Annotated in this window: 345 protein-coding genes, 1 tRNA gene and 2 pseudogenes (2 of these 348 only partly in view); 152 read left to right on the top strand and 196 right to left on the bottom strand. The window is 40.9% G+C overall.

Annotated features, from left to right (window positions below):
• Together BM176_RS15980 and BM176_RS15975 are read left to right on the top strand one after the other, a co-directional pair.
• Nucleotides 1–309 carry the 3' end of a CPBP family intramembrane glutamic endopeptidase gene (locus tag BM176_RS15980; RefSeq protein ID WP_090104721.1) on the top strand. It extends 492 nt beyond the left edge of the window, so 309 of the gene's 801 nt are visible here — the last part of the coding sequence; its start codon lies beyond the left edge, outside the window; its stop codon occupies nt 307–309.
• 155 nt (nt 310–464) lie between these two features.
• Nucleotides 465–1,046 (top strand): hypothetical protein, encoded by a 582-nt coding sequence (locus BM176_RS15975; protein ID WP_090104719.1) that lies wholly within the window; start codon nt 465–467, stop codon nt 1,044–1,046.
• Nucleotides 1,047–1,159: 113 nt separating this feature from the next.
• On the opposite strand, the gene BM176_RS15970 is transcribed toward BM176_RS15975, so the two are convergent.
• From BM176_RS15970 to BM176_RS15955, 4 genes are all read right to left on the bottom strand, one after another.
• Nucleotides 1,160–3,535, bottom strand: a complete 2,376-nt coding sequence (locus BM176_RS15970; RefSeq protein WP_090104717.1) for an ABC transporter permease — start codon at nt 3,533–3,535, stop codon at nt 1,160–1,162.
• Between the two features lie 168 nt (nt 3,536–3,703).
• Nucleotides 3,704–6,103, bottom strand: coding sequence for an ABC transporter permease (locus BM176_RS15965; RefSeq protein ID WP_090104715.1), 2,400 nt, complete (start codon nt 6,101–6,103; stop codon nt 3,704–3,706).
• A gap of 127 nt (nt 6,104–6,230) precedes the next feature.
• A complete protein-coding gene (locus tag BM176_RS15960; protein WP_090104714.1) occupies nt 6,231–7,244 on the bottom strand; it encodes a phosphotransferase enzyme family protein in 1,014 nt (337 codons plus the stop codon).
• 66 nt (nt 7,245–7,310) lie between these two features.
• Nucleotides 7,311–7,718, bottom strand: coding sequence for a winged helix-turn-helix transcriptional regulator (locus BM176_RS15955; RefSeq protein WP_090104959.1), 408 nt, complete (start codon nt 7,716–7,718; stop codon nt 7,311–7,313).
• An 88-nt stretch (nt 7,719–7,806) separates the two neighbouring features.
• Between BM176_RS15955 and BM176_RS15950 the strand changes: the two genes are divergently transcribed.
• Nucleotides 7,807–8,613, top strand: coding sequence for an SDR family NAD(P)-dependent oxidoreductase (locus tag BM176_RS15950; RefSeq protein ID WP_090104712.1), 807 nt, complete (start codon nt 7,807–7,809; stop codon nt 8,611–8,613).
• A gap of 11 nt (nt 8,614–8,624) precedes the next feature.
• Nucleotides 8,625–9,626: an NADP-dependent oxidoreductase gene (locus tag BM176_RS15945; protein ID WP_090104709.1), complete on the top strand. Its 1,002-nt coding sequence runs from the start codon at nt 8,625–8,627 to the stop codon at nt 9,624–9,626.
• Between the two features lie 30 nt (nt 9,627–9,656).
• Here the strand turns inward: BM176_RS15945 and BM176_RS15940 are convergent, their stop codons facing one another.
• The 3 genes from BM176_RS15940 to BM176_RS15930 all read right to left on the bottom strand — a co-directional run bounded on the left by BM176_RS15940 (nt 9,657) and on the right by BM176_RS15930 (nt 12,755).
• Complete coding sequence (locus BM176_RS15940) at nt 9,657–10,388, bottom strand: SGNH/GDSL hydrolase family protein (RefSeq protein WP_090104707.1); 732 nt, start codon at nt 10,386–10,388, stop codon at nt 9,657–9,659.
• Nucleotides 10,389–10,762: 374 nt separating this feature from the next.
• The gene (locus tag BM176_RS15935; RefSeq protein WP_090104705.1) at nt 10,763–11,410 is read right to left on the bottom strand and encodes an RloB family protein; all 648 of its coding nucleotides are present in this window, start codon (nt 11,408–11,410) and stop codon (nt 10,763–10,765) included.
• The gene (locus BM176_RS15930) at nt 11,394–12,755 is read right to left on the bottom strand and encodes an AAA family ATPase (protein ID WP_090104703.1); all 1,362 of its coding nucleotides are present in this window, start codon (nt 12,753–12,755) and stop codon (nt 11,394–11,396) included. Before BM176_RS15930 ends, BM176_RS15935 begins: the two co-directional genes overlap by 17 nt.
• A 328-nt stretch (nt 12,756–13,083) precedes the next feature.
• On the opposite strand from BM176_RS15930, the gene BM176_RS15925 reads away from it, so the two are divergent.
• A complete protein-coding gene (locus BM176_RS15925) occupies nt 13,084–13,869 on the top strand; it encodes a hypothetical protein (protein ID WP_143097828.1) in 786 nt (261 codons plus the stop codon).
• A gap of 50 nt (nt 13,870–13,919) precedes the next feature.
• Here BM176_RS15925 and BM176_RS15920 read toward each other — a convergent pair whose 3' ends face one another.
• The 3 genes from BM176_RS15920 to BM176_RS15910 are packed head-to-tail and all read right to left on the bottom strand — an operon-like array spanning nt 13,920 to nt 16,068.
• The gene (locus BM176_RS15920) at nt 13,920–15,182 is read right to left on the bottom strand and encodes an MFS transporter (protein ID WP_090104699.1); all 1,263 of its coding nucleotides are present in this window, start codon (nt 15,180–15,182) and stop codon (nt 13,920–13,922) included.
• A gap of 37 nt (nt 15,183–15,219) precedes the next feature.
• Nucleotides 15,220–15,441, bottom strand: coding sequence for a hypothetical protein (locus BM176_RS15915; RefSeq protein ID WP_090104697.1), 222 nt, complete (start codon nt 15,439–15,441; stop codon nt 15,220–15,222).
• Between the two features lie 36 nt (nt 15,442–15,477).
• Nucleotides 15,478–16,068 (bottom strand): TetR/AcrR family transcriptional regulator, encoded by a 591-nt coding sequence (locus BM176_RS15910; protein WP_090104695.1) that lies wholly within the window; start codon nt 16,066–16,068, stop codon nt 15,478–15,480.
• Between the two features lie 199 nt (nt 16,069–16,267).
• Here BM176_RS15910 and BM176_RS15905 point away from each other — a divergent pair, with 199 nt between their 5' ends.
• The 7 genes from BM176_RS15905 to BM176_RS15875 all read left to right on the top strand — a co-directional run bounded on the left by BM176_RS15905 (nt 16,268) and on the right by BM176_RS15875 (nt 29,906).
• The gene (locus BM176_RS15905) at nt 16,268–16,858 is read left to right on the top strand and encodes an RNA polymerase sigma factor (RefSeq protein WP_218162216.1); all 591 of its coding nucleotides are present in this window, start codon (nt 16,268–16,270) and stop codon (nt 16,856–16,858) included.
• Nucleotides 16,859–16,948: 90 nt separating this feature from the next.
• Entirely contained in the window at nt 16,949–17,932 is a 984-nt protein-coding gene (locus tag BM176_RS15900; protein WP_090104693.1) for a FecR family protein, read from the top strand.
• A 247-nt stretch (nt 17,933–18,179) separates the two neighbouring features.
• Nucleotides 18,180–21,605: a SusC/RagA family TonB-linked outer membrane protein gene (locus BM176_RS15895; protein ID WP_177230424.1), complete on the top strand. Its 3,426-nt coding sequence runs from the start codon at nt 18,180–18,182 to the stop codon at nt 21,603–21,605.
• An 18-nt stretch (nt 21,606–21,623) separates the two neighbouring features.
• Nucleotides 21,624–23,393, top strand: coding sequence for a RagB/SusD family nutrient uptake outer membrane protein (locus tag BM176_RS15890; RefSeq protein WP_090104690.1), 1,770 nt, complete (start codon nt 21,624–21,626; stop codon nt 23,391–23,393).
• A 20-nt stretch (nt 23,394–23,413) separates the two neighbouring features.
• The gene (locus BM176_RS15885) at nt 23,414–24,385 is read left to right on the top strand and encodes a BT_3987 domain-containing protein (RefSeq protein WP_177230423.1); all 972 of its coding nucleotides are present in this window, start codon (nt 23,414–23,416) and stop codon (nt 24,383–24,385) included.
• Between the two features lie 2 nt (nt 24,386–24,387).
• Nucleotides 24,388–25,986 carry a GxGYxYP domain-containing protein gene (locus BM176_RS15880; RefSeq protein ID WP_090104687.1) on the top strand — a complete coding sequence of 533 codons (1,599 nt, stop codon included), beginning with the start codon at nt 24,388–24,390 and terminating at the stop codon, nt 25,984–25,986.
• 767 nt (nt 25,987–26,753) lie between these two features.
• Nucleotides 26,754–29,906: a beta-galactosidase, LacZ type gene (locus BM176_RS15875; RefSeq protein WP_090104685.1), complete on the top strand. Its 3,153-nt coding sequence runs from the start codon at nt 26,754–26,756 to the stop codon at nt 29,904–29,906.
• A 575-nt stretch (nt 29,907–30,481) separates the two neighbouring features.
• Here the strand turns inward: BM176_RS15875 and BM176_RS15870 are convergent.
• Nucleotides 30,482–30,880 (bottom strand): VOC family protein, encoded by a 399-nt coding sequence (locus BM176_RS15870; protein ID WP_090104683.1) that lies wholly within the window; start codon nt 30,878–30,880, stop codon nt 30,482–30,484.
• A gap of 508 nt (nt 30,881–31,388) precedes the next feature.
• Between BM176_RS15870 and BM176_RS15865 the strand changes: the two genes are divergently transcribed.
• Complete coding sequence (locus BM176_RS15865) at nt 31,389–32,030, top strand: hypothetical protein (protein WP_090104681.1); 642 nt, start codon at nt 31,389–31,391, stop codon at nt 32,028–32,030.
• Nucleotides 32,031–32,132: 102 nt separating this feature from the next.
• Nucleotides 32,133–32,333 carry a helix-turn-helix transcriptional regulator gene (locus BM176_RS15860; protein WP_090104680.1) on the top strand — a complete coding sequence of 67 codons (201 nt, stop codon included), beginning with the start codon at nt 32,133–32,135 and terminating at the stop codon, nt 32,331–32,333.
• Between the two features lie 1,131 nt (nt 32,334–33,464).
• On the opposite strand, the gene BM176_RS15855 is transcribed toward BM176_RS15860, so the two are convergent.
• Together BM176_RS15855 and BM176_RS15850 are read right to left on the bottom strand one after the other, a co-directional pair.
• On the bottom strand, nt 33,465–34,511 hold the full coding sequence (locus BM176_RS15855) for a serine hydrolase domain-containing protein (protein WP_090104678.1): 1,047 nt from the start codon (nt 34,509–34,511) through the stop codon (nt 33,465–33,467).
• Nucleotides 34,512–34,634: 123 nt separating this feature from the next.
• Nucleotides 34,635–37,841 carry a CheR family methyltransferase gene (locus tag BM176_RS15850; protein WP_090104674.1) on the bottom strand — a complete coding sequence of 1,069 codons (3,207 nt, stop codon included), beginning with the start codon at nt 37,839–37,841 and terminating at the stop codon, nt 34,635–34,637.
• 252 nt (nt 37,842–38,093) lie between these two features.
• Between BM176_RS15850 and BM176_RS15845 the strand changes: the two genes are divergently transcribed.
• Both BM176_RS15845 and BM176_RS15840 read left to right on the top strand, forming a co-directional pair.
• A complete protein-coding gene (locus tag BM176_RS15845) occupies nt 38,094–39,020 on the top strand; it encodes an EndoS/ChiA family endoglycosidase (protein ID WP_090104672.1) in 927 nt (308 codons plus the stop codon).
• Between the two features lie 214 nt (nt 39,021–39,234).
• A complete protein-coding gene (locus BM176_RS15840; RefSeq protein ID WP_090104670.1) occupies nt 39,235–39,639 on the top strand; it encodes a hypothetical protein in 405 nt (134 codons plus the stop codon).
• On the opposite strand, the gene BM176_RS15835 is transcribed toward BM176_RS15840, so the two are convergent.
• Entirely contained in the window at nt 39,636–40,550 is a 915-nt protein-coding gene (locus BM176_RS15835; RefSeq protein WP_090104668.1) for a helix-turn-helix domain-containing protein, read from the bottom strand. The genes BM176_RS15840 and BM176_RS15835 overlap by 4 nt on opposite strands.
• Before the next feature lie 265 nt (nt 40,551–40,815).
• On the opposite strand from BM176_RS15835, the gene BM176_RS15830 reads away from it, so the two are divergent.
• Nucleotides 40,816–41,652, top strand: a complete 837-nt coding sequence (locus BM176_RS15830) for a dienelactone hydrolase family protein (protein WP_090104666.1) — start codon at nt 40,816–40,818, stop codon at nt 41,650–41,652.
• A 77-nt stretch (nt 41,653–41,729) separates the two neighbouring features.
• On the opposite strand, the gene BM176_RS15825 is transcribed toward BM176_RS15830, so the two are convergent.
• Nucleotides 41,730–44,894: a CheR family methyltransferase gene (locus tag BM176_RS15825; RefSeq protein WP_090104664.1), complete on the bottom strand. Its 3,165-nt coding sequence runs from the start codon at nt 44,892–44,894 to the stop codon at nt 41,730–41,732.
• Nucleotides 44,895–44,969: 75 nt separating this feature from the next.
• On the bottom strand, nt 44,970–45,677 hold the full coding sequence (locus BM176_RS15820; protein ID WP_090104662.1) for a DUF92 domain-containing protein: 708 nt from the start codon (nt 45,675–45,677) through the stop codon (nt 44,970–44,972).
• 218 nt (nt 45,678–45,895) lie between these two features.
• Between BM176_RS15820 and BM176_RS15815 the strand changes: the two genes are divergently transcribed.
• The 3 genes from BM176_RS15815 to BM176_RS15805 all read left to right on the top strand — a co-directional run bounded on the left by BM176_RS15815 (nt 45,896) and on the right by BM176_RS15805 (nt 48,815).
• Nucleotides 45,896–47,491: a glycoside hydrolase family 99 protein gene (locus BM176_RS15815; protein WP_090104660.1), complete on the top strand. Its 1,596-nt coding sequence runs from the start codon at nt 45,896–45,898 to the stop codon at nt 47,489–47,491.
• A 150-nt stretch (nt 47,492–47,641) separates the two neighbouring features.
• Nucleotides 47,642–48,196, top strand: a complete 555-nt coding sequence (locus BM176_RS15810; protein WP_090104659.1) for a DUF6985 domain-containing protein — start codon at nt 47,642–47,644, stop codon at nt 48,194–48,196.
• 1 nt (nt 48,197) lies between these two features.
• Nucleotides 48,198–48,815 carry an HD domain-containing protein gene (locus tag BM176_RS15805; RefSeq protein ID WP_090104657.1) on the top strand — a complete coding sequence of 206 codons (618 nt, stop codon included), beginning with the start codon at nt 48,198–48,200 and terminating at the stop codon, nt 48,813–48,815.
• Nucleotides 48,816–48,817: 2 nt separating this feature from the next.
• Here BM176_RS15805 and BM176_RS15800 read toward each other — a convergent pair whose 3' ends face one another.
• The 9 genes from BM176_RS15800 to BM176_RS15765 all read right to left on the bottom strand — a co-directional run bounded on the left by BM176_RS15800 (nt 48,818) and on the right by BM176_RS15765 (nt 60,520).
• Entirely contained in the window at nt 48,818–49,360 is a 543-nt protein-coding gene (locus BM176_RS15800; RefSeq protein ID WP_177230422.1) for an inclusion body family protein, read from the bottom strand.
• A 103-nt stretch (nt 49,361–49,463) separates the two neighbouring features.
• Nucleotides 49,464–50,057: an inclusion body family protein gene (locus tag BM176_RS15795; RefSeq protein ID WP_218162215.1), complete on the bottom strand. Its 594-nt coding sequence runs from the start codon at nt 50,055–50,057 to the stop codon at nt 49,464–49,466.
• A 627-nt stretch (nt 50,058–50,684) separates the two neighbouring features.
• Nucleotides 50,685–51,842, bottom strand: a complete 1,158-nt coding sequence (locus tag BM176_RS15790) for a glycosyltransferase family 4 protein (RefSeq protein WP_090104654.1) — start codon at nt 51,840–51,842, stop codon at nt 50,685–50,687.
• Nucleotides 51,843–52,069: 227 nt separating this feature from the next.
• Nucleotides 52,070–53,005, bottom strand: a complete 936-nt coding sequence (locus BM176_RS15785; protein WP_177230421.1) for a BT_3987 domain-containing protein — start codon at nt 53,003–53,005, stop codon at nt 52,070–52,072.
• Between the two features lie 28 nt (nt 53,006–53,033).
• Entirely contained in the window at nt 53,034–54,455 is a 1,422-nt protein-coding gene (locus BM176_RS15780; RefSeq protein ID WP_090104650.1) for a SusD/RagB family nutrient-binding outer membrane lipoprotein, read from the bottom strand.
• Between the two features lie 29 nt (nt 54,456–54,484).
• Complete coding sequence (locus tag BM176_RS15775) at nt 54,485–57,703, bottom strand: SusC/RagA family TonB-linked outer membrane protein (protein WP_177230420.1); 3,219 nt, start codon at nt 57,701–57,703, stop codon at nt 54,485–54,487.
• A gap of 78 nt (nt 57,704–57,781) precedes the next feature.
• Nucleotides 57,782–57,916, bottom strand: a complete 135-nt coding sequence (locus tag BM176_RS32940) for a hypothetical protein (RefSeq protein WP_255373519.1) — start codon at nt 57,914–57,916, stop codon at nt 57,782–57,784.
• 912 nt (nt 57,917–58,828) lie between these two features.
• Nucleotides 58,829–59,794: a DUF5996 family protein gene (locus BM176_RS15770; RefSeq protein WP_090104646.1), complete on the bottom strand. Its 966-nt coding sequence runs from the start codon at nt 59,792–59,794 to the stop codon at nt 58,829–58,831.
• A 12-nt stretch (nt 59,795–59,806) separates the two neighbouring features.
• A complete protein-coding gene (locus BM176_RS15765; protein WP_090104644.1) occupies nt 59,807–60,520 on the bottom strand; it encodes a hypothetical protein in 714 nt (237 codons plus the stop codon).
• Between the two features lie 564 nt (nt 60,521–61,084).
• Here BM176_RS15765 and BM176_RS15760 point away from each other — a divergent pair.
• Nucleotides 61,085–61,498, top strand: coding sequence for a VOC family protein (locus BM176_RS15760; protein WP_090104642.1), 414 nt, complete (start codon nt 61,085–61,087; stop codon nt 61,496–61,498).
• Between the two features lie 69 nt (nt 61,499–61,567).
• On the opposite strand, the gene BM176_RS15755 is transcribed toward BM176_RS15760, so the two are convergent.
• The 4 genes from BM176_RS15755 to BM176_RS15740 form a co-directional block, all read right to left on the bottom strand.
• On the bottom strand, nt 61,568–62,575 hold the full coding sequence (locus tag BM176_RS15755; protein WP_090104640.1) for a hypothetical protein: 1,008 nt from the start codon (nt 62,573–62,575) through the stop codon (nt 61,568–61,570).
• Entirely contained in the window at nt 62,556–63,062 is a 507-nt protein-coding gene (locus BM176_RS15750; protein WP_090104638.1) for a P-loop nucleotide/nucleoside kinase family protein, read from the bottom strand. The genes BM176_RS15755 and BM176_RS15750 overlap by 20 nt, the downstream gene beginning before the upstream one ends.
• A 30-nt stretch (nt 63,063–63,092) precedes the next feature.
• Nucleotides 63,093–63,374 (bottom strand): zinc ribbon domain-containing protein, encoded by a 282-nt coding sequence (locus BM176_RS15745; protein WP_090104953.1) that lies wholly within the window; start codon nt 63,372–63,374, stop codon nt 63,093–63,095.
• Nucleotides 63,375–63,473: 99 nt separating this feature from the next.
• Nucleotides 63,474–63,935: an Hsp20/alpha crystallin family protein gene (locus BM176_RS15740; RefSeq protein WP_090104635.1), complete on the bottom strand. Its 462-nt coding sequence runs from the start codon at nt 63,933–63,935 to the stop codon at nt 63,474–63,476.
• Between the two features lie 945 nt (nt 63,936–64,880).
• On the opposite strand from BM176_RS15740, the gene BM176_RS15730 reads away from it, so the two are divergent.
• The 7 genes from BM176_RS15730 to BM176_RS15700 all read left to right on the top strand — a co-directional run bounded on the left by BM176_RS15730 (nt 64,881) and on the right by BM176_RS15700 (nt 73,304).
• On the top strand, nt 64,881–65,666 hold the full coding sequence (locus tag BM176_RS15730; RefSeq protein WP_143097827.1) for a hypothetical protein: 786 nt from the start codon (nt 64,881–64,883) through the stop codon (nt 65,664–65,666).
• Between the two features lie 111 nt (nt 65,667–65,777).
• Nucleotides 65,778–66,182, top strand: coding sequence for a DUF4267 domain-containing protein (locus BM176_RS15725; RefSeq protein ID WP_090104628.1), 405 nt, complete (start codon nt 65,778–65,780; stop codon nt 66,180–66,182).
• A gap of 74 nt (nt 66,183–66,256) precedes the next feature.
• Complete coding sequence (locus BM176_RS15720) at nt 66,257–67,099, top strand: universal stress protein (protein WP_090104626.1); 843 nt, start codon at nt 66,257–66,259, stop codon at nt 67,097–67,099.
• Between the two features lie 387 nt (nt 67,100–67,486).
• Entirely contained in the window at nt 67,487–68,326 is an 840-nt protein-coding gene (locus BM176_RS15715; protein ID WP_090104624.1) for a CheR family methyltransferase, read from the top strand.
• Nucleotides 68,316–68,888 (top strand): chemotaxis protein CheB, encoded by a 573-nt coding sequence (locus BM176_RS15710; RefSeq protein ID WP_090104622.1) that lies wholly within the window; start codon nt 68,316–68,318, stop codon nt 68,886–68,888. Before BM176_RS15715 ends, BM176_RS15710 begins: the two co-directional genes overlap by 11 nt.
• Nucleotides 68,889–68,911: 23 nt before the next feature.
• The gene (locus BM176_RS15705; protein WP_143097826.1) at nt 68,912–72,157 is read left to right on the top strand and encodes a response regulator; all 3,246 of its coding nucleotides are present in this window, start codon (nt 68,912–68,914) and stop codon (nt 72,155–72,157) included.
• A gap of 31 nt (nt 72,158–72,188) precedes the next feature.
• Nucleotides 72,189–73,304, top strand: coding sequence for a sensor histidine kinase (locus BM176_RS15700; RefSeq protein WP_090104618.1), 1,116 nt, complete (start codon nt 72,189–72,191; stop codon nt 73,302–73,304).
• Nucleotides 73,305–73,383: 79 nt separating this feature from the next.
• Here the strand turns inward: BM176_RS15700 and BM176_RS15695 are convergent, their stop codons facing one another.
• Nucleotides 73,384–74,859 (bottom strand): hypothetical protein, encoded by a 1,476-nt coding sequence (locus BM176_RS15695; protein ID WP_218162214.1) that lies wholly within the window; start codon nt 74,857–74,859, stop codon nt 73,384–73,386.
• A gap of 613 nt (nt 74,860–75,472) precedes the next feature.
• Here BM176_RS15695 and BM176_RS15690 point away from each other — a divergent pair.
• Nucleotides 75,473–75,943, top strand: a complete 471-nt coding sequence (locus BM176_RS15690) for a DinB family protein (protein ID WP_090104614.1) — start codon at nt 75,473–75,475, stop codon at nt 75,941–75,943.
• A 77-nt stretch (nt 75,944–76,020) separates the two neighbouring features.
• On the opposite strand, the gene BM176_RS15685 is transcribed toward BM176_RS15690, so the two are convergent.
• Nucleotides 76,021–78,420, bottom strand: a complete 2,400-nt coding sequence (locus tag BM176_RS15685) for a discoidin domain-containing protein (protein ID WP_090104612.1) — start codon at nt 78,418–78,420, stop codon at nt 76,021–76,023.
• A gap of 383 nt (nt 78,421–78,803) precedes the next feature.
• Here BM176_RS15685 and BM176_RS15680 point away from each other — a divergent pair, with 383 nt between their 5' ends.
• From BM176_RS15680 to BM176_RS15670, 3 genes are all read left to right on the top strand, one after another.
• Nucleotides 78,804–79,304, top strand: a complete 501-nt coding sequence (locus BM176_RS15680; protein ID WP_090104610.1) for a hypothetical protein — start codon at nt 78,804–78,806, stop codon at nt 79,302–79,304.
• Between the two features lie 106 nt (nt 79,305–79,410).
• Nucleotides 79,411–79,842 (top strand): hypothetical protein, encoded by a 432-nt coding sequence (locus tag BM176_RS15675; protein ID WP_090104609.1) that lies wholly within the window; start codon nt 79,411–79,413, stop codon nt 79,840–79,842.
• A 5-nt stretch (nt 79,843–79,847) separates the two neighbouring features.
• Complete coding sequence (locus BM176_RS15670; protein WP_090104607.1) at nt 79,848–80,453, top strand: DUF6915 family protein; 606 nt, start codon at nt 79,848–79,850, stop codon at nt 80,451–80,453.
• Nucleotides 80,454–80,983: 530 nt separating this feature from the next.
• On the opposite strand, the gene BM176_RS15665 is transcribed toward BM176_RS15670, so the two are convergent.
• Complete coding sequence (locus tag BM176_RS15665; RefSeq protein ID WP_090104605.1) at nt 80,984–81,763, bottom strand: DUF4382 domain-containing protein; 780 nt, start codon at nt 81,761–81,763, stop codon at nt 80,984–80,986.
• A 361-nt stretch (nt 81,764–82,124) separates the two neighbouring features.
• Between BM176_RS15665 and BM176_RS15660 the strand changes: the two genes are divergently transcribed.
• From BM176_RS15660 to BM176_RS15640, 5 genes are all read left to right on the top strand, one after another.
• A complete protein-coding gene (locus tag BM176_RS15660; protein WP_090104603.1) occupies nt 82,125–82,604 on the top strand; it encodes a hypothetical protein in 480 nt (159 codons plus the stop codon).
• Nucleotides 82,605–82,630: 26 nt separating this feature from the next.
• Nucleotides 82,631–83,443, top strand: coding sequence for a hypothetical protein (locus BM176_RS15655; protein WP_090104602.1), 813 nt, complete (start codon nt 82,631–82,633; stop codon nt 83,441–83,443).
• A 202-nt stretch (nt 83,444–83,645) separates the two neighbouring features.
• Nucleotides 83,646–84,281: an ABC transporter ATP-binding protein gene (locus tag BM176_RS15650; protein WP_090104600.1), complete on the top strand. Its 636-nt coding sequence runs from the start codon at nt 83,646–83,648 to the stop codon at nt 84,279–84,281.
• Nucleotides 84,278–85,399, top strand: coding sequence for a hypothetical protein (locus tag BM176_RS15645; protein ID WP_090104598.1), 1,122 nt, complete (start codon nt 84,278–84,280; stop codon nt 85,397–85,399). Before BM176_RS15650 ends, BM176_RS15645 begins: the two co-directional genes overlap by 4 nt.
• A gap of 262 nt (nt 85,400–85,661) precedes the next feature.
• A complete protein-coding gene (locus BM176_RS15640) occupies nt 85,662–87,572 on the top strand; it encodes a sialate O-acetylesterase (RefSeq protein ID WP_255373518.1) in 1,911 nt (636 codons plus the stop codon).
• Here BM176_RS15640 and BM176_RS15635 read toward each other — a convergent pair.
• Nucleotides 87,569–89,140, bottom strand: a complete 1,572-nt coding sequence (locus BM176_RS15635; protein WP_090104594.1) for a RagB/SusD family nutrient uptake outer membrane protein — start codon at nt 89,138–89,140, stop codon at nt 87,569–87,571. The two genes, BM176_RS15640 and BM176_RS15635, sit on opposite strands and share 4 nt — an antisense overlap.
• Nucleotides 89,141–89,178: 38 nt before the next feature.
• Nucleotides 89,179–92,364, bottom strand: coding sequence for a SusC/RagA family TonB-linked outer membrane protein (locus tag BM176_RS15630; RefSeq protein ID WP_255373517.1), 3,186 nt, complete (start codon nt 92,362–92,364; stop codon nt 89,179–89,181).
• A 551-nt stretch (nt 92,365–92,915) separates the two neighbouring features.
• On the opposite strand from BM176_RS15630, the gene BM176_RS15625 reads away from it, so the two are divergent.
• Entirely contained in the window at nt 92,916–93,947 is a 1,032-nt protein-coding gene (locus BM176_RS15625) for a LacI family DNA-binding transcriptional regulator (RefSeq protein ID WP_090104592.1), read from the top strand.
• Between the two features lie 16 nt (nt 93,948–93,963).
• Here BM176_RS15625 and BM176_RS15620 read toward each other — a convergent pair whose 3' ends face one another.
• The gene (locus BM176_RS15620) at nt 93,964–94,302 is read right to left on the bottom strand and encodes a winged helix-turn-helix transcriptional regulator (protein WP_090104590.1); all 339 of its coding nucleotides are present in this window, start codon (nt 94,300–94,302) and stop codon (nt 93,964–93,966) included.
• A gap of 127 nt (nt 94,303–94,429) precedes the next feature.
• Here BM176_RS15620 and BM176_RS15615 point away from each other — a divergent pair, with 127 nt between their 5' ends.
• Nucleotides 94,430–94,807 (top strand): DoxX family protein, encoded by a 378-nt coding sequence (locus BM176_RS15615; RefSeq protein WP_090104588.1) that lies wholly within the window; start codon nt 94,430–94,432, stop codon nt 94,805–94,807.
• A gap of 88 nt (nt 94,808–94,895) precedes the next feature.
• Here BM176_RS15615 and BM176_RS15610 read toward each other — a convergent pair whose 3' ends face one another.
• Nucleotides 94,896–96,002, bottom strand: a complete 1,107-nt coding sequence (locus tag BM176_RS15610; RefSeq protein WP_090104586.1) for a serine hydrolase domain-containing protein — start codon at nt 96,000–96,002, stop codon at nt 94,896–94,898.
• Between the two features lie 255 nt (nt 96,003–96,257).
• Here BM176_RS15610 and BM176_RS15605 point away from each other — a divergent pair, with 255 nt between their 5' ends.
• Nucleotides 96,258–97,562, top strand: a complete 1,305-nt coding sequence (locus BM176_RS15605; RefSeq protein ID WP_255373516.1) for a BamA/TamA family outer membrane protein — start codon at nt 96,258–96,260, stop codon at nt 97,560–97,562.
• An 86-nt stretch (nt 97,563–97,648) separates the two neighbouring features.
• Here the strand turns inward: BM176_RS15605 and BM176_RS15600 are convergent, their stop codons facing one another.
• Nucleotides 97,649–99,034, bottom strand: a complete 1,386-nt coding sequence (locus BM176_RS15600) for a hypothetical protein (RefSeq protein WP_143097825.1) — start codon at nt 99,032–99,034, stop codon at nt 97,649–97,651.
• A gap of 158 nt (nt 99,035–99,192) precedes the next feature.
• Here BM176_RS15600 and BM176_RS15595 point away from each other — a divergent pair, with 158 nt between their 5' ends.
• Nucleotides 99,193–101,043 (top strand): tetratricopeptide repeat protein, encoded by a 1,851-nt coding sequence (locus BM176_RS15595; RefSeq protein WP_090104581.1) that lies wholly within the window; start codon nt 99,193–99,195, stop codon nt 101,041–101,043.
• A 72-nt stretch (nt 101,044–101,115) separates the two neighbouring features.
• Here BM176_RS15595 and BM176_RS15590 read toward each other — a convergent pair whose 3' ends face one another.
• On the bottom strand, nt 101,116–106,674 hold the full coding sequence (locus BM176_RS15590; RefSeq protein WP_143097824.1) for a T9SS type A sorting domain-containing protein: 5,559 nt from the start codon (nt 106,672–106,674) through the stop codon (nt 101,116–101,118).
• Nucleotides 106,675–107,151: 477 nt separating this feature from the next.
• Between BM176_RS15590 and BM176_RS15585 the strand changes: the two genes are divergently transcribed.
• Together BM176_RS15585 and BM176_RS15580 are read left to right on the top strand one after the other, a co-directional pair.
• Nucleotides 107,152–107,547 (top strand): (R)-mandelonitrile lyase, encoded by a 396-nt coding sequence (locus BM176_RS15585; RefSeq protein WP_090104577.1) that lies wholly within the window; start codon nt 107,152–107,154, stop codon nt 107,545–107,547.
• A gap of 45 nt (nt 107,548–107,592) precedes the next feature.
• Nucleotides 107,593–108,597 (top strand): dienelactone hydrolase family protein, encoded by a 1,005-nt coding sequence (locus BM176_RS15580; RefSeq protein ID WP_143097823.1) that lies wholly within the window; start codon nt 107,593–107,595, stop codon nt 108,595–108,597.
• A 4-nt stretch (nt 108,598–108,601) separates the two neighbouring features.
• Here BM176_RS15580 and BM176_RS15575 read toward each other — a convergent pair whose 3' ends face one another.
• Together BM176_RS15575 and BM176_RS15570 are read right to left on the bottom strand one after the other, a co-directional pair.
• Entirely contained in the window at nt 108,602–109,378 is a 777-nt protein-coding gene (locus BM176_RS15575; protein WP_090104573.1) for a response regulator transcription factor, read from the bottom strand.
• A 14-nt stretch (nt 109,379–109,392) separates the two neighbouring features.
• Nucleotides 109,393–112,563 (bottom strand): ligand-binding sensor domain-containing protein, encoded by a 3,171-nt coding sequence (locus tag BM176_RS15570; protein ID WP_090104571.1) that lies wholly within the window; start codon nt 112,561–112,563, stop codon nt 109,393–109,395.
• 486 nt (nt 112,564–113,049) lie between these two features.
• On the opposite strand from BM176_RS15570, the gene BM176_RS15565 reads away from it, so the two are divergent.
• The 5 genes from BM176_RS15565 to BM176_RS15545 all read left to right on the top strand — a co-directional run bounded on the left by BM176_RS15565 (nt 113,050) and on the right by BM176_RS15545 (nt 122,248).
• Nucleotides 113,050–116,103, top strand: coding sequence for a SusC/RagA family TonB-linked outer membrane protein (locus BM176_RS15565; protein WP_090104569.1), 3,054 nt, complete (start codon nt 113,050–113,052; stop codon nt 116,101–116,103).
• A gap of 21 nt (nt 116,104–116,124) precedes the next feature.
• A complete protein-coding gene (locus tag BM176_RS15560) occupies nt 116,125–117,675 on the top strand; it encodes a RagB/SusD family nutrient uptake outer membrane protein (RefSeq protein ID WP_090104567.1) in 1,551 nt (516 codons plus the stop codon).
• 84 nt (nt 117,676–117,759) lie between these two features.
• On the top strand, nt 117,760–119,238 hold the full coding sequence (locus tag BM176_RS15555) for an arabinan endo-1,5-alpha-L-arabinosidase (RefSeq protein WP_218162213.1): 1,479 nt from the start codon (nt 117,760–117,762) through the stop codon (nt 119,236–119,238).
• Between the two features lie 17 nt (nt 119,239–119,255).
• Entirely contained in the window at nt 119,256–121,238 is a 1,983-nt protein-coding gene (locus BM176_RS15550) for an alpha-L-arabinofuranosidase C-terminal domain-containing protein (RefSeq protein ID WP_090104949.1), read from the top strand.
• A complete protein-coding gene (locus BM176_RS15545; RefSeq protein WP_090104562.1) occupies nt 121,235–122,248 on the top strand; it encodes an arabinan endo-1,5-alpha-L-arabinosidase in 1,014 nt (337 codons plus the stop codon). The genes BM176_RS15550 and BM176_RS15545 overlap by 4 nt, the downstream gene beginning before the upstream one ends.
• 126 nt (nt 122,249–122,374) lie before the next feature.
• Here BM176_RS15545 and BM176_RS15540 read toward each other — a convergent pair whose 3' ends face one another.
• Together BM176_RS15540 and BM176_RS15535 are read right to left on the bottom strand one after the other, a co-directional pair.
• Entirely contained in the window at nt 122,375–122,902 is a 528-nt protein-coding gene (locus BM176_RS15540; protein WP_143097822.1) for a hypothetical protein, read from the bottom strand.
• A gap of 45 nt (nt 122,903–122,947) precedes the next feature.
• Entirely contained in the window at nt 122,948–123,448 is a 501-nt protein-coding gene (locus BM176_RS15535; RefSeq protein ID WP_090104558.1) for a hypothetical protein, read from the bottom strand.
• Between the two features lie 570 nt (nt 123,449–124,018).
• Here BM176_RS15535 and BM176_RS15530 point away from each other — a divergent pair.
• Nucleotides 124,019–126,190, top strand: a complete 2,172-nt coding sequence (locus BM176_RS15530) for a beta-1,3-glucanase family protein (RefSeq protein WP_090104556.1) — start codon at nt 124,019–124,021, stop codon at nt 126,188–126,190.
• A 128-nt stretch (nt 126,191–126,318) separates the two neighbouring features.
• Here BM176_RS15530 and BM176_RS15525 read toward each other — a convergent pair whose 3' ends face one another.
• Nucleotides 126,319–126,777 (bottom strand): hypothetical protein, encoded by a 459-nt coding sequence (locus BM176_RS15525; protein ID WP_090104554.1) that lies wholly within the window; start codon nt 126,775–126,777, stop codon nt 126,319–126,321.
• Nucleotides 126,778–127,164: 387 nt separating this feature from the next.
• Entirely contained in the window at nt 127,165–127,938 is a 774-nt protein-coding gene (locus tag BM176_RS15515) for an HAD-IIA family hydrolase (RefSeq protein ID WP_090104551.1), read from the bottom strand.
• 184 nt (nt 127,939–128,122) lie between these two features.
• On the opposite strand from BM176_RS15515, the gene BM176_RS15510 reads away from it, so the two are divergent.
• Entirely contained in the window at nt 128,123–128,683 is a 561-nt protein-coding gene (locus BM176_RS15510; protein WP_177230419.1) for a Crp/Fnr family transcriptional regulator, read from the top strand.
• Here BM176_RS15510 and BM176_RS15505 read toward each other — a convergent pair.
• The 4 genes from BM176_RS15505 to BM176_RS15490 all read right to left on the bottom strand — a co-directional run bounded on the left by BM176_RS15505 (nt 128,632) and on the right by BM176_RS15490 (nt 134,289).
• Nucleotides 128,632–130,122, bottom strand: a complete 1,491-nt coding sequence (locus BM176_RS15505) for an apolipoprotein N-acyltransferase (protein WP_090104548.1) — start codon at nt 130,120–130,122, stop codon at nt 128,632–128,634. The two genes, BM176_RS15510 and BM176_RS15505, sit on opposite strands and share 52 nt — an antisense overlap.
• 246 nt (nt 130,123–130,368) lie before the next feature.
• Nucleotides 130,369–131,730: a D-arabinono-1,4-lactone oxidase gene (locus BM176_RS15500; protein WP_090104546.1), complete on the bottom strand. Its 1,362-nt coding sequence runs from the start codon at nt 131,728–131,730 to the stop codon at nt 130,369–130,371.
• A complete protein-coding gene (locus BM176_RS15495; protein ID WP_090104544.1) occupies nt 131,723–133,297 on the bottom strand; it encodes an NAD-dependent epimerase/dehydratase family protein in 1,575 nt (524 codons plus the stop codon). The genes BM176_RS15500 and BM176_RS15495 overlap by 8 nt, the downstream gene beginning before the upstream one ends.
• 80 nt (nt 133,298–133,377) lie before the next feature.
• Nucleotides 133,378–134,289, bottom strand: a complete 912-nt coding sequence (locus tag BM176_RS15490) for an aldo/keto reductase (protein WP_090104542.1) — start codon at nt 134,287–134,289, stop codon at nt 133,378–133,380.
• Nucleotides 134,290–134,576: 287 nt separating this feature from the next.
• Here BM176_RS15490 and BM176_RS15485 point away from each other — a divergent pair, with 287 nt between their 5' ends.
• Both BM176_RS15485 and BM176_RS15480 read left to right on the top strand, forming a co-directional pair.
• Nucleotides 134,577–135,269: a helix-turn-helix transcriptional regulator gene (locus tag BM176_RS15485; RefSeq protein ID WP_090104540.1), complete on the top strand. Its 693-nt coding sequence runs from the start codon at nt 134,577–134,579 to the stop codon at nt 135,267–135,269.
• Nucleotides 135,270–135,345: 76 nt separating this feature from the next.
• Nucleotides 135,346–135,759 carry a DUF1761 domain-containing protein gene (locus BM176_RS15480; RefSeq protein WP_090104538.1) on the top strand — a complete coding sequence of 138 codons (414 nt, stop codon included), beginning with the start codon at nt 135,346–135,348 and terminating at the stop codon, nt 135,757–135,759.
• Between the two features lie 50 nt (nt 135,760–135,809).
• Here BM176_RS15480 and BM176_RS15475 read toward each other — a convergent pair whose 3' ends face one another.
• Together BM176_RS15475 and BM176_RS15470 are read right to left on the bottom strand one after the other, a co-directional pair.
• Nucleotides 135,810–137,723 (bottom strand): hypothetical protein, encoded by a 1,914-nt coding sequence (locus tag BM176_RS15475; RefSeq protein WP_090104536.1) that lies wholly within the window; start codon nt 137,721–137,723, stop codon nt 135,810–135,812.
• A gap of 1 nt (nt 137,724) precedes the next feature.
• Entirely contained in the window at nt 137,725–138,402 is a 678-nt protein-coding gene (locus BM176_RS15470) for a hypothetical protein (RefSeq protein ID WP_090104535.1), read from the bottom strand.
• A gap of 335 nt (nt 138,403–138,737) precedes the next feature.
• Here BM176_RS15470 and BM176_RS15465 point away from each other — a divergent pair, with 335 nt between their 5' ends.
• Complete coding sequence (locus BM176_RS15465) at nt 138,738–140,270, top strand: S41 family peptidase (RefSeq protein ID WP_090104533.1); 1,533 nt, start codon at nt 138,738–138,740, stop codon at nt 140,268–140,270.
• Between the two features lie 164 nt (nt 140,271–140,434).
• Here the strand turns inward: BM176_RS15465 and BM176_RS15460 are convergent, their stop codons facing one another.
• The 5 genes from BM176_RS15460 to BM176_RS15440 all read right to left on the bottom strand — a co-directional run bounded on the left by BM176_RS15460 (nt 140,435) and on the right by BM176_RS15440 (nt 144,998).
• Nucleotides 140,435–141,196 (bottom strand): LytR/AlgR family response regulator transcription factor, encoded by a 762-nt coding sequence (locus BM176_RS15460; RefSeq protein WP_090104531.1) that lies wholly within the window; start codon nt 141,194–141,196, stop codon nt 140,435–140,437.
• Nucleotides 141,177–141,944 (bottom strand): sensor histidine kinase, encoded by a 768-nt coding sequence (locus tag BM176_RS15455; RefSeq protein WP_177230418.1) that lies wholly within the window; start codon nt 141,942–141,944, stop codon nt 141,177–141,179. Before BM176_RS15455 ends, BM176_RS15460 begins: the two co-directional genes overlap by 20 nt.
• Before the next feature lie 570 nt (nt 141,945–142,514).
• Nucleotides 142,515–143,018, bottom strand: coding sequence for a hypothetical protein (locus BM176_RS15450; protein ID WP_090104527.1), 504 nt, complete (start codon nt 143,016–143,018; stop codon nt 142,515–142,517).
• A 63-nt stretch (nt 143,019–143,081) separates the two neighbouring features.
• Nucleotides 143,082–143,702, bottom strand: coding sequence for a porin family protein (locus BM176_RS15445; protein WP_090104525.1), 621 nt, complete (start codon nt 143,700–143,702; stop codon nt 143,082–143,084).
• Nucleotides 143,703–143,942: 240 nt separating this feature from the next.
• The gene (locus BM176_RS15440) at nt 143,943–144,998 is read right to left on the bottom strand and encodes an alpha/beta hydrolase (protein WP_090104523.1); all 1,056 of its coding nucleotides are present in this window, start codon (nt 144,996–144,998) and stop codon (nt 143,943–143,945) included.
• Nucleotides 144,999–145,220: 222 nt separating this feature from the next.
• Between BM176_RS15440 and BM176_RS32500 the strand changes: the two genes are divergently transcribed.
• Nucleotides 145,221–145,391, top strand: a complete 171-nt coding sequence (locus BM176_RS32500) for a hypothetical protein (RefSeq protein ID WP_177230417.1) — start codon at nt 145,221–145,223, stop codon at nt 145,389–145,391.
• Between the two features lie 87 nt (nt 145,392–145,478).
• Here BM176_RS32500 and BM176_RS15435 read toward each other — a convergent pair whose 3' ends face one another.
• The 3 genes from BM176_RS15435 to BM176_RS15425 all read right to left on the bottom strand — a co-directional run bounded on the left by BM176_RS15435 (nt 145,479) and on the right by BM176_RS15425 (nt 148,061).
• Nucleotides 145,479–146,450, bottom strand: coding sequence for an alpha/beta hydrolase family protein (locus BM176_RS15435; protein ID WP_218162212.1), 972 nt, complete (start codon nt 146,448–146,450; stop codon nt 145,479–145,481).
• Between the two features lie 131 nt (nt 146,451–146,581).
• Nucleotides 146,582–147,466 carry a helix-turn-helix domain-containing protein gene (locus BM176_RS15430; protein WP_090104521.1) on the bottom strand — a complete coding sequence of 295 codons (885 nt, stop codon included), beginning with the start codon at nt 147,464–147,466 and terminating at the stop codon, nt 146,582–146,584.
• Nucleotides 147,467–147,662: 196 nt separating this feature from the next.
• The gene (locus BM176_RS15425) at nt 147,663–148,061 is read right to left on the bottom strand and encodes a hypothetical protein (RefSeq protein WP_090104519.1); all 399 of its coding nucleotides are present in this window, start codon (nt 148,059–148,061) and stop codon (nt 147,663–147,665) included.
• 230 nt (nt 148,062–148,291) lie between these two features.
• Between BM176_RS15425 and BM176_RS15420 the strand changes: the two genes are divergently transcribed.
• The 11 genes from BM176_RS15420 to BM176_RS33125 all read left to right on the top strand — a co-directional run bounded on the left by BM176_RS15420 (nt 148,292) and on the right by BM176_RS33125 (nt 160,781).
• On the top strand, nt 148,292–148,741 hold the full coding sequence (locus BM176_RS15420) for an SRPBCC family protein (RefSeq protein ID WP_090104517.1): 450 nt from the start codon (nt 148,292–148,294) through the stop codon (nt 148,739–148,741).
• A gap of 165 nt (nt 148,742–148,906) precedes the next feature.
• Nucleotides 148,907–149,374: a hypothetical protein gene (locus tag BM176_RS15415; RefSeq protein WP_090104516.1), complete on the top strand. Its 468-nt coding sequence runs from the start codon at nt 148,907–148,909 to the stop codon at nt 149,372–149,374.
• A gap of 222 nt (nt 149,375–149,596) precedes the next feature.
• Nucleotides 149,597–150,172 (top strand): RNA polymerase sigma-70 factor, encoded by a 576-nt coding sequence (locus tag BM176_RS15410; protein WP_090104514.1) that lies wholly within the window; start codon nt 149,597–149,599, stop codon nt 150,170–150,172.
• Between the two features lie 82 nt (nt 150,173–150,254).
• A complete protein-coding gene (locus tag BM176_RS15405; protein WP_177230416.1) occupies nt 150,255–151,382 on the top strand; it encodes a FecR family protein in 1,128 nt (375 codons plus the stop codon).
• Nucleotides 151,383–151,643: 261 nt separating this feature from the next.
• Nucleotides 151,644–155,129: a TonB-dependent receptor gene (locus BM176_RS15400; protein WP_090104945.1), complete on the top strand. Its 3,486-nt coding sequence runs from the start codon at nt 151,644–151,646 to the stop codon at nt 155,127–155,129.
• Between the two features lie 29 nt (nt 155,130–155,158).
• Nucleotides 155,159–156,592: a RagB/SusD family nutrient uptake outer membrane protein gene (locus BM176_RS15395; RefSeq protein WP_090104510.1), complete on the top strand. Its 1,434-nt coding sequence runs from the start codon at nt 155,159–155,161 to the stop codon at nt 156,590–156,592.
• A 25-nt stretch (nt 156,593–156,617) separates the two neighbouring features.
• Nucleotides 156,618–157,742, top strand: a complete 1,125-nt coding sequence (locus tag BM176_RS15390; protein WP_177230415.1) for a TlpA family protein disulfide reductase — start codon at nt 156,618–156,620, stop codon at nt 157,740–157,742.
• 80 nt (nt 157,743–157,822) lie between these two features.
• On the top strand, nt 157,823–158,167 hold the full coding sequence (locus BM176_RS15385) for a DUF6122 family protein (protein ID WP_090104506.1): 345 nt from the start codon (nt 157,823–157,825) through the stop codon (nt 158,165–158,167).
• A 91-nt stretch (nt 158,168–158,258) separates the two neighbouring features.
• Nucleotides 158,259–159,164 (top strand): helix-turn-helix domain-containing protein, encoded by a 906-nt coding sequence (locus BM176_RS15380; RefSeq protein WP_090104504.1) that lies wholly within the window; start codon nt 158,259–158,261, stop codon nt 159,162–159,164.
• 369 nt (nt 159,165–159,533) lie between these two features.
• The gene (locus BM176_RS15375; protein ID WP_090104502.1) at nt 159,534–160,511 is read left to right on the top strand and encodes an aldo/keto reductase; all 978 of its coding nucleotides are present in this window, start codon (nt 159,534–159,536) and stop codon (nt 160,509–160,511) included.
• Nucleotides 160,512–160,613: 102 nt separating this feature from the next.
• Nucleotides 160,614–160,781 (top strand): carboxymuconolactone decarboxylase family protein, encoded by a 168-nt coding sequence (locus BM176_RS33125; protein ID WP_090104501.1) that lies wholly within the window; start codon nt 160,614–160,616, stop codon nt 160,779–160,781.
• Nucleotides 160,782–161,026: 245 nt separating this feature from the next.
• Here BM176_RS33125 and BM176_RS15365 read toward each other — a convergent pair whose 3' ends face one another.
• Together BM176_RS15365 and BM176_RS15360 are read right to left on the bottom strand one after the other, a co-directional pair.
• Entirely contained in the window at nt 161,027–162,754 is a 1,728-nt protein-coding gene (locus BM176_RS15365) for a RagB/SusD family nutrient uptake outer membrane protein (protein ID WP_090104499.1), read from the bottom strand.
• Nucleotides 162,755–162,773: 19 nt separating this feature from the next.
• On the bottom strand, nt 162,774–165,764 hold the full coding sequence (locus tag BM176_RS15360; protein WP_090104497.1) for a SusC/RagA family TonB-linked outer membrane protein: 2,991 nt from the start codon (nt 165,762–165,764) through the stop codon (nt 162,774–162,776).
• 468 nt (nt 165,765–166,232) lie between these two features.
• Here BM176_RS15360 and BM176_RS15355 point away from each other — a divergent pair, with 468 nt between their 5' ends.
• Complete coding sequence (locus tag BM176_RS15355) at nt 166,233–167,843, top strand: DUF6377 domain-containing protein (protein ID WP_090104495.1); 1,611 nt, start codon at nt 166,233–166,235, stop codon at nt 167,841–167,843.
• 13 nt (nt 167,844–167,856) lie between these two features.
• Here BM176_RS15355 and BM176_RS15350 read toward each other — a convergent pair whose 3' ends face one another.
• Entirely contained in the window at nt 167,857–168,486 is a 630-nt protein-coding gene (locus tag BM176_RS15350) for a class I SAM-dependent methyltransferase (RefSeq protein ID WP_090104493.1), read from the bottom strand.
• An 80-nt stretch (nt 168,487–168,566) separates the two neighbouring features.
• Here BM176_RS15350 and BM176_RS15345 point away from each other — a divergent pair.
• Nucleotides 168,567–168,725 (top strand): annotated as a pseudogene (locus tag BM176_RS15345) (helix-turn-helix domain-containing protein); the annotation flags it as partial.
• 71 nt (nt 168,726–168,796) lie between these two features.
• Here the strand turns inward: BM176_RS15345 and BM176_RS15340 are convergent.
• The 14 genes from BM176_RS15340 to BM176_RS15275 form a co-directional block, all read right to left on the bottom strand.
• The gene (locus BM176_RS15340; RefSeq protein WP_143097820.1) at nt 168,797–170,293 is read right to left on the bottom strand and encodes a hypothetical protein; all 1,497 of its coding nucleotides are present in this window, start codon (nt 170,291–170,293) and stop codon (nt 168,797–168,799) included.
• A gap of 141 nt (nt 170,294–170,434) precedes the next feature.
• Nucleotides 170,435–171,151, bottom strand: a complete 717-nt coding sequence (locus BM176_RS15335; protein ID WP_090104490.1) for a LytR/AlgR family response regulator transcription factor — start codon at nt 171,149–171,151, stop codon at nt 170,435–170,437.
• Between the two features lie 3 nt (nt 171,152–171,154).
• Entirely contained in the window at nt 171,155–172,174 is a 1,020-nt protein-coding gene (locus BM176_RS15330; RefSeq protein WP_090104479.1) for a sensor histidine kinase, read from the bottom strand.
• 184 nt (nt 172,175–172,358) lie between these two features.
• Nucleotides 172,359–174,446 carry a hypothetical protein gene (locus tag BM176_RS15325; RefSeq protein ID WP_090104477.1) on the bottom strand — a complete coding sequence of 696 codons (2,088 nt, stop codon included), beginning with the start codon at nt 174,444–174,446 and terminating at the stop codon, nt 172,359–172,361.
• 19 nt (nt 174,447–174,465) lie between these two features.
• A complete protein-coding gene (locus BM176_RS15320; protein ID WP_143097819.1) occupies nt 174,466–179,307 on the bottom strand; it encodes a DUF6603 domain-containing protein in 4,842 nt (1,613 codons plus the stop codon).
• A gap of 40 nt (nt 179,308–179,347) precedes the next feature.
• Nucleotides 179,348–181,243 carry an HNH endonuclease gene (locus tag BM176_RS15315; RefSeq protein WP_090104473.1) on the bottom strand — a complete coding sequence of 632 codons (1,896 nt, stop codon included), beginning with the start codon at nt 181,241–181,243 and terminating at the stop codon, nt 179,348–179,350.
• Nucleotides 181,244–181,277: 34 nt separating this feature from the next.
• Nucleotides 181,278–181,430, bottom strand: coding sequence for a hypothetical protein (locus tag BM176_RS32495; protein WP_177230414.1), 153 nt, complete (start codon nt 181,428–181,430; stop codon nt 181,278–181,280).
• A gap of 62 nt (nt 181,431–181,492) precedes the next feature.
• Nucleotides 181,493–184,261 (bottom strand): tail fiber domain-containing protein, encoded by a 2,769-nt coding sequence (locus tag BM176_RS15310; protein WP_090104472.1) that lies wholly within the window; start codon nt 184,259–184,261, stop codon nt 181,493–181,495.
• A gap of 25 nt (nt 184,262–184,286) precedes the next feature.
• Nucleotides 184,287–188,432, bottom strand: coding sequence for a hypothetical protein (locus tag BM176_RS15305; RefSeq protein WP_090104470.1), 4,146 nt, complete (start codon nt 188,430–188,432; stop codon nt 184,287–184,289).
• Nucleotides 188,433–189,014: 582 nt separating this feature from the next.
• Nucleotides 189,015–189,608: an isochorismatase family protein gene (locus tag BM176_RS15295; RefSeq protein ID WP_090104466.1), complete on the bottom strand. Its 594-nt coding sequence runs from the start codon at nt 189,606–189,608 to the stop codon at nt 189,015–189,017.
• A 93-nt stretch (nt 189,609–189,701) separates the two neighbouring features.
• On the bottom strand, nt 189,702–190,154 hold the full coding sequence (locus BM176_RS15290; protein WP_090104464.1) for a cupin domain-containing protein: 453 nt from the start codon (nt 190,152–190,154) through the stop codon (nt 189,702–189,704).
• A 3-nt stretch (nt 190,155–190,157) separates the two neighbouring features.
• On the bottom strand, nt 190,158–191,090 hold the full coding sequence (locus BM176_RS15285; protein ID WP_090104462.1) for an alpha/beta fold hydrolase: 933 nt from the start codon (nt 191,088–191,090) through the stop codon (nt 190,158–190,160).
• 116 nt (nt 191,091–191,206) lie between these two features.
• Complete coding sequence (locus BM176_RS15280; RefSeq protein WP_090104460.1) at nt 191,207–191,944, bottom strand: pirin family protein; 738 nt, start codon at nt 191,942–191,944, stop codon at nt 191,207–191,209.
• Between the two features lie 16 nt (nt 191,945–191,960).
• Nucleotides 191,961–192,659 (bottom strand): pirin family protein, encoded by a 699-nt coding sequence (locus BM176_RS15275; protein ID WP_090104458.1) that lies wholly within the window; start codon nt 192,657–192,659, stop codon nt 191,961–191,963.
• A 372-nt stretch (nt 192,660–193,031) separates the two neighbouring features.
• Here BM176_RS15275 and BM176_RS15270 point away from each other — a divergent pair, with 372 nt between their 5' ends.
• From BM176_RS15270 to BM176_RS15240, 7 genes are all read left to right on the top strand, one after another.
• Nucleotides 193,032–194,174: a helix-turn-helix domain-containing protein gene (locus BM176_RS15270; protein WP_090104456.1), complete on the top strand. Its 1,143-nt coding sequence runs from the start codon at nt 193,032–193,034 to the stop codon at nt 194,172–194,174.
• A 73-nt stretch (nt 194,175–194,247) separates the two neighbouring features.
• Nucleotides 194,248–197,112 (top strand): M1 family metallopeptidase, encoded by a 2,865-nt coding sequence (locus BM176_RS15265; RefSeq protein WP_090104454.1) that lies wholly within the window; start codon nt 194,248–194,250, stop codon nt 197,110–197,112.
• Between the two features lie 352 nt (nt 197,113–197,464).
• Nucleotides 197,465–198,001, top strand: coding sequence for a hypothetical protein (locus tag BM176_RS15260; protein WP_090104452.1), 537 nt, complete (start codon nt 197,465–197,467; stop codon nt 197,999–198,001).
• A gap of 244 nt (nt 198,002–198,245) precedes the next feature.
• Nucleotides 198,246–198,479: a hypothetical protein gene (locus BM176_RS32760; RefSeq protein WP_090104450.1), complete on the top strand. Its 234-nt coding sequence runs from the start codon at nt 198,246–198,248 to the stop codon at nt 198,477–198,479.
• 335 nt (nt 198,480–198,814) lie between these two features.
• Nucleotides 198,815–199,123: a hypothetical protein gene (locus BM176_RS15250; RefSeq protein ID WP_090104448.1), complete on the top strand. Its 309-nt coding sequence runs from the start codon at nt 198,815–198,817 to the stop codon at nt 199,121–199,123.
• Between the two features lie 769 nt (nt 199,124–199,892).
• Entirely contained in the window at nt 199,893–201,335 is a 1,443-nt protein-coding gene (locus BM176_RS15245; RefSeq protein WP_090104446.1) for a Gfo/Idh/MocA family oxidoreductase, read from the top strand.
• Nucleotides 201,336–201,749: 414 nt separating this feature from the next.
• A complete protein-coding gene (locus BM176_RS15240) occupies nt 201,750–202,454 on the top strand; it encodes a hypothetical protein (protein ID WP_090104444.1) in 705 nt (234 codons plus the stop codon).
• A gap of 76 nt (nt 202,455–202,530) precedes the next feature.
• Here BM176_RS15240 and BM176_RS15235 read toward each other — a convergent pair whose 3' ends face one another.
• The 5 genes from BM176_RS15235 to BM176_RS15215 form a co-directional block, all read right to left on the bottom strand.
• Complete coding sequence (locus BM176_RS15235; protein WP_090104442.1) at nt 202,531–203,040, bottom strand: DinB family protein; 510 nt, start codon at nt 203,038–203,040, stop codon at nt 202,531–202,533.
• Nucleotides 203,041–203,168: 128 nt separating this feature from the next.
• A complete protein-coding gene (locus BM176_RS15230; protein ID WP_143097818.1) occupies nt 203,169–203,675 on the bottom strand; it encodes a hypothetical protein in 507 nt (168 codons plus the stop codon).
• A 216-nt stretch (nt 203,676–203,891) separates the two neighbouring features.
• On the bottom strand, nt 203,892–206,021 hold the full coding sequence (locus BM176_RS15225; protein WP_218162211.1) for a DEAD/DEAH box helicase: 2,130 nt from the start codon (nt 206,019–206,021) through the stop codon (nt 203,892–203,894).
• 2 nt (nt 206,022–206,023) lie between these two features.
• Nucleotides 206,024–207,337 carry an ATP-binding protein gene (locus BM176_RS15220; protein ID WP_090104437.1) on the bottom strand — a complete coding sequence of 438 codons (1,314 nt, stop codon included), beginning with the start codon at nt 207,335–207,337 and terminating at the stop codon, nt 206,024–206,026.
• Nucleotides 207,338–208,762, bottom strand: a complete 1,425-nt coding sequence (locus tag BM176_RS15215) for a tellurite resistance TerB C-terminal domain-containing protein (protein WP_090104435.1) — start codon at nt 208,760–208,762, stop codon at nt 207,338–207,340. It lies immediately after the preceding gene.
• 553 nt (nt 208,763–209,315) lie between these two features.
• Here BM176_RS15215 and BM176_RS15210 point away from each other — a divergent pair.
• Both BM176_RS15210 and BM176_RS15205 read left to right on the top strand, forming a co-directional pair.
• A complete protein-coding gene (locus BM176_RS15210; protein WP_090104433.1) occupies nt 209,316–210,662 on the top strand; it encodes a glycoside hydrolase 5 family protein in 1,347 nt (448 codons plus the stop codon).
• A 5-nt stretch (nt 210,663–210,667) separates the two neighbouring features.
• Complete coding sequence (locus BM176_RS15205; protein ID WP_090104429.1) at nt 210,668–212,899, top strand: glycoside hydrolase family 3 N-terminal domain-containing protein; 2,232 nt, start codon at nt 210,668–210,670, stop codon at nt 212,897–212,899.
• Between the two features lie 360 nt (nt 212,900–213,259).
• Here the strand turns inward: BM176_RS15205 and BM176_RS15200 are convergent, their stop codons facing one another.
• Both BM176_RS15200 and BM176_RS15195 read right to left on the bottom strand, forming a co-directional pair.
• Nucleotides 213,260–214,081, bottom strand: a complete 822-nt coding sequence (locus BM176_RS15200) for a hypothetical protein (protein ID WP_090104427.1) — start codon at nt 214,079–214,081, stop codon at nt 213,260–213,262.
• 411 nt (nt 214,082–214,492) lie between these two features.
• Nucleotides 214,493–214,876, bottom strand: coding sequence for a hypothetical protein (locus tag BM176_RS15195; RefSeq protein ID WP_143097817.1), 384 nt, complete (start codon nt 214,874–214,876; stop codon nt 214,493–214,495).
• Between the two features lie 193 nt (nt 214,877–215,069).
• Between BM176_RS15195 and BM176_RS32755 the strand changes: the two genes are divergently transcribed.
• Both BM176_RS32755 and BM176_RS15190 read left to right on the top strand, forming a co-directional pair.
• Nucleotides 215,070–215,216: a hypothetical protein gene (locus BM176_RS32755; protein WP_218162210.1), complete on the top strand. Its 147-nt coding sequence runs from the start codon at nt 215,070–215,072 to the stop codon at nt 215,214–215,216.
• Nucleotides 215,217–215,361: 145 nt separating this feature from the next.
• Nucleotides 215,362–216,885 carry a serine hydrolase domain-containing protein gene (locus BM176_RS15190; protein WP_090104424.1) on the top strand — a complete coding sequence of 508 codons (1,524 nt, stop codon included), beginning with the start codon at nt 215,362–215,364 and terminating at the stop codon, nt 216,883–216,885.
• A 378-nt stretch (nt 216,886–217,263) separates the two neighbouring features.
• Here the strand turns inward: BM176_RS15190 and BM176_RS15185 are convergent, their stop codons facing one another.
• Nucleotides 217,264–218,868, bottom strand: a complete 1,605-nt coding sequence (locus BM176_RS15185) for a hypothetical protein (RefSeq protein ID WP_090104422.1) — start codon at nt 218,866–218,868, stop codon at nt 217,264–217,266.
• A gap of 359 nt (nt 218,869–219,227) precedes the next feature.
• Between BM176_RS15185 and BM176_RS15180 the strand changes: the two genes are divergently transcribed.
• Entirely contained in the window at nt 219,228–219,695 is a 468-nt protein-coding gene (locus BM176_RS15180) for a nucleoside 2-deoxyribosyltransferase domain-containing protein (RefSeq protein ID WP_090104420.1), read from the top strand.
• Nucleotides 219,696–219,717: 22 nt separating this feature from the next.
• Here the strand turns inward: BM176_RS15180 and BM176_RS15175 are convergent, their stop codons facing one another.
• From BM176_RS15175 to BM176_RS32190, 5 genes are all read right to left on the bottom strand, one after another.
• Nucleotides 219,718–221,154 carry an RICIN domain-containing protein gene (locus tag BM176_RS15175; protein ID WP_090104418.1) on the bottom strand — a complete coding sequence of 479 codons (1,437 nt, stop codon included), beginning with the start codon at nt 221,152–221,154 and terminating at the stop codon, nt 219,718–219,720.
• Between the two features lie 419 nt (nt 221,155–221,573).
• Nucleotides 221,574–223,166, bottom strand: coding sequence for an MFS transporter (locus tag BM176_RS15170; RefSeq protein WP_090104416.1), 1,593 nt, complete (start codon nt 223,164–223,166; stop codon nt 221,574–221,576).
• 4 nt (nt 223,167–223,170) lie between these two features.
• Nucleotides 223,171–224,214, bottom strand: coding sequence for an HlyD family secretion protein (locus BM176_RS15165; protein ID WP_090104414.1), 1,044 nt, complete (start codon nt 224,212–224,214; stop codon nt 223,171–223,173).
• Nucleotides 224,215–224,231: 17 nt separating this feature from the next.
• Nucleotides 224,232–225,551: a TolC family protein gene (locus tag BM176_RS15160; protein ID WP_090104943.1), complete on the bottom strand. Its 1,320-nt coding sequence runs from the start codon at nt 225,549–225,551 to the stop codon at nt 224,232–224,234.
• Nucleotides 225,552–225,837: 286 nt separating this feature from the next.
• Nucleotides 225,838–226,005: a TetR/AcrR family transcriptional regulator gene (locus BM176_RS32190; protein ID WP_143097816.1), complete on the bottom strand. Its 168-nt coding sequence runs from the start codon at nt 226,003–226,005 to the stop codon at nt 225,838–225,840.
• Nucleotides 226,006–226,099: 94 nt separating this feature from the next.
• Here BM176_RS32190 and BM176_RS15155 point away from each other — a divergent pair, with 94 nt between their 5' ends.
• Both BM176_RS15155 and BM176_RS15150 read left to right on the top strand, forming a co-directional pair.
• Nucleotides 226,100–226,888, top strand: a complete 789-nt coding sequence (locus tag BM176_RS15155) for an AraC family transcriptional regulator (RefSeq protein ID WP_090104412.1) — start codon at nt 226,100–226,102, stop codon at nt 226,886–226,888.
• A gap of 203 nt (nt 226,889–227,091) precedes the next feature.
• The gene (locus BM176_RS15150) at nt 227,092–227,496 is read left to right on the top strand and encodes a hypothetical protein (RefSeq protein ID WP_090104411.1); all 405 of its coding nucleotides are present in this window, start codon (nt 227,092–227,094) and stop codon (nt 227,494–227,496) included.
• Between the two features lie 275 nt (nt 227,497–227,771).
• On the opposite strand, the gene BM176_RS15145 is transcribed toward BM176_RS15150, so the two are convergent.
• Together BM176_RS15145 and BM176_RS15140 are read right to left on the bottom strand one after the other, a co-directional pair.
• On the bottom strand, nt 227,772–228,494 hold the full coding sequence (locus BM176_RS15145; RefSeq protein WP_090104409.1) for an SDR family oxidoreductase: 723 nt from the start codon (nt 228,492–228,494) through the stop codon (nt 227,772–227,774).
• A gap of 64 nt (nt 228,495–228,558) precedes the next feature.
• A complete protein-coding gene (locus BM176_RS15140; RefSeq protein WP_090104407.1) occupies nt 228,559–229,440 on the bottom strand; it encodes a helix-turn-helix domain-containing protein in 882 nt (293 codons plus the stop codon).
• 543 nt (nt 229,441–229,983) lie between these two features.
• On the opposite strand from BM176_RS15140, the gene BM176_RS15130 reads away from it, so the two are divergent.
• The gene (locus tag BM176_RS15130; protein ID WP_143097815.1) at nt 229,984–230,343 is read left to right on the top strand and encodes a hypothetical protein; all 360 of its coding nucleotides are present in this window, start codon (nt 229,984–229,986) and stop codon (nt 230,341–230,343) included.
• Nucleotides 230,344–230,635: 292 nt separating this feature from the next.
• Here BM176_RS15130 and BM176_RS15125 read toward each other — a convergent pair whose 3' ends face one another.
• Nucleotides 230,636–231,385, bottom strand: a complete 750-nt coding sequence (locus BM176_RS15125) for a hypothetical protein (protein WP_090104404.1) — start codon at nt 231,383–231,385, stop codon at nt 230,636–230,638.
• Nucleotides 231,386–231,880: 495 nt separating this feature from the next.
• Here BM176_RS15125 and BM176_RS15120 point away from each other — a divergent pair, with 495 nt between their 5' ends.
• Together BM176_RS15120 and BM176_RS15115 are read left to right on the top strand one after the other, a co-directional pair.
• A complete protein-coding gene (locus BM176_RS15120; protein ID WP_090104402.1) occupies nt 231,881–232,699 on the top strand; it encodes an SDR family NAD(P)-dependent oxidoreductase in 819 nt (272 codons plus the stop codon).
• Between the two features lie 58 nt (nt 232,700–232,757).
• Nucleotides 232,758–233,651 (top strand): helix-turn-helix domain-containing protein, encoded by an 894-nt coding sequence (locus BM176_RS15115; protein WP_090104400.1) that lies wholly within the window; start codon nt 232,758–232,760, stop codon nt 233,649–233,651.
• Nucleotides 233,652–233,792: 141 nt separating this feature from the next.
• Here the strand turns inward: BM176_RS15115 and BM176_RS15110 are convergent, their stop codons facing one another.
• The 4 genes from BM176_RS15110 to BM176_RS15100 all read right to left on the bottom strand — a co-directional run bounded on the left by BM176_RS15110 (nt 233,793) and on the right by BM176_RS15100 (nt 237,725).
• Entirely contained in the window at nt 233,793–234,029 is a 237-nt protein-coding gene (locus BM176_RS15110; protein WP_090104399.1) for an integrin alpha, read from the bottom strand.
• A gap of 134 nt (nt 234,030–234,163) precedes the next feature.
• Nucleotides 234,164–236,428: a hypothetical protein gene (locus BM176_RS15105; RefSeq protein ID WP_090104397.1), complete on the bottom strand. Its 2,265-nt coding sequence runs from the start codon at nt 236,426–236,428 to the stop codon at nt 234,164–234,166.
• 11 nt (nt 236,429–236,439) lie between these two features.
• A complete protein-coding gene (locus BM176_RS32490) occupies nt 236,440–236,592 on the bottom strand; it encodes a hypothetical protein (protein WP_177230413.1) in 153 nt (50 codons plus the stop codon).
• A 368-nt stretch (nt 236,593–236,960) separates the two neighbouring features.
• Complete coding sequence (locus tag BM176_RS15100) at nt 236,961–237,725, bottom strand: carboxylesterase family protein (protein WP_090104394.1); 765 nt, start codon at nt 237,723–237,725, stop codon at nt 236,961–236,963.
• Between the two features lie 183 nt (nt 237,726–237,908).
• Here BM176_RS15100 and BM176_RS15095 point away from each other — a divergent pair, with 183 nt between their 5' ends.
• The 3 genes from BM176_RS15095 to BM176_RS15080 all read left to right on the top strand — a co-directional run bounded on the left by BM176_RS15095 (nt 237,909) and on the right by BM176_RS15080 (nt 240,976).
• Nucleotides 237,909–238,853, top strand: coding sequence for a helix-turn-helix domain-containing protein (locus BM176_RS15095; RefSeq protein ID WP_090104393.1), 945 nt, complete (start codon nt 237,909–237,911; stop codon nt 238,851–238,853).
• A gap of 79 nt (nt 238,854–238,932) precedes the next feature.
• Nucleotides 238,933–239,685: an SDR family NAD(P)-dependent oxidoreductase gene (locus BM176_RS15090; RefSeq protein ID WP_090104391.1), complete on the top strand. Its 753-nt coding sequence runs from the start codon at nt 238,933–238,935 to the stop codon at nt 239,683–239,685.
• Nucleotides 239,686–240,136: 451 nt separating this feature from the next.
• Nucleotides 240,137–240,976, top strand: coding sequence for an alpha/beta fold hydrolase (locus BM176_RS15080; protein WP_090104387.1), 840 nt, complete (start codon nt 240,137–240,139; stop codon nt 240,974–240,976).
• A 99-nt stretch (nt 240,977–241,075) separates the two neighbouring features.
• On the opposite strand, the gene BM176_RS15075 is transcribed toward BM176_RS15080, so the two are convergent.
• Nucleotides 241,076–243,016 (bottom strand): ATP-binding protein, encoded by a 1,941-nt coding sequence (locus BM176_RS15075; protein ID WP_090104385.1) that lies wholly within the window; start codon nt 243,014–243,016, stop codon nt 241,076–241,078.
• 697 nt (nt 243,017–243,713) lie between these two features.
• Here BM176_RS15075 and BM176_RS15070 point away from each other — a divergent pair.
• On the top strand, nt 243,714–244,466 hold the full coding sequence (locus tag BM176_RS15070; protein ID WP_090104383.1) for a hypothetical protein: 753 nt from the start codon (nt 243,714–243,716) through the stop codon (nt 244,464–244,466).
• A gap of 594 nt (nt 244,467–245,060) precedes the next feature.
• On the opposite strand, the gene BM176_RS15060 is transcribed toward BM176_RS15070, so the two are convergent.
• Nucleotides 245,061–246,212, bottom strand: a complete 1,152-nt coding sequence (locus BM176_RS15060) for a WYL domain-containing protein (protein ID WP_090104381.1) — start codon at nt 246,210–246,212, stop codon at nt 245,061–245,063.
• Nucleotides 246,213–246,646: 434 nt separating this feature from the next.
• On the opposite strand from BM176_RS15060, the gene BM176_RS15055 reads away from it, so the two are divergent.
• Nucleotides 246,647–248,386, top strand: a complete 1,740-nt coding sequence (locus tag BM176_RS15055) for a reverse transcriptase domain-containing protein (protein ID WP_090104379.1) — start codon at nt 246,647–246,649, stop codon at nt 248,384–248,386.
• 154 nt (nt 248,387–248,540) lie between these two features.
• On the opposite strand, the gene BM176_RS15050 is transcribed toward BM176_RS15055, so the two are convergent.
• The 7 genes from BM176_RS15050 to BM176_RS15015 form a co-directional block, all read right to left on the bottom strand.
• A complete protein-coding gene (locus BM176_RS15050) occupies nt 248,541–248,861 on the bottom strand; it encodes a hypothetical protein (RefSeq protein ID WP_090104377.1) in 321 nt (106 codons plus the stop codon).
• A gap of 203 nt (nt 248,862–249,064) precedes the next feature.
• Nucleotides 249,065–250,237: a hypothetical protein gene (locus BM176_RS15045; RefSeq protein WP_090104375.1), complete on the bottom strand. Its 1,173-nt coding sequence runs from the start codon at nt 250,235–250,237 to the stop codon at nt 249,065–249,067.
• Nucleotides 250,238–250,446: 209 nt separating this feature from the next.
• Nucleotides 250,447–251,421 carry a hypothetical protein gene (locus BM176_RS15040; protein ID WP_090104373.1) on the bottom strand — a complete coding sequence of 325 codons (975 nt, stop codon included), beginning with the start codon at nt 251,419–251,421 and terminating at the stop codon, nt 250,447–250,449.
• Between the two features lie 3 nt (nt 251,422–251,424).
• A complete protein-coding gene (locus BM176_RS15035; protein ID WP_090104371.1) occupies nt 251,425–252,198 on the bottom strand; it encodes a hypothetical protein in 774 nt (257 codons plus the stop codon).
• 196 nt (nt 252,199–252,394) lie between these two features.
• Nucleotides 252,395–252,988 (bottom strand): TAXI family TRAP transporter solute-binding subunit, encoded by a 594-nt coding sequence (locus BM176_RS15030; RefSeq protein WP_255373524.1) that lies wholly within the window; start codon nt 252,986–252,988, stop codon nt 252,395–252,397.
• Between the two features lie 1,390 nt (nt 252,989–254,378).
• The gene (locus tag BM176_RS15020) at nt 254,379–255,221 is read right to left on the bottom strand and encodes a hypothetical protein (protein WP_090104356.1); all 843 of its coding nucleotides are present in this window, start codon (nt 255,219–255,221) and stop codon (nt 254,379–254,381) included.
• Between the two features lie 436 nt (nt 255,222–255,657).
• A tRNA-Leu gene (locus BM176_RS15015) sits at nt 255,658–255,741 on the bottom strand.
• A 125-nt stretch (nt 255,742–255,866) separates the two neighbouring features.
• Here BM176_RS15015 and BM176_RS15010 point away from each other — a divergent pair.
• Both BM176_RS15010 and BM176_RS15005 read left to right on the top strand, forming a co-directional pair.
• On the top strand, nt 255,867–256,964 hold the full coding sequence (locus BM176_RS15010; protein WP_090104354.1) for an NADH:flavin oxidoreductase: 1,098 nt from the start codon (nt 255,867–255,869) through the stop codon (nt 256,962–256,964).
• 152 nt (nt 256,965–257,116) lie between these two features.
• Nucleotides 257,117–258,313, top strand: a complete 1,197-nt coding sequence (locus BM176_RS15005) for an NAD(P)-dependent oxidoreductase (RefSeq protein WP_090104352.1) — start codon at nt 257,117–257,119, stop codon at nt 258,311–258,313.
• Nucleotides 258,314–258,318: 5 nt separating this feature from the next.
• Here the strand turns inward: BM176_RS15005 and BM176_RS15000 are convergent, their stop codons facing one another.
• From BM176_RS15000 to BM176_RS14990, 3 genes are read right to left on the bottom strand one after another with little or no spacing between them, the layout of a single operon-like run.
• On the bottom strand, nt 258,319–259,044 hold the full coding sequence (locus tag BM176_RS15000) for a tRNA1(Val) (adenine(37)-N6)-methyltransferase (RefSeq protein WP_177230412.1): 726 nt from the start codon (nt 259,042–259,044) through the stop codon (nt 258,319–258,321).
• A gap of 4 nt (nt 259,045–259,048) precedes the next feature.
• Complete coding sequence (gene tsaD / locus BM176_RS14995) at nt 259,049–260,053, bottom strand: tRNA (adenosine(37)-N6)-threonylcarbamoyltransferase complex transferase subunit TsaD (protein WP_090104348.1); 1,005 nt, start codon at nt 260,051–260,053, stop codon at nt 259,049–259,051.
• Between the two features lie 18 nt (nt 260,054–260,071).
• Nucleotides 260,072–261,325, bottom strand: a complete 1,254-nt coding sequence (locus BM176_RS14990) for an ABC transporter permease (protein ID WP_090104346.1) — start codon at nt 261,323–261,325, stop codon at nt 260,072–260,074.
• Between the two features lie 109 nt (nt 261,326–261,434).
• Here BM176_RS14990 and BM176_RS14985 point away from each other — a divergent pair, with 109 nt between their 5' ends.
• Nucleotides 261,435–263,018: a peptide chain release factor 3 gene (locus tag BM176_RS14985; RefSeq protein ID WP_090104344.1), complete on the top strand. Its 1,584-nt coding sequence runs from the start codon at nt 261,435–261,437 to the stop codon at nt 263,016–263,018.
• A gap of 257 nt (nt 263,019–263,275) precedes the next feature.
• Here BM176_RS14985 and BM176_RS14980 read toward each other — a convergent pair whose 3' ends face one another.
• The 3 genes from BM176_RS14980 to BM176_RS14970 form a co-directional block, all read right to left on the bottom strand.
• Entirely contained in the window at nt 263,276–263,758 is a 483-nt protein-coding gene (locus BM176_RS14980; RefSeq protein WP_143097814.1) for a DUF6265 family protein, read from the bottom strand.
• Nucleotides 263,730–265,649 carry a menaquinone biosynthesis decarboxylase gene (locus BM176_RS14975; RefSeq protein ID WP_090104340.1) on the bottom strand — a complete coding sequence of 640 codons (1,920 nt, stop codon included), beginning with the start codon at nt 265,647–265,649 and terminating at the stop codon, nt 263,730–263,732. The genes BM176_RS14980 and BM176_RS14975 overlap by 29 nt, the downstream gene beginning before the upstream one ends.
• Before the next feature lie 101 nt (nt 265,650–265,750).
• The gene (locus BM176_RS14970; protein WP_143097813.1) at nt 265,751–266,089 is read right to left on the bottom strand and encodes a hypothetical protein; all 339 of its coding nucleotides are present in this window, start codon (nt 266,087–266,089) and stop codon (nt 265,751–265,753) included.
• 77 nt (nt 266,090–266,166) lie between these two features.
• Here BM176_RS14970 and BM176_RS33065 point away from each other — a divergent pair, with 77 nt between their 5' ends.
• Nucleotides 266,167–266,427, top strand: coding sequence for a hypothetical protein (locus tag BM176_RS33065; protein ID WP_090104336.1), 261 nt, complete (start codon nt 266,167–266,169; stop codon nt 266,425–266,427).
• A gap of 224 nt (nt 266,428–266,651) precedes the next feature.
• Here BM176_RS33065 and BM176_RS14960 read toward each other — a convergent pair whose 3' ends face one another.
• Complete coding sequence (locus BM176_RS14960; protein WP_177230411.1) at nt 266,652–267,521, bottom strand: type IX secretion system protein PorG; 870 nt, start codon at nt 267,519–267,521, stop codon at nt 266,652–266,654.
• A 421-nt stretch (nt 267,522–267,942) separates the two neighbouring features.
• Here BM176_RS14960 and BM176_RS14955 point away from each other — a divergent pair, with 421 nt between their 5' ends.
• From BM176_RS14955 to BM176_RS14940, 4 genes are read left to right on the top strand one after another with little or no spacing between them, the layout of a single operon-like run.
• A complete protein-coding gene (locus tag BM176_RS14955) occupies nt 267,943–268,872 on the top strand; it encodes a helix-turn-helix domain-containing protein (protein ID WP_090104333.1) in 930 nt (309 codons plus the stop codon).
• 34 nt (nt 268,873–268,906) lie between these two features.
• Nucleotides 268,907–270,004, top strand: coding sequence for an AI-2E family transporter (locus tag BM176_RS14950; RefSeq protein WP_090104332.1), 1,098 nt, complete (start codon nt 268,907–268,909; stop codon nt 270,002–270,004).
• A gap of 6 nt (nt 270,005–270,010) precedes the next feature.
• A complete protein-coding gene (locus tag BM176_RS14945; RefSeq protein ID WP_090104330.1) occupies nt 270,011–270,565 on the top strand; it encodes a GNAT family N-acetyltransferase in 555 nt (184 codons plus the stop codon).
• A gap of 18 nt (nt 270,566–270,583) precedes the next feature.
• Nucleotides 270,584–271,075: a GNAT family N-acetyltransferase gene (locus BM176_RS14940; protein WP_090104328.1), complete on the top strand. Its 492-nt coding sequence runs from the start codon at nt 270,584–270,586 to the stop codon at nt 271,073–271,075.
• 171 nt (nt 271,076–271,246) lie between these two features.
• On the opposite strand, the gene BM176_RS14935 is transcribed toward BM176_RS14940, so the two are convergent.
• Nucleotides 271,247–271,906, bottom strand: coding sequence for a helix-turn-helix transcriptional regulator (locus tag BM176_RS14935; RefSeq protein WP_090104941.1), 660 nt, complete (start codon nt 271,904–271,906; stop codon nt 271,247–271,249).
• A gap of 114 nt (nt 271,907–272,020) precedes the next feature.
• Here BM176_RS14935 and BM176_RS14930 point away from each other — a divergent pair, with 114 nt between their 5' ends.
• The 9 genes from BM176_RS14930 (at nt 272,021) to BM176_RS14890 (ending at nt 280,501) form a co-directional block, all read left to right on the top strand.
• Nucleotides 272,021–272,581: an NADPH-dependent FMN reductase gene (locus BM176_RS14930; protein WP_090104326.1), complete on the top strand. Its 561-nt coding sequence runs from the start codon at nt 272,021–272,023 to the stop codon at nt 272,579–272,581.
• 38 nt (nt 272,582–272,619) lie between these two features.
• On the top strand, nt 272,620–272,949 hold the full coding sequence (locus tag BM176_RS14925) for a HesB/IscA family protein (RefSeq protein WP_090104324.1): 330 nt from the start codon (nt 272,620–272,622) through the stop codon (nt 272,947–272,949).
• Between the two features lie 42 nt (nt 272,950–272,991).
• On the top strand, nt 272,992–274,437 hold the full coding sequence (gene sufB, locus BM176_RS14920) for a Fe-S cluster assembly protein SufB (protein ID WP_090104322.1): 1,446 nt from the start codon (nt 272,992–272,994) through the stop codon (nt 274,435–274,437).
• Between the two features lie 45 nt (nt 274,438–274,482).
• On the top strand, nt 274,483–275,247 hold the full coding sequence (gene sufC, locus BM176_RS14915; RefSeq protein WP_090104320.1) for a Fe-S cluster assembly ATPase SufC: 765 nt from the start codon (nt 274,483–274,485) through the stop codon (nt 275,245–275,247).
• 13 nt (nt 275,248–275,260) lie between these two features.
• On the top strand, nt 275,261–276,577 hold the full coding sequence (sufD, locus tag BM176_RS14910; RefSeq protein ID WP_090104318.1) for a Fe-S cluster assembly protein SufD: 1,317 nt from the start codon (nt 275,261–275,263) through the stop codon (nt 276,575–276,577).
• Nucleotides 276,578–276,665: 88 nt separating this feature from the next.
• On the top strand, nt 276,666–277,913 hold the full coding sequence (locus BM176_RS14905; RefSeq protein ID WP_090104317.1) for an aminotransferase class V-fold PLP-dependent enzyme: 1,248 nt from the start codon (nt 276,666–276,668) through the stop codon (nt 277,911–277,913).
• 68 nt (nt 277,914–277,981) lie between these two features.
• A complete protein-coding gene (locus BM176_RS14900) occupies nt 277,982–278,428 on the top strand; it encodes a SufE family protein (protein WP_090104315.1) in 447 nt (148 codons plus the stop codon).
• Nucleotides 278,425–278,730: a DUF59 domain-containing protein gene (locus tag BM176_RS14895; RefSeq protein ID WP_090104313.1), complete on the top strand. Its 306-nt coding sequence runs from the start codon at nt 278,425–278,427 to the stop codon at nt 278,728–278,730. Before BM176_RS14900 ends, BM176_RS14895 begins: the two co-directional genes overlap by 4 nt.
• A gap of 199 nt (nt 278,731–278,929) precedes the next feature.
• Nucleotides 278,930–280,501 carry a hybrid sensor histidine kinase/response regulator gene (locus BM176_RS14890; RefSeq protein ID WP_090104311.1) on the top strand — a complete coding sequence of 524 codons (1,572 nt, stop codon included), beginning with the start codon at nt 278,930–278,932 and terminating at the stop codon, nt 280,499–280,501.
• A gap of 1 nt (nt 280,502) precedes the next feature.
• Here BM176_RS14890 and BM176_RS14885 read toward each other — a convergent pair whose 3' ends face one another.
• Nucleotides 280,503–281,069, bottom strand: a complete 567-nt coding sequence (locus BM176_RS14885; protein WP_090104309.1) for a chemotaxis protein CheB — start codon at nt 281,067–281,069, stop codon at nt 280,503–280,505.
• Nucleotides 281,066–281,896: a CheR family methyltransferase gene (locus BM176_RS14880; protein WP_090104939.1), complete on the bottom strand. Its 831-nt coding sequence runs from the start codon at nt 281,894–281,896 to the stop codon at nt 281,066–281,068. The genes BM176_RS14885 and BM176_RS14880 overlap by 4 nt, the downstream gene beginning before the upstream one ends.
• Nucleotides 281,897–282,225: 329 nt before the next feature.
• On the opposite strand from BM176_RS14880, the gene BM176_RS14875 reads away from it, so the two are divergent.
• Nucleotides 282,226–282,462, top strand: coding sequence for a hypothetical protein (locus tag BM176_RS14875; RefSeq protein WP_090104307.1), 237 nt, complete (start codon nt 282,226–282,228; stop codon nt 282,460–282,462).
• Between the two features lie 97 nt (nt 282,463–282,559).
• On the opposite strand, the gene BM176_RS14870 is transcribed toward BM176_RS14875, so the two are convergent.
• The 3 genes from BM176_RS14870 to BM176_RS14860 form a co-directional block, all read right to left on the bottom strand.
• Entirely contained in the window at nt 282,560–284,797 is a 2,238-nt protein-coding gene (locus BM176_RS14870; protein WP_090104305.1) for a monovalent cation:proton antiporter family protein, read from the bottom strand.
• 87 nt (nt 284,798–284,884) lie between these two features.
• Complete coding sequence (locus BM176_RS14865) at nt 284,885–285,217, bottom strand: hypothetical protein (protein ID WP_090104303.1); 333 nt, start codon at nt 285,215–285,217, stop codon at nt 284,885–284,887.
• A 16-nt stretch (nt 285,218–285,233) separates the two neighbouring features.
• Nucleotides 285,234–285,686, bottom strand: a complete 453-nt coding sequence (locus tag BM176_RS14860) for a MarR family winged helix-turn-helix transcriptional regulator (protein WP_090104301.1) — start codon at nt 285,684–285,686, stop codon at nt 285,234–285,236.
• Between the two features lie 819 nt (nt 285,687–286,505).
• On the opposite strand from BM176_RS14860, the gene BM176_RS14855 reads away from it, so the two are divergent.
• On the top strand, nt 286,506–287,279 hold the full coding sequence (locus tag BM176_RS14855; protein ID WP_090104299.1) for an SDR family NAD(P)-dependent oxidoreductase: 774 nt from the start codon (nt 286,506–286,508) through the stop codon (nt 287,277–287,279).
• A 232-nt stretch (nt 287,280–287,511) separates the two neighbouring features.
• Nucleotides 287,512–288,321, top strand: a complete 810-nt coding sequence (locus BM176_RS14850; protein WP_090104297.1) for a phytanoyl-CoA dioxygenase family protein — start codon at nt 287,512–287,514, stop codon at nt 288,319–288,321.
• A 159-nt stretch (nt 288,322–288,480) separates the two neighbouring features.
• On the opposite strand, the gene BM176_RS14845 is transcribed toward BM176_RS14850, so the two are convergent.
• A complete protein-coding gene (locus tag BM176_RS14845) occupies nt 288,481–288,873 on the bottom strand; it encodes a winged helix-turn-helix transcriptional regulator (RefSeq protein ID WP_090104295.1) in 393 nt (130 codons plus the stop codon).
• 296 nt (nt 288,874–289,169) lie between these two features.
• On the opposite strand from BM176_RS14845, the gene BM176_RS14840 reads away from it, so the two are divergent.
• The 4 genes from BM176_RS14840 (at nt 289,170) to BM176_RS14825 (ending at nt 292,408) form a co-directional block, all read left to right on the top strand.
• Nucleotides 289,170–289,739, top strand: coding sequence for a YceI family protein (locus BM176_RS14840; RefSeq protein ID WP_090104293.1), 570 nt, complete (start codon nt 289,170–289,172; stop codon nt 289,737–289,739).
• Between the two features lie 11 nt (nt 289,740–289,750).
• Nucleotides 289,751–290,284 carry a YceI family protein gene (locus BM176_RS14835; RefSeq protein WP_090104291.1) on the top strand — a complete coding sequence of 178 codons (534 nt, stop codon included), beginning with the start codon at nt 289,751–289,753 and terminating at the stop codon, nt 290,282–290,284.
• 23 nt (nt 290,285–290,307) lie between these two features.
• The gene (locus BM176_RS14830; protein WP_090104289.1) at nt 290,308–290,700 is read left to right on the top strand and encodes a hypothetical protein; all 393 of its coding nucleotides are present in this window, start codon (nt 290,308–290,310) and stop codon (nt 290,698–290,700) included.
• 373 nt (nt 290,701–291,073) lie between these two features.
• A complete protein-coding gene (locus tag BM176_RS14825; protein ID WP_090104287.1) occupies nt 291,074–292,408 on the top strand; it encodes a sensor histidine kinase in 1,335 nt (444 codons plus the stop codon).
• Here BM176_RS14825 and BM176_RS14820 read toward each other — a convergent pair.
• From BM176_RS14820 to BM176_RS14795, 6 genes are all read right to left on the bottom strand, one after another.
• Entirely contained in the window at nt 292,403–292,675 is a 273-nt protein-coding gene (locus tag BM176_RS14820) for a hypothetical protein (protein WP_090104285.1), read from the bottom strand. The genes BM176_RS14825 and BM176_RS14820 overlap by 6 nt on opposite strands.
• 88 nt (nt 292,676–292,763) lie before the next feature.
• Nucleotides 292,764–293,309: a hypothetical protein gene (locus BM176_RS14815; protein ID WP_090104283.1), complete on the bottom strand. Its 546-nt coding sequence runs from the start codon at nt 293,307–293,309 to the stop codon at nt 292,764–292,766.
• A 51-nt stretch (nt 293,310–293,360) separates the two neighbouring features.
• Nucleotides 293,361–294,377 (bottom strand): zinc-binding alcohol dehydrogenase family protein, encoded by a 1,017-nt coding sequence (locus BM176_RS14810; RefSeq protein ID WP_090104281.1) that lies wholly within the window; start codon nt 294,375–294,377, stop codon nt 293,361–293,363.
• Between the two features lie 49 nt (nt 294,378–294,426).
• Nucleotides 294,427–295,209 carry an MlaD family protein gene (locus BM176_RS14805; protein ID WP_090104279.1) on the bottom strand — a complete coding sequence of 261 codons (783 nt, stop codon included), beginning with the start codon at nt 295,207–295,209 and terminating at the stop codon, nt 294,427–294,429.
• Nucleotides 295,210–295,215: 6 nt separating this feature from the next.
• On the bottom strand, nt 295,216–295,995 hold the full coding sequence (locus BM176_RS14800) for an ABC transporter ATP-binding protein (protein WP_090104277.1): 780 nt from the start codon (nt 295,993–295,995) through the stop codon (nt 295,216–295,218).
• 1 nt (nt 295,996) lies between these two features.
• Nucleotides 295,997–296,770 carry an MlaE family ABC transporter permease gene (locus tag BM176_RS14795; protein WP_090104275.1) on the bottom strand — a complete coding sequence of 258 codons (774 nt, stop codon included), beginning with the start codon at nt 296,768–296,770 and terminating at the stop codon, nt 295,997–295,999.
• A gap of 188 nt (nt 296,771–296,958) precedes the next feature.
• Between BM176_RS14795 and BM176_RS14790 the strand changes: the two genes are divergently transcribed.
• The gene (locus BM176_RS14790) at nt 296,959–298,455 is read left to right on the top strand and encodes a TPM domain-containing protein (protein WP_177230410.1); all 1,497 of its coding nucleotides are present in this window, start codon (nt 296,959–296,961) and stop codon (nt 298,453–298,455) included.
• Nucleotides 298,456–298,515: 60 nt separating this feature from the next.
• Nucleotides 298,516–299,421, top strand: a complete 906-nt coding sequence (locus BM176_RS14785; protein ID WP_090104271.1) for an acyl-CoA desaturase — start codon at nt 298,516–298,518, stop codon at nt 299,419–299,421.
• 123 nt (nt 299,422–299,544) lie between these two features.
• On the opposite strand, the gene BM176_RS14780 is transcribed toward BM176_RS14785, so the two are convergent.
• The 5 genes from BM176_RS14780 to BM176_RS14760 form a co-directional block, all read right to left on the bottom strand.
• Nucleotides 299,545–301,308, bottom strand: coding sequence for an ABC transporter ATP-binding protein (locus BM176_RS14780; protein ID WP_090104268.1), 1,764 nt, complete (start codon nt 301,306–301,308; stop codon nt 299,545–299,547).
• Nucleotides 301,289–303,046, bottom strand: a complete 1,758-nt coding sequence (locus BM176_RS14775) for an ABC transporter ATP-binding protein (RefSeq protein WP_090104266.1) — start codon at nt 303,044–303,046, stop codon at nt 301,289–301,291. Before BM176_RS14775 ends, BM176_RS14780 begins: the two co-directional genes overlap by 20 nt.
• A 503-nt stretch (nt 303,047–303,549) precedes the next feature.
• On the bottom strand, nt 303,550–306,276 hold the full coding sequence (locus tag BM176_RS14770) for a glycosyl hydrolase (RefSeq protein WP_090104265.1): 2,727 nt from the start codon (nt 306,274–306,276) through the stop codon (nt 303,550–303,552).
• A gap of 23 nt (nt 306,277–306,299) precedes the next feature.
• On the bottom strand, nt 306,300–307,724 hold the full coding sequence (locus BM176_RS14765; protein WP_255373515.1) for an arylsulfatase: 1,425 nt from the start codon (nt 307,722–307,724) through the stop codon (nt 306,300–306,302).
• Nucleotides 307,725–307,802: 78 nt separating this feature from the next.
• A complete protein-coding gene (locus BM176_RS14760) occupies nt 307,803–308,360 on the bottom strand; it encodes a DcrB-related protein (RefSeq protein WP_090104261.1) in 558 nt (185 codons plus the stop codon).
• Nucleotides 308,361–308,500: 140 nt separating this feature from the next.
• On the opposite strand from BM176_RS14760, the gene BM176_RS14755 reads away from it, so the two are divergent.
• A complete protein-coding gene (locus BM176_RS14755) occupies nt 308,501–309,439 on the top strand; it encodes a ring-cleaving dioxygenase (RefSeq protein ID WP_090104937.1) in 939 nt (312 codons plus the stop codon).
• Nucleotides 309,440–309,714: 275 nt separating this feature from the next.
• On the top strand, nt 309,715–310,176 hold the full coding sequence (locus BM176_RS14750) for a glycine zipper domain-containing protein (RefSeq protein WP_090104259.1): 462 nt from the start codon (nt 309,715–309,717) through the stop codon (nt 310,174–310,176).
• Nucleotides 310,177–310,441: 265 nt separating this feature from the next.
• On the opposite strand, the gene BM176_RS14740 is transcribed toward BM176_RS14750, so the two are convergent.
• The 6 genes from BM176_RS14740 to BM176_RS14715 all read right to left on the bottom strand — a co-directional run bounded on the left by BM176_RS14740 (nt 310,442) and on the right by BM176_RS14715 (nt 315,453).
• The gene (locus BM176_RS14740) at nt 310,442–311,410 is read right to left on the bottom strand and encodes a YeiH family protein (protein ID WP_090104255.1); all 969 of its coding nucleotides are present in this window, start codon (nt 311,408–311,410) and stop codon (nt 310,442–310,444) included.
• 141 nt (nt 311,411–311,551) lie between these two features.
• Nucleotides 311,552–312,442, bottom strand: coding sequence for a DNA-3-methyladenine glycosylase family protein (locus tag BM176_RS14735; protein ID WP_090104252.1), 891 nt, complete (start codon nt 312,440–312,442; stop codon nt 311,552–311,554).
• Nucleotides 312,439–313,287, bottom strand: coding sequence for a methylated-DNA--[protein]-cysteine S-methyltransferase (locus tag BM176_RS14730; protein WP_090104250.1), 849 nt, complete (start codon nt 313,285–313,287; stop codon nt 312,439–312,441). The genes BM176_RS14735 and BM176_RS14730 overlap by 4 nt, the downstream gene beginning before the upstream one ends.
• A gap of 15 nt (nt 313,288–313,302) precedes the next feature.
• Nucleotides 313,303–313,995, bottom strand: a complete 693-nt coding sequence (locus tag BM176_RS14725) for a 2OG-Fe(II) oxygenase (protein WP_090104248.1) — start codon at nt 313,993–313,995, stop codon at nt 313,303–313,305.
• A 41-nt stretch (nt 313,996–314,036) separates the two neighbouring features.
• On the bottom strand, nt 314,037–314,564 hold the full coding sequence (locus BM176_RS14720) for a methylated-DNA--[protein]-cysteine S-methyltransferase (protein WP_090104246.1): 528 nt from the start codon (nt 314,562–314,564) through the stop codon (nt 314,037–314,039).
• Between the two features lie 46 nt (nt 314,565–314,610).
• Nucleotides 314,611–315,453, bottom strand: a complete 843-nt coding sequence (locus BM176_RS14715; protein WP_090104244.1) for an alpha-ketoglutarate-dependent dioxygenase AlkB — start codon at nt 315,451–315,453, stop codon at nt 314,611–314,613.
• Nucleotides 315,454–316,194: 741 nt separating this feature from the next.
• Between BM176_RS14715 and BM176_RS14710 the strand changes: the two genes are divergently transcribed.
• The 6 genes from BM176_RS14710 (at nt 316,195) to BM176_RS14685 (ending at nt 320,218) form a co-directional block, all read left to right on the top strand.
• Nucleotides 316,195–316,734, top strand: a complete 540-nt coding sequence (locus BM176_RS14710; RefSeq protein WP_090104242.1) for a hypothetical protein — start codon at nt 316,195–316,197, stop codon at nt 316,732–316,734.
• A gap of 306 nt (nt 316,735–317,040) precedes the next feature.
• Nucleotides 317,041–317,529 carry a helix-turn-helix domain-containing protein gene (locus BM176_RS14705; RefSeq protein ID WP_090104240.1) on the top strand — a complete coding sequence of 163 codons (489 nt, stop codon included), beginning with the start codon at nt 317,041–317,043 and terminating at the stop codon, nt 317,527–317,529.
• A gap of 10 nt (nt 317,530–317,539) precedes the next feature.
• Nucleotides 317,540–317,986, top strand: a complete 447-nt coding sequence (locus BM176_RS14700; protein WP_090104237.1) for a hypothetical protein — start codon at nt 317,540–317,542, stop codon at nt 317,984–317,986.
• A 316-nt stretch (nt 317,987–318,302) separates the two neighbouring features.
• A complete protein-coding gene (locus BM176_RS14695) occupies nt 318,303–318,530 on the top strand; it encodes a DUF2798 domain-containing protein (RefSeq protein WP_218162209.1) in 228 nt (75 codons plus the stop codon).
• A 17-nt stretch (nt 318,531–318,547) separates the two neighbouring features.
• Complete coding sequence (locus tag BM176_RS14690; RefSeq protein WP_090104234.1) at nt 318,548–319,117, top strand: Crp/Fnr family transcriptional regulator; 570 nt, start codon at nt 318,548–318,550, stop codon at nt 319,115–319,117.
• 705 nt (nt 319,118–319,822) lie between these two features.
• On the top strand, nt 319,823–320,218 hold the full coding sequence (locus tag BM176_RS14685; RefSeq protein ID WP_090104233.1) for a hypothetical protein: 396 nt from the start codon (nt 319,823–319,825) through the stop codon (nt 320,216–320,218).
• 170 nt (nt 320,219–320,388) lie between these two features.
• On the opposite strand, the gene BM176_RS14680 is transcribed toward BM176_RS14685, so the two are convergent.
• On the bottom strand, nt 320,389–320,862 hold the full coding sequence (locus BM176_RS14680) for a hypothetical protein (protein WP_090104231.1): 474 nt from the start codon (nt 320,860–320,862) through the stop codon (nt 320,389–320,391).
• Nucleotides 320,863–321,341: 479 nt separating this feature from the next.
• Between BM176_RS14680 and BM176_RS14675 the strand changes: the two genes are divergently transcribed.
• The 9 genes from BM176_RS14675 to BM176_RS14640 all read left to right on the top strand — a co-directional run bounded on the left by BM176_RS14675 (nt 321,342) and on the right by BM176_RS14640 (nt 333,180).
• The gene (locus BM176_RS14675) at nt 321,342–322,643 is read left to right on the top strand and encodes a S8 family peptidase (protein ID WP_090104229.1); all 1,302 of its coding nucleotides are present in this window, start codon (nt 321,342–321,344) and stop codon (nt 322,641–322,643) included.
• A 20-nt stretch (nt 322,644–322,663) separates the two neighbouring features.
• Nucleotides 322,664–324,574, top strand: a complete 1,911-nt coding sequence (locus BM176_RS14670; RefSeq protein WP_090104228.1) for a hypothetical protein — start codon at nt 322,664–322,666, stop codon at nt 324,572–324,574.
• A 129-nt stretch (nt 324,575–324,703) separates the two neighbouring features.
• The gene (locus tag BM176_RS14665) at nt 324,704–325,732 is read left to right on the top strand and encodes a hypothetical protein (RefSeq protein WP_177230409.1); all 1,029 of its coding nucleotides are present in this window, start codon (nt 324,704–324,706) and stop codon (nt 325,730–325,732) included.
• Nucleotides 325,733–325,744: 12 nt separating this feature from the next.
• A complete protein-coding gene (locus BM176_RS14660) occupies nt 325,745–327,937 on the top strand; it encodes a hypothetical protein (RefSeq protein ID WP_090104225.1) in 2,193 nt (730 codons plus the stop codon).
• Nucleotides 327,938–327,947: 10 nt separating this feature from the next.
• Nucleotides 327,948–328,070, top strand: a complete 123-nt coding sequence (locus BM176_RS32930) for a hypothetical protein (protein ID WP_255373514.1) — start codon at nt 327,948–327,950, stop codon at nt 328,068–328,070.
• Nucleotides 328,067–328,345 (top strand): hypothetical protein, encoded by a 279-nt coding sequence (locus BM176_RS14655; protein WP_090104223.1) that lies wholly within the window; start codon nt 328,067–328,069, stop codon nt 328,343–328,345. Before BM176_RS32930 ends, BM176_RS14655 begins: the two co-directional genes overlap by 4 nt.
• Nucleotides 328,335–329,075 (top strand): hypothetical protein, encoded by a 741-nt coding sequence (locus BM176_RS14650; RefSeq protein WP_090104221.1) that lies wholly within the window; start codon nt 328,335–328,337, stop codon nt 329,073–329,075. Before BM176_RS14655 ends, BM176_RS14650 begins: the two co-directional genes overlap by 11 nt.
• 31 nt (nt 329,076–329,106) lie before the next feature.
• Complete coding sequence (locus BM176_RS14645) at nt 329,107–330,141, top strand: hypothetical protein (RefSeq protein ID WP_090104219.1); 1,035 nt, start codon at nt 329,107–329,109, stop codon at nt 330,139–330,141.
• Nucleotides 330,142–330,177: 36 nt separating this feature from the next.
• Complete coding sequence (locus BM176_RS14640) at nt 330,178–333,180, top strand: papain-like cysteine protease family protein (RefSeq protein ID WP_090104217.1); 3,003 nt, start codon at nt 330,178–330,180, stop codon at nt 333,178–333,180.
• A gap of 114 nt (nt 333,181–333,294) precedes the next feature.
• On the opposite strand, the gene BM176_RS14635 is transcribed toward BM176_RS14640, so the two are convergent.
• Together BM176_RS14635 and BM176_RS14630 are read right to left on the bottom strand one after the other, a co-directional pair.
• A complete protein-coding gene (locus BM176_RS14635; protein WP_090104215.1) occupies nt 333,295–336,438 on the bottom strand; it encodes a PQQ-dependent sugar dehydrogenase in 3,144 nt (1,047 codons plus the stop codon).
• A gap of 303 nt (nt 336,439–336,741) precedes the next feature.
• On the bottom strand, nt 336,742–339,855 hold the full coding sequence (locus BM176_RS14630) for an Ig-like domain-containing protein (RefSeq protein WP_090104213.1): 3,114 nt from the start codon (nt 339,853–339,855) through the stop codon (nt 336,742–336,744).
• Nucleotides 339,856–340,383: 528 nt separating this feature from the next.
• On the opposite strand from BM176_RS14630, the gene BM176_RS14625 reads away from it, so the two are divergent.
• Nucleotides 340,384–340,716 carry a hypothetical protein gene (locus BM176_RS14625; RefSeq protein ID WP_143097811.1) on the top strand — a complete coding sequence of 111 codons (333 nt, stop codon included), beginning with the start codon at nt 340,384–340,386 and terminating at the stop codon, nt 340,714–340,716.
• 96 nt (nt 340,717–340,812) lie between these two features.
• Here BM176_RS14625 and BM176_RS14620 read toward each other — a convergent pair whose 3' ends face one another.
• From BM176_RS14620 to dinB, 13 genes and pseudogenes are all read right to left on the bottom strand, one after another.
• Nucleotides 340,813–341,754 carry a hypothetical protein gene (locus tag BM176_RS14620; RefSeq protein WP_143097810.1) on the bottom strand — a complete coding sequence of 314 codons (942 nt, stop codon included), beginning with the start codon at nt 341,752–341,754 and terminating at the stop codon, nt 340,813–340,815.
• Nucleotides 341,755–341,979: 225 nt separating this feature from the next.
• Nucleotides 341,980–343,935 (bottom strand): penicillin-binding protein 2, encoded by a 1,956-nt coding sequence (mrdA, locus tag BM176_RS14615; RefSeq protein WP_090104199.1) that lies wholly within the window; start codon nt 343,933–343,935, stop codon nt 341,980–341,982.
• Nucleotides 343,936–344,329: 394 nt separating this feature from the next.
• The gene (locus tag BM176_RS14605) at nt 344,330–344,575 is read right to left on the bottom strand and encodes a hypothetical protein (protein WP_090104195.1); all 246 of its coding nucleotides are present in this window, start codon (nt 344,573–344,575) and stop codon (nt 344,330–344,332) included.
• A gap of 51 nt (nt 344,576–344,626) precedes the next feature.
• A pseudogene (locus BM176_RS14600) lies at nt 344,627–345,292 on the bottom strand (RHS repeat-associated core domain-containing protein); the annotation flags it as partial.
• Between the two features lie 242 nt (nt 345,293–345,534).
• The gene (locus BM176_RS14595; protein ID WP_090104191.1) at nt 345,535–346,203 is read right to left on the bottom strand and encodes a hypothetical protein; all 669 of its coding nucleotides are present in this window, start codon (nt 346,201–346,203) and stop codon (nt 345,535–345,537) included.
• Between the two features lie 7 nt (nt 346,204–346,210).
• On the bottom strand, nt 346,211–353,980 hold the full coding sequence (locus BM176_RS14590) for an RHS repeat-associated core domain-containing protein (protein WP_177230408.1): 7,770 nt from the start codon (nt 353,978–353,980) through the stop codon (nt 346,211–346,213).
• A gap of 23 nt (nt 353,981–354,003) precedes the next feature.
• Nucleotides 354,004–354,783 carry a hypothetical protein gene (locus BM176_RS14585; RefSeq protein ID WP_090104187.1) on the bottom strand — a complete coding sequence of 260 codons (780 nt, stop codon included), beginning with the start codon at nt 354,781–354,783 and terminating at the stop codon, nt 354,004–354,006.
• A gap of 4 nt (nt 354,784–354,787) precedes the next feature.
• Nucleotides 354,788–362,266, bottom strand: a complete 7,479-nt coding sequence (locus BM176_RS14580) for a hypothetical protein (RefSeq protein WP_090104185.1) — start codon at nt 362,264–362,266, stop codon at nt 354,788–354,790.
• Nucleotides 362,254–362,742 carry a hypothetical protein gene (locus BM176_RS14575; RefSeq protein WP_090104184.1) on the bottom strand — a complete coding sequence of 163 codons (489 nt, stop codon included), beginning with the start codon at nt 362,740–362,742 and terminating at the stop codon, nt 362,254–362,256. Before BM176_RS14575 ends, BM176_RS14580 begins: the two co-directional genes overlap by 13 nt.
• Nucleotides 362,732–363,826 (bottom strand): DUF928 domain-containing protein, encoded by a 1,095-nt coding sequence (locus BM176_RS14570; protein ID WP_143097809.1) that lies wholly within the window; start codon nt 363,824–363,826, stop codon nt 362,732–362,734. Before BM176_RS14570 ends, BM176_RS14575 begins: the two co-directional genes overlap by 11 nt.
• A gap of 5 nt (nt 363,827–363,831) precedes the next feature.
• Nucleotides 363,832–366,126: a hypothetical protein gene (locus tag BM176_RS14565; protein ID WP_090104181.1), complete on the bottom strand. Its 2,295-nt coding sequence runs from the start codon at nt 366,124–366,126 to the stop codon at nt 363,832–363,834.
• A 562-nt stretch (nt 366,127–366,688) separates the two neighbouring features.
• Complete coding sequence (locus tag BM176_RS14560) at nt 366,689–369,619, bottom strand: DNA polymerase III subunit alpha (RefSeq protein WP_090104179.1); 2,931 nt, start codon at nt 369,617–369,619, stop codon at nt 366,689–366,691.
• Between the two features lie 11 nt (nt 369,620–369,630).
• A complete protein-coding gene (gene dinB / locus BM176_RS14555; protein WP_090104177.1) occupies nt 369,631–370,776 on the bottom strand; it encodes a DNA polymerase IV in 1,146 nt (381 codons plus the stop codon).
• Nucleotides 370,777–371,099: 323 nt separating this feature from the next.
• On the opposite strand from dinB, the gene BM176_RS14550 reads away from it, so the two are divergent.
• A complete protein-coding gene (locus BM176_RS14550) occupies nt 371,100–372,068 on the top strand; it encodes a gliding motility protein GldB-related protein (RefSeq protein WP_177230406.1) in 969 nt (322 codons plus the stop codon).
• A 163-nt stretch (nt 372,069–372,231) separates the two neighbouring features.
• Here the strand turns inward: BM176_RS14550 and BM176_RS14545 are convergent, their stop codons facing one another.
• From BM176_RS14545 to BM176_RS14525, 5 genes are all read right to left on the bottom strand, one after another.
• On the bottom strand, nt 372,232–372,639 hold the full coding sequence (locus BM176_RS14545) for a DUF2750 domain-containing protein (protein WP_090104174.1): 408 nt from the start codon (nt 372,637–372,639) through the stop codon (nt 372,232–372,234).
• 142 nt (nt 372,640–372,781) lie between these two features.
• Nucleotides 372,782–373,165 (bottom strand): DUF2750 domain-containing protein, encoded by a 384-nt coding sequence (locus tag BM176_RS14540; protein ID WP_090104172.1) that lies wholly within the window; start codon nt 373,163–373,165, stop codon nt 372,782–372,784.
• Nucleotides 373,166–373,376: 211 nt separating this feature from the next.
• Nucleotides 373,377–373,763: a DUF2750 domain-containing protein gene (locus BM176_RS14535; protein WP_090104170.1), complete on the bottom strand. Its 387-nt coding sequence runs from the start codon at nt 373,761–373,763 to the stop codon at nt 373,377–373,379.
• Nucleotides 373,764–373,772: 9 nt separating this feature from the next.
• Nucleotides 373,773–373,943, bottom strand: coding sequence for a polymorphic toxin type 8 domain-containing protein (locus tag BM176_RS33120; RefSeq protein WP_090104168.1), 171 nt, complete (start codon nt 373,941–373,943; stop codon nt 373,773–373,775).
• Nucleotides 373,944–374,592: 649 nt separating this feature from the next.
• The gene (locus tag BM176_RS14525; RefSeq protein WP_090104166.1) at nt 374,593–374,943 is read right to left on the bottom strand and encodes a helix-turn-helix domain-containing protein; all 351 of its coding nucleotides are present in this window, start codon (nt 374,941–374,943) and stop codon (nt 374,593–374,595) included.
• A gap of 191 nt (nt 374,944–375,134) precedes the next feature.
• Between BM176_RS14525 and BM176_RS14520 the strand changes: the two genes are divergently transcribed.
• The 3 genes from BM176_RS14520 (at nt 375,135) to BM176_RS14515 (ending at nt 376,552) form a co-directional block, all read left to right on the top strand.
• Nucleotides 375,135–375,401, top strand: a complete 267-nt coding sequence (locus BM176_RS14520; protein WP_090104164.1) for a SymE family type I addiction module toxin — start codon at nt 375,135–375,137, stop codon at nt 375,399–375,401.
• A 245-nt stretch (nt 375,402–375,646) separates the two neighbouring features.
• A complete protein-coding gene (locus BM176_RS32480; protein ID WP_177230405.1) occupies nt 375,647–375,802 on the top strand; it encodes a hypothetical protein in 156 nt (51 codons plus the stop codon).
• Nucleotides 375,803–376,249: 447 nt separating this feature from the next.
• The gene (locus tag BM176_RS14515) at nt 376,250–376,552 is read left to right on the top strand and encodes a hypothetical protein (RefSeq protein ID WP_143097808.1); all 303 of its coding nucleotides are present in this window, start codon (nt 376,250–376,252) and stop codon (nt 376,550–376,552) included.
• Between the two features lie 144 nt (nt 376,553–376,696).
• On the opposite strand, the gene BM176_RS14510 is transcribed toward BM176_RS14515, so the two are convergent.
• The 6 genes from BM176_RS14510 to BM176_RS14485 all read right to left on the bottom strand — a co-directional run bounded on the left by BM176_RS14510 (nt 376,697) and on the right by BM176_RS14485 (nt 380,853).
• Nucleotides 376,697–377,119, bottom strand: a complete 423-nt coding sequence (locus BM176_RS14510) for an N-acetylmuramoyl-L-alanine amidase (RefSeq protein ID WP_090104160.1) — start codon at nt 377,117–377,119, stop codon at nt 376,697–376,699.
• Between the two features lie 155 nt (nt 377,120–377,274).
• Nucleotides 377,275–377,937, bottom strand: a complete 663-nt coding sequence (locus tag BM176_RS14505) for a P-loop NTPase family protein (RefSeq protein ID WP_090104158.1) — start codon at nt 377,935–377,937, stop codon at nt 377,275–377,277.
• A complete protein-coding gene (locus BM176_RS32475; RefSeq protein ID WP_090104156.1) occupies nt 377,879–378,700 on the bottom strand; it encodes a hypothetical protein in 822 nt (273 codons plus the stop codon). Before BM176_RS32475 ends, BM176_RS14505 begins: the two co-directional genes overlap by 59 nt.
• Complete coding sequence (locus tag BM176_RS14495; RefSeq protein WP_090104154.1) at nt 378,697–378,999, bottom strand: helix-turn-helix domain-containing protein; 303 nt, start codon at nt 378,997–378,999, stop codon at nt 378,697–378,699. The genes BM176_RS32475 and BM176_RS14495 overlap by 4 nt, the downstream gene beginning before the upstream one ends.
• Nucleotides 379,000–379,115: 116 nt before the next feature.
• The gene (locus BM176_RS14490) at nt 379,116–379,775 is read right to left on the bottom strand and encodes a hypothetical protein (protein ID WP_090104152.1); all 660 of its coding nucleotides are present in this window, start codon (nt 379,773–379,775) and stop codon (nt 379,116–379,118) included.
• 325 nt (nt 379,776–380,100) lie between these two features.
• On the bottom strand, nt 380,101–380,853 hold the full coding sequence (locus BM176_RS14485) for a hypothetical protein (RefSeq protein WP_090104150.1): 753 nt from the start codon (nt 380,851–380,853) through the stop codon (nt 380,101–380,103).
• A 196-nt stretch (nt 380,854–381,049) separates the two neighbouring features.
• On the opposite strand from BM176_RS14485, the gene BM176_RS14480 reads away from it, so the two are divergent.
• Nucleotides 381,050–381,256, top strand: a complete 207-nt coding sequence (locus tag BM176_RS14480; protein WP_090104148.1) for a hypothetical protein — start codon at nt 381,050–381,052, stop codon at nt 381,254–381,256.
• A 950-nt stretch (nt 381,257–382,206) separates the two neighbouring features.
• Here BM176_RS14480 and BM176_RS14475 read toward each other — a convergent pair.
• On the bottom strand, nt 382,207–383,514 hold the full coding sequence (locus BM176_RS14475; protein ID WP_090104146.1) for a RagB/SusD family nutrient uptake outer membrane protein: 1,308 nt from the start codon (nt 383,512–383,514) through the stop codon (nt 382,207–382,209).
• Nucleotides 383,515–383,544: 30 nt separating this feature from the next.
• The gene (locus BM176_RS14470) at nt 383,545–386,541 is read right to left on the bottom strand and encodes a SusC/RagA family TonB-linked outer membrane protein (protein WP_090104144.1); all 2,997 of its coding nucleotides are present in this window, start codon (nt 386,539–386,541) and stop codon (nt 383,545–383,547) included.
• A 728-nt stretch (nt 386,542–387,269) separates the two neighbouring features.
• Here BM176_RS14470 and BM176_RS14460 point away from each other — a divergent pair.
• From BM176_RS14460 to BM176_RS14445, 4 genes are read left to right on the top strand one after another with little or no spacing between them, the layout of a single operon-like run.
• Nucleotides 387,270–387,746 carry a macro domain-containing protein gene (locus BM176_RS14460; RefSeq protein ID WP_090104141.1) on the top strand — a complete coding sequence of 159 codons (477 nt, stop codon included), beginning with the start codon at nt 387,270–387,272 and terminating at the stop codon, nt 387,744–387,746.
• Nucleotides 387,743–388,165 carry an ADP-ribosylation/crystallin J1 gene (locus BM176_RS14455; RefSeq protein ID WP_090104138.1) on the top strand — a complete coding sequence of 141 codons (423 nt, stop codon included), beginning with the start codon at nt 387,743–387,745 and terminating at the stop codon, nt 388,163–388,165. The genes BM176_RS14460 and BM176_RS14455 overlap by 4 nt, the downstream gene beginning before the upstream one ends.
• Nucleotides 388,155–388,700, top strand: coding sequence for an NADAR family protein (locus BM176_RS14450; protein WP_090104136.1), 546 nt, complete (start codon nt 388,155–388,157; stop codon nt 388,698–388,700). Before BM176_RS14455 ends, BM176_RS14450 begins: the two co-directional genes overlap by 11 nt.
• Nucleotides 388,701–388,711: 11 nt before the next feature.
• Complete coding sequence (locus tag BM176_RS14445) at nt 388,712–389,353, top strand: DUF4291 domain-containing protein (protein WP_177230404.1); 642 nt, start codon at nt 388,712–388,714, stop codon at nt 389,351–389,353.
• A gap of 19 nt (nt 389,354–389,372) precedes the next feature.
• On the opposite strand, the gene BM176_RS14440 is transcribed toward BM176_RS14445, so the two are convergent.
• Nucleotides 389,373–390,833 (bottom strand): L,D-transpeptidase family protein, encoded by a 1,461-nt coding sequence (locus BM176_RS14440; protein ID WP_090104134.1) that lies wholly within the window; start codon nt 390,831–390,833, stop codon nt 389,373–389,375.
• 297 nt (nt 390,834–391,130) lie between these two features.
• The gene (locus BM176_RS14435) at nt 391,131–392,900 is read right to left on the bottom strand and encodes a hypothetical protein (protein WP_090104132.1); all 1,770 of its coding nucleotides are present in this window, start codon (nt 392,898–392,900) and stop codon (nt 391,131–391,133) included.
• 157 nt (nt 392,901–393,057) lie between these two features.
• On the opposite strand from BM176_RS14435, the gene BM176_RS14430 reads away from it, so the two are divergent.
• Complete coding sequence (locus BM176_RS14430; RefSeq protein WP_090104130.1) at nt 393,058–393,879, top strand: adenine nucleotide alpha hydrolase family protein; 822 nt, start codon at nt 393,058–393,060, stop codon at nt 393,877–393,879.
• 10 nt (nt 393,880–393,889) lie between these two features.
• Here BM176_RS14430 and BM176_RS14425 read toward each other — a convergent pair whose 3' ends face one another.
• The 6 genes from BM176_RS14425 to BM176_RS14400 all read right to left on the bottom strand — a co-directional run bounded on the left by BM176_RS14425 (nt 393,890) and on the right by BM176_RS14400 (nt 399,703).
• Nucleotides 393,890–395,140: a PAS domain-containing sensor histidine kinase gene (locus BM176_RS14425; RefSeq protein ID WP_090104128.1), complete on the bottom strand. Its 1,251-nt coding sequence runs from the start codon at nt 395,138–395,140 to the stop codon at nt 393,890–393,892.
• A 218-nt stretch (nt 395,141–395,358) separates the two neighbouring features.
• On the bottom strand, nt 395,359–396,189 hold the full coding sequence (locus BM176_RS14420) for a hypothetical protein (RefSeq protein WP_090104126.1): 831 nt from the start codon (nt 396,187–396,189) through the stop codon (nt 395,359–395,361).
• A gap of 125 nt (nt 396,190–396,314) precedes the next feature.
• Nucleotides 396,315–397,373 (bottom strand): response regulator, encoded by a 1,059-nt coding sequence (locus BM176_RS14415; RefSeq protein WP_090104124.1) that lies wholly within the window; start codon nt 397,371–397,373, stop codon nt 396,315–396,317.
• Nucleotides 397,374–397,542: 169 nt separating this feature from the next.
• A complete protein-coding gene (locus BM176_RS14410) occupies nt 397,543–398,352 on the bottom strand; it encodes a universal stress protein (protein ID WP_090104122.1) in 810 nt (269 codons plus the stop codon).
• Between the two features lie 14 nt (nt 398,353–398,366).
• Nucleotides 398,367–398,885 carry a hypothetical protein gene (locus tag BM176_RS14405; RefSeq protein ID WP_090104119.1) on the bottom strand — a complete coding sequence of 173 codons (519 nt, stop codon included), beginning with the start codon at nt 398,883–398,885 and terminating at the stop codon, nt 398,367–398,369.
• A gap of 242 nt (nt 398,886–399,127) precedes the next feature.
• Complete coding sequence (locus BM176_RS14400) at nt 399,128–399,703, bottom strand: YciE/YciF ferroxidase family protein (protein ID WP_090104117.1); 576 nt, start codon at nt 399,701–399,703, stop codon at nt 399,128–399,130.
• Nucleotides 399,704–400,064: 361 nt separating this feature from the next.
• Here BM176_RS14400 and BM176_RS14395 point away from each other — a divergent pair, with 361 nt between their 5' ends.
• Nucleotides 400,065–401,177 (top strand): hypothetical protein, encoded by a 1,113-nt coding sequence (locus BM176_RS14395; RefSeq protein ID WP_143097806.1) that lies wholly within the window; start codon nt 400,065–400,067, stop codon nt 401,175–401,177.
• 100 nt (nt 401,178–401,277) lie between these two features.
• Here BM176_RS14395 and BM176_RS14390 read toward each other — a convergent pair whose 3' ends face one another.
• Nucleotides 401,278–401,952 carry an alpha/beta fold hydrolase gene (locus BM176_RS14390; protein WP_090104113.1) on the bottom strand — a complete coding sequence of 225 codons (675 nt, stop codon included), beginning with the start codon at nt 401,950–401,952 and terminating at the stop codon, nt 401,278–401,280.
• Between the two features lie 242 nt (nt 401,953–402,194).
• On the opposite strand from BM176_RS14390, the gene BM176_RS32920 reads away from it, so the two are divergent.
• Nucleotides 402,195–402,599, top strand: coding sequence for a VOC family protein (locus BM176_RS32920; protein WP_090104931.1), 405 nt, complete (start codon nt 402,195–402,197; stop codon nt 402,597–402,599).
• A gap of 88 nt (nt 402,600–402,687) precedes the next feature.
• Here BM176_RS32920 and BM176_RS14380 read toward each other — a convergent pair whose 3' ends face one another.
• Together BM176_RS14380 and BM176_RS14375 are read right to left on the bottom strand one after the other, a co-directional pair.
• The gene (locus tag BM176_RS14380) at nt 402,688–404,508 is read right to left on the bottom strand and encodes a RagB/SusD family nutrient uptake outer membrane protein (protein ID WP_090104111.1); all 1,821 of its coding nucleotides are present in this window, start codon (nt 404,506–404,508) and stop codon (nt 402,688–402,690) included.
• A gap of 10 nt (nt 404,509–404,518) precedes the next feature.
• Nucleotides 404,519–407,716, bottom strand: a complete 3,198-nt coding sequence (locus BM176_RS14375; RefSeq protein WP_090104929.1) for a SusC/RagA family TonB-linked outer membrane protein — start codon at nt 407,714–407,716, stop codon at nt 404,519–404,521.
• A 756-nt stretch (nt 407,717–408,472) separates the two neighbouring features.
• On the opposite strand from BM176_RS14375, the gene BM176_RS14370 reads away from it, so the two are divergent.
• Nucleotides 408,473–409,132, top strand: coding sequence for a DUF6629 family protein (locus BM176_RS14370; protein ID WP_090104109.1), 660 nt, complete (start codon nt 408,473–408,475; stop codon nt 409,130–409,132).
• A 300-nt stretch (nt 409,133–409,432) separates the two neighbouring features.
• Entirely contained in the window at nt 409,433–409,729 is a 297-nt protein-coding gene (locus tag BM176_RS14365) for a hypothetical protein (RefSeq protein WP_090104107.1), read from the top strand.
• A 425-nt stretch (nt 409,730–410,154) separates the two neighbouring features.
• Here the strand turns inward: BM176_RS14365 and BM176_RS14360 are convergent, their stop codons facing one another.
• Nucleotides 410,155–410,958: an SDR family oxidoreductase gene (locus tag BM176_RS14360; RefSeq protein ID WP_090104106.1), complete on the bottom strand. Its 804-nt coding sequence runs from the start codon at nt 410,956–410,958 to the stop codon at nt 410,155–410,157.
• Between the two features lie 70 nt (nt 410,959–411,028).
• A complete protein-coding gene (locus tag BM176_RS14355; protein ID WP_090104104.1) occupies nt 411,029–411,505 on the bottom strand; it encodes a GNAT family N-acetyltransferase in 477 nt (158 codons plus the stop codon).
• Nucleotides 411,506–411,787: 282 nt separating this feature from the next.
• Here BM176_RS14355 and BM176_RS14350 point away from each other — a divergent pair, with 282 nt between their 5' ends.
• A complete protein-coding gene (locus BM176_RS14350; protein WP_177230403.1) occupies nt 411,788–412,252 on the top strand; it encodes a GNAT family N-acetyltransferase in 465 nt (154 codons plus the stop codon).
• Between the two features lie 24 nt (nt 412,253–412,276).
• Here BM176_RS14350 and BM176_RS14345 read toward each other — a convergent pair whose 3' ends face one another.
• Nucleotides 412,277–413,185, bottom strand: coding sequence for a hypothetical protein (locus tag BM176_RS14345; RefSeq protein ID WP_090104100.1), 909 nt, complete (start codon nt 413,183–413,185; stop codon nt 412,277–412,279).
• A gap of 258 nt (nt 413,186–413,443) precedes the next feature.
• Between BM176_RS14345 and BM176_RS14340 the strand changes: the two genes are divergently transcribed.
• Nucleotides 413,444–413,974, top strand: a complete 531-nt coding sequence (locus BM176_RS14340; RefSeq protein WP_090104098.1) for a DinB family protein — start codon at nt 413,444–413,446, stop codon at nt 413,972–413,974.
• A gap of 58 nt (nt 413,975–414,032) precedes the next feature.
• Here the strand turns inward: BM176_RS14340 and BM176_RS14335 are convergent, their stop codons facing one another.
• Entirely contained in the window at nt 414,033–414,926 is an 894-nt protein-coding gene (locus tag BM176_RS14335; RefSeq protein ID WP_090104096.1) for a dienelactone hydrolase family protein, read from the bottom strand.
• Nucleotides 414,927–415,108: 182 nt separating this feature from the next.
• On the opposite strand from BM176_RS14335, the gene BM176_RS14330 reads away from it, so the two are divergent.
• Nucleotides 415,109–416,038, top strand: a complete 930-nt coding sequence (locus tag BM176_RS14330; RefSeq protein WP_090104094.1) for a S1C family serine protease — start codon at nt 415,109–415,111, stop codon at nt 416,036–416,038.
• A gap of 9 nt (nt 416,039–416,047) precedes the next feature.
• On the opposite strand, the gene BM176_RS14325 is transcribed toward BM176_RS14330, so the two are convergent.
• From BM176_RS14325 to BM176_RS14285, 9 genes are all read right to left on the bottom strand, one after another.
• Nucleotides 416,048–416,866 (bottom strand): enoyl-ACP reductase FabI, encoded by an 819-nt coding sequence (locus tag BM176_RS14325; protein WP_090104092.1) that lies wholly within the window; start codon nt 416,864–416,866, stop codon nt 416,048–416,050.
• Nucleotides 416,867–416,890: 24 nt separating this feature from the next.
• Nucleotides 416,891–417,889, bottom strand: coding sequence for a beta-ketoacyl-ACP synthase III (locus BM176_RS14320; RefSeq protein ID WP_255373512.1), 999 nt, complete (start codon nt 417,887–417,889; stop codon nt 416,891–416,893).
• Between the two features lie 21 nt (nt 417,890–417,910).
• Nucleotides 417,911–421,360, bottom strand: coding sequence for a methylmalonyl-CoA mutase family protein (locus BM176_RS14315; RefSeq protein WP_090104090.1), 3,450 nt, complete (start codon nt 421,358–421,360; stop codon nt 417,911–417,913).
• Between the two features lie 43 nt (nt 421,361–421,403).
• Entirely contained in the window at nt 421,404–426,635 is a 5,232-nt protein-coding gene (locus BM176_RS14310; RefSeq protein ID WP_090104089.1) for a non-ribosomal peptide synthetase, read from the bottom strand.
• Between the two features lie 34 nt (nt 426,636–426,669).
• Entirely contained in the window at nt 426,670–429,957 is a 3,288-nt protein-coding gene (locus tag BM176_RS14305; protein WP_090104087.1) for a non-ribosomal peptide synthetase, read from the bottom strand.
• A 20-nt stretch (nt 429,958–429,977) separates the two neighbouring features.
• Complete coding sequence (locus tag BM176_RS14300) at nt 429,978–434,090, bottom strand: type I polyketide synthase (protein WP_090104085.1); 4,113 nt, start codon at nt 434,088–434,090, stop codon at nt 429,978–429,980.
• A 4-nt stretch (nt 434,091–434,094) separates the two neighbouring features.
• Nucleotides 434,095–444,315 carry a type I polyketide synthase gene (locus tag BM176_RS14295; RefSeq protein ID WP_090104084.1) on the bottom strand — a complete coding sequence of 3,407 codons (10,221 nt, stop codon included), beginning with the start codon at nt 444,313–444,315 and terminating at the stop codon, nt 434,095–434,097.
• Between the two features lie 80 nt (nt 444,316–444,395).
• The gene (locus tag BM176_RS14290) at nt 444,396–445,487 is read right to left on the bottom strand and encodes a fatty acid desaturase family protein (RefSeq protein ID WP_090104082.1); all 1,092 of its coding nucleotides are present in this window, start codon (nt 445,485–445,487) and stop codon (nt 444,396–444,398) included.
• Nucleotides 445,488–445,639: 152 nt separating this feature from the next.
• Nucleotides 445,640–446,323 (bottom strand): hypothetical protein, encoded by a 684-nt coding sequence (locus tag BM176_RS14285; RefSeq protein ID WP_090104080.1) that lies wholly within the window; start codon nt 446,321–446,323, stop codon nt 445,640–445,642.
• 301 nt (nt 446,324–446,624) lie between these two features.
• On the opposite strand from BM176_RS14285, the gene BM176_RS14280 reads away from it, so the two are divergent.
• Together BM176_RS14280 and BM176_RS14275 are read left to right on the top strand one after the other, a co-directional pair.
• Complete coding sequence (locus BM176_RS14280; protein WP_177230402.1) at nt 446,625–447,755, top strand: acyltransferase family protein; 1,131 nt, start codon at nt 446,625–446,627, stop codon at nt 447,753–447,755.
• An 86-nt stretch (nt 447,756–447,841) separates the two neighbouring features.
• Nucleotides 447,842–449,620, top strand: a complete 1,779-nt coding sequence (locus tag BM176_RS14275; RefSeq protein WP_090104076.1) for a MutS-related protein — start codon at nt 447,842–447,844, stop codon at nt 449,618–449,620.
• Between the two features lie 848 nt (nt 449,621–450,468).
• Here the strand turns inward: BM176_RS14275 and BM176_RS14265 are convergent.
• The 8 genes from BM176_RS14265 to BM176_RS14200 all read right to left on the bottom strand — a co-directional run.
• Nucleotides 450,469–451,878 (bottom strand): glycosyltransferase family 2 protein, encoded by a 1,410-nt coding sequence (locus BM176_RS14265; RefSeq protein ID WP_090104072.1) that lies wholly within the window; start codon nt 451,876–451,878, stop codon nt 450,469–450,471.
• Nucleotides 451,875–452,720: a HEAT repeat domain-containing protein gene (locus tag BM176_RS14260; RefSeq protein ID WP_143097805.1), complete on the bottom strand. Its 846-nt coding sequence runs from the start codon at nt 452,718–452,720 to the stop codon at nt 451,875–451,877. Before BM176_RS14260 ends, BM176_RS14265 begins: the two co-directional genes overlap by 4 nt.
• Before the next feature lie 371 nt (nt 452,721–453,091).
• Nucleotides 453,092–453,454, bottom strand: a complete 363-nt coding sequence (locus BM176_RS14255) for a response regulator transcription factor (RefSeq protein ID WP_090104068.1) — start codon at nt 453,452–453,454, stop codon at nt 453,092–453,094.
• 72 nt (nt 453,455–453,526) lie between these two features.
• On the bottom strand, nt 453,527–454,624 hold the full coding sequence (locus tag BM176_RS14250; protein ID WP_090104066.1) for a response regulator: 1,098 nt from the start codon (nt 454,622–454,624) through the stop codon (nt 453,527–453,529).
• A complete protein-coding gene (locus BM176_RS14245) occupies nt 454,605–455,000 on the bottom strand; it encodes a response regulator (RefSeq protein WP_090104064.1) in 396 nt (131 codons plus the stop codon). The genes BM176_RS14250 and BM176_RS14245 overlap by 20 nt, the downstream gene beginning before the upstream one ends.
• Before the next feature lie 169 nt (nt 455,001–455,169).
• Entirely contained in the window at nt 455,170–459,657 is a 4,488-nt protein-coding gene (locus tag BM176_RS32170) for a PAS domain-containing protein (protein ID WP_143097804.1), read from the bottom strand.
• An 889-nt stretch (nt 459,658–460,546) separates the two neighbouring features.
• The gene (locus BM176_RS14205) at nt 460,547–461,053 is read right to left on the bottom strand and encodes a transposase (protein WP_090104062.1); all 507 of its coding nucleotides are present in this window, start codon (nt 461,051–461,053) and stop codon (nt 460,547–460,549) included.
• A gap of 11 nt (nt 461,054–461,064) precedes the next feature.
• Nucleotides 461,065–461,373: the 3' portion of a MarR family winged helix-turn-helix transcriptional regulator gene (locus tag BM176_RS14200; RefSeq protein WP_090104060.1), read on the bottom strand. Its footprint extends 159 nt past the window's final position; only the last 309 of its 468 coding nucleotides appear in the window; its start codon lies beyond the right edge, outside the window — the gene reads right to left on this strand; the stop codon is at nt 461,065–461,067.

The raw sequence follows: 461,373 nt of genomic DNA, 5'->3' as shown, positions 1-461,373 counted from the left end.
GCTGGCGGCATGAGGTGGATGGATGCATTTCTCGGTGCAGGAACAGGAGCCTTATTATTTGGACTTGCAGCACTAAAGACTAACGGCATTGCTCTACCAATAGGACTTCATGCTGCATGGAATTTTGGGCAATGGTGCCTGGGTTTTAAAAAAGAAACGGGAATCCTGCATGGTATTACGGAGCAGGGTTTCGAGAATGCAGTAGAACGGAATGGATGGATTAGCTATTTGCTAATCATGGTTATTGCCCTGCTGGTTTTCCATTTTTATAGCCCCCGGCACAAAGTACTTCAGTCAATTCAAGACTAACAACTACGCCCCTCCCGACTAAGCATTAGCAATACAGGAGCCATTTAAAATAATCGGATTCTCATACGTTATAAAATAGATCTATCATCTGCCAGCAAATTATCCCCTTAAACCTTATATTTGTCCCCGGACAATACAACCCTTACCCAAACATCATGAAAAAAATCGCAGCATTCGCATTGCTCCTGGTAGCAATTGCAGGCCAGTTGAAGGCACAGGACATCGTTAAAGGAGACCTCGCATTTTTAAAAGGCGACTCCAGCATCAACATTACCTTCGTATACGACAAGCTTACTGTTGGTAAAGAAGGAAAGGAAGCTAACTACATCAAAAAGAAAAAAGCTGAAAAGGAAGCGAAAGAACCCGGTAAAGGCGACGAATGGGAACAAAGCTGGCTGGGTGACAGGAAAAAGCGTTACGAACCCAAATTTATTGAACTGTTCTCCAAATACAGTGAATTTAAAGTAGGTGAAGATGTAACTGCTAAATATACTATGGTTGTAGAAACCAAGTTTATTGAACCAGGTTATAACGTAGGTATCTCTTCCGGCGCTGCAATAGTGAACCTTGAAATCTCTATTTATGATCCGGCTAACATGAAGAAGGTGTTATGTAAGATCCTGATGGATGAAGTGAAAGGTGGAAAAGGACAGTTTGATGCTGGTATGCGTATAGGCGAAGCATATGCTAAAGCCGGTAAAGAAATGGGTAAACTTGTTGATAAAAAAGCAAGATAATCGTTTATACCTTCGGGTTTTACATACGGTTATAAATGGGAAAAGATGCGACAAATCGCATCTTTTCCCATTTATTCACATCCCATGCCGCTAATAACAATTAATCTCACACATCATTCAGATCTCAAGGTTTTAACCGGATTCAAAAGGGCAGCCTTAATTGCCTGGAAACTCACCGTCAGCAAGGCGATCAATATCGCTGCAATTCCAGCCATGCAAAACACCCACCAATGAATAGCAGTATGATAGGCAAAATCTGCCAACCAACTATTCATAATCCACCAGCTCAGGGGAAAAGCAATCAGACAGGAGAGCGATACCAATTGCAAAAACTCCATTGACAGCAGTGTAGCCAAACTGGATACAGAAGCGCCTAAAACTTTGCGTATCCCTATTTCTTTTGTCCGGCGCTCGGCAGTAAAGGCGGCAAGGCCAAATAATCCCAGGCAAGAGATAAAGATGGCCAGCGCGGCGAATACGCCTGCCAGTTTCCCGATACGGGATTCCATACGGAACAACTGATCGAACTGCTCATCCACAAATCGATACTCGAAAGGATAACCCGGATTATTGGCTTTGATAACGGCTTCCACTTTAGCAAGATCGGCCGATAAATCATTACCTGGTTTTAACCGGATGTTGAGCACCTGATAATTTTCATTATTTATGGGCTCGCAGAACAACATAAGAGGGGCAACGGATCCATACATATTGTTGAACAGAAAATCCTTAACAATCCCGACTACCCGATACCTATATTTTTTATCGTATGTAAGTAGGCCTCCTACCCGGCCGGCTTTACCCATTAGAGATGCCATGCTTTCATTAATGATAACATCACCACTGTCCGATTTAATATCAGCATAGAAATTTCTCCCCTCCTTCAGTTGCAGCCCCATTGTAGAAAGATATTCGGGAGACGTTCCTTCACTATTGATCTTTATTTTATTGTCCGGATCGCTCCCCTCCCAGGTAAGCTCGCTGGTGGTTGTTGTAACCCACATTTGCAGAGGAGGACTTTTGCTCAGCGCTGCATCTTCTACAGCACCGGTCTGCAGGAGTTCCGCCCGGATGGCGTTAAAATGTTCCGCCAGTTCTCCGGTGAGGTTGGTATACACCAGATTTTGTCTTTTATATCCCAGGTCACGATCTTTTATATGTTGGATCTGTTGGTAAATGATAACAGTACAAATGATCAGAATAACGGAAATAGTGAATTGCGTTACCACCAGCCCTTTGCGGATGAGCCCTGCCCCGGAATCCAGGCCTATCTGTCGTGACTTCAGCACCTTCATTGGGTGGAAGGAAGATAGATAAAAGGCCGGATAACTGCCTGCTATCAAACCACAGAAGATACCGATGGCCAGCAAGCCTAAAAGATGAGAGGGAGCTAAAATATTAAAGAGTAATTGTTTATCAAACAAAATATTGAAACCAGGTAGTAAGGCATATACCAGCACGATTGCCACTAACACGGCTATAAAGGACATGATCAGGGTCTCGATCAAAAACTGACCAATCAGTGCATGCCTAAGCGCACCGAGGGCCTTTCTCACACCAATCTCACGTGCGCGCTGCCCGGCCCTGGCAGTTGCCATATTCATAAAGTTAATACAGGCAATTATCAGGATGATCCAGGCAATAGCGGAGAATAGCCTTACATACCTGATTTGGCCGCCATTCTGCCTGCCATTTGTATAGTTGTTACGAAGATGCCAGTCATTCATCGACCAGAGCTGGCAGTCCGCCTGGGCATATAAGGGGGCTTTCGGCCGGAGAATAGCTGTCAGTTGCTTATTAACCCGGTTTACATCACCTTCCGGATTTAACTCCACCAGGGTAGCAATGCCATAGGTTCCCCAATACTGCAGCCATGTATTCTTTGCCAGAAAATTGTCTACTGGCGCAAGCCAGTTAAACCGAAGAGAAACATTCTGCGGAGGATCTTTCACCACTCCTATTATCTCAAAATCTTCGTGATTATTTACCCGCAGCGTTTTACCGACCGGGTTAGCTTCACCAAAGAATTTCAGGGCCATCTTTTCCGAAAGCACCAGAGTATGTGGATGGTTAAAAGCAGCAGCATTACCATATATAAAAGGCAACTGCATCATGGAGAAAAAGCTTGTGTCTACATACAAGCCATTTTCATAAATAGCCTTTTCGTTAAAGGCAAAAAGCTCCCAGCCAAACCCGAGACGGGAAGTATTGACGACTCCTGGTACAGTTCCCCGGATGGCATTGGACATTGGACCTGGAACAGATTCATAACTTTCGATCTTACCCCCTGAATAGCCTATATTCATCCGGATGGAATAGAGCTCGTTATGTTTTGGATACTGGTGATCAAATGTCAATTCATCTTCCACCCACAAAAAGATCAAAGCTGCACAGGCGATGCCCAGAGCGAGACCGCCAATATTCAGTAACCCGTAGATTGAAGCCTTTCGAAATGCGCGAAACGTTGTTCTTAAGTAATTTTTGAGCATGCCCAGGCGTTTAAAATTATTTCGACTAACGCTCCATTATATATGCCAGATTTGAATACAATTGATAACTAATCATTTATATAGAAACAGATATTTTACTTGTCCAATATCGGGACTTGCTTTGTTCATAATCGTACAATGTTCCGGTTAAATTTCACATTACACAACTCATTCGGACCTCAATGATCTCACCGGGTTCATCAGCGCTGCTTTCACTGATTGGAAACTTATGGTCAGTAAAGCTATTACCACTGCCAGTATTCCTGCCAGGCCAAACATCCACCATTGTAGCGCTATCCTGTACGCAAAGTGGTCCAGCCATTTATTCATAACATACCAGGCTATGGGAGATGCGATAAGGATAGCGATCAGAACAAGCTTTAAAAAATCACCTGATAATAACACCACAAGATTATAAACAGAAGCCCCCAATACTTTCCGTATACCTATTTCTTTAATACGGAGTTCAGCTATGAATATGGATAATCCTAGTAAGCCCAGACAAGAAATAAATATAGCTACGCCTGAAAAAATATTGAATAATAACTGCTGCGTTTGTTCAGTGGAATAAAGCTTCTCAAAACGCTGGTCCAGAAACTCATATTTGAATGGCCTGTCGGGGAAACGGCTTTCCCAGGCTGATTCTATGTGATCCAATGTACCCTTTATATCGCGCCCGGTTATACGTACAGATAACCGGCGAAGGTTACCTGCGTTCATCAACATTACCATAGGAGCTACTTCCTGGTGCAGTGACTCAAAATGATAATCCTTGACCACGCCAATAATCTGACCGCGGATATCTCCATATCCAAAGCGGTTGCCAACAGCATCATTCGGATCTTTCCATCCAAGAAGGCGCGTTGCCGTTTCATTCAGTATAAACCCTTCTGTTTTGTCAGTAGGATAATTCCGTGAAAAATTTCTTCCGGCAGCCATTTCTATCTTGTAAGTAGTAATAAAATCCTCATCTACCGTTAAGGATTTAATAGTAATATCTGTTGGAGTCATGGCGCCTCCCTTCGTGATATAGGCACTCCAGGAATCCAACAATCGACCTGAAGGAATACGGGAAGAATGTGTTACTTCCACAATACTGCTACTTTGTTTGATTTGCTGCTTGAAAGACTCATAGGCCAGGGAGTCGCTAATAGCAGGAAGTACCAGTATCTGTTCTTTAGAATACCCCAGCTTGAAATTCCGTATATGCTTCATTTGATTGTGGACCACAGTGGTGCTAATGATAAGTGCCACTGCAATGGCAAACTGCATGATCACCAGGACCTGCCTTATCCTTGTCTTTTTTACAGCAGAGCCCATTCTGCCTTTTAAAACACCAATTGGCTGAAAGGAGGTCAGGAAAAAAGCAGGATAACTCCCGGCCAGCATTCCGGTAAATAAAGAGATTCCAAGCAGTGCAGCAATAAAACCAGGACTTATGATATCTCTTATTGTCAACTCTTTTTGAGATAAATTATTTAAAAGCGGGAGGCACAGTACCACCATAATAACAGCCATTAGCATGGCAATTAAAATGATCAGAAAGGATTCACTTAAAAACTGTCTGATCAACTGGCTGCGCATGGCTCCTGCAACTTTTCGCATACTTACCTCTTTCGCCCTTTTGTCCGACTGGGCTGTGGCCAGGTTCATGTAGTTGATGCAGGCAATAGCCAGAATAAAAATGCCTATGATCGAAAAGAAGTAAACATATTGAATATCTCCGTTTGCCTCTATTTCAGAATCAAGATGAGAGTAAAGATGGATATCGGGAAGCTTCATAAGGTTCAAAACCGAATATTTAGAAGCATTCGCTTCAATATGCTTATTCTGAAAAGCCGGAAAAGCGTTGATCAGTTTTTGAGGATTGTAATGAGGTGGAAGCAAAAGGAACGTGGAAAAAGAATTGTTACCCCAGTCGCTCCTGAGCCTTTGAGCTCCATAAACCCTATCATCATTTAATGATGAAAAGGATATCAGAAAATTCGGATGGAAGCTGGATTGAGTGGGCAGAGGTTCAAAAACACCCGTTACCGTATAATCCAGTTGATTGTCCAAACGTACGGTTTTCCCCATAGGATTCTCTTTCCCGAAATATTTCTCAGCCATAGTCCTTGAAAACATAATGGAGAATGGGTTTTCCAACGCTTTATCCTTATTCCCTTGTAGAACCTTAAAACTAAAAACCTTGAAAAGGTTTTGCTCGGCAGCAAACAAATCTTCCTCCTCGAAAAGGAGATCGCCATAACGCACCAATGCACCGGTTTGAAGCATACGAACCACCTGCTCTACTTCACGAAAGTCCTCACGGATAAGCGGACCGAATGGTGGAGCTACATGCCCCAGCCGTAATGATACAGTTCCATCCTTGGATAAAAAAGTGCGGGATACCCGATAGATCCTGTCGGCATTAGCATGATAGCGGTCATAACTCAATTCATCTTTTACATACAATGTCAGCATTAGAGAACAAGCTAATCCAATAGCCAGTCCTATAATGTTGATACCGGAAAAAATCCGGTTACGTATCAGGTTTCGCCATGCGATCTTGAAATAGTTTTTAAGCATAATTCAGTGGGTTATATAGATAAAGGACGCTGTTACTCCAATAAAGTTGCTATGCATACTAAACATTCAATACATAATAGGCCCAGTGCGCATTTGGGGCATCCGGCATCTGTTCTGGCATGAACGATTACTGTCCGATTCCGGACAAATGGGTATTCCAGTAAGTTTCTACCATATGCCTTAACAATCCAGTAATCACTTTTAAGTGTGAAGGTTGGATAAAGGCATAGAATTGGTCGTGGGTAGTATGAAAGCCCATATAGAAAAGCCAGAATCCCAGGGAGAGATAAGGCACTACTGCCAATTCCTGTTCACTTACAGAACGGCATTCACGATAACCATCCAGAAAAATAGTATAGGCGTCATTGGCAGCTTTCTGCGTCATCCTGCCGGTATATACATCCAGGGTAAGGTGTTGCCAAAAGGACATTATATCATTCACTAACCAACCGTAACCCATAAAGTCAAAGTCAAAAAAAGTAACCGAGTCGCCTTCAAAATGAAAGTTTTTGGGGAGGAAGTCAAAATGGCAATAACCTTTTGAGAATCCGGAGGTGTTTAGTACCGACAACTTTTCCTCTACCTGTTTCGCTGTATGCTGCAGCCAGGCATACCCTTCAGGATCTTCTGCAAAGGCGGGTTTCAACATTTTCAAGGGACTGAAAAGGGTTGTTTCAAGATCAAAATTCCACCTTTCTTCTCCCAGTTTTATTGCTGACGATACATTATGAAAGCGCGCCATTTCACGGCCAAACACGCGAAGCTGGTTTTCATTCAGTACCCTTACGGTATGACCAGGGGCATAGCTAAATAGCACCGCATGCCTTTCCCCTTCAACCGCTTCAAGCTTCTGAATAACTTGCCCGGAAATATCTGGAATAGGATAAGATACGGATACATCAACCAGCTTCAACGCCAAAAGCAACTCCACTTCCTCTTTTATATGTGGCAGACTTCGATGAGAAGAACGGTAAACCCGAAGTATAAAACGGTCTTCGGATGATTCAACCAAATAAGTATCGCCTACTCCCCGAACCAGGAATTTGCATTGAACATTTCTTATTTCGTATTTTTCCGATACCAGCGAGGATAACGCTATAGGGCAAAGGGTAGAATAAATTGCAGGGAAAACGGGTTTCATGTAATAAAGATAAGATTCTATAATAATCCCTCACCAAATTCCTGGTTCATGACTACAAATATTAAATCAACTCTCCAATTCTTTAGTCGTTGCTTTAATAAATCCGGCCTTATCCTTTTTCACCTCTTTCAACAGCGCTTTTCTATCTTCCGGTATAGAAAAATATTTTTCAGCCCATAGATTTATTTCAATCATTACGGGAAGTAAGTCAATCCCTTTTCGGGTTAACTTATATAACACTTTGGCTTTACTATCCGGGTGCGCTAATTTCTCAATAATCTTATTTTCTTCCAGCACCAGTAACCTGGCGGCTAAAATATTAGTAGCTATTCCTTCTGCTGACTTTAAAAAGTCGCCATAAGTGCACTCTTTTGCGAACATTAAGTCCCTGATAATCAATAGCGACCATTTATCTCCCCATATATCAAGGGAACAACTAACCGGACAGTCCGACCTCTTTTTTGCTTTAGACATAAAAAATACTTTAAAAACACTTGCATTTTGCAAGTAAGTACTATATTTGCACTTGTAAAATGCAAGTGAAGTTACAAAACAACACAAAATGAAACAAACAATTTTAGTGACAGGGGCTTCTTCAGGCTTTGGCCTCCTTATTGCCAACAAGCTTCACAAAAGCGGTTACCATGTGATTGGTACCAGCCGCAATCCGGATAAATATAAAGCTAAACTGCCTTTTAAATTATTAGCATTAGATATTGCTGATGATAATTCAATCTCATCTTTTGCCAGCCAACTGTTCAGTGAAATCAACCAGTTAGATGTGTTGATAAATAATGCAGGGTATTTGGTAACAGGGCTTGCCGAAGAAACTTCTGTTGAATTAGGAAAACAGCAATTGGAAACAAACTTTTGGGGAACTGTTAAACTCACAAATGAGTTGTTGCCTTATTTCAGAAAACAAAAGCACGGCAAAATAATTACAATTGGTTCTTTTCTTGGTTTAATCGGGCTTCCGAATGTTGCTTATTACTCCGCGTCTAAACATGCCCTGGAAGGATATTTTAAATCACTGCGATTTGAATTGAATCAATTTAACATCAAAGTAAGCATGGTTGAGCCCATGGGGTTCAAAACCAGCATTGGAGAAAATGCAGTTGCCTCAAATGGGGGAATTAATGATTATGATACATTCCGGGAAAAAATTGCTGCGTTCACAAAAGAGGAGTTTGATAAAGCAGCCGGGCCTGAGCCAGTTGTAAATACTGTGCTGAAAATTGTGAATGAAGAAGATCCGAAATTCAACTCTCCTGTAGGCAAAGGTTCATCTGTTATTCTTACGCTACAACGTTTTGCATATAGTGTTTTTGAAAATTCTATTTTGAAAAGAGTGAATGGTGTAAAGTTCTAAAACCTATTAAAATGAAAGCATTTATTGTAGATCGCTACGGCAAGAAAGAGAAATTGCATCTGCGTGAAATCGCGGAACCGGTTATAAAGGAAAATGACGTATTGGTTCAGGTATATTCCGCCAGTGTGAACTTATTGGATTCAAAAATAAAAAATGGCGAGTTTAAACTTATTCTACCTTACAAAACGCCCTTTGTATTAGGACATGATGTAGCGGGTGTGATCACAAAAATAGGTGCTAAAGTCAGCCACTTTAAAGTGGGCGATGAAGTGTATGCACGACCAGCAGATCATCGCATCGGTACTTTTGCCGGGCTGATTGCAATGAATGAAGCCGATGTGGCGCTTAAACCTAAAAGGCTTACCATGGAAGAAGCGGCATCTATCCCTCTTGTGGCCCTAACGGCCTGGCAGGCGCTTGTTGAAAAAGCAGACCTGAAAAAAGGGCAAAAAGTTTTCATCCAGGCAGGTTCTGGCGGTGTAGGAACCATTGCCATTCAATTGGCCAAATATCTTGGCGCTACTGTTGCAACTACAACCAGTACGGCAAACGTAGAATGGGTGAAAGCACTTGGCGCAGATATCGTGATTGATTATAAAAAAGAAGATTTTGAAACCATTCTGCATGATTATGATGTAGTGCTGAACAGCCAGGATGCCAAGACACTCGAAAAATCTCTCCGGGTGCTAAAACCAGGTGGAAAGCTTATATCGATATCCGGTCCTCCGGACCCTGCTTTTACAGAAGAAATGCGACTGGGCTGGCCGCTGAAAATGGTCATGGGGCTTCTGAGCTTTGGCACACGCAAGAAAGCAAAACGCCAGCATGTAGACTATTCTTTCCTTTTTATGCGGGCGGAAGGTTACCAGTTAAGCAAGATCACTGCTCTTATTGATTCAGGTATCATAAATCCCGTTATCGATAAGATCTTTCCATTCGAGAAAACAGAAGAGGCATTGACCTATGTCGAGAGTGGACGTGCAAAAGGTAAGGTCGTCATCAAGGTTATCTAAAATAACCTTGCCTAAGTGTACCTGGCTACATCAGTTTTGTTTAATAATATTCTGGAATACAGGATGAGCTAATACAGATTGAACAATGATATAATGTCCTGTATTATTTAAGTGCACTCCATCACCATAACTTAACGTGGGCTTGATATTCAGATCAGTGGTATCCAATGCATCAAAATTATCGTTGCAATGATCTGTATAAGCACTTCTTATCCTGCCGTTCAGCGTTTTAAGCCGTTCTCTACGCGGAGTCTCTGCGAAATTACGAGGTTGGGTACCGAAAAGGATATAATTCACTTTTGCAGAATCCAATAAATGCACCATTTCCTTATAATTATCCATGATCTCATCATCTGTATAGTTATTTGCCACATCATTAGTGGGGTAGGTAATCATTACCAATGAAGGATGATATGACAACGCTTTGGTAATATTCTTAGCTGTATCAGTAGCGGGTCTATCATTTTTCATATATCCATTTGGCATTCCCTGATAAGTAGTATAACCCGCTACTGCCAGATTAACATAGGTCAGGACTTTTTTATTCTCGATAGTTGCAAGCCGCAACCTGTTAACCCATGCAGAATCTGAAGGAGTAGCCCCTACCCCGGCAGCAGTAGAAGATCCTATAATCACTATGGTAGCTGAATCTGGAGTATTTTTTCCAGGTTCAGGTGGAACATCAAGGTCGGATCGCTCATTTTTACTACAGGAAGAAATAGACACTGTCAGGGATAAAATGAAATACAAATACTTTCTCATTATTAAAACTCAGTTTGTATGTTTAATTACTTTGATACCTCCATTTATAATAGTGGTAAATCAATAAGCGTATTCCGAAAAATTACGTGTTGCAAATAGAAGATGATCTCTCAACATGGGGTGTTGTGAATTTTACTACAATACAGACAATCTAACATGAGCTCCCAAAAGGTAAACTCATTAAATTCAAGACGCAAATCTATTGATCTTTAATATATCCCGCGTAACATTTTCATGTTATTATTGATTAATATTCAAATAGTTAACATGAAAATTACATTACCTTAACGATGCTTATCAATTTCAAAATGATTCATGTAAACTTAAATTGGGTTACCAAAAAATTTAATCCTACATAATAAAATAATCAGGTTTTACGCAATTGCCTTCGGTACAGGAAAGCTACCTTTTAATGTATCTAAATCCTTTTGGATTAAAGGAAGCAATTCTTCTCCCAACTCCCAAAGCTGGGTACTCCCTGGCTCAGGTAGATAACCGTTTGCTGCATAAACGGCTTTTGAATTGGTAATCGCAGTTTCAATAGTTATTGGATGAATATCGGGATTGAAACCACCCTGTATAACCTTTGGTAAATGAGGTTTCCAATTATTGCACTGAGTCATATTTTGCAAAACCGGTAGTTGTGCTCTGGCATGAAAATACAACCATACTTCAAAACATGGATTACTTTGAGCCACCCGCCAATGTGGGCGCGTTGAACATTCCTGCCTGATTTCATGCAGCTGTTCTCTCCATCTGTCTGTATCTATTACAAACCATACCCGGTCTCTCTCTGCACGAGCATCTAATTCTACTTCTTTAGCTACTGCCTGGCCGATTAAGTGCTTAGGAGCACTACCTCCCATACTCTCTACAGGAACAATTTTTACTCTTGATGAAATACCATCAAAAAATCTGAAATAATCGGGTTCCCTATTTTGGCCTTCACAAACAATGATGAAATAGAATGCATCCCTGAAAGCAACCTTTTTCTCATAGGTAAACTTAATTGGTCTCGGCATACTTCTCCCAGTTTAAATCTTTTAAATTACCCAAAAATGGAATTCCACCATACCTGCCATTTAAGTATCCTTTTCTAATGTCGATAGTATGATGCTCTTTAAATTCGCTAAGGGCGTACAATTCAGTAGCACCTTCTTTATTTTTCTCAGCAAACCATATTTCATCCGGACGAAAAATATCCTGATCAAGCAAATTTGATTCATGGGTGGAGAAAATCAGTTGTCCTTTTGTTTCCGGATCATGAGAAAATTTTTTGATTAATTCCTTTATTAATAAAGGGTGGATACTTCTTTCAATTTCATCAATAAAGTATGTTCTGTAATTATTAACAGCATTAAAAAGAGCTGGCAAATATTCCATTAATCTTCTGGTACCATCAGATTCTTCAGAAAACAGAAATCTGACATTCCCATTATCTTCACTATGAGAAAACAAAATTCTTTTCGCTACAGCGTTATTATTTTCCAGCGTAAAAACTATCTCATCGAATTGACTACGTACAACTTTCATCCTATCAGATTTTGCCCGTAAATCAGCCGTTATTTTCTCAGCCTCCAGTTTATTATCTTCTCCAAAATAATCTTCTATAGCAATTGTTTCAACATGAATATCCTGGATGCCAGTATTGAACGACCTCATTATATCAATAGCAAATTCATGAAATTCTTTACTAGTCTCTAATGTTATAGCCATACCTCCCGGTCTGGAAAGAGGTGATATTAATTCAAGCTCTGCGTCAAACCACTCCCATGCGCTTTTACAATGGGCAAATACTTTATTCTGCCGGTTCTTCATATAAAATAATACAGGCTTATTCCTTTCTAATACTTCGTTTTTTAAAAATGAGGGATACATTGCGGCCTCTTTATCTTCTTGTACCTCTTTAGAAAAAACAATCTCTAAGTTCTTTTCACCAACTTTATCTGTACGGCTAAAAAGTACTTTATCATCTTTTTTGCCCAGGCCGCTTATTTGTAATTCTTCTTCTATAATAATGCCCTGGTTAATAGTTAAACCGTAATAGTATGGAACATCATCTTTGATAAACTCTATTCCAAGGTATACATCTTTAGTACTGCTTTCCGTGTCAAATTTGAAGGTTTCTGTAATCAACTCTATAGGCATCTCTCCATCAATAAGAAAATCTTTAAGAATGGCAAGGGCATTTATAAGATTGCTTTTACCTGCACCATTTGCACCATAGATAGCATTCAATTTTAATAATTCAGTTTTATCTGTTTTAAATAAATGGTGAGATAGACGGTTAAACCTGCCCGGCAACATATTAAACTCCGTAAAATCTTTAAAGGAAAACAGATTTTTGACAATGAAGCGGATAATCATGACGTGATATTTTCACACAATTTAATTATTTTTCTTCAGAAAGTGACACAAAACATAAATAATAACAATTTTCACGTGAAATTTTAACAACATAGTATTTTTTAGTCCATTTTCCAGCTAATCACAAAGTGCCTTAAACCTATGATAGTAGTACATTATAAGGTATATAAGCCATATATAAGCCTTATCCTAGTCTTATTCTAGTCTTATATAAGCCATATCTATATAGATAAGGCTTATATAAGACTAGAATTTGTTTTTATTAAGAGTTTTATTTAAATTAGACTAAAGATTCAGATCTTATTCCACAAAATAAAAACTACTCAAAATGGCTATTCTCAAAGGAGGTTTAGACTTTATAGGACCAGTTGGAAATATGTCTTCTTACAAAAGAAGGGATATGGAAGGAACGATTGTTCGCATGAAAGGTGGCGCTTCGAAAAAGAAGATAAAAACCTCTCCTGCGTTTGTACGTACCCGGGAAAATAATTCAGAATTCACAGGTTCTGCAAGAGCTGGAAGTAAGATCCGGTGGGCGCTCATTTATGTAAGACATCTGGCTGATTATAATTTTACATACACGCTCAATGAGCTGTGTTCCATCATTCAGAAAGAGGATAAGACAAGCATCAGAGGGCAACGGGCAATTCTTCTTTCTCAGCATGGTGACATGCTGGAAGGCTTTAGCTTAAACAAAAAGAATACTTTTGATAATGTGGTCAGGCATCCGCTGAAATGCACTGTAGATAGGGAAACAGGAAGCGCTGTTGTTCAGGTACCTAAGCTGCTGCCGGACATAAACATATTCCTGCCCTGGAAAGCTCCGCTATTCCGGTTTGTGATTTCTTTGCAGGCTATAGGGGATACAGAATACAATTATCCTAAGTTATCTTTTAAAGACTCTGATTGTACTCCCGCTTTATATAGCGAATGGCATCCATCCAGCGAAGCCTGTGAAGGAGAGCGCTTTGAGATAAAATTGGATAAAGGGAAACCGGAAGATTTAATGACGATGATAGTATCTGTGGGGATTGAAATGGGAATGCCTCTCAGCAATACAGTAGTCAATGTAGTAAAATATGCAGGTTGTGCCAAGATCCTGACTGTAGGGTAATAAAGAAAATAAAAATCCCCTGAACAATAAAACTGTTCAGGGGAAGAAATTTATACTTCGAGTATCGCTTCTGTTTTCTGTACAACAGGTTTCACTGGTTTTGCTTTTATTATCACGCTTACCCGGCTTAACATTAAAAGGAAGATCACTGATACACCGATGGTGACCCAACCTACTATATCGTAATGTTCCAGCGGACTGAATTTATCTTTCTGTACAACGATCATCCCGCCCACGGCAGCAGCAATACCACCAGCAATCTGCTGCAGGGCTGAATTGATACTCATGAAAGCTCCTCTGTCGGCCATTTCAGGCACACCGGTGATCAATGCCATAGCTGGTACCATACGGCCCATCATAAAGGCTATCATCACCACATTAAAAGCCATAATGATCCACAAAGGATAAGGAGTGAGGTGCGTATAAATCGCTACCATTATCATCATAAACAGGGTAGAAATCGTTGCCAGCCAGAACCTGTCCATTTTATCGCTCAGCCGGCCTATTAACGGCATAACAAGTAATGAACCAACACCAGTCACCATAAACAGTAAGAATAATTTGTCCTCTTTAACACCCAGGTTGTTGACAGCAAATGCACTACCGAAAGGCATCATCATAAATCCACCAATAGAAAGCAGGGCTGTGGTTGCGAATCCAATACGGTAATTTCTTTTGGCGATCGTATGCCAGAGATGACTCACGGCACTCTTATCCCGCTGTATGGCAAGATGTGCTGTAATAGGTTGCAGCCGGAGCCCGATCAGCAGCATTAAGATGACTGCCACTCCTACTATCATGAAAAAAGGAGATTCCCATCCCCATAAATTGGCCATATAAAGACCGATGGGAATACCCAACACCTGGCTGGCTCCAAATCCCATTTGCATAAAACCCATTACCCGGCCACGTTGTTCTATTGAAAAAAGATCCGTAACAATAGCCATAGAAATAGAACCAATCACTCCGCCGAATAAACCTGTTATAATACGGGCAGCTACCAGCATCGGATAAGTGGTTGCAAAACCACAGGATAAAGTGCCCAGGGCAAAACCTCCGTAAAAAAAGAGGAACAATTTTTTGCGGTCAAAACGATCGGCAAAACCTGCTGTCAGCAATCCTGAAATACCGGCACTGAATGCATATGCAGATACTACCAATCCGAATTGTTTTGGTTTGATACTCATCGATTTCATTAGTATGTCGCCCAATGGTGACATGATCATAAAATCCAGGATGACAGAAAACTGTGTCAATGCCAGTAAGACAATAATCAGTTTCTGGTATGAAGAAAAAGAGCTTTCACTTTTCATGGTTTGACTATTTGTGTTTTTAAGGGACATTTCTATTTCAGTATGTTAGTTCTTCGCAGTTATAGTTCAACCCGGAAATGAGCCGGTTAACATCTGCATAACTTAGGTGATGGGATATTACACGCAATACACAGTCTACATCCGTCTGATCTATAGTCCACCTCTCAATCTGGTGATGGGTATCCAATGCGGCTTTTACAATAAGCAGGTCCGTTTCCGTAGTGATATTGGTTTTAAATATAAGAATACTTTCCAGCATAAGTGAGCACTCATTTACTTATCAAGATAAAAAAAACTATTTCTTAAGAGCTTTTATAACATAGTCAAATGTTTCTTTCATAATCTTCTCGGAAAAAACAAAAATACGGTCTTTAAAACAATGCCCTTCCTGGTGAAACCTTACCAGGGAATAAAGTGGGGCTATAGCCACTGACCAGAATACTTCTATAGTAATATCGTTTATCTCTCCCCGTTCTATGGCATTTTTCATAAAAGGCCCTGCCTTCTTGCCCATTTCATCATGAATTGCTTTTACCATTTTCTCACGGTAAGTAGAATTACGCAGCTGCTCATAAAAAGAAGCTCCCTCCTGGTTATTCAATGAATATTTGGCCCTGTTTTTCCATTGGATCCAAAGCCCTTCTTCAAATGTCATTTCAGGATCAAAACCTTCCAGAATAGCAGCACACATCCTCATACCTTCATCCACACTAATCTGGGTAATCAGGTCGTCTTTATCCTTATAATAAATATAAATAGTTGCAGGAGATACCCCTGCTGCTTTAGCCAGCTTGTTGATACCAAAATTCTCCAAACCTTCGTTGGTGATCATTTCAATAGCCTTCTCACGAATGCCCTGTATTTTATTTTCGTCTCGCTGTCTCATGCGTTGCAAAGATAAGTGAGCGTTCGCTCATTTAAAAATCTTTTTTCTGAAATATGGGAGAATTGCTCTTTTTTGTTACCATGCATCCCCAACTTAAAAAAGATATAACTTCGATATTAAATTCCCTACCTTGGATGCTAAGATTGTCAACTAAAAGAAGAGATACCTCGTTTTTCTTAAATCAATTATTACCGCGTTCGTGGAAAGTGTAATTAAATCTGTGGATTGGAATCTGATCATTCGTCTGCGCGATGGAGATGAATCTGCATTCCGTGAGGTATTTGACCAATACAGCCAAAAGATTTATGGCCTGGCCTATCATTTCCTTAAAAACAGGGAACAAAGTAAGGAAGTGGTGCAGGAAACCATGTTACGACTGTGGGAACACCGTTTACAATTAAACAGTGAATACCCCCTGGCACCCTGGTTATATACAATAGCCAGAAGAGTAACTCTCAATATGTTACGACAAACAGCTACCTCCCAGGCTGCCCGTAAAAAACTATGGCTCACCATGCACCCGGAACATAACGAAACCGAAGAAGCAATCCTGGCTGCAGATCTTGAACGCCTTACTTCCCATATTTTAAATACATTACCCGTACAACAACAAATGGTTTTCCGGCTCAGCAGATTTGAAGGCCTTACTTACGAGGAAATTGCTGCCCGCATGAATATCTCCGTACATACCGTAAAATACCACCTCACAGGCGCATTGAAAACACTACGTGCCTGCTTTAACCAGGCCGAAATCCTCTTCCCCCTCCTCCTGCTTTTTCTTAGTAAATAATTTTTTTTCAAATTGACTACCCGAACAGGTAGCCTCACGTGTATTGCACTATATCCCCTCTTTTAGGGAGTTTATTAAAATGTTATCCACGTGAATGAAGAACGTATATATCAACTGCTTGGCGAACTTGCCAATAATAGCATCAATGCTGAAGATTACGATGAGCTGATGCAATACTTGCAGGATGCTGAAGAGAACCCTGCTTTACAGTCGGCAATAGATCGTATGTGGGCAGAATTGACTCCTGCACAACAACTAAGTCCGGATGAATCTGATGCATTATATCTGAAGATTACAGAGAACGATCGTTTTACCATCCAACCTATATATAAGAAAAGGCGCTGGCTGGGTTATGCTGCTGGTATATTACTACTGCTGTCTACCGGAACCAGCGCCTACCTTTTATTTACACCTTCCCGGACAGCTTCCGTTGTTTACAAAGAACTGTCGGTTCCTGCTGGTCAACGTATACAACTGAAACTGGCAGACGGTTCCATGGTGTGGCTGAAAGCTGGTAGTAAACTCCGTTATCCTGCCAGTTTTACGGGCAACACCCGCGAGCTCTTCCTGGAGGGTGAGGCATATTTTGATGTAACACACCGGGATAAACAACCCTTCCTGGTTCATACCGGAAGCGTTACCACTAAAGTATTGGGTACAGCTTTTAATATACAGGCATATAATCAACTGCTGACAGTGGCAGTGGTTAACGGTAAAGTAAGCGTGGCTGAAGGAAACGCTGCGCTGGGCGTGATCGTGGCCAACCAGTTCCTGGAATATCATCAGGAAAATAAACAGGTAGTATTGAGGGATACTATTGCGGGCAATATGGTGGCCTGGACAAAAGGTGAATTAATACTCGATAATGTGACGATGGGAGATGCGGCTATTACCATTGGCAGATGGTATAATGTAGAGATCGTATTTGCTGATCCCGAACTCAAGAAATCCCGCTTTACCTTTTCCTTCCTGCATGGAGAGAACATCCAGGAAGTCATGAATATGATCAGTCACCTGAACGGTTTCAGATATAATATAGAGGGGAATGTCATTACTATCAGCAGAAAAAAATAATTAAAGATATGAGCTTCATTACCACGAAGGCTTCCACATAAGTACTGTAATACAAAACCGCTGCGGAGGCAACCACAGCGGTATAATTAAGGATGATCACGGGTACAGGCAAGTACCCGCAACCAAATGGATTTTAAAACAGCGTTCAAACCGATTAAAACCAAACAAATCTATGCATTTTTTTGTAAGTAAGGGATCCACGTTTCCTTATGAACGTCCCGTCCCGCTCAAAACAATCCTTTGGATTATGAGATGTTCCACGTTAGTACTGGCAATTTTATTATTCTGCTGTAATATCCTGATAGCGGCTAAAACAAACGCACAGGATATCCGGCAAACCAAAGTTTCACTGGGTCTTTCCGGCAAAAGCCTGGAAACAGCATTAAAGGAAATTGAACAACAAACAAATTTTCGTTTCGGCTACAGACTGAACGAAATAAACAAATTTTCACATCTCCAACTGCCGGTAGCTACCCGTTCAGTGGCTTCCACATTGGATCTCCTGCTTTCCGGTACAGGGCTTACCTATCAGCAGAAAGATCATTATGTTTTCATTGTGCCGGCTCCCTCCCCTGCTCCGGAAAAAGTACAATCACAGGAACTAACGGTAACGGGCACTGTTATTTCACCAAAAGGTGACAAACTACCCGGTGTTAGTATCCGGTTAAAAGGGGCTGCAAACGGTACCAATACAGATGCGGAAGGAAAGTTCTCTATTCGTGTACCAGACGAACAAAGTATTTTAATATTCTCCTTTATCGGCTACATCACTAAAGAAGTGCCTCTGGCCGGACGAACATCCATAGACATACAACTGGAAGAAAGTTCTACTGCATTGAACGAAGTGATTGTTGTGGGTTACGGTACTCAACTGAAAGCTACAAGTATCTCTGCAGTATCTGTTGTAAAAGGAAAAGACTTTGCTCAGAAACCGGTAGTGAATCTTACAAATAATCTCGTAGGCCGTATGCCCGGTCTTATTGCAGATCAGGGAAGTGGCGAACCCGGACTGGATGGTTCCAGAATACGGATCAGAGGTACTTCCACCATCGGTAATGCAAATCCTCTGCTGGTGGTAGATGGGATTTACAGGGATTTTTCCCGGCTGGACCCTGCTACTATTGAAAGCGTTACCATATTAAAAGATGCTGCTGCTGTGGCGCCTTATGGTCTGGCAGGTGCTAATGGTGTTATCCTGGTTACTACTAAAAAAGGAAAATCCGGCGCTCCGGTTTTGTCTTATAATGGTTATGCGGGATTTCAAAATCCTACACGAATGCCACGTATGGTAAACTCCTACCAATATGCGCTGTTAAGCAATGAAGCTAACAGGAATGATAATTTCAGTCCTGCTTTTACAGATGCACAGATAGCCGGATACAAAAAAACAGTGGATGGTGCTGCTGATGCTGATCGTGATAGATACCCCAACAGTCAGGGGCTCCGGGATGTAATTCAGCGCAATTCATTACTGACCAATCATAACCTGCAACTGTCTGGCGGTACGGATAAAGTGAAATATTTTGCTGCATTGGGATATACTAATCAGGAGGGACAATTCTCTACTACCAGCCTGAAAAAATATAATGCACTTGCGAACCTGGATGTTGCTGCAACTAAAAACACGCAGGTATCTATCTCTCTCAGTGGTTGGGTGGAAGATCAGAATTATTCTGGTTATTCCGATCCAGGCAGCGGGGACGCTAATAACCGTTATGCTTCTGCTGGCGGAGGTATTATGTACCAGGCATTCAGAACTCCTCCTACATCTGCTATCTATTATTCCAACGGTTTATGGGGAAGTTATATCACCAACTCGCTGGTGGGGACTATTGCTCATAGCGGATATGCTCATAACGAGAATACACAGATTATGACCACCTTCAGCATTGAACAGCAACTGCCTTTTATAAAAGGTCTTAGCATAAAAGGTGTGGCCAGTTATGATCCTTATAATACCTACACTAAAGTATGGAAAACACCTATTCTCACATATAGTGCAGACTTTACTACTACTCCCTATACCTTTACACCTACTTACATCGGTCCGTCCAAACCGTCACTGAGCCTGAGTACCAGTCAGAATAAAGCTTTCACCTACCAGGGATATTTAAACTACCACAATACTTTTGGTAAACATGATATTACTTTCCTGGGAGTACTGGAATCCCGGACTCAAAAATACTGGGACCTTTCCGGCAGCAGAATAAATTACCCTATAGATATTGATGAACTGGACCGTGGAGGTACAGCGCAGGGAGAAGTTTCCAATGGCGGTGCTTCATCAGAACAAAGACAAATAGGTTATGTATATCGTTTGAGCTATAACTATGATGGTAAATATCTGGCAGAAGTATCTGGCAGATACGATGGACATTATTACTTTGCTCCCGGTCGTAAATATGGTTTCTTCCCTGCATTTTCACTGGGCTGGAATATGGCCCGCGAAAGTTTTATGAAAAATAATGTGACCTGGATAGATGCCCTGAAACTCAGAGCTTCCTATGGCGAATCCGGCAACCTGGCTGGCGGTCCTTTTCAATATCTGACAGGCTATTCCATTTATAATAATGCTGCTGTGCTGAATGGCGCTCTTACGGCTGGCATCAGTGAAGTATTACAGGCCAATACTGCTATTACATGGGAAAGGGCTAAAAAGACCAATGTGGGTATAGATGCTTCTTTGTGGAAAGGTAAACTTACAATAGGTGCTGACTATTTCTACGAAAAACGTTCCAACATGCTGGTTCCTCCTACCGTTACCGTACCTGCGGAATATGGTGTGGGACTTACCGAACAGAATGCTGCTATCATGAGCAACCACGGAGTGGAAATAAGTTTGGGTACCAATCATACTTTCTCCAATGGGTTACAGCTGCAAGTGAACGGCAACTTCACTTACGCACAGAATAAACTGCTGCAAGTGTTTGAAACAGATGCTACTTATAATAATCCTAACCGCCGTCAAACAGGACGTGCATATGGTACGCAATTCGGTCTGAAAGCACTTGGCTATTTTACCCCTGCAGATTTCAATGCTGATGGTTCTGTGAAATCAGACGTTGCTTCTATCCCCGATGCCCCTGTACGTCCCGGCGATCTGAAATATGCAGATCTGGGCGGACCATCAGGTAAACCGGATGGTATTATTAATGATAATGATCAAACTGTAATTGGCCGGCCTAACGGTACCCCACAAATGATTTTTGGCTTCTCTCCTGCCCTTTCCTGGAAGGGATTTGATCTCAACTTCCTGTTACAGGCGGCTACACAGATCAGTCTTCCGGTGGGTGGTAACCTGGTATTTCCTTTCGATCAGCAGGGCTCCGTGAGTGAACTCTATTACAATGATCACTGGACTCCGGCAAATACAAATGCTTTATATCCCCGCGCTACCACACAACCTAAAGACTATAATACAAGATTCTCTTCCTGGTGGTTAAGGGATGCATCCTATCTCAAACTGCGTAGTGCAGAACTGGGCTATTCATTGTCTACAAATCTCATAAGACGGATGAGAATACAGCAATTACGTGTATACGTTGCTGCACAAAACCTGTGGACGTGGACGCCGAATATGAAAGAAAAGATTGATCCTGAAGCACGATCTTCAAACGGACAATATTACTTCCAGCAACAAACTACTTCACTGGGACTGAATGTTACCTTCTAACACTTAATTGAAAGAAAAATGATCACTATAAAACAAAGCTGTCTCATTGTTCTTATGTGTGCAGCGATGATAGCCTGTAAAAAAAATTACCTGGAAGTATCACCAAGAGATCGTGTGGGCGATGATGTTGTATGGGCTTCCGCTGCTAATGCAGACCTGTTCCTGAATGATATATACAACCAGATGCCGGATATCAATAATGAAACGGAACACCTGGATCAATACACCGACAACTCCGATGTAGGCGTTACCTGGATGCAGGGATACTCCAATATACGTACGGCAAATGTTACGCCTTCCAACCTGCCACGCGGCCCCTGGGATATGTGGTATTGGGGGAAAGAAAATAACAACGATTCCAAAACAGGTAATTATGAGAAGATCAGAAAATGCAATCTCTTCATTGAAAAAGTAACTGCCTCAACACTGCCGGACGATTATAAAACAGAAAGGATTGCTGAAGTTCGCTTCCTCCGGGCACTCTTCTATCATTGGTTATGGATGGCATATGGTGGTGTTCCCGTTATCACAAAAACACTGGATAATATTACACAAGGTGATAGCATCTATATTCCAAGAAGTACAGAAGAAGAAACCTGTCAGTTTATTACAAACGAACTGGGAGAAATAGCGCAAATCTTACCACTGAAACAGGCCGATCCGGGAAGACCTACCAAAGGTGCTGCGCTTACTCTGAAAGGATGGTGTGAATTGTATGAAGCCAGTCCGCTAAGGAATTCAGGCAATGCTGCTAGTCCTGCGGGAGACCTGGAAAAATGGAAAAAAGCATCGGCGACTAACAAAGCGGTGATAGATCTTGGAATGTATGACCTGTACCCCGACTTCAGAACCTTATTCCTGAAAACGGCTAATAATAGTCTGGAGTCCATTTTTGCACGTCAGTACATGCCGGGTAAAGGCGGACAACTGGAAGGTAAAGAAGGCCCGACAATCATAAACGGAACAGAAATGGCATGGGGCAACTTTCAGCCTACACAGGAACTGGTAGATGAATTCTCTATGGCAAACGGGAAAGCAATAAATGAATCCGGCTCCGGTTATGATCCGCAGAATCCATACGCGAACAGGGAAAAACGTTTCTATCAAACGATTCTTTTTAATGGATGCGAATGGCAGGGCGATACTATCAAAACGGTTGTGGGACTAGGACGCAGTACCGAAAATGAAATAGATCTGGGTTATAGCAGCGACGTTACCCATACCGGTTATTATGCTTGTAAGAGACTCGATGAAAGCATATTGGGCAGCGATAACAGGGCTAACAGCACCTCTTATCAAAACTATATGTTTTTCCGTTATGCAGAAGTACTGCTCAGTTTTGCCGAAGCAGAAAATGAAGTGAACGGCCCTACGCCCGACGTGCTGGCTGCTGTAAATAAAGTAAGAACCCGCGACAATAACCTGCCTACAGTAGAAGCCACTTATGGCACTGTAAGCCAGGATAAAATGAGGGAGATCATTCACCGCGAACGCCGTGTAGAACTTTCTTTTGAAGATAAACGCTGGTGGGATGTACTGCGCTGGAAGATTGCAGATAAAATGGCTGATGGAACACCCGGTGTGTTAAACCGCCCCGAAGTAAGCATGGTGATAACATCTAACAACGGCACGCTCGTTTACACCCGTACGAATGTGAGCAACCGTATATTCCTTCCTAAAATGTATTACATGCCAATACCTCAGCATGTGCTGGATCGCAATTACAAGATCCGGGAACAAAGCGGAGGTAAAGACGGATGGGTAAGCGGACAGAATCCAGGCTATTAATCGTAAACAAAAAAACAGTCATGAGAAATCTATATATTTTTTTGATAGCAGGTGCTTTAATCACCTCATGCAAAAAAGATGATAATACAGCTAAGGCAGTATATATGCCGGAAGCAGGGAACGGTATTGTAAAAGAAGTATTTGCTATTGCAGATACTCCGTTTATCGTTTCCTACAGTGCGGTAATAGTAGGAACAGATTATCCTTCTGTATCCGGACTAAACGCTGCTAATGATATTACCATACATTTCAAGGCAGACACTTCCCTGGTAGCAAAATTTAATACTGAAAACAGTACCAGTTATCCTGTATTGCCTGCTGGCAGTTATGAGCTGCAGGCTACTGCTACCATTCCTAAAGGAGCTACAAGCACAGGCAATGTATCTCTTAAAATCCTGGCAAAGGATAAAATAGATCCTTTCCAGGATTATATGATCCCGGTAAGCATAGAAAGTATTTCCGGTGCAGCAGTAAGCTCTTATCAGCAAACTACTTATTTCGTTGTAAATGGTACTGCCGATCCGGCAAGTATGCAACCTTATGATGAAAGCGGTTGGACCATTGCCGGTTTTTCTACTGAAGAACCCGGAGAAGGCGGAGGTAATGGCCTTGCAAAAGCGGCCATTGATGAAGATCCTTCTACCTTCTGGAATTCAAAATGGTCTGGCGGGGAACCAGCTCCCCCTCATTATATCATCATTGATATGGGTGAAATAAAACCGGTACATGGTATCGGTATTATGGACCGTTATTTTGAAGGCGACTGGCAAACTGATGGTCATGGTCAGCCTCATGATATTACAGTGTCTGTAAGTGCAGATAATGTTACCTGGGATGATGTTGCCGGTATTAAGGATATTCCTCACGATGCCGGTCAACCCTGGTATAAATATTTCGTCTCCACATTGAAACAGGCCAGGTATGTGAAAGTAACCGTGACAAAAGTATACGCTACTAACAGTACCAATATTGCTGAAATACAAATATTCTAAACATGAAGAAAAGAGTCGTCTTCACCCTATTCGTAGCAGCTGGTATTGGATGTTTTGCATGTAGTAAAACAAATAACCAGTCAACCGCCGTTACAGTTAATCCAACAGATACAGGTATAGTAAAGAATACATTGTTGCTGAACAAAGGAGTACTCCATCAGAAAGGTACTGCGTTGAAATCCATTTGTGTGATCAGCGGCAACAATCTGTCTGCCGAACAGAAAGTATTGGTGGCTACCTTACAGGGGCTCGTTGCCAAAACCTCTTCCGATCAGATATATATCGATGAAGGTGGTCCTTCTACTGTATGGGTAAATTACCTCAACAGTAAATATGGAATTACTATCAGTAACTATTCTACCTGGACAGATCTTCTCACTCACTTTAAATCAAAAATAAAGGGGTATGTGCTGTATAACCGTGCCACCAATGAAAGATCGCTTACAGCTGCAACTTCTCTTTGCGGTCCAATGAATGCCATCGCGGTAGATGCAAGTCTGGAATCGGCGGTACGTTCTGCTGGTATCACTACCCGCAAGCTCGATGTTCGTACGCGTGATGAGAAATGGGTATACAGCAATTATCCGGCTGCTTTTAGTAAAGCCCTGGGTGCTGAATTAACACCTACTATCAATCATCATCTGCGTGATTACATTACACTCACCAATGCATTTACTTTTTATGATGGGGAAACCACCTGGCGTAAAACAGTGTTACAGGGTCTTGATCCTGAGGCGTTTTGTTTTGGATACGGGAAGGAGGAATTCTCTATGGTATCTAATGCGGCCCAGGCAGGCATTGTAATGTTGCCTACAGATCTGGCAGCTAACCTTGCGCCACTGAGCAGCATATACGATCCTAACCCTATTCGTCAGCAAGCATCGACAACACCGGTGACTGAAAGTAATGTACATTATGTAACATTCCTGGTAAGCGATGGAGATAACATTGCATATGATCTCTGGTCGTTACAGAATTATTTCAGTAATCCAATCCGGGGTACCTTTAATATGGGATATACTATTAGTCCTTCGCTGGTAGACCTTGCTCCTGCTACATTACGCTGGTATTATGAAAATGCATCTGCCAAAGATTGTTTTGTAGCTGGGCCCAGCGGAAGTGGTTATACCTTCCCCAGCAAAATGCCGGCAGCTTCTCTGAATAAATATCTCGACAGGCTGAACACCTTCATGGACAAGTCGGACCTCCGCATTGTGAACATACTGGATCAGGGTGTTATCGGGCGTATGGACCTCTGGAATAAATACCTCTCGCATAGTAATATAGACGGATTGATTTATACCGGCTATGGAGAAGCTCCTAATGGAAGCATCCAGTTTTCAGAGAATGGTAAACCTGTTATAGAAGCAAGGGATAACCTCTGGGCAGGACTGGAAGAAGAAGCTACTGTAATCAGCAATATCAATTCACGTCCTACAGATCCATCTAACGCATCAGGGTATACGCTGGTATTTGTACACACATGGACAAAAGACTTGTCCAACATTAAAACGGTGGTCGACGGGTTAAATTCCAATGTACGGGTGGTAACACCAGATGCTTTTGTAAAACTGGTTAAAGCTAATCTTGGAGGTAAATAATATTTATTGTTCCCTTTGGATTCAGGAGGGTGATTATACTCTCCTTTTGGATTCAGGTGAGTGATTGCGGGCTGCACCCATTTGGTAGTAATTCTATCTGGCTTTATCAAGCGTATGGGCTTTAGAATATTTATTGAACGGTATCAATCGTGTGTCAAATGGCTAAGGCCCGCAATTGCCCACCTGAATCCTCACATATTCAGGCTGCTTGCTGACATTACCTTGAATCACTTCATTATTGTGCTTGCATTTTTTACGGGGCCAAAGTGAATGTTTATAGTTTATCAACTTTGTTAGGAGTCTCCTGTTTAACTGAGGGTTTCTTACAGAGTAGATTAAGAAGGATGATAATCGTAACTAAATGTTATTGATTGTAAGTCATTTCTGTCCGGGAAAAGATTATACCTTCCCTTTGGATTCAGGTGAGTGATTGCGGGCTGCACCCATTTGGTAGTAATTCTATCTGGCTTTAACAAGCGTATGGGCTTTAGAATATTTATTGAACAGTATCAATCGTGTGTCAAATGGCTAAGGCCCGCAATTGCCCACCTGAATCCTCACATATTCGGGCTGCTTGCTGACATTACTTTGAATCAATTCATTATTGTGCTTGCATTTTTTCGGGGCAAAAGTGAATGTTTATAGTTTATCAAAGAGAAGATTTCTTACAGAATCGATTACGGGAGATGATAACCGTTTTGCACTAACAGGAGGCTCTTGCGAGAGCTTGACTAAACATTATTGATTGTAAATATAAAAACAGGAAAATGGGTCTCAAAACATTAGGAGTTGTAATATGTCTCCTGACAGCGGGTCATGCGGCTGTACATGCGCAAAGTCATGACTGGGAAAATGAGCAGGTATCAGGTATTAACAAAGAAGCTGCTCACACAATCTGTATTCCTTATTCCAGCAAGGAACAGGCATTACAGGATGTACCACAAACATCACCCTGGTACATTTCGTTAAACGGTCCGTGGAAATTTCATTGGGTAAAACAACCATCGGAAAGACCACTCGATTTCTACAAACCGGATTTTGATGTTACAAAATGGACTACCATCCCTGTACCTTCCAATATGGAAATGCAGGGTTATGGTACTCCCATTTATACAAACATTGAATATCCCTTTAAAGTAGATCCTCCAAGGGTAATGGGTGCTGTACCTGCCGACTGGACAACGGCGAAAGAACCTAATCCTGTAGGATCTTACCGCAGAGAGTTTGAAATCCCGGCTAACTGGGATGAAAAAGAAATGTTCATTCACTTCGATGGTGTTATCAGTGCGATGTATGTATGGATAAACGGACAAAAAGTTGGTTATAGTGAGAGTAGCTTTAACCCGGCGGAGTTCGATATCACAAAATATATAAAACCGGGAAAGAACCTGGTAGCAGTGGAAGCATACAAATGGAGTGATGGTAGTTACCTGGAAGACCAGGATATGTTCCGTTTCAGCGGGATTCACAGAAGCGTATATCTGTATGCAAAACCAAAGATGCATATACAGGATTATTTCCTGCAATCAGACCTTTCAGCCGATTTTAAATCAGCTGTCTTCTCTGTAAAAACGGACTTAAAGAATGATGACAAAACAACAATAACAGCGGCTACACTCGGCGTAGAAGTGTATGATCCTTCCGGTAAATTGTATATCAGTACCAGTCAGCCGCTAGGACCGCTCAAAGGCTTATCTGCAAAAACATATACGCTAAAGGCAGATACCAGACAACCGGCGTTATGGTCTGCTGAAACACCTATTCTTTACACCGTACTATTAACTCTGAAAGATAAACAAGGACAAATATTAGAAACGCTTTCTTCTAAATTTGGTTTCAGAAAAGTAGAAATAAAAGACAGTCGCCTGTGGGTGAATGGAGAACCCGTATTGCTGAAAGGCGTGAACCGTCATGAAGTACATCCGGCCTATGGCAAAGCTGTACCCAGAGCCACCATGATACAGGATATTATCCTGATGAAACAATGTAATATCAATACTGTACGTACCTGTCATTATCCGAATGATCCGCTATGGTATCAACTCTGTGATCAATACGGTTTGTATGTGATAGATGAAGCGAATCTGGAAACACATGGTATGGGCGACAAGCTGACTAAAGATCCCAAATGGAAAAATGCATACGTTGACAGAGAAGTACGACTGGTAGAACGTGACAAGAATCACCCTTCAGTTATTATCTGGTCTATGGGTAATGAATCCTGGGGAGGAGAAAATTTTGTTGCAGGCAAAGCCGCCATACTGGCTATAGACAGCTCCCGGCCTATCCATTATGAAGGATATAACGAGATAGCAGATATTGAATCTACCATGTATCCTTCTGTGAACACGTTAATCTCTGAAGGAGAAAAAACATCTTCCAAGCCGTTCTTCATGTGCGAATATGAGCACGTGATGGGCAATTCCGGAGGCAACCTGCAGGAATACTGGGATGCCATTGAATCTCATAAACGCCTGATTGGGGGCTGTATCTGGGAATGGGTAGATCAGGGCGTTAACAAACGGATTCCCGGCGATACCACTGGTAAAACATTTATTGCTTATGGTGGTGATTTCGGCGACAAGCCTAATGACGGTACTTTCAGTATTAAAGGACTTACTACATCAGACAGAAAGTTCACTCCTAAAATGGAAGACGTTAAAAAGGTATACCAGTATGTGAAGATCAGCATGATTGACGGACAAACAGGACGTGTTGCCATCAGGAATAAATATGATTTTCTGAATCTGGAAAACTTTGATTGCACCTGGACCTTATCAGAAAATGGTAATGTGATTCAGTCAGGCACATTACCTCCTGTACAACTATCACCCAATGATTCTATCATTGTAACTATTCCTTTCAAAAATCCTGTTTTAGCTCCTGGTGCTGAATATTGGCTGAAAGTAGCATTCAGGCTACGTGAAGATAAGTTGTGGGCAAAACAAGGAACAGAAATAGCAAGGGAACAAATGAAGGTTCCTTTTCCTACCATCCCGAAAGCAGCATTTAACATTACTGAATTGCCAGAAATAAATCTGCATCAGGATAATGCAATGGTAACAGTAAACGGGAAAGATTGTTCCATTGCCTTTGATAAAACTACAGGTAATATCAGCACTCTCCAATACGGCGACCGTATTATCATCAGCAATGCTCAAAACGGGCCAGCATTTAACCTCTATCGTGCCAGGCTGGATAATGACCGTACTAAAGAAAGAGGTCCTGCTATTGAATGGATGGAAGCTGGTTACGATAGTCTGAAGTATACGCTGAATAGTTTTACAGCAAAAGCGCTAAACAGTAAAGCAGTTGAAATTATAACAGCTACTACTGCAGCAACCCGTTCAGGATTCAAGGTAGTTACACAAATGAAATACACCGTATATGGTAATGGGTTAGTACAGGTAAATGCTACTTTTATACCGGATACCAGCGGCTTGCCTATTCCCCGCCTTGGAGTACGAATGATATTGAACCCAGGACTGGAAAATGTAGAATGGTATGGTCGTGGTCCATTTGAAAACTATTCGGACAGGAAAACAGCAGCAGAGATAGGACAATACCAACATACAGTAGATAATATGCTGGAACAATACGAACGTCCACAAGGAATGGCAAACCGGGAAGACGTTCGCTGGGTAAAACTCACAGATCAGGATGATAAGGGAATCATGATTGAGGCCGATGATCATCTGAGTTTTACAGCGCTGCATTATACGGATCAGGACCTATGGGCAGCCCCGCATCTATATCAGTTGCAACGTAGACCGGAAACTATTCTGAGCCTGGATAAAGCCCAACTGGGTGTTGGGAATGCCAGTTGCGGACCTATTCCGTTACCTCAGTATTATATTCCTTTTAAACCAGCAACATTGTCATTCAGTATACAACCTTATACCCCGTTGTATGGTAAATAAATAATAAGGCTTATCCAGATTATACTCCCTAATAAACCATTAACACTAAACCAGTAACACTAAACCAGTAACACTAAACCAGTAACACTAAACCAGTAACACAGAACCAGTAACACAGAACCAGTAACACAGAACCAGTAACACTAAGCCAGTAACACTAAGCCAGTAATACTAAGCCAGTAATACTAAACCAGTAACACTAAACCAGTAACACAGAAAATTTTATAGTCTCAAAAAAAGAGGTTGTAAAAAATAAAAATAGGACCTGAGAATCGCGTAAATGACTATGCGTCTCCATCAGGTACCCGAATAAAAAGAGGCTGTTCATTACTTTTGACAGCCTCTTTTTTAAGGGTCTATTCCCAATAGTAATAAATCAATCAATTTATAAAATAGCTTAACATAATGGTTTCTGACCGGATTAAAAGATTTTCGTCCTCGTTTGTAAACTTTATCTATGTAGGTTTCATTGAGTTTTTATGTTGAAAAAGAAAATATAGTTTTGAGACATCATCTTCTATTTTTATAAGCAATTTCACGTGCTCTATTTACTTCATTCATAATGAAACCAAATCTTAATTTCCTGCATGAAGTGCCATACGATTGCCTTCTGAGTCTGTGAAGAAGGCCATATAGCCTATCTGTTCATTAATTAGTGTTCTGGGCATAATTATCTTGCCGCCAGCAGCCTCTATTTTATCTAAAACTGTTTGTATCGCAGGATTGGCATTGAGATAAACAATAACTCCATCCATATCTGGCTTGTGCATTTCACTTTTTACAAGTGCACCAGAAACTTTACCGGAATTTGATTCCATATCATACGGGAAAGAGGTCATTTCCATGCCCATCATTTCTTGTGTATCCATCTGTACATCCATGATAGTTTCATAAAATTTCTTTGCTCTTGCAGTGTTGGTAACTGGTATTTCAAACCAATTCAACGCGTTTGTTTTGGCACTTAATTTTTCCATAACATTAATTTAAAAGATTGATAATTGGTGTATATAAATATGTTTGCCTGATCATTAATATTTATAAGATTGATGATTGGTGTATATAAATATGTTTGCCTGGTCATTAATATTTATAAGATTGATGATTGGTGTATATAAATATGTTTGTCTTCAATCATTAATATTTATAAGATTGATGATTGGTGTATATAAATATGTTTGCCTGGTCATTAATATTTATAAGATTGATGATTGGTGTATATAAATATGTTTGCCTGATCATTAATATTTATAAGATTGATGATTGGTGTATATAAATATGTTTGTCTGATCATTAAATACTTCATAATTCTTTGTATATATTTCTCATGACGGTTTATAACAGCGAGAATTATAACAAATAATATAACAGATTGTTTGTTAACCCATAATAAAAAAACAAGGAAGTCATTATAAGATTTATTTTAAAAAGGGGTTAAATATGTAAAGTATTAGCTACATTTGACAAGTAAACTTTACATTTCTTATGAAAAAATCGACATACGAAATTTGGCAACCTTATAAAAAAGCAGGGATAATTATCTCTTTTTCAGCCCTTTTGATGTTATTGTTCTCTCCCTGGATAGAGGGAATTATTTATAATTTAATACTGCGGATCAGTTTTGGGAATACCCTCATAGACATTATTCATTCTATGGGCATGACCTTGAATAAAATCCTTTTATTTCTTTTGAATTGGGGAATTGCACCAATTATATTCGGCCAGACAAAAAATGAGGATGAACGAATTGAAAGAATTAAGAATTATGTCTCAAAGCATACTCTTCGCACGATGGTTATATTGGCTTGTTTAATGGGTTTAATTATGAAAGATAGCCCTAACCTGTTAATTTTCACGCTTATTATGCAAGGATATTATCTGCTGCTGTTCCGGCTTTGTCTCTACAGGGATTCCCAGATCGTTTATCTTAATGAAGAGCAGTTAGCAGTATATGGTAAAAAGAACTTTAAAACATTTACTATTTGGACAACGATAATAAGTGCTCTGGCAGGAGGAACAATTCCTTATATGGCAATACATCACCCTTCCCAGCTTTCATTAGCTGTTGTGGTACTTATAGGCTTAAGTATTTTTTTAGGGACGGTTCAGCTGCATTGGAAAAAATAGGTATAATCAAGCTGATAATTAATTGGGCTGTATTGAAAAGCAGTTATGAAGAATACTTGCCTGCATAAATTATACTTGCCTGCATGAAGAATACGTACAATTATGAAGAATACTATAAAAGTAGAAAGAGCTCGTATTAATTTATCTCAACAGGATCTGGCTGAAAGAACACAGGTATCACGTCAAACCATCCACTCGATAGAGTCGGGGAAATTTATGCCATCCTGTATATTGGCCATAAAAATTGCCAGAGTATTCGGGATATCTGTAGAAGATTTATTTGTGTTGGAAGATGATGATTAGAAAACTGGACAACATCTTAAAATCAGAGAAATCCATGAAACCTGAAAGCTTCGGGACTTAGGGTCTACAGCTATAATCCTATACTACATTGAACCTTGAAAGCTACGGGACTTAGGGTCTACAGCTATAATCCTATACTACATCGAACCTTGAAAGCTACGGAACTTAGGGGCTACAGTATAATCCTATACTACATAGAATCTTGAAAGCTACAGAACTTAGGGGCTACAGCTATAATCCAATGCTACATAGAACCCGAAACCTTCAGGACTTTAAAGTAATACATGTAAATGTTTGATAAAGTGGAATTGCTAATGGTCAATAAATACACCTTGTCTGCCGTGATGAACAGGTGAAGTTCAATAAACATCTAATCCAAAATCTCATTCTAAAGCTAAATTAAAAAACTAAACAGGCAGACGCAGTGTATTTATTGATCATTAGCAATCCAGTAAAGATATCTTTTCAGGTAACTTCGGAACTTTCGGATGGAGTAGTTCCGGAACTAAGTAAAGGTCTGATAAAGTGGGATTGCTAATGATTAATAAATACACCTTGTCTGCCGTGATGAACAGGTGAAGTTCAATAAACATCTAATCCAAAATATTATCCCAAAGCTAAATTAAAAAAACTAAACAGGCAGACGCAGTGTATTTATTGATCATTAGCAATCCAGTAAAGATATCTTTTCAGGTAACTTCGGAACTTTCGGATAGGGTAGTTCCGGAACTAAGTAAAGGTCTGATATAGCGGGGATTGCTAATGATCAACAAATACACCTTGTCTGCCGTGATGAACAGGTGAAGTTCAATAAACATCTAATCCAAAATATTATCCCAAAGCTAAATTAAAAAACTAAACAGGCAGACGCAGTGTATTTATTGATTATTAGCAATCCAGTAAAGATATCTTTCCAGGTAACTTCGGAACTTTCGGATGGAGTAATTCCGGAACTAAGTAAATGTCTGATAAAGCGGGATTGCTAATGATTAATAAATACACCTTGTCTGCCGTGATGAACAGGTGAAGTTCAATAAACATCTAATCTAAAATCTCATTCCAAAGCTAAGTTAAAAAACTAAACAGGCAGGCGCAGTGTATTTATTGATTATTAGAAATCATCTAATCCCACTACTCTGCTGTGACATTATGGGCAACAATCCCCCGGATCATTTCCCGGATGCGAAGACTATATTTGGCTGTAGTTTTAATATCTGAAAGCGTAAAGATAATACCAGCGATACCGTTTTTTTCATCCTGCCACGGATGCGTACCAAAAGCACCCGGACTGCTGGTTTCAAGTACCTGCCCCGATGGAGTAACCACGTCAATCCAGTTTCCGATACCATATCTGACAGGCTTGTCCGGCGTAGGTGAATAAGGATTAACCAGATAAGGAGTATCGTCAATAACAGCACCATTGGTTTGGTCTTTTAACATCTCTTCAACCGCATTTTTACTTAAAACCTGCTTGTTATGATACCGCCCTTTATTGACAATCATTTCCAGGAAATGCAGATAGTCTTCCGCAGAAGTGCGGACACCACCTGCCAGTAATGGGTTACGAAAATTCATCAGCATATTATAACTGGCACTCAGATCGCAGGGAATAGCTATCTTTTCGTTGAACAGCGTTTGCCAGGATTTGCCAGTAACTACTTCCGCTATCCGGCCGGCAATCTGCATACTTACACTCCCATAATTAAATGTAGTACCTGGCGGATGGATCATGGCCGTATGAACAGCAATCGAATCTACGGCCTCCGCCATAGTCAGTATCCGGCTGTATTCATATCGTTCAGGTGAATTACCCGGAAAACCGGAAGTATGAGAGAACAACTGCCTGATTGTAATATTTCCCTTATGATACAAGGTGAAGATAGGCAGGAATTTACCGACAGTATCTGTTAAGGCTAACTTCCCATCATCCACCAATGCCATAATCACTGCGCCGGATAACCATTTGGAAGCAGAAGCAATTACCCGCCTGTCAGTCGCCCGCAGGTTAATTTCTTTTTTGTAAATGAGTTTCCCATGCTGAGATACCAGCACTACTACATTATCTTTATAAATTTCAGCGTTTTGTTCCAGGTAGTTATCTACCGGAGTAAAATTATATTGCTGTCCGGCTACGTTTCCGCAATAAAGGAAAAGGAGGCATAATAAGAATCTCCTCATTGTTTTTTTCTTCAAAATAAAACAAATATCGCTGTTGATGGAGCATATTTCACCGGGAAGCTGATAAATTGACCGGTAAAATTCATAAGAAATATGTTCGTATCAATTTAAATGGTACAATCTTTAAACAAGCTCAATGTAGTTGGGACTATCAACGTCCTGAGTAATTGTTTTCTTCTTTATGTATAGTCTGAATTCGGTACCAACTCCCGGTTCACTTTCAACCTCCACTTTTCCTCCGGAACCATCAATAATTTTATTTATCAGAAACAAACCCAATCCCTGCCCTTTTGAGCCCGCATTCACTTGTTTGTACATTTTAAAGATGCTGTCAATTTTGCTTTTACTTATTCCAATACCATTATCCCTAACCGATAAAAGAATATAATCAGGCTGGTCTTTCGTTGAAATTACAATTTCAGGGGGTCTGACAGGAGATTTAAATTTCAACGCATTATTAATTAAATTGTAGATCATGCTTCTGCAATTCTTTTTGGAGAAATGGATGTTTTTAACTTCCAGGAAGGTTTGTATAGTAGCACGGTCCGATGAAATTTTCCACTTGATACTTTCTAAAATCTCCTCAATGATCTCTTCAATGCTAATATTTTCCAGGGTAAACATTTCACTTTCCATTTTCCCTATTGTTGCCATCTCTTTAATTACGCCCCTGAATTTCCCAACGGCCGTTGACAACATCTTTACATATTCATTTGTTTCATCGTCTGATATTTTATCCCTTTCTTTTATGAAGTAAATGATCTGCTCAATATTATTCATTGGGTTAAGAAGATCATGAGAAGAAGCAAAAACGAAGTTATCCAGATCTGTATTGATAGTTTTTAAGATCTTATTACTGTTTGAAAGTTCCTTCTGGATCTTTTTTAATTCCGAAATATCGTTGAAGGTAATAATGGCACCATCGGTTTCGTTAATACCATTACGCAGATAAGGCATGGTCATTACCTGGAACCACTTCCCGTTAATAGCCTGCATTTCCCTGGTAATTACAAGTCCGTCTGTCAATACATTCCTGATATCGGCTTCAATTATTTCAAATTTAACATTAGTTGAAATATTACTTAAAGGACGCCCGATATCAATTTCAAGCAGGTTAAAATGAGCTTCTGCTCCCGGCGAAAATTTCATCAGCTGTAATTCTTTATTCACAAATATTTGTCCGTTCACGTTACTCCGGAAATAGTTATTCAAATCATCATTAAGATTAGAAAGCTCCCTGATCTTAGACTGATATTCGGTATTAATGGTTTGCAATTCTTCATTTACCGACTGCATCTCTTCATTGGTACTTTGCATTTCTTCATTAGCAGAAAGTAATTCTTCATTAAACGATTGCATATTTTCATTGGATACATTCAGTATCTCGTGGGTCGAAGCCAGTTTCTCTTTAGTTTCTTTAAGCTCCTCCTTAATATTTACCGTATACTTATCTGTAAAAAAGCTTTCATTAAATGTAAATGTTTGTTTTGTGTTGCTATCTGTATCTTCTTCCAAAAACAGGATTAATCTCGTTTTATCACCTTGTTCATTGACGGTTAAAGGTTTTACTGATAACGTAACAGGTGAGTTGACACCTTCTATTTTAATTCCTTTTACCGATATTAATTTATTTGTTTTATCGGCTTCTATACTAGCCGTTACAAATGCTATCTGGAGAGATTCTGACAATAGATCGGGCAGATGATAAATGAACATCTTTTGGCTCAGGAACCGGGTACTATCTCCAAATACATTCAACACCTGGTTATTTTCATCGATCGACAAACCGGAATATCCCATCTCAATCAGGATATTCATATCTGTATTGACATGAAGTGTTGTGTTCTTTCTTTTATGCAGCATTTTCGGAGGCATCACGTATAGTTTTCCCCCCATTAATGCAGGAGGTGTAAAAGTCTCCAGACTCATGCTCCTTTTTGCTACAACATTTTTATAGATCTTCCATTTTTTATTTACTTCTTCCAGGTCGGAAGTAAAGTCGGTCACATTTTCGCTGGGACCTAAAAATAAATATCCCCCATATCGCATGCCGAAATGCAGCATGTTCAATATTTTCCTTTGCAGTGTGGGGATCATGTATATTAGTAGATTACGGCAACTTATAAAGTCGATGTTACAATAAGGAGGATTTTTAACCAGGTCGTGATGAGCAAAAACAAGCATCTCCCGGATGGAATATTTCACCTTATATCCTTTGCCATCCCTGGAAAAAAAACGGGCCAATCTTTCCGGCGATACATCTTTTTCAATATTTTCACTATAGTATCCTTTTCCGGCAACCAGTAATGCTTCATTGTCGATATCTGTTGCAAAGATCTTTATCTTATTCGTTTTATTTGCCACGGTTAACTGTTCCCGCACCAATATTGCCAGAGAATAGGCTTCTTCTCCTGTTGCACAACCTGCCACCCATATTTTTATATCTTCATTCTCTTTACCTGCTATTATGTCCGGAATAATACTTTCCTCTAAAATCCGGAAAGCAGCTTTATCTCTGAAAAATGATGTCACACTTATTAAAAAATCTTTAACCAGGTTTTGTAATTCAGCCGTATCTTTTTTCAGCACATCGAGATAACTTTCTATATTAACAAAGTTTAACAGGGAAGCCCTTCTCTTTATTCTCCGGAGTATGGTTGCTTTTTTATATCCGGAAAAATCTTCCGGCAATTTATCTTTTATCAGTTTGGTAATAGCCATCATTACCTTCTCATCCTCTTCATCAATATTCATGTCTGCCTTCCATATTTTTCCATTCACGTATCGCTGTATGAACTGAGGCATCTGTTCCGGAGACACTATATAATCTATCAGTCCTGTAGCAATGGCACTCAATGGCATCTGGTCGAACTCCGTTAATTCCGGTTTACTTACCATTAATAGTCCACCTGAATTTTTGATCGCTTTGATTCCTTCCGTGCCATCCTCTCCTGTTCCTGAAAGGATAATGCCAATAGCTTTATCTCCTTTTTCTTCCGCAAGTGAAGCGAAAAAGGTATTAATGGTAAAATTTACACCTTTCTCTTTATCGGTTAGTAACAGCCGGCCATCTTTAATAGTCATCCTGTTTTTGCTGGGAATAAGATATACTTTATTTTTCTCTACCAGCATTCCGTGTTCTGCTTCCAGGATATTCAGCTTGCTATGCCTGGCCAGCAGAGAAGACATCATACTTTTATGATCGGCAGATAAGTGCTGAATAATAATATAGGAAACACCATCCAGAGGAGTGTAATCGAAAAAGGTGTTGATCTGGGCCATCCCTCCTGCCGAAGCACCAATACCAATAATATACTGTACTTCTTTCATAAATGTATCTTGGGGCTACTACGATTAAAGCACGATGGTACTAAAGTTAGGTTATTTATTGCGCAACAGTTCTATTATATTAATGCTAATAATTAAGAGTTAAAACAACTATTTTCCCGCTTCAGATTTAGTTCCGGCCTTTTAAAGAATGCATTCTGTAGTATATTTTACCCGGCAGCTGGTAAACCGGTCAGTGAAATTTATAAGAATTTACCATAAGAATGCGTTCCTATCCCCTAAAATATACCTCCAATGAAAAAACAGTTCTACGTATGTATCTTCATCTGTGCGATGAGCATTATTTCCTGTAAGAAAAAAGAGATTGTACCGGTTACTCCGGGTACTGACAGTGTGCCCGTTAGAGTAAAAATACCCAGCCCTCCTTTTAAAGTGGCTTATTATGCGTTTGATGCCACTCCTAACCTGCTTCCGCTCACCAACTTTGCAACCGGCGCAAATGTGGTAGTACTGTTTGAAGGAACTGCCTGGGAAATGGCAGACTCTGCTCACTATGGCAAAAGTGACAGTTATATACTGACTGTTAACCCAAACTATCATTCCTATAAATCAATCATTGACCATGTAAGGATCTTACAGAAATCAGGCGTTAAAGTACTGATGAATGTAGATGATGCCAATTCCTGGAACACCACTACTCCATTTACGGATTACAAAGGACAGGCATTGGATTATCAGCAATTCGCCACATTTATAAAAAACTGTATTACTGATTCACTACATCTTGATGGTATTGCCCTTGATGTTGAGCATATGCTCAATACACCTGCCAACAGTAATTTTATTTCATTAGTAAAAGAGCTGGGGAAATATTACGGTCCTCTTTCTCCTGATAGTAATTATACGATTTATACTGCGGCAATATTCACAGGAGGACGGGCAGGATATGCAATTGGACAATCACGTGATGTGGCGCAATACTTCAACTTTGTTCAGGACATGGGGTATTTTCAGAATAATGTAACCCGCTTTAACAGATGGTCTGATTCTATAGGTGCAGCTAAAACAATGATAGGAGTTGCAAAAGTATACAACACCTTAGAGAATGCAAAAACAGCCGCTTCATGGCACCCAGCCGTTGGCACCAAAGCGGGCATTATGGTATTTGCAGGCAATGTTGATTCCGCCTATACGAATACTACATTCAGATCCCTAAAATAGATTATTAAAAAGCAGAACAATAAAAATAGGGTGTATTAAAAGTATGCACCCTATTTTTATTGTTTTACTTTTACGCTACAGGAATAAACCACCTGATTCCTCACTCAATGCTTTTAAGCCATCAATCCATCATCTTCAAAAATCAAATATTAGTCCCACTGTCATCATAATACAAAATATACCAGTATAATTGCATAGGAATAAAAGTTGTTTTATGATAGAGGAAGCCGATGTTCGAATAGGAAACCTTGTATGGTACTATAATTTGTACCTGATAGAAACGACCTTTAAAGTAGAAGGTGTGCTGGATGGGTTTATCTATAATTCTTCTTTACCTAAAAGCAAGCTGCCATTGGATAAAGTGAACCCGGTTATGTTAGAAACAGATCATTTGCTGGCCTTTGGGTATGTGAAAGGAGACAAGGATTACGGGGAGGATGAAAATGTATTCTCTTATAAGTATAGTCACAAAGACAGCTTATATATCCGGGATGACGGTTATTCATTTCAACTACTCACGGACTCGCCCTCCGGACTCATTCCTTATGGCCGGCCCATTGTACATGTACACCAGCTGCAGAATCTCCATTTTTGTTTAACCAGGGAAGAACTGATTTAAGACGATACCGATACGCCACGGAATTCAAGTGGAGTCATGGATGTTTGTTTTTTAAAGAAAGTAGAGAAATGGGCTACCTGCTCAAAATCAAGGCAATAGGCAATATCAGAAATGCTCCAGTCGGTTTGTTTTAACAGGATCTTCGCTTCCTGGATCATCCTTGCGGAAATGATCTCCGTCGTTGTTTTACCTGTATTTTCTTTCAGTACTTTATTCAAATGATTTACATGCACAGCCAGCTGATCGGCATAATCGCCGGCAGAACGCAGCTGTAATTTCTGCCGGGGCGAATCTATGGGAAACTGTCGTTCCAGCAGTTCTATAAACAGTGAGGACACACGGGTAGCAGCATTTTGTACAGTATATAATGCTGAAGCTGGTTGCAGCTTTTGTCCAAAATGGATCAGTTCCAGCACGTAATTACGGATCAGGTCGTACTTATAAACATAATCCGAAGATAACTCCTTAAACATCTTCTCAAAGATGTAACTAATGTCTTCATAAGATTCGTCTGTCAGTTCAAATATCGGGTAACCTCCCGGCTGGTAAATTGGTAATTCTTCCAGGGTAATTCCACTTTTACTCCTGGCCAGAAATTCATCTGTAAAAATGCAGAAGAAGCCCGACTGTTCATCATCCTGCGGCATGTAATTATAGGGAATTTTAGGTGTAGCAAACAGTAAAGCCTTCTTCTCTATGTTCACCACTTTATCTGCATATTCGGACCTGTTTTTGCCATTGATCAGACTTATTTTATAGTAAGCTCTTCTGTTATAAGGCATTACCGTATTTTTAGAAGCAAAAATATCTGCAATCCTGAATATATTAAAGTGGCCAATCTCTTTATTGATATTCTCCGGGATCAGGGAAGCAGTTGCGTCATAAAAGTCTTTCAGTGATGCAATTTTCATACTTAATCTATTTACGAAAATCAAATATATGCATTTCCATTCACTGGGTGCATTCAACGATTTTTAATACCAGCCGGCCAGTAAAGTACCTGTATTATAGTTTGATGTAATGGCAAAGGAATTCCTGTAGGCCGTTTATCCGCGGCATTACATTGGGTGCCTGAAATATAAAAGAGAATGCGGTACATGTGTTGCAACACCAAATTACAATTAATTGTTTTACTTTGCATACCAATTATATAAGCATCACTTAAATACTACCAAAATGAAATCCATTCTTACAAACATGATAGCTGTTTTAACAGTAGCTATCTGCATGACGGCCTGTAATAACGGGTCTTCTACCAAAACAACAACAGACAGTACTCATCAGGTAACTATTAAGGAAGAAAGCGTTTCCATCCAGGTAGACAGCGTAACCTTAAACAGCCTGGTAGCTTACAATGATGATACCACCGCAAAAAAACCGATTGTACTTATCGTACCTGAATGGTGGGGATTGGGTGCTTACGAAAAACGCAGGGCTAAAGAACTGGCAGAACTGGGTTACTTCGCAATGGGTGTAGACATGTACGGTAACGGTAAACTGGCTGCCAATCCTGAAGAGGCGAAAGCTTATGCCACTCCGTTCTATATGAACCCGCAGATGGCAAAGGCAAGACTGGAAGAAGCATTGGCGAAAGCAAAGACTTATCCTAATGTAGATACTACCCGTATTGCGGCTATCGGTTACTGCTTTGGTGGTGCTATGGTATTAAATAGTGCCAGACTTGGCCTTCCTGTAAATGGAGTAGTAAGTTTCCACGGTGGTTTGGTTGGTGTTCCACCGGTAAAAGAACTGATTAAAGCTCAGGTGCTCGTTTGCCAGGGTGGAGCAGATAAATTTGTTCCCGCCCAGGAAGTAGCTACATTTAAAAAGCAAATGGATTCTGTAGGTATTCCTTATACCTTTAAGGAATATGCGGGAGCTACACATGCTTTCACTAATCCGGAAGCTACTGAAAAAGGTAAGAAATTCAACCTGCCTATTGAGTACAATGCAGCTGCAGATACTGCTTCATGGAATGACATGAAGGCGTTCTTTGGCGTGATCTTTAAATAAAAATAAATGAAGACGTTAAGAATTGCACGAATGCAATTCTTAACGTCTTCATTACTTATCGCAGAGAAGGCCCGGATTTATTTCTTAATAAATATTCTGAATTCAGTTCCAACATCTGGCTGACTTTCAACCTCCACTTTCCCGCCGGATGCATCAATAATTTTATTTATCAGAAACAGCCCCAGTCCCTGACCATCTGTTCCGGCATTTAATTGCCGATACATTTTAAAGATGGTTTCAATTTTGTGTTTACTGATTCCGATACCATTATCTTTTACTGATAAAAGAACATAATCGGGCAAGTCTTTTGTGGTAATAGTAATTTCCGGGTACCTGGAAGGAGATTTGAATTTAAGTGCGTTATTAATTAAATTATAAATCATGCTTCTACAGTTTTTCCTGGAAAAGTTAATGTTTTTAACCTCCAGCTGCGTTTGTATATTTGCATGATCTGATGAAATTCTCCACTCAATGCTTGCCAGGACTTCTCCAATGATTTCATCAATGTCGATTATTTCCATGTTAAACATTTCACTCTCCATCTTCCCTATAGCAGCCATTTCTTTAATTACACTCCGGAACCTGCCAACAGCTACAGACAGCATGTTTACATAATCTCTTGTTTCTTTATCTAATACTTTTTCTCTTTCTTTTATAAAGTAAATGATCTGCTCAATATTATTCATTGGGCTGAGAAGATCGTGAGAAGATGTAAAAACAAAATTATCCAGGTCCGTATTAATAGCCTTTAAGATCTGATTGCTATGCGAAAGCTCCTGCTGGATCTTCTTTAATTCCGAAATATCATTGAAAGTAATAATGGCCCCATCAGTCTCGTTATTGCCCTTACGTAAATAAGGCATTGTCATCACCTGGAACCACTTCCCATTGACTGCATGTAACTCTCTTGTGATTACACATCCATCATCCAGTACCTTCCTGATATCCTTTTCAATTGTTTCAAACCTGATGTTAGTTGAAATATTACTTAAAGGACGACCAATGTCAATTTCAAGCAGGTTGATATGAGTTTCTGCTCCCGGCGAAAATTTCATCAGCCGCAAATCCTTATTCACAAATATTTGTCCGTTTACATTGCTGCGGAAGTAATTATTCAGGTCATCATTCAAATCAGAAAGTTCTCTGATCTTAGACTGATATTCTGCATTAATGGTATGCAATTCTTCATTTACAGATTGCATTTCTTCATTGGTACTCTGCATTTCTTCGTTGGCAGAAAGTAATTCCTCGTTGAAAGACTGCATATTCTCATTCGAGGCATTCAACAATTCATGTGTGGAAGCCAGTTTTTCTTTTGTTAAAGCGAGTTCTTGCTCTACATTTACCGTATACTTATCTCTGAAAAAGCTTTCATCAAACGTGAATGTATTTTGGGTATTACTCTCCACACCATCTTCAAAAAAAAGAACCAGACGTGTTTTGATCCCTTTTTCATTAGCAGCTAAAGGCTTTACAGATAGTGTAACAGGGGAATCAATACCGGTTACCTTTATTCCTTTTATTGCTACTAATTTATTTGTTTTATCTGCTTCTATACCTGCTGTTATAAATGCAATCTGCAGCGATTTAGATAATAGATCCGGCAGATGATGAACAAACATTTTTTGGCTAAGGAACCGGGTACTTTCTCCAAATACATCCAGCACCTGATCATTTTCATCGATCAGCAAACCGGTATATCCCATCTCAACCAGGAGTTCCGTATCAATTTTTATTTCAGTCACCGTACTTTTACCTTCAGCAATTTTAGCGCTTCTCTGAGGCGCAACATATCCTTTACCTTCTATAAATGCAGGAGAGGTAAAGTTCTCAAAACTCTGCATTCTTTTAGCCTCAATATTTTTATAGATCTTCCATTTTTTGTTACGTTCTTCCAGGTGGGGCATGAAATCCGTTACATTTTCACTGGGGCCTAAAAACAGATATCCTCCATATCGCATACCGAAGTGCAGCATATTTAATATCTTCTTTTGCAGCGTGGGATTCATGTAGATCAGCAGGTTACGGCAACTGATAAAATCTATGTTGCAATAAGGGGGATTTTTAACCAGATCGTGATGGGCAAAGATGAGCATTTCCCGGATGGACGGTTTCACTCTGTAACCTTTGTTATCTTTTGAGAAGAAGTGTTCCAATCTTTCCGGAGACACATCTTTTTCAATGCTTTCACTATAATATCCCTTCGCCGCAAATTGCAAAGCATCATCGTCAATATCTGTTGCAAAAATCTTTACCGTATTCTTTTTATTGGCAGCATCCAGCCGTTCGCGCATTAATATAGCAAAGGTATAGGCTTCTTCTCCTGTAGCACAACCCGCCACCCATACTTTAATATCCTCATCATGTTTACTTTCGATCATTTCAGGAATGAAACTTTCCTCTAAAACCTGGAAGGCAGCTTTATCCCTGAAAAAGGCTGTTACACTAATTAAAAAGTCTTTAACCAGGGTTTGTAATTCAGCCATATCTTTTTTCAGGAGACCCAGATAGTTTTCAATAGTATTAAAATTAAGCAGGGAAGCCCTTCGTCTGATCCTGCGAAGTATAGTTGACTTTTTATATCCGGAAAAATCTTCCGGTAGTTTATCCTTAATAAGTTCTGTAATGCCTGTAATCACCTTTTCATCATCCTCATCAATATTTATTTCTGCTTCCTTTACTTTTCCGCCCACATAACGTTGTATTAAAAGTGGCATTTCTTCCGGATATGCAGTATAATTTACCAATCCGGTCGCGATAGCACTTATAGGCATCTGATCATATTCTGACGCTTCAGGTTTACTTACAATAACAAGTCCGCCTGCTTTTTTGATTGCTGTAATACCCGCAGTTCCATCCTGCCCGGTACCTGAAAGAACAATACCAATAGCCTTCTCCCCCATCTCTTCTGCCAGCGATTCAAAAAAGGTATCTATGGTAAGATTTACTCCCTTTTGTTTATCTGCCAGTAATAGTTTGCCATCTTTGATCGTCATACTGCTCTTACTGGGAATCATGTATACCTTATTCATTTCAACAGTCATACCACTTTCTGCCTCCAGTACATTCAGCTTACTATGCTTTGCCAGCAATGCAGCCATCATACTTTTATAATCTGCCGATAAATGTTGAATAACGATATAAGAAACACTGTCTAAAGGGGTAAAATCGAAAAAGGTGTTGATTTGAGCCATACCACCGGCCGAAGCGCCAATAGCAATAATGTATTGTCCCTCTTTCATAAAATGGATTATTTTGAATTAAAAGCGCCGTCGTTCTAAAGTTAGGCTATTTATAGCGCAACTGCCTTTTATTGTCTACATAAACATCAAGGCAACAAGTGCAGCTACAAATGTATTTAGAAAGTTAACTGCGTCATTACCGATAAAATGTTTACGTTCCAAAGCAGCACCTAATATAGAATCAGCCAGGTTCCCCACTACACCCGCCAGCGTAATTATCAGACAGGTATTATCAATTCCATTTGCAAAAGAATAAATAACGGCTATGATTAAAGCACCGGCCCCTCCTATTAATGTTCCTTCCATACTTATAACACCATCCAGTCCTTTTGGTTCTCTTTTAAAGGTGAGAATGTTATAAAAGTTCCGGCCATACACCATTCCTAATTCGGATGACAATGTATCGGCAGTTGCAGCAGCCAAACTGGCGGCCAACATTATTATATATGTGTTTGCGTGGGTATGATCAAAAATTGCAATCGTTGCCAGGATAGCCGCCATGCCACCATTGGCCAATACCTGTCCGGCATTACGCTGTTGCTGATGAACACCTTTAACAGCTTTCTTGTCCTTTCTATAACCTGTAGCCAGAACCCCCATTACGAAAAAAGCTCCCAGCATCAGAATTCCGGTATATCCGGCACCGGTAAATATCAACAAACCAATCAACCCTGCCGCTAAAGAGGCAGTGACTGATAACTTTTTTGTTTTTATACATACCACCATTATGATGATAAGTGCAATGAGAAGAATGCTCAATTCAGAAACAGAAGGTAATATCATAATAACATAAAGCTATATAATATTCTTTATAAAGGTTATTAGTGCATCTATATCATCAACAGATAATTACAATGCAAACATTTGTTTATCAAACTCATACAATTACAAAACTCTATTTCATTCTATATTTTCCCTATATTATTATGATTGATTAAACCATAAGTGTAATTTCATTGCGGAAACCGGTTCCATTTTTTAACTCATCTCAAAATAACCAAATGAAAAAATTAGCCTGGCTTTTTTGTTATGCCTTCTTTTTGCTTGCATGCAACAAATCCGATTTAAAAAAGGAGGATACCTCTTTACCATTACCCACGGTTGCTGTAAGCGCAGTTCCCAAAACAGTTTCTAAAAAAGTATTTATTCACTGGATGCCCTGGTTTGAAACGCCTGCTTCCAGAGGTGCCTGGGGATACCATTGGAAAATGAATACCCAGAACCCGGACATCATTACAAACGGCAAAAGACAAATAGCGGCCTACTATTATCCCCTGACAGGCCCTTATGCTTCCGGCGATGCAGATATCATAGAGTATCAGTTATTACTTATGAAGTACGCAGGTGCTGATGGTGTATTCATCGATTGGCCTGGTACCAGGCAGCGGTACGACTATCCGGACAATCTGAGCAATTCCAATGCCCTTATTAATAAACTGGGTTCTGTAGGATTACAGTTCTCTATTGTTCATGAAGACAGGAACTGGGATGCTGGCCAAACATCTGGTGCGCACGATGATTTTGTTTATATGCAGAACAATTATTTCGGCCAGAGTAATTACTTAAGAACGAACAACATACCGGTAGTGCTTAACTTTGGACCCATCACTTTCCACCAGCCAGCTGAATGGGATCAGATTTTGAGCGGCCTCACTGTGAAGCCTAAGGTATTACCTTTATTCGGCTTTACAAACGAAGTAGGCAGCAATAATGCCGGCGGAGAATTTCCCTGGATCTATCAGTCGCACCCATCTGTTGTAGATAATTACTATACACAAACCAGCCGTTTTCCGCTTTCCGTAGGCGTAGTATACCCCGGCTTCAATTCCTTTTATGCTGCGGGCGGGGCTGATGGCCCTACCTGGCAGATTCCATTTAATGGCACATCTACATTCTCTACTATGCTGGATAAAGCTATCAATTCAGCTGTAAACATCATTCAGTTTGCTACATGGAATGATTATGGAGAAGGGACAATCATAGAGCCTACCCAGGAATATGGTTATTCATTCTTAACACTGATGCAGCAAAAGCTAGGTGTTCCTTACGGACAACATGAACTGGAACTGGTATCCCGCCTTTATCAATATAGAAAACAATATAGTGGTAATAGCACCGTACAGTCTCAACTCAACCAGGTATTCACTTACCTTACCAATTTACAGGTAAGTAATGCAGAAAATCTGCTGAACACTATTGACGGTACTACCAATCCTCCAACCGGTGGTGTGTATATCAAAAATAAATGGCTGAGTACCTATATCTATGAGGATAACGGCCAGGTAAAATACAGCACAGGCAATACCGGCAACCAATACAAATGGGTACAGGAACAGGTAAATGGTCATATCCGGTTTAAGAACCTGTCTACCGGACATTACCTGAACATAGAACATTTGTATAGCTATGCAGAAAGTAGCGCAGTACCTGATACCTATTACAGCAGTTACTGGAAGCTGGAAAGCTATAACGGTAATACCCGTTTGAAAAATGAATGGCAGGGTACTTATCTAAACCTTGAAAACCAGAGCGGACTGGCACAATGTACTGCAGTGCCTGATTATTTTGAAAGTAGTCAGTGGATTTTGCAGAATTAAGATCACATTATATATTATCAATACAATAGGGCGTATCTTAAAAATACGCCCTATTTTGTGCGTTATATAATAATTTATTGGCTCCCAATTCCAAAATATTATATAAATTCACCAATCATATAATTCTTTTTTTAAACCCTCAATGGACAAATGGGAAATCAAATAACATCTCAGGTTATTGGACAACTGACGCAAGACGACACTTATGAAGACTGGTGGAAAAGTAAAGAAATAACCATTCCACTTTTTAACAATCAGAAATTGCCAATCACATTTATGAATTGGACTCCTGATGATTTTCAAGCACATCTGGAAGAGGCTGATACTGCGCTCCGGAACTTCCTGCATTTAACCATAGATGACCTGAATAATGTTACTGATCTGGTATATAAGAATTATACAGATTTTATGGATGAGGTAATCTATGATGGCATTGACCCTGAAATGGCAAACATGACCCAAAATAGTGACATCTGGAAATTTGTTTACCCAACCGATATTTATATATCTAAAAGGCACAGACGCGATAAGGATATTTATATTTCAGTAGCGTGCAGCTGTGGATGGGATGATGAACATGGTCTTCAACTTGTATTCCGTCAGGGAAAAAAAGTTACCAGGGTGAGTGGAGAAGACGGTCATTTAACAGAAGCCGATGCATGGAATAAACCCGACGAAGAAGACGAATTATTATCGAAGTTTTAGTATGCTACAAGAAATTTATACTGAGCTGTTAAAGCAATACACAGACAACAAACAGCATATTAATGAATGCTGGAAAGAAATTGAAGCAGCATATTCTTCCAGCAGCAGGCATTATCATAATCTTTCACATCTGGAGAACCTGGTAACACAGTTATCCGCATGCAGGCATGATATTTCGGACTGGAACACCATATTGTTTTCCGTGTTTTATCATGACATTGTATACTCGGTATTAAATAAGGATAATGAAGAGAAGAGTGCTGTACTGGCAGAAAAAAGATTAATCACTCTTTCTGTTCCTTCAGTGCAGATTGAAAAATGTAAAGCACAGATTATAGCGACCAAAGCACATCAATCCAGTAATGATCCCGATACAAACCTCTTTACAGATGCAGACCTGTCTATTTTAGGTCACTCCTGGTCCTTGTATGAGCATTACTATATGCAAATACGGCAGGAATATTCCATTTACCCGGATCTGGTATATAACCCCGGCAGGAAAAAAGTATTGCATCATTTTTTACAGATGGAAAGGATCTATAAAACAATGCCCTTTTATGATAAGTATGAACTGCAGGCAAGGGAGAATCTGAAACGTGAACTGGATTGTATGTGTTGATGCTAATCCACTGTTATTTTAGTATTCCATTCATAATAGCCATATAAACTTTGTTTTTGACCATTACTCTCTAACATATACACTCCAAATTGAATAGACAGTGATTCAGTACCGCGCTTTCTGATCTTTGAGTCGAAGGATGCGAAACTGATAGGTTCATACAAGGCTGGCAACCCGTTGGGCATTTGTGGGTCGGGGATTACAGCCTGACTAACTGTTGTCATATCAGGTACAAAGTTTTTGAAAACCAGATCGCCTTTTTCCCGGTGAATATTATAAATAATAACCGCATCATCAGAATTATTACTGGTAGATAAGCCTCGGAAAGAAATGAAATCTCCACTTACCGCTTTAAAGCTTAAATCGGAAGTTCCCTGCCCACTGATAATACCGCGGGAACCAGCACAGATCAAACGTTCAGAGGTATTATCTATAAGCTGAGGATCTACCTTACTATTTTTGTTAGGCTCATAATGGTTTACGATATAGTCTGCGTCGATGACTGCCAGAATATTAATAAAAGCTTTAGATGTCATTATACCCATAAAAACATATTTTATAATTAGGGAATAATTAAGCTTCAAGCCTTCCGGCCTGAAGCTTAAAAAGTTTCGAACGTGGTTTATTATGTGAATTTTCTTATAAACCCTAAGACACTTTAATTCTTGGATCCCAATCAAAATAACCGTACAGGTTTTGAATTTGTCCATTTGCATCCAGTTCGTATAACCCAAACTGTACCTTGAACCCTTCTTCTCCTGAACCGCTAACTGTAGAGGTATAAGAATTGAAGCTAATTTGGGTATGTAATGCAGGAATACCATTTGGAGTACTGGTATCCGGTATTACAGCACCATTTCTTCTTACCTTATTAACTACAAAAGTGTTGAATACATCATCGCCTTCGTATTTTTTGATACCATATAGAATAACAGCATCATCAGAATTCGCATAAATAGATGTACCACGGAAAGAAACAGAATCCCCTGGATTAGCTCTGAAATATAAGTCGCCTGTTCCCTGGCCACTGAATATTTCACGGGCACCTGTGCAGATCATAAATTCACTGCTATGATCTATACCGTATGGATTGTTTGGGTCCAGATGAGGCGGTATATTATTCTTTACACAGTAGTCTTTGATATAATCCGTATTAATGACAACAAGAATGTCAATACTGACCATACTGGCCTTTAAGTCGGCCTCTTTTTTTGCTGCCGGACTGGTTCTTACGTCTGCCATAAAAATATAGTTTGATTGTTTTGTACCTACTCTGTTTTGGCTTTTCGGTATCCGCCATTATTAAATAAGAAATTATGATTCATAGTAACTGCACTACAATATGTAAGAATACATAGCATTGCATAGAAAAGAAGCTACAGATAGCATGAGTAATGCTATGCGTTTCAAATGTTCACTGTTCTTTCGTAATTTGAATATCAATAAGTAGTCTGTCAGATAGTGATGCCTTATCTGAAAATAATTTTACATTAACTTCCGTAAAATATTTGTTATTCTTCAGGCAGTATGCCTGACCTGTTCCCGCTATAACCTTGAGGGTAGTATAGCATTTTAATTCATGGTTATTTTAAAGCAAATTCAATAAACTTATAGTATTACTCTTAACAGGAAGTAACCTTACATTGTTCGGGAAATACAGGATTTATTTTTAAAGAAAGCTCAGCTATATTAAAGTCAATGTATTGCTTTAATATAGCTGAGCTTTCTTTAATTTGTTATTGTATTATTTACCCGACACTTAAAATATTTATACCCATTTTCTTAAAATATCTTAGTTGCTGTGGATCACAATTTGTGATTAGTGTATTTACCAGAGAAAGTATCAGAAGGCTTTTATTATTATTACATCTACCGGTTAGGTACATACTTATTATAAGAACTATCCAGGCCTTCATGAGTTTCGTACATAGAACTGAAGCCTTCCAGGAGCTTACACCAGTTAAAGTCGCGCAACAACATACGATGTGCATTTTTACTCATTTCCAGGTATTCTTCAGATGGAAGAAGCATAATATCAAGTAATGCCTGCCGTAGTTCCCATACATCATTATTGTTTATAACAATCCCGGCTCCATACCGCAACACTGGCTCTTTCAAATTGGTAGCGCAGCTGACCACAAGGGGAATACCCATAGAGGCCGCTTCCAGAGCAGACTCCATTGATATTCCGTTACGCGAAGGGTGTACAAATACTGTACATTTCAATAACAGCTCATACTTTTCCCTCCCATATTTTGCTCCCAGACAATGCACATGCTGATCCATATTCAGGTGGTGTATCATCCTTTTTAACCGGGGTAATTCTTTTCCGTCGCCAATGATCCACATTTCCGCATCCGGTTTCCGGTTTAGCACACCAGAGAAAGCACCCAGCAAAAGATCCAATCCATTAGGATGAATATCAATATCGCCACAATAACCTACAATAAACTTTCCAATATCCGTGGGCCTTGGAAGAAAAGGATCTTGTCCGGAGTTAAATCCATAATGCAGTAATGTTGGTTCTGCTCCAGGCAGGATACGTTTTAGCTCTTCCATCTCACTATTTCCAAGGCAATGAACCCTCATAGCATCCTTTAATAAACGCTTTTCAAAAAAGCGCAGGTACAAACGTTTAATACCACTATTCCTCTGCATAGCCAGTGTATTATAACTCCCATGCGGAGTGAACACAAAAGGCAGTCCTGCCTTGTGCAAAGCCCGGGTAATACGACTGAATACTGGAACAAATCCACCATGAATATGAAAAATAACAGCTTGTCCTTTTAGTTGAAGAATGGCCTTCCTCATTTTTGCGGGTAAATTAAAAGGCAACATGGATTGCTTAAACAGAACAGTCTTATAATTTCTCTCAGGATAATCATCTACCGGGTGGAAGGTGATTCCCCATAGCTCGGCATCCATCCGGAACTCCACCTGCTTGGTTAGTAATTCATTTACTACGCAGTTAACCCCATTCTTTTCTAATGGGTTAGCTTTTCCTAATATGATATGTACTATTTTCATAAGGTAGGAATTAAACTTCCTATCCTATTAGTACCATATAGATGCCATTGTCATAATACACTGTTTATTAACTAATTACAACAATAAACAGTCGAAAAAACTCTTCTTTCAGGAATATCTTCCAGATAATGGAATTTCCATAAGCAATAGAACGCCGTCCCACCTTTTGCGGGACGGCGTTCACTGTTCGATAGGGTTTCGGATAGTATATTATAATGGTTGGTTGGTTACTGTTTAGTAAGAATTTCCTCAATAACACGCCATCCGGTACCACCCAGATATCCATATCTCACATAAAAGGTTCCGGTAGCCGGATCGTATGTATTATTACATTGCGCGGAACTGGCCCATGCAGCTGTATAACCGGGATTAGCATTTGGCAATCCATCGGAGAACATGGTATATGGCGCGCCAGAGGCTCCTGCGGCGGCAGTGATTGTTAAAGCATTTGTAGCTTCATCTACCGTGATAAGCGCCGTATATCCTGAAGTACCCAGGTCACCTACCGCAACGGTTACACTATTTGGTCCTGCAGTTGTCACAGCTTTGTTAGCGCTGAGTGTACGCGGCGATGCCGGATGATACAGATATCCCGTAGCAGTATACGTACCGTCATATTTGTTCTTTACGCTCAGGAATACCATGATGGTATCAAGATCAGATAAAGTTGTGATACCGGTACCAGACACTGATAATGTGAAAGCCAGCGCATATTTATGGCTCACATCCCACTTTGAACCATCCAATGCGATAGAGAACTCTTTAGCAAAATCGCCGGAGCTGAATGTAAGATCATATCCTGTACTGTTTGCTACAAAAGCAGAGTTCTTCAGAGTAAACATACTATCTGGCAGTATTTCAAAGTCGGTACTGTTCTCTGAATTAAAGGAATCGATCAGAGCCGGCAGGCTGGTTAGCTTAACAACACTACTCGTTTTCAGACTTTGTGAACTATTAGGGTCTTTTCTTACGCTGAACAGATCTATTGTCTGAACCGTAGTAAAAGGCGTAAAATAAAGGGCGTTCTGTGGCGCTTCCAGGAACTTTATGAATGTGTCCCCTTCTGTTCCGAGATCTTTGACATTATCCTTCAGGCAGGATGTGAGCAATAAAGCGCTCAGGACAAAGACAGCAGTTATGTTAATATATTTATGTTTCATCATTTTCTTCATTTAGTGATAAATAAAAGGATTACTGATCCCACCATATTTTAGAATCCTGGGAATCCCCTCCGCTTAATCTGGCAGCAGCTGCTGTTACGTTAACACTATTGCTGCTATACTCAGTAGATGCATAAGTATATCTCCTGGGAATTTCTTTCGAAGTATTGGTAGCCGCCACAGCAGGAGTCAGCGCGGGATATCCGGTTCTTCTCCATTCAGCCCATCCTTCATTACCATTAGGGTAGGTAGCAATATATCTTTGAATAGCGATCTGTTGAAGATTGGCGCCAGTTCCCTGTGCTGCGCTGAAAGCAACGGCAGATTGTGTGAAATAGGAAGCTGCCGGAGCGCTCAGGCCCCATTGCGCGAAAGACAAATTGATACCATCCTGATACAATGTAAGAGCAGTTTCTGTAGTCCAGCCCCTGTCTGCCGCTTCTGCTCTGGCAAATGCTATCTGTGAGGCAGTCACCAACACAACCACACCACCCGCTGCAGGTCTGTAACTTTCGGCCAATATGCGGGCCCAGCCGGTATTGGCATTCGCCCATGTTTCTATATCCGAACGCTCCAATCCATAAGGTACTCCTGTGGTAGAGCTGCCATATGCATCCTGCCTGCTGTCATTAAGAGAGCCCAGTAAACTTACCATTGTTGCACTTTCGCCAACATCTTTACGGCCATCATACAAACTATACCAGGGGCTTTTATAGCCATCACCCGGATAGGTAAGAGAAAAATTCTCTGTATTTAAAGTAATATATCCGGCAGCATCTGCTAATGCAGCTTTAAACTGGGTAGCAGCATAATCTGAAGCAGCTGGATATTTTTTAGTGAGCCGTAAAGCCATCAGCATTCTTATAGAATTAGCCAGTTTTTTCCATGAAGCAACATCGCCGCTATAAATGATATCTCCTGTAATAAGGGAAGTACCGGCATCGAATTGTGCTATAGCGTCTGTGAGTTCCTGAATGCAGCCTTTGTAAATTTCCTCCTGGGTATCATATACCGGAGTACCGTTACCTTTCAGGGCTTCGCTATAAGGAAGGTCGCCCCATCTGTCTGTAAGATTCCAATAAATATAAGACTTCAGTATCCGGGCCACAGCATTCTCATTATTGCTGGTATTGGTAGTAATAATATTTTGCAGATCTTCCAGGTAGGAGGAATAATTGCCTGCAAAAGAAGCCTGTAAGCTGGAACTGGCGTAAAGCCCTGTACCGGGATATTGCGTTTCTGAAAAATACTGGCAGAAAAGCCCGCCCGAAGTGCTGGTAGCATAACTGCCACCAAGATTCTGTTCAACGTTTGTCAGCAAAGCGCCTACCAGCGGTGTGGTAGTAGATCCCGGGTCCACGTTTGTATTTCCGAAATCACTTAGTTTATTGCAGGACGCCACCATGATCACCAATGGCACTGCACTTATTATATTCTTTATATGTTGTCTCATGGATAATTAAGTTTTACGGTCAGCAATAATTAGAAGCTTACTTTCAGGTTAAGACCCAATCCCCGGGTGCCCGGCAATTGTCCCTTTTCACCACTTATATAACTAACCTCTGCAGGATCCAGATCTTTTGTTTGTGCATATAACAGCAGTGCATTTCTCACAACCAGTGAAAGTGTGGCAGTCCTGATGTATTTTTTGGTATTGCCTTTAAGAGGGATCTGATATCCCAGGGAAACTTCACGCAGTTTTATAAATGTAAGATCATATACATACTCATCAAAGGTTGAATGACTGTATAAACCATGATAATAATCCTGTGCACCTACGTACATGTCTTTGTCTTTTCCATCGGCATCAACACCTTTAACGTGTACGCCCCCACCCTGATTAATGGGATCACGAACAGATTTACCCTGGTCGTTCACAGCAGCAGTTCTGGCTGTAAGACCGGAATAGGAACCCCACATATCAGACAAGGAAAAGAACTTACCACCTGCCTGATAATCAATATTTATATTCAGCAGGAAGTTTTTATATTGAAAAGTATTCTGAACACCACCCGTAAATCTGGGTAATACACTTCCAAAATATTTGTATTCACTTGCATAACTACCATCATCATTCACTATAGGTTTACCATTTAGGCGCTTAATACCGCTACCATAAAGCTGGCCCCATTCCATACCTTCCGTATGCAGCACATAAGGCGTAGATGTGTTCCAGATAGTACTTACCGAATTAGTGGAAGTTACACCGGTTGCTATCTTTGCAACTTTGTTTTCCAACAGATAAGCCCAGGTGGCATTAACTTCCCACTTGAAGTTCTTTGTTGAAATAGGTCTGCCATTCAATGTGATGTCAATACCTTTTTTGGTTATTTTTCCTGTGTTAGTCAGTTTGGAAGTAAATCCGCTGGCTCCATTGATAGTAACGGAAGTAGGAATATCGTTCTCTGTACCATCCCAATAGGTAACAGAAGTTCCTACCCTGTTATTCAGGAATCTCAGCTCTAATCCAATTTCTTTCATTGTTTTAACAGAACCGTGGATACTTGAATCTACCAAAGCATCTGGCGTGTACATGCTGATGTTACCATTCCATTGGTAAGTACCGGGAGCATAAGTGAATCCTGGATAACGGTAAGCACCGAAGGTGGTGGTAGTAAGCCCCAAAGCCTGCGGTACCTCACCCCATGATGCGCGGAGTTTACCAAAACTTAAGAATGGTACTTTTACTAAATCACTGAATATAAAAGAGGCACCGATTGATTTTGACAATACGGAATTATTATCCGATGGCAGTGTGGAATACCAGTCTTTACGCAATGTAAAATCTGCAAACAGATAGTTTTTATATCCTACACTTCCCAATCCGTAGAGCGAGTTATATGCCTCCTGTGTTCTTCCATTGTAGGTATATGCCGTACCCTTTGAATTCGTGATGGAATAAAGGTTTGGAACAGTTAATCCATCAACGGTGCTGGCTAAATTTGTTTTAGACACATATTTGAAGAAGTCACTTCCCGCAGTTGCATCTACCTGGAACTGGCCTATCTTTTTAGTGTATGCAGCGGAGAATTCGACATTTCTTCTGTTTTCATAAGTATTACCGGTTGCATAAGAAGCCTTCACACCCGTTTGAGTAGCACTACTTTGCAGTGCAGATGAAACGATTGTTTCATACCAGGTATTGTTCTGTTGTTTGCGATAAGTACCTTTCAGTGTGAGATCATTAGTTGGTTTATAGGCTAATGATACATCGCCATACAACCGGTCATTTTGTGCTACGGGTTGTATCTGTTTAAAATAGTTGTAGAAGTTATACCAGTAGTTACCTCCCAGGAATGCAAGTTCATCAGCAGAAGAGGCATAAGTAGTAGGATCGTTATGGTTCCAGCTGGCATAAATTCCGGATGGTGTTTTAAGGTCCTGCAACTCTCTCATGATACCCATGTCCAGATCCCTGTGGAACCAGGAGTTAAAGGAGCCTGAGGATTGGTTAGCATAGCCCTGGTCAAACTGTCCCTTTGTATTAGTGTTGATATAATTGATACTGGCAGTAGCAACAAAGTGTTCGTTAAGATCCATTGTAGAGTTAAAGTTCAGCGTATTTTTCTGCTGACTGGAACTTGGAATCAGACCTTTTATAGAAATATTCCCATAAGAAAGGCGAAGGTTGATATCCTTGCTGGATTTTGAAACGCTTATTGAGTTGTTAAGAGTAGTACCTGTATTCCAGAAATCGCGGGTGTTATTGGGCTGAGGTGTGAGGGCAGCTGTTTTATATGAATATTTGGTTCCGCCATACCATGCATACCAGGGAATATATTCCTGTCCTGTCATACGTGGTCCCCAGCTGGCATCATCGGAATAGTTGTGATAATACTTTCCGTTAAGCGCCTGCCACTCTGTGGGTTGGCCTTCCTGCCATGTATATTTGATAAGATCGGCAGAGTTACCACCAGCATATGAGTTTTGGTAATGCGGCACTACATAAACTTTATCTACGGTAGCGCCTATATTTACATCAACACCAATTCCACCCTCTGCACGTTTGCTTTTTTTAGTGGTCATAACGATAGCACCGTTTGCACCCTGGCTCCCGAACTGCGCAGCAGCAGCAGGTCCCTGTAACACGGTAACGTTTTCGATATCGTCCATGTTTATATCATTAGGGCTAGGCAAAATGGTACCATCAACAACATAGAGAATGTCCTGATCACCTCCCAGGCCACTGGTACCACGAAGTCTTACAGTACCTGTAGTACCCAGCATAGCAGAAGACTGGCTCCTTACCTGTATACCCGCTACTTTACCTGCCAATGCATTGTTCAGGTCTGTTTGGCGGATAACGTTCAATTGTTCTCCACCAACATTCTGCGCGCTGTAGGAGGTACTTCTTGATGAACGCTTCATGTCGTACGCACCAGTTACAACAACTTCTTTTAATGCTTTATCATCTGTTAACAATACTGCTGATATATGATCAGTTGCTGTTACAGAGACTTCTTTTTTAGTATACCCGATTGCTGAAATAATCAGCACATCTCCTTCATTTGCTTTAATGTTAAAGGCCCCATCAGGATCTGATACTGTTCCGGTTGAGGTTCCTTTCAACTGGATAGTTGCAAATGGAACCGGGCTTCCACTTCCATCAGTAAGCTTTCCGGTGATTTTTTTTGTTTGCCCATAAGACATAGTGCTGACGAGCACCTGCAATGCGAACAGCAGTGAGGCGAATTGTTTCATGCATGTTGATTTTGATTGATAAATAGATTGCCCCATTCAGGCAATTACAATAGTTGGTTTATGATTTTTACGAAACGTTTATGATACATCCAACAGGGCAAAACATCCCCTTGTCATCTCCACAACAGTGATGACCTGTGATTTTACAATAGTATTGGCAGCGTTAAATACAAGGCAAAGGAAGTCCTGTCCGGTTTTGCCGGATGGATTCATTTGTTCACCGATAATAATACCATGCCTGCTGCAGGGAGTTCTTTGTAATCCGCTTGTATGCTGAATGTACCCTTATATGTCCATTGATCGTTTAATCAATTTGCATATAATCTTTCACGTTATATTTCATACTTACCTGAAGAACAGGGCATACGGAAGCCTTTCCCTTTTCAAGGGATGTGCGGACAGTTACTCTCATTTGTTACGTTTTGTTTAATGACAATAATTCATAGTTATACGAACGACTTACTAAAATTGGTTGACCATAAATATTATAATCTGAAAATATTTACAACTGTCTTGCTGCTTACGATGTGTATTTACATGCCGGTTAGATTTATCTGGCAAGTTGGTGTGCAGATCTGTTTGTTGTACCCCTAAAATTTACTCTAATGACATTTCATTTCTGTTCAAAGCACTATTCACTTAATGTTGTTCACTTATTCGGTATCTGCCGGATAAATAATTGCAGATAACACACGTTTACGATAACAATTTTTACATGAGATAACAAAGAAAATACAGCCATATTATAAGGGTAGTACATCTGTTCCTCTCCATGATTTAAACTTTTGGTTGACTAAAAACACAACTGTCAATTGTATTTACAATTACAGTTTGTTGGCATATTAATTTATCACAATAGTTATATGTCCTAATAGTTGGTTACATTCTCACATGCATACCAAATTTACATAATTAATCAATATCTTGATAAGAATGCCCTAATTTTATCAAGATAAATCTTTAAACCGGCTTTTTTTACCGATTATCCCGGCAAAAACACCTCTTGAAGTAGATTTTTTGTAGTTTTTCAACAAGGGTAACATTAATTCTGGCGGGGAAAAAGTAAAAGCCGGAGAAATCCCCGGCTTTTATATTAGTATGTCCCATAGCGGAACAAAATAGTTCTTAAGCCTCCTTGAAACATCCATATTCTATTTCAAACCGGGAAAGATCACATTCCAATGAGTGCCGATCCCAATGGCCGGTATTGGCAGCCGCTTCGTAGGTAGACTGCAGGAAGGCCAATATTATCACTTCCGGATTATCTGCCTGTTGTACTACTTCATAGGGTAGCAGGAACTCTCCCAATTGCTGGTTATAGTAAGCCTCAACAGGCTGTACGGGCTGTTCACCAAAAGCAGGAGTGGCCGGATAACAATAGGAATAAAAAGAAGCGTACGGATATTGTTCATTACCAGGCCAGAATCCGCAAGAGCTCACCTCTTTAGAATAAGCTTCCTGCATCACTTCAGCTGGCATATTAGGAGCTTCTCCCGGATGCGTGGGAGCATCTCTCCCGGAAAACCTTGTAACAGCCAGATCAAAGGCTCCCCAAAAGAAATGTACAGGGCTGCATTTGCCCGTAAAGCGGGCCCTGAAACTGGTAAATATGTTGTGGATCTTCACAAGTGCCTGCCAGTAATCTTCCATTTTATGACCATCATATGATTGATGGATCTGATCATCCTTGAAGGGAATAGCTACCTCCAATTCACTAGGCAATGTGGAAATGGTTACATCAATATCCAATAATTCTAATTTCTCAAATAACTCCTTATAAAAATCGGCTACCGTTCTGGGGCGCAGCTCCAGCACTTCTTTTTTACCTGTATTGGTAATAATTACCAGTTGATGGTGAATAAAATCAAAGTCTATTTGAAAAATACCATATTGATATGGGATACTTCCTGTGCTTAGTCCCAAAGGGCTAACATACAGGGTAACATGCCACGAATGGTTTAACCAGGGCATTTTCCGGAGCCGGATCTTTCCTACAATCTGCGTCCATAAATGAACAGTGGCCAATGTCTCTTTCCAATCATCATACTTTAGCACAGGCCATTGATTCAACTTTAAAGCGGTATTATGCATAACTAACTAAAATTAAAAATGCAATCTAAACTCCACCACCAAACCAGGACCAACTTTCCTATCTGTTATTCTGGAGTCAGGAATATGTTCACCATTGTTTGCATAAGCATTGGTAGTTTGCCGTAAAGAGGTTAAAAAAAGCTGTGCGCCAAAAGTCGCTCTTTCAGGTATTACCTCAAAAAAGGGGCCAGCACCGATAAACCCGCATAAGGCATTGCCCTTTATTCTGATATATTCTTCTGGTGAGCCCGCAGGAGAAATCATAGATTTTATGCCTATTGGCCCCATGTTAACTCCAATGATAGGTGCTAAAAAAAATGTTTTTGAAAGTGGGATCATATACTGTACAAGAGGTCCAACTAATAAACTTGTGCCCCGTGTATACACTCCATTTTTCTTTTTATCGGAAAGCGAAAGACCTCCGGTTACACTAAACCCGACAGATAACCTATCTATAATATGGTAGCCTCCTTTCATAGATAGTGATGCGGCAGCACCAATATATTGCCCCAATGGAGCAACAGAGCCTGTTAACCCTAACGAGCCACCAATCCAGTAATCACCTTTATTGATCCGGAGTGTGTAAGAGCGGCTTTTTTTTGTTTTGGAGCCCGGATTTATACTTTGCGCGGAACAGATTGAGACCGGATCCAGGGCCAGTATTGAAGTTAAGAGAAAAGCAATCAGTGTGATTTTGGTTGAGATCAGATTTTGTTTGTTTTTCATTGGAAATTATTGGATGGTTGTAAAAAAATCGGAACATTCCCCCTCCTTCTGTAAACATAGTCAGAAAAGGAACATGCAAAAGCAGTTGTTTTCACTAAATTTATCTTGTTACCAGGTGATGAGGGAATCTTTGCCGGATAAGGGATACGAAAGAATATAGTTTATTGAATGAGATTTTGGTTTCTTTATTTAACGCATTGTCCACAATATAAATATTTTTTCATCTATGATTACTGTCATTATTTTTCATTGTCCGTATCTGTTTTGACTGGTTTTTCCACAGCACCTTCTACTACTGTAACAACAAATCAAGTTGAAAAGTTGGGGGAAACAGGAAAAAAAAGAAGAAGCTTCAAAGTAGACAGAATTGGCGGGGCAACTGCACTCCTGCCCGCCGCAGCCGGGCATTTCTGAAATACTCATTTTCTTTAAACAAAAAACGACTTCGCCTGTTCTTTACTTACACCCGGCTTCATATACACTATTAATGCTAAGATTATTATTACTGACTCTATCCTCCTAATAAACATTTAATATTCATTCACCAAACCTCAAAATGAAAAAATGAAGACAGTAACATTAAATGCTTCTACGTCAAAGCTTGAAAAATTACTTGGACAAGAATACGGACTTGTTGTAAAAGTAGACGTAAGTAATTTGGAAAACAGTATAGAATGGTATACTGATAAATTGGGACTAATAGTAAATCCTAATTACCAAACCTCCACATGGACTCAACTAATTATTCCCGGAATTGTCAAGTCTGAAATAGGCTTAAATGTGAACGCCCAAAACGCAGGCTCTGGTGGAGAGAACACTACATTCGTTGTAAATGATATAATAGCCACCAAAAAAAAGTTAGAGTCTGAAGGAATTAAAGTAAGCTCAATTCAGAATGCAGGTGATGGTGTTTTGCTTGCTTACTTTTCAGATCCTGATGATAATTCATTAGGCTTACGCCAGAATACAATTCAATAAAACTTTCAATATCAAAACAAAAGAGCCGCTTCAAAGTAATCGAAGCGGCTTCTTTTGATTTATAGAATATCATAACATCTTCATATAGCTATCCATTAACCGGAGATATTTATGCACCTCAGCCAGAGGTAATTTTCCCTTTGCCTCATTATTAGCCTCCCGGAACCTGAGACTATTAATCTTTGCCCGGATATTGGCCCGGTAGGACTTATAATACATAAAAAGCCTACGGTCTTCTCCGGTTTTCATTACAGGGAAGAGTTGATTATAATAGTCAATAAATAAATCGGATAAATCCTGCCTTCCAAATGCATCCAGATCCATACATAAAAATGCGACTTCGTTCAGGACATCTATCAGGCGGTATTCATCATTAAATTCTATACAATCAAATGGCAGAGGCTCCGGCAATAAAAAAATATTCCCGGAATGCAGATCCCCATGACAATCCCTGTAAAAACCGGCTCTAAGTCTGGCGGCAAAAAGTTCTTTGTGTTCTTCAATAAATGTATCGGACGAAACAATAGCATGGTCAATGATTGCAAGACTATCCGAGCATAAATATCCATGTAAAAAATCGTTCTCTTTTTTCAGATCATTAAATTCATCGCGGATCTTTAAAACATCCATTTCATAAATGATACTGGTATTTTTGTGGAAGGCTACAATTTTTTCTGCAAGGCTCTTTATGTTTGAATGTGTTACGCTATCATTCAATAAGAGCACATCCATTTGCCTGTTTCTATCAAGTTTATGCATTCTTACAGCATAATCAATTATTTCTCCCCCATCATTACCGATACTATAGCAGCCACACATTTCACATACTGGCTGTACATCAATATACATATCACCAGTCAATCTTTTATTTAATTCAATTTCTTTTTCACAATAGTATTTCCGTTTTTCCAATGTAGCAAAGTCAAGAAAAGAATAACAGACCGGTTTTTTTATTTTAAACACAAAATTATCGCATACCAACACCCATGAAATATGTGTTTCAATCAAATCCGGCTGGCCGGTGTACTTCGGGAATATTCCATCAGAAAGCAATTTATTAATTTGTTCTTTGGTCATCTCTCAGTTTTAGGTAATCCACGGCACTATGTAACATGGCTTCTATATTATCATCCGTTGATAATAATATCAGATGTTTTATATTCAAAGGTTCCCATTGTTCTTTTATGATTTTGTACACCTCAAAATCAGCGTCGCTATCAGTTCTTTTTCGTTTTAATCTTTCCTCTATAACTGCCTCTCCCGCAATTATTTCAATAATAATCCCCCCTGCATTCATTGCCTCGTCCATGAATTTTTCCCGGAAATCTTTTCTATGAAAGGTTGCATCCAGTACCAGGTTATTATTTCGGCTCAGGCTCTGTCGCATTTGGATCAGCATTTCATCATAGACTAATAACTTCTCTTTATGTGAATATGTCCTGCTATCGAGTATGTTTTTTCTTATCTGGTCACTGCTTATGTACTTTGCATTTATCCGTGTTGCAAGCCGGGAAGCAAAGTAACTCTTACCCGCCCCAGGCAACCCCAATACAATAATGACCATAGAAATATTCCTTATATGGGCTTTATGCCCTTAAAGATTATGATTGATCGAATCACGTTTCTTCCATCTCTTCAGGTTGGGCAAGCTATCTACAGCCATCGTTATAATGTTTGAAGGCATATTCTTTTTCTCCATTTGCATCTTTACCAGTGTTTCCATCTGGCTCATGGACATATTAGGAGCTGTGAATGCGCCACCCTGGTAGCAATACTTGCAGTATTGGTCACTTTTTGATCCGTCTCTTTCAGTTCCGAGAATATCAATACTATCTAATGGCATACTGCAGCTCTGGCAAATTTTTTCCATATTCATAAAATGACAACTTTTATATTGATAAATAACTTCTTTTAATCTACTCAAAAAGATCCCTGCCGTTTGGTTCGGCAGGGAATAAAACATATAGTTGTATGTTCATTTAACATTAATATGCATGGAAGCCTGTTTCTTCGCATCTTCTGTTTTAGGCAAAACCAATCTGAGCACTCCATTCACATAAGTTGCATCAATTTTGTCTTTAATCACTCCTTCGGGTAAACTAAAACTTCTCGAAAAAGTAGAATAGCTGAATTCTCTCCTGGTGAACCTTTCGTCCCTTTCCTCTCTATTCTCTTCCATTTCAGAACTGATTGTCAGCATATTGCCTTCAATATCAATTGTAAAATCGTCCTTTTTCATGCCTGGGGCTGCCAGGGCAATTTCGTAGTGATTCTTATTATCTGTAATGTTCACAGCAGGCACGGTCAATAAATGCATATTACCTGGTAGGAATCTTCCACCACTATTGGTGTCCCACAATTGATCCCAAGGCTTGAAAAAATCATTAAAAATGGATGGGATCGTTTCTCCCTTTCGGGTTAATAGTTTGTTAGACATAAAAACCTCCTTTTGTTTTAAGTTGTGCAAAAAATCAGCAGGTTCAAATACATAATACTAAAGATATTTTTAAAGTAGTTTCTTTACGATGATTCTTATCACAAAGTTCCTTGATTACAATCATATTAAATCCACACTCACCCGTAATTTCCCCGATCTATAGTATTAATTTCCCATAGAACCTCCTCTATAATGTTACACTTATCAGGCCACAATTGTTCATTTTAAAAAATCTCTTTTGAAGACTTTTTAATTAATTGATTTATGAGTAACAACATGTATTGTGGGTATATTTATTTCAAGCGCACCCATCTTAGTAGTGATGAGGCAACTTAAAAGGCAGAAGTTCTATTTGAAGCAACTATTACGGGGAATTCAGGAACCTGTAATTATATTAGAGGAGTATACATGCTTATACAATACAGCCTGAATTTCTTTACACATCTCTTCACAAATAACAGGTCTTTGTAAGTTGTCTACTATTTTGATGCAAGCGTAAATGAAACGTAAATGCTGACCTCCGGCAATATAGGCAGGTGTATCTTGAAAGATTTTGTAATTCAATGGATCATACTCCGCATCAACGTCAATATTTGAAGGCATAAATTCGAACCAGGCGCTAGGTCCCGCGCATGGACATAAGCATGGACAAGGCATAATATATGATTAGTTTATTCTCATAGAATAAATTTCTACACATTTATTAGTATTTAGTTATGAATTGCCGACAGTAAAAATATGGGATTCAGATGCTTCTGACAGTTTCGTTTCATATTTAAAATTGTTTATGTTGAATCCGGTATTTTCCCATATCTTCAATTAAGAAATCAAAATAATCAGTTTCCTCTTACTCCGGATAACACCCAATCTTATTTATTCATTAACCCAGCCCCCAAAAGTATGACCTGGGTAGTATTTATTATTAACTATAAAACCTGTATGTACTTGAAAAAGCAAACTTTCATTATTGCTGTTGCCTGCTCCATTCTATTTCTCATTGCATGTAACAAATCAGATTATCTGGAGAACCCTTTTCAGAAGGAAAAAAATAAACAAAAGCCATTTTTAAAGGAAATAATACATGCAACACGCAATTATTCCTTCCATTATGACCATATGGGTTATATAGACTCTATAAGCGTTATAGATCTCCATCTAACGTATGTTTACCGCGTTGCACATCACGGTAAAAGAATTGACTCAGTAAGCCTGGTAGAAGACGCGGCCATAGTTTCAACAAACGGTAATATCAAATATGATAATATGGGCAGAATCACACAGTTTACTTATTATCCCCGGTATGATCCTTTAGTTTCGGTAAATGTAATTACACTTACTTATGATTATAACGGACAAATTAAAAAGATTGCATATAGCAGTAATGGAAGTACTCACTATGATACATTAACTTTTGACAATCATAGTAACCTTATCCGTTGGGCACAACCTCAAAACTTATCAACTTTCACCTACGCTACGGGATTGAACCCATTGTATTACATTGATGATCTCTATGTAATGTTTACAGAAGAAAAGAGTTTCTGGCAATACCTGTTCAGCCAGCATAACAGCATTACTAAGTACCTTCAGGATGGTGTCAATTACGAAACCACCAGTTATCAAAATTTGTATGACGGGCACCACCGGCTTATAAAGAAAACTATTAATACTGTTATTGCACCTGGTATAATACAACAGCCCGATAGCCTTGAATTCCGCTACCTTTATTAAGTTCATTAATGATGCGAATCCGGAAAAGATTGGCGGCTCAGGATTAATTAACCTGGGTTAACGAAAACGGATTGAGCACTTGTGATCTTTGCAATAACAAAATCATTCGTTATGCAAACATCAACAAATCAACAATGGGGCACCCGCTCAATATCCTTCTGGATGGTAGCAGTTATAGCTCTGGGTATTAGTTTTATTGGCATCCGTTACATGTTCCTTCCTCATCCAGCCTCAACTGGCTTTGGTATTCCGTTATCATATGACCATGCCGAATTGTACGGTGTAATTAAAGGTATTCGTGATCTGTTTTCAGGATTAGTCCTGAGTTATCTTTTATGGATAAGAAACCGGCAGATTACCCTGGTGGTATTTAGTCTGGCCATTTTAATCCCAATTATAGATGGAGTGACTATATACCTTGCTAATGGCAGCAGTGATATAGTTCACCTCTCTGTCCATTGGGGTACTGCTTTGTATGGAATCATTACCAGTATATTATTATTCGTAAGAAAATAATTGATGAGAGCAAGCCGGACCGTAATTCTGGCAGGAAATTGGTGGCATTCAATAGGAACAAAATATCTAATCGGATGAAATCCATGCTTATTCTAACTGACTTTTCGGAAGCGGCACTCCGTGCCGCAGAATATGCCTGTGAATTGGTAGATACTCTGCAGATAAGGCGGATTGTTTTATACCATGCCTATCAGACCGTTGTTGGTGGAACGGACTTGCCCATTGCAACAGCAATGAATGATCAGGAGATTTATCTGAAAAGTATGGAAGCATTAGGTATGATGCACGACCGGCTTAAATCCCTGGTTGGACAAACAGTAAAGATTGATATGCTGGCGGAGGATACTTCCTTTCTACCTGATCTGCTCAACCAGCTATGCAGGAAGGAAGCCATTGATCTGATTGTTATGGGAGTATCTGGCAAATCCGCACTTGAAAAATTATTTATGGGGAATGTTACAGCTCAAACGCTCAGATCAAGTGAATTCCCTGTATTAATAGTTCCCCAGGATACAATAATTGGAAGAGCTATTAAAGGTATTGTACTCACAACAGATCTTAAAGATTTTTCAACAATACCTGTTACTCTGCTATACCAATTCTTAGATGCCTTTCCCGCAGAAATTAATGTGGTAAATATAACGACTGAATCTGAAGAGAAATACTCGTTAGAAACAGAAGAATCCATTAAAGAGTTGCATAGTGTTCTGGAAAAATATCAACCAGCTTTTCATTATATCAAAGGAGAAGATATAGTACCCGATATCCTTTCTTTTACAGAACAGCACAAGGCATCGCTGATTATTACTGTTCCTAAAAAGCATGGTTTCCTGTCTACTATTTTCCACAAAAGCATTTCAAAAAAACTGGCCTATAATTCTCCTGTTCCCTTATTGTCTTTGCCAGCATTGCATTAAATAAATTTAGCGAGTACCTGTTCTGTAGCAGGTACTCCAAATGCCCTCTTCCTCATTCAGGCTGTACCCCAAAACCAAACGGGGCCACCCTTTCTTAATCTATTTAGTAAATAGAAAGGGGATATTCTAAATAATAGAGTTACCTTTCAAAGTGGAATACTTTAAATCGGTATCCGGCCGAATCAACATCCAGTCAACAGGCAGCCTGTTCAATGAATTCCAAACTAGCACATATAGTTATCCTAATAAACAATACTTAGTTATAAGTAGAATACTGCAAACTCATCCAGAGAAACATAAAGTAACCTATTTCTTCATAACCTACTCCAAATTTAAATCTGATACTATAGTCTGTAGAAACAAACAAGGCGAAAAAATTAACTCCAAATGATCTCTAAAGATATTTCGGAACTGGATATTTCATTATTACTTGAAGCTATTTTCCAGAAATATGGTTACGATTTCAGGCAATACTCTCAGGCCCATATCAGGCGTCGGATTATCAACAGAATGGTACTATCGGGATTAGAGGATATTTCGGACATACAATCTAATGTTTTGAATGATGAAGCATTTGCTTCCAAACTTTTTCAGGATCTATCTATAACGGTAACTGAGATGTTTCGTGATCCTTGCTTTTACAAATCATTAAGGGAAAATGTTATCCCTGTATTAAAAACCTATCCTTTTATAAAAATATGGCATGCAGGCTGCTCTACAGGAGAGGAAGCTTATTCTATGTCGATTCTTATGCAGGAAGAAGGTTTGTATAACAGAACTATAATTTATGCTACTGATTTTAATCAACACGCTTTGAACAAGGCAAAGGAAGGAATTTTTTCAAACAAAATGATGAAAGAATACACTGCCAATTATCAATTATCTGGAGGAAAAGAATCCTTTTCAAAATACTATACCTCCAATTATGATAGTGTGATCATGAATCAATCTCTGAAAAAAAACATTGTATGGGCCAATCATAATTTGGTTACTGATAGTGTTTTCGCTGAGATTCACATAATATTATGCAGAAATGTGCTAATCTATTTTAACAATGATTTGCAGAACAAAGTACAGAGCCTTTTCTATGAGAGCCTTATCAATGGAGGCATTTTATGTTTAGGATCAAAGGAAAGTTTATGCTTTTCAAATTTGAGTGAGGAATATAGTGAGATGGATAAAAACCAGAAAATATTTAAGAAAAAATACATAGAAAATGAATTATGAGGCAATTGTGATAGGCGTTTCCAGTGGGGGCTTGAATGCTTTGAAGTTCTTATTTTCATATTTGCCTGAAAATTTCAGGATACCGGTTATTATTGTACAACATATTAACCGTCATTCCGATAGCAATTGGATAAAAATTTTGAACAACTTAAACAGTATTCATATAAAAGAGGCGGATGAAAAAGAAACAATCGAGCCAGGAAAAGTTTATATCGCTCCACCTAATTATCATTTAATGATTGAAAATGACAGAACGTTTTCCCTAACGATAGATGAGTTAGTAAATTTTGCAAGGCCATCAATTGATGTACTGTTCGAGTCGGCTGCTGAAGTATACAATAATAAATTAATCGGAATTGTACTTACAGGATCTAATTCTGATGGAACAAAGGGACTTAAAAGAATAAAGAATCATGGAGGATTAACGATTGCACAGGACCCCGCTACGGCAGAATCACCCCAAATGCCTGCTTCAGCGATTGCCTCAATTCAGGTGGACCATATCTTATCTTTGGGTGGCATAAAGGATTTATTGATAAAAATAGCCGGTGATATTGATTAAACCTACAACTAAACCTATATATTTTGGAAAATCTATCCGACGAATTAGGTCTGGCATTACAACAAATGCAAGATAGTTTGAAAGGTATTTCTGAAGAACATTCAGAAAGGATCTGGTTGCAAACTGGTAAAAACATCCTGATCGAAAAATTAAGAGGAGATAAAACGCTGGTTGAAATATCAAAAGAAATTATTGACTTCCTGGCGGACTATTCTGTTGCTCAAATAGGAACTGTTTATGTATATGAAGAGACTGTTCTTAATTTACAATATGCTTATGGCATAAAAGGTAAGATTACCAATTCTTTTCAGTTAGGCGAAGGATTAGTTGGACAGGTAGCATTAGAGAAATCGTTAAGGATATACAACAAACTGCCTAAAAACTATTTTAAAATAGAATCTTCTTTAGGAACGGAAAAGCCCGATGCTATTGCTATATTACCTGCTATTTTTGATAATAAAATTATTGCGGTAATTGAATTAGGAAGGTTTGGAGACTTCTCTCCCATTCAATTAAAGTTATTAAACGAAATCGCCGAACCTGCTGCTGTTATCCTTAATTCAGCAATTTCCAGGAAAATGCTTGAAAAACTATTAACTAAACTGACATGGAAAGAACAGGAATTAAATAACCAGATAAATGCAATTAATAAAACAAATGCATTCATAGAATTTGATTTAAGTGGCACTATTTTAACCGCCAATGAAATTTTCCTTTCGCTAATAGGTTATTCTATAAATGAAATCGTTGGTAAGCATCATAGCATTTTTGTTGAAAAAGAATACGCCGCCACAAAAGAATATCGCCAATTCTGGGATGATTTAAAGAAGGGGGAATTTCAGGAAGGAGAATATAAGCGGATTCAAAAAAATGGAGAATCCATCTGGTTACTAGGTAGCTATAATCCGATCCTGGATGTAGCTGGCAAGCCATATAAAATATTGAAAATTGCAAGAGATGTTACACTCGTTAAAAATCAGGCAAAGCAATTGGCTAAACTAGCCACTGAGAAAGAAAAACGTTCGGCAGAGTTGGTTATGGCTAATAATGAACTTGCCACTCAGGCCGGAGTGCTTCAAATGCAACAGGAAGAGATGAAACAAATGAATGAAGAACTGGAAGAGCAGACACAAAACCTGAAGCAGCAACAGGAGGAACTGCAAATGACTAATGAAGAACTGGAAGAACAAACGCAATCGTTTGAAATGAAAAACAAAGAATTAGAAGGAGCGAGATATAATATAGAACAGAAAACAAAACAACTGGAAATAAGCAGCAGATATAAATCGGAATTTCTTGCTAACATGTCACATGAATTAAGGACGCCCCTTAATAGTTTATTGATACTTTCCAAAGACCTGTCAGAAAATAAAAGAAAAAACCTGGATATGGAACAGGTTCAGAGCGCAGAGATCATTTATAACAGTGGCCAGGACCTCCTGATACTCATCAACGAAGTACTTGATCTTTCCAAGATTGAAGCAGGAAAAATGTCAATAAATATCGAAAGGGTTTCTCTGAAAAATTTCGTGGATAATCTTTTGCATGAATTTAAACATCATGCGGAACAAAAAGGATTGTTGCTAAGCAGAAAAGTAGACAATAATTTGCCTGAATCAATCGCTACCGATTCCCAACGGTTGAACCAGATATTAAAAAACCTCTTATCCAATGCAATAAAATTCACCGAAAAAGGAAGTGTAAATATAAGTATCGGCCGATATACTGAAAGTTCGGTTATTATTTCTGTTACTGATACTGGTATTGGGATACATGAAGACAATCAAACGGCTATATTTGAGGCTTTTCATCAGGCAGATGGTGGCATTTCCAGAAAATATGGGGGTACAGGTCTTGGCCTTTCTATTTCACGCGAACTTGCAAAGTTATTAGGAGTTGAAATCAGATTGAAGAGTAAATTAAATGAAGGAACTACGTTTTCGCTTATAATCCCCATTGAATTGCAGCCCGAATACGGTACAGTCATAACAAATATATTACAGGAACCCGTTTTGCATAAATCCCGCACAGAAAGTAATACTGCTTATCTTAATTATCCTGCAGTAAATGATGACCGGGAAATAATAAACACGGATGATACAGTAGTACTTATTATAGAAGACGATCTGAAATTTGCTTCAATACTTTTGAAACAAGCCAATAAAAAAGGGTTCAAAGCTTTATCGGCAGCATCGGGAGAAGATGGATTAATCCTTGCAACAAAACACCTGCCTCAAGCCATTATCCTGGATCTCGACTTGCCTGGAATCAAAGGGGAACAGGTACTTTCAGAATTAAAAGAAAACCCCATACTGAGACATATTCCTGTACATGTTGTATCTGTTAACGAACGTTCGATGGATATAATCAGAGAAGGAGCAATTGAATATCTGGTGAAGCCTGTTAGTAAAAAGCAACTGGATGATACATTAAACAGAATCGAAAATTTCCTGAGCAGAAAAATGAAAAATCTGCTCATTATTGAAGACGATGAAAATTCCAGAAAAGCCATGCGCAAGGTTATTGGCAATGGAGATGTAAAATACTTCGAAGCCCGGGCTGGCAAAGAGGCTCTCACTATATTCCAGCAGCACCATATTGATTGTATTGTGCTGGATATTGGTTTGCCCGATATGAGCGGGATTGATCTTATCTATAAACTGGAGAGCCTGACAGGAAATAAAATCCCTCCTATTATTATTTATACAGGGAAAGAACTTACAAAAGAAGAAAACTCCGAACTGGAAAAATATGCAGCAAGCATTATTATAAAAGGGGTAAAATCCGAAGAGCGGTTATTGGATGAAACAGCTCTTTTCCTCCATAGGGCAATTAGTAGTATGCCTGAGGCTAAACAACTGGTTATTAATAATCTGTATGACAAAGAGGCTATATTCCATGCAAAGAAAATATTACTTGTAGATGATGATATGAGAAATGTATTTGCATTATCCAAAATACTAAGAGATCATGGGATGGAAATAATAAAATCAGAAAATGGGAAAATAGCTTTGGAGATGTTAAACATACATCCGGATATTGATTTGGTATTGATGGATATTATGATGCCTGAAATGGATGGTTACGAAGCTATGAAACAAATAAGGGTAAAACAAAAATTCAAAAATTTACCGGTTATAGCGCTTACAGCAAAAGCAATGAAAGATGATAAGCAAAAATGTATAAATGCAGGTGCCAACGATTACATCAATAAACCTGTTGATACAGAACGCCTGTTATCATTAATGCGGGTATGGTTAAGTAAATAGAATATTCCATGCAATAGTATATGCATTAACTATGAATCCAAAAACTAAAATATTAATAGTAGACGATAAACCAGAAAATCTATTTGCTTTAAGAATCGTTCTTAAAGACCTGGATGTTGACCTTGTTGAAGCAACAAGTGGTAATGATGCTTTAAAAGCTACCTTACGCCACGATTTTGCATTGGCCTTATTAGATATCCAAATGCCGAAAATGGATGGTTATGAACTGGCAGGTATATTGCGCGAAGAAGAAAAAACAAAAAATTTACCTTTTATATTTATTTCTGCAGTGTATACCGACAACCTGAATATCTTTAAAGGATATGAAAATGGCGCATTCAGCTTTATAACAAAACCTTTTCAGCCTGAGATGCTAATTAACAAAGTTAAATTTTTCATTGATAAGCATAAACAGGGAATCACCTTATTCGATTTAAATAAAAACCTTGAAATTAAAAACAAAGAACTGGATTTATTGAATAAAGATCTGGAATCTTTTTCTTATTCAGTATCCCACGATCTAAGAACCCCATTACGGGCTATAAGCGGATATTCAGCGATTCTTATGAAAGAATCATGTGCTAAATTGAATGTTGATGAAAACCGTATGCTCAATAAAATTTGGGAGAATGCCTTAAATATGAATAATCTTATTGATTGTTTGCTGGATTTTTCGCGGCTTGGGAGAAAAGGCGTAACTAAATCCAGTATTAACATGAATGAACTTGTTATGAAAGCGATAGAAGAATTTAAGGCTGAATTAGTAACCAAAAAAATATCCTGGAATATCCGGGAAATACTTCCTGTTAAAGGTAATAAAGAATTACTAACTCAGGTATATATAAACCTGATATCAAACGCTATTAAATATTCTGCTAAAAAAGATGAACCAATAATTGAGATTGGCTGCCAGGTAGGTGATAAAGAAATATCTTATTATGTAAAAGATAATGGGGCCGGTTTTGATATGGATTATAAAGATAAACTCTTTGGAGTATTCCAACGTTTACACTTACCCGGTGACTTTGAAGGCATTGGTATAGGATTAGCGATTGTAAAACGCATTATTGAACAACATAGTGGCCGGGTTTGGGCGGAAGGTGAAACAGGTAAAGGAGCCACGTTTTATTTTTCCCTTCCAGCTTAAAATTGCCATTACGAACCTATGAAAACCTGTTAATATGTAATAGCTACTTTTATGAACTTTTCAGCTAAAACCTGTTGCTTTAAGCTCCCTTTATATCTGCAAGATTTAAAGAAATAACATTCATTTGCGGTATCAGTCGAAATACAGCTCCGTTAGCCGGTTTTGAAAATGAGCCTTTCATTGCTTGCAATTTATAATTCATCCCATCAAAGCTGCAATCAATTTGTTTCAGGCCAATTTGGTTAAATGGCAGTTTGGCATCAGATGCTGTATTCAGGTCCAGATACCAGTTACAAGGCTTATTACTAACCAATTTAATGTTAACGGTATTCTCATTCAAATCTATTTCCAGCGTACCACTTACCGAAGTTAGCGGCCATGATATATGAACAGAGCTTACACCATTCTGAGTAAACTTCGGATCTTTACCTTGCAATAAAACTTCCTTCCCGTCTATTAATGCTTTCAAACGCAATCCTGCAATCTGGTCTGGCTTGCTCCATATATATCCGTCCACAACAGGAAGGGTGAAAAATGTACATTCATTGGATGTAGCCACCTGGGTAGTATAAACGTCCGGATAATCTTCATTAAATAAATGAATGTCGCGAATGCGCAGGTTACCATTTTCCCACAGCATATTAATTCTGTAAAACCGGCTGTTAAACCAGATTGTTTTAAGGGTACTCCCTTCCAGATCTTTAGTGACTGAAAAAGAAGTAGACGGTGTTACCTTATAGTTTTTTTTGAACCAGAGGCCCGACTGCTCCATTGTTTCAACACGGAGTTTTCCTTCTGTTCTTAGTTTTGCTATTAGCGGCATCTGAATTTCAAATCCTTTAGCCATTGCATCCCAGGTAAAGGAGTTCTCCTGCCCTGCCTGAGTATAATTGAAACCCAATGACTCATCGTCAGTAAAACTTTTAAAGAACCAGTTGACCCAGGTGGCATCTCCCCCGCCAAATTCATAAACCGGTTCAAGGGTAACTACCCCTTGCCTATTTGTACCCAATCCATTATCATATTGCCTGATAGGGTCGCTTCCAAGCATTCTGAAAATGGGAACAGGTATTTGGTTCTTCTCATTTTGCGCGGGCATATATGAGTTTATTTTGCTCGGATAATATGCCTGGTTCCAATATCCTCCCCATAACGTATAACCATCTGTTCCATACTGATCCTTACAATTACTTGATACCACTATATGGTATTTCTCATACATGTAATTCAAGCTGTGTGCGTCTATAAACCAGGACCCTATCGATTTAGGATAATAACCAAAAATCTTTTTAAAGTCTGCCATATAAACATCAATCAGTTTTTCCCGTTCCTCAGGCGTATAACCTGTCGAAAATCCAATATTGGCTCTCCAGTCCCAAGGGTAACGGCCACGCCATTTAAGGCCAGCCTTTTCAACCAACGGCTGTGGTATTTCCCACCATCCGCCAATCTCAAATGATGCTTTGGGCAACCCCGCTAAAAGTTTCTGATATCGGGGATCTATTAAAGCATCATATTGCAATAAAAATGTTCCTGGAAGATTATATTTCTTCATTATCTCAACCTGCTTTACAACAGTCTGATATAGTACATCCTCAGTAATTTTTGGATCTCTTGGCTCTAGTAAACGAATAAAGTTCACTATGTTCACAATTTTAGGACCGTCTTTGGGTCTTTGGGGAGGATAGTAAGCAAATGAAGAGAGTAAGTATATGAATGACACGCTAGTCATCATAAAAACCAATAACCTTATATTTTTATTCATTTTACTTTTGTATATAATTGAAACTATTGTACTTTTTTTTATTGTTTATTGAATCTCCATCCGCCTTAAATCGGACCAGTGTCCGCATATAGAACACACCATGAACGCACCTTGAACATATCTTGAACAGCTATTTGTGTTCAAAGATTGTCCAAGGTATGTTCAAGGTGCGTTCTATGTGTGTTCCAACTATAGACTCACTATTAACTCTCTCCGAAGGCACTACAATAACTCTTCTGAAGTTACAATTTTACGCTCTAAAAATATAGCAAATCAGCAACATTTAGTAGTATTCTAATATCGTTTCAGGGATCGAAACAGTTTTGAATTAAAATGCACGATTGTATGTAAATTGAGATAACTTTTGGCATAAATACCCCCATTCCCCTAAAATATTCTAATTATGGAAATTACGGCTCTGATAGCTCAACACCTGATCGATGTTCATATGGGAAATAACTGGACAGAAGTCGATCTTTCAGGTGCACTAAGTGATGTTACAGTGGAGGAAGCTACAACAATCACTAATGCTTCCCCCAATACGATCGCAGCAATTCTTCATCACATAACATACTGGAATCGCAGGATGGTAGGAAGAATAAATGGTGAGGATTTTCCCGAATCTACTGTTAATGGTTTCGATGTACCGCAGTTGCATTCACTGGAAGACTGGCAACAGCTTAAAGACGACAATCTTGCATCTGCGCAAGGGTTGGCTACTGCCATCCGTGGTTTTGATAAAGATAAACTCGAAGTCCCTATCTTGCCAGGTTATTCTACCGCTTATAAAAATTTACAAGGTAGTGTAGAGCATGTACACTATCATCTTGGGCAAATTGTAATTATTAAACAGTTATTGCGGCATGGAAAATAGATCAAAACAAAATGAGGTCGTATCATGCTTTGATACGACCTCATTTATTATATTAAAATCAGTGATAAAAATAATCTTTATTCTACCACTATTTTCTTCCTGGCATCACCTAATGAAATAATATAAATTCCTTTAGGCCATTTAGAAACGTCTATTTGAGTCATACTTCCGCTCACCTTAGAGAAATATGTCTGCTGGCCTGTCATACTATAAATTCTTAACACAGACTGAGAGGTTGTGCCTTTATATTTAACAGTCAGTACATCTTTCACCGGATTCGGAGATACAATTATTGAAACCAGGCTTTCATTTAAACTGGTTTTCACTGGACTAAGCGCGATTGCATTCTGCTTCGCAGATGACGGTTGTGCTGCATACACCTCAAATTCCCAGATTGAATAACCATATACAGTTGCTCTTGTTACTCCATACATCCTTACATAACGGGCGCTAACAGCAGGGAAGCTAGGATCCTCTGTGCCGCCAACTCCTGCTGTTACTGTTTTCTGTACAGTCCAGTTTACATTATCGGTAGATGTTTCAATGCGGTATGATGTAGCATAAGCATTTTCCCATTTCAGGACAACTCTTGAGATATTCTGAGCTGTGCCAAGATCAACAGCTATCCATTCATTATCCGTATAAGCGGAAGACCAGCGTGTTGTAGTAGCATTTCCGTCAAAAGCTTTCGCAGCTTCAAAACCGGCTTCCTCTACTGAAGATGCAGTAATGGTTTTGTTGAGCGCTATATTACTATTACTTGTCTGTAAAGTAAAATTAACCCAGTTGAGGTTAAATTCGGCAGTATCTACAACGATGCGCATTACTTTCTTACCGGTTGTTAAAGAAGGAGTTGTAACGCTAACGGTTGTATATGTTTGCCAGTCGCCCGTATTTGGAACTGAGATGTTGCCGGAAATGTTCTGGCCATCAAGCTCAATATGGAATGATTTTCCTGCGGCTGTGGCGGCTACTCTGGATTGAAGCGTATAAGCACCCGCAGTAGTGATGTTGACAGTATATTCAACCCACTCTCCTGCCTGTACGTAACCAAGATTATATCCACCTTCATTGGCGGTTCCCAGATCCACAGTTTCTGTGGTACGGTATTGACCTCCTAAGTTGGTGCTTGTTAAATCATGGTAAGCTACTCCTTCACCACCATTATCATAGTTTTCAGCTTCTATCTTCCCAGGGATAGCTGATGCTGTACCACTGTAAGGTGTTTGTGAAACGGATGTTGCGCCATACACTTCCAGTTCATAAATAGAATACCCATAAGTAGTAGCTCTTGCAGTACCGTAAATTCTCACATAACGACCATTACCAACTAATCCGGTATTGTCATTTACGAGTGTAGTATTACCGGTAACAGATTTCACCGAAGTCCAGGTAGTAGCATCTGTTGATACCTGAATCTCATAGGCAGTTGCATAAGCCGCTTCCCAGGTAATTTTTACTCTATTGATATCATAACTGGCTCCCAGATCTACATACACCCATTGTGGATCTGCAAAAGCAGAAGACCAGCGTGTGGAATAGTTACCGTCTGTGATATTGGCTGCCACAACGCTTGTTGTTGAATTTGGTTCAAGAGAAGAAGCGGTAACAGGTTTGTTAGTCGCCAGGTTCTGTGGAACAGGAGTACCGCCTTTACAAATAGATCCTAAAGTGTTGTAAATGGAATTGATATCGCCATATTCAGTAGCGATATCCCAGATCATTATTCCACCTGCTGTAGTTTTCGCGAGATTGGATTTCCAGACATGTTCAGCAGTGGTATTATCAGAACTGTAAAATGGTACGCCCAGCATTCTTTTGCTTTGCGGCACACCACGTGAGGTCCAGTAAGACATAGAACTGCTGGCCAGGTTATTACCGCCATAACACATAATATTCACCAGGTCTAACATAGTAACGTTATCATAGTGATCTCCGTTATTACTGGCACTTTCTGATACGGCTGCAGTAAACAGTTTGCCCATACCATGAAGTTTAGTACCAAGAACAGTGGCCAGATTATTCCATTTGGTTTTTGTTGTTGGATACTCCCAATCCAGGTCAATACCATCCAGGTTGTATTGAGTTACAAGGTTACCACAAACAGTTGCCAACTGATTTATAGCAGTGGTACTATTTGCAATAGTTTCAAAAGGAGTGTTACTCGGTGATGAAGATAACCAGCCACCAATTGACAAAAGCACTTTAACATTGTTAGCGTGTGCCCTGGTAACGAGGTCTGTCAGTACAGAAGCATTATCAATACCCATATTCCCGTTATTATCAGGAATTGAAAACGCATAGCAAATATGGGTGTATTTGCTGTAGTCAATTTTCGATGGCGTATTGATATAATAGTTACCACCGGCTACCCAGGAGGGATAATACCCCACAATATTGTAGCACGACAATTGGGCGAAAGTTACCCTCGATAACATCATGAGGGCAAAAAGAAATAGCAATTTGGTTTTTTGCATAATTAAAAAATGGTTTAATGGTTATGAAAAGATTAAGGGTAGACTATTTGAGAGATTCAGCTGAAAGCTGCGGGTCTAAGTAATTGCCAGGTATATATGGCAATAGGTAGTATTCATGGTATAGATTTCCAAGTCAGTTATTTTGAGAGTGAATTATTGTGTGAATTTATAAATTATTTGTATATAATCTAAGGTTTTTAATCGCTATTTATATAGAAAGATGATTGTCAGATGTTTCGGTTCTAAATTTTAAGTAACGATTGAATTACTTGCTTATCATTTATAGCAGTTGGATATTTACTTTACCGGTTTTCATGGTTCATTGATAAAATGGGGACTGAAAAATATTATATTTTAGCTTTAGAAAAATATCACATCTTGCTATGAAAAGCCTCTTTATTATTTATACAATGCTGCTCTTTTCAGCCAGCAGCCAGCTGAAGCAGGCAAAGCCGACTATTATCTCGCTCAACTACCAGCAAAAAGATATCCAGTTACAATTCGATACCTTATTTAATCATCAGCAGACGGATTCCGGTGTATACAAAGGTTTCATTGAACAGGCATTAGCTAACTGCCATCGAAAAACTGACAGCACCTCCACTATCACACAGGATGTATTTTCCAGCATGTATCTTAACTTTACCAGTGGTCAATACGATTGTGTGACGACTACCGTATTCAAGTTTCCTGATGGGACGATTTCTGCAACCGGTGTATTAAGTCGCCCCCCTGGCGATACAATTGCTCCTGATCATGATTTTCCAATTACAGATGGCAGTGCCGCTTACAAGAATATTTCCGGTACATACACCCGTAAATATAAGGATGGCGCATACTACGTAGAACTTCAATATTATAAGTTGGAACAAGAAAATCAGTAGATGAATCATAGACATGAGAGGGGGTGATTTAAAATCATTAATTTATTACATTTGTATTGATATTCTTATAATATGCAACTTTATTTTTCGCTAACAAATCCCTGATATGCCTCAGTACGCAGTACACAAGATTGGTTTTTTCTATACAGATGATTCATTTGAAAAAGTAAATGAGAAAGGTTCTATAGTTCTCCTGACAGACTCTCTGGCAAAGGCACGTCAGGCCAAAGAAGATGCCGACGTTGAATCCCTGATGAATATCAGAGAGATTAATTTGAATGAGTTTTTCCTTGATCATCCCAAACAACACGAAGTATACAAGTCGTTAGAGATCTTCTACAAAGAGGAATTTCAACTTGACATTGAGCGTAGGTACTCCATTTTTCTCCCTCCGGAAATATCTTCAGCACAAGCAGTAGAATTACTATCACTGATGGATTTGAGTTTCCATAACATCATTGAATATGCAGACGGTGAGGAAGTAAATATGGAAGAGTTTGATCTGGATAAGTATGAAGGAGAAATAAGTCAATTTTAGTACTTATGAATGCTTACGTTCATTCTCAGATTTCCGTTAAACGGCGCGGTGGAGTCATTGATGATTATTTACCTGTTCATGATTTTATGGATTGCACTAAAGAATTGTGCAGTGATAACCGGCACAGGATACTACATACACTTTGGGGCATTCGCCGGGTGGTAGTACCTGTTTTTGGACAAACAATTCTTAACAGCGATCACAAACTCGTGAACGTGAAAGATCTCTGCGAACAGGATCATATTTTACCCGATTACAGGAACAGATTCATTCCTACTCTTGCAGACTTTGCCCGTGCTATAGAACCTTCAACCGGAGATGAAGAACTGTTGAAAATGTTTGCTAAACGTTATGAAGCAGACATTGAGTTATCTGAACTTCTCTTATCTCCTCTCAGCACTACTGGTAATATCCGTTCCCTGTTCTTTACTCATAATTCCTGGTTCCTGAATGAGATTGTTCCTAAGGTACTGAAGCGGAAAGCAGAAATCAGAGATTTTGAGATTGCACCATCTGATTTTTTCGATAGAATGAATTTTCAACTATGGATGGATAATGGTAGTAGTATTCCTCCAAGTGCGGTAAAAACAGCCGGTAAAATAGTTGGGTAAATATTTAATAGTGTAACCGCCTTCGTTATACAACTTGTTGCATCAATTACAGTATATTCATTTTCTGTATAACGAAGGCAGGAGAAAAAAATGGGGGGTTAACATTTTCAGGTTTTCAATAGGAATAGGACTAAGGTAATAGGAAAGAGCTTGCAGTTATTTTGCTTCGCTCTCTAATAATTTGATTGGAAATAGTATTTGTGTGTGTGTTATTGCATATGTTTATTGTAGTAGTATTATATTCACGATTACATTACAAAAGTAGTAGTTGTAATCTGTTCCCCATATCCCTGAAAAAAGGTATTTTACCTGAGAGCCCCAAAACTAGCCGGGCAGATTTCATTTAGGCTTATCATTTACGAACGAATTAGTATTGATTACTAGTAGGTTGAGTTTGTTTCCTCACTCTGATTTATTAATTCGTGGAGTCGTTACTGCTATAGTTTAATTTTCAACGAAAATATAACCTGTATAATAGAAAAGAGCTGGACTTAATAGCCAGCTCTCCTTATTAGTTATAAACAGTTAAATTAATGCAACTGCACTGTGCCTAAATCAGAAACCTGACCTACAGTAACGTTTACACCATTAACCGTAGTATCGTTTAATGGTGCGGCCGCATCAATTGAAATGGTATAAGAGCCGCTGCTGAGGCCACTGATCAGGAAGCCTCCTGTTATCAGATCCGGTTTAGCTGAAGCAATGGTATCGGTATTTTGTATGGCATATATCCAGTTAACTCCTGTTGCGGGCAGTGTAATACCTTTCACAGAACCACTGGTAGCCTGCGCATAGGTACGGATAACTGGCTTCAGAATGTAAGTACCACCACCGGTAACTACAATCGAACGTTTGGCATCAAAATCAATCCATAATTTATATTCTATACCAGCTTCCAGTTGTGCATGAACATTTAATTTTAATCCTGATTGCTGGCTGGAAGGTGTTTCCAATGGATAAGAAGCTCCGTTGATTACAACACTGTTATTGGAACCTAATATCAGTCTGATCTGGGATATTTTCCCTGCCGGTATTTCGGCCGAAGCTAATACAGTGTCAAGGCCATTCCTGAATTTAAGCAGGTCATATACTCCCGGACGTAATAGATTTATTGATTGCCATCCACTTGCTGTATCTGTTGTAGTATTCACCTGGATGTCCTGAATATCTATTAAAACAGCATCGTAAGTGGACGGATCATCAGTTAGATAAACACTTAACCGGGATTTGCCTGAGTTATCATTGTCCTTACTGCAGGCTGCGATAAATAACATTGCCATAAATAATACAGCTAAAAGTGGCTTTTTCATTAATTGTAGGTTTAATTTTAGTAACCAATTAGCAAGTTGTGTGCCAATTCATCGAATTCTATCATACTTTCAACCAATTACACTTGTAATTAAAATATTATTTCAGAAAACGAACTTAATCTGACGTGAGTTTGAAGGAGTTATATTAAGACATGGAGCGGCACTCAAAAGCAGAAATTTCTACTTTTGAGATTTCCCGGTTTGGGTTCCATTAACGTTAGTTAGGTTTTCTATGCATGTAGACCATATGTAGTAGTTGCTAATTCGTAGTAATAACCTTAAACTCCTATTTTTGAGGCTTCTAACAAAGTGGTTAGGTATTCATGGAAAATAAAAATACGGACTTAAGCCAACTAGCATTATGAATAAAGAAGCATTTGACCTTTCCTTTCAGGAGACGGATAAATTAATCCTGTTTCACGAAAGCATATATTGTCGCCAGGAATTTCCGGTTTTTCAGAAATATAAGGTTCAAATTAAGATGAAGCCGGAGAATGCTGAAAAGGTAAAGGATATTGTTTCCTCGTACAATGATCCGCGGTATGGTGAGCGCGTTCTGATGTTTATAACAGTAAGAGAAGATGAAATTGAACTTTACACTGATACTGTGTATAATCCATACTATGCCTATTACTCCTGTATTGCTACGTTAGCGGAGTGGCTGGAAAATGCAACATTCTTTCTTTATTTCAACGAAGAAAATGATGAAGGGGAACTTCGTTATGTCGTTGATAAATATGTGATTACGGATGGTGTTTTGGATTTTAACAGGGACTACACGGAATATGGTGAAGATGATGATAATTACTGGAATAGAATAGATGTTAAAAGAAATTGCTAACAGTTCTAAATCAACCAGGCAGTAGTATGGATTTAGAAAGTCAAAAGAACCCGCTATTGGATTGGCCACTTGTGATCGAATTTATCAGGCAGCGCGCCCCGGCGTTCCTGTCACAGTTGGTGGGAGTACCGGACGAGGTCATCTCGACTCTGATCGCCAACCGTGACGTAATGCTGCCTGCCTCCTATGTGGAATTCCTACGACTCATGGGCATCAATAGCAATGGCTACTTCCCATTTGGCGGCATGCAGGATCACACCTTCCCTTCCATCATTGAGCGCTTCGAAGACGACGAAGAAGACGCTCCGCCAGCCGGCCGTTTCTTCCCTGTAGCCATCGAAACGGACCTTTCAATGGATCCACTGTACGACCACTACCTCGATCTGCAACGCGGTAACGGTAATGATGCACCACTCGTAATGCTGGAACCGGGCGTTCCGTTCAAATGGCAAACACCGATTGAGACCAGCGAAACCTTCAACGAACGTATTACCAAAAGTGTATTCTGCCGCTTTCAGCTGCACAACTGTACCGAACGCGATGTGGTGGCTATGGGTGGTGGTAAGTTACAAGCCGGTGGAGGCAGTACCGCATTACAGCAGGCACTGGCACTGCTACAACGTATCGGGTTCACTCCTGCCCTGCCGCTGCTGGGTCGCGTTGTCTGTGTGCAGGCAGGGCCACTCAGCGTGCTCGCCGGGGTCAATGAGGAATACGAGCTGCTGACAATGCAACTTGGAGGCAATAACTCACTGGCCGTAAAGGAACTCGCCGATCAGTTGCTTAAGGATCTGCCTGGCGCAAGGCAGCCGGCTGGTCCTCGCAACAAGAAGAAATAAAGTAGTTGTAAAGACATTTGAAACAGAATTACATGCAAAAAATAAGGTTAATATCTTGAATTTATTCAGGCGCAGGTAGTAAGAATCTTCAAAAAGGGTGTATGGCTTTTACCCAAAAGACTTTAACATAATTTATAATATTCAAACAGTAAATTGCAATTGGAAGAGCATTTAGTTAACTTCTTTTAGCTTATTACCATTTATGTTGCATTTACAACAATTTAAAAAGTACTACCATCACCGTTTGGTACTCGCCATTGATAACCTTCGTATTACGCCTGGTATCTATTGGATTAAGGGGGTAAACGGCTCCGGGAAAAGCACCCTATTAAAAGCATTGGCAGGAATTTTACATTTTGAGGGAGATATAGTACTGAATAATTGCCTTAATGTAAAGAACCAAACAAGAGCATATCGTAGCCTGGTTAATTTTGCAGAAGCTGAACCCATCTTCCCTCCTTACCTCACCGGCCGGGAAATGACGGAGCTTTTCATCAGTGCTAAGAACGGCACACCAGCCCAGGCAGAAGATTATATCAACAGTATGCAGATGCAGGATTATATCAACGATCCTGTGAGCACCTATTCCAGTGGAATGCTTAAAAAACTTTCGCTGGTACTAGCCTTCATAGGAAATCCTTCTCTTATTCTGCTGGATGAACCACTGATAACAATGGATAGCGCCTCTCTACTGGTCTTGTATAAATGGATAAAGGACAGTCATGCGGCAGGAACCAGCTTTTTATTATCATCCCACCAGGTACCAGAGGAAGGCAGTCTGGCCACCACTGGTACATTGCTGGTAGCAGCACAAACCCTTAAACTGGTGGAACCATGAAACAGCCGCTTACTGTCGTATTAACCCGGATCTTTACCAATGGATTCTACAGAATGCACGCAGGTTTGTTGCTGTTTATGTTTGTCACATTCATCAGCTACTGCTTTTTTATCAATACACTTGGGGCAATACCGCAGGATTTCTTTTCGTACTTTCAGCAACTGATCACCATTACACTGGTCAGCAATCCGCTGATCATGTGCCTGTTCTTTGTGGTTTGCCTGATTTATAATATTAAGAGCTGGCAGTATGTCGCATTGCAATTATCTGGTACAGCCCAACAGTTTATTTATTACAGCAGTACTGCCATGAGCCGCCGGAAGCAGTTCCTCAGCTGGTTCTATATGCAACTGCTTATTAATATACCTGCATTTGTATATGCAGTATTTGCGCTTTGTATTGGCCTCATCTGGCATCATTACGTACTACCATTAGTGATACTCAGTTATCTGCTGCTACTTACCATTACAGGCGCCTTGATCTATGTGCAGTTGGCAAACCGGTTTGCAGACACTCCGCATACCACAGTATTCCTGAAACTAACCGGCCGCTGGAAGAAACCACTTTTCAGTCTTTTCATTTACCATATACTCGATAAACGCAAGCTCACATATGTAATCACCAAAGCATTCACTGCAATTATCATCAGTACTGGCATGTTTCATCTATTTGAAACGGGGCCAAATGATCTTCGGACTTCTGGTACAGTAGTATTGATGATTGCCCTTGTGCATGCTTTGCTTATTTACCAGGAGCATCATTTTGAGAAGGATTATCTGAGTTTCATGCGTAACTTCCCCTACAGCAGAACACGCATTTACTTTTATTCCATTCTCACTCATATCATCCTGTTATTACCTGAATTCACCTGGGTGATAACTGCTTTCAAACCCTTAACAAGTATAAGTTTATTGTTGCTGGGCATCAGCATAATACAACTATTGCGCAGCATTTGCTACCGGTCCGGCAACAGCATGCAAGTTTACCTGCCTGCTTTATTTGGTATGTTCCTGCTGCTGTTCTGGGGGATCATGTATGGCTGGGTATTATGGCTGATACTGGTAAATTTCTTTTTCTCTATCGTACTTTTTTACCGTGGTTATTACCGGCAGGATTAGGCCGCGGCAATAGGCTATACTTTGAAAAAAGTACAGCCTATTGCTATTAACAATAAGTTTATGGTCAGGGCATTAGGTTTAGACAAAACTTCAAAAATTACAACCGATTGTGTAACTTTTTTTTTAAGTTTACTTATCATAAAGCACACATACGCGAATTGTATTAATAGCCCACTTTCCATGATATGAAAATAAGAATTGTAACTGGTGGAGAAGTCAGGAAACTACATTCAGCAAAAGAACGTGCTTTCAGATAATTCTTATGATGAGAAAAATACTGTTCCTGACAGGCATCTTATTCCCCGCGCTGCTTCTCCAATCAGCCGCTCAGGTGCGGCTTCCAAGGCTGGTGCGCGACAGCATGGTACTACAACGCAATGTACCGGTAAACCTCTGGGGCTGGGCCTCACCGGGAGAAGCCATTAGCATCCGCTTTTGTGGAAAACGTTTCAAAGCGACTACGGCCAATGATGGCCGATGGTTTGTAAAAATGCCTCCACTCCAGGCTGGCGGACCATACACAATGAGCATTGATGGCAGCAACCATATACAATTGAACGATATATTGGTTGGCGATGTATGGGTATGCTCAGGACAATCAAACATGGTGCACCAGATGCAACTGCATAGGGAACGCTATGCTGATGACATTGCAAATGCCCAATATCCGGAAATTCGTCAGTTCCGCGTATCAACCATGACAGATCTGAAAACAGCTCATGATGACCTTCCCACAGGCTTCTGGAAGGCAGCCACTACACAGGATGTAAGTGATTTTTCTGCTGTAGCCTATTTCTTTGCAAGAAATATTTTCCGTCAATACCATGTTCCAATTGGATTGATCAATGCATCTGTAGGTGGTACACCCATTGAAGCATGGACAAGCGAAGACGGATTACAGGAGTTTCCATCCATCACAGCTACTATCCGGAAAAACAAAGATTACTTCCGTCCGGCAGTGGTAAATAAAGATACTGTTACACGGGATGCAGGACTGATCAATCGCCCGGAATGGTATAACCCGGACTATATTCCTATGCACTGGCGGCAGATAAATATCCCAGGTTATTGGGAAGACCAGGGTGCCAATGAGCTGAATGGTACCGTATGGTACCGGCGGGAAATAGATGTGCCGGTATCTATGACTGGCATCCCCTCAAAACTTAGCCTTGGAAGGATTGTTGATGCAGATGTAGTTTACATCAACGGGCAACAGGTGGGAAACACCACTTATCAATATCCGCAACGACGTTATCAGTTACCTGCAGGTACTTTGAAAGCAGGTAAAAACCTGATCGTTGTACGCGTTACCAACTATGGAGGGAAAGGAGGTTTTGTACCTGATAAACCTTATTATCTCAGTGCCGGTAAAGATACACTGGACCTCAAAGGAACCTGGTTTTATAAAGTTGGTGAGGTTAGTACAACTACCGCCAATAATGGGATCCAGGCACAGGAAAGCCCAACTGCATTATACAATGCCATGCTTGCACCTCTCACCTCCTATCCTATCAAAGGTATCTTATGGTACCAGGGAGAAAGTAATGCAGGCGATCCTGCCGCCTATGCCCAACTGCTGCCAGCATTAATAAGAGACTGGAGAAACAAATGGAGGGAAGGCAATATTCCATTCCTCTATGTGCAGTTGCCTAATTTCATGGATGTGCAGTACCTACCTTCGGAAAGCAACTGGGCTGCTACCAGGGAAGCACAGCGTAAGGCACTTGCATTGCCTAACACTGGTATGGCAGTAACCATTGACCTCGGAGAATGGAATGACATTCATCCGGACAGGAAAAAGGAAGTGGGTGACCGGCTGGCGTTACTGGCGAAGAAAATGGCATACAACGAACAGCAGCTTGTTGCAACAGGCCCGCTTTATGAAAACGCAAAATCAGACGGTAATAAGGTCATTATTTCTTTTTCATCCACAGGTAGTGGTCTGATTACAAATGATGGAGAAGCACCCGCCCAGTTTGCCGTTGCGGGTGCTGATAAAAAGTTTGTGTGGGCAAACGCACGCATTGAAGGTAATACTGTGATTGTATGGTCGAACTCGATCCCCTCTCCCCGGTATGTACGTTATGCCTGGGCTGATAATCCTGACAATCCTAACTTATCAAACAGGGAAGGCCTGCTGGCCTCCCCTTTTGAAATTAATATTCCAAATTAATATCCTGGGTTTTGTTTGTCGATGCCGCCTGCACCGAGTTTCGGGTTATTATCAATTTCCTGCTGAGGTATTGGTAATAACTCGTCCCTGTTTTTCCTGAAATAACTTATCGGATCTGTTGTATAATATCCTTTTTTGCGCCATCTCAGAATATCACGGTTACGCACTTCTTCATCTCCCAGTTCTACTGTTTTTTCATGCATAATAGCTTTGGTAACCTCATCTTTATTGGACGCAGGATATTTCGCAGTTGGATAATGTGGCATGGTAACTGTCGGTCTGTCCCTCACCTGGTTTAAGTAAGCAACAGCAGCAGCCGTATTGCCAAGTTCATTCTCACATTCAGCAAGCATCAATAACACTTCTGCATAACGGATCATACGCTGGTTATTACCTCCGGGATGATAAGAAGCCGTAGAAAGACTCTGCTTATAGATAATCATAAATTTACGCCAGCTCACCTTTTTCGTTACGCCATCCACTATAGAAGAATTACCATTTTGCATACCGTCTGTAAGTACAGATGCATCATTATTAAACTTATCGCCCGTTTCATAAACGGTTGCTTTATAGCGTGGATCTGTTTTAGCAGCCCCCGTTGCTGTATTTTCAAATTCATTCAGGAATCTGTCGGACGGGATAAGATTTCTCCACGCAAGCGGACAGTACTCCTGATTACGTATAGTCGATTGGGCAGTACCTGCCCCGTCACCTGTGCCACTCCAATCAAAAGAGTTATCACCTTTATCAACATAAACAGCTTCCCAGATAGACTCTGCATTGAATTCCGTTTCTTCCAAAAAGTTATCGCTATAATTGTTAGTAAGTTGATAGAGACCAGAGCCTGTCACTTTTAACAACGCTTCTTTTGCAGCAGCATAATCACCTTTTTGCATGTATACTCTGCCGAGCATTGCATTGGCTGCGCCCGAAGTAATCTTACCTTGTTCTGCTGAGGAATAAGTCGAATTTAATACGGCAGCAGCGTCTTTTAAATCCTGTATAATCAGGTTATAAACTGTATCTTCTGCTGCTCTTGACTGGAATTGATCCGGAGTGCTTACCACCTGTTTATATACAGGTACTGCTCCCCAAAGGCTTACCAGTTCAAAATAAGCCCAGCTTCTAAAGAATTTTGCCTGGGCTACGCATTGATCACGAACAGCATCATTGTCAGTAACATTTGCGGCGCTGCCAATCACTGTATTTGAACGATGAATAACAGTGTAAAGACCGTTCCATACACTATTCATTACCGCATTATCTGAGGTAGTTGCACCATTCAGAATTTGTGCACGGGGTACCTCAAGCTGGCCACCACCGGAAGATACATCATCACTTCTAAGGTCATTCAGGAAAAACCATTCCCGTCCTACCAGGCTTCCGCCATGAAATGCAGAGTAGATGGCATTAGTACCCTGCTGTAATTCACTGCTATTTTTAAAGTACTTGTCAAGCGTAGCATAACTCGGATTTGTTTTATCTAAATCTTTATTACAGGCAATGGTCAGTCCTGTTATTAACAGGCTGGCTATAATTACATTCCTGTAAGCGTTATTTTTCTTCATGATTGTTCATTTTTCTGGAATCAAAAACGATATACCTGTTAAAAACCTACCTGCAAACCAAACTGGAAAGATCTGGCCGAAGGGTATTGCCCATAATCAACACCATTTGTAAGGGTTGTATTCTTTGAACCAATTTCAGGATCCCAGCCTTTATAATGGGTGAAGGTCAGCAGGTTTTGAGAGGAGACATACAGTCTGAAACTGCTTATCACTCCCTTGGTTAATGAATGTAGAGTTGATTGAGGAATGGTGTAGCCAATGATCACATTTTTTAGTCTCAGGTAAGAACCGTCCTCGATCCACCGGTCTGATACGCGGGCATTTTGATTTGGATCTCCGCTTATAGCTCTTGGAATATTGGTATTAGTATTCTCCGGAGTCCATGCATTCAGCACTTCTGTTCCTGCGCCGAATAAGCGGGCCATACCTTCTCTCAATACTCTTGTACCGTTAAAAATCTTATTACCCTGTACTCCCTGAAAAAAGAGCGATAAATCGAAATTTTTATAGGCAGCACTGTAATTGAGCGCATAAGAAAAGTCGGGTACATAAGAACCAAGGAAAGTCCGGTCGTCTGCAGTTATCTTTCCATCTTTGTTGAGGTCTTTGAACTTAATATCACCTGGAGCAGTTGATTTTTTAGGATCAGTACCCGGAATTTGCACAGCGCTCTTGTTCACGTCTTCCTGGCTTTGAAAAATACCATCTACCACATATCCATAAAAGGACTGAATCGGTTGCCCGGCAACTGTACGCGTAATATTTCCATTACCGAAGTCTGCATCAGATCCGGCATCAATGGTAGCATTGGGAGTATTAAGGCTCAGTATTTTGTTTCTGATAAAGCCGATGTTTCCATTAAGATTCCAGGTAAAGGCACCTGTTGTTTTGTTATAACCCAATTGTATATCAACACCTGTATTTTTCATTGAAGCGGCATTCTGTTGTGAACCGGCTCCGGCAAATCCAAAACTTGCAGGTGTAGGAATAGTAAGGATCAGGTTATCCGTTTGTCTGCGATACCATTCTGCCGTTAACGTTATTTTGTTATTGAACAACCCCAGGTCAATACCGACGTTAACCTGTTTGGTCTTTTCCCACTCAAGGCCGCTGCTGGCAAGTTGATTATAATACGAAGCATTACCTACACTAACTGTATTACCAAAGGGATAGGTAGCGCCATTGGCCTGGACGATTGCCTGCCAGGGGTATTCATTGTTAAGAATAGAGTTTTGCAATGCAGGAAAAATACCGATAGCATTTAAACCGGTAATGCCCCATCCACCTCTTAGTTTTAATTCGGAAATGGCTGTAACGGGTTTAATGAAAGGCTCCTGGTCTATTCTCCATCCTGCAGAGAAGGAAGGAAAACTTTGAATTTTACTGCCTGGCGCCCATACGGATAAACCATCACGGCGGATGGCACCACTCAGCAGGTATTTTCCGGCAAATTCGTAGTTCAGCCTGCCGATATAAGACTGAATAAGGCTTGCTGTTCTGGAAGAGAATGCAGTCACATTTGTTGCCCCCACAAACGTTTCTATATCATTTGTGCTTTGATTTCCTTTTTGTGATTCTCCGGCGTTCTGCGCACTTTGTCTTTCAAAAACCGCAACAGCATTTATATGATGCTTGCCGAACGTTTTATCAAAAGTTAATTGCTCTGTGAATAACAGTGTTGTTCTGTTAGCCCGCTGATCAGTGATAGTAGCGATAGCAGCATTTCTTCCCTTGTCATTAAAGATAGGGCTGAACTCGTGCTGGAATTGTGTTACATAATCGGTACCGAAGGTCGATCTGAAATTAAGCCATGGAGTAAAGTTTACCTGGGTATATACAGTACCAAGCAGTTTAAAGATCTGGCGGTGTGCGTCACCTAAAAGTAGTGCATCTTCAACGGGATTGGTAGGGTCTGCTCCGTCTACACTGTTTTCTGCATTACGGTAGCCGCCCTGCGTAGTTGGATCATATACTGGCATATAAGGAAGGGCCCTTATTACATTGGCGATACGGGTCCTGTTACCTTGAGTATTATCATAACGTTGTTTCGAGTAGGACATTAAGAGGTTCTGGCCTATCGTAAATACTTTACTGAGATTATGTTCGGAATTAACCCGGAAATTACCCCGCTCGTAATTTACGCCCTGCGCTATACCTTCCTGTTTGAAGTAACCACCGGAAGTGTAGTAGCGGGACTTTTCGTTTCCACCGCTCACAGATAAATTGGACTGAGTAATAAGCCCGCTCTTAAAATAAGCATCCTGCCAGTCAGTATTGGTTTGCGCAAATGTTTGCGATGTACCATCATAAATGGGTTGATTAAAATTAGCATCTTCAAGCCGTGGAGGTTTAGCAATACCGGCAGCGCCATTCAGCGCCCTTTCGTACCGCAGATACTGTTGTGTATTCAACAGATCTATTTTTTTCCAGGCTGTCTGTACACCAGTATAAGTATCAAAGTTAATATGCGCTTTACCGTCCCTCGTACCTTTTTTTGTTGTGATAATGATCACGCCGTTGGTAGCCCGTGAACCGTAAATGGCTGCAGCACTTGCATCTTTTAATACTTCCACTGACTGTACATCTTTACTATCGAAATTAGCAAGATTGGAGGTTGGGAAACCGTCGATCACATACAGCGGATCTGATGCATAACTAATAGAACTGATTCCCCGGATCCTTACAATAGGATCTGAACCAGGCGCGCCATTATTTGTAACGGTCACACCAGACACACGCCCCTGCAAAGCCTGCTGTATGCTGGCCACTGGAAGCTCATTGATGGTTTTACTACTAACAGACGCAACGGACCCCGTAAGAGAACTTTTCTTCTGGGTACCATAACCGATCACCACCATCTGCTCTAATAATTGCGACTGGGGTGTAAGGCTGATATCATACCTGGAACTGCTGCCTGTTGTACGTTCACTAAGTGTGTATCCAATAAAGGTGAAGGTAAGAATCTCACCACTGGAAGCATTGATAGTATAAGTACCATCAGCAGCTGTAACGGTACCGCGATTGGTATTTTTCACTGTAACAGTAACGCCTGGCAGTGGTTTCCCTGTTTCGTCAGTAACCTTACCCTGTATTGATTTACTGCTTTGAGCATTTACAGTGGTGAAGACAAAGAGGAGAACCACGGTTAGCAAAACCTCAATGGTACGTTTTTGTTTTTTCAGAGCCGGATAGATTCTGGCAAAAGCTCTTCGTAAAAGCTTCATAACGGGAGAATTAATAGTTAAGATAATTAACATGGAACAGCTACATATATGCTGATATTACATAATCACCGGTTGGAATAACCGGGTTTTATCATATAATCTAAATTACGCAACCGATTGTCTTAAAACATTACTCAACACAATGCCGGGCTTGGAAGAAAGCCAGAGTTTTCAAAAACGGGAATGTAATAAGTATCAGATTTTCGGGTAAGAAGAAATACTCAGGTGGATCTTCACTGTTTTTTTCTGATAAACCAAGCGTGTAACGGCATACCCGTAAAAGCGGGAACTACGGCCGGAAATCGCTTATAAAGCACTGACTTTGCAGATTGGATGTAAAACTGCATATAAAGTACATTGATTTATCACAAATCCTGATACGTTCTTCACAGGACTAAAGTAAGCACATTTTTTAAATACGCAACCGATTGTGTAACTTTTTTTTCAAAAAGATTAGTTTAGCTTTATAATACTGTGCACTAGCGATTGTATAAAATTAATCCCGGTTCCACGAAAAGAAAGTATAACACCACACATTTATAGTTATAGTTATGGCGAACGAGCGAGAGGTCACAATATATGACATTGCTAAAAAATTGAATATTTCTGCAACTACGGTTAGCCGGGGTTTGCAAGATCATCCGAGTATCAGTAAAAAGACAAAAAAGAAAATCTTTGACCTGGCGGATGAAATAGGTTACAGGATCAATCACTTTGCACGTAACCTGCGAAACCAGAAAACAAATACGATTGGTATCATTGTGCCGCGACTGAACAGCTATTTCATGTCCTCCGTCATTGCAGGTATAGAAAATGTGGCTAATGATCATGGCTACGGGCTTCTTATCAGTCAATCTTCGGAATCTTTCGGGAAAGAAATATCCAGTGCCAAAACGATGTTCGATAGCCGGGTCGATGGACTACTGACATCTCTGGCCTTTGATACTGCCGATCTGAAACACTTCGAACACTTCTTTAAAAAGAACATTCCGGTGATATTCTTCGATCGTGTTATGGAACATGAAAATTCTACCAGTATCCTGATAGATAACCGGCAGGCTGCCTATAATGCAACAAATCATCTCATTGAACAAGGTTGTAAAAAGATCGTTCATATCACAGCTCCCATCCTGCAGAATGTGTATAAAGATCGCCTCAAGGGATATAAAGAGGCGCTAAGCCAGCATAAAATAAAGTTCAGGGAAGAATATGTCATTGTTACAGACCTGAGCCAGGAAGCGGGTGCGGAAGCTGCGCAAGCTATACTGAAGATGAAGCCGGTACCGGATGGAATATTTGTGTCTAACGACAGTTGCGCTGTGGGCTGTATGCTGGCTTTAAAACAAAATGGGATCAGTATCCCGGAAGACATTGCTTTTGTTGGATTCAACAATGACCCTATATCAAAAGTAATTGAACCTAATCTTACTACTATCAATTACTCGGGTTATGAAATGGGACAAACAGCTGCAAGACATCTGATCAATCATTTCAATGGTACATCTCCGATAAATTGTACTAACACAATTGTACTTCGATCAGAACTAATTATCCGGTCATCTTCACTTAAAAAAGGGAAATGATATTTCCCTCCAATGACTACTTTCCAATTACCTTTTTGCGATGTGATAAACCCCAATAATGTAATTCATCCATGACGTTCTCAAGTGATTTACCATGTGTTGTGATAGAGTATTCTACAGTAGGAGGAAATGTATCGTAGACATCTCTATTTATCAATTTATTTGCTTCCAGACTTTTCAACTCTTTTGACAGTGTTTTATCTGTAATCCCATTGACCTCTTTTGATATTTGCTTAAAACGTTTATTCCCTGTAGATAAAGAAAACAGAATTAATATCTTCCATCTTCCTTCTAATGCATCCAAAGCATCTTTGATTGAAAGGATATTTTTCGGGCACCCACCTTTGCTTAACATATTTCATTTCCTTTTTAAGTTCTTTATTATTCGCGATACTATCCTCCAGTATAGTGCTATCCGGAAGGATAGTAATATCCAATGGAAAGCAAAGGTATTTACTTTTGTTCCATAATCAAAAAACAACATGACAGATAAAACAAAACGTATCATTTCCATTATACTAATGGCAATTCCTACCTTAGTACTTATTATGGGTGGAGTAATGAAATTAATTGGCGCAGAGCCTGAATCAGTTGTGCAATTTTTAACCAAATATGGCTTTGGTAGCCACCTGAAAGTACTTGGGGTAACTGAATTAATAATTGCATCACTTCTTATTTATCCCAAAACAAATAAGATTGGCTTCTTACTTGCAAGTTGTTATTTAGGAGGTGCTTTTTGTTTAGAATTATCCGGCGGACAACCACCTGCTTCTACAATTTTCCTGACTTTACTTTGGATTTCAATGTTCTTAAGTAACAAAGAAATGTTTCTTCCATTATCTGCTGTAAAAAATAAATAAACACCGAATTACAATTAAGAGCCTGTAACAGAAAATCTGCTACAGGCTTTTGTAATTTATAATTCTCCGTATTTTGGTTAAGGTGGAACTACAGTTTCTGCATGTTTAAAAAATACCCTGCCAGGGTTTCGGCTTCTTTAAGATTGATGTTTACACCACTCATATTAGCTGCAATGGCTACTACGATCCCTTGCTCGGGATATGAAAGTAAAAACGTTCTTCCGCCATCAATTAATCCGCCGTGATGAATTATTCTTCTCCCTTTGGAATCAGTGTTTATCCGCCAACCTATTCCGACATGGGTATCTTCTCCATTATCGAGGTGCTGAGATGTAAATAACAATTCAACTGTTTTTTCATCCAGTAATGTATGATTTAATAGTCCCCGTACCATATTTACGAGATCAAATGGCGTGGACAGAAATCCACCTCCCGCCCATTTATAACTATTGTCTACAAGGGCAGCATTGACCAATTTCCCCTCGCTATGTTCATAAAACCGTACCCGCCCCGGTACAATACTATCACTATAGTCGGCGATAGTATTTGTCATACCCAGGCGAAAGAAAATACTGTCACGCATAAAAGACAGAAAATCCGTATGGCTTGCTGCTTCTGCCACTGCGCTTAAAAGAGAATACCCAAAGGTAGAGTATGCATAGGCCGTACCGGGTTTGAAAAGAAGACTGTCATCTTTAAAGATCGACAATCCCTCATCTACACTTTTGTAGCGTTTGGGGATAGATAAAGGATCGCTCTTACGGTAATGGCGTATTCCTGCTGTATGTCCCGCCAATTGCCTGCTCGTGATAGGATATTTCTTTTCAGGAAAGCCGGGAAGATATTTTTGAATGGGTGCATCCAGATCCAATTTCCCTTCCTGATAAAGCAAACCTATTGCCTCGATGGTGAGTAATTTGGATACCGAACCCATTCTGAATTTTGAGTGCACCCCTACCCTTGTCTTATTCTCCAGGTCTGCAAAGCCAAAACCTTCTGCCCAAAGTATTTTCTCTTTACTGCCCACACAAACAGAAATGCCGGGAATATCCTGTTTGGCTTGTAAAGAATCAATGAATTTTTCCGCCTTTGAAATAGCTGCCTTATATGATTTTTCGCGGATTACCTCAGGGTAAGATTGCCCTTTAACAGTATAACAATATAATAGAAAAACAATAGCGATCGTTCTTTTCATGGGTTTGAAGTCTTTTGAGTTAACTATACCGTTAAAATGAAATATATTATTTCCCTAATAACAGTTCTGTAAAATAGGAAATCTTTCTACAAAATGCTGTTTTAATCTAAATGCAGAAGCTAAATGAACAGGAATAAATGCGGGTAGCTACAAGTACCAAGCCTAACAATACCTATTCAACAATTGTTTGTTATCTTCAAACTGGTTTACAGATTAATTACTATGGAAGCCAGGGAAAGAACCATAAGACCTTATTTGGTACATAAGATTTTACTTGCATTCCTGTTTTTTGCAATTCAGGACTACGCTTATAGTCAGATTGCCACTCCTGCTGATTCATCCCGACCAGACAAGCTTCCTGAGCAGGGCAAACAAACAGTGCACAAAGCAGATAATCTTGATAAGCAGTTTGATATTAGTGATTTGCTCAACGATATCCTTCATCCAAAGAAGAAGACCGATTCACTTCGTAAGAGATCAGGGATTACTGTAGTACCTAATATAGCGGCAAACCCTACTATTGGATTTCAAATAGGTATAAAGGCAGTGGCCGGTAAAGTGTTAGGGAGAGAGCCGAATACCTATATGTCAATTGCAGCAACATCTGCTTCTATTACCACCAAAGGCATCATTTATTTTTATATCAGTCACAATGTTTTTACGCCGGGCAACAGGTGGAATTTCCAGGGCAGCCTCGTTGCTGCAAAATCCGTTACGCCCGACTTTGGACTAGGCATGGGGCATGCCTCAGGAGGTAGTCCTGCCGATAGCATACTTGCTAACCCCGGACGAAAAGCATATGTCTGGAATTCACAATACTATAAATTCTTTGAAAAGGTCTATAAGGAAGTCGGGCATAATCTTTTTTTAGGAGCTGGGGTAGCATTTGATATAAGAAGAAAGATCTCAAATGCCAGACATGATACCTCATTGACGCCATACAAAATTTATAATGAGAGATTTGGGTTTGTCGAAGATCATTACCTTGCAAACGGGTTTCTTTTTAACATACAGTACAATACACGCGATAATCCCAACCGTGCATATAAAGGAATTTATGTAGATGCAGGCTTACGGGCTAACCAAACCTGGATTGGAAGTTCAAAAAATGCTTTACAGCTTACATTTGATTTCAGGAAATATTTTAGCCTTTCAGAACGCACACCTGAACATGTTATTGCATTCTGGAGCTGGGGTGCCGGAGTGCTTAGCGGTGCGGTGCCGTATCTTGAACTACCGGGAACAAGCAGAGATCCCAGCTTCCGTAGTGGGCGGGGTTACGTTTCCAGCTATTATAAGGGCACGCAATTTTTCTATTCTGAGACAGAATACCGCTTTCCAATTACAAGGAATAAATTGTTTAGCGGTGTTGCCTTCGTTAACATTGAAACATCTAACGACAAGGCTAGCACTAAGTTACTTGAGATATGGAAGCCTGCCGCCGGTGCAGGATTGCGTATACTATTTAATAAAACCACACGCACCAACTTATGTTTGGACTACGCATTTGGTGCGTATGGCTCAAAAGGATTCTTTTTAAACTTAAATGAGACTTTTTGATGTCAATGTATATATCGCTACGAATACGAAAATTGGAACCGCATTTGACGATTCCAATTTAAGGATGCTTGGTAGCATTATAAATTCTACCATACTTTAGGATGTTCTCCTCTGAAGAATAAATATCTCTTCATGTCTTTGTAAGCTGTGTTGGTAATGGAAAAATCATCCGGTCTTTTGCTGTCCCTGTTGGTATCATTACGGAACAGGCTGTCTCCAAACAAAAGGCCATCACAACTATAAATAATCACCTGTCCGCTGTAACTGGCAACGGCCATTGTCTTTCTGTCTTCAGAAATATCTATGTCCATTACTGTCCCTCCTACATGCAGATAGCCATATTGCCAGCCATAAATTCCTTTAAACCAGATATAGCCATCATTACATCCCAGCCCATATCCCCAGCCATAGTTAGCTGCAGAAAACACCCATTTCCGGGTATCTACATAATTGAGTGTATCATCTCCATCATAACCTGAAGCGGAGAAATCAGGTGTGAGATTTTTAATGGGCAGACTAAGAGAAGCACTTCCTTGGAAATGGCAGGAGCTTAACAATACCTGTGGACCGTCATTTTCTTCTCCAGCCTCTTTTACTTTATAATTAAACTTCGCCAGGTTTGGATAAGACGAACGAGATTCTACAGTGGCTACAATTTCCCATGCGCCATTTTTTTCCTCAAATAATAAATGACTGGAGGATTGAGAACCTGCCGCTATATACTTTTCATCAGGAGATACATCTATATGAGGATAATCGTGGCGGAAAGTATAACCTTCATCTTCCACCTCTTTTTCTTCAGTTTCAATAAATGTTGATCCTGATTCATCTAAAATAAATATACCCTTGGCACTTGCCATAGCTACCCGCTGACCGGAAGGAAATACCACTAAATGGTGGATACCAAAATCTGCCAGGCTCAAATCCGCGAGACCATCTTTTACGGCGGCGTATTTTTCGCCATAGCTTTTTGGGGGAGCAAGTGTTTTAATAACCGGTCCATCCCAGCCTTCTGTTATTGTTATCTTATCCGGATATGCTTTGGCAAAGTATTTTTTATCGGCCGACTTCCCAAACATGAAAATATCATCCAGCATCACATAGTCGTTACCATTTATTACATACATGTATTGTTCCTGATGCCATTCTCCTACGGTCACCACCAAACGGTTATCAGGCAAAATCGTTACCTGGCTCACACAGGCAGCTATACCTTCCCAGTTCATCGGATCATTATCGGGTGGAAACAGTTTTCTTAGTTCCTCCTGTTTCCCTTGTTCATTAAAAGCAATGATCTGCTCCAGTACATAGGGAGCCATATCCTTCCGGGTTTCTTCCGGACATTCCGTTTCCGGTTGCTTTTTATCTATATAAATGATATCCAGCCAGTTATTTAAATTGTCCTTATAGGTTTTACCTTCAGATATCCAACGTGCTGAGGCTTCCTGGGGTGTCTTAAATGTTGCACTCATAATGTTCAATGTATTGTTATTATTTATATGCATCAACAATAGTCCCTAAAAACAGATTATTCGAATTATTCACTACTACAAATAATCTACATAGTTCTAAAATTATTACCTACAAATGCTCTACAAGATTAAATTTGCGCTTCAATTATTAGCATAAGATGCGGAAACACAACCTCATAACAACATTCTGTTTACTGATCAGCATACAATATAGTTTTGCTCAAAGCATTTCAGATTCACTCAGCAAGGTGTTAGACAAAAAGGACCTGCCTGTTGAAGAACGTATCATGACCATGGGACTTTTATCAAGATCCCTTACATTAAGTGATACTACCCGGGCTATGAAAATTAGTCAACAAATGCTACAATTGAGTCGCACTTTAAAGGACCCTAAATACATGGTATATGCCTTTGGGGCACTGGCACCCGCATATCAGCAACAGGATAATCTGGAAAAAGCGAAACAGGCAACAGACAGCGTTATGTGGTATGCTAATAAAACCACTGACAGGCAGGCCAAAGGTTTTGCATGGTATATAAAGGCCTGGCAGCAAGGCACCCAGGATCAAAACAAAGATGCTATTAAGAGCTGCATAAAGGCATTAACATACCTGGAGGGGAGTAATCCTTCCTATTATGAAGTCAGTATCTATAATATTATGTCAGGCACCTATGCTGAATGGCATGATTTTCCAGCTTCCAGGAAATACGCACAGTTGTGTATCACTAAAGCCCGGGAGATTAACGATTATGACTATATAATTGACGGAATGCGGGCAATGGCAACCTATTATCATTATTCTTTCAAGGATAATGATAAAGACAGCTCACTACTGGATTCGGCACTATCGTATAACCGTAATGCCATCACCCTCTATTTCCAGCACCGTGACCGCGTTATTTTCCACAACACAATGGCAATTCTTGCTGTAAATACAGCGGGGCTGTATCAGGAACATTTTCCGGCCGCTTATAAAGACAGCGTTTTACGTTACCTCAATATCGGCCTTAAAATAGGATTGGAAACCAGGTTCGAAGAAGTCATTGCAGTCTGTTACGGCATGATGAGTGAATATGCAATAACCGAGGGTAATTATAAAAAAGCCGAGGAGTTATTAAGAAAAGGATTAGCAGTCACGCGCAGTGGTAGTAACAAAAATACTTCCACGACTATACAGTTTATGCAGATGTTAGCCAACGTTGCAGAGAAAGAAGGGGACTTCGCAAAAGCACTCAAATATTATAAAGAATATCATGAGACCGATCATGAGTTATTCGATGCTGAAAAACTAGCCATTGCAAAACGTCTGGAAGCCCAATATCAAACTGAAAAGAACGAGGCCGCTTTGAAAGCACTTATTAAGACAGCCTCTCTGACTAAAAAGCTCAATTACCTGTACATATTCCTTGTAGTAGCAGCTGTTACAGCATTAATATTCCTGCTCCTGTTCTTCCGTATTCGATTAAAATCCACCCTTCAACAACAAAAGTTGCTGGAAAAAGATAAAGAAGATGCGGAACTGCATGCACGCTTAAAGGAAGAAGAAGCGATGCGTTCCATTGCAGAGCAACAACTATTACTGGAAAGACAGGAGCGCCTGCAGAAAGACTTACTGGCTGGTAGCCTACAGGTGGAACAAAAAGACGAACTCCTACAGGCTGTTCAAAAGAAGATTGAAGAGAATAAGGGTGAAAGTTCAGTACTGAAACAAATCAACCATATCATTGACCAGAGTAAAAGGATTGATGATAACATTGGTGCCTATAAAGCAGACTTCGATAATATTCATCCAGAATTCTTTGAGAAATTAAAGGAAAAGTCGGACAATACATTATCCAGATTAGATCTCAAACATTGTTCCTATATATCTATCGGATTAACCAATAAAGAAATTGCCCAGCGTTTAGGTATTGCTCCTAAAAGTATTCTGATGGCGCGTTATCGTATCAAGTTAAAACTAGGACTGGGTAAGGATATTGATCTGGATGATTATATAAGAACACTGTAAACCCGGATAGTACAAAAAAGAAAGGAGCCGCACCAAAGTGATGCGGCTCCTTTCTTTTTATACACTTATTTTTTACTTCACCTGAATTAATCTGCTGGTATATACCTTGCCATTTACCTTTATAAGGCAATAGTGCATTCCTGCCGGTAGGCCGGTAGCATTTAATGTCAGTTTCTGTGTCTCTCCTGCCCTTGCCAGGTCATTATACAAATGTTTTTCGAGTACTCCGTTATAGTTATATACATCTACAGTAACCTGTGTGGTAGAAGGTGACTTGAAAGTTATGTATGCTACATTAGTGAACGGATTAGGATACGCCTGGTATTCAAACGTTGCGCCTACCTTATTCTCAACAGCAGTTGGTTGCAATGCAACACTACCCGATGCTGTGCGGAGTGTGGTAACAGGCACTGTTAATACCCTTTGCGTTGAATCACTACAGCCGTTCGAAGTATTCGTTACTTTCAACTTAAAGGTACCGGATGACCCTTCTACACCTGACATATAAGTAACAGTAGTGCTGCTACCTCCAGATGCAATTGTCCAGTTAACATCGCTGGATGTTAATGTCCATTTATAGGAAGCGCCGGTTACACTAAGTGCTGTAAGTACGTCAAAAGATAATGGAGAGATGGCAGCAGTTGGCGGATTTATTACAGTAGTTGGAAGAGTTATATTCTGATTGACGATAGTATTTGCACTTACCGTACAACCATTGGTGTTATTTGTAACAACCAGATTATAAGTTCCTGGTATTACCACTGTCGCCGTTGTATTGGAGGTAGAGAACCCGGAAGGCCCTGTCCAGGCATAAGTAACACCTGCCGTTGTACTGCTGGCTGTAATGTTAGCACTGGTTTTAATACAGGTAAGCCCACCGTCATTATTTGCGGTTACTCCTGCTGCTATGGATAGATCCTGAATGACAGTAGTACTGTCTATAGAACTACAGCCTGTAGCGCTTCTTGCTGTTACATAATACTTACCGGGAGCGCTTACGGTTACAGTTCCTTGTCCGGAAGTGAAACCAGTCCATGTAATGGTAGCACCTGATGTTGAAGAAGTAGCAACCAGATTAACAGCAGTTGTTCTACAGTTTAAAATAGCAGGTGCTGTTACAACCAGGTTTGGTTTGCTGATATTCTGTGTTACAGTTGTACTATCTATAGAACTACATCCTGTGGCGCTTCTTGCTGTTACATAATACTTACCGGGAGCGCTAACGCTTACAGTTGCCTGTCCGGAAGTGAAGCCAGTCCATGTGATGGTAGCACCAGATGTAGAAGATGTAGCTGCTAAGTTAACGACTGTAGTTGCACAAGTTAAAGTAGCAGGAGCAGTCACCACGAGGTTTGGTTTGCTGATATCCTGAATTACAGTTACGCTATCAATCGAAATACAACCTGTGGTACTACGTGCAGTCACATAATACTTACCGGGAGCGCTTACAGTTACCGGATTCTGTCCGGCAGTAAATCCTGTCCAGGTAATGGTTGTACCAGTGGTAGTTGATGCAGCAGTTAAGCTGACAGTATTAACTAAACATGTTAACGTAGCCGGTACAGCTTTAGTAAGGTTTGGTTTAGCAATATCCTGTACAACCGTAATACTGTCTATGGAAGTACAACCTGTAGCGGTACGTGCAGTTACATAATACTTACCGGGAGCGCTTACAGTTACCGGATTCTGTCCGGAGGTAAATCCTGTCCACGTAATGGTAGTACCCGTAGAAGAAGTAGTAGCAGTTAAGTTTACACTAACTGTTGCACAAGTTAAGGTAGCAGGAGCAGCCACCACGAGGTTTGGTTTGCTGATATCCTGAATTACAGTTACGCTATCTATAGCAGTACAGCCAGAGGCACTACGTGCGGTTACGTAATACTTACCGGGAGCGCTTACACTTACCGGATTCTGTCCGGTAGTAAATCCTGTCCAGGTGATGGTTGTACCAATGGTAGTAGATGCAGCACTTAAAGTGACAGTATTAACTAAACATGTTAATGTAGCCGGTACCGTTGTAGTGAGGTTCGGTTTAGTAATATCCTGTACAACAGTGATACTGTCTATGGAAGTACAGCCTGAGGCACTACGTGCCGTTACATAATATTTACCGGGAGCGCTTACACTTACCGGATTCTGTCCGGCAGAAAATCCTGTCCATGTAATTGTTGCACCAGTAGTAGTAGATGCAGCACTTAAGCTGACAGTAGTAACAGAACAGGTTAAAGTAGCAGGCACAGTTGTGGTGAGGTTCGGCAAACTGATATCCTGTGTAACTATGACACTGTCTATGGAAACACAACCTGTTGCACTGCGTGCAGTTACATAATATTTACCCGGGGCACTCACACTCACAATTGCCTGTCCGGAAGTGAAACCAGTCCATGTAATAGTGGCACCTACGCTAGAGGAGGTAGCTATTAAATTGATACCGGTTGTTGCACATGTTAAAACATCAGGAGCTGCAACCACCAGGTTTGGTTTGCTGATATCCTGTACAACTGTTACACTGTCTATAGTAGTACAGTTATTAGTACTTCTTGCAGTTACATAATACTTACCGGGAGCACTTACGTTTACCGGGTTCTGTCCGGCGGGGAAGCCAGTCCACGTGATAGTAGCATCTGTAGTAGTAGAAGTAGCCGCCAAGGTAACACTAGTTGTTACACATGTTAAAGCAGCAGGCGCAGCAACAACCAGATTCGGTTTTGCGATGCCCTGTATTACAGTAACACTGTCCAGTTTTGTACAACCATTTTCACTATCTCTTACAGTTACATAGTACTTACCGGGAGCGCTTACACTTACTGTATTCTGACCCGCAGTAAAGCCGGTCCATGTAATAATACTACCGGTAGTAGTTGATGCCGCTATTAAGTTTACGCTTGTAGTGGCACAGGTTAAAGAATCCGGTTTTGTAACAGTCAGGTTTGGAGCTGTTATATTTTGTGCAACGGTTGCCGTTGCAGTACCTGTACAACCGCCGGATGCTGTTACTGTAAGAATATAATTACCTGGCACATTTACTACCGGGTTCTGTAAAGCAGAAGTATAATTGTTTGGCCCTGCCCAGCTGTAAGTAACACCTGAAGTGGTGGAAGTACCCGATAGTGTAACAGAGGTTGTGCTACAGTTTAAAGAACCAGTTACAGCCGCCGTTGCATTTACATTACCACCGGTAGGTGTACCTGTCAGTTTCACATTATCAAAGTAATACTGCTCTGTAGCATTTGAGTTACTTGTTCTGATAACTACCTGAAGGGTGCTACCATTCAATGCTGCTGAGTTGATAGTAATAGAAGCTGTTCCCGTGGTGGTAGTGCCTATTCCGGCAGAATCTGTAAATATCAGTGTTTCAGCGCCTCCGTTCAATTTATAATATACATGAATATAGTCAAGGTTCTCAAGGAAATCGTTCGACGAAGAAGTTCCGCTACTGAGGTCTGCAGAGATGACTACATTGCTTTTATTGGAGATATCTATTACACCGGAAGTCCAGACACCTTCTACCTGCGCGGTAAAGCTGGCTTTTAACCGGTTGCTCTGTACAGAGAATGTACCTGGGCCAGGAAATGTAGTTGTCCAGCTGGTAGCATCAGTGTCAGCAGTTGTACCATTTGCTAAGGTAAAATCTTCCAGCCAGAAAGTTGCGGCAGTATTAGCTCCTGTTACGGCAACAGATTGTGATGCAGTACATCCGGTGGCTGGATTAGTAACAGTAACGGTATAGGTACCGGCAGTGCTTACCGAAGGACTTTTTAAGGTGCTGGTAAAACTGTTGGGGCCTGTCCAGCTATAGGTAGCATTTGCTACGGTAGAACTGGCGTTGATGGTAACACCTGAACCGCAACCCAGAGAGCCTCCGGTAACAGTAAGATCCGGCGGAGTTTTATTTTCAGTAACTGCTACAACGACCGAAACTGCACATCCGGAACCGGTAGATACTGTTAATGTATAATTTCCGGTTGCAGAAACAGTTGGATTCTGAGCTGCAGATGTAAAGTTATTTGGTCCCGTCCAGCTGTAAGTAACACCTGGTGTAGTGGAACTACCAGATAGTGTTACCGAAGTTGTATTACAGGTTAAAGGACCACTTACTGATGCATTTATTACATTATCACCAGCAGCTGTCCCTGTCAGTTTCACATTATCAATATAATATTGCTCTGTAGCATTTGAATTACTTGTTCTGATCACTATTTGCAGGGTACTGCCATTCAACGATGCTGAGTTGATAGTGATGGAGGCCGTTCCGGAAGTGGTATTGCCTATTCCGGCAGAATCAGTATATATCAGTGTTTCAGCACCTCCGTTCAGTTTATAGTATACACTTATATAGTCAAGGTTCTCAAGGAAATCGTTCGACGAAGAGGTTCCGCTTATGAGATCTGCAGAGATGATTACATTGCTTTTATTGGAGATGTCTATTACACCGGAAGTCCAGACACCTTCTACCTGTGAGGTAAAGCTGGCTTTTAACTGATTGTTTTGTACTGAAAATGTACCGGGACCCGGAAAGGTGGTCGTCCAGCTGGTAGCGCCAGCATCTGCAGTTGTACCATTTGCGAAAGTAAAATCTTCCAGCCAGAAAGTACTTGATGTAGCAGTACCAGTTACGGTTACTGATGTAGATGCCGTACAACCGGTAGCCGGGTTTGTAACTGTAACGGTGTAGGTACCGGCGGCGCTCACAGCAGGATTTTTAGATGTGCTGGTAAAGCCGTTGGGACCTGTCCAGCTGTAGGTTGCTCCTGAAACAGATGAACTGGCAGTAATAGCCACAGTACTGCCGCAGAGTGTAGCTCCGGTTGCCGTCAGATCGGGAGTTGCTTTGTCTGTAGTGATGGTTACAGAAGCCGAAGCAGAACCGGAGGTATTAGTGGCAGTAACAGTGTAAGTTCCAGCTGTTGAAACCACCGGGTTCTGAGTGGTAGAAGTAAAACCGTTGGGGCCAGTCCAACTGTAGCTAACGCTTGATGCGCTGCTGGAGGCTGATAAAGTTGTGGAAGGGTTTGTACAGGTCAGTTTCCCACTGTTGGATGCACCAGCGGTAACAGTCATTGTACTTCCGCTACAGGGTCCTTTTTCTACAAATACCCTGTAACCTTCAATGTAATAATTGGATTTGGTACCGCTTCCGTTATCATAGTTATAAAGCTTTACAACCAGCTGGATTGTACTTCCCTGAAGGAAGCCGGATGTAAAGTCCAGGGTACCGAAATTACCTGTGCGCTGATCCAGCAAGGTTTCTGGTCCACCATTCAGCTTGTAATATATTTTCACATATTCAGAGCTGTTTTGTTTCCCTTCTGAGCTGATTTTTACAGCAGCCTGGAAATTGGAATATCCTGCTGTAGAAAAAACGCGGGAGTACCATATTCCAACTCCACCCAGGTTTTGTGCCGTCAACCGGTTCGATTTAACAGCAAAATAACCGGTACCTGGAACATTTGTAGCATCGAGGTACCATCCTGTAGAGGAGGCATCTACGGTAGCTCCGTTTGCTTGTGGAAAGGTACCCGTAATAATAGGGCAATCAGGAGTCGCCGATAGGCGGATACTCCATGTCAGGAATAGTAATAGCAAGGGCATAAGACGCTTATAGCCCCCTTTACTTAAAGGTTTGTGCATGTAAAATTGGTTTATATAGGTATCGGTTTCAGACAGATTATTAGCCGTAGTGGTATTTACCACATGACATTTCCGAAGGTGTTAATGTACAGTCATTCACAACAAAATTTCAGCTCTTGATAGTAAGCCATTATATAGTAATACCGCAATTACTAATGCTAAAATTGTCCATTCATTATTACATACAATCTCCAGGGCTATCAAACAGGAAATAAGAATAAGTTGTGTCTTTTAATAGTTTAATACTTCGAAGTTCTTAAATAAAGCTCACCTAAGTATTATTTTTATTGCAAATATGATTAAAATGAGTATGGGTACGTATTTTTGTGAGTATTAATGCACTAAGCACATCGAAATAAAGAATATTAATGTAAGGTGAAAAATTGAGCAGAACCTCAATATTTAAAATTCAAGAAGAAATTTCATTCACTAAATTGCTGTAAGCCAGGATGGTGATAACTATTAAAACGAAATATTATGGAAATTAAACGAAGTGGCTCACAGCCTTCAGGCAAAGGCCCTGCAGAATATTTTACCGGATCAGTACGAATCGATCCACTTATTAATCCACCAGAACCCGCACGTGTTTCGATGGCATTGGTCACCTTTGAACCGGGTGCACGTACGGCCTGGCATACTCATCCTTTTGGACAAACCCTGATCGTTACCGCAGGCTCTGGTTGGGTGCAGCGCGAAGGCGGAGCAACAGAAGAAATTCATCAGGGAGATGTTGTGTACTTCACACCTGGAGAAAAGCATTGGCATGGGGCTACGCCTACAACAGCGATGAGCCATATTGCTATTCAGGAAAAGCTAAACGGTTCACCTGTAGATTGGATGGAACATGTAACGGACGAGCAGTATACCAGGTAATTAACTTCTACGTATATTTATGAGGGTGATATTCATTTAAGTTTTATGAGAAAAATTGTTACCTGTATTCATTGTTTAATGTTTATCCTTTCTCCCTATGCGTTATTTGGGCAGAATGATTATGGATTCAGACATCTTCAAACAATTTACAAAGGAGATACTGTTGATATTTTAGTGAAATCGAAGAAAGGGGAAGAACAGAAAAAGAAGCCTCTATTCTTTTTCTGCCAGGGCAGTCAACCTATTCCATTGATTATTACCTACGATCAAAATGGCAGGCAGGGAATTTATAGTGTATTCCCATTTAATCCGGACAGCTTATCGAATGAGTACCATTTAGCAATAATCAGTAAGCCATATGTTCCGTTGATCGTTAATCAAAAATCATTATCGGATGATCTTACATATAAAGATAATACCGGTCAATACCCAAGGAAATATATTGAACGGAATCTTCTCGATTATTATGTAAAAAGAGATAAATCTGTAATCAGATTCCTGCGAAAACAAAATTGGATCTCAAAGGATAAACTTGTTATAGCTGGTCATTCAGAAGGGAGTGCAATCGCTGCCAAACTGGCCTTAACCAGCAATTCTGTTACAGCATTAATTTATTCAGGAGCTAGCCCTATGGGACGTATTATGACAATTATTGAGCGCAGCAGAGCGAAGGAAACAGACAGTACAAGGGAGGCGGAGGCTGACATAAATTATTGGGAGAAAATTGTAGCTGATCCGGGAAATATGGACGGGGGGGACAGGGATGCTTATGGTACGACTTATCAGTTTTCTATTCCCCTTATCAGATATGTTGAGAAACTGAAGATCCCTGTTTTAGTTACGTATGGATCCAAAGACGCAAGTGCTCCATTCAATGATTATCTGAGAGTGGAGACTATCAGGCAGAAAAAGAAAAATTTTACTTTCAAGGCATATATAGGAACCGAACATAATTTTTTCCCTCTAAAACCTGATGGAACGGTCAACTACGATATTTTTAACTGGGATAAGGTAGCTGGCGATTGGCGTACATGGCTGACCGGAAAATAAACCGTTACCCTGCATTCCTTTCTGCCTGCTTCATAGTCTGATAATCTGAAGGAGTCATACCGAACTGTTTGAGGAAGTTTCTTCCAAAGTTGGTTTGAGAATGATACCCCACCATGTCGGCTACTTCATAGATCTTAAATGTGCCTTGCACCAATAATTCCGCTGCTTTTTTCAAACGTGTAACATTTACCAGTTCATTAGGAGTAAGGTCGGATATGGACTTTATTTTACGATAAAGTGTAGGTCTGCTCATATTCATAAGCTTTGCCAGTTTTTCTATATCCAGGTCTTCATCCTCCAGGTTACTATAAATAACTTCAGTTAATTTTTCAAGAAAAAACTCATCTGCCTTTGAGTATGCAATAGTGTTAATATGTACAAGGGGAGAATCCGCGAAATATTTCTTAAGTTTCGATCTGTTGGCCAGCAGGCTGGCTATCTGTGCCTGGAGATATTCAGTAGAAAACGGTTTATCTATATAAGCATCAGCCCCAAGTTCAAGACCTTCAATTTTTGACTGTAACGTATTCTTAGCAGTTAATAAGATAACGGGAATATGGCTATAATCGAAAGTCGCTTTTATTCTTTTACATAATTCGAATCCGTTCATTACCGGCATCATTACATCGCTGATAACAAGTTGTACAGCTTCCTGCATCAATATAGTCAAAGCTTCCTGACCGTTCTGTGCCTTCAGTATCGTATATTTTTCGCTCAGCTCATCACCAAGAAAAGCTAAGATATCTTCATTGTCGTCTACTAATAAAAGTAAGGGATTCATAAATCTGTATTTATTTATTTTTTTCCTGGATGCAGATTAAACTCTATGTCCTGATGAACGGGAATTGTTAATGAGAAAATATTCAATCCATTTTCTGTTTCTTTCAGTAATAAGGTTCCTTTATGCAACCCCGTCAGAGAGCGGGAAAGCGCCAATCCTATTCCGGTTCCTTTTTGTATTTCTGTTTCTTTTAAACGGAAAAATGGTTCGAATATCTTTTCTTTCATTTCACCGGGAATAATATATCCGTCGTTTTTAATTTCGATGGTGAAATATTTTTGCTGTTCCGTGAATGGCAACAGGCAAACAACGGCATGACTAGAGCCATATTTAACAACATTCCCGAAAAGGTTACTCAGAATTTTATGAAAAGCCTCTATATCCACGTATGCAAATAAAGGCGTTGGTGGTAACTCAAGGGTAAAAGACATATTCTTTTGTTCTGCCAGTGGTTTAAAGCTGATGTACATTTCTTCTACCAGCTCAGTAATATTAGCTTTTACGAAATTGAGCGAGAAGCCGTTGAGTTCTGTTTGCCGGAAGTCAAGCAACTGACTGGTAAGATTAATCAATCTGCTGGTGTTGCGATCCATAATGGCAAGACTGTCTTTAATTTCAGGCATATCACCCGCTTTCCGGATCACTTTTTCAAGTGGCCCTTTTATTAAAGTAAGAGGGGTTTTTATTTCATGCGCAACATTTGTGAAGAACTCAATCTTTGCTTTAAAGACTTCTTTTTCTTTAGCAATTTCAAATAAATCAATTTTCCGCTTATTCTTTATTTCTGTTCTTTTATGATAGTCTTGTATAATATACCAGATAATAACAGTGATTATGATGGCATAAAGGGAATAAGCCCACCAGCTTCGCCACCACGGTGGTAGTATTTCGATAGTAAGGGACGTTTCCCTGGGAGACCATATACCATCACTGTTAGAAGCCTTCACTTTAAAAATATAAGTTCCCGGTGCCAGTTCTGTAAAATAGGCCTTGCGGTTGGTTTTCAGAAAGGTCCAGTTTTTATCAAGCCCTTCCATTTTATAGGCATATTCAGGTATTTCGGGGGCCGTGTAGCTTAGTATTGCAAAATCAATACTGAAGGTAGACTGTTTATAATTGAGTGTGATTTTATCCGTACTGGTAATGGATCTTTTTAGCGGAGATCCTTTCAGCGCAATTGGCAGTTCTTTATTGTCTACCTGGAAGCCTGTTATATAAACCGGACAGATAAACATGTTTTTAATAAATTCATCGGGGTTAAAACTGATAAACCCTTTGCCACTGCCAAAATACATGTTACCTGCAGCGTCTTTGTAGGCAGAATTGAAATTGAACTGATCACTCAGCAAACCATTTGCTTTTGTATAAGTCTTTACACTTTCTTTTTGAGGATTAAAGCAAACCAATCCCCTGGATGTGCTGATCCATAAGTTAGCCTGTTTATCTTCCAGTATGCTAAGTATAAAGTTGCTGGGGAAACCATTTGCAATCGTGTAGCGGGTAAAATTATTATCAGGGCGGTTAAATTTGCATAAGCCCCCTTCCGTAGCGAACCAGAGATCGCCCCTGCCATCTTCATAAATACTGTTTATCCTGTCGCTCCCTATGCTGAGTGCATTTTTCTCTTCATACCTGAAATTGCCGCCTTGTCCTGTGCGCGTGTTATAATAGTTAATGCCATTCCCATAAGTACCCGCCCAGATAATACCATATTCATCTTTCAGCAGAGAGGAATACCAGTTATTGAGCGGGAGGCCGGGAAGCAATGTAAAGTCATTTTTACCCGGATCATATTGATAAGCACCTCTTGTGGTTCCTAGCATAATTTGCCCACCGGGTGGCTCATAGAGGCAATAAATGAAATTGCTTTTAAGAGACGACACTCCCGATTTCATATTATACCTGCGGATAACCTTACCGGATTTTATATTTAAAACGTCCAGTCCATGTTCAAATGTACCTATCCAAAGTTCTTCATCTTTCAACAAAAGGCCGTGAATGTTGGTATAGGAAATACTTGCAGCAGAGCCCCCAGGCTGAAAGTGTGTAAACGTTTGTGTTGATGTATTGAGTTTATTCAATCCCGCATCTTCAGTGCCTATCCACAGATTGCTGTATTTGTCTTCATGTATTTCCCTTACCACATTACCGCTTAATGAATTCTCGCCTACCTTAGGAAAATACTTTTTGAAAGGAGTGTATTGTCGCGGATAATAATTAACGCCGCCAAAATATGTACCAGCCCATATGCCCCCTTCTTTATCCCTGCAAAAAGTATAGACCGCGTTATCCGATATGGAATAGGGATCGTTATACATTTTGTGCAGATTGATAGTTTTTCCGGATATCATATTGTAAATGAAAATACCCGATTCTGTAGCTATCCAATATTCCTTTTCTCCGGTTTGAATAAAATTGCGAACGAATATTTCTGTCTGATCCTGGTTGTAGGTAAGAATATCCGTATAATCGCCGGAAGCAATATTAAAGCGTTTGACTCCCTGATTGGAGGTCCCGATCAGGATACTGCCATCCTGTGTGTTATAGATCTTCTCTATCCATTTAGATGCCGCCCGTTTTGAATGCAGGAATACATCGTAACTGCTGAATGTGTTAGAGAGCGGATTGTATTTTTTCAGCAACCCATTAGTGGTAGCTACCCAAAGGTTACCATCAGCAGCAAGACATAAGGAGCTGGCCTCAAAAAACGTATCCGCATTATAATATTGCAGTTTTTTATTAGCAGGTGTATATTGAAAGAGAGAAAAGCCGGAAACAAACCAGAGGTTACCCTTATTATCGGCCTGGATTGCCCTTATCTGGCCTTTTGGAGCAGCCAGCAAAGGTCTGAAGCTTTCGGATAATGTTTCATACTGGTAAAGTCCGTTTTCTGTTCCTACCCACAGTGTACCATTGGGTTCTTCATATAATGTATGGATGAAATTATTCCCGATACTGGTGGAATCGTCCGGATTATTTCGGAATATTTTAAATGAATACCCGTCAAAGCGGTTCAGTCCGTCTTTAGTCCCAAACCACATAAAGCCTCTTTTGTCCTGAAGGCTGCAGATTACTGCATTATTAGACAGGCCATTCTCAACCTGGTAGTGCCGGAAATAGTACAATTGCCCCGAAATGTTTCCAGCATAGAAAACAATCAGACAAACAAGCAGGAGCGTTTTCATCCGAAAAACTTATCTTTTTATAGCTAATATGAACATCCGCCGCAGGTTGTACTCTCCTATTGTTCAATCCTGTTCAACGATGGAATTTTACTTATTTATATTACTTCATTGTCCCTGTTAGCAGGAAATTGGCTTTAAATCATTGTTTCATAACGTATAATTAAGGAGCAGATTGCTTTTTCAGTAGGGCAGCTTTCTTCAAAATTGCCCTTATCATCTAAAGTTAAGAATAAATAGCAATCCGGTTGATACTGATCTTTTTTAAAATGAGATTATTTGCAGAAGTTTTGATACAGTTTATCGAAGCTTTAAAAACTATTAATCGCAACTTCATGCTAACATTTTCAGATTGCCAGGCTGAATAAAGGAAGCAGTACCAATAAATGTGGCTATCACACTTATGAAATTAACCAAAATCAATATTCCCGGCAAGCTTTCTGAAACAAATAAATGAGTTTTTTTTGAATTATAATTAATACCACGTTTATGAAACTGATCAGCATTTTGCTTAAGCAGAGCGTATTGCCGATGCTTACCTGTACCCTATTATTATTTTGCCAGCGGGCATCCGCACAACAAACAATCAGGAAAAAATTCCAGGGAACAATTACAAATTCAGAGAGTATCCCTCTTCAAGGGGTAACTGTCAGCATAAAAGAAGGTACCGGCACCATTACCGACGCTTCAGGTTCCTTTACAATTGAGGGAAATGAGGGAACCAGCATCACTATAAGCAGTGTTGGATATGAAAGCAAGGTAGTGATACTGAAAGGCAATAATCCATTGAAAATAAGGCTTGAGCAGGCGTATAAAAACCTGAACGACGTAGTTGTTGTAGGTTATGGCACCGTAAAGAAAAAGGACCTGACTGGTTCTGTGGCTGTTGTGAATGTTAGTGATGCAAAGAAAAATGTATCTTATGATGTAGCCAAAATGTTGCAGGGACAGGCCGCCGGTATCAGTGTACATGGATCTGGAGAACCCGGCGGTTACGTACAGATTAAGATACGTGGTACCACAACTTTTGGCAATAACGGCCCGTTGTTCGTAATTGATGGTGTGCCGGTGGATGCACCATATGATTTTTCTCCGAACGACATTGAATCCATACAGGTATTGAAAGATGCCTCCGCCGCTGCAATTTACGGTTCCCGCGCAGCAACAGGTGTAATCATTATTACCACGAAAAAAGGGAAGCAGGGACCTGTAAAGGTGAATTTCAGCAGTTATTACGGCACACAGGAAATAGCGAAGAAAATACCGGTTACAGACAGGCTGGGATACCAGAAAATAGTTTCAGCAGCTGAATTAAATGCAGGCCTGACCCTGGCACCAGCCAACGACCCGACAAATCCATCTTTTGTATCATCCATCAATACAGACTGGCAAAAGGAAGCACTGAAAAAAGGGGTAATACAAGACCATAATGTGAATTTATCCGGCGGCTCTGAATACGTGACCTACAATGCTTCCTTAGGTTATTTCAACCAGACAGGCACACAAACCGGCCCGCAAAAATATGACCGGTATACTTTAAACAGCAGCGTTCAGGGAAAGAAAGGCCCTTTCAGTTTTGGTATTAAAGCAGCATACACACAATCCCATAAAGGAAACTACGGAGCAACCAACGGACATGCCGTTTTTGGCGGTACTGTCACCAGTATGCTTACGGCCATCCCCACTATGCCCGTATATGATGACACCCGTTTAGGCGGATATGGAGGTAGCGACCAGGTAAAGAACCGGGCTATTTCTGCAAATGTGGTTGGTATTAATAACCTCGTAAATGATTATAGTGACAGGAACAGGATGCTGGCCAACGCATGGGGCGAACTGGAAATAGTAAAGAATCTCAAGTATAAGCTGAATGTAAGCTTTGACAGAACAGACTATAAGAATTTCCATTACGAGCCCAAATTCGACATGGGGTACTATTATCTTAATAATATGTATTACATGTACCAGCAGTACGGCCATACCAATACCAGCCTGATTGAAAACACGCTTACCTACCAGTTGCAGGCCGGAAAACATAAGATTGATTTCCTGGGTGGTATGACATACCAGGAGGATAAAAATGAATGGATGTCTGCTACTGCAACAGACACAAGCGATCTCAACTTTAAAACTTTTGGAGCTGTTGCCAATGCAAATGCCAAAGGGGTAACAAGCTGGCTGGGTACAGCTACTATGTTCTCTTTATTAGGCCGCGCTAATTATAATTATGACGACCGCTATCTCCTTACCTTTAATTTCAGAAGAGATGGTTCATCCAAATTCAGCCCCTATAACCGGTATGGAAATTTTGCAGGTTTTGCCGCTGCATGGAACATTACTAATGAAAAGATCTTTCATCTGCCTTCCTTTATCAGCAGCATGAAGTTAAGAGGAGGATATGGCATGCTGGGTAATCAGACAGCCCTGGGTTATTATGATTATCAATCCTACATCAACAATGCTACAAACTATTTGTTTAATAATTCGCTTGCAACGGGAGCTACGACAGTTTCCGTGGCAGATCCTTCTCTGAAATGGGAATCAACAACAACATCCAATGTGGCCATTGATATGGGCATATTACAGGAGAAGCTGACATTTACGGTTGAATATTTTAACCGGGTATCAAAAGATATTATTACCGCTATCCCTATCCCCTACTCTGTTGGCTCTTTTCCTCAAACGCTTACTACCAACGCCGCTTCGCTGAAGAATACCGGTATGGAATTTACCGTTAACTACCGGAACAATGCAGGTGCTTTTAATTATAACATCAGTGCCAATGCCTATACCTTAAAGAACAAAGTATTAAAGCTGGGCGGAACTAATAATCCCGTTTATGGCGCAGGCAGCAAAACAGAAGTAGGCAGGGAAGTTGGAGAATTATACGGCTTTGTTACAGAGGGCCTGTTTCAAAATGCTAACGATGTATCCAAGCATGCCACACAGAATCAGTCGGGCGGTATTGCACCCGGTGATGTGAAATATAAAGATAACACTGGTGACGGCACTATTACTGATGCCGACAGAGCTTATCTTGGATCAACCATTCCCAAGTTCTATTATGGATTGAATTTCTCAGCCTCCTATAAGAACTTTGATCTCTCTTTCTTCTGGCAGGGCAACGCTGGTAACAAGGTTTACAATGGCGTTTATGCAGCATTAATGGCCGGCCAGTATGGCAACAGTCATGTGGATGAATTGCGTTTCTGGACGGCATCCAATACCAATACGAATGTACCCAGACCGCTCATTAACGATATTAATAACGGGAAATTCTCCGACCGTTTTGTAGAAAGCGGCTCATATGTAAAATTACAGAATGCACAGATTGGTTATAGTATCCCGGACTCCAAACTGAGCAGGACCAAAGTGATCAGGAGTTTTCGCATGTATGTATCAGGTCTGAACCTGTTAACCATTTCAAAATATAAAGGCTACGATCCAGACTTCATCAGCGATGGATTATTCAATCGCGGATATGATTATGGTTCATTCCCCAACCCGAGAACAGTGATGGTTGGTGTACAGTTAGGTCTTTAATCTTTAATAAACAGTATTATTATGAAACGCTATATACTTATACTTTCCGCTGCCAGCTTATTAGCTGCAGGCTGTAATAAAAAATTAGATCAGGTAAACCCTAATGCACAAACGTCTTCCTCTTTCTGGAAAACAGGAGCTGACGCAGTGCAGGGGGTAAATGCCGCATATGCACCGATGTTGCTTGATGGCGCTTACATGCGTTTTACACCCATATTATTAGATGTTCGTGGAGATGACATACGGAGTAATAGTCCCTGGACAGCTATATCCGGCGTAGGGAAATTTGCATTGGGAACGAGTGATGCTTCCGGTTACGGATGGGCATTTGATGAATATTATGAAGGAGTGGCCCGTTGTAACCAGGTGTTAGATAATGTACCCGGTATATCTATGGATGCTGATTTAAAAAACAGGGTACTGGGGCAGGCCTATTTTTTAAGAGGTTTGTACTTCTTTCATTTAGTGAACATGTTTGGTAATGTGGCACTGCCCATAACAACCCCCAAGTCCTCCTCAGATTTTTTCTCTCCACAAACTACAGAAGCGCAGGGCTGGAAACAGGTGATAGCAGATTTTAAGGCCGCTGTGGACCTGCTGCCTGCAACCTATACCAATGTGAGCGGAGCTGATGCCAACCAGTTAGGAAGGGCTACAAAAGGGGCAGCAATGGGCTATCTTGGAAAAGCCTACCTGTTCAATAAAATGTATACAGAAGCAGCAGCACAATTTAAAGGGGTGATCGATTTGGGCGTGTACGACCTGATGCCTGACTATAAAGACAATTTTACAGAGAGCAAAGAGAATAATATAGAATCCGTTTTTGAAATACAGTTTTCCACCACTGTGGGTGGAACAGATCTGGGATGGCAGGGAATACCCACTTCTACATGGGCTAAAACATCTGCCAGGGCAATCACATTTGGCGCGCCTAATTTCGGATGGACAGATGTTCAGCCTTCTCTTTCTGCATTTAACGAATTCCAGCAGGAGAAAACGATAGACGGACAGGTAGATCCCCGCCTGGATGCTACCATGTTTTATAACAAGCCAGGTGAAACGATCTACGGACAATCATTTGCGCTGGTGTATGCCAATAGCTCCTATCTGAACGATGTCTTCTGCAGGAAATACGAAAATGGAGATGGCAATAAAGCAAACGAATATGACTGGAAATCCGGGATCAATGAACGGCTTATGCGTTATTCGGATATATTGTTAATGTATGCAGAATCCCTGAATGAGCTGAACCAGACATCCCAGGCCGCACCTTATATTCAAAAGGTAAGGACCCGGGCCAACCTTCCGGATATAACTGCTACACTGGCAGCCATGACACAACAACAGATGCGTGATCAACTGGCACATGAGCGTTTACTGGAGTTCTGCCTGGAAGGACACCGGTTTGATGATATCCGCCGCTGGGGATGGCTACAGGATGCAACAAAACTTGATATGCTTAAAGCAAGAGATCCTGAGTTCAATAATTATAAAGCGGGAAAAGAATTGTATCCCATACCACAGGGAGAAATAGATAACAATCCCGGATTCAAACAAAACTCCAGTTACTAAGAAAATCTGTTCTGTGCACTGCTGATTTTTGTAATAAAACCAGTAGTGCACAGCATATAAATACATTGTATGTTTCAATCTTGTATGATAAAAAAAACAGGCGTTTTTCTTTTGCTGCTGGCAGCCATCACTTCCTGCAAAAAAGCGGGTGTGGATGCCCCCGCAGCAACTGATACAACCGGAACAGAGATACCGGTTACTCCTTTTGATATTAACACTATTAGTGACACATATGCGGATATCTCCCCTTTTGTTTATTATACAAAGTGGGGATCCTATAATGTGCATGATCCATCAATCAAAAAGTTTGGCGACTATTATTATTGTTATAGTACAGATGTAGGTTATGGCATCTCAGTAAAAGCAGGTATACAAATAAGGAAATCCAAAGACCTGGTACAATGGACCTTTGCAGGTTGGGTATTTGATGGTTTACCCTCTTTAGGTGCTTCTTTTATTAAACAGCATAATGGCACACCCAATGATGGCATATGGGCACCTTATATCATGAAAGTGGGTAGTGAATACAGGTTGTATTATTCCCTTTCTTCCAATGTTGGCCGTTTAAGTGTGATTGGACTGGCTACCGCAACTTCACCGGAAGGCCCCTGGACGGAAAAGGGTCTTGTAGTTACTTCTCTGAATGATAATACCAGGCAAACCAATGCCATCGACCCTACTGTGGTTACTACGCCAACGGGTGATCAATGGATGTATTATGGTTCCGCCTGGGATGGTATTTATGTATTGAAACTTGATCCGGTTACAGGGCTTGCTTTAAATGGAAGTGATAAAGGCGTCCGCATTGCAAACAGAGGATTTACCAGTGGCAATTACAACGGCAACATCGAAGGGGCAGACGTGATATATAATAGTGCACTGAATAAATATTTTCTATTCATTGCTTACGACTGGCTGGAAACAAAATACAATACAAGAGTGATGCGGGCAGATAATCCTGCGGGACCATTTTATGATTTCAACGGGCAGGATGCCAATACAGATGCAGATCATGGCCCGATGATCACAGCACCTTACCAGTTCAGCGGGCATGGTGGCTGGCAGGGAGTTTCCCATTGTGCTGCTTTTGACGATGGAAATGGGCAGTACTATCTGGCACATCAGGGCAGACCTGGCGTCAATAAATATTTTATGGACCTGCATGTGCGAAAAATGTTCTGGACAACCGATGGCTGGCCAGTAGTATCGCCCGAACGATATGCATGGGAAGATAATACTTTAGTGCCCCAGGATAGCATAGCTGGTAATTGGGAACAGATTATTCTAGGTTACAGGGTAGTGCCTGGCTATGCAGATACACAGGTATCTCCTGATTTCCAGGTATCCGCTACTCTTGTTATATCGGCCAATGGCACCCTGAATAATGATGCCAGCAGTAAATGGACTTATAATGCCCCCTGGCTACAGTTAAACTGGAGTAATGGTTACACAGATAAAGTGTTTGTACAGAGAGGAAGAGACTGGGAAAATAAGCGGATCACCTTCATCTTTACAGGGCTGAATAATAATGGTACTGCCATATGGGGCAAAAAGATTCTATAAACAGACAATTGGTTCAAATGAAAAAGAAGGCATGTAAGATATTGGCATTGGGATTTTTGTTGTGGTCAGGTGCAGCAGCAGCGCAAAGCAACAAAGTTATTTCAGTAAAAACGAAAGTAACAACGGCTAAGATAGCCCCTACTATGTGGGGTGTCTTTTTTGAAGATATTAATCTTGGCGCAGATGGGGGTATTTATGCCGAACTGGTAAAAAACCGCTCCTTTGAATTTTTCAAACCGCTGATGGGCTGGACAGTAAATGGTAGCCAGGTAAAAGAAGGCGATATGCTTATTCTGAACAGGAAAGCAGAGAACACCAGCAACCCCCGTTATTTGAGGGCTACTGCAAGAAATGCCGGGAAAGGAAGTGTTGGCCTGCTGAATGAAGGTTTCCGCGGTATGGGTATCAGAAAAGGGTTGCGATACGATTTTTCTGTCATGTACAAACAACAACATCCAGGCTTAACACTACATATACAATTGCTGAATAGTAGTGGTGGAGTTATTGGCGATACAGTACTGGTACCTGAATATCAGGATACAATGTGGCATAAACAACATGTTAGCTTTACTGCCCTGGAAACTGAGCCCAAAGCTAAAATGCAGTTGTGGCTGGAAGGAAACGGTGTGATTGATCTTGATATCATTTCACTGTTTCCCTCAAACACGTGGAAGAATCGTCCGGGAGGGATGCGTGCAGACATGGTGCAATTGCTTGCTGATATGAAGCCCGGATTTATTCGTTTTCCCGGAGGCTGCATTGTAGAAGGGTTTGATCTTTCACAACGTTATCAATGGAAAAAAACAATAGGTCCTTTAGAGGAAAGACAATTGATCATCAACCGCTGGAATTTTGAATTCGCACACCGGCCCACACCTGATTATTTCCAGACCTTTGGGCTGGGCTTCTTTGAATATTTTCAACTTGCTGAAGATATTGGTGCCGAACCTTTGCCAATTCTTAACTGTGGCATGGCCTGCCAGTTTAACTCCGCAGAACTTGTACCACTTAATGAACTGTACCCATATATACAGGATGCACTGGATCTGATCGAGTTTGCAAATGGAGATGCAACCAGCAAATGGGGAAAGGTACGTGCAGAAATGGGTCACCCCTCTCCTTTTCATTTAAAGCTGTTAGGCGTAGGTAATGAAAACTGGGGGCCACAATATGTAGAAAGACTCAAATTATTTACTAATGCCATCAAAGCAAAATATCCGGATATTAAATTGGTGAACAGCTCAGGAACAGATCCCGATGGCGAACGTTTTGATTATCTGAACAATGAGCTGAGGAACATGCATGCCGATATTATTGATGAACATTATTACCGTTCTCCGCAATGGTTCTTACAAAATGCACAACGTTATGATCATTACCCCCGGAATGGCAGTAAAATATTTGCAGGCGAATATGCTGCGCAGAGCGATAAAACTGTAAGTATAAACAACAAAAATAACTGGTATACTGCGCTATCGGAAGCGGCCTTTATGACGGGCCTGGAAAGGAATGCCGATGTGGTGAATATGGCTTCATATGCGCCTTTATTTGCGCATACAGATGGCTGGCAATGGACACCGGATCTTATATGGGTAGATAATCTGCGTTCATACGGAACACCTAACTATTATGTGCAACAATTATTTTCCTTAAATAAAGGAACTGCGGTAGTACCTGTGAAGATGGACAACGCGGTGATAGCAGGGCAGGATAGTTTGTATGCCTCTGCCTGCATTGATGAAAAAAATAATGAACTTATTATTAAACTGGTGAATGTAGCTAACAAACAGCAATCTTATACCATTGCACTGGAAGATGCCAAACCAGCTGCATTACAGGCAAGCGTAACCGTATTACAAAGCGATGAACGGAACAGCGTCAATAGTTTTGAGCAACCACAATCTGTATATCCCAGAGAATCGGTAATTAAAATTCCAGGGAAGAAAATTCCGCTGGATGTAGCGCCTTATTCATTCACGATAGTGAAAGTAAAACTATGAAGTTGAAGGCTGTGATATTACTTTGTATATTTCCTTTAGTCCTGCAGGCGCAGCCAGTGCCTGCAGGTACTGTTTTTCTTACCCGGAACACACCGGTACATGATCCTGTTATAATAAAAGAGAAGGACACATATTATGTATTCTGCACTGGTTTCGGCATTACTGTTTTTTCGTCGCGGGATTTACAACATTGGCGAAAAGAAAAATCGGTGTTTGTCCAGCCACCTGAATGGGCAATGAAAGCTGTACCAGGCTTCAAAGGGCATATATGGGCACCGGACATTAGTTTTCATAATGGCAGGTATTATTTGTATTACGCTGTTTCTGCATTTGGAAAAAACACATCCTGTATCGGCGTTGCGGTTAATACAACCCTTGATAACACCTCTCCTGATTATAAATGGGAAGATAAAGGCAAGGTAATTCAGTCAGTTCCCGGCAGGGACATGTGGAATGCTATAGACCCCAATCTCATTGTAGATAGCAGCAAAACACCCTGGCTTGCTTTCGGTTCTTTCTGGGATGGTATAAAACTGGTGAAGTTGGCAGATGACCTGTTATCTGTAGCTACGCCAGAGGAGTGGTACAGCATCGCCAAAAGACCACGTGATATTACAATTCCCGATACAGTGGCAGGAGATGGAGCGGTGGAAGCGCCCTTCATTTTTCAAAAGGGGAAATATTATTACCTCTTTGTTTCATGGGATTATTGTTGCCGTGGGGAAAAAAGTAATTACAAGGTGGTAGTTGGCAGAAGTGAGAAAGTACAAGGTCCTTATCTTGACAAGCAAAATATTCCTATGGAATTGAATGGAGGTACAATTGTAGTGCAGGGTAAAAGTACAGAGTGGTATGGAGTAGGCCATAATGCAGTGTATACCGCTGAAGGAAAGGACTATTTTATTTATCATGGATATGATGCACATGATCAGGGCAGGTCTAAGCTATTGCTGGAAGAAATAAAATGGGATAAGGATTGTTGGCCCATAATACTACCCCAAAACGATTGATCATCCCAAGGTGAAAGTCCGGTTATTATCCACTAAAAATGCTATCACTACTACCTACTTCAGCCTTAGTGCAAAAGGGGCATGCTTTGGAGTTAAGACAGTCGTTTAATTTAATTGATAACCTTGTCAAAAAGAGAATTCAAGTTTACGCTTAACATGGTGTGATTCTACTTCTTTCAATTTATCATTATGAAGCAATTCATAAACCCGTTCTTTTTCTAACAATTTAAACCATAAATGTGCGGGAAAATTGTTGTTTGAATGAATGCCTAGTCTAATCATTATTTTCTCAGAAGGCGACCTATGCTTATTTATAATCTGGCTAAGTTCTGCAGGCTCAATATCTATTTCTGCTGCAAAGTCTTTATTTTTCCTGTTTATCCGGGTAATATACTCCTGAAGGAAAAAGCCAAAGGTATACAGCTTATTAAATAAGTCACTTTTAAGATAATCCTGAATTAAAAATTTTAATTGCAATAATTGAAACAACAGTTTGTCATCATCAGAGTATTTTGATTTTACTTCTTCGAAATGTTGTTTTAAAGCAGTCAATTTTTCTTCCTTTTCTTCTTTTGAAGAGGTATCAGGAAATACATACGATTCGGCAAGTTCTTCGGGCGTATATTTTTCCTCTAAGGCTTTATACAATTTCATATCTTTTGATTTAAAATGTTCAATTATCATTTTTAGAAAAACGAATTATGCATCCAGATACCTTCTAATAAGATTGTAAGAATTTTTGCCTTCAGAGACCATAAACCCCACTTCTGGTTTTAACCCTCCCGGCGAATGGTGCATGCCATACTGAGATTCATAATGATTTATAAGCCTGGTTTTGGGACAAAGAAAGATAAACCCTTCATACCCCCGCTTGAAGGCTTCCCTGCATGCATAAGCAATCAAACAACCTCCTATTTTATTCATTTTTTTACTAGCACCTACATCTTCACTATTTACTTCCAGCAGATCTATTTCAATTGCGCCAATTCCTGAAGAAGTGGGATACTCTACAATACACATTACTCCCAATATAACATTATCTTTTAGGGCCCTTAATTTATAAACCTCCTTGCCCCGATAGCGCTTCCAATCAAATTTAAAGGACTCCTTATTCCTTTCAATTGCACTAAAATCCTTATCACTAACTTCTTCAATTACGGCATCAATTTCTTCTTCCGTAAGAACATTTGTTATTGTCATTTATCCTGTATTACAAATATAAACAAAAGATTACAAAAAAAGTAAACTATTTACATTTTTTGTAAACATTACCTTATTGAAATAACGTTCCGTTATCAGGCAGGTTTGGAATTTTGTTCTCAGAAATTAGGAAAAAGAATGATTGGAGTTGATGGAATTAACAATCTTCAATAAAGCTAATTTAAATAAAATTTATCATTCGGGAAAAATAAACCCGGATAAAATACTCTAACATCCAATGGAGATGTTTAACTTTTATTTTAAGGAATAAATCAGTTTGACGGGATTAAATTAAAGCAGCAAACCATCTACTACAGGGAGTTTCGCACTTTAATATCCAATGAATAGGTAAGTATTCGAATCATATATTTGTGTCGGCGCCATTTGAAAGTATTACATTAATTCTTTCAAATGGCATATCTGTTTAAACTGATTTCCATTGTCCCCTTCAGCGTAATATTTCGGATGCTCATCTATTTCAAATAACAGCAAATCGTTCGTCCCGCTAATTTCTGGGATAATTCATTTAAATTAGCAGATATAATTTTTTTTACATAACATCTATAATCTATGAAAATCAGACCCTTTTCCCTCGGGGTACTATGTACCCGCATGCTCTTTTTGCTTGCATTAGCCATTTCGGTCGGAAGCAAAGTACAGGCCCAAACTACATTTCCCTTTACATTGTCCAACAACTCAACGTATGCTGATGGCAATGTGTATGTAGCAATTGTTGGTATTGTCAACGGCAATCACGTCTGGATTGACACCAAAACCGGTGCTGTCAATCTGATGAATGTATCTAACAACACAGTAGCCGGACCAGTTATTGGCGGTAATCAGGGACCGGGAGGTAACGGTCGTTATGCAAACTGTTTTGCACGACTCAGTGAGATACCCAATAAGACAATCAACATTCCAGGTATTGCAGGATGCCGTATGCTGATTTCTTTTAACTCACAGTTATTTCTTTATTTCTTTGGCGCATCCGGTGCGCCAAGTGGTTATGCAGCACCCAATCTTGCCAACCCTACTGATCCCAACCAGGGTATCCGGTTTGAAACGATTGAACTCACAAATGCATCAAATGGTCTTTGGGTTAACACTACCCGCGTGGATAGTTACCAATTCCCTATGGGCCTTGAGGTATGGGGTAATTCCGGTTTCTATCAAAAGGTGGGCGAGTTGATATCTCACAGTCAGATCCTTTCACAATGGCAGTCTACCGCACCTGCTGAATTTGCGGGATGCTATGATGCTACCAATGGTATCATCAAGTTTCCTTCAAAGACACCTGCCTTTCAGAGCGGTGGAGCACAGGCTAATTATTTCGGTTCCTATATTGATGCCATCTGGTCTAAGTACAGCAGTGGTAACCTGATTTTCAACGCAGGTGATGCAGGTACCTGGAGCGGTCGTGTATCTGGAAACGTATTCACATTTACCAGGACTTCCGACGGAGCCGTGGGAACTATATCAAACAAGCCTACCAATATTGAAGTCATGGAAGGCAGTGGTGTTATGGCTGCTGGCGGACAATGGGATAAAGTTGTGCAGGCACAGATATGCGCTGCAATTAACCGCCATGCTATCAATCTGACACTGGGAACTGGTGTTACGCAGGATTTTTCCACTGCATCCGGCTATTATCAGACCGGCCCTTACAACTGGTATTGCAAATTCTGGCACCGCAGCGATATCAGCTATAACAGCCAGACTTATGCATTTTGTTACGACGACGTATTTAACCAATCTTCAACGATCAACGCGCCCTCTCCTGTACGGGCCACCGTTACCATCGGAGGGTTTTCCGGCCAGACACCAAGCGGTGCTGCAATAGCCTATAAGGACTGCAACTATAGCGGGTCTGCAGTAGGTCTCAGTACCGGAACTTATACCCTCAGTCAAATGAAAGCACTGGGTATCCTGAATGATGATATTTCCTCTATCAAGGTGACTTCGGGATATAAGGTTACCCTCTATCAGGATGACAATTTCAGTGGCTCAACACTTGTTCTGACAGCAGACGATAATTGCCTGGTTGACAATAGCTGGAACGATGTAACAACTTCTTTGAAAGTGGAATCCAATGTTTCATCAACTGTAATTCAGGCTGAGAGTTACAACTATATGGCAGGCATAATTGTAGAAACAACAACCGATGCAGGTGGAGGACAGAATGTTGGTTCGATAGACGCTGGAGACTGGATGTCTTATAATGTAACAATTCCTGTAGCTGGTTCCTACATTGTGAAATATCGTGTAGCAAGCCCTTACGCTAACAAGTCCCTGCGACTGGAAAAAGATGCCGGCGCTACACAGCTGGGCTCCGTTGTTATACCTAATACCGGCGGATGGCAAAACTGGGCTGATGTTTCACATACAGTAACATTGCCTGCCGGAACATATGACATCGGTATTGCCACTGCCACTGGTGGAATCAATCTCAATTACCTTACTATTACCAAGGTTTCATCTGCCAGACTTGCCATGCAGACAGAACAAACAGTAGATGACAACACAATTGTGCTGTCGCCAAATCCTGTGAGTGAACAACTATATCTTCGTGGTAATGACAAAGTCAGAACACTTAGCATTTATGATATCAGTGGTCATGAGATCATGAAAGTTAAAAACCCGGGGAGCACAATTTCCGTATCCTCTCTGACACCTGGAATATACATTATCGCTATAGACCGTAAAGATGGTAATCAAAAACGGGTTAAGATATTAAAGCAGTAAGTAACTGTACTTTACAATTAAGAACATTCCCCTGTATGCCCTTTTTAGTTGGGTATACAGGGGAATTAAAAATTACATTTTTATTTTGCAATGGGAGTGTTAGTTTTTGTTATTCATATTCAGTATTATTATTCGAGATCAAGATATTTTATAACCCATGACAGACTATCTGGAAATGCTATATGGAACCTTTTAAAGTCTGCAGGAGCTATCAACATTGTATTATTATTGGTGTCGCCGATCTGGTAAGCAACCGGAAAATGATGACCGGTAAGGTCTTCACCTATCTGACCATTAATATTAGGATAGGCATCACTACTGGTATACAATTTTCCATTTATCTCAAACCTATAATCAATACCATTAGCAGACCTTGAGTTAGTACTAAAGTGCTTGACAATACCGTCTGCGATTGAGAAGTTATTTATAAGTCTGACCCTTTTATTAGAGTCTTTAATAGTTATTACAAAGGCAAAGACTACAAGTGCCGGCAATATAAATAGTGGCTTGTTTATCCATCTTAAATTCTGGTTTATCCTTCTTAAGTTCCTTTTTATCTTCCTTAAGATCTTATTTACTTGGTTCATTAAGTACGTTAGTTATTATTGTGCTTAAAGAGTTTAATTGGCCGGAAGTAAGTCCCGAAAGTAACAGATACCAACAATCAATCGAATAACGAAATATGATATATACAAGAACGTGGGAAGAGATAATAATAAAACCCAATCTACTAGAACCCTACGGTTACTAATTATGTAATTATAGTAATGTTTAACTATTTTTATTGATAAGATAAACCCAATAATTATAAGTGGTAAAATTAAAAACCAGCTAACTAACCTATTCTGAGGACTTCTTATGGGAATTATTTCAAAATAACCAACTAATATATCCTTGGCAACTATCACAAGAAATATAATAAAAGATGCCAGAGGACTATAAAATAGCTTTTTATTTCCCATTGATTTACAGATTTACCACCATTTTAAAGGGAGTTCAATTTGATCAACAGAACTTACTATCAAATCCGGTTTAAAGGCATACTGACTTAAATCTTCTTTTTTTGCAATCCCGGAAAGCACCAGAATTGTTTTATATCCCATTTGTACACCTCCTTGTATATCCGTTTCCATAGTATCCCCCACAACGGTTGTTTCAGCTGTTTCAAGTCCTAAATATTTCCGTGCATAACGCATCATCACAGGGCTGGGTTTTCCGGTAACAAAAGCCTTTCTTCCAGTGGCTTCCTCAATCATTGCGGTTGTGGCAGCAATACCTAAGTTATTCCATCCTGGTTTTTTCGGAGAAGGATCCCTGTTGGTGGTAATAAATTTTGCACCTGCCAGGATCATATCTACGGCACGCTGAACCATCTCTAATGTGAAGTTCCTACCTTCTCCTAAAACTACAAATTCCGGGTCCGAATTCACGAGGCTAATACCATTTTCATGCAAACTCGTTAACAGTCCACCTTCACCCAAAACGTATGCTGTAGCCTGAGCACTTTGGTCCCCAAGAAATTTACCTGTAGCCATAGCGCTTGTATAAATATGGTTTTCAGTAACTTCAATACCAAGCAGCTTAAGTTTCCGCACAGCATCTAGCCTTGTTCTCTGACTATTATTGGTCATAAAAGTAAAAGGGATATCATTTTTAAGCAAATCCCCAATAAATTTATCCGCGCCTTCAATTAACGTTTCTCCGCTATAAATGACGCCATCCATGTCAATCAAAAGTCCGTGTTTCATATATTTATGCTTTTTGTATAAAGACTATCTAAAGTCCGGCATTCCCAGATTTAACAAATATAGCATATCTAAAGACAACAGACAGAAAAGCTTCTACTATTATTGCCAGGAAAATACCGTACCCAAACGGGTAAATTTCCTACTAAATGCCAGCACAAAAACTTTATATTTGATAATGCACCCGGTGTTAAAAAAATATTTAGCAGGAAAAATAGAGTTATCTCCGGATCAGGAAGAGCTTGTTGATAAATATTTCATACAAAAGTCTACGGAAAGAAATGAAATATTAGTTCAGGCAGGATCAATTGCCAGACACCTGTACTTTGTAATCAAAGGTTGCCTGCGGATTTTTCTAACTAATGAAGATGGGATAGAGTCGACCCGCTTCCTGATATTTGAGGGCAGAATGGGTACCGCGTTCCCAAGTTTCATCCTAAAGGAGCCATCAGTAGCATCTATACAAAGCCTGGAACCTTCAGAACTGCTGGTACTTAGTTATGAAGATCGCGAATTACTTTATCAGAATATTCCCGGCTGGGAGACCATGGACCGCATCGAGGTGGAAAAAGAGTATATTAAAGCGATACGACGCATAGAAAGTTTAATAACTACAGATTCTGCAGAACGATATCATTTACTAATGAAAGATAACCCCGAAATGATCAAGCGCCTTCCTGCCAGGATAATAGCCGACTACCTGGGTATATCTCCCGAAACATTGAGCCGTTTGAAATCAAAAAGATGATTCTTTGTATATGCGATAAATACCAAAAAGGCTGATAATAAAAGACTAAACACACCCACCCAATCTCCAAATCTTATATAAAATGTATCAAATCGTTGCGTAGGAACATATCCAATTAAAGATGCCGCTTGTAGATTAGAACTGCTGGATTCATAATTAACTCTTCCATAACAGTCGCTAATTGTCAATTTCCCTACTCTTGCTGCTCTAACTTCCGAAAATCCATTTTCAACTCCCCTTAATATTGCCATACGGGAATGAAGCCAGTCATCCACTACAAAATCCCACGCTGGTACAAATAAGAGGTTGGGGTTGTTTTTACCATATTGGCGGATATAATCCTGAAAATCCAAATCTTTACAAATCGCAATACCTGCCTGAAGATTATTTAGCTTAAATAAGCCAATATTATTGCCCGGAATGAATTGGCTTTCCAGGCCTGTTACCAAATGAGCCTTGTTATAGTCAGCAACAATATTCCCGCTGTTATTTATTACAATTGCTGAATTGTATTCTTTTTCACCTTTGAGATTTGTATAACCGGTTATTATGTAAACATTATTTTTTGATGCAGCATTGATTAATAATTTAGTCATCTCACTCTCTGATAGTTTATCGATACTTAATGCGCGTTCCGGCAAGAGTATTACACTAACTCCATGGCCGGCAAGAGAGTCTATCTGTTTTAAATAAAAATCAGCAGCAGTTTTATCTTTAATGGCATTGGGCTTATCAGAATTGTTGTGCTTTTCTTCATCCATCACCACCAGTCCAACCTTAATTTTATCATTGGATGAGGTATTATTCAGACGCAAAAATCCGAATAATAATACTCCGCCAATAATAGAACCAGAACATATTGACAAGTAAGTAAGACTCGCCTTATCCTTCCAAAAAAGTAATGCGAATGCAATGAAGGAAGGTATCAATGTAATCAGAAAAGTGATACCGAGAATACCTGCTAAAGATGCAATTTGTATTAAGGGCAAGCAGTTCATTTGAGAATATGCAATGCTTGCCGCTGTACCATCAGGCGCAAACTTTATGAGTAAATATTCAAACGTTGAAAAAAATAATGGGAAGGCGAAAAGTGAATACCAGGAATTTAATTTTAATGCAGTTGATCTGGTGATGATTATTATACAGGCAAAAACTAATGCTGGCGCTAACGTAAAAATTATTGCAGGTAACATTGTAGCCACCTTAACCAAATACCAAAACCAACTTAATCTTCCAATCAAATATGTTATAAATGAAGCCAGAAATGCCACCTTAGCTGAATTTACAATAGCAAGGCAAATAATTGGAATCGGAGCAAGCCATACCAAATACCAAAAATCTCCATTTAATCCATTTCCGAAATAATAACATAGTCCTGATAATAGAACACTCAATACAATTGAGTATTTAGATTTAAAGATTGTGATAGCCGTTTTCATGATTATGCTCAGGTTTTTATCTCTTACAAAGATAAAGCTCAGGGTGCACGTGGGGCTTGACAAATGTCAATAAATGAGGGCTAGAGGCATGAAGCATTTCAGAAGCTAAACGATGACGATGAAAATATGTAGTACTAAAAGCGTTTCCCCTTTATAAAAAAGGCTACCCTCAAAAAGAGGATAACCTTTATATATAGGATTCATAGGACTTATATAAATGAAGTTATATCAGAATATGGCAGAGGACTATTTTAAGTTAAAAAAAAAATTCTTAATAAATTCGTTCTGGAAAACGCCATTCGGATCCATGCTGTTCCTCAGTTGCCGAAAATCATTCATCCCTGGATATCTTTCTTCTAATGCTGTTTTTGACAGATCTGAAAGTTTTCCCCAATTAGGAGAAGCATTGTATTTTTTCATCACATCGAAAAACAGTTGCATGGATGAATGAACTTCTTTCTCGCGGTATTCACGTACACACATCCCAATATAAAAGGTATCCTGATTATAGGATGGGCTGAGCCATGAACTTTCAGCGCCAGTATAACGAAGATCTACAGGGAAATGGATTTTTTGATCAGAATGCTCCAGTGTATCTCTGAATTCCGTTAATGCTTTTTTATGATTGTTATCAAGAACAGATAGTCCATATTCTGAAACAACCATTGGTACGGTTTCATCATGTACTAATATCTCGAAACTGTTCCCAATTCTTGTACGTGGAGTAAAAAAATAATCAAGACAATACGTATTGATTCCGGGAATCAAAGAAGGATCATGATTGCTTTTTATAAACATGGGTGCCGTTAATGCATCAATTTCAAGATCACGCATTTTTTGTTCATTAGTGAACCTTTCCAGCTTATCTTTTTCCTTATACAGCTCCTCTCCTATCCGTTCTGTTTTAAATAAATATACTTTATTGGTATGCGGAAACCACCATGCCTTAAAGTATTCATAACGCCTCGCATAGTCATCCATGCTATCAATAAACTCATCAAACTCAACAACGGACTCCTCTGATTTCAGGTAAAATAAGGGTTCACATCTAAATGTTACTTCTGAAATGATCCCAAACATACCCAACGAAATGGAAGCGGCTTCCCATAGATTTAATTCTTTATCACCAGTCCTCACTACAGTATCTCTATTTATTTCTAATACTTCCCCTGAGGCTGTTATTATACGCAAACTCTCAATTTCTGCAGAGAGACTCTTGTGCCACAAACTACTCCCGTGTGTGCCAGTGGCCAATGCACCGGCAACCGTTTGTTTATTAATGACTCCAAAATTGGAAAGTGATAGCTTGTTCTCTTTTAGAACTGAATACAATTCATGCAAATACATTCCCCCCTGGCAGCTAATGGAATCTTTACCCACTGAAACTAATTTCCGGTAGTTTTTCAGGGAGACTAAAATTTCATTACTAATAGCAATGGGAGAAAAAGAATGCCCCGAACCAACCACACGAATCTTTTTCTGGTGTTTTCCTGCAAACTGAATTACTTCAATTATTTGCGCTTCGGTTTCCGGTTCGAAATAATTTTCAGCAATGCAGGAATGATTTCCAGCCCAATTGGTCCAGTTAAAGTTCTTTTCTTCAACCATTGATATCTGATGCTTCAGTAACTACAACTTTTGATTCGCTATATGCTGATATGTTGATACCTGTTTGTTTTTCTTTCTCCACTTGTTTCCTGATCCACTTATACGTTTTTTCTATTCCCACTGCTAAAGGGATAGATGGTTTCCATCCGAGAACTTCTTCAATGAGAGTGTTATCAGAATTCCTTCCACGTACACCTTCCGGGCCTTCCCTATGTTTCAGTGGCAAATCCCTGCCTGCGATTTTCATCACCAGTTTTGCAAAATCATTCATTGAAAGCATCTCCTCCGAACCAATATTGAGAGGCTTATCATAATCAGATTTCATAATCCGGATTACGCCTTCCACACAATCGTCAATATAACAGAATGAGCGTTTCTGCTCACCATCTCCCCATATTTCGAAAGCAAATTCTGAAGTAGCAGCTTTACGACAAAAAGCAGCAGGTACTTTTTCCCTTCCACCTTTCCAGGTTCCGTATTCACCGTAAATCCCATGAAACCTTGCTATACGCACCTGCATTTGAGGGAATTCTTCTGAATATTTCATAGCGATTTCTTCAGCATATAATTTTTCAAGTCCGTAAATATCCTGTGGATAAGCCGGCCAGGCGGAACTTTCTTTCAGCCCTATGGTATTTTCTGCGTCATTCTGCGAATGCAAAGGATAAACGCAGGCACTTGAAGAATAAAAATAACGTCTCACACCCTGGTGCCTTGCGGCTTCCAGCACATTTAAACTTATCATCGTATTATTGTATCCTATCCTGCTGTGATTGCTTTGTATAAATCCCATGCCCCCCATATCGGCAGCAAGATTGAAAACCCAGTCAATTCCCTGGCAGGCCTGCATGCAATTTTTCATAAAACGCAGATCGGTTTTAAGAAATTCATGGCAGAATTCGTCCGGCTGCATAAATTCCGGTTCCTCCCAATCTACGCCTACTACATGAAACCCTTCACGCTTCAGCCGTTTTCCCAAATGGGACCCAATGAACCCACTCGCCCCTGTTATTAATACTTTAATTTTATCGTTCGTCAGAATACGTTTAGGTTCAACCAGTTTTAATACCTCAGCAATATATGGATGATGTTTATACTGACCTTTTAATTCAACCGGTATTGATCCATTAATATCAAACCATCTTCCATCTGAATGGTCATGATCAAAACTTAAAGGAATATCTTCAATTTCAGCCTGAAAGGTAATATTTACCGTATGAGAAGAAGCTCCTTGCTCAGAATCATTGAATTCTGTAGAGAACGTACCCAGAAAATTCGTTATTCTTATTTTGTCTTCCGGAATATTCAACTCCAAAGCGGCCTTTCTTATTCCACACTGTTCTATCCCTTCATTCTTTATCATTCTGCCACCTTGTAACCAATAAACGCCTTCACTGGGTTTATTTTTACGTTTAATAAGAAAAACCTTATTGTCCTTCACAATCACAAGGTCAACACAAATCAAAGGAATATTATCAAGGATCATGCGGTAAACATCAGCAGGAATCAATCCTCCAGATGATTTCAAAATCCCCTCATCTTTGTAATTCAGCAGCTTTTTTCTCATAAGGATAATTGGTTTTTTTAGTGGCAATGAAGCTTCTAGAGCCTTGTTTATATACTTAGATCATAAATACTTTATGAATTTTATGAAAGACCGAACTTTTTCAGGAAAGAGGTCATGATAGCCGGGTTAATATTTTCCTTATGCGCGTTTAAGCTTTCTCTTACTTCTTCTTTGGACGAAGCGCCAATCACTATAGTATTAACTGCAGGATGATCAAGAATAAATTTATAATTAAGGGCCATTAAACTGACTTCGTTTTTATTACACCATTCGTACATCTGCATTGCTTTTTCTACTGAAACATCTTTTTCTATGTCATAATGCCGTATACTGGTATGAGCCGGATTCTTACCTGAAAGCAACCCCATGCACAAGGCAGATCCCAGCATAACGGCAACATGTTTTTTATGGGATGTATTCAACAAGGCATCTGCCTTTGTACATAAAACATTATAATCCAGGTATGGTAAAATAACATCGGCGTAACCGGAAGAAATAAATTGAAGATGCAGATCATGGCTCCGAACTCCCAAGCCAATATTGAGAATCAATTTTTCTTCTTTTAACCGGAGCAAAGTTTCCATCCCGCCGTTGTTCATCATACTTTTAAAATCAGTATCGGAGGGATCATGTATATGGACAATATCGAGGTAATCTGTTTCCAATGTCCATAAACTATTATCAATACTCCGTCGTATGCTGTCTTCCGAATATCCTTTATAAATAGGATGTGTGCCGGCTTTTGTAGAAAGAATTAAGGATGAACGCTTTCCGTATTCCTTTAGTGCGGCACCTATTTTCTTCTCACTATTGCCATAAAATGGCGAGGTATCCAGAAGGTTGATTCCATTTTCCAATGCAAACAACACTGTTTCTATCGCCTGTTTTTCAGATACTGGTCCCTGAAAAAAAACATTTTTTTTACAGGAGCCAATACCTGCTCCACCGAGAGATATAGGAAAAATAGGCGTTCTATTGGCGCTTAACAGCATTTGGTATCCTGTTTATAAATTATTTCCTGTTTTGTTTCCATATTTCTTGTTTCAAAAGAAAATCATGGTACAATAATACATAGACGAGAAAACAGCCACTATAGAAAATTTTCTATATTTACGGGAATCGAACTCATTGAAAAATCTGAGTTGTTAGGTTATTCGTTTCCTGAACCAGGTAATTAAATCTGAAAATATCAGATAGCGGTTTTTTTAAAAACTATTTATCAATAAGAAATACGATTTCCTATTAATCCGTATATTTATGGTTTTGAAAAGTTTCAATAATGAATGATAATGATACAAAACGACTTTCACGACTGACTGCAATTTTAACTCAATTGCAAACGAAACGACTTTTGACAGCATCAGAATTAGCAAACAAATTTTCGGTAAGTATCAGAACAATTTACAGGGATATAAAAGCATTGGAACAATCAGGAGTTCCAATTTTGACTGAAGACGGAAAAGGTTATACTTTAATGGAAGGATATAGAATTCCGCCCGTCATGTTTACAGAAAATCAGGCCAACGCTTTAATCCTTGCAGAACAATTAGTATTAAAAAATAAAGACGCTTCTTTTGTTAAAGACTATTCAGAAGCTATTGATAAAATCAAAGCTGTATTAGGGCATAATGTAAAAGACAAAGCTAACCTCCTTGCCGAACGAACCCGATTTAGTCAGAATATTAACAACGAAAGAAACAGTAATAACTTATCTGATTTACAATTTGCCCTTACAAATTTATACCTGACAAGAATTGAATATGCCAATGAAGCAAACAAGGCTACAAGCAGATTGATTGAGCCCTTTGCATTATTAAGTACACAAGAGAATTGGTTATTAGTTGCGTGGTGTCGTTTGCGAAAGGAGTTCCGTTTTTTCCGACTTGACAGGATCAAAAAAATGCAGATTCTTACCGAGAAGTTTATGCCTCATAAAATGACCTTACAGGAATATTTTGACCGTTATCATTAATTTCTTTTTTGACCCCTGACATAGGGCTGTCATTAGACCAATTTAGATTTGCAGCATAAATCTTAAAATAACGTTTATGATTAGTCAATTAGCAAATTTAAATTGGATTGCCGTTTTACTCGCATTTGTTCCGTATTTTTTTCTTGGAGCTTTATGGTTCACCTTGATTTTCAATAAGCAATACAAAATTTCTTTGGGTCGTGATAACGAAACTTTGCCAAACAAACCTATTTTCATAGTTGGGCCTGCACTTTGCACTCTTGTGATTACAATTGCGAGTGCGGTTTTGATTCATGCCCTAAATATTCAATCTTTTAGCGGTGCGTTGGAATTTTCTGTAGTTGTTGGCATTGGGTATTTGGTTGCCAATACCGTTAATATTGCAATCAACCCCAATATTCCCCGACCAATACTCTATGGAGTTATAAGTGGAACATATCATTTATTGGGTATTTTGATTGTAAGTATTATTCTGGTTTCAATGAAATAGTGAAGAAGCAGAGACTGTCTCAAAGTATGAGACTGTCTCTGCTTTGTGCTTTATTGTGCTTTAATATCATTAAATAAAGAGAAAAAGTACTTCAATGCATTTTCCTGATTATTTGGTACATCTGCAATGAGTTCAGCAGAAATATAATTTCCTTTTATACCGGAAGACTTCAAATAGACATTGCCACTGTTGCCCAATAGTTTACTGATAGTTTCACTCATATTCTCCATTTCCAGAACAGGCATCTTATCATGCAGGTTTTTAGGGCTGAAGAACATGGTCATATTATTTTTTAACAGCAATTCCTTTTGCTGTTTATTCAGATTACCCTTATAAGTACCTGCGTTTATCTGTTCAATATCGGTAAGCGATGTGCCCATGAATACGATCCCATCCTTTAGAAGGATATGCAGATTGAACGGATTTTTAGTACTGTGATAGAGACTGTAAATATTGTTTGCAAATTGGATCTTATGTTTGCTGATGCCATATTTGAGCAATTTCTCAATCAGATGTGTATCATCGGAAGAGAACATGCATAAAATGTCTGGCAGGGTTTCCGTTTTTGTTTGCACGGTATCCTTACGCTCATAATTTTCATCATACACATACGTTTGGTATGTTGATTCCTTTGGAGTGAGGTTGGTTATCAATATAAGTGCGTCTCCTTTAACAACCTTTGCAATGGCCTTCTCATCCAGCATGAGTGAGAGCAGGTCGCCACCAAGATCTATCTCCTCACTAAAAGTGCCATAGGTCTGACTGAATATTTTGGGTAATTCTTTCAGATAAGATTCTGTATCAAAAGCATAACTCATAAACCCGATCAGGCTATCACTTTTAATATATTTCAGGAACTTCTTATTCAGTTTCTTGTCGTATATCTTCCTGTAAGCATCGGCCTTATCTTCATCCAACGCCATCTCTCCTGTTATCCGCATATGTTCCTTGTCCATGTATAACCGGGCATTCACGCTACCATATCCTTTCAGCATATTACCATACTTCAGGAAATTATACGGCAGATAACCACTATAAATACGCTGAAGGTCTGCCAGCCAGAAGGATCCAATGGCATTTTTGTCCAGACTTCTGAGGTAAGCAGGATTATTTAAGATAGAAGGGGATGAATTATTCTTATTGAATATATCCAGAGAGTAGGTTACCATCCAGGCAGATACAAGACTGTCCTTAATTATCTCCTGTTCCTTATTGGCTCGCGTGTATGCGCTTTCCTCCTTAATCTCCTCTATAGCTTCCGGTACCGGGGGAATGCCGGGTATTTCTTCCGTAACTGCCTCTGACATCGGAGCTTCAGTTTCGACAGTTGTTTCAACGGTATCAACCGCTTCTGTTGCAGCTTCTGCCGCTGCCTCTGCTGCATCTGTTATTACTGCTGTATCATATACTGTCTCATCATAAGGATTATCAATGTAAGATAAGTCCCTGATACCATAACGGGAAGCCGTCAGCGAGTCATTGAAGAAATAAGTATTCAGGGAACCGTAAGCTACATACAGCATGTCATTATTCCACATGAGCAGGTTCTTCTTGTTTCCATCAGTCTGCAGTATCCTTATTTCGCCTTGCTGTTTGATGCTGGCATGCGATGTTTCGTTAAAGAGTGTTTCAAATTTCCGGGCGTCTGTGAGTGGTATTAATAGACAGTGATAGCTAATACTATCTGTTTTCTGATGATAATAGTAGATAGTTGATGAAAGGTTAAAACCCAGATCCGCTATGCTTTTATAACTCCCGTTTGCTTTTTTTGACAGTTCATCTAATAACCGCTGTCCTAAAGTAGAATGATTGAACTCTTCTATAGAAAACAGCTGGAACAGCTGATCGCTTTTAATAGAGGCAACTGCGGATGCTGTTTCCGGAATCTTATACGAAAAGTCTTGCGCTATACCTGTATATCCGGTGAACAATGACAGGGCTATTAACTGTAATACTCGTCTCATGCTATTTTAATAATTGTATTTGATTAGAAATGTTGGCTCGTCCGTTAATCAGATCTGGTATGGCCAGACGTTGGATAATTGCCTGCTGATTTTTAGAAATCCTGGCCAGCTTGTTACTGTAACTGGTAATAATAGTCTCAAAACGCAGGATACTGACGTAAGCAGCGGCGCTAAATACCTCTTTATCCCGGTCTTTTAATTGATTGAATTGCGTTCTTACATCGTTCGAATAGCTGTAGACTCTGGTAAACCGGGCATCCTCCTTATTATAATTATAAGTGGGGATATTGGTGCTTTTCACTTTATATTGCTCCAGGAGGGCTTTGATAAGGTGATTTACATCAGATACATCTCTAAACGAGAAACGGATGTCGCCCACGAAATTTGTAAAGTCGGCAGTACTCCTGACATTGGAAATACCCGGCATACTACCTAGCTGAGCGACTGTTTTATCTATTTCCTGCTGTATCTCCTGCTTATCAGGTACTTTATAGCCGTGAATGCTGTCCATGAGCATAATAGCAGCAATCCGGGTTTTACTCTGACTTAAATTTACAGTCAGTACCATGGTGCCAGTTCCATCTTTCCTCATGATGATTTCTTCTATCACTTCAAAACAGGAGGTAAAAAATACAGGTATAGTAAGCAGAAAAATAACGAAAAGCCTATTTTTAAACATGTGTAATTAGCTAAGATATTACCCTCAAAAGTACATTCCAGGAATAGATTTCGCGAACATTATGTGACTACAGATAGTCTACAAGTCTTGATTAACTGTATAAAAAGAGACTACAGATGGTATACTTACCTGATTAATTGATAGATCTTTATGTAGTAATAGCGTAATGCCAGCATATTTGTCCCAACTGCTGGTAAAAGTAATACATATATAGGTAAGTGTTTTGGTCACTTCATCCACCTGGGTTAAGTTTTTTTCAGGGGGGACTTTAAAACTTAAAAATTGCAATATTCTAATACCTTTTTGTAGATTAGAGCCAGACACCCTCAAATCACATGAGAAAAGTACTGTTTTTGCTACTACTGGTACATCAGGGATGGGCGCAGTCACCTAAGCAACCTGTCGACAGCCTGTCCATATACAACAGGCAGCTTTATCCCAACGAGATGAAGCAGGACTTGCAGTTGTTCCTCGACATCCGTAAAAAAGCCAACTCTGGCCTGTATCGTTACCACACCATAAGGCAGATCGACAGCATCTACAAATGGGCCTTCAGGCAGGTGCGCCAGCCCATGTCTACGCTGGCCTTTTACAAGATTATTTTACAATTGACCGATTTTGAAGGAAGCTGCCATAACTATACAGAACCACAGGCCGACCTTGTTAATTATCTCAATCGGCAACGCGGCTTCTTCCCTTTTGCCCTTAAATATATTGAGGGCAAGATGCTCTTCAATAGCAAAACAGATCTAATTCCTGTAGGATCGCGGGTGCTGAGCATCAATGGTGTTTCGGACAAGGAACTGATGCAATCCTTTTACAAATACATGACGGCAGATGGCTTTACCCAAACACAAAAGCTATCGGGCAGCGTGAACAAAAGTTATGGATTGCGCTACCTGTATGAGTACGGAATCAAAGATAGTTTTGTGATCCGGTTTTCAGCCCCGGGTACTCCCCTACAGCAAACAGTGACAGTTCCAGCTGTATCGCTGGACGAAAGAAAAGCCAACCTATTGTTGCGTCATAGTGCACCGATAGACAGTGTGATCGATTACAGTGTGCAACCTAAATATAGTTTTAAGATGGTGAATCCCACCACGGGTTTATTGAACCTGCGGATATTCTCCATGGCTACCGGAGCAGACGATCCTGCCTTTCCCGTATATGTATCATTTATCGATAGCGTATTCCAGGCACTTACCAATAACAATATACCCAACCTCATCCTGGACATCCGCAGTAACCCCGGTGGCAGTGATCCTACTTTTGAACAACCGATGATGTACCTGACGGATTCAAGTTTCAAAGAAAACACTCTAGCCTATACGATCTTCGATGATGGGGTTCCATATGAAGAATATTTTTGGGGTATATCTACCGCAGTAAAGATGGACTCGACAGCCAAAGTTTACGGAAAGCGGCTACTGAAAGATTATTTCCCGGCATTGCACAATGGCAGGAATATGCAGAACGTCAGTTATAACCCGGTATATCACCCCAAAAGTCCCGGTTTCAAAGGAAAATTGTATTTACTCATTGATGAAGAAGTAGCTTCGGCAGCATCACATCTGGCCTCCCTCGTAAAAGCCTATGCACGCAATGTCACCATTGTTGGGGTAGAAACCGTTGGAGGATATTATGGCCACAACGGCCATATGGCGTTGATATACGAACTACCTCATTCAAAAATAAAAACCAAATTCTCTATTGTTTATGTGGTGCAGGATGCACCTGTAAAGCCAGATCAACCGGAAGGCAGGGGTATTATTCCAGATCATACGGTGTGGACTACTTTCAGCGATTTTATGCAAAACCGCGATACGCAGATGGAATATGTGCTCAAGCTGATCGCTGAGAAACACTGAAAAATAAAAGATTTTGTGTAATGGAGATACAAACAACAGTTGAATATAGCATATCAGAAAATGACAATACCTGTGGCATGTCTCAAGTTGGAATTTGGGGTGAGAAATTATAAAGTCATTGATTATCTATATTAAGGGCCCGGTAGCGGGAGGTTTAGCCTCCTTTACTGCTGTAACCAGTCTAATAATATCTTCCTTTTTTCTTTACTAACAATAATATCCTTATTAAAAGGGATTTTGAGGTTTACTTTGAGTCTTCTTGGGAAATGGTCTTTGACCTCCAGAATGGCATTGCGGTTTATAAGAAATTGTCTGTTTACCCGAAAGAATGAAGTTCCCAGCTTCTTCTCCAGTTCTTCAAGTGTTTCCGGAATAACATAGGTTTTGGCTGTGTGAGTGTAGAGGGAGCTAATTTCATATTCGATATGAAAAAAAGCAATTTTGTCAAAGCTAATTGGCAAAAACCGGTCCCTGTACTTTACCATAAAAGTTCCACTATCTTTAAGCTTATATGAAGCAAGGGCTTGCATGGCAATTTCATACTGATGTGCCATATCTCCGGTTAACTGTATTTTCAGATGTTCGAATTTGGTGATTGCATTTTCTAGTGAATCAATACTGAAGGGTTTAAGAATGTAGGCTATTCCACTTACCTTAAAAGCTTCCAGCGCATAATCATCAAATGCTGTACAAAATATCACAGGCACATTAATTTCTATGTGTTTTGAAATTTCAAAACTAAGTCCATCCCCTAACTGTATGTCGCTGAAAATCAGATCTGGTTGTGGATGATGCTTGAAATAGTCTATACTTTCTTTCACCGATCCTAATATACATTCAATGATTATTCCAGGTCTTATTGTCTTCAGGGAAGTAGACAGGCTTTCGGCTACCAGGCTCTCATCTTCAATAATTACTACCTTCATTATCCATGATTTTAAAGCTTACACAAAAAGATTTCCCATCATTCTTTACACTTATTTCTTCACCTGTCAGCAAATAATATCGTTCTGCTAAATTACTGAGACCACTTTTAATTGAAATATCTCCATACTCTTTTTGATTGATGTTGTTGGAGACTTCTATAAAATCATCATATTGGCGAATGGTAATCTTCAAGGGTTGTTGACGAGTAAGTCCATTATGTTTTATTGCGTTTTCCAGTAAAGGTTGAAGTGAAAAAGAGGGAATATAACCTTTTAGTTTTTCTGCATTTTCAATGAGTAAATCCCATTCCAGCGACTCTCCAAAACGTATTTTCTGCATATTCAGATAGTTCTTACACATTATTAACTCTTGCTCAAGAGTAGCTGAAAACTTATGATTATGGGATACCGCCACACGAAGGAAATCTGCAAGCTGAATGAGATATTGCGCTCCCATTTTTTGGTCATTTTCATACAATACTTTTAATGTATTCAAAGCATTAAAAAGAAAATGTGGCTGGATCTGCTGTTTTAGAAGAAGATTTTCCGCCTCGGCATTTCTGGTTTGCAGACGGGAGTTTTCCAGATCTGTCTGGATTTTGAGACGCCGTAAAATTATAAAATCATGCAGAAAAAGTATAATAGTATTGATAATCGCAGCTACAACCGCATACTTAATAAACCATTCGGTATCATTTGGCCGTTGCAAAATACCAGCCAGAGAAGCAAAAACGTACCAAAAAAACAAGTATAACGATATTCCGATGGTATAACTCAATCCATATCGTACCAACCTGAACAACAGAGGATTATTACTGAACTTCAATGTGCAATAACGGAGTATAAAAGCTTGAATAGAACTGATGATAAGCATATACACTCCGCTTTTTGTTGCCATCACAATGGTAACCCACCTATTTTCATACAATAGAAGAAAGAATAATGAGCATAAAAGAACTAAACAGGTCAATAAAATATTAAATCTGAATAACTCTTTCAGGCTATTCCGGGTAATTCTTTTTTTTATATTGTTTAGCATGTGTTTTTTAAAGGATAAAAGTAATAACTAAATACAGCTAGTTAGATAAGCCCCGCTTCGGTTTGGTGGTGTCCCAATTCAAAATATAAATTATAATATCAAATAATATACGGAAATTATAGCACTATAGTTTAAATCACCAGCCGTAACAGTCTTCAGGAAAACAATATTACCGTCGTACTGATAATATCCGGGCCAGACATAGCTTGATGAACTGGAAATGAAAACGCCGGAAGAGCAATTCCATGTATCTTTCCCAGTTCATCAGCTTGTTTTGTATCAAAGCAGATAATAAAGCCCCCCGTAAATAATTACGTGCAACAAGATAATAACCATAGCTATTATACGGTTTCTCTTTTTCTTTTTTTCCCGATGTTCCTCAAGCATTGGTATCCACCTGGTTTTTAATGCAACCAGGCTTTCTTCAGTATTGTAAATGATGTATCGCAAATTTGGATGCTTATCATTTTTTTTAATACGTAGCTTATTTAATCCTACTTCAGCTTTTTTCAGGCAAGCCTCTACAAATTCCAAGTCCTGGATGTGTGGATTTAAAAAGAAATTGAAACGGTTCTTAAACCTGGTTTGAGGATCTTTTTCAGTGTCATTATAGCCACATAAAGCATTCTTGATTTTCTCAATGGCTGCTCTGACAATTTTGTCTATGTTCTTTTTAATATCGTAAATATCGTCAGGAAAGTATCTCGAATCTATGCTCTCCATATCAGAAAAATTCTCCTCTTCCAATCTGGATGTTAGAGCATTGTTGATTTCTACTTTCATGATTTGTGATTTTCTCCAAAGCATATAGAAGATACTTTTCGATACCGCTATTCTATTTGCTAATTATTTTTTCTTTGTAAAAACGTAGAAAATACTTGCTTGTGCAACGTTATTTCTAAAATCAGACTTAATGGAGGATGAGTTGAATTGCCCAACATCAGTCAATCCCATATAATATCGTACCCCGAATCCTAGCCCTTGAACTGGTCCCTCTTTAAACTGGAAGCCTAAACCAAAAGCAGCTCCGGCATCTATCTTATCTGCAAATTTTTCAAATCCGGTATTTTTCGCATCAGTTATCAGCATATTAGCCTGAGGCCCAGCTTCTACATATACTCCCAGACTAGTTTGATATCTCAAAAGTATAGGTATAGACATGTACGAAAGCTTTATCTCGTCTCCGGAAAAGAGAGTCTTATCTTTAATTTTTGCTCCCTGTGTAGAATAGAGAATGTCTTCTTGTATGGAGAATCTGTCGCTGAGCTTAAAATTGATAATACCACCTACATGAAATCCTGCCAATCCTTCTGTTTCAAATCCGGCATTGGTAAAATTACTGTAATTCCCTCCGGCCTTTAACCCAAAAGAGGTGCGGCTCATTATATTACCTATAAACCCTTTTTTTTCCTGACTAAATGCTTTTGCTGAGATGAGAACAAATACGAACAATACAAATTTCTTCATGACTTTTAATTTTAAAAATTTAATGAAGCAAAAGTATTAACCAACTCTACGGTCTCAATGAGAAATCAGGGTGAAGAGGATAAAAAAGAAGGTAAAGAGGCACAGGTGTATTAAATAAGGATTATCAACTGGTTTGACTAATCTTATATGGGGAAAGTACATTCATCGCTGGCCTAGAATGATTATAGCCCTGCAAATCAATGATTTACAGGGCTACAAATACCCACTAGGTCTGAAGGTTTATTTGGTGAAGTTGTTCACTTCAATAATTGCATCTGCAAATGCTTTGGGGGCCTCCTGAGGAAGGTTGTGACCTACTCCACCTGTGATTGTGTGATGTGCGTATTTGCCTTTAAATTTACTGGCATATACCGAAGGATCTGGATGAGGAGCGCCATTTGCATCCCCTTCGAGGGTCACAGTTGGCACTATGATAGCGGGTCCGGCAGCCAGCTTCTTTTCCAGTTCATCATATTTCGATTCTCCTGTAACCAGGCCCAGTCTCCAGCGATAATTATCAATTACAATCTTTACGTGATCCGGATTATCAAATGCTGTTGCCGATTGATTGTAAGCTGCATCCGTGAAGTGCCATTGTGGGGATGCTATCTGCCAGATCAGCTTATTAAAGTCGCGGGTATTAGCCTCATATCCTGCACGGCCGCGTTCTGTCGCAAAGTAGAACTGATACCACCAGGACAATTCAGCTTTAGGCGGCAAAGGAGTCTTATTAGCCTGTTGGCTGCCGATCAAATAACCACTTACTGAAACCAGACCTTTTACCCTTTCAGGCCATAGAGCTGCCATGATGTTGGCAGTGCGTGCCCCCCAATCGAATCCGCCTACTACTGCTTTCTTAATTTTCAATGCATCCATAAAGGCGATGATATCTACAGCAACTACAGATTGTTGCCCATTCCGGGGTGTTTCTGAAGAAAGAAAACGTGTAGTACCGTAGCCACGCAGATAAGGTATCAACACCCTGAAGCCTTTGTCTGCCAACATTCCGGATACTTCTTTATAACTGTAGATATCATATGGCCAGCCATGGAGGAGGATGACCGGTTCGCCATCAGCAAGCCCAACTTCTACATACCCTACATCAAGTACTCCGGCCTTAATCTGTTTGATATGATCAAATGTTGCGGCGGCAACAGTGGCGTTTGCGCCATCTTCTATGCTGGCTATCTGCTTGTGCTGAGCTTTTACTACATTAAGACTGCCCAGTTCCAATGCTGCGAAGATTAAGGCTGCTCCCCAAAAAAAACGACTGCCAAAGGCTGTTCTACTATTCATAATATTTTCAATTGATTGATTGATTGATTGATTGATTTAGTTAAGTAATTTTTCATTCTACTCATTTGCACTTCAACACAACAAAGGTATTTTGGAACCTCGTTCAATGCCAGTTGTAAATCGTAAACTGGACACAATAATCCGTGAATAAGGCAATTCCCAGACCAAAATGTTACTGAGAACTATGCTATTGCACTGACTTCAGATGAAGCCAAACAAAGAATGGAAGCAAAAGGAATACCTCTGATGATGGTGAATACCTTTCTTGCCATTGCCGAATGGCAGCGTAATGGTCAGGCTGCATTTGTGATTAATGTTATACTGAATCAAAACCGGGCAAACAGAGGAATAAATTCCTCTATTTGCCCGGGAATGGTTGTCACTACCGGGTAGAAGTCAATAAACTTACTAATGGCTTGTTATCTATGTTGTAAGGATCCATATGAAAATCAGCCAGACTTACATCAATCTTTCAGGTGCTCATTTGCATTCAACCTGACCTAGCGAATTCGGGCTTTCCATCAACTCGGTACACGCTACAGACCAGGCTGAATCTTCGGGGTAGAGCGCGCTGCGAAGGTAAGCCCAGGTAAGCCGTTGTACCGCTGCCACCCGTTCAGGATTCTCATCTGTTGTCTCCGTCACGAGATATCCGGAAATCCCGCCGAGTAGATGTTCTCCTCCAAACAACGTAACCAGCCCCTTGCTTCCTGAGCTCAGGGTATACGCATCAGTGAACCAGTCTGCCCCACGGACGGTCAGCGGAGAGATATCCTTATCGCCCGCAACCACGAGAGTTGGCGTAGTCATCTCGGGATAACTCGGGTTCATAAAGGGATAATGCTCGGCTGCGAATGGACTAAGATCTTCGCCTCCACGGCCAGCTGGGGTAAGCAGCACACCAACCCTGATCCGCGGGTCAGACATATCCTCTCCTAAGGTGCCGTCAGTGCCAATAATCCGTGCGCCCAACAGCATCCCTGTTGTTTGAGCTCCAAACGAATGTCCAACCGCAGCGATGCGGCTTCGGTCGAGGCGTCCCTTGAGCCCTAATACGGAATCTTCAATGAGGTCAAGTTGGTCGAGGATACGCTTCATATCCTCTACACGGAACCGCCAGATCAAAGGTGTCCGGGGATCGTCCGGACTGAGGGCTAGTGTCCTTGAGTCGAGAAACGTGGGCTGGATCACAATGAAGCCGTTAGCTGCCCAGAAATTCACCAGCGGAGCATAGCCGTCTAATGAAGAACCGTAGCCGTGTGCGAAGATAATGATAGGTAGGTTGCTTCCGGTTGCGGGCGCTGAAACCCGAACCTGCAGCTTCTCGCCACGCCCGGGGGCAGACAGCACAACAGGGCTTACCGAGATGACAGAAGTTGGTGCACTCAAGGCCCCATCTCTGGCTATAGTCATCGCGGATACTTCTAATCCATTTGATTCTCCTTTTTCCATGATTCTTGTATTTTAAAAGTTTAATGTAAAAATCAGCCATGATGACTGATAGCTCCATTTCGTTTATAAACACAAAGCTCTGGTTAAATAGCGATCGTTTTTTAAGAGAATCAAACGGAAAATTATGACTTTCATACTTTCCCTTTATTCTTCCTGAAGGAATTGGGAGTAATGCTGGTTACCCTTTTGAAGTAGTTGTTAAAGTAGCTTGGGTATTCAAAACCCAGACTGTAAGCAATATCGGCTACGCTCCAATTGGTGTGCTGTAATAGAGCTTTAGCTTCTGCGGCTATACGCTCAGCGATATGTACAGATATTGGTTTACCTGTAACTTCCTTTACTGAGCGATTGAGATAGTTTACGTGTACAGTCAGATTTTCTGCGAAGTCCTGGGCAGTTCTTAACCTGAGCGGATCTACTGCGGTTTCTATTGGGAATTGCTTTTCCAGTAATTCCATAAATAAATGGGTGATCCTCGTAGCAGCGGTTTTTTGCTTAAGCCCATTTTGCGGCTGAATTCTCAATGCTTCGTGAATAATGAGGTCTATACAGCCCCTAAGCATTTCATCCTTTCGGTCATAATCACCGCTGTATACAGATAACATCCTTTGATAAAGCGCTTCAATAAATGTAGCCTGTTCGCTGTTTACCGGAATTACAGGTATCCCGTCAAAACGGAATATCGGGGAGTTCAGCAAACTTTCCTTCCGTTCTCTGCTTCCAATAAAATCTTCAGTAAACACACATGCATAACCATTCTGTTCGGGAGAGCGCTGTTCATTGGAATAAGGGATGTGGGGATTGCCAAAAAACAGGAAAGTATCATTTATTTCGATTGTCTGATCACCATAGCAAATTTTCATGTCGCCGGTAGCCAGAACTATTTTATAAAAATCCCGCCTGCCATAGAAAAGTGGAGGATATGATGGTCCTGTAATCTCATGGACTTTAAAGCCTTTCAATTTTAAATCGGAATTATGAAATTTTGTGGCTCCACATTCAGGATTTCTATTCATCTGGCAAAATTAACAAAATCAAACCTTATGTTTTCGATTCATTAATAGTCTTTCTTGCCCAGGGTTTTCTATATCAATTGACAATTAAGAGTATCGGGCGATTCTAAGATAAAATATTGAGTCTCACAGAACCTATTTATTGAAGCTGACCTGAAAAGTACTTTTCGTTTCCCAGGTCAGCCCCTTGAATCATTAACTACTCAACCCAGTACACCAATGTTACTTCAATAAATCCATCCGCTCCTACCTGGCTGGGATCCAGGAGCGTTGTTTTCGGCACAGCACCTTCCCAGTTTCCTGGATATGCGCCGAAAGTATAAGTTCCAGCAGGCAATCCTTCAAACTCATATCCTTCCCGGTCAGTAGTATCATAATATACGCCGGTTTGCTCATTACGGGCCCAGCATCCGCGTAATCCTATGCTTCCCGTAACAGGGCTGCCATCGGTGTGTACCAGCTTGATACGTACATTGTAGGTAGTGGCAATGTTGTTTTGCTCAAGGTTCTGGGTTAAAAGAGTACGGACAGGTGTAGCGGCATAAATCTGTGCAACAAATAACAGCGACAGTACGCCGAAAATGAGGGTTTTTCTCATGGGTTAAAATGGTTTTTTAGGTGAAGCATCGAATTTAATGATATTACCTTGTATCATCAAACAATATAGAGTTAACAAATTTTGAACTAATCATGTGTTCCCTGCCATTGTCGTGTCTTCTATTTTCCCTACAGATATTTCATATCTTTAGCATATTCTGTTCTTTAGCATATTCTGTCGGCCCGGCCCTAAAAAAACAATTCAAAAATATTTAAATAAAACAAAACGTTATGTCTACAAACAATGTTTCATTACACAGAGTTATTAAAGCTTCTCCTGAAAAAGTTTACAGGGCGTTTACAGAAGCAAATGCACTTGCATCCTGGCTACCTCCATATGGCTTTCTTTGTACCGTCCATGAACTAAATGTAAAAGTGAAAGGAACTTATAAAATGTCATTTCATAATTTCACTACAGGTGGTAGTCATTCATTTGGTGGAGAATATGTTGAGATTAAACCCAATGAGTTTTTAAAATACACAGATAAATTTGACGATCCTAATCTTCCTGGTGAAATGACTACCTCCGTTTGGCTACAAAAAGTTTCGGTTGGTACAGAAATAAAGATTTTGCAGGAAGATATTCCTTCTGTAATACCTATAGAAATGTGTTATTTAGGTTGGCAGGAATCTTTGGAAAAACTGATTAAGTTAGTTGAGCCTGAAATTCCAGAGATGTAATTCGACTTCCATAGTAAATTTGGAGCTATTACTATCAAACGGCCTGAGCCCAGTTAAATACCAGACTCAGGCCGTTTGGTTGTAATAGCTCCATGATACGCACGGCCAATTCCTCTAACATCTGTGTTACCTGATCAGGTATACCGCTGATTCAATCAATATTTTATGACGCGCCAGGAAATGATTGCCTACAAAACCAGTTTAAAAAAAGCCGGACTACTACGGATTGAAGAACGTATTGCAATAACTAAATCGGCTATTGACAATGCACAGGAGGCCGCTAATAGCGAAGACAAAAGTTCTGCGGGTGATAAATACGAAACAGGAAGAGCAATGGGTCATATGGAAAAAGATATGTATGCACGGCAACAGGCGGAAAACATTATGGAGCTTGACCGGTTACAGAGAGTAAATACTGACATGATCTATACGAATGCTCAAACAGGAGCCTTTGTACGATGCCCTGATCAATCTTTTTTTATTGCAGCAGGATTAGGGAAACAATTGATAGATAACCAGCTGATATTTTTCCTATCCCCCTTTACACCACTTGCAAAATTACTGCTAGGCAAAAAAGTGGGCGATAGTTTTCTCTTTAATAAAATGGATATAATTATACTTGAAATTTATTAAGTGTAGCATAATAATACCTTGTTATAAAATCCATTAAAAAACCAACCTCCTTTTGTATGCTACCCCTTAGTACCAATCAATTTGGAATGTTAACTATTACCCATATTGTAATCTTCAGGGAATACTGTTTGGTAAATGCGCAAGATGTTCCGATTGGCTTGTATCTCATTTACATGAAATATTTTGTTATTTTTCGTACCTTTGTCAGTTAGGGACAATACTATGGCGCGATACGGTAATTATACAGATTCAGAGCTAGCCAACTTACTAAAGGCTGGTGACAGGGATGCATTTACCGAAATTTACGCTCGTTTTTCAAATGTATTGTATGTTCACGCTTTTATTAGATTGAAATCTAATGCAGAATCAATGGATATAGTGCAGGACTTATTCGTTAACCTTTGGAACAGGCGGGAATCAACAAATTTTACTAATCTTTCTAATTATTTATATACATCGGTGAGAAATGGGGTGCTTAATGTTATTTCCCACAGAGCCGTTGAATCCAGATACCTTTCCACACTGCCACAGTCTGTAGTGATGACAGATTGCCTCACTGACCACCGACTTAGAGAACGTCAGTTGGCAGATATCATTGCGAAAGAAATTGAATTACTCCCTCCAAGAATGCGCCAGGTATTCCAACTCAGCAGGCTTCACAATCTCAGTCACAAGGAAATTGCCGACCAACTGGGCATATCAGAACAAGCGGTTAGGAGTCATGTAAAAAACGCGCTTAAAATACTCAGAGTGCGGTTAGGATTAGTAACCTACCTGATTTTCTTACTAACGCGCTAATCTTTTTATTTTTTTTACCCCCCAAGTACGGGGCTGATTGTCTATATCATTATTGGGGCCAATATGCTCCATACTAATGATAATGGAAAATATAGATCTGGAAGATTTATTGAATAAATACAAAACAGGCTCTTGCACTCCTGAAGAGCTTGCGTTGCTGGAAAACTGGTATTTACAATGGAATATTGAAAACCAACAGTTTACAGAAGACGGTCTCCTGGATGTCAATCAAAAGATGTGGATGGCCGTGACTGAACAAACAAGAGGCAATAAGCTGGTTGAGCTTCCTCTGTGGAAACGAATTAGAGTTGCTGCTGCTGTTGCCGCCATTATAATACTCTCTGTAGGCATCTGGTTCTTTTATAATGATCGAAATGTACAGCCATATCTACAGGCGGATAATAGTCCTGTTGTCCCTGGCAGGTCCGGAGCTACCCTGACTTTGGCAAATGGTAGAAAGATTATACTGACAGATACGGTAAATGGAAAGCTGGCTGAAGAGGCCGGAGTGGTAATCACCAAATCTGCAGGTGGTCCGTTGATGTACGAGTTCAAGAGCAATACTGATATATCGGGCCAGATAAATACGTTGTCAACCAATAATGGAGAAAGCTATCAGGTACACTTGCCAGATGGTTCGAGAGTATGGCTGAACGCTGCTTCCAGCTTAACATATGCTACAAACCTTTATGAGGATGGTAAGCGCAGCGTTAAACTCGAAGGGGAAGGTTACTTCGAAGTAGCAAAAGATCAGGCCCATCCCTTTATCGTTAAAAGTTCAGACCAGCAAGTTGAAGTAATGGGAACTCATTTTAACATTAGCGCCTATAAAGATGAAGATGTTGTGAAAACGACTTTAATAGAAGGGAGTGTAAAAGTTTCAGTTCTCGATCTGCATAAAGTGCTGTCGCCCGGCTTTGAAGCTGTGAAATCAGGAAATAACATTCAGGTACACAGTATTGATGCTGAACTGGCAGTGGCCTGGAAAGATGGAAAGTTTGTTTTTGAGAATGAGAAAATTGAAGCGATAATGAAAATGGTTGAGCGCTGGTACAATGTACAGGTAGTTTACCAGGGAGAAATGCCCGAAGACGTATTTCATGGCTCAGTATCAAGATTAGAGAATGTTTCTCAGGTGCTGGATATCCTGGAATCAACCGGCCGGATTCATTTTAAGATGGAAGGCAGAAAAATTTATGTCTCGCAATAATGAACAGATTAATCAACCAAATGTATGTAAAATGAAATAGAGTAAACACAACCAAAGTCAACCGGGAATCACAAAAAAGAACCCGAAAGTGCAACAACACTTCCGGGACTGCGATTGGCCCGAGAGTTAAATCAACGTAAATCTCAATTGCCGACAGTTTCGAAGCAAAGGCAACTGACAAACCAATCAAAACGAATGTACAAAAATTACACTGGTGAACAAGGTGTACCAGATGGGGTATGCCATAAAATCTTGTTGATTATGCGATTAAGTGCAGTCCTGTTACTGGCGACTCTGATGCAGGTAAGTGCTGCCAGCTTCGCACAAAAAATCACATTATCCAGGTCAAATGCCAGTCTGGAGACTGTGCTGAAAGAATTACGCATTCAAAGTGGATTTGATTTTGTATACACAGATGTGCTTATAAATAAGTCAAAGCCTGTAAACATTAATGTAAAACAGGTGCAACTGGGAGATGCGCTGGATGCTATTTTTAAAGACCAGCCATTGGTGTATTCGATTAATGGCAAAACAGTAATCATTAAGGCAAAAACGCCCTCAATTCCTGACAATGTCCAAATTGATATCGGGGGGCGAGTAGTCAATGAAACAGGTAGTCCAATGCCGGGAGTAACCATCAGGCTGAAAAGTACAGATAGAGGAACAATAACTGACAAAAACGGAAGGTTCTCGTTATCTAACGTAGCAGAGGACGATGTTATACTCTTTGCATTTGTAGGCTATGACCTTCAACAGTTAAAAGCATCTGAAGCTAAAGGAAACGATATAGTAGTGACGTTAAAACCTGCGGTAAGTAGCTTGAGTGAGGTTGTTGCAGTTGGATATGGCTATACAAAAAGAAAGGATCTTACCGGTTCTGTTGCTTCCGTAAATGTAAATGAAGTAAGAAATACTCCGTTTGTCAGTATTGATCAGGCGCTGTCGGGAAAGGCGGCAGGTGTTCAGGTGGTACAAGCAGATGGCTCTCCCGGTGGGATGGCCAAAATCCGTATTCGCGGAGGTAGCTCGCTGATTGGAGGGAACGATCCACTTTACATTATAGATGGTGTTCAGGTAACTATCCAGAATAAATATGTTCAGAGCAGTGCAGATGTGCGTAATCCAGTCGAGGGACTGGGAAATGATAGAAACTATGCCGGCAGTGCAGTAGGTTCGTCTTACTCACGTGGACTAAACACCTTAGCTGGTTTAAACATCAATGATATTGAAAGCATTGATATATTGAAAGATGCTTCGGCAACAGCTATCTACGGATCCAGGGCAGCTAATGGGGTAGTGATTATTACGACCCGAAAGGGGAAACTCAACCAGAAACCTGTACTGGAAGCTAATTATTATACCGGATTTAGTTCGGCAATTACAGAAAAGCTACTGAATGCAGATCAGTATAAAAGTGTAATGCTGGAAGGGGCTAAAAACCTTAATGCACTTAGAGCTTCCCAGGGCCGACCGGCTGATGGAGTTGCCACCTCCATCATTAATGATCCCAATTTCCTGGGAACAGCGAATACGAATTGGCTGAATGAGGTAACACGCACAGGGATCACCCAAAATGCTGACATTAGTGTACGTGGTGGTGGAACCGGTTCACGATATTATACTTCCATTGCCTATAATAGCCAAAAGGGTACACTGCTTGGTACTGATTTTAAGAGGATCTCCGGAAAGATTAATCTGGATAATGAAATTACGTCCAAACTACGTTTGATCACGAACATGGATTACTCTTTTACAAGAAATAACCTGACCAACGGAATATATGGCTCTGCCCTTTATGCTCCACCAACTTTAAACCCATACAATGCAGATGGAACACCTGCAACTTTTGATGCTGCAACTTTTGACATTGGAATAAATTCGGGCATACAAAATCCTTTGGCACTTTTACAGGGGAAGAACGGGTCAAGAAATGCCCTTGTATTAGGCTCACTTTCCCTGGAATATAATATCTTCAAATCTCTTAAATTCAGAAGTACTGCCTCGGTAAATTATTCAACTTACCACCAGTTGAATTATGTACCCTCTACAGTCTCCGTTACAGACGCTTCCGGAATCAACGCTGTAAGTTCTAACGGTGGCATAGGTAGCCAGGCACAGACTCAACAGACAGATGTCTTTTACGAAAATACACTCACCTGGGACAAGCAGTTTAATGACCAGAACCGCTTGAATTTATTGGCAGGAACGTCGTGGCAGCAAACGAAATCAGAAACCTTTTCCGCCTCCGGACAGGGATTCCCGGACGATAAATTTCTGAATGGATTGTCTTCTGCAGCGCTGGCTCTTCCTCCGCAATCCAGTGAAGCACAAAGTGCATTACTCAGTTTTTACCTGCGGGCAAACTACGCATTGAAAGAAAGATACCTTTTTACCATTACAGCCAGATCAGATGAATCTTCAAAATTCCCTAAAAGCAACCGTAAAAGTTATTTCCCTTCTGCGGGATTGGCCTGGAGAGCGAGCGAGGAATCATTCCTTAAACCGGTAAAATGGCTCAATGAACTAAAGTTTCGTGCCAGTGCGGGTTACACAGGTACGCAGAACCTGGGTAACAACCTGTTTTACACGCTTTTCACTCCGGCAGCATATGCATCAACGAACGCTCTTATCCCTACTCAGTTGGGAAATGATAAGATCAAATGGGAAACAACTTTGCAAAAAGATGCAGGCGTTGACTTTGCCCTTTTTAAATCCAGATTAAAAGGATCGGTTGGTTACTATAATAAAAATACTTCCGATCTGTTGATGGCTTATACTGTTGCTACCAGTTCGGGTTTCACTTCTGCATTGGTTAATGTTGCAGACATTAGGAACCAGGGGTGGGAGATTGATCTGAGAGCAGACATATTCCGCAAAAAAGATTTTGACTGGAACTTAGCTATTAACGTTTCGCGCAACAGATCCAGGGTTACCAAAATAAACAAGGATCTGCAGAATCCGAATAATATTGGACAAGGGGCTGATGATCCCTATCTCAATTCCCAGCTGAATATAGGTAATACCGTTCTACGTGAGGGCAGTCCTGTCGGATTGATTTACGGCTTCCAATATGATGGAGTAATAAAGAATAAACAAGAGCTGGATGCATACAAGCAAGCGAGTTTATATGCACAGTTTGGTATTTTGCAAAACCTCGCTGTCGGTTATCCAAGATATAAATTAGTTGAAAACGGCACATACAAAGGATACTTCAAACGGGATGTGATTGGTAATGCAGAGCCTAAATTTTACGGTGGTATCACGAATAACTTCAGATATAAACAATTTAGTTTGATTACGCTGTTAAGCTATTCGGTTGGTGGAGATCTCCTGTATTTGCCTGATGTTAGCTCACTCGGCCTTGGTGACAGAGGCAACCGCAATACCCGGATACTATTGCCACATTATACTGAGCAAACGCCGGATGCCGACAGGCCCAGCCTGGTATTATCGGAGAGCAATACGTTTGGAACCGGAAGTTCTGATCTTGCAGTGCATGATGCCTCCTATATCAAGCTAAAATCAATTAGTCTTACTTATCAGTTTTCTGAAAAATTAATGAAGCGACTTGCACTGGGTTCTGCAATGGTGTATGTTTCGGGTACTAATCTTTTCACGATCACAGGTTATCCCGGTCCAGATCCGGAGGTCAGTAATGATCCTTATAGTTTAATAAGTGGATATACAGATGCTGCTAATTACCCTTCTATGCGTCAGTTCATCTTCGGTGTTCGAATTGGATTTTAAAGTTCGCTGTAACATTAAAAATTAGACAAATGAATCAATTTTCAAAATATTTAATGGCCGGTGTATTCTGCCTGATATTAATATCATGCGACAAACAGCTTAGCGAACCACCTGCAAATGCAAGGGTGGACGGCACCGCCATAACTGATCAGAAATCGGCACAAACTGCACTCAACGGTGTGTATTACCGGTTTGCAAATGTAACCAGTGACAATGTTACCAACTGGGCAAATCATCAGGCACCACCCGCAATGTATGCAGGGATGCTTGGTTATGGATTCGGCACCCAAAGCGATGAAAGAAATGAGAATGCAAACTCTGCCTATACCGGTTCTATCTGGAATGAATCGTATCTGCTAATCAATGCTGCAAATGGTGTGATCGATGGTATCAACGCAGTACCTGATGCTTCATTTACAAATAACAGGAAAACTGAGATCATAGCAGAAAGCCGCTTTTTAAGAGCATATGGACACTTCAAACTGCTGACTTATTTTGCAGAATGGTTTAATCAGGACAGCAAGAATGGAGTCCTTATCAGGGATAAATTTATTACGTTAAGCCAGGTACCAAAGGCTCGTAGTACAGTGGCCGAATCTTTTGCTTTTATCCTGGGAGATCTTGATTTTGCCATTGCTAATGCACCTGCCAGCAATCCAAACTACTATGCCACCAGGTGGGCTGCTATGGCGCTAAAAATGCGTGTATTGATGTGCCATGGTCAGCAATCTGACTATGTGAAGGTTGATAGCTTAGGAAATGCCCTGATTCAAGGCGGTCCCTTTGAATTGGAAAATAATCTGAAAGATCTCTTTTACATAAATGGACTAAATAGTAAAGAAGTTATACTTGGTGTGAAACCGCAACCCAGTCAGGAAATCTTCTTTTATATTCAGAGCCGGGCATATTATCCGGGCCAGTCATCATTATTTGTAGCAACTCAACAGTTTAAAGATCTACTGCAAAATGATCCCAGAGGTAGCTGGATGATTGGGCCTGCAACCCCTTATCAGGCTTATTCACCTGACACTTATTATTTCCTGAAATATATTGGTTTAGGGGGCAGTACCTCGCAGCTGACAGAAACCTCTTATGCCCTTCGTTTGTCTGAAGTTTACCTTATGATGGCAGAAGCTATCATCCGTACCGAAGGAAGTGATCTTAATGCGGCAAAATTATTAATCAAAACAGTTATGGGCAAGGCCGGTGTAACCGACTTCTCTGCTGTGGATAACGCAAATACAGTTAATGAATTGCTGCTTCAGAATTACTACGAGGTAGAACGTAATCTTACAGCAGAAGACGGAATAGAGTGGCTTACATTGATGCGACTGCCATTCGCCACAGTTAAACAACTTAAACCAACCATACTTTCAGATATACAGTTCTATTTTCCTGTGCCAAGATCAGAGCTGGATGTCAACCCATTATTTGGTATTCAGAATACTGGCTATGGCCAATAACACTCACCTTATAACATTAATAAAAATGAAAGCTCAAAAATATTTTAGAAGTATTATTCTGTTGGCCGGTTGCATGATTCTGGCAACTATGACCTTCGCTCAGGATAAAGTCACACTCAAAATAGGAGATACAGCTCCTGAATTAAAATATGCTAAATGGATAAAAGGAACGCCAGTAAAAGCATACAAAAAAGACTATCTATATGTATTTGAATTCTGGGCTACCTGGTGTGGTCCATGTAAAGCTGCGATGCCACATTTATCTGAATTGGCAAAAAAATATAAAGATAAGGCGACATTTACCGGTATTAACATCTGGGAAAAAACCGGGGATAAACCTTATGAATCATCACTGCCATCTGTTATTAAATTCGTGAATAGTGTTGGAGACAAAATGGCCTATAACGTGGCTGCAGATAACAATGAGCAACACATGGCTAAGAAGTGGATGATTGCGGCAGGACAAAATGGAATTCCTGCTACTTTTCTGTTGAAGGATGGTAAGATCATCTGGATTGGCCATCCGATGGCTTTAGACTCAATCATGGAAGCTGTGATCGATGGAAAATATGATATGGAGGCCTACAAACAAAAATTTGAGGGCATGACAGTTAAAAGTGAGGCTTTAATGGCTAAATTCAAAGCATTAGAACCCATTCAAAAAGCTTTTCAGGCCAAAGAATATGATAAGGCAACCGCTATGATCGATACTTCTGACGCTACCGACCCGTATGTGGGTATGCAATTGAAAGCATTAAGGTTTCAAATATTAATTGGTCAGAAAAAAGAAAGTGAGGCCCTGGATTTTGCTGCAAACTGGGTTAAAGAGAATAAAGGTGTGGGGGGCAGTATAGCCGGAGTTATTTTGGGAACTGATAGCCTATCCCCTAAAACTTATTTATATGCTGCCGAACTTGGTAAGGATGTGCTAAATGAGGAAGGGGTTGTTATCCCTCTTGTTCAGCATTTCATTGCGAAAGCTTACGCGAAAGCAGGAGATCCCAAAGCAGCAATCATTGAGGAAGAAAAGGCGCTGCAGGGTGCTAAGGATGCCCTGAAAGAGGGGAAGTTCATAGGTTCTATACTTGATTATACCGTTACTGAGTTTGAAGCATCGCTGGCTGCCTATAAAAAAGAGATTCAAAAATAAAAAAATTAAATTATCCCTATTATCTTGATGGAACCAGGACAAATGTCCTGGTTCTTTGATTGAGATTATACTATGGCATTATGAATCCTGATTTCTTTCATATCATGCGGACTGTTGTTCACTATAGCCTGCATTTTTTAGCACCAGGCCTGATAGCATTTATGTTTTTTAAAAATCAATGGAAGCAGGCATGGCTAATAATGATTGCTACTATGCTGGTAGATGCAGACCATTTATTAGCTATACCAATTTTTGATCCGGAAAGATGCAGCATTGGTTATCATCCACTCCATTCTTATTATGCAATTGCTGCTTATTTTGTAATGCTTCTATTTCGTAAAACAAGGATAATTGCGATTGGATTGATCTTTCATATGTTTACGGATTGGCAGGATTGTCAATGGACTACACTCGGTACCCTATAGGACTATATTTTAAGAGTATAATGTTTTTTTAGGAATAAATCATGGCCTCACCAGAATTAGTAGATTTGTAGTTCGTAATACTTAAAAAGATATGAAGCAGTTACTTAATTTTAATAGTATCAGCGAATACAATGATTTTAATAATCATGAAACTCTGCACCCATTGGTAAGCGTTCTGGATTTTTCAAAAGCAAAACCAAGACCAGGTTGCCGTATGAATTATGGGATTTATGCGATTTTTCTAAAAGAAGTTAATTGTGGAGACTTAAAGTATGGGCGTAATCTTTACGACTATCAGGATCGTACATTGGTTTTTCTTGCACCCGGGCAGGTCATAGATGTGGAGAATTATGGTGAGTATTATCAGCCCCAAGGTCATGGCCTGGTGTTTCATCCCGATTTAATTCACGGCACTTTACTCGCCAAAAATATTGATCAATATAATTTCTTTACTTATAATTCGAGCGAAGCTCTGCACTTATCAGCTCGGGAACGAAATGTTGTGTTGGATTGTTTTTCAAAAATTGGATATGAGTTACAACAGTCGATTGATAAGCATAGTAAACAAATTATTGTTTCCAATATTGAACTTCTCCTAAATTACTGTGTACGTTTTTATGACCGTCAATTCATAACACGGAGCAATGCAAACAAAGGCATCCTGGAAAAATTTGAAGAGTTGTTAAATAGTTATTTTACATCAGATAAGCCGCAAAATATAGGCTTACCTTCTGTGGCTTATTTTGCCGACGAACTTCATTTGTCTTCCAATTATTTTGGCGACCTTATTAAGAAGGATACTGGAAAATCCGCACAAGAATATATACAGACTAAAATAATAGACGTAGCCAAGGAAAAAATATTTGATCGAACTAAGCTTTTAAGCGAAATCGCCTACGACTTGGGATTTAAATATCCTCAGCATTTTACAAGATTCTTTAAACAACATGTTGGATATAGTCCTAACGAATACAGAATTAAGGATTCAAATAACTGACGTAAAACTGTGTGTCCCGCCAATCTCCTCTACCTACAGCACTTTTAAGGGAAAAATATAGCATTGATTAATTTTCCATATACGGAAAGGGAATTTTTAACCCGCTGAAAAAAGTCCATTTTTTGGAAACATATCCATATCAGTTAAACTGGTAAGTAATACAGTAATCTGTATAAGTGGAATGAAGATATTAAAGATGAAATTTGCATTGTCAATTAACAGATTGCTCACATTTGAAACTAGAATTTTGTACAAGAGTGATAATGTTGAGCCTTTCCGTTTGGTTGGTTGCTGCGCAGCCAACCAAAGATAGTCGTGAGCGTTTTATCCAACTGATTTAAAAAATATAACAAATAAAATAGCATTATTATGAAACACATCTTGATTGGGGGACTAGAGGTTTCCTGCTTAGGACTCGGCGCTATGTCAATGTCAGGCTTCTACGATATAGGTGCGGGAAGTGATGAAGAATCTACCCGCACTATCCACAGAGCGTTAGAATTGGGTGTGACACACATCGACACAGCTGAGATTTACGGTCCCTATATTAATGAAGAGCTTGTTGGCCGGGCCATCAAGGGACGCCGTGACCAGGTCGTAATCGCTACCAAATTTGGTTTTGTTTCACACGCTGGTGGTGGCCCGGGAGTTATAGATAGTAGCCCGGCGAACATCCGCATAGCTGTTGAAGGTTCTCTCAAAAGATTGGGTACAGACTATATTGATCTTTACTACCAGCACAGGGTTGACCGCAATACACCTATCGAAGATACCGTGGGCACACTGGCTCAGCTTATAAAAGAAGGCAAGATAAAACACATAGGCCTGTCAGAGGCTGGAGTTGACACGATCCGACGCGCCCATGCCGTGCACCCGATCACAGCGCTTCAAACCGAATATTCTCTGTGGACGCGTGATCCGGAAGCTGAATTATTACCCTTACTACGTGAATTGGGGATAGGTTTTGTTCCCTACTCACCTCTTGGCCACGGTTTTCTTACAGGCCAGATCAAATCTCCTGAAGACCTCGCTGACAATGATTGGCGCAAAACGAATCCACGTTTCATTGGCGAGAATTTCCAGCGTAACCTGCGTATTGTAGAGGAAGTCAAAGCTGTTGCCGACCAATTAGGTGCTACCACGGCACAAATAGCACTTGCCTGGTTGCTTGCACAGGGAAATGATATTGCCCCGATACCTGGTACCAGACGCGTTGCCCGTGTCGAGGAGAATATTGCCTCCGAAAGCATCGAACTAAGCTCCGAGCAACTTAAGCGACTGAACAATCTTACTCCTGCATCCGGAGAGCGCCACAGTGAAGCTGGGATGGCCGCTATTGACCGTTAGTTGCTACACTTCACTAGCTATACAACCTCCGCGATTGCTATACAGCTAGTGAAGTTGTAAAATTTTAAAAATCGTGTTGGTAAATTCTGTAGAAACCGGTTTATAAGCCATTTACATTGGGATCTGGTTTATTTAAGGGCATCGCAAATTAATGGCTGTGCTTTCTGTTTAGACATGCATTCGTTTTTGGTAAAAACCGAAGCTGAAAGACAGGGCATCCAGAAAAAAATTGACAAACCTATGAGTAACCGGAAGGATGAAAATTATTAGAAATACTATTGGGATTTGAGACAGCATATGCCGGAAGAGGAATTATCTGTTAACCTTAAAGTATTCTTTATAAAATTAATTGTAAATCCCCTTCTGTTAAAAGGGGATTTACGATTTTATATCTGCATAGCTTAATGAAAAAGTTATTAAAGGCAGTAATGCTGCTTCACTGGTATTTGTGATTTGCGCTGAGCCCGATGTTTGTTGTCTGGTTCTTGTCAGGTTTTGAGGCAGCAGGTAATATATTATTTATAGCCTGGGTTTTGAACGAATTGTGGGTTAGCACCCATGATATTGCGACCTATTGGGAATATGGCAGTATGGTTATCGACATCGGGTTGTTTATCCCACCAGGTACCGGTGCTAAATACGCCCCAGCGGATCAAATCAGTACGGCGGCGGTTCTCACCTAAAAACTCGCGTCCCCATTCATCAAGTATTTCCTGATCGTCGAGCTGACTGCCATCTGCTTTATACAGACTTGGGGAACCGGCCGGATAGTTTCGCATGCGCACCGCATTCAGCAATATTGCTGCACCTGCCTTATCTCCTGTGCGGTATTTACATTCAGCCAATGAATAATAGATTTCCGACAACCGTATTTCAGCGTAGGCTGCTGTAATACGGTTAGGATCGGGAGTTGGATATAAAGGATATTTGAGGAAGAAGACACCCGAGTTATGATCGGCATGATTCATATTTGATTCCTTATCTGCAATTGGTTGTCCAGGTTTTGAATCGAGGAACCATCCAACCTGATCGCGGATAAACAACGGATAAGAGCCCTTATTGCCACGAACGGTATCGGTAACGGCTCCACGCTGATATGGCAGGTAGCCGTACAGAAACATGCCTTCACGTTTACTGTTGCCCAGGTTTTTATAAAGTTTCAGGCGATAGTCGTCGGGATAGTGCTGGAACTTAACAAAAGGCTTGCCTAGTTTAAAGTTATATTCAACGCTATCGATATCTCTGCCAGGTTGAAGCGCATACTTCGGGTTAGCCTGACCAAAATCCGTAAAGCCACAATATAATGGCGCCGCGTCGTAGGTCATTGCAAAGAAATACATGCCACCATCATATTGCCAATGCGTACGTGAAAGACTGGATGGGAAGCCATAAATCGTTTCTGAATTAAGCGTAGTATTAGTAAAATCAAACGGCGCATCCCAGCGGGTATCAAGCTGATAGGTACCGTATTTACCATCTATGATGTCCTGGCAAACCGTGGCGCAATCGCTGAATTTGTCCTGATTGATGTATACTTTGGCATTAAGATACAGGCGTACAAGTAATGCCGCTGCTCCGGCCTGTGTCCACCGGCCGATGCCTTTTTCGCCCAATGTTTCATGTTTTGGAAGATCTGGCAGCGCCGCTTTCAACTCCGACTCAATGTAATTGAAGGTTTCCTCCGGGGTTGACTGCTTGTTGCCGGTGGTGGTATGCTTTACGTCGGTTATAATTTCGATATTGCGGTAAAAATCAAATGCTCTTAAATAAAACCAGGCTCTGAGTGTTCTGAGTTCGGCTTTAAAATCGGCCAGCTCGATTGCCGTAATGTTTAGTTTAGCCGGGTCAGTTATCCCTTCCATATCCTGCAGGGAGTTCGTGGAGAGTACGATGCCCTGGTAAAAAGCAGTCCAGGCACCGTTGGCGAAACCATCCTGCGTAGTCCAGGTATGATAGTGCATGCGCTGGTAATAGTTTCCGTCCTGCCAGTCGCCCTGACGGTTGTAGGTACCTATCTCGTCGGTAGAATTCTCCCCTACTGCATAAATATCATTCCCCTGGATGCTCCAGTAGGCGTGTTCAAATGGCCGTAAAAAATCTCTGATCACATCATCACGTCTGGTGAGGAACTGCGACACGTCTACTTTGTCATAAACATGCTCATCAAGTTTTGTGCAACCGCCCAAAATCAACAAGGTGATCAAAGCGGCATTTACTATATAATTTTTATAATTCTTTTTCATCTCTGTACCGGTTAGTTGTTTAGAATGTTGCCTGTAAGCCTGCCAAAATCTGGATTGTAGCCGGGTAAAAGTTCAAATTACCCTGAACACCGGGTGTTAATCCGTTAATGGGGTACAGATCCGGGTCACCACCCTTAAAGCCAGTGAAGGTATACAGGTTGGTTGCTGCAGCATAAATCCTAAAGGCACGCAGGTATTTAGAATTAATTTCACGGCTATAACCCAGGGTTACATTATCGATCTTGACAAAGGAACCCGATTCAAGGAAATAATCTGAGGCAAGCGATGTAGTTGACGAATTGGTAAGCTTTGAATATTTGCTTTTTGGATCGTAGGCCGATCTTAAGGTATTGGCATCAGATTGTGTTGCCGGAGTACCTATATAAAAAGCCTGCATGTTGAATAGCTTATAGCCAAAGTTCCCTCTGAAGAAGAGGTTAAGGTCCCAGTTCTTATATCGGAACGTATTGCCTAGCGAGCCGGAAAATTTAGGCAGGCCATTGCCAACAAACTGCTTATCGTCTGCATTCGCCTGATTAGCTACTACCACAGTTCCGTCCTTTTTATAAACCAGCAATGCGCCGGTTGCATCCACACCTGCTGACTTTAACATATAAAACTCCCCGATGCGGTGGCCTTCCTGCAAACGTTGGATAGTACCAGGGCTACCTGGAGAAGGCAAACCTGCCAGATCCTGAAAAGGAGTACCCTGATAAAGTTTATTGGAGAAGGAAATGAATTTGTTATTATTGAAAGCTGTTGCAAATGATATATTGTAACTAAATGCGTCGCCCTTTATTGCCTCCGCATTCAACTGGACTTCCAACCCTGAGTTCTTCATTGTGCCCACATTAGTAAAGGTTTGTGACTGAGGGTTTGGCGGAAGCGGCACATTGTAATAACCCAGCAGGTCTTTGTTGGTACGCACGTAATAGTTCAGCGAACCTGATAAACGGCTGTTGAATATTTCAAAGTCGATACCAGCGTTAAAGTTGATGGCCTTCTCCCAGCCCAGGTTAGGGTTGATATTCTGCGACGGACCATAAACCTGGTATGTAGTACCGTCGAAGGGGAAATAGCCATAACCACCATATAACAGCAGCGACAGGTAATTGCCAAAATCCTGGTTACCGGTTACGCCATAATCGGCCCTCAGTTTCAGATCGTTCAGCCAGCTGAATTTGTTTTTTAGAAATCCTTCATCGGAGATACGCCATGCTGCAGATACAGCAGGGAAGTTACCCCATTTGTTGTTGGCACCAAATTTTGATGAACCTTCGCGCCTGATGCTCACGGTAAGGATGTATTTGTTGTCAAAATCATAGTTTACCCTGCCGAAAAATGCCGCCAGGCGGGAATCATTCTGGGTAGAGGATGCAGCGTTTTGACCGTTACCCTTATCGCCGCCATTCCAGGTACCCGAGCCAAGGTTGTTCCACAGGAACGTATCGAACGGAAAATCGTAGTTATTGGCGCTGAACTGCTGGTAATTGAAATAGCTGTACGAATACCCTCCTAATACCTTAAAGTGGTTTCTTTTAATGTTGAGCGCGTAATTGATTAACCACTCGATGTTCTTCTGGTCGTTATCCTGTTGCTCCTGTGAGGCATAGTTGGTCTTGGTTGTCTGGCCGGCATGAACGATGGTTGTAAGGGTAGACGGTGTGAAATACAGATTTTTGTAGGATGATTTGATTCCGGATATAGTTATTGTCGAACTCAGATTTTTAAGGATATTCACCTTCAGGGAGCCGCTTATATCCAGTTCCTTTATCTCTGCCTCACTTTTAATAAGCCGGGCATTTTCGACCGGATTGTTTGCGAAAAAACCGGTATTAATATAATGATAGCCTGTGCTGTCGTAAACAGGCAAGGTAGGGTTAAGTGTAATGGCGTTGTTAAAATTTCCCTGATCGGAGTTGCTGGTATGCATATACCTTGGCGCAACGTTCAGGGAAGCGGTGTAGACATTTTCTTTTGAGCTATGATTCACATTTAGACGGGCGCCATATTCCTTTTTGTAGGCACGCAGGTCGATGCCGCTGGCATCCCGGTAGTCGGCAGAGGCAAAATAGTTATCACGGGCTGTACCGCCTGAAAGCTGTAAGGTGTGTTTGTGTCCGTATGCAGGCGAACGGGTAACGGCTTTCAACCAGTTGGTATTGGCCCCATAGTCAATACCCCGGGCCGGCGTGGCATTAACCCGGTACTTACGGAAATCGCTGGCACTGAGCACATCCGGTATTTTAGTGAGTTTATCAAAACTGACATAGCCGTTGTAAATCAATTTTGAATCGCCTGTGCCCTTTTTGGTGGTGATAATGATAACGCCATTACTACCGCGGGTACCATAGATAGCCGATGCCGCACCGCCTTTAAGCACATCGATCGATTCGATATCATTTTGGTTGATGTTATCGATATTACCACCCGGCACCCCGTTCACAACATATAGCGGCCCCAAACCGGCACTACGTGATGATACACCCCGCAGCTGGACACTCGGTGAGGAGTTGGGATCGGCCGTAGACGTATTAGAGATGGTTAATCCTGCCACTTTTCCCTGTAAGGACATTAAGGGATTATTACTTGCGACGGATTTCAGTTCCTTAGCGCTCACATGCGTTATTGCACTCGATACTTCTCTCCTATCCAGGGTGCCGTAACCAACACTGATGACCTCAACGCCTTTAAGTTCACGACTCAATGGAGCCAGCTTCACCAATAAGGTGTTAAGATTGGTTATAGGAACCGTTTGCGAAGTATAGTCAATAGAGGAAAAGATGAACACCTGGTCTGCTGCTGTCACCGTCAACCGGAATGAACCATTTGCGTCGGTTGTGGTTCCGGAGTGGGTTCCTCCAATCCTGATAGTCACTCCAGGCAATGGACTTGTAGTAGCCGAATCAATTACTTTTCCATCTATGACCCTGTTTTGCGAGAATACCGGGGTGGCATGAGCAAGAATAATGGCGAAACAACTTAATAATCGTAGAATTTTTATTGGCATAACGGTCTGCTTAATTGGTTCATAAACGTGGGAATTTCATCGTTCATCGCTGCAGCTGATGATTGGTGATGCCACCGCCCGTCATGGCGTTCTAAATGGCGTGTCAAATTAAATCACTAATTAGGCGTGTTAAGCTGCAATAACTCAGTCAGGTAAAAAAATCTAACTGTTTTTTAAACTATATAATTAACAATCAATCTTTTATACAGATTTCTGTGGCGAAAAATCTAAGGCTATTGGAATGTTTCCACCAAATTACAAGGCAAAAAACCGTACTTTTTAACCGCTAAAAAAGCACCTGGATCAGCTGTTGAGGCTTCCACCGTAATTACAGGCTGGCAAAAAAATGGTTGGTGCTGCATTTTTAAAACCGGTTAATTAATTTCGGATTGAAAAACAATTGTTGGGAACTTCCTCTGTACAGGGGCGGAAAAATTCCGCATTACTTAAACTAGATCTCAGATCTATATGAATAAAATATTATTTGCTTCACTTTTTTTGCTCACAAGTTTTAATGGATATTCGCAAAACCCAAAATCAGACAGCCTTTTAACGATCCTGAAATCTGAGCTTGCCAGAGAAAACCTTTACGATCAGAACAAAGAAAAGCGAATAAACCTACTGCGGTTTCAGTTGCTTCATACGGACAGCACAAATTTCAATGCACAGTTCGACCTTTATTCAAAGATTTTTGAAGAGTACGAGTCCTTTAAATTCGATTCTGCATTTGTTTACATTAAAAGGATGATCGACATTTCGGAGAAGTTTAAGAAAAAGGACATTCTGATCCGGAGCAAGATGATGTTGGGAAGCACTTTACTTAATTCAGGATTTTATAAAGAAGCTTTCGACATTACCAGGGAAATAGATGCCAGAGAGTTGTCCAACTCACTCAAAACCGATTACCTGTTCTTGCGGGCGCGGCTGAATGCTGGTATTGCAGCCTATGATAACGATGCTTATTTTTCACGGAGCTATTACAAGCAATCGGAGGAGGATTTTAAAAATGCCGAGATCGTTACTCCTGCCAATGATTTTGAGAGAACTATCAACCTTGCCTTCCTTGCGGATTCAGTAAAACATAAAAATTTAACTCCCGATTTTTTCTATAATATTATTATCCAGCATCACCTGCCTGAACACAATATTGCGATGGTAGCTACCAGAATTAGTTATGCCTATACGGGTCACGACCGGATACTTTTTCTTACGCTTGCTGCGATAAATGATATTCGTTCCTCAACCAAAGAAACACTTGCTATATTTTTACTCGGGCAGGAAATGTTTAAATTGGGTAAAACAAGCGATGCTTATATCTTCATGCAGGAAGCTTCCCGTAACGCCAGGCTTTATGGCGCCAGAAATCATGCAGTACAGATCGAATCGATGTTACCATTGATTGCGGGTAAAATGATCGATGAGAAACAACATGAAAAAGATAAGCTGCTCATAGGCTTTTTGACCTTTCTGATCGTTGCCGTCATATTGTTTTTTATGCTGGTTATTTACCGGAGGCAAATATTGCGGATCAAAGCAAACGAACTGATGATAAAGATAAAAAACAATGAACTGGAAAGTGTAAATGGAAAACTCTGGGAATCTTCTAAAATAAAGGAGGAACTTATCGGGTTGTTTTTTAAAACGTGTTCATCATATATAGAAACGTTAGATAGAATAAAACACAAAACCCTGCACAATATCAAACTGGGAAAATATAAAGACGTCAACCTTTTTTTAAACAACGTTCATATCGAAGAAGAAAAAGGGAATTTATACAACATGCTTGATACCGTTTTTTTAACGATGTTCCCTAATTTCATCGCATCTTTTAATGCACTTTTAAAAAAGGAAGATCAAATTTGGCCGAAATCCGATGAAACGCTCAATGCTACGCTCAGGATATTCGCCTTAATACGCCTCGGAATAAATGAGCATGAGGCCATAGCCCAAATACTGGATTATAGCGTTAGCACGATATATACTTATAAAATGAGGATTAAGTCGCGGGCGTTGGTTCCTGCAAATGATTTTGAGCAGAGAATAATGGAAATTAAATTTATTGATATCAACCATCATTGACACTGCCTATATCCTACTGGTTACTGCCTTTTCTACATTTAATTAAAAAAAATGGATAATTCTCGTTAATTTCTATGATTTCAAATAGTCCGGCTTTGTCAAACTCTGTATGGATGGATTCTCTATCATAAAAAAACATTTTGACTCCATCAAATATTTCGTAACGATCCTTGCTAATAAATTTGCCCTTGCCATAGGTATGCGCTTCTTTCGAAATGACTGTAAAAACCATGTACCCATTCTCTGCCAATTGATTATAGCAGTCGCCGATTAATTTCTCTCTTTCGTCACTATCCAATAAATGAATTAAAGCATAGCAGAATATTCCATCATATTGGCAATTATCAAATGGCATAGCAGTTACAGAACCATGATAGATCGTCATATCTGTGCCGTAATGTTTTCCTGCAATTTCAATAGCAGTCTTCGATATCTCAATCCCTGTTACAGTTATTCCGTTGTCTTTGAAAATTTGCGCATTCCGTCCGTAACCAATTCCAGGAATCAGGATATTCTTTACTGATTCCCGGACAAAAAAGTCCTTCGTCAATACGGCAGAATTTGATGGCTCGAAGCCCCACATCTCCTGCTTTTCGATAAAGACTGATTCCCAAAATTCTGGTTTTCCGGTTTTATTTTCCATAATCTCACTTAAATTTGCAACCAAGTTACATAATTTTAAGCTATCACATAACCTGAAGTATTTCTTTATGGCGGAATTTGAAATTAATTGAGAAGGCTAAGGAGATACTCACTACAACTTCATTGTCTGTAAGTGAAATTGCTTATGAATTGGGATTTGAATATCCTCAGTCATTTAATAAATTTTTCAAGAATAAAACAAGTGTAACGCCATTAGCATTCAGAAAGTCCTTTAACTAAGACATTCCAAACAGGCATTCCCAGAAACCGTCTTTCTTATCTGTAGCCAAAAATGTCTCTTATCAATCATACTATTCCCTGTTCGTTGATATTGATCTCAGCTGCCTTCTCATTCTTACAAAGCTGCTACCTACCATATATCCAACATTAAACTGCAATCTTACACCACTATAACTTGTCAAACCACCTATTGAAGGTGTATAATCGGGGCTCCACAGGTACTTTACTGACATATCATAAGTGAGGCGCCGGCCCAGTCGGGAAAAGATTCCCAGCCCGGATTCAAGGGAAAACTTTTGCTGTGAATAATCGGTAGTATTTATACCGCTGCTCATACTACCTTTGATCCGGATCAGCGTTGTATTCACCGCACCTGCCCCGAACATGAAATATGGTTTGGGTTCCGCTGTTAGTTTTGTTCTGAGAAACGCCCTTTTTGACTGAATAAAACCAAGACTGACTTCATCAGCTTCACTGATTGCGTCTGCATCCAATGCAGCAATCTGTGTCCTTAGTTTGCTTTTGTAACGCTCGTTGTAAAGACCACCCAGACCAAATTTTATATATGCAAAGTTTGAAAGGATCATGCCTGAACTACCAGTAATATGTAAAGATGATGATCCTGTTACAGAAGTAAACCTTTCAGTTTTATTCATTTGTATCTCTATGCCTACCCGATGCTTTTGTGAAATGAAATGCTCGGAAGACAAGCCGAATACAAATTTCCGGTCCGATATATTCACTCTTGTATTAAGATCTTCGGATCCTTTGCTATACCCAGCAACAAACATAGATCCAAGGGACACACTAATGATACGATTCCCTACAAATTCATCCAGTATCTGATCAGAAAGATCATGTTTTATTCTCCTGTACATCTTATCGTAACGCTCTGACCGTTCAATCTCCCATTCGTAATCTTTTTCATTCAGTAGTTTTCGTCTCTTAATATAATACATAGAATCAGCTGGCATTTCTCCAACCGTCAGTCGGAAGCGTGGATGCTGTCGTTTCATCCTGTGAAACCGGAATACAGCATCTCCCAAAAAGGTAGTCCCGATCTGCATGGATGGCATCATAAAGAGCATACCTGGGAAAGTGGTAAAATATTCCGGCATGAACGACATAGTTGGCATCATGACAGCGCCTTTAACGCCCCCTTCTACACTTCTGTTCAATGTCCTGAACGATGTTATATCTGCAATTTTAACAGTATCGAAGTCTAATGAGCCCAGGGGTAAAGGAATTGGCAAAGGGATGAAAGGAGGACGTTTTACAAAGATCAATGCGCTATCGGTTATTGCTATCAGATTGGATTCGACATAATAAGTATGACGATTAAAATCACTTCTTATCAATGGTTGTTCCATTATCCTTTTCCCCTTTGACCAGAACCATAACTTTATAAAACTTCCTTGTTTGATGGTATCTTTAGTACCAGTTTTATTGTTTTCTTCTATTAAGATCTTCTGCATGCCGTTAGCCTTAAAAGGCGGTGGTAACGGACGCTGTGCATACCCTTCATAACAAAATGATATAAGAATCAGCATTCGTAACAAAAATTTCATAGTATATCATTTACAGCATCTACCTTATCTGATAGATGAGTCTACTGTGGTGTAGATCTTTTCAGCGAAAATCTTTTTTATAATCCCGTTACAAATCTATAGTGTAAGGTCTTCGCTTAAAAAATAAATGGGAGAATCCACCTAAAATAATGGAGAACCGTCAGATGGTTCTATCAGGTGTTTTGTTACATTACGGTAGGTGTCACCAATAGGAAATTGCTTATTTTCTATGAAGATATGGCGGCTATTATAGGATGTTACCTTTGATAAGTCAATAATATAAGACCGGTGTATCCTGGCGAATCTCCGGCCAGATAACTTTGATAAGATTTCTTTCATGGACATCATTGAAAGGATAGGCTTGGGAGAACTATCTGTATAGATCTTTACATGATTATTTAGTCCCTCTATATACAGTATTTCAGACAGCGCAATCTTCTTAGTCTGATATTCTGATCTGACACTAAGGAAAGATGTATTTGTATGCATGATATGCTGGTGGAAAGCCATAAGATGACAGGCTTTCTGAATCGCTTGCAGAAAGCGTTCAATGCTGATTGGTTTTAACAGGTAGTCCAGCGCTGCGATCTCAAAACCCTGAACAGCGTAACTACTATAAGCTGTGGTAAAGATGACCATAGGCTTTGTATTAAGCGATCTGTAAAAAGACAAACCGTCAATATCCGCCATTTCAATATCCAGGAATATAAGGTCTACAGTGTTGTTATCGAGGTATTGCCTGGCCAGCGTAGTACTGGTAAAGGTGCAGGCCAATGTTATATTATTCAGGGGTTCGCTATAGGCTTTCAGTATGTCGAGAGAAAGCGGTTCGTCGTCAATAGCAATACAATGTAACATCGTTTAGAGTTTTATTTCCAGTTGAACAACAAATTCATTCGACAATTCGCTGATAAACAAATCGTGCCGGCCATGATATGCTAAATCCAGCCGGCGCCTGACGTTACTGATACCTATCCCTTTATAATTATCATCCTGATTACGAAGAACAATCGTATTTTTCGACTTGAATCTAAGTATCTTCTCAGTAATGTCAATAATAATACTCATCCGGGTTTCCCGGTTGCCCGATATTCCATATTTGAAATTATTCTCTATAAATGGTATCATTAATAATGGGACAATAGTTAATCCCGTAGCAGCACCATTTATTTCAAAGTTTACTCTATTATTACTCCCCAGTCGCATTTGCTGCATCTTTACATATCCACGCATGTAAGCAATTTCCTTTTCCAGCAATACTTTTTCTTCCTCACTGTCATACAACACATATCGCATCATCTGTGATAGCTGTAATATAGCAGGTGCAGTATTATCAGATTGCCGGATCGCCAAAGCATAAATGCCATTTAAAGTATTGAAAAAAAAGTGAGGATTGATCTGATTCTTAAGTAAGATCATCTCCGCAGCATTTTTCTGCATTTCTATTTCCATCTTATCCCGTTGCGACTGCTTCCATTCATTATGTTTATGTAAGATGTAAGAAAGCATAAAGGCCAGTGTAAGCATCAGTAATGGGCCGGTAGGTACAATCAATGAATCAATAAAGTGAAAGGGTAACGCTAACCTATTTAAAACAATATTACATACAGAAGGAATAAAAAGATAGATAGAGGCTGTCAGCAACAATGAAACGGTATAGTGTATATATTTTCTTTTAAGATTAAATGAAGGAATGAAATAATAGTAATTCAGATAATATCCTGCAGCAGCCAATATATTATTTAAAACCAGTGACTGGGAAAATTCTCCTGTATTTAAATTAATATGTTCCCCTGAGGGCGGTATTGTGAAAACCGGGAAGCTGACAAATCCCGCAAGGAAAAGAAGGTGAGTAAGAATGATAGATATCCTTGTTTTCATGACTGTAAGATAATCAGTCTTTAAGGGTAAAACTTTATTATAGACAAAGAGTTAAAAAGGTTCGACGTAGTGGAATATTCCGGAGACAAAAGAATGTTAAAGTATTAAAGGGTGCCCCATACAAGAGGCACCCTTGCTAAAATCAATTGTCAGTTATTTAGAGAAATACCAACAGATATATGAGTCAATCTGATGGAACAATATTTTTAATGTTAAAAATAACTCTGGGTATTCCTTCTATCATATTCATGGCAAAACTGGCAGGCCTACCATCTTTGTTAAGCCCTTTAGCAAGTTCGGCCATGTTAATTACCCTTGCTCCGGAATTTGACTGCCAGGTGATGGGTATTGTAATGTTTGTTTCTGTACCGTCTTCATTCCTGATCCGTTTCAAGAAATTTTCATTATCTTTTTCCAGGCCCAAGTGCATCACTTCCGTTTTTTGATGAAAAACAACTTTGTCAATATCTGCATCGAAGAGACACAGCAGAATATTCTTCGAGAGCTGGCGACGCAGTGGAAGCAACTTCGTATTGTTTGCATCATAACCATCAATGATAAGGCCGGGCCAACCATCCACCAAGTCGGAACGTAGCAGGAACCCTTTAATACGGCAACCTTCCAGATCAAGGAAATCATTAAAGAAATTGTCGTCCTTTTGACTGGCTGCATCCCAATCCCCTCCTACACTGAATGCGCCACTCAAAGCAGCAACCAGCCAGTTTTTATCTACATAAAAAAAGCGGATAGATTCCTTCGGCAATAGTTTTTCATCTGGCAGAAGGTAATTGCCGGGAATGTTTTGAAGTGTTGCCAGTTGGTTAAGCCAGGGTTGAAGATGCAAATCCCAAAGTGACTTTTCCAACTCGTGATTGTGACCGTGGGCAAAAACAGGTAAATGTTCATGCGCTGCCGATTGGCGGGTTTTGTGCACATGTTGCGCTGTTAAACGCTTCCATTTAAACAGGTTTACTGAAAAATCCTTACTTGACAGCGCCATCAGCCGTCCAATTTCCCATGCTGCTGAGTAGGTAACATTGAACATACCATTTTCAGCATAAAATTGTGACAGATCGTCTGACGTTTCCGGTAGTAACTTTTGTACAGCATCGTCGTCAACAGACTTTGGTTGAAAAGGCAAAAACGGGCCTCTGTACCAGGACACCGATTGATCACCATTACGAAAATGGTGCACCAGTGGTGTCAATCCCTGTGACAAGAACCGTTCGGCAGCAGTATCAGTGTTTGGCGGCAAACGCAATGTAAGCAAGTCCTTGTTCAGGCCTTTAAGCAGTCCATCAAAGGTCTTATCAAACCTTGCTCCTGCTATCAGATCATTTTTATAAGCGTCGGGCACTGCACTCTTTCCTATGACCTGGGCCACTTCATCAAGAAAACTACTTTCTGTACCTGCAAACTCACGGTCGAGCAAAGTTGAAAGTCCGGGCAAGTCTTCAGAGGCCTTATCTTTAATTGCACTTAAGGTAATACCCGTAATCTTAAAGTGTTCCAGCGTATAAAACTCCCAGCTTTTCAGGCTTACCAATCGAAAAAGATTTCCATTCCCGGAAAAATCAAAGCCGTTCGCATTATACCTTCCCTCCACCGACACCAGGTGCATTGTACTCCGCACTCCCTGTGCCGGCAGGCGGTTACTAAATACAACAGCGTTCTCCTCTCCTACAAGTTCATGCGTCTCATTAACGCCCTGGCGAGTGTGGGCCAGCAACAAAAGGCTGGCTGCAGACGGTAATATCTTTACCAGAACAGCTTTGGGTACATCGATCACAGTAAGTGCCTCTTCGTCATTTTGAGCGGTTTCAATAGAGAATGCCGGAAAATTTATTGTGCCTGATGGGGTATTTTTCAGGGCAGCGACTGTTATGATCTTTTTTTCCGGCACTTCGCTTTCATCAAATAACAATAATGCAAGCCACGGAAGATCTTTATTGGTAGTGAACGCATGACGTTCCCATGGCAAAGTATTCCTGTTGATGATAACATGAGGCAATACACTTGCATATTCACCGGTACTTCCGCTCGCCGGAAAAATGGCCCGTACGTCTTGTTCCTGTATAGTGAAACGTTCACCATATACAGCAAAGCGCGTGGTTGCAGAAGCAGTGTTATTACTATTTATTGCATCATTTTTTCCATTCGTTTGCCTGTGTGAAATAGTTCCGCTTACGGTAATGGTGTAGTCACCAGGAACCATTGCTGGTTTATGATTCTGATAGAATAAAATGCGTGGAGGGGTGATATTTTCTAACATAATTGTAGTTCAGATTTTCTTATAAAACGGAAGAAAGAATAAATTCATCAGCAAGCTCTTTGTTCGGATAATAGTCTTCGCGTATATTCAATGACTTTAGCAGTCTCCTGCGCTCCCCATCTGCTACTAACTCTATACTCTCAGACACTAAATTCCTCACACCTGTCGTTTTCAGCCATGCTCCATTCAACTGTAATGGTTTACTGAATGCAACGGGATTTCCGCTATTAAAAAATTCATCCTGGTCTAACAGCTTTTCAGTGGCTACATCGTGCGTATTAGCCGAAGGAGTTACAGGTTTTCCTTTTATGGAAAACCCTGTACATGCATTTTTAATCAGTCGTTCGTCTTCTGTCTCATTTTCCGAATGTTTAAAAATTGGTCCCCAGAGAGCGCTGGGTAAATACTTAACGACAGGAGCAAATGTAAAATCAGTGGTAACATCGACTGAACCCAGCAAAATGGTTATATTATGGCTGGAGAAGATCGAATTATCATCTATCCCCATCGACCCGATATTGATTTTAGCGACGTCGCTGCTCAGGGTCTGGTTTGAAGCGGAGACAGGGATGGCAGAACTGGTTTCCATTGCAAAATCTTTGGGATTAACGATGAAAAGCGGGGCATCATCTGTACCCAGTTTTTTGACTAAACCGTTTGTAATGGACGTGTTCTCCCATTTTGAATTGTCTGGCAGGAAAGACTGCCGGAATTCTTCCCAGGAAAGCTTTTCCGGTTCCAGGTTATCATTTGCACCAAAACGGACATCAAAAGTGATGATATACAAATGAACATGCGCTTTACCCGAAAATTCCGGCCCCCAGATATGAAGGTCGGCGCCCACATCGACAGAGATATGATGCGTTCCAAAAAGGTGGAACGTGTAGGATGCTCCCATATCAACATACATGTCTGCATCGTAGAAATAGGGCTTCCATGAAATGATGAAATCGGCCCCTATGTTGAACCATGCACTCAGATTGCCGCTGGTCCAGGTGGCGCTCAGGTAACCACCGGCCATAACGGCCGAAGGTAATAAGGCAAAGTAAAAATCACCTTTGATGATTAGCTCTGGTATCACCTGCCAGTTGAAACCAAGTGGTGCAACCCGCGGATAGTAAGCAGGTGGCTTAAACCGCGGATGATAGCCCCCTATTGTAAGTGCAAAATCACCGGCAGAAGCGCCATCGTCACTGTCTTTAAACCAGGTATAAAATGCGAAACCGCCTGTCAGGTGGCAATTCCGGGAAAGCAGGAAGGAGGCAGCCGTTAATCCGGCCTGCACTTTCAGATAACCTTTTGACGGATTAAAAACAGCCTGCAACGCTAACTGTATTTCTGCGAGCGGCTCTATGAGCGAGCCGGTATCCGGCGTGGGAAGTACCAGGGTGGAAAGGCCCAGAATATCTACTTCAAACTCAGTTCCGAAGCGCACCATCAATAACAGGAAGGAGTCAATGATCTTAAAAGAGCTGAACCGGATACCTGCGGCCAGAAAGTACTCGCCCGTTGCAGGAGGTATTACCTCATGCAATTGATTGATCACGCCGCTTAGCCCCTGGGTTGTATCGGGCGGGCCGGAAAACACCTGTTCTACCAGTGGGAAAGTCCTTATTCCTTCAAGTGTGGGTACCATAACACGGCGGTTATACCCGAAGCCAGCAGCAAGCCCGGTGACAAAGAAAAAGGCAGGCCCGCCAAGCGGCACATCTACAAATGCATAGATAAACAAAGATGGATGGCCCTGGTAATAGGCATAGGAACCTAAAGCTGCCAATGCAAACTTCTCAGTGCGGATGATAGCAGTACCATCGTAAGTATCATAAGTGTTACCGGATGTATCCGTAATTGTTTGCCGGAGAAAAGTGCCGCCAATCTCCAACGGATCATTCTTATAGTCAATACCCAGGCCATGAAGACCAAATGCAGGTTGAATCGGGTTGAGCGTACTGCTGGCGAAGAGGCCGTCGAGTGAGATGGTGAGGCCGGCCAGCGAAAGGGAGGCATCGAGGAAGAAGTACAGCCGGGAATCCTGAAACTGAACCCCTACCCGTCCGAACGTTACTGGTCCGAGCTGTTTCTGGATAACGAACCATTTGATGTTCGCAGTGTTTGCCGGCGGAGCAACGGTGGGTGTCACGGGCGGCGTTGTGGTAGTGGGTGGCTGGCTCTTGACATCATTCACACCTATGGGCAGGCTGAGGTCAAATTTCTGTTCCCCGATCATCAGCTGGGTGTTAAAACCCAACCGTCCTTTTGCCTCCTGAGGCAGCTGGAACCCTCCAGAAGGCACCAGGGGGCGCACCTTGTTTATATCGGCAGCCAGGAAGTCGTCATTGGTCAGCAAAGGCTGGAAGGTCATGCGTAGGGTAGCATTTTCAGGCAGCATTTTGCCAACGAGTGGGAGATTAGAGATATCTAAACCGCCACCGATATCCAGTCCGAACAGAATCTTTGTAGTTGTTCCCTTGTCGATGACCAGCAACGCATCTTTCAGGTTAAAGGAAATGCCGTTTGCTGCATTCAGGATATCTGTATCATCTGTGATAAGTGCTACCAGCGGTCTGATAGTTTCATACTTGCCAGATTTATTTTCAAAAGCCGCCAGGAAAATAGTGCCTGTGTCCTGCTCCTGGTCGAAGACCAGGTCAAATTCAAGGTCGCCGACTTTGACAATACCGCTGAATTCACGGCTGTATTTATCATTGTTGTGGGTGATATCGATGTTGATTACTGCGTCCAACTCTTTATTATCAATAGGGAATTCGGTTTCGATGGAAAAGGAAAGATCTTTGGTTTGCGTATTGAAGGATACTAAAAGGTTGGACACTGTAAGTCCTTTTATTGCTGCCGGCGCATCAGACGTAATTCCGAACCGAGTAGCCAGTTTCACGATAAGGTCGCCGATTTGTATAGAGTTTCCTCTCGCGGCTTGTCCTGAAAACTGCCAGCCGCCGGTATCCAACGAGGCGCCCTCCACATACACATCGATATCTGAAATCAGAAGTTTGCCAAATATTTTTATGTCTCTTGCTACGCCGAAGATAATGTCCACACTTATACCTGCTTCAAGTATTTTTACCCCATCAAAGTCGATCTCATCCATAGCCAAAGAGAAGCCAAATGCAGTTAGTTTTCTCTGGCTCAGATCAAAGTCCAGTCGCGGACTATTAAGGTATAGCTGAGCATTCAGCAGGCTATCCGGCAGTACATCATCCAGGGCATTTTCTCCACCTATCAGTCTGCTCAAAGCCGATAAACCGGGCAATGGTATGCTATCGGCAGATAGGTCAAAAGACCAATCAGCATCGGCAACAGGTTTCGATATCTGCGTATCGATCGTAATACCTCCAGCCAGCAATACGGACTGAATACTTCCTGCCAGTCCCCAGCCATTTGTGCCTTTTTCAAGCTTAAAAGAAAGATTAAGTGAAACTAGTTCGAAGCTGTCCTGAATAATCGTCCAATGCTCCGACATGTTTATTACAAACCTAAGTTGTTTAATGCCTGTGCCGGGATTATAAACCAGCATGAGTTCCTTTAAGGTTAAACCAGAAAGTGCCTGTACCAGTGATTCCGGTAAAAGCGATGTGATAGAAAAACCGTCGGTAAATTTAGAAAGGATGTTGAGATCCGAAAGGGGCACAGAATGGCTGGAAAAGAATTGCCAGTCACCGCTGCCAACTGGTATGGGGATAGATGCACTGATAGCTATGGTTTCTGTAATTGCCAACTCTCCCCTTATAAAACCAGCAGTCTGATATCCTGAAATTTCTTTTGTGATATTAAAATAGACCTGCAGATTCATCAAGGCCAGTTTGTCCGGAATAATATTCCATGCAGTAGCTGTTTGCTGCCGGATTAAAAAAGAGAAAGACCGGAAATGTGGAGCTGAGTTGAGAGAACCTGTAATTTCGACAGAAAACTGCTCCAGCAGTAAGGCTTTAAGAACGTCTTTTACAGTTGCTAACGGGCCTGTAAATACATCCATTAAATTAAACTGCCCGGCAGAACCTATCAAGGCTAAGAATTCCAGAAAATCGGATAATGATATATCCTGATCTGGCTGCAACATTATTTGCCAGCCAGTAACCGACGTAGGTAGTTGCAGTGCCAGTGGAAGAGTGACCGGGTTGCCGGATGTTCCGTTTAAAGTAACAATAGCTTCTATTCTTTTAAAAAAAACAACGGACTCCCCTTCTTTATAAATATAGGCATAAAGGGCAAGATCCGGATTAGAAAACCCGAAGTCGAGAAAGTTGGCAATACTCAAAGAAGCGCTTCCATTTTTTATTTGTGCCCTGATAGTGAGCAGCTGATAGTTGTCATACTTTTGAATGGTTCCCTTTATGGGCAGCAATGCTGCCGTTCCCGTAATAAATTCTTCAATGGCAGTCAGTATAACTGTGTTTATAAGTTGGAGGTTACCTTTAAAGTTTAGTCCTATTGATAGCTGTTCTTCAGAACTACCTGAGGTGGCGAGAATAAAAAGGACATTGCCCGGCGATAATAAGCTCATTTCCGTATTTATGAGCTGTGGAAAAGTTTTTCCGAAATTCCAGTCATTTGTTGTTTCAATGATGATGCGGTAATGTATGATGTCGCCATCGGCTGACACATCCAGGGTAAGTGGAGGTGCCTGCATTCCCAATAATGGTTGCTGTGAAACACCTTTAACGGTAAATCCGGATTTGGTTGCATCTTTCCATTTAGGACCTACTGAAACGTTCAACGTAAGCGGTTCGTCAGTCAGATTATGAAGGGTAGCGAAAAGTGTTTGTCCATCGTCGCCTAACCCGGACTGATCCAGCGATATGGTTGATTTGCCGATCAATCGATCGTATAAATTAATTATGCTCATGAGGCGGGGTTATATGATGACGAAGCTGCCGATTTTGTGATCATGGTACCTGATCCCAGTTGGTATTGGGGAAAAAGAGGCTATAAGCGGCGGCGGCTTTTCTTGCGGCGATTTCTGCCAGTGCTATCGCCCCCGGGGCCGCAGCGCCCCATGTTGCGAGAAACCCTACACCTGCTGCCCCGGCCATCGGAATAACTGCCGGAGGTACGGGTGCAGGTATCCCCAATGATATACCTGCTGCATTCTGAGCAGCGACACTGACGCCTTCCCCGGTCTGTAAAATAACCTGTGCGATATCCTGTGCCAGGTTGCCGATTGCAGCTCCTCTAACCGGTATAGCTGCAGCTGGCCCTCCAGCTGCATCGCCACCTATGATGGGTAAGAACTGCCCAAAAACCATCGGACCTGGCGGAAATGTTGGGAGAGGCGCCGGGGAGCCTGTAAGCGGATGTGCAAACCGTGAAAAAACTTTTAACCAGACGGATAAAAAACCTTTTTCTTTGATGGTCCGGATCACATCATCACGCCATAATCGATAGACCATGGGATAAGTAGCCGGAGCGGCTGCACCTAATCCCACGAGCCCTAAAGCCCCCAGTGTACCCCTGATTCTACTTACAGCTTCCAACGCCATAAACCATGCTTCCGTACGTTCTACTACTCTGCGGTCCGTATTGGAATAGGTAGTATTTAACTGGCATATATCCGACATTATCTGGACCTTGTTCAAAGCAGCAGGTGGTGTAGGCAACAAACCGGCCCCACCCACCGTATCCCAAAAAACATTGAATCTACGTATAGCAGGCCCGCCACCCGGTGTATTGACAATGACTTCTTTTTCATTTTCGTCAATACTACGGATAGTCCATCCCACCTGGACAGCAAAAGGTGTAACCACCGGAGTAAAAACAGGCGCATGAGGTGGACCTGTTATTTCCATCAGACGGAACCCGATATTCCGGTAAGATGCTGCCTCTAAAGGAAATTGAAAATAATTTTCCAAAAGCTTCTTGTATTCCAGTTCTGTCAACCTTTCATCGTAATTAGATATTGGATTGGAAGGAGCCACTACCACAGGGGTAGCATCATCTTTATTAAAAGCCATCGCATTGGCTTCCTGAGTAATTTCAATTTTCCTGGGACGATTACTCTTGTAGGAGTTGCAGGTAGGACATGCGGGAAGAAAATTTTCCCAATATTTTGAAAATGCCGGAAAAGTATTGGGGTGGTTCGCTTTAGGAAGCATGTGCTCTACATGAATCATTGCCTTCAAATTAGCTTCGCAATAAGCACAATACGGGCCCAGGTTATTTACTAATTCAGTAGCAGCATCTGTATAAGGCAAAATACCTGTATTGGCACTACCATTCATTGCCGTAAAAAAATTATTCAAACCTACACTAACCTGTGGACTGGTGTAATTTCTCAAAACTCCAACCGGCAACGGCGGTATTGCTATAAAGACAAATGGTGCTGCGGCCAGGCTGTAAATTCTTGCTGTGGCCCCGAGCAATTTAATCTGTCGTATCACATCCTGCATAGCAGACATTGCAAAGGGATAGTCGCTTACCTGCATGTATTGTGCTCCTATTGCCCAGGTATCCGTGTTTATGTTATAACGTAACGTTGCCAGGATCCGGTTATATGCGTTATAGTTCCTTACCTGATTACTTGCATTAATTGCAGGTACAGCGGCTATCGGCGCAGGGACCGGAGCTGGAATCAATGCCGGAGGAACCGGGAGGCCGGGTACTGCTGCCAGAGTTGCAGCGGCTATCATCAGTCCGGACAAACGATTGATTTCCATTTGCAGGCACAATGCCAACCTTCTGACATTATCATTTTGTCCCATTCCTGTATTACTCTGCCCAGCGGCGGCGGCGGCATCTGCGAAATAACTGGGTGCTGCAGGATTAGGTCTGTATACTGGTCTCATTTAATTATTTTGAGCATTATGTAGTAAAATAATTTTATTCATTTTCCTTTTTTACATTCAACTGTCCTCTGGCCTGCGACTGTATTTTCTGTATCAGCTCGTTTACATGTACATAAGGCATATTGCCAAGGCCTGAAAGTATCAAGTTGATCTCATTCAGAGTCAGGGTAATCGATAGTTCTTCCATTTCGTAAATGTGTTTAATAGCTTATTGAAATTTCCTTTTTGCGGTAATGAAACGCAAATAGTTTATGACGGCATCATCCGGCCCTTAATAGATTCCTCCATTTCCTGCACTTTCACTTCCTGTATATTCAACCTTGCATTTAATTCATCAACCTGTTTACTCAGTGCTTGTGTAGCACCGATGCCGGCGCAAAAGATGTAATCATAGTCCAGTGTCATAAAGTCTTCTACCTGCTTACCATATACGAAAACATGATCGGGACTGCCAGACCAGTTTTGCACTTTAAAAGTTTTTTCATCCACTACCTGTATCGCTGCTTCAAAGAAATCAGCTTCTTTACCAGCCAGCCGTACTACATCTCCGGGAACAAGGTTATGAGCGTCTTTCATGGTCAATACCAGATGCCCGTTCTCCAGCCTTGTTGCCTCAGGGATGTTATAGATATCAGGAATAAAGCCGGGTCTTTTCGCCACCGCTTCCGGAAATATTGCCGCTATATCCTGCGCAATAAATCCTTTACTTTTTTTATCGCCAAGTGTTACAAAGTCTATATACTGGTAATCGACTACGTCAAGCTTTTTCAAGCAGTCAAGCGCAGCAAACGGGTCTGCCTGTTGAATTCCTTTCTTGATCCTTTTGTCAGAGGTGCAATAAAGACCGAGAGAACTTTCTATGCCTGCATCGGCCTTAATAGTTATAGAATTCACATGTGAACCACTTCCAGCTTGCCGGCTTTCATTTTTAAACATAAAATAAAAACCGCCCCCCAGATCATAATTGACAGAGCCAGAAACATGTAATGGATAACCAGGGTTGCTGTTATTAATACCCATCCGCCCATTGGGCATAAGGCGGGCTACTTCGGGATAACTCTGGCCTTCATATCCATTTGATCCCCCGTTTCCTACTCTAAAGGCCAGGCCACCTTCTGCCCCTCCGGCAGTTATAAAGCCCGAAACACCGTCATGATGTAAAAACATGTGATCCCATGGAGCTTCATTCCGCAAACCGATTCTACCTTTTACATCCAGACTAAAATAGGGTTCAGTTATACCGATACCTGCTTTGTTGTTTTTAACCGTTACCGTTTCAGTATTATTGGAAAACAGATGAAGGCTACTGTTTGCTCCGCTCTGGAACCCGATATACATATCCTTATCAATCGTGGATAATGAATTTCTTATTACTCTTGCATTCGCATATTGGTCTGTAGATGCAAGATCTAAGCCTTCTTCTCCCCATCCTCCTGTAATAACCAGCTTTGCCGTTGTAGGGGCCGTATTTCCGATACCCACTTTGCCAGCCTTAATGGTTAAAGTTTCATTGTTATTGGAAAAGAGGTGAAGACTGCTATTTGTTCCACTCTGGTACCCGATGTACATGTCTTTATCAATCGGGGATAATGAATTTCTTAATACCCTTGCATTCGCATATTGGTTTGCAGATGAAAGATCTAATCCTTCTTCTTCAGATCTTCCTGTTATCACAAGTTTCGCTGTAGCAGGGTTCGCATTTCCGATACCTAGCTTGCCGGCTTTAATGGTTAAAGTTTCAGCCCCACCGGAATAAAGATGCAGCGTGCCTGTTGCCGGATTTTGGGCAGGACCTAATTGCACATCTCCATTAGGACGCAAACGCATCATTTCGGGATAAGGTTGTTCGGTATAGGTTCCGGAATTGACACTGCCTACTCTTAAAACCAATCCATCTTCTGCACCACCGGCGCTTACATAACCTGCAGCACCATCATGATGCAAAAACATATGATCCCATGGAGCACCATCTTTCCGCAGGCCTATGACACCTAATACGTCTAATTTAAAGTAAGGGTTCGTGGTACCTATGCCCACTCTGTTACTAAGAAAAGCTAAAGGTTCTCTCTCTACTATTGCTGCAATCTCACCATCCCAATAACCCGGAATATTTTCATAATGCAAAAATAAATTGGTATGACCAGCTGGATGGCCGGTGACAAGGTTGGCTATCTGCACATCAATGAATTCCCCTTTTCTCAGCGTCACAAAAGGAATTTCCCAGGCCGGAGCTGCTGCTGCCTCTATTAGATTCTGATCCCCTGGGCGCTTATAGGAAACCTGTGTTGCATTTACCTGGCCATCGGTAGCTATTGTCCATTCCTGCACAGGGGTACCTCCTTCCATTGAAAGAATCAACTTAGACCCGGCTGATGATTCAATCACTGTATCTTTTCGGGAGGCATTAGAAATACGAAGTTTTAGCGTATTGCTGGCATTTCCATTATTGAGTATCATATTTGAACCAACAAAACCTACATTGAGTGGAATATTCTTCTTGCCCCGGTGATTTACGATATTCAGATGCATTTCTTTAATCCCTGAAAACGGGATATTGTTGCCAGCGTGCAGCAAATTCTGGCACCTCAGCATTACCCGGGTGCCACGGGTCCCGTTTGTTGCTTCTGCCCTGATTTTACTAATCGTTATCAGTAGTTTTTCGCCTTTCCGCAAGGTCCAGCTACCTTTTGAATAAAAAAACAGGGAAAGAGTGCCATCCGGGTTTGCTTTGATATTCCCGTTTTCCTTGTCCATAAACAGATCAAATCGTGTATCGTTTATAGTTATAGCCGGCTGCACATTATAGAGCGTAGCTGACCGGAATACCAATTCAAAATGATAGTTTAGCCTGGAAGCATTTCCGTTTAATAACTTCGGAGATACCGGCTTATCGGATGTGTTGGTTATTTCAAAAGTCAGGTCCTGTCCGGCTATATCATCTGTGATAAACAGCACCTGCTGGTCTTCCTCGTCGTATAGGTCAAAATCAATCGGTTGACTTGAAATCGTATTTGTCATAATCAATGGGGTTTTATTATTGTGTTTATACGGTTGCCTGGTTGTTATCGTCAACAGTATTATTTATTGCTCTTAATTGAAGCCATCCTTCCCGGATAACCTGCGGGCCTCCGAAATTGGCATTCATTTCAAATGGCTCTATCCGCAGGGCATAACTATCAAAGAAATTATCAAGACGCTTAACAACATCTGTAGGGAAAGCAGCTGCGGGAACGGACGCTGAAGGAGGATAGCTCCGCTGAATCGCTGAAGTGACCCAGGCCTTATCAGGATCATCTGTGAAGGGTTGCAGCCATTTATTGTTCACCAATTGTAGCCAGAGTGCAGGCAGGTCAGAAAATTTACTATCAAAGAGGGATCTGCTGATCACAACAGTTTGCGGTATCTCCTGCCAACGCATGGTAACATCTTTTTCCAGCCAGGTCCAGTCATAGCCGGGCTCTCCGGGCAGGGAAAGTTTAAAGTGATTTTCCAAAGAAAGTATCGGTGCAGTCAGGAACGTGATAGCGATATGCTTCAGAGCATTTCTATACTGGTCTTTAGGAATGGAAACTGATTTAACCGGCAGTATGCCACTGCTGATGTGAATGCTGCCCAGCGGATCAACCAGCATAGTTACGCATAGAGGCTCGTCATCAATGGCCATATAAATATTTGAAGCCTGTTTACCGACCGTATAAGTATGGATATGAGGGTCTGGATTATCACCAGCCTCCGAGCTAAAATAATCGTCTCCCAGGCTGCCATTCTGTTGCTCTATCCAATACCCGAGGAGTCCGTCGTTTAATTGCTGATATTCTCCGAGGCGAATCGGGAACTTAATCCTGGTGAAACCGTCGGCAGACCTGCCCTGACCATCCAGCTCGTGAGCTAACTGGGTCCAGCTCTGATCCACAGCCGGAGAGCCGTGTAATTCAATTCCAAGCTTAGCCCTGACCACAGCAACAGGCCTACCCATCAATATTGCCAGATCCTGATGTTCTGAAAAATTTTCCGGTTCGATGGTTTCCAGTGCATTGTTCATCGCCATCAGAAAATGTTTTAAAAAAACATTATCGCTTGTACCTGTTTCAGAGATGTCTTCCATTTGAAGTTCGAACAACTGACGGGCTACCTTCCGGAGGTGCAGATTTGCAATGGTGTCAATGAAAGCTGTAGCGGTGCTGTCAGGAGCTGGTTTCCAGGGATTATTTATGTCCATTGTCAGGGCACCTAATGCACTGCCATCCTGATCATAGAACATCAGGCTCTGATCCAGGTTATTAGGTAACAGCCATCCGCAAATGGCTGAAGACGCGGGATGAACATTCATCTCCTGCTGATCGGAACCTGCAGACAGGAATCTAAAATTCAAGCGTGCAGGCTGGGACAACCTGGGCTTCAGATGAATCGTTTCGGGCGCTTCGTCCAGGTTGACCATTTCGCTATTCACGGTAGCAGGTGCAACAAACTCCAGGGTTTGACCATATGAGTCGATCAACCGTAGGTTTAGAAGCTTTAGTAAACCACAGCGGATAGGGTTGAAATCGCCTTGAGTATCCGGGGCTGTACGATTAAATTTCCCAACCAGTGGCGCTACTTCGTCCTGTGTAAAAGTCACGTATTCCGGGAATCCCAATGGGTCTGCCACATCCAGTTGCCGGGTTTGTTTTTTCAGGATCAGGGCTTCGTGAAAGCCGGCGAGAGACTGTGACAATACATTCGCGTTCTGTAGTAAAGCACTTGCTGCATTCAGGGTTTCCAGCGTCTCTTCGGACTGGGTTATACCGAAACTGCTGATAAATTCCTTGATTGCCTCATCAAGCCTTATACCGGCATGAGGCGTCAATATGGTACTTCCGCTGTATAAGTTTGCATTGTTGAAAACACTGCGGTCTGAAGTGAGACTAAAATCAGGAGATGTTTCTTCAAGCTGATAGTGCTGATTGATATATTGATCATCATAAAGCCGGGTATCTGTTTGTTCATTGCTTCCCGGGAAAGCAGGAAGATATTCAACTGCCCATTCCATCATAAAGGGATTCCAGATAGACAGGCTGTTAGCATTTCCGGTTTCCTTAAGTGTAATAAAAAGGCCGCTGACCAGGTTGAACAAACTCATTGCTTCGTTAAATGAAAAATTAGCAGGGTCAAGAAGGTTGTTCTGCGAAATCCGGCATTCAATAGTATCGACCCCATCAGGCATTGTATACCGGTCATCGATTAACATCGCTTCATTGTCCGCATTTTCTTCAATAAAAAGAATTGCAGGATCATTCGCCCTCCAGAAACGGGGTGATGCCACTTGCCTTATAGCGAGGCATTTTCCTTTTTCCGTCAATGATTTGCCATCATTACCCTTTGTGTTGTTTAATACATCAACAGCTTCTGCAAGTTGATTAAGTTTCCCCGCCAGTTGATCAGCTGTGCTTCCGGGATGCCCTGCAAAATCGACACTTTTTAATCTCCCCTTCGCATCTTTTGTGATCTTGATAGTGCCCTGTAGCTGTAGTTGTTCCTGCAATGGTAAAATACTTTCATTCCTTATATAATCTACAAGCAGGTCAAGATCAAAAAAGTCAGCTTTCTTATCCACTGGTGGATAGGCACAAGTCATATACTTATACCAATCAGCATATAGCTGGCTCCTTAAACCAGACAGTGTTGGATTCACCTTGTCATAGGACGATTGCAGCATATTGGCTTCATTCAGCAAAACAGCCAGGCTATCCGGCAAAGTAAACTCCTGCTCACTGGTATCATTGTGTGTCGTTGCAGCCTGAGATACTATTGATTCCAACTTAATGTTCCAGATATTCCCTGCATTAAAAGCGGTAAATCCTTTTGCATGTCTTGTTTCCTGGAATTTATGACCCACATCAAGCACCTTATTCTGCAACCTGGAGGAAAACTGGGTTGCTTCCAACACCTCTTCTATCTCTTTTTTGTTGCCCGTCAGCTTTGATGAGAGATAGGCCGAAAGTGCTTCTGTACCGGTATTTCCAACGGCTACCTTTACCTGCAAAGGATCAAGGCTCCGTGGCAATTTCGGGATAGTTTTCCCGAACAAGACCGAGGTTTCAGGTATTGAGTCTTTATTGTTTAAAGGATTATCGGCTGATACCGAATAGTAAAACTCATCATTCAGGGCATTATTCAGCTTCTCAAAGTAGTGCTCATCATCCGCATTCCGGTTATCGAAATCGTTCAGGAACGTTTTCAGATAGTCGTTTCCCGGATCAGCGTATAATCCAAGTACTTCATAACTGATGTTTCCCTGTACGGTTGTAATTTCGGCGTCATAGAATCCGAAAACAGACAGGCAGTTAGGATAGAAAGCAGCAAAAGTTGGTTCTGCAAAACCTTTTGAGCCAGCCTGTGGATTATATCCTACTGCTGTTATTTCCTTCAGGTAACTTTCACGGCTACGTGTTCCTGAAAACCATTTCTGATCTCCCTCAAACCGCCGGCCCATATAGCGGAACGGTTGAGATTTATTACTTGACCGGTCATCATGAAAAGGTACATTTACCGATGAAAGATTGTTGTTCGAAGCGGTTTGAGTAGTAGCAATATAACTGCTTTCCACTATCCATGTTTTTTCAGTTTTGCCGGCATTGTTTCGCTTAACAAACCATATATCCGGCACCGTAGGAAAATCGGACCCCAATGGTTTGTTCATTATTCTGAACAGCTCTTCAACAAAAAGTGGCGCGTCTCCAATATTTGCAAGCAAAGACTTCAACCGGTTAATACCTTCATCAAAAATTGTCTGATCAACCGCCTCCTTACCCAGAATGCTACCTGTATCGGCAGTACTCAAAAGTTTTATCCAACCACTGCCAATTAGTATGGTAGTCCAGATAAGATCCTGTGCAGATATCCATGCACCATTGCTGATATAAGACTGTAAGGAATCCAGATCACTTTTCCGGATTACCCGGATACCCATTGTTTTAGATAAAGCGGTAGGAAGTGTCCAGTGCAAATGAACTCCTGGTGCAAGCATGAGATTTTTATCCTGGAACGGGTGATTAAGAATAAACTCACTTAAATAGGGTGTATCAGGGTTGTGGTCATTGCTTTTATCGGTAAACGGCAACAATGAATAATCTGCTATACCATCTTTTACGACTGTATGATTAGCGAGGATTAAACCATCAAGATTTATAGGGATAATAATTGTTGGCATGGAAATAGAATTGCATCTTAGGGTAGTAAAACAGTATTGTTTCGTTAAATTATACAATGAAGTATCCACCAGATTGAAGCATAATTTCAATTATTCCTTTGGGGGCTGGGTTGATGGATTGAGGGATTGTACTTTTCACTCATGCAGAACGTTTGTCTGCGATGCAGTCATGGATATGGTAGATATCATAAATGGGATAATTTTAATTAAGTTGGGGCATTAAAACAGGTAACGGGTTTTGTAATAGGATAAATTTCTTTCGTTATAACGTTTAGATAAAGTTAGTTCCAGAGCATGCAATAACAACGCACTACTAGTTTGGAACACTAAAAAAGTTATTATGCATCCTATTGGGAAAGTTTTATATAAAAGAAGAGAGGGAATATCTTTCCTGGGGTAAATAGCAAGAGAGATCAACCACTAGAAAACAAGCGATTAAGAATAGAATTACCCCTATTCATTAATCACTTGTCTTTGATCTTGTAAAATATCGGCTATTCACTTTTTATTTCAAAAATAAAATGTGTCCAGACGGTAGCTATAAGAGCGGGTGTACTGCAGCAGAGCGTTCTGAGAAGTACTTTACCCCATAGATGGTAAAACATCTGTAAATAAAATGCCTAATAATTCTCCACCTTCAGGTCTTGCCCAATCCTGTGCGATTTCCGCCATCAGAGTATTGGTAGCTGTTAAAACTACACCAGCCTTTGCCATTCTTTGTTGACTTAAATCCTCACTCAAATTAAATGGTGAGCCTGATGCATCCATTACTGCCTGTACATTAAAGCCTTCTTCAGCTGCACTGATGGATGGAAAAACCAGGCACACGTCAGTGGTTACACCTGCCATAATTAAGTTTTTCTTTCCAGTGGCAATTACGGCATCATAAAATCCTTTATGTTCCCAGCAATTAACAATGCCTTCTCTTTTGACTCTTTTTTCAAAAGCATCAGGTAAAATTTCTGCGAGTTCGGGCATCAACGGACCTTGTGCTGCGTATTCCTGGCTGCTTGTAAACACAACAGGGATATTCAGAACTTTTGCCATTTTAGCCAAAGCCAATGTTTTCTTTTTGACTTCTTCCAAAGGAATGTTTTTAATCAGCTTCATTGTACCCACCTGGTGATCGATGAGTAATAGTGCTGTATTCTCTGCTGTAAATTTTGTGTTGCTCATTGTTATTGTTTTTATGATAGAACAAAGTTCGTTTAGAAATAAAGGAAAGGAAAGGGTAAAAAGTTGGTGAAATTGGTGAAAACGTCTTGTTAATTAGTCAAAATAATCAGGGGGATAAAATTGATTCCCATATTTTTCTCCGATAGCTTCTACTTCTTCAGGCCCAGCAATACTTATTTCCTTGAACATACTGTCAAATCCCGCTGGAATAACTGTACATATTAGTGTTACTTCAGTATCTGAGGTATTTTTGAATGCATGAATGGCACCTCCGAGAGGAATGTTTATAAAAGCTCCTTTTTTTGCATAGGACTTACCACCTTCTGTACGAAATTCCATTTCACCTTCTGCCACATAAAAAGTTTCCTGAACATCTTTATGAGCATGGGGAATGGGGCCGCTACCAGGAGGCACCAGCATTTCAATCACAGCATAACTACCGTTTGTTTCCTCGTCACTAATAAGTATCCGATATTTACTACCTGCGACCAAAAGAAAATTTTCTTCATTCTTACCAACGATGGTAATAGCATTAGAGGTTTTCATTCTTTATGAGTTTAAAAAAGGTTGTAATGCAGCAAATAACGCATCAGGTGCTTCTTCCGGAACGAAATGACCACACGCCGGAATGATTACTTCGGAAACGTCATCTGCAATTAATCTCATGTCATTTGCAGTAAAGCTATTGCACGCTACTTCTCCCGCTATAGCTAAAACGGGAATTGTTATTTTTTTTGTTTTCCGCTGTCTGTTCTGAGCCATATCCGTATCAATAACCCGGTAGTATTCAAAACTGGAACGAAGCCTTTCAGGACTGGATTTTAGGACATCAACATAATAAGATACAGCATAAGCAGGAATTACATCGGGATTAGCTGCTTTTGTAGCGAACTGGTATTTAAAATAAATATCTTCCCGTCCTCTCACTAATTGTTCATTAATATCATCTACTCTATTGAAAGCAAAATGCCATAAGAAATCATTTAGTGGTTTAACGGATAACATAGTAAACCAATCCGCAACGCCAGGTATAACGGCATCTACAACCGCTAAACGAATCAATCTATCCGGATGATCTGCAGCCAATGCATACCCAGCCCACATACCTAAGTCGTGACCTACAACGCTAAATTTTTCATATCCCAGAATGGTCATAAACTTTGCCAGATCATTGGCAATTGTGGCAGAATCGTACCCTGATGGTGTTGTATCAGATAAGTTAAAACCTCTTGCGTCGACCGCCACAACTGTGTGTTGTTTAGCCAGTTCAGGCATTATTAACCGCCATTGATACCAGGTTTCTGGCCACCCCCCAATAAGCAGTACTACCGGGCCACTGCCTCCGGTGACTGCGTGTAACTTTACATCATCAGTTTGTACAAAAATGCTTTCAAACATTGTACAAAACTCATCACTAAGATTTGGTAAACTACGAAGATAGGATGCATCATTACTTGTTATATTCTTATTTTTAGAATCCATAATGTATGTGTTTATTTTTGTTGTACTTACCAGTCTGAATATGCACGGCCTCACTTGCACGGCTTCTTGTCACAGGAGCCATGGCTATTATTTTTTTACTGTAGTGTAAATGCTAATTATATCTTATTGCCACTATACATTCCTTCTTTGAATATTTCAGCTTCTTCATCCGTAATAAATAAAACCAACTCAGCATCTTCTTCACCTGCATTAATAGTTACGGGTTCGTTTTTAATGATAAGCCCTTCTCTTTTTTCTAAGCTGATATTTCCATTTACCTTTACTTTTCCATTAAATACATACAACAAGGCGGTAAGGTTACTCTTTGGTAGTTCGGGTAAAAAGGCCTGGGTATTTTTTGAGATTTTCATATCAAACAACCATGTCTGGCTGCTGAACTGAAATGTTGTAGCGTTAGTTGGAGAAGCGAGAAGACGCCACTTGTTCTCGCTATGCAGGTTTTCCAGGTCAAGAAATATTACTTGTGGTTGCAAGTCTTTCTTTTGCGGACGAATAAAGATCTGTAATCCTTCTAAAGGCTCACCTTCTCCTATTATTTTTTCTTCATGATAGAATATACGACCGGCCTTCATCAACATGATCGTGTTTCCGCCAATAATTTTCACAAACCCTTCTGAATCCTTGTGCTCAGCTTTTCCTGTACGGAAATAAGAAAGTATTTCATCATTGACATGTGGATGCATGGCAATAACAGTATTTCCCTTGATAAGAGCATGATCAATCCGTCCAATGCTACCTATTCCCGTATCTGTTTTTGAAACAACGGTACCTGGATAGAGGATAGCAATCGGGCCGTGACCAACAAAATTTGTTTTACTTATTTTCTGTAACATTATTAATTCATTTATATTAGGATAACTCAATAACTAGTAAATCAGTTGATTGTTTGAATGAAACAACAACCGGCTCTTTCCCTGATATAGCTAAGCCATCGCGGTAGTTGAGAATCTGACCTGCTGTGGTTGCCTGCCCTTGCAACACAAGAAGATATACATCATTCTCTTCATTGGTTTTATGATAAGTATGCCGGGCTCCGGGCTCAAATGTTCCTCTGCTGACCCAAACCTGTTGTTTAATCTTCATGCTATCTCTTTCACCATCCGGAGAAACCAATAGCTGGAATTGGTTTTGTACATAACTCTTTATTTCCTGATAGTTAGTTTCTCCCTCTTGCGTGTCGGGTGTAAACCATATTTGCAGCAGATCAGCTTCCTCTGTAAGTGAGCCATTAAATTTGGTTATTTCTACCCCCGGGCCTGCACTTAACAACTGTACAGCATCCTGTGTTAAAACATGTCTGGAGCCGATATTATCTTTTGAGATAACTGTTCCTGCAAGTACAATACTTAACACTTCGATATGCTGGTGAGGGAAAGTGCATATTTCTGAATTACCAGGCATATAATTAAGATTATCCAGCGCTATCATAGCACCCAACCGTCTCCGGTTAGGCGCAGGTGGATAATAGGAATGGAAGCTCTGATATAATTTTACGCCACCTAAGTCCCTGAAACTTCTGGTGGTCTCTGGATGATAAATGAGATTCATATGTTTATTTAAAATGTTAATTCCCCGACACTCCTTCCTGTTAAACTTTATTAACTCACTCAATGACTTTGAACTAACATTGCAAGTGTTTATGATGTAATTTTTATGCTTTAACTGTGTGACAAAGTTCGTTCAGGAATAAAGAGGAAGGAAGGGCAAAAAGTAGGTGAAGTTGGTCAAAATATCCGATAGATCATGATAGTCCGGGGAACAGTTGAATCTGTCATTTGGTATGCGGTGCCTATGTAAACCACTCCTCCAGTAATACTTGTAGCAGGATTCTGTGTGGCATAAACATGAAGATAAATTGATTACACTGTTGATTGCTACTCACCACAATAATCCCTATCTTTAAAACCAAAAACCCCGGCTATGACCTTCGCCGAATTCTTCCACATCCTCATTCTACTGGGCTTTTTCCAGGGCTCTATTATGAGCATACTTCTCTTCTTCTCAAAAAAACGATCCCGTCCCAACCGCTTCCTGGGCGCCCTTATACTGTTCATAGCTCTGGCCTGCCTTAACCTGTACCTCTTTGAATCGTCCTGGTTCACTAACAATCCCATTCTGAACCTGCTGGGCAATCTTATTCCACTGGTTATTATTATGCCCGTTGGTCCACTGTTGTATTTCTATGTACAAAGCACTATAGATCCAACCTTCAGGATCGCCCGAAAGCAGAGGTTACATTTTTTACCAGTAATAATAGATTTCGGTCCCCAACTTACCACTGTAATATATTTTACAGCTTTGTTATTAGACTTTTCAACACCCGCTCCCACTTCCTGGGGTCGTTTTATCGACGACTATAATGTATATGCCGACATTCCCCGCTGGTTGTCTATTACAGCATATCTCTGGCTGTCCGCCAGGTACCTCGCAGGACCAGGACCGGAGAAGAGTCCTCACTGCCGGTGGATGCGTCAGTTCATTCGTCTTTTTCTCGTTTTCCAGACTATATGGCTCGTCTACCTCGTGCCTTATGTGATACCATCGCTGACAGATAGGGTACTGAATGCTGTAGACTGGTACCCGGTATATATTCCTCTGGTAGTGCTGATCTATTGTTTGGGAATAAAAGGTTACCTGATGGCGCCGGAGGAAGTACAGGTTGCAAGAAAAAGTGTTACTCCTCCACCCGTGAAGCTGATAGAGGAAGCCGTACCATTACTGAAGAAAGCTATGGAACAGGATCAACTGTACCTGGACCCGGAGCTTAACCTGGCTCTGTTATCCAGGCATACCGGCCTGCCCCAGAAAACCATTTCACTGGTATTGAACCAACATCTGCAGAAGAGCTTCAATGAATTTGTGAACGGGTACCGGGTAGAGGCATTTAAGCAAAATATCCAGCAACTCCAGGAAGACAATATGACTATCCTTGCCATGGCTTTCGATGCAGGCTTTAACTCGCAGGCCACTTTCCAACGTGCCTTCAGAAGCAATACCGATATGTCGCCCCGGGAATACATGATCCGGCACCTGGGAAAGCAACCAAAACCAGAAAATGAGTAATAAAATGTTATTCAAGTCCGGATTTGAGTAGACATAACAGCCTTAAATAGCTTGCTTTGTCGAAAAAAAGAAGATGAAACACCACTTGCGTCTTTGTCTGTTATTATTGTTCCTGGCCGGCAACCAGGTTGTTGCTCAGGAAAAATTCGTAACTCTTTCCGGTAGGGTAACCGATGCCGGTAATCATCAGCCTGTTATTTATGCCAATATCCAGTTGAAAAATGGCAGCATTGGTACTATCGCCAATGCAGGGGGAGAGTTCATTTTTAAAATAGCAGAAAAATTCTGGAAGGACTCTCTGCTGATTTCCTGCATTGGTTATAAAACCATTACGATGTCCTTAACCTCAGGCAGCTTACAGGATATGGATATTCGCATGGAGCCGTCTGTTTACCTGCTGCCTGTTGTATCGGTAAATGTGCGCGACGGTTTTGGTATCCTGAAGCATATGATCAGCAGTATACCGGAGAATTATGATACGGCCGATGTGAGGCTGACCGCCTTTTACAGGGAAAATATCCGCCTGGCAGGAGATACGATCAATTTCAATGAATCGGTGCTGGATATTTACAAAACATACCATACCAGCCGGGATCATAAAGACCAGATCCACATTATTAAAGGCCGTAAAAAGAAGGTAGACTGGAGCAAAGACCCGCAATTGTATTCCTGGATTGCTAATATTACGAATACTGCTTACTCCTCCCTGAACGAAGACTTACAGAAATACCTTGACGCAAAGTATAATATACTGAATGAGCGTAATTTCCGCTACTATACCTGTGATTACAAGGAAACAGTCCGTGAAGGCGATCGCAATCTGCTGGTGTTGTACCTGCAGCCAAAGGAAGATAGCCGCAAAGCGCTGGTGCATGCAAAGCTGTATATTGAGGAAGCCACCGGGGCGCTGGTAAGGTGTGAGATGGAGACAACCCCGGCCGGGATTGATTACGTGAACCGCCATCAGAAAGGTGGTATCGGTCATACGATCATGTCTAAGATTGTAAAGGCTACCCTCGATTTTACAAAGCTCTCGCTGGTGATCACCTACAAGAAGTACCGTAGTAAAACTTACCTGAGTACTATACAGCGTCATTGGGAGTGTGTGGTGAACAGCAAAAAAAGGGAGATGAAAGATGTACAATGGATCGGCGACTTTCATCTGCTGGTCACCGATGTGAACACAAATAGCCTGCAACGCTTTGCTACCGGCATAAGTAACGACAAGGAATCAATGAACCATGAGGTTGGTAATGACTATGATCCCACTTTTTGGGAGAATTATAACATCCTGTTGCCTGTATTGGAGGATTCACTGCAACAAAAGAAGGAGACTACCCAGCCTTCCACAAAAGCTATGCTTGTTTCTAATCGCCAGAACGGCTTTACCCAGGCGGATACGCTGCGCGGCATGCTTTCACCGCTTCGTTCATGTTACGATGTCAGTTTTTATCATTTAGATGTGGACGTAAACCCGGATACCCGTTCCATCCAGGGCAGGAATAAGATCCGTTTTAAGGTAATGGTCCCGTTCAACCTGATGCAGTTAGACCTGTACGCCAATATGCACATCGAAAAGATCCTGTATGGAGATCAGTCACTATCATTTACCCGGAAAGATGATGCCGTATTCGTCAGGTTCCCGGCCACATTGCCCGCCGGTAGTGAAGAAACGATAGCTGTATATTATAACGGAGTACCGCAGGTGCCCGACTTTAATATCCCAATGCATGGCGGTGTATTATGGGACAAGGACGAAGAGGGCAACCCCTGGATACAGATGGTGTGCCAAGGCTCCGGCGCCAGCTTATGGTGGCCCAACAAAGATCACTTGTCTGATGAACCGGACAGCATGCGTATATGGATCACCGTGCCGAACGGCGTTACAGAGATATCTAATGGCCGTTTGCAACGGACTACACCTGCAGGCACCAATAAAACCCGCTATGAATGGTTGGTGAGCTACCCAATCAATAACTATAACGCCACCTTTTGTATTGGTAAATACGCTCATTTTAAAGATGCCTACATTAGCAGCCATGATACGCTGACAATAGACTATTATGTGATGCCCTATAATCTGGAACGCGGCAGAACTATGTTTGCCCAGGTAAAACCAATGCTGGCATGTTTTGAACAACACTTTGGGAAATACCCCTTTCCCCGTGATGGTTTTACACTGCTTGAAAGCCCCTACCCTATGGAACATCAGAGCGGCGTATGCATAGGAAAAATCAAAGAGGGTATGCGCCTGGACTACACTCCTATGGTCTGGCATGAATCTGCACACGAATGGTGGGGCAACGCCATCAGCTGTAAAGACATTGCTGACATGTGGATACATGAGGCATTTGCCACCTATGCTGAAGCTCTTATGATGGAATGCAGCGACGGTAAAGCCATGGGCGTAGCGTATCTGGACGAGCAGAAAGATCATGTAAATAACAAAGAGCCGGTAACCGGCGTGTACAATGTAAACCACATACACTACAATATCGGGGATATGTATACCAAAGGCAGCCTGATGTTGAATACATTCCGCTTTGTGCTGGACAACGATACCTTATGGTTTAACCTGCTAAAGGATATACAGCAGCATTTCCGTTATCAAACACTTTCGTCTGATGAGCTGGTAAGTTATATCTGCCAGCGTACGAGAACGAATTACACGTGGTTCTTTGAGCAATATCTGAAATACACCTGCCTACCCAGGCTGGAAATATCATTGAAAGAACATGGCGCTAACCTCCAGCTGAAGTACCGTTGGCAGGCAGATGTATCCGGGTTTAAAATGCCGGTAAAAGTAACGGTTGCTCCTGGCCGGTTCGGTTTCATCTATCCAACAACTGACTGGCAGATGATTACTCTGAAGCAAATGAAAGAAGATGATTTTGAGGTGGATGAAGATCATTTTTATATACAGGTAGCAGAGGCCTGAACAAAGTAGCGCCGGCTTGAACAAATTTTGAGAGTTACAACAACCTGCTTTTCTATTACTCCTTTAAGCCTGGCCATATAGTAGTTTGTAAGTACTACGATTTACTTAAAAACTATTTATGAGCCCCCTACAACCCCTCTATAAGCCCCCCTTAAATAAGGGGGACTTATAGAGGGGTTGTAGGGGTATTGTATGGGGCTTATATGGGGCTTATACCACTGAGAGAGTTGGATCTCAACAGGAGCAGTATAGTCCTAATATAGGTTTACACTAAAATGGAACAAAACCGAAGAAATCCTTATTATGATTACGTTAGCAATTTTAATAAAAAAGGATGCTTATCTTTATTGACATGATACGGACAATCCTTTTTGCCGCAATTTTAGTGTCGTTTACGGCTGTAAAGGCACAGATAGCTTCATCTTCCGGAGCTATGAATGGCATGCAATCAGACTTCAAAAAACACCCTCAACAGGTAAGCGATAGCAGCAATGTCCAAAAGAAATGGTTTCTCACAAAATATGCTGGCGTTTCCTCTGGCTTTGTAGCATTTAAAGGAGGAAGTAGTAACTTCTTGTCGGTACCTCTGGCATTGCAGGTTAACCGTCAATTGACCAATAACCTCTACGCCTTTGGAAGTGTGTCGATAGTACCTTATCTTTTTCATTATAACAGTGCATCTTATCAACCAGCGATTAACAAGAACAATAGCTTGATGCAGACTAACAACTTTAGTGTCTATTCGGATGCAAAAATAGGCGTGATGTATATCAACAATGAAAGAACATTCTCCATTTCCGGTAGCGTTGGCGTAAGCAGAAGCAGCTACAATAGCTATTCTCCCTTTTATGCTCCGGTCTATTCACCTGTGCTGAAAAATAATCAATAATGAACCAATGCCTTAACATGCGTTAAGCAATTCTTCCAACCTTTCGAGTATGCCATGATTCTACCAAAAGCGACTACTTCTCCTGATGAAAATCTCCAAATAAAGTGAAAAGCTTAGTGCTTTCACTAAATAAAGTGACAAACTGAAGCCTTATTTCTATATACCTGATTGACTTTTAATTAGTTACATAACCTGGCATTTAATTCGCCTAATATGTAATATCACTAAAAACAAAATCAAGTATATGAAAATCGTGGTAATCGAAGGATCTGGCCTCATTGGAACCAAAGTTGTAAATCAACTTCGGCAGGCAGACCACATCGTTATAGCTGCATTGCCGGCAACCGGAATTAATACTATTAAACCCACATACTTTGGTGGTGAAGTGCCCGATAGTGCCCTGGTACCTGCCGGAGAAGCACAAGTGGGAACTATCAACTTAGAAAAATGGTGGTCCACCCAAGCGGTGAAAGCCTAACTACTCCAGGTCTGCGTTCTGTTGAAACGAAGATGACAGGTGTCAGTTTGCCGAGGCGGTTGTAACGGGAGTGCACTTTCCACCTGTTCGTGCACCAGGATATCCCTACGCCGGCGTTTTATCCTTACGAAAACCGGTCAACAACACGGCAAGTCAACAGATCGCAGCTCCTTTTCCATAACAAATACCATCGATTCAGAATACCAGTGAAGGCAGTGAGTTTCTTGACGCAGGCCTTGAAGAATAGGTGTAACGGCACTTACCTTTTGAGAAAAGCAGCACGTGACGATTGAAGCAGCGCCCAACGTATTTTAATCTTAAAAAAACTTAACAATATGAAAAATTATGCATCGCTTGCAGAAGCCCTCATAGACCTTAATCAATGCGGCTACATAACGGATTTTACAACAGATGACATCTGTCTTTACTGTGATGAATTTGATATCCGCCTCGACCCGGAAGATTTTCATATAGACGAGGTTCATGAGTTTGAAAGTAATGCAGGTAAAGACGCTGGCAAAATTATATATGCCATCACTTCAATAACCGGCGTGAAAGGCACTTTGGTAGGAAGTACAGGCACTTATATAGCAACAATAAATGCTCAGATGGCAATGAAATTACGGTTACAGCATAGGAAGTAGTGTTAAAATAATTGTGTAAAGTGTGGGATGGCAGGCTAACACCTGCCATCAGATAAAATGTTTTTAATAATAATGAGGGGGTGTTTTAATAAATTTACTTAGTAAAAGTAGGTTGCATATTTAAAGCCTGGATACCCCAAAAGAGGTATTCGCTCAGGGATCATTAAGTTTCTATTTTGGGTTCAGGGTATTGCTAAGAAATTCATCCATAGGGACTAATTGCATACTTAATATACCTATTAGCTGTTGTATATTTTTATCTGTTCGTTCCCCGTATTAATTGAGTATTTATACTCCTATGAAGCGGCTTAATAAAACAACTGCCGTTATTCCAATTTCCTATACATCAAATCTGTTTTTCTTGTGCTCAGCAAAACCAGTTATTTAATTCCGGAGCAAGGATTCTGTTTGTCTTCGCGTTTTCCTCCATTACCTCACTCCTTATGGGTTTCTCTTATTTAATTTTTCAAATAAATCAATATTTTGACTTATTTTGAACGGAATACCTATAAAAGCATACAATTTGTTAGACCGAAAATATCAGGATATAATAAATAATTTGACTGTTGTTTATAATCCATTCGCAATTGTAAATTCTAAATATGCAGATTGAGAAAAGAATGTGCCTCACATCCTTTAGTAAGAACTCACCCGCTAACCCATGAAAAACAGTTATACATAAACTTTGCTTCTGAATTGGGGAATGTCTTATGATGATGGCCAAAAATTGTTGAATAACCACCAGATCTGATCTGAATATCTATCTATAATGAAAAATAAAGAAGAAAAAGTAAGCGTAATTTTAATTGGATGTGGTCCTCATGCCAGACGTATATATCTTCCGGCATTACGTAGCATTGGAAATGTAAAGCTAGCTTTAGTTATTGATTTAGAAAGTGAAGAATCCATCGTACGTAGCGCTATTGGAGATACTTTAGAAACGGAATTATGGCTGATTCAACCTTTTGTAAACACTTTACCTCCAGCATTAAATGCCAGACTTTCAAAGTTCGTTTTAGAAAATCAAATTAAAGGGGTAATTATTGCAACTGAGCCACTAGTGCATAAAGCCTATGCCGAATGGGCTTTGGTAAATGAGCTTAATATACTGATAGATAAACCTTTAACAACAAAAGTAGACATTACAAGTAATTTAGATAATGCCAAAGGAATCCTTAATGACTACTTTGAATTGCGCGATGCCTATCAAGACCTTCAAAGAAGGACTGAAACTATTTTTATGATTAATTCCCATCGCCGTTTTCATAAAGGATTTCAATTTGTTAAGGATCAAATCAATGAAGTCGCAATGAGGACAAATTGTCCAATAAACTTCATTCAGGCATATCACTCTGACGGTCAATGGCGTTTACCAAATGAAATTATCTCACAAAAATACCATCCTTACTGCTTTGGATATGGGAAGGCTTCTCATAGCGGGTATCATATTTTTGACACCATTTACCAATTTTACAAAGCCTCAGTGTTGCTGGATAAACTTGCAGATGAAATGGAGGTGATTAGTTCTTTTATAAAACCCAATGGCTTTTTTACTCAATTAAATGAAAATGATTATCGATCTATTTTTGGCGATGAATATAAACAAGTCAATTCCTGGTCGGAAAAACAACTGCAAGAAATATGTGAAAATTTTGGAGAGATCGACATCTCTTCAATAATTGCTCTTAGGAAATATGGAGAGGTAGTAGCTAATTTTAATGTAAACCTGGTTCATAACGGATTTGCTGGAAGAACCTGGATCAAGCCTGGTAAAGATTTGTACAAAGGAAATGGAAGGATTAAGCATGAAAGTTATCATATCCAGCAAGGCCCATTTCAAAGTATACAAATACATGCTTATCAGGCATATGATAAACATGATCAAAATAAAAATCCGGAAGAGTTTCTGGGAGGAAAAAACCATTTTGAAATATATGTGTTTCGTAATCCACTCGTTGCTGACGGTGAAACTCAACCCAGAGTCTATAAATATTCAGATATTGCTGATAATCGTTCTGAAGAAAATGGCCCTACAATAACAATGGAACAGGTTAAATTTAGCGTAGTAGAACATTTTACTGATTATCTGGTTGGGAAAAAACAAAAAAGAGAAATTTGTTCTCAAATAGAAGATCATATCATCCCTGTGAAGATAATGAGCGGAATCTATTGTTCTAATATAACTAAACAAAGGGCTTGTTACGATTTTTAAATTCAGGATGCTAAACATTTAGATGAGTGTGGTAGTAGAAATGGGAATACCAATGCTTTACCTTAACTAATGTGTACATGATATGGTTGCGATGAAACAAAATGATTAGGATAACTGGCAACACGAATATTTACTGGGCTACACCCGTACTCGTTATATGCTCTCAAAAATCAGAAATAATTTCAGACCTTGTGATCAAAAATTAATATATGGGACCTTGGGTACACGTATGTGAGCGGTGTGCTCGCAAATCTTACTTCCAGCTATCAGATATGCTCCTGCCACAGGTGGCTTGTAGTCATTGTGGCCATGTAAAGATTATTTCGACTGAAACAATAGCCCGAACACGTGAAGCATTGGACCAACATAAGTGGTATGCCGGCTTCCTGGAGCTAATAAAGTACGGGCAATGCCATGAGAGCAACTGTTTACTCAAATACTTTGATAATTGGGGATACCGACTTGCAAGTTGGTGACGAAAGTATGAGTTGTGTTTTTGGTAATTTTATACCTGCCAACGATTACTATAAATTTGTTCAGAAATCTGTATGGGAATTTGGGTCGACAAATAAACCTGATTATAAAAAATGGCATTCCTTAAATATTAATGTTCAACTTGAAAATGGTTCTTTTTTACATCCAATTGGCGGTTACTCTTTTGACGACATTGAAGAATTTTCAGTTGAAACCATACGAATTGATATCGCAGGAATTTCCCGACACATTATCGAAGACTTTTTTAAATCTGACCCGCCAAAGCTTTTTGTAGAAGACCCATGGATGACAATTAACATTGAACAGAAACTTTTATTTGAAACAGAATTACAAAAGGAAATCAAAAACGCATCAAGTGAATATTGGGGACTTGTCAAATCAACGAGAAAACATATTTTAACCGATTATGAATGTTCTGCAGTTTGCAAAAACATCCAATCTGACGATATTCTGTTTTCAATTCATAACAACAATACTTCAGACAAAAGTTATGCCTTGGTCCATCTGACATTCAGTGGTAAACAAGAGGGAAAACCTAAATTTCCCTTAACAACACTTTTTGACAGTTTTGATGCATTTAAGTTTGAAAGAATGTATACTGATAAAGCTGAATGGGAAGATTAATGCAAAGAAGACGAAACCATATTCGGGTAGTATTGGGTTTACTCCGTGCTGTTTATTTTTATTTTGTTTAACCATACTATTGTTTTCTAGCTGCGCTTTCCTCATAGGTAGGACCATACATACCCGGAACTTTATTGCCTGTAGCACGCAAGTATATTACCAGTTCACCACGGTGGTGATAAATATGATTGAATAGAAAACCGCGGGAAACAATCCCCCTGGGCATAGGCCCAATAACTGTCCGGTCGCCAACTTTCATTGTCCAGTTTTGCTGTAAACATTCTTCAGTAACAGTTTTTAACGCTGCCCTTGCCTTTTCTACATTTTTCTCAAAAAGGTCGACAGTTGCATCGATATCGTTAGGATCACCGCGCTCGAGATGATCTGTAGCCAAATCATAAACGTCTTTGGTAAGCGTGCCCACATACCAATAATAGATGGTTGCAATATGCTGTGCCAGCTCCCCCATCGACCATGAAACAGGTGATGGTTTATACCCTATATCCTTTTGCGGTACTGCTTCTAATAATTTACGTGTGCTGATAACTTCATGCTCAAATTCTGTCATTAAAGCTTGTAGAATCATAGTAATTTTTCATGAAGATAAAACATAAATCGATACAGGCAAAGCAATCCAAAATTCATTTCTGTTTGGTAGTATTTCAGGGATCCACGAATGTATTTTTCACCGTCAGGCTTATACGAAAGTCCGCATTACTCACACAACACTGCAGCGAATTTTTTTGTAGTATAGGCTTTAAGCAATTTTCCTGCGATTGCCAGTGTTTTGGTAACTCTACTATCTGAGGGTAAGATTTTTTGATCCTCCATGTAGCGAATAACTGCTCCGTCTTTCGCGTATACACGATACTCGCTTTTAGTTTCTTCCCCCTCAGCAGAACTGCCAACGAGCATTTCATAAGAAAAGATAAATTTACCAGACTCGTAATAGTATTCATTTTTCCAACTGCCGTCTCCGATACTTCCGAACTCTATGATCTTTACAATCTCATTGTCCTGAAAATAGTATTGTATGATACCATCCTCTACGCAGCCTTCAGACTCATACCTAAATTGCTCCTGTTTTAGAGATAGTGAGTTGATCTTTTTGAATGCTGCACGAATATCTGCAATATTCGTTTCAATACTTTTCTGTTGAGCATGAACGTTCAGAGCAGGTAAAACGATCATCAATAACAACGGGATTATAATTCGATTCATCGATCCGGAAATTTTGAGGTCAAACATATTAAATTTTAACAACAAACCAAACTGGCCGGCGTGTCCAGTCAACCAAGGGTCCACAACCTGTTCGTAACCATCGAAGTATGACATAGTGATTTAATGCAAAATTAGTACTAGTGGCTTCTACCAACGACAGAGATATGAAAAGTGCTATCAGAATCGTCACAGCAATACGACAAGAAGAAATTGTTACTACGGAAAATGCAATTTTTCAACAACTTGTACATTTGTGAGGAAGTCCATGGCTGTGCAAAAGTCAAATTGTTTTTCTTTTAGGAGAAGGATTTGGTATTTGAGGGGGAGAAGGGAGCCATATTTGGAGAAGTCCATTGCAGCCGGATTGGTTGTGATTTCTGTTTCGAGATGGTTATCAATTGTGTCAAATATTTTGATTCCACATTCAATGATTAAGTGTAAATTTTTAATAGGGAAAATGAAACAACTATGAAGATCATTAAATTGAGATTCAATACCAGCAGCGCGAAATAAAAAAACAATACTACGATTTACTTTACTTCCTTGAAAGGTGTACCAATTCATTTCGGTATGCTTAACTTTCAAAGGTCGGTCAACCAGGAGGTCGGTTATCTCAAAACCTTTAAATTCATCTTTTAATTGGCGAATAGCTTCGGCAGCATCTTCGCTAATATAAGGCATTGGTTCATTATTCACTAACAATTTGAGCATTTGCTCACGAACTTTTGGGTGTACGTCTGCTCCTAAGCCATCAAATAATGGTCTTTCACCATCCTTTGCAGGTATAACTGTTATTTTTTTTGCGCGATAATCAACATCCACAATATTCCAGATCCTTGCTGCCAGGAAGATATTTTGACCAACTAGAGCCTGATATGACATTAAGGGTATTTCACCAACTGGCTTATCACCACTACGGACTTTATAAACAGGATCAGTCATAAATACACTGTAGAAGTCTTTTGTATTTGTAACCTTTTCCCCTTCTACGCCTATGATCAATTTACCACCTATGAGTTCAAAAAGGTCTGTTTGCGTTAAATACTGAACTATTTCCTTTATTTCTCCAACCTTGATATTTTTAAATGCACCATTTTCAGATAGGCTTTGAACTAGTTCATCCGGTGTGCACTCTGACAACTGTCGAACCAGTGCCATGGCCTGATGCAACAATATATCATATGGCCTTTCAATAAATGTAACGGGTTCTACAAAGCCTCCCTGATAAAGGGTCATGCATGCAATCGACTGTAGCAAACTCCATTCATTCGTAGCATATAGTGACAGATTACTTGTTTCATTTTCCCGTCTGCCACTGCGCCCAATTCTTTGTATTAATGACGCGATAGAATATGTAGCGTCAATTTGCACAACTTTATCTACTGAACCAATGTCTATACCTAATTCTAAGGTCGAAGTACAGGCAATAGTAAATGGGAAGCGCTTATTGGTTTTGGCAAATTGCTCGATATATTCTCTCAGTTCTTTATCCACTGAAGAGTGATGTGAGAAATAATAAGGATGTCCGTTCACCTTTTGTGATATCTTCAATAATTTAACAGCTATTTCCTCTGCCAGACCTCTGCTATTAGGAAAGATCAGTACTTTGTTATTGCAAACATTCAGGTAAAGATCTTTTAATAAATCAAGCGGGATAGCTGCGCTTTCTTTTTTGAAATATTTAAATTCTGAATCAATAGGTTTAGCAGTATTATCTCTTAAGACGGTGGTTGATTCAATGGAACCAATCAATTGCTTTGCCGGGTTAAAATCACCAATAGTCGCAGACAATCCGATAATGCGTGCGTGCGTTTTATTTAACGTTTGTAAACGATAAAGCAACGACTGCAATTGCGTCCCCCTATCAGAGCCTAAAAAAGCATGAATCTCATCAATGACAATAAATTTCAGATTACTGAACAGTTGTTTCGCTACATATGCCCTATTGACCAACATTGCCTCAATAGATTCTGGTGTAATTAACACTACGCCATGGGGATTTTTTATCAAATTCTCTTTAAGTGTGCGATTAGCCTCACCATGCCATTTTGTAACAGGCACATCGAGATACCCACACAATTCCTCTACACGGAAAAACTGATCATTAATCAACGCTATCAATGGAGAAATATATAATACCAACACACCAGGTTCATTAAAATCCACACGGGAAAGCACAGGAAGAAAAGCAGCTTCCGTCTTGCCGGAAGCTGTGCGGGAAGCCAGAATCAGGTGATCCTCCGACTGCATGACTTTTTGAATAGCTGCTGCTTGAATAGGTCGCAATCTCTCCCATTTCTTCTCCCTAATATAACGACGTATAGGTTCTGATAATAATTCGTACACTATTATAATTCTTCAATATCTGCCAATAATGATTCATTCGGTCTTTCGTCCTGCACCTGGATATCCACAAATAATTGTTGCTTATCTAAAGTCGGATTCTGCCTTATAACGCTCAATGCATTCAGGAAATCACGGATCACCTCACGCGGTGTTAAGAATTCCTTTGCGCCCGGCTTGTTATAAAGCTCCTGCATAAATAGCAGGATATCATCGTCAGTTACATTTACTTCCACTTTATAGTTAAGCTCAAAGATAGCCTTCAGCTTTTTCAACAATACAAAGATCTCGTTATTATCTAATGGCATTAACCTGATCACCGGCTGTGCAAAATCACGTACTGACTGGCTTTCGAATTTGTTGGTTTCGAGCCTGGATTTCAATGCCTGGTAACTAAACAAACCCCTCCTTTGATTCTCCAAAAATTCAGCGGTACCCGCAAAGTTAATAAACAGGTTGCCCACCTTACCCTGGAAACAGTCATTGTAAATTGAGAGAATCTTTTCATAGTTTTTCTCACGCATGGCAGAGGTAGATATCTTATACAGGTTAATCGCCTCATCAAGATTAATCATAAAACCACTGTACCCAATACTGACAAACAGCTTCGTGAAATTCTTGAGCATGTCATAATGGTTCAGGTCATTGATGATTTCCCGGACACCTAGATCCTGCCGTGCTTCTACCTTGGTTTTATATTCACCCTTGAGCCATCTCAGTGCATTTCTTCTCAGCTGTTCATCCTGTTTGATAAAGCCCTCATAATATTTCATAATCACATGAGCAAAATCAAAACCACCAACTTCAGTAACTTCATTTACCGTTTTCAGAATGTTCTTTTGAATCAGTTGAATGTATTGCTCATTGCGAATTTCAGTGAGAGGAATTTCATTTTCCTGGGCGGTAGTGATCATGATCTGCTCTATCCATTTATCAAGCAAGGTCGGTAATGCACCACCTTCAGGCTTAGTCTGGATCGCAATATTATCCATGATCGCAGCGTACAAGGCTACAGCTTTTCCATCAGTGGAATATAAACGGTTATCAGGTGTGAAGTCTGCGTTAGTTACCACAAACTTTTGCTTGAGGGCAACAGTGTTCAACAGATGCATCATAAATGATTTACCCGAGCCAAAATCACCAATCCAGAATTTCACGATGCTATGCCCATTTTTCACATCTTCCAGGGCATGCAGGAACGCATCTACTTCGGCAGAGCGACCTACAGTAATATGTTGCACTCCAATTTTAGGCACTACACCTCCTAACAGCGAATTGATGATAGATGTTACTTCTTTAGGTTTAATATTCAAATTCATTTATGCAAATATTTTGTTGTAATAATCAGAATTTATCACATAGTAATCGTCCTCTTCTTCAACGAGTACATCATCGAGTAGTTCATAGCAGGTATCATTGATGCCATCGAGTAACTGGTTCTTGAACATTCCCTTTCCGATTGCAAAGGCTTCCACTTCAACAGCGCTTAGCTGATGATCTTCGGGGAATAATTGCAGGAATTCAATCTGAAGGGGGGTGAGTGGTGATGAGGTATGACTCTCTGGTACTTTGGAGATCACAACGACTTCTTCTGTAGTTTCATGTATCATCTCGTCTTCCTGAAGGTAACCGTTTAAAATCTCGACAGTGCCGCTATGTTCCTGGGTCACAATCCGGATCTGCTCATGGTCCAGCTCTATTTTGCGCCGTTTGGGAACATACATGGTATCCACCTGGGTCAGGGACTTCAGAAGGTTCATGTCTTTTATCAACCCGTTGACTATATCGAGAAATTGGGCCAGCTGGGCTTCATTAGCAAAGAGCTTTTTCTGGATAGACTTGTTGAGTTGCTTTTGATCAGGTTTGGTCGACTTTAGATCATGATATATGTAATGCAGGTATAACCGGAGTGATTCGTGTCTGTCATAAGGAGCGATGAACTTAGCAGCTTCGTAGTAGATGTTTCCCCTGGTGGGGTTACGCAGGTTTTGCCGACCTAATCTATAGAGAGCTTCGACGCTCTCTGCATGTTGCGCTTTGGAATAAGCACTTGTAATGTCGGTCATACGTTCTTTCCATCGGGTAGTCGTAGTGGCATTGAGATCCAATTCGATCTGTTCATTTGTCTCGCCGATAGTCGGTTTCAGATAAGTGACGATTTCATCGATCAAAGGTTCTAACCTGCTAGCAAACTGTTGCTTCGCCTGCGGGCTATAACTGTTGAACTCAGCTGAGATTTTTCGTTTATGCCCCCATGCCTCGCGAACAACTACTTCTGCCTTTTTATAGATTGTATAGAATGCTTCTGCCTCGGCAGCATTCTGTACATAGTTATCATCGTAATTATAAAAGTATTCGGACATAAGAGGAATGGACTCCTTTGCCTTTTTCCTTATCTCTTCCATCTCTTTCTCCAAACTGGCATCTTCCTTCTTCAATCGCTTATTGAGCATTTTTACAGCAAGCAGAAATAATTTGATAATGGCTACTTCACAACCATCAATGCTGTTAAAAGCATTGCGGTAGCAATCGAATTTGTTGAGCCAAGTTATCTCTTCGGTATTAAGATTCAGTTTGGTCTTGTATCTATGACCCAGTTTGAATTCGTCCGAGTCGTAGCCGGGTAGATGCTCAAAATCGTCAGGTAGTATATTATTTGACGGAACAGGGATTTGCAGGTCTTGAGGACTAACCATGTTAGCAACATCAATAATATCTTTATCAGGATTAAGATTGTTTGTCATAACAAAGGATATTAGGGATACGAATACAATGTAAAAAGCTGATTAAATATTGCTATAGCAATAATAAGGAATAATATGCAATAAAACAGCACTCTATTACATGGAGCAATATTTACATTTGATTCTTTTAAGAAGAAAAACGACGGGGGAACGTCGCATTTTTTTTGAATACCCGGATAAAATGCTATACACATTAAGGCTACAATGGCTTTGATTATAAAGATGTTATATGAAAATTAGCAAGAGTTATTCGCCACCGGTCAATTTCTCTATATCGTCAAGATCTTTATTTATGACTGCAGCTTGCCGAAAATCAATATTTTACCTACTCTGTGTATGGATTAAAAGCAATGAAATAGCTAAAAAAGTACTACATCCATGGCATAAGTTTAGCATACTATCGTCCAGATCTTTATTTATGGCTGCAGCTTGCCGAAAATCAATATTTTACCTACTCTGTGTATGGATTAAAAGCAATGAAATAGATAAAAAAGTACTACACCTGTGGCATAAGTTAGCATACTTTTGAAAAGTTCAACTAATTATAAAAGTAATGCCACGTTTTTCATTTAATGCCTGCCAATTCAGGGATATCCTTTTACTGAAATATATCAAGGGGCTATTAGTTATTTTAATCATCACGTTATGTACAGACGCCGCTACGGCTCAAAAGAGATTTATAACAAGGTCCGGACATCAGTTCTCTCTTAACAATAAACCTTATTATTATATTGGTACTAACTACTGGTACGGTGGTTTGCTGGCGCTGCAGAAGAATGGAAAAGAACGGTTAAAGAAGGAGCTGGATTTCCTGAAGAGTCAGGGAGTGAACAACCTGCGGGTATTGGTAGGAACAGAGGGAAAAGGGTTAGTAAATGGAGTAGAGCGGGTAAAACCAGCCTTCCAGTTTGAACAAGGTGAATTCAATATGGAGATATTGGGTGGTCTTGACTTCCTCCTGTACGAAATGGGTAAAAGGAAGATGTATGCCATATTGTTCCTGAGTAATAACTGGGAATGGAGCGGTGGCTTTTTACAGTACCTCAATTGGAATGGGGTCATTACTGATTCAGTCATGCAGAGTAAATTAAACTGGGATGACCTTCGGGAGAATACCAGCAAATTCTATTCCTGCGAGCCTTGCCAGAAGGATTATGAGAAACAGTTACGACTGGTATTGAATCATGTAAATAAATATACTAAACAGAAGTATATTGATGAACCCTCTATAATGGCCTGGGAATTGGCAAATGAGCCCCGGCCCATGCGTACCGCTGCTGTGGATAAGTATAAACAGTGGACCTCTTCGGTAGCCAAACTAATCAAATCGATAGACCACAACCACCTGGTAACCCTGGGTACTGAAGGAATTATGGGTACAGATGAATCTGCGGACCTGTTTAAAGAAGTTCATCAGCCTAAAGAAGTTGATTATTTAACCATACATATCTGGCCCAAGAACTGGGGGTGGTTTAAGGATACCAGCATTGTAAAGAGTTTGCCCGAATTGATTTCAAAAACACAACAATACATCAGGCAACATGAAGAAATCGCAAATGAACTGAATAAACCACTGGTAGTAGAAGAGTTTGGCTTACCTCGTGACAATCATTCGTTTGATCCGGCATCTTCAAGTTATTCACGTGATAAATTGTACGATGCTGTCTTTGCTGAATGGGCTGGAAGCCGGAAACAGGGAGGTGTGATCGCAGGATGTAATTTCTGGGCATTTGCAGGAACAGCCAGGCCGGTTCCGGGGCAAATATTCTGGAAAGAAGGAGACGATCTGATGGGGGATCCCCCACAGGAAGAACAGGGTTTAAACTCCGTCTTTGATTCTGATAACATCACCTGGAAAATCATCCGCTCCTATACACTAAGTCAAAAAAGTATTAAATAACAGTTATGAAGAAATTACTCTTACTTGTTGCAACTGTTGCAGCCTCGTTCAATGGTTATTCCCAATCAATCGATCAGAAAGTGGATTCCCTGTTGGCGAAAATGACACTCGAAGAAAAAGCGGGACAGATGACTCAGATCAGTGTGGAAGCTTTCCTTAAAACTACAAATGGTGTTATGAACGAACCTCATGAATTTGATATAGCCAAATTAGAGGAAGCGATCAAAAAATATAAAGTAGGTTCTGTTCTTAATAGCGGAGGCAATGCACAAACAGTAGAGGTCTGGAGGAACAGGATAGAAACTATCCAGAAAATTGCACTCCAGGAACGCCTTAAAATCCCCGTACTGTATGGAATTGATGCTATCAGAGGGAATAATTATACATTAAATTCAGTGATGTTCCCTCAGCAGATTGCGCAGGCAGCTTCCTTTAATACCGCAATGGCTAAAAAGGCTGCAGAAGTAACTGCTTATGAAACACGTGCTTCATTTATTCCCTGGAATTTTAGTCCGGTGCTTGACCTTGGACGCCAACCTGTTTGGCCTCGTATCTGGGAAACATATGGTGAAGACCCTTACCTTATCAGTGAAATGGGCAAAGCCGTAGTTCAGGGATACCAGGGAGATGATGTAGTGACAGACAAATACCATGTTGCCGCCTGTCTCAAACATTACATGGGCTACAGTATGCCTTTAAGCGGACATGATCGTACTCCTGCCTGGATACCTGAAAGAGAAATGCGCGAGTACTTCCTTCCTCAATTTGCGGCTGCAGTAAAAGCTGGTGCAAAGAGTGTAATGGTAAACAGCGCCGAGATCAATGGGGTCCCCGTACATGCCAACAAACACATTCTAACTGATATCCTTAAAGGTGAACTGGGATTCCAGGGACTGGTAGTAAGCGACTGGCAGGATATCCAATATCTTTATCTGCGTCACAGAGTAGCAAAGGACAATAAAGAAGCTGTAATGATTGCTATTAATGCCGGTATCGATATGAGTATGGTACCTACTGATTATACCTTTACAGTGGACTTAATTGAACTGGTAAAAGAAGGAAAGATCCCTATGTCACGTATCGATGATGCGGTAAAAAGGATCCTAAGAGTAAAATATGAAACCGGTCTTTTTGAGAATCCAGTCGGCAAATCCAAAGACTATCCACTGTTTAACAGCGTAGCTCATAATAAACTGAACTACGACCTGACAGCTGAATGTATCACTTTACTCAAAAACGCGAATAATATCCTTCCATTGACTCCGGGAAAAAAGATCCTGGTATCTGGTCCTTCTGCCAATTCAATGCGTTCTTTAAATGGAGGATGGTCACGTATCTGGCAGGGTACTACCAGCGATGAAACTGAAAAGGATAAAAACACTATCCTGGAAGCCATGAAGAATGTGTTTGGTGCTGCTAATGTACAATATAGTGAAGGTGCTGATTTTGATAAAACACTGGATATTCAGGATGCAGTATCAAAGGCTACCAATGTTGATGTGATCGTACTTTGTATCGGCGAAACCAGCTATACTGAAACACCTGGCAATATCGGAGACTTAAGGATATCTGATTCTCAGATTGAACTTACCCGTGCTTTAGCTGCTACGGGAAAACCGATTGTGTTTGTACTGACAGAAGGCCGTCCGCGTATTATATCTTCTATAGAACCACTCAGTGCTGCCGTGCTCCACTCCTATTTGTCAGGAAATGAAGGCGGAAACGTAATTGCAGATGTGCTGGCAGGTAAAATCAATCCTTCCGGGAAACTGCCTTATACTTATCCACGTTCTGCCAACAGCCTGGTAAACTATTATCATAAATATACTGAGACACTGAAGTTTGATGAAATGGCAGGATTTAATCCTCAGTGGGAATTTGGATATGGATTAAGTTATACTCAATTCTCTTATTCCAACCTGAAACTGAGCAATACAACACTTACAGATGCTAAAGCCATTACCGTATCAGTTGATGTGACCAACTCTGGTAAAATAACTGGTAAAGAGACGGTATTACTGTTTGTAAGTGATGAAGTTGCTTCTATCACTCCTGAGGTAAAACGCTTACGGGCATTTGAAAAAATTGAGCTTCAGCCGGGTCAGACCAAAACGGTTTCTTTCACAATAGATAAAGAAAGACTTTCCTTTATTAATGCACAATTACAACGGGTTACAGAACCTGGTGATTTCTCTATTTCTGTCGGAGGTCTGAAAGCAGCTTTCAAATATGAGTGATCCTGCTTAAAATTGTATGGGCAGACATAGCGATACAGCTGGCAAATTTTTCTTTGGCGAAGCAGCTCCTGGCTCAACATCAAAATACTACAGCAAAGAGGCTCAGAAAAGTGTAGATCCTGTCGTTTTCATGAAGCTGATGCTAGTGGATATAAACAGGAAAAATCCAATGTGTGCCTGAGACGCCTATAGAAATTGTCTTCCGGAATGTAATCGGAAAGACTGAATTGCATGAAGAGCTTTTCCTGAAAACTTTTTTCCCCTTGCATACACTAATTTAATTAAAGCATACAAGGGGAAAAAGTTTAAAACCAAAATCAAGTTGTGCAACAGCCACTTTTGGTCAGCCCCGTTTATAGTTTATTTTTTGATATAACGATACTTTGAAGAATACTCATCTGTACTCACTACCTCATCTCCCTGCATTGTTTTAATGATTTCTTTATGGGTAACAGGGTATCCATCTTCGTCGTAAGTGTATTCTATAGTTGTTACTGATGACGAGCCCAGACTCATGGTGTAGCTCAATACCGATTTAGTGATATTGTTGGCAGATAACGCTGACACAGGATCTTCTGCATCCAGCACAAAAAATTCCGGTTGTCTCACCGCGTAGTTTACTTTGTCGTCATAGGTGTAGTCAATGATGGTGCTGTCCTTAGATTCAATACCATCAGTTATAGCAACTGCCACATGCCGGGCAATATTTCCCTTACTGTTCCAGATAAAGGCATTTTTACGGCGCATTGTGTAACTATCGACAACCGACGCAGCCTCGTACAAAGCAGTCAGACGGCCTTCGGCATTGTAAACCAGGCTATCATAGCGGGATTTAGAACCGTTGTCACGATACATGTTTACTTTTACCAGCTTACCTGCATTATTATACTCGAAATCCTGAAACAGTTGCAATGTGCCTTCACCCTCACTCATCATCTTCTTTACCAGTTTGCCGTTTTCATAAACCAGCTCCGAAGTTTGCAGCGAATTGTATTTCAGGTCCCAACTTTGTATTTTCTTCATATTGTTGGCAGCATCATAAGTTATCACGGTGCTGTCCTCATCAGACGTCTGGGATAGCAGATATTTCTTTGCGGATGTCTGAGGCGTATTGTCATCATCTTTGCTACAGGCAGCAAACAATACTACAAGTGCAGTTGCACTTAATAACAGTTTGTTCATAGGTCTTTGTTCTGATTTCTGATTTAAAAATTGAGATGTAATCGATTATGTTTAAATTCTGATTTAAGTGTTTAATATTAAAGATGAAATAGGCTATTGTTCTATTGAGAATAGGTCAGACATTCCCAGAATGTCGGCGCAAATATATAAAACATTTTAATAATTTATCATATAAGTGAAAGTCTTTTGTAAAGTAACCAGACAGAATCATTCACCGGCCCTTTCTACAAAAGAAAAGGGCTGACCAATAGTAGCTGGATTTTAATGTGCTTCTATTGGGGATATACAGGAAGCTGTAAAACAAGAAAGTGGCTGTTTCAAGAGCTTACAACTTCTATTGATCACCTACAGAGGTACTCATTGATTATAAATGATAGCTTATTGTAGCCTTACACAAAAAAACTGATTGCACTACCCCCTATTAATGAACTGTCGAATTTCCCTGATCCCTCCTTTTACAAAACTGATATTCAACACTATAAATAATATCAATAGACCTAAACATAATGGCTGTATTAATATATCAAACCCTCTATCTTCAATTGATCCTCCTATTCTAAATCTATAAATTGTGGTTGTAAATGCCGCCTGACTAAAAGTACCCAAAAGAAGTGCAAGAAACGTGGCTAGTTTACTTATTACAATTTTTAATTTTAAGAATACAAGACTTATCAGGATTAAAATAAGCCCTAAATAATGTGGATAAGTAAAAGCCCTGTTGCTTGTTCCTACCTGGTATAAGCTGTGGATCATTAGTCCAGTTATGATAATGAGCGGGATGTAACTTTTTTTCATGCTATTTACCTTTTGTATCTTATGCATATCTTATTAAAGACCCGAAGTTAACAAAGAATGGTATTGCTTCTGCCGCAGGAAAATTAAAAACAACCAATAGTAGTATAACCGCAGTTATCGGGATAGGCAATAATCAGTGTAATAGCTGCTATCTGACTACCCGGAACCAATCGGGATTGATTCTGAGCTTATTATGACGAACACCAGGCCTACACCATTGCCAGCACAGAGATTACCACACCTGGCTACTCTGAATATTCAGAAAAAATGGACACAGCCTTTGCAGAATTGGGGTATTACAGTATCTCAGCTTTCCACTATATTCTCAGGCAGATTATAATTAGAACTATAAAAAGCCTCGTTACTGAACGATATTTTTTGGATCTTTGGAATCATAGCCAGGCTGCATCAGAAAAAATATCATTCAGTAACAAGTTCTGATAACACTTGAATATTATTCACACAGTTCATTTTACAGACCCAATATGAAAAAACACTCTCTATTCCTTTCATTCTTCTTTATTAGCAGCCTGACTTTAGCCGGTCAGGACAAGCACGCTTATCTAAAGAAATATTTTTCTACATTGGAAAAGAATAAACAATTTAATGGTAGTGTATTAGTTTCTGAAAACGGAAAGGTTATTTATGAAAAAGGGTTTGGGTTCGCCGACTTCTCCAATAAAACCGTAAACAATGTTAATACTGCATTTCCTATCGCTTCACTTTCAAAAACACTAACTGCTACAGCCATCCTTCAGTTGGTCGAAGCCAAAAAATTAAACGTAACTGACGCAGTAACGAAATATCTCACCGGGTTCCCCTATCCAAACATTACACTACAACATCTGCTATCTCATACTTCTGGTTTGCCACCTTACAATGCTTTTTTTGACAGTACAAGAAAATTGCATCCTGACACAGTTTTTACCAATGTTGATTTTATGCGTGGATTAACCAATAATACAAAACCTTTATTGTATGAACCTGGCAGCAAAGGAAATTATGATAATATAAATTTTATCGTATTGGCATTAGTAATTGAGAACGTAACTGGAATGCAATACAATAATTACATTACTGAAAATATTTTGCGTCCTGCGGGCATGACACATACTATGTTTATCCCTCTTAGATTGCAATACACTCAACCTGTTAATTTCCCGTTTGCCTATCCCTACTTGTATCCTCATAAATATTCAGAAAGTGTAATAAAAGCAAGTCAAGTTCCATTTATTGTTAACTATTGGTCATCTTATAATTTCTCTGGCTTTGGTGATTATGTAAGTACAATCACTGATTTGCTTAAATACGATAAAGCCTATTACAATGGCTGCTTACTAAATCAAGAAATAATTAATAAAGCTTTTGAACCGGTTAAACTTAATGACGGGAAAAACAACGCTGCTAATTTTGGCTGGGGCTGGCAAATAGATAAGGATAGTAGTTTTGGAAAAGTAGTATATCATAACGGAAATGCTACCGGGCATAGTTGCATACTGGTAAGAAACATTTCTAAACATCAAACCATTATTATATTTGACAACATACACAATAATAATTCACAAGAATTAGCTTTTAAAACATTAAAAATACTCAATAACATTAAAATGCCACTGCCCAGGAAAAGTCTTGCAGCAGAATATGCAAGATTATTGGTGAACAAAGGGGCTATAGTTGCAAGAGAAAAACTGTTTATTTTAAAGGCTGATACAGTGCACTATCAACTGAGTGAAGATGAAATGAATCTTATTGGTTATGATTTTATGGGCGGAAGTAACAATCCAAATCCCTACAAGTTTCCTGAAGAACATAAATATCAAGAGGCTCTTGAAACTCTAAAAATAAATGCTGAACTTTTCCCTAATAGTTGGAATGCTTATGATAGTTACGGAGAAATACTGTTACAAGTGGGACAAAAAGAAACAGCTATTAAAATGTATAAAAAGTCTATAGAATTAAATCCCAATAACACCGCTGGACAGAAAATACTGGAACAATTTTTAAAATAGTTTCTAATTAGCAGCACAAATGGCACTAACGCATGATACCCAGTAGCGGTAGGTTTTCGAAGTTCAATATCAGGTATTCAACGTTCTTTGCAAAACCGCCTTTCTCTGCAACTTTATTTTACTGATAGTATCTCAAGCTGATCGTAAAAGTTGGGATGATTGGTATTGCTGGCAGTATTAGCCGCTACTTTATTCAGCTTTCTATCATATATGATATCAGGCACCTGGCCAAGGTAATGAATGATAGATAAAGTTTGTGTGCCGGTGATTACATCAGGATATGATCATTGTTGATAAAAGCACCAATACTGCCATCGGTGGGCCGGTGGATTGACAGTTCTCATGTCTGTCCAGCAACTTTGGGTCTTACAGAATTATCTACATCCATGAACCGGTATATTCATTGCCAGAATATCCCGCTGATTTACGGTGCAGACTTTCTGCCAGAAATGGGAGGAAATGTAGTTTCTGCGGCGTAGCTTGTGCAAAACATCCTCTTGCTTCAGCACCATATTGTAATGTGTCTACCCATACTTCCCCTTCAAACTCACCATTCATGATCAGGAATAGTCCGTCCTGCCCGTAAGAGTCCCCGAAATACCAGCATCCATCATTCGCTGTTACGCCATCAGGGAACCCAAACATGGCTTGCATGTCTGCGGAATTTGGAAGGATCTTCAGCTTTTTCCAATCTTTATCATCCGGTTCTACCCATGCATTGATCTCCCAGTCATGATTAATGGGATGCATTTTATCAGCTGTGATAGGGAAAGGTTTTCTGATAGCAGCCAGTTCTTTTTTGGCTGGTATCGTAATACCATTGTAACGATAATAATATTTGCCTCCTTCACCAATTTCCATCAGGTACACTTTAAGCTGATCCGGCAGACGGATAGCATGTTTCTTTTCATAAGCCGCTATGTCTTCTACTGACCATTTTTTAAGTTCGACAAACCAATTATCGAATTTACTGCTGGGAGTCTGCCATTTAGAATCCTTATACTGAATAAGCAGCTTGGTCTGCAACATCTCTTGTTTGATCAGGTTAAGCACAGCAGCATGTTCTTTTACCAACGGATGATCCGGGTTCACAAACTGATCTGCAAGCTTTTCCTGTTCTTTCTTCACAAACAGCAGAAAATTCCGATAATCGCCTTCTTCTTTTTTCTTTGCAGCAACCTCCCTTTCTTCTTCTTTCCGTAACCATTGCAGGTACTTTTCATCCGTTTTCAAATCCCTGAAATCTGCATGATCAGCATTATGTCTCAATCCTTCCAGAACGATAGCATAGGCTTCTTCTTCCCTGCCCATTTTTATTAAGAGACGTGCTTTTGTATCTTTAAGATAACTAAACTGGTACCAGTTAGACTGCACAAATCCTTTTTCCAGTATTGCCAGTGCTTCTTCCAGTTTTACCGGGTCTTCCTCTTCTAAAAAAGCATTCCATCCGATTTTGTTGGCACATTGCAGATACAAATTCCTTTCCCATTCAATCATAGTCACTTTAAAGGGGAAATTATCCATGCATTTTTTTGCATGTGCCAGCAGCAATGGTTTATACTTTGCAAGTACAGCAGGATCTTTGCTAAGATAACTCACCTGACTCCATAGCTGGAATTTCCAGTTTTCCAACGCCATAAGCACTGACTCTTCAAATAGCATCTGCACATGCCCGGGAACCGAATAATTTGTATATCCATTCTTGTTTTTTGTTGCAATACGTTCTGGCTCATCCTCCGGATCTTTCAGATTGATAAGCAGCATTTGCTGTTTATTATTCCCTTCCAATATTGTTGGAAACTGCATTGGCAGCATACCGATCATTTCATCCATATTGGCAATGGCCTGATCTACTTTTTCTTCCAGTATTTTTCCTGTTTTTGCTGCTTCTTCTTCAAAGGCAAGGATCAGGGAATAACAGGCAGCGTAAAGACGTTTGAAGGCTTTTATTTTTCCGTCTGTTATTATTTTCTTTTGAGCCATAATATATAGTTTTTGCAAATCACTGAACTCCGGTTTAGTGTGAGACAAAATTAATACGATAAGTGGCCAATCATAAAATCTATCAACTACAAATGATCTACATGAACTACAAATGCTAACTACCAATGATCTACAATTTGAACTTTGCATTCAATCTTCCATCAGATTTCAAGAAAGTCAGAGAGCCTAAACGCAGTAACTATATTTAAAAGGTGCCAGTTAAAGAATAAGTTATTTATTGGTATGTAGATACTTAGCCATGGATATCCATTCTATGCGGGCCTTGTTTTGTGTAAAATCTACACAAAATTTGGAGCAGCCAGAATCTTATTCTATATTGTGTATAATTAAAGTGAAGTATGAACGTATTTAACCCGCCACAAAGAGTAATCGCTCATCAACGGAAAATTATTTTCCTCGCTGGATCCATCGAAATGGGAGCTGCTAAAGAATGGCAACAGCAAGCAATTGAGCTGTTCGATTCCCTTATTCCTGAAGAGGAGAAAAATGATTATCTCATCCTCAATCCCCGAAGACCAGATTGGGATTCCAGTTGGAAACAAGCGTACGAAGATCCGCAGTTTTATCAGCAAGTTAAATGGGAACTAAGCAGTTTGCAAAAAGCAAACTATGTATTAGTATACTTTGATCCTGCTACTAAGTCACCAGTCTCTATGTTAGAGTTGGGTGCATTTCATCACAAAGCTATAGTTGTTTGTCCTGATGGTTTTTGGCGCAAAGGAAACATCGATATCTTCTGTGAAGAATTTCTTATTAAACAGGTAGCTGATCTGGAAAACGCAGTTAAGCTAATTGTTGCTGATTAGATCATAGCATGCTAGTAACCACTTATTCATAGAAGCCAGCCGGGGTTGGAAAAAGCGGATTGTTATTTGGCGGCTGAATAGCTGACGCCTGCAAAACCATTCTGAACTTCTGTGCTACCGATCCGTTATACCACGAGATAGTCATTGGCTTGCCGTTGGTTGTTTCATTGTTGTAAACGTCCAGTGCATATGCAGGAGCACAAGCAGGCACCAGATAATAATACCCCTGATTGTCCGGTACGAACTTCCATTGCTGAGCAATGTTGCCGGTATAATGTTCAACGGTTACGGCTGTTCTGGCAGCAGATACTCCACCTTTCACGGTAAGAGCTTTGTCGGGCGAATGCGTCGGTTGGATTTTAAAGTAGTCTCCATCTACCCTACTTATTCTCCATTTTTGATTGGCGCTGACAGGAACATTTCTTTCATACAAAATGACCTGCGTTCCATCGATGGTACTGTTCCCCGGCGTATCAAGGATACTGCTGTTATTTACCGCTGTAACGATCATATACACGTTACCTGACTTAATAGCTGCAGGAGCTATATTGCCGTTCATATAGAAATCAATAATACCATGTTGTGTGCTGTTATTTACAATAACGGTATTCTTTCCTGAAATCGTGATAATATCGGGGCCAGAGACTTGCCAGTTGAATGTGGCCGGTGGCGGGGTACCGGACCTCGTGGTCAGCTTTATATCATACATGCGGGATTTCAAAACGTTCGGCCACTCAGTGAAATTCGAAGTATAGGGCTCCCAGCATTCGATCACGTTTAAGGCTTCCTCTGGCCTGGTGACATATATATCAGCCTCTGGATAACCAGTAAAAGACTCTTTATATGTCCACCCTGATTCATCATGAGACACAAAAGATACAACACCTTCCAGTACAGTACCGGGTAAAACGGATACGTATTTTCCATGCAGATATACGCCATCAAGATAACACCAGTTGGCTATCGCATAAAACGCACCACCTGCGGTACCACCCCACATAAGTACCGGTTGCAGGGTACCGCGATCTATACCATTCCAAAGAAATGTAGTAGCTGTACTATATGGATTGGGGGGAACACCGGGCACTACCCATTTGGTGGAGAATGCCTGAATATCGCTGGCATATGCCGTTGCTGTAAACCCAGGAGAACTGGCACCGGTTTTAGCAGCCGATCTGCCAAAAGTATAGGGATCTTTGGAAGGGAATGACGTCTTTCCAAGATCAGCAATAACCTTGTCTGTAGCGATGTCAATTTTAAAAATGCGTCCATTCCTGATCTTAACGGTTGTTTTGTAATCCAGTGCTATGACGCGTGAAGCCGGAAGGTTTCCATAAGGCGTCAATACTATTTTTTCTTCTTGTTCAATGGAAGTGTCGATAGAATCGGACTGTTCTTTCTGACAGGAGCAGATTAGTATTGCCAGGAGGAGGGCATGCATGAATGGGTTACGTTGCATGAGGGTGATTTTAAAATTTGGAGTAAAGTGGAAATTATTGAGACGATCTATAGATGTGATGTAATTCGGAAATAGGCAGGTAAACTTAGATGTAATTTAGCACTATTCTTTTAATTTATTATCCTTTGAGAAATAAGTTCTGCGGACACCGGCTCATAATGCCAGGATTCACTGAGCTGAACTCCTGGATTTCATGTTTAATAAGAAGTGCCGCTGCTGAATAAAACTATTAAGCATAATGTTAAAAAGTCCCAGCTGTAAAAACAGCCGGGACTTGGTGCCAAATGTGAGCAAAACAAACTAATCATCATTGTTATGTCACACATTCAAAGCCATTTCAGGAACCTCTCATAAAATATCAATCAGAACCTGGTTTTCACTCACAAAGCTTCATTATGATCTAACTATGGGCAAGCATATTAATAAGGAAGGGTACCGCCGCTAAGTCTTAACACAATCTTTCTAATACCTGGAATCACCAATAGCAACAATATTAAAAGTAGTAGTCCAATTAGCATGATGTCGTGATAGTCCCGAATAGAACGTGCGACAATCTGTTGTCTAACCAACTTATCCAAAAAGCCGGATGAAGCTGCATTACCAGTGTGAGGATCATTACCAAATATGCTGTAGTTTTCCTGGATGCCCTTTAAGGTATGAGCCAGCTGGGGATTGGTTTCATTCACAGACTCACGTAGTTTCTCACGTACGGCGGCCCTTGTGTAGAGCTGTGAATAATTGTTGATACCGATAGTGAGGCAAAACCCAATGAACCGGAAAAAAATACCCAGCATCGACACGTTATAGGCAATTTTCGGAGGCACCGCAGATACAGTAAAAATGACGATTGGCACAAATAGGATTCCGCATGCAGCACCGTGGATAAACAACGGCAGGATAAATTGACTGGTTTCTCCTGTGACCGAGACAAAGGTCAGCATGTATACATAAAATAAAGCCAACACTACAAAGCCGCAAATAATGATACCAATCAGTGGTTTTCCACTTAGGACAAACCGGGCAGTTACAAACATTGCCAATGCTATTCCAACAATGTTGGCAGTCCAGATAGGAATCACATTGAGCGGATCTACGCCCAATACTCCCTGGATGTAACTATAGGCAAAGCCACTGGTCCCCTTAAATACATAGAACGCAATCAGCAAGAAAAGCCCGATAATAAAACTGGGTAATTTGAAAAGTTCAAGATTGATCAGTGGCCGCTTTAACCTGGTCTCCCTGACGATAAATAACATCAGTAGAAGTGCACCTAAAACCGACAGGAACAGGACCTTCGGACCATCCAGCCAATTAAGTTGCTGTCCATATACTAAAACATAGCCAAATACGCAGCAAAAAATCGCATAGAACAAATATCCTACCCAGTCCACTTGATAGAGTGGCATTTTTTTATGGAAACGAGCTTTAGCGTTCATGGTCAGCAGCACGGTAACAAGAACTGGTAGCATTAAGATGATCAAGCCATAAAAAAGCCATTGAAAATCGAAATAGTGTAACATAGCACTACAATAAATGGCCGAAATGGGAATCGACGTTTGCAACCCTCCATAAAACACGGTATAGCCGATGACCCTGGATCTTGTTGCGTGCAGACGGGGAAAGATTGAGTTAAGTACAACACTACAAAGTAGTGCACAGGCAACTCCCTGCGCATACCTGCATACCATAAACAACCCCAGATCCTTTATATAAAAACAAACCAAATAGGAAGTAAAGTTAAGTGCAAGGGCTGCCAGGATATATTTGCGGGGAGAAAAATACTTTACGATGCGAAAATCCAGCGCGAAGAAACTCACTCCGGCGGCATACATCAGCACTACCGAATATTGTATATCTGCAGGCTCAATCCCATAGTACCCGATTGCACTTTCCGCGTTACTATAATAGAGTCCAAATCCCAGTAGCGAAGTTAAAAGGATACCGAAAATAACCGTTCTGGCCAACCATTCGGGAACCCATTGTTTAAATAGGTGTGTATTAGAAACTTGCATACTACTACTTGATGATATACACGTTGGCGTTCATGCCAGGTGATAATTGATGAATGTTTTCCCTGGCATTGGTAAGCTTGATGCGGACCGGTATTCTTTGAATCACCTTCACGAAATTACCGGTAGCATTATCTGGCGGCAGCAGTGAGTATTTTGATCCTGTTGTAGGGGAAAGCGATTCAATTGTGCCAGTAAAAGTCTCATTGGGAAAGGCGTCCACCATTACTTTCACCGCCTGGCCAACCTTAAAATTACCCACCTGAGTTTCCTTGAAATTAGCTACTACCCATTTCCCCTCATCCTCGTTGGTTAGAAAGGCAAGGGTCTGCCCAGGTTGCACTAGCTGTCCTTCCTGGATATTTTTTTTGCCAAGTTGGCCATCAAAAGGGGCAGTGATGACTGTATAGCGAATATCAAGTTGTTGTCTGGCCAAAATAGCCTCTCTGGATTTAATCTCTGCGGCGATCGCAGTACGCTGAGCCTTCAGATCAACAAGCTTTGATTGCGCCGCTTTTACGGAAGCGATGGTTTCTTCATAGTCTGATTTAATAACCAACAGGGAGGCCTGCATATTTTCAAACTTCTGTCTGGTGGTGGACTCTTCCTTTAAAAGATTGCCATACCGATCATACTCTTGCTGCTGGTGTTCTAATTTGGCACGTACACCGGGAATATGGGCACTAATCACATCAATATTATGTTGTTGGGTCTCTTCGCTGGCATTTAGTATGTCAAGCTTGGCCCGGGAATTCATCAGATCTGCAGTAGCAGCATCGCTTTTCAGCTGAAATTCATCTATGGCGATCACCACGAGCGTATCTCCTTTATGAACATGCTGATTATCCTTAAAATAAATCTTGTCAATATAGCCACCAATCTTTGCATTGACGGGTGCCAGGTAGGCATCTATCTGCGCGTCATTTGTCTGTTCGTATTGGTTGGCATCCCGGAAATATTTTCCTCCCCAGACAAGAAGTGCTACCAGTAGAAGGATACCGAACCACTGTGTGATGGCTACTACAATACGATCTGTTTTATGCTTGTTCATTTACATGTTTATTTAAATTAAAGAATACCTGTTTTGGCCAAAAGTCTGACATGACTTAACCGTAAATTGACTATTGCAGAGGTGAGGGCAAATTTTGATTCCAGCAGCGTGTTTTCTGCATCTAACAGATCGGTGAGTAGCGACTCCTGGCTAAGATAGCTGTTGCGAATCACCCGCACGCTCTCCGTGTTTTGTTCAATATTTTCTTGTGCGGATTTGACAGCTTCTGACGCTTGCTGATATTGCAAATATGCCTCCTTAATGTCTACAATGAGTTCATCCTGCTCTATCCTCACTCGTTCTGTTTGTTGCGCGCTTTCAGTTTTTGCTTTTGCATGCAGGTGCTTATTCCTGTAGAGATTATCCAAGGGGAAAGTAACTCTCAAACCGGTCTGTCCGAATGACCAAAAATCGTTGGAGTATGGGTAGTAGGATACTTGCGGATATGTATAGGTGTAATAGGAAAACAGAGAAACTTTGGGTAGAATATTGGCTTTCACTTGTTTGATATTCAGATTGGCCAGGTTTACATCGTTGAGTGTTATTTTATAAGCTGGAGATTTGGATAGCGCAATTTCAACATAATCCATATAATTACCGTTTTCACTTATTTCAGCGAGCATGGTGCTATCATGATAGACAATTGCCACCGAATCTCCATTTCCATGTGCCATCAGGATATTTAGCCGTTGAGAGGCAACTTTGATCTGTTTGTTCAGGTCGGAAAGGCTCAGTTCCAGCTGGGAAAGTTTTACGTGGCTTCTGAGTACATCACTTTTGAGAACCGTACCATTCCTGTAAAAACTCTCAATAGTTTGAAGTTGTTTTTTCTCTGCCGTAATTTCTGCGGAAAGAAAATCCCGGAACTGAAGGAACTTATAGAGGTCGTAGAATACAATAGCTGCTGAATAATGCATATTATTGCGCTGCAGGTCATATTCATTTTGTTGTCTTAAGCTTTCTTCCCTTTTAATCTGGATGTTCCTGTTGTATTTACCTCCCTCGTAGACATTGAGGCTAAGGGAATAACCAAACCCATATCCATATTTGGATACTGCGAAATAGTCTGGCGTTGCAAACCAACCTCTGGTATATATTAGGAATTTAGTATTGTGCACAACGTTTCCTGAAACATTCAGCGATGGCAAGCGATCACTCTTAGCTATTTCAACATTGGTAACGCTTTCGCTACGCATCAAGTCCGATAGTTTGAGTTGTCTGTTTTCTGAATCTACTATATTCCAGACTTGCTCCAGTGTTAATGAGTCGCTACTGGACACCTGTGCGCTCAAATTCCCGGGCGCCAGGAATAATAACGCTAATAGTAGCGTATGCATAAATGTATAATTGTTCATGTTAAATTGTTCTAGGAATGCTTGAAGAACGATAGCCGCATGATGATCTTTTGCTCCCCGCAATAGGCAAAGCGTGTTAACCAGAGCTAAATCAATATGTACCTGAAGATGGCTTCAATCTGGTTGTGCAATTGCTGAAATTGCGGCATCCGAGACCAGGCTTTTTCGGTGTAGGTAGCCTTAACCTCCGTGGCATACATATGCGAAAGCAAATGACGACGCTTATAGAGACCGACTTTTGTCATCAAAACGAAAAAAAGGTTGATGACTACCCGGTTTGAAATGTCAAGTGTGAAAACGCCTTTTTTCCGGCAATTGAAATATTTACCTTGGCTTTTTCTGAAATACTCTTCATCGACACGTCAGCGAAACCACATGCTACTAAATGGTCTTCGGCTGATTTGATGATTCTGTTGCGCGTAGATTGTTCTTTCATGTTTAAAGTGTTTTGTCAGATATAGTGCAAAACTATTTCCATTTCAAGAGGATCGTTTTATATAATTAGCCTAAAATTTGTTTATTTTGGCCAAGTGAAATATATCAGGGAACTTATCAGGATTATTGACGAATACCCGGAGGCAATCCTGGTACTTAGGCAACAGACAGAGCAGAAGTTAACAGCCCATAAACATGATAAGGGACAGCTATTGTTGGTTTTCGGTGGCATCGCTTATCTGCAGACCAGTGAACGGGATTTCTACATCCCTTCCAACCACTACGTGTGGATACCAAAAAGGTATGCGCACAATCTCATGTTCAATTCCCAGGACCTGTTCATTATCAATATTTATTTTCCAGATGAGGATGATGCAGATACTCCATTTTATAGTGAACTCGGTATATACCCGGTAAGCAGGCTACTTTCAGAAATGCTGTCTTTTACAGAAAGCTGGCAGGGTAACTTTTCTGCCGGAACTTGGGAATATGAATTTTTAAATACGGCCAAACATCTGCTGCCAAAGGAAAAGCTGAATAAATTCTCCATTCAGCTACCTACGACGGATGATAAAAAATTAAATGAGATCACTGATTATTTTCGAGAAAACTTAAATGAGACGCTGACCATGGAAGAGATTGCCGTGCGATTTGGTATCAGCGTACGCAGCCTGACAAGGCTATTTCAAAATAGGCTGCACATCTCTTTCTTGCAGTATGTAAAAATGTTGCGCATTATTCGTGCAATGGAACTGTTAAAGGGTACCGATCTGAGTGTGAGTGAAATTGCCTATGAGGTGGGATATTCAAGCATATCTGCTTTTAGCAACACGTTCGCGCAATTGACAAACATGCGACCTACTGAATTTAAGTCCTTGCTATAGTGGTAAATCTCGCTTTTAAGACGCCTTCTATCTGGTGTCCCGTAGTGGAGCACTTTCGAACCGAATAATGTTGATATTAAGTCGCTTACTATTGAAGTGAAGATGTTATAACGACCTGCCGGCAATTAAATTCTCAAATAAACCAAGGCCTTCCAACAGCCTGTGGCGTTTGTGTTGTGGTACTTTGTTTTTATATTTGCGGCATGTTCAACTTCTTTAGAAAGAGATCTAAGTCTGATGCCTATTCACTAGAAGTACTATCCACCTATGCCAATAAGGACAAATATTTTGTGCGGGTAGCTCATTTTATGAAGCTTAATTTTAATCAATGTACTATTACGGTGATCGATCCACATGGCCCGCGGATGATCACAATGGATCCATGGCCGGAAACAATTTTCCTGAATGCAACGGGGAAACGTACGGTAAGGCAATATATTGAAGAGACAGCAGGAAGTTATAATGGTAGGGTGCCATCCCAATTAGATAGTTTTATTATAAGTGAGTTAGAGAAGCTGGTGTTCGAGTACAGGATTATTGAATTGACTGATGTACCGAATACTCTCAAACCTCAATTTGAAGAGCCAATACCCGGAGGGAATAAGTGATCTACAAAAGCTAGAAGTAGTAGCATAGGTGTGCTGTCCTGGTCAAAATCCGGAGCCGAAACCACCAAGGATAAACTTTTCTCAACTTGGTTTCTAAACACGTCAAGTGCCCAATAATGGTGAATTATCGAATCAATTGTAATAGCTACTACTTAACCAAACAAAATTTCCTGTATTGTCAGATCAAGTAGTAGCTATCACACTCCGGCATTCGCCATATCGTGCCCGATAATCTCTTCAATATGTAACCTTACTCTAGTCGCAAACACCATTATTTACCAAGCGATTTCTCCATCTTCGTTGAAAAACTTCCCGGTTGGACCATCATTCTGAATAGTTGCATACTTTATAATTGCACTTGTACCCTGTTCAACTGTCTTTTCGCCACTATAATTATTAAATTCAGTCGCAGTAAACCCCGGGCAAACACAATTCACTTTAAAATTTGTATCCTTAAGTTCAAAGGCTAACATAACAGTATATGCATTTAATGCAGTCTTTGAAGGGCCGTAAGCCGAAGGTTTCACAGAATAGAATTTCCAGGTTGGATCGCCGTGTTTTGTCAGAGACGATAATTCGGTGCTTACATTTACAATTCTTGGTGCTTTTGATTTTTTCAAGAACTCAATAAACTCTTGTATTATTTGTATTGGCCCAAAAAAGTTAGATTCAAAAACATCTTTTAATGTTTCAATAGACACTTTAAGCGAAGGTTGCGGAAACCCGCCACTGATGCCGGCATTATTTATTAAGACATCTAAGTGCTTAGTTTTACTTTCAAGTTCTTGTTTTGCTGATTTAATAGAGTGGATGTTTGATATGTCCAATTCAATACAATCCACATTCGAATAACCTAATGCTTTTAATTTTTTAATTGCTTCAAGCCCTTTGACTTTATCCCGGCAACCCAGATAAACAAAATATCCAAGTGCCGCCAATTGTTTTGATGTTTCAAAACCTATTCCTCTGTTTGCTCCAGTTACTAATGCTGTTTTCATTTTATATAATTTGCTGAAATACAAAAGTAGGTTCGGCAAAACAGGGTAAGATGGACTGTTCACTCTAATTACCTGACAAATCCTGAATGTCTGCTAAATAATTGCTAATGCTCTTTTTTGTGCTCTTTTTGAAAAGTCTGGAGAAATAGTCCGGGTCACTAAAACCAAGTTCATAAGCCAGTTCTTTAATTGAAGGTTTGGAGTAATGTAATTTACGTTGTGCTTCTAACATCAAACTCATTGTAATATATTCTTTTGGCGAAACACCTGAAAACTCTTTTACAATATTGTAAAGATTATTTGTTGTTATAGAAAGATTTTTGGCAATAGTATTTATAGATTGATGTTCCGTCAAATTAGTTTCAACTGCCTCTTTAAATTCAATGTATTTAGAAAGCTTCTGAGGCATTAAATTCTCTTTTACCACATTTCTAAAATAAGCATTATTGATCTCAGTCATAAGTGTATTAAGATACGCCAAAATAACCTCGCCATCTTTTGGGTCCTTCTTTGAATTCAATATTTTATCCAGAATTCCAAAAAGTGTTTTCACGCGTAATTTTGAAGCATTGTCAAATGAAATAGTTTGTGAATTTAATGGATTCATTAAAAAAGAAAATGTTTTTGGAAGTAAAGACAAACAGTTATGGTCAAAACTCATTTTGAAACATTTAATGTTTTTTTTCGGCTGTGCAGGTGCAGTATGAATTTGGTTTGGTAAAATAAAAAATAATTGTCCATTTGTAATTGACAAATCTTTTAAATCAACCTTGTGAGTTACTGAACCGCTTTCAATGAAAACGAAAAAATAATTCGCTTTCCTATGCGGTCGCCTTAGCTTTTTCATAAGCTCGGCCGGCAAATCATTATTTGAATTAGAACTTACTCTAATCGCAAGCTTGTCGTGAAGTTTAATTTGTTCAATTAGTCCTTTTGTTTCCTGCATTACGTCTGTTTAAATAATTAAACCTTATTATATTTATTCCTGTAGTGTATCCTCACACTGAAACGCATTCTTGCAATACCGGTATAAGTAATGAGGTCGATTTCGCTAAGCTTCACCAACCTGTCATTGAGTATGTTTGTAGAAATCCCCTCATTGGAGCTTAGAAATGCCATCATAGCGCCAAAGACCATCTTCACCGAAAAAAATATTGCCCTTTCTATCTTTGATTATCGACCAAACGTTGTCAAAGGCTTTGCCGTCTTTATTTGTGAATACAGTAAATGTTTTCCCATCATAAAAACAGGCCTCTCCCCTTGTGCCAAACCATAATTTCCCGGTTTTGTCGTCAATGATATATCAAAACTTAGAAAAAACCTGGAATTTGGAACCCGATCTGGCAAGGGAGTTTGTAAAACTACCAAGTAGTTGGTATTTTTACAACTTCGGGGATTAAATACTTGTCAAAAGTAAAACATCAGACGCTACTATTGGGTCTGCTTGTACAGCACTTATTTAATTCCCTTTTAACTAAATCTTATGAAGATGTACAAACTATTATGTGGATTCCTACTGCTTTTCTGCCTGCAAACCAAAGCACAATCCAAAGATTCATTGAATGTAAAGCTAGCTGAAGCCAAACGTGAGGTATTGGCGAATGTCGTTATTAACGACAACGCGAATAAGGCGTTTGATGCCTTAACGCAAAAAGCAACAGAGGCGTACCAGCGAGATGGATCAAGTAAAAATCTGGCTAAGATCCTTGAACACTACCGGACATTGTTAACAGAAATCAAAGGTACACAGACACCTAAAACCAACAATTCCGAAGAGTTTGAAGTTAGCTATGAATCTATAAAAAAATCTAAGTTGAAACTCTGTCCTCTTTATCCTTTTTGCGATTAAGTTGTAATAGCTCCGATTTGCGTCGACAGTCAGTTACCAATCAGTTCAAACAATGGTTATGTCATAGAAAAATAAATTGGTTTATTGACCATTGATCGAACCAATATAGATTTGAAAATGAGCTGCTTACAAAATAAAGTAAAATAGCAAAAAAACGCAAAACCTGCTCTAAGAGCGGGTTTTGCGTTTTTTGTACAGAGTTGTCTACCTTTTGCTGTAATACGTATTTTGCGAGAGACCGTTATTAAAAGGCATACACTCCATATCCCCTACTTTGCAGCTTCTGGCTTCGTTATCTACACTTGTAGGTAAATACGGGGTTACGAAAGCCTGCATAATCAATGACAAGTGAATAGTTGCTATGCATAATGCCCTGGTACTCCAGAGGAAGCCCGTATTGGTTATATGACCTGGCACCTATAGGATTATTCCTGCTATAATCCCTGTTGATAAATTGAAGGACAGGATCAGTACGATTGAAGTTCACTTTATTGTCATATTGTAATGAATCTCCGTATACGTTTGTTTCAAGATTCCCTTGCGCATTATAGGCATATGAATCATTAAATAAACCACTCCGGCTGATCATCCTATTATTTCCATCATACGCATAATTCTCAATACCCATAGTATATCCGGGGGGCATTCCTTCAGGAAACACAGGACCATCAGGCCCTATAGTACCATCTGCATAGAAAGTATCCTTTACAATCCTGCCCAGATTGTCATAATACAGATAATGCCATTGCCAGAAAGAGCCGCCAATGGTATCAGGATCGGCATTTGTAATGTACTGGGCTAATCTGCCTGCACGATCATAGATAAACTTATAATCGGGGGCCGTACGTGTCATGTAAGCAGCTTTCCTGGAAATGAGCTGGTTTCTGGCATTATACTCAAAAGTGAAATAATAATCCATTTCCTTAGTCTCAACTTTAAGAAGTTTACATGCGGAAGAAAGGTGAGGGTGATCATTTTTTTTACAGCCGGGTAATAAAACGTAGCAGAACGTTGCAAGCATGAATAGAATGATTTTGTTCATGAGAGGGATTTTTAATAGTTAAATTGTAATGAGATTTTTTTTAAAGTAAAAGGGGCTCTACACATGTAAACATGAGTCATGTGCATGTAAGAAACTACAAATGGTAGTACAAAGGATAAGAGAAAAATTATCTTGAGGTGCGGGTTAATATCTATATCTATCTAAATATACAAAATTATTTGAAAACCAGGTAACCCGTTGGGTGAAATTTAGCTACATTTTTTAGGTTAATTTTCCTTGCGTAGTATTGGTGGTATTCCGGTTGGATGCTTGCAAAACTGAGTGTGTCATTTGAATGTCGTTACACTTAATGATCCTGTACCGTCCGATGCCATTATGAACTGTATGGATTTTGCCAATATGCGATGGAACTCAAGGTATCAGCACTATGCATTCCGTAAAAACGTTTCATTATTACCCACTTTTGTATCACATCAGCGGCTAATAATAGCAGAAATTTGCCATTGTATTAAAACAATAAAAAAGTATACAACAATGGCAAAAACGATTTTTATTACAGGTGCGTCCCGCGGTTTGGGCCGTATCTGGGCTGAAGCATTTTTGAAACGTGGGGATCAGGTGGTGGTAGCGGTACGAAATCCGGACACTTTAAATGAACTCGCAAATCAGTATTCATCAAGTTTGCTGGTTATAAAACTGGATGTGACGGATAAGGTAGCATGCTTTGAGGCAGTAGCAAAAGCAAAATCTCATTTTGGTGCAATTGATGTATTGATCAATAATGCTGGATACGGTCATGTGGGTGCCATAGAAGAATTGGAAGAACAAGAGATCCGCACACAATTTGAAACGAATGTCTATGGTTTACTTTGGGTAACGCAAGCCGTTATACCGGTTATGCGTGAGCAAAAAGTCGGTCACATTATTCAGCTGTCAAGCGCATTAGGTGTGGTTGTATTTCCTACACTGGGCCTGTACAGCGCCTCCAAATTTGCAGTCGAGGCGATCACTGAATCCCTGGCTGTTGAAGTAAGCGGATTCGGCATTAAAGTGAGTATACTGGAACCAAATGGATTTAACACTGACTTTGCCACAACTTCGGGTGTAGAAAGCAAACCATTAGCTATTTATGATGATGTCAGGGCTGCCCTTGCCGCCAGTAACAATCCTGATGACTGGGGTGTGCCGGAAGCAACGGCGGAGGCTGTCCTTAAACTGGTAGATACGGAAAACCCTCCATTAAGGTTAATCCTCGGAAGGGTCGGTTTCCAATGGATCAAACATGTTTATGATCAACGTATGAAAACCTGGGAAGCATGGCAAGAGGTATCTGTTGCCGCACAGGGAAATTAAAAACCGTAAATTAGCAGGACCGTTAAACGGGCCTGCTTTTACCTTAAAAGGGCAACCCATGAATCATTTTGATAAGATAAGCAGTTTTAATCAGGCTATTGGGATCAAAGCTCCGGAGCATCCTCTGTTCAGCATTTCCTATGGTAATAAAGAAGATTGCGGAGGTGATGATATTGAGTTCTCTGCCAACTTCTATATTATTTCTTTTCAGAACCTTGAATCAGGAAATATACTTTACGGTAAAACGAAATATGACCATGACCGGGGTAAATTGACCTTCATCAAACCACGGCAAATAGTTACCTTCAAAAATATTAAGTTAAAGGAAGATTGCTTTCTGATATTGGTACATGAAGACTTTTTGTCGGGTACCATTTTACATCATGAGATCAAGAAATATGGATACTTTGACTATGATACTAATGAAGCTTTGTATCTATCGCCAAGTGAGGAAGAAACGATATGGAACCTGGTCTTTATGATGGACAGGGAATATCGCAACAATATGGATGCTTACAGCAAAACCATCCTACTTAGTCACCTGGATACCCTGCTTAAGTATGCGCAACGCTTTTACAAAAGGCAATTCATTAACCGTGCCGAGTTAACAGGTGCTGTAGCGACCAGGTTCCATAGCATACTAGGATCTTACTTTCAGGAGAATAAGGCCAGGGATGCTGGCCTGCCAACAGTTAGCTATATGGCGGAGAGATTAAATGTTTCATCCCGCTATTTAAGTGATCTGCTCAAACAGGAAACGGGAAAAACAGCCCTTGAACTTATACATCTCTATCTGATCACAGAAGCAAAAAATTTACTTAAAGAGGGGGTGATGAATATTGCAGAGATTTCTTTTTCGCTTGGATTTGAGAATCCTACTTACTTTTCCAGGTTGTTTAAAAAAGAGGTCGGCGTACCTCCTAATGTTTTTAGAGACCAGCATTTGAATTAGCATGCTCTGTATCGGTTCTCTTAGATAATTAAATGAAATCGGATTAAATGATCTATCACGGACCGGACGGCTGCAAGCATTATTTTTCATTCCCGTATCTTACCGTCAGCACACCTCCAACAAGTGGGCTATTGAAATTACTTACAGGACAAAGTACACAGCAGCACATCCACCATGATAAACAAACCCCGCTCCCTCATGTTCCTGCCCGTTAGAATATGGCATTGCGCCGATAAGCACATCACTGAAACCATCGCCATTAACATCTCCTGCGCCGGCAACACTATATCCCATTAATGCACTAGCCTGATTACCTTGAATCGTCGAGGCAGGCACCAGATTAACACCATTAGCCCGGCCGTAATGAACGTAAACCATTCCTTCGGATGGCTGGTCATACGTTTCGGCATGATAAAAAGAGCGGTTTATTTCCCTGAGTTTCTCCCCGTTCTTTAAAAGTAGCTCCTTAGTACCGCGGTTGTGATAGATAAAGGCGTGTTAATTGTTTTTTATTAAGACTTATCTGCCAGCTTCCGAAGTTTATAAGAATCATGTGGCAGGTTAAAGCTTTCAAAGATCTCCTGATGATTCAATAAATTCTTATGCTGATCTGCTACTTCAGCAGCTGCTAGCAATGCTTTTTTACATATGGGTGTAATGTTTTTAAGGGCTGATTTTTTCTGAAACAAAACGGAGAAAACAGCCTGTAACAGCGTTTCCTGTTTCAGCATGCCGGCAGTAGGCAATATCTCAATAACGGGTTCTATATTTTTTTCCAGCACATCAGGATTGGCATAACCAAGGACCATCAGCAAATATTCCTGCGCATCGAAGTCGCCAATAAATGGCTGTAGTTCATAAAAGTTTTCATCAACGGCGTCGGGATCAGTAAGCGCCCCAATCAGTTCGGCCAGCCATGCTCCATCAGCTTCCTTTTCAGCAGCAGTTACCAGTTGAATGGCGAGGACTAACCGCACCAGGGTATCCGTTTCTGTAGCAAATGCGTCCGTAAATGCAGTAACTAATTTTTGAGATTGTTTTGTCTGAATGTACAGGTCGCCCAAAGCAAAAGCGGCATAGGCTCTTCGCAAGGTAGTGTTTTCCGTGCGATGCCATTCCTCTATAAAGAACGTTTCCGTTTCAGGTGTGTTACGTCCGGCTTCCAGTAGTAAGTATTGTGATTCCAACGCAATGTCATCATCTGCATCTTTTGCGTTTTGCAGGATCGTTGGAAGTAATTGCTGAACGGCTTTGATCAGTTCCCTGTATAGCTTTTTTTCATCACTGATATAGGCCTGTTGCAGTACCTGGAATAAGAACTGAAATAAACGGCGCTGTATAATTATATTATGCGCGTAATAAGGTATCATTTGTGCAAGAATAGTGGCCACCTTGTAAGTAGCTTCATAAACGGTGCCCTGATGTTCGATCTCATGCCAGATGCGGTTTTCGCACTTAGTGGCAACATCTTCATCATCTGCAAGCATCCCATTGATCGCCTGGGGAATAGCCTCACACCCACTCATGGCCGATTTTGTATTTTTCCAGTCTACCTTAGCCAACTTCGCTGCAAGATGTGGCGGTACTTCCAGGTTTTCAATCTTTGCTGCTATTACGATGTTAAGATGTTTGTTTGTAAACTTTTTAATCACTGCATCCCAATAATTCCCCATTTTTTCAGGTTCATTGTCATCCCAGTAAGGCTTAAAAACATCCCAGTTATTATGTTTATCTCTATGGGCCTCTTTCGCTTCCGGCAGGCTTAGTATTTCATGTCCCTCCTTGTCATACATCCGCCATTGACCGGTTCCATCTCCATTAGATGTGTAATTTATTAAAGGGGTCCCTTCCGGGTAATAATAGATAAAGCTGGAAGGTATTTTTTTCTTGTCTTTGCTTTGAATTCCTTCATAAACCAGGATACCATTGTAATATTTTCTTTGATGAAGATCACTGATCTCTTCAGATCGGAAAACGAAGATGGTCTTACCTTCTGTATCAAAATAGGTTTTCTGCCCGTCCTTTTCGTTGTTCCGGTAAAGTATGCTGAGGCTTACAACCTGGGGTTCAATGTCAGAGTGATAGAAACTCTGCGTTTGGGAATCAGTGTTGAATATGTTGGAAGTCCATAGTTTCCCATTTTCATAAGTGTGTTCTTCAATGACTGATCCTGTTTGCCGGTCGTAGAGGCGTTTCACGATGGGGGCGCCATTCAGGTCCCATTCAAAATACTCGCCAATAAATGCGCCCTGGTGTGCGTCTATCAGTCCCATCACCCAACAGGCATAGCCGGTTTCGGAGCCTTCTTCATCTATATAATGCGCTCTTTCAGGAACTGATGCAGGCCGCGCCGGTAACGGAATTCCGTGAATATTAACAGGACGATCTTTTATATCGTAAAAACGTTGTGCATGATAGACGCCCTCTTCTACGTAATCGAACTCAACCTTCCAGAGGCTTTTTCCTTGCCTGGGATCTCCTGAAGGAAACCCTTCGGGGGAAGGCTCTTTACTTTTGATCCAACGATAGGTGCCCAGCCATTTGTTACCGCCATACCAGTTGGCTTCCTGAGCCAGTGTGCCATCGGGATGGAAGCGCTTGAAAAGAAAAGGCGGTGTACCATCTCCATAGTCAGTGGTACCGCAGCAATATCCTTCTATGTGCCACGCTTCCCAAATGCCTATCTCGTTTAACTGTTCATTTTTCTGTCCAAACTCCCATTGTTTATCTTCAGCATTCCAGGTGGCAGCGTCGGGAATGTTCTTATGTTTTTTCATTTACAGTGATTTTATTTTCCTTTTAATCCGGTAAAGTCTGGTTCATTAATGATCTGTTGGCGTTGCGAACGGTCAAGTAGCAACGCCTTCTTAATAAGGATGGTAGTAGTTAGAGTTAACCCAAATGGACTGTCCGGCAGCACCCGCAATAAGTCGTTCAACATTATTGAGGCCGGCCTCTTTAATAGTGGCAATTAATTCCTGTTCACGGGTCATAGGGAATATCAGCTTTGCTTTTAATGTTATAAATGCCTCAAAAATAGACCTGGAAAACCAAAAATCTAAGCAGAGCACTACTACAAATGATCTACATGACTGGGTAAATACTTACTACCAATGTGCTACATCTGTACATTTGCAGCAGATTAACTAACTGTTCTACCTGGGTTGATCGGTAACTGTGCAGTTCCAACGAAAGTGCAGATCAAAAGAAAAACGGTCAGCTAACTTGCAAAAGATATTTAAATAAAGGCACACATCCAATAAAAAAAGCCGGCAACATATTGGTAACAAACCGCACGTAGTGAGATACCTATCGCCGCTTTTGCGAGAAGAGCCAGTCAAATAAGCCGGGTTCATTATAAGCCTTGCTCCATATGTTGTGTTTCATTCCCGGATATTCTGTGTAAATGGGCGAGCCCTTATATTTTTTGAGCGCATCGATCATTAACCTGGAATACCTGACGTCATTAACATCATCCTGGTCGCCATGAAATGCCCATATAGGGATTTGATAAATAAGTGAAGCCCTGAACGTATCTGCTACCGAACATATGGGTATAGCAGCTGCAAACAAATCCGGGCGGCGTGTCAAAAAGTCAAAGGCTCCCTCACCGCCCATAGAATAGCCGATAACGTACACACGTTTTCTATCAACGGGCAATTGACTGATAAGTAAATCCAGCTGCTCTAAAGCCGCCTGTGCACTGAGTGTAGGAAATGTAGTAGTTTGTAAGCTTTCAGGGAAATGGGGAAATTTAACCCATACGTCTTTTTTAGGGCACTGCGGCACAAGAATAAAACATGGATATTTCTCTCTTCCGGAAGAATCTGTTAAAGCTTTCGGAACACCAGTTAACTGGACTTCATTGTCCGTGCCACGTTGCCCTGCGCCATGTAAAAAGAGCACAATAGGATATCGCTTATGCTTGCTGTATCGTAATGGATATAAAAGGCGATAAGGCAGGCTGTCTTTACCTGTGCTATATACATTTTTTGCATAGGGAAGAATTTGTTGTGCTTCTACCCCCTGATAAGTCATCATTAAAAAAATAAATATGGCCAGATATATCTTCATTTTGCTTTGTATACTTTTACCAGTTCAATTGCTTTTTTTCCTTTTTTATAACATAAATATACGTGCAATCATTTAAGGTGGGAACAAGGGAAAAATTATTTTCAACGGAATGGTGAGGGATTTTTAATGGTTATGATTTAACTTTAATTGAAATTTGATTTTTACAAATAAAAGTTATGAACAGTGTTTTCATTTAATGAATTTGATAAACGCCTTGCTACCGGATCTTCTCTCGAGCTGAAGGCTCTGTTGCCTCCAGGTATCCAGGATGAGATCGGCCACTTCAACATATTTAATATGTCGAAAATCCGGCAAACTGTTTCGAACACACCCAGTGAACCTTATCAATGCCGCACTTTTTACAAAGTCAGTCTTTTAATGGGGCATTCAAAAATCGGATATCCTGATAGCATTATAGATCTTTCGCAGCCTACACTTGTTTTTACCACACCCAAAAGTCCTGTCACGTGGCTACCGCTGGAACGTCAGTCAGGGATGTGCTGTGTATTTACATCGGAGTTTCTTCATCCAACCCGGAGTGGTGTAGTACTGGATGAACTGCCTATTTATAAATCACCGGAACATCCTGTATTCCCGCTGCAGAAAAGTGATGTAAAGAATGTAAAAGACATCTTTGAGAAGATGCAGACCGCCATCGCTTCTACTTATGCTTACAAATATGATCTGTTGCGTGCATATACCATTGAGCTCATTCATCTGGGGCAACAGTTACAGTCAATAACAATGCTTCATCCTAATCACAGCAATTTTGCAAGGACAACATCCCTGTTCATTGAGTTACTGGAAAGGCAATTCCCAGTGGAAAGCCCTCAGCAAAGAATTAATCTGCGGGCTCCAAAAGACTATGCTGAAAAACTATCCATACATGTCAATCATCTAAACAAAATATTGAAAGAAACCACAAGCCTGACAACATCTGCATTAATAGCCGGAAGAATTCTCCAGGAAGCACAGATTCTATTGCGTCAGACAAACTGGACTATCGCTGAGATTGCAGATAGTCTGGGGTTTTCAGACTTTGCACATTTTGCTAAGTTCTTTAAGAATGAAACTTCTATTTCTCCCGGGGTTTATCGCTCACAATCCAAAAGTTTGAATTATACATAAAATGGATTGATCCTGCTATTGTGCGCATTACTCATTTGGCGGAATTTTGTACTGTTCTTAAATCAAAACAGTATAACAAATGAGTTCTTCAAAAATTGCGTTAGTAACGGGTGGCAGCCGGGGTATTGGTCAAAATATTGCATTAAGCCTGGCACACAAAGGCAACGATATCATTATTACTTATCTCAGCAATAAGGTGAGTGCGGAGAAAACCGTGGCCTCTATTCTGGCACTTGGGCGTAAGGCTGTAGCCCTCCCTCTTAACACATTGGACATTAAAGGTTTCGATGCTTTTACACAACAAGTAAACGAAGCACTGAATACCACATTTGGAACCACACATTTCGACTTTCTGATCAACAACGCCGGCACTAGTCTTCAGGCGCCGGTTACTGCTACTACAGAAAGCCAGTTTGATGAAATGATGAATATTCATTTGAAAGGAGTTTATTTCCTTACTCAAAAGATGTTACCGTTGTTACAGGATGGTGGAAGAATTGTAAATATTTCTTCTGCGGTATCGCGGAGTTCTTTTCCGGGGGCATCAGCTTATGCGATGATGAAGGGAGGAATAGATGTGTATACCAGATATCTGGCTGTTGAACTGGGCGCAAGAGGGATATCTGCGAATGTCGTGGCACCAGGGGCTATCTTCGGCGGCGGAGCGATGGATGATAATCCTGACATCCGCAAATTTGTGGCAGGAATAACTGCGCTGGGACGTGTAGGGTTGCCTGATGATATTGGTGGCGTGGTAGCTTTCCTTTGTAGTAATGATGCTAAATGGGTGAATGGTCAGCGTATTGAGGTAACTGGAGGTATGTCGCTGTAGTTATTATATTAACCAGTTAAAGGCCTCTTTGATTATTCCGATTTGGGATGATGTCAGAAGCTTTAACTGGTTAATATCAGATTTAGAGTTTATGTCTTCGGATCCGGTTCCGCTTAACTATGATCATGACTATTTTATCCTGTCACCTGAAGAATTTAACGTTCTTGCTCACGCGGATGTACAAATTATCTGGGGTGTGATCTCTGGAGTACCAGCAACTCAGCTGATAGAAATTGACGAAAATAATATGCCATATTCCGAAGGGAATGACTTAGTTTGGAAAGACCTAAGTTGTATTTGCGCTACCCGATGATAACCACGTTTATTTGGCTAAACAGTTAAAAAACAATAACTTGCAAATACTGTTTCCCGTTAAAAGTAGCGTATTATAGCGGAAATATAATGTTAGCGGCAATGCAGTCGCCGGTCACAGTTTAAAACAAATCAAAACATGAAACAGTTTACAATTTCAATTTTGGTTTTCATCGCTTGCTTCACCACATACGGGCAAGTAAAAGTTAATCCTAACGGAAAATTCTTTAATTATAACGGTGTCAAAATTTATTATGAAGATACCGGTACCGGCGAACCTCTTTTGTTACTCCACCACTTTTTTTCAACTGCTGACGAATGGAAACCGTATGTGCAAGCTTACGCAAAGCAGTTCAGAACGATTGCCATTGACATGATGGGGCATGGACGATCTGATATTTATAAGGAAGACGATTTCAATTTTAAGCATGGAGACTATGCGAAAATTATTCTTGCCTTGTTGGACTCGTTGAAACTAAACAAAGTGAATGCAATTGGCGCAAGCAGCGGAGGCATGACACTACTACATCTTAATACAATGCAGCCGGAAAGATTTAAATCTGTTATTGCAATCGGTGCACAAATTTATTTTAGTAAGTATGACAGAGATTTTATAACAAAAAGAGGACCGGATAGTGCCAATGTGAAATTTATGGAATGGGCAACCCAACAATACGGTGCAAAAAAAGCGATGCTTTTGGCAAGGCAGTTTTGGCATAACCTAACACTTTATGGAGATCCTTCTTTTACTCCGGATATATTGGCTACAATCAAGGCTAAGTGGTTAGTTGTACAAGGAGATAATGACGAGGCTGTTCCGTTGCAGCAAGCGTTAGAAATGCATCAATACATACCCAACAGCCGGCTTTGGATTGTTCCTAACGGAGGACATCTACCACACGAGAATGCCGATTTTCAATCTGAGTTTTTAAAGGTCTCACTTGAGTTTTTAAATGGAAAGTGGGACAAGAAAGATTAATTGCACTGCCGCTAACAGTTGTATTTGCAATAGCAGGGCATGACGTTGTTAGCATCGGCAGCAAATCGTTCCCACACAAACAACCTATGGCAACAAGCATTACAAAGGCTTGCAGGGCAATGCCAGGTAGAAGATGCTGCCTTTTCCGGGCTTGCTTTGCACTGTTAATAAGCCATTATTTAATTTGGCCAGTTCAAAACATAACCGCAAGCCCAGGCCTATGCCCTTTTCATGTGCCGTACCAAAAGTGGAAACCATCTGGCCCTGGTTTATTTTTTCCAGTATTTCCGGCGGTATGCCTATTCCGCTATCAGCCACGCTTATGGTAACTACAGCGTTGATGGTGCTTGCGGAAATGGTAATAACATCACCCTTGTTACAAAATTTAATAGCATTGCTCACCAGGTTACGAATGATAACCTGTATCATATTTATGTCGGCCCATACAGTTATTTCCTCAGCAGTCAATTCATGCTCAAGCTTAATGTCTTTTGTTGTAGCCTGTTTAATAAAAATTTGTAAAGCATCGTTTATGATCTGGTGTACAGAAAATATAACAGGTAAAAAGATACAGCCCTTAAACTGGCTGCTGGCCCAGAACAGCAGGTTATTCACCAGTTCCGTAGAATGATTAATATCCCGGCGAAGTTCTTCCAGTATCGTTTCGATCGTCTCCTTTTCCTGGTAGTTATTTACCAGCAATTGCAGTATCCCTTTTAGAGAATGTAATGGCACTTTCAGGTCATGGGAAATGATGGAGAACATGTTGTCTTTTTCCTGGTTATTTTTCAACAATAATAAGGCTCGTCGCTCTATTTCTTCATTCTTGGCTTCCAGTATCAGGTTGTTCTTTTGTTTGATTGCCCTACTTCTGATTAGTAACAGAACAAGAAGAATAAGTACCAGGATCAACAGCAAAGCAATGAAAATCTGCAGTTCCTTTTTCTGAACAATTCCTTTATTCAGGGCATCCTTTTTTTCCTGGGCAGCTTTTAAAAGGGCTTCCTTTTTCTCATATTCATAGCGAGCCTCCAATTGTTCTGTTTTCTTAAGCATTGTTTCATAAGCAACACTGTCCGAAGCCTCCTTTATCAATTTGAAATACTTCAATGCATAACGATTATTGCCCAATGCTTCATAAGCAGCAGCCATCTCTCTGGAGGCCATCAGAATATGGCGTTTACTTTTTACCGCCTGCGCCTTTTGTAAGCTTATACTGGCATATTTTAAAGCCATTGGGTAGTTCTTTAACTGAATATATACATTGGCAACCTCGGTGGCGCATATGGACTGGCGTGGCATATCATCGGTATTACTAAAATAATCCCAGGCTTGAAGTAACAAGGCCAATGCTTCTTTTAATCTGCCTTCGGCCTGGTAAAGCAGTCCAACTTGCTCGTTGACTATCGCAATGGCATACCTGTCTTTCAAGGCTGTTGCCACCTGCAATGCACGATTAAAACATGACAACGCCTCTTCGTACTTTTCATCATAGGTCCAAAGTCTCCCAATTACAGCTATTGCCTGATACAAGGCAAGGCTGTCTTTCCTGGCTTGAAAAATATCGGCTGCCTTTTTTAGTATATTCCGGGCGTCCTCATCTCTCCCTATTATCAGGTAGGCATTATTCCCTATATTGTACATGGCTTTCGCCATGAGTAGCGAATCGTTCGCCTTCTCTGCCACACGAAGTGCATCCTGGTAATACTGTAACATTTTTGAATAGTCGCCCAGTTCAAAATAGGCATTTCCTTTATGCCTTAGACTTATGGACTGGCCCCTGGCATACCCCATTTGGGTTGCAAGTGCCAGGGCCTTGTCGCTGTAGAAAACCAGGCTGTCGACGCTAATCTTGTAATAGGCAAAGGCCAGGCTGTCAAGTAGATCAACATAGGCTGTATCTTTTAAATAGCCAGGTTGTTGTTGCCTGGCAAGTATCTTGCTTCGTAACCCGGAAATGTTGGCAGATTGCGCCTGGCAGGGCTGGTATGGTTGCAGTGCTATCAACAATATACCAATAACAACGACTGTTTTATTCATAAGGGAAGAATGGTTGGTACTACCTTTTAATCGTTATCTAACACACGCTCTCAACTAATATAAAGAATTTCACAAAGTATAATTTATTATTTTTTAACCTCGCAAACATTTCGACTTACAAGATTTTTGTGCCCAAAACAGAAATCTGTTAGTTCTGCCGGAATAAACGCAATCTCTGTCATTGTGCATGTCAATGCCTGACAGCTTTCAATTAAAGTGGTAGAATTTGCATGAATGGAATGTGTGAGAAAGAAATTTTGTTAAAACGGGTTGGTAAGAGTGTCCAGTATGTCATTTCGCCCTGAAATTGGTTGTCAGTGACGCTTGTCATTTTGCTTGACAGACTGCTTGTCAAAAAGGGCTTTTTTCGGCTGTTTTGAGTAGTTGATTTTGGCCATTTGTGCCTGTAGTGTGTTGGTCGTGTGCCTGTAAAAGTGCTTTCATTTACCTGCCAAAAAATGTGGTAGAAAGGGAAAAACGACAAAAAATTAACATGCAGAAAACAAAAAAGCCTCCCGATAATCAAGAGACTTCTTTTTGTTGGTGCCCAGTAGTGGTAGGTTTTCGAACCAAATAATGTTGATTATTAAAGAGTTGCAGTTTATGAACAACCGAAGGTTTTAATCATTTCCATATAGAGAGATCGGCAAAGAGCTAAAACTTTATTAGGTTTGCGGCCTAATTCAAACACAAGACCATGGAAGAAAGATTTGCTCAAATGGAAAGGGAGATTAAAAGACTCAGACTTTATTCCCTTTTTTTGATACTACTCGTAGTGAGTGCCGGATTATTCGCCTTCTCTAAATCCGGCATGGAAAAGTTTAAAGAAATTACAGTAGAACGCATCAACGTAGTAGAGGAAAACGGCCAATTAAGGATGGTAATCTCTAACAAAAGTCGCTCTCAGCAAAACCTGTTCTATGGCAAGCCATTGAATCCGCCTATTCCAGGTGGCACCAGGCCCGGCATAATATTCTTCAACGATGAGGGTACTGAAAACGGAGGATTGGTATTCACAGGATCTACCGATAGCAGCGGACAGTATAGCGCCTTTGGTCATCTTTCGTTCGACCAGTACAACTCCAACCAGGTACTGTATCTGAGTTATCAGGATATAAACGGTCAGCAGAAAACAGGATTACACATAGACGACTGGCAAACCTCACCTTATTGGCCGGATTGGCGCGCTGCATATAAAAACGCGCAAAAACTGCCTGATAGTCCCGAAAAAGAAGCATTACTACATAAGCTGATGGTACCGGAAGAAGGCAGAAAGGCGGTGGCAGAACGTATCTTTGTCGGTAAAGACAATAGCAAAACTGCAATGGTGACATTGGCCGACCGCATGGGACAGGCACGACTGCAAATGCTGGTAGACTCTAACGGTAATGCCAAATTGAATTTTCTGGATGCACAGGGTAAGATCACTTATAGTTTACCTAACAGATAAAAAACATCGCCACCCGCTACATCGCAGCTTCCCCAATCGGCAAAAAACAAATCATTGGTTCGATCTTCTTAAAAAAAATGATTTTCTCAGAAAATAAACTTCAAACCGAATGTAATATTAGAGTTGATAAGCAGGCCCGTAGCGGGTTCAGAAGAAGAGAAAAAAAGAAAGGTCGGAGAATTCTCCGACCTTTCCACTAGTGTGCCCAGTGGTGGAATACTATTATTCTGGATACCAATATTTTATAAACTCTGAATGTCAAATGAATGGCGCCGTATTTCAAACATTGAAAAAGCGTGCCTGTTTTGCACGATTTCCAACCCTTTCTACCTGTCGAAACGAAGATAAGAAAATTAGGCAATTTACGAACTTGATACTGATTTTTTCGATTACAGAAAAGTATATAGTTACCGAAAGCAATTGCGCATTGTTCAATGAGAAGAAACTATATAAGTTCGAAACCAGTTGTTCCAACGATCTATCTAAAATTAATCAGTAAAAGATTCATAATTTATGATTGCGAACCTTTTCTGTTTATTAGGCAAACCTATTTAAAGAGTTAGCGAAATTTCAATTTTATGTAGCTTAAAAATATTATTGGACATGTTCGAATTTTAGATTTAATTCCATTAAATGTTGAATTCTGAGCAATTTAAATAATCTAGGCTCCTGTCTTAATAAGCAGAAACCTCTTAAATAATAAGTATCAAGTTCCTGTAAATTGTATAATTCATAGTGTGAAAGTGTACGATATGATATTTCATTATTCCGGTTTTTATATTGAATTCTGATATATGAAGAATTTTCTTTTGCCGTTTCAATAGAATTCTTTAATTCTTGCAAAATGGAACTGCTCAAAAGTGATTTTGAAATGTTAGTCTTGTCAAATTGAGGAACAGTATTTAAGAAATATTTTTCCATTTTTTCAATGCAAATTTCACTACTATTAATCTTAAACTCTCTATTTCTATTAAGTAGTAAATCAAATCCTCTTATATAATAATCTCCTACCCGGGAATTAATACTGTTAGGTTTAATAATCGCAGGGATATTGTCCTTAGTAATCAATAAATAGCTATTCTTGTCTATCGACTCGTTAATTAAGAATAAATACTCTTCGTTAACTTTAGGAATTAATTCAAGTGATTCAACAGGTAGAGAAATTTCAGTAATGGAATCTTTGATTGGATTGAAATATGCGCAGGTTACATTTATAGAAGTTATCCACCTTATAGTTTCATTTGTTTTTTTATTAGAAAGAGGAAGCTTTGAATTATTTATCTCCCAATTCAGCACTTGCATTACTGGTGGTAAATAAGATAAAAGTGGATTAATGCTTAGACGATTTACATCAGAGTTAGCCTGGTTCTCTTCATAAGTAAGAGATGATTTCCGTTTATGCAGTTCATATCCAGTAGTTATAAATCTAACTAATTCTCCTCGTTTCAATAAATTATGATTTATCAAATCAGTATGAACAAGAATCTGTTTGATGTCAGTATCCATCACCGTAATTTCTTTAAACGATGAATTATGAGATGAATAATAAACGCAAATGCATTTATAGTGCTGCCCTGCTGCATTTCCAGGAGGTAGATTCTGACTTGTAGCAAATACTTCTTTTATGACTAGTAGTGGAGGAAGGTGTGAACCATCCCCGCTTATGATTATATTGTGGAAATTATTATTATAAGGATGGGAACTTAATGTAACTGTATCCCCTACATTAAATTTTGAAGAATCCATTTTTTGGGATAAATTTTAATATGTATATTTGATCATGCCTTGCATCTTAAGGGATTACAGACAACTAGTATTAAGCCATAAAGTTACTGTGTTAAAACAGAGCTTACTGTTATATAATTAGGATAACAGGTAAGAGATTGCCATGTGGATGCAATAGGATACTATGAAGGACCTGTAGCATTCCTGCCATTGCGCGCAATGCCAGATGCAGGATTACAGCCTCAACATGACCTTGGGTGCATTCCATTCGCAACTCGAATATAGCGATTATTCCTATAATGATCAACGACTTCATAGTTATTGCTTGTTTAGTGATGAATTGATATGTAGAATTGAACAATAGTGTGATTCATTTTTTGAATTCTGGCTTGACTCTTTATTGGGGGTAATGTTTGTAGAGAAATCCGTTACACTATAGATGCAGGGCTATTTTTATGATACCACTAAATGAAAATATACCTTCTTGGCTGAAAAGCAGAGGGTATTTGCATGTTACTCCGAAACTTGACGTTTTCAAAAATTCTTCAGAATTAATCTCAAAAGTTCAAAATGAAGGCTTTGTTGCAAAGCATTCTTTCAGTCCTCTTATTCATTCAAATATTAAAGAAAGAAAGTATAAAAAAATTCCTTTGGATGAATATCAGTTAAATAACGAAGCCTCCAATAAGGACTCAGGTGGTAATACAAAAAAGAAAAGGGCTCATTCATATAAGGATTCGAAATCACCTTATAAAGTTAAAAAAAGCACCAAAATTAGGCCTTTGCATTACTCTACCCATATAGATGCTTTAATATTTGGGTATTATGCCGAAATACTCCAAGGGTTATATGAAGAAGAGTTGAACAAACGTAAAGGATTATCAGAATGTATTATTGCTTATCGAAAAATTGTTTTTGACGATGATGATGGGAGCGGCAAAGGAAAAAGTACTATCCATTTTGCGAGTGAAGCTTTTCAGGAGATAAAGATGCGGGCAACAATTGATGATCATGGTTGTTCAGTACTAATGTTTGATATAAAAAGTTTTTTCAATGAAATTGACCATAACACACTAAAATCTGCATGGTGTGATTTATTTAAAGTGAGAAAACTTAATGGTGCTCATTATAATGTTTTTAAGGCTGCCACTGATTTTAGGTATATATTATTGGACGACTTAAGGAAGAGATCTAATAGTATAAAGCAAAAAGGATTTGATGAAAGAAAATTGTTTCAGATAAGAAGAAATACAGGAAAGGAAGCATTCTTCGAATCATTTCAGGAATTCAGGAAGATCTTAAAGGAAAAGCAAATCAAAGTTTTTAAACATCCATTTGTTAAAAGGATTGAACAACATAAGAACACAAAAGGGAAAAGATATATTATTAAGGGGATTCCTCAAGGATTACCTATAAGTGCTGTCCTGGCCAATTTATATTTATTAAATTTTGATAAATCTATACTTAATGAAGTTGTTGAAAAGTATGATGCATATTATAGAAGATATTCAGATGATATTCTGATTGTTTGTAAACCTGATGAAGCCGCAGATATTGAGAATTATATTATGGAGAAAATATTATCAAGCCATGTTAAAATAAGTAGAGAGAAAACAGAAAAGTATTTGTTCAAAAATATACAAGTGGGATACGAAGAGAACAGACTTACTTCTATTCTTATTAGTGAAAAGAAATGTGATCCAGACTACCGTGTATTAGAGGATTATTGTTTAGGGGATTGCTGCTCGCTGGGAAGACCGTTAACTTATTTAGGCTTTGAGTTTTATGGATATAAAACGCTGATAAAGTCGGCTAATCTTGCAAGATTTTACAGAAGAATCATATATGCTGTAAAGAGGAAGGCTCTTAGGGCCAGTCGGATACAATCAAAAGAGGGTGGCCCATTTGTTATTTTTAAAGGGCAATTAAAAAGATTGTATAGGCATGTTAATTTAAATAAAGAAAAGCAACATGAAAGAAAACAACTTAAGTTAAATAAAGATAGATATTACTCATATCAGAAAGTTGAAATTGAGAAAAATTCACCTATTCCTTATTCTACCTATTTGTCATACGTTGAAAGGGCAAGTAAAATTATGGATTCTGGAGAAATACGGAAACAATTGGATAAGCATAATGTAGTATTTCATCAGGCAATGTGTCGTTTTAAGAAAAAATATAGTAAACCTAACTAAGAAATTAAGAATGTTCATCAATTACAAAATCTATATTGTTCTTTAACAGGTTCTGAATTATTATAATTTCGACTTAATGAAATATATTTTATTATTATAAAGAGGAGTCCTCCAAAAGAAAGACTCCCCAATCAAAAAACTATTCCAAAATCGTTTATTGAAAAATCTCGAACGTTGTCACCTTACATGTTGCCTTTGAGATCGCCACGTACGCTCCACCTGTATTCCTGATATTTCCATTCGTTGCGATCCGCAGGATTTGTATCAGACTATCATTTTCACTGATCTCAGTTTTAAAGTAGCCATCCGGTATCTTCCTCTTTTTATCCAGTTTTTTGAAGACCAGCTCACTTTGTTTTCTTACCGAATCAATATTACATCCTTTAGCTGTAAGTGCATTATCCAGGTTCTGGTCCGCATTACAGAACTTTATTGCTAATGAAGTGTATATGAATACCAATAGTACTGTTTTCATAAAGACTCGTTTTTAGTGACTAAGAAATGTACACCAACAGCACCGCTTACGGCTCCAATGGCAGTTCCCTTTAATAAATTGTCAGAGCCTGATAAGATACCAAAACCCAAACCTGTAATTTACGAGGTAGGCAATTGGTTAATATTGTTAAAGGGATGTCTTTTTTTATTAGGCTTATATTTATTACAAATTGCTAGGAGCATCTACAGCGTGAATTCTCCGGTTTCAATATCAACACCTGTAGCTATAGGTGCTTTCTTTTTTATATAGGGAATATTCTCTACTATAGGCAAAGTACCGACTGCTGTTTGTCCTCCCATTGCCGCTCCCACTATTGCACCTCCGAGTCCTCCGCCCAATATTGCCAGGAGAGTAGCGTTGTTTTTACTACGTGCCAATGGCAGATAGTTTGTCAAAACAATGCTATTCTGTTTTTGTTCAATGGGAATAAGCAAATCATAATATTGTTTAAGCAATAAACCATTTTTTCGTACTCCCCAGAACTTATCAATGAAACTTTTCTTTCCGCTACTGTCTGTATAAAAAAAGCGTACGGTATTATGCTCCAGGCTATATGTTACATTTTTAACTGAAGGTTGATCATTAATAAATTCCTCAAAGGTTAAATAAATACCCTCTATATGCTCCTGCGATTGTAAAGCGGGCTTCTGATAACGTTTTAACGCTTCTTCCCGGATAGCAGACATTGTATAAACAGAGCTGTCAATCTTTTGCAGTAATACATCTTTTGCAAGAGACCGTTCCAGCAGGATATGCAAACCATCTCTTATATTTTCGTCGTGCTTATGAGTTACATCCATGCCTCCTCTTACCAGGATCGTATCCAATTGTGTGAGCCGCTTAAACGTACCATTACCATTGCCCACAAATGCCATAGCTTTCAGATGTAAGTACCCTTTTTCACTCATACCGAAAGTACGTTCGCCGATTCGCAATTCCTGTATCACCCATACAAGCGGTATAGCATCTTTCTTATATATCGGTCTGTAACTGCGATCTACATAAGACTGTAAATATAAAGTATAAGGCTTATCCGGGATAGCTTCCTCACATATATTGAATATGCTGCTCTGAACATAGCCCAGTAATGAAGAATCACTCACAGCATTAATTACCTGGATATCCGAGATATCCAGGCCTGTCGGAACTTTCGCGCTAAGATCAAAGCCCTTCAGGGGAATTGTTCTGGATTCATATACGCTACTGCTATCAATCTTTTTCACCTTTTTACTTACTTTAAAAGGATCTTTGGCTTTACGATTATCACGTATCGTAACATTATCATCTGCATATTGTGCATGGGCAATAGTAGTAATTAAAGTACCCAGGAGTAATGACCAGCAAACAATTTTCATGTGGAATAATATGGAACGTTAGGGAAAATTGAATTTTATTAATAAATGACAATCCTTAATATCGCATCAATTATTTTAAAACGGATTCATTTAAAATATCCATTAACAAATTGGTTTCATTCCTCTTGTTATTTACATCCTGGAGGAAATGACAATCTACTGATTAGCAACTCTTCCACTTTATCCATCTTGCTGTATTGCAAATAATATTATAATTTTCCCGTTCCATTGCATGTTGTACACAAGGTGACGGTTGTACTAATACCAGTACCGTTGCAATTGCTACAATTCATTAAATTACCACGTACAACGAGCTTCCCAGTTGCTGCACAAACAGTACAATTTTGTCGATGATTCATTTTTCCAGACCCCATACAAACAGAACAAATATCTTTTTCTGTAGGGCTATTCTCCGTATTATCCGAGATACCCATATTCTTCCCATTACATTTGGGGCAAGTATCATAGTTGATGACTTTCCCTCTTCCTTCACAAATATTGCAGATGTTTTTTCCTGTTCCATTGCACTCTTCACATCTTTCGTAACGACCACTCCAGGTATTAGACTCAACTTTTCCGTTTCCTGCACATCGTCTACAAAGCCTATTCCCTTTCCCACCACAAGTAGCACAGATTGTTTTTACCTGAATAGTACCTTTTCCGTTGCAGACATTACATACCTTAACTTCCGGATCAAGGAGATTTTTTACTGTAAGATCGTCCCCATTACATACAGCAGATGATGCAGCATACATCAGCGAGGTAATTACATCACTGACTGTTACCTTTACTTTTATTTTGTTGCCTACTGTTGTAATCTCGGCAATCACCCATCCATCTACCTTAATAAAAGAAGTCGACGATTTAGCGATAGACTCATCTATTAATCCATCTTTTTGAAGATTGTTGTCGGACAAAAGCAATTTAATATGCTTTCTATCCATTACCTGCAAATTTTCCGCGTTAATCAATTTAAGTTCCAATTCTTTCCGGACATAGTCCGTCAGGGCGTCTACCTTTCCTTCACTGTTTACAAAATCAGTTAGTGCGAGGCGAACTTTATTCTTTTTTGAAACTTTTTGTGCAATATCACTCGCGATATCGCTAATACCCTGATCTAAGCTCTGCGAGTTAACCTGATTACAAAAGAACATGGCAAGCAAAATAACGACGAAGGATTTCATATGTTATAAATTGAGATGATTTGCAGAATAATCCGCCATAAGTTTTTCAATCGCCCCTTTCTCTGCGTGCTGCACATCACCATGTCCATTTGAAACAGCGAGTTCAAACCCATCAACCTGAGACTGGGTTTCACAGGAGATCACGTGAACATCCAAATTAGCCCTACAAACCACCAGTGCATATTCACCGGTCCCCGCCTCCAGTATCCTGGAATATATACCAATAACAACATATTTCACATGAGTGTGCAATTCCAGTTTCCCTATGAGCGTTGAATTAGCGTTCTCTAACTCCTCAAAGAATTCCGACTGAAACAACTTAAGCTTAAACAATGAACCTGTAACAACATACCCTTTGCTTCGATAAAGATTAGCGATACTAGAAGTTATCATATTATTGGGGGATCTTGCAGCATCGATTATCGCTACTGCTATGTCAGCCTGACTAACAGTTTTGTTGACATACTCATCCGGCACCACTGTATTTACCGTTGTAGACTCGCCCTGATGGATGGTATTGTTTATAGCTGGTGGGGATTTTGTAACAGTATTGATGGCGGGATTTTGCTGTATTTGCGGCATTATCCCGGAGATATTCATCTTCCTGCCATTCAACTCGATTCCGTCGTTTACAATCATTGTATCACCTTTTACAACAATGGTATTACTCTTTGGATCAGGTTTTATATATTGCAGATAGGCAAACAAAGCACTTATTGCCGCAATTGTGATTGACAATATAATATTCGCCTGCCATTGAGAGGGTATATTTCTCATAACAATACAACATTAAGTTTTATTAACAATAGAAATATTGAAAATGGCTGTTAAGAAATAAAAGAGATGTATAGTCCAAATTAAAAATAGAAAAAATGTTAGTGGAGCTATTGAGATTTCGATTTTATATCTTCTTATAATTTACTCATTTTTAGTATATATGAGCTGAATTAAAACATGTATAGAATTTATATTCTTATCTGGTATCAACTGATCTTCTTTGAACATTATTAGCTTTACTTCTTCTTTTAGCCATTTCCTTGACGAGAGGTATAACAGATAATGCTATTCCTGCAATCGACAATAAAGTTGCTATCAGATTTATATTTCTATCAAGAAAGGATGGTTTATCTTTATTATAATACCTAAGCGCTCCACTATTAACGGGAATATAATTGCTTATATCATCTTCTATTTTCTCAAGATGAAAAAACGGATAATTATTAGATATTTCAGATTCTTTTTTAAACAACGCTTCTGTCACTTTGTATATATCATTTTCTGACATACCATTCCTTACTATAAGCATTGCCTTTGTTGCAAAGGTTTCATAATCGTTATCCGGACAGTTTATTCCATAGATGCCCCTGGGCACTGTATAAAGATTTAACTTGGGTTTACGCAATAAGTAAGCATCCCTGTTTTCAAATGGAATAAGATGTAAAGTTGAATCTATTAACATTTTATTAATGACCCTATTTGACATACCAACAACGACGAAACCAAGATCAACAATTCCATGTTTTAGCATATAGTATGTTGAATCATAATTAGCATTGTGAAGTGATATATGTGAATGAATCCGTAAAAATCCAAAATAGATAAAATATCCATTGAAGTCTGGCTAGATGGCTTTAGCCTAGCAATTCTCAATGTCTCTTTTGAGTTAAAAATGTCCTGAATAGATCTTAGGTTTGCCTTATTTGTAATTAAGAAATAGGGCTCTGTATACACATAAGCAATAGAAGATACGTTTTTTGAATTTCGCTTTGCGTTAGACTGGATCAGACCAATATCTGCCAATGCACTATCGAGTTGTTCAATTGTTCTAGGAGAAGCATATGATGCATCCACTTTTGTTAACCTTAATTTACATCTGGAAGAATCTTGATTTAACGTTTTCAACAAAACATCCAGAAAATTACTATACTCCCCACCTTTCATTGCTGAAACCCGGATATCAAGATTTAGACTATGCCTGTATCCATTAATACTCCTGTAAAAAAGAATAGAAAATGTAATAAATAATGGTATGGAAATGATTATTGTTCCTTTGGGATTTCTATTTAGAAAAAGGTGAATACGTTGATTTAGCCCCATATTTCGAACTCAATTTTGCAGAACGAATTTAAAATTCATTAAATCAAATAGAGTTAATTCAATGTTAATCAATTTGAATTGATGATAAGATGGAATTGCAATAATAAAATGAATACTCTAACGCATCTAATTTAGTACCCGGTTAAAATTATTGGAAATCCAAAGTTGGACATTCTCATCTTTTCATTATGAGGAAGCTTGATATGTGTATGGATAACGCCCGGATGTCCTGCCCAAAAATAGGGTATAGGGGTATTCGCTTCTATTTTTAATAAAAGCTCTCAATCTAAAAATAAGAAATTCCTGGATAAGAGGATGGACGTGATTTGAGATGCACCAATAAATCCGGACAGTGAAGTTACTGCATTTACAATAATAAAAGCCTTCAAATCCGTAAACTTGAAGGCTTTTAAATTCTTTATTGAATAACCTTGATGCAACCTGCTTTTTCAGGATCAAAGCCATCAGGCCATACCGCATCCACGAATTGCTGAGTAGTTGGCGCCAGTTATCAAATGAGTCGCTCTAGATTAACGGGATTGAGCGGTTTAAACATGTACTGAGTTTAAGTCCAGGAGGCATAGATGAGGGGATCATCTTAATAATTCAGTAGTCTAACTACTATGATAGTACTTATAAGGGTGGAGAAAAGGTGGACTTCTAACAGGTTGAGGTTGAAAAAGCGTTGTTTGTTATAATAATCTTCATAAAAGTACTTTTTCCGGGAGCAAGATGCTGTTTACAGACAGCTACCCGCTTTAAAATACAGGCAAATGTGGTTATGAGGCATGACAATGCTGACGGAAGTCTATTTCCGCAGTGTAAGAATCCTATTTTATATCGTGGGAAACCTGCTTATACTATCCTTCCGGCAGGGAACTGAAGGCAACGGGCAGCATATTACCAGAGCGCCTGGCAGGTTGAACATATGATGGAATGATCCTTAGTTTGGGAGCCTTGTTGCGGCGTTTGCTTTTTATTGCTGAAGATTGTTCCACTGGTGGTAGTACGGCAATAACATCCAGTGCTGATCCTTTTTTGTTCTGGCACAGATGCAACTCTCCATTCACCTCATAACAGGATTGTACTTCCAGCAAAATGAGGGTAAGATCTTTTCTTTCAGGATTTAGTGTGAGTGTAGGTAGAATCTGTTTTTCACCGCACCTGATCACTACTGTTTCACTTACCAGTTGCCGGGTTGTTTGCTGAGCGAAATTGACTGACAGCGCTATCGCTTTTATTATGATATGCGTTCCTTTATTATTGTTAATGGCAGTTTCGGGGAATGAGATCCCGATACCACCATCATCATTATTTTCAATAACAGGAGTGCCTGCTAAAAGGTGCTGAATACTTGCATGACTGTTAAACTGAAAACTACGCAAGGACTGCATATTAGCGGCGGTTGGCACACGCAGACCGGCTTTGTGACTATCATCAGCACGAACTATTTCACCTAATACTTTATTGAGACGGTTAGTCAATGAGCTATCGTAAGAATGCTGCAGGTGTTCACTCAGTGTATGGCGGATAAGCCGGCCGGCTTTACTGGCGATTCCAAAATCCTTTGCAGCTCTTTTGGTTGCAGATGTTTGCCTCACGGTAGCGGAAGCACTACGCAGTAAATATTCTTTTTTATTCCGGTAACCGATCACATTTCCCAATTTACCGGTGAATTTGAGCAGGCTTTCCTGTCTGGCCATAAAATAATAATTTGAGTAATCTTAAATTACTGAAAATCTGTGATTCCGACAAAATCAGGAGACTAGGATCCATACAATAACCATTACCCCCCTACGGATTAATGTAGCATTTCTAAAAAATACTATTGCGAGTCATTTTCCGCCCACATTTTTAAAGCATATTATTTGATACTTATATTCACCCCTGCCTCTGCGATTTTACTAATCAGGAAGTGGATTACCGCGAGACCATTTGTGTACGGAGTGGAAAGAGGAATACGACAAATTCTGCTTGTCAATTGACTGTCAATAAATAACCCATCCCAAAGCAGACCTTGACAACATAAAAAACAAAAAGGGGAGATTCCCGCAACAATTCAACTTTCTCCAAGTGTCATTTTATGACACTTGGAGAAATAAAAAACCCTGTAAATCAATGACTTACAGGGTTGTATTGTGCCCAGAACAGGAATCGAACCTGCACACCCTTGCGAATACAAGATTTTGAGTCTAGCGCGTCTACCAGTTCCGCCATCTGGGCAAAGCAACTGTCCTTCAGTTGCGGGTTGCAAATGTATAAAAAAATCTTAAATCACAAATAATTTTTTATTTCATATTGACATTTCGGAAATCTCCGATATCTTTGCCCTACAGAAACTAAAAACAATGGATTCAAATATTTTATTTACTCCTTTCAATCTGAAATCCCTGCATATCAAAAACAGGATTGTAATGGCTCCTATGACAAGGTCCTTCTCCCCCAATGGTATACCTGGGGATGATGTGGCTGCTTATTACCAGCGCAGAGCTGCGGGTGAAGTGGGCTTAATATTATCAGAAGGAACTGTAATAGACAGACCGTCATCTTCCAATGATCCAAATATCCCGCATTTCCATAATGAAGCGCTAAAAGGCTGGAAAAAAGTGATTGATGACGTTCATCAGGCCGGTGGTAGCATGGGGCCTCAAATCTGGCACCAGGGAATAATGGGAAACCACCATTCCGGCTGGTTACCTCCAGTTCCTTTTGAAGGACCATCCGGGGTGCTGAAACCAGGAGTTTCCAATGGGAAAACTATGACAGACGAAGATATTGCGGATGCTATATCGGCATACGGTAAAGCTGCTGCAGATGCTAAACGCCTGGGCTTCGATACCGTTGAACTCCACGGTGCTCATAACTACCTGATAGACCAGTTCTTTGGTGAGGAAACGAATAAACGCACCGACCGTTACGGTGGTAAAACTGTGGCTGAACGTAGCCTTTTTGCAACGGAAGTAATCAAAGAAGTACGCAAACAAGTGGGCGAAGACTTTGCTCTGATCATCCGCTTATCTCAGTGGAAAGGCTTTGATTATAACCATAAAATGGCGAAGAATCCTGAAGAAATGGGTAAATGGCTCAATCTCCTTGCTGATGCAGGTATAGATATTTTCCATTGCTCCCAGCGCCGCTTCTGGGAACCTGAATTTGAAGGCTCTGACCTCAACTTTGCAGGATGGGCAAAGAAACTGACAGGTAAAGCAACTATCACCGTAGGCTCGATAGGGTTATCCGGTGACTTCATGGGTGCATTTAAAGGAGAAAGCTCCGAGCCAAGCTCTCTGGAAGAATTGTTGCGCAGATATGACCGCGGTGATTTTGACCTGGTAGCTGTGGGCCGCCCGATACTGGCAGATGCGGAATGGACAAAAAAAATCAAAGATGGTCGTACTTCAGAGTTGAAAGGGTTCTCTAAAGAGGCACTGTATCAACTATTATAAAATTTATATAAGGGGCGTATCATACTTTTGATACGCTCCTTCTTTATTCGGATAATTAACAATAACCCTACCCCACTCTTCCCCCTCCTAACTGAAAACTGATAATAATTGCTTAGCTTAGAACGCCAAAACATCACAAACCTCAGATTATAATGTTACAAATCGGCCTTATACGGGAAGAAAAACAGCCCCACGATAACAGAGTTGCATTCACACCAATGCAATGCCAATGGATTACACGCAACTATCTACAGGTAAGTATTACAGTACAACCTTCTGAATGGCGCTGCTATAAAAATGATGAATACGCGAAAGCGGGCGTTCATTTATCCGAAGACCTCTCCCACTGCGATATATTACTAGGCATCAAAGAAGTGCCGCCAGAAAAACTATTACCGGGGAAAACATATCTTTTCTTTTCCCACACCAGGAAAAAACAACCGCAGAACCGCCTGCTCCTTCAAACAGTTTTACAACAAAAAATTAAACTGATAGACTACGAATGCCTGGTGCATGAAGATGGTCAACGGATTCTCGGCTTCGGTTTCTTTGCTGGTGTAGTGGGCGCTCATAACGGCATTCTCACCTACGGAAAAAAGACAGGAACCTTCTCTCTTATACCTGTACATGAATGTCACGATTTTAAAGAACTGATTAATCATTATTTCGGAACCAAATTACCTCCGCTGAAAATTGCAATCACCGGCTCCGGACGAGTGGCTGCGGGTACGCTGGAAGTTATGGGACTACTGGGCATCAAATATATTCCCCCTGAAGAATTTCTCATTAACAGCTACGCTTACCCGGTATACACACAACTAAAAGCAGGTGAATTATACCTCCGGAAAACAGATAAAACATACAGCCGGGAAGACTTCCACCTCCACCCCGATAAGTACGACTGCCGCTTTCTCCCATTTGTAACTGCTACAGATATACTTATGAACGGCATTTACTGGGATGAACGCATCTCTCCTCTGTTCACCTGGAACGACCTGGCTAAAGATAACTTCCGCATCCGCGTTATAGCAGATATTACAGACGATACCAACGGCTCCGTTCCCAGTAACCTGGGCGATTCCACTATCGAAGATCCTGTGTATGGAGTAGATCGTCATTCACGAGAAAAAACCGCTCCTTACCTTCAGGATACCGTCGATATGATGTGCGTGAGTAATCTCCCTAATGAATTACCCCGCGATGCTTCTCAATACTTCGGTGATCAACTGATGAAATATGTATTTGATGAATTGCTGAAAGAAGAAAGTAATACGCTGCATAATGCGACTATCGCGCAACAGGGGCAATTAACAGAACGGTTCTCTTATCTGCAGGATTATGTTGATTAGATAATCTATAAATACAGGTAATAAGGTTTCAATAAGTCAGTAAACGCAGACGAATAAACGTTCCCTGCTTCACGGATTGCCATTTCCTGCATATCCGTTACGCCCTCTCTCCTGCTAAAAATGCCTACAGAACGGAAATATTCGTGCTGCACACTTTGCCGTACCTGCAATACCTGCCGGGCATAAAAGCCGGAATCAGCAGCTAAAGCGGTAAAATCTGCAAAAGGACGCCAGGGTAGCAGAATGGAAAAAGCACCTTCAGGTTGAAGATGATCAGCTATTACTTTTAACAGGGCTGCATAATTTAATGTAGTGGCATGCATTGCCTGGTTACGTAAATGATCATTGCTTTTCAGATCTGCTTCATAAAATGGAGGATTCGTAATAATGAAATCATACAATGCTGTTGCCGGTAATTCCCGGACATCCGTTGCTACCAACTGCATCCGGTTTGCCCAGGGAGCAGCGGCGATATTGCCGGACGCTTGTATGGCGGCTGCACTGTCTAACTCCACAGCGGTAAAATTTGAAGAAGTTAGCTGCTGCGCCAGCATCAGTCCCAGTAATCCGGTACCGGCACCTATGTCCATAATCTTTTCAGAAGGTAATGTATTTTCCAGCAGGTAACGGGCAGTGTACGCTCCTTGTATGCAGGCATCTGTACACACTTTCATGGCACAGGCATCCTGGTAAACGGTAAATTGTTTGAAACGGAAGTAATGATTTGCCATAAAATCAGAATGCGGCTCTTGCTCCGGGAATAACATCCAGCCCTACAAAATCTCCTGCCTGATATTTATACCAGGCAGTAATGGCAATCATGGCTGCATTATCAGTACAATATTCAAAGCGGGGAATATAAGTATGCCATCCGTATTTCGCTCCCTGCTGCTCCAGTGCTTTACGCAAACCGGAATTTGCACTCACTCCTCCTGCAATTCCAATTTCCTTTATACCGGTTTCCTGCGATGCTTTTACCAGTTTGTTCATCAGAATACTGATGATCCGTTGCTGGATAGAGGCGCAGATATCTGCCAGATTATCCTGTATAAACTGAGGATCTTTCTGCTGATGCTCCTGGATAAAATAAAGGATAGATGTTTTAAGTCCGCTAAAACTGAAGTTCAATCCCTGGATCTGAGGCTCAGGGAATTTGAATCTTTTGGGATCTCCCTGTGCGGCGTATTTATCGATGAGCGGTCCGCCGGGATAAGGGAGGCCGAGTAATTTGGCACTTTTATCAAAAGCCTCACCTGCTGCGTCGTCCAGCGTTTCACCGATCACTTTCATTTGTAGGGGACTATCACAACGCACAATCTGGGTGTGCCCGCCGGATACGGTGAGACAAAGAAAAGGAAATGAAGGATGAGATTCGGCTATGAAGTTGGCCAATACATGTGCCTGCATATGATGCACGGCTATCAGCGGAATATTCAATGCCATTGCCAGCGATTTGGCAAAAGAACTGCCTACCAGCAAAGAACCCATTAACCCGGGCGCCTGGGTGAATGCAATTGCACTCAGTTCGTCCTTACTGACTCCGGCTATTTTCAGGGCCTGATCTACCACCGGTACTATATTTTCCTGGTGCGCACGCGATGCCAGCTCCGGTACTACCCCTCCATACTGCTCATGTACAGTTTGATTGGCAATACAATTGGATAATATTTTCCCATCTACCAGTACAGATGCACCAGTATCATCACAAGAAGACTCTATGGCCAGTATTTTTACAGACATGACCGCAAAGGTAGGAAATTAGTTACTCCTGATAGCTACCACCGGGTCTAATTTGGAAGCCGAAAATGCCGGGATGAAACCTGCAAGTATTCCTACAATAGCAGAAATCGACATCCCAAGGATAATATTAGCAAGTGTAAGAGTTAATGTAAAGGTGGATACACTATTCACTGCCAGCGTGATCAGGTATACCGTGAAAATTCCAATGCCTCCTCCTATTACACAGAGTAATACCGATTCCAGCAGGAATTCCAGCAGAATAACATTGCGCCTGGCGCCAATAGCTTTTTTAAGGCCGATGATATTAGTCCGCTCTTTTACGGTTACAAACATAATATTGGCGATCCCAAAACCTCCTACTATGAGTGCGAAAATAGCAATGAAGAAGCCTCCAATGTTAATATTACCAAAGATGGTATTGAGATTACCACTGGCGCTTGTGATCTCATTAAGCGAAAAATCGTCCTGCACTGTAGGTCTCAGCCGGCGTATAGCCCGCATTGTACCCCTCAGTTCATCTTTCATTTCTTCCACCGGCACTGTGGGGGCGGCCTTCACCAGGAGAAATGGATCTGCAAACCGGCGCTCATCCACAATGGTCCGTCCATATTTATATGGTACTATAATTACATTATCGTAGTTGACAATGTCAAGCATACTGGAACCCTTCTTTTTTAGCACACCTACTACTTTGGTTGGCCGTCCGGAAATGCGGATCGTTTTTCCCAATGCAGCTTCTGCGGAACCAAATAGTCCCTCCCACAGGTTAGCTCCAAGAATGGCAACATTCGAAGAACCATCGTTTTCCTTTCCTACAAAAAAGTGACCGCCGATTATAGAAACCTGCTGTACCTTATCGTAATCCTGTGAAACTGCCATAAAATCAACCCCATCCAAATAATCGCTCTTGTATTCCACCCGCTTATCATTGGCAGAGAATGCAAATGCAGCCGCACTGGAAGTATGTACCTTCTCCTGTATGTATTTCAATTCCCTGAATTCAGGCAATGGCCTGTTCATATATTTCCACCACGGGGCATCCGGGCCACCTTCCCAGGGCCATTTCTGGATAAAGATCACGTCATCTCCCAGGGCTGCAAGATCGTTACGGACATTGCTTTCCAGGCTGTTCGTAACTGTCAGCACAATAATAATGCAGAAAATACCGATGGTAATACCGAGGAGGGATAAGAAAGTGCGAAGTTTGTTCACCCGCAACTCCTGCAAGGCCATTTTGAGGCTGCTCCATAATATTTTAATAGTAGCTATCATAGATACATGTAATTTAATAATTAATTGGGAAATTCATCATTCTTCTCATTCACCTATCCTTATTCATTCTTTCTAAGTACCTTTGCAAACATTTTTGGTACAAACTCATATGAAGTACGCAAGCGAAATCAACAAACGGAAGACATTTGCTATTATAGCCCACCCGGATGCCGGTAAAACCACCCTAACAGAGAAATTCCTCCTGTTTGGCGGTGCTATCCAGACAGCCGGTGCGGTAAAATCCAATAAGATCAAGAAACATACTACCTCCGACTTTATGGAAATAGAGCGGCAGCGTGGTATATCCGTGGCTACTTCCGTAATGACCTTCGAATACAGGGATATGCTGGTAAACCTGCTGGATACCCCTGGTCACAAGGACTTTGCGGAAGATACCTACCGTACCCTCACTGCGGTAGACAGTGTGGTACTGGTAATAGACTGTGTGAAAGGGGTGGAAGAACAAACCGGTAAACTGATGGATGTATGCCGTATGCGCGATACTCCGGTAATTATATTTGTAAATAAGCTGGACCGGGATGGTAAAAATCCCTTCGACCTCCTGGACGAGCTGGAAGAAAAACTGAATATCAAGGTTCGCCCGCTTAGCTGGCCCATTAACATGGGGAAAGACTTTAAAGGCGTTTACAACCTTTATAATAAAAGCTTTGTATCCTTTGCCCCTAATAAAAAGGCTACAGATGATGATATAGTGCCGCTCACAGATCTGAGCAGCTCTTATATAGATGAACATTTCAATCCTCAGGATGCTGCCCAGCTGCGCAGCGATGTGGAACTGATTGAAGGCGTATACGATACCTTTGATAATACAGATTACCTGCACGGTAAAATGGCTCCCGTATTTTTCGGTAGTGCGGTAAATAACTTCGGGGTTAAGGATCTCCTGGATACCTTCGTGGAAATTGCCCCTATTCCCCGCAGTCGTGAGGCCAGCACCCGTCCGGTAGATGTGCAGGAAGAAAAGTTCAGCGGATTTATTTTTAAGATCCATGCGAACCTGGATCCCCGTCACCGTGACCGTATTGCTTTCCTTCGTGTATGCTCCGGCCGTTTTGAAAGGAATAAGTTCTTCCATCATGTTCGTCTTGATAAAGAGGTTCGCTTCAGCAATCCTTATAGCTTCCTGGCCCGTGAAAAGAATATAGTGGATGATGCTTATCCCGGAGATGTGGTAGGTTTGTTCGATACGGGTAACTTTAAAATAGGCGATACACTTACCGAAGGAGAAGACTTTTACTTCACCGGTGTACCAAGCTTCTCTCCTGAACTGTTTAAAGAGGTAATCAACAAAGACCCTATGAAAACCAAGCAGTTGGAGAAAGGTCTTTTACAATTAACAGATGAAGGAGTTGCCCAGTTGTTTACCCAGCATGGTGGTAACCGTAAGATTATTGGTTGTGTGGGAGATTTGCAGTTTGAAGTAATTCAGTACCGCCTGTTACAGGAGTACGGCGCTTCCTGTCAGTTCAATACCCTTCCTTTTTATAAGGCCTGCTGGATAACGGGTAACAAACAGAAGATTGAAGACTTTATCCGCTTTAAACAGGCGAATATAGTTTATGATAAGGATGGACACCTGGTTTACCTGGCACAGTCCGAATGGTACCTGAATACAGAACGTACCAACAATCCGGAAATAGAATTCCATTTCACTTCTGAAATACATAAATAATAAAAAGGCCGCTTCCTGGGATCAGGAGCGGCGTTATCGTGAATTGTACGACCAACTCAAATTGAAGTACAATTGCAGACTATTTTCTTAAATGCAAAATGTATCGCAAAGCTAGTATCGCTTTGCGATACTTATTTATGGATTCGGGAACTTGATTTACGCAAAGAGAAATTTATTATCAACCGGAAAGGATAGTTGATTATAACGACAAAAGGCTCCATCAGGAGCCTTTCGCTATAAAAATATCAAATAAAAATCTACTCTTTTACATACTGTAAGATAATTTCACTGAATGTTTTCTCCTGTTTCCCTTCAAAGTGAGCATCCATATGTTTATCATCTTTCCATCTATAGGTAATCTTTTGCGGATAATTACTTCCCGTATTCTCAGCAACAAATCCAATAGTTTTCAATACACGTAGTTTGAACCGGATAGGCTGCCCGTTCTGCGGGTCCGTAACAGCTGCTATTGTATAAAAGATGCCTTCGGATGTGCGTAACACTTTCATTTCATCCTGTTTAACGCTATCATTTCCTACAATACGCCAGCTGATACCCTGCCAGCTATCGGCATTGATCCGTGTCCAGATTTCTCTGAAAGTACTGCGTTTTGTATGCATGGCCCAGTTTCCTTCCATACGGTCCAGATAATGGAAATCGGCATTGGTTACCTGTGCGGTTGCAGCGTTCAGACAGAATATAATCAGCAGGCTACTGCTGTACAATAGCTTCCTCACCATACATTTGATGTTTATATTTATGAGAAGGAGAAGCGATAAAAGGTCCGATGTGGAGCTCCTGCCATTTTTCATCCACTTTACGGATGGTTTCATCATCTGCAACAATGATATTTGGCCAGTCGCGCTCAAAGTTATCCAATAAACGGGTTTTCTGTGTACCGTCGAGCCCAATGCCGGCAGTCTTTTTACCCGGATTACCAGGTAACGGAGGCCGTACTACGAAGTTATCGCGGCGGGGATCAAGATTATTACAGAAGCGCCATAATGCTGAAGCCAGATCGCTTACATCTACTGTATGTTCTACATATAGTACCATTTTGATACCAGCCATTTCCGGTAGGCTATACAACTGCTCGTTCAGTTCTTTAATATGGAAAGGGCGTGTTTTTTCTACCGCTATCAGGATACAGGGAATACTATCTTTCAATAAGGTATCATTAATTCCTTTTATCTCACCGAAGCGCTGCATAATGGCTGTAGTATTGATATTCGTTTCTGCTACCAGCAACTCTCCATCTATTTCCTCTTCATATTTGCGGGTACCATCAATACACATCTTACCACCAAAGCCCATTTTTGAGCAGGAATGATCCAGCACGTCCATTGGTCCCTGGCTGAAATAGATATCCGTAGCCGGGTTCAGATTACGGAACATATATTGCGCCAGCTGCTTATAATCATGAATATTGGTTCCTTCATCTGCTACTGCCAGAATCTTGTTGAACATCATTTGTCCGGCGCCCCACATGGCATTCATCACTTTCTGTGCCTGGCCGGCATAGTCTTTTTTTATCTGGGCAATCACCAGGTTATGGAATACCCCTTCTACCGGCATTTCCATATCCATGATCTCGGGGACTAATGTCATTTTAATGGGTGCCAGGAAAATCCTTTCCGTAGCCTTCCCAATCCATGCATCTTCCTGAGGAGGAATACCAACTATAGTAGACGGATAAACGGCATCTTTACGGTGAGTGATAGCTGTGACATGGAATCGAGGGTACCAGTCTGCCAGGGAATAATAACCGGTATGATCACCAAATGGACCTTCCCATATCAGTTCTTCGCCGGGTTCCACATAACCTTCTATAACGAAATCGGCATCTGCCGGAACTTCCAGTTCCGGCTGGGAAATACATTTTACCAGTTCTACTTTCTGCTTACGTAAAAAGCCAGCCAGCATATATTCATCCACATTCTCCGGTAAGGGAGCGGTAGCTGAATAGGTGTATACAGGATCGCCTCCCAGTATAACCGCCACAGGCATACGTTTATTTAGCTTTTTATATTCCATGAAGTGTTTGGCAGATACCTTGTGCTTATGCCAGTGCATACCGGTAAGTTCTTTGCCAAACACCTGCATACGATACATACCCACATTGCGGGTACCTGTATGCGGATCTTTTGTATGGATAACGGGTAAGGTAATAAAAGGGCCACCGTCTTTAGGCCAGCATGTTAATACGGGGAGTTTTGAAAGATCAGGATCTGTCATGATTACTTCCTGACAGCTGCCTTTTCCGCTTACAACCTTTGGCATCCAGGAAGCAAATTGTCCCAGCTTGGGTAGCATAGAAAGTTTGTCGAGGATTCCTTCTTTAGGTTTCGACAGCAGTTTAAAGAGGTTCTCAATTTCACGGGCCACATCGTCCAGTTCCTGCACGCCCAGGGCAAGACACATCCTTTTGTAGCTGCCCATAGAGTTAATGAGTACCGGGAAATCGTAGCCGGTATTTTCAAAGAGTAATGCTTTGCCACCATTGGGCGACTTGCTCACACGGTCAGTAATTTCAGCTATTTCCAGTTTTGGATCTACATAGGTTTTGATCCTTACCAGTTCTCCTGCCTTTTCGAGTGTGTCTATAAAGTGTTTCAGATGTTTATATGCCATAGCCCGGTTACTAAAAAACGAATGACGAATTACAATCAGGTGCGAAGATACACACAATCGTAATTCGTCATTCGTAATTTGTAACCGAAAAAAACAATTAATTAGAAGCCTACTACTATAGGGCCTGTAGCAATTACCACTCTGGGGCCACGTGGGTAAACTACCCTAACTGGTGGAGGTGGCGGACAGGGAGCTGCGTATACAACCGGAACCGGAGCGCATTCTCTGTAGTATCCATATCTCGGACCTTCATAATAATATCCACCTCTAGGACCACGTCTGCAATCGTCCCCGCGATATTCCCTTTCGTAACGGGGTCCACCGTGGCCGTAGCCATGTCCCCTTCCTCTCCCATATCCGTCGTAATCTCTTCTTCCCTGTGCCTGGGTACTGAGTATAGCTCCGCCAATCAGCATCATAATTAATACTAGCCGTTTCATAACTGTATGTTTTAGTTGTTAAGAGAAATGTTGTTATTAAAATTTTGAAGAATTAGATTATTAAATGTGGTAAGCTATTGTGCCGGGATAATTCACTGTATTTACCTGCATTAAGCTATACCTCTTTTTATAATGATGATGGCGTTTCGGCCTGTGATGTTTGTAATGATGCGGTACGGGCCTTCTCACTTCCGGATGAGGCGGTACTGGTGGCAACGGTGGTCTCGGAAGTCCGGGAGGCACCGGTGGTAATGGCGGATGCGGAGGCGCAACCGGAGGATGAGGAGGTAACGGTGGATGAGGAGGAAGTGGCAACTGTGCATTTGATTGCATTATGACACTTAAGAAAAGTATACTGAGAAATATTATCTTTTTCATGATCCAAATAATTTAAATAATACGTTGGCGTAATCCGGATCTGTTTGCAACAGTTAAAACCAGGCTGCTAAAGGCTATCCTTGTTTTATGCTGTTGTATAGTAAAAGCCAAGAAGTATGCCAAAAAAAATCTCCCGGTATGTACCGGGAGATCAGGATCATATAGAATAGTGAATATTATAGTATTACATACGTGGACAATCGGAGAATTTCTGTTTTTTCCAGTGTCCCCAGGGGCCTTTTCCTCCCCCTCCAAAACGATAACTAAGTGTTAATCCGGAAAAAATATACCAGTCATCATACTTATCAGATCCTCTTGCAAAACCTTCAGGCGGGTAAGTTCCCGGACCACGATAAGCAAAATCTACTGCTCTCTGTCCCCTGCCCAGCAATAATGTGTTTCTATCGGCATAACCAAGACTCACGTCATCCAGGTAGTCTGAAAATGTTCTCCGGAGTCCTACTTCAAAACCAAGTATCCAGTTTTCTTTTATTAATACTTTCACACCTGCACCGAATGGAATAGACAATGAACGAAGATTGTACTTCTGCCTGGTGGGATACTGTGCCAGTCCCTGCCCTTCTGTTGTAAGAGCACGTAGTTTAACCACATTCCCGTTAGCATCCCTGGTAGTAGGGTAAAAACTGAAAACTGCTGCTCCACCAAAAACATAAGGAGTGAATCCTCTCTCATCAATATCCAGGAAATTAAATTCCCCTATCAGGTTTAATTCAAAAATAGGAGAACGGAAGCTCAGGTTACGGTCTACCAATGAGGGGTCCTTGTTGGTACTATCAGCACCGGCAATCCGTCCATAGTTAAGTCCTGCACGCAGACTGAAATAACGGTTAAAATCACGTTTGGCAAAAATACCCAGTGCATACCGGGTATACCCGAAGTCTACACGTTTTTCAGCAAGGTCTCCACTATAATTACTTATCCCCAAAAATCCACCTAACTGCCAATACTGCTGACTGTAGCCTGCTAACGGAGCACAGATCAATAACAGGATTACTATTTTCTTAAATACGCTTAAAGTTAAACGGTTCCTCAATGCACATAGATTTGGCACCAACATAAGGGCTAGATTAAATAATAGTGAATCTGTACATGATTGATGTACATACTTTCAGGAAGGTAAAAGGGGATATTAGAACGATTGAATTATAACGTCTAAAACTGACAAAAATTGCACCATAAGATCAGATACGTTTTAGAGCGCGCACAAAATAATACTTTTCCTTTCTCTTTACAAAGAATCACGCTATATTAATGCAGCCATAATCTGAAGACTGTTCAATAATAAAGATTCCATCATATTAAAGAAATAATCAAACTGCGTTTCACATCAATTGTTGGAACGTTTTTTTTTATTATCTCCCTATAAAGCCTTATTTTTAGTTACTTCTTATCCAATTTATAATTGAACAAAAGAAGTACCCTACTGATTCTATCCTCTTAAAAATAACCTGCGAATGAAAAACAGACCTCCAACCCAAGAGTCTATTGAACACCTTGCCGCGAAAGCACTATGTTATGCAGATGATCATGTATCTGAGTCCTTTGAAATGAAAGACGTATCTGAATGGCTTGGCATTTCCTATTCTTATTTCTACCACAGTTTTACCGCAGTAATGGACGAACCCTACTGGCAGTACGTAAAACGTCATAGGCTGGAACTGGCTGCAGGAATGCTCAGGCATAGCGGTTACAACATCAGTGAAATCGGAGAGCGATCCGGCTATGCAACTGTAGCTGCTTTTACCAAAGCATTTACCCAGTACTTCGACAAAAGTCCCCGCAGCTTTCGTAAAATAGACGAACTCCCCAAAGAGAAAAGAACGCTGGAACTGGTAGATGCAATTATACGGTCGTTCGACAAAAAAGGTAATCTCATTACCCCCTATTTCAGCTTTGAACGGACGGAACCGGAGGTACTGCCTGAATGTATGTTGTTCTACACCCTGCTTTCACACAAACAGGACCCCGTAGTTCAAATGATCATTAAAATGAACAAGGAGGAACAACGCATGCGGAAAATATTATCCGGGCTCGAACTTCCACAGGCAAAAGTGATCACCAGTACACTGGATGCAGTTCCCGTTACAGAATATGAGAAAATGAGTATGTATGCCGGTATACTGGTACCCAGTAAAGATGTTACTGCCCAGCTGCTGCATACTGTAGGAGCTGAAGGACTGATGGCCAAACGGATGCCCGGCGGCCACTATTTACGCCTGCCATTACCTATGGACTTTGCCACAGCAGGTATTCCCATGTATGAGTTCATTAACCGTTATGTGAGGGAAGGTGTGTTCAAAATGAGCGGTAACCATTTCTTCATTTCACTGCTGGCACCCAATGCCTGCGCCATCTATATTCCATATTTGAAGCAACTGATATAAATCCTGGCTTATATTTGGGTAAAATATACTGTCCATGAATGAAGTAAAGTTACCCTTTAACGCACGGTTAACATTTACCCTTTTATCCATCTTACTTATTATATACATCGCAAGACTGGGGCACGAACTGATCGTACCTCTCATCTTTGCCCTTCTGGTGTCTATTATGCTGCTCCCCATTGCTAACCAGCTTGAAAAGTGGCGGTTTTCACGGGGAGCAGCGGCACTAACAGTAATTCTCCTTTTTGTGATAGTTCTGTCCGGCGTATTAATGCTGCTGATTTCACAAATGGGCTCTTTTGTGGCCGACTTTCCGCAACTTCAGGAACAACTCCTGAAATCATTGAACTCCCTACAGGTATGGATCAATGCACATTTCCATATCAATTCCACAAAACAGATGGACTACCTGGAACAGCTGGCTATGGGAACGCTGGGTTCTGCAACTACCTTTCTGAGCACTACCCTGTTCTCCGTTTCCTCCCTACTCATCTTCGTCGTTTTTGTATTGCTATACAGTTTCTTTTTGCTGCTGTACCGGCGGCTGCTGGTAACCTTCCTGATTCGTGTATTCCTGGATAAACACCGGGAAAAAGTTCAGGATGTGATTATTCAGACACGCTATATTATTAAAGGTTATGTAACCGGATTAATGATAGAAATGATCGTGGTAGCCATTGTGAACTGCACCATTTTCTGGATCCTGGGCATCAAATATGCTACCTTGCTTGGTATTGTGGCGGCCATTTTTAACATCATCCCCTACCTGGGTATCTATATTGCCACCATCTTATGTATGATTCTCACCCTCACCAACAGCTCTGTAGGTACAACCTTCCAGGTAGGAATCGGGTTACTGGTAGTCCATTTCCTTGACAGTAATATTCTGCTGCCGCGGATTGTGGGTTCTAAAGTGAAGATCAATGCACTGGTAACCATTCTTGGAGTGGTAGCCGGTAACCTGATATGGGGAGTACCGGGCATGTTCCTGGCTATCCCTATCATAGCCATCCTGAAAATTGTTTTTGAACACATTGAATATATGCAACCCTGGGCGCTCTTGCTTGGAGATGTTACCTTTAAAAAGAAAAAGCTGGAAACTAAAAAAGACCCGGATGTCGTCAGCCAATAATCAATTATGGAAGTGCCCACACTTACAACTCAGAATCTGGTTCTGCGGCCTATTATCGAAAAGGATATAGCCGCCCTGTTTGCTCTCTTTTCCTGCGAGCCTGTAATGAAATTTATGGACGTAGAAAGGTTTACGAACGTTTCAGAGGCCGCTCAGATGGTTACCTTTTTCAGGGATAAGCTGGAGAGCGGAGAAGGTATACGCTGGGCAATCTGCCTTAAAGCAAGTGATGAACTGATAGGCACCTGCGGGTATCATCATATCAGTAAAACAAATTACAAAGCGGAGATTGGTTATGATCTGCTTCCAGACTGGTGGGGAAAAGGGATCATGACCCATTCCATACATCGCCTGCTGAAATATGGATTTGAACAAATGCAGCTGAACCGGATAGAGGCTATTGTGGACCCGGTGAATACCCTCTCTTATAAATTACTCGACAGGCTTGGTTTTCAACGTGAAGGGCTACATCGACAATCATTCTTCGAGAAGGGAAGATTTATAGATGTTTACATTTATAGTATGCTACAGGGAGATTATAAAAACGAAATACATTTTTAGACATTTTATTATTAACTCATGCTTTTCAGAAACGCAACAAAAGAAGATCTAAAGGAAATAGTAGACATCTATAATACCACTATTGCAGGAAGAATGGTAACTGCTGATACTGAACCGGTTACAGTAGATAGCCGGATAAAATGGTTTAATGAACATTCTCCTGAAAAAAGGCCGCTTTGGATGGTAGAAGAAAATGGAATATGTGTGGGCTGGGTAAGTTTCCAGTCTTTTTACGGCCGGCCGGCTTACAATGGAACTGCAGAAATAAGCATCTATCTACATGAAAATCAACGGGGTAAAGGGCAAGGAAAAGCTATTCTTGAATATGCTATGACCCAATGTGAGAGTCTTGAAGTGCATACCCTGCTGGGGTTCATTTTCTCCCATAATATACCAAGTATAAAGCTATTTGAGAAGCTGGGGTTTAAAGAATGGGCACATTTGCCAGATATTGCCGTGTTGGATGGAGTTGAAAGGAGTTTGAGTATTTTGGGGAAGAGGATTTATTAATTGAGTAAGTCTGAAGATTCAGAGAAAAGAGGAAAAAGAATCTATTCATACAGGTTAGAGATTCGTTCATCCTTCGTTCATCCTACGTCTTTTAACGTAGGATGAACGAAGGATGAACGAATCTCTAACGGCTCTCTATCCTCTTTGTATTGGATATTAATTGAATATGAGTTATAGTTGAACAATTTCCTTTGTAACGGAAATTTTATACACGCACCGGCGGTCGCCATCAATAATATGGCTGGTACGGGTTACTTCCACTCCTTCTCCGAGGATGTGTGAAAAAGTATTAAGCTCTGATTTACAGATATTTGCGCATTGGGTAGCGGCATTACAGATGGGACAGTGGTTTTCTACGAAGATAAAACTGTCTTCCTCAGCCCGCCATTCGGCCAGATAACCTTCGGAAGAGCGCATAGCAGCGAACTGTTCAAGTTTCTCGGAAAGGTCAGTAATCCCTTGCAGGGCAAGGGTATATTTTTCCTGCTGCAGGCGTTCACGGGCAGCTACTACTTTTTCAAGAGCAGCTTCGCCTAATTCCTGACGGATAGTTTCTATGAGTTGCAGAGAGAATTCTGCATGTGTATCAGGGAAATGGGCATGGCCCTTTGCTGTCAGATTCCAGATTTGTACGGGCCTGCCAACTCCTTTTGTAGTGGTAGCAGACATTACAAGCCCTTCTTCAGCCAGCTTCAGCAGCTGCAGACGGGCGCCTTCTCCTGTTATTTGCAATGCGGCTGCCAGCATGGCTGCCGATTGAGGCCCCTTCGTCTTGAGTAACTGCAGGAACCTGTCTGCTGTTGCTTTCGTGATGGGTCTATAATTTTCCAAGTTATTACTTGTTTTATTATCAAATGTCGTAATTTTGTACAAGTAAAAAAAATTTGTTGCGACTTGGATCGGGCCGCAGTGACTCAAGGAATTAATATAAAATACAACGGACGAATGAATGTCTTGATCTTCAACGGTACAATGGACAGCAGTCCCTATACCACTGCTAACAAACTGACTGGTTATTTTGAAGAACAATTCCGGCATAAAGGTTTTAATACGGAAGTGTTTAGTCCCGCAGGCGGCCACATCCCGTTCTTTGAATATCCTCAGGGAGAAATTCCCAAAGCTGTACAGGAAATGTGCGACGCATTTTTAAAAGCCGATGTACATGTTTGGCTTACCCCACTCTACCACGGTAGTATGACGGGGGTAATGAAGAACACCCTGGATTGGCTGGAAATGACCAGCAAGCTCAGTCATCCTTATTTAACGGGAAAGGTTGTAGCTTTGGTGTGTTGGGGAGACGGTTCACAGGCCATGCAGGGTATAAATGCCATGGATTCTGTGGCCAAAGCGCTAAGAGCATGGGTACTACCTTTTTCTGTACCTATCATGAAGGAACACCTTTATGATAGTGTAACCAAAGACTTTGCAGTATCCTACAGGCATAAGTTTGATATGGTTATTTCCCTGCTGGGAGATGCGAGAATGGTAAGAAGCGCTCAACATTAAATAATAAAGGTGAAATCTGAATATAAAAGGAAGCAATTATGATAACAGTATCAGAAAAAGCAAGCGAATATATCAAGGCGCTGATGGCGAAAGAAAACCACGCAGCAGATACCTTTGTACGCGTAGGCGTTAAAGGCGGTGGTTGCTCCGGACTGGAATATGTGATGAAATTTGAAAGTAGTGATCATCAGGATGGAGATCAGACATTTGAGGATAAGGGTGTGAAAGTTGTGGTACAAATGAAAAGCCTGTTATACCTGTACGGTACAGAGCTTGATTACTCCGATGGACTGAACGGGAAGGGCCTTTACTTTAATAATCCCAATGCTACCCGTACCTGTAGCTGCGGAGAAAGTTTTGCGGTATAACACTGTCATTCCGCGAACTGCTTTAATTAACTAATTCGGAAAATGAGAAATAGCAACGAAATAATAGATGATATAGCCAACAAGGAATACGAGTTTGGCTTTACTACCGACATTGAGATGGATATAGCTCCTGTTGGCCTCAATGAGGACACCATCCGCTTTATCTCTGCTAAAAAGCAGGAACCTGAATGGTTGCTTGAATGGCGACTGAAAGGCTTCCAGGCTTTTAAAAAAATGAAGTTTCCTGAATGGCAGCATTTCAAAATGCCGGAACTGGACTTACAGAAACTGTCTTACTACGCAGCTCCCAAAGAAAAGAAAAAGCTGAACAGCCTGGATGAAGTAGATCCTGAGTTGCTGGCTACTTTCGAGAAACTGGGTATCTCGCTGAAAGAGCAGAAAGTACTGGCAGGTGTGGCCGTAGACGTTGTATTTGACAGCGTTTCCGTTGCAACTACCTATCGCGCCAAACTGGAAGAACTGGGCATTATCTTCTGTTCTTTCGGAGAAGCTGTTAAACACCACCCTGAACTGGTAAAGAAATACCTGGGCACCGTGGTACCTCATTCTGATAATATCTTCGCCGCACTGAATGCAGCTGTGTTCTCTGATGGCTCTTTCGTGTATATTCCCAAAGGTGTACGCAGTCCTATGGAACTGAGCACCTATTTCCGTATCAACGCAGAAAATACCGGCCAGTTTGAACGTACCCTTATCATTGCCGATGAGAGTGCTTATGTAAGCTACCTGGAAGGCTGTACTGCTCCAAAACGCGATGAAAACCAGCTGCACGCTGCAGTAGTGGAACTCGTAGCACTGGATCATGCAGAGATTAAATATTCTACTGTTCAGAACTGGTATCCCGGAGATAAAGATGGTAATGGCGGGATTTTCAACTTTGTAACCAAACGCGGAATCTGTAAAGGTAACAGCAGTAAAATATCCTGGACACAGGTAGAAACAGGATCTGCCATCACCTGGAAATATCCGAGTGTGATTCTGCAGGGCGACAACTCTGAAGGAGAGTTTTACTCAGTAGCGGTTACCCGTAACAAACAGATTGCAGACACCGGTACCAAAATATATCACCTGGGCAAAAATACCCGCAGCCGTATCATTTCCAAAGGTATCTCTGCAGGGCATAGTGATAATACTTACCGTGGCCTGGTACAAGTAGGACCTCGAGCTGCAAATGCACGTAATTACACCCAATGCGATTCCCTGCTGATAGGTGACCGCTGTGGTGCGCATACCTTCCCTTATATTGAATCAAGGAACAGTACTGCTACCGTTGAACACGAAGCAACTACCTCCAAGATCGGGGAAGACCAGATATTTTACCTGAATCAACGTGGTATAGAAACAGAGAAAGCGGTAGCCCTCATTGTTAACGGCTATGCAAAGGAAGTGCTGAACCAGCTCCCTATGGAGTTTGCGGTAGAAGCACAGAAACTGCTTTCTATTACATTGGAAGGAAGTGTAGGGTAATATCAACAACATTTATAAAAAGAAAACAACAGAGAAACAAATATCATGCTGACGATTAAAAATCTGCACGCAGAAGTAGACGGTAAACAAATATTGAAAGGCATTAACCTGGAAATCAAAAGAGGTGAGATGCATGCAATCATGGGACCAAACGGTTCCGGCAAAAGCTCACTGTCTTCTGTTCTGGCTGGTCGTGAAAACTATACGGTAACTGAAGGTGAAGTCATCTTCGACGGTAAAAATCTCCTGGATCTTTCTCCGGAAGATCGTGCCCGTGAAGGTATTTTCCTCGCGTTCCAATACCCTGTAGAAATACCAGGTGTATCTAACCTGAATTTCCTCAAAACGGCTTTAAATGAAATAAGAGCTTATCATAACCTGCCTTCCATCGAAGCCAAAGAATTTCTGAGGCTGACAAAGGAAAAACAGCAACTGGTAGAGTTCAATGCCAATCTGATGAACCGTTCTCTGAACGAAGGATTTTCCGGCGGTGAGAAAAAACGTAATGAAGTGTTCCAACTGGCTATGCTGGATCCTAAACTGGCTATACTGGATGAAACTGATTCTGGTCTTGATATTGATGCCCTCCGTATTGTTGCAAACGGTGTGAACAAACTGCGCAGTGCTGATAAGGCTTTCATGGTGATTACGCACTACCAGCGCCTGCTGGAGTATATCGTGCCTGATTTTGTACATGTACTGTATGATGGCCGTATTGTAAAAACAGGTAGCAAAGAACTGGCACTGGAGCTGGAAGAAAAAGGCTACGACTGGCTGAAGGAAGAAGTACACCAGAAAGAATCCGTATAACCTTAACAAGAACATGACTAGCGATAAATCATTTTTCGACTTTATATCAAACGGGCTGCCTGGGCCAGAGCTGAGGAAAGACGCGGATAACGCGATCCTTCCTGCACGCAAACTGGCTTTCAGCCGGTTCAGGGCATTGGGCCTGCCTTCTGTGAAAACAGAAGAATGGCGCTATACCAACATACAACGCTTTCTGAAAGATTCATTTTCACTGGCACAGGAAGAAGGGACCATCAGCGCAGAACAACTGAAACTGACCGATATTCCTCAACTGGACAGCTACACAGCTGTACTCGTTAATGGCCGCCTGCAACCGGCATTATCAAAACTGCCGGCAGAAGGGAAAGTGACCATCTCCAAACTCAGCGATGCAGCTAATAATACACAACTGCAGTTATGGTTCGATAAACATCCGCACCTTCAACAGCAACCTTTTGCTGCACTGAATGCGGCCCTGTTTGCAGACGGTTTGTTCATTGAGGCCGGCGTAAATGCGAGCCTTGACAAACCACTGCACATCATACATATATATACCACCACCGGTAATGCATTTATACAGCCCCGCCACCTGATGGTACTGCATAAAAGCGCTACCCTGGAAATCATAGAATCGTCTGTAGGACTGAATGAAACAGCTATCGCTTTTGTAAACAGCGTTACCGAAATAGTGCTGGAAGAAAATGCAGAACTGTGGCATTACAACCTGCAGATCAGTGAAAAGAACAGCCGTCATATTTACCATACTTCTACAGTACAGAAGGCAGACAGCCGTTACCATCACTTTAACTTTACCCTGCCTTCTGCAGAGCTTACACGCAATAACCTGAGTGTGGCACTCACAGGCAGCAATACAGAGACCAACCTGCATGGCCTTTACCTGGCTACAGATCAGCAACATGTAGATAACCACACATTTGTGGATCACCTGGTGCCTAACTGTAACAGTAATGAACTATACAAAGGCGTGTTACTGGATAATTCCAATGGTGTTTTCACCGGCAAGATCCATGTACACCAGGATGCTCAGAAAACCAACGCTTTCCAGCAGAATAATAATCTGCTGATGAGCGAAAAAGCAAGCATCAACTCCCAGCCGCAATTAGAAATATATGCGGATGATGTGAAATGCAGTCATGGTTTTACAGTAGGTCGTTTCAGTGAAGAATCATTGTTCTACCTGCGCTCCCGCGGTATTGGCGAAGAAGCTGCCAAAACACTGCTGGTAAATGCTTTCGCATTTGATATTACAGACCAGGTACATATTCCGGCCCTGCAGGACTTCCTGTCAGAAAAGATCCGCAAGTATGTATCCGGCGCTATCAATAATTAATTAGGTAAGAAATTACGATCTTTGTGTGAGGTCATCCCGGTTCTTACCAGGATGACCTCAAATGTATCGGAGAAATAATATATTAATCATGCAACACGTACCCGACATAACTGTTCCGGCATTAGATGTAGAAAAGATAAGAAGAGATTTTCCGCTGTTACGGGAAAAGATATACGGCACTCCGCTGGTGTATCTTGACAATGCAGCTACTACACAAAAACCACAGGTAGTGCTCGATGCGTTGGAGCAATACTATACACAATATAACAGTAACGTACATCGTGGCGTACATCATCTGAGCCAGAAGGCAACGGATGCTTACGAAAATTCACGTAAAACAATAGCCTCTTACCTCAACGCCCGCAAACCGGAAGAGATCATCTTTACAAAAGGAACGACTGATGGTATTAATCTGATTGCATATTCCTACGGAAAAAGTGTTATCAAACCAGGAGATATCGTATTGGTATCGGCGATGGAACACCATTCTAATATCGTTCCCTGGCAGATCATGTGTGAAGACAGAGGTGCTGAACTGCAGGTGATTCCTATGAATGAACGCGGTGAATTACTGATGGATGAATTCTCTGCCCTGCTCAATGACCGGGTAAAGATGATTGCGGTAACATATGTTTCCAATTCATTAGGCACTGTTAATCCCGTACATGAGATCATTGCCCAGGCACATGCCCGCAATATCCCTGTATTGCTGGATGCTGCACAGGCAGTACAGCATATGCCGGTAGATGTACAGGAACTGGATGTTGATTTCCTGGTATTTTCCGGGCATAAAATATACGGACCTACAGGAATTGGTGTACTATACGGCAAAGAAGAATGGCTGGATAAACTGCCTCCTTACCAGGGCGGTGGAGATATGATCAAGACAGTTACTTTTGCTAAAACAACTTACAACGTACTGCCGTACAAGTTTGAAGCAGGCACACCTGATATTAGTGGTGCGATTGCTCTTGGAACGGCGATAGAATATATACAACAGGTGGGTCTCGAAAATATTCAGCAGTGGGAAGAGCAATTGATGGAATATGCTACACAAAAATTACAGGAAATAGAAGGCTTACGTTTTATAGGACAGGCAAAGAAAAAGTCTGGAGCAATCTCTTTTCTTGTAGGAAATATTCATCCGTATGATCTTGGAGAATTGCTGGATAAACAGGGCATCGCCATCCGTACGGGGCATCACTGCGCAGAGCCTGTGATGGACTTCTGCGGCATTCCCGGAACTGTACGTGCATCGTTTGCAATGTATACTACAATGGAAGATATTGATAAACTGGTAGCAGGGATTAAAAAAGCGGCTGCCATGTTAAGTTAAACACTGCTATTAAAAAACTGGCTGTGGGTTTTTAAAATACCACTGCTATGTTAAGATAAAACAGGAACATGACTATCAAAGAAACACAGGACGAACTGATATCGGATTTTTCCCTGATGGAGAACTGGATGGATAAATATGAATACATTATTCAGCTGGGAAAAGAATTGCCGTTGATAGATGAAAAATATAAAACACCGGATAACATCATAAAAGGTTGCCAGTCGCAGGTATGGCTGCATACAGAGCTGACGGATGGTAAACTGGTTTTTACGGCAGACAGTGATGCAGTGATTACCAAAGGGCTGATAAGCCTGATGGTGAGTGTACTCTCCAATCACACTCCAAGGGAAATTAATGAAGCGGATCTATATTTTATTGAAGCCATAGGGCTTACCAGTCACCTGTCTCCCACCCGATCCAACGGGTTGTTAAGTATGGTGAAGCAAATGAAAATGTATGCCTTTGCATACCAGGCTAAATCTCAATCACAACAAAACGGCAAAGAATTATGAGCGAATTACGCGATCAGATAGAAGCAGCACTGAGAACAGTACATGACCCGGAAATTCCGGTAAACATTTACGAACTTGGGTTAGTATATGAGATCAGAATAGGTGATAATAACCGTATTGGTATTACCATGACATTGACTGCACCAGCATGTCCGGTAGCAGGCGATATTGTTCGTGAAGTAGAAGAAAAAGTAAGAGAAATAGAAACGGTTTCTGATGTGGATGTAACACTGACTTTTGATCCACCGTGGAATAAGGATATGATGAGTGAAGAAGCGAAGTTGGAATTAGGTTTCCTCTAACTCAAAAATAAATGAAGGAGAGCCTGAGAATTGCTTAAATGAAGCAGCTCTCAGGCTCTTCTTATTGAACCGCTTTTAATACATACTTTTCCAATGTATATTTTGTAGTTTGTTTCCCTCCGGAAGGTGTAGCATTTGTATCCCCATAGTTTATAGCGCGGTTTTTGATGGTACTTAATGGCCATTATATTTTAAAGGAATGATATTAATTGTCGACGATAAGCAGGAGAATATCCTATCCTTACGGAAAACTCTGGAATTACACGATTTTGAAGTAGATACAGCCCTTTCAGGAGAACTAGCATTAAAGAAGATCCTGAAAAACAGCTATGCGCTGATCATCCTGGACGTACAAATGCCCAGCATGGATGGTTTTGAAGTAGCTGAAGCTATTTCGGGTTATAGTAAAGCCAAGGATGTACCCATTCTTTTCCTCTCCGCTGCTAACAAGGACAAAAAATTTGTTACTAAAGGGTATGCCTCCGGCGGACTGGACTACATCACCAAACCTGTAGATCCTGATATCTTATTACTCAAAGTAAAAACCTTCATCAAATTATATGAACAGAACAGACTGTTGCAGGTGGTGCACGCCAATCTTCAGCAGGAAATGGAGGTGCGTAAACAGGCTCAGGCAGCATTAAATGCCAAGGTACAGGAACAGCATTTCATTCTTGAATCCCTGCCACAGGTAGCCTTTACAGCCCGGGCAGATGGTGCTGTGGAATATGCTAACCGTTTCTGGTTCCATTATTCCACATCCCTTGATACCTTTCCTGTAATATATGATCAGGACCAGCACAGTATTCCTGTTTGGGAAAATGCTATAAAATCCCGCTTACCGGTAGAAAAAGAAGTATATCTCCATAACAGAATTCATAGTCATTTCCGCTGTCATCTGTTACGGGTGATCCCACTGGAAGAAGACGGCCAGATTATTAAATGGGTAGGCACCTTTACAGATATTGCTCATCAGAAACAGGCAAATGAAATTCTTGAACAACGCGTAAAAGAGCGCACACAGGAACTTCAGGAAATAAACCAGGAACTGGAATCCAGTAATCATGAGCTGCAACAGTTTGCTTCTGTAGCCTCACATGACCTGAAAGAACCATTACGTAAAATTCAGCTTTTCGGCACCATATTACGCGACCGTCATCTGGGAAACAATCCGGAGGCCCTGCAATATATGGAACGCTTAATCAGCTCGTCCGAAAGGATGACACGACTGATCAATGACCTGCTGAAATATTCCCATCTTTCTGCAGACAATTCCTTTGAGCTGGTAGATGTAAATGTAATTATCAGTGAGATACTCTCAGATCTTGAATTGTCTATACTGGATACAGGGGCAGTCATCACAGTGGAAGAAATACCAGTATTAGAGGCTATTCCCGGTCAGTTAAGGCAGGCCTTACAGAATATCATCAGTAATGCGCTGAAGTTTACACGTCCGGATGTAACACCCACTATCCATGTGAAGGGAGAAAGGATTGCGCAGAAAGCGATTAATAGTTTTACAGCTGCAGATGGTCTTTATTGCAGGATCACTATCAGCGATAACGGGATTGGCTTTAATGAGAAATATCTACCCAAGATATTTACGTTGTTTCAGCGCTTACATGGCAATGAAACATACGAAGGTACGGGGATTGGCCTGGCCATTGCCAAAAAGGTAGTGGAAAAACACCAGGGAATTATCAGTGCATATAGCAAAGAGAATGAAGGAGCTACTTTTGTACTGGTGCTGCCCATAGAGCAACCTCAGTAATTTATTGCAGGGATTTTACGAAGCCGATCATTTCAGTCATCGTCAATACCTTGTCTACAGCCGTACTATTTAATGCATGCCTGGGCATAAATGAAACTTCTGCCTCTTCCGGATCCTGTACGGCCGTAAAGGCTCCCAGTTCACGGGCAGCTATTAATCCGCCGGAACCATCCATATTGGCCCCTGATAATAACAAACAATATAAACGGGAACCAAAAACCTCTGCCGCAGATGTAAACGTCACATCAATACTAGGGCGGCAATAATTTACCTTTTCAGAATCGTCCAGTGTAAGAGAGCCATCCGGCTCTATCAGGAGGTGATAATCTGATGGCGCTATGTAAATCACACCTGGCAACAATTCATCCTTCTCTTCTGCTTCTTTCACATATAACATAGTTTTACCAGCCAACAACTCTGTCAACAGCAAATCGTTATCATTCTTACGGTGTAATACGATGATCATGGCCAATGGCCAGCTGTTATCCAGCGCAGGTAATAATCTGAGCAGTACATCCAGGCTACCGGCAGAACCTCCGATTACCAGGAGTTTAAGGAGTGATGTCATGTTGCTATTTTTCTCCAGATTTTTTCTTTTGGAGCTACAGGTTTAAATAATGAAGCTGCTGTGGTAAAACGCAGTGTTTCCTTTGCACCCAATCCCAGGAAACCTAATTGTTCCAGGCTATCGCTAAACAGGTGTAGTACTTTATCTTGCAGCTCTTTATTAAAATAGATAAGAGTATTCCGGCAGATGATCAGTTGGAATTCATTAAAAGAGCGGTCCGTTACCAGATTATGAGCAGCAAAGATGATCTTTTCACTCAGCGATTCGGAGAACTTGGCATATTCATAATTGGCCGCATAATATTGAGAGAACTCCTGCTGTCCGCCCGACTGCTGGTAATTCTGGGAGTATTGTTGCATATAGGTAAGCGGGAAGATCCCTTTACGCGCCTTTTCCAGTACTGTTTCATTAATGTCTGTGGCATAAATCACTGATTTATGAAGCAGGTTCATTTCCTTTAGTAAAATAGCCATAGAATATACTTCCTCCCCTGTTGAACAACCGGCATGCCAGATCCGGATAAAGGGATAAGTAGCCAATACAGGTAACACACTCTTTCGCAGGGTCTGGAAAAAAGCAGGGTCGCGAAACATTTCTGTAACGTTCACGGTGATCTGTTCCATCAGGTAAGTGAGATATACGGGATCTGACTTTATCTTATAACGGAATTCTGCAAAACTGGGAAAACGATCAGTACTGAATACTCTTTGCAGGCGGCGTTTCACAGAAGCAAAGGAATAATCTGTGAAATCATATCCATACTGTTCCAACAGGTCGTTCAGGAGCACTGCAATCTCGTCATCCTTTATGTGGTGTACACTTTCCATTATTTTGTTTCGTGCATAACAGCATGCTGCAGCCATACAAATTATCAGATCCTGGTTTAAGGGGCGTTGTAATTTCGTAAAGTTTCCCGTGATTCCTGTAAGGATTTTTTAAATAGCCCTGTTTAGCGGGGATGAACTACAATTTGTCTTTTTACCACCACTTAATGCCCTTTAAATTCCACAGAAGCATATGATAAATTCTCAATTTGTGATTTTACAAACGATTGTAATCGACTGTTATTTAGTTACTTACAAAATAAGCTAAAAAGAGCAAGGTTTTAGTGAATTAAATTGAGTTAAATCCATTTTTCACTTAAATACCAGAAGCCATGAAAAGGTATATAACCACATTGGGACTGTTAGCTTTCATTGGTGGACTTTTCTTCTCACAAGTTAGCAGTATTCAATCCTATGCAGCTAACAGCGTAAAAACCGCCACATTCAGTAATGCTGATAATTTCCGGCAGGATACAGTTCCCCGCAGTGATACGGCAAAGCATAAAAAATGGAAGCACAAAACCAAGGGAGACAGCAGCTGGCCTAAAAAGGACACAATACCACACTAAATCAATGACTCAAAACGTAATAAAGAGTGAGGCTGTCTCAACGTAATGAGCAGCCTCTTTTTATTTTGGTACCTGATCGAGATGTAGAATACAACCCCTATGATTGTTGTTGTTCTTTAATAAACGTGTTCAACATTTTACCACTTCCCGCTGTCCACACAATATCTCCCGCTTCCAGGATGGTAGTTGATTCCGGGTTCAGTATTCGGCGACCCTGACGTTCAATACCCAGTACAATTCCACGGGTTCTTTCACGAATGCCTGCTTCACGGATATTTTTACCTGCAAGCCGGGATTGTTTACCTATCAGGAACTGACGTAATGCAATAGGATCGGCTTCTTCAGGTGTAGCATCTGATTCACGGGTAGATTCCAGAAAACTATTAAATTTTTCCAGCTGCTCATCCGTGCCGATACTGGTGATTACATCTCCCGGATATAAACGTGCATCCTTTTCCGGTGCATAGTATTTCTGACCACTTCTGTTGATAAGTGCCACATTCACACCATACCGTTCTCTGAATGCAAGTTCCTGCAAAGTTTTGCCTGTTGCAGGAGAGTGCGCATGGATTTCTATTACCGCCAGATGCGCATCCCAGGGAGCAAGTACAGATTTATTGATATGCCCCACTCTTGCATCACGAGCATTAAAGTTGGAGAAGAAACGTTCTTCGATGGTGTTGTAAAATTTCTGTATGCGGCGCCTTAACATAAAGACGAACATCAGGATAGCCGCAGTAACCAGGATAGCAACAGAATAAGAGAAGAACCTGTCTATAAAAAAACCTATAAGGAAAACGGCCAGGACTATCCTTGACAAACGCAGTAATAGCAATGGTCCGCGATACTTTTTCTGTTCCCATATATGAGATGACGCCAGGGTACGTACTCTGCGGAAAGCCAGAGCCCAGAGGAAAGGCATCAGTAATGCCAGTGTTAAACCTGCACTTACTATGCGTCCGTAATTATACCCGTTAATCTGGATATTGATCAGTGGCAGCAGGTAGTAATACGACAATAAAATAATGGCCAGCATGATCACAAAATAGATCACCATATTCATGAAGTAAGAGCGGAGCAATTGCTTCCAGTCGCTTACCACAGAGATGGTTTGGGCCGCCGCACTATAGCGGTTCAGTGATGTTTTCCAGCGATGTGGCAGCATAGCTGCAATCTTTTCATATGCTGGTCCGGACAGGCGGATCATATAAGGCGTAGTGAAAGTTGTGATTGCAGACACAGCCACTGCTATGGGATACAGAAAATCACTGGTCACCTTTAGAGACAATCCCAGTTGTGCGATAATAAAAGAGAACTCCCCTATTTGCGTCAGGCTCATCCCAGCCTGTACAGATGTTTTTAACGGCTGGCCTGACAGTAATGCCCCTAAGCAGGAGCTTATTGATTGCCCCAGGATTGTGACTACCGTTATGATCAAAACCGGGCCAGCGTATTTAACAAGCATAGCCGGATCAATCAGCATTCCCACTGAAATAAAGAATACAGCACCAAACAATTCTTTCACTGGTTTTACCAGATGTTCTATCTTTTCGGCCTGTGTTGTTTCTGCGAGAATAGATCCCATGATGAAGGCGCCCAGGGCAGGAGAAAAACCAGCCTGAGTGGCCAGTACCACCATTAAGAGACATAGTCCTACTGATGTAACCAGCAATGTTTCTTCGTTCATCAGCTTGCGTGTTTTACGCAGCAGAGTAGGCAGGAAAAAGATGCCTGTAACAAACCAGGCTATCAGGAAGAATACCAGTTTCAATACAGAGCCAAGCATTTCAGTACCGGCAAATTGCCTGCTCACAGCCAGTGTAGATAATAACACCAGGAGAACAATGGCCACAAGGTCTTCCACCACGAGGATTCCGATAACCAATCCGGCAAATTTATGTCCTTTGATTCCCATCTCCTCAAAAGCCCGGAATATGATGGTAGTGGAAGAAATAGACAGGATACCGCCAAGGAAGATGCTATCCATATTTGACCATCCCATCATTAGTCCAACACAATATCCCAGGAATAACATAAAGATTACTTCCACCATAGCTGTAATGGAAGAAGCACCACCTACTTTTATCAGTTTCTTAAAACTGAATTCAAGTCCCAGGCTAAACAAAAGAAATATAACACCTATTTCGGACCATACTTTGATGTTGGCCTCATCAGACACAGAAGGTAATAGAGAAACGTGTGACCCCACCAGCAGGCCCGCTACAATGTATCCCAGTACCAATGGCTGCTTCAGTTTTTTGAAGATCAGTGTGGTAATGGCAGCAGCAATTAAGATCAATGCCAGGTCAGCAATTAAAGGTGGTAAATGTAGCATCCGGTAAATTTAGTTCGTAACGTAAAATCCGTCTGATGAAAAAGCAAATCATCAGGCAGGTTTATAGATAGTAAGATAAACAGAAACTCACCAAAAAATGTGCTGGGGAAAAATGAGCAATTTTACAATAGCGTGTACATCGGGCAGTAAGCGTCTTATCAGGATCTTATTGCTAACAGGAACAACCGGGGTAAAAAAATATGTTTTAAAATAACAGTTACCATTAGGAGCATCCGTTTGGGAAGGAACTACAGTTTGGTTATTGATAATTTCGATAGTGATAGCCGGCGCATCGTGATGGCCATGAGAAATAGCAGAAAATTGTTTGAACTGTTGTGTGCACCTGATTTTTTCTGCGTTAGCATGAAGCCCGCAGCAAAATATCAGGAGAAAAAAATTTACATGGAAAGCACACCGCATATGAATAAAGATATTGTTATCCGCGCATTTTATCCAGCAGGTCGCTTAGCTCCCTTGCCTCATCTTCTGTAAGCCTTTCTGTAAGGTCATTATAAAAGCTGTCCATAGGAACATCCAGTTCATCGAGTAACTGTAATCCCTCTTGCGTGATATTGATATCCATTTTGCGCCGGTTGTGCGGACAAAGTTTGCGCTGAATATAGCTGAGTTTTTCCAGTTTGTCCAGCAAACGGGTAACATCACTCGCCTTGTCCAGCATTACTTCTTTTATGCTGCCTGCAGATAATGGTTCTGGATGACGGCCCCTGATAATACGTAAGGCATTATAATGTTGTGGTAAAAGGCCATGTTCTTTCAGGCTAGTCCCCAATGCATCCCTTAACCAATTACCGGTATAAAGCAGGTTTACAACCACCTTATGATGTTCATCCCGGAACTTCCGTTGATTAATCGCTTGCTCTATTCTCATACTTCAAAGATAAGACAATATGCGTGTTGCAACATATTTGAATTAATGCATTCTTTCAACATAATGTGGATATTTATTTCTTCAATTTATGTTACTACCGCCAACAATATGGTTATTAATGTGTTTCAATGCGTCCTGGCCGGCCCTTCAAAATGGTTTCCAATTCCGCAGGCAGTTTCCATTTCAGGATTTGGTCTTCCCTGTTGCGTACTATGCAGCTGAATGCCCGGCAAAATACCTTTCTTCTTTTACAATTGGAAAAAAGAATCAAGGACAAACCAGGTAAAAGTGAGACTTAGAGGCACCCAATAAGAGATGAGAAAGAAAGAATTATGGAAAAAACGAGTTGAAGGAAGAAGTAGAAGGGTTGAATCTGGATTGATTAAGAATGAGTTATGAGTTAGCATGTGGAAGGAGGTGAATTATGGGCCAGTAAGGAAGAAGGGGTGAGTTTAATTAGGGTTATAGGGCTGGGTATATAAGGTGATTTAAGAGCTTAAACGATTACGTATTCGTTAATTTTTAGTTAACGGAGTGATTTTTCTAGCGTTAACCAGATAAAATACACCCTTTACCAAAATTGACTTACGGGCAGTAGCTGGACTTATATCTTTGGTTCAGGTTTTTCATAGGATATGGTTAAAAAATTAAGGGCGGTATTCTTACCGCCCTTCCTGTTTTCCTACACTTACGATCTAATTATCATCATTTTTATAACAGTTTAGTCATTATAGTAGCCCCACCGTATAGGGGTCGTTTTCATATTGTTAAAAATAACACTACCTTTCCGCCTCGAATTTTAAGGGTATTCACTAATTTATGGCATACGCATTAATTACAGGAGCCAGTAAGGGTATTGGGAAATCGATAGCTACGGCCCTGGCACAAAAACATTACGACCTCTTACTGATAGCGCGGTCTGGCAAGGAACTGGAGGCCTTGGCAGATACACTAAAAACCAATTATAATGTACAGGTAAACTGTCTGGCGTTAGATCTTTCACTTCCAAACGCAGCGATAACTGTATTTAACTGGTGTACAACCAACCACTATACTGTATCAATTCTTATTAATAATGCAGGTTACGGCGTATGGGGTCCGTTTGAAACATCAAACCTGGACAAACAGGCGGAGATGCTGCAGGTAAATATGCATACCCCGGTAGCATTGTGTTTTCACTTGCTGCCTATGCTAAAAGCACAACCGCAATCGTATATCCTTAATGTTTCAAGTACAGCTGCTTATCAGGCCGTACCAACGTTTAGCCTTTACGCGGCATCAAAAGCCTTTGTGTTGAGTTTCACCAGAGGGTTAAGGCAGGAATTGAAAGGGAGTACGGTTTCTGTTACCTGCCTTTCGCCTGGTCCGGTAAATACTAATTTTATAGACAGGGCTGGTTTACAGGCTATTAAGGCCACCGCAGAGAAGTTTGGCATGCATCCGGATCATGTGGCCGGCATTGCCTTAAAGGGGATGTTCCGGAAGAAGGCAGAGATCATTCCGGGGGCAATAAATGCTATTAGCGCCTTCTCTACGCGACTGTTTCCTAAAAACTTAGTAGAAAAAATTGCTGCAAGTTTTTACAAAAAATAAGTCAATTATAGTTTATTTTTGTAACTTGTAAAAAGTCCTTACCTTTATCCTATTAATTCAGTAGACTAATAAAATGCTACCACCATCGACTACAATACGATTACTTCGCCTGTTTTCTTTACCAACCAGTAAGAGATGTCCTTACTGTTGGAGCTGATTTTTCCTTCTATCATCCTCATAGCGAACTATCTGGCTAGTAAGAAACATCATCAACTTAAACATTTCCTTTAACATGGCAACAGCAGCTTATACTACGTTCACACTGGGCGATACACTCACAGAAGAACAAAAAGCATTTTTCGAGAAGCACGGATACATTCACTTTTCCAACGTACTGGATGCAGCAACTGTACAGAGCATCATAGACGCATCAGAAAAGGTACAAGAAAAGTGGATTAGTGAAAATGTAGAAAAAATAAACGGAGTACCTATTAAATATGGTACAGACCTGAATGGCAATAAAATTGTACAACGTTTTGCATTTATAAACCAACACACAACTGTATTGTCTGAACTGCTGAAAGATGCACGTATTCAGTCATTACTGGAACTGATAGGCCCCGGCGCACGTATAGGGGAAAACGAAAAAGACGGAATGGTATTTAATCATTACGTAAACGGGCCTGAAAGTAAGTTCACCAAAATGGGATGGCATACAGATGGCCTGCGGGATATCTTTATGGGAGGCCGTCTGAATCCGATGTTGAATATGGGTTTGCATCTGAGTACCCTGCAGCCTGAGAATGGCGGGTTAAGGATCATACCAGGTACACACAAGCAAGGCCTGTTCAGTATGTTGTTTAAGAAAAGGTACTTTATAGACCACCGTCCTGATAAAAATGAGATTGCTATTATGCCTAAGGCAGGTGATCTTACCGTACATGATGGAAGGCTCTGGCACCGTGTAGCGCAATCTTCAGTTGTTGGAGAAGCGAGTCGCAGAAGGGTTATTTATGTTCCTCTTATTGCGGGTAAATACGAACCTAAAAATGAAAATAGCCCTACCCTGTTTTATCAACGTTTTGCAGGGATAGTAAAATAATATGTTCAAATAAAAAGCTCCCAAAAGGGAGCTTTTTATTTGAACATTAGTTCTTTGCCCACCGGGATGAGCCATTGAGAATCAGATAAAAATGTTATTTCCGGAGAGTTCCCTGCAGATATTTATGTAGAAATTATGCCTAGAGCGAACTATAAACACCTAGTAGGTTATTTTCTTCTTTTGTCTTAATTCGTATGTTTTCCGGTTATGCAAAATCGTTTCAAGATGTTCCTTCCCCCAGTTAGTTAAGCTTTCAATTTGGGGAACAAGGCTCATACCAAGGGGCGTTAATTCATATTCCACACGGGGCGGTATTTCCGGGAAGATCTCCCTCAGAATCAACCCGTCTGATTCCAGTGAACGCAGTGTTACCGTGAGCATTTTCTGAGAAATATCCCCTATATGCTGCCCAATCTCACTAAACCTTAATCTACCCTTATGAGAAAGCAATTCCACTACCAGTATAGACCATTTATCACCGAAGCGGTCCAGTACCTGCCTGATAGGACAGTTTACCGCTGCTGAAAATTGATCTGCTTTTTTTTCTGCCATAACAATTTGATTTTCACGATTGTTACTAAAAAGTAAGTAAGGCTCATATTGGTGCCCTCTTGTTTAGAAGTTACACTCCATATACCTTTGACTCTCCAAAAGAGAGTAACGCTCTTAAGAATGTAAATTTATAACAAATATTTAAACCAGTGATTAAATGATTTTAGCAGGTACAGTGAAGAGAAGTATATTCAGAAGAAATATATGTTGAAACATCAATCATCAGAAAAAAAGTATAATTTTACAATACGGATAACTTTCAATCTTAAAATTCAATCTTAAAAACACGAGTAAACATGAAAAAATTAACAATCATTGCGTCTTTCTTAGCCCTGTCCGCAACTACTTTCGCACAGACCTGGAGCGTAGATAAAGCTCATTCCAGACTGTCTTATGGTGTTACCCACTTAGGTATTGCTGAAAGCGAAGGTAATTTTAAGGCTTTTGAAGCTAAAATCACTTCTGCAAAAGAAGATTTCTCTGACGCAGTAATTGAAGTTACTGTAGATGTTAAAAGCATCAGCACAGACAACGAAATGCGTGATAAGCACCTGCAGGGTCCGGATTTCTTCGATGCTGAAAAATATCCAACACTGACTTTCAAAAGCACTTCTTTCAAGAAAGTTGGCGCTAAAAACTACAAAGTAACTGGCGACCTGACTTTACATGGTGTAACTAAATCAGTTGTTCTGGATGCAGTTTTAGGCGGTACTACCGTTAATCCGATGAGCAAGAAAACCGAAGTTGGTTTCCAATTCACCGGTGTTATCAAACGTTCCGTATTTGGTATTGCTGCTGGAATGCCTGCTGCAATGCTGGGCGAAGATGTTTCTATCAAAGGAAACGGCGAATTTGTTAAAGAATAAGTTTAACAACAATGAAGAAATTAGCAATATTTTCAGTAACACTGCTGCTCATGGCAGCAGTGTTTGCCTTTACAGTAGTAGCTCCTACCTGGAAAATAACTGATAAGTATAACATCAGCTTTGCCAGTAATGAAGTAGGTGGTATCTTCAAAACATTCAAAGGCAGTATCACTTTCGATGAAGCAAATCCTGCTACATCAGGTTTTGATGTAACCATAGACGTTGCATCCATCAATACAGGTAATGGTTTACAGAACAAACACGCTAAAAGCGATGAATGGTTTGATGCTACCAAATATCCTGTTATACATTACGTATCAAAGAAAATAGTGAAAGCAGGTAACGCATACCAGGTTACCGGTGATCTCGAAATACATGGTGTGAAAAAGGAATTTACTATTCCTTTTACCTTTCAGCGTAAAGGCAACGCAGCTACTTTCAATGGTACCTTTAACGTAAACCGTAATGATTTCCATATCGGAAAACCAGGTGGTGATGTTTCAGATAACATCAAAGTAACAGTAGCGGTTCCCGTTACCAAGTAAATGATCATTCTTAAATCTGCAACATGCTGAAGAAATTATTAATACTGGGAGCAGTATCGGGTGTACTGGCAGGCATTGCCGGTCTTATTTACCAGAAAGTGTATGCATCATCATTAGGAGATGGCTTTACGAATGTAGCCAAACCGGTGAATATAATGATAAGCTGTATCCTTGGCTGTTTAATTGCAGCTGTGGGTTACTTCCTGTTAAGTAAAGTGCTGAAAGATAAAACAGAGGCCGTTTTCAACCTCCTCTTTTCAATCCTCACCTTTGCTACCATCCTGGGGCCAATTGCAGCAAAACTGCCACTGGAAACCGAGATGCCGGAATTATTTCCCGGATTAGCTATTCCAATGCACTTCTTTCCCGCACTGGCGTGGTTTACACTTAAGCCATTATTCGCTAAATCTGTATAAATAAATATTCCTGATGAAAACCAGCTTTGAGTTGGGCTTTCATTAAATATTATTAGTAATAAATCAGACTTAATAAAGCCCTGGGCCTGAAGGTTCCAGGGCTTTATTATACAAATGCACTGCCCCTTATCTGCTATCTGCATCCTGACTAAACCAGATAAATTTCTGGTCATTCATTTTGCCTGTTTTAGTCGTTCCCTCCGACAGATCTGTTTTGCTAATAAACGACTGAGGTGATCAAAATTGCCCGGAGGGTAATCGATAAGACAGCGGGATAACTCTTTTTTTGAACAATAATATTTAACAGGTCATTAAATTATAACTAACTTGCCGGTCAATAGCATTTAGGATCGATATACCTATCTATCACCACATGAAATTATACTTGTTCTCTCCTATTGAATCAGCATTCAGGGAGGAATTTAATTATAACGTCCGAAACCTGAACCTGAAAGTAACAGGTGTAGTTTCGTTCGTAGTAGCTATTGCCGCATCTGTGGTACGTATAATAGCGGATTCTTTACCTCAAACGCATGCACTTCCTCAGCAACAATTCCGTGAACTGAGTACTACAAATATCTGCATGATTTCCGGCTCTTTCCTGGTGGCATGTATCGTATTCATTATCAGAAAAAAAGTTCCGGTTAACAGGCAAAATCAATATTACTTTATTACATTGCTGTATTCCCAGGTGGTTATATCCTGTACTATGGCCGTGACTTTTATTGCGCAGCATAACCCTAAAAATACGATGACCATGCTGCTGATAGGAGTACTGGTTGTCGCTGTGGCCTTCATAATCGCTATATGGGAATTGCTGATTCTGATTGGCATTACAGGCATAATTTTCACCCTGTTCATCCATCTTTTTCAGGTGAACCCGGTTACACTGGCCATGAATCATTTTGTGTTCTGGGAAATTATGCTTTGTTTTTTTGTGATCTCCAGATTATTATATTCTTATCATGCCAATTATTTTATTAAGATAAAAACAATTGAGAAAAAGAATCAGGAAATAGCACAGGCTAATCAGATGAAAACAGAAATCCTGGCTATAGTGGCGCATGACCTGCGCAACCCGATTTCCGGAATCCGTTCCATTGCCCATCTTATGCAGGAATACCCCTACACGCCTGATCAGGAAACCAAATACATGGAATGGATTATGGATGCCTGCAAAACAGCAGACCAGATCATAGAAGAGTTATTGCTGGCCGCACAGAAAAATGATGGTAATAAATTACAGACCAACTACATTTCGCTGAATCAATGGATAGAAAATGTACGTGATAACTGGGTACAGCAATCAAAGCACAACAGGAAGGTATTACTGGAACTGCATCCCAAAGAGATTAAAGCACATATCGATACTGCAAAAATGCAACGTGTAGTAGAGAACCTGTTACACAATGCGGTTAAATTTACGCCGGAAGATGGTGCTATCACTTTAGGGGTTCATACACACAGGGGAGGAATCCGGATCTCGGTGGCGGATACCGGTATAGGTATACCTCAACAACTTATGCCTGCCTTGTTTGACCGTTTTACCTCATCAGGCAGACCGGGGTTAAATCATGAGCCTTCTACCGGTCTTGGGCTTCATATCTGCAAACAGCTGGTGCAACAACATGGAGGTGATATCCATGTAAACTCTAAGGAAAACAAAGGCACTACTTTTAATATAGATCTCCCCTACTCTGTATTATAGTGTAGAGCTGTGAGATGTGGCATCTTCTCCACGATCATTCACATGTACCACTTCAAGAATACGGGTAGCAATTGCATTTACCAGCTGAGGGTCGGCAGCATAATCGGCATTAGGTTGAAGAACACCATTAACCTGTACTAAATAATCAATAGAATGCTCTTCATCCAGTACTGCTTTATAGTGCTCTATCCCTCTTGATTCATGAGGCTGCACTACAACCACATAATTACTACCTTTCAGATCAAAATCTAACGTAAAATCTTTCATACGGCATTGCGTTTAAATGGAACAATGTTATATTATATAACAAATTTAGGGCCGTCAGGTTGATGTAAGATCGCATTATTTTTAAAAGTTAATCTTCACCAGTACCTTTTCCCCCTACAAACCAGTGTTCTTTTTGCTTGAATAATACATTGAAAGTGGTCAATGATCCGTACACACGGGTAATGTATTGCTGCATATTCACTTTGTCTTCATCACTCAGCAGTTTATGACTGTTGATCTGCTGCTCCAGCACCCGGAGACGGTCACGTACCATTACTATTTTATGGAAGAATGCCTCTACCGGCACCTCTTTAGGTTTCAGGTTAGGATCTTTTGGTTGTAGCAGCATAGTGCCCCCCTCCCAGCGATCGCCTAACGGAACGACCTCAGAAGTATCGCTCCATAACCTCAATATTTTAAGCAGGGAAGTTTCAGCTGCAGACACCGTTTCTACCTCTATTGTTTTATTTTCCGCGTGTAGGATCTCGAAAAGAGGATCTGTTTTGTCCACGTCGATAATACCCTGATCCATGAACGTTACCACATATTGTGCATACTTAACGCCAATGATCACACCGGGACCATACCTGGCATGTTGTACCCGGGAACCTTTGCCTGCTGTTAATTCTTCCATCCGGTAAAAATTTATATACCAATATAATATAAGATCCTGACAAACGGTACTTTAGTCCAGACTTACCATTGCCTTGATTACTCCATTTGCAGGATTCAGCCAGCCTTCAAACTCATCTTTCACTTCGCTGAAATCAACCCGGTGTGTAATGTAGGTGGTGGGATCTACCTGTCCACTCTTCATTGCAGCAATTACATGTTCAAAGTCCTGGCGGGTAGCATTACGGCTGCTCATCAGTGTAGCCTCACGTTTATGAAACTCCGGATGGCTCACCACTATTTCTCCCTTTTGCAGTCCTACAAGTACATAACGGGCCCCGTGAGCCATATACTGAAAACCATTATTGATAGCCTGCTGACTACCGGTAGCATCAATAACCACCGTAGGCATATCCTGCCCTGTGATCCTTTTCAGTTCGTCCATCACATTGGCAGTTCTGGCATTGATGGTATGGGCAACCTTCAGTTTATCTTTACAGAAGTTTAGACGGGCTTCATTAATATCCATTGCTATTACTTTAGCGCCGGCTATACGGGCAAACTCCATAATCCCTAACCCGATAGGGCCAGCTCCTATAACCAGCACAAATTCTCCCGGTTCTACAGCAGCCCTGCGTACACCATGTGCACCAATAGCCAGTGGTTCTACAAGCGCCAGTGCATCCATACTCAGCCCCTGACCATGTACCAGGGAATAAGAAGGAACAGAAAGGTATTCGGCCATACCGCCATCAATGTGTACCCCACATACGCGGATATTTGTACAACAGTTAGGCTTGCCACTCCGGCAGGCAATACAGGTACCACAATTGAAATAAGGAATAAAAGTCACGGCTTCGCCGGCTGTAAACCCCGGAGCGTTATCAAAAGAAACCAGTTCTCCCGCCAGCTCATGCCCTAATATACGGGGATAAGCAAAGAACGGTTGTGTTCCTTCAAAGGCGTGAAGGTCTGTACCACAGATCCCTATACGTTTTATTCTTATAATAGCATGGTCAGCAGTTGCTTTCGGCATTTCCTGTTCCCCGTAATCAAATTTGCCTGGTGTGGTGCAGGTAAGTATTTTCATAAGTGTAATTTCTGAGGGGATAAAAATAGTAAAAAAAGAATTCCGGGGCTTATTGCTCTTTTTCTATTTTAATACTGGAGGAGTCTGGCTTCTTTTTTTCTGCCTTACTCTCTTTAGTTTGTCCTGTTTCGGTTTTCTTCCGGTTTTTCTCTTTTTTCCTGAAGTATCCACGTAACAGGAAGTTATGTTTTAATGCTTCCATATTCTCGCCAAATCCTTCTGCACCTCTGCGGGCAGACTTCATAGTACTTTTTGCTTCGGCAACAGTTCCTTCCAGGCTTTTTGCCAGGCTATCGCTATACAGCAGTTTTCCAACACTCCCCTTTCCCTGGTTTACCTGAGTAACAATACCCGCCAGCTGACCGGTAATTACTTCTGCGTTCTCTGCCACACCGGAGATTCTGCTCATCACCCTATCCATCTGGATAGGTTCTACTGTACTGATACTATCGCCATCTTTTACAGGTGCCACACCACCAGTTACTGAACTGATCGCTATCAGTTTATCGCCCATCAATCCTTCAGAACTGATACTGGCAACGGCATTTTTTTTAATGAATGGCAGTACTTTTTCCTGCAGGCGGAGTGTAACACGGGCAGTGGAATCAGAAAGAATATCTATACTTTTTACGGTACCCACATTAATACCTACAAACTGAATATTATTTCCTATTTGCAGACCACCTACATTTTTAAATGTACCATACAGCACGAATGTATTGCTGAACATGCTTTTATTGCGACCGATGAGAAAGATGCCGATCAGTAGCAATAAGATTGTAACTAATGTAAAAATACCCACCTTTATCTTTTGCGAAGTTTTACTATTCATCTCTGCTTATTTAAAAAAGTTATTGACCAATTCATCTTTTGATTTCAGTAGTTCGTCATACGTGCCTATCGCGATAAATTTCCCGTCGTTCATCACCACAATTTTATCTGCGGTAAGACGCGCGCAGGACAAATCATGAGTGATAATGATTGATGATGTATCATACTTTTCCTGGAGTTTCACAATCAATTCGCTGATTTCGCGGGAAGTAATCGGATCCAGCCCGGTGGTAGGCTCATCATACAACATGATTTCCGGCCGGAGGATCAGGGTCCTTGCCAGTCCCACTCTTTTTCGCATCCCACCTGAAAGATCTGAAGGGAATTTATCAATAGCATCTTCCAGTCCTACACTTTCCAGGGCTTCCTGCACTTTTTTTTCCAGTTCCTGTTTATCTTTTAGTTTTAAGACTCTTGTTAACGGGAAGGAGAGATTTTCGCGTACAGTCATGGAATCATATAAGGCCCCACTCTGAAAAAGAAAACCTATTTTAATCCGCATCTCTTTCAATTCACTCCGCGTCATTTCTTTTACTTCTTTACCCAGCACCTGTAAAACACCCTCATCCTGCTGCATTAATCCGGCAATACATTGAATAGCCACAGACTTTCCCTGTCCAGAACGGCCCAATACCACAATGTTCTCTCCTTTATGCAATTCAAGATTGATATCCTGCAATACCTTATTATCACCAAAAGACTTTTTCAGGTGTTCTATCTTAATAACCACATCACCGTGGTGGTTTTGTGTAATCACTTCCTGCTTCTGTGTAATTGTTTCATCCATATTAATAGTATATCAGGTTTGTGATTTGTACAGCAATCGCATCCAGCAGAATAATCCATAAAGAAGCGTTTACTACAGCCGAATTGGCCGCTATACCTACGCTTTCTGTACCACGGGCTGAATGATAACCTTTATAACATCCTACAAAACCTATTGCATATCCGAAGAAAAAAGTTTTGATCAATGCAGGAAATATGTCACTGAATTCCAGTGCTGCAAAAGATTTTCTGAAGAATAAAGTAGCACTTACATGATCCTGGATATTTATGCCGACAAATCCACCCAACAGAGCTAAGCCATCTGCCATCACCGTTAGTAACGGCACCATAATAGTACAGGCAAGAATACGGGTAACCACCAGATATTGTATAGGGTTAGCGCTGGATACTTCCATCGCATCTATCTGCTCTGTTACTTTCATACTTCCCAGTTCGGCCCCAATACTGGAGGATATTTTACCAGCACAGATTAAAGCAATGATCACAGGTCCTATTTCCCGGATAATGGAGATAGCCACCATACTGGGTACAAAACTTTCTGCACCAAATGTTTCGAGTGTGGGTTGGGTTTGGAGAGTTAATACAAAACCGATGATAAAACCTGTAATTCCTACCAGCCCGATTGATTTATAACCAACTATATAACACTGACGCAGGAACTCGCCCCATTCAAAGCCTCCCTTGAAGATGTTACGGGCAAACCGGCCGGTAAACACTACCTGATCACCAGCCACTTCCATGTATTTGTTGAAGGATGAAACGATTGCACTTGCCATATAAGTAAGTATTGATCATAGATATAATGTTATAGATGGAATTTCATGCCAGCAGGTATTGGGACCGTTTTAAGACAACATAAGCAGGGGAATGGGCATTATTTTACACAACCTGACGCATCCGGCAGGTTTACCTCATTGGTATTACAAGATCTATTTATTATTTTGAGCGGTTATCTATGAAGTATATGGGGACTACTAAAAGCAGCATTACCGTTTTATTACTATCAATATTGTTTTTTGCCTGTAAGGAGAAAAAAAGCGGATTTTCCGTTGAAACGATCCCTAACCCCATGCAACAGGCTGAATATGTGAGCAATCCGGATCATATTATAAGTGCAGCAACAACGGAGAAACTCAATGGATTGATGGATGGGTTGAAGAAAGAAGGTACCGCACAGGTGGTTATTGTATTACTTAAGACCATAGGAGATAAAGTACCAAAGGATGTTGTACATGAGATATTCAGAACATGGAAACCCGGACAAAAAGATAAAAATAACGGACTGGTAGTATTACTGGTTGATGATCAGCATCGCATAGAATTTGAAACCGGCTACGGACTGGAAGGTGACTTACCTGATGTAATCTGTTTCCGTATCCAGCAACAGAAAATGTTACCCCTGTTTCGTAAAAACAACTATGACGAGGGGATGTGGCAGGGAATGAATGCCGTGGTATCTGTACTGCATCATGACAGCACAACAACAGTTGCAGAGACTTTAGATATAGATAATTATCAGGATAATTTTGCAGAGACACCCCCCCGGAGAGAATTGCCGGGCGAAGGCACCTTTTTCCTGTATATCTTCTATATAGGTCTCAGCAGGCTCTTTGCGGGATTTTTCATTAAAAAGAAAGAGAAGGAAGTTAATAATCCTCCGGCACTTTATGTTCCCGGACTATTTTCAGGGTTATGGATCTACGTTTTCCCTGCAGTAATTATGTTCAGCATTGCATGGTTTACTACTTATTCTTTTCACTGGTGGACAATGCCCGTTATTTTTTACCTTAACTGGCTTAGTTACTTAATATATCGTATTCTCGTTATAAACATAAATGCAACAAGGCATTTTAGTGAAGACCGTCATCTGCGTTATGAAGGTCTTAATCTGGCACTTAAAAATTTCTATATATACGCAGTTATTTTCCCTATCCCCTTATACCCTATTTATAAATGGCATTTGTCAAGGATGCGTCATCTGCGCAACGATTCTTACCCCTGTGAGCAGTGCAATACCCCGATGCAATTGCTGAAAAAGAAAGGTAAAAGTAAATTCCTGCAGGAAGGGCAGCTGGCAGAGGAAAAAATAGGATCTGTTGTATATGATGTATGGTACTGCAAAGCATGTGATAAAACAAAGGTTCTGGGATATGACAGTCCTATACTAAAGGCAGTCCAATGCCCGAAATGCAACAATAAAACCCTCAGGGATACCAGGAAAGTTGTGACAAAACATCCTACTAAAAGCTCCAAAGGAGAAGGTATGCAGTATTCTGAGTGTAAATTCTGCAACCATACTGAGAAAGTTCCATATGTTATTGCTATGTTATCTTCTTCGGACAGCTCCGGCAGCTCTTCCGGGTCTTCGTCCTGGTCTTCATCAGATTCATCCTCATCTTCCTCCTCCTCTGACAGCTCTGGTGGCGATTCCGGGGGTGGAGGAGCAGGCAGCAGCTGGTAAATTTTTTAGCTGCTGATCTTGGTCATTGTTTATTCTGTAATTATGGAATACTTTTGCACTATGAATTCTGAAAAACAACTGAGAGGGAATATCAACTGGCTTCGCCAATTTGATTTTCTTGGGATCCAATTACTGCCACTACTGGCGTTTTTCACGCACGTTACACTATTTGACTGGATTGTTTGTGGAGCGTTGTACGTGATACGTATGTTCTTTGTTACTGCTGGTTACCACCGCTATTTCTCGCATCGTACATACAAAACTTCCCGCTTTTTCCAGTTTATATTGGCTGGCGGAGCACAAAGCACCTTCCAGAAAGGTGTATTATGGTGGGGTGCCAATCATCGCGCCCATCACAAACACAGTGATACTCCTGATGATCCGCATTCAGCTAATATTTATGGTTTCTGGTACTCTCATATGGGATGGATCATGGGGCCTGAATTTAAGCCAACCCGTTACGAACTGATCAAGGACTTTAAACAACCTGAACTGTACTGGTTAAACAAATATCATTGGGTACCAGGTGTGGTACTGTTGGTAGCCGTTTATTTTGCCGGTAACCTGGTGAATGGTCATGGTCTTTTTGAATGGCATGCCGGTCTTTCTACCCTGCTGATAGGTTTCTTCTTAAGTACTACCCTTGTGTATCATGGAACGTTCACTATCAACTCTTTAATGCATATGATGGGTAAACCCCGTTATAAAACAGGAGATTTGTCTAAAAACAGCCTGGTACTTGCATTGGTAACACTGGGAGAAGGATGGCATAATAACCACCACTATTATCAAAGTGCTACCAGACAGGGCTTTTTCTGGTGGGAAATTGATATTACCTACTACATTATCCGTACACTCGGTTTCTTTGGTATAGTATGGGATATCCGTGGTGTTCCTGATAAAGTGAAATCATCTAACCGTTTGGATGCGGTAGAAGTAGTTAGAAAAGAAACGACTCTTGTTTAATAAATTTATGACTCCATCAGGAGTTATATTTAATATGATAATGCAAAAAGCCGGCTCCGTTAAGAGCCGGCTTTTTGCATTATTGCGGTCAGCGATAGAGGATTTTATTTTTCTGTTTGTTTATCAGGTGCTGCGTTCATGCTGTAACAGCATGTTCATGGCGTGATTGAAAGAACCTGCACGGGTAATTTCACCTGCATTTACGAAGAAGATCTCATCTGCATTTTCAATCGTATTTAAGCGATGCGCGATAATAACACGGGTAGTATGCTCCGGTAATCTTCTGAGAATATCTTCCAGGAGTTGTTCTGTTACCGTATCGATGTTCGCAGTTGCTTCGTCCAGCACAAGCAGTTCTGGATCTCTGAGTACGGCGCGCATAAAGGCAATCAGCTGTTTCTGTCCCAAACTCACACTATCTCCGCTGGATACTACTTTTGTTTCCAGTCCTTCGTCGAACCGTTCCAGTAATGTATACAGATTCGCCTTTCCCATTACTTCCAGCAGTTGTTCACTGCTGTAATTTGCATAGGCTTTGTTACCATAAAGAATGTTCTCTCTTATTGTTCCTGTAAAAAGGAACGGCTCCTGCAAGATGAAACCGATCTTTTGGGTACGTTCTTCCGGTGAATAAGAACGGATATCCCTACCCCGCAACAATACCTGCCCTTCTGTAGCATCATACAAGCGTGCTATTAAAGATGCAGTGGTTGTTTTTCCTCCACCTGTAGGGCCAACGAGTGCATATGTTTTTCCTTTTTCCAGTTTGAAGTTGATATTATGCAGAATATCCTTACCATCCGGATAACGGAAGTTCACGTTCTTAAAGGTGATCAATGCATTATCTTCCTGTACGCCATTTGTTTCAATCACTTTCAGATTGGATTCCAGGTTAAGGATTTGTGATATCCTGTCCCAGCCAGCCATTGCAACCTGGAAGTTCGTCCACAGTGCCGCCAGTTGTCTGATAGGGTTATAGAAATATGTGGCATATGAAAGGTAACTGATCAGTAGACCGACGGTAAACAGCCCCGTTGTGATCAGATAAATTCCATAAGCCAGTACAGCAAGTTGTGCAAGGTTAGCACATAAGCTAAATACCGGCATGAAGATATTGTTTACCAGTCCGGCGCTTATTGCTGTTTTGTATTGTTCAGTGTTAGCAATAGCGAATCGCTTGCGGAAGTAATCACGGCGATTGAATGCAATGATCACTTTAAAGTTATTCAGGCTTTCCTGGATCTCTGAACTCATACCGCCTGTACTTTTCATATTGGCAGCATTCGTGCGTTTCACCCAGGGTGAAATAAGCCGGGTGAACAACAGCAGTAAAATACCGGGAGTCAGTGTAGCCAACCCCAGTTTAACATTAATAGATAAGAGAAAGGCCCCTGCACCGACCATAGTGGCAATACCACCAATAAACTGCATGAGGGACTGTGAAAAGAACTGATTCAGTTTATCCGTATCATTATTGATGCGGGAAATCAGATCACCTGTTTTATTCTGGTTAAAGAACGCAATAGGAAGTTCCTGCAGTTTTGTAAAAACAGCATTACGCAAACTATACAGCATGCGCTGCCCTACTCCACCCATCAGGCGTGTCTGGATATAACTTGTTACCAGCGATACAATGACCATGATGAATAAGATGCCTGAATAAAACAGAATGCCGTTAAACTGTTTTGTTTGTACATATTTATCGATGGTATGCCCTATGATGAAAGGCACTGTAAGGTTAATAGCAGAAGTGATCATAATGGTACAGAATGCACCAGTAAGACGCCGCTGTTCCGGACCGAGAAAAGATAATAACTTTCTCAGTGCGCGGCCGGTAGTGTTTTTTTGTTGCGGAGCTTCCGCTATTTTATTCAGGTTGTAATTCATAGTTACTGGTGCTGCGTTGAGAGTTATAAATCTGTACGTACTCAGGACAGGATTGCATCAATTCCGGGTGTGTGCCTGTAGCCACCACTTCACCTTCCATCAGCAAAATGATCTGATCATAATGAACAGCAGAAGCTATTTTTTGTGTAACTGAAACCAGTGTTAGATCCGGATAATTCTGTTGTACATTTTCGAGGATGCGTTGTTCGGTATTGGTATCTACCCTGGCGGTGAAATCGTCCAGTAAGAGAATGCGGGGATTGATGGCCAGTGCCCTTGCCAGCATGATCCGTTGTTTTTGTCCGCCGGAGAGACTAGAACCACGCTCTGAAACAATTGTTTCAAGTCCTTCAGGCAGGGAGGCAATGAAATCAGATAACTCGGCAGTTGCAATTGCCTTTTCCATCAGTGCTTCACTCACCTTTTCATTAAAGGCAATGTTTTCGCGCACACTCATGTTAAAGATGATGCTATCCTGGAATACCAGGCCCACCTGTTGCAACAATACATCTTTATCATAATTATCGATATCTGTCTCATCATACATGATGTTACCTGTATCTGGTTTCAGTAGACCGATAATGACGTTTAGCAATTGCGTTTTCCCAGCAGCCGTAGGACCAATAATCGCTGTACGACTGGAAGGTTTTACAGAGAAAGAAAGATCTTTCAGTACTGGACGACCGGCCAGCGATAAAGAAATGTTTTTTAAAGTAATGGCCCCTTCCAGATTATCTCTGACAGTTCCCGGATCCACGGTATCAGGCGCATTCAGTATACCTGAGATACGCGTGTAAGAAGCAGTAGCCTGCGCTATGATATTACTCATGAATCCGATCACGATAATTGGAAAAATGAGGATGGCGATATAACTATTGAATGCAGCCAGGTTCCCTAAAGACATTTCACCTGTAATTACGAAATGACCTCCCAGCATCAATACGGCAAGTGATGCCATACTGGCCATGAAGGTAATGACAGGTATTAATCCTGCAAACAGGCGAATGATTGCCGTACCAAGGTCACGTGATTTACCATTCGCAGCAATGAAGCGGTCATATTCCGGTTGTTGTGCATTCACCACTCTGATCAATGCAGCTCCCAGCACGCTTTCATTAATGATCTTATTCAGCCAGTCTATTACCTCTCTGCCTTGTTTAAATAACACCCGTACTTTACTTAAAACAGTGAAGAATGCGAATGCTATGACAGGAATAATTGTAATAACGAGCAGTCCCAGTTTCCAGTCGATCGAAATCAATAATGCACTTGCACCAATAATGATGAATACTGAAGAAGCGATAGAAACGATAGCCTGTGAAACGAATAATTTGATGGAATCAATATCTGATGTTAAGTTAGTCAGTAACTTATTCGGATCTGCCTGCTGGATATAAGCAAATGTTTGCTGTGAGATTTTGGAAGATAATGCGGTACGCATTTCTTTCGCCACCTTTTCTGAAGCATAGGTTTGAATAATACTTTGCAGATACGTAAAGATGAAGATCAATACTGCCGCCAGGGAAAATTCAATAATGAGTGTATTGATCACAAGGGTACCACTGGTATAAGCATCGATCGCTTTCGCTATCATGTGAGGTAATACCAGGTTGAGTGCATTACTAAGCAGCGCCAGGAGAAGCAGTAAGATTACCATGCCTTTGTAGGGGCGTAGTACAGACATAACGTTAGGCTTTGGCTGTCCCGGTGCAGCTGAGGGACTTTTCACTTTGTTCATATTGGTAGCAATATATGGATCTGCCTTTTGTAAATATTTCCGGCAGGGCTTAAAATTACATTAAAAATTGCGGGCTTAACCATTATAGGACAAGGTTTGCAATAATATATGGTTTAGTGGACGAATGAAGAGTGAAAATATTTTAATTATGGAATAAAAATTTGCCGGGTATTTTCAGCACTTTATCGGCACTACCTGAACAATGTTTACAAATCTAAGATGAAAATCATTACATCCTGGTAGAAATCAATAAGTATGCTGTTTCACAACAATTACCCGGGATAATCTTTTAGAAAAAAAGCCCCGGACTAAGCCGGGGCATTGACGCGTCGCGTCAACAGACTTCTTTTATGGAGCAACCCGGTTAGGCGATACTAACCGAAGGTTTCCATGAATATTCTGTAGATTGCATGAATACCTCCTTTTCTTTGATGAGTTATGAAAGTACTAATTTTATCTGGAAAAGTTATCCGTTTTATCAATTTTAACACATAACTTTTGTGTTATATGTATGGCCTTATTACAATAGGCCCTATCAATCCTGAAGGTTGTAATTTCCAACCAGACGCATCAAAATCCTTATAATTGATATTGACGAAATTAATTTCGTGATACCGGCGCCAGGGGATTTTATGCTCATCCATATAACGGATACGGTTAGCCATCAGATTAGCCACTTCTATGCGAATCTCATTCTTTCCCGGTTTCAATAGCGAGCCTATCCTTACCTTAAATGGAATGCTCCATAATATGCCGGCATCTTTCCCGTTTATCCAAACCCTGGCGCTCTCATGTACTTCGCCCAGGTCCAGTATATACTCTTTCGCTTTTAAAGAAGGTATAGTAAAAGACAACTGATAACTTCCCATTCCGGAGAATGATTGAGCAGCAGAATCCGGAAGTGTAGTCCATGACACAAGGCTGGTCATTTGCACAGGAGCAGGTTTAAATGGTCCGCCCGTAATGAACTGCAGTACCCAGTTACCTTGCAATGTAATGGGTTCCTGTGGCTGGTTGAGGTATACCCAATCTTTCAACGCAACAGGCTGATGCAATACTTTCAGGATTAATGCTTCACCAGGCAACAACTGTATTTTGACACCTGATTTGTGAATGAGGGCCTTTCCGTAATTACCCGTTTGTGGGTCCATAATTACGACTGTAGCAGATGTTGCATTCAGGGGGATGTCCTGATCAATTGCTTTTTCCGTATGATTTACGATATAATAATAAGTATCCGCACCTGATTTACGACGGATGAATTTCAATCCCGCATCTGTCAGGGCTTCCCTGTTAATCCCCTGTAATTCCAGCCCCTGCTGAATATCCGGAGCAAGAATAATTTGTCCTTTACCTATTTTCGCAACTCCATTTTCAGCAAAAGGAATGGAAGCCAGCAGGTCTTTAAATTGTTTCCTGCGGCTTTCCAACTCTCCCCATCCTGGCACATCTTCAGGCAAAGCCTCTACCATTACTGTAGCACCCTGGCCGGCAAGTGCAATTATTTTTTGAAGGGTGGCAACCGGCATCAGTGTAGCCGCCGGGATAACCAACACTTTATAAGGAGAAGTATGCGCTGCAGTGCGGATCATTCCTCCATCTGCCACTGCATTGTCCAGGAGTTGATCTGAAACAAAATCCAGTGAGTAGCCCGCTTTTTGCAGATTTACAACCTGTTTGTAAAAGGGAGTAGGATGTAACCATTTGTCGATATCATGCACCTTCAGTGTGATTTCTTTTCCCGCAGGGTCGTGCCAGATATCGTATACCGGCCAGTATACCAACAATTCATTATCAGGTTTACCTGATTGCAGTACAGACTGCACACGGCTGATATAGCCTGTTAATCCAGGCAGATGCGGCCAGAAGCTATTGGATGGAACAAAATTCACGGATGCGTAGAAGAGCCATCCCGGCCATGTCACTGTTTCGGGAGAAAAAGTAGTACCATGAAAAAACACGTGGTTTACCCCTGCAAGAAAACATTGTTCCACTTCAGGTTTGCATTGAGATAAGGATGTTTTAAAGTGTTCAGTAAGCCATGTAAATGTTTCGGAGGAAACCAGCGGATGCCCCGCAACATGTGCTGCCGATGAAGCAAATTTCAGCATCACCGGATCGGGTTCAACATTACGGATATCCGCACTATCGCGGCGAAGTCCGGGAATTGGAAAATATGTAGAACCAAAAGTTTCGCATTCGGGAATATCTACAGCAGCATACAGATCCAATAAATTACCAGGAGATCCGTGTGCCTGATTCTTTGAAATACTTTTATACTCATGCGACCATTGTGTCCAGGGTCTTGTAAAATTATTGAGTAGCAGTTCTGACATTGTTTCCCTGTAATCCGATTTGATGCGTGCTGTTTGTTCTGAGGAATCTTTTTCAGCAAATATGCGGATATATTGTTTCAGGTCATATCCCCTTCTCTTCTCAAACTGTTTAAAGAATCCGGTGGTCCAGTCGGCCCCATACACTTCATAACTATCGTTATAAAAAGCCCTCACACCATGAGGTGTACGATGAAAAGCTGTATCAAAACGGTTGAGATATACTTTTAGTGCTGCTGCAGAAAAGTGATCCAGAGTAAAGCCTTCACCACCCGGAGCCGCACGTTTTACTTTTTGCTGAGTTTTACCATTGAATAAAGCGAACAGGTCCCAGGAGCCTGATGTTGGCGACCAGTTTAATATTCCATTCTTTTCATCTACTTTATCTTTTAGCTGGAGTACCTTCCCTTCATTATAGGCAGTCAGAGCTTCTAATCGTGCCCCTTGCGGCATAGCAATAGAAAGTTCAGCTCCCGGCATAAGGTGAGGATAAGAGAAGATATTCATTTTGGAAGCAGCATATTCCGGTGTTACCTGCGGACCACCAAATGGCCATCCGGTGCCTGTGGTAAGGTCTACCCCCATGTCCAGCCTGGCTGCTGTAGCAACGGTAAAGTCGAGCATATGAATCCATGCAGAAGACAGGTAATTTATATATTGCTTTTCATAACCGATGGCACCATAAATAGGAGCTATTTCAACACCACCAATACCTGCCTGCTGATAGGTGGATAATGAAGCAGCAAGATCCTTTTCGTTCACAGCATTTCCCATCCACCACCAGCGGGTCCATGGTTTCATTTCTTTGGTCAGTTCCGGCCAGATTTTCTGGGCATAGGATAACCGGGACAATAAAATGAGTGATACTGCTATCAGCAGTGTCTTAGGCATTTTCATAACGTTTCATTTACGGGAACTGGTTAATTTTCAATAGCGGACCAGTCAAACTCTTTATTTTCAGCAGGTGTTTTTGCCTGTTGCATGATTGTACTAAATTCTTTCACCTTATCAGGGTTAGCAGCAGCCAGGTCATTCTTCTCGCCGATGTCTGTACGAAGATTGTACAGTTCAAACTTTTCAGGTTTGCCTTTATATTTAAACCGGATTAGTTTCCAATCACCTTTTAGCACGGCTTCCTGCAAATATCCTTCGTTAAACTGCCAGTAAAAATAATCATGTTTGGCGATTTGTTTCCCTCCTGTTAATGATTGTTTAAAAGACAATCCATCAATACCTTTAAGTGTATGCGAATTGGTGAGATCTGTAAAGGTGGGCAGGATATCCCAGAATGCCCATTGCTGATCGCTTACACGGCCTGCAGGCACCTTGCCGGGCGCTCTTACCAGCATTGGCACCCTGATTCCTCCTTCATATAAATCCCTCTTTATACCTCTTAAAGGTCCGTTACTGTTGAAATACTCAGGATCAGCGCCGCCTTCTTTATGCGGACCATTATCACTTGTAAAAAAGATGTAGGTATCATCATCCAGTCCTAATTGTTTAATCAACGCCATCACTTCCCCCACATTGTTATCCAGTTTAGTCATCATAGTTGCAAAAGCAGCATGTGGATTTTTCTGACTACGATAAGTACCTCCATTTTGAAGATACGGTGTTTCGGGCGGGAATTTGCTACTGCCATCAGCATTTAAAAAAGGAACCATATCCTTAGCCGGTGGATCCAGTTCCGCATGTGGTAAGGTTACCGGTAAGAAAAGAAAGAAAGGTTTGTCTTTATTATTTTTGATAAAAGTGATGGCATGTTTCATAATGGCATCATGCGTATATACAGTAGTATCATGTGCAACTTTACTGATCTTTCCACCTTTCACCTCATAAAGGTAATCTGTGTAATAGTCATGTGCATGCCCCTGATTCAGGTAACCAAAGAACTCATCAAAGCCTTTGATTTCAGGAGACCCTGTAGTACCTGCCTCCCCTAGCCCCCATTTACCAAACATACCTGTAGCATAGCCATTCTGTTGCAATAACTGCGCGAGTGTACTATCCTGCGGGCGAATAGGTAAACGGGTATTTCCCCTTATATAGGCATGTCCCATATGCTTCCCTGTTAGTAAAGCACATCTGGAGGGTGCACAAACGGTAGTTCCTGCGTAGAAGTTAGTATAACGGATACCTTCAGTACCTAATCTGTCGATATTTGGTGTAGGAATCCGGCTATTGTGATTATAAGAAGAGAGATTTCCATATCCCAGATCGTCTGCCAGAATGAAGATAATATTGGGTTTAGATTTATTTTTCCGGGTTTGACCAAATGTAGCTGATGTAGAAAAAAGAACACCTGTGATGACAAAAGCCATCACCCTGTAAATTAGAATTTGCATTTCTAAATATTTATTTACAGGGTGAAGCTATAAAAATCTATCAAATTAATAGACTAATATTTTACTAACGGTATTCTATCAGGAAATCGTAAATGATTTCACAACCTCTTCAAATTGTTGCTGGTATTTAGCACGCTGACCTTTAGGCGCTGTAACAGTGATCACATAGGCAATCCCGTTCTTAGGGATAACGGCCATGGTAACGTCCATATCCAGTCCATTCTGGCTATGTGAGTATTCCAGTATTTTTACTTTGCCGCCATTAATTTCCTTTTCACTTTTAGTACCGGCAGAAAAGTTCTGCATGTACTGCCCCATTACGGCAACATTCTTTTCGAAGTATTCATCCAGAGAAGCACCCCGCATAGATTCAGTAACTACATTAATATTTGAACGGAATCCATCCCTGGAAGCCGGCGCAAAGAGGAAGGTAGCTTTAACATCATTCAATGCCGTATCCAGTCTTTGCCAGCCTTCCGGTGTAGTAACCGTGAATTTCTCTGCACCAGCATTGATACCCGGGCTTTTAGCAGCCTGTTCAAATGCCTCCTGTTCTGTTTTTGGGGATTTGGTGTTATTCTGACATGCAGCCAGTACAAATAATCCGGTAGTTAATAGTAGGCACAAATGCTTCATTGATTCCTTTTTAATACCGTTAAAGATACTCAAAAAATGCTCAGTGGTTTGCCTTCTTAGATGAGGCCCTTTTTTCTTGTCATAGATTAATGGTTAGGTTATCAGAATTCCTGAATTTTACATCATTAAATCAAATGATCATGGAAAACAAAATACTGGGCATTCACCACATTACAGCCATCGCCGGCGATGCCAAACGCAATTTCAACTTTTATACCAAAGTTCTTGGACTGCGGTTTATAAAAAGAACTGTAAACTTTGACGATCCGCAAACCTATCATTTCTACTTTGGAGATGAACAGGGTAATCCTGGCAGTATCCTTACTTTCTTTCCATGGGGAAGCGCAGTAAGACAAGGCCGTCGCGGTGCAGGTATGGCTACAGAGATCGGATATTCTGTACCAGAAGGAAGTTTTGATTTCTGGATCAAACGCTTCGAAGAGAATAATGTAATTTATAACAAACCAGCAGAGCGGTTTGGTGAAAAGTATCTTACATTCTTAGATCCGGACGGTCTGAAATTAGAGTTCATCATACCTAAAACACCTGATAACAGGAAGCCTTATGAAACAGCTGAAGTAAAGGCTGATGCTGCTACAAAAGGATTTTATAATACTACGCTGACACTGAATAATATTCAGGCAACTGCGAAGGTACTGACAGAGATCTTTGGATATAAACTGGTAGCCCAGGAAGGTAACCGTTACCGTTATGCCACTGATGCTATTGATACTGCCAATGTCATTGACCTGGTGGAACTGCCTACGGAACAACATGGTTTAGGAGCCAATGGTACAGTACACCACATTGCTTTCCGTGTAAAGGATGACGCCACTCAGATGGCATTCCGTCAGAAGATAGTTGACATGGGATTACAGATCACTCCGCAGATAGACCGTAATTACTTCCACTCTCTGTATTTCAGGGAACCCGGTGGTGTATTGTTTGAAATAGCCACTGACAATCCAGGTTTTACAGTAGATGAACCACTCGAAGAGCTGGGTAAGAATCTTAAATTACCTGCGCAATATGAAGCACACAGGAAAGAGATAGAAGCTCATCTTGCTCGGCTTGATTAGATATAAGTGCTGGTATAATTGCACTAGCGTTAGGTGGATATTACCGGTTCCGGAAGGCTGCTAAAGTAGTGTTTATATGAAAAGGGGGGCATTAATGCCCCCTTTTCATATAAACACCCCACATATTTCTTCCCAGTAAATACTTGAAAAACAAACAAATAACAAAAAAACAGTATTTACACCATTCTATTTATCAACAAAATGAGGGATATTAATAATAATGGCATAATTTTGGCCCGGCGTCTGTTGAAGATTTAAAACCAAATAATCCGGCTATGAAACAGTTAATTTTTACATTAGCAACAACTGTAGTACTTTTCGCCTGCAATAACAAACCTAATCCTGAAGTAGCAGCAGAAAAAGAAAAACAGGCAGTTATAGATTCTATGACTGCAGTGAATGAAAAACAAAGAATCATTGATTCTATGAAGACAGTCAATAAAGTGCATGAACACCATGCTTCTTCGGCTGCGCAGAATGATGGTGTAGTAGGTGGTGGTGGTGAAGGTACCACTGCGGCTCCTGCTGCAACAACCAAGAAAAAGGGATGGAGCCACACTGCTAAAGGTGCCGTTGTTGGTGCTGGTGCCGGTGCAATTACAGGCGCTATCGTAAATAAAAATGATCGTGTGAAAGGTGCTGCAATCGGAACACTCATTGGTGCTGGTACTGGTGCTGGTATAGGCGCGATTGTAGATCATAAGAAAAAGAAACAAGCAGCTGCTGCTAATCAATAGTAGTAGATACTTTTATATTTATAGTAAAGAGAGCCTGTATCACATGCGATACAGGCTCTCTTTATTAGGGTTTGCAATGAAGAACACCCTGGATCCAGGTGGAATTGCGGGCTGTACCCATTTGGTAGTAATTCTATCTGTCTTGATTAAGCGTATGAGCTTTAGAATATTTATTGAACGGTATCAATTGTGTGTCAAATGGCTAAGGCCCGCAATTGCCCACCAGGATCTTCTGATATTCAGACTACCTGCTGACATTGCTTTATTATATTAAAGAAACGATTGCCCACAATGTAACAGCAGAGATACCTCCCCAGAGTATTACTCCCTGTAAAAGAGGCTTAAATCCTACAGACTGCAACACACTGCGGGATAAGCCACAACCAATCAAAAACAACGTAAGCGTTAATCCTGATTTAGCAATATATACCGCGTAACGGCTGAAGCCTCCGATTCCTGGAACATATGAGTTAAGCACCATCGCTAAAACAAACAATCCAATAAAATAAGGCACTTTTAATTTATGGTCCCTGTTTCTGAAAATAAAAGTAGATGAAAAGGCTATTGGAATAATCCATAATGCCCTGGCCAGTTTTATCGTTGTGGCCACTTCCAGTGCTTCACTTCCATATTTCCCGGCGGCCCCTACTACAGAACTGGTATCATGGATAGCAATAGCACACCATAAACCAAACTGGGTCTGTGACAGGTCAAGTGCATGTCCAATTACCGGGAATAAAAACAGTGCAATAGAATTAAGAATGAATATGGTTCCTAAGGCAACGGAGATCTGTTTTTCTTCTGCTTTAATCACCGGAGCAATAGCAGCAATTGCACTACCTCCACAAATAGCTGTACCGGCAGAGATCAGATAAGATGTTTTTTTCTCTATCTTAAAGATTTTCCCCATCAGAAAGCCCATTCCCAATGTAAAGATGATAGAAATAATGGTAAATGAAATGCCTTCCTTACCCGCTTTCATTGCATTGCCCACATTCATACCAAACCCCAGCCCTACTACAGATACCTGTAATAAAATATGTGTGGCTTTATGGTTGAGATGTAAATAAGGATGCCCTATAAACTGTGCGATGATCAGTCCCATTAATAAGGCTACTGGTGGTGAGATGAATGGAGACAAGCAAAAGACCAGTGCCAGTAAAAAGATTAATTCCCTAGTGGTAATGCTCCTATCCAGGATCTGCTTTGTTGTTTTCCGTATTACTCCTTCCATGACAATCCTTTGTTTTGACAATACAAAGCTCACTATAATGGGTGTGATTCAAAAATTGTCATTAGTTATGGGTCATTACTTAAAGTTATACTGTTGTAACCGTGCTTTTATCTTCGTATATTTTAGTTGAGGGATAACAGCTTATCCGTTCTGTGGAGCGAGGCTTCTCCATAAATAAAATACCAGGTAGCTTTCCCAGCCTTTAAAGTACCGGAAAAATTCATTGAGTGCATCAAGGTCTTTTTTATCACTGATAATTTTATGGGCGATCAAAGCATTTAATAAGCCGGCATCACCATAAGGGATGGAAGATGGTATCCTCAACGTTTTCATCAGTGTATAGTTGGCTGTCCAGATACCAATCCCTTTTATTGCGGTGAGTGCCTTTTGTTGCGCGGCTACATCCGGCAATGCCAGTAACAATGCTTTACTCATCCGCTCTTCTTTAAAAACTGTAGCTATACCTATCAGGTATACAACCTTCTGACCGGAGAACTGCATTTCCCTGAGTATATCCGGACTAGCATCCGCCAGTGCTTCCGGCGATGGGAATGTATAATAGTCCTGTCCTTCGTACGTCACTTTCCCTCCATATTTCTCTACCAGGCGTCGCTTGGTTTTATAAGCAAAGGTTAAGTTGATCTGTTGGCCGATGATACACCAGCAGATTGCTTCAAACAGGTCGGGGATACCAATGAGGCGCAGTCCGGCGAAATCCCGGGACATATAAGACACATCTTTATGAGAGGAAAGCTGATCATAAAACTGGCTGAGGTCCCTGCTCAGGTCAAACCACTCATGAATAAAATCTTCAATCGCTTTTTGGGTGACAGCAGTATTATTTCCATGAAGGATGCTCACCACTAATTCCTGTTTACCTTCCCGGATCTCGAACAATACCGGTTGATCATTGATCAGTATGGCCTTCCGTACATAGTCTACACCAGTGGTATGCATACAATCGTCAAAGTTGCGGTTCAGGAACCACAAGCATTCTCTGAAACTAAATGTCCCGTTGATGGGTATATTCATGATGAAAACACTTTACTAGCCTCCCAACCTATCATCGCATTTTTACGCATGCTGCCCCAGTGATACTGCCCTAGTTCACCCGTTGCTTTGATCACGCGGTGACAGGGGATCAGGAATGCCACCGGGTTATTGCCAACGGCGGTACCTACTGCCTGCATAGCCTTTGGATTATTTACCGCACCAGCAATCCCTGAATAGGTGGTTAGTGCCCCCATTGGTACTTTCAGTAAGGTTTCCCATACTTTCAACTGGAAAGCAGTGCCTTTCAGATGTAATTTAATTTCTTTCAGCTTGTTCCAGTCCTGCGTAAAGACAAACAATGCATTTTGCTGGATCTGATCTGCGATCTGGGTATAATGAGCATTGGGAAAATGGCTCAGTAAGTCATTAAAGGCCAGTTCATGTCCCTGATCTGCAAAAGCCATGTAGCAGATCCCCTTACGCGTAGATGCCACTATGATTGTTCCAAAAGGTGTTTCTGCGAAACTATAATTGATTTGTAATTGTTCTCCTCCGTTTTTGTATTCTCCAGGTGTCATGCCTTCCAGTTTCACGAACAGATCATGCAAGCGGCTGGTACCTGATAACCCTGTTTCAAATGCCGCATCCAATAAAGTGGCTTTGTGCCCTTTAAGAATTTCCTTAGCATGCTCAATACTGAGGTATTGAAGGAACTGTTTGGGAGTTACACCCGCCCACTGCCTGAACATCCGTTGAAAATGGAATGGACTTAAGTTAACATGTTCTGCAGCCTGTTCCAGGCTGGGCTGCGATTTGAAGTTAAGCCTGAAATATTCAATGGCCTCAGCAATACGATTGTAATCGATCTCCTGTTGAATTTCCATATTGCAAAATTATGATTAGCTACGTGCATCATGAAAAATAATACCGAGGGTATGCCTCTCGCCGCTGTGCAACGGGCTTACTCCATGTTTCATATTGACACGGTAATATCCTTTGCTTCCTTTTACAGGTCTGAAATTGGTGGTAAAAATGAGCATATCTCCCCGCTCCGGTTGCAGCACATTTGCTTTTGACTGTGCACGAGGAATCTGTTCAGTGAGTACAAACTCCCCTCCTGTATAATCTTCTTCCGGTTGATTTAAGAACAGTACTGCCTGCATCGGAAAGTATATATCACCATATAAATCCTGGTGCAGTGTATTAAACCCACCTTTCCCATATTTCAGAATAAGGATGGTAGGTTTATCCTGTCCTTTTTCCTGACAAATAGTTTTCAGTTCTTCATGATTGGACGGATACCGGGTATCTATGCGCAATACTTCCATCCATTTGTTTGCTACGGGTGCCAGGTACGTATATACTTTTTCCCGGATGCTAGTTATCAGCTCCGGCAAAGGATACTGAAAATATTTATATTCTCCCAGACCAAAGCGATAACGCTCCATGGTAATAGTTTTCCGGTAGGTATTGTCTGCGTTGTAATCGCGAATCAGTTCATCGCATTGAGCTTTGTTTAGAACGTTTTTAACGATGGCAAATCCGTTGTTATTAAGATCAGTGGTGATCTGTTCCCAGTTTTTTAATTGCATATGATTCTTCTTTTAATGTTCTGAGGATAAGCAGGAAGTGGCTAGTTATTCTTATTTGTAGCTTCCCAATGAATAATCGCAGCCTTCCGGTCGCTGCCCCAGTGATAGTTTCCTGTTTCTCCATTGGATTTCACCACCCGGTGACAGGGAATCAGATATGCCACAGGGTTGGCAGCAACAGCTGTCCCTACGGCCCTGGCGAACTTTACATCACCAGCCAGAGCAGCATAAGACAATACATTTCCCGCAGGTATTTCCAGGAGTTTTTTCCAGACAGCCAGTTGAAAGGGAGTTCCCTTTACATGAAGTGTAACCGGCTGAGTATCCTGCTCTTCAAAAATATGTAGTGCATTCTGTTGAAATTCATCCCTGATAATGCCATAGACTGCATTGGGAAATTGTTTTTCCAGCTCAGCAAAAGCCTCTTTTTCATCTCCGTCAGCAAAAGCTATGTAACAAACACCTTTTGATGTTGAAGCGATCAATACCTTTCCAAACCGGGTAGCATTAAAACTGTAACTGATGGTTAGCAGTTGTTCTTCTATCGGAATAATGTGTAATGTTGTCATAATAATCTCTTTATTACAACACAAAACTACAACTGTAAAGGGGGGCTTAAAACCCGGATCTTGCGGTCTTTATGACTCTGAAAGTGAGGTTAATTCTCCCGCCTGTTATTCCAGGCTGTTTGGGGATACTGTGCAGCCAATGATGCTGAGTGCTACCCTTCATTAGCAGGAAGCTGCCATGTGTTAAAGGGATCTTCTTTATCAATGTTTTTTCCTTGTAGTGCTTCAGGCAAAAAGTTCGTGGACTACCGAAGCTTACAGAGCCTATTACCGGATTAACACCCAATTCTTTTTCATTATCGCGGTGCCAACCCATACTATCCTTGCCATCCCTGTAAAAGTTCAGTAGTACGCTTGTGAAGCAGACACCTGCTATTGTTTCTATTTTCGATTTTATTTCGAGTAAAGCGGGTGTCCAGTGATGTGGCTCCATGGTGATTCCGGAATAACTGTAAGGTTTGTCTATATCACCATACCAGGCAGTTAACCGGGGTTGCAGGATACTTTTACCCATAATAAATATGGGTTCCTGTTTCCATTCAATTTCGCGAGATAATAGTTCATAAAGCCGGTCGCTTTCTACTGTTGTAAACAGTTCCGGGTAGAAGTATACTTCTCCATCTTCCGGTAATAAGTTTTGCATCCAATGTTTATATTTTTCAGGCAGACAATGAGCGCAAGGTCTGTAACCATTCGCAATAGCTTCTGCCTCATTTTTGAAAAAGACTCTATTTTCTATCTTCATCCGTTTGCCGGAAGTACAGTTCAGTGTACCATAGATCTTGTTTTTTCTATATCCTCCCAGAGCAATCTCTCCTGAAAGAATTTTATTCTTCAGGTTCCGGCTGATCTCAAACGGGGTGTTCCCTAAACTGCGATGTGCGATCATACGCAAAGATATTGATGAGACGACAAAAGATACAACCCGGATCTTGCTACCTTATACAAAGATAAAAAGCACTAATAGTATTCTCATAAGTAATGAAGGAACATTATTATTTAATATGATGTAGTAATAATACCACCGTTTACAATGAAAAAAATTATTTTATGCCCTCTAATTTAAATTCTTAAAATCAGATTATCAGTCGCGTGGGATTCAGATGGGATTATGCCTGTATCCATTTGCCATCAATTCTATCTCGAATGAACTTACATTTTTACCGGTGCTGTTTTTTTTCAACAGTAATTAATTCAAGATTTTAAATGTATATTACATACTGCTTACCATTGAGCACCTCATCTTTACTAAGATGTCCATTGAAGGTTACCCATTGTTTGAGTTTCTTCAATTATTTTTTTCATACATACTATCCAGTTAAAGTGAAAATTCTACTAATTCTCTATGGGAGTTTCATTGGATTATTTATAGAATGAATTAAAATTTTGTTAACCAGAAAAAGATGCACCATCCAAAGTAAAATCAAAAACATACGGGTAATAATTATTACAAATCCTTCATAAATATTCGGGGAGCAAATCATATTTATTTGATTTGGAAGCATTAATTCGATGTAAACATAAGGATTTGGTTATCAATTATTTAATTAGGTTAAGGTTAAACTCTAGGTATTAGAGGGGGTAAAATTTGAGGGAAATTTAAAAAAATGTCAACTTAAAAGTTGCAAACATGAAAATAAATTGTATTTTTGGGAGGGATTATGATAATGCACTTTATGCAGTCAGGTATGCAGGGAATGATGAGGATGAGTTTACCAGATTGTTTAATTTATGGAATAATGCAGCGTATGTGCATGCATTTTGTCAGGAAAATAAAGATGACTTGCAGGAAGCATTTAAAGGATCAATCACAGTAGAAAAAGCTGCTAATGAAATAAGGGATGAAGCAGTTTTAATGGAAAAGCAGTTATTCTATTATTATGATTGCATAAAATTGCAGCAATTATTTAAACCATTGTCAAACAATGAATTTACGTTATACCCATTACAAAAATCTAAAGCATCTCTTTCAAAAGAAATTCGCAGGCCGAAAATCAGGATCTACGCTATAAGGCTGGCTCCTAATGTTTTTGTTATTACTGGTGGTGGCATCAAGCTAACGGAAACGATGAATGATCGTCCGCATTTAAAGGAAGAATTACGGAAAATTAATTTGGTAAAAGATTGGTTGAAGGAGAAGGGCATTGATGTACCTGAAGCGATAAATTAATTTGGTGAAGGATTGGTTCAAGGAGAAGGGCATTGATGTACCTGAAGCGATAAATTAATTTGGTGAAGGATTGGGTCAAGGAGAAGGGTATTGATGTACCTGAAGCGATAAATTAATTTGGTGAAGGAGAAGGGCTTTGATGTACCTGAAGCGATAAATTAATTTGGTGAAGGAGAAGGGCTTTGATGTACCTGAAGCGATAAATTAATTTGGTGAAGGAGAATATCTTTGATGTACCTGAAGCGATAAATTAATTTGGTGAAGGAGAATATCTTTGATGTACCTAAAGCGATAAATTAATCTGATATGAATTTAAATGAAAAATTAAAAGGGTTAGCTAGTGCCGAGCCCTCAAATTGGAAAAATGAAGCTGCACAAAGGATTGCTACAGAAGGCTGGAGAAAAAAATCGTTCGCTATTGCTGTCAGGATATTAGATGTGCTGCATGAAAGAAAGATGAATCAATCTATGTTAGCTGAACTGATGGGGGTATCCCGGCAGCAGGTTAGCAAAATTGTTAACGGCAATGAAAACTTAACATTTGAAACTATACACAAATTAGAGACGGCTCTAAATATTAATCTGATTAAGATCGAAGAAGAAAACACACAGAGTGTTTTACTGAAGAGTAAATTACATTCCTCCCTGCAGACAGAAACATTACCTGTCAATTCAATTTTGAAAACTCAGGGTGTTTCGAAAGACATCGTTTTCCCCCCGATCCTAATTCATCCCCGTAAACATAATAAGGATGAGTATATAACATATGAAGTAGATAACCACAAAGAACCTTAGCGTTAAACTTATGGCAAAAAAAGCAAAACAACTTAAATACAAATTATTAAGTATAAAAACAGAACAATTTACCACAATTGAGAATATTTACAAAGAAGAAGAAACCACGGAGATAAACACAATAATATCATTTAAATCATCTTCTGATCACAGAATTATAAACAGTATAAGCAAATTTAGTCTATTACAAAAGGAGTCCGTTTTCCTTATACTGGAAGTCTCCTGCTCTTTTGGTATAAAAGATGAAAGCTGGATGCTCATTTGGAATAAGTCGACCGATACAACTACATTGCCACGCAATTTTGCCATCTTATTAGCCGGTTTAAATATTGATACATCCAGGGGCATACTATCTTCCAGAACAGAGCAATCACCCTATAAAGAAGTACTTATTCCAATATTGGATATATCCCACTATATAATCAGCGATGTGGTTATCACATCTATAGAAGGATAAGGCACCTACCTGAGTTCATTAACATATAACCAGCGATGTGGTTATCACATCTATAGAAGGATAAGGTGCTTACCTGAGTTCATTAACATATAACCAGCGATGTGATTATCACATCTATAGAGGGATAAGGCACTTACCTGAGTTCATTAACATATAACCAGCGATGTGGTTATCACATCTATAGGAGGATAAGGTGCTTACCTGAGTTTTTTAACGTGGGCAGTTCAATTGCCGCGACTACATTTCCCATCCATTTATTGACTTACATCAAAAAAAGGCATTACATCCACCCCATCTTTGCATCATAAAATTGAATATGATGAAAAAGAAACATTACAGGTACATCAATACTTTATTTGTGGTGATCCCAATGACGTTGATCATGGCTTTTGTTGGATTAATGCGAAACTATGGTTTTGGTGAAGACTGGTTTATCAAGTTCCTGAAAGCATGGAGCGTTATGCTACCCGTTGCCTATGCAGCTGCATTTATTATTATCCCTAATGCAAGGAAATTGTCTGAGAAACTGGTCAGCAAGGATTAATTTGTATCTTAAATCCTATGTATGAACAACTGACAAAATATATCCTGGATACTATACCGGTTAATGATAATGAACTGGCGTCTATTTTATCTTACTTCCAGCCATTAAAGTCTAAGAAGAATGAGCTATTGATCAATCATGGGCAAAGCAGCCAGCGTATGTTTTTTGTAGAGAACGGTTGTTTACGGATTTTCTTTATCCAGGAAGACGGGCAGGATATTACCAGGTACCTGGCTTTTGAAAAAAACTTCGCTACGGCGTTAGTCAGTTTCATTAGCCAGGAACCTTCTTTGGAATTCATACAGGCATTAGAAGATACAGAATTGTTATCTATTTCCCGCAGGGACTTTCATCATTTACTGGAAACAGTACCCCTTTGGGAAAAGTTTTACAGGCATTATCTTGAACATGCTTATGTTACCAACACAAACCGGCTGATGAGTTTTATAACCATGGATGCAGTGGAACGATACCGGATATTACTTCGGGAGAGCCCGTTAATAATACAACGGCTACCAAATAAGATTGTTGCATCCTACCTGAATATTTCACAGGAAACGCTGAGCAGGATTAAGTCACGGATATAATATTTTACTTAAGGAACAATCTCGTTCTTAACATTGTATTCACGAATGTCCATTTATGATGTAGTAAATTAGTGTATCAGTAAATGTTGATACTTTATTACTTATATCATGAATATCATACTCATTATACTGCTTTTAAGCGCAGCGCCAAAAGAGCCTCCTCACAAGGTATATGTATGCAAATCACCAACCAGCTATGCCTATCATTTAAAATTCTGTAAGGGATTAGAGAGTTGCACACATAGTATAGATACAGTTACAGTAAAAGAAGCAGTAGCCTCAGGACATAATAAATCCTGCAGTTATTGTTTCTAATGTTATGTTAAGCGTAATACATCTAGTTCGGTTCATTGATTTTAAAATGTGAACATAGGATTAATGCGTTATCTCACATGTGATTTGACATTAGTGTATTTTAAACAGATAAGCAGCAATCTGTCTTTTGATCAATGGTGTAGGAAGTAAAGCACTTAGGTGATCGGTTGTGGACTGTTGTGAGCGCTGCTGGTTTTTTAACATGCTGACTGTGCAATTCATTAAAACGTACAATCATCTGCTGGCGTTTTTCTGGGATTAATATTCCTGCAAAATTCAATATTTCTTTCTTACGAGGTTCATGTGATAGCTATCATAAAAAAAACTGATTCCACTCATTGGTCAGCAGCCAGAATAGCTGTAATCTTGTGTAAGCATAAACATTTAATCATGGAAATCTACATTAGTGAAGAGGCTGTTATAGCCAATATTCAGAGTGATTTCCAGGAAATATATCCTTTCCTGCAACTGGCATTCTATCAACAACCACATGAAGTGGGTGAAGCTTGTTGCCCGCAGGAAAAGATCCCTCCTGAAACACCTATAGAGGATATAAGGATCATGCATACTTTTGGCTGGCTGGATGTAAGCAAACATCGTACTGCCGCCGAAATAGAACATGATTTCAGGCACCGGATGGGATTAAGTGTACAGGTATTACATAAATCAGGGGAAATGTGGGTACAAACAACGAAAACGGATTACTGGACATTGCAGCAATTGAATGAAGAAGGGAAACTGGCTGAGCAGCACATCTTTTTTTATCCGGAAGAGCCAGCTGAATAAAACAACATGATATTTGTTAAACAGCCACTAAATGCCTTATGACTATACTCATTCTACGCGAACTAAATTAGAATGAGTATAGTCACAATATAGTATTCTATGTTTTAATGGTTTTAATTCCCTGCCTCTGATTTCCATTGAAGAAACTGAAAAATGTTTATGTAGAAAGCTTATTTACCGCTCTCCTCCCATCGATGTTTTATTCTGTATAGTTTCACTATATATACCACCAATAAAATAAGATCCAACCTGAAAATAACAGTGAATCCATTTGGTGTATCCTGTCTGATAAATATATAGGCGATACAAATTATAATGCCCAGCAGTGCATCTATCTGTGCTATCAAAATCGCCCAGTTTTTCTCAGCCCATAATCCATAGGCAGCAATACCTTTCAACATAAAAAGCGATGCTAAAATTAATCCTGTAGTTGAAAAAACATTCGTTGTTTCAAGGCCATATAAACTCATGATTACCTGCACCCTGAAAATTCTTAATAATATTATGAAAGGCATTAATGCCCCTGCAATCAGAAAGCCCCAGGTAAAAATTCTTATCCATAATGGTAATATAGCCCATCGGCGTTCAACAGGTTTTACATCGTCAAAATCGGAGATAAAAATAGATTCATTCTTTTCTTCCATAAATATAAGTACAATTAAAAACTCATTAAATGTAATATTTATTACATATCTCTTAAAGCTAATTCTCAAAGACAGTGTTTTTATTTTTTTTTGCCGGTTCACTAAATATTTCCTAGCTTCATATCACAGACCCCAGGTATTAGTTCGCACCCCAATATTTCAAGTGATTTCCATAAGTGCTGTTTGAGATTCCAAATAAATTAGTCATAATTATTCTGAACTTTACCGGATCTGCACTGTTTCAATCAACAACATTCATTCAATTAAACAACGATTATTTACAGTTATTCCTTTTAGAAAGGCACTATAACTATAGCTATTCTGTCACCATAAATTACTGATTAAGGCAGTATGGGAAAATTATTGCCTCAATCGAACAATTATCATATCAATAGCAAGGAAATACCCCAAAGTTTACTCCCATATTTTATAGGCTTAAGGCGAATAGTTGATTCTATTATTTCGGTCACTATTGCATCATGAAAGAGCATCTGATTATTAAAGTTGTAGCCGCTGTGCAGGATCAGCTTCCTGAACGGATTCCTTATTGGCTCAACTTTATCAATGATAAAACGAATATCGTTGAGCGGTTTCACCCCGAAATCGACAGAATCTTTGCTGCCAGTAATTATAAGTTCTGGACTACCCGCGAATATAAACCTAACGGACCCGACTGGAGCGCCGATGAAATAAATGCCGACCTACACCTTACTTTCCGTCTTATTTTACAGCAGGATGGAAAGCTACCGGACTCTATTCTCCAACAAATAACACATCTCCCCTTTGTAACAGACTTAAGACCATTGCAGATAGGTACTGCAGAATTTCCCGGAGAAGTAGCAGGTGCTATGGCACTGGTATCTACAGATCCCGGGGATATGATCTATTTACCCTATGCAAAGGAATGGACCAAAGGGGTTCAGAATATACGGGTAGCGGTACTGGACACCGGAGCCAATTTCAGTCATCCGGAACTGGATAATAAAATCGTACTAAGGAAAAACTTTGTAGACCTGCAGGGGCTTGATACATCTGCCTTTATTGGTGATGTATTAAATGTGAATGCGATGCCCGAAGATCAGGTGGGGCATGGCACCCACGTTTCCGGCATTCTGGCTGCCAAAGGACTTAAAATGAACGAAGGCGTATGTCCATCGTGCAGCCTTATGGTAGTAAGGGTATTAGCTGCTATGAAAAGTGGTAACCGGATAGTAGGTGCCGGTATTATCGACAACATCAATAACGGGATCAAGTGGGCGGTAGATAATGGGGCGGATGTAATTAATATGAGTCTGGGAATCAAACATTCCGGCGGAGGGCTTCCTCATGAGGATATTGTAAAATATGCGCTCAGCAAGAATGTTACAATAGTAGCAGCCAGCGGTAATGATGGTACTGAAGAGAAATACTATCCGGGCGCTCTGGATGGTGTTTTTGCAGTAGGTGCAGTAGATAATTCCGGACAGGTGACCGGCTTTACTTCTTATGGAGCCAGTATATCTGTAGTGGCACCGGGCTCCAATATCTACAGTTCTTATCTGAACAATGGTTATGCAGTTTCTTCCGGTACGTCGCAGGCATCTCCCTTTGTGAGTGGGGCTGTGGCACTGTTGAAGTCATATGCTTATGAGAAGGGCCACAAACTGACACATGGAGAAATCAATTATATACTAAGCAATACATCCGACAGGCTTACCAGCAAAGTAAGGGATCAAAGAGCCGGTTACGGCTTGCTTAACCTGGCAGATTCATTCAAACTTTTAAACGCTATTTTATCATAAACTCTTTAAACAAAATGTCAATGGCAACGCTTAATTTTTTCCCATCGTCCAATGGCGTTAAAATACGCAGAACAAATGTTACTACAAATGGCGTCAATGCGGACATTGATGCAAAATTAAAAGAGCAACTGGCGTACCTGGATGATCTTTTAAGTAAACCGGTATTCACGAGAGATGATGATAGCTGGTATGGACCTGATGGCGTAGCAATTGAAGATTTCATTACGTTACCTCTGAAGTCAAGACGTATTTCCCATAAATACAGGGAGGAGCAGCAATGGGAAGAAGGCAGCTTATTGTACAATATATATACTGCCATCAACTCGAACAGCTTTACGGCTAATAATATTACTACTACCGCCAATTACAACCTGGAAGAATACATAGATGCAGAAGATAAACTCTCGCTGCTAAAATTTGATTTTAAAGACCGGTTAGGCAATAACTGGAATAACCTGGACCTGAATACACGTACTATCCTGAATTATCCCGGAGTGATCAATTATCTGCTTGCAATGGGTTATAATTCGGGGTATTCAGAAATTAACGGGTTAACTAATTTCATTTTCGGGAACAGATCAGGGATCCGTAATGTGATTACCTATGGACAAATAAGTACTGCCCGTGAATATATTCATGACGACAAGGTAGATGTAGAATATAATTCGGACACATCTCATGTGATCGTAGATATCCTGAAAGGAAACCCTTCTTTTTCGTCTCTTTCATTCAGGCAATACATTGATAAGATTGTAAGCAATTACGTTTCCAACAGCAAGGAACTTGAGCTGCTTAAGTTCTCCAAATACTACAACGATATTCCGGTAGTGATGATCCCCAAGCTGATCAAGCAGATCAAAGCATCTCTCCTACCGGTAAATAAATCCAATATCGACAACCTACTTCCTATCTTTCTTAACGAGATAGAAAACACACCGGGCTGGGAGGATGATACTACAGACACAGATACTGAAGATACCAGCGGAGCGGACTACAGTGTTAGTTTCCTTGATGATGATGCGGCTGTAGTACAGGTACTGACCAACAACATCCGCTGTGCTGCACAGATGATGTATTCTATGACTCTGGGAGAAGAACTGGACATCTTTAATGTGGTCAATTTCTTCACGCATAAGTATATGGTACGCGGTAATATCCAGATTTCAGATACACAGCTCAGGGAAGACCTGCAGTTGTATGTATTCTCCAATAAATTTACACATCCGAGAACGGGCAAAATCATTGACCGTACACGTCCTGCAGAACGGCAGATGTTCTACAAACAGGTGTTCAATTTCGGCAATGCGCCTGTGACAGAAGATGTGGTAGTAAACAAGGAATTTCCGAAATACTGGCGGATCCTGATTATGGAAGTAGCCAGGTATATACAGCGCGCACAGGATAGTCCTAATCCGGATAGTTATGTATCCAGACAAACAGTGATGCAGGCTGTGGAAGACTTGCAGTATAACCTTTCTACACATTGCTCAGGAATGGCCAATGTGATTTCGCCGATCATTTATGATGAGTTATACTTTGTGATCAAGCGTATACTGAATCATCCTGAAGTTGTGAAACAGCTGGTACCTGCGGGTGGTAACTGGTGGAAAGTAGTAGAGTTGCTTTATGAAGGCATGAAACATCAGCGGCCGAAGACGACCATCCTTTATAACAAAGCTAAGCTGAGTTACGAAATCCTGCACTCAATTGCTGATTACAACCCTGCTACTTTCGAAGACGATAAACTGTTCTCCAGATTTATCAGTAATGTGGATGCCTTCATCATCAGTCAGGCGCAACTGCAGAACAAAGGTGAGGAGGAAGAGAACACTGATGAAACAGAATATAGAAAAGGCAAGGATTATGACGAAGACAGTACGTCTGAAAAACCATCCACTCCTTCCGGAGGAAAAGATGAATGGGATTTTTGAGGAAGATGAATGGGACTTCTGAGGAAGGTGAATGAGGGTTTTGAGGAAGATGAATGGGACTTCTGAGGAAGATGAATGAAATTTCCAGGGAAAATAATATTTATTCTAAACGAACTATAAGCAATGGATATGAATGTAATACCTTCTAAAACACAGATCAGGGAATTGGCCAGAGCACAGGCCAGAGAGGTATTGGGAACAAGTGAGGTTTTTAAAAACATGGGAATGGAGGATCAGAAAAGTATCTATCTCTCCCTGATAGATGATTATACCTCCAGACAAATGAAAAAACATGGTATCGTTGAAAGTATGGCCACAGACAGCGGTAAGCAAATGGGATACAAAGGATATGATCCAGGGTTTACCGGAGATACCAAAGCTTTTACAGAACTGGTGGATGCTGTTGACTTCCCCAAATTTGTGGCCGACCTCCTGAAAGCTGTGTTCGACGCCAACCTCAAGGTGATGAAAACACAGACTGACAGTTATATCAAACTAATGAAAGAGGCGACTAAATCAACTGCTGATTTCATTAAGAAAGTAAAGGATGACGATACCTTTGCACGACTGGCAGAATCCAAGGGAGAGCAATATAATGTAACGACCGAGAAGCAATCTGATGGCAGTACCAAACTGGCGTTGACAAATCCTGAAGGAGAAAAGCATGACCTGGAAGATGCAGAGGTAAAGAAGCATATCCTGGAAGCAAAGATCAATATGGCCAAGGAACACCGTGCTGCATTGAGAGAGGTATTGCTGATGGGTGTAACCCGCCTGGTAGTAGAAAAAGGTGAGATTGATGCACAGGTGGAATTTACCATCAAGGCGAGTCGTGCCAGCACTGCTCATCATGATGATCAGAATATCAATACTGTCAATACGCATGTGGAAGCGGATGGTGGAATCATGGGCGCTATCTTTGGCGGCCCGTCGATGACTGCAGATATTACTAATACCAATATCCAGGTAAATACTTCTGATAAGAAAGCTACCGATGATATGACTGCGACCCTGAAAGGGCATGTGAATATCAAGTTCAAAACAGATTATTTCAAACTGGATAATTTTGCCAATATGTATGCAGATGGTGGCGTAGCAGCTCTAAAACCTGCTGCACAGCCAGCTATTGGAGCTCCGGCAGCGGGTGCTGTCCGTTAATAACTATTTGTTATGGCCTTAGCTATTTTACAATGGGAATCGGCCGACAGTCATGATTACCTCTTTAAGATCGATATCGGTACCAATAACTTTTACCGGTTTAAGATTGGCAGGCAGGTGATTGAGAGAGCGGGCATAAAATGGGTAGATGAGATCTCAAGAGAGACCCCGTTCCGGCAAAAAACGAAACTCACTTTTTTGGGAGATAGCGAGGAAGAAGTACGGCTGCCAAAAAACTATTTTGATCAGGAAAACTGCTATGTACAATTGCTCAGTGCAAAGGATGCACGGGGCACTTCCCCGGCAGTGTCCAAAGTGATCAGGATTCCTGCCGCCCTTCGTCAGATTAATACAGGCAGACTTAATCCATTAACAAGAGCAAGCAGTATTATTATGAGCAGTATAGATTTCAACCCCGTCAGGAATATTTCCCACAGCGAGCAATCATTGTCGCATCAGTCTTCTATAGAAGATTTGCTGGGCAGCCTTGTAAGGGCAGTATTACCTGCAGCGATTAATATGCTGAGTCCTGCGCCCTCATCTTCCGGAGGCACCGCCAGCCCTTCCGGCAATACTACCTCTATGCTGACGAGCTTACTTGGGGCTATGCTCAGGGCTGTAGCTCCGAATATTCCAGGGTTACCCCTGGGAGGATCTTTAAGCGGACAGCAATCTGTAAACGGGCAACGGTTCATGAATGGACAAGGATCTTTCAGCGGACAACAGTCCGTGAATGGGCAACGATTAATGAATGGGCAGAGGTCTTTCAGCGGGGAACAATCCGTGAGTGATAACCGCTTTCATTACTATCAGAATACACAAACAAATAACAAACAGTTTTCAAGACCTTTTATTTTTGGAATAGATGATGCATTGCTGGCTACACTGGCAGGTCCTATCATCCAACAAGGCATGCAACTATTGCCACAATTGATCAATGCTGCGAATCAACATAAGTTGCAGACCCTGCAGGCCAATAACCAGTTGATGACAACCCTGGCAGGTGATGTACAACGCAGGATGATGTTACAGCAGTTAATGCAGAATCAGCCGCAGGCGGCAGCTACCGTAGATCCTGCCGTGCTGGCACAACTGATTGCACAATTACAGAATACTCCCGCACCGGCAGTAGCACCAGCTGCACCGGTTGTAGCCGCCGCTCATTCTTTACAGCAGAGCGCAGGTGGGTATGGTGTTAACGGGCAGCGCGTTCCAGCATATAGTTTAAGTAACGCGGTCATTCTTACCTTCGAATCGCTGAAACTCTCGCCCTCCAATGGGAAAGATGTGTTGCTCCTCCAACTGTCTGACAGACTCGTTTTTAAAATTAAGCTGAATGTAAGCAATGCGCCTAAAAATCCATTGCCAAAAGCTATCTATAATTTCTACTTTAAAGATGCGACTACCAAACAGCTTCTGTTTGAGAAGACCTTTAAGCAGAAAGACATTCGGGCCAATACTGTTATTGAATTTGAATTTCTGAAAAGCGAGCTATCCAATATGCCGCTGCATAAAAATATAGAAGTATTTGCAGAGATGCGCTGGCGTACCAGCAGTGAAAAAGAATACAAAGCAATAGGTAATACCAGCGTTGTTTTTGTCCAGAACTATTTTGTGCAAAATCAGGGTGAAGCAGTTTCTGATGAGAAAGAACTGACGGACATGAAAGTGTATCGTTCCTTCTGGAATAAGATCTGGCAATCCCCTTCTCTTGGTAAGTCCAAATCACTCTGGGAGTTGAATGTAGACGCCCGCTACCTGGTATCATTATCTGCCGAGCAACCTAACAACGGAATAACCAGTACCAAGATAGCTATGGATGAGAAAGACAGTGAAAGTAATACAGACAAGACCGCAGGGAGACTAAAAGCGGGAATAGAATTGAGCATTACAGAGATCAACAAACTGATGGACGGATGGGATGGGAATACACCATTGGAGGATGAAAAGCTGGCCGCCATCCGCAATGCAGATTTTGCCCGGCCCAACACTGCGGAAATGATTTACAATATTAAACTGAAAGGCAGAACTTATGAGCAGGGAATGGTATGGATAGTACCAGTATTCAGGCTGTTCGAGATCACACTCGGCAAAGTGGAATCTCTTACACCAGAAGGGTATGTAAACCAGGTGAGCAGCACCAAAGTAAAATTCCCGCTACCAGTAAGTGCAAGAATACTCGGCATCAAATCCAATAACCAATAAATATCATAACATGTCTGAAGAAGAAGAGGAAGAAAAAACGACAACAGATGTTGCTTACACATTTGACGGATATGACATTGAAGTGAACGTAAAAGTAGTGCTGAATCCTGTTAATAAACCCGGCAAGTCATGATAGACGAAGCCTTTTTGCCCTTCCGGGACCTGGTAGATAAAATACTGGATATTCCAGGTGCAAATATCGTTGATGAAGAAAGCGGTATTCATTCTTTTATTTACGAGATAGAGATAGGCACTCCCATAGAACTGGATATTAGTGTAGACGATGAAGGGAAGGTAAAAATAGGCAGTGTACCTCCCCTTTACAGGGTGAACAGCAGTTTCCGTCCTTCGTATCACAGCATTACAATAAAAGCTGAAAAATATACCCCACCGGAAAATGGCGAATGATAATAATAAATACTGGAACCTTGAAGATTTTGTAGACTCACTGGTAGTAGAGCTGGATAAAACCCGCGAAACACTGGCTATCAAAGCTATTAATAAACCGCTGACCTATACAGTAAAGGATCTGGCTATTGACCTGAATATCTTTCCCACTTTTGATGGAGATCAGATCAGGTTCATCACCGCACAACCGGGGCAGGAAGGCGCTTCCAAGGTAAATATTCAGTTAGGTTCTATCACAGATCAGCAGGTAAGAGCCACAACTAAAATGTCGGGGTTAAAAAATGATACTAAAATAGAAGAGATAGGTGTAGATCAGAAAACGCGCAATAAGCTAAGAAAGATGGGCGTAAATTCTGTGGATGATCTGAAACAGATAGAACGAAAACAGGTGGATATTCAACGGGCATCAGATAATGAAATAGATTATAAGACACTGGCGAACGAGATTCAGAAATCAAAGAGAGGTCAGACTCCACCAAAGGTAAATGCAGTGAGTTTGTCGGTAGATGAAAACAACCGTCCATTCCTGCATATACGGGGAGAAAATCTTACACTGAATCCGCAGTTTCCACCGGTAACTGTTATCAATAATAACCTGGCGGAAGTACTGGAATTTAATGCTCATGAGTTAAAGATACTATTATCGAAAGATCATATCACACAAACAGAATCTGAGCTCATTATGACCTTTGATCCTTACACACTTGTGAAAATGAATATCAGGATTTAGAAAGTCTCAGCATTTAAAAAGTTACTGGCATATGAAGAAGAAAAAAACATCTTATACTTGCTACGATGATATGCTGTGCGATTACTATGGCGGTCGTAGACCATCCAGGCAAAGACGCAGATCCGTAGCAAAGAGTTTTGATAATGGCGAAGTTATTCCCGGTAAAGACACGGAGCCTTTTCAGGAATATGTTGTAGCTGCTTCTGTAGATAAAGACGGAGATATTTTTGAAGAATATGTGGTACAGGCATCTGTTATCAAGAGCAGTAATCCTAGTCCTCACGAAGAATATATTGTGTATTCATCCTCCTATGAGGATGAAATAACTTATTCGCCGGTTAGTCATAACCAGGATTTGCAAACGAATGTGCTGGACCCTTTATCCAGTAGTAAATCTGCACCGGAGACTATTACACCTGATCGTCCTTCTTATACTCCAACCTATACTCCTTCTTATACTCCATCTTATACTCCGGGTGTGCCGGAAACACCTGAGTCCCCTGATACAGCCGGCTTAATCGAAGATCTGAAACAGATGCGCGGAGCAGAGGCCAAGCCGGCTGACAATAGTGGTTCTTTATCTTCCAAAGAAGAAGATATTGTGAATGATCTTCAAGCTATTCTTTCAGGTAAGAAAGTATATGATCCCACGGCGAAAAAGACTGTAAACCGGGATGATCTGGGTAAGCAGCAATCAGTTAATACGCCTCCTCCCCCGGCAGGCAATGATCCTTCTGTGAAGAATGAACATGCTATCTTCGATCGTATAGCACAGAATATGCAATATGCCAATGCTTATAATCTCGGTACTATACAAGTAGATACAGAAGAATTGAATAACCGGTTCAATGATTTCGAATGCACACCACCTAAGCCGCTCAAACGGCCTGCATCACCACCACCATCATCGCCACCGCCTGCTAATGTAAGCAAGGAGGAATCATTCGACCCCACTGAGTTTTTAAATGACCTGGAAAATATGCATAAACAGAGCAACCCGGCACCAAGTACACAGATGAGCCCTCCGGCTGCCAGTGATGCTGACAGCACTTTGAATCAGGAATGATGATTTAATTTTTAAAGACTAATCAATTTGTTCTATATGGAAAATCGTTTCTTCGCAATAAACAGCCTGCTTCGTCCCAGTAAGCGCAGACAAAGTGGATATTCCCACCCATCCTCTATTGTAGAAAGATTTGCCGCTTCATTTGATGCAGTTAATTATACAGTACCTGGTATTGTAAGTCCGATACAACAGCCAACCGGTATGGTTTGCTGGGCTACCGTAACTACCATGATGATTAACTGGAGGAACCAGCGTTCCTCCACTATAGAAACTGTAATAGCCAATACCGGCACGGTATATCTCAATAAGGTCCGGAATAATCAGGGACTGTCATCTGCTGAAAAGATTCCTTTTTTAAGAGCGGCTGGTCTTACACCGGAATTTCCTCAGAGTCTGAGTATTGCCGGATGGGAACAAATGATGCGGAATTATGGCCCCATCTGGGTAACTACTGCAGAAGGCAGTGATGCCAGCTTCGGTATTCATGCACGCATCATCCATGGTATCCAGGGCGATGGAACTTCTGAAAACACAACGCTTTCCATTGTAGATCCAGGTACAGGGACTGCTTACCGGGAAAAGTTTTCGGACTTTCTGGTGAAGTTTGAAAGAGAAGTACGTGTGAGTGCCGACTGGGATGGCAGAATTCAGATTGTACATTTCTCTACTAACACTGCTATTGCAAAATCATTTGCGGCAGTTAATTATACAGTACCCGGTATTGTAGGTCCGATACAACAGCCAACCGGTATGGTTTGCTGGGCTACCGTAACTACCATGATGATTAACTGGAGGAATCAAAGTTCTTCTGCTATAGAAACAGTCATAGCCAATACCGGCACAGTCTATCTCAATAAGGTCCGGAACAACCAGGGGTTGTCATCTGCAGAAAAGATTCCTTTTTTAAGAGCAGCGGGCCTTACACCGGAATTTCCTCAGAGCCTGAGCATTGCCGGATGGGAGCAAATGATGCGGAACTATGGCCCCATCTGGGTAACTACCGCAGAAGGAAGTGATGCCAACTTCGGTATTCATGCACGCATCATCCATGGTATCCAGGGCGATGGAACACCAGAAAACACAACGCTTTCCATCGTAGATCCTGGTACAGGGACTGCTTACCCTGAAAAGTTTTCGGATTTTCTGGTAAAGTTTGAAAGAGAAGTACGTGTGAGTGCTGATTGGGATGGCAGAATTCAGATTGTGCATTTCGCCGCACGCACTGCTACTGCAAAATCATTTACTGCCACGCAATCCGTTATCTCTGCCACAGGGATAGCGCTGATCAAACGACTGGAAGGATTCAGGGCACAGAAATATAACGACCAGGCCGGGCATTGCACTATTGGTTATGGTACCCTGATTCATAAGGGTAACTGTAATGGTGATGCTTCCGAACAGCCATACGCAAACGGTGTTACCGACGAGCGGGCAACGGAGTTACTGATGACCCGCGTCGGCGATTTTCAGCGTACAATTAATGAACAGATTACCGTCAGCCTAAATCAAAATCAATTTGATGCACTGGTTAGTTTTGTATACAATATAGGATCAGAGAACTTCCGTAGATCCACTTTGCGCAGACTGCTGAACCAGGGTAGTTATACATCTGTACCAACAGAAATGAGGAAATGGGTAAAGATACGGCAGAATGGTGCATTGGTGGACTCTCAGGGATTAGTGAACCGGAGGAATGCAGAAATAGAGCTATACAATACAGCTGTGGGCAGTGTTGCGCAATCTTTTTCTTTTGATGACCGTATCCTGTTTTCCGGAGATCTTACCGTACAGGAAGACTTTATCCAGCAATACTCACAGAATGCTATAGACAGCATGCAACAAACGCGTGTACCCGCCTCCGTAACACTGGCACAAGCTGCGCTGGAATCTGGCTGGGGAAGAAGTGCACCACGATTTAATTTCTTCGGAATAAAGGCTGGTGCCAGCTGGACAGGTGAAAGGCAGTTGCTGACCACTACAGAGATCCATAGCGATAATGACAGAAGCAGGCATCCTTATCCGGAAATAATTTCTATTGAGCAATACACGGATAATAACGGCAACGTTAAATACCGCTGGCGGGTAAAAGATAATTTCAGAGCTTATGCTAACGCTGTAGAGAGCTTTAACGATCACGGCAACTTCCTTGTAAATAATGCACGCTATCGTGAAGCATTCAATCATACCGGTGATGCACGACAGTTTGTAAGAGAAATTGCACGCGCCGGGTATGCTACTGATCCCAGTTATGCCACTTCTCTGATCCAGATTATTGAGCACAATAACCTGATCCGTTTTGATACAGTAGCACCAGTGTCTACTGCCAACAGTAACACGGTACAGGAATTTGCAGGAGATATACTATCGAATCCCGGCAGGGTGAGTATACCAGCTAATATCCGGACGCAACTGGAAAGTATCAGAACAAATGGCAGTTATACACTGAACGGTAATACGTTCACACCTTCGTTATCATTGTTACAAAGTATTTCACAGATGCTTTATTTTTCTCTGGATCATAACAGGAGTGCCAATCCCGCTTTTGGCATTCTGAGTTATATCCGTCCGGCATCATCACATCATTCCAATGGTACGGCCGTAGATCTCACTCATATTGACGGGATCAGAATAGATGTGCGGAATCAACAGCAATGCCTGGATGCTGTTATATGTGCGATTAACAACCTTGCATCCGGCAGTTATGCGCTTGGATTACCAAGGCCGCCTTACGCCGATGGTGCAGGCGCAGATCACGATTTTACAACCTACAACAGGCATATCACTGTATATGCAAATACACAACCGCCGACTTTACTACCGGAATATCAGAACTTACCTACAACTGGTAATTTCTTTTTGCCAAACCGCTGGAATGAGCATTCTCCTACCGGCAGCACAGCTACGGACCTGAATCACATTACCAATGAAACATCCCGTGCTGCTTTACGCACTGCTATCAATAATGCTTCTGGCAGAGGGGTGAACATCCGGTATCTGTTTGCTGATGCATTGGATCATCTGCATATTCAGGCTTTATAAAGTTCATGACATAAAAGCCCTGTTTGGTGATATGATCACATTGCAGGTTTGTAATGTGTATGGCAAAAAAAGGGGGATATTATCAAAATATCCCCCCTTTTTATACTTATTTTACTACAACTTCACAAACTTCTTCCGCACTATTTTATTACCTTCTTTGAACTCAACTAAATAAGTTCCAGGTACCAAATTCCCAACATTCAAAGTTCCATTTGAAGACTGGATCCTTGTCAACTGAGAAGTGGACAGGTTGATGATATTAAAGATCCGGGCGGTTTTAACACCAGCGATCGTTAATGTACCATATACAGGATTTGGATACAACTTATATGAAGCCGTATTTGTTTCCGGCAAATAAGCTAAACTGGCAGCTGAGAGAGCTTTACCATATACTTCCAGCTCATTAATGGAATACCCGTATTGTGAAGCCCTAACCGTACCATAAATACGTACATATCTTCCGGTTGAAGTGAGGCCGGTATGATCATTTAATACACCAGTGTTACCAACAATTTGTTTCACAGGTGTTCCCCATGAAGTAGAATCGTTAGATATGTATATGTCATAGTTCTTACCATATGCATTTTCCCAGAAGATCTTCACTTCGCTGATGTTATAAACAGCACCAAGATCTACATAGATAGATTGCGGATCTTTGAACTCACTTGACCAGCGGCTGGTTTGACTACCATCTACTGCATTGTTTCCTGGTGTACCTCCGTTTTCAACAGAGGAAACAGTTGTTTGCTTATTCAGGGCCAGGTTTTTAAGAACAGTTGTATCAACTGTACCATTTGTAAAGGTTACATAATTGACGTTAAAATCAGTAGCATCGAGAGAAATGCGTAACACTTTTACACCGGTAGTGAGTGCAGGTGTAGTTATTGAAACTGTTTGCCATGCCTGGAATCCGCCTGTGGTGGGAACAGTGATATTACCTGTGAAGTTTTGTCCGTCCAATTCTGCATGGAAAGTTTTAACAGCACCAGGATTCGCCACACGTGCAGAGAAGGTATATACACCCGGAGTAGTAACATTCACGGTGTATTCCAACCACTCGCCTGCTGCAACATAACCAATGTTGAAACCATCTTCGGAACATTTTTCCAGGTCTACGTTATCATTCAGGCGATATTGATTGCCGGCATTTCCTGTGCTTGCATCGTGATAAGCAACTCCTTCACCACCCAGATCAAAGTCTTCAATTTCGATCTTTCCAGGGATAGGAGATGGTATACCGGAGTAAGGATTCTGCAGCGCAGCACTTACTTTATAAATGGCTTTATAGGTAGTATTTACTGCTGGCACCTTCAAGGTTTGCAATGCATCACCACCATGTACCCAGGAAGAGAACTCATAAGCAGTATCTCCTAATACCTGCGGACTGAGAGCCTGCAAGTTAAACGTGCTACCTACAACAGCTGTTTTAGAGAACGGAGCAGTTACCTGTGAGCCCAGGATGAGTAGTTTAAAACCTGGCAGGCTTGCATCTGCAGTAAGTATTACTTTATTTGGCTGAATATCCAGAGAATCTATTCCCGTACGTCCGTTAGAGTCAGTAACCGTCACAATAAGTCTGAACCAGATATTAGGGGAAGGCTCTCCAGTGTTATCAGCGATAAAGGAACCAGTAGTACTACCACCCGGAACAGCAGGGCCAGGGTGCCAGTGTTCACTTGCAGCATTGTCTGCATGGTAGAAACGAACCTCCCATTTATAAACAGCAGCAGGCAGTGTACCATCTTCGGCATCTGTTGCACTTGCAGAGAAACGAATAGTATCCTTCGCGTTCCATTTAAAGGTAGCCGCCGGCGTTATGATGTGAGGTACAGGTTTTGCATTGAATGGTTTAACCGTCAGTTTAGCAGCAGCACTTGTAATGCTACCGATGGGGTTAGTCACAATAACGCGGTAGTTACCGGAATCTGCCTGAGCAGCACTGTTAATGGTATAAGATATTGCAGTTGCACCGGCAATATCCACTCCATTCTTTTGCCACTGGTAAGTGTAAGGTATTGCACCAGCAGCGGTCACAGAGAACGTTACCTTATCCTGTGCAAAAACCGTCTGGGCAGCAGGCTGATTCACAATAGAAGGAGCTTGTGTAGCATCATATTCTATCCGCCAAACGCTACCAGTACCTGCATAATCAATGTAATAGATATTTCCATCGATACCAACGCTTGTACCCAGTATAGAACGGAATTTATCATTAGCAAATTCCTGATAACCGCCTATTTTTGGATTAGCAGCATCGATACTTCTAAACCATTGGTTACACCAGTCAGAGAAATAAAATCTGTTCTGGTACTTTGCAGGGTAGTTTGTTGAAGGAGGGTTAAAGAATACTCCGGTAGTAATAGCGCAACCCCATGTAGAATCATGTGAAGTATAAGAAAAGACTGGCAGGATGGTAGTTGTTGAATCCTGTTCGATTCCAGACTTACCGGCTGCACCCCAGCCATAATCATAATTTCTGGCAGGATCAGGGTTGGTTACATCGTTGATTTCTTCATAAGTTCCACCAACATTCATCACAAAAATCTTTTGTGATAAGGGATCAAGTGCCATCCTCCACGGATTTCTCATACCAATAGCCCAGATACTTCTTTTCTGGCGGGAAGCACCGGCTACATTATAGTAAGGATTTCCCGGTGCAGGCTGACCGTCTTCCGTTAACCTTAATATCTTACCACGGTAAGTATCCAGTTTGGAAGCCTCTTCCTGACGACCGCTTTCGCCAATGGCAACATATAACAGATCACCTTTGAATAAGATGGCACCTCCATTATGTAATCCGCCCAGGATACTGTCGAACTGCATAATCCTTGTGGTGCTGGTTACCGTATTAGTATTACTGATCACTATCATATCCAGATAGTGTACAGTCTTTGCGGAATCTGTGTGGAAAAGATAACATTTTCCATTTGATGCAAACTGCGGGTGCAAGGTGATACCCAATAATCCCTGCTCATCGTCGGTAGTGGTGGCTACTGTTGTGACAGTGGAAACAACACCATTCTGTAATACTTTTACGGCACCCGAACGTTCCGCGATGAAGATTCTTCCATCGGGCGCATGGGCCATAGCAGTGGCCAGATTGATGACATCACCGGTCAATTTCTTCTGACTGAATCCGGCAGGCAATTGGCTATAAGCCGGATTGGTAATGGTTAATAGGAAAATAGTGATTCCACAGCATAGTTTTAGCAAATGGGCACACAAAAGCTGGTAAACTTTGAGGATGTTTTTGTTCATGATAGAATTGTTGAATAATAGAAAATAGGTGTCGATTATCGAGATAATGGTTACAAATGACTATGGTTATTTTGCAATGTTTACGATCTAGCTACACTATAAGTTGACTTTTACCTGCTAAAGATAAGGGCAAATTTTGAATTCCGGAATCATTATGCAATGGAGGATAAAATTAATAACAAAAGAATATTACAGCCAACATAAATCCTGTATGCATAAAAAAAGGAGAAGTATCAAAAATAAATGAAGAGCCGGATGACCATATGGTTCTTCATTTATTTTTGATACATCCCCAATCCTTTATTATTGTTTAATGAATTTCAACAATAAGGTTTCATTCCATGTATTGGTTACCTGGATCAGATACATGCCCTGTGGGATACGGCTGATATCAACAGGGTAAACAGTTGCAGCAGTACGCACAAATCTGTTTGACCATACCCTGCCGCTCAGGTCTACCAGTTTGATTTGTTTCACCGCTTCGCTGGAAGACACTTGTACCTGGCTTCCTGCAACCGGGTTTGGATACAAACTAGCTACCCATTTGCCTGTTTTTTCTTCTGTTAAACCCAACAAGCCTGTAGTTGCATGTAATGAACCGTAGGCTTCCAGTTCAAAGATGGAATAACCATAAACTGTTACCCTGGCAGTACCATAAATACGCAGGTAGCGTCCATGACCAGAAAGACCGGTATAATCATTTATAAGAGCAGTGTTGGCTGTAACATTTTTCAGGGTTGTCCAGCTGATTTGGTCTGTTGAGATTTGTACCTGGTAGTCTTTTCCTATTGCAGCTTCCCAGGTAATTTTCACTTCATTAATGTTGTAATCTGCTCCCAGATCAACACTGATCCATTGCGGATCGGCAAAGGCACTTGACCAGCGGGTATTTACATTACCATCTACAGCATATATTGCTTCAGTAGTTGGATTTTCTGTAGTGGAAGCAATTGCCGGTTTATTCAATGCCAGGTTTGGACCCTGACCAGTAGTATTGCCGGTGGTATAATATACATGATCAATGTAGAAGTCTGCCGCAGCAGCAGGAGCATCGCCAGAGAAAGTAAATACCTGTGTGATGGCACTCAGATCTATGTTAGTGAAAGTATTTACAGGGATGGTTACTTCATGCCATTGGCCATCTCTTATTAATCCTAATTTCTGTTCACCAGCAGCATAGGAAATATCTACCTGACCGTTTGACGCAATCACGCTAAACTTAAAGGAACCCTGGTAGGTTGTTTTGAACCAGAACTTCAGATAGCCGTTACTGAAATGGCTCAGATCGCGCACATCATTTGCCACGCCGAGTCCGAACCAGTTGCCAGGTGCAGCTGTAAAGGCAATCACTTCCGTGCCTTCGTAAGGAGCAGCATTCGCGATGGTGGTGAGGTTATTCCATACGTAAAGATTTGCATCCTGTCCGTAGGTAAGTTTTGTAGTAATGGCAGCATCGTTAGTATAAACACCATATTGTTCCGACAGGATCTTATTATCCTGCACGGTGAAAGTAACCGGTTGGGATACGGTGCTAAGTTTACCATTATCATAGGCTTTAGCCGTAATGGTATAAGTGCCCATGTCAACATTATTCCAGGTGAAAGTATATGGCGCTTTGGAGACAGTTCCCAGTAAGATAGCTCCATTATAAAACTCTACTTTATAGATAGTACCATCATCTGTTACGTTTGCAGCGATGTTTACTTTAGCCGGTTTGAGCAACGTTGTAGCGGGCGTAGGCGAAGTAATGTTTATTTGCGGAGCTGTATTACCAGGAGCCGCAATAAATACGGTAACGGGTTTAGAAGTGGTTGTTTTCTGTTGATTGTCTGTCGCCTTTGCGATCAGCGTAGCGATGCCTTGTACGGATGTTTGCCAGTTATAATTAAATGGCGCAGCCGTAACTGTAGCCAGGTAATTATCACCGTTAAAGAAATCTACTTTGCTGATGGAGCCATTGCTATCGGTAGTATTTGTGCTGATAACAATTGAAGCAGGAGTGGTATAGAGGGTATCATTAGCAGGGCTGGTGATAGTAACTACAGGAGCCGGATTATCAGATACACCACCGGTGTAATATACATTATCCACGTAGAAATCGGCAGCTACAGCAGGAGCATCACCGGCGAACATAAACAGCTGGTTGACCGTCATCAGGTCGACACTTCCAAATTCACTTACAGGAATGATAACCTGGTGCCATTGGCCATCTCTCACCAGTCCATGTTCTCCATTAGTACCATTAAACAGCACCCAGCTTTCTCCTGAGCCGGTTGAGATCCCCACTTTGAAGGTAGCGGTTGAAGTAGTTTTCAGATTAAATTTGAGGCTGCCGGAGGCAAAGTTGCTCATATTTTTATCATCGTTAGATACCCCCAATCCGAACCAATTGCCAGCGCTGGCATGAAAAGCCCATGCGCTGTTGCCTTCAAAAGGCACTGGTGCCGGGATATCTGTGATATTATTCCAGTAGTACAGGTTTGCACCCTGACCGAAGGTAACTTTATCATTTACGGTGGTGGTTTCAGTGAAGATACCATAATTACCTTCCGGGGCATTGTCTGTTCCGAGAATCAGTTGCTCTCCCTGGGTAAGATCCTGATATAAGCGGATATAATCAACTTCCATAGCACCGGGAAGAGGAGCTGTAACCTCAGCAGCAGAATGGATGCCTGGATAATTACCACCAACAGCAAGGTTCAGCAGGATATAGAAAGGATTGTTGAAAGCATCGAGACCATTTCCACCAGTGAGGGCTATTTTATAATAGGGACTGTTATCAAGGTAAATGGTGAGGAAGGATTTATCCCATACCAGTTTATAGAGATGATAATCGTCGCTCAGAGCAGCGGTTTCACTCACTGTATCTCTTGCGTAGGAAGCATGACCGGTATAACCACCCGGGTTTTCGGTCCACCAATGCGTAGCCGCGCTTACAGTCTTATTGGCTTTCCCTGCCGCTATAGCACCCGCAAAGCCCATTTCCAGGATATCTACCTCACCGTTGTGGGGCCAGGTACCACCAGTGCTACCCAGCATCCAGAAAGCAGGCCAAAGACCGTTACCAACCTGAGGCACTTTGATGCGGGCTTCGAGCGTGCCATACTTAAAGGCAACGCGGCCACTTGTTTTGATACGACCGGAAGTAAATGGTTTTCCACCCACATCCTCACGACGGGCTTGTATTACGAGATGACCATTTTCAACTCTTACATTATTGGAACTGTTAGTATAATATTCCAGTTCGGCATTACCCCAGCCGCAGTTTCCTTTGCTACAGCCATCGCCGGTTTCATAGGTCCAGTTCTGAAGGTTTAAAATATTGCCATCGAAGTTTTCTTCCCAGACGAGTTTTTGCTGAGCATGCACGAAAACGGGTACAAGAAATAATCCAATGATTAAGAGAGGTGTTTTCATATGTATAGTTTAAAGTATGGCAGATGGATTAACGGATGGGTAAACCGGATAAATAACAAACACCTCTTTTAACCCGTTTTAGGGTTACACATGATTACCTTGAGGGTGTAATACTTTTATCTATTTAAAGATAGATGAAATTTTATTATCCGGAAGGATAAATGGTTATAGCGATGTAATGAGTTTGCTTATGCTTTCGTCCGGATGAATTATTAAAGATGGAAGAAAGTTTTTTTTTATTTAATCTTAAAAGTCGTTAAATTCATACAATCAGTTGATATATAATATATTTCACCCAAAACAGTTACATCCTTTTCACGCAAAATCAACCTCAAAATAAAGTCATTAAGATTGTTATTCCAGTTCAAATGTGAAATCACTTCAATTATTCTTTCAATTAATTAAGAGCTAATCATCGGTTTATACTTTTAAACTACAGTTCTATGCATATCATTCATGATGCGGCATGGATCAACAATAAAACTTGTTACTGAATCTTTAATTTTTCACCTTAAAATCACTATTATCATGGGTATTATTGCATTTTATGAAGGAAACAACGCAACTGAAAACGTCGTTCAAACCATTGAAGACAGTCCCGGGCAGGATTTTCGTCCGGTACGAAATGATGAAATCAGATCGGCGAAAATTTATGGTGTGAGACCTGGTTGTGAAATCAGGGTATATGATTCTTCTGACGGAAGTACAAGTGATGACTTTTGCATCGTTAATGTGAAAAGAAGTATTCCAGAGTACATCATTAATACATTTGAAAGAACGTACGAGGATGAATATGTACGAGTAACTTTCATCCGTAACAATGGACTGGATGGGAAAATTTCACGTATAAGAGTTAATTAATACAATCGCATAACATCTATTTTGCGATGAGGATTTTAATATAACGGGCCCTGTAATCAGCGATTACAGGGCCCGTTATGATACTTAAAGTAATGACTATTGTTGTTTACGGATTTTCACTGCATAAGCGTAAGTAGTTCCGCCATCATAAACTTTATGATCTTTAGACGTCACTTTTACATCTCTTATATTAGCTTCTATAGCTGTCAACATTCTACCTGCATTATTATAGAACGCTTGTGCACCGGGGCAAGCCAGCACCCATGAATTATCGATATTCACTGTAACTACACCAAAGCCTGACGGTACGAAGTTAGAATTAGACTCCTGTCCTATTTCCAGGTTACCGAAATTAGGGATGGCCGTTTTTATACCGATAGCGTAAGATGTGACAACAGCCGAAGAGGCTACATCGTGATCTTTACTGCCTGCATACCAGGTGTCTCCTAAAGGCATTGATTTTACGAGCATGTTACCGGCACCGCTGTAGACTACTTTAGCCCCACCTCCGATCAACGTATAACCGCTGCCTACGCTTACTGAAGTAGTAGGATGCTGTCCGCTACCGGAAGTGTTTGAAAATACCTGCATGTAACTTTTCAGTTGATCTCTTGTAACGCCAGTCAGCTTTAAGCCGATAGCATATGCCACCAGGGTATGGTTAAAAGAAGTCAGGTGATCTTTTGATGCCGCATGCCAGGTAGTGAGATTATCGTCGGGGTAGGAAGCTGTTAACAGGGCTCCTGCACCTGTTGTAAGTTCCGGAGTTACTACTGCACCACCACCGATCAGAACATAATCCTGTGGAACAGCAACGTCTGTTTGAGGATGAGCGCCGGTGGTTTCCTGAGTAATAATTACAATCTGCACGGTTCCTGAACCGTCGGTTCCATAGGCGACTCTTGCGTTTGAAGGGGTTCCGGATTTACTACCGGTGCTGTCTGTTGCTTCGAGAGCCTCTTTGATTTTCTGATCTTTTCTACAGCCAGTAATGCAAAAGAGGAAGATGACCGATAACAGGCCAATTGTTCTTGTCATAGGGTTTATTTGATTTGATTTAAAAATTCGGGGATGGGTAACATAGGTTTCAAATATCATAATGCAAATCTAAAAGCTTACTACGCATTCTATTTACGTAACGTATAATTGGGTTATTTAATTTGGTTTACGGGCGATGCTGTCGCAATCTACAAACATTATAATAATGGTGTTTGTCTAGAATAGCTTTGTATGTTTTAATTATTCCTGACTTATTAGTATATTTTAATTATGAAAATAGAAATTGAGGATCTGATCGGTAGTCATTTTTGCGGTAGCACCATTTAAAGAATCGAGGCGGGACTTTGCCATTACGATGGGATCCATGGTGTTATATTCCAACATGGTTTTTACAACGGATTTCTTTTTTATGGAGATGGTATCGTGCAGATATTTTTCCATTATTAGTCCGGCGATAGGCGCTGCATATGTACCACCATAACCGGAATTTTCCACTATCACTGCAATGGCTATCTTAGGATTATCGCGGGGAGCAAAAGCAACAAAGAAAGCGTGGCTTTTCATCTTTTTCAATACGCCATTTACAATTGCATTATTTTCTGCAGTACCTGTTTTACCACAAACGATTTCTCCTTCGATCTGTGCATTACGCCCCGTTCCGTGTTCCACCACATCTTCCATTCCATATATCACAGAGCTGTAAGCAGTATCCATTACATGAGCAACTGTATGCCGTTCTTTATATTTTGCCAGCAGCGAGGATGAATCATTTTCTATTTTCTGTACAAAATGCGGCAGGTAATAAAAGCCTTTGTTGGCAATAATACACATGGCATTCGCCATTTGCAGCGGCGTTACCGACACAGCCCCCTGCCCCATTCCCACATACAATTCCGTGCATGAATTCCATTGTCCGTGGTAACGTTTGTTCATTCCCACTGTATCAATGGCATAACCAGCATATTCCCCGGGGATATCAATGCCCAGGCGATGGCCAAGTCCGAAGGAGGTCATATAATCATACCACTTCTGATGCCCTTTTTTTACACCTCCCCATTGACGAGCATCTACTTCCATCCTGTACAGGTTCACGAAATAAGAGTTACAGGAATGGGAGATTGCCAATCTTAAATTAGCAGCGTGCCCAGGTTCGCTATGCTCACAGGCGATGCTGCGCCCACAGGCCAGATAAGCTCCGTGGCAGGGATATCCGAAAGCGGGTGTGATAATCCCTTCGTCCAATGCAACTAATGCCGTTAACGGCTTCATGGAGGATCCCGGCGCATAGGTACCCTGAATGGCCCGGTTAAATAAAGGCTTTGTAGTATCTGCAACCAAACGGCTAAAGTTCCGTGCACGGTATGAACCAGTTAGCAGATTAGGATTAAAAGTAGGGCTACTTACCATCGCCAGAATCCCGCCGGTTTGGGGATCTATGGCTACGATACTACCGATTTTGTTGTGCATCAGTCGTTCGCCAAGTACCTGCAGATCTATATCCAGTGATAAGTCCAGATTTTTACCGGCGACAGCACTTGTGTCAAACTCACCTTTTTCATATGGCCCCTGGGGACGGTTAAGATTATCTTTTACCAGGTATTGTGTACCCCGCTTACCCATCAGTACACTTTCATATGTTTTCTCCAGGCCGGTCATACCAAGGTAATCTCCCATCTGGTAGGCACTGAAAGCCGGATTCGTTTGCATTTGCGGGGAGATCTCTCCTATATAACCCAAGATATTGGCGGCAGTTGAATAAGGATAAGAACGGATTTGTCGCTGTACCAGCTCAAAGCCCGGCTGGAATAAGTACATGCTTTCCTGGAATTTGCTGTAAGTTTCCTGGGTGAGCAATGCAGCGAAGATGGATTGCCTTACTCTTCCGTTTTTAAGTATTGAATTGAGAATCCGCTTTTTGAAGTCTGCTTTATCTATCTGCAACAAGTTGCATAACGCCATAGTATCAATATCCTTTACGCTGTACGGCGTAACCATCAAGTCGTACATAACATCGTTCTGTAAAACACTTCGCCCTTTACGGTCGTAGATGATACCCCTACTGGGGTATATTATTTTACATAACACGGAGTTGGCATCTGAAAGCTTCGAGTATTTCTTTTCGATGATCTGTAAAAAGAATAATCTGCTGATGATCAGCAACATTGCACAAACGATAAGCAGCTGGATAACCCTTCTTCTAGGTTGGTTATAGATAGACATGTAGATGGTATACCGGGATATTGGTTCTCAAATATATTTAAGAATTTTACTTGGTATTGGTTATAATGATGACCGGTTTATAAGCGGGGTGTGAGGTTATGGTTTTCGAGGGAATATCATTAAAATGATACTTGCTTTCAAAATGTTCGGTTATGTAAGCCATTATTTATTAGGCATTCCACGCATTACTGGATCCTACTATTCGGTTTGCCTCTGATAAAGTAATATTTAATTCTTCAACTAGCAACATCGTTACCAATATTGGATTGACATTCCGTCGCCTGAATTCGATGAACATTTGTTCTATGCTTTCCTGGTCATCTTTTTTATAATATTTGTTAAAAATCGACCTCATTTCATCAGTTATTTGAGATAGTGGCATCATAAAAATTTATTATAAATCCATTGTTTTATCTTCTGTGTGTCCTGGATTTTTAGAGGAGCTTTTTTCTGTCCTCTGATATTGAATTCTCAATTTCTTAAAACCCTCCGTCCTCGCTCTATCCTTCAAAATATTTAGTAAACTTACTGTACCTCTGGTACCCATCTCTCTAGCAGCTTCCTTATTGTCAAGGCCATCTATATATAACGCAGCATCTTTAAGTTCTAATGTCTCACCATTAGGATCGTATGACGCCATAAACTTGGCTTCTCTAGCTATACCACTTGCTCCTATAAATTTAAATGTTCCTCAAATGGCATTCTCTCCTGTTTTAAATGTGAAACGATCTAAACTAAAAAAAGTAAAATAACTAGGCTTCTGTCCTGTTGTCCTTATACCTCTTCTTTCTAGTTCTTTACTATACAACTTTTCCTGATCCGACGCTGTTCCCGCTAAAATACGTTTTCTAACTTCTTGTAAGTAATCATCCGGCAAAAGAGAATGATCTGTAGTGACATATTCCAAATCTTTCGGAAAAGCTCTTTCATTGCCATCAGAAGCACCAGGCCCAGCATAATCACCATTAGCGCTTTCTAAAACCAACGCAACAGTTGACGTAACTTCACCAATTTTTCTAAACCCATTCCACCAGCGTCGCAAAGACGACTCTTTAATTGGAGGGGCAGCATGATGTACATCCGTTCGAACTACTACTTTCCTCCTTACATATATCTTAGGCTGAGTTTTTGCCTTGACAGGAGGATCAAAATATTCAGGCCCTTCTCCTTCTAGATCAATTAAAACAAGAGGGCTATTACCAGCAAAAACGTATGGTGATTGCTCTGAATATTCTTTAAATAATGGGTCTAAGCTCAAGAAGTTACCAATTCTCGGATCATATACCCTTGCTCCAAAGTCTAACTGATTCCCCTCTCCCTTCACCTCATTATCATTCTCCTTCCCATTAAACCCATAACGGTATCGATCCGCACCTGTTTTTCTCCGTTTCTACAGCCTCCGCTTACAACTCCCACATTCAAAGAACTGCCCCTAAGATATACCTTTTTATTTCAGCTGCTTTTCAATTGAAATAAAAAATTCCAGGCCGATGAACGGCCTGGAACTAAAATAATTATTCGGCGAGTGCCCCCTTTAACAACTGCACAATCAATGTATGATTTCCTTTCTCTCTCCCAGAATATAATTATACGAATGCATTAATTAACCATTGTAGTATCGAGAAAAATCTTCTTTTCCTCAAGTCCGGGCCATTTGTATATCAAATTACTGGTTTCTATTTTAAAAAAAACCTTCTTGACATTCACCGATATCTTCAATGCTCCCTGATCTAAGAATGGCATTAAGTCACTTTTTTTATTTGCTACTTTAGCATAACTAATTCCATCAATGGAATAAAGTACCTGAATATTCTGACGTGGAAATTTTGTAAATAGAAATAAAATTTCTGTGCTATCCTTATTACTCTCTGACAAAACTCTCATTTGATCCACAGAGGGAAATCCCCTCTCGGAATATGATGAATCTTCTACATTATAAAATACTCTGTATGTGTAATGAGAACCATCCACAATGTATTTATAATCATCAAGAACGCCAAAGAAATCGAACTTAAAGTAATGACCATAAAACTTTCCCAGTGCGTATCCATTGATTTCACGTAATGTTGAATGGCGATTACGTTTCATAACAGCCATATATCCTTTTTTATGATAATAAAGTGAATCAGACATTTCTCCTTTCCGAATGGAATCACAATTGATTATATATTCATTACTGACTTTTTTATCAGGCGAGACAGTTTTGCACTTTACAAAAACTAACAATAATAAAATAGTTATAAATATCTTAGAATAATTATGTTTCATTTTGTCTTTAATTTGATTTTTCGATTTCTGTACTAGACTTTGCTGGTTCCATATGTGAAGGGAAAGTATCACCGGCAGGCCTTGTAGATTTAGACTGTTCAAATGATAATTTACCTTTATCAATGTCATAATTCTGTTTGCATTTCATACAATAACCGACATCCGAATCGGGCATTCTAAGAACATAACTTTGTACCATTTTAATAATATCGCCCCCATTCCCTCCTGTCCATCCAATAAAATCTAATGCAGATGGAACTTCAAGATCAGGTTTGCCGAGTTCACCTGGTTGAGCTGCCATTATGATATCCATATCCTCATTAAATTTACCATAATCTACAATAAAAGTTTTGGCATTAGGATTTGGTTTGTCACCATAACCTTCATTGGGATTTTGACTACTGCCCCACACAATTATATTTACCGGCATATGGCTTTGGGCTCTATCAGGTGCCGGCTCTGGTGGTTCAGGAACATAGATAGCACCTATATTTTTTATTACAGTTTCTTCACTACCATCTTTATTCAAAGTTGTTTCTGAAGATACTATTGAATATAAGGTACCATTGCCAAGCTTTCCTGCAAACTGGTATGGTTTTCCATTTATAAACCAACCAGCAGCCTTGCTTTTTTCTTCCGTTATTCTTGTATTAGCTAGAATTAGTTTACCATTTTTGTATGTTTTGAATATTTCAATTGCATTATATTTTGCTTCACCTCCATCAAGATCAACATTTGCAACAGGACTATTGCTTGCAAATTGATATGGAGTTAACATTGGAAAAGATTTAGTAATAGGATCCACACTCAAAAACCGTCCAACTCTACCATCATATATCCTCAGCCCATAATCCTGCGTACCAGTCTCATTATCATTCTCCTTCCCATTAAACCCATAACGATAATTCCCCAGCGTATAACTCCTATCAGGCTGCAACATTCCAAATGGATAGTAATCCTGTGCACTTAGCAGATCCGCTTCATAATGATCACTTACACTTAAAGACTTATCACTAATAGTAGCCAGCACATTCCCAAGGTGATTAGTCAGCTCGTACCTCTTCTTACCAACCGAACCCCAAGCAGTCTGACTATCGTCACCAGATAATAGATCCGGTTCCCAGATGCCTAAACGGCTGCTTCCATAAAGGTGTTGTTCTTTCCAGTAAAGATCACTGCCTCCATCTTTGTTACCATAAATAGCCAGTGTGTTGCCTTGAGCATCCCGTACATACCAGGTCTTGTCGGTGACATAATCTGGGCCGTGTGTATGTGCTTTATACACCCTGTTGCCAGCCGCATCATAACGATATTCCAAAGAACTACCATCGGTTTTATCAATACGCTCTATCTTACCATACACGGTCCATGTGATATTGCTTATTCCTGCCTGTGCGTCTGATATAAGGTTACCGATGTTATCGTAAAGATAATTATTATCTCCCTGTGTTTTCAGATCTTCTGTATAATTCGGATTGGTGACTGCATCTTTGACATGTAACAGTTTGTTGTTTAAAAGATTACCGGAGGCATCGCGGGAATAACCATAATTGAGATTATCCATTGCCTTTGGCTTATTACCGGCACCGCTACCATTTCGGAAATAATTGAGAATGTTACCGTTAGCATCATAGCTGACGTTTTCCATAAAGGCCTCTCCTGCAGAAGATGCATCCCAACTGGTTGCCGCATTGGCGACTATATGCTGACGCATAGCCGTAAGGCGATTCAGTTGGTCATAACGATAAGTGTAACCTACCGGTGTGCCGGTATTAAATGCACTCAGCGCCAAAGTACTACGACTAATATTTCCATTAAACAGATCCGTTCCGATCTCGGTTGCCTCACCAGGAGTCCATGACATAGGGAAAGCCTTAGCGTCGTTTCCTCCTATTGGCTTATAGTCTCCTTTGAAATAATCCAGAGAATAGGCATACACGTCACGACCTATTACAGACCGTACATTGCCCGTTAAACCATCCTGACCCATTTCATTGGCCGGAGATAAATACTGCCCATTTACGCCTTTTAACCAACCCTGAAGGGTATATGCATAATCCAGTCCCTGCACCAGTTCTGTATTACCCAATTCCATACGCGCTAAAGGACCATGCAGGTAATAACGGTAAGACGCATCTGTTTTCGCATTGGAGATCTCCCAGTTATTATCCGCTAAAACATCCGTACCGCTAAAGGCTTTTGTTAAACGGTTTTCCGCATCGTATTGGTAACTATAGTAGAATTTGTCTGTGGCATCACGCTGGTAACCTACCTTATTGACTTTACCACTCACAAGATCATATTGGTAGTCAATCTGTTTAGTTTCCAACCCTTCCATTTGCTGCCAGAGGGTTTTTACGTTACCCAACTGATCGTAACTATAATAGGTTCCCTGTTGTGGGCCATAATAGTCCGTTTCATGATAAGTAATTGCTGATACACGCTTACGTAAATTCTCCTGTGGAAAACCCATATTCTCGTATGGCTCATCGTAATGAGTACGGGTCACCTGCCTTTTAGTGGTATTATAAAAGAAGAGAGATATTGCATAAGGTTCGTAGAATGGTTGATCCACTCCTTCCAATGAAGCAAATGCATTCTCCCCCACTTCTTTAATACGCCCTTGTGCATCATACTTAGTATAACTGAAATTCCTAAGACTACCGTTCCCCTGAACATCATTATGTGAAGCAAATAACCGACCCAGCCTGTCATAATAAAACTGAGTATTACCACCATCCGGCGTATGTTGTAACCGGATACCATTCAGGGATTGATACGCATAGGAAGTGGTAAGTGAGTGAGCCGGATATACCGGAGAATAACCCACATCATTGTGAACACGCGCGGCATCTATTGCTGCAAATAAAGAAGCATCTACCAGATGAACACCTTCAGGCGGCACGGTGCGCACCAGGTTACCTGCCTGATCGTAATAATATAAAGTGTAATGATACAACTGCTGTGCCGCTGTCAATTGCACATTGGCCTTCGCACTTCCACAATATGCGATATAATCCTTGCGGAATTGTCGGCGGATTTCCGCGATGTATTCTTTATATAATACCTTTCCTCTTGAAACAGCATCGTCCAGAACCTCCATCAAACAGCTATATGGATCACGCTTCACCGCTACATAGACCGGCTGATTACACAACATAGTTGTTGTACCCGGGTTAGCAATCAGTAAATCAGCATATCCTTTATACTCCGCATAAGAAAGCGTAAAGCCCCAACGGTGATTCAGATAAGTAGCATAGATATTTTCGTAATTGGCATCTGTGTCAAGCAACCAGCCCTCCTGCTGTAAAGCAGTGATGCCCTGATTAAATTCCGCAGGAGAAACACAACCTTTGGCTGTACCATCCAGGAATACAGGCAACTGTAAATCCTTTTCCAATAAGTAACGACAGTTAACACAGCCTTTCTGCAGAATGGTAAATTCATCTGCCGTAAGGTTCATGGCAGTACCATACTTATCTACCAGGTACTGATATAAATTGCCGCCGGGAGTATTATATTCCTGGGTAAGCGCCGTTAAACGGGCACATATTTCATTATTTGTACGATGGATGATATTAGTAGTCGCCTGCGCCTTTGTATCATAAGGATAAGGTGCATCCAGCAACCACGGATTACAGGTCATGGTAAAAGCACCATGAGTCATCTCTCCTTTGATCACCTGGCTGAATGAATTGTAACCATCGGCCGTCAGTACGCCACCAGCAGTTGTGCTGGCACCATTCGGATGATTGACATCAGCACCCAGTTTACAGACTGCTATCAGTTTTGCCTTGATCAGATCCTTTTTATCCTGCGTTGCACTACTTAAACACTCTGCCAGTTGCTGCATCCAGTTATCTGCCTGCGCCTCACAATTAGCACTCAATTGTGCGGCAAATTGTGCATCAGCAATTGCTTTAAGAGCAACAGTATCTGTGCTGACAACAGGTGTATTGTAAGAGATACTGTTAATACGGGATATCTTATACTGAAAAGCCGTATCACAGGAAGATGCAGGAGGAGTGACTGATGGAACATAACAACTAATAATTGCATCTTCAATGGAATAAGAATAATTTATACCGTTTGTTCCAGGAAGAGAACGTTCATCTGATGTTGTATTGTGGTCAAAATTAAATGTCTGAAAATACTCCTCAGATCCGGTTGCTGCATTGTAAAAAATCACTCTTACACTCATTGATCCTCCCACGGGAATGGGTACGCTGGGAGTATAATACATTGTATAACTCCAGGTTTGATCAGCAAGATGAATGGGAACTATTCTAAAGCTTGAGCTTTTCGCATATTGTTCACAAAAAGGTAAATCACACAATACATCAGCAACACGCATGGAGTTTACAGGAATAGTATGATCAACAGGAATGGAAACTTCTTTTTGTCCTGCTGTAAAAGAAACACTCTTCGTTTTTGGCACACCGCTATACTCAGCAGGGTAATAGATCTTTACTGTTACGGGCTTTGTAATAGCAATAGCACCTACATATACTATTCTTACCGGCTGTTCACATGTTGGACAACTCTGCGGATCTGCCTGTATAATAAAATCTGTTGAAGCCGGACAATCGCGAACTACAAATGATGAAGGATTTCCTACAGCACAGATACCAGTATTGCCACAATAAGCACTGGTATTCCGGGCTATCTGGAAATATTTCTGTTTTAACTCCAGGTATTTATCGCGATACAACCGCCATTCCATATCCGGCATACGGCAACTTTCAACGGGCGAACAGTTTGTCCAGTTGTTTGCATTCTTAACAGGAATATTCTGACTGTTGGTATTACCTGTATAATCACTGCAATAAAGCATATAATCTACATAACCTACCAGGTCCTTAACAGGAAAATTAGTATTGGTGATCCCTGCTATATTTGACGAGTAATTCGCCAGGTCTGCTACAAATGCAGTACGCTGAGCCGGATATTTTACAAAGAATGAATCTTTATCGATCAGCCATGTCGGGTTGGATTTGGAATAAACAGCACCAGGTATCACTGAAGAAATATCTGTAATGGATTCAGCCAATGTTTTCACTCTATCATCCCATTGCAGGTATTTACTATGATCATTACAGAACCTTAACGCACAATATTCCGGATGATATGATTCAAACTTTATTGCCCAGTCAGGATTCCAGTACTTCACTAATGAATCAAGCGTAAACTTTTCATCGTAAGGAGACATGATCAAACCATTTCCCAATTCAAACTGCTGGTTGATATAAGCAGTATCAGTAGCAATTTTAACAGGAAATACTTTCCTCCAATTCAGGAATAATACATTGATATTTTTCTCCAGGGGCAAATTGTTTGCATCAAACAAAGCATATTGACCACCCGGGCTTACATCCTTTTTAATTGCATTTTCCAATTCCTGGCAGGGAGAAGGTTTACAGGAAGTACGCAATCCCAGACAGATGCTATATTGTATATCATATTGATCCTGCACCCAGGCTGTAAGCTCTGAGCGGTTTATAACCGTATCTACGCCATCCTCTGCCAAACGTTTTTTCACCTGGTAAACATAGTTCACTTTTGTACCTAATGCTTCCCTGCAGGTACTGCAATCATTAAAACAGGAAAGGGTATTTGCATGATATAGTGCTGAAGTAATAAAAGAATATTGAGTGGAAAGAGAAGTATTTCTACTTACATAATCGTCTGTATAAGCATTCAGTGCTGCCTGCGTAAGCCCTAACTCAAAAGAGATATAATATTCACCTACCTGATCAAAATTAACATCGATATTTCCCGTAGCAGCGGCAGTTTTGCTGCAATCGCTTGTCAGACTACCTACAGGTATGGGTACTGCTGTATTATAAATTGTACGATTACAGTTATCAGTGATCCTGATATATAATTCGTAATAACAATTACTACAGATAATAACTCCTCCTTTCGCTGTATATGTTTTCACCAGTTGCTCTACATTGTATGCCAGGTTTACATTACCCGGCACTGCGGCCATATAGGTAGCAGATGCACTCAGCTTTAATTTTGACGGATCAAAGGAAAACTGCCCTGGCTGTAATACCGGGAATGTTTCACTTTTTACTACGGTTTTTGACGCAAGGGCATCTGTATTCGCAGGAGCATCTCCGGCCAGTGCGGTGGCGATCGTTTTACCGGAAGCATCCTGATAACTGACGCTGATCTGACCATTACCATCCACCACCATATTTTTCAGGTAATGACTAGCATATCCCACATCATTCCCAAAAAGACGGTCCAGCTCCCACTGTTCAGGCTTACCATAATAATAACGAGTAGCCTTATTACCCGGCTGGAATATGGCACCTACTCCTCCCTGTACACTTATACGCCCTGTATTATCGGGAGTATAACGCGTAACCGCAAAAGGATAACCACCTGCATCCGGAATATATTTATTTTCTGAAGACGTATTTAGAAATTTGCTGAGAGGAGAATAATACTGTCCGGCACCACCGAATGCATCATTCGTAATACCGGCAGTTCCCAGCGGTTCCGGCATATTGATACAATTACTGCCGCTGCCATATACATTGCTAAAGCTATAATTGTTGCCTGAAGAATTAAGATGCAAATTAGGATAATACTTTAAATTACTTTCTGGTACAGGGGCAGGCAGAATGCTTGCCAACGGACGTCCGAATTCATCATAAATAGATTCCTGTACAACTGCTTTCTGATCAGAATTATTGACGGTAACGGTTTGCCTGGTACGTAATGTTCCATCAAAATAACTGACAATTTCTTTTTTCTTTCCTTCTTCTGCATATACAGCACTGTATTGCCAGTTAAATGCAGGCAGGTGCCATGTAGTATTTAATGTGATCACCGCAGGCACAGTAGTCCCATCCTCCTCTTCCATATTATAGCTCCAGCTTCCCTGCAACCGTTGACCATTTGTATTATACATAACAGTACGTGCGCGTACCAGCAGGTATTTGGAAAAATGTACCAGTGAAATGTTATAATACTCCTGTTGTAAGCTTACACGCGTAGCGTTATTACGGAACATCTTTGCCAGTACCGCTGTTGTAACTCCTGAACCCGCGGTTGTTAATAGCCGTCCGTTATCGGATTCCTCATCAATAAATGTCCATTCCAGGTCATACTCTTCTGCACCAGTGATCTTGTCCCAGGATAATGCTACTTCATAAGATATCTCATTGGCTGCTGTTGCTGTTTTGAGCATACTATTGCCGGCAACAGTATTGGCAGGTACAATGACAACTTTAGGAACGATTGTTTTCTCCGTATCAAGGTCGTACCATCTTTCTACGGCTATCTGGCTGGTGAGCTGGAATGCAGCTGGCAGTTCTGATCCCAATTCGGCACTGGTAATATCATTAATAGTGATCTTTACGCGATGTCCGTTCAGGAAACGATACGTTGCAGATGCCTGATAGGATACACCCTTTTGCGGATCATAACCTATGTCCAGTTTCACATGGTCAACGATAATAGGATCTACCTGATCCGGTTGCGACCAGTATTCTATTTTCAGGTCTGCCTGGCATTTAAATGCTTTGGTAAGTACTACCCCTGAATCCCGGAACAGTCCGAAAGTAATAATATTGGTGACTGCTTTATTATGGATTTTGGTCCAGTCAAAAGCATTATTTAAAAACTTCTCATCCTTCACTACAAGGGTATCTCCCTTTTTGATACTACCTTTCAACTGGTGCTGATATGACTCTATTGCGGTGAATGCTTTTACCTGCATCACACAGCATAACAGCCATACGATCATGCCAATTCTCATCATATTTTTTTCCTTATAGGTTAACATTAACGGTCCTTTATGATTTCATAACCTTGTAATCCCGGTGCAGGTTCTGCTATGCCTTTGCGCAATCTCACATACCTGTCTATACGCAATAATTCAGATCTTACCTTACCGGGTTCCCACGCATTAATCTTCACATGCAACAGCTTGTCGTGTGTTTTGTCGGTCATTGCCGCCTGGTCTGTAAGACGCATATCTGTTTGCTTTATAAAACCGGTACTATCATAGAACATATGGTATTCCTTACAAGTGGCATGTGTATTATTCTGCAATGCGATTTCTATCAGGCCACCTCTTTCCCTGCGGGTTACCTTATAACCTTCCTTCCCGATCAGATCAGTAGTGGTATCTATTGACATTTGGAGCGGATTGATCACCTGTCTGGGAGGAGAAAGAAAGATTTTCTTTACATCGTGCGCAATCATGATATACGCCTCTTTCAGGGAAATCATTTCATTATCCCCCAGCCGGTAATAACCAATATTACCCTGCCTTGAATAACAGAAATCTGATGCCATAGATTGACTACTGTCTGCCAGATCCTGTGCCTGGATATTACCTGTTACGGTTAAAAAAGTCAGGGTATCTGTACGATGTAATACAGTCGACAACTCGTGCAGGATTGCCAGTTGATCTTTATCTGATGTTACATTTAATACTACCGGCATTACAGGCGGAGCCGGTACTTTTGAAAAATTCCGGATACCGGCAAAGGCAGCAGCCGCAGCCAGTATAACCAGGATAGGGATGAACAGTTTTATAGATAGTTTACTTAATTTCATAGAATCAATTTTTACGGTAAGCGGAACGGTTTTCTTTGATGGTCATAATACCCCTGTCAGTCTCTTTCTTCACACGAACCAATGATCCTTCATCATCATATTCATAAAAGGTGGCGTAATTATTCTCATCCATTTCAGCCATCAGCCGTAGTGTTTTATCATCATAGGAGAATGTTTTCAATTGCCCGTCGTAAGGGAAGATGCGGATATCATCTATCAATACCGTTCCTGCCTGTTTCTCAAGCGTAGCGTTTAATTCATACATTTCCGTTGTACCTGCCAGTGCAGCGATATCAATCACGCCCTCAACGAGTTTCCAATCTTCTACCACCGCTTTTACTGTAAACACAACATTATCTTCTGTACCCATCATCAATTTAATACCTGGATCGTCAGTTAGAGGAGCACCATCTTTTACCCAGGCAGAAAACACATAACGCCTTCCGTTTACAGGGCAAAACCCACGTAATCCCAGCCATGGCACGACATTCCTGGAGTACTCCCCTTTCTGGTTGTTGATCAGGTAAATACCCGGTGAGTGTTCATAATCGAATACATATGTTTTCAGATTCAGCGGCTGACTAAGGTTAAGACTGTAGTTACCGCTGTGCGCATCAGTTGCATCCAGACGATTTGTGTAATCACTACCTAAAATTTTGTAGATACTAAATTCATCGGGCTCACATGGCTGCGCCCCGGTACAGGTATTATTGAATTTGTAATCTTCAAATCCATCATAGAATATTTCCTGATGCCGCATATTAGCCCCTACAGCAACCGGCAACGTTGCTTTATATCCATATCGCACCGCACTATACCTATTCAATGCATCTTTATTTTCCAGTTCCTGGGAGTTCTTGTCGTATAAACTGATAGTTTGGGAGACGACCCAGGAAAGGTTTCCTGAAATGGCCCAGCCATTGTTATATATCCAGTAAGGATAGAAATAATCATACTGACCGTTATGGCGCACATCCACACCGGGCGTACTGGTAACAGGCAATGCCTGACCAGAGCGATTAGAGAGCCACGTCATTTGCTTCCATGGCAACCAGTTACCCAGGTAACCTGTCAGGTATGGGTTTAAAGTGACTGAATTCGGGATAGCACCACATGTTCCGCTACTACTACATACATCGAACGAGCCTTCAGCACAAGCGTAACTCTGCCGGATAATATTACCTGCAGTATCTTTTACATAAGTGAAATAAGATGTAGCACCCCGCAGATCCCTTGTAGAGTAAATAGGATGGGCTATTCCCTGTTTCAGTGTAGAGAGGGAATCATTATATACTTCTACCGCAAAGCCATATTCTGTTCCCGTATTCATTGCTTCTATGGTAAGATCATGATTACCTGCTGTCAATTGTATAGGCCATAGAGTATAGGTTAAATCCGCAGGAATTGTCACTGGTGGATACCATCGTGTACCATCGATATAAATCCGGCCTATATTGTCAAATCCTAAACCGATGTAGTATAATTTAGTTTGCGGAACTTTTAAACAGGTATGCACACCAATCCATTGATGCATAAAACCTCCGCCTAACCAGACACCAATAGCATTTAATATACCACAGTTTGCATTTGCAGGATCAGAAACGGCTACTGATAAAGACTTTGCTGCCAATTTTGGAGTATCAACAGTTGCTTTACGTGCCAATAGTGAAAGAGGTATCGAAGATCTGCATTGACCCCAGTATGAAGTAGCCAAATTAAAAATACTTTGCTGTGACCCATCTACACTGAAAAACCTCGTACCATTTTGAGTATAGAACCCGCTGAAACTTCCCTCCACAAAATCCAGATCCGGGTTTGCGTCTGATTCGCCCGATTCAATAGGAACACAGGATGTTCCATCCGCACCGGGTTTATAACCATCGGGACAAGACCCTTTATCTTTGAAACCACAGTCAGGCGTTCCATCACATATACCCACAGATTTCCCTTCCGGGCATCTAAGATTCTGCGAAAGCTTGGTACCCAGCTCTTCCGCATGGAAGATCAGTACATTAGCATCTACAATATCTTCAGGTTGTTTCGCGAACAAACTAGCCGTAGTAAAGATCGTTTGACTCCGGATAGTAGCTTCATCTCCTGCGACTAATGTTGCCTCAGAGCTTCCGTATACCTCCAGTGCAGCAGCTTTCGCCAGTTCTATATTAAGAGCAACTATTTTTATGATATGCTTGCCAGCGGTCAATTGTTTCTTCCGTATCCGCCACGAACTGAAATAATTTCCATCCGAAGCAGTTAAGGCATCCAGCACAAATCCATCAACAAAAACCCGCATCCGGTCGTCTCCTGCATAACCTATGAAATAAGTACCGTCGGTTTTTATTGTAATACATTTTTCAAAGCCCCACCAACTATTGTCAGCTACCTTATTCATCCAGATACCGGCATCTTCCAAACGGCCAGGGTGATCTCCACTCTTCCGCCAGAATCCACTTGTGCTCGTAAAATAACTCACGTTCCCTGTTTCCTCAAAGAAGGCGGCACCCTGACTTGAGTATTTCTCGTCTACATCCCCTTCAATAATGTTGAACGAATCATTTTCAACTCTCGTAGCCGGTAAATAACAACGTCCGTCAGCACCTTCCTGGTAACCCTCAGGACAACTCTTCAGGTTACAGTCTGCTGGCTGTCCCCATGCATTGTTATATTCAATAGCAGAAGCGTTCAATGCTTTATAATCTCCGAAATCATTAATAATTGGTTTCAGTTGATTATTGCTAACAGGGTTTTTCAGGGTAGTGATAGCAGTTGCACCGGCAGTCAACAGGTTACGATATCCAGAACGACGTACTTTTACCGAACCGGCATATTTTATAGCAACCTTTCCGGATGCATCAATTATACGCAGAACATTCACAGGTGAGCTACCTGCAGGAGAATTAACCACCCACAGCCGCATACCGTTGCTTACGTCAATTAATTCATCGCCAGCTGTCAGGAAACTACCATATCCTTTCTCAGGTATGCCATCTATAGTAGTTGTAAAATCACTCAGCAATAATCCCAGGCTCTTATAAGCAGGCCCCATCTGTTTATACATCCAGTAAGCAGGCATACTGAGACTATAAACCGGATCATCAAATTCATTGTTGGATTGTGATAACACAGGTTCGCCGGTAAACTTATCGTATAACAGGTTAGCAGCACTTACACTGGACCCATTGATCTTTTTCACCACTTTGGAAATCAAGCCATAGTATTGGATTGTTTTTAACACAGATGCTGAACGGAACAAGCGATAATCATCATTATTACTCCATGGGAAGTGTGGGATAGGAATGATCCAGGGACCTATAGGAATTACATCCACCCCCAGATTAATACTCTTCCCGGAATTGATCATTTCCGATTGCCGCATGTCTGTAAACATTTCAATATCCCGGCCAATCACCTGATCTTTTGTAATAACACCATTATCATCTACTACATCCACCACGTTCTTTAACCGTTGAATGCCTCCTTCTTCTGTTGAATTATAAAAGTATTCTGAAGATGATATTTCCTGTCCTGTTTGATTAAATACCCGCTCTGCTTTAGGTTTGCCATGCATATCATTGAGGGTGATAGCATATCCCTGGGACATGACCAGCTCATACAATGTTTTACCACCAAAGAAGCTGGACCAGGAAGTAGGATGATGCAGATATTTATCGAGCGGTGTCTGGTTGATTACAACAGGAAACTCCTTTGCTGTATAAAATTCGTAAGTGAGCCAGCCTGTTTTATTTGCTTTATCTGCTGCTCCCGTAGCATCCAGGCTGCGAACCTTCACCTCCCTGTAAACAACTTCCGGTGCAGGGAATAAAGATTCGCCCATCGGTTCTTCCAGGTAGAAAAAATTGTTCAGCGCCCACTTCACATCCTGTGTATAATTCACCGGTAAACGCATAGGATTTTCATCACCTCCAAGGGAAGGTTCATAGGAAGCAACGCCGCTGCTAATCCATTTACCATCTTCCAGCATGTCATACTCATATTCCTGCCCATAAGTAACGGTAGCCTGATCACTGGCCATTGCATTCCAGTTATCAGAAAGCTGTATACTTTTTACACGTGCACCACCACCCAGTTTAGGCATATCTCCATTCCGGGGAGTACCACCAGTCTGTTCAGGCGTACCTCTTTTTACGATGCGTACAAAACTTTTATCCAGCTTAACATTAGATGCAAACTTCTTTCGATAAGCTCTCGCATTAAAGTTTTCCCTTAACTCCGACAGATTACCGGTAGCGTTTGCAATAGCGGTGACTGCAGCAGCAATGGGGCGATCATCATTAATTCTGTTCTTGTATCCGGGATAAGCATAACGAGGGTATTCCAACCGCATTTTCTGCCATGCAGCACTAACGAACGGATTAAAGTTCACAAAAGGATTAGCCCCGGCAGTGGCCTCACTACTTGTTTTGAAGGTGACAATTGCCGTCTTCCCAGTAATCTCCACCTTATCAATAGCACCATAACAAGCCACAAAATCATATTTATCATCTGAAGTAGCTGTTACCTCATTTGTAAGATTTACAAACAGTTTTGCATACATCCAGGATTCCCCATTCAGGTATTGCAGTTTGAACCAGTTAGTTTGATCAAAATCAGGAGCAGTTTCTCCAAGAGTGAGTTTAAATTTCACTGCATCCCGCAAACTACTGGTAACATTTCCATCTTTATCCAGCAGGTTATCGATCTTTACCATTTCCATGGCACGCCGGTTCTGGACGTACGCATAATCATCCGATTCATAGTGAATATTGATAATTCCACCTGTGGGAAGGTGTACTTCTGAGAGGTTCCACATGCCGGCATTTTTTGCAGCCAGAATGGAATCTCCAGTACTGTAAGGAAATTCATCGTTTTTCAATACACCGAATCCCCTGGCAGCATTGTCTGTTGTAGATTTAAACGTACCCCAGCGGTCGGCAGAAAGATAGCCATACTCCTGTATAACACCCGGTGTTATTTCAGTATTATATTTAAATGTGTAAGGATTTTTTGATCCTTTGGTAGAGCTGCCATATTCAAAATGCAGACCTATCAATGTGAGCTTTCCACCTCCATTTGAGCTGTTAGGTATTTTAGGACATAAAGAATAATTATAATCAAGTATGACCGTTTTTATTGGAGTGGTAAGATCATTCTTGGAGTATAATATTATTTTCCTCAACACTTTCTGTTTTACAGAACCGTCTTTAACACCCAGCCAGTTGCACCCCAATGCATCTTCCCGGTCTTCTGTAATAAAGTAAGCGATCTTTGTTTTTGATTCAATAGAATGCATATACCACAGCTCTTTTTCTCCATATACAAAAGAAGCTTTATCATCATCAGGATCTGCGTTCAATGCATGATTATACTGTGCTTTATAAGCACCATATGGAGAGCGCCAGTGAAAATCTTTCGCCAGTTTTGAGTAGTTGAACTTTACAGCCGTGCCTCTGTCATCATCCGTAATACCATCACCTGTAACATCTACATAATCCGGTGAGAGAATGCCCGTGAGTAAGAAAGCACTGGCATAAGCAGGTTGTGATTCTTTATGATAATACTCATCAGTAGTGGACACCCCATTTTTCATTGGCTTATGATCGATTTTACCACCCGGAGCCGAAAAATCTATAAGGTTTGTATTCCTGTCGGCAGTTTCCCCATTTACAGCAAATGAGTATTCATCCTGCATTTTATTGTATACCGGTAAACCATATACCATTCTTTTCCCATCATCCCCCGTAACCGTCATTTCGGAAATATGCTTCGCTTTTCTGAATGCTGTTACCCTATCCTCTGGTACAACTGAAGGAACAAGATTGCAGGCAACCGGTGAAAAACTTTTCAGATCATTAAATTGATAATTCCGGATCTGCTTATCCAGCCCGGCATTCGTTGCCTGATCGGCAGTAAGTACCATTATGGGTGTACGTTTTACCTGGCGACCATCTTTCTTATACGGTGCTGTTGGTGTAATGATCTTCTGTCCGGCTGTTTTAATCTCATCATTGGCACTTTTATCTGTCAGCGGAACACTGATCGCGTTTTCATCCTGTATACGGGTCACGAAAGAAGCATTTTCCATGTTTTTCTCTCCTACCTGTTTAAAATAAGCAGGTTCTTCTTCCACGGTACCTTTAGTCACAAAATCACCATGCGCCAGGAAATTATTATCAGTGATCCATTTTCCATTCGTATTGGTAACTTCCTGTTTATATACTGATACACCACCGTGGAAGTAACCACCCCAACCATAATCAGTACCTATTGAAGTATTATTCGTGATATCTTTCGTCTCATTGTCAAAAAGCACACCTGCACTATTCCGGTACAGCTTTAGCTGACCACTGCCTGCCTGGCTGGTGTAAGAAAAGATATCAGGAGTAGCAATTGGTAATGCCAGGTTTTTCAGTTCCGGAATAACAGGATTATCCTTTTCGCGCATAAAATCCATCATCGCACTACGAACATCCTTCCCTTTTTCTGCATACATGAAGCCAAAGGTTTTGTTTCTCACCTCTTCGTTCAGTACTTCACGTTTGGATTTATAACCAGTTACTCCACCACCCATATACATACCCATGGCTTCACCACCTATATCCACACTGAAGGTAAAATTGCTGGATTTAAACGCCATGTTGGTTCTGGGATAAAAAGGAGGTGTATTATAACTGATGGATGTTCCACCCAAACTGGAGCCGGAACTACTACCCTGATCTAAATAGTCATTGTCATAACCCTGAAGTGAAAAAGAACTACCCAGGCTGAGCGCTTTCAGCCCCTCCCTGGTATTATATCCAAGACTGGCAGATAATCCCATACTGCTGCTTAAATGGTTATTCATCTGGGCCTTCATCGATAACGATGCAGAAGGTGTTACGGTCACCCCATCTGAAGTGTTGGAATTAAGACCAATACCTATTCCGGGAGTTAGTCCTCCCCCATTCTGGCCTGATAATGAGAGGCCGACATTAGCTCCTACTTCAGCACCAATACCAGTATAATTATCACTAAAAATTCCGAGTGAAAGAGAACCCGAAACTCCAATTCCTGTCAGTTCTCCCCTCACCGTTACACGCCCGCCGATATTAATCTTGGGCTTCATATAACTATTAGTAACCACCTCATCCCCATAACTATCATCCGGGATACCCCTTAATTGCCGGTTGATGGCACCTGCATTCAGGTTCCATCCCAAACCTACCCAACCCGCTTCATCATCTATCCCTGTACCTCCCTGGTAATTCAGGTTAACAGGGTATCCGTCTACATCCATCAAAGGGATATTATATTTAAAATCACCGGTAGACAGGTTCACCATATCACTTGTGCCTGCCTGCATAAACTGTTTGGTTTCCGGTTGTGTGGGGCCGGAAGTCAATGCCCATGCCACAGTTGGCATCAGCCCCTGAACGATTAACAACGTCAGGAAAAAACAAGCCAGTCTTTTACGGGTAACATTACTTCTGAATATCATTGCTTCCATCTTAAATAATCAATACGATTGATTGCACTTCCCTTGAGCGGGAAAGTAATAAACTGTTGTGTGAATAACCTGTCTCTGAAAAACAGGAAAAGATTCACATCTGAATAAGCTGCAGGACGATCAAACAATACCATGTACTGTACACCTCCGATACCACCGTTGGCCACCCTGATTACATCCACAGGATGAAGGGTATCTGTTACATTCACAATACCAAACAGTGAGTCCAGGCCATAGCTGAACATATTATTATCTGCTCCTTTCACAGGACTACCATTACTCTCTGTAATATTCACAACAAAGTGTAGCAGTTCTTTATCTTCGGAAGACATATACTGCATCTTCAATACAAATCCATTCACTGTTTTTTCCTGCAGTAACCCTTCGTCTTTTGTAGCCTGCATTATTTTCTTTTGTCTGTCAGCGCAGCCAACAGTCATCAGTAATGCAATTACCACGACCCATTTATTTATCATTCTCTGCCAGTTTGTATATAAACCTTAATTGTTTCTGATCACCATCTGGTAATTTCACATCCATGATGTAGAAATATCCATCTATGAAACTACTGTTCTCTGAGATGTCTATCACCACCTGGTTACGTCCCCTGGACACCTTTACCTTCGGTAGTTTTTTGATCTGCTGATCCGGTTTTGTTAAACAACGGATGCTATATTGAAGCGTAGTCGCTTCGTAGGTGTTATTGAAGGCGAAAAGCAGCTGTCCGCGGGCAATATAGAAGTTACCCTTTGTGAGGTCTTCCAGGTTCCTGAAAGCTTCAACAGGTATTCTGGATGAATCCCTTTCACAGTCTACCTTAAAATCCCATATCTCTGATTCTACCAGTAACAGGTCGTTCCGGTAGGCTGATACCTGCCACGCATATTGCTTACCTTCCACTAATTCATTGGCAAGGGAAGGGTATAATAATATTGGTAAAGGAATTTGTTGCTGGTTGATGATAGCAAGATTCATCCGGAGTGCTTCTGCCCTTTGCTGCCCTTCTTTCACTTCCACCAGCAGCATCCGGTACATCACTCCATTCACTGCGGGAATCAACGGCTGCCAGGAGAAGGAAGGACGTTTATCGCAGATCTTATCACCATCATATGGCTGGATCAGTTGCATGTTGCTGAAAGGTTCCAGGTTGTAGTTAAAACATTGTTCTGCCAGTAAGGTGCTGCTATGCGAGGTACCATCATATAACTGGAAGCAATAATCGTAATCACCCTGCGGAAAGAAACCGCCCTGGCTGACTATTGTAGCCAGTTTACTACTACCGAATCCTACTGTTGCTGCATAAGCCGCATTCGGAGAGGTGCTGTTCATGCCCGACATCAATTCAAATGCAGGTGTTTTTATAGTGACGATAGCCCCAGACTTTGCTTCAGTAACCGTGATAACAAGGCTCACATTCTGTTTTGCACCGGTATTTCCGATACGTACTTTGTATAGACCATCCATGGTACGACCCTGGATCTCCGGCATAAAGGCAATCGTATATTGTGCCTTTAAGGTGATGCATAAGCATAGGAATAGTCCTGTCAATAATATTCTCATAACTCCTATTTTATCTGGTAATGCAAGGACATTGCGGTGCTAAATCTGCCATAGTAAAAATTGGCAGCTGTATTCTTCAGGTTCTTTCTGCCATCAGCAGAAACGGACAGGCTCCAGCGTTTGAATAACTGTGCGGATACCTGTTGTCGTAAACCTATTTGAGTAACGACATCTTTACTATCCATATAGATGAGGGAGCTGCCGCATGAAAGTGTTTTCCATAAGGTATACTGGTATCCTCCATCTGCATTCAGCAGGTTATTATATATAGCAGCATCTTTTACATCACGGTTATAGAAGACATTTACCACCACCATTCCCGGGCCTGCCATGAAGGTATGCATGCTTCCTACGTTTACGAATAAACTATGAATGGAAGATCCAGGCACCTGGTAATTTAGCTGCTGGATACCCAGGGTAGCATTATTACTAAAGGGCAATCCGCCCATCTTTCCATTTGCCTGGGACATAAAGGAGAGTTTCCTGTTGAGAAAGGCTGTCGCCCCATTTTCCCGCAGGGTATTCTGTAACAGGTTCATGCTAACAGTAAGTTTGCGCGTAAAGCGATAACGGCCGTCTACAGAAAATTGCAGGCTTTTACGCTTGTCGTCTGTCAACGGAGATACTGCCAGGTTCCGGATGTCTGTACGTAAACTAACAACTGCTTTATTACGCAGCCAGCTGCGCTTTACCATAAAGCCATATTGTAAAGTTCCCCTGCTGCCGAAAGGGCTACCGGGGTTTACATATCCTAATCCTGAATAGTTCAGGTATATCTTCTGGTTAATGCCCCATTTCTTCACATCTCCGGTGTATGCGAGCCCGATAGAAGCAGTTGCCCAGATATCATCCATAAAATGCGATGCCGCTGATTTAGAAACGGTTGCCGCCGCACTATTACCAAACTGGCTCGAAGATTTGGAGAGTTCTACATCTATTGTACCGAGGCTACCCAAGCTGACCTGTTCTGAAACAGCACCAACAAATACATTCCTGCTGATAGCAGCTGTGTTGAAGCCATTCCCGGTTTGTGGTTTTGCATTGGCATTTAATGCAGAGATATGCGTTTGTTTACCACCGATATCACCACGGCCTAAACGCAAAAATTGCATGCTATAAGATGAATTACCTGTGGCGGATTGTAATCCCACATCCTGTACACCCAGCTCATTGCTTTTACCAGCTCCAAGCATGATGAACTTATTGCTTTTCAGGAAAGAGCCGGTAGCACCCGTCATAAACAGGTCTGATACCGTTCCTTTACTGGCATTTGCGCCAATGCTACCTACTTTAAGTTCCTTCATGTTCATCATTAACTTTTGCAGGGGACTCAATTGCAAAAGATTGCCAGCCATACGGGAAGTATTTTCCGGCTGGTGTACTAATGAGGTGATGTTATGCTGTGCTTCTTTTTGTGACCCCAGCAGTTGATTCATTTCTTTCACACCGCCCAGTTGCTGTTTCAATGCCATCACTTTAGCGTTGTACTCAGCAGGCGTATTTTTCAGTGTATTCTGTAATTGTGTGCTATCCAGGTAGATTAACTGATCTGCAGAGACACCACCTTTTACACTATCCATCGCTGCCAGTTGCGAGGTGGCATATGACTTAATACTACTTTTGATATCAATATCATCCAGGAAATACTTATTGAGATTATAAGACTTTTGCAGTTGCTGGTTCACCTTTTCCATGTAAGCTTCCCTATCAAATGAGAATTTTAGGAAATGCGCATCCTGTAACCCATTGTTATAACCGGATAAAGTGGAATAGTTCAGTTGAACCGGGATACTACCAACCGTTACATGATCCTGTATCACGCCCTCATTCCACCAACCAGACATCATCGCGGTAGTATCATTGTAGGTCGTTTGCCAGGAGATACCTTTCAGTTTATTCTCAGGCATACCCGGTAATGTCAGCGATGATTGTGGTTTCAATGCATAAAAGCCGCGCAGTTTGTTATCTATGAATTGTTTTCCCTGTAGTCCATTGAACATAGACTGCATCCGGGCAATACCAGCCGTGCTTTTACCAGCATTTACATACTGCATAAATTCCTGGCGGGCACCGGGGTGCAATCCATTCAAGCCCAAATGGTTAAAGGGAAGGGTATCCGGGGATAATTGACCGGGAATATTTACATACCTGTTATTCAGGGAATCCAACATTGCATTTTTCAATGCGGCTGTCCTGATAGGAACCGGAATACTATCAGCAGGAACTGACAGGGCATAGGTATTCATAAGGAATAGGAGGCATAAGACCGTCAGGCCCACCTCTTTCAAAATCTTATACATACAGAATGATTAATACACTTTTTCAAGTGTTAGATAACATGATGAAGTAATACCTGCGTATTGCCATTACCGGTATATCATGGCAATGCCCCGGTGTTACGATATCTGTAAAAGTTTTTTAGCTGTATTAATTGATTGATTACCAGGAACTGTTTCCTGTTGTAATGACGAGAAAAAAAGGGCAAATAATTTCATAAATTGGGCAATGCACGCTACAAGTTGATTTAATGGTATAAGAATAAGCGGTAATGGTTACCGGTGTTGTCCCTGATTAAATGTAACAGAATACTGACAGCAAGATTAACATTACGGGTTCTCTTAAATCTGTTCGCATTTAAAGTGTTGATATTAGCAAATGTATATAACCTTTCTCACGATTCCATTCACACGTTCATGTTATAGGAGCTTGCTTTACCCACCCCTGACATAATCACATAACAAAGGTAGCAGTAGTATGCGCAGCCTATCTACGCAGTAAATTATATTTGCCAATATTTCTGCAGCAGGGAAAGCAGCACCACTGTCCAGGTAATTAAGAGTCAAAATAATCGACGCTCCTTTTTTATGAACTTTGTTTAATTCCTACTTTAGCCATTGATGTTGTTATCACACTATATACATCGAACTCCATCGTAACCTTACCTGTAACACGGTAAAACCCTCTGCCCTGAAATGGATAATTCCTGGTAGCTTCAGGGAAATGAACAGTGTCGAGCCATTCACCGGCAGCATCAAGGAAGGTGCCGAAATGCATGAGCTCTTTCTTTTCACGGGTTTGTGTTTGTTTGGTAGTGACAAGATAGACTAATACAGTGACTTCATGTCCCAATAGTGCTGATAACTGGCTGGCGAGTGGGTATTTTGTAATATCGTCGTCTACAAGGTCAAAGACGTTGCCGATAGGGAAACCAAGGAGTTCCATTTCTTTCAGCATGTCTTCAATAGGATCATCCGGAAGATCAGGAAGATCGAAGGTTACAGGATCCTCATGGAATAAGGCTTGCCTTTCTGGTACGTGCTCCTCATTCATCACCTGGAGGAAATTACCTTCCCATAGTAATTGTTTTTTCGTTTTACCTGTGAAACGGAAAGCCCCTACTTTAATTAATATGTTCAGTTGTTCAATGCCTACTGCTGTTCGTTCGATGAAATCATGTAAATGCAGATAAGGTCCGTTTAAGGAGCGTTCGGCTAATATGGTATCTGTGAGCTTTTGCTGTATACTTTGAATATGGATAAAACCGACGTAGACTTTACCATCTTTAAAATCGGTCAGATATTCGCTGTTATTGATACAGGGTGCGTGTACCTCCGCTCCTGCTTTCTTCAACTGATGGAAGTATAGTTCATGGCTATAAAAGCCTCCGAAATTGTTGATTACGGCTACCATGAACTCTTGCGGGTAGTAGGTTTTCAGGTAAAGACTTTGGTAGCTTTCTACTGCGAAGCTGGCTGAATGGGCTTTGCTGAAACTGTAACCAGCAAAGCTGGCGATCTGTCGCCACACTTCTTTGCTGATATTCTCAGGGTAGCCTCGTTCCTTACAGTTAAGGAAGAACTGGGTTTCCAGCCTTTCCATTTCTTTCTTGCCTCTGTATTTACCAGACATTGCCCGTCTCAGAATATCCGCTTCCCCCATATCCAGGCCTCCGAAATAATGGGCAACCTTGATCACATCTTCCTGATATACCATCACCCCGAAAGTTTCTTCCAACAGTTCTCTCATCTTTGGATGCAGGTATTCGAATTTATGCCGGTTGTGGTATCGCCAGATATACTGCGCCATCATACCACTGCTACCTACTCCCGGCCGGATGATGGATGACGCAGCGGTTAATGTCAGGTAATCATCACAACGGAGTTTTTTTAATACGCCGCGCATGGAAGGACTTTCGATGTAGAAACAACCTATCGTATCCGCACTCTTTAGCTGTGCCGCTACCCGTTTATCTTTCTTAAACTTCTCCACCTGATGGATATCGATATCAATGTTATGGTGCTCTTTTATGAGTTCTACAGTGTCTTTTATGTGTCCCAATCCTCTTTGGCTTAGAATATCCAGTTTGAATAAACCGATATTCTCGGCAACAAACATATCTATCTGCGTTGTAGGGAATCCTTTTGGAGGCATTTCTAAGGCCGTATAACAGGCGATAGGCAGTTCGCTGATTAACATGCCGCCCGGATGAATACTGACGTGATTGGGGAAGTCTTTCATCAATCCTCCGAAACGGACAATCTGCTGATGGTTTCTATCCTTCTTATTATAATCTCCTTTTGAAAGGGCATCAATTTCTGCTTTAGGAAGTCCATATACCTTGCCGAGTTCCCGGATGATGGCCCGGTGTTGGAAAGTGGTGTGCATTCCCAGTAACGCAACATGATCTTTGCCATAGCGTTTCAGAATATAATCAATAATCTCGTCCCGGTCTTTCCATGAAAAGTCTATGTCGAAGTCTGGAGGCGTAGTGCGGTAAGGATTGAGAAAGCGTTCGAAATATAAATCCAGTTCGATAGGATCCACGTCTGTTATTAGCAAGCAATAGGCGACGATTGAATTGGCACCACTCCCCCGCCCTACATAGAAAAAACGCCGGTCACGGGCATAACGGATCACGTCCCAGGCGATTAAAAAGTATGAGTTGAAGGCAAGTTCATTAATAATGCGCAGTTCTTTGGCTACTCTTTCTGCAGCCAATTTATTCTTTTTACCATAGCGATATTGTAGCCCGTCTAATGCCAGTTTCTCCAGCAGGATTCTGTCGTCTTCCCGGCTGGTGGTAAAAGCGATTTTGTTTTTGTCTGTTTTAAATTCGATCTGTATTTCGCAGGCCTCCATGATCCGGAGTGTATTAGTCACTATCTGCGGATATTGTTTGAAGCGATCCATGATAGTGGTAATAGGCATGAATGATTCATGCGAACCAGCTTTATGAAGATCTTCCTGTTTGGACAGGATAATGTTCTTATCGACTGCGCGGAGCAAACGATGTACACTGTAATAGGTTGGATTTTGAAAGGTAACCGGGTGCCTGATAACGAATTTCGTTGAATAGGGTATCAGGTCCATACTGTACAATTTGTTGACCTCGGTCGTTTGTATGCCTATCAGTTCGTTAGCTTTTAATTGATCAGGAGTAATTGTTCCCAGCGGATAGATGACCCACACATTTTCGTCGATTACAGGCCGTTCAGGGAAGTCTTTCTTCAGATGCAGGTATTCTGTTAAGAAACGGTTGATATGCAAAAATCCGGTGTTGTTCTTTGCGATTAACAAGTAACATAACAGATCTCCATTCCTTATTTCGGTACCGAGTATTGGATTGATATCCGCCTGCCGGCAGAAGTCCACAAAATCCCATGCATCAGCTGTGTTATTGATATTCGTCAATGCTACACTTGTAGCCCCAGCTTCTACAGCAGCATTTACCAGTCCTTCGGTAGAGAACGTTCCATACCGGTAGGAAAAAAAAGTTTTACAGTTTAGATACATATATCTCCTCATTATAGCGTTCGCGCCCGTACTATTGCTCCGGCTCCATATTGACGTTTTACACTGTCGATTGCCTGATAGAGTTTGATCATTTCCTGCGTATCGTCAAAAAGATTGATCTGGTGGTTTCCCTGCACCAGGTCGGAGAAACGTACGCCAATCAACCGTACAAGCAGGCGGCGGTCGTACAGTTTGTCAAATAGCTCTTTGGCTGTTTTGAGGAGAATATGATCTGAAGATGTGTAAGGAATAGAGGATTGCTTAGTTACAGTATCAAAATTAGAATACCGTAATTTTAGTGTAATACAACCGGTGAGTTTATTTTGCTCTCTCAATTCAAAACCAATCTTCTCCGTCATTCGTACAATTTCTTTTGTCAGAAAACGGATGTCGATTGTGTCATTGTTAAAGGTATCCTGGGTAGAAATGCTCTTTTGTTCTGTGTATGGTATAACTGGTGTTTCATCAATACCCTGAGAACGACGGGCCAGTTCAAGGCCGTTCTTACCGAACCTGGTACCGAGCATATTAGCTGGAATTTCAGATAAAGTCTTTATGGTTTTAACGCCCATCTCCCTTAGCAGTGTTGCAGTCTTTTGGCCGATCATCGGCATTTTTTCAATGGCTAATGGAGCGAGGTATGATTTCTCATTACCAAATGGAATCATTGTTTGTCCGTTGGGCTTTACTTCGTTCGTAGCTACTTTGCTGATCAGCTTATTGCTAGCCAGTGCATAAGATACAGGGAGGCCTGTTTGATTGTAAATGCGTTGCTTTAATTCAGCACTGAACTTTTCAGTACCGAAGTAACGATCCATCCCTGTAAAGTCTGTGTAGAATTCATCTATAGAGGCTTTTTCCAGTATTGGTACCCGTTCCCTGATTACTTCTGTCACCATCCTCGAGTACTTACTGTAATCTTCATAGTCGCCGGAAATAACTGTTGCCTGAGGACATAGATATAAGGCTGTCCGCATAGGCATAGCGGAATGAACGCCGAAAGTTCGTGCTTCGTAACTGCAGGCTGCAACCACCCCTCTTTCCCCACCTCCCACGATCAAAGGCTTCCCTTTGAATGAGCTGTTCTTTAAGCACTCTACCGATACAAAAAATGCATCCAGGTCCAGGTGCACAATTGCCCTCTGGTTCAGTTCCATAGCCTCTGTTTTACAAATTGTCCCGGTGCAATATTACTAATATTTTTAGTATTTAATAGCTAAAATAATTGGCATTTTGGTTAATGAGAGGTTAATGGAAAGGGATTTTTGAAGGTAAATGTGGAGTGGATATCAGACCTGGTATTTTCTTAACTATATAATTGCCAATATTTCTTGCCGCAGGGAAACCTGTACTATGATTTTGTACTTCAAAGAAAAAAGATCTGGCAGATAGTTAATTTTTTTTATTTTACTGGAGCGCTCCCCAGGCCCAAAGCATTAGTTACGGAAAAGATAATAGACAATACATTAAACAAATGAGGATGAATACTGGTTTTCTACACAAGAACATGCCAATATATTTTATTGCATTCATTTATTTTATTACAAGCCCTTTTATTGTTCACGGACAAAATGCGCCCAAAGTTTCCACTTCTGATATTGACAATTTTTGGATCGCTTTTGATAGCATTCAAACAATAAAAGAAAAGGACAAACAAATTGAATTAATGAAGTCGTTGTACACTGATAAAGGGACTTATGGATTGAAAATGTTCATGGAACTTAGAAAATTTGACGCTACCAGACTGGTGGAAAGTATCAATAAATACGCTAAGTTTTGGGCATCAATAAGAGGCAACACTTTAAAAATAAAACAGAAGATACCAGCTATTGAAACCTACATTCAGGAATTCAATGTATTATATCCGGATTTACGGCCGGCAAAGATTTATTTCACTATTAGCGCTATTCGAGCCGCTGGCACCACACAGGATTCGCTGGTGTTAATTGGTTCGGAAATCGCAATGGGTAATAAAAATACGGATGTATCAGAATTCCCGGACAAAAGATTGGAAAACTTCTTCAAATCGCAAAATTCAGACAATATCATTCCTGTTGTTATCCACGAGTATGTACACACGCAACAAAAAACAGAAGGCAAAACACTTTTGGGGCAAGCAATTTATGAAGGAGCATGCGATTTTATTACTGAACTTGTACTCAAAGAACCATTAACAAATACTTATCTTAAATATGGAAGGGAAAATGAAAAGAAGTTGAAGCTACAATTCAAAAAGGAAATGCTTAGTGAAGATTATTCCAACTGGTTGTATAATGGTGCAAGTTCAAAGACAATGGGGGATCTGGGATATTTTATGGGTTATACTATCTGTAAGTCATATTATCGCCATTCTAGTAATAAGAGCAGGGCAATAAAAGATATCATTGGCTTGGATTATTCAGACCAACCGGCAATAATGCTATTCTTAGAGGAATCTAAATATTATTAAAAAGAATGGGATTTCAGAAGGTACCATTGGATTTTGGGTGAGTAAATTTAGGAGTACGATATGGTTTACTACAGTTTTCACACGGTGGACCATAGATATCTACAAAATGATTATTTGACCAAATAAAAGTAACACAGTACGAATAGCTGATTGGTGCAAAATATTACTCGATTCTATCTAGCTCACTATCCAATGCCACTTTGAACATTGATATTTCCATGATTTCCCCTTTCCCAGTTGGTAAAGGTAAAACGCTAAATTTATAGCCTTTTTTCTCGTAATCAGGAAGATAATTCTCCAAGAATTCACTAAGCTCAATGGCTAAAGGTTTAAACCTCTGGAATTCATCTTTACAGCATAATTTCGCAAATTCTTCAAAGGGCCATAAGGGAAATATAACATTTTTAGCTTCATCAGTTAACATGCCTATATTTCCAGCATCATCAACAATAGTCCATACTTTTTCCCAGTCTGCTATTCGCTTTACGGCGTATTCAAACCGTGTTTCTGGCGATGAATTAATCAATGAATCTATTTCCTTCTGATTGATTTTATAATTCTGGTTAACCATAATTATTGCGATTTTTTTACTTTTCCTGTAGCATGTTGCAATTTATGCAGTTCAATAGCTTTGATCGCAAAACAACCAGCCTATACGTCCGGAACTATATTATTTGTATTCTTCAAACTCGCTATGATTGCATCGATTATTTTTAGAGATATTCCTTTTGTCCCTCCTGAATAGCTGATTTCAATTCTTGTGGAGAAATTATTATGTTTTCTTTCAATTCAGGAAAATAGAATACAGCAACTAATCTATTGTCCTTTTCCATTCCAGGCAACCACTTATCCAAAAAGTCCTGCAAACTAATTGCTTGTGGTTTATATCCTTTCCATTCTTCTGAAATGCACCTTTCTGCAAAATGCTCTTCTGGCCAAAATGGCATTACAGTGGAGTTTTCCTGATCTCCCAATATAGCCCATCCATCATTATTTAATCCCCATACTTTTTCAAAATCAACTATTTTATCTACAAAATAACCATATCGTTCTTCTTTTGATAATTTTAGAATGCTTTGTACTTTATGTTCATTCATAACCTTAATTATTATTTATTAGTCTGATAACAACACTTGCAAAGCCACCAGACAATAGATTAACCAGCAAATCATTACTTATTAAAATCTGACAAAATCAAGATTAGAAGAAATGAAATTCATATTCAAAGTAGCAAAAAGAAACACGCTCCATAATCAGGGGAGTCTGCATTCAAAACAATAACTATGGGGGAATTTACCTTAAGACACATTACTCGTACTTTTCAAGTTCAATATTCAAAGCTTCTTTGAACATTGAGATGTCTATAGCCATCCCTTTCCCAGTCGATAAAGGCAGTAAAGACAGCTTGTAATTACTTTTTTCAAAATCTGGAATAAATTCATTCAAGAAGTCATCAAGACTCATAACTTCTGGTCTATATTGAGAATATTCCTCTATACAACATAATTGTGCCAATTCCTCAAAGGGCCATATGGGAAATACAATGTTATTTTCATCATCACTAAATGTTGCAAATACATTTCCATCTCCAATAACCCAAAGTTTTTCCCAGTCTGCGATTCGTTTAATGGTGTATTTAAATCGGGCATCAGCGGGTTCTTTAATCATTGCATCAATTTCTTTTTGACTTATCATATAAAAAAGTTAAGATTTTTTCTTCCGTTTATTTTGGACAGCATGCCGGTTTCTATGCAAATCTATATCTTGAATTTTGGATTCTTCATATCCATATCCCTTGGCAGCCTCCTTACCTCTTGAATAAGCCAGATTTTTTCCAGGTGGTACACGGATAGACGACCGTTTTCCACCAGCCATAGCATTCTGTTCTTGTTTAATCCAACCTCTAACGCTTTTTCTGAACGTTCGTTTACCTGCTCTTCTATATGATGGGATTTATGTTGGAGTTGTAAAAGATATTTTTTAGGTAAGCGCCCTGCAATGCTATCCTGTGCAAGTGTCAATATTTGTGTCACCCGCTGCTTTTGCAATTGTAAACGTTCAATAGTGCTGTCCTGTGCATTTACATGACTATAATGAATGCTCAATATGATAATGAGGGGTATAAATAGTTTCATTCGGGGAGGGGTAAAAAATTAAGAACTTGAGGTTATATAATCTGGAACTATTAGCAGAGAAAAACAATAAACAGGTGAAGACACCAGAGAACAACGGGGAATAGGAAAATGGTGCATGATTACAAAATATAGGTTGATAAATATTTACTGTTTGAAAGTAAATGAATGTTCCTTGAAAAAATGTTAACCCAAAGTTATCAATCAAAAAATGCGTAGTTCTACTTATTTTAAATCCGTTGTATATGAAACCATTTTCGTCTAACCCTCACCTATCCCAACAATAAGCGATAATCAGCCTCCTGGTTATGAAAATAGTTATCCTGCTAATGGTTTAGTAACCTTTAGGTTGGCTGGTGAGCAAAGGCTCCTACCTTACGTCAGGGGCTTTTTTATTCTTTGATGGACTGGACTTTTGCTTTGACAATGAAAGCATCCATAACAGACATAATGAGGGTTCTGTCCGCTGGAGATAACTGCTCGAATTTGGCTAACGCAGGCTTTAATCTGCCGGGAATTTCATCTTGTGATTTTTCATTATTTTCTTCAGTAAGACCTACCAGGTAGTCTAAAGAACAATCTAATACTTCAGCAATTTTTGTAGCTACTCCTAATGGTGGCGTTATCTCTCCCCTTTCATACTTACCAATCATATTGTTAGAAACGCCTATTAGTTTTTCTAATTCGACTCGGGTTAAGCCTTTTTTTTCCCTGGCCAATGCGACTCTATCATTGAATATCATTTCTTCTTTTTTAAATTAAACTGAAGTTACAATTAAATGTGAAGTATAAATAACGGCCTGTTTTCAAACCCATACAAGACCCTTTACCATACTAGCAAATGACATTTAAATGACAATTAAAAGATACAAAATAGCGCTTAAAAGGCGGCATTTAAAAGGATATTTAGTATATTTGTATAAATAAATATGACATGAAAAATATCAGAACTGCAAAATTTCAAGACATCACCTACAGTGGTAAATGGGGCTTCAAAAGTACCTATCCGTTTTTAAGATTATCAGGCAGATGGCTTGAAGATGCCGGCTTTGGTATTTATGAAACCTGCCAGATTAAAGTATCAAAAAATAAACTGGTGATAACGAAGATTAAATTAGAAAAAGATACAAATAAAACTGATTTTAAAACCAATAATGCCAAAAGTAAAAGAAATGAAACAAAAAATGTGGACAGGGCGTAAACTCCCTTTAGTAATGATCTGTGGCACATTGCTTGCAGATGCTGGCTTCCAGGCAGAAGATTCTTCAATGGTGGCAATTTATCAAAATACGTTGATTACAATATACCTTAAATAAGTTGTTAATCCAGGCAATCTACTGCCTCCTCCCAATAATTACAATCTCAATTATTTACTGTAAAATCATTAAAACTCTTACGGGGTAAGGATTTCAATTTGTTAACCAATATTCAAATTTGTACATCTACATGAAAAACATATATACTGATACCTCAGTTATTGGGGGATGCTTCGACAATAAATTTAAAGGACACAGTCTTTTACTTTTTGAAGCTTTTAAAACAGGAAGACTAAATGCTAAAAGATTTGAAGAAAAGTTATTACAGGCAAATCCTGTAATGTAAGGATTAACAAAGCCATTGGGTATGTTGAAAAACATTGTCCAATGGCTTTGTTAACTCTTGTTTCATAAGGTTCAAAGAAGTTAGAACATCGGCGATAATGTATAAGGCGTAATCCAATGTTGACGGAAGTTCTCCCCTTCCCTTCTTCCTGAAGCCTAGTTATATTCTAAAGATAAAACGCCTTATACGTTATCGCCGATGCGCCAGGATTATTCAAAGTTAAATAAAGAATTAAAGTTCATGTTCCTGGCCCTGTACTCTCCCCTTGATCAAAGAACTAAAGCTCCCCACGCTTAATCTGGGATATTGCTTCGATACGATTGCCACCCAATGATATCAACCAGCCCCTTGGTTATTAGTTTTCAATCATATAGTTTTGGTATTATGTTTCATTTGGATGAGGAAGGAATCCGCCAGGAGACATATAGCAACTTAAAGTTTCAAAATATGACCGGAAATTCAAAAGAGTCTTTTGAACTCACCGTTTCGAAGATAAAAAGTATTGCCAAACAAAATGGTATTGAAATTACAAATAAGGAGATTGCGGATAAATTAAACATTCCTATTGAAGAATTTAATGCCTATTATGAAAAGGATTCTGCTTCTCCTGAATTGTTTTCATTATTGTATTCTTCCTACAAGGATCTTCTTAAAGGCATATCTTATCATAAAATATGGCATATAACGGAATACGATGATCCTTTAGATCCGGACGATATTCCGCCTCTGGATCCGGAAGAAGCGGAATAAAATGAACGAACGTTTATTAAAGGATCTAAAGCTGCAAGAGTACAATTTGAAAAACGTTCTCATGCAGCTAATGCTCTGCCATAAGGGTCAAATGAACGAACACCAGCAGGAATGGATTATCCGCGGCTGATGTTCGTTCATTCATTACTGCCATATTTCAATCTCTTCTAGCCAGGATTTTACGTCAAAAGAAGGACATGCTTTATGCACGTTTGGAAAATCCCGGTGCCCTTGAATGATTGCAGTGGGATATCTATTACTCAGGTATTTTATCCAAACTTTCATGGCAGATAACTGTTTCAATGTCCTGGTATCTTTGGGGTTATTATTAGCATCTATCCCGCCGATGTAACTAACATGAATAGAGACATCATTGTAACCGACAACACCATTTGCAACCAGTTCTTCATTCAGTAACTGTTTGATTACCCCATTGGTGTCTATGATGTAATGATAACCGGGACTCTTCCAACCTAACTTTGTTCTCCAGTAGCTTTGAATTGATTCAACTGTAGCAGTTGACTTTGTGGCAGTGCAATGAATGACGATGTATTTTATATCACGCATAATTAGAATTTTAAAAGTTAAAATGTTTTACCAACAGATGATGTTCATCTGATGAAGATGTTTTGTTTCAGATAATGTTTTTGAATTTTAAAAACCGGCCCGGCAGGATTACCAGGCCGTTTCCATGTTTGTTTGTTTCACCTATGAAAATGTGTTTAAATCCTTTTGTCTTTACTCTCCCCGGAGAATGCTATGACTTGACACATTTGCCGGGTACGGCTGCGGAGCCGGTCGCCATATCGCTCTTCCAGTTTAGCGCTGCTAAGATTCGTGGTCATATAGGTGAGCATATGATATTCCATGAAGAGATCGTAGCGACGCAACAGAATTTCTGCCATTACATTACGGATATTTCCCCAATAGTTAACATCGGGCTCTGATCCTAAATCATCAAAACAACAGATACGTGGCCTGGTAGTATAAGGATCGAATGAACTGGATGTATACCGTTCGATTACACTGCTTCCGTCCTCTAAAAAGTTCAGACTGATATTGTAACATGACTGAATTGAATATTGATGATGAGGGCGCAATAATGTTTTCAGGATACGCATGATGGCAGTTTTGCCACAACCGATCGGCCCCATAATGATCAGACCTTTGTACAGGTCTATCTTCTGCGCAGTGGCGACATTTTCATCCTGTAGAAAATAGGCGATCAACTTCATAATCACCGGACGATCTATGTCATCCACCTGAAAACGGGGCCCGAACATTTCCTTTCCTTTGGCAATTATTACCTTCAAAATCGCATGATAGTCATAATGGCTCTGAATAATCTTCACTTTTGCTTGTGTGCAGGTATTTTGCGCCTCCATGATTTGGTGTTTTTTTTGTATTGAAAATCCATTTTAGGGCAACTGCTTTCCAGTCCCGAATGGGATGAATTCCTATCATCCAGCCATTAGCTGAATAGTGATAAAAGAAGGTTAAGGCTCTTTCGCGGTCGCAACGTTGGTTGGCGAACCAGGATAATACCTCTTCTATTGTGGGCGGCTGAATTTCTTTTTGATTGAAATTTTTATATTGATGATTATCGTGTGCGTGTGAGTCACACACACTGTTTAAATTGTTTATTTGTTTTAATTGTTTATTAAAGGGTCCCACTTTTGGGACAGGGGTAGTCCCATTTTCGGGACTGCCTGTGTTCAAATCAGGGACAGGGGTAGTCCCACTTTCGGGACTGCCTGTGCTCAAATCCGGGACAGGGGTAGTCCCACTATTGGGACTGGTTCTGATAGAATCAGGAACTCCGGAGAAAAGATCCGAATCTGACTTTATTGTTTTGATTACAGATAACGGAATGATGGTTACTTTAGCCGGATGCCCTGTATGCAGAGATGGGAAATATCTGATATACCCAAACTCATGTAATTCTCTAATTACCTTTGCAAACGAAGTTCTGGAACCTATCCGACTTGTTTGCATCAGTCTTGTACGGGACATGATAAATACCTGGGAGAAATGATGGTAGTTCCAGTTTTGAAACAATGCCATGTACAGGCTGATATGCAAGGGTTTCAGCCGTTCATCTTTATCCAAACGGAGATAAAAACTGTTGAGGTGATGGATGTAATTCATAGTGTTTGTTTTTTAGTTGTTTTGCTTTTGAGCAATAGCTTCCTGATATCGTTGTAATCGTACAACAATAATCCCCCTACACGGGCAAAGGGAAGTGTCCCCTTATTGCGCATTGCCTGGAGTGTGGATGCAGAAATCCGCAGAATTTTTCTTACCTCCCTGGTTTTGATCAGTGGGTAATCATGATGCTTTTGCTGTTTTAAAGTTTTTCGGAGTTGAAGGAATTCCTGTTTTAAGCGAGAGAAGGCTTTTCTGAGATGTTGGAATTCTTGTTTTGTAACTGGAATTTCTGACTGCATAAATAATTATTTTTTATGCAAATCAAAAAGAATTAAGCATACAAGAACAGTTGCAGGGGGTTGCGCAACCCCCTGAAAACAGTTCATTATCAATTAATTGTGAAGAAAAATTTTTTTTACAGACTATGTAAGAAATGAATCATGCTATTAAGTATAATAACAAGTTTTTTGATTGTAGCCGGTGCCGGACTATGGAAATTATTGCGGAAGCTAGTATAAGTTATTTCAGCCGTATGCTTTGAGCTGAAGTGCTTAACAAAATATCTCTTAATAGCCACATCACTGTCACCGACGATATCTGTACCATCGACCAGCGCTCTTGCAAAAAGAGCTAATATCGGTGCTGAGGTATTGAGTTTCATCCTGGCAAGAGCCGATTGACTGTCACTAACTTTGGCGCCTTCATTGATCCCAGCTATTACATCTGAAAAACGGTCATGTAAAAAACCGATCAGACTTTTGATTACAGATAGTGCATGTTCCTGCAATAATTCTGTGTAGGGTCCGTTGTCCGCTGTTCCGTTTACGAGGGTATCTTCCAATAAATCTGAAAGTTTACACAGTGTACGCAGTTTATAGCTAATAAATTGCTTGTACTCATCCTCATTAACGATCGATAAAGCGGTTTCAAAAATAAGACTCCTAACTATGCGCTCTTCTCTCAAGAGTGCCTCTTGCTGCTCCTCATATTGTTCTAAGCTTCCAGGCTGGTTTTCGTATTCCAAACCATTACAAGTGCTATAAACAATATGGGTCAGTTTGGTTAAACCTAACATATTGTTTTTAAAAATGGGTCACAAATTACAATCACTACTTTTCAGCAGGGAATTGGAATTCTTTAAAATTATTATTTGGGGTAAAGCCGGCATTCCCCAAGCTGACAAAGATATAGGTATTTTGAAAAATATATTGTTTATGCATGTAACTTTTTCTTTTATCCATTTTAGCTGTTATTTTAATGAGTAAGACTACTCAAAAAAATGAAGAATATAAGGGATCAGGTGTTTTCGTCAGAGCAAAGAAATCCAACATAAATAGCCTTCCAAAACAAATCTAAAAAAGAGCCTGTACCATACGTACGGTACAGGCTCTGGCACTTTACTACAACTCTACTTTGACCACAGTCAGGGCATTAAAATTGCCACTGTTTAACGGATAAAGGGTTCCATTGAATTGCTGATAGAATTCAATTCCCAATACCAGGAATAATGGATCATCACTATTAGCAGGAAGGTTCTGCCTTAGTGTTACTGCCGCTTCTTCCTGAGAACCGTAGGCGATTGCTGCGGAACTGTTACCTGCAGTGACGTAAGTTTCACTTACGAAATCAATTGCAGCAGCGGCACTATGCAGCTTAAAGTGAGTGGCTCCATCTGGTGCATTGATGGTCTTTAACGGGGTGAAAGCAGGGATTGTGATAGTCAGCGTTCCCGTTGCACGATTGACCTCCGTAGTGAACTGAGCGAGTAAAACAGCGCCAAGCGGACTCCGGACATTGAAGTCGAACTTTTCCAATACGGTGGCATCGCCAGTTATAATACTACGCTCTCCACGGTCACTGGTGGTATCTGCTTTCTGTGCATAGAAGACAGCCTTTACCAACCTGCTGATCATCCGACCATCTGCAACCTGAGCCAACAGATTACTGAATGCAGACCTGATCACTTTCCCGGTTTTACCAGCACGACCAAATTCACGGCCATTTTCACGTACACGCTCATAAGATGGATGTTTAGCGAAACGGCTTGCGTTAAAAGATGTTTTTTGTCGCGCCATTAAGCCATCCTGGGATTTATAGAATGTAATATCTCCTATCGTTCCCGTAATTTTTGCTACTCCTACTTGTTTAGGCATACATTTTTTGTTTAATTTTGATATATAACGTTTATACAGGCACGTTATACCTAAGCCTCGTCCTGTAATCTTTCAGTGTCTGCAGCAACTTTCGTTTACGGGATTTGTTTTACAATATTACAGACGAGGTTTATGCAAAAAAAATGTGGTGACCGATAGGACCACAAATGACCTGTTTCGATCAGAATTGACCAATATGACAACACCGATTCCGCCAAGAGTAGTAATCTATACGAAGGACGTAGAGAATATTACAGGTAAGAAAAGTAAGGCGGCAAGGCGCCTGCTGCAAAAAGTAAGGGAACAATCAGGCAAAACACAAGAAGAACTTGTTACAATGCAAGAGTTTTGCCACGTCACCGGGATTCCGGAAGATGTTGTTCGTCCTTTCCTTGTTCATTGATGGTATTGCTTTTCAAGAGAGTAGTATCCGCTTTTTGTTGCCCTTTATATATTCATTTTGGTATGGTTTGTTATGGTTTTCGGGGATATGGTATTATCATAATAAAATTAAAACTATATAGAACCAAAGAAATACCTGCTGAGATAGTACAGAGATTTAGTCATCCTACGTTCATCCTACGTTAAAAACGTAGGATGAACGTAGGATGACTCTTATTAGCCTATAGAACGAGTTTGTTATACATTGTTTGCACGACTTAAACTGGCATAAATATGAAATATCTGAGTAGGAATAAGATTTATGAAAATCTTCAGGTTAATGAATGATGCCAGGAAGAATTTATTTTTATTCACCAGACATTAACACTTCTGCATTACAAAAGTGCTTATTATTGAATAATATAAATTCCATGTAGGTCATTTATCAACCATACAACCTGTAACTATGAAGCAGTTGTCCCCCTGCTTGTGTATAATACTGTTAGTCTCCTTTATTTATGTAAATGCACAGGATAGTGTATTGCAACCGCTTGTAACTACTGTAATTCAGTTACCTGATAAATAATGTATAAACTAATTAAAAGATAAACTCAATCAATCTGCCTATGGCAGCTTTGGTAATGGCAATATCAATTCTGATATGCCAGATTACAAAATAAACCCAGAGCACAGCAAGCATTTCTGGAAAAGGGTTACGCTGCGAAGGATTATTCAGACAACGCAGCGGGCATGTGGGGTGCTACCTATTACTCCCGATATCGGCGTGTTTCTGGGTTTTAAATTATCTGACAAATAAATTATTTGGATGAGCTAATCCAAAAAAACGGTTGGAAAGTCCTGCAATTTTTCCATGAAGGAACTGTATTATCTGGAGAGGCATCTTAATAAAACGAGGCTCTCTCAATAATTTGGGAGAGCCTCATTTTATTAAGGGTGATTTTTTATTACGGATTAAATATTACTTTCATTCTGTGGTAACGGGTATCTTGCCCACACATCATCACCAGTCCTGTCTACAGGTAAAGTTCCCAACAAATTGTAACGTCTTACATCTATCCAGCGATGACCTTCCATAAACAGCGAATATCTTCTGTTATACAACAGTTCTGTGATCAGTGCAGCAGAGGTGATTGCACCAGCATAAACGGGAAGATTATGGGCTGTACGGATGCGGTTTAAGGCCACAATAGCATCGGGGAAGGAATTGGTTTGAATTTTGGCTTCGGCATAGATCAGTATCAATTCTTCATTACGGATGATACTGATAGGCGAATTAAGGGAACTCCAAACTGTTAGATCCCGGTTGCCGGTTAAGCCACTCTGACTTGCAGACGATGTACGCAATGATGTTTTGTTGATACGATCATCTCCAGCCACAATGTTGGTAACAAATGAAGGGTGTGCTACCCGCACCTCTCCATTACCATTGGGCGCCAGATACATGGTATTGGCCAGATCGCCGCCATTAGTGGAAAAAGAATTATAGACACCCGTGGTGAGGACCCCATTAAGATCGAAAAAGGATTCATTCAGGGCAGTAAGCGCCGAAGCCCAGTCTTTCCGGTAGATATTTACCCTGGCAGCCAGTGCGCGGTTAAATTTAAGCAGTCCGGCTGCATCTTTGAACCCAGCAAAGCCATCGGACAAAGGAAAGATCACTTCCGATCCTGTGAGATCAGTTTTGCCTTCATCCAGGAATTTGAGGACTGAATCCATCACCACAGCAGGATTAGTAATGACAGGGCCAAGTGTTGCACCATTGGGAACCGGGATACGTGCACCATTGGAATCTGTCATGTTGATATTTAGTAGAAGCTGATAACCGATGAGTGTTTTAGCCAAACCTGTAAAGGCTTTCTTTTGTGCATCTGAGGCCACTTCCGTGCGGGTATTTTTAATGGCATCCAGCAGGATAAAACATTGTCTTATTACCTGGTAACGTGAACCCCAGGGATTAGTAATATAGAATGTATTATTATCCAGCAATTTGGTACCACCACCCAAAAGATCGGTAGTAAAACGTGGTTCCGCACCGGAGAAGCGATAAATTTCCCTGCCGATAATTCCAGTACCATCCAGGTAGGTTCCAAAATTATTACGCATACCGGATTCGGCACCTGTAAGCAGGTTAAATAAATCACTTCTTGTAGGATCGGTAATAATGCCGCCAACAACGGGCGTATTCAGACTGTTTATTTCTCCCTTCTGGCAGGAAATGATCAGCAGAGAAAGAATTATAATTGAGAAATACTTTTTCATATGTAATGATTTTTAGCAGGTATAAAATGATCAGAAATCCAGGCCAACATGAAAGCTGGCTCTTTTGGAAGCAGGGAATGGCGTAACATCCACACCTGTTGATAATCCGTTACTACCACGGCTTTGGGAGGTAGTAATGGTATTGCTCCCAAAGTTGGACACTTCCGGATCATAGCCTACATAGTTTGTCCAGGTGAAGAAGTTATTGGCAGATACTCCGAACCGTATACCTTTAATCGTGTTGGTATTTTTCAATGGTACATTGTAATAAAGACCAATTTCACGGATACGTACATATGAAGCATCCTGTACATAGATAGAAGCATCGCCGGCACCCGGACGATAAGCTCCTACCTTGGTACCGTTCACGATATCGTCGTAATCGAATGAAGTAGCACCGGCATCGGTTAACAGCTGGGTAAGGTTGATATTATCACCACCTTTTTTCCAGTGAATAAGGAAGCGCAGGGAGAAGTTTTTGTAGATGGTTAATTCATTGAAAAAGCTCATCTGGAATTTAGGTTCTGAATTACCGATCAACTTCAGAGCTCCACCAACAATGCCCTTGATCTGTGTAGCAGGCTGACCTTGTTCCAGGTAAAAAGTACCCAGTGAGTTACCAAAAGCACCGATAGCATATGCAGGAATGGTTAGTTTCGTTACTTTAGAACGGTTACGCCACCAGTTGATAGTAGAACTCCATTTTAAATTGGGAGTATTCACCGGGATCAGTGTAAGTCCTAATTCAATACCCTGATTTTTCAGGTCGCCACTGTTCTTCCATTCAGAGGCATAACCAGTAGAACCGGGCAGCGCATGACGTAACAGTACATCGTAGATCTTCTTATTATAATAAGAAGCTTCCAGGCTTATACGTCCATCCATCACACTAATGTCCAGCCCTGTTTCAAATTCTGTTTGCCTTTCCGGTTTGATATCAGGATTCCCCTGCAGATTATCTACAAGCACACCGGGATAACCACCAATATTGCTACCCAGCATACCGGTAAACTTACTGCTGTAAGGCGGTACGTTGCCCGACTGACCATAAGCCGCACGTAATTTTAAATTGTTGACACCGGAAACATTCCAGAATTTCATTTTGGCGATGTTCCAGGAAAAGGACCCTTTAGGGAATACGTAATATTTTTTGTACTCTCCATTATTGGTAGATCTGTCGAAACGTAACCCACCGCTTAATGTTATAGCATCTATCAGGGAAAGATCTTCCTGAATGAAGAGACCATTATCGCGGTACTTTTGACGGAACTGCCGGGTAGTGGTATTAGCACTTGCATCCAGGTTGCTTTGTCCGGAAACCAGGTTGGTAGCAGCAGTTACGATGTTATCCATATACCCTGTTTCCAGCGTAGCACCGGCGGTACTCGTTAAGCTGACATTATTATTGGGAGTAAATGTATTAACCAGGAATCCACCGATATTGGTATTGATGTTATTGGTGTTGCCCTGGATGGAATGTCCCTGTAATCCGTTTTCTTCGAATTGAAGATCGCGTGGAAACAGAGCAGCGGTTTTATAATTGTAGTAATCCACACCACCACGGCCCACGAAGCGGGTAGTTGAATGGTCGCTCTGTTGTAAATGGATCTCAAGATTGGTTCCGCCCACGAAGCGGTTGGTTTGTTCGTTATTGTTCATCTTATCACGAGTTTCCAGGGGATTGGAAGCAGCGAAGGGATTACGAGGGTATTCGCCCAGCGCATTGGGATGAAGGTCTACAAAATCCGGAGTGGAAGATAAAGCCACACCGTAGGTAACACCATTGTTATCATTGTTTGTAAGTCCCCTGTCGGATGAGGAGTAAATGTAATTGGTAGTAACGCCAAGGGAGATACGATCACTCAGTTTATGATCTATATTCATTCGAACAGAATTGTTAAAATAGCCGGTGTTCTTAACAATGCCTTCTTCCTGGCGACGGTTGCCAGAGAGAAAAAAAGTGGTCTTCTCTCCTCCCCCGCTGAGGGAGATCCCGGTATTCAGTACCTGTCCGGTTTCTCCATACATTTCTTTTTCATAATCGAAGATCTTACCGGCACTTTGTGCTGTATTAAATTGCGCTTTATAGGCGTCACGTTTGGCTTGTACTGCAGGATCCGGATTATCGGCAGTTCCTGCCAGATCGGCCGCTGTTTCGGCTGTAAAGCGGCGTACACCCATCAGATGCCGGACTTTAACAAAGCCCAGTTCCTGGTTTACGCTGATTTTTGTTTTACCCGCTTTTCCTTTCTTTGTAGTGATAATGATTACACCAGCAGCAGCTTTTGCACCATACATAGCAGCCGCGGATGCACCTTTCAGGATTTCGATGTTTTCAATATCTGCAGGGTTCAGGTCTGCAATACGGCTGGAGGGGTTATCCTGGTTATTAGGATTACCAGCAGTGGCGGCTCCGGTAACATCGTTTAATCCCGCAGGAATACTACTGTTGTTAAAGAAAACGCCATCTACTACATACAAAGGTTGTGAATTACCGAATACGGATGTGATACCTCTCATTTTTACGGAGATACCTCCACCGGGAGCACCGGAATTGGAAGTGATCAGAGCACCTGGTACCTTTCCGTTAAGAGCAGCATCAAAAGTTTGTGCGGGGGCTACGCCATTGAGTTGCCGATTGGAAATAGTAGCAACAGCATTGGCGAGGTTACTTCGTTTCACATTCGTAGCCAGGCCGGTTACTACAACTTCGTCTAACCGGGCAAAGTCTTCTTCCAGGGTAAGATCCAATACGGAAGTAGTGGGGGTGAGTTTGATAGTCCGGGTTTTGTAACCGGTGTAACTAACCACCAACGTGGATGTACCAGTGGGAACAGCCAGGGTATACAGGCCAGTAGCATCTGAAATAGTACCCCTGTTCGTATTGGGCACCCGGACGGTAACGCCGGGAATAGGTCTGCCGTTTACGGCATCCTTTATTTTACCGGAGATGTTTTGCTGCGCAAATAATGCGAAGGTACTGCATAAGCATAGCAGTAGCAGAAAGCCGGATTTTGGCATAAGCATAACTTGTTCGATTTAGATGAATGATGATTGATAATAAAAAGCTACAGTATCATAACCTGATCTTGGGAATTTTGGTGATTAAACTTGTTGTGGTTTCCTACCCTGTTGGGCTAGCACAGGTATTTCGATACACTCTACAAGGGCAGGATTTTTACATTGGGCCAATCTTTGTTGTAACGTCGAATTTATTTTCGGCAGATTACGAAAATTCAGAAGTATTTCCCTCTTTTTTGTTTGGGTTAATTACGTTATATTTTTTCGAAGTCCGGCACTTATGTACACAAGATAAGTCCGGTTTAATGTTCCTCTTCAAATACAGTTTTTGATTATGCTATCGTTTTCGATTCAGGTGGGATTGTGGACTGAACCCATTTGGTATTATTTCTATCTGACTTTATCAAGCGTATAGACTTTTGTTCGCTATTGGACTTTATCAAGCGTGTGCCAAATGGCTAAGGTCCACAATTACCCACCTGAACCCTCCAAATATTCATACCGCATACTACGATGGCCTTAAATCAATTGCTTATCGAGCTTGCAATTTTACCTGCAACAGTAAATTAAACTATTGATTATCAAATACACCGATTGTTAAATAATAGAGAATCATCAACAGCCATTTACACCTATTCAAAAATAATTTATTACAATTTGAAAATTTGTGTTTTCTTTGTGTTAATTTGACACAAAGAGATAAATCACTCTATCACCATACATTATTTAATAAAATGGGAAAGGAAATAACGTATATAAAAGGAGATGCTACAAAACCGGATGCAAAGGGATGTGTGATCATTGCTCATATTTGTAATGATATTGGAGGTTGGGGAAAAGGTTTTGTATTAGCATTGTCCCAGCGTTGGAAAAAACCGGAAGATGAATTTAGAGAATGGTACAAGTCACAGGATAATTTTAAACTCGGTGAAGTTCAATTTGTAGAAGTTGAACATAACATATGGGTAGCTAATATCATTGGGCAACATAAAATAGTTAATGGTAAAGATGGCACTCCGCCGGTCCGTTATGAAGCTATAGAAGCGGGGCTTATTAAAGTAGGCGATTTTGCCAGAAACTTAAATGCTATCGTACATATGCCCAGAATTGGCTGTGGGCTGGCAGGTGGAAAATGGAACATCGTGGAACCACTGATCATTAAAGGTATTTCTGATAAAAATATTGAAGTAACCGTATACGACTTCGAATGAGAACAATCACATTATATCGCCCGATTGGTATAAAGGAACTGGAATTAATCATTGATGCAGGCTGGAAGAAATTTCCACCCAGGCTCAGCTGGCAACCGATATTTTACCCAGTGCTGAACCAGAAATATGCAGAAGAGATTGCATCCCAATGGAATACAACAGATGACTTCTCCGGCTTTTGCGGGATTGTAACTGCCTTTGAATTAAACTTTGAACATTATTCAAAGTATACTGTTCAAAATGTGGGCGGAGTGATCCATGAAGAATTATGGATTCCCGCGGAAGAACTTGATCTATTCAATAATAATATAGCAGGTACAATCTCTGTTAAGAAGGTGTTTTTCGGGAGCAACTTTATATTGCCTGAACAGCAAATAGTGGCACAGGAACTATTAAAATTTAAAGAGAATGCAGTATAATAATAATTGGCTTATTAAGAAATGTAAGGAAGGAGAAAATATGCAATTCCTATTCTTCTGGGGGCATCAGCCTTCTAAAGACGGGAGTATTACGAAGACTTGTTTTAGTCAATGGTGGCCTTCCCCATTTCATGTTGAAGGACATACTTACTTAACAGCGGAACACTGGATGATGGCCTCCAAAGCAAGGGTATTTGGTGATGATAAAATACTTAGCGAAATACTGGAAACGCCTGCTCCGTCGGAAGTGAAGAAACTGGGTAGAAAGGTAAAAAACTTTGATTATGAACTTTGGGAGCAACATAAGTTCAGGATTGTAGTGGAAGGTAATTTCCATAAGTTTACCCAGCATCCTGATTTAAAAACATTCTTGTTAAACACTGAAGAAAAGGTATTGGTAGAAGCCAGCCCTGTAGACGCTGTGTGGGGAATAGGTATGGCTGAAAACAACCCTGGGGTTTATAATCCGGAATCCTGGCGGGGCGAGAATTTATTAGGATATGCTTTAATGGAAGTACGGGATCAACTGAAATAGTAATATTTAGAATGAAAATAGAAATAGAAAATTATAAAGCCTCCCGCAGTTATCTGCCAGAGGCAGGCCAATATATTATTGCACATCAGCAAGAGGAACAGATAGTTGTTTACCAGGCATATAACCAAAGCATTGCCTCTTTTGCAGTAGCGAACCAGGTATTAGGCGGAAGAGCTTACAGTTATAACCGTATGTCCTGGATTAAACCAAACTTTCTTTGGATGATGTATCGCTGTGGATGGGGAGAAAAGGATAATCAGGAGAGGATTCTGGCATTGTGGATTAATAAAAGTGTATTTGAAGAGATCCTGGCAAATGCTGTTTTATCTTCTTATAATCCGAAATATTATCTTAATCAGGAGGTTTGGAAAAAGGAACTTGCAACGAAAGAAGTACGTTTGCAATGGGACCCGGATCATGATCCCGCAGGGAACAAACTTACCCGCCGGGCCATACAGCTTGGACTGAAGGGCAAGGTGTTAGAGCAATTCGGAAAACATGAGCTAAACCTGATTGAAGATATCACTGATTTTGTGAAGGAACAAAAGCATCTCTTCGATAAAGGGCATTTAGATCAATTATCAGTACCTGTAGAAAGAGTATGGAATATTGACAATCCGGTATTGAAGGAACTGATTGGTATTGATGGATGACCGGCAATGGATAAAAAAGTCATCTTATAGTAAGAATTATCCAATCATATTTCCCATACACATCTTTAAAAAATCTGATCATACCATTTTCATCGGGCCAGGCTACCTGGTACAGCACGAATACAGGTATAGGATCCTTCAATTTCATTATTACAGGTTTACCATCAGATGTTTTTTTCATTTCGGCGAGATGATTTATTTCATTGGCCCGTGCCGGCATTACGAGCCGGGCCAATGCCATTGCTTCTTCTACCCTGATACAACCGTGGCTGAAGTAACGTTGATTATAAGAAAAAAAGTTTTTCCATGGTGTATCGTGCAGATATACATCATAAGGAGTAAAAAAGTTCAGCTTCATAATACCCAATGAATTATCACAACCATTTGCCTGACGGATTGTGTAAGGAAAGTTTTTAGAACTTAAAGCTTTCCAGTTAATATCATAGGGATTAAGCACCACGCCTTGTTTATCTAATACCTGGTAATTTCCAGCTGCCAGATATGATATATTATTCCTGATAGCAGGGAGTAATTCTTTTGTTGCAATTGAATAAGGTACTGTCCAGTAAGGATACATCACCAGTTCCGTAACCTTACTGCATAAGGTAGGTGTAGGTGTAGCCCTCCTCCCGACAACAGTATGTGAAGATAACAGGATACTGTTTCCCTGATAAAAGAAAAGATTTGCGGAGGGTATATTTACAACAATGATCTGTTTATTTTCCCTGTAACAGTTCAGCCAGCGAAATACGTTAAGTGATTGTTTCAACTGCTGAATTCTGACCGATAACGGAACATTCAAAGCGTCGAATACACCGGGGCGTAATCCACCATCTTCATACAATTCAAATAAATGTTGCGCTTTTCTCAGTTGCTGCCTTATATATATTTCCGGTAACTGATAATTTAGTGTATCCAGGAAACCCAGACTGTATAATTTTTCTATTAGCGGATGGTTGGTACTATCTACAATGTAGGATGTTATGGGAGTTGATTCATGCGGCATTAATGTATATTGCGCGATTGCTTTTTTAATGGCGATATATTCCGGACTGGCAGGTTCTATTTCCTGCAACAGGTATTTGAAGGTTCCCTCATTTAATGATTTTAAAATTTTCGTGGAGATATCCTGACAGATCTCATCATTAAGGCCATTATAAGCAACTTTCGGCACGTTTCGCCCATAGGCAACATCATAAAAAAAATGCTTAACTGCCATTGTTATTCTCTGATCGGCAGCTACAGAGTCTTCAAGATTTGTTAATTGAGATTGTTCGTTAAAATCATATTCATAATTACAGGAATCCAGGCCTAACAGATCACATTCTTCCAGGTATGTTTTGAATATACTACGATTCTCTATTCCTTTTTCTGATAACCAAACGATTTTTGCACGCATGCTATTATCGTCAAAGATGATCTGGGAGCATACTTTACAGGTAAAAAAACAGAATAAAAGTAAAAAAGGAATTGATTTCATCTGGTATCTTGTTTTCCGTTAATGAGATATACCATCTGTAAAATCAAAGGTATCGGGAAAGAACATATTTTACAAAATAAAAAGTGGCATAGATTCTATCTGGTACGAGGTACTCTGTCAATGAGGCATAGTATCTTCAAATTTCAAGGTATCCGGAAGTAATATTTTTATAAAAAGTTAAAGTGACATAGATTTCAAAGGTTTTTCATTTCAAGGTATATGGTATCAATATTTTACAAAATAAATTTAAAAAGTGGCATAGATTCCATAGAAGGGAAGGTATAGATTTCATGTGATTTACTGTTTCCCATTTATGAGGCATAGTCCTGCCAATTCCCAGGTAATAGCACTTTCCCTGGCATGTTTAAATTTTTCGATATCTTTCCAGTGCATAGTGTTCAATACATTTGCAGGTGTGCACCATCCGCGCCGGGCGACGGTTACACCCATCTGCATATAATCGCAGTGAAGGAATGATTCTGCGCAACTACTGATGGCAAAGTATACTTTTTTTCCTACGGCTTTCCTTACGAGTTCATCTTTCAGATCAAGGCTATACGGCATAGCATTAATCTCTAATGCTGTGGCTGTAGCAGCTGCTTTGTCGAACAGGAGCTGCCAGTTCACAATAGAAGGGTCTCTTTGTCCGATGATCCTGTTCGAAGGATTGCCAATACAATTGATGAGTGGATTTTCGCAAGCTTTTAACAGTCGACTGGTAATGTCTTTGTCCAGATCCTGATGGATTACGGCTGTAACCCAATCGAATTGCTTCAAAAATTCATCCGGCAAATCGAGTGTACCATCCGGGAGTAGTTCCACTGATACTCCCTTTTTCAGAAAAGGTAATCCCAGCCGGGCATTGGCATCATCAATGTTTTGCAACCAATCCCTGTTATTTCCATCATGGAAGAACTCACTGTGTTCCATGACAACCATATATTCATAATGAGGAAAAGCATTTATTACGTAATGGATGATAGATTCAATACTATTACCAGCATGGTGATTTACATAGATCCGCATATCTCCTCTTATCTGGTAATGAGTCAATAAGTCGGGCAGCATGTGCCGGTATGCCTGGCTAACCCCGTTTTCCCCTTCTCTGAGTTCAGGTGGAATATACTGGATGTTTAGTTTGGCATAAATGCTTTCTTCTGTTTTCCCTGCCAGGTAACTGAGCGTAGCTGTATCAAAAAGTCCTTCCATTGTGAGGGTATATCCTTTTTGCTCTGCCAGGTTGTACAGGTGAGAAATATGTTCTTTAACACCGGTATAGTACAATAAAGCAGCACCAAAAGACTGCGCAGTTGTCATCCTGATATCCAGCTGGAGATTGCCATACAATACAGCACAAACGCGGTTCCAGCCGGATCCTGCTACATTTTCAACGTGAGGCAGTTGCATAAACTCAATGAGGAACTCTTCACGGTTGCATTCTTCCACTTCCAGTACTATATCTATATCTCCTATTGTTTCACATCCCCGGCGGAGACTACCTGCAAAGGAAGCATTTTCAACTCCGGGCAAAAGTCTTAATACACGGAGGATTTCATTTCCCCGTAAAATAGCGTCCCAAAGGAACCATCTTGTTTCAGTAGTTTTATAAAGTTTCAGGCTACGCCGCAGATGTTCCATTTTCGCAGGGTTGATCCCCTGAACATCTTTCAGTTTTCCTGCCAGCACAGCAGCCTTCAATTGCTCCAGATTATCGATATGTAATTGTTCATGAAGTGCTTTCACAATGCCTGATCCGAAACCTTTTACTTCCAGCAATTCAAGGAGTTCTACCGGTACATTCCGCTTAAAGTGCTGATAACGCTGAATACAGCCTGTATCCAGAAATTCCTTTATCTCAAAGCGGATATCATCAGTAAAACAGGCATCTTTTTCCAGAGATATGCTGATATCTTCTTTGAGGTGATGCAAGGCTGCGGCAGCCTTATCATATGTTCTCATTTGTTTATAGTAATTCCCCAGATACCTATAACAGGCTGCAATCCGATGAAAGATGTCTGCAATAGCAGCATTATTGGAAGCGTATTGTTCAGGAGTTGTGATAAACATAATAAAACGTTTATGATGCAAAGAACTACCAAAAGTGATTGTAAAAAAATGAGGCTCATCATCGGAAATGATGATTTAAATCAACGGGGCACTCCCCTTTTTGTCATTGCCCCCGGGATAATCATTTGGTAGCTTTACTGGGTAAAATCCATTACATATGAAAAAGGTATTATTATCCTTTGATGGTAACCATTATTCAGAAGGGGCCTTTGAATTTGCCCGCAAGATGAATGAGCTTGAACCCATCCTGCTAAAAGGCGTTTTTCTGCCACCGGCAGATTTTATGCCAGCCTGGAGTTATGCATTTAGCGGCAGTTCTATGTATATGCAGCCGGTAGAGGACAGAGATCCTGCATTGATAAAGGATACGATAAATAAATTTGAATCACAGTGTTTAGAAAACGGTATAGAATTCCAAATCCATAAGGATCATTCTTCTTATGCCCTGCTGGGGTTACAAAAAGAAAGCCGGTTTGCAGATATGATGATTCTGGGGGGGCAGAAGTTTTATGAAAACCTGGGACAGGGAAAACCGAATGAATACCTCCGGGATGCATTGCACGAGACAGAATGTCCTGTTGTGGTTATGCCTGAGAACACACCGTTTCCCGAAAGTATTGTGCTGGCATATGATGGTGGACAATCTTCGGTATATGCTATTAAAAGTTTTATCAGCTTATTTCCTCATCTGTGTGATAACAAAACGATACTTTTATACGCTCAGCATAAACCCGGAGAAGGTATACCGGATGAACACCTTATAAGAGAACTGACAACTAATCATTTCAGCGACATCAGTTTTTATGAGCTGGGCGCAAATCCCAAGGAATACCTGACCAGCTGGTTGAATGATATTGACAAGCCAATGCTTGTAAGTGGTGCTTATAGCAGATCTGGTTTTTCTCAACTCTTTCACCGGAGTTTTGTAACAGATGTAATAAAGAATCATAACGTTCCTGTACTTATTGCACATTTTTAAGTAACAGGGTTTAATTACATTCAGCAAACGGGACAGACTTCTTGTGCCTGAATGTAATAGTGAATACTGTTCCTTTTCCTAATTCACTTTCACAGATGATCGATCCTTCCATCAGGTCAACATATTTGCCAATGATATGTAATCCAAGTCCGGTACCCTGGATATAAGAAACATTCGTGCCTCTGAAGAAACGTTCAAAAAGGTGAGGCTGGTCTTCCAGTGGGATACCCATTCCCTGATCTTTTACCTTCATAGTAAGGGTTCCATTTTCACAACAGCTTGTATGCATTACTATAGGGCTTTCTTCCGGTGAAAACTTGATTGCGTTAGATAAGAGATTAGTTATAATATGCCTTAATAAAGAAGGGTCCAGTTCCACATTATGATCCCCATCGTGCGTATATTTCAGGACCTGTTGCCGCTTGACAATACAATTCATTTCATCAACTATATTGTTAAGATATTTATACAAATCAAAAACAACATACCGGGCCTCCACCTTTCCTTCTTCTATTTTTCCGACAGACAAAAAATCATTCAACATATCGGTTAGCATATTAACACATGCAGAGATCTTTTTTAAATGCCGTTCCTGTTGTACCAGATCGGCACTTTTTGCGTATTTAGAAACGAGGAAAGTAGATGAAAGGATAGCACTAAGGGGTGTACGAAATTCATGGGAGGCAAGGGATACAAAGCGGGATTTCAATTCATTCAGCTCTCTTTCTCTATTCAGTGCGATATGAAGCTCCCGATCTTTCGCTTCTACTTCCTTCATCTGTTGCTCAAGCTGCTGAACTGTTTTTTTCAGGGAAAAGGTACGCTCAGCCACCTTTCCTTCAAGTTCAGCATTAAGCCGTTTTAAATCTTCTTCTTCAACTTTACTATGAGATATATCATTGACGAATGCGATCACATAATTCTCTCCTGCTGAAGAATATGGTCCAAGGCTAACCTCAACAGGAAATTCGGCGCCGTCCTTGCACCTGGCGAATAACTCAAATCCGGTACCCTTTATACGGGAGCGGGGATGATCCTGATAATCTGTACGGTGCTTTATATGCCGTTCTTTGAAACGGGTAGGCATCAGCAATTCCAGGGATTTACCGATGAGCTCTGCGTGAGAATAACCAAACATCTGTAACAGGAAAGGATTAGCTTGTAAGATCCTGCTCTCCTCATCAGTAACAAGGATTCCAATGGCTGCACCATTAAACAATGCGTAAAAGCCAATTTCTTTGGCGCCTTCAAAATCTTTCATATTTCAAAGTATTAAGACTCCGCCGGCATATGGTTACAGTAGTATAAATATAGAATATTTTCAGGCCATTTAATCAAACAAAAACTGATGGTAGTCACCATATAACATAATATGCATAGTAATTCCAGTGATTCTCTTCATTGATCATTTTACTTTTCCTGATGGGACAGCTATAACAATGGCTGGTGATATAAATCAATTCTATTGATGGTTCAGTATCAGAGATGAGTAATGAATACAGGCATGTCAATTCCCCGTAAAATATTATCGGCACTACTACGTCTGAAGAAACGTGAAAACCGGCTTCTGCCATATGCTCCGAAGGTTACGATGCAATTCTTTTTTCCACTTAACAGCTTCATGATTGCTTCGTCGGCTTCACCTTTCAACTCCTTATACTCAATGGTAGAGTAATATGTATCAAGGTATTCTTTTAACTGCTTTTTATGTGGAATAGCATGAAGATTATTTTCGGCAACGTATGCGACCTCCACTTTTAGCGGCAGTTCTGCGAACAAATGAATAAACTGTCTGATAGCAAACATAGAAGAAAAGGTACCGTTATATGCAAATATTACTTCTTTGAAGTCAGTCAGTTTATCGGGTAATACCAATACCGGGCATTGTGCATCAGTAAGAATATTTTTCAGGAAACCGGGAGGGTTTGAATCGTACAGCATTGAAAAAGAGATATCCCTATTGATTAGTAGCAGGTCGGCAAAACGGCTTTCAACAATTGCTTCATCTACGGGTATTCCCTTGTCTTTATGGAAACTGCATGAGATATTCCGCTCTTTACATCCTTTTTCCAATAACGTTGCCTTCTCTTTAATTAAGCGTTCTTTTTCCCTGACAGCCTTTAGTACTATTTCATGTTTATATGAAGGAATTCCTTCTGTGAAGCTTGGTACCATAAGTTCCGGACCATTTTCATCTTCGAGAAATACGATGGTTAACATGCCCTTAAGGATATTTGCTATATGCTGATACGTATCCAGAAGTTCTTCTTTAAAATTCAGGGCATCAATTATAACTACTATCTTTTTCATATCGTGGATTTTAGTACTCCAAAGATAAACCAAACACAGCGCTTACTCAATGATAGCTATCATTATAGCATATAACGGATATCATTTTCATACATTGTATAATGGCATAAATTGGGCAGAGGTACTTAGTTTGCCATGCTTGCAATTTTCTTATTGTCGGTAATGAAGATCTCTCCACCTGTGATAGTGATCAGGTTTTCATCTCTGAAGTCGCCCAGGGTACGGATAAGTGATTCTTTGGCAACACCTGCAATGGCAGCCAGGTTATCCCTGCTAATGTCGATACTGAACGTTTCGCTATGTACCGGATTATATTTATTGGTGATGAACAACAGTGCATCTGCTACTTTTTTCCGTAAAGAACTATATGCAATGCTCAGTAGCTGGCTTTCTTTTTCAGAAATATTTTTTGCAAGCAGTTGTATAAATTTTTGTAGTACCTGAACGTTACTATGTGTAAGTTCTTCAAAATCTTCCCGTGGAACAATAGCCAGTTGTGTTTCCTCTATTGCCTCAGCATTTTCTTTGTAAGTAGTTCCTTCAAGCAAGGGAATATATCCAATAAAATCACCTTCTTTATATATTCCGGTGATCAGCTCTTTCCCATCATCATTCCGCATGTAGGATTTAACTTTCCCCTTTACAATGTAATAGAGGCAGGAAGGGTGATTACCTTCTGTATATACGGACTGCTTTTTCTTGTAATAGTTTATATGGCGTTCTTCGCGAAGTGTTTGTAACAAGTCTTTTCCTGAAACTGTAGACAACAGCGATTCCATTCCTTTTAGTCCTTCATTCATTTCCTTTTTAAGCATTTCAGCTTTCTTCAATCTGCATTCGATCGCATTTAACAATTCAGTTGCATCGAAAGGTTTAGTAATGTAATCGTCCGCTCCCACTTCCATCCCTTTTCTCAGATCCATACGTTCAGCCTTTGCAGTGAGGAAAATAAATGGGATGTTACGCAGATCTTCCTTCTTGTGCAGCAGATGGATCACTCCATATCCATCAAGCACAGGCATTGTAATATCACAAACAATAAGATCCGGGTGATTATCTTCAGCCATCTGTACACCAGCTTTACCATCTGGAGCTGTGAGGACTTTGTAATTTGCCATTACCAGAATTTCCGCTGTATTTTCACGGATATCCTTATTATCTTCTATAAGTAATATTGTTGCCATGAGGATAGATTTTGGGGTAGCTTTAACTAATTACAGACAATTCAATGCAAATTAAGCTATTACAAATCAATTCCGTTACTAAACCAATTTAATCCTTTGTTAATGATACAAAATAAGAATGCGCAAGAGGAAATCTCTCACGCATTCTGAAATAAAAGCTATTATATAATTAATAGTGAGTGACGAATACAGGGAAAGGCAATGTCTCTATAAGCTGATCTGCATGGCTTTGATGAAAGAACCTGGATATCATACTTCTGCCATATGCACCTAATACTACAAGTGTGTGTTTTTTCTTTAACAGGAAATTAAATAATTCTTTATCCGGGGTTCCTTTTATCGTTATTACATCGGAATACCGGTAATTACCACACAGCCACTCCCTTAACCGGTTATTTTCAGTTGCTTTCTGTTTATCCACGTCACCTATCTGTAATGCTATTGCTTTCACATCTTCCAGTCCGGGCAGGAGATAAGAGAGTTGTTTCATTGCAAAAACAGCGGAAGCGGAGCCATCATAACAGAAAACAATTTCTTCAATTGGTTTGAAAAAAGCAGGAGATATCATTACAGGGCATTCTGCATTTGTTAGTAATGACCTGGTTAATTTATTCCGTACTACTTCCGTCTGGTATTGTGAATCTGCAATAGTGTCTATGATGATAAGATCTGCCAGCCGGCTTTCTGCAATCATTTCTTCGGCAGTGATCCGTTGCTCTTTGAACACACGATAAGGAACTCCTTTGCTTTCACATATATCTTCAAAAAGCTGCTGTTGTAATTTCTTGACAGGCAGATCGCCATTTATGTTAGATTCTACATATGCCATTCCCAATACTTGTTTCAAAACCGGTTCTGTACTGTAAGCCCCCGGGAAAACACCTATCAACCGGGCTTTGCTGAAGCCTGCTATATAACAGGCAAAAGCTATTGTATTGGCAGTGTTTGCACCATTTAACACTAAAAAGATCTTTTTCATAACATCATGTTTTTTTAAGTCCTTTCAAGATCCTGGAATTTAATTCGTTTAAAAATACCAGGTTTTATCAGCAAATTGAACAATGGACCTTCTTTCCTCTTTTTCATCATAAACATGCAGGCTATTGCCAATACAATAGTACAAGGGAATGATGCACCGGCCCCAAGAGGAGCTATTGCTAAAAAGAAAATGATGGCCCCCAACAACGCAAAGATTTCAGATACACCACCCTTTGCAAGTCCAAGTCCGACCAGTAACTGACCTGCAGCAATTGCCAACACATAGGCAACTGTGTGATCGCTAAAAGAACCGTTAATAAAATTTTCGTATGAAATTAAAGCTGTCATGCTGGCATATGTTCTGTACACCTCGGGATGTGAAAAAACGATAACAGCATTTATAAAAGCGGCCGCCATAAAAATAAACGACAAAAGCACTCTGCCAAAAACAGGTTTTGTAATGGCAATAAGAATCATGATCATAGCGATCATGTTAGCAATCATGTAAGGTTGGAAAAAAATGTTACTACGCATAGAATTAGTTTTTCGGGAGTTATCAATTTGTTTATGAATTAAGGATATGAACTGATTCAGCACAAATTGACAACATTTAACATTCCGCTGCAATGATTGCGATTAATCATATTAATGATGGATATCAACGGGGGCATTTCATCAACCTCATCAGAAATAATCAGGGTATCGGGCATTAAAAAGGCCTGTCTGAAGACAAGCCCTTAATCAATTATTGACCTATGGATTAACAAACGCCTAAACTACTCTTCGCTTGCTTGTTCGTTAATTCTTCTTTCAGCAATTTCTGTTAATGCAACATCTGTTGCTTTTTCATTATCAAGCGTTTTCTGCAATAGGCTCACAACATCTGTGCGACCCATATTTTTCGCGAAGGCTCTTAAAGTACCATAGGTGGCTATTTCGTAGTGCTCCATTTTTTGTGCTGCCATGATTAAACCAGCGTCTCTGGTCATTGTATCTCTATCTGTAGCACTTATCATTGTATCAGTTTCTGTCAATAAGCCTTCCATAGCCTCACATTTTTTAACGGCTGGTTTTTCTCCCATTAGTCCAAAAATCTGTTCCAATGCTTCAATATGCATTTGTGTATCATGCGTATGCTTATCAAAAGCCTGCGCTAATTCAGGGCTGGTTGCTGCTTTCTTCATTTTAGGCAGCGCTTTCATCAGGTGTTTTTCGGCCCAATAGATATCTTTCACTTCATCCATAAAAAAATGATGAAATTCTGAATTATCCATTTTACCGCTTTTACCTGATTTTGCTGCACCCTGAGTATTTCTTTCGGTTGATGGTCTTACACCTGCAGTATGTGCCATAACATTTAAATTTTAGTTTAAAAAATTATGATTACTTAAAACATGCCCAAATTGCATGCCCTGCCGATGAAATCCTTTCTGCATAATGGTTTAATCGTTATAGAAGAGGTTGTATTCATGTAGAGAAATATACCCATGCGGGACAAATTCGGATATATTGGAGGATATTGTTCATAAGTGGTAGTGAAAATAACTTTAGGGGGATTGCGGATCGGAAATAAAGGTATGTAAAACAAGGAGTTATTTTCTGTCTGCTGTAGTATTTCAGTGTAAGATACTATTTTGCATATAAACCTATAATCGCTGAACATACCACTGAGACCCAATTTCTATTCCCCATTTTAAACTTTAAATCAATTGTATGAGAACAAAACCCATCTATGTTGCTTGTTGCATTCTTATGCCCCTGTTGTTTGGCGCATGTACCAAACAAATGAAAGAGAATCCCACGGAAAAATTATCTGTTAAAAGTACAATCGCGGCGGCTGCCAGTCAGGATGGACTGGAGTTACATAAGTTTCTCCGGGACAAAGGTCCTGCATTTGAAAGATTTACGATCAACCTACAGGAACGGCCCCAGGTCAAAACCAAATCCAGCACCATTTATACGTTTACAAGGAACTCACTTGTATATCCTAATGGCAGCCCTGTAACCGGTAATGTAACGATTTCCATAAAAGAGATCAGTACACCTTCCAATATGATTTTTGCTGACAGGCAAACTTCTACCAGCACCGGAGAGGCCCTGGTATCTTATGGAGAGTTTTTTGTGAGCGCCCAGCAAGGCGGTGTGGAATTGAAACTTCGTCCGGATAGCGCTGTAATAGTACAGGTTCCTGCCAGACAAGGCGAGCTGAAAAGAGTTCCGATGTGGGCAGGAGATACTACAATAACTGTTAGCACCGCGGGATTTAACTATGTTAACCAGTTTACAACCGTATCTACACAGGTTAGTGCCAATAAAGGGGTAGACTGGCAACCAGTTACAAGCTCCAGCGCATCCTTTGCATTGTTTGACGGTACCACCAGCACCTACAACTTCCGCCTGGATAGCCTGATGCAATGGAGAAACTGCGACGCACTGGCTAACAGTACGAATCCCAAAACAACAGTACTTGTTTATTTCAATACCAATTACAATCCGGCAACAGGTATCAGTTACACGGGAGAAGAGCCTTCTATGTTATATTTCAAACCTCTGGGTCAAAATACGATCATTAAATTGTATAACACCATCTTCACCCCACCAGCAGGTTTTGAAGGATTTCTCAGCTACCAGAACACTATTCCTGTGGGTTTGCAAGGGACTTTCCTGGCTATATCCTGCATCAATGGAGTGTTTTATGCTGAACAGAAAACTGTGACCATTCCAGCACCAGCTGCGGGACTGGATTACGTATCATTTAGCTTCAACCCTACCGCGGTATCGGCCAGTACACTGGTAACCCTGATAACCAATATGAATTCATTGTAAACACTTTGAATTCAGGTGGGATTACTGGTTGTACCCATAAGTTGAAGTGCCCCCTAAAGTGTTTAACTTCAGGGGGCACTTCATTTTCTATGGTGTGTTCTCATATAAAATAAGTCACTAACGACGGGTTCACCTGTTCTATAATATGAGGTGTGCCGGGCAATACTCCCATTTGAGCATCAGGAAGATTCTTATAGGTAGCAATAGTTTCTTCAAACGTTACCATCTTATCCCTATCGCCCAGCAGGATCAAAGATGGAATCTTTATTTCTTTATAATCGTCAGGTTTCAGAGGATTATCCTTACCCATTTCTGCCAGTAAATCTGCTGTACGTAACACTACTTCTTTCCAGTCGTTCGGAGCGTGCATCTCTGCCAAAGCAGCAGCAAACGCCGGAACTTTTGTGGCTATGGCAGCAGTATCCAGCATTTTGATTTCTTTTGCAGCAATTGTTTCGTTCCAATGAAATTTAGTGCCAAGTGTAACAACCCTATCTACCAGCTGTGGGTGGTGCTTAGCAAGATACATTGCTACATAACCACCCATACTATAGCCGAAGATAGTTAGCTTCTGCAGGTTATTCTTTTGTATGTAACTCAGTACAGCATCTGAGAAAAGTTTTATAGAAAATGGTTCAACAGGCAGATCCTTACCCCCATGACCAGGAAAATCGAAAAGATGTACTTCATAGTTTATAGATAATTGTTCTGCTATAGCTTTCAACTGACTGGATGCTCCAATAGCTCCATGTAACATCAATAAGGATGTTTTCATAAAAAGAATATTTTTTGTTCAGAGATTGATTATTGGTGAGAACCGGCAACAGAAAATTAAGTCTTATGCATCATATAATAATATTTAATTCCAGGAAAGTAAACATACCTGAAGCCTAAAAGTTCAATGGGTATAAGAGATATGGATAAAACTTTAAACTGCCATTAGTATTAACAGGAGATTTGAAAACAGATTTAGTAATGTCCAAAAATAGTTGGAAATTGTCCAAAACACGTTTAAATATGAAAAAAGTAACGGGCCTTGGCGGCGTCTTTTTTAAATGCGATAATCCGCAAAGTATGAACGAATGGTACGCCAAAAACCTTGGATTGGCTACCAGTGAATACGGAACAACGTTTGAATGGCGGCAGGCCGATGATCCGTCGAAAAAAGGATCCACGACCTGGAGTACGTTTCCGCAGAATACCGAATATTTCAATCCGTCGGTCAAGCCATTTATGATTAATTACCGGGTGGAAAATATCGTTGCTCTGGTAGAGGAACTAAAAAAGGAGAACGTGACCATTATTGATGAAATTGCGGAATATCCATATGGCAAATTCGTCCATGTGCTGGATCCCGAAGGGAATATTATTGAACTTTGGGAACCAAAGGATGATTCTGATCAGGATAACGTAGCAGGGTAATATCGAATATAGGGATGGGTTTGAAACCCATCCCTATATTTGATATGTGGAGATAATCCCTTTAAGATCTGGTATTATTTCAACAATATCAGTATCCGGGATTTTGAGTAAGGCGCCCCTGATAGGAATCTAAAGTAGCCTGGTCATATGGGAATAACTCACTTTTCCCTGAAACAAAAAATCTCGCGAAACCTTGCCACAACGGTAGATTGTCTATAGAATTAGCTGAAGTCAGTTGCTGGGCCCAATCAACTCTTGTCCATCCTGTGGCAGGATTTGGCACTTGTGTTGGTCTGTACCACGGAACAGCAGTAGCGGCTGTATTACTTTCAGTATAATATTGAATCTCTTCACCTGTGTTCTTCCAATATATGTATTGAGGAACGAAACTATATGGGGCCTGACGATCGCGGATCTGCTGGAGCTTTGTTCTTGCTTCTGCAAGTTTTTGTGCCAGCAAATTCCAGCGGATTAAATCAAATTTGCGGATGCCTTCATGACCAAATTCCAAATAACGTTCATTTACGATGGCAGTAAAAAAGGCATCTTTAGTAGAAGGGGTTATACCGATACTGCTTTCATTACCTTTATATGCCCGTTTACGTACTTCTTCAAAAGCGGTAATAGCAGCCGCGGTAGGGCTTCCATTAATTTCATTCTCTGCCTCAGCGAACATTAAAAGAACATCTGAAAACCGGATTAATACCCAGTTGTACCCCACATTCAAAACACTGCCGGGTAAAAGAGGAACCCTCCAGTCGCGACGATATTTACCTGTATTCAATTCACCTAAGCGACGCTGAGATTTAATATTTGTAGCAGAAGGAACCTGGTATGAAGTAACAGTTACATCGCGACGGGTATCTACAGAATCGAAGGCATAGAAATAACAGGGTAACATAATAACTCCTCCTCCCCCGGCACCATAGCGGGACGCAGCATTCACATTAGGACCATCATAGTTACCCATACGGCTATCACTGTTAGAGTTACCACCACCAGCGCCTACTTCAAATAAGATTTCTCCCAGAGGGTCGTATTTGAAGGATGTTACATTTTTCCAGACATTGTCAAAGCTTGGATTCAGCGTATGCTCAGTGCGTTTCGCCATTAACTCAGCACATTCATCCCGTGCAATGGTGTAGTATTTTATGTAATCGCTTTTTCTTTCGATCACACCATTTTTGCGTAATGCATATCCCCCACGATATAAAGCAATTCTTGCACGTAATGCCATTGCCGCACCTTTGGTAATACGTTCGTTCCGTGCCACTTCTGTACGCCAGGGCAATAATTCTTTAGCAGCAGCTAAGTCGGTTAGCAATTTATCATAAGTAGAATCCCTGTCGGATTGGAAAATAAATAAATTTGCCTGTTTGTAAGATGGAATCATGGGAGCCGGAACATCGCCCCAATTGCGGATTAGCTCAAGATAGAACTGGGCTCTTAGTGTTAAAGCTTCTGCATATAAACGGCGCAATTCTTTTTTCTGATCGTCGCTACCGGTTGTATATAATTGCATTAATGGAATTTGTTCAATGCAGAGATTTGCTTTTTCTATTCCCCGGTATAACTGCCGGAAGGGGTTTGTTATTTCCGAATTGGTAAGGAGTAATTGATAACGCCCCACTCCCCTGCGGCCATTATCGATATTTCCGCTAACAATTCCTTCATCTGAATCGTATGGATAATATAGACTGATCCGGATACCATATCCATTATCTCCCTGCAATTCATCATATGCTCCAATTACAGCGGATGTTGCATTAGATACATCTGAAAAAACCTCTGAAATACTGTATTCAGATCCGGGTTTTACTTCAGTCCATTTTTTACAGCCCTGTATGATAAGTAAGGTGATTAATATACAAGTTGTTCCGATTAATAAATTAAAGGATCTATATTTCATGGGAGTAGTTTTAAAAAATAACGTTTACACCAAATACCCAGGTTTTTGAACGGGGATAAGCGGCAAAGTCAACACCGGGAGTTAAGGGATCGGTACGACGGGCAGTAACATCGGGATCAAAACCGGAATAATTTGTAATAACACCCAGGTTATTTACTGTAGCAAATACTCTGAAGCTGGCAATTTTAGCACGTTCTGTTATGTGTTTAGGAAGTGTATAACCCAGGGTTACATTATTAAAACGAAGGTACGAACCATCTTCAATAGCCCATGAATGCAACCACCAGCGTTGTACTTTTACAGGTGACCAGATTGATGCTTTTTCATTAAGAGTAGCTAATTCCTTTGGATCGGTCACTACCTGTCCCTGGTTGTTGACATTGGTCCAGCGGCCCTTCATAGTATTCAACATGTTCAGGTTTGAGTAGGCACCATCTGTCCATTCTATTTTATTAGCATTATAAATATCATTGCCTACTACGAAGTTGACAAAAATACTGGCATCGAAGTTTTTATAGGTAAACTGGTTATTCCATCCACCGGTAAATTTGGGATTTGCATTACCAATCACTCTTCTGTCGCCATCTGCAGTAATGTTTCCATCACCATTTAAGTCTTTCCACTTTAACATACCCGGTTGGGGAGTACCGTAAACACCGTTCACTGCAATACCTGGCTTAATGGTATATGTAGCCGTAGCAGCATCATAATTAAAATCATTTATGCTATAAAACCCGTCTGTTACAAAGCCATACATTAACCCGACTGGCTGTCCTACTTTCACGAGATAATCATCCACACCATCGGATCCCTGCCAGCCGGAGCTGCGGGTCATTTGCGAAGGACCTCCCAGATTTTCTACACGGTTTCTATTAAAAGCAATGTTGAAATTCGAATTCCAGGAAAAGTCTCTTTTCTGAATTGGAGTAGCATTCAACTGAATTTCTAACCCACGATTTGAAGTAGCTCCAATATTTTGTATCTGCGAAGTATATCCTGTTGTTGGCGGAATCTGCACTGCCAGTAAAAGGTCGTTCGCAGTATTTTTATAAGCATCGATTGTGAGTTGTATTTTATTATTAAAGAAAGCCAGATCCAGTCCGATATTTCTTGTTACATTTTTCTCCCAGCGTAGTTCCGGATTTGCCAGTGCTGATGGAGCAAAACCAGGGAGGATGGAGTGATTAAATGCATACTGGCCTGTTACGCCATACAACTGGCGATATAATAAGTTTCCGATACGATTGTTTCCTACTGAGCCATAGCCGATTCTCAGCTTACCATCTGTAAGCCATTTCATGTTATGCATAAAGTTTTCTGCAGAGAAGCGCCATGCCACAGAACCAGAGGGGAAAACAAGTGTACCATTGTCCGAAGAGAATTTTGATGTACGATCTGCACGAAGATTAATGGTAACAAGATACTTATCGTTATAGGCATAACTCAACCGGCCAAATAAAGAGAAAATCCGGCTAGGCGCATTTTCAGTGGAAGAAGGTAAAGGCTGAGCAGAGCCACTGGGTGCGGAACCAAGGCCCATATTTGCCAAAGCCTTTTCCGCGCTTATATCTGCCGGAAAATACCTGGTTTCAACATTATTGCTGGCTGATTTAAATTCCACCGTTTCCTCACCTGCCAGTACACTGAAATCGTGGTGACCTTTATACTTATTAAGGGTATATTGTAATGTATTGGAATTATTGAAGGTGCTGTTTCTCTGATCTCCTATGGACGCGATTGGCAGGGAAGCCGACTGGCGGGCGGTATTTGTAATTTTGCTATAAAAAAGGGATTGCCTGATAGTGGTATAATCGTATCCAAATGTAGACCGGAACGTTAGGTTTTTAAGCAGGTTGATACTCACATAACCTGTCAGGTAAGTAGCTTTCGTTTTTTGATTCCGGTATTCTGCCTGTGTGAGCAATACCGGGTTTGTGGCTCCCCCGGAAGCCAGGTAATAAGCTTCATCAAAATCGTCCACCCCTCCTCCTGATACCGGTAATTCAAATGGGCGGTAATTAATGGTATGACGTAACCTGTTTGTAGCGCGGGTACCGCTATTAGTAGTACCGGCGCCAAGAATAGCCTGATCTAAGTAACGTACATTAATACCAGTTTTCACATAATCAGAAACTTTATGATCTAATTTAAAATTAGCAATTTTACGGTCGAATCCGGATTCTAACAGTATACCATCTTCTTTATTGGCTGTAAGACTCAGATTGAAATTGGTAGCGGCTGTACCTCCATTCATTGATAGATTATGATTCTGGAATAATGCTTTACGTCCAAATACTTCATTCTGCCAGTTTATGGGATCTATATTTTTGTAGTTCTGAAGAGTATCCCAGGTAGTACCGTATGTCCGGGCAAAGTCGGAACTGTCTGCACTGCTGCTGCGGCTTCTTTCATATTGCCACAGAACAAAGTCGTAAGGACTTAATACGGACATTGTTTTTGACAGTTCTCCCCAGCCGGCAGAGCCGGTATAACTTACCTGTGTTTTGCCGGGGCGTCCGCTTTTTGTAGTGATTATTACTACTCCGTTAGCACCTCTTGCGCCATAAATAGAAGTACTGGATGCGTCCTTTAATACATCTACAGAAGCAATGTCCTGCGGTGCGATAACAGATAATGCGTTTTCTACCTGTACACCGTCGACGATATATAACGGAGAGTTGTCCTGCGTAATGGATCCTCCTCCACGCACTCTGATAACTACTTCAGCTCCTGGCGCACCTTCGGAAGACACAACCTGTACACCTGCCAAGCGGCCTTGCAAAATCTGCGCTGCTGATGACAACGGCACATCTTTAATTTGGCGGGCACCTACAGATGATATAGAACCTGTAACATCTCTTCTTTGTACGGATGCATAACCTACAACTACTACCTGATCAAGGTCGCGCTGGTTTTTACTAAGTTGTACAACTAACGGTTTTGCTCCACTTGTGGTAACTGTTTGAGAGTTATAACCAATATAAGAGAATGCAAGTTTTACCGAACTTCTTCCGGTTATGGTAATCGAAAATTTACCATCAGCGTTTGTACTTACACCTTGTTTTGTTTCAGTAACGAGGACTGAAACGCCGGGAAGTGGTGTGTTTGTATTATCGCCAATAACCTGTCCGGTAACAGTAAGTGTTTGAGCGTTTGCAGTTAAACAGCCAAACACTGAAAATAGAATAATCAGTAATTTTTTTTTCATACTCGTGGCTATCAGTAATGGGATTAAGATACCTTGCAACGGTTCTACGCTGCACTTATTCATAAGTGGACACTAAAAAGCTAGATTATCTAAAGTGGAATAAATCAAACAAATCAACAAGGGCCCCAATTATTTGTTTTGAAAGAGATAAGCGAGCTATCTTCATCAAATACTCCAGCAATTGTATGCTTATTTTTTTTACAAACCCTTCTTTCCACACACTTTTTTTACGCAATCGTTCCCGGGTATTACATATCGCTTGGGATCGCCTGGGGTTCTGGTGGGTAATTATCGTTGGGGATTCAGGTGGGTAATTATCGTTGGGGATTCAGATGGGTAATTATCGTTGGGGATTCAGATGGACAATTGCGGGCTGCACCCATTTGGTAGTAATTCTATTTAACATTGTCAAGCGTATGGGCTTTAGAATATAGATTGAACAATATCGATCGTGTGTCAAATGGCTAAGGCCCTTAATTGCCCACCTGAATCCCCCGCTATTCCAGTCTTTCTTCTTATTCCCAGACTGCCCCTTTAATCAATTATTTATTGAACTTGCACTTTTACTGAACAATGTCCTTACATTATGATTACCAATAAATTACATTATTAACTATTCAAATGGTTAAGCTCCCTATTTGCAGTGAATGGGTACTTACGAACAGAAAACCTTATATGGCCTTCCAATGATCCACATCGCAGATTCATTGATTCTCATCATCTTTCATCCTCCTAAACTTCAATAGCTTTGTTTTTATGTGTTTTTCAGCAACCGCAAGTTTCGGGGCCAGTGCTGTCCTTTTAACTATCGGCATCATCGCTATAAAAAAATCAACAACAAAACCACAATACCTGTTGTCATGCATACCTTTACTTTTTTGCGTTCAGCAATTTGCAGAAGGCATAGTGTGGTTAAGTGCATCTCATCCCGGTATCCACTTTCTTAAGCAGCCAGCTGTTTATGCTTTTTTAATCTTTGCACAAGTGATCTGGCCGGTAATAGTACCACTCTCCATAGGGCTATTAGAAAAAGAACCTCTGCGAAAGAAAATATACACTGTAATATCAGGGATTGGTATTCTGATTGCTCTATACCTTTCTTACTGTTTGCTATTTTACAAGGTAAGTGCGAATATAGAGTGCTACCATATTGACTACATTCTGTATTTTCCTTTTGCACCTGCTAAGTATAGTGGTATATTATACTTTATCCCTACAGTTATTCCTCCAATTATTTCAAGTATTAAAAGTCTTAGGTTATTAGGTTTAGCAGTACTCCTTACCTATATAACAACCAAGATCTTTTATACAGAATACCTCATATCTGTATGGTGTTACTTTTCTGCTATCATCAGTATTCTTATATTATTTATTGTTATCGATATGAATCGTACCAAAGCAACTATACGTCTATAGTTTGATCTGCTTCTCTCTAAATGCGCTTCCGCCTGCTTTTATTTGCAGTAAATAAAAGCCTTGTCGTAAAGACTGGCCCAGACATATTTGTAGTTGACATTACCGGAATTCCCACTTGTATAGATACAATTGTAGGGGTTGCCGGTCTCAATCATTATACGGGTTAATAATCCTAAACTCCGGGAATTTAATATCAGAACGGTACAATTCTCCCTCTTTTAAAAACAAAAGGATTTACCAGCTTGTATATCTTAAAGCGATCTGGTTTACAGACGCTTTAAAAATCAAAACCCCAACAACATGCGTACAATGTTAAAAGTGACGATGGATGTAGCCGCGTCCAACCAAGCACTCAAAAATGGCACACTCAGCAAGACCATCAATGCTACTATAGAAAAAATACATCCGGAAGCCTCTTATTTTCTTGCTGTGGATGGATGCAGAGCCTGTATAATGGTGTTTGACCTTAAAGACCCATCAGACATTCCTTCTATTGCAGAACCCTTCTTTAGCACCTTAAATGCTAAAGTGGAAATGTCTCCTGTTATGAATGCAGAAGACCTGAAGAAAGGGCTTGAAATGTTACCGAAATCCTGATTGATATAACCAGACCAACACAATCCTGCCGTAATAGTGAGATTGGGGTTTAAGCGCACATAAATAACAAATTGAGCCCTGTTTGAACAGCTGTTTGTGTTCAAAGAGTGTTCAATGTATGTTCAAGGAGTGTTACAGGTGTGATGCAACTACGAACACACTACGAACTTGCTATCAACTTACCTTCAAGAGAAACATTTTATTTCGGGTCTTTTTCATTATGAATGGGTTTAATGATGAATGAAATGATTGTAATTGCAATATAAGCATTCATTCATTTCCTATTTAGGAAACCTACATGGGCATCACAAAAAACCAGCACGAACACCCTAAAAAGACACACGAACGTTTTTTACAATAAAAAACGCAGGATAAAAATGATATCATTTTTATCCTGCGTTTTTATTATTTCAAAGCTTTGAAGCCTAACGTATCTGATAATGATTACTAATCATTTTTTCAAAAACGTGAGCCGGAAGTAGTTTTTTCAGGAAAACCGATAATTTCTCTATCGGCTTACCAATCCTATAGCAACGCTTTACCCTGGGTGTATTGATGATCTTTTCAATTAATGGACCAAAGGCATCGGTGGATAATCCCTTACTTACGCTATCCTGAATGATATTAAAACATCTGTCCCAACTTTCTTTATATTCTGAACCTGCTGGTAACACTGTATTAATGCGATTATTATTAATGTTAGTATAAACACCTCCAGGTTGAACATAACAAGCCTGAACACCAAATGGTGCCAGTTCTACACGCAGAGCCTCTGTCATTCTATCAACACCTGCTTTACTGGCACTATAGATCGCTCTGTAAGGCAAACCATTTTCTGCAGCTATTGAGCTGATGTTAATAATCAGACCGGATTTCTGTTGACGCATAAATGGTAATACCGCCTGGGTAGTACGTAACACACCGAGAACATTGGTATCTATTATTTTCATTACATCGGGTATAGACAGATATTCAACAGGTCCAATAAGGCCTAATCCGGCGTTATTAATTACCACGTCTATACGTCCGTGTTCCTTAATAATAGTTTGTACGGCTTGCTTAATACTTGATTCGTCGCCAACATCCATTTTAAGGGTACGAAACGGCTGTCCCTCCTGCTGTATGTTCCTTGACACTCCATATGCGATATGTCCTTTGGCCGATAAATAAGTAGCAATAGCTGCACCTAAACCTGTTGATGCACCTGTAATAAGAACGATTTTAGACATTTTGAACGATTAAATATGGCTCAATTTAAGAAAAGAAACCAGCACATTAAAACTTTAATATGATGATCCGTTACTTAATAAACCTTCTGTAAGTCGGTTCTCCGTGCTTCAGGAATTCATTTTTTATATAAACGGACTCTCCTGCTTCTGAAGCATGCAACTCAAAGGCCGTAATACCCATACGATAAGCCTCATCTATCAACAGCTTTAATATAGCGGAGCAAATTCCACGACGGCGATAGTCTGGAAATGTATACATATTCATCACATAACCTACCTTCCCGGAAAGGTTTTTAAAACCTGGAGGTTGCGCCCTGAAAATCATTGCTCCGATACCTGCGATCTCATTACCACATTTTGCCAGATAAGCGATAAAAGAATGGTCTGATATTGCCTTTTCCAGGTATTCTTTGTTACGTTGTTTAAACAGTTCAATGAACTCCGGTGCCTGCGGACCTGTAAATTCACCGGCAAAAATCAGCCTCAAATTTACAACGGCAGGCAGATCATGCAGGGTCACCTGTGAGTACGTTATTTCTTCCATCATACGTGTAACAATTTACGAATTCAAACAACATTTTCTGATTATCAAACCTTTCACAACATATATAGCTCACTTTTCCAAAGGGCTGAAACATTTTACCCCCTAACCTATTGCGTAAAATAATAGATTTTGATGTCTCTTTTTTAGGTATATGAAAAACTGTTTGTAGTATTGCCTATGCTAAAAGCTCAATATAATGATAAGGATATTGTGGTTAATATACTTTCAAAAGCGTATAATGATAGTGAAACCATAAATGAGACGGTTATCCAGGATAAAAAAAGGATGAATAGGATTAAACGGTTGATGGAATATTCCTTCGATTATAGTTATTCCTTTGGATCGGTTTATTTATCGGACGATAAAAATTCTACTGCTTTAATAATATTTCCGGATACCAGGAAAACAACTCTCAAGACCATTCTATGGGATATAAAACTGTTAATTACCTGCACTGGTTTCTACAATGCGATAAAAGCATTAAAGAGAGAAGCTGAATTAAAAAAGGTGCACCCTAAAATATCTTTCTATTATATATGGATGATAGGAACAGATCCCGCTTATGGCAATCAGGGAATAGGTACAACATTGATGATGGATCTTATTGATGATAGTCGTTTAAAACAAAGACCTATGTATGTAGAAGCAAGAGTTTTTAAAACCATGTTATGGTATCAAAAGCTAGGGTTTAGTATTTATAATGAATTTTCATCTTCAGATAGAAAATGGTATTGCCTGAAAAGGGAATAATTTGAAAAATAAGATTGCACCTTTTTATGGTACAACCTTATCTTTTGCCAATATCTGTTTTATTCTTATAGTGCTTTTCTTATTCCTTTCATTTCCGTTCATAGACCGGCGTCCTCCGAAACCACCCATATTCATACCAAAACCGGTGCCTATGCCTCCCATACCGCCACCCACGCCTATACCGAATCCCAGACCGCCCATGCCGCCACCCCGCGTTCCACCCCGGTTATTATTGCCCGAGCCGCCATACTGGTTATCCTGATTTACGGTAATGCTATAGGCGACCATTTTTGCATAAGCGGGAGTTAATCCAAGTTTTGCCAATGGTATCACCAATTCTACATTCAGTGTATCTTTTCCGAGATAGAGTGCGGCAGCAATACCTGTTCTATGCTGTGTTACATCCACAGTTCCATCCGGCAGTCCTGTAATTCCTTTTACACCGGCTTTCCCCATATAAGGTTCCAGTCTGCTATAGACATCACCAGGTCTTTGCCTGAACTGCCTTGAAGGGCCGTTTATGTTATCATCGCCATTATCTCCCCCTGCGCTATTACCGTTATGCCGGCGCTGCGCAAAAAGGACACTTCCATCTATCTGCGGGTAGGTAACGGCTGTATTTATTTTCTTCTTACCTTTTATATTAACACCCAGGCTAATACCCGCCCGCATAATGTTTACTTGTGTGGCATCGTCCATTGTGCTGATAGCCACATACAGGTTAGTTGAGTCGTTAGATATCTCGTAAGCAAGGTGGGACTTGTCATCAAAATATTCCAGTGGCGTTTTCCATTCATTCAATATTCCATCTGCTGTTACCGGCACTACTGCCCAGCTATTGGAAGGAGGCAGGTCTTTTTTGCTTTGGGCCTGTGTAGTATTTGTGAAAACCGTAAGGAAAATACCTGGTAAAAGGCAGGCTATTATTCTCATGTAAATACAATTTTTATAGTCCGGAGTGTTAGATCTTCCTGGAAGAGCAAGGTTAACCCGGCATGTTGCTTAAGGAATGTTAAATTGGATCAATGATACAAATACGTCTTTGAAGCCGTGTAATTTACCGACTATTAATTGATTTATCCTGGTGGCATATCAGGTATTATTTTTTTTAATAAATGTCAATTATCAGAACTATTAGCCTATTATTTTGTTTAATGTTTTCGATAATAGTAAATCACTTAAAAAAACGTTATGAAAGCAATTCATTTTTTAGCCACACTATGCCTTATTTTTAGTTTTATCAATCTGGCCCGGGCGCAGGAATCCACTGACGAAATAGTAAAGGAATGGGAAAGAGCCAAAGCCTATACAAAAGAATATCTTGATGTAATGCCAGAGTCTGGCTACTCTCTGAAACCGACGCCTGAAATGCGTTCTTTTGCTGAACAGATGCTTCATTTGGCAGATGCAAATTATGGTTTAATAGCTGCCGGTATAGGAGAGAAAAGTCCGGTAGGCCAGGGAGAATTAGAAAAGTCTGGCGATAAATCGAAAGAAAATGTAACAAAAACAGTGATGGAAAGCTATGATTATGTAATCAACAGTATTAAGAAAATGACTCCTGCTCAGTTGGGTGAGCATGTGAAACTTTTTGATCACTTTGATATGAGTAAAAAAATGGCTTTGGCAAAGGGATTCGAACACCAGACTCACCATAGAGGTCAGACTACAGTTTATCTCCGTTTGGCAGGAGTAAAACCACCGGAAGAGAAATTATTCTAGACCAAGGGGCTGACTAAAAACTAAAATGAAGGCGTTGAGATTAGTCAGCCCCTTACTCTCACCTGAGTTTTCCGTTAAAAAATTCAATTGTACGTTTCCAGGCAAGCTCCGCAGCTGCTTTGTCATAACGGGGAGTAGTATCGTTATGAAACCCATGATTTACACCGGGATAAATATAAGCAGTGTATTCTTTGTTATTCTCTTTCAAAGCACTTTCATACGCCGGCCACCCTTCATTGACATGAGTATCCAGTTCCGCATAATGCAAAAGAAGTGGCGCTTTTATTTGTGGAACAAGTTCCTTTGGCGGCTGACCACCATAAAACGGGACAGCTGCAGACAAGTCTGGTATCCGAACGGCCATCATATTTGCTATCCAGCCACCAAAGCAAAAACCTACAACTCCTATTTTGCCATTACAATCATTATGTTTTTTCAGGTATTCATAAGCTGCTATAAAATCTTCCAGCATTTCATTTTTATCCCTTTTGCTCTGCAACTCACGACCTTTATCATCCGTACCCGGATAACCGCCTAACGGCGTTAAAGCATCGGGAGCTATGGATATAAATCCAGCCAATGCTGCTCTCCTGGCAACATCTTCAATATGTGGATTTAAACCGCGGTTTTCATGAACAACGATAATACCTCCCAGCTTCGTAGTTGCATCAGCCGGTTTGGATAATAATGCCTTAATCGTTCCGCCACCTTTTTCGGATTTGTAATGGATATATTCTGATTTCAGACGAGGATCATCTGCCTTTACCTGGATGGGATTCTGGTAATCGGGCATAAGAAAACTCATTAGTGAAGCTGTGGTAATAGTTCCAACTGCATATACAGAGAGCTTTTCCATAAACTCACGCCTGCTTAACCGGTTATGGGCATAATCATCATACAGGTCAAACACTTCCTGTTTGATATCTTCTTTTTTGATTTCGCTGTTATTCATATGGATGCTGGGTTTATGCTAAAGTTAATTAATCTGTTTCAGAAGATAATTATAAACAAAGCTTAATGTAATCCTAACCTCTGTCATTAAGACAGCTTTATGCAATTTAGGCGAAATATTTTCATTGTATATGCCAGTATGTCTTCAATAATAATGGGGTAAGTTCTTTGATAAGAAAGGGTATGGATAATTATTCAGAAACTATCATACAGGCCACAGAAAAAGTCAGTTCTGCGGTTGTTAAAATCGAGAGATATAATTTCGATAAAACAAAGAAACTATCACCCTCTGGTACAGGTTCAGGTTTTTTGTTTTCTTCTGATGGCTATTTATTTACTAATAGTCACGTTGTACATAATGCAGACCAGCTAAGGGTTGTTTTCGAAGATGGAAGGGCTTTTATAGCCGAATTGACCGGAGAGGATCCGCTGACAGATCTTGCTATTTTAAAAATAGATGCACTGGATTATAAACCAGCTAAACTGGGCGATTCGGATGAGTTAAAAGTAGGGCAAATGGCAATAGCTATCGGCAACCCTCTCGGATTCCAGTATACTGTTACCGCAGGAGTAATTAGCGCATTGGGGCGTTCACTCCAGGGAACAAGTGGTGTAACAATGGACGGCATGATTCAAACGGATGCAGCGTTAAATCCGGGTAACTCTGGTGGTCCGCTCATTAACAGCGACGGTGAGATAATAGGAGTAAATACAGCCATTATTAAGGGAGCGCAAGGGCTTTGTTTCGCCATCAGTATTAATACAGCAAAATCAATTGCCAACCAGCTGATCCGTTTCGGTAAATTTAGAAGAGCCTATATTGGTGTAAACATGCAACAGATAGAACTTGTGCCTAAGCTGAAAACTATTCATGGTTTAAAAAACAAGCAGGCGCTATTTGTAACAAAAGTGGAAAGGAACGGTCCTGCTATGAAAGCTGGTTTGCTGGACGGAGACATCATTTATGCGTTTAATGACCGGCAGGTTGAAACCAGCGATCAGCTGTTTAAAGTCCTTACAGAAGATAAAATAGGGCAATTCCAGTATATTAATGTTATCAGAGGAAGTCAGAAACTGGAGATCAGGATCACACCTGTTGAAAGAGGGGATTAAGAAGGCCATTTATCCTTTTTCCGACAACAAAGCAGCTATCTCCCCACTCATTCCCATTCCGGAAAATCCTCCGTCATGATAGAGGCATTGCATTGTTATTTTCCTACTGTAATCGGAGAATAACGTAATGATATAATCCGCACATTCCTCAACAGATGGATTTCCTAACGGGGACATCATTTCTGAAAACTTACTCAGTTCATCAAAGCCTGGTACTCCCCTGGCGGCCGTGGATGGAGTAGGCCCCTGGCAGATGGTATTCACCCTGGCAGCGTGCGACTTGCCCAACTGATATCCAAAGCTGCGTGCAATAGATTCCAATACACTTTTGGCCTGAGACATATCGCCATAATCAGGGAATGTGCGCATAGAAGCCATAAAGGTAATTGCCAGAATAGAAGCATATCTGTTCAGCATATCTTTTTTGACGGCCACCTGCATGATACGGTGAAATGAAAGTGCAGAGATATCAATAGTGCGGATAAAATCTGGATAGTTCAGATCATTGTAAGAGCGTTTCTTGCGCATATTAGGACTCATGGCAATAGCATGCAGAATAAAATCCACCTTTCCATCCCATGCATCCCTGCAATAGTCGAACAATGCCTCCAGGTCATCAATATTAGTAGCATCTGCAGGAAAGAACCCGGCACCAATATTTTCCGCCAGTTCCCTTACATTGCCCATCTTGACTGCTGCCAATGTATTGGTTAATACAATAGTGGCACCTTCTGCTACTGCCTGTCGCGCTACCGCCCAGGCAATAGATTGTTCGTTGAGTACGCCGAAGATAATACCCTTCTTTCCGTGTAAAAGCTGATGTTGCATTTGAATCTTGTTAATGCTGAAAATTTAATAGGCCCATTTGAGATAAAGTCCGCCCCAGGCAAATCCGCCACCAAAAGAAACAAACAGCAGATTATCCCCCTTCTTCAGTTGGGATTCATATTCGCACAAGGATAATGGCATGGAAGCATTGGAAGTGTTTCCATATTTGTGGATAGTAAACATCAGCTTTTCATCCTGTATCTGCAACCGTTCTGCCGTTGCCTGAATGATACGTTTGTTGGCCTGATGCGACACTACCCAGTCGATCTGATCAACCGTAAGATTGTTGCGTTCCAGTATCATCTGGCCAGCCTCTACCATTTTACTGACTGCAAATTTGTATACGGGAACACCATCCTGGAACATAAAATGTTGCCCATTTATAACAGTATCTGCCGAAGCAGGAAGCACACTACCGCCAGCGGGCACACGGAGATAATCTACCCCCTGACCATCTGAACGCATATATGCATCCTGTATGCCATAACCTTCAGTATTGGCTTCCATCAAAACCGCTCCTGCCCCATCTCCGAAAAGCACGCAGGTATCGCGATTAGTATAATCGACAAGGCTCGACATTTTGTCCACTCCAACCAGCAGCACCCTGTTATATTGACCACTGGTAATGTACATTGAAGCTGTTTGCATAGAAAAGAGGAAACTGGAACAGCCAGCCTGAAGGTCCATCGCAAAGGCATTGTCAGCACCAATTGCTTTGCTGATAATGTTCGATGTACCGGGATAATGCACATAGTCCGGCGTAACAGTTGCTACAATCACCACATCGATTGTAAGCGGATCAATACCTGTTTTTTCCAGCAACCGCTTAGCAGCATGAATGCCCATAAATGAGCTACCCGTTCCTTCGCCTTTCAACAGCCTTCTTTCCCTGATACCGGTGCGGGTATGTATCCATTCGTCCGAAGTATTTACCATAGCTTCCAGGTCTTTATTAGTGAGCACAAAATCAGGTGTATATCCTGCAATGCCGGTGATCGCGGCTGTAATAGTTCTTTTCATCATTTTATTGTATAGTGGTTAACATCACATATTACGTCTGTATTCTCCGCCACAGCGGAACAGCACATCGGAGAGCTGCCCCAGCGTACAGACCCTGGAAACATCGATCAGGGTTTCAAAAATATTTTTGCCCTGGTATGCAGCTTTAGACAACTGTTCCAGCGCTGCCGGTGTACGATGGGCATTCCTTGCCCGGAAGGCTTTATTCTGCTGTACAATAGCTGCTTTTTCTTCGCTGGTGATCCGTACTACTGCTTCTGCCGGATATACACTTTCACCACCATCCTGTACAAATGTATTGACCCCAACAATCGGTAACGCACCACTATGTTTCAACATTTCGTAATGGAGAGATTGCTCCTGTATGCGGCTTCTCTGATACATTGTTTCCATAGCCGCCAGTACACCACCGCGCCGGGCAATATTCTCCAGCTCTTTAATTACAGCATCCTCCACAAGATCTGTAAGCTGTTCGATTACAAAAGCACCTTGCAGCGGGTTCTGATTTTTTGTTAACCCAAATTCTTTATCTATAATTTTCTGGATGGCCAGCGCCTTCCGCACAGTAGTTTCTGTAGGCAGAGAGATGGCTTCATCATTTGCATTAGTATGAAGGGAATTGCAGTTATCATTAATTGCATACAATGCCTGCAGCGTAGTACGGATGTCGTTAAAATCCATATCCTGCGACTGCAAAGATCGTCCGGAAGTCTGGATATGATATTTCAGTTTTTGTGAACGTTCTACTGCATTGTATTTATACTTCAGCACTTTTGCCCATATACGTCGCGCTACACGTCCCAATACTGCATATTCAGGATCAATACCATTTGAAAAGAAGAAAGAAAAATTAGGTGCAAAGTCATCGATTTTCATTCCTCTGGACAAGTAGTATTCTATATAACTGAAAGCATTAGCCAATGTAAATGCAATCTGTGTTACGGGATTAGCACCTGCTTCGGCAATATGATATCCCGACACGGATACTGAATAAAAATGCCGGACCTGCTGTGCAATAAAATACTCCTGTATATCTGCCATCATTTTCAGGGAAAACTGGGTAGAAAATATACAGGTATTCTGAGCCTGATCTTCCTTAAGAATATCACATTGCACAGTACCTCTTACCTGTTTCAGTGTATCGGCTTTTATCCGTTCATAAATATCTGCCGGTAATACTTCGTTTCCGCTAACACCTAATAAAAGCAGGCCCAGTCCATCATTACCTGGCGGCAATGCATCTGTATAGGCCGGACGGGTAAAACCGGATGTTTCATATAAGGCTTCTATTTGACGTGTTACGCGTTCAGTATCTCCCTGGCTGCGGATATACAGTTCACATTGCTGGTCAATAGCAGCATTCAGGTAGAATGCCAATATCATGGGCGAAGGACCATTGATAGTAAGATTGACAGAAGTGGTATGATGATTGGCAAGATTAAAACCGGCGTAAAGCATTTTAGTATCGTCGATGGTAGAAATGCTTACCCCGGTACTGCCGATCTTTCCGAAAATATCCGGACGGTAATCCGGGTCAAATCCATACAGTGTGACAGCATCGTGCGCGGTGGAAAGTCTTTTGCTTTCCATACCATTGGTAAGATAATGGAAACGCCGGTTCGAACGGATGGCCCCACCTTCGCCGGCTGTTAACCGCGCAGCATCCTCTCCTTCTTTCCTCATTGGAAATACACCTGCTGTAAAAGGAAAATAGCCGGGCATATTTTCTTTCATACTCCATCTTACAATATCACCCCAGTTGCTAAATGCAGGAAGGGCCACTTTGGGAAGACGTATATGGCTAAGGGTATTTACATGCATCTGATAGGTTACTTCCTTACCATTGACATGTAATACCGCCTCATCCTGCTGGTAGCGCTTTATAATATCCTCCCAGGTACGGAGTATTTCTTTGGTAGCCGGATCCAATTGTTCTTCGGCCGCAGCCAAAGATTGCTGTAACTGCTGTTCCAGCAATGCCCTTTGTGATACATCGAAAGGTTGCGAAAGTAACACTGCAGCAGCACCATTCAATTGAAACAGCTGTTGCGCAAGGGCCGACTGTTGGTTTACCTTTTCCGTATAATTGTGTAATACCTGAATGATCTCGTCCAGATATCCGTTACGGTAGGGCGGAATGATCTGCTGGCGCATGGCCTTTTGTATACCAACTATCTCTCCGCCGTAAAGGCAGCCTGTTTTTTCGCGTATAGCTTTTAAAAGCAACTGAAATAAAGCAGTAACGCCTTCATCGTTGTATACAGAAGCATTGGTACTGACTACCGGGATATCTTCATCCTGTAGTGCCCTGAGATTATGATTGAGGCGATATTGCCGGCGTACATGTTCCACCGCATCTGCAACATTACCTTTATCTGATTTATTGATAGCTACCGCATCTGCATAATCAAGTATATTGATTTTTTCCAACTGGGAAGGCGCACCGAAATCGGCTGTCATCACATACAAAGAGACATCCACATACTCTGTGATACCCATATCTGCCTGACCCATGCCCGGCGTTTCGACAATGATCATATCGAACCCTGCACCTTTACAAAGCTCCAGTGTGAGCGGCAGGCTCTGAGCAATTGCATTGAACGCTCCCCGTGTAGCCAGAGACCGGATAAATACATTTTCATTTGCCGCCGAATTGATACGGATACGATCGCCAAGCAATCCGCCACCTGTTTTTCTCCGGGAGGGATCCACACATATTACAGCGGCTTTTTTATCAGGGAACTGTTGCCAGAAACGACGCAGCAGTTCATCTATCAGCGAAGACTTTCCGGCACCACCAGTACCGGTAATCCCAATCACGGGTACCGTTTGGGAGGTTAGCACAGACAGGGCTTCTCTGATGGTGGTATGGGTGCCCGGATGATCTGCCGCCATTGTCAGCAATGCACCCAGGTGTTTGTCTTCCCGGTTTCCCACCATTGGAATAATCTCTTCAGGAGGCTTTGGAACGGATAGCCGGCATCGGCCCAGCATATCTGCTATCATCCCTTCCAGACCCATTGCGCGACCATCTTCCGGGGAATACAGTCTTTCAATTCCGTAGGCATGTAATGCATCCATTTCTGATGGCAGGATTGTTCCGCCACCGCCGCCAAATATCCGGATATGCCCCGCATTTTGCTCCTGCAACAGGTCGTATATATATTTAAAGAACTCCAGGTGCCCTCCCTGATAGGAAGTAATAGCTATTGCCTGCGCATCTTCCTGTATGGCACAACGTACTATCTCTTTTGCGGAGCGGCTATGCCCAAGATGGATCACTTCTGCCCCGGCAGACAGTAACAGCCTCCGGATGAGATTAACAGCAACATCGTGCCCATCAAATAAGGCGGTGGCTGTTACCACCCGCACAGGAATTAATATCTCCCGGTGACCATTATTCCTGCTAATGGTATGCACATCAATATCCTCATGGTGGATAGCTGGTATGGTTATTTTTTCTGTTTCTGACATAAAAAGGGTCTCAAATGGTTTTCAAATAATAGGTTAGATATACTTAACAATGGTAAAGAGCACAGCCTAACTGTCCTCCCGCACCGGCACTGATCAATAACACCAGCGAGCCGCTGACGGGCGCTTGTTTCAGCAATTCTGCTAGCAATACCGGCATTGTGAGGGATGCCTTCAGCAGCGGGGTTTCAGTGCTAACAATTGCTACCTGATCCGGCAGTTCGAGCATATCCCGTAACATGATAGTAAAACCAGCTGACGGGAAAGGAGGAATAATATAACGGATATCATTAAACGACAATTGTTCTCTTTCCAGGAATCCGGTTACCAGTTCTTTCAGATAGGGTAACAACTGTTCCTGCCGCTGTAAATGTTCTCTGCGCTCAACAACACTATGCCTGCCTTTAAGCTTTACATGGCTGTAAATGTCATCTTTCAAAGCTGGATAATGACGGAACAGGAATGCCCCGAATCCTTTGTGTTTTGCACCGGTATTTTGCAACAGATATGCAGCGCCGCCTTCCTGTACTTCACATGGAACAGCACCTGCTACAATTGCATTATTATCCATTTCCCCTGCGATCAATAATACGTTTTCTGTGCGTCCTCCGGTTATAACATTGGTAGCCATAAAACAAGCTTGCAGCCAGGCCAGATCACTGTTAAACAAATCGAAACAAAGCGTGTGCAGTCCTTCCTTTGCGCGGTCTTTTGTGGCATTAATATCCAGGGAACCCGCCAGTATGGTAGCAACAGCAGGTTCAAAGAGATGTTCGTCCCTGTAAATACCGGTATATATTACCATCCCGATATCTTCCTTATCCAGTTCCGGCTGCTGTTCCAGACACTGGCGGGCTGCAGTGGTAGCTGGTATGATAGCGGAACCGGACGGATTGTTCTCTAAAACTATAGCAAAGCTGCCTATTTGCACGCCACCGGGCAGAGAAGGTTTAACAGCTGGTTTTTCCGGCAGCACAGTCAGTTTCTCTGCCTGTTGCCCCTGTTGCCAATATGCTTTTACCCGGGATGGCAGTGTATCAAATTTATATAAGGCAGTCCCTATATTCAGGCCGGAACCACTGATAAACAACATAGCGCGGTCATGGTTTCCGATACTGTTGTTCAGTATATAATCCTGTATGGCCATCCAGTGAGTGGTGGTAGCAGTATTACCCCTATGTTTGATATTATCGATTGTATTTTCCTTATTGGCAAAATCTGAATTGAGCAGTTGGTTCACCTGGCGCATGGTATTAGCAGTGGTAGTACTGGAAGCCTGGTGCATTATGAGGAAGTTTATTGACGCAGCCGGCCATTCATTTTTCTTCAGGGTTTGCCAGGCGTGCCGGGAAGCCTCTACATGTCCCGCTTCTGCCATACGGATAGCATCTGTTTTAAGCAACAGTCCTCCTTCCTCTTTGTTAGTACATTTTACAATACACAGATCACTGTATCCTCCCATTGTAAACATATCAATATCTACAAAACCATCTCCATTATCTGGTGCAGCCTCCAGTATCATTGCCAAACCGGAGTCTCCCACGGTAAGCGCAGAAATACTCTGATCCATAAAGTCCGTTATCTCTTTCTGCGCAGTATTTGTAAGATGGGTGAGATACTCACCGCTTACCAGCATGACACGTTGAGCGGTACCATTGCGTATCATTGTTTCCGCCATTACAATAGCGGAGAAGATACCCGCGCAGGCATTGGAAAGATCCATCGTAACCGCATTACTACAACCAGACAAATGAGCGAGGCGGATAGCAGTACCCGGTTCCAATACCACTTCTTCCGGATGGTCCATTCGGAATACATTACAGGAGATAAGTACATCTATATCTGCCGGCTGATAACGCGACATATTGAAACAATGCTCCATTGCTTTTGCAGCCATACCAAATGCACATTCGTTTGCCGCAGTTTCCCGGCGGGAGTGTATACCGGTAAGCCGTTGCATAGGGAAACGGATCTTGTTCAAACAGCCCTCTACTATTTCATTTGTATTCACCGTTTTCCCGGGAAGATAACAGGCGAAACTTTCTATATGTATCTGTGGCAGTTGCAGTTTTGGAGCCGTAGTAACTGATGTAGCAGACAATTCTGCCAACAATTCCTTTTCCAGCTCAGGCACTGCCGCACTATGTACCCCGCTAATTACCGGAGCATAACGTGCCAGCTCCCGCACCGTCTGGTATTCGAACAGTTTTTCAGGAGTAAGGTTCATGCCGGAGGCAGCTGCTTTAGCACAAACATTAATACTCTGCAATGAAGCACCTCCCAGCTCAAAGAAATTGTCATGAACACCTACCCGTTCCACCCGCAATACTTCCTGCCAGATATTACAGAGAATGGTTTCTCCCAGGGTAACAGGAGGCTCATAAGTTTGCGCCACCGGAGCCTGCAACTCCTGCTCCTGTAATATTTTCCTGTTTATTTTACCATTGGGAGTAAGCGGAAAAGCATCTACCAATAGCCATTGTGAGGGCACCATATGAGCTGGCACCCGCCGCTGTAAAGCTTCTCTTAACGAAGAAACCGTAACGGTACCGGTGGGAATAATATAAGCACATAACCGGTGCATGCCGTTATTATCCATCAACGCAACAACGACTGCCTGTTTCACACCGGTTATATCCGACAGATGATATTCTATCTCTCCCGGCTCTATGCGATAGCCATTCACTTTTACCTGCAAGTCGGCTCGTCCGCTGAAAACTATATTACCATCAGACAGATAGCGGGCTTTATCGCCCGTTTTGTACATAAGCTGACCGGGTACAAAAGGATTTGTTATGAACTTTTCGGCCGTAAGTTCCGGCCGGTTATAGTAATCGATAGCCAGCCCGCTGCCTCCTATGTAAAGGTCGCCATTCACACCGGGAGGCACTGGTAGTAAAGCCTGATTAAGTATGTAACAGGTTGTATTAGCAATGGGCTTACCCAATGGTACAGAAGCATCGTCGGTAATGCTAACCGGATATACGGCCGACCAGATGGTTGTTTCCGTAGGTCCGTACATGTTCCAAACTTCTGCTGTTTGTGTTACCAGCCAGTTTGCAAGTGGCCTTGGAAATGCTTCTCCCCCGCAGAGGGCTTTCAGTGTATGTTTGCCCTCCCACCCTGCATCGCGCAGCATGTTCCAGGTAGCAGGAGTAGCCTGCATAACAGTGATGGCCTGCTGCTCCAGGCAGTCGGCCAGCAGAGAAGCGCTGGTAGCAGTCTCCCGGTCTGCAATGATCACAGTAGCACCCGCCAGTAATGGCCCGAACAGTTCCAGACCGGCAATATCAAATGACAAGGAAGTAACAGCAAGCAAGCGGTCACTTTCGTGTATTCCAGGGCGTGATATCATGCTAAACAGAAAGTTGACCAGCGCATGGTGGCTTATGCGTACTCCTTTAGGTGCACCAGTAGATCCGGAGGTATAGATCATATACACAGGATCGCCAGCCGATAATGATATTATAGGAGCTATATCCGGGCATGCAGCCAGTTCCTGTTGCAGCACATCTGTACAAATTATCGTTCTTCCTTCATCTGAATCAAACAGGTGAGCCAGATTGTTTGCAGTGATCACATAATGTATGTTAGCATCTTCCAGCAGGTACTTTCTCCGCTCTTCCGGATAAGCAGGATCTATAGGTATATACACCGCTCCTGCTTTCATTGTACCAAGCAGTGAAATAAGCATACCGCAATTACGTTCCTGGCATACAGCCACATGCTGGCCTGCCTTCACTCCACGGGAAATCAACAGATGAGCCAACCGGTTAGCTTCCTGATCTAACTGCATATATGAATAACCGTTAGTACTATCCTGAACAGCTATTTTACCAGCACAACAAACCGCCTGTTTTGCAAACAGTGTTTCAAACCTTGCAACAGGATATACTGTTTCCGTTTGGTTCCAGGCATACAGCAGTTCCTGTTTTTCCTGATGATCCAATAACTGAATATTCCGCAGAGTAATAGCCGGTTCATTACATACCTGTTGCAGGATATGACAGAAATAACCAGCCATACGCTGTATGGTATTCCGGCTGAAAATATCCGGATTAAATTCCCATACTAACTCAAAATGTGTTTGTTGCTGAGTAACAGACAATGTAATATCGAACTTGGAAAAGAAGCCTTCCGCATCATGTAACCGGGTTTCCAATCCATTCCAGGAGAAACTATTATTTTCAAAATTGTGCAGGCTGAACATGACCTGAAAAAGTGGATGATATCCCGCAACCCTTCCAATAGGCAATGCCTCCAGGATCTTTTCCAGTGCCACATCCTGATGCAACATTGCTTCCCGGACAGTGGTTGCCGTATCAGCTACCAGTGACGCAAAACCAGCATCTGCTTTTAAACGGGAGCATACCGGCAATGTATTTACAAACAATCCGATAATATCTTCAAGTTCCTGCCGGGGCCTGTTGGCCACCGGACTTCCTACTACAATAACTTCCTGCTGTGTATAGTGAAAGAGCAATACATTAAAGACCGACAATAATACCGTGTAAGGAGTTGCCTGCAACTGACCCGCCAGTTTCAATGTTTGTGAGGCAAGAGGAACAGGTAGGGTTAACCTTACCACATCACCGGAAAAAGTTTGTACTGCCGGTCTCGTATAATCTGAGGGTAATTCTAATATAGCAGGTACATCACGAAGTTTCTCTTTCCAGAATTCAAGCTGTTGGGAATGTTCTTTATCGGCCTGCTCCTGCTGCCATAATACATAGTCCGCATATTGCAATGGCAGTTCATCCCATTCCGGAGTATTGCCTGCAGCAAAAGCATTGTATGCCGCAGAGAGCTCCCGGATAAATACCTGCAGGGACCATCCATCTGAGATGAGATGGTGCATACAGAAAATAATATAGTGTTCCTCTTTCCCGGCTACGGCACAAGTGATCCTGAACAGAGGTGCTTCCTCCAGATTAAAAGGGCGGTTGATTTCCTGCTCCATGAGGGTATGCAGGGCCTCCTGATGTGGTATGCCATGAGGAAGAGTAGTAAAGGTAATTACAGCATCCACTTCCGGATGTACTACCTGTATAATCTCTTCCTCCTTTTCGAAAGCGGTACGCAGGCTCTCATGTCTTTGTGTAAGATAGTGTACACTATCTCTAAAGAAACCGGTCCTGAAAGGGCCTTTAACATGAAGTACGCCCAGTATATTATAAGCAGCACTGGCTCCCTGAAACTGGGATAATATCCATAATCTTCTCTGTGCAGATGAGACAGGGAACGCGAAAAAATCTTGTGAAATAAGGTTACTTTCCATATATATCCGGATAAGCAGGGCTATGTTAAAAATGTTATTTTGAAGGGGTATGGCGGAACTTTTCTCTATCCGCTTTCATTAACCTACCCTCTTTATTTGGAGGCTTTTGATGTTGCTGCATTATATACTTACTGATTGCGCGGACAGTAGGTTCTTTGACAAATTGCGCCAGTTGTATGTCTGCACCAGTATGAGCTGTAAGCCGGGTACATAGTCGCCAGGCAAGCAGAGAGTGTCCTCCCTGTGCGAAAAAATTGTCGTCCGGTCCAGGTGTTTTATTCAGTAACTCCTCCCAGATAGCAGCTACCGTCGCCTCCGCAGGCGTAAACGGCTGAGCAGGGTCCTGCTGTACCGGTATCTGTGTGGATATCAACCTTATTAAAGCGCCCTTGTCTACCTTACCATTTTGATTTAACGGTAATTCCGGCAAACAATAATAGTATGCCGGCACCATGTAATGCGGGAGCAACTGCATCAGAAAATCACGTAGTGTTTGTTCTTCCGGTTGCTGTTCGCCACTTGCCACAAAAGCATACAAGCCATTGTTGCCATTTGCATCCACATGATGCAGCACACAGGCCGTTAATACCTGGGGATGCTGACACAATGCATGTGATATCTCTGCCGGTTCTACCCGGTAGCCCCGGAACTTGAGCTGTTCATCTTTCCTGCCTGCATAATGAAGCATCCCGTCGGGCCTGTGAGCAACCAGATCGCCAGTTGCGTATATCCGCGTATCCTTATCCCAGGGTGCAGGTATGAACCGGTTTTCCGTAACGATACTATCCGGCAGATAACCAGCACTTACACCCGCTCCACCAATGTATAATTCTCCCCGTGCACCAATTGGAACCGGGTTCAGATGTTCATCCAATATGTAAGTTTGTACATTTGACAAAGGCTGACCTATTGGTAACTGCGGACTATATTCATCATAGCTGATGATGGGGTAATAGGTAGAAAAAGTAGTACACTCCGTAGGACCATATACGTTAATCAATGAACCGGGGCGTTTACAATATGGAAATGCCTTGCTTATATGCATACGGGACATCACTTCCCCACCGGTTGTTAAATAATCAAACGTACTTATAACAGCAGGATCGGCATCTATCAACTGATTAAAATAAGCTGTAGTCCAAAAACCAATATTGATATTATGCAGGTGGATAAATTGTTTAATTGCACCGGCATCAAATATCTGTGCATCAGCAGGCAGGTACAATGTAGCGCCATTCAGCAAAGCGCCGAAAATTTCAAAAGTACAACCATCAAAAACATAGTTTGAGATAAGGATGAATTTATCATCCGGCCCAACCTTTACATAACGGTTCTCTTTCACCAGGTTTACGATATTACCATGCATCGACATTACACCTTTAGGCCTTCCGGTAGAGCCAGAAGTGTACATAATATAAGCACCATCACCCTGAGATAACTCCACAGCTTCTACATTGCCTTCCAGAGAGCGGATATCTGCCCATTGCCGGGCCCCTATGCAAGTTATCTGATCACCTGTGAGATCAGTATCAGTTATCAGATAACTGCACGCCGCAGTTTCCAGCATTACCCGGATACGTTCTTCCGGATAACCAGGATCTACCGGTACATAAATTGCTCCGGCCTTTAATACGCCAAGCATACTAATGATCATTTCTGCATTACGCGACAACATCAATCCAACACGATCGCCCCGCTTTACACCCTGCAGTTGCAGGTATTGCGCTAACTGCGCCGCCGCTTTATCAAGAGCTGCATAGGTATAATATTCATTTCCGGCAAACAGGGCGTTCCTTTCCGGATAGCGGGAAACCATTTCATGCCATACTCCCGTTACGGTCATATTACCGGCGTAGGTTCCTCTGGTTTCATTCCATACAGCTAATTGCTGACGCATACGCGGAGAAAGATGAACATCCAGTTCTTTCAATTCCACAGATGGAGTTGCCAATGTAACATCCAGGTAATCCAGGAACAGCTCACAAAAAGATTGTATAAATGCAGGTTCATATTTACCTGCATTGAATTTACAATTCCCGGATATACTCCCACCTTCATCCTTCAGTTCGAAAGTAAAATCAAATGCATCTTCCTGAGAAGGCAGATGATAAGGCGAAAAGACAAGACTACCCGGAGACTGCTGTTGTTCCATTAATCCGGACCAACCGCCATTATGAGAAAGGTAATTAAATACAACAGGGACCAATCCATCTGCACCACCTTTTTCCCTTGCACCAGGCATTGCAGCTATTGTAGCAAAAGGAAGATCTTTATGTTGGAAGGCTTCTGAAAAAGCAGCAACAGATGCATTCAGATATGTTGTAAAAGTTGTGGCACCGGTACTGTTCACGCTAACAGGAAGCAGATTCACAAAATAACCTACTGTATCAGCAAATGCCTTGTGCTCCCTGCCGGAAACAGGTATACCCACCGTGATATGTTGCTGGGCTGTGTAACGCATAATCACTCTTTGAAAAACTGCGAGCAACCAGGAAAACACTGTAACACCCTGCATCCTGCTCTGCTCTTTTAAGTGCTGATAACTGGCAACAGATATTGCGAAACCAACTTCGTTTTTGATAATCCCGCCAGATGGTGCAGCAACCGGATATCCCGACAACGGGGGCATTTGCGGCATTGTATCCAATTGTGTTTCCCAGAAACGATACAACGCCGCTCCTTTTTCACCTTGTAGCTGCAACTGTTCCTGCAAAACATATTGACCGAAATCAACCGGCTTCCCTGCCAATCTCCATTCAGCAGCTTCATATCCCGCAGCCTCCCGGTATGCCTGCATCAATTCCCGCAACAGTACTATAGTAGTGCCATCATCAAAGATGATATGATGAACGGAAAACATAAAAATGTGGTCCGCAGGTGCAATCGAAAAGAGCATACACCTTGACGCAGAAGTTTCCAGTGAAAAAGGCTGCTGATATGCAGCCAGCACAGTTGCATAGATATCCTCTTCCGCCCTGCCATTCAGATTAGTAACCTGCAGTTCGGGAACAATAATTGCCGGTTTACACACAGGTACATCATCCGAAAGAACGAACTGTGCTCCCAGCAGCGGATGCCGCTGATAAATATTTTTTAGTGCAACATGCAATGCATCTATATTCAACACAGAAGTGATACGCAATGCAAAGCCGGTGTTATAGGCAGTACTTTGAGAGTTCAGCTTATAAAGGTACCATAGCGCTTTCTGTCCGGTAGTAAGTGACCATTGACTGGTTTGCTTTTCCAGTAATGCTTTAAGCAGTTCGCGCTTTTCTTCCGGAGATAAGCTTTCAATATTTTGGGAGGATAGTAATTCGTTCATGGTTCCAGCTTATTTATTCATTATTGTCCTAACATGGCTTTGAGTAAAGTATCCACCTGGTCATCACCCAACATTTCTACTTCTGCCGCACTAATGTTAACAGCAGATGAAGTGGCTTGTGGCGGTTGTTCCAACTGATGGCATAATGAGGTGGTGAGCGTACGCAATGTTCCTCCCTGTAAAAGGTCGGCCATGTGCATCATGCAACCAGTAGCCGCAGCTACTTCCTGCTGGATACGCACTGCCATCAAAGAGTCCATTCCCTGGGAAACCAATGGTACATCGGCAGAAATTTGTGCCGCAGGAATACCAGCAACCTCCTCCAATTTCTTTCGCAGGTATTGTTGCATCCACCGTTGCGCCTCCTGGGAATCAGCAAATTCAGGCATCACTTTTACTACTTTTCCATTTGTTACCTGGTTTGCAATACCGTTTGTCAGCAACGCTTTATTTAATGCTTGTACATTGGCAGCAATAACCACCGGAACAGGCGTGACATCTTGTTTTAGTAAACGTTCCATGATATCCAGCGCCGCCGCTGCCTCAATAAACCTTACACCGTGGCTTGCCAGCAGCGATTTGTAAGCAGGTGACATCTGAGTTGTCATTCCTATATTCCATGGCCCCCAGCAAATGCTCATGCCGGGTAACGCATGATGCCGCCGCTGCCTGATCAGTGCATTCATAAATGCATTGGCAGCAGCATATGCCCCCTGGCCTGAAAAACCCAGATGCGAAGAAGACGAAGAAAATGCTACAAAATGATCCAGTTTCAGGGACAACGAATATTTATGCAGATACCAGAGTGAAGCCGCTTTGGCCGACATAACAGCCTGCAAACGCTGAGGAGACTGCTGATAAAGCAGTTCATCATCTGTAATCCCGGCAATATGAAAAACGCCTTTCAGTTCTGGTACAAATGCGGTTCCAAATGATTGTAATAATGTATTTACCTCATCTTCAGCCGACAAATCAGCATGGTATTCGGCAATAAAAATACCTTGCTGGCGCAGGGTTTCAAGGAAGTCCTGTTGTGCCGGCGTAGCAAAACCTTTACGGCTTGCCAGTACTAAATGGCGTGCTCCCTGTGCCGTTATCCATTGAACCAACTGTTGCCCTATAGCCCCATTCGCACCCGTTATGAGATACGCAGCTTCCGGATCAAATAAGTTTTGGGAAGTTGAAGGTAATGCGACCGGTACGCAAACAGGTTGAAAGCAACCGGTATCATTTATCCGAACAGCAGGAATATTTGTATTTAAAATGGACCGGAAACACAACTGCCATTGTAAAACGCCTGCTGCAGATGGTAAATACATATGCTGCCATCTGAATAACGGCAGCTCCTGCCCCATTACCCGCCACACAGCCGACGATACTTCAGCAATCATATTATCTTGCGCTGTACACAATACAATTTTTAATCTGGGGATGTGAACATCCTGAAGTTGTACAGACAGTTTTTGCAGATATAAAGTAGCAGCTTCCGCCTGTTGGTATAGATCAGTTTCTACCGCCACATCTAACAGCGATGTATCTATCAAGCCATCTACCCTATTGAGTTCTCCCAATACATCCTTTAATGCTGACCCGTGGTTATTGTCTGTCGAAAACAGTAACGTATCATCGTTACCGATAGTTTTGTATAAATGTATAAATGTGATTTCCTGATCCGACAATGCGTGAATAACATTATCTGGCATATGCCCGCCCAGTACTACCCAGTATTGCTTTGGCAGTGTGGAAGCCAAAGCTGGTAAGATGAGAGGCTCCCATCGTTTATCGTATACCGGTAGTTCCGGTAGTTTTTCCTGTGATATCCCCGGCCAATAAGAACTGTATTGAAACGGATAAACCGGCATTTGTTCCAGTGTTGCCACCGGTATATGCTCATAAAAACTGTTCCATTCAGGAGTACTACCATTTTCGTAACAGGCCGCCACAAAATGTAACAAGGTAGCAGCAGAAGTAATACGGTGGCCATTACCACCGGTTATTGCGCAGTGGCGACCTATCCCCGCCCATACAGCATCATCTGTTAGATGTATAGACTCATCAACACCATACAAGGGTAACGATTCCCAGAAAGAGAACTGCTGCATGTTAACTGTGATATCCCGCTCACCCCCAAACACAGCCACTTTTGCCTGTTGCGGTAAGAATGCTGTTAACTTCCCGGCAGACTCTTTCGCAGCAAGCATTGCAAGAACATTCTCTGTAGTTAGTATTCCTGAAATTGCAGCAGCAGTATATAAACCTTCGTTAACAGCATATATTCCCTTCACTTTGATTCCCCAGGAAAGCAGCAACCGGACCAGACAATATTCCAGCAGGAAAGCGGTAGCTCTTGTTAATACTGCTGTTTCCTCCCACTGCTGCAGTGGAAGATATTGATTGACCAGCAATTTAAAGGCTGGCAGTGTATGATAAAGCGCCCGGTATTGAGGCAGGGAATTGCTATCATACCCTGTTAGCACCAGCAATGGTTGCTTGCCCGGATGTGGCACCACAGTTATATCCTGAGACAGATGTAGTTTCAATTGTGCAGCAAGCGAACCATAATCTTCTGCCACAAAAGCTTTTCTATATTCTCTGTCCGTATTGATACGCTGAGCAGCCTGGCAAAAAACCGGTAATGATACTTCCAGTGGCTGTAGCAGACGTTGCAGATATTCTTCTAATAATATCCGCAATGCAACCGGAGTATGTGCAGCAATAGTCAGCAAAGCAGGAACACCTGCAAGACTATCATCAATATCAGTTTGTGGAGAAGAAGGCGCTTCTTCCAATATCGCGTGAGCATTAGTACCGCTGAAACCAAAAGAGCTTACAGCCGCACGGCGAGGGCCTTGTGTAGCCTGCCATTCCTGTTGTACCACCGGGATAGACATCAGTGTTCCTTCTGCAGAAATATGCGGATTGAGCTGCCGGAAATGCAGATGTGCCGGAATAATACCGTGTTTCATAGTCAGTACAGTCTTAATCAAACCAGCAATACCAGCAGCAGCTTCCAGATGGCCGATATTTGTTTTCACGGTGCTGGTCCAAAGAGGCGTTTCACGGCCAGGAGCATTACCATAAACAGCCGCAATGGCCGCCCACTCAATAGGATCGCCCAATGCAGTACCGGTACCATGTGCCTCCAGGTAACTGATGCCTGCAGGATCTATATTTGCAGCTTCAAGAGCTGTTTGCATCAGTTGCTGCTGAGTAAGACTGTCCGGCACCGTAAAACCACTACCGTTACCGTTATGGTTCATGGCAGTGCTCATCAGTAAAGCATGGATATTATTATTATCACGCAGAGCGTGGGACAAAGGTTTTATAATCACAACACCGCATCCCTCACCTCTGGTATAACCATTAGCAGATGCATCAAATGTTTTGCATCTACCATCCGGCGACAGCATTTTCGTTTGTGATACGGCGATAGTATTCTGAGGTAATAACTGGAGATTGACACCGCCAACAACCGCCTGACGACATTCTCCATTCCGGATACTCTTACAAGCGAGATGCAGGGCCACCAGGGAAGAAGAGCAGGCAGTATCCACTGCCAGACAAGGACCATGAAAGCCAAACTGATAAGATACGCGGCCAGGAATTGCATTGAGTACATTGCCGGTACTGAAATATGGAAGTGTACGAGGGTCTGTATCAGCAGCGCTTAACAAAGATGCATATTCCGTATTCGAAACGCCGATAAAGACTCCTGTATCAGGATTAGCAGCCGGCAGATAACCCGCATCTTCAAAAGCTCTCCAGGTAAGTTCCAGCACCAGACGCTGCTGTGGGTCCATTGCCAGCGCTTCCACCGGCGAGATACCGAAGAAGGCTGCATCAAAAAGATCAATATCTGTAATAAATGCACCTTCCCGGGTATACGTTTTTCCGGGAGTATCCTGCTTTGGATCGTAATAATCATCTACATTCCAACGCGACGCAGGCACTGTTTGTATACTATCTGTCCCATTCAGTAATTGCTGCCAGAAACCGGACAGGTTATTGCTGCCTGGAAAACGTGCGGACATACCCACGATTGCCAATGGCTCCGTTGTGCGTTTTTCCGCCTCCCTGTATTGTTGTAACTGAAACAATGCCTGTTTCAGTATCACTGCTGTTTCCTGATCCATATGATTAGTTTTCCTGCTGTTCCAGGATATCCACCTTCGACGCAAGCTGTGAAATAAGTATGTCTACCGGATGGGTACTATTTCGTTTATCCCGTTTGTATGCTGGTAGCACCTTTTCAACCACACGATCCTGCCGTATAAGTTCCAGCAGATAATCTGTTAGTTTATGTATAGTACCGTATTCAAAAATGTGTGTTACTTTCAGAAGGATGCCCAACTGTTTATTGATCTTTTCCATGAGTTGAACAGCGGTAAGAGAATCCATACCGAGATCAAAAAAGCCCTTCTGTAATTCAGGAAGGCGACCTTGCTGAAACAAAAGGATAGCAGCCACTTCTTCCTTTAATAGTTGCTGCAGCATAGTGGTTGCCTGTGCTACAGGCAATTCAGTAAGTTGCTGCCGCAAGACATTGCTAGTACCAGCAGATGTTGTGCGTTTATGTATAGGTAATAATTCAAACAGTGCCCCTTGATGGCGGGTCTCAAACAACTCATATAATCTGGACCAATCGGCATTTACAACCAAAGGTGCAACACAATCACTATGTATGAGTGTATGTAACACGGCCAGGCCCTGCCAGGCAGGAAATGCAGTTATACCAATGCTATCCAGTAACCTGATATCCGCATCCTGTGTCATGCCACCACCATGCCAGGGCCCCCACCGCACGCTCAATGCCCTGCAACCCTCATGCCGCCACGATTGTATCAAAGCATCCATCCATTGATTAGCAGCGGTATAATGTGCTTGTTCGCGACCACCCCACGCAGCAGCAATAGAAGAAAATGCGACGAAGAAATCCGGCAGGTCCAGCTTCAGATGCTGATAAAGCCACCATGTACCTGCTATTTTAGGAGCAGCTATCCGCGCAAGTTCTGATTCAGTTAACAGCTCTGCAGGAGTCCGACCACTGATACCCGCAGCATGAATAACACCGTTGATACGCTGACAGCCGGATTCCAGCCGCACCTGCTCCAGGAGCTTAATGACATCCGTTTCCCGGGTAATATCTGCTTTCAGTATGGTAATAGTAATTCCTCTTTCAGACATCAGATCAACAAGTGTAAGACCTTCCTGTCCCCAATTTCCTCCACGACTATTGACGAATATTTTACGTGCGCCATTATCCACCAGCCACTTTACAGCTTTTAATCCCAGATATCCCGTACCGCCAGTTACCAGATAGGCTCCCACAGGATCTAGTTGTAAAGGCATGACTGTTGAAATTGCAGGCAATGCCTGAATTCGTGGTACCCACCATTCATTGGAACGGTATGCTATCAGTGTTTCTTTACTATCTGACAAAAATGATGTTACTACTGAGTCCCATTCTTCCCCAGTCAATGTTTCATTGAGTTCCAATATTCCACTCAGCAATTTATCTGATTCCAATGCCAGACATTTACACCAACCAATGACCGCTGACTGCTCCCAACTGTTTTTAATAGTAGTTGTAATAACTGCAAGACTGAAATGCGGAAAGGCGCCAGTGAAGGACTGCAGCAGCAACCTTAACGTATTCAGATGCAAAAGAGCAGCATCCGGAGGATTCAAAGTACCAATGACTTCTCTAAATTGTGTATCAGTACTATGATAGAGAATACTGATGCGTTCCCCGGAAGCAAAAGCAGAAATCACCTCACATAGATTTGACCAGTGAGTAGCAGGATGCATCATGCAAACATTACCATCATGCCGCCATTCCTTATCATAATAAATAAACAGGGTAGTATTTGCAGCATCAGGCAATAATGATTCCCAGCGCCGCTGTTCCTCCTGGTCATCGGGAAAGATGATCCTTTTTCCGCGCGTTAACGGCCCAGAGTTCATTTGTTCCTTCTTCCTGATCCAGGTATAATCATACAAAGACTGCTCCCATTCCGGTTTATGTTTCTGAATATTACCAGCAGGGCCGCTTTGATCCGGCAACATATCCAGCCAGAAGCGTTGTTGCCTGAATGGCATAAGGGGTAATGCTATCTTTTTATAATTACATCCTTCATATATTCTTTTCCATTCGGGAGTTTCCCCACTTATATACTGAATGGCAGTTTTTAATAAAAGTTCATTAGGTAACTGGGTAATATCCGAAAACAGTTGCTGATGATACACTTCAATGGCAGCAACGGAAGTAAGAGATGCCAGTACATCCAGCAGATTCTGTTTATCACGCACCACACATACAGTACGGTATTTAAAATGCTGGCGGCCGGTATTGGAAGTAAAAGCAATATCATGTAATGCCAGGTCAGGATATTTTATACAATGCTCACGTAAACCCGCGATCTTCAGTAACAATGTATCCATATCCTTTGCGCTAACCGTTACCAGTTGATAAGTAAGTTCAACGGGAACTTCTATAGCCTGATGCGGAGCTTCCTCTAATATCACATGTACATTTGTGCCACTCAATCCGAAAGCACTCACTCCAGCCGCCAGTTTTACGGATGATGTAAGTGAGGTATTATTTACCGGTACCTGCATAGCCGTTTGCGCCCATCCAAAGTGTGGGTTAGGTGTTTTGAAATGCAGGTTGGCAGGAAGCAGCCGGTATTGCAGCGCCATTGCCGCTTTAATAATTCCCGCAACACCCGCAGCCGCTTCCAGATGTCCAATATTGGATTTAAGAGCACCTATGAGCAGAGGTGTATCACCAGGAGCTCTCCTGAATACGTTATGTAATGCATCCAGTTCAATCGGATCGCCCAAAGGCGTACCAGTGCCATGAGCTTCAATAAAACTGATTTGTTCAGGCAGCATTGCAGCATTTTCCAGCGCGCTGCGTATGAGATCTTGCTGAGCCAGTCCGTTTGGAGCTGTGATGCTACTACTTTTACCATCATGATTGATAGCACCACCTTTAATCACGGCTATAACCCTGTCGCCATCTGCTATTGCAGCATCCAGCTTTTTTAGTACAACAATACCAGTACCTTCTCCCCTCACAAAACCATCAGCATCCGCACTAAAAGTCCGGCACAAACCATCACCAGACAATGCACCTGTACGGGAAAGATAAATACTCATCAAGGGAGACAACATTAATTGTACACCACCAGCCAGCGCCAGGTCGCAACTGCCATTACGCAGACTATCGCATGCCATCTGTATAGCAAGTAAAGAAGAGGAGCAAGCGGTATCCATTGCCAGCGACGGGCCCTGTAATCCCAGTAAATGCGAAATACGTCCCGCAGTAAAACAATGCCCATTCCCCTGACCATAGTAGGCATTTATATTATCTCCAAGAAGGTTTGCGGTAAGGAAAGCATAATCATGCTGCCCCATTCCCATGAATACACCTGTATGTGTACCAGAAAGGCTATCCGGCGGAATACCAGCATCCTCCAATGCATGCCAGGCTGTTTGCAAAACAAGCCGCTGCTGAGGGTCCATCATCACAGCCTCCAATGCTGTGATATTAAAAAACTCATTATCAAATTTGTCAACATTCTCAACAAACCCAGCTTTTGTATCCTCTTTATGATTGCCCCAGCGACCATCTTTTACGACACTTATTGCATTGCCTTTGCTGGTTAAAAAATCCCAGAAAGAAGCTGCATCTTCTATTCCTCCCGGCATACGACAGCCAACTCCGATAATAGCAATGGGAACAGTTCCTGTTTTCTCATGAGCCGGAGATGAATGTTGTATTCCTTTATTTACCGGATGAGGAACGTTTCTTTCACTCAGAAATACAGCCAGCCTTTCCATTGTATTATAGTTGTACAAGGCAGCCACTGAAAAATTAAGCTGTAGTTTCTTTTGCAGACGCTGGTGTAAGGCGACAGTCATCGTAGAGTCCATTCCCAGTGCAAAAAAAGTTGCATCTCCCGGAACAGTTGCCGGTAAAACCAGGCCCGGCATCTCTTTTAATTCATATAAGATGATTTCCCGCAACTTATTTTGCAATGCATCCAGAGAGGATACCTGCAAACGTTCCATGAGTGAAGATGCGTGCGCATCTTCCTGATGTCCGGCAGTCTGCCACTTTTCACGCAGGTAGTGGAAGAAGGGTATATGAGGCAACCATTGTAGTGCAACGGTTTTATCAAAATCGATAACGGCAGGATGTGTAAGTGAATTATTCAGTACCAGGTCCAGCACGGAAAGATTAATAGCTGCTGCCGTTTTGTTCACCAGCGTAGCATCTGCCACCTGATGAGAAGAAGCTGTTTTTGCCATTCCTGCGCCTTCCCAGGGCCCCCAATTGATACTTACAGCAGGATAGCCCTGTTCCCTGCGCCAGTCTGCAAATGCATCCATAAAGGCATTTGCAGCCGCATAATTCGATTGATAGGGAGATCCTACTAAAGCAGCCAAAGAGGAGAAACAAATAAAGTGCTTAGGCTGGAATTCCAGACTTAACTCATGCAAGTGAATTGTGCCTTTGATCTTGGGAGCGAATACAGTAGTCATATCCTCCCATTGCATGTTAAACAGTGGGCCGTCTTTTAATTGCCCTGCCAGATGAAGGATACCCTCTAATGGCCGTCCGCAGGATAACAAGGATTCTTTTAATACCTGTACAGCATCACGTGTAGATATATCCGTTACACACCAGGTTAAGGTACCTCCGGCCGGTAGGACAATATCTTCCAGTCTTTCGAGATTTGTTGCTACCGGGGCAGAGCGGCTGGTTAGCAGGAAATGTTTTACACCCTGCTCCATGAGCCAGGCCATCACATTCCGGATCATGCTGCTATTACCTCCTGTTATAAGCCAGCAGGACTCTCCATCCAATTTGTTGTTTGCCGGCCGGGCTGCAGGCAAGGATGCAGGCACAAGACGAGCCACATGACGCGTACCGTTTATGTATGCCACTTCCGTTTCAGGATCAGTAACGTTAAATAATATACGTTTCCAGTCGGTTTCAGGAAATGCATCTGTCATCACAATACGGCAGGACAGATCAGGTAATTCATGCTGCGCAGATCTTAACATACCATGCAACACTGCCGCCGCAGGGAATATGCAAGTACCTGGCTGTACCGAAGTTACCAATGGCGTAATAAGCAGGAAACGGAGAACATTCCTGTGAAACGATATTCTGCTGATAGCTGATAACAATTGCATCAGGTGCATTGCCTGGTCATGTATCTGCTCATGGCTTAAAGGATCTTTGTTTTCCATATCGAAAGCAAAGAGGATAGTACCCGTACCGGACATTTGCTGCACCAGCGCATTATATCTTTCTGCATTCAGTTGCTCAAGTGTATGAACTGTGGTATGTTCCGCCAGCACCTGTGAGCGCAATGCATCCGGAACTACCAGATGTAAATCAGTGAATTTATACTGTTGCCGCAGTTCATGTATCAATGATAACTGGTCCGTAAATACAAGCCACTGCCCGGCTTCTCCCGGTGGTGTTATTTTGGACTGAATAGCTGCAGCCTCCCATTTTTTTGTATACAAAATCTCCCTCACATTATTAACCAGTTCATCTTTATAAAGTGCATACTGTATTTTCTGCAACAGATCTGGCACAAGCTCCTGTTCCTGCGCAGTGAACAAATGCCGGGATTGTAAAAGGGGTAAAATATCGTTGATATGCAGCGCCTGTGTTTTTACGGATATAGCACCCGCACGCTGTTCTATCCAATAATGTGTTTTCTTAAACGGATATGCAGGCAATACGAGCCTGCGGAAAGAATTGAGTGGATAAATTTGTTCTTTCGCGATTCTGCATCCCGCACTATACAAACTCCCCAGACTACGCAACATATCAGAAGTGTTATCCGAATGATTGATAATACTGGACAGTAAAAGGAGTTTAGCAGCTTCCTGCGATTGCCGGGCCAACGTGGTCAATACCGGATGCGGACCGATTTCACAGCAGATATCGAATGAAGATGCCAGTGTATTGATGCTCTGTGAAAACCGAACGGGAGCAATGATATGGTTTACCCAATAATCAGGCGTACAGATTTCCTGTCCCGCCCATTCGCCTGTAATATTGGATAACAAAGGAATACGGGGCAATTCAAGAGGGATGTGACTAATGCGATTCCTGAACTCGTCCATCGCCGGCCGCATCAAAGGAGAATGGAAAGCATGCGATACTTTGAGTTGCACAGTACGGATACCTTTGTCTGCAAAAATCTGCAAAGGTTTGGCCAGATAATCCGCATGACCGGAAATTACTATCTGCTGTGGAGCATTAAAACTAGCGACGGAAATATGTTGCTGAAACGGCTTGATAACAGCCATTACATTTTCTTCTGTTGCTGATATAGCCCACATTTGTCCGCCTGATGGCAATTGCTGCATCAATTTACCCCGGATCGAGATCAGCAGCATTGCATTTTCCAGGGACATTACACCCGCAATATGAGCCGCAGCAATCTCTCCTACACTATGCCCCATTACCGCCTGCGGAACAATACCCCACGATTCCCACAACCTTGCCAGGCTGATTTCAAATGCAACCAGCAAAGGCTGGGTAATAGCGGTATGATGAATACGCTCATTATCCTGCTCTTCATAAAGTAACTTCACCAATGATATGCCTGTTAATGGTTCCAGCAGCGCACTACATTGATCGAATGACTCCCGGAATACTGAATGTTCCTTATAAAGCTGCCATCCCATCTGTTTATACTGAGCACCCTGCCCCGTAAAAAGAAAAGCAATTTTTCCAGGTGTTTTCGATGATGGAGGAGGCGTTTGCTCAGGATACAAAAGATATTCATCCAGTTTTTCCTTTAGTTCCCCGAGGTTCCCGGCAATAAAGGTCTTACTGCAAGAAAGCTGTGATTTTCCGTGTAATAAATTTGCAGCCAGATCGCGGATAGAAATATGCGGATGTGCAGTTATAAACCCGGATAATCCGCGTACCTGTGCGGTGAGTGTATCATGATCTGCAGCGCTCAATACTACCAGGTGTGATCCGGTAGAAATATCCGGAGATAGATGTTGTACCGGCCCTTCTTCCAGCAGCACATGCGCATTAGTGCCACCGAAACCAAATGAACTAACACCAGCCAGTAGTGGTTTTTTGCTTGCCGCAAATTCAATGTAATCACCTGGGATAATACATTTCTTTGCAGGAAGTTGAATATTATGATTTAGAGTTTTCAGGTGTAAATGAGGAACTACAGCACGATGATGAAGACAAAGTAAAGTCTTGATTAATCCCGCGATGCCCGCCGCAGCTTCCAGATGGCCAATGTTCGTTTTAACTGAACCAACATAAAACGGATGATCCGGTAGCCGTTCTTCTGTGTATACTTTCAGCAGTGTATTTAATTCTATCGGATCGCCCAGAACAGTCCCAGTACCATGCGCCTCAATAAAGCTAACCTGGTTTGGATGTACACCAGCAACGGTGAGGGCTGAACGGATTACCGCTTCCTGAGCCGGGCCATTAGGGGCAGTAAGACCATTACTTCTTCCATCCTGATTTACCGCAGTGCCCTTAATAACACCATACACGGTATCACCATCGCGCATAGCATCAGACAATCGTTTCAGCACTACAACGCCGGCACCTTCTCCCCTTACATATCCGTTTGCAGAAGCATCGAATGTTTTACACCGGCCATCCGGAGCGAGCATACCTGCTCTTGCAAATACAATCGACAGATCGGGCGCAGACATAACATTTACACCTGCAGCCAGGGCCAGATTACATTCCTGCCGTTGTAAACTGTTGCATGCCTGATGAACAGCTACCAATGATGAAGAACATGCTGTATCTACAGCTATGCTGGGACCACGAAAATCATAATAATAAGACAATCTGTTAGCTGCAATACTACCTGCATTACCAGTACCAAAATAACTATCCAGCACATTAGTATCTGTTTGCAACCGCGAGTAATCAATAGCACTGATACCAACAAATACACCAACAGGTTGTTTGGCAAGGTTCTCCGGCACAATACCCGCATGTTCAAAAGCCTGCCAGGAAACTTCGAGCAGCAATCTTTGCTGTGGGTCCATTTTACGGGCTTCCTCCTCATTGATACCGAAGAAAGCAGCATCAAACACACTGACATCTTCCAAAAAACCACCATTGGTTATCATATCCCCTACCTCATTTTCATCCTGCTCTGTCAGGTGCCAACGATGAGCAGGTATTTTCCGGACAGCAGTTTCTCCTCCACGCAATAGTTCCCAGTATGCATCAGGACCATCTGCTCCAGGAAAACGGCAGCCGATTCCCACTATCGCAATGGGTTCATCATGTGAGGCAGGATCAACGGTCAATTGCTGATGCACACCATTCATGTCTGCTGGTAACAATGCAACAGCAAGAGCATCAATATTAGGGTAATCGTAAATCATGGTAGGAGTTACCGGTATACCCAAAGCCTGCTCCAATGCACTTGCTACTTTCACGGCTCCCATTGAATCAAGTCCAAGTTTTTCGAATGGATCATGGATACTGATATTTCCGGCAGAAATACCCGCAAACCGGGCAATGGTATTTTTCAATTGATGAATGACGGTATCGTAAGAAAGCGAAGGAACAGTAGTAGTTGTTTTTTCAACTGTAACAGGCATATCTGCCGCGGGTCTCTCCTGCCATTGTGTTACTACCGACAGGATTTCTTCCGACAGAAATGCCCGGCGGCAGGCATTGCGCTGTATCTTGCCACTGGAGGTACGCAGCAAAGCACCTTTCCGGATTAGTACTATGGCATAGGGTTGTATATCAAAATGAGCGGTAACAGTGGAGCGGATAGCCTGTATAGCAGGATCGGTATCAGCATTTACACTGAATTGTCTTTTTAGTTCCTGCACAATTACTAACTGTTCCTCTCCATTTACAGTAACACCAAAAGCCGCTGCTGCTCCGGTTTCCAGCATTTCATGAGATTCACAAGCCAAGCGTTCAACATCCTGCGGGTAGATATTTCTTCCGCGAATAATAATCAATTCCTTCAACCGGCCAGTAATGTATATTGCCCCATCTTTTATAAAGCCCAGATCCCCGGTACGCAGATAAGGACCTTTGCCATCGGGCAGAAAAGCCTTAAAAGCCTGCGTGGTAGCCTCTTCATTATCCCAATATCCGCTTGCCACATTAGGTCCCTTTACCCAAAGTTCTCCCACCCTTTCTTCCGGCAGTGGTATTCCCTGCATATAATCTGTGATCACTACTTCCTGATTTACCGGCATACCGCAATTGACCAACTGTATATGTTGTGTTGTATCATTTTGTGGTGATTGTAAAATATGTTGTTCCAGCAATGCAGCATCTGCGGTATACAACATTTGCCCATTTGCCGGTTTTATACCCGAAACAACCAAAGTAGCTTCTGCCATACCGTAACACGGAGCCATAGCAGTTCTTTTGAATCCTACAGGTGCAAAAGTATCTGCGAAACGTTCCAGAGTAGCCGCGTTTACCGGTTCTGCTCCATTAAAAGCTATCTCCCATGAATGCAGGTCCAGTTGTTTCAATTGTTCTGCTGTGATACGTTTTACGCATTCTTCATAAGCAAAGTTGGGAGCGCCGCTATAAGTACCCTGATATAAAGAAAGGGCCTTCAGCCAACGGAATGGCTGCTGTAAGAAATCAAATGGCGACATCAGATAAGCAGATCCTCCCGCATAAAGCGTGTACAACAGGTTGCCGATAAGCCCCATATCATGATACAATGGCAACCAGTTGATCACTACCGGCGCTGTTCTTTTATTTCCAAAGCGGAAAAGCATTTCTTCATTCGCCAACAGTTGGCCATGAGTTAGTATTACGCCTTTAGGCTGACCTGTTGAGCCAGAGGTGTATTGCAGAAAAGCAATATCTTCTGCGGTATTACTGACAGGTTTCCAGGGAAGTTGTAACTGACCCGAAATATTATCTGTTGTTATCCATGCAATACTATTCTGCTCTGTATTAAGAAACTGACTTCTTACATCATCTGTGATTTGCCGGGTACTGAGGATGACCGCTGGCCGGGCATCCCGGATAACCATCGCAATACGTTCTACCGAACGGTTTTTACGGGGAGGATAAAGTGGCACTGCGATGACACCTGCATATAAACATGCAAAGAAAGCAGTGACATAATCAGCACCTGTGGGGTAAAACAGCAATGCGCGCTCACCTTTAATATTCCGTTCCTTTAATTGTTCTCCCAGTATACAAACCCGTTGCAAGAACTGTTGATAGGAAAACTGTTCTCTGATAGCACAATCTGCATCCAGGAAAGCATATAGTTGCTGATCTGCACGCGCCTCCGCTTGTTGGGCCAAAAGATCTGTTAATGTTTTCAAAGCAAAAGATTTTATCTGCTGGTTATTTATTCAATAACAAGATTCTGTTTAATGTAAATGCAGTTATCAGGCTATGGTTTCTAGTGAGCCGTTTGTACTGACGGAGGAACGGACAATCGTTTAAGATACCGCATATGAGACCGGATTGCCCCCCAAAGTGTAAAGGATTTATAAGAGAGTCCGTATTCTGCCGCTGTTTGCTGTATAATTCGTGTGACTACCGGATAGTGACAATGACATATTTCGGGAAACAAGTGGTGCGCCACATGTGTATTAAATCCACCAAAAAAATAAGTGGCAAGTTTACTATCGGGAGAAAAATCAATTGTAACAGCCAGTTCATGATTTTTCTGAAAATCATGTATATATCCTTCTTCATCAAAAGAAGGAAACAAAGATTCATCTATCTGATGATTAAGTACACCAACACAGGCAAAGAAGAAACTACTGATAGCATGCATCATCAGAAACGCCAGCAATACCTGCCACCATGCTACACTCAATACTATCATGGGTATAACAAGCGTATATAGTACATAAAAGAGTTTAAATATATACAGTGAGATATATGCTTTGCGGGGATGATTAACAGGAAAGATATTTCCCATCCGCTTCCTTTTAAACAATTGAAAATCCATGGAAAAAACCAGGATGATACTAAAGAGCATATAAAGGAATGGAGCATACCATACCTGACGGCTATGTATTTTCTGATAAGGCTGATTCTCTGATAATCTTATCAGTGACAGCTCTTCCACGATCACATCAGCGCCTTCAATACTGGTAAAGCTATGATGCACTCTATTATGAAGGTATTCAAAGATGTATGCGTTCATACCTATCAGTTCGAGTGAGTTAAGGAGCAATTTGTTTATTCTTTTACTGCGGCTGAATGCTTTATGTCCTGCTGTATGTGCCAGGTTCAGGAATATACTGGGAGAAGTAATTCCCATTACTACAGTAAATAATAACATATACCCAGGCGAAAAACGATTGCTGATGATAAGAGCATAAGCGCCCAGATAAAGCAGGGTGAACAGAACGGATACAAAAATCATTTCTGTATTTGCGTAGGGAGACAAATTATTTTCTCTGAAGTAGGCCTTTACACGTTTGTCTAATTCCCGGCTAAAATCAGAATGTGTCCCATGGAGAAATCGGATCTTCTTCATGTTGGGTAATGGTATTTGAGTGTTATGGGTATTATTGAATTACGAACAGTATATTACTGGGGCTCAACGTTTCAGGTTACAAATCACTAATCCGGGTTACAATCTTCAGGTTACAAATCAACTTACTTATGACGTTGGCGTAATCAATATGTTTAGCGAAAATTAATCTTTGCAGCAGGCAATGCAATTTCAGAAGCTTCCAGTCCATTCAGTTTCAGCCATCGTCTCCACTTATGCTCCAGCTGGGCATACTGCTGTTTAAGTTGTGTAAAATAGTGTCCATAATCATTCTCAGCAAGAGAAGAAAGTTCAAGCAATTCATCTTGTAAAGTATAAGGCAATGGCAGGTTTCTTTCTACTGAGATCGCTTCAATGACAGCAATATTAGTAATAATGTCCTCACTTATATGACATATATCCCATAGAGTGGTCATTAATTTTACATTATGTACAAAGGAGAGCCAGCCGATGAAAGAATTATTATTCATGTCTTCTTTAACGGGCCGGATGTTTTCTTCATAAAAGGACCATATATCAGTATCACCTTCGTTGGTAAGCCGTGGAGCCATTGTTGCCGGAACATCGTCTACACCATATGCATGCAGCATACGTTGCAATAATGCTCCCAGTGAATGACGATGTCTTTTCAGCAGAGCATTAGGAAATACAGTAGGTCTTTCTCCCGCATCGGCCAGTATTTCTTTGGTTGCCAGAATAATAGCAGCCTGCCGGTGTCCGGAGTTTGAAGAGGCATAAAGCCTGTTTAGATAAATCCTGCCGATGAGGAAACTGCAGATACTACTGCAAATAATTGAGATCAGAATAGTGGTCAACATCAGGATAACATTATTTTTGAGGGTCGGGTAATCAAATTTAAAAGGATAATGACGTTGTTAACTTGAATACTAAAATAGTAAAATATTCCAAAACATCATTTTTTTTAATTCGAGTTTTTTTTATCTTCGGACACAATTATTAATAACCATTAACCCATATAACCCTAAAAACTTTGAATCACAGCTATTTTATAGAAACTTCTCCAGAAAATTTTCAATTCATTTTTGACATTACTGCTTTATCTAAATGATGAACGGTTAATGCATGATCAATTATACCCTATTTAAAAACACATTATTTATGCAAACATCTGCTAACCAACGTTACTACTATCTTGACTGGATAAAGGTACTCTGTATCTCTCTGCTGGTACCTTATCATGCTGCAATGATTTTTGGCCCTGCACATTTTGGTATCAAAAACTTATCTACCCATACAGGTTATAACATTTTTAATGAAATGATAGGGATGTGGTATTTTTCGATACTGGCATTTATTTCAGGAGCGGCAGTATTATTTTCATTGCGTAACCGTACTACCGGGCAATTTATCTTGTCACGCATAACGCGTCTGTTTATTCCATTATTATTTGGTATGCTGGTCATTATTCCACCGCAGGTATATGTAGAACGTCTCCAAAAGCAACAGATAACACCTGGTTATCTTGATTTTTACAGTCATTTATTTGACGGTGTGTATCCCGTAGGTAATCTTAACTGGGCACAACTCTGGTACATAGCATATCTTTTTGTTTTATCGCTATTACTCCTTCCAATATGTGTTTATATCAAAAACCGGCCGCACATACTGCAGGAAGGATTCAGGTACATGCAAAAAGCGCCATATCTTTTGATCTTATGGGCCTTGCCCCTTATGCTCATAGAGTATTTTCTCCGTGCTTATTTTCCATTCGGCAATCAGAATCTGGTAAGTGACTGGGCGAATGTTCTGCATCTGAGTGTTTTGTTTTTGTACGGATATATTATTATGCGTTCCGCTTACCTGCAGGACGCTATGCTGCACTGTCGCAAACTAGCATTGTTACTTGGGTTAACCGGTGCTTTATTATATTACATACCTTATATAGCCGGTACCTTTTCTCCTTACCAGCAACCAGCATATATTTTACGATGGCTGGATACCTGGCGAGGTTTTAATGCCTGGTGCTGGATACTTGCAATTGTAGGTTATGCCCATTACTATCTGAACAATAACAACACTATACTGCAGTATACATCAAAAGCATTTCTGTCTGTATATATCCTGCATCAGACTATATTACTTTGTGCAGCTTATTTTGTTGTACAATGGAATATGCCCTCTTTTGTCAAATTTCTGATATTGACGATTGTATCTTATACCTTCTCACTATTGATCTATCAATTTATCATTCTGCGCGTCCGGTTCATACGATTCTTATTTGGCGGATAAGAGACATGCTCAAAGAAATTTTACCAGTACGTATTTAACCTGTAAATTTATTATCCTTTAATAATCATTGTACTTTAACCATAAATATGATACAATCATACGACGATCTCCATATCAGGTATCAGGAAAGACTGCTGGTAGTTCAAAAAAAACAACGCCTTATCAGTATTAGCCGTTTGTTGTCCATAGTAATAAGTAGTACTGGTTTTTATTATTATTTCAAGAATGACCAATATCTGTTTCTTGCAATTGCAGGTATATTTCTGATATTATTTTTGTTCCTGGTCAGATTATATGGCAAGAATGAGGAGCGCCTCCGGCATCTGCAAGTTCTGATAAAGATCAATAAAGATGAAATCGCCTACGTAAAAAATGGCACATTGAATTTTGAAGCAGGTGAAGAGTTTATTGATCCTGAACATCCTTATACTTTTGATCTGGATATTTTCGGTAGCAGTTCTCTATTTCAGCACATTAACCGTACCGGTACGCTAATCGGTAAGCAAGCATTGGCCATGCGCTTCATGCATCAGCAAACGGCAGGCATCCATGAAGAGCAGGCTGCAATAGCAGAACTAGCAGATCATGTATCCTGGCGACAAGATTATACAGCTTATGGCAGATTGCATGTTTCCACAGAGAAAGACCGTGTAAGTTTTAACAACTGGCTCAATGCCCCACAATTCTATCTGAAAAAGAAGATAAACATCATATTGTTTTACCTGCTCCCTTCGCTAACTATTTTGTCGCTGGCAGGAATGATATTCATGACACAAAAGCAATATTATTTTATTTTCATTTCCTTATTCCTGCTGAACCTCTTACTGGTAGGTCTTAACATCAAACGTTTCCGGAAGGAATACCTGGGACTGGAAGGAGTAAGCAAAATACTCAACACTTACAGTCATCTGCTAAAGACCATTGAAACGGAAAACTTTAAAGCAGCACGACTGCAATCACTCAGACAAAGCATCTTTACGGATAAGATATCTGCAGGGAAAGCAATCAGTCAGCTGGCCCGCGTACTAAATAAATTTGATTCACAGCAAAACATAATTGGCAGTTTACTCATGAACGGTTTACTGCTGGATGCATTACATACAATGCTTTCCCTGGAAAAATGGAGGTCCCGCTATGCCAGAAATGTTCCGTTATGGATGGAAGTAATTTCCACCTGGGATAGCCTGAACTCATTGGCTAATTTTTATTATAATAACAACAGTTTCACATTTCCTGCAATAAGCGACACTGCTATACTGGAAATGAAAGACGCCGGACATCCGCTTATAAGGGAAGATAAACGTGTATATAATAATGTTAGCTTTCAAAGTGGTCAGTTTACCATTCTTACAGGATCCAATATGTCCGGCAAGAGCACTTTTCTTCGCACTATCGGTGTAAACCTGTTACTTGCCAGAATGGGAGCCCCTATTTGCGCCACTTCCTGTACCTTATACCCTTTCGACATTTTTGTAAGCATGAAGATCAACGATTCTTTACAAAACAGCGAATCACTGTTCTTTGCTGAATTAAGAAGGCTGAGGAGAATTATTGATCAGGTGGAAACACAAAAGCTCACATTTGTGATCCTGGATGAGATCTTGCGCGGAACTAACTCAAATGACAAACACCGTGGTACCAGTAGCCTGATACGAAAGCTGGCCAGATATAAAGTATATGGCATCATTGCTACCCATGACCTCACAATCAGTGAGATGGTGCTGGAATACTCAGGTTATCTGCGCAATCAATGTTTTGAAGTAGAAATAGATAACAAACAGCTTCATTTTGATTATAAATTAAAAGAAGGTATTTGCCAGAAGATGAGCGCCGTTTATTTAATGGAACAAATGCAAATCATATAGGATGGTAAAGGATTTAAAACGAGAAATAAGGTTGTAATACAGGACTGTTCTATATGCCCTTCTCAAATAATAATATCATAATTATTATATTTAAAGAAGAACCATAAGCATGAAACGATTAGGACATATACTGACAATACTTCTAATTGGCCAAATTTGCCTGGGACAGGAGGTTTTACCCAATGCAAAAGGCGGCACTCAGCGTTTGGCAGAACTGTCCGATAGCTTAATAAAGTATGAAGTCGCCTCCTTCACTATGAAAGGCAACTCCTTAAGCCAGACAGCCCCGCAATATAAGGCACAATTAACTGAAGTACCTGTTAGTATTTGTAAGGATGATATGGTCCATTTAAGCATCTGGAGTACGTATATTCATTTATACTTTAAAGGTGCAATTCCTGATAAGACATTAGACTCTATTTTTCTTGTTACACATTCTCACTTTTGGGTCAGATTCCCTAAAGATGCATTCGATGGATTATCACAGTCCAATTCCTGCAACTTTACAAGTAGAGGTAAGCGAGAGCTAATCTTTTCCCCATATTTCAAAGCATTCTATTCGAAAGACAAACGGCGGCTTTATATTTATATGCTCGGAGGGACGGAGTACAAAAAGTATGAAGTAACCTGGGTAATTGTGAATAGCAGGTATTGTTTTCGTATTCTAGACGAAGTTTGATGACAATACTCGTTAATGCCTGTTCTACCAGGAAACAAAATCAATTTGAAAACTGTATGAGGCTTTCAATTGGTTTACCCTGGTTGGAAGAAGAAATCCGCTGAAGTAAAGGGCTTTAAACAAAAAAAGATATGATATAAAACAGTGTTAGGGTGGAAATCTGTTGATTTTAAAATCCTTTATGGAGCATCTCTCCCCATGTTTTCTTTCTTCTAATAATGTCTATATATCCAAGCAAGGCTGACCAAATGATGAACGGATGAAAAACAAATGGTTCTGTAAGCGCTGTGAACAGAAGCTTTGTTATATCTTTAGGTCGATTATACTGGTTGTAGCTGGTAACTTCCATATAAATCGCAAATGCAGAGTTCATGTAGCCGAAAGTGATAATAAAAAGCAGCAACCCTAAAAACAGGTGCCAGTTGATCACACCTGTTACAGTCATTATGAGGAAGACTGTAAAGCCCATTGTTTCCACGAGGGGGGCCAACATTTCAAAGAAAAACCAATAGGGATAGCTGACCATCCCCAGCAAACGATAGTGGGGGTTAAAGAACATTTTTCTATGCCTGATAAGTGTTTCAATTGTACCACGTGTCCACCGGTTTCTTTGCCGTTTTAATACTTTGGCGGAGGCCGGTGCTTCGGTCCAGCAAAGCGGATCTGGTATATATTGTACCACATAGGGGATGCCGGATTCCTGCATGTATCGGCGCATCCGCACAACCAGTTCCATATCTTCTCCCACAGTGTTACAATAATAGCCTCCGGATTTTATTACTATCTCTTTATCAAAAGCGCCAAAAGCACCGGATATAATCAGTAAGCCGTTTAATCTGGTCCAGGCCATACGCCCCAGTAAAAAGGCACGTATATATTCCAATGCCTGCATCCGGGCCCAATAGTTTTTCGGTAAATATACTTTTTCCAATCTGCCATCTCTAATTGTGCAGGAGTTAGCCAACCGTATCACACCACCGGAGGCGATTACTCTTGGGCCAGTGTCTTCCATGAAAGGTTTGACCATTTTTAAAACAGCATCCTCCTCCATAATGCAGTCCACATCTATACAGATAATATAATCGTTCTTAGAAATATTGATGCCGCAATTAAGTGCATCAGCTTTCCCTCCATTGAACTTATCCACAACAATTAGTTTGCGATAGGCGCTGTTAAGGCTTCTATACACCCCTTTTACTGTTTTGCTAGGTAGCTTATTATATATGAAATAGTCTGTTTTTATCAACTCATACGAAGTAATCAGCTTTTGCAGACTCTCGTCTCTGCTGCCATCGTTAATGACGATCACTTCCAGATTATTATAGTAGAGTGAAAGGAGAGAGCGTACATTTTCAACAATTGAAGCATCTTCATTATAGGCTGGAGCCAATATACTGATGCTGGGCGCATACTGGGAAATGGCCAACAGGCGGTAATCAGTAAAACTATTATTACGCGTATAGTTCCTGGTGCTACCTCTGGCATATAGGGCAATAAATACATAGAGGAATACCAGTATCACAGAATACAGAAAAATACCTGAATTGAAAATATACAACATTATCATTATCCAGTTCATAGTGTTAGTTCTCTTTTTATATGAAGGTAGATATTCCCGTATAGTAACGGCGTTTCGTTTGCTTTTTCCGCAAGCAATTGCAGTCCATTAGGGTATGCCATTGCAATAACCCTGGCCACATCGAGCCTTGCAGTATTCTTTTCTTCTTTTAGTTCCGTTAACAGGAAGGTAAGTTCGCTATCAGTGGCTATACCCTCCAGGTGAAAAAGTATATTCTTCTTATTACGTGGGGATTCACATTTGTATTGGGCGATTAAAACAGCAATTATTGATACTTTCGCCATTCTGGCTATCGAGTTTACCGCCTGTCTTCTTACTCCTTCATCAGGATGCCGCAGGCATGTTAATACTGCCTCATATGCTTCTGCCTCATAGTACACTTCTACTAACTTTAAAGCGAACATTATTACATCTTTATTGTGGGAATGTAACCATAAGTTTAACCGTGGCATATCACACATGTCCATAGGACGCAACTCTTCTAATAGCCTGGCTTGCTGCCAGCTACTGATCGGACTTGAAAGTCCGTCGAGGAAATGCAGGCCATTGAATCCCAGGAGGTTCACCAGTGCTATTTGCACTTCGGTTCTCACCAACTCATTTTTGTGACCGGCATATTTTTCTATCAGCTGTAATGCTTCCCGCTGCTCCATTATATACAGTTCCTGAATACCAAGCGCTATTTTATACCATTTTCGACTATTCAGTTTACTGAAGGAATCATTCACCAGGTGGAGCTGCTTATATAAACTGATGATATTTTTTGCGGCATCGCCCATCAGGTTTTTTTTGGCGGTCACTAGCTGGTCAATTACAATCTGCCGGTTGATCTTTTTTTTCATATATCGAGATAGTTCCGGAGGTAATTTAAGGACGGGAATAGCTGATATGTTATCCGCCAATGCCTGGCTTAGCCATAAATCCGCATAGTTTTGTATATGCTGGCTAATACGAAATCTTTTTTCTTGAGAGAAAAGGTGTACATATGTCATTGCCACCACCAAAAGAATAATGAGGCCCAGGAGAAAAGTAAAGTCATAAAGAAGGTCAGGTAAATACATGTTTTTTTATTGGAAAGTTTCCTTACGTGTATGACCATATTCGTTAGTTGAACGGTTAGGCCATATAATTACTACACATCAAACGCTTTTCCCACCCGGTTGCAGTGAGGGCAACCGGAGTTCTGCTACATTGACTAGCTTTAATAATACTTTCATATTTGCGTATTACTAATTTTTTTTGCCCTTATAGAAAGTTCAGAGAGATTAAAGGGTTTTCGCATATAATCATCTGCCCCTAATTTAAACGCTTCCTCAATAGTTTTTTCCTGGCCTATGCCGGAAAGAACCATTATAAAAATGCCTTTAAGATTAGATTTTGCAAAATGTATTATCTCCATGCCCGAGTTGTAAGGGAGCATTAAATCTGTAATAATCAATTCCGGCAGCCAGGATAGCATCTTTTCCAGAGCTTCTTTGCCATTAGCACAACTTAATACATCATGTCCTTCGTCAGTTAATTTTATGGAAATTAACTTAAGGAGTGTTGGATTATCTTCTGCTACTAAAATTTTCATTTTACTTAATTTTACTTTTCACATAGTTGCGATTAAATGTTGAATTTATTCGGACATGGTTCAATTTACTTCTCAAACTAGTTGCTCAATCTCATTCGTCTTTTCTACTATTTTTTTAATGATATTATCAAAGGCACCTGCGGACTTTTGTATGCTTTTTATTACCAAACTGTTCACCGGATCGTCCAGATTGCAAAAGTTGAACAAGTTTGCCAAGCCGAGTATTGCGCTAAAAGGTGCTCTAACCTCATGCGATTGTAGAAAAGAAATTTCAGTAAGTACTTTAATTTGATCCCTTAATTTCTGTTTCAATAATTTTAGTTCTGTAACATCCTGTAATACGCCATTAAAAACAATAGCGTTGCGGTTTTCATTCAATTCAAAATTACCTTCTAAATATACATGTCTTACCTCTCCGCTTCTAAGCACAATGCGAAAAAACAAACCTTTATCACTATTATTTGCCTCACTATATTTCACCTTATCCTGAACCTGTTTCAAATCCTCTTCATGAACAAAAAGAAAGAATAATTCTCTGGAAGGTTTCTCTTCGTTTGATTCCAACCCCAGTATCCGGTAAATTTCCTCAGACCATACGTCTTTTCCGGTAATTAAATCGATATCCCAATTGCCAAAATGCGCAATACTTTGTCCTTCTTTTAATAGTTTTTCGACTGTTTGTAACTCTTTTTTTGCTTGTATAAATCTCTCTATTTTCATCTCGAATTTTTCAGTCAGATGCTGACTATATTTATTCATTACCCAGGCAAACTCTTTATCTGTTAAAGTTTTACTGGTGATCGATCTGTTACCGGAAAATTCATTTACAGCCAATATAATTTCTTTTATGCCACCAGGCTTATAAATATATCTATCTGCTCCGAGGCCAATAGCGAGTTTTTTATCTTCTGGGGAGGCACTTGATGCAGTATATATAATAAAAGGAATCTCCCGATGGATGGGATCTGTTTTCAATTTATACAAAAAACAAAAGCCATCTATATTCGGCATTTTTATATCAGAGACGATACAGTCCACTGTATTTTCTTTCAATATCTTCAATGCCTCATAACCATCCATTGCTATGATTGTTTCATAGCCTTCCGCATCAAGAACAGCCCTTAAAAGCTTGCTGGATACTACATTATCTTCAACAATCAAAGTTTTCATTTCTTATTGTATTTTTTAAAAACTCTATTACTTCTCCTGAAAATTTTCTACTGTTAATTGGTTTTGTTATATAGCCATCACAACCTGCGGATGTAGCTTTTTCTTTGTCTCCGTTCATGGCAAAAGCCGTAAGTGCTACAATAATTATATTCATCGTGGCTGGATCAGCTTTGAGTATTCTGGTTAATGTAAGTCCGTCCATTCCAGGAAGTGCCACATCCATAAGGATTAAATCAGGGTGAAACTTGTACACCAGATAAAGAGCCTTTTCTGCATCTTCCACGCGTTGAACATTCAACCCCTCTATTTCCAGCAGGTCTCCCGCGAGTTTAAGATTGGTAGGATTATCGTCCACTATTAAAATCAGCTGATTCATTTTCTTCGAGGTGTTTTGAATATTTGTTTTCTTTGTTAAAAAAAATAACCCGTATTTTTGATCACAGGAAAAACACGCAAACTCAACATAAAAGAAATTTAATTCATGAGATTTAGCTAAAAACGCCTTCCATTTTTTCTAATAAAGAGTTGTTTCGGATAAGGATAAATTAATTTGTATAGACATTTTTCGGTAGTGTAACGGTGAATGTGCTTCCGCAGTTTAACTCGCTTTCAGCAGTAATATGGCCGTTGTGCAGTTCAACAATTTTTTTTGTTAATGCAAGTCCAAGCCCTGTTCCTTCATGCTGTTTTGAGATGCTCGAATCGAGTTGTACAAAAGGGATGAAAAGTCTTTTCAATCCTTCCTCACTTATGCCTACACCATTGTCCTTCACCTGTATGGATAGATAATTTTTATCTTTGGATTTGGTAAGGATATTAACTTCCCCATCTTCATTTGTAAACTTGACGGCATTTGATAGCAAATTATAGAGTATCTGTTTGAACTTATGTTTATCAATGCTTATTTCCTTTACATCTTTTGCTATATCATTTGTAATTTTTATACCTTTTTTAGTAGCAACGCTGTTTACTACTGAACAAACTTCTTCGATGGCGCCCCTTACCTCAAATGTTTCGGTCATCAGTTCCATCTTGCCAGCTTCTACTTTCGCCAGGTCAAGGACATCATTGATGAGGCGTAGCAAATGCATACCACTATTGAGAATATCATGCAGATATTCTTCCTGCTTTTCATTAAGGGGGCCCACTTTTTTATCAATCAGAAATTCGGAAAAGCCAATCACTCCGTTAAGGGGTGACCGAAGTTCGTGTGACATGTTTGCCAGAAATTCGCTCTTTAGCCGATTGGCTTCCTGTAAAGTCTGCTCAAAGCGTTTTCGTTCTGTAACATCCCTTGCTGCAGCAAATACACCCTGCAGTTTGCCGTCACGATCATAAAATGTTGTTGCATTGTATGATACCACCGTTTCCATACCACCTTTATTCCGGGCTGTAAGTTCATAGTCGGTAACCTTACTTTCTTTCAGGACGAGCCGGATACCATTCTCGGCACGTACTGGATCTGTGAAGTACGATTTGAATGGGGTGCCTATCAATTCATCCCGGTTACATCCTGTCAGTTGTTCCATTTGTTCATTTACGTCACTCAGGATTCCAAGCGAGTCTGTGGTCATGAGAGCATCAATATTAGATTCAATAAGGGAGCGGGTGTAGAATTGTTGTTCCCGTAGCTGTAATTCGAGTTTCTTTTGTTCTGTACTATCCCGTGCCGCAGCAAGGATCCCGAGGGGGTGATCCTGCGCATCATTGAACACGCCTGCGTTGAAACTCACGAAAATCCTTCTCCCCAGCCTGGTAATTAGAATAAGTTCATAACCTATTACCCGCATATCTTCCAGAGTCTTCTTAACACCTATTTTGGCGGTTAACGGTTCTGTGAAATAGTCTGAGAACATTGAATTCAGGAGTTGTTTTTTTGAATAGCCTGTCAACCGTATTGCTTCTTCATTCACATCCGTAATTATTCCGTCGGAAGCGATTGCAAACAATGCGTCTGCAGAAGCCTCAATAAGCGAACGATTATAGGCCTGCTGCTCGGCTAGTTGTATCTGAAGCTTTGATTGTTCAGATATATCGCGTGCGGAAGCAAATATGCCTTGTATGATTCCTTCTGAATTTCTAAATACGGAAGCATTAAAAGATACTGTGGTTTTATGTCCTGATTTTGTTTTGAGTACCAGTTCATAGTTGGTTACAAATCCTTCTGCAAAAGTTTTCTTTACACCGATGTCGGCCAGTTCCTGTTGTGTAAAATATTGTTTAAACTGCGAACCGATTAGTTCTTCACGTTTATATGCAGTTATCCGGCACATCTGTTCGTTAACATCTGAAATGAATCCTTCGGGATCTACTGTAATCAGCCCGTCAACGGAAGCTTCAATTAAACCCCTGTTGTAAGATTGCGATTCACGCAATTGTTCTTCGAGGCGTACCCGATCTGTAATATCACGTGCAGAAGCAAATATCCCCTGGACCTTAGAGGAAGAATCGAGGAATATGGATGCATTGAAAGATACCTGCAAGAGTCGTCGTGTACGCGATATCAGGGTAAGCGCATATTCTGTTACCACCCCTTTATCAAAAGTTTCCTTAACACCTTCTTTTGCACGTTCCGTTTCTGTAAAATAGTCGGCGAAAGGAGTTCCCATTAATTCTGCACGGGTATACCCCGTCATTTGGCACATTTTGTCGTTCATATCAGATATGACTCCCATAGAATCAACCGTGATCAATCCATCTACCGATGCTTCAATCAAGCCCCGGTTGTAGTCCTGGGATTCCCGTAGTTGCTGTTCCAATTTCTTTTGCTCTGTTATATCCCTTGCAGCAGCAAATACACCTTGTAATTTTCCGTCGCGATCGTTAAATGTTACAGCATTGTAGGATACCACTGTATCTTTTCCATTTCTATCTTTTGAAGTTAATTCATAGTTGGCAACAGCTCCATCCCGTAAAACTTGTTTAACGCCTTCTTCAGCAAGTTGCGGGTCTGTGAAGTATCCTTTGAAAGGGCTCCCGATGAGTTCTTCTCTGGAGAATCCTGTCAGCGCTTCCATTTGATTATTGACATCAGTGATGATGCCGAGAGAATCGGTAGTCATCAATGCATCTTTATTTGATTCGATAAGAGAGCGGGTGTAAAACTGTGAAGCCTGAAGTTTTTCTTCCAATTGCTTTTGCGAAGTGATGTCCCGTGCTGAAGCAAATATACCCCGCACTATTCCGTTATTGTTGCGAAATACGGCAGCATTAAAGGATACAGGAATCTGTTTTCCTTCTCCGGAAATCAGGGTCAACACATAATTAGTTACTGCACCTTCTTTAAATGTAAGATTTACGCCTTCTTCCGCCTGTTCCTGTTCTTTAAAATATGTTGGAAAGAATGAACCGATAAGCTGATTTCGATTTCTCCCCGCCATCCTGCACATTGTATCGTTTACATCGGTGATCAGCATATTTTCAGCCACTGTTACCAGACCGTCTACTGATGCTTCTATAAGACCCCGATTGTAAGTACGTTCATCATTTAGCTGTATTTGAAGTTTGGCCTGCTCTGTAATATCACGGGCAGATGCAAAAATGCCCTTTACTGTTCCAAATTCATCACTAAATATTGCTGCGTTAAACGATACCAGTTTTTCAACTCCGTCTTTACTTCTCAGTGTTAATTCGTAGTTGGTGACAGCTCCCTTGTCGAATGTTAGCCTGACACCTACCCCGGCTCGCTTTGAGTCGGTAAAATATTTTGGAAATGGCGTGCCTATCAGTTGGGCACGGGTAAATCCGGCCATTTTGCACATTGTTTCATTCACGTCAGTTATATTCAACATTGGGTCAACTGTTATCAATCCATCCAATGACGCCTCAATAAGGCCGCGATTGTAAGTACGTTCTTCAGCTAACTGTGATTGTAATTTTTCCTGATGGGTTATATCCCGTGCCGATGCAAATATGCCGCGCACCTCTCCGAAATTGTCGCGGAACACTGTAGCATTGAATGATACACGGATTTTTTCATTCTTTTTTGTTTGAAGTGTTAATACATAGTCAGTCACTTCGCTCTTTTCAAGGGTCTGCCTTACTCCCTCCTGTGCTTTATCAGAATCAACAAAATAATCGTTGAAAGGTGTGCCTATAAGGTCTTCCCTAGTGTATCCAGACATTTGGCACATACGGGCATTTACATCATTAATCAGTCCTTTCATGTCTACCGTTATAAGCGCATCTATAGATGACTCTATTAGCCCACGATTATAAGCCTGAGATTCGCGTAACTGTTGTTCCAGTTTTTTTTGCTCTGTAATATCTCTTGCAGCAGCAAACACTCCATGGAGCTTTCCCTGTGAATCATGAAAAGTGGAGGCATTATAGGAAACTAAAGTAATCTTGTTGTCTTTGCTTATAACGGCAAGTTCATAGTTCGTAACTTTCCCTTCTTTAAGCACCAATTTAATACCCTCTTCCGCACGTTTGGGTTCGGTGAAGTAATTTTTAAAAGGCTTTCCAATTAATTCTTCCCTGGTATAATTAGTAAGGACTTCCATTTGTTTGTTCACATCACTGATAATTCCAAGCGGATCCGTTGTCATCAGCGCGTCAATATTTGATTCAATGAGTGAACGGGTATAGAGTTGCGTGGCTTTTAACTCTTCCGTTAAGCGAATTTCGTGAGAAATATCTTTTGAGATGAGAAGATACCCGATTTCTTTACCTGATGAATCTTTCCTTGGTGTAATTACCACCCGTGCGATAAACCTTGTTCCGTCTTTTCGTATCCGGTTTAAATTACCCTCCCATTTACCAGTTTCTATCGCCAGGCTAAGTATTTGCTCGGGAAGTTTTGTATTTACATCTTCGGGAGTATGAAGAACCGAGGAATTCATTATTCCTACAACTTCTTCTGGTTCATAGCCATAAATCAACCGGGCTCCTTCGTTCCACAAAAGTATTGTTCCGTCAAGACTCTTGGCAATAATAGAATATTCGGTAGAGGACTCAAGCATATTGCCTATGAAATCAAGAGCATCATCAGGTGTACTCGCAATCCTTTTGTCAAATAGTTTTGTTTTCATTTTGGAGGAGGAATTTGGTTAAAGCACCTTATGGGGAATATTTTAGCCAATCATCTTGACCGCTTTCGAAAAAATCTGTTCTATTCTGGGAAAAACATCCTACTAATTGGGTAAATTCCCTTTCATGGAATTCACCATTGAGTCATGGAATTGGGGAAGGACTGAATACTGAAAAAACCTGTTTAAACTAAATGTAAGGTAACATAAATAGAATTAATAAATGGTGATTGTGGCAAGTATATAACATAATGTTTGAAATTGCCATAATTTGAAGGATACCAGGAATACATTCTCCGGTTGCAAATTTATGCTGCAGTGTTTGGTGCCCATTCCTCAAAAAGAGATAAAAGTATAGGTGTTGGAGAAAATTATGAGAACTATTTATTGGCTAATATCTGTTTCTTAGAACTGTGCAATAACTGTGATGCTAACCTGAAATCATAAAACTTTGATACCCCTTTTCCATACAAACACATTTTTGTTAACCAATTTTGTTTCAACTTCACTTTTCTTGACTTCACTTTACATTTGGTCAAACTAAATCCAGATCAGCACGGTCGGTCAATTTATAAGTAAAGGATTTTAATTAAAAAAGAGGACGTCAATTACTTTTGACGCCCTCCATGACCTCTAGTTGAATATCACTTTTAAGCTGTTTCTGAATCCTGAAAAGATTCTTCTTTATACTGTAAATGAATATTGGGATTATGTATTTCCAGGACATTGGAAGGGTTAGTAAGATCCTTAAACTGAAATTGACGATATAAACCGTGTGCATCGCTTGTATTCAGCATCTTCCTTCTCAAACGATTAGCCCAGGGCTGCTCCAATATATCCTGCGCAAATATTATCTTGTTATAGCAGGATACATTTTATTTCGGTTCGGCATCTACTTAAATTTCAAGTTTATAATCTTTAAGCATAAGGGAATTAGCCCAATGGAAACTGCAATGAAAATCCCAACTCTTATATAGTTCAATGTTCGCCAGAGTGTTACCCTATTTAGCAAATCCGTTCCACTATTTGTTGTATTCGCAATATTTTGAAACTCAATAATGTTTGGTGCAAAGTAAGCAAGGGTCCAAACTCTAACAGCAAAATGTATGGCAAACAATATTAAAAGCCAATTTCTGATGGGGTCTAATTTCCAACAAAAAATGATTGCAAGTATGAATGTTATTTCATGAATAGAATGTAATACTATCCAAAATACTTTAAAGTCAAGTTTGTATTTGCCCTGGAACATATGGAACGATTCTGGCGGGGATGCCGTCCATTTTGGTACTATAATGGCTGTTTCAAAAATCTGGGCACCATTCATTAAGAAATATAAAAGTGTAGTGATAAAAAGCCAGGTTGTACCCCTTGACAAATATTCGTTAGCAAAGTTTTCCATTTCGGCAGGGTTTATTTTTTGTTTAATTTATCGGTTACGTCATTCATTATTTCAGTTGCTGAAGAGAAATATTTTTCAATTATTTGAATTTCCTTTTCAGAAAATGACGAAATAAGGTTTGTTGTCTTTTCTTGTAATTCTGCAAAAATGGGTTCTAAAAGTTTCATTGTATTTTGAATATTTGGAACAATGATTACTTTTCGTCTGTCATCTTTGTCAAACTGTCTTTTAACTAATTTTTTCTTTTCAAGTCTGTCGACCAGGCCGGTGACAGCTCCTGTAGTTAACCCTGTCAATTGAGATAATTCTCCGGCTGTGAT

Source organism: Chitinophaga sp. CF118 (assembly GCF_900112615.1).
In the GTDB taxonomy this organism is placed as follows: domain Bacteria; phylum Bacteroidota; class Bacteroidia; order Chitinophagales; family Chitinophagaceae; genus Chitinophaga.
The sequence above is the reverse complement of the archived record's forward strand: the minus strand, read 5'-3'. Positions and strand labels throughout refer to the sequence as shown.

Coding starts and splice junctions, on each gene's coding strand:
- BM176_RS15975 (WP_090104719.1), top strand. CDS start 465: ATGAAAAAAATCGCAGCATTCGCATTGCTCCTGGTAGCAATTGCAGGC.
- BM176_RS15970 (WP_090104717.1), bottom strand. CDS start 3,535: ATGCTCAAAAATTACTTAAGAACAACGTTTCGCGCATTTCGAAAGGCT.
- BM176_RS15965 (WP_090104715.1), bottom strand. CDS start 6,103: ATGCTTAAAAACTATTTCAAGATCGCATGGCGAAACCTGATACGTAAC.
- BM176_RS15960 (WP_090104714.1), bottom strand. CDS start 7,244: ATGAAACCCGTTTTCCCTGCAATTTATTCTACCCTTTGCCCTATAGCG.
- BM176_RS15955 (WP_090104959.1), bottom strand. CDS start 7,718: ATGTCTAAAGCAAAAAAGAGGTCGGACTGTCCGGTTAGTTGTTCCCTT.
- BM176_RS15950 (WP_090104712.1), top strand. CDS start 7,807: ATGAAACAAACAATTTTAGTGACAGGGGCTTCTTCAGGCTTTGGCCTC.
- BM176_RS15945 (WP_090104709.1), top strand. CDS start 8,625: ATGAAAGCATTTATTGTAGATCGCTACGGCAAGAAAGAGAAATTGCAT.
- BM176_RS15940 (WP_090104707.1), bottom strand. CDS start 10,388: ATGAGAAAGTATTTGTATTTCATTTTATCCCTGACAGTGTCTATTTCT.
- BM176_RS15935 (WP_090104705.1), bottom strand. CDS start 11,410: ATGCCGAGACCAATTAAGTTTACCTATGAGAAAAAGGTTGCTTTCAGG.
- BM176_RS15930 (WP_090104703.1), bottom strand. CDS start 12,755: ATGATTATCCGCTTCATTGTCAAAAATCTGTTTTCCTTTAAAGATTTT.
- BM176_RS15925 (WP_143097828.1), top strand. CDS start 13,084: ATGGCTATTCTCAAAGGAGGTTTAGACTTTATAGGACCAGTTGGAAAT.
- BM176_RS15920 (WP_090104699.1), bottom strand. CDS start 15,182: ATGAAAAGTGAAAGCTCTTTTTCTTCATACCAGAAACTGATTATTGTC.
- BM176_RS15915 (WP_090104697.1), bottom strand. CDS start 15,441: ATGCTGGAAAGTATTCTTATATTTAAAACCAATATCACTACGGAAACG.
- BM176_RS15910 (WP_090104695.1), bottom strand. CDS start 16,068: ATGAGACAGCGAGACGAAAATAAAATACAGGGCATTCGTGAGAAGGCT.
- BM176_RS15895 (WP_177230424.1), top strand. CDS start 18,180: ATGAGATGTTCCACGTTAGTACTGGCAATTTTATTATTCTGCTGTAAT.
- BM176_RS15890 (WP_090104690.1), top strand. CDS start 21,624: ATGATCACTATAAAACAAAGCTGTCTCATTGTTCTTATGTGTGCAGCG.
- BM176_RS15885 (WP_177230423.1), top strand. CDS start 23,414: ATGAGAAATCTATATATTTTTTTGATAGCAGGTGCTTTAATCACCTCA.
- BM176_RS15880 (WP_090104687.1), top strand. CDS start 24,388: ATGAAGAAAAGAGTCGTCTTCACCCTATTCGTAGCAGCTGGTATTGGA.
- BM176_RS15875 (WP_090104685.1), top strand. CDS start 26,754: ATGGGTCTCAAAACATTAGGAGTTGTAATATGTCTCCTGACAGCGGGT.
- BM176_RS15870 (WP_090104683.1), bottom strand. CDS start 30,880: ATGGAAAAATTAAGTGCCAAAACAAACGCGTTGAATTGGTTTGAAATA.
- BM176_RS15865 (WP_090104681.1), top strand. CDS start 31,389: ATGAAAAAATCGACATACGAAATTTGGCAACCTTATAAAAAAGCAGGG.
- BM176_RS15860 (WP_090104680.1), top strand. CDS start 32,133: ATGAAGAATACTATAAAAGTAGAAAGAGCTCGTATTAATTTATCTCAA.
- BM176_RS15855 (WP_090104678.1), bottom strand. CDS start 34,511: ATGAGGAGATTCTTATTATGCCTCCTTTTCCTTTATTGCGGAAACGTA.
- BM176_RS15850 (WP_090104674.1), bottom strand. CDS start 37,841: ATGAAAGAAGTACAGTATATTATTGGTATTGGTGCTTCGGCAGGAGGG.
- BM176_RS15845 (WP_090104672.1), top strand. CDS start 38,094: ATGAAAAAACAGTTCTACGTATGTATCTTCATCTGTGCGATGAGCATT.
- BM176_RS15840 (WP_090104670.1), top strand. CDS start 39,235: ATGATAGAGGAAGCCGATGTTCGAATAGGAAACCTTGTATGGTACTAT.
- BM176_RS15835 (WP_090104668.1), bottom strand. CDS start 40,550: ATGAAAATTGCATCACTGAAAGACTTTTATGACGCAACTGCTTCCCTG.
- BM176_RS15830 (WP_090104666.1), top strand. CDS start 40,816: ATGAAATCCATTCTTACAAACATGATAGCTGTTTTAACAGTAGCTATC.
- BM176_RS15825 (WP_090104664.1), bottom strand. CDS start 44,894: ATGAAAGAGGGACAATACATTATTGCTATTGGCGCTTCGGCCGGTGGT.
- BM176_RS15820 (WP_090104662.1), bottom strand. CDS start 45,677: ATGATATTACCTTCTGTTTCTGAATTGAGCATTCTTCTCATTGCACTT.
- BM176_RS15815 (WP_090104660.1), top strand. CDS start 45,896: ATGAAAAAATTAGCCTGGCTTTTTTGTTATGCCTTCTTTTTGCTTGCA.
- BM176_RS15810 (WP_090104659.1), top strand. CDS start 47,642: ATGGGAAATCAAATAACATCTCAGGTTATTGGACAACTGACGCAAGAC.
- BM176_RS15805 (WP_090104657.1), top strand. CDS start 48,198: ATGCTACAAGAAATTTATACTGAGCTGTTAAAGCAATACACAGACAAC.
- BM176_RS15800 (WP_177230422.1), bottom strand. CDS start 49,360: ATGGGTATAATGACATCTAAAGCTTTTATTAATATTCTGGCAGTCATC.
- BM176_RS15795 (WP_218162215.1), bottom strand. CDS start 50,057: ATGGCAGACGTAAGAACCAGTCCGGCAGCAAAAAAAGAGGCCGACTTA.
- BM176_RS15790 (WP_090104654.1), bottom strand. CDS start 51,842: ATGAAAATAGTACATATCATATTAGGAAAAGCTAACCCATTAGAAAAG.
- BM176_RS15785 (WP_177230421.1), bottom strand. CDS start 53,005: ATGATGAAACATAAATATATTAACATAACTGCTGTCTTTGTCCTGAGC.
- BM176_RS15780 (WP_090104650.1), bottom strand. CDS start 54,455: ATGAGACAACATATAAAGAATATAATAAGTGCAGTGCCATTGGTGATC.
- BM176_RS15775 (WP_177230420.1), bottom strand. CDS start 57,703: ATGAAACAATTCGCCTCACTGCTGTTCGCATTGCAGGTGCTCGTCAGC.
- BM176_RS32940 (WP_255373519.1), bottom strand. CDS start 57,916: ATGAATCCATCCGGCAAAACCGGACAGGACTTCCTTTGCCTTGTATTT.
- BM176_RS15770 (WP_090104646.1), bottom strand. CDS start 59,794: ATGCATAATACCGCTTTAAAGTTGAATCAATGGCCTGTGCTAAAGTAT.
- BM176_RS15765 (WP_090104644.1), bottom strand. CDS start 60,520: ATGAAAAACAAACAAAATCTGATCTCAACCAAAATCACACTGATTGCT.
- BM176_RS15760 (WP_090104642.1), top strand. CDS start 61,085: ATGAAGACAGTAACATTAAATGCTTCTACGTCAAAGCTTGAAAAATTA.
- BM176_RS15755 (WP_090104640.1), bottom strand. CDS start 62,575: ATGACCAAAGAACAAATTAATAAATTGCTTTCTGATGGAATATTCCCG.
- BM176_RS15750 (WP_090104638.1), bottom strand. CDS start 63,062: ATGGTCATTATTGTATTGGGGTTGCCTGGGGCGGGTAAGAGTTACTTT.
- BM176_RS15745 (WP_090104953.1), bottom strand. CDS start 63,374: ATGAATATGGAAAAAATTTGCCAGAGCTGCAGTATGCCATTAGATAGT.
- BM176_RS15740 (WP_090104635.1), bottom strand. CDS start 63,935: ATGTCTAACAAACTATTAACCCGAAAGGGAGAAACGATCCCATCCATT.
- BM176_RS15725 (WP_090104628.1), top strand. CDS start 65,778: ATGCAAACATCAACAAATCAACAATGGGGCACCCGCTCAATATCCTTC.
- BM176_RS15720 (WP_090104626.1), top strand. CDS start 66,257: ATGAAATCCATGCTTATTCTAACTGACTTTTCGGAAGCGGCACTCCGT.
- BM176_RS15715 (WP_090104624.1), top strand. CDS start 67,487: ATGATCTCTAAAGATATTTCGGAACTGGATATTTCATTATTACTTGAA.
- BM176_RS15710 (WP_090104622.1), top strand. CDS start 68,316: ATGAATTATGAGGCAATTGTGATAGGCGTTTCCAGTGGGGGCTTGAAT.
- BM176_RS15700 (WP_090104618.1), top strand. CDS start 72,189: ATGAATCCAAAAACTAAAATATTAATAGTAGACGATAAACCAGAAAAT.
- BM176_RS15695 (WP_218162214.1), bottom strand. CDS start 74,859: ATGAAGAAATATAATCTTCCAGGAACATTTTTATTGCAATATGATGCT.
- BM176_RS15690 (WP_090104614.1), top strand. CDS start 75,473: ATGGAAATTACGGCTCTGATAGCTCAACACCTGATCGATGTTCATATG.
- BM176_RS15685 (WP_090104612.1), bottom strand. CDS start 78,420: ATGCAAAAAACCAAATTGCTATTTCTTTTTGCCCTCATGATGTTATCG.
- BM176_RS15680 (WP_090104610.1), top strand. CDS start 78,804: ATGAAAAGCCTCTTTATTATTTATACAATGCTGCTCTTTTCAGCCAGC.
- BM176_RS15675 (WP_090104609.1), top strand. CDS start 79,411: ATGCCTCAGTACGCAGTACACAAGATTGGTTTTTTCTATACAGATGAT.
- BM176_RS15670 (WP_090104607.1), top strand. CDS start 79,848: ATGAATGCTTACGTTCATTCTCAGATTTCCGTTAAACGGCGCGGTGGA.
- BM176_RS15665 (WP_090104605.1), bottom strand. CDS start 81,763: ATGAAAAAGCCACTTTTAGCTGTATTATTTATGGCAATGTTATTTATC.
- BM176_RS15660 (WP_090104603.1), top strand. CDS start 82,125: ATGAATAAAGAAGCATTTGACCTTTCCTTTCAGGAGACGGATAAATTA.
- BM176_RS15655 (WP_090104602.1), top strand. CDS start 82,631: ATGGATTTAGAAAGTCAAAAGAACCCGCTATTGGATTGGCCACTTGTG.
- BM176_RS15650 (WP_090104600.1), top strand. CDS start 83,646: ATGTTGCATTTACAACAATTTAAAAAGTACTACCATCACCGTTTGGTA.
- BM176_RS15645 (WP_090104598.1), top strand. CDS start 84,278: ATGAAACAGCCGCTTACTGTCGTATTAACCCGGATCTTTACCAATGGA.
- BM176_RS15640 (WP_255373518.1), top strand. CDS start 85,662: ATGATGAGAAAAATACTGTTCCTGACAGGCATCTTATTCCCCGCGCTG.
- BM176_RS15635 (WP_090104594.1), bottom strand. CDS start 89,140: ATGAAGAAAAATAACGCTTACAGGAATGTAATTATAGCCAGCCTGTTA.
- BM176_RS15630 (WP_255373517.1), bottom strand. CDS start 92,364: ATGAAGCTTTTACGAAGAGCTTTTGCCAGAATCTATCCGGCTCTGAAA.
- BM176_RS15625 (WP_090104592.1), top strand. CDS start 92,916: ATGGCGAACGAGCGAGAGGTCACAATATATGACATTGCTAAAAAATTG.
- BM176_RS15620 (WP_090104590.1), bottom strand. CDS start 94,302: ATGTTAAGCAAAGGTGGGTGCCCGAAAAATATCCTTTCAATCAAAGAT.
- BM176_RS15615 (WP_090104588.1), top strand. CDS start 94,430: ATGACAGATAAAACAAAACGTATCATTTCCATTATACTAATGGCAATT.
- BM176_RS15610 (WP_090104586.1), bottom strand. CDS start 96,002: ATGAAAAGAACGATCGCTATTGTTTTTCTATTATATTGTTATACTGTT.
- BM176_RS15600 (WP_143097825.1), bottom strand. CDS start 99,034: ATGAGTGCAACATTTAAGACACCCCAGGAAGCCTCAGCACGTTGGATA.
- BM176_RS15595 (WP_090104581.1), top strand. CDS start 99,193: ATGCGGAAACACAACCTCATAACAACATTCTGTTTACTGATCAGCATA.
- BM176_RS15590 (WP_143097824.1), bottom strand. CDS start 106,674: ATGCACAAACCTTTAAGTAAAGGGGGCTATAAGCGTCTTATGCCCTTG.
- BM176_RS15585 (WP_090104577.1), top strand. CDS start 107,152: ATGGAAATTAAACGAAGTGGCTCACAGCCTTCAGGCAAAGGCCCTGCA.
- BM176_RS15580 (WP_143097823.1), top strand. CDS start 107,593: ATGAGAAAAATTGTTACCTGTATTCATTGTTTAATGTTTATCCTTTCT.
- BM176_RS15575 (WP_090104573.1), bottom strand. CDS start 109,378: ATGAATCCCTTACTTTTATTAGTAGACGACAATGAAGATATCTTAGCT.
- BM176_RS15570 (WP_090104571.1), bottom strand. CDS start 112,563: ATGAAAACGCTCCTGCTTGTTTGTCTGATTGTTTTCTATGCTGGAAAC.
- BM176_RS15565 (WP_090104569.1), top strand. CDS start 113,050: ATGAAACTGATCAGCATTTTGCTTAAGCAGAGCGTATTGCCGATGCTT.
- BM176_RS15560 (WP_090104567.1), top strand. CDS start 116,125: ATGAAACGCTATATACTTATACTTTCCGCTGCCAGCTTATTAGCTGCA.
- BM176_RS15555 (WP_218162213.1), top strand. CDS start 117,760: ATGATAAAAAAAACAGGCGTTTTTCTTTTGCTGCTGGCAGCCATCACT.
- BM176_RS15550 (WP_090104949.1), top strand. CDS start 119,256: ATGAAAAAGAAGGCATGTAAGATATTGGCATTGGGATTTTTGTTGTGG.
- BM176_RS15545 (WP_090104562.1), top strand. CDS start 121,235: ATGAAGTTGAAGGCTGTGATATTACTTTGTATATTTCCTTTAGTCCTG.
- BM176_RS15540 (WP_143097822.1), bottom strand. CDS start 122,902: ATGAAATTGTATAAAGCCTTAGAGGAAAAATATACGCCCGAAGAACTT.
- BM176_RS15535 (WP_090104558.1), bottom strand. CDS start 123,448: ATGACAATAACAAATGTTCTTACGGAAGAAGAAATTGATGCCGTAATT.
- BM176_RS15530 (WP_090104556.1), top strand. CDS start 124,019: ATGAAAATCAGACCCTTTTCCCTCGGGGTACTATGTACCCGCATGCTC.
- BM176_RS15525 (WP_090104554.1), bottom strand. CDS start 126,777: ATGAACCAAGTAAATAAGATCTTAAGGAAGATAAAAAGGAACTTAAGA.
- BM176_RS15515 (WP_090104551.1), bottom strand. CDS start 127,938: ATGAAACACGGACTTTTGATTGACATGGATGGCGTCATTTATAGCGGA.
- BM176_RS15505 (WP_090104548.1), bottom strand. CDS start 130,122: ATGAAAACGGCTATCACAATCTTTAAATCTAAATACTCAATTGTATTG.
- BM176_RS15500 (WP_090104546.1), bottom strand. CDS start 131,730: ATGGTTGAAGAAAAGAACTTTAACTGGACCAATTGGGCTGGAAATCAT.
- BM176_RS15495 (WP_090104544.1), bottom strand. CDS start 133,297: ATGAGAAAAAAGCTGCTGAATTACAAAGATGAGGGGATTTTGAAATCA.
- BM176_RS15490 (WP_090104542.1), bottom strand. CDS start 134,289: ATGCTGTTAAGCGCCAATAGAACGCCTATTTTTCCTATATCTCTCGGT.
- BM176_RS15485 (WP_090104540.1), top strand. CDS start 134,577: ATGAATGATAATGATACAAAACGACTTTCACGACTGACTGCAATTTTA.
- BM176_RS15480 (WP_090104538.1), top strand. CDS start 135,346: ATGATTAGTCAATTAGCAAATTTAAATTGGATTGCCGTTTTACTCGCA.
- BM176_RS15475 (WP_090104536.1), bottom strand. CDS start 137,723: ATGAGACGAGTATTACAGTTAATAGCCCTGTCATTGTTCACCGGATAT.
- BM176_RS15470 (WP_090104535.1), bottom strand. CDS start 138,402: ATGTTTAAAAATAGGCTTTTCGTTATTTTTCTGCTTACTATACCTGTA.
- BM176_RS15465 (WP_090104533.1), top strand. CDS start 138,738: ATGAGAAAAGTACTGTTTTTGCTACTACTGGTACATCAGGGATGGGCG.
- BM176_RS15460 (WP_090104531.1), bottom strand. CDS start 141,196: ATGAAGGTAGTAATTATTGAAGATGAGAGCCTGGTAGCCGAAAGCCTG.
- BM176_RS15450 (WP_090104527.1), bottom strand. CDS start 143,018: ATGAAAGTAGAAATCAACAATGCTCTAACATCCAGATTGGAAGAGGAG.
- BM176_RS15445 (WP_090104525.1), bottom strand. CDS start 143,702: ATGAAGAAATTTGTATTGTTCGTATTTGTTCTCATCTCAGCAAAAGCA.
- BM176_RS15440 (WP_090104523.1), bottom strand. CDS start 144,998: ATGAATAGTAGAACAGCCTTTGGCAGTCGTTTTTTTTGGGGAGCAGCC.
- BM176_RS32500 (WP_177230417.1), top strand. CDS start 145,221: ATGGAAGCAAAAGGAATACCTCTGATGATGGTGAATACCTTTCTTGCC.
- BM176_RS15435 (WP_218162212.1), bottom strand. CDS start 146,450: ATGGAAAAAGGAGAATCAAATGGATTAGAAGTATCCGCGATGACTATA.
- BM176_RS15430 (WP_090104521.1), bottom strand. CDS start 147,466: ATGAATAGAAATCCTGAATGTGGAGCCACAAAATTTCATAATTCCGAT.
- BM176_RS15425 (WP_090104519.1), bottom strand. CDS start 148,061: ATGAGAAAAACCCTCATTTTCGGCGTACTGTCGCTGTTATTTGTTGCA.
- BM176_RS15420 (WP_090104517.1), top strand. CDS start 148,292: ATGTCTACAAACAATGTTTCATTACACAGAGTTATTAAAGCTTCTCCT.
- BM176_RS15415 (WP_090104516.1), top strand. CDS start 148,907: ATGACGCGCCAGGAAATGATTGCCTACAAAACCAGTTTAAAAAAAGCC.
- BM176_RS15410 (WP_090104514.1), top strand. CDS start 149,597: ATGGCGCGATACGGTAATTATACAGATTCAGAGCTAGCCAACTTACTA.
- BM176_RS15405 (WP_177230416.1), top strand. CDS start 150,255: ATGGAAAATATAGATCTGGAAGATTTATTGAATAAATACAAAACAGGC.
- BM176_RS15400 (WP_090104945.1), top strand. CDS start 151,644: ATGCGATTAAGTGCAGTCCTGTTACTGGCGACTCTGATGCAGGTAAGT.
- BM176_RS15395 (WP_090104510.1), top strand. CDS start 155,159: ATGAATCAATTTTCAAAATATTTAATGGCCGGTGTATTCTGCCTGATA.
- BM176_RS15390 (WP_177230415.1), top strand. CDS start 156,618: ATGAAAGCTCAAAAATATTTTAGAAGTATTATTCTGTTGGCCGGTTGC.
- BM176_RS15385 (WP_090104506.1), top strand. CDS start 157,823: ATGAATCCTGATTTCTTTCATATCATGCGGACTGTTGTTCACTATAGC.
- BM176_RS15380 (WP_090104504.1), top strand. CDS start 158,259: ATGAAGCAGTTACTTAATTTTAATAGTATCAGCGAATACAATGATTTT.
- BM176_RS15375 (WP_090104502.1), top strand. CDS start 159,534: ATGAAACACATCTTGATTGGGGGACTAGAGGTTTCCTGCTTAGGACTC.
- BM176_RS15365 (WP_090104499.1), bottom strand. CDS start 162,754: ATGAAAAAGAATTATAAAAATTATATAGTAAATGCCGCTTTGATCACC.
- BM176_RS15360 (WP_090104497.1), bottom strand. CDS start 165,764: ATGCCAATAAAAATTCTACGATTATTAAGTTGTTTCGCCATTATTCTT.
- BM176_RS15355 (WP_090104495.1), top strand. CDS start 166,233: ATGAATAAAATATTATTTGCTTCACTTTTTTTGCTCACAAGTTTTAAT.
- BM176_RS15350 (WP_090104493.1), bottom strand. CDS start 168,486: ATGGAAAATAAAACCGGAAAACCAGAATTTTGGGAATCAGTCTTTATC.
- BM176_RS15340 (WP_143097820.1), bottom strand. CDS start 170,293: ATGAAATTTTTGTTACGAATGCTGATTCTTATATCATTTTGTTATGAA.
- BM176_RS15335 (WP_090104490.1), bottom strand. CDS start 171,151: ATGTTACATTGTATTGCTATTGACGACGAACCGCTTTCTCTCGACATA.
- BM176_RS15330 (WP_090104479.1), bottom strand. CDS start 172,174: ATGAAAACAAGGATATCTATCATTCTTACTCACCTTCTTTTCCTTGCG.
- BM176_RS15325 (WP_090104477.1), bottom strand. CDS start 174,446: ATGTTAGAAAATATCACCCCTCCACGCATTTTATTCTATCAGAATCAT.
- BM176_RS15320 (WP_143097819.1), bottom strand. CDS start 179,307: ATGAGCATAATTAATTTATACGATCGATTGATCGGCAAATCAACCATA.
- BM176_RS15315 (WP_090104473.1), bottom strand. CDS start 181,243: ATGAGACCAGTATACAGACCTAATCCTGCAGCACCCAGTTATTTCGCA.
- BM176_RS32495 (WP_177230414.1), bottom strand. CDS start 181,430: ATGGAAGAACTATCGATTACCCTGACTCTGAATGAGATCAACTTGATA.
- BM176_RS15310 (WP_090104472.1), bottom strand. CDS start 184,261: ATGACAAATACGATTTCAAGTCAACCGATTGATTTTGACCTATACGAC.
- BM176_RS15305 (WP_090104470.1), bottom strand. CDS start 188,432: ATGCCAACAATTATTATCCCTATAAATCTTGATGGTTTAATCCTCGCT.
- BM176_RS15295 (WP_090104466.1), bottom strand. CDS start 189,608: ATGAGCAACACAAAATTTACAGCAGAGAATACAGCACTATTACTCATC.
- BM176_RS15290 (WP_090104464.1), bottom strand. CDS start 190,154: ATGAAAACCTCTAATGCTATTACCATCGTTGGTAAGAATGAAGAAAAT.
- BM176_RS15285 (WP_090104462.1), bottom strand. CDS start 191,090: ATGGATTCTAAAAATAAGAATATAACAAGTAATGATGCATCCTATCTT.
- BM176_RS15280 (WP_090104460.1), bottom strand. CDS start 191,944: ATGTTACAGAAAATAAGTAAAACAAATTTTGTTGGTCACGGCCCGATT.
- BM176_RS15275 (WP_090104458.1), bottom strand. CDS start 192,659: ATGAATCTCATTTATCATCCAGAGACCACCAGAAGTTTCAGGGACTTA.
- BM176_RS15270 (WP_090104456.1), top strand. CDS start 193,032: ATGACCTTCGCCGAATTCTTCCACATCCTCATTCTACTGGGCTTTTTC.
- BM176_RS15265 (WP_090104454.1), top strand. CDS start 194,248: ATGAAACACCACTTGCGTCTTTGTCTGTTATTATTGTTCCTGGCCGGC.
- BM176_RS15260 (WP_090104452.1), top strand. CDS start 197,465: ATGATACGGACAATCCTTTTTGCCGCAATTTTAGTGTCGTTTACGGCT.
- BM176_RS32760 (WP_090104450.1), top strand. CDS start 198,246: ATGAAAATCGTGGTAATCGAAGGATCTGGCCTCATTGGAACCAAAGTT.
- BM176_RS15250 (WP_090104448.1), top strand. CDS start 198,815: ATGAAAAATTATGCATCGCTTGCAGAAGCCCTCATAGACCTTAATCAA.
- BM176_RS15245 (WP_090104446.1), top strand. CDS start 199,893: ATGAAAAATAAAGAAGAAAAAGTAAGCGTAATTTTAATTGGATGTGGT.
- BM176_RS15240 (WP_090104444.1), top strand. CDS start 201,750: ATGAGAGCAACTGTTTACTCAAATACTTTGATAATTGGGGATACCGAC.
- BM176_RS15235 (WP_090104442.1), bottom strand. CDS start 203,040: ATGATTCTACAAGCTTTAATGACAGAATTTGAGCATGAAGTTATCAGC.
- BM176_RS15230 (WP_143097818.1), bottom strand. CDS start 203,675: ATGAATCGAATTATAATCCCGTTGTTATTGATGATCGTTTTACCTGCT.
- BM176_RS15220 (WP_090104437.1), bottom strand. CDS start 207,337: ATGAATTTGAATATTAAACCTAAAGAAGTAACATCTATCATCAATTCG.
- BM176_RS15215 (WP_090104435.1), bottom strand. CDS start 208,762: ATGACAAACAATCTTAATCCTGATAAAGATATTATTGATGTTGCTAAC.
- BM176_RS15210 (WP_090104433.1), top strand. CDS start 209,316: ATGCCACGTTTTTCATTTAATGCCTGCCAATTCAGGGATATCCTTTTA.
- BM176_RS15205 (WP_090104429.1), top strand. CDS start 210,668: ATGAAGAAATTACTCTTACTTGTTGCAACTGTTGCAGCCTCGTTCAAT.
- BM176_RS15200 (WP_090104427.1), bottom strand. CDS start 214,081: ATGAACAAACTGTTATTAAGTGCAACTGCACTTGTAGTATTGTTTGCT.
- BM176_RS15195 (WP_143097817.1), bottom strand. CDS start 214,876: ATGAAAAAAAGTTACATCCCGCTCATTATCATAACTGGACTAATGATC.
- BM176_RS32755 (WP_218162210.1), top strand. CDS start 215,070: ATGACGAACACCAGGCCTACACCATTGCCAGCACAGAGATTACCACAC.
- BM176_RS15190 (WP_090104424.1), top strand. CDS start 215,362: ATGAAAAAACACTCTCTATTCCTTTCATTCTTCTTTATTAGCAGCCTG.
- BM176_RS15185 (WP_090104422.1), bottom strand. CDS start 218,868: ATGGCTCAAAAGAAAATAATAACAGACGGAAAAATAAAAGCCTTCAAA.
- BM176_RS15180 (WP_090104420.1), top strand. CDS start 219,228: ATGAACGTATTTAACCCGCCACAAAGAGTAATCGCTCATCAACGGAAA.
- BM176_RS15175 (WP_090104418.1), bottom strand. CDS start 221,154: ATGCAACGTAACCCATTCATGCATGCCCTCCTCCTGGCAATACTAATC.
- BM176_RS15170 (WP_090104416.1), bottom strand. CDS start 223,166: ATGCAAGTTTCTAATACACACCTATTTAAACAATGGGTTCCCGAATGG.
- BM176_RS15165 (WP_090104414.1), bottom strand. CDS start 224,214: ATGAACAAGCATAAAACAGATCGTATTGTAGTAGCCATCACACAGTGG.
- BM176_RS15160 (WP_090104943.1), bottom strand. CDS start 225,551: ATGCATACGCTACTATTAGCGTTATTATTCCTGGCGCCCGGGAATTTG.
- BM176_RS32190 (WP_143097816.1), bottom strand. CDS start 226,005: ATGAAAGAACAATCTACGCGCAACAGAATCATCAAATCAGCCGAAGAC.
- BM176_RS15150 (WP_090104411.1), top strand. CDS start 227,092: ATGTTCAACTTCTTTAGAAAGAGATCTAAGTCTGATGCCTATTCACTA.
- BM176_RS15145 (WP_090104409.1), bottom strand. CDS start 228,494: ATGAAAACAGCATTAGTAACTGGAGCAAACAGAGGAATAGGTTTTGAA.
- BM176_RS15140 (WP_090104407.1), bottom strand. CDS start 229,440: ATGCAGGAAACAAAAGGACTAATTGAACAAATTAAACTTCACGACAAG.
- BM176_RS15130 (WP_143097815.1), top strand. CDS start 229,984: ATGTACAAACTATTATGTGGATTCCTACTGCTTTTCTGCCTGCAAACC.
- BM176_RS15125 (WP_090104404.1), bottom strand. CDS start 231,385: ATGAACAAAATCATTCTATTCATGCTTGCAACGTTCTGCTACGTTTTA.
- BM176_RS15120 (WP_090104402.1), top strand. CDS start 231,881: ATGGCAAAAACGATTTTTATTACAGGTGCGTCCCGCGGTTTGGGCCGT.
- BM176_RS15115 (WP_090104400.1), top strand. CDS start 232,758: ATGAATCATTTTGATAAGATAAGCAGTTTTAATCAGGCTATTGGGATC.
- BM176_RS15110 (WP_090104399.1), bottom strand. CDS start 234,029: ATGGTTTACGTTCATTACGGCCGGGCTAATGGTGTTAATCTGGTGCCT.
- BM176_RS15105 (WP_090104397.1), bottom strand. CDS start 236,428: ATGAAAAAACATAAGAACATTCCCGACGCTGCCACCTGGAATGCTGAA.
- BM176_RS32490 (WP_177230413.1), bottom strand. CDS start 236,592: ATGTTGAACGACTTATTGCGGGTGCTGCCGGACAGTCCATTTGGGTTA.
- BM176_RS15100 (WP_090104394.1), bottom strand. CDS start 237,725: ATGAAGATATATCTGGCCATATTTATTTTTTTAATGATGACTTATCAG.
- BM176_RS15090 (WP_090104391.1), top strand. CDS start 238,933: ATGAGTTCTTCAAAAATTGCGTTAGTAACGGGTGGCAGCCGGGGTATT.
- BM176_RS15080 (WP_090104387.1), top strand. CDS start 240,137: ATGAAACAGTTTACAATTTCAATTTTGGTTTTCATCGCTTGCTTCACC.
- BM176_RS15075 (WP_090104385.1), bottom strand. CDS start 243,016: ATGAATAAAACAGTCGTTGTTATTGGTATATTGTTGATAGCACTGCAA.
- BM176_RS15070 (WP_090104383.1), top strand. CDS start 243,714: ATGGAAGAAAGATTTGCTCAAATGGAAAGGGAGATTAAAAGACTCAGA.
- BM176_RS15060 (WP_090104381.1), bottom strand. CDS start 246,212: ATGGATTCTTCAAAATTTAATGTAGGGGATACAGTTACATTAAGTTCC.
- BM176_RS15055 (WP_090104379.1), top strand. CDS start 246,647: ATGATACCACTAAATGAAAATATACCTTCTTGGCTGAAAAGCAGAGGG.
- BM176_RS15050 (WP_090104377.1), bottom strand. CDS start 248,861: ATGAAAACAGTACTATTGGTATTCATATACACTTCATTAGCAATAAAG.
- BM176_RS15045 (WP_090104375.1), bottom strand. CDS start 250,237: ATGAAAATTGTTTGCTGGTCATTACTCCTGGGTACTTTAATTACTACT.
- BM176_RS15040 (WP_090104373.1), bottom strand. CDS start 251,421: ATGAAATCCTTCGTCGTTATTTTGCTTGCCATGTTCTTTTGTAATCAG.
- BM176_RS15035 (WP_090104371.1), bottom strand. CDS start 252,198: ATGAGAAATATACCCTCTCAATGGCAGGCGAATATTATATTGTCAATC.
- BM176_RS15020 (WP_090104356.1), bottom strand. CDS start 255,221: ATGGCCAGACAGGAAAGCCTGCTCAAATTCACCGGTAAATTGGGAAAT.
- BM176_RS15010 (WP_090104354.1), top strand. CDS start 255,867: ATGGATTCAAATATTTTATTTACTCCTTTCAATCTGAAATCCCTGCAT.
- BM176_RS15005 (WP_090104352.1), top strand. CDS start 257,117: ATGTTACAAATCGGCCTTATACGGGAAGAAAAACAGCCCCACGATAAC.
- BM176_RS15000 (WP_177230412.1), bottom strand. CDS start 259,044: ATGGCAAATCATTACTTCCGTTTCAAACAATTTACCGTTTACCAGGAT.
- tsaD (WP_090104348.1), bottom strand. CDS start 260,053: ATGTCTGTAAAAATACTGGCCATAGAGTCTTCTTGTGATGATACTGGT.
- BM176_RS14990 (WP_090104346.1), bottom strand. CDS start 261,325: ATGATAGCTACTATTAAAATATTATGGAGCAGCCTCAAAATGGCCTTG.
- BM176_RS14985 (WP_090104344.1), top strand. CDS start 261,435: ATGAAGTACGCAAGCGAAATCAACAAACGGAAGACATTTGCTATTATA.
- BM176_RS14980 (WP_143097814.1), bottom strand. CDS start 263,758: ATGGTGAGGAAGCTATTGTACAGCAGTAGCCTGCTGATTATATTCTGT.
- BM176_RS14975 (WP_090104340.1), bottom strand. CDS start 265,649: ATGGCATATAAACATCTGAAACACTTTATAGACACACTCGAAAAGGCA.
- BM176_RS14970 (WP_143097813.1), bottom strand. CDS start 266,089: ATGAAACGGCTAGTATTAATTATGATGCTGATTGGCGGAGCTATACTC.
- BM176_RS14955 (WP_090104333.1), top strand. CDS start 267,943: ATGAAAAACAGACCTCCAACCCAAGAGTCTATTGAACACCTTGCCGCG.
- BM176_RS14950 (WP_090104332.1), top strand. CDS start 268,907: ATGAATGAAGTAAAGTTACCCTTTAACGCACGGTTAACATTTACCCTT.
- BM176_RS14945 (WP_090104330.1), top strand. CDS start 270,011: ATGGAAGTGCCCACACTTACAACTCAGAATCTGGTTCTGCGGCCTATT.
- BM176_RS14940 (WP_090104328.1), top strand. CDS start 270,584: ATGCTTTTCAGAAACGCAACAAAAGAAGATCTAAAGGAAATAGTAGAC.
- BM176_RS14930 (WP_090104326.1), top strand. CDS start 272,021: ATGAATGTCTTGATCTTCAACGGTACAATGGACAGCAGTCCCTATACC.
- BM176_RS14925 (WP_090104324.1), top strand. CDS start 272,620: ATGATAACAGTATCAGAAAAAGCAAGCGAATATATCAAGGCGCTGATG.
- sufB (WP_090104322.1), top strand. CDS start 272,992: ATGAGAAATAGCAACGAAATAATAGATGATATAGCCAACAAGGAATAC.
- sufC (WP_090104320.1), top strand. CDS start 274,483: ATGCTGACGATTAAAAATCTGCACGCAGAAGTAGACGGTAAACAAATA.
- sufD (WP_090104318.1), top strand. CDS start 275,261: ATGACTAGCGATAAATCATTTTTCGACTTTATATCAAACGGGCTGCCT.
- BM176_RS14905 (WP_090104317.1), top strand. CDS start 276,666: ATGCAACACGTACCCGACATAACTGTTCCGGCATTAGATGTAGAAAAG.
- BM176_RS14900 (WP_090104315.1), top strand. CDS start 277,982: ATGACTATCAAAGAAACACAGGACGAACTGATATCGGATTTTTCCCTG.
- BM176_RS14895 (WP_090104313.1), top strand. CDS start 278,425: ATGAGCGAATTACGCGATCAGATAGAAGCAGCACTGAGAACAGTACAT.
- BM176_RS14890 (WP_090104311.1), top strand. CDS start 278,930: ATGATATTAATTGTCGACGATAAGCAGGAGAATATCCTATCCTTACGG.
- BM176_RS14885 (WP_090104309.1), bottom strand. CDS start 281,069: ATGACATCACTCCTTAAACTCCTGGTAATCGGAGGTTCTGCCGGTAGC.
- BM176_RS14880 (WP_090104939.1), bottom strand. CDS start 281,896: ATGGAAAGTGTACACCACATAAAGGATGACGAGATTGCAGTGCTCCTG.
- BM176_RS14875 (WP_090104307.1), top strand. CDS start 282,226: ATGAAAAGGTATATAACCACATTGGGACTGTTAGCTTTCATTGGTGGA.
- BM176_RS14870 (WP_090104305.1), bottom strand. CDS start 284,797: ATGCTACATTTACCACCTTTAATTGCTGACCTGGCATTGATCTTAATT.
- BM176_RS14865 (WP_090104303.1), bottom strand. CDS start 285,217: ATGCGGTGTGCTTTCCATGTAAATTTTTTTCTCCTGATATTTTGCTGC.
- BM176_RS14860 (WP_090104301.1), bottom strand. CDS start 285,686: ATGAGAATAGAGCAAGCGATTAATCAACGGAAGTTCCGGGATGAACAT.
- BM176_RS14855 (WP_090104299.1), top strand. CDS start 286,506: ATGGCATACGCATTAATTACAGGAGCCAGTAAGGGTATTGGGAAATCG.
- BM176_RS14850 (WP_090104297.1), top strand. CDS start 287,512: ATGGCAACAGCAGCTTATACTACGTTCACACTGGGCGATACACTCACA.
- BM176_RS14845 (WP_090104295.1), bottom strand. CDS start 288,873: ATGGCAGAAAAAAAAGCAGATCAATTTTCAGCAGCGGTAAACTGTCCT.
- BM176_RS14840 (WP_090104293.1), top strand. CDS start 289,170: ATGAAAAAATTAACAATCATTGCGTCTTTCTTAGCCCTGTCCGCAACT.
- BM176_RS14835 (WP_090104291.1), top strand. CDS start 289,751: ATGAAGAAATTAGCAATATTTTCAGTAACACTGCTGCTCATGGCAGCA.
- BM176_RS14830 (WP_090104289.1), top strand. CDS start 290,308: ATGCTGAAGAAATTATTAATACTGGGAGCAGTATCGGGTGTACTGGCA.
- BM176_RS14825 (WP_090104287.1), top strand. CDS start 291,074: ATGAAATTATACTTGTTCTCTCCTATTGAATCAGCATTCAGGGAGGAA.
- BM176_RS14820 (WP_090104285.1), bottom strand. CDS start 292,675: ATGAAAGATTTTACGTTAGATTTTGATCTGAAAGGTAGTAATTATGTG.
- BM176_RS14815 (WP_090104283.1), bottom strand. CDS start 293,309: ATGGAAGAATTAACAGCAGGCAAAGGTTCCCGGGTACAACATGCCAGG.
- BM176_RS14810 (WP_090104281.1), bottom strand. CDS start 294,377: ATGAAAATACTTACCTGCACCACACCAGGCAAATTTGATTACGGGGAA.
- BM176_RS14805 (WP_090104279.1), bottom strand. CDS start 295,209: ATGAATAGTAAAACTTCGCAAAAGATAAAGGTGGGTATTTTTACATTA.
- BM176_RS14800 (WP_090104277.1), bottom strand. CDS start 295,995: ATGGATGAAACAATTACACAGAAGCAGGAAGTGATTACACAAAACCAC.
- BM176_RS14795 (WP_090104275.1), bottom strand. CDS start 296,770: ATGGCAAGTGCAATCGTTTCATCCTTCAACAAATACATGGAAGTGGCT.
- BM176_RS14790 (WP_177230410.1), top strand. CDS start 296,959: ATGGGGACTACTAAAAGCAGCATTACCGTTTTATTACTATCAATATTG.
- BM176_RS14785 (WP_090104271.1), top strand. CDS start 298,516: ATGAATTCTGAAAAACAACTGAGAGGGAATATCAACTGGCTTCGCCAA.
- BM176_RS14780 (WP_090104268.1), bottom strand. CDS start 301,308: ATGAATTACAACCTGAATAAAATAGCGGAAGCTCCGCAACAAAAAAAC.
- BM176_RS14775 (WP_090104266.1), bottom strand. CDS start 303,046: ATGAACAAAGTGAAAAGTCCCTCAGCTGCACCGGGACAGCCAAAGCCT.
- BM176_RS14770 (WP_090104265.1), bottom strand. CDS start 306,276: ATGAAAATGCCTAAGACACTGCTGATAGCAGTATCACTCATTTTATTG.
- BM176_RS14765 (WP_255373515.1), bottom strand. CDS start 307,724: ATGCAAATTCTAATTTACAGGGTGATGGCTTTTGTCATCACAGGTGTT.
- BM176_RS14760 (WP_090104261.1), bottom strand. CDS start 308,360: ATGAAGCATTTGTGCCTACTATTAACTACCGGATTATTTGTACTGGCT.
- BM176_RS14755 (WP_090104937.1), top strand. CDS start 308,501: ATGGAAAACAAAATACTGGGCATTCACCACATTACAGCCATCGCCGGC.
- BM176_RS14750 (WP_090104259.1), top strand. CDS start 309,715: ATGAAACAGTTAATTTTTACATTAGCAACAACTGTAGTACTTTTCGCC.
- BM176_RS14740 (WP_090104255.1), bottom strand. CDS start 311,410: ATGGAAGGAGTAATACGGAAAACAACAAAGCAGATCCTGGATAGGAGC.
- BM176_RS14735 (WP_090104252.1), bottom strand. CDS start 312,442: ATGAATATACCCATCAACGGGACATTTAGTTTCAGAGAATGCTTGTGG.
- BM176_RS14730 (WP_090104250.1), bottom strand. CDS start 313,287: ATGGAAATTCAACAGGAGATCGATTACAATCGTATTGCTGAGGCCATT.
- BM176_RS14725 (WP_090104248.1), bottom strand. CDS start 313,995: ATGCAATTAAAAAACTGGGAACAGATCACCACTGATCTTAATAACAAC.
- BM176_RS14720 (WP_090104246.1), bottom strand. CDS start 314,564: ATGACAACATTACACATTATTCCGATAGAAGAACAACTGCTAACCATC.
- BM176_RS14715 (WP_090104244.1), bottom strand. CDS start 315,453: ATGATCGCACATCGCAGTTTAGGGAACACCCCGTTTGAGATCAGCCGG.
- BM176_RS14710 (WP_090104242.1), top strand. CDS start 316,195: ATGAAAATAAATTGTATTTTTGGGAGGGATTATGATAATGCACTTTAT.
- BM176_RS14705 (WP_090104240.1), top strand. CDS start 317,041: ATGAATTTAAATGAAAAATTAAAAGGGTTAGCTAGTGCCGAGCCCTCA.
- BM176_RS14700 (WP_090104237.1), top strand. CDS start 317,540: ATGGCAAAAAAAGCAAAACAACTTAAATACAAATTATTAAGTATAAAA.
- BM176_RS14695 (WP_218162209.1), top strand. CDS start 318,303: ATGATGAAAAAGAAACATTACAGGTACATCAATACTTTATTTGTGGTG.
- BM176_RS14690 (WP_090104234.1), top strand. CDS start 318,548: ATGTATGAACAACTGACAAAATATATCCTGGATACTATACCGGTTAAT.
- BM176_RS14685 (WP_090104233.1), top strand. CDS start 319,823: ATGGAAATCTACATTAGTGAAGAGGCTGTTATAGCCAATATTCAGAGT.
- BM176_RS14680 (WP_090104231.1), bottom strand. CDS start 320,862: ATGGAAGAAAAGAATGAATCTATTTTTATCTCCGATTTTGACGATGTA.
- BM176_RS14675 (WP_090104229.1), top strand. CDS start 321,342: ATGAAAGAGCATCTGATTATTAAAGTTGTAGCCGCTGTGCAGGATCAG.
- BM176_RS14670 (WP_090104228.1), top strand. CDS start 322,664: ATGGCAACGCTTAATTTTTTCCCATCGTCCAATGGCGTTAAAATACGC.
- BM176_RS14665 (WP_177230409.1), top strand. CDS start 324,704: ATGAATGTAATACCTTCTAAAACACAGATCAGGGAATTGGCCAGAGCA.
- BM176_RS14660 (WP_090104225.1), top strand. CDS start 325,745: ATGGCCTTAGCTATTTTACAATGGGAATCGGCCGACAGTCATGATTAC.
- BM176_RS32930 (WP_255373514.1), top strand. CDS start 327,948: ATGTCTGAAGAAGAAGAGGAAGAAAAAACGACAACAGATGTTGCTTAC.
- BM176_RS14655 (WP_090104223.1), top strand. CDS start 328,067: ATGATAGACGAAGCCTTTTTGCCCTTCCGGGACCTGGTAGATAAAATA.
- BM176_RS14650 (WP_090104221.1), top strand. CDS start 328,335: ATGGCGAATGATAATAATAAATACTGGAACCTTGAAGATTTTGTAGAC.
- BM176_RS14645 (WP_090104219.1), top strand. CDS start 329,107: ATGAAGAAGAAAAAAACATCTTATACTTGCTACGATGATATGCTGTGC.
- BM176_RS14640 (WP_090104217.1), top strand. CDS start 330,178: ATGGAAAATCGTTTCTTCGCAATAAACAGCCTGCTTCGTCCCAGTAAG.
- BM176_RS14635 (WP_090104215.1), bottom strand. CDS start 336,438: ATGAACAAAAACATCCTCAAAGTTTACCAGCTTTTGTGTGCCCATTTG.
- BM176_RS14630 (WP_090104213.1), bottom strand. CDS start 339,855: ATGAAAACACCTCTCTTAATCATTGGATTATTTCTTGTACCCGTTTTC.
- BM176_RS14625 (WP_143097811.1), top strand. CDS start 340,384: ATGGGTATTATTGCATTTTATGAAGGAAACAACGCAACTGAAAACGTC.
- BM176_RS14620 (WP_143097810.1), bottom strand. CDS start 341,754: ATGACAAGAACAATTGGCCTGTTATCGGTCATCTTCCTCTTTTGCATT.
- mrdA (WP_090104199.1), bottom strand. CDS start 343,935: ATGTCTATCTATAACCAACCTAGAAGAAGGGTTATCCAGCTGCTTATC.
- BM176_RS14605 (WP_090104195.1), bottom strand. CDS start 344,575: ATGGCGTCATACGATCCTAATGGTGAGACATTAGAACTTAAAGATGCT.
- BM176_RS14595 (WP_090104191.1), bottom strand. CDS start 346,203: ATGAAACATAATTATTCTAAGATATTTATAACTATTTTATTATTGTTA.
- BM176_RS14590 (WP_177230408.1), bottom strand. CDS start 353,980: ATGATGAGAATTGGCATGATCGTATGGCTGTTATGCTGTGTGATGCAG.
- BM176_RS14585 (WP_090104187.1), bottom strand. CDS start 354,783: ATGAAATTAAGTAAACTATCTATAAAACTGTTCATCCCTATCCTGGTT.
- BM176_RS14580 (WP_090104185.1), bottom strand. CDS start 362,266: ATGGAAGCAATGATATTCAGAAGTAATGTTACCCGTAAAAGACTGGCT.
- BM176_RS14575 (WP_090104184.1), bottom strand. CDS start 362,742: ATGATAAATAAATGGGTCGTGGTAATTGCATTACTGATGACTGTTGGC.
- BM176_RS14570 (WP_143097809.1), bottom strand. CDS start 363,826: ATGAGAATATTATTGACAGGACTATTCCTATGCTTATGCATCACCTTA.
- BM176_RS14565 (WP_090104181.1), bottom strand. CDS start 366,126: ATGTATAAGATTTTGAAAGAGGTGGGCCTGACGGTCTTATGCCTCCTA.
- BM176_RS14560 (WP_090104179.1), bottom strand. CDS start 369,619: ATGTATCTAAACTGTAAAACTTTTTTTTCCTACCGGTATGGAACGTTC.
- dinB (WP_090104177.1), bottom strand. CDS start 370,776: ATGGAACTGAACCAGAGGGCAATTGTGCACCTGGACCTGGATGCATTT.
- BM176_RS14550 (WP_177230406.1), top strand. CDS start 371,100: ATGAATACTGGTTTTCTACACAAGAACATGCCAATATATTTTATTGCA.
- BM176_RS14545 (WP_090104174.1), bottom strand. CDS start 372,639: ATGGTTAACCAGAATTATAAAATCAATCAGAAGGAAATAGATTCATTG.
- BM176_RS14540 (WP_090104172.1), bottom strand. CDS start 373,165: ATGAATGAACATAAAGTACAAAGCATTCTAAAATTATCAAAAGAAGAA.
- BM176_RS14535 (WP_090104170.1), bottom strand. CDS start 373,763: ATGATAAGTCAAAAAGAAATTGATGCAATGATTAAAGAACCCGCTGAT.
- BM176_RS33120 (WP_090104168.1), bottom strand. CDS start 373,943: ATGGCTGGTGGAAAACGGTCGTCTATCCGTGTACCACCTGGAAAAAAT.
- BM176_RS14525 (WP_090104166.1), bottom strand. CDS start 374,943: ATGATATTCAATGATAGAGTCGCATTGGCCAGGGAAAAAAAAGGCTTA.
- BM176_RS14520 (WP_090104164.1), top strand. CDS start 375,135: ATGAAAAATATCAGAACTGCAAAATTTCAAGACATCACCTACAGTGGT.
- BM176_RS32480 (WP_177230405.1), top strand. CDS start 375,647: ATGAAAAACATATATACTGATACCTCAGTTATTGGGGGATGCTTCGAC.
- BM176_RS14515 (WP_143097808.1), top strand. CDS start 376,250: ATGACCGGAAATTCAAAAGAGTCTTTTGAACTCACCGTTTCGAAGATA.
- BM176_RS14510 (WP_090104160.1), bottom strand. CDS start 377,119: ATGCGTGATATAAAATACATCGTCATTCATTGCACTGCCACAAAGTCA.
- BM176_RS14505 (WP_090104158.1), bottom strand. CDS start 377,937: ATGGAGGCGCAAAATACCTGCACACAAGCAAAAGTGAAGATTATTCAG.
- BM176_RS32475 (WP_090104156.1), bottom strand. CDS start 378,700: ATGAATTACATCCATCACCTCAACAGTTTTTATCTCCGTTTGGATAAA.
- BM176_RS14495 (WP_090104154.1), bottom strand. CDS start 378,999: ATGCAGTCAGAAATTCCAGTTACAAAACAAGAATTCCAACATCTCAGA.
- BM176_RS14490 (WP_090104152.1), bottom strand. CDS start 379,775: ATGTTAGGTTTAACCAAACTGACCCATATTGTTTATAGCACTTGTAAT.
- BM176_RS14485 (WP_090104150.1), bottom strand. CDS start 380,853: ATGCCTAAACAAGTAGGAGTAGCAAAAATTACGGGAACGATAGGAGAT.
- BM176_RS14480 (WP_090104148.1), top strand. CDS start 381,050: ATGACAACACCGATTCCGCCAAGAGTAGTAATCTATACGAAGGACGTA.
- BM176_RS14475 (WP_090104146.1), bottom strand. CDS start 383,514: ATGAAAAAGTATTTCTCAATTATAATTCTTTCTCTGCTGATCATTTCC.
- BM176_RS14470 (WP_090104144.1), bottom strand. CDS start 386,541: ATGCTTATGCCAAAATCCGGCTTTCTGCTACTGCTATGCTTATGCAGT.
- BM176_RS14460 (WP_090104141.1), top strand. CDS start 387,270: ATGGGAAAGGAAATAACGTATATAAAAGGAGATGCTACAAAACCGGAT.
- BM176_RS14455 (WP_090104138.1), top strand. CDS start 387,743: ATGAGAACAATCACATTATATCGCCCGATTGGTATAAAGGAACTGGAA.
- BM176_RS14450 (WP_090104136.1), top strand. CDS start 388,155: ATGCAGTATAATAATAATTGGCTTATTAAGAAATGTAAGGAAGGAGAA.
- BM176_RS14445 (WP_177230404.1), top strand. CDS start 388,712: ATGAAAATAGAAATAGAAAATTATAAAGCCTCCCGCAGTTATCTGCCA.
- BM176_RS14440 (WP_090104134.1), bottom strand. CDS start 390,833: ATGAAATCAATTCCTTTTTTACTTTTATTCTGTTTTTTTACCTGTAAA.
- BM176_RS14435 (WP_090104132.1), bottom strand. CDS start 392,900: ATGTTTATCACAACTCCTGAACAATACGCTTCCAATAATGCTGCTATT.
- BM176_RS14430 (WP_090104130.1), top strand. CDS start 393,058: ATGAAAAAGGTATTATTATCCTTTGATGGTAACCATTATTCAGAAGGG.
- BM176_RS14425 (WP_090104128.1), bottom strand. CDS start 395,140: ATGAAAGATTTTGAAGGCGCCAAAGAAATTGGCTTTTACGCATTGTTT.
- BM176_RS14420 (WP_090104126.1), bottom strand. CDS start 396,189: ATGAAAAAGATAGTAGTTATAATTGATGCCCTGAATTTTAAAGAAGAA.
- BM176_RS14415 (WP_090104124.1), bottom strand. CDS start 397,373: ATGGCAACAATATTACTTATAGAAGATAATAAGGATATCCGTGAAAAT.
- BM176_RS14410 (WP_090104122.1), bottom strand. CDS start 398,352: ATGAAAAAGATCTTTTTAGTGTTAAATGGTGCAAACACTGCCAATACA.
- BM176_RS14405 (WP_090104119.1), bottom strand. CDS start 398,885: ATGCGTAGTAACATTTTTTTCCAACCTTACATGATTGCTAACATGATC.
- BM176_RS14400 (WP_090104117.1), bottom strand. CDS start 399,703: ATGGCACATACTGCAGGTGTAAGACCATCAACCGAAAGAAATACTCAG.
- BM176_RS14395 (WP_143097806.1), top strand. CDS start 400,065: ATGAGAACAAAACCCATCTATGTTGCTTGTTGCATTCTTATGCCCCTG.
- BM176_RS14390 (WP_090104113.1), bottom strand. CDS start 401,952: ATGAAAACATCCTTATTGATGTTACATGGAGCTATTGGAGCATCCAGT.
- BM176_RS32920 (WP_090104931.1), top strand. CDS start 402,195: ATGAAAAAAGTAACGGGCCTTGGCGGCGTCTTTTTTAAATGCGATAAT.
- BM176_RS14380 (WP_090104111.1), bottom strand. CDS start 404,508: ATGAAATATAGATCCTTTAATTTATTAATCGGAACAACTTGTATATTA.
- BM176_RS14375 (WP_090104929.1), bottom strand. CDS start 407,716: ATGAAAAAAAAATTACTGATTATTCTATTTTCAGTGTTTGGCTGTTTA.
- BM176_RS14370 (WP_090104109.1), top strand. CDS start 408,473: ATGTGTTTTTCAGCAACCGCAAGTTTCGGGGCCAGTGCTGTCCTTTTA.
- BM176_RS14365 (WP_090104107.1), top strand. CDS start 409,433: ATGCGTACAATGTTAAAAGTGACGATGGATGTAGCCGCGTCCAACCAA.
- BM176_RS14360 (WP_090104106.1), bottom strand. CDS start 410,958: ATGTCTAAAATCGTTCTTATTACAGGTGCATCAACAGGTTTAGGTGCA.
- BM176_RS14355 (WP_090104104.1), bottom strand. CDS start 411,505: ATGATGGAAGAAATAACGTACTCACAGGTGACCCTGCATGATCTGCCT.
- BM176_RS14350 (WP_177230403.1), top strand. CDS start 411,788: ATGAATAGGATTAAACGGTTGATGGAATATTCCTTCGATTATAGTTAT.
- BM176_RS14345 (WP_090104100.1), bottom strand. CDS start 413,185: ATGAGAATAATAGCCTGCCTTTTACCAGGTATTTTCCTTACGGTTTTC.
- BM176_RS14340 (WP_090104098.1), top strand. CDS start 413,444: ATGAAAGCAATTCATTTTTTAGCCACACTATGCCTTATTTTTAGTTTT.
- BM176_RS14335 (WP_090104096.1), bottom strand. CDS start 414,926: ATGAATAACAGCGAAATCAAAAAAGAAGATATCAAACAGGAAGTGTTT.
- BM176_RS14330 (WP_090104094.1), top strand. CDS start 415,109: ATGGATAATTATTCAGAAACTATCATACAGGCCACAGAAAAAGTCAGT.
- BM176_RS14325 (WP_090104092.1), bottom strand. CDS start 416,866: ATGCAACATCAGCTTTTACACGGAAAGAAGGGTATTATCTTCGGCGTA.
- BM176_RS14320 (WP_255373512.1), bottom strand. CDS start 417,889: ATGATGAAAAGAACTATTACAGCCGCGATCACCGGCATTGCAGGATAT.
- BM176_RS14315 (WP_090104090.1), bottom strand. CDS start 421,360: ATGTCAGAAACAGAAAAAATAACCATACCAGCTATCCACCATGAGGAT.
- BM176_RS14310 (WP_090104089.1), bottom strand. CDS start 426,635: ATGGAAAGTAACCTTATTTCACAAGATTTTTTCGCGTTCCCTGTCTCA.
- BM176_RS14305 (WP_090104087.1), bottom strand. CDS start 429,957: ATGAACGAATTACTATCCTCCCAAAATATTGAAAGCTTATCTCCGGAA.
- BM176_RS14300 (WP_090104085.1), bottom strand. CDS start 434,090: ATGGATCAGGAAACAGCAGTGATACTGAAACAGGCATTGTTTCAGTTA.
- BM176_RS14290 (WP_090104082.1), bottom strand. CDS start 445,487: ATGAAGAAGATCCGATTTCTCCATGGGACACATTCTGATTTTAGCCGG.
- BM176_RS14285 (WP_090104080.1), bottom strand. CDS start 446,323: ATGTTGACCACTATTCTGATCTCAATTATTTGCAGTAGTATCTGCAGT.
- BM176_RS14280 (WP_177230402.1), top strand. CDS start 446,625: ATGCAAACATCTGCTAACCAACGTTACTACTATCTTGACTGGATAAAG.
- BM176_RS14275 (WP_090104076.1), top strand. CDS start 447,842: ATGATACAATCATACGACGATCTCCATATCAGGTATCAGGAAAGACTG.
- BM176_RS14265 (WP_090104072.1), bottom strand. CDS start 451,878: ATGAACTGGATAATGATAATGTTGTATATTTTCAATTCAGGTATTTTT.
- BM176_RS14260 (WP_143097805.1), bottom strand. CDS start 452,720: ATGAAAAAAAAGATCAACCGGCAGATTGTAATTGACCAGCTAGTGACC.
- BM176_RS14255 (WP_090104068.1), bottom strand. CDS start 453,454: ATGAAAATTTTAGTAGCAGAAGATAATCCAACACTCCTTAAGTTAATT.
- BM176_RS14250 (WP_090104066.1), bottom strand. CDS start 454,624: ATGAAAACTTTGATTGTTGAAGATAATGTAGTATCCAGCAAGCTTTTA.
- BM176_RS14245 (WP_090104064.1), bottom strand. CDS start 455,000: ATGAATCAGCTGATTTTAATAGTGGACGATAATCCTACCAATCTTAAA.
- BM176_RS32170 (WP_143097804.1), bottom strand. CDS start 459,657: ATGAAAACAAAACTATTTGACAAAAGGATTGCGAGTACACCTGATGAT.
- BM176_RS14205 (WP_090104062.1), bottom strand. CDS start 461,053: ATGGAAAACTTTGCTAACGAATATTTGTCAAGGGGTACAACCTGGCTT.